At 68.4% G+C, this 461,373-nt stretch carries 390 protein-coding genes and 5 pseudogenes (1 of these 395 cut by a window edge); 189 read left to right on the top strand and 206 right to left on the bottom strand.

Annotated elements, in window-relative coordinates:
• Window positions 1–255: 255 nt before the first annotated feature.
• On the bottom strand, window positions 256–1,041 hold the full coding sequence (locus tag OV287_RS04195) for a Uma2 family endonuclease (protein ID WP_267532675.1): 786 nt from the start codon (window positions 1,039–1,041) through the stop codon (window positions 256–258).
• A gap of 573 nt (window positions 1,042–1,614) precedes the next feature.
• Here OV287_RS04195 and OV287_RS04190 point away from each other — a divergent pair.
• Window positions 1,615–3,318 carry a Kelch repeat-containing protein gene (locus OV287_RS04190; RefSeq protein WP_267532674.1) on the top strand — a complete coding sequence of 568 codons (1,704 nt, stop codon included), beginning with the start codon at window positions 1,615–1,617 and terminating at the stop codon, window positions 3,316–3,318.
• 229 nt (window positions 3,319–3,547) lie between these two features.
• Window positions 3,548–4,141, top strand: a complete 594-nt coding sequence (locus OV287_RS04185) for a hypothetical protein (protein WP_267532673.1) — start codon at window positions 3,548–3,550, stop codon at window positions 4,139–4,141.
• Between the two features lie 83 nt (window positions 4,142–4,224).
• Here OV287_RS04185 and OV287_RS04180 read toward each other — a convergent pair whose 3' ends face one another.
• The 4 genes from OV287_RS04180 to OV287_RS04165 all read right to left on the bottom strand — a co-directional run bounded on the left by OV287_RS04180 (window position 4,225) and on the right by OV287_RS04165 (window position 11,569).
• Complete coding sequence (locus tag OV287_RS04180) at window positions 4,225–5,253, bottom strand: ADYC domain-containing protein (protein ID WP_267532672.1); 1,029 nt, start codon at window positions 5,251–5,253, stop codon at window positions 4,225–4,227.
• A gap of 135 nt (window positions 5,254–5,388) precedes the next feature.
• Window positions 5,389–9,201: a bifunctional serine/threonine-protein kinase/formylglycine-generating enzyme family protein gene (locus tag OV287_RS04175; protein ID WP_267532671.1), complete on the bottom strand. Its 3,813-nt coding sequence runs from the start codon at window positions 9,199–9,201 to the stop codon at window positions 5,389–5,391.
• A 33-nt stretch (window positions 9,202–9,234) separates the two neighbouring features.
• Window positions 9,235–9,702, bottom strand: a complete 468-nt coding sequence (locus OV287_RS04170) for a response regulator (protein ID WP_267532670.1) — start codon at window positions 9,700–9,702, stop codon at window positions 9,235–9,237.
• A 214-nt stretch (window positions 9,703–9,916) separates the two neighbouring features.
• On the bottom strand, window positions 9,917–11,569 hold the full coding sequence (locus OV287_RS04165) for a carboxypeptidase-like regulatory domain-containing protein (RefSeq protein ID WP_267532669.1): 1,653 nt from the start codon (window positions 11,567–11,569) through the stop codon (window positions 9,917–9,919).
• A 173-nt stretch (window positions 11,570–11,742) separates the two neighbouring features.
• Between OV287_RS04165 and OV287_RS04160 the strand changes: the two genes are divergently transcribed.
• Window positions 11,743–12,192, top strand: a complete 450-nt coding sequence (locus OV287_RS04160; protein WP_267542286.1) for an HIT family protein — start codon at window positions 11,743–11,745, stop codon at window positions 12,190–12,192.
• 72 nt (window positions 12,193–12,264) lie between these two features.
• Complete coding sequence (locus OV287_RS04155) at window positions 12,265–15,132, top strand: TonB-dependent receptor domain-containing protein (RefSeq protein WP_267532668.1); 2,868 nt, start codon at window positions 12,265–12,267, stop codon at window positions 15,130–15,132.
• 42 nt (window positions 15,133–15,174) lie between these two features.
• On the opposite strand, the gene OV287_RS04150 is transcribed toward OV287_RS04155, so the two are convergent.
• Window positions 15,175–17,427, bottom strand: a complete 2,253-nt coding sequence (locus OV287_RS04150; protein WP_267532667.1) for a serine/threonine protein kinase — start codon at window positions 17,425–17,427, stop codon at window positions 15,175–15,177.
• Window positions 17,428–17,896: 469 nt separating this feature from the next.
• On the opposite strand from OV287_RS04150, the gene OV287_RS04145 reads away from it, so the two are divergent.
• Together OV287_RS04145 and OV287_RS04140 are read left to right on the top strand one after the other, a co-directional pair.
• Entirely contained in the window at window positions 17,897–18,388 is a 492-nt protein-coding gene (locus OV287_RS04145) for a hypothetical protein (protein WP_267532666.1), read from the top strand.
• Window positions 18,389–18,493: 105 nt separating this feature from the next.
• The gene (locus tag OV287_RS04140) at window positions 18,494–18,832 is read left to right on the top strand and encodes a hypothetical protein (RefSeq protein WP_267532665.1); all 339 of its coding nucleotides are present in this window, start codon (window positions 18,494–18,496) and stop codon (window positions 18,830–18,832) included.
• Between the two features lie 19 nt (window positions 18,833–18,851).
• Here OV287_RS04140 and OV287_RS04135 read toward each other — a convergent pair whose 3' ends face one another.
• Entirely contained in the window at window positions 18,852–20,510 is a 1,659-nt protein-coding gene (locus OV287_RS04135; RefSeq protein ID WP_267532664.1) for a M14 family zinc carboxypeptidase, read from the bottom strand.
• A 113-nt stretch (window positions 20,511–20,623) separates the two neighbouring features.
• Here OV287_RS04135 and OV287_RS04130 point away from each other — a divergent pair, with 113 nt between their 5' ends.
• Entirely contained in the window at window positions 20,624–22,414 is a 1,791-nt protein-coding gene (locus OV287_RS04130) for an ABC transporter ATP-binding protein (RefSeq protein WP_267532663.1), read from the top strand.
• Entirely contained in the window at window positions 22,411–24,213 is a 1,803-nt protein-coding gene (locus tag OV287_RS04125) for an ABC transporter ATP-binding protein (RefSeq protein WP_267532662.1), read from the top strand. Before OV287_RS04130 ends, OV287_RS04125 begins: the two co-directional genes overlap by 4 nt.
• A gap of 49 nt (window positions 24,214–24,262) precedes the next feature.
• Here the strand turns inward: OV287_RS04125 and OV287_RS04120 are convergent, their stop codons facing one another.
• The 3 genes from OV287_RS04120 to OV287_RS04110 form a co-directional block, all read right to left on the bottom strand.
• Window positions 24,263–25,411: a mannosyltransferase family protein gene (locus OV287_RS04120; protein WP_267532661.1), complete on the bottom strand. Its 1,149-nt coding sequence runs from the start codon at window positions 25,409–25,411 to the stop codon at window positions 24,263–24,265.
• Between the two features lie 166 nt (window positions 25,412–25,577).
• On the bottom strand, window positions 25,578–26,045 hold the full coding sequence (locus tag OV287_RS04115; RefSeq protein ID WP_267532660.1) for a cupin domain-containing protein: 468 nt from the start codon (window positions 26,043–26,045) through the stop codon (window positions 25,578–25,580).
• The gene (locus tag OV287_RS04110) at window positions 26,042–27,448 is read right to left on the bottom strand and encodes a cytochrome P450 (protein WP_267532659.1); all 1,407 of its coding nucleotides are present in this window, start codon (window positions 27,446–27,448) and stop codon (window positions 26,042–26,044) included. The genes OV287_RS04115 and OV287_RS04110 overlap by 4 nt, the downstream gene beginning before the upstream one ends.
• Window positions 27,449–27,546: 98 nt before the next feature.
• On the opposite strand from OV287_RS04110, the gene nudC reads away from it, so the two are divergent.
• Window positions 27,547–28,380, top strand: coding sequence for an NAD(+) diphosphatase (nudC, locus tag OV287_RS04105; protein WP_267532658.1), 834 nt, complete (start codon window positions 27,547–27,549; stop codon window positions 28,378–28,380).
• Between the two features lie 146 nt (window positions 28,381–28,526).
• The gene (locus tag OV287_RS04100) at window positions 28,527–29,219 is read left to right on the top strand and encodes a radical SAM protein (RefSeq protein ID WP_267532657.1); all 693 of its coding nucleotides are present in this window, start codon (window positions 28,527–28,529) and stop codon (window positions 29,217–29,219) included.
• A gap of 12 nt (window positions 29,220–29,231) precedes the next feature.
• Here the strand turns inward: OV287_RS04100 and OV287_RS04095 are convergent, their stop codons facing one another.
• Window positions 29,232–29,756 carry a B-box zinc finger protein gene (locus tag OV287_RS04095; protein ID WP_267532656.1) on the bottom strand — a complete coding sequence of 175 codons (525 nt, stop codon included), beginning with the start codon at window positions 29,754–29,756 and terminating at the stop codon, window positions 29,232–29,234.
• 19 nt (window positions 29,757–29,775) lie between these two features.
• On the bottom strand, window positions 29,776–30,060 hold the full coding sequence (locus OV287_RS04090) for a hypothetical protein (protein WP_267532655.1): 285 nt from the start codon (window positions 30,058–30,060) through the stop codon (window positions 29,776–29,778).
• Between the two features lie 98 nt (window positions 30,061–30,158).
• Between OV287_RS04090 and OV287_RS04085 the strand changes: the two genes are divergently transcribed.
• Entirely contained in the window at window positions 30,159–30,473 is a 315-nt protein-coding gene (locus OV287_RS04085) for a hypothetical protein (protein ID WP_267532654.1), read from the top strand.
• Window positions 30,474–30,604: 131 nt separating this feature from the next.
• Here OV287_RS04085 and OV287_RS04080 read toward each other — a convergent pair whose 3' ends face one another.
• The 5 genes from OV287_RS04080 to OV287_RS04060 all read right to left on the bottom strand — a co-directional run bounded on the left by OV287_RS04080 (window position 30,605) and on the right by OV287_RS04060 (window position 34,846).
• On the bottom strand, window positions 30,605–31,360 hold the full coding sequence (locus tag OV287_RS04080; RefSeq protein ID WP_267532653.1) for a hypothetical protein: 756 nt from the start codon (window positions 31,358–31,360) through the stop codon (window positions 30,605–30,607).
• 26 nt (window positions 31,361–31,386) lie between these two features.
• The gene (locus OV287_RS04075; protein ID WP_267532652.1) at window positions 31,387–32,691 is read right to left on the bottom strand and encodes an AAA family ATPase; all 1,305 of its coding nucleotides are present in this window, start codon (window positions 32,689–32,691) and stop codon (window positions 31,387–31,389) included.
• 177 nt (window positions 32,692–32,868) lie between these two features.
• Window positions 32,869–34,191: a sensor histidine kinase gene (locus OV287_RS04070; protein ID WP_267532651.1), complete on the bottom strand. Its 1,323-nt coding sequence runs from the start codon at window positions 34,189–34,191 to the stop codon at window positions 32,869–32,871.
• Between the two features lie 90 nt (window positions 34,192–34,281).
• Window positions 34,282–34,515, bottom strand: a complete 234-nt coding sequence (locus OV287_RS04065; protein WP_047861561.1) for a GIY-YIG nuclease family protein — start codon at window positions 34,513–34,515, stop codon at window positions 34,282–34,284.
• 88 nt (window positions 34,516–34,603) lie between these two features.
• A complete protein-coding gene (locus OV287_RS04060; RefSeq protein WP_267532650.1) occupies window positions 34,604–34,846 on the bottom strand; it encodes a CBS domain-containing protein in 243 nt (80 codons plus the stop codon).
• A 175-nt stretch (window positions 34,847–35,021) separates the two neighbouring features.
• Here OV287_RS04060 and OV287_RS04055 point away from each other — a divergent pair, with 175 nt between their 5' ends.
• The 5 genes from OV287_RS04055 to pdxA all read left to right on the top strand — a co-directional run bounded on the left by OV287_RS04055 (window position 35,022) and on the right by pdxA (window position 40,160).
• Window positions 35,022–36,038: an alpha/beta hydrolase gene (locus OV287_RS04055; protein ID WP_267532649.1), complete on the top strand. Its 1,017-nt coding sequence runs from the start codon at window positions 35,022–35,024 to the stop codon at window positions 36,036–36,038.
• 67 nt (window positions 36,039–36,105) lie between these two features.
• The gene (locus OV287_RS04050; RefSeq protein ID WP_267532648.1) at window positions 36,106–37,152 is read left to right on the top strand and encodes a peptidylprolyl isomerase; all 1,047 of its coding nucleotides are present in this window, start codon (window positions 36,106–36,108) and stop codon (window positions 37,150–37,152) included.
• 20 nt (window positions 37,153–37,172) lie between these two features.
• Window positions 37,173–38,168 (top strand): peptidylprolyl isomerase, encoded by a 996-nt coding sequence (locus tag OV287_RS04045; protein WP_267532647.1) that lies wholly within the window; start codon window positions 37,173–37,175, stop codon window positions 38,166–38,168.
• A 41-nt stretch (window positions 38,169–38,209) separates the two neighbouring features.
• Window positions 38,210–39,181, top strand: a complete 972-nt coding sequence (locus OV287_RS04040) for a peptidylprolyl isomerase (protein ID WP_267532646.1) — start codon at window positions 38,210–38,212, stop codon at window positions 39,179–39,181.
• A gap of 7 nt (window positions 39,182–39,188) precedes the next feature.
• A complete protein-coding gene (gene pdxA, locus OV287_RS04035; RefSeq protein WP_267532645.1) occupies window positions 39,189–40,160 on the top strand; it encodes a 4-hydroxythreonine-4-phosphate dehydrogenase PdxA in 972 nt (323 codons plus the stop codon).
• Between the two features lie 6 nt (window positions 40,161–40,166).
• On the opposite strand, the gene OV287_RS04030 is transcribed toward pdxA, so the two are convergent.
• Window positions 40,167–42,017, bottom strand: coding sequence for a GYF domain-containing protein (locus tag OV287_RS04030; protein ID WP_267532644.1), 1,851 nt, complete (start codon window positions 42,015–42,017; stop codon window positions 40,167–40,169).
• Window positions 42,018–42,213: 196 nt separating this feature from the next.
• A complete protein-coding gene (locus OV287_RS04025; protein ID WP_267532643.1) occupies window positions 42,214–42,510 on the bottom strand; it encodes a hypothetical protein in 297 nt (98 codons plus the stop codon).
• Window positions 42,511–42,684: 174 nt separating this feature from the next.
• On the opposite strand from OV287_RS04025, the gene OV287_RS04020 reads away from it, so the two are divergent.
• From OV287_RS04020 to OV287_RS04005, 4 genes are all read left to right on the top strand, one after another.
• Window positions 42,685–44,196: an ATPase domain-containing protein gene (locus OV287_RS04020; protein WP_267532642.1), complete on the top strand. Its 1,512-nt coding sequence runs from the start codon at window positions 42,685–42,687 to the stop codon at window positions 44,194–44,196.
• Entirely contained in the window at window positions 44,193–44,558 is a 366-nt protein-coding gene (locus OV287_RS04015; protein WP_267532641.1) for a response regulator, read from the top strand. The genes OV287_RS04020 and OV287_RS04015 overlap by 4 nt, the downstream gene beginning before the upstream one ends.
• 175 nt (window positions 44,559–44,733) lie before the next feature.
• The gene (locus OV287_RS04010) at window positions 44,734–45,213 is read left to right on the top strand and encodes a hypothetical protein (RefSeq protein WP_267532640.1); all 480 of its coding nucleotides are present in this window, start codon (window positions 44,734–44,736) and stop codon (window positions 45,211–45,213) included.
• Between the two features lie 43 nt (window positions 45,214–45,256).
• A complete protein-coding gene (locus OV287_RS04005; protein ID WP_267532639.1) occupies window positions 45,257–45,784 on the top strand; it encodes a hypothetical protein in 528 nt (175 codons plus the stop codon).
• Window positions 45,785–45,799: 15 nt separating this feature from the next.
• On the opposite strand, the gene hpf is transcribed toward OV287_RS04005, so the two are convergent.
• Window positions 45,800–46,132, bottom strand: coding sequence for a ribosome hibernation-promoting factor, HPF/YfiA family (hpf, locus tag OV287_RS04000; protein ID WP_267532638.1), 333 nt, complete (start codon window positions 46,130–46,132; stop codon window positions 45,800–45,802).
• Window positions 46,133–46,421: 289 nt separating this feature from the next.
• On the opposite strand from hpf, the gene OV287_RS03995 reads away from it, so the two are divergent.
• The 11 genes from OV287_RS03995 to OV287_RS03945 all read left to right on the top strand — a co-directional run bounded on the left by OV287_RS03995 (window position 46,422) and on the right by OV287_RS03945 (window position 59,070).
• Window positions 46,422–47,330, top strand: coding sequence for a DUF72 domain-containing protein (locus OV287_RS03995; RefSeq protein ID WP_267532637.1), 909 nt, complete (start codon window positions 46,422–46,424; stop codon window positions 47,328–47,330).
• A gap of 383 nt (window positions 47,331–47,713) precedes the next feature.
• The gene (locus OV287_RS03990) at window positions 47,714–48,178 is read left to right on the top strand and encodes a hypothetical protein (RefSeq protein ID WP_267532636.1); all 465 of its coding nucleotides are present in this window, start codon (window positions 47,714–47,716) and stop codon (window positions 48,176–48,178) included.
• 32 nt (window positions 48,179–48,210) lie between these two features.
• Window positions 48,211–49,395 (top strand): protein kinase domain-containing protein, encoded by a 1,185-nt coding sequence (locus tag OV287_RS03985; protein ID WP_267532635.1) that lies wholly within the window; start codon window positions 48,211–48,213, stop codon window positions 49,393–49,395.
• Window positions 49,396–49,403: 8 nt separating this feature from the next.
• Window positions 49,404–49,826 carry a helix-turn-helix domain-containing protein gene (locus OV287_RS03980; RefSeq protein WP_267532634.1) on the top strand — a complete coding sequence of 141 codons (423 nt, stop codon included), beginning with the start codon at window positions 49,404–49,406 and terminating at the stop codon, window positions 49,824–49,826.
• Window positions 49,795–50,205, top strand: coding sequence for a helix-turn-helix domain-containing protein (locus OV287_RS03975; protein WP_267532633.1), 411 nt, complete (start codon window positions 49,795–49,797; stop codon window positions 50,203–50,205). Before OV287_RS03980 ends, OV287_RS03975 begins: the two co-directional genes overlap by 32 nt.
• Window positions 50,206–50,279: 74 nt before the next feature.
• Window positions 50,280–50,639 carry a helix-turn-helix domain-containing protein gene (locus OV287_RS03970; RefSeq protein WP_267532632.1) on the top strand — a complete coding sequence of 120 codons (360 nt, stop codon included), beginning with the start codon at window positions 50,280–50,282 and terminating at the stop codon, window positions 50,637–50,639.
• Between the two features lie 58 nt (window positions 50,640–50,697).
• Window positions 50,698–52,833 carry a serine/threonine protein kinase gene (locus OV287_RS03965; protein WP_267532631.1) on the top strand — a complete coding sequence of 712 codons (2,136 nt, stop codon included), beginning with the start codon at window positions 50,698–50,700 and terminating at the stop codon, window positions 52,831–52,833.
• 92 nt (window positions 52,834–52,925) lie between these two features.
• On the top strand, window positions 52,926–53,870 hold the full coding sequence (locus OV287_RS03960; RefSeq protein ID WP_267532630.1) for a DUF2381 family protein: 945 nt from the start codon (window positions 52,926–52,928) through the stop codon (window positions 53,868–53,870).
• A gap of 450 nt (window positions 53,871–54,320) precedes the next feature.
• On the top strand, window positions 54,321–56,333 hold the full coding sequence (locus OV287_RS03955) for a hypothetical protein (protein ID WP_267532629.1): 2,013 nt from the start codon (window positions 54,321–54,323) through the stop codon (window positions 56,331–56,333).
• Window positions 56,330–57,670: a hypothetical protein gene (locus tag OV287_RS03950; RefSeq protein ID WP_267532628.1), complete on the top strand. Its 1,341-nt coding sequence runs from the start codon at window positions 56,330–56,332 to the stop codon at window positions 57,668–57,670. The genes OV287_RS03955 and OV287_RS03950 overlap by 4 nt, the downstream gene beginning before the upstream one ends.
• Before the next feature lie 44 nt (window positions 57,671–57,714).
• A complete protein-coding gene (locus OV287_RS03945) occupies window positions 57,715–59,070 on the top strand; it encodes a tetratricopeptide repeat protein (RefSeq protein WP_267532627.1) in 1,356 nt (451 codons plus the stop codon).
• Window positions 59,071–59,333: 263 nt separating this feature from the next.
• Here the strand turns inward: OV287_RS03945 and OV287_RS03940 are convergent, their stop codons facing one another.
• The 4 genes from OV287_RS03940 to OV287_RS03925 form a co-directional block, all read right to left on the bottom strand.
• Window positions 59,334–59,867: an imm11 family protein gene (locus tag OV287_RS03940; protein ID WP_267532626.1), complete on the bottom strand. Its 534-nt coding sequence runs from the start codon at window positions 59,865–59,867 to the stop codon at window positions 59,334–59,336.
• 65 nt (window positions 59,868–59,932) lie between these two features.
• Window positions 59,933–61,057, bottom strand: a complete 1,125-nt coding sequence (locus OV287_RS03935) for an AHH domain-containing protein (RefSeq protein WP_267532625.1) — start codon at window positions 61,055–61,057, stop codon at window positions 59,933–59,935.
• Between the two features lie 228 nt (window positions 61,058–61,285).
• Window positions 61,286–61,432, bottom strand: a complete 147-nt coding sequence (locus OV287_RS03930; protein WP_267532624.1) for a hypothetical protein — start codon at window positions 61,430–61,432, stop codon at window positions 61,286–61,288.
• A 301-nt stretch (window positions 61,433–61,733) separates the two neighbouring features.
• Complete coding sequence (locus OV287_RS03925; RefSeq protein WP_267532623.1) at window positions 61,734–62,936, bottom strand: lipase family alpha/beta hydrolase; 1,203 nt, start codon at window positions 62,934–62,936, stop codon at window positions 61,734–61,736.
• Between the two features lie 145 nt (window positions 62,937–63,081).
• Between OV287_RS03925 and OV287_RS03920 the strand changes: the two genes are divergently transcribed.
• Window positions 63,082–63,375, top strand: coding sequence for a hypothetical protein (locus OV287_RS03920; protein WP_267532622.1), 294 nt, complete (start codon window positions 63,082–63,084; stop codon window positions 63,373–63,375).
• Window positions 63,376–63,387: 12 nt separating this feature from the next.
• Here OV287_RS03920 and OV287_RS03915 read toward each other — a convergent pair whose 3' ends face one another.
• A complete protein-coding gene (locus tag OV287_RS03915) occupies window positions 63,388–63,981 on the bottom strand; it encodes a DUF1360 domain-containing protein (protein ID WP_267532621.1) in 594 nt (197 codons plus the stop codon).
• A 304-nt stretch (window positions 63,982–64,285) separates the two neighbouring features.
• Between OV287_RS03915 and OV287_RS03910 the strand changes: the two genes are divergently transcribed.
• Window positions 64,286–66,220 carry a lamin tail domain-containing protein gene (locus OV287_RS03910; protein WP_267532620.1) on the top strand — a complete coding sequence of 645 codons (1,935 nt, stop codon included), beginning with the start codon at window positions 64,286–64,288 and terminating at the stop codon, window positions 66,218–66,220.
• A 217-nt stretch (window positions 66,221–66,437) separates the two neighbouring features.
• On the opposite strand, the gene OV287_RS03905 is transcribed toward OV287_RS03910, so the two are convergent.
• Window positions 66,438–67,460: a zinc-dependent alcohol dehydrogenase family protein gene (locus tag OV287_RS03905; RefSeq protein ID WP_267532619.1), complete on the bottom strand. Its 1,023-nt coding sequence runs from the start codon at window positions 67,458–67,460 to the stop codon at window positions 66,438–66,440.
• 309 nt (window positions 67,461–67,769) lie between these two features.
• Entirely contained in the window at window positions 67,770–68,927 is a 1,158-nt protein-coding gene (locus tag OV287_RS03900) for an LA_2272 family surface repeat-containing protein (protein WP_267532618.1), read from the bottom strand.
• 85 nt (window positions 68,928–69,012) lie between these two features.
• Between OV287_RS03900 and OV287_RS03895 the strand changes: the two genes are divergently transcribed.
• Window positions 69,013–69,834: an aldo/keto reductase gene (locus OV287_RS03895; protein WP_267532617.1), complete on the top strand. Its 822-nt coding sequence runs from the start codon at window positions 69,013–69,015 to the stop codon at window positions 69,832–69,834.
• A 6-nt stretch (window positions 69,835–69,840) separates the two neighbouring features.
• On the opposite strand, the gene OV287_RS03890 is transcribed toward OV287_RS03895, so the two are convergent.
• Window positions 69,841–70,338, bottom strand: coding sequence for a hypothetical protein (locus tag OV287_RS03890; protein ID WP_267532616.1), 498 nt, complete (start codon window positions 70,336–70,338; stop codon window positions 69,841–69,843).
• Window positions 70,339–70,674: 336 nt separating this feature from the next.
• Here OV287_RS03890 and OV287_RS03885 point away from each other — a divergent pair, with 336 nt between their 5' ends.
• Window positions 70,675–71,679: a lysylphosphatidylglycerol synthase transmembrane domain-containing protein gene (locus OV287_RS03885; protein ID WP_267532615.1), complete on the top strand. Its 1,005-nt coding sequence runs from the start codon at window positions 70,675–70,677 to the stop codon at window positions 71,677–71,679.
• Window positions 71,680–72,035: 356 nt separating this feature from the next.
• Window positions 72,036–72,440, top strand: a complete 405-nt coding sequence (locus OV287_RS03880; protein ID WP_267532614.1) for a hypothetical protein — start codon at window positions 72,036–72,038, stop codon at window positions 72,438–72,440.
• A 117-nt stretch (window positions 72,441–72,557) separates the two neighbouring features.
• Here OV287_RS03880 and OV287_RS03875 read toward each other — a convergent pair whose 3' ends face one another.
• Window positions 72,558–73,484 carry a hypothetical protein gene (locus OV287_RS03875; protein WP_267532613.1) on the bottom strand — a complete coding sequence of 309 codons (927 nt, stop codon included), beginning with the start codon at window positions 73,482–73,484 and terminating at the stop codon, window positions 72,558–72,560.
• A gap of 280 nt (window positions 73,485–73,764) precedes the next feature.
• On the opposite strand from OV287_RS03875, the gene OV287_RS03870 reads away from it, so the two are divergent.
• The gene (locus OV287_RS03870) at window positions 73,765–75,666 is read left to right on the top strand and encodes a glycoside hydrolase family 15 protein (protein WP_267532612.1); all 1,902 of its coding nucleotides are present in this window, start codon (window positions 73,765–73,767) and stop codon (window positions 75,664–75,666) included.
• Window positions 75,667–75,676: 10 nt separating this feature from the next.
• Here OV287_RS03870 and OV287_RS03865 read toward each other — a convergent pair whose 3' ends face one another.
• A complete protein-coding gene (locus OV287_RS03865) occupies window positions 75,677–76,015 on the bottom strand; it encodes a hypothetical protein (RefSeq protein WP_267532611.1) in 339 nt (112 codons plus the stop codon).
• Window positions 76,016–76,484: 469 nt separating this feature from the next.
• Between OV287_RS03865 and OV287_RS03860 the strand changes: the two genes are divergently transcribed.
• The 3 genes from OV287_RS03860 to OV287_RS03850 all read left to right on the top strand — a co-directional run bounded on the left by OV287_RS03860 (window position 76,485) and on the right by OV287_RS03850 (window position 78,851).
• The gene (locus OV287_RS03860) at window positions 76,485–77,012 is read left to right on the top strand and encodes a pyridoxamine 5'-phosphate oxidase family protein (RefSeq protein ID WP_267532610.1); all 528 of its coding nucleotides are present in this window, start codon (window positions 76,485–76,487) and stop codon (window positions 77,010–77,012) included.
• Between the two features lie 151 nt (window positions 77,013–77,163).
• Window positions 77,164–78,354: a cysteine desulfurase-like protein gene (locus OV287_RS03855; protein WP_267532609.1), complete on the top strand. Its 1,191-nt coding sequence runs from the start codon at window positions 77,164–77,166 to the stop codon at window positions 78,352–78,354.
• A gap of 29 nt (window positions 78,355–78,383) precedes the next feature.
• Window positions 78,384–78,851: a nucleoside deaminase gene (locus tag OV287_RS03850; RefSeq protein ID WP_267532608.1), complete on the top strand. Its 468-nt coding sequence runs from the start codon at window positions 78,384–78,386 to the stop codon at window positions 78,849–78,851.
• On the opposite strand, the gene OV287_RS03845 is transcribed toward OV287_RS03850, so the two are convergent.
• From OV287_RS03845 to OV287_RS03825, 5 genes are all read right to left on the bottom strand, one after another.
• Window positions 78,784–79,542, bottom strand: coding sequence for a lycopene cyclase domain-containing protein (locus OV287_RS03845; RefSeq protein ID WP_267532607.1), 759 nt, complete (start codon window positions 79,540–79,542; stop codon window positions 78,784–78,786). The two genes, OV287_RS03850 and OV287_RS03845, sit on opposite strands and share 68 nt — an antisense overlap.
• A gap of 7 nt (window positions 79,543–79,549) precedes the next feature.
• Complete coding sequence (locus OV287_RS03840) at window positions 79,550–80,458, bottom strand: prenyltransferase (RefSeq protein WP_267532606.1); 909 nt, start codon at window positions 80,456–80,458, stop codon at window positions 79,550–79,552.
• Entirely contained in the window at window positions 80,455–81,180 is a 726-nt protein-coding gene (locus OV287_RS03835) for a ferrochelatase (protein ID WP_267532605.1), read from the bottom strand. The genes OV287_RS03840 and OV287_RS03835 overlap by 4 nt, the downstream gene beginning before the upstream one ends.
• Window positions 81,177–82,112 carry a prenyltransferase gene (locus OV287_RS03830; RefSeq protein ID WP_267532604.1) on the bottom strand — a complete coding sequence of 312 codons (936 nt, stop codon included), beginning with the start codon at window positions 82,110–82,112 and terminating at the stop codon, window positions 81,177–81,179. Before OV287_RS03830 ends, OV287_RS03835 begins: the two co-directional genes overlap by 4 nt.
• A 93-nt stretch (window positions 82,113–82,205) precedes the next feature.
• Window positions 82,206–82,607 carry a helix-turn-helix transcriptional regulator gene (locus OV287_RS03825; protein ID WP_267532603.1) on the bottom strand — a complete coding sequence of 134 codons (402 nt, stop codon included), beginning with the start codon at window positions 82,605–82,607 and terminating at the stop codon, window positions 82,206–82,208.
• 223 nt (window positions 82,608–82,830) lie between these two features.
• Here OV287_RS03825 and OV287_RS03820 point away from each other — a divergent pair, with 223 nt between their 5' ends.
• Window positions 82,831–83,391 (top strand): hypothetical protein, encoded by a 561-nt coding sequence (locus OV287_RS03820; RefSeq protein ID WP_267532602.1) that lies wholly within the window; start codon window positions 82,831–82,833, stop codon window positions 83,389–83,391.
• On the opposite strand, the gene OV287_RS03815 is transcribed toward OV287_RS03820, so the two are convergent.
• Window positions 83,388–84,680 (bottom strand): CapA family protein, encoded by a 1,293-nt coding sequence (locus OV287_RS03815; RefSeq protein WP_267532601.1) that lies wholly within the window; start codon window positions 84,678–84,680, stop codon window positions 83,388–83,390. The two genes, OV287_RS03820 and OV287_RS03815, sit on opposite strands and share 4 nt — an antisense overlap.
• Before the next feature lie 452 nt (window positions 84,681–85,132).
• Between OV287_RS03815 and OV287_RS03810 the strand changes: the two genes are divergently transcribed.
• From OV287_RS03810 to OV287_RS03800, 3 genes are read left to right on the top strand one after another with little or no spacing between them, the layout of a single operon-like run.
• Entirely contained in the window at window positions 85,133–85,780 is a 648-nt protein-coding gene (locus OV287_RS03810; protein WP_267532600.1) for a hypothetical protein, read from the top strand.
• On the top strand, window positions 85,777–86,697 hold the full coding sequence (locus tag OV287_RS03805; RefSeq protein ID WP_267532599.1) for a type VI immunity family protein: 921 nt from the start codon (window positions 85,777–85,779) through the stop codon (window positions 86,695–86,697). Before OV287_RS03810 ends, OV287_RS03805 begins: the two co-directional genes overlap by 4 nt.
• Window positions 86,698–86,739: 42 nt before the next feature.
• Window positions 86,740–87,285, top strand: a complete 546-nt coding sequence (locus tag OV287_RS03800) for a glutathione peroxidase (RefSeq protein WP_267532598.1) — start codon at window positions 86,740–86,742, stop codon at window positions 87,283–87,285.
• 296 nt (window positions 87,286–87,581) lie between these two features.
• On the opposite strand, the gene OV287_RS03795 is transcribed toward OV287_RS03800, so the two are convergent.
• On the bottom strand, window positions 87,582–88,082 hold the full coding sequence (locus tag OV287_RS03795) for a YybH family protein (protein ID WP_267532597.1): 501 nt from the start codon (window positions 88,080–88,082) through the stop codon (window positions 87,582–87,584).
• Between the two features lie 172 nt (window positions 88,083–88,254).
• Between OV287_RS03795 and OV287_RS03790 the strand changes: the two genes are divergently transcribed.
• Complete coding sequence (locus OV287_RS03790; RefSeq protein ID WP_267532596.1) at window positions 88,255–90,801, top strand: VIT domain-containing protein; 2,547 nt, start codon at window positions 88,255–88,257, stop codon at window positions 90,799–90,801.
• A gap of 158 nt (window positions 90,802–90,959) precedes the next feature.
• Window positions 90,960–92,630, top strand: coding sequence for a ligand-binding sensor domain-containing protein (locus tag OV287_RS03785; RefSeq protein ID WP_267532595.1), 1,671 nt, complete (start codon window positions 90,960–90,962; stop codon window positions 92,628–92,630).
• Window positions 92,631–92,651: 21 nt separating this feature from the next.
• Here the strand turns inward: OV287_RS03785 and OV287_RS03780 are convergent, their stop codons facing one another.
• Window positions 92,652–93,149, bottom strand: coding sequence for a RebB family R body protein (locus OV287_RS03780; RefSeq protein ID WP_267532594.1), 498 nt, complete (start codon window positions 93,147–93,149; stop codon window positions 92,652–92,654).
• Between the two features lie 106 nt (window positions 93,150–93,255).
• Here OV287_RS03780 and OV287_RS03775 point away from each other — a divergent pair, with 106 nt between their 5' ends.
• The 3 genes from OV287_RS03775 (at window position 93,256) to gloA (ending at window position 96,740) form a co-directional block, all read left to right on the top strand.
• Entirely contained in the window at window positions 93,256–93,993 is a 738-nt protein-coding gene (locus tag OV287_RS03775) for a hypothetical protein (RefSeq protein WP_267532593.1), read from the top strand.
• A 98-nt stretch (window positions 93,994–94,091) separates the two neighbouring features.
• Window positions 94,092–96,332, top strand: a complete 2,241-nt coding sequence (locus OV287_RS03770; protein ID WP_267532592.1) for a patatin-like phospholipase family protein — start codon at window positions 94,092–94,094, stop codon at window positions 96,330–96,332.
• A 21-nt stretch (window positions 96,333–96,353) separates the two neighbouring features.
• Window positions 96,354–96,740, top strand: coding sequence for a lactoylglutathione lyase (gene gloA / locus OV287_RS03765; RefSeq protein WP_267532591.1), 387 nt, complete (start codon window positions 96,354–96,356; stop codon window positions 96,738–96,740).
• A gap of 415 nt (window positions 96,741–97,155) precedes the next feature.
• Here the strand turns inward: gloA and OV287_RS03760 are convergent, their stop codons facing one another.
• The 6 genes from OV287_RS03760 to OV287_RS03735 form a co-directional block, all read right to left on the bottom strand.
• A complete protein-coding gene (locus tag OV287_RS03760; RefSeq protein ID WP_267532590.1) occupies window positions 97,156–98,547 on the bottom strand; it encodes a hypothetical protein in 1,392 nt (463 codons plus the stop codon).
• Between the two features lie 234 nt (window positions 98,548–98,781).
• Entirely contained in the window at window positions 98,782–99,705 is a 924-nt protein-coding gene (locus OV287_RS03755) for a hypothetical protein (RefSeq protein ID WP_267532589.1), read from the bottom strand.
• Between the two features lie 80 nt (window positions 99,706–99,785).
• Window positions 99,786–100,004, bottom strand: a complete 219-nt coding sequence (locus OV287_RS03750; protein ID WP_267532588.1) for a hypothetical protein — start codon at window positions 100,002–100,004, stop codon at window positions 99,786–99,788.
• Window positions 100,005–100,115: 111 nt separating this feature from the next.
• The gene (locus OV287_RS03745) at window positions 100,116–100,334 is read right to left on the bottom strand and encodes a hypothetical protein (protein ID WP_267532587.1); all 219 of its coding nucleotides are present in this window, start codon (window positions 100,332–100,334) and stop codon (window positions 100,116–100,118) included.
• A gap of 2 nt (window positions 100,335–100,336) precedes the next feature.
• Complete coding sequence (locus OV287_RS03740; protein ID WP_267532586.1) at window positions 100,337–102,586, bottom strand: hypothetical protein; 2,250 nt, start codon at window positions 102,584–102,586, stop codon at window positions 100,337–100,339.
• Between the two features lie 350 nt (window positions 102,587–102,936).
• Window positions 102,937–105,078, bottom strand: a complete 2,142-nt coding sequence (locus OV287_RS03735) for a dipeptidyl-peptidase 3 family protein (RefSeq protein WP_267532585.1) — start codon at window positions 105,076–105,078, stop codon at window positions 102,937–102,939.
• Window positions 105,079–105,209: 131 nt separating this feature from the next.
• Between OV287_RS03735 and OV287_RS03730 the strand changes: the two genes are divergently transcribed.
• From OV287_RS03730 to OV287_RS03710, 5 genes are all read left to right on the top strand, one after another.
• Window positions 105,210–106,013 (top strand): alpha/beta fold hydrolase, encoded by an 804-nt coding sequence (locus OV287_RS03730; protein WP_267532584.1) that lies wholly within the window; start codon window positions 105,210–105,212, stop codon window positions 106,011–106,013.
• Window positions 106,014–106,023: 10 nt separating this feature from the next.
• Entirely contained in the window at window positions 106,024–106,731 is a 708-nt protein-coding gene (locus tag OV287_RS03725) for an AzlC family ABC transporter permease (RefSeq protein WP_267532583.1), read from the top strand.
• Window positions 106,728–107,012 (top strand): AzlD domain-containing protein, encoded by a 285-nt coding sequence (locus OV287_RS03720; protein ID WP_267532582.1) that lies wholly within the window; start codon window positions 106,728–106,730, stop codon window positions 107,010–107,012. Before OV287_RS03725 ends, OV287_RS03720 begins: the two co-directional genes overlap by 4 nt.
• 77 nt (window positions 107,013–107,089) lie before the next feature.
• On the top strand, window positions 107,090–107,767 hold the full coding sequence (locus tag OV287_RS03715) for a GNAT family N-acetyltransferase (RefSeq protein ID WP_267532581.1): 678 nt from the start codon (window positions 107,090–107,092) through the stop codon (window positions 107,765–107,767).
• A 106-nt stretch (window positions 107,768–107,873) separates the two neighbouring features.
• A complete protein-coding gene (locus tag OV287_RS03710; protein WP_267532580.1) occupies window positions 107,874–109,220 on the top strand; it encodes a haloacid dehalogenase-like hydrolase in 1,347 nt (448 codons plus the stop codon).
• A 45-nt stretch (window positions 109,221–109,265) separates the two neighbouring features.
• Here the strand turns inward: OV287_RS03710 and OV287_RS03705 are convergent, their stop codons facing one another.
• The 3 genes from OV287_RS03705 to polX form a co-directional block, all read right to left on the bottom strand.
• Window positions 109,266–109,667: a response regulator gene (locus OV287_RS03705; RefSeq protein ID WP_267532579.1), complete on the bottom strand. Its 402-nt coding sequence runs from the start codon at window positions 109,665–109,667 to the stop codon at window positions 109,266–109,268.
• Window positions 109,668–109,886: 219 nt separating this feature from the next.
• The gene (locus tag OV287_RS03700) at window positions 109,887–110,291 is read right to left on the bottom strand and encodes a response regulator (protein ID WP_267532578.1); all 405 of its coding nucleotides are present in this window, start codon (window positions 110,289–110,291) and stop codon (window positions 109,887–109,889) included.
• A gap of 188 nt (window positions 110,292–110,479) precedes the next feature.
• Window positions 110,480–112,240: a DNA polymerase/3'-5' exonuclease PolX gene (polX, locus tag OV287_RS03695; protein ID WP_267532577.1), complete on the bottom strand. Its 1,761-nt coding sequence runs from the start codon at window positions 112,238–112,240 to the stop codon at window positions 110,480–110,482.
• A gap of 192 nt (window positions 112,241–112,432) precedes the next feature.
• Here polX and OV287_RS03690 point away from each other — a divergent pair, with 192 nt between their 5' ends.
• The 5 genes from OV287_RS03690 to OV287_RS03670 all read left to right on the top strand — a co-directional run bounded on the left by OV287_RS03690 (window position 112,433) and on the right by OV287_RS03670 (window position 116,120).
• Window positions 112,433–112,630 (top strand): hypothetical protein, encoded by a 198-nt coding sequence (locus OV287_RS03690; protein ID WP_267532576.1) that lies wholly within the window; start codon window positions 112,433–112,435, stop codon window positions 112,628–112,630.
• Between the two features lie 87 nt (window positions 112,631–112,717).
• Window positions 112,718–113,848 carry an MvdC/MvdD family ATP grasp protein gene (locus OV287_RS03685; RefSeq protein WP_267532575.1) on the top strand — a complete coding sequence of 377 codons (1,131 nt, stop codon included), beginning with the start codon at window positions 112,718–112,720 and terminating at the stop codon, window positions 113,846–113,848.
• 151 nt (window positions 113,849–113,999) lie between these two features.
• Window positions 114,000–114,173 carry a hypothetical protein gene (locus OV287_RS03680; protein ID WP_267532574.1) on the top strand — a complete coding sequence of 58 codons (174 nt, stop codon included), beginning with the start codon at window positions 114,000–114,002 and terminating at the stop codon, window positions 114,171–114,173.
• A complete protein-coding gene (locus OV287_RS03675; protein ID WP_267532573.1) occupies window positions 114,163–115,653 on the top strand; it encodes a DUF2380 domain-containing protein in 1,491 nt (496 codons plus the stop codon). Before OV287_RS03680 ends, OV287_RS03675 begins: the two co-directional genes overlap by 11 nt.
• Window positions 115,650–116,120, top strand: a complete 471-nt coding sequence (locus OV287_RS03670) for an NUDIX hydrolase (protein WP_267532572.1) — start codon at window positions 115,650–115,652, stop codon at window positions 116,118–116,120. The genes OV287_RS03675 and OV287_RS03670 overlap by 4 nt, the downstream gene beginning before the upstream one ends.
• 51 nt (window positions 116,121–116,171) lie before the next feature.
• Here OV287_RS03670 and OV287_RS03665 read toward each other — a convergent pair whose 3' ends face one another.
• Window positions 116,172–117,164 carry a bestrophin family protein gene (locus OV287_RS03665; protein WP_308809546.1) on the bottom strand — a complete coding sequence of 331 codons (993 nt, stop codon included), beginning with the start codon at window positions 117,162–117,164 and terminating at the stop codon, window positions 116,172–116,174.
• 50 nt (window positions 117,165–117,214) lie between these two features.
• On the opposite strand from OV287_RS03665, the gene OV287_RS03660 reads away from it, so the two are divergent.
• Window positions 117,215–118,072, top strand: coding sequence for an ADP-ribosylglycohydrolase family protein (locus OV287_RS03660; protein WP_506344820.1), 858 nt, complete (start codon window positions 117,215–117,217; stop codon window positions 118,070–118,072).
• 13 nt (window positions 118,073–118,085) lie between these two features.
• Here the strand turns inward: OV287_RS03660 and OV287_RS03655 are convergent, their stop codons facing one another.
• Complete coding sequence (locus tag OV287_RS03655) at window positions 118,086–118,622, bottom strand: ankyrin repeat domain-containing protein (RefSeq protein WP_267532570.1); 537 nt, start codon at window positions 118,620–118,622, stop codon at window positions 118,086–118,088.
• A gap of 359 nt (window positions 118,623–118,981) precedes the next feature.
• Here OV287_RS03655 and OV287_RS03650 point away from each other — a divergent pair, with 359 nt between their 5' ends.
• A complete protein-coding gene (locus OV287_RS03650; protein ID WP_267532569.1) occupies window positions 118,982–123,118 on the top strand; it encodes a Kelch repeat-containing protein in 4,137 nt (1,378 codons plus the stop codon).
• Between the two features lie 6 nt (window positions 123,119–123,124).
• Here OV287_RS03650 and OV287_RS03645 read toward each other — a convergent pair whose 3' ends face one another.
• Entirely contained in the window at window positions 123,125–124,300 is a 1,176-nt protein-coding gene (locus tag OV287_RS03645; protein ID WP_267532568.1) for an FAD-dependent monooxygenase, read from the bottom strand.
• Between the two features lie 452 nt (window positions 124,301–124,752).
• On the opposite strand from OV287_RS03645, the gene OV287_RS03640 reads away from it, so the two are divergent.
• The 5 genes and pseudogenes from OV287_RS03640 (at window position 124,753) to OV287_RS03620 (ending at window position 127,758) form a co-directional block, all read left to right on the top strand.
• Complete coding sequence (locus tag OV287_RS03640) at window positions 124,753–125,058, top strand: type II toxin-antitoxin system RelE/ParE family toxin (RefSeq protein WP_267532567.1); 306 nt, start codon at window positions 124,753–124,755, stop codon at window positions 125,056–125,058.
• 32 nt (window positions 125,059–125,090) lie between these two features.
• The gene (locus OV287_RS03635; protein ID WP_267532566.1) at window positions 125,091–125,405 is read left to right on the top strand and encodes a helix-turn-helix transcriptional regulator; all 315 of its coding nucleotides are present in this window, start codon (window positions 125,091–125,093) and stop codon (window positions 125,403–125,405) included.
• A 135-nt stretch (window positions 125,406–125,540) separates the two neighbouring features.
• Window positions 125,541–125,760 (top strand): annotated as a pseudogene (locus OV287_RS03630) (hypothetical protein); the annotation flags it as partial.
• Window positions 125,750–127,291: a DUF2380 domain-containing protein gene (locus OV287_RS03625; protein WP_267532565.1), complete on the top strand. Its 1,542-nt coding sequence runs from the start codon at window positions 125,750–125,752 to the stop codon at window positions 127,289–127,291. The pseudogene OV287_RS03630 and the gene OV287_RS03625, both read left to right, overlap by 11 nt.
• Window positions 127,288–127,758 (top strand): NUDIX hydrolase, encoded by a 471-nt coding sequence (locus OV287_RS03620; RefSeq protein ID WP_267532564.1) that lies wholly within the window; start codon window positions 127,288–127,290, stop codon window positions 127,756–127,758. The genes OV287_RS03625 and OV287_RS03620 overlap by 4 nt, the downstream gene beginning before the upstream one ends.
• On the opposite strand, the gene OV287_RS56340 is transcribed toward OV287_RS03620, so the two are convergent.
• Window positions 127,649–128,044 (bottom strand): NAD(P)-binding protein, encoded by a 396-nt coding sequence (locus OV287_RS56340; protein ID WP_373371798.1) that lies wholly within the window; start codon window positions 128,042–128,044, stop codon window positions 127,649–127,651. The genes OV287_RS03620 and OV287_RS56340 overlap by 110 nt on opposite strands.
• A 39-nt stretch (window positions 128,045–128,083) precedes the next feature.
• On the bottom strand, window positions 128,084–129,673 hold the full coding sequence (locus tag OV287_RS03615) for a glucose-6-phosphate isomerase (RefSeq protein ID WP_267532563.1): 1,590 nt from the start codon (window positions 129,671–129,673) through the stop codon (window positions 128,084–128,086).
• 231 nt (window positions 129,674–129,904) lie between these two features.
• On the opposite strand from OV287_RS03615, the gene cglB reads away from it, so the two are divergent.
• The 9 genes and pseudogenes from cglB (at window position 129,905) to OV287_RS03570 (ending at window position 145,052) form a co-directional block, all read left to right on the top strand.
• Window positions 129,905–131,122, top strand: a complete 1,218-nt coding sequence (gene cglB, locus OV287_RS03610) for an adventurous gliding motility lipoprotein CglB (RefSeq protein ID WP_267532562.1) — start codon at window positions 129,905–129,907, stop codon at window positions 131,120–131,122.
• 48 nt (window positions 131,123–131,170) lie between these two features.
• Window positions 131,171–131,977 (top strand): alpha/beta hydrolase, encoded by an 807-nt coding sequence (locus OV287_RS03605; RefSeq protein WP_267532561.1) that lies wholly within the window; start codon window positions 131,171–131,173, stop codon window positions 131,975–131,977.
• 124 nt (window positions 131,978–132,101) lie between these two features.
• A complete protein-coding gene (locus OV287_RS03600; protein WP_267532560.1) occupies window positions 132,102–132,623 on the top strand; it encodes an SET domain-containing protein in 522 nt (173 codons plus the stop codon).
• Between the two features lie 7 nt (window positions 132,624–132,630).
• On the top strand, window positions 132,631–133,614 hold the full coding sequence (locus OV287_RS03595; RefSeq protein ID WP_267532559.1) for an ATP-grasp domain-containing protein: 984 nt from the start codon (window positions 132,631–132,633) through the stop codon (window positions 133,612–133,614).
• Between the two features lie 61 nt (window positions 133,615–133,675).
• A complete protein-coding gene (locus OV287_RS03590; protein WP_267532558.1) occupies window positions 133,676–138,496 on the top strand; it encodes a myxosortase-dependent M36 family metallopeptidase in 4,821 nt (1,606 codons plus the stop codon).
• A 140-nt stretch (window positions 138,497–138,636) separates the two neighbouring features.
• Window positions 138,637–140,979: a PKD domain-containing protein gene (locus tag OV287_RS03585; RefSeq protein WP_267532557.1), complete on the top strand. Its 2,343-nt coding sequence runs from the start codon at window positions 138,637–138,639 to the stop codon at window positions 140,977–140,979.
• A 121-nt stretch (window positions 140,980–141,100) separates the two neighbouring features.
• Entirely contained in the window at window positions 141,101–142,522 is a 1,422-nt protein-coding gene (locus tag OV287_RS03580) for an IS4 family transposase (protein WP_267532091.1), read from the top strand.
• Window positions 142,523–142,728: 206 nt separating this feature from the next.
• A pseudogene (gene sitA5 / locus OV287_RS03575) lies at window positions 142,729–144,244 on the top strand (SitA5 family polymorphic toxin); the annotation flags it as partial.
• A 181-nt stretch (window positions 144,245–144,425) separates the two neighbouring features.
• Window positions 144,426–145,052, top strand: coding sequence for a hypothetical protein (locus OV287_RS03570; protein ID WP_267532555.1), 627 nt, complete (start codon window positions 144,426–144,428; stop codon window positions 145,050–145,052).
• Here the strand turns inward: OV287_RS03570 and OV287_RS03565 are convergent.
• Together OV287_RS03565 and OV287_RS03560 are read right to left on the bottom strand one after the other, a co-directional pair.
• Entirely contained in the window at window positions 144,990–145,247 is a 258-nt protein-coding gene (locus tag OV287_RS03565; protein WP_267532554.1) for a hypothetical protein, read from the bottom strand. The genes OV287_RS03570 and OV287_RS03565 overlap by 63 nt on opposite strands.
• Before the next feature lie 8 nt (window positions 145,248–145,255).
• Window positions 145,256–145,363, bottom strand: coding sequence for a type I restriction-modification system subunit M N-terminal domain-containing protein (locus tag OV287_RS03560; protein ID WP_267532553.1), 108 nt, complete (start codon window positions 145,361–145,363; stop codon window positions 145,256–145,258).
• 192 nt (window positions 145,364–145,555) lie between these two features.
• Between OV287_RS03560 and OV287_RS03555 the strand changes: the two genes are divergently transcribed.
• Both OV287_RS03555 and OV287_RS03550 read left to right on the top strand, forming a co-directional pair.
• Window positions 145,556–146,563, top strand: a complete 1,008-nt coding sequence (locus OV287_RS03555; RefSeq protein ID WP_308809545.1) for a DUF2381 family protein — start codon at window positions 145,556–145,558, stop codon at window positions 146,561–146,563.
• Between the two features lie 771 nt (window positions 146,564–147,334).
• Window positions 147,335–147,691 carry a hypothetical protein gene (locus tag OV287_RS03550; protein ID WP_267532551.1) on the top strand — a complete coding sequence of 119 codons (357 nt, stop codon included), beginning with the start codon at window positions 147,335–147,337 and terminating at the stop codon, window positions 147,689–147,691.
• Between the two features lie 136 nt (window positions 147,692–147,827).
• Here OV287_RS03550 and OV287_RS03545 read toward each other — a convergent pair whose 3' ends face one another.
• The 8 genes from OV287_RS03545 to OV287_RS03510 all read right to left on the bottom strand — a co-directional run bounded on the left by OV287_RS03545 (window position 147,828) and on the right by OV287_RS03510 (window position 155,250).
• A complete protein-coding gene (locus OV287_RS03545; protein ID WP_267532550.1) occupies window positions 147,828–148,565 on the bottom strand; it encodes an SDR family oxidoreductase in 738 nt (245 codons plus the stop codon).
• Window positions 148,543–149,940: an FAD-dependent oxidoreductase gene (locus OV287_RS03540; protein ID WP_267532549.1), complete on the bottom strand. Its 1,398-nt coding sequence runs from the start codon at window positions 149,938–149,940 to the stop codon at window positions 148,543–148,545. Before OV287_RS03540 ends, OV287_RS03545 begins: the two co-directional genes overlap by 23 nt.
• Window positions 149,927–151,207: a kynureninase gene (gene kynU / locus OV287_RS03535; protein ID WP_267532548.1), complete on the bottom strand. Its 1,281-nt coding sequence runs from the start codon at window positions 151,205–151,207 to the stop codon at window positions 149,927–149,929. The genes OV287_RS03540 and kynU overlap by 14 nt, the downstream gene beginning before the upstream one ends.
• The gene (locus tag OV287_RS03530) at window positions 151,208–152,221 is read right to left on the bottom strand and encodes an amidohydrolase family protein (protein ID WP_267532547.1); all 1,014 of its coding nucleotides are present in this window, start codon (window positions 152,219–152,221) and stop codon (window positions 151,208–151,210) included. It abuts the gene before it with no gap.
• Window positions 152,218–152,742: a 3-hydroxyanthranilate 3,4-dioxygenase gene (nbaC, locus tag OV287_RS03525; RefSeq protein WP_267532546.1), complete on the bottom strand. Its 525-nt coding sequence runs from the start codon at window positions 152,740–152,742 to the stop codon at window positions 152,218–152,220. The genes OV287_RS03530 and nbaC overlap by 4 nt, the downstream gene beginning before the upstream one ends.
• A 1-nt stretch (window position 152,743) precedes the next feature.
• Entirely contained in the window at window positions 152,744–153,175 is a 432-nt protein-coding gene (locus OV287_RS03520; RefSeq protein WP_267532545.1) for a RidA family protein, read from the bottom strand.
• Window positions 153,172–154,614 (bottom strand): aldehyde dehydrogenase, encoded by a 1,443-nt coding sequence (locus OV287_RS03515; protein WP_267532544.1) that lies wholly within the window; start codon window positions 154,612–154,614, stop codon window positions 153,172–153,174. Before OV287_RS03515 ends, OV287_RS03520 begins: the two co-directional genes overlap by 4 nt.
• Window positions 154,615–154,737: 123 nt before the next feature.
• On the bottom strand, window positions 154,738–155,250 hold the full coding sequence (locus OV287_RS03510) for a DUF1579 domain-containing protein (RefSeq protein WP_267532543.1): 513 nt from the start codon (window positions 155,248–155,250) through the stop codon (window positions 154,738–154,740).
• 120 nt (window positions 155,251–155,370) lie between these two features.
• On the opposite strand from OV287_RS03510, the gene OV287_RS03505 reads away from it, so the two are divergent.
• Both OV287_RS03505 and OV287_RS03500 read left to right on the top strand, forming a co-directional pair.
• Window positions 155,371–156,156 carry a 2-keto-4-pentenoate hydratase gene (locus tag OV287_RS03505; RefSeq protein WP_308809825.1) on the top strand — a complete coding sequence of 262 codons (786 nt, stop codon included), beginning with the start codon at window positions 155,371–155,373 and terminating at the stop codon, window positions 156,154–156,156.
• A 159-nt stretch (window positions 156,157–156,315) separates the two neighbouring features.
• Window positions 156,316–158,322 (top strand): two-component system sensor histidine kinase NtrB, encoded by a 2,007-nt coding sequence (locus OV287_RS03500; RefSeq protein ID WP_267532541.1) that lies wholly within the window; start codon window positions 156,316–156,318, stop codon window positions 158,320–158,322.
• Between the two features lie 58 nt (window positions 158,323–158,380).
• Here OV287_RS03500 and OV287_RS03495 read toward each other — a convergent pair whose 3' ends face one another.
• From OV287_RS03495 to OV287_RS03425, 15 genes are all read right to left on the bottom strand, one after another.
• Window positions 158,381–158,869, bottom strand: a complete 489-nt coding sequence (locus OV287_RS03495) for a hypothetical protein (RefSeq protein WP_267532540.1) — start codon at window positions 158,867–158,869, stop codon at window positions 158,381–158,383.
• Window positions 158,870–158,953: 84 nt separating this feature from the next.
• A complete protein-coding gene (locus OV287_RS03490; protein WP_267532539.1) occupies window positions 158,954–160,561 on the bottom strand; it encodes a ligand-binding sensor domain-containing protein in 1,608 nt (535 codons plus the stop codon).
• A gap of 197 nt (window positions 160,562–160,758) precedes the next feature.
• On the bottom strand, window positions 160,759–161,025 hold the full coding sequence (locus OV287_RS03485; protein ID WP_267532538.1) for a DUF5985 family protein: 267 nt from the start codon (window positions 161,023–161,025) through the stop codon (window positions 160,759–160,761).
• The gene (locus OV287_RS03480; RefSeq protein ID WP_308809544.1) at window positions 161,022–161,291 is read right to left on the bottom strand and encodes a DUF5985 family protein; all 270 of its coding nucleotides are present in this window, start codon (window positions 161,289–161,291) and stop codon (window positions 161,022–161,024) included. Before OV287_RS03480 ends, OV287_RS03485 begins: the two co-directional genes overlap by 4 nt.
• The gene (locus OV287_RS03475; RefSeq protein WP_267532537.1) at window positions 161,275–161,673 is read right to left on the bottom strand and encodes a hypothetical protein; all 399 of its coding nucleotides are present in this window, start codon (window positions 161,671–161,673) and stop codon (window positions 161,275–161,277) included. Before OV287_RS03475 ends, OV287_RS03480 begins: the two co-directional genes overlap by 17 nt.
• A gap of 66 nt (window positions 161,674–161,739) precedes the next feature.
• Complete coding sequence (locus tag OV287_RS03470) at window positions 161,740–163,296, bottom strand: ATP-binding response regulator (RefSeq protein WP_267532536.1); 1,557 nt, start codon at window positions 163,294–163,296, stop codon at window positions 161,740–161,742.
• A 5-nt stretch (window positions 163,297–163,301) separates the two neighbouring features.
• A complete protein-coding gene (locus OV287_RS03465) occupies window positions 163,302–168,581 on the bottom strand; it encodes a HAMP domain-containing protein (RefSeq protein ID WP_267532535.1) in 5,280 nt (1,759 codons plus the stop codon).
• Between the two features lie 166 nt (window positions 168,582–168,747).
• Window positions 168,748–169,200, bottom strand: coding sequence for an arsenate reductase ArsC (locus tag OV287_RS03460; protein ID WP_267532534.1), 453 nt, complete (start codon window positions 169,198–169,200; stop codon window positions 168,748–168,750).
• Window positions 169,201–169,292: 92 nt separating this feature from the next.
• A complete protein-coding gene (locus OV287_RS03455) occupies window positions 169,293–170,045 on the bottom strand; it encodes a hypothetical protein (RefSeq protein ID WP_267532533.1) in 753 nt (250 codons plus the stop codon).
• On the bottom strand, window positions 170,042–170,653 hold the full coding sequence (locus OV287_RS03450) for an RNA polymerase sigma factor (protein ID WP_267532532.1): 612 nt from the start codon (window positions 170,651–170,653) through the stop codon (window positions 170,042–170,044). The genes OV287_RS03455 and OV287_RS03450 overlap by 4 nt, the downstream gene beginning before the upstream one ends.
• A gap of 228 nt (window positions 170,654–170,881) precedes the next feature.
• Window positions 170,882–172,267, bottom strand: a complete 1,386-nt coding sequence (locus OV287_RS03445) for a sensor histidine kinase (protein ID WP_267532531.1) — start codon at window positions 172,265–172,267, stop codon at window positions 170,882–170,884.
• Window positions 172,254–172,931 carry a winged helix-turn-helix domain-containing protein gene (locus OV287_RS03440; RefSeq protein ID WP_267532530.1) on the bottom strand — a complete coding sequence of 226 codons (678 nt, stop codon included), beginning with the start codon at window positions 172,929–172,931 and terminating at the stop codon, window positions 172,254–172,256. The genes OV287_RS03445 and OV287_RS03440 overlap by 14 nt, the downstream gene beginning before the upstream one ends.
• A gap of 75 nt (window positions 172,932–173,006) precedes the next feature.
• Window positions 173,007–173,312 (bottom strand): PepSY domain-containing protein, encoded by a 306-nt coding sequence (locus tag OV287_RS03435; protein WP_267532529.1) that lies wholly within the window; start codon window positions 173,310–173,312, stop codon window positions 173,007–173,009.
• Window positions 173,313–173,453: 141 nt separating this feature from the next.
• Window positions 173,454–173,924, bottom strand: coding sequence for an NUDIX hydrolase (locus tag OV287_RS03430; protein WP_267532528.1), 471 nt, complete (start codon window positions 173,922–173,924; stop codon window positions 173,454–173,456).
• Complete coding sequence (locus OV287_RS03425; RefSeq protein WP_267532527.1) at window positions 173,921–175,396, bottom strand: DUF2380 domain-containing protein; 1,476 nt, start codon at window positions 175,394–175,396, stop codon at window positions 173,921–173,923. Before OV287_RS03425 ends, OV287_RS03430 begins: the two co-directional genes overlap by 4 nt.
• A gap of 318 nt (window positions 175,397–175,714) precedes the next feature.
• Here OV287_RS03425 and OV287_RS03420 point away from each other — a divergent pair, with 318 nt between their 5' ends.
• From OV287_RS03420 to OV287_RS03400, 5 genes are all read left to right on the top strand, one after another.
• Window positions 175,715–176,980 carry a caspase family protein gene (locus OV287_RS03420; protein WP_267532526.1) on the top strand — a complete coding sequence of 422 codons (1,266 nt, stop codon included), beginning with the start codon at window positions 175,715–175,717 and terminating at the stop codon, window positions 176,978–176,980.
• On the top strand, window positions 176,977–177,732 hold the full coding sequence (locus tag OV287_RS03415; protein WP_267532525.1) for a hypothetical protein: 756 nt from the start codon (window positions 176,977–176,979) through the stop codon (window positions 177,730–177,732). Before OV287_RS03420 ends, OV287_RS03415 begins: the two co-directional genes overlap by 4 nt.
• On the top strand, window positions 177,729–178,838 hold the full coding sequence (locus OV287_RS03410) for an Ig domain-containing protein (RefSeq protein WP_267532524.1): 1,110 nt from the start codon (window positions 177,729–177,731) through the stop codon (window positions 178,836–178,838). Before OV287_RS03415 ends, OV287_RS03410 begins: the two co-directional genes overlap by 4 nt.
• Before the next feature lie 123 nt (window positions 178,839–178,961).
• Window positions 178,962–179,600, top strand: a complete 639-nt coding sequence (locus OV287_RS03405) for a hypothetical protein (RefSeq protein ID WP_267532523.1) — start codon at window positions 178,962–178,964, stop codon at window positions 179,598–179,600.
• Between the two features lie 19 nt (window positions 179,601–179,619).
• Window positions 179,620–181,002 carry a S8 family serine peptidase gene (locus OV287_RS03400; protein WP_308809824.1) on the top strand — a complete coding sequence of 461 codons (1,383 nt, stop codon included), beginning with the start codon at window positions 179,620–179,622 and terminating at the stop codon, window positions 181,000–181,002.
• Window positions 181,003–181,074: 72 nt separating this feature from the next.
• Here OV287_RS03400 and OV287_RS03395 read toward each other — a convergent pair whose 3' ends face one another.
• Together OV287_RS03395 and OV287_RS03390 are read right to left on the bottom strand one after the other, a co-directional pair.
• The gene (locus tag OV287_RS03395; protein WP_267532522.1) at window positions 181,075–181,362 is read right to left on the bottom strand and encodes a hypothetical protein; all 288 of its coding nucleotides are present in this window, start codon (window positions 181,360–181,362) and stop codon (window positions 181,075–181,077) included.
• A 115-nt stretch (window positions 181,363–181,477) separates the two neighbouring features.
• Window positions 181,478–182,164: a DAPG hydrolase family protein gene (locus tag OV287_RS03390; protein WP_267532521.1), complete on the bottom strand. Its 687-nt coding sequence runs from the start codon at window positions 182,162–182,164 to the stop codon at window positions 181,478–181,480.
• 308 nt (window positions 182,165–182,472) lie between these two features.
• Between OV287_RS03390 and OV287_RS03385 the strand changes: the two genes are divergently transcribed.
• From OV287_RS03385 to OV287_RS03375, 3 genes are all read left to right on the top strand, one after another.
• Complete coding sequence (locus tag OV287_RS03385) at window positions 182,473–183,015, top strand: hemerythrin domain-containing protein (RefSeq protein ID WP_267532520.1); 543 nt, start codon at window positions 182,473–182,475, stop codon at window positions 183,013–183,015.
• A 19-nt stretch (window positions 183,016–183,034) separates the two neighbouring features.
• Entirely contained in the window at window positions 183,035–184,213 is a 1,179-nt protein-coding gene (locus tag OV287_RS03380) for an NnrS family protein (protein WP_267532519.1), read from the top strand.
• 147 nt (window positions 184,214–184,360) lie between these two features.
• Window positions 184,361–186,319: a pyridoxal phosphate-dependent decarboxylase family protein gene (locus OV287_RS03375; protein WP_267532518.1), complete on the top strand. Its 1,959-nt coding sequence runs from the start codon at window positions 184,361–184,363 to the stop codon at window positions 186,317–186,319.
• Window positions 186,320–186,393: 74 nt separating this feature from the next.
• Here OV287_RS03375 and OV287_RS03370 read toward each other — a convergent pair whose 3' ends face one another.
• The gene (locus OV287_RS03370) at window positions 186,394–186,921 is read right to left on the bottom strand and encodes an SLOG cluster 4 domain-containing protein (protein ID WP_267532517.1); all 528 of its coding nucleotides are present in this window, start codon (window positions 186,919–186,921) and stop codon (window positions 186,394–186,396) included.
• 110 nt (window positions 186,922–187,031) lie between these two features.
• On the opposite strand from OV287_RS03370, the gene OV287_RS03365 reads away from it, so the two are divergent.
• A complete protein-coding gene (locus OV287_RS03365; RefSeq protein ID WP_267532516.1) occupies window positions 187,032–188,423 on the top strand; it encodes a cytochrome P450 in 1,392 nt (463 codons plus the stop codon).
• Between the two features lie 26 nt (window positions 188,424–188,449).
• Here the strand turns inward: OV287_RS03365 and OV287_RS03360 are convergent, their stop codons facing one another.
• The 3 genes from OV287_RS03360 to OV287_RS03350 form a co-directional block, all read right to left on the bottom strand.
• Window positions 188,450–189,421 carry a hypothetical protein gene (locus OV287_RS03360; protein ID WP_267532515.1) on the bottom strand — a complete coding sequence of 324 codons (972 nt, stop codon included), beginning with the start codon at window positions 189,419–189,421 and terminating at the stop codon, window positions 188,450–188,452.
• Window positions 189,422–189,696: 275 nt separating this feature from the next.
• Entirely contained in the window at window positions 189,697–191,346 is a 1,650-nt protein-coding gene (locus OV287_RS03355; protein ID WP_267532514.1) for a M55 family metallopeptidase, read from the bottom strand.
• 9 nt (window positions 191,347–191,355) lie between these two features.
• Window positions 191,356–192,657 (bottom strand): c-type cytochrome, encoded by a 1,302-nt coding sequence (locus OV287_RS03350; protein WP_267532513.1) that lies wholly within the window; start codon window positions 192,655–192,657, stop codon window positions 191,356–191,358.
• Between the two features lie 259 nt (window positions 192,658–192,916).
• Between OV287_RS03350 and OV287_RS03345 the strand changes: the two genes are divergently transcribed.
• Entirely contained in the window at window positions 192,917–193,579 is a 663-nt protein-coding gene (locus OV287_RS03345) for a sterol desaturase family protein (protein ID WP_267532512.1), read from the top strand.
• 33 nt (window positions 193,580–193,612) lie between these two features.
• Here the strand turns inward: OV287_RS03345 and srmL are convergent, their stop codons facing one another.
• The 7 genes from srmL to mmsA form a co-directional block, all read right to left on the bottom strand.
• Window positions 193,613–194,752, bottom strand: a complete 1,140-nt coding sequence (gene srmL / locus OV287_RS03340) for a PheS-related mystery ligase SrmL (RefSeq protein WP_267532511.1) — start codon at window positions 194,750–194,752, stop codon at window positions 193,613–193,615.
• Between the two features lie 268 nt (window positions 194,753–195,020).
• Window positions 195,021–195,554 (bottom strand): imm11 family protein, encoded by a 534-nt coding sequence (locus tag OV287_RS03335; RefSeq protein ID WP_267532510.1) that lies wholly within the window; start codon window positions 195,552–195,554, stop codon window positions 195,021–195,023.
• Window positions 195,555–195,593: 39 nt separating this feature from the next.
• A complete protein-coding gene (locus tag OV287_RS03330; protein ID WP_267532509.1) occupies window positions 195,594–196,895 on the bottom strand; it encodes an AHH domain-containing protein in 1,302 nt (433 codons plus the stop codon).
• Between the two features lie 34 nt (window positions 196,896–196,929).
• Window positions 196,930–197,568: a uracil phosphoribosyltransferase gene (gene upp / locus OV287_RS03325; RefSeq protein WP_267532508.1), complete on the bottom strand. Its 639-nt coding sequence runs from the start codon at window positions 197,566–197,568 to the stop codon at window positions 196,930–196,932.
• Between the two features lie 78 nt (window positions 197,569–197,646).
• Window positions 197,647–198,837, bottom strand: coding sequence for a URC4/urg3 family protein (locus tag OV287_RS03320; protein ID WP_267532507.1), 1,191 nt, complete (start codon window positions 198,835–198,837; stop codon window positions 197,647–197,649).
• The gene (locus OV287_RS03315) at window positions 198,830–200,083 is read right to left on the bottom strand and encodes a GTP cyclohydrolase II (RefSeq protein ID WP_267532506.1); all 1,254 of its coding nucleotides are present in this window, start codon (window positions 200,081–200,083) and stop codon (window positions 198,830–198,832) included. Before OV287_RS03315 ends, OV287_RS03320 begins: the two co-directional genes overlap by 8 nt.
• A 14-nt stretch (window positions 200,084–200,097) precedes the next feature.
• Entirely contained in the window at window positions 200,098–201,582 is a 1,485-nt protein-coding gene (mmsA, locus tag OV287_RS03310) for a CoA-acylating methylmalonate-semialdehyde dehydrogenase (RefSeq protein WP_267532505.1), read from the bottom strand.
• Between the two features lie 292 nt (window positions 201,583–201,874).
• On the opposite strand from mmsA, the gene OV287_RS03305 reads away from it, so the two are divergent.
• The gene (locus OV287_RS03305) at window positions 201,875–202,654 is read left to right on the top strand and encodes an endonuclease/exonuclease/phosphatase family protein (protein ID WP_267532504.1); all 780 of its coding nucleotides are present in this window, start codon (window positions 201,875–201,877) and stop codon (window positions 202,652–202,654) included.
• 64 nt (window positions 202,655–202,718) lie between these two features.
• Window positions 202,719–204,260, top strand: a complete 1,542-nt coding sequence (locus OV287_RS03300; RefSeq protein ID WP_267532503.1) for an alpha/beta hydrolase family protein — start codon at window positions 202,719–202,721, stop codon at window positions 204,258–204,260.
• 16 nt (window positions 204,261–204,276) lie between these two features.
• Here OV287_RS03300 and OV287_RS03295 read toward each other — a convergent pair whose 3' ends face one another.
• On the bottom strand, window positions 204,277–206,520 hold the full coding sequence (locus OV287_RS03295; RefSeq protein WP_267532502.1) for a CHASE domain-containing protein: 2,244 nt from the start codon (window positions 206,518–206,520) through the stop codon (window positions 204,277–204,279).
• 279 nt (window positions 206,521–206,799) lie between these two features.
• Between OV287_RS03295 and OV287_RS03290 the strand changes: the two genes are divergently transcribed.
• Complete coding sequence (locus OV287_RS03290) at window positions 206,800–210,798, top strand: protein kinase domain-containing protein (protein WP_267532501.1); 3,999 nt, start codon at window positions 206,800–206,802, stop codon at window positions 210,796–210,798.
• A 9-nt stretch (window positions 210,799–210,807) separates the two neighbouring features.
• Here OV287_RS03290 and OV287_RS03285 read toward each other — a convergent pair whose 3' ends face one another.
• The 4 genes from OV287_RS03285 to OV287_RS03270 all read right to left on the bottom strand — a co-directional run bounded on the left by OV287_RS03285 (window position 210,808) and on the right by OV287_RS03270 (window position 216,935).
• Window positions 210,808–211,674 (bottom strand): DUF5995 family protein, encoded by an 867-nt coding sequence (locus OV287_RS03285; protein WP_267532500.1) that lies wholly within the window; start codon window positions 211,672–211,674, stop codon window positions 210,808–210,810.
• A gap of 225 nt (window positions 211,675–211,899) precedes the next feature.
• Entirely contained in the window at window positions 211,900–213,078 is a 1,179-nt protein-coding gene (locus tag OV287_RS03280) for a lipid-transfer protein (protein ID WP_267532499.1), read from the bottom strand.
• Window positions 213,079–213,112: 34 nt separating this feature from the next.
• Window positions 213,113–215,707 carry a peroxisomal multifunctional enzyme type 2 gene (locus tag OV287_RS03275; RefSeq protein WP_267532498.1) on the bottom strand — a complete coding sequence of 865 codons (2,595 nt, stop codon included), beginning with the start codon at window positions 215,705–215,707 and terminating at the stop codon, window positions 213,113–213,115.
• Between the two features lie 217 nt (window positions 215,708–215,924).
• The gene (locus OV287_RS03270) at window positions 215,925–216,935 is read right to left on the bottom strand and encodes an aldo/keto reductase (protein WP_267532497.1); all 1,011 of its coding nucleotides are present in this window, start codon (window positions 216,933–216,935) and stop codon (window positions 215,925–215,927) included.
• A 73-nt stretch (window positions 216,936–217,008) separates the two neighbouring features.
• On the opposite strand from OV287_RS03270, the gene OV287_RS03265 reads away from it, so the two are divergent.
• Window positions 217,009–217,947 carry a LysR family transcriptional regulator gene (locus OV287_RS03265; protein ID WP_267532496.1) on the top strand — a complete coding sequence of 313 codons (939 nt, stop codon included), beginning with the start codon at window positions 217,009–217,011 and terminating at the stop codon, window positions 217,945–217,947.
• A 3-nt stretch (window positions 217,948–217,950) separates the two neighbouring features.
• Here OV287_RS03265 and OV287_RS03260 read toward each other — a convergent pair whose 3' ends face one another.
• From OV287_RS03260 to OV287_RS03230, 6 genes are all read right to left on the bottom strand, one after another.
• Window positions 217,951–218,196, bottom strand: coding sequence for a YdeI/OmpD-associated family protein (locus tag OV287_RS03260; RefSeq protein ID WP_267532495.1), 246 nt, complete (start codon window positions 218,194–218,196; stop codon window positions 217,951–217,953).
• A gap of 42 nt (window positions 218,197–218,238) precedes the next feature.
• A complete protein-coding gene (locus OV287_RS03250) occupies window positions 218,239–226,053 on the bottom strand; it encodes a myxosortase-dependent M36 family metallopeptidase (RefSeq protein ID WP_308809543.1) in 7,815 nt (2,604 codons plus the stop codon).
• A 286-nt stretch (window positions 226,054–226,339) separates the two neighbouring features.
• The gene (locus OV287_RS03245) at window positions 226,340–228,172 is read right to left on the bottom strand and encodes a DUF885 domain-containing protein (RefSeq protein ID WP_267532494.1); all 1,833 of its coding nucleotides are present in this window, start codon (window positions 228,170–228,172) and stop codon (window positions 226,340–226,342) included.
• Between the two features lie 111 nt (window positions 228,173–228,283).
• Entirely contained in the window at window positions 228,284–228,838 is a 555-nt protein-coding gene (locus tag OV287_RS03240) for a DUF2062 domain-containing protein (protein ID WP_267532493.1), read from the bottom strand.
• A 114-nt stretch (window positions 228,839–228,952) separates the two neighbouring features.
• Window positions 228,953–229,420: a DNA-binding transcriptional response regulator gene (locus OV287_RS03235; RefSeq protein ID WP_267532492.1), complete on the bottom strand. Its 468-nt coding sequence runs from the start codon at window positions 229,418–229,420 to the stop codon at window positions 228,953–228,955.
• A 58-nt stretch (window positions 229,421–229,478) separates the two neighbouring features.
• Window positions 229,479–230,594, bottom strand: a complete 1,116-nt coding sequence (locus OV287_RS03230; RefSeq protein WP_267532491.1) for a metallophosphoesterase — start codon at window positions 230,592–230,594, stop codon at window positions 229,479–229,481.
• Window positions 230,595–230,931: 337 nt separating this feature from the next.
• Here OV287_RS03230 and OV287_RS03225 point away from each other — a divergent pair, with 337 nt between their 5' ends.
• A complete protein-coding gene (locus OV287_RS03225) occupies window positions 230,932–231,441 on the top strand; it encodes a hypothetical protein (protein ID WP_267532490.1) in 510 nt (169 codons plus the stop codon).
• On the opposite strand, the gene OV287_RS03220 is transcribed toward OV287_RS03225, so the two are convergent.
• Window positions 231,438–232,109 carry a TetR/AcrR family transcriptional regulator gene (locus OV287_RS03220; RefSeq protein ID WP_267532489.1) on the bottom strand — a complete coding sequence of 224 codons (672 nt, stop codon included), beginning with the start codon at window positions 232,107–232,109 and terminating at the stop codon, window positions 231,438–231,440. The genes OV287_RS03225 and OV287_RS03220 overlap by 4 nt on opposite strands.
• Before the next feature lie 138 nt (window positions 232,110–232,247).
• Between OV287_RS03220 and OV287_RS03215 the strand changes: the two genes are divergently transcribed.
• Both OV287_RS03215 and OV287_RS03210 read left to right on the top strand, forming a co-directional pair.
• Window positions 232,248–233,261 carry an aromatic ring-hydroxylating dioxygenase subunit alpha gene (locus tag OV287_RS03215; RefSeq protein ID WP_267532488.1) on the top strand — a complete coding sequence of 338 codons (1,014 nt, stop codon included), beginning with the start codon at window positions 232,248–232,250 and terminating at the stop codon, window positions 233,259–233,261.
• Window positions 233,262–233,324: 63 nt separating this feature from the next.
• Window positions 233,325–233,843, top strand: coding sequence for a hypothetical protein (locus tag OV287_RS03210; RefSeq protein WP_267532487.1), 519 nt, complete (start codon window positions 233,325–233,327; stop codon window positions 233,841–233,843).
• 6 nt (window positions 233,844–233,849) lie between these two features.
• Here the strand turns inward: OV287_RS03210 and OV287_RS03205 are convergent, their stop codons facing one another.
• Both OV287_RS03205 and OV287_RS03200 read right to left on the bottom strand, forming a co-directional pair.
• Complete coding sequence (locus tag OV287_RS03205) at window positions 233,850–234,350, bottom strand: hypothetical protein (protein ID WP_267532486.1); 501 nt, start codon at window positions 234,348–234,350, stop codon at window positions 233,850–233,852.
• Between the two features lie 182 nt (window positions 234,351–234,532).
• On the bottom strand, window positions 234,533–235,312 hold the full coding sequence (locus tag OV287_RS03200; RefSeq protein ID WP_267532485.1) for a class I SAM-dependent methyltransferase: 780 nt from the start codon (window positions 235,310–235,312) through the stop codon (window positions 234,533–234,535).
• 75 nt (window positions 235,313–235,387) lie between these two features.
• Between OV287_RS03200 and OV287_RS03195 the strand changes: the two genes are divergently transcribed.
• Both OV287_RS03195 and OV287_RS03190 read left to right on the top strand, forming a co-directional pair.
• Window positions 235,388–236,677, top strand: a complete 1,290-nt coding sequence (locus tag OV287_RS03195) for a citrate/2-methylcitrate synthase (RefSeq protein WP_267532484.1) — start codon at window positions 235,388–235,390, stop codon at window positions 236,675–236,677.
• A gap of 89 nt (window positions 236,678–236,766) precedes the next feature.
• Window positions 236,767–237,042 (top strand): hypothetical protein, encoded by a 276-nt coding sequence (locus tag OV287_RS03190; RefSeq protein WP_267532483.1) that lies wholly within the window; start codon window positions 236,767–236,769, stop codon window positions 237,040–237,042.
• 177 nt (window positions 237,043–237,219) lie between these two features.
• Here the strand turns inward: OV287_RS03190 and ychF are convergent, their stop codons facing one another.
• The 8 genes from ychF to OV287_RS03150 all read right to left on the bottom strand — a co-directional run bounded on the left by ychF (window position 237,220) and on the right by OV287_RS03150 (window position 243,639).
• Window positions 237,220–238,329, bottom strand: a complete 1,110-nt coding sequence (ychF, locus tag OV287_RS03185; protein ID WP_267532482.1) for a redox-regulated ATPase YchF — start codon at window positions 238,327–238,329, stop codon at window positions 237,220–237,222.
• A gap of 45 nt (window positions 238,330–238,374) precedes the next feature.
• Window positions 238,375–238,914, bottom strand: a complete 540-nt coding sequence (gene atpF, locus OV287_RS03180; protein ID WP_267532481.1) for a F0F1 ATP synthase subunit B — start codon at window positions 238,912–238,914, stop codon at window positions 238,375–238,377.
• Between the two features lie 125 nt (window positions 238,915–239,039).
• A complete protein-coding gene (locus OV287_RS03175) occupies window positions 239,040–239,273 on the bottom strand; it encodes an ATP synthase F0 subunit C (protein WP_267532480.1) in 234 nt (77 codons plus the stop codon).
• Between the two features lie 144 nt (window positions 239,274–239,417).
• Window positions 239,418–240,470, bottom strand: a complete 1,053-nt coding sequence (gene atpB, locus OV287_RS03170; RefSeq protein WP_267532479.1) for a F0F1 ATP synthase subunit A — start codon at window positions 240,468–240,470, stop codon at window positions 239,418–239,420.
• On the bottom strand, window positions 240,470–240,868 hold the full coding sequence (locus tag OV287_RS03165) for a hypothetical protein (RefSeq protein WP_267532478.1): 399 nt from the start codon (window positions 240,866–240,868) through the stop codon (window positions 240,470–240,472). Before OV287_RS03165 ends, atpB begins: the two co-directional genes overlap by 1 nt.
• Window positions 240,865–241,128, bottom strand: coding sequence for an AtpZ/AtpI family protein (locus OV287_RS03160; RefSeq protein WP_267542281.1), 264 nt, complete (start codon window positions 241,126–241,128; stop codon window positions 240,865–240,867). Before OV287_RS03160 ends, OV287_RS03165 begins: the two co-directional genes overlap by 4 nt.
• Before the next feature lie 142 nt (window positions 241,129–241,270).
• Window positions 241,271–242,689, bottom strand: a complete 1,419-nt coding sequence (locus OV287_RS03155) for a putative metal-binding motif-containing protein (protein ID WP_267532477.1) — start codon at window positions 242,687–242,689, stop codon at window positions 241,271–241,273.
• A gap of 5 nt (window positions 242,690–242,694) precedes the next feature.
• The gene (locus OV287_RS03150; protein WP_267532476.1) at window positions 242,695–243,639 is read right to left on the bottom strand and encodes a hypothetical protein; all 945 of its coding nucleotides are present in this window, start codon (window positions 243,637–243,639) and stop codon (window positions 242,695–242,697) included.
• Between the two features lie 106 nt (window positions 243,640–243,745).
• On the opposite strand from OV287_RS03150, the gene OV287_RS03145 reads away from it, so the two are divergent.
• A complete protein-coding gene (locus OV287_RS03145) occupies window positions 243,746–244,714 on the top strand; it encodes a CPBP family intramembrane glutamic endopeptidase (RefSeq protein WP_267532475.1) in 969 nt (322 codons plus the stop codon).
• Window positions 244,715–244,719: 5 nt separating this feature from the next.
• Here the strand turns inward: OV287_RS03145 and OV287_RS03140 are convergent, their stop codons facing one another.
• Window positions 244,720–245,508 (bottom strand): SAM-dependent methyltransferase, encoded by a 789-nt coding sequence (locus OV287_RS03140; RefSeq protein WP_267532474.1) that lies wholly within the window; start codon window positions 245,506–245,508, stop codon window positions 244,720–244,722.
• Window positions 245,509–245,675: 167 nt separating this feature from the next.
• Here OV287_RS03140 and OV287_RS03135 point away from each other — a divergent pair, with 167 nt between their 5' ends.
• From OV287_RS03135 to OV287_RS03110, 6 genes are all read left to right on the top strand, one after another.
• Window positions 245,676–246,170 (top strand): YbhB/YbcL family Raf kinase inhibitor-like protein, encoded by a 495-nt coding sequence (locus OV287_RS03135; protein ID WP_267532473.1) that lies wholly within the window; start codon window positions 245,676–245,678, stop codon window positions 246,168–246,170.
• 73 nt (window positions 246,171–246,243) lie between these two features.
• Window positions 246,244–248,373 (top strand): ATP-binding protein, encoded by a 2,130-nt coding sequence (locus OV287_RS03130; RefSeq protein WP_267532472.1) that lies wholly within the window; start codon window positions 246,244–246,246, stop codon window positions 248,371–248,373.
• A 299-nt stretch (window positions 248,374–248,672) separates the two neighbouring features.
• Window positions 248,673–249,698: a hypothetical protein gene (locus OV287_RS03125; protein WP_267532471.1), complete on the top strand. Its 1,026-nt coding sequence runs from the start codon at window positions 248,673–248,675 to the stop codon at window positions 249,696–249,698.
• A 42-nt stretch (window positions 249,699–249,740) separates the two neighbouring features.
• Window positions 249,741–251,168: a hypothetical protein gene (locus tag OV287_RS03120; protein ID WP_267532470.1), complete on the top strand. Its 1,428-nt coding sequence runs from the start codon at window positions 249,741–249,743 to the stop codon at window positions 251,166–251,168.
• A 116-nt stretch (window positions 251,169–251,284) separates the two neighbouring features.
• On the top strand, window positions 251,285–251,758 hold the full coding sequence (locus OV287_RS03115) for an ankyrin repeat domain-containing protein (RefSeq protein ID WP_267532469.1): 474 nt from the start codon (window positions 251,285–251,287) through the stop codon (window positions 251,756–251,758).
• A 206-nt stretch (window positions 251,759–251,964) separates the two neighbouring features.
• Window positions 251,965–252,516, top strand: coding sequence for a DUF2378 family protein (locus tag OV287_RS03110; RefSeq protein WP_267532468.1), 552 nt, complete (start codon window positions 251,965–251,967; stop codon window positions 252,514–252,516).
• 23 nt (window positions 252,517–252,539) lie between these two features.
• Here OV287_RS03110 and OV287_RS03105 read toward each other — a convergent pair whose 3' ends face one another.
• The 3 genes from OV287_RS03105 to OV287_RS03095 form a co-directional block, all read right to left on the bottom strand.
• The gene (locus tag OV287_RS03105) at window positions 252,540–253,187 is read right to left on the bottom strand and encodes a cupin domain-containing protein (RefSeq protein ID WP_267532467.1); all 648 of its coding nucleotides are present in this window, start codon (window positions 253,185–253,187) and stop codon (window positions 252,540–252,542) included.
• 4 nt (window positions 253,188–253,191) lie between these two features.
• Window positions 253,192–253,713 carry an RNA polymerase sigma factor gene (locus tag OV287_RS03100; RefSeq protein ID WP_267532466.1) on the bottom strand — a complete coding sequence of 174 codons (522 nt, stop codon included), beginning with the start codon at window positions 253,711–253,713 and terminating at the stop codon, window positions 253,192–253,194.
• A 169-nt stretch (window positions 253,714–253,882) separates the two neighbouring features.
• Window positions 253,883–254,818, bottom strand: coding sequence for a hypothetical protein (locus tag OV287_RS03095; protein ID WP_267532465.1), 936 nt, complete (start codon window positions 254,816–254,818; stop codon window positions 253,883–253,885).
• A gap of 277 nt (window positions 254,819–255,095) precedes the next feature.
• On the opposite strand from OV287_RS03095, the pseudogene OV287_RS56335 reads away from it, so the two are divergent.
• From OV287_RS56335 to OV287_RS03080, 4 genes and pseudogenes are all read left to right on the top strand, one after another.
• Window positions 255,096–255,653, top strand: a pseudogene (locus tag OV287_RS56335) (cysteine dioxygenase); the annotation flags it as partial.
• Between the two features lie 177 nt (window positions 255,654–255,830).
• Window positions 255,831–256,781, top strand: a complete 951-nt coding sequence (locus tag OV287_RS56330; protein WP_373371902.1) for an ABC transporter ATP-binding protein — start codon at window positions 255,831–255,833, stop codon at window positions 256,779–256,781.
• Window positions 256,687–257,421: an ABC transporter permease gene (locus OV287_RS03085; protein ID WP_267542280.1), complete on the top strand. Its 735-nt coding sequence runs from the start codon at window positions 256,687–256,689 to the stop codon at window positions 257,419–257,421. Before OV287_RS56330 ends, OV287_RS03085 begins: the two co-directional genes overlap by 95 nt.
• A 62-nt stretch (window positions 257,422–257,483) precedes the next feature.
• A complete protein-coding gene (locus tag OV287_RS03080) occupies window positions 257,484–258,515 on the top strand; it encodes an ABC transporter substrate-binding protein (RefSeq protein WP_267532463.1) in 1,032 nt (343 codons plus the stop codon).
• A gap of 54 nt (window positions 258,516–258,569) precedes the next feature.
• On the opposite strand, the gene OV287_RS03075 is transcribed toward OV287_RS03080, so the two are convergent.
• Window positions 258,570–258,878 carry a hypothetical protein gene (locus OV287_RS03075; protein ID WP_267532462.1) on the bottom strand — a complete coding sequence of 103 codons (309 nt, stop codon included), beginning with the start codon at window positions 258,876–258,878 and terminating at the stop codon, window positions 258,570–258,572.
• A gap of 189 nt (window positions 258,879–259,067) precedes the next feature.
• Between OV287_RS03075 and OV287_RS03070 the strand changes: the two genes are divergently transcribed.
• The 4 genes from OV287_RS03070 to OV287_RS03055 all read left to right on the top strand — a co-directional run bounded on the left by OV287_RS03070 (window position 259,068) and on the right by OV287_RS03055 (window position 264,083).
• Window positions 259,068–260,030, top strand: coding sequence for a ketopantoate reductase family protein (locus OV287_RS03070; protein WP_267532461.1), 963 nt, complete (start codon window positions 259,068–259,070; stop codon window positions 260,028–260,030).
• Window positions 260,031–261,468: 1,438 nt separating this feature from the next.
• Complete coding sequence (locus OV287_RS03065; protein WP_267532460.1) at window positions 261,469–262,704, top strand: AAA family ATPase; 1,236 nt, start codon at window positions 261,469–261,471, stop codon at window positions 262,702–262,704.
• On the top strand, window positions 262,697–263,281 hold the full coding sequence (locus OV287_RS03060) for a DUF4276 family protein (protein WP_267532459.1): 585 nt from the start codon (window positions 262,697–262,699) through the stop codon (window positions 263,279–263,281). The genes OV287_RS03065 and OV287_RS03060 overlap by 8 nt, the downstream gene beginning before the upstream one ends.
• A gap of 271 nt (window positions 263,282–263,552) precedes the next feature.
• Window positions 263,553–264,083 carry a hypothetical protein gene (locus OV287_RS03055; RefSeq protein ID WP_267532458.1) on the top strand — a complete coding sequence of 177 codons (531 nt, stop codon included), beginning with the start codon at window positions 263,553–263,555 and terminating at the stop codon, window positions 264,081–264,083.
• On the opposite strand, the gene OV287_RS03050 is transcribed toward OV287_RS03055, so the two are convergent.
• Entirely contained in the window at window positions 264,028–264,396 is a 369-nt protein-coding gene (locus OV287_RS03050; protein WP_267532457.1) for a hypothetical protein, read from the bottom strand. The genes OV287_RS03055 and OV287_RS03050 overlap by 56 nt on opposite strands.
• Window positions 264,397–264,696: 300 nt before the next feature.
• Between OV287_RS03050 and OV287_RS03045 the strand changes: the two genes are divergently transcribed.
• From OV287_RS03045 to OV287_RS02995, 11 genes are all read left to right on the top strand, one after another.
• Window positions 264,697–266,445 carry a c-type cytochrome gene (locus OV287_RS03045; RefSeq protein ID WP_267532456.1) on the top strand — a complete coding sequence of 583 codons (1,749 nt, stop codon included), beginning with the start codon at window positions 264,697–264,699 and terminating at the stop codon, window positions 266,443–266,445.
• Window positions 266,446–266,719: 274 nt separating this feature from the next.
• The gene (locus OV287_RS03040) at window positions 266,720–267,790 is read left to right on the top strand and encodes a TauD/TfdA family dioxygenase (RefSeq protein ID WP_267532455.1); all 1,071 of its coding nucleotides are present in this window, start codon (window positions 266,720–266,722) and stop codon (window positions 267,788–267,790) included.
• A gap of 216 nt (window positions 267,791–268,006) precedes the next feature.
• A complete protein-coding gene (locus tag OV287_RS03035) occupies window positions 268,007–270,406 on the top strand; it encodes a glutamine--tRNA ligase/YqeY domain fusion protein (RefSeq protein ID WP_267532454.1) in 2,400 nt (799 codons plus the stop codon).
• A gap of 75 nt (window positions 270,407–270,481) precedes the next feature.
• Window positions 270,482–270,934 carry a hypothetical protein gene (locus OV287_RS03030; RefSeq protein ID WP_267532453.1) on the top strand — a complete coding sequence of 151 codons (453 nt, stop codon included), beginning with the start codon at window positions 270,482–270,484 and terminating at the stop codon, window positions 270,932–270,934.
• Window positions 270,931–271,671 (top strand): hypothetical protein, encoded by a 741-nt coding sequence (locus OV287_RS03025; protein WP_267532452.1) that lies wholly within the window; start codon window positions 270,931–270,933, stop codon window positions 271,669–271,671. Before OV287_RS03030 ends, OV287_RS03025 begins: the two co-directional genes overlap by 4 nt.
• A 33-nt stretch (window positions 271,672–271,704) precedes the next feature.
• The gene (locus tag OV287_RS03020; protein ID WP_267532451.1) at window positions 271,705–272,352 is read left to right on the top strand and encodes a hypothetical protein; all 648 of its coding nucleotides are present in this window, start codon (window positions 271,705–271,707) and stop codon (window positions 272,350–272,352) included.
• 90 nt (window positions 272,353–272,442) lie between these two features.
• Entirely contained in the window at window positions 272,443–273,039 is a 597-nt protein-coding gene (locus OV287_RS03015; RefSeq protein WP_267532450.1) for an HD domain-containing protein, read from the top strand.
• 97 nt (window positions 273,040–273,136) lie between these two features.
• Window positions 273,137–274,942, top strand: coding sequence for an OPT family oligopeptide transporter (locus OV287_RS03010; protein WP_267532449.1), 1,806 nt, complete (start codon window positions 273,137–273,139; stop codon window positions 274,940–274,942).
• A 4-nt stretch (window positions 274,943–274,946) separates the two neighbouring features.
• Window positions 274,947–278,798, top strand: coding sequence for a serine/threonine-protein kinase (locus OV287_RS03005; protein WP_267532448.1), 3,852 nt, complete (start codon window positions 274,947–274,949; stop codon window positions 278,796–278,798).
• Window positions 278,799–278,944: 146 nt separating this feature from the next.
• Window positions 278,945–280,369, top strand: coding sequence for a hypothetical protein (locus OV287_RS03000; protein ID WP_267532447.1), 1,425 nt, complete (start codon window positions 278,945–278,947; stop codon window positions 280,367–280,369).
• A 12-nt stretch (window positions 280,370–280,381) separates the two neighbouring features.
• Entirely contained in the window at window positions 280,382–281,803 is a 1,422-nt protein-coding gene (locus OV287_RS02995) for a serine/threonine-protein kinase (protein WP_267532446.1), read from the top strand.
• Here OV287_RS02995 and OV287_RS02990 read toward each other — a convergent pair.
• Window positions 281,793–283,169, bottom strand: coding sequence for a sigma 54-interacting transcriptional regulator (locus OV287_RS02990; RefSeq protein ID WP_267532445.1), 1,377 nt, complete (start codon window positions 283,167–283,169; stop codon window positions 281,793–281,795). The two genes, OV287_RS02995 and OV287_RS02990, sit on opposite strands and share 11 nt — an antisense overlap.
• Window positions 283,170–283,331: 162 nt before the next feature.
• Between OV287_RS02990 and OV287_RS02985 the strand changes: the two genes are divergently transcribed.
• Window positions 283,332–284,429, top strand: a complete 1,098-nt coding sequence (locus OV287_RS02985; protein ID WP_267532444.1) for an alpha/beta fold hydrolase — start codon at window positions 283,332–283,334, stop codon at window positions 284,427–284,429.
• Between the two features lie 13 nt (window positions 284,430–284,442).
• Here the strand turns inward: OV287_RS02985 and OV287_RS02980 are convergent, their stop codons facing one another.
• Window positions 284,443–285,129 carry an endonuclease V gene (locus OV287_RS02980; protein WP_267532443.1) on the bottom strand — a complete coding sequence of 229 codons (687 nt, stop codon included), beginning with the start codon at window positions 285,127–285,129 and terminating at the stop codon, window positions 284,443–284,445.
• Window positions 285,130–285,228: 99 nt separating this feature from the next.
• Window positions 285,229–285,573 (bottom strand): hypothetical protein, encoded by a 345-nt coding sequence (locus tag OV287_RS02975; protein ID WP_267532442.1) that lies wholly within the window; start codon window positions 285,571–285,573, stop codon window positions 285,229–285,231.
• Between OV287_RS02975 and OV287_RS02970 the strand changes: the two genes are divergently transcribed.
• Window positions 285,544–287,910 carry an FdhF/YdeP family oxidoreductase gene (locus OV287_RS02970; protein WP_267532441.1) on the top strand — a complete coding sequence of 789 codons (2,367 nt, stop codon included), beginning with the start codon at window positions 285,544–285,546 and terminating at the stop codon, window positions 287,908–287,910. The genes OV287_RS02975 and OV287_RS02970 overlap by 30 nt on opposite strands.
• Window position 287,911: 1 nt before the next feature.
• Here the strand turns inward: OV287_RS02970 and OV287_RS02965 are convergent, their stop codons facing one another.
• The gene (locus OV287_RS02965; protein ID WP_267532440.1) at window positions 287,912–288,667 is read right to left on the bottom strand and encodes a PP2C family protein-serine/threonine phosphatase; all 756 of its coding nucleotides are present in this window, start codon (window positions 288,665–288,667) and stop codon (window positions 287,912–287,914) included.
• Between the two features lie 146 nt (window positions 288,668–288,813).
• Complete coding sequence (locus OV287_RS02960) at window positions 288,814–290,523, bottom strand: dipeptidase (RefSeq protein WP_267532439.1); 1,710 nt, start codon at window positions 290,521–290,523, stop codon at window positions 288,814–288,816.
• Between the two features lie 138 nt (window positions 290,524–290,661).
• Here OV287_RS02960 and ligA point away from each other — a divergent pair, with 138 nt between their 5' ends.
• Window positions 290,662–292,731 carry an NAD-dependent DNA ligase LigA gene (gene ligA, locus OV287_RS02955; protein WP_267532438.1) on the top strand — a complete coding sequence of 690 codons (2,070 nt, stop codon included), beginning with the start codon at window positions 290,662–290,664 and terminating at the stop codon, window positions 292,729–292,731.
• 18 nt (window positions 292,732–292,749) lie between these two features.
• On the opposite strand, the gene OV287_RS02950 is transcribed toward ligA, so the two are convergent.
• Entirely contained in the window at window positions 292,750–293,094 is a 345-nt protein-coding gene (locus OV287_RS02950) for an HAD family hydrolase (protein WP_267532437.1), read from the bottom strand.
• Window positions 293,095–293,289: 195 nt separating this feature from the next.
• On the opposite strand from OV287_RS02950, the gene OV287_RS02945 reads away from it, so the two are divergent.
• Window positions 293,290–294,921 carry a fumarate hydratase gene (locus OV287_RS02945; RefSeq protein ID WP_267532436.1) on the top strand — a complete coding sequence of 544 codons (1,632 nt, stop codon included), beginning with the start codon at window positions 293,290–293,292 and terminating at the stop codon, window positions 294,919–294,921.
• Window positions 294,922–294,928: 7 nt separating this feature from the next.
• Here OV287_RS02945 and OV287_RS02940 read toward each other — a convergent pair whose 3' ends face one another.
• On the bottom strand, window positions 294,929–295,321 hold the full coding sequence (locus OV287_RS02940; RefSeq protein ID WP_267532435.1) for a hypothetical protein: 393 nt from the start codon (window positions 295,319–295,321) through the stop codon (window positions 294,929–294,931).
• 109 nt (window positions 295,322–295,430) lie between these two features.
• Between OV287_RS02940 and OV287_RS02935 the strand changes: the two genes are divergently transcribed.
• Complete coding sequence (locus tag OV287_RS02935) at window positions 295,431–296,666, top strand: MFS transporter (protein ID WP_267532434.1); 1,236 nt, start codon at window positions 295,431–295,433, stop codon at window positions 296,664–296,666.
• Between the two features lie 150 nt (window positions 296,667–296,816).
• The gene (locus OV287_RS02930; protein WP_267532433.1) at window positions 296,817–298,412 is read left to right on the top strand and encodes a Kelch repeat-containing protein; all 1,596 of its coding nucleotides are present in this window, start codon (window positions 296,817–296,819) and stop codon (window positions 298,410–298,412) included.
• A gap of 69 nt (window positions 298,413–298,481) precedes the next feature.
• Here the strand turns inward: OV287_RS02930 and OV287_RS02925 are convergent, their stop codons facing one another.
• The 10 genes from OV287_RS02925 to hemL form a co-directional block, all read right to left on the bottom strand.
• Window positions 298,482–299,378, bottom strand: a complete 897-nt coding sequence (locus OV287_RS02925; RefSeq protein WP_267532432.1) for an aldo/keto reductase — start codon at window positions 299,376–299,378, stop codon at window positions 298,482–298,484.
• Between the two features lie 201 nt (window positions 299,379–299,579).
• Window positions 299,580–300,704, bottom strand: coding sequence for a peptidoglycan recognition protein family protein (locus tag OV287_RS02920; protein ID WP_308809542.1), 1,125 nt, complete (start codon window positions 300,702–300,704; stop codon window positions 299,580–299,582).
• Window positions 300,705–300,796: 92 nt separating this feature from the next.
• A complete protein-coding gene (locus OV287_RS02910) occupies window positions 300,797–302,713 on the bottom strand; it encodes a hybrid sensor histidine kinase/response regulator (RefSeq protein WP_267532431.1) in 1,917 nt (638 codons plus the stop codon).
• A 36-nt stretch (window positions 302,714–302,749) separates the two neighbouring features.
• Window positions 302,750–304,504: an ATP-binding protein gene (locus OV287_RS02905; RefSeq protein ID WP_267532430.1), complete on the bottom strand. Its 1,755-nt coding sequence runs from the start codon at window positions 304,502–304,504 to the stop codon at window positions 302,750–302,752.
• The gene (locus OV287_RS02900; protein WP_267532429.1) at window positions 304,501–305,511 is read right to left on the bottom strand and encodes an ATP-binding SpoIIE family protein phosphatase; all 1,011 of its coding nucleotides are present in this window, start codon (window positions 305,509–305,511) and stop codon (window positions 304,501–304,503) included. Before OV287_RS02900 ends, OV287_RS02905 begins: the two co-directional genes overlap by 4 nt.
• Entirely contained in the window at window positions 305,502–305,882 is a 381-nt protein-coding gene (locus tag OV287_RS02895; protein ID WP_267532428.1) for an anti-sigma regulatory factor, read from the bottom strand. The genes OV287_RS02900 and OV287_RS02895 overlap by 10 nt, the downstream gene beginning before the upstream one ends.
• Window positions 305,883–305,886: 4 nt before the next feature.
• On the bottom strand, window positions 305,887–306,288 hold the full coding sequence (locus OV287_RS02890) for an STAS domain-containing protein (RefSeq protein WP_267532427.1): 402 nt from the start codon (window positions 306,286–306,288) through the stop codon (window positions 305,887–305,889).
• Window positions 306,289–306,301: 13 nt separating this feature from the next.
• A complete protein-coding gene (locus OV287_RS02885; protein ID WP_267532426.1) occupies window positions 306,302–307,171 on the bottom strand; it encodes an STAS domain-containing protein in 870 nt (289 codons plus the stop codon).
• A gap of 191 nt (window positions 307,172–307,362) precedes the next feature.
• Complete coding sequence (locus OV287_RS02880) at window positions 307,363–308,763, bottom strand: serine/threonine-protein kinase (protein WP_267532425.1); 1,401 nt, start codon at window positions 308,761–308,763, stop codon at window positions 307,363–307,365.
• Complete coding sequence (gene hemL / locus OV287_RS02875; protein ID WP_267532424.1) at window positions 308,747–310,042, bottom strand: glutamate-1-semialdehyde 2,1-aminomutase; 1,296 nt, start codon at window positions 310,040–310,042, stop codon at window positions 308,747–308,749. The genes OV287_RS02880 and hemL overlap by 17 nt, the downstream gene beginning before the upstream one ends.
• Window positions 310,043–310,631: 589 nt before the next feature.
• Between hemL and OV287_RS02870 the strand changes: the two genes are divergently transcribed.
• The 3 genes from OV287_RS02870 to OV287_RS02860 all read left to right on the top strand — a co-directional run bounded on the left by OV287_RS02870 (window position 310,632) and on the right by OV287_RS02860 (window position 313,830).
• Window positions 310,632–311,684 carry a HEAT repeat domain-containing protein gene (locus OV287_RS02870; RefSeq protein WP_267532423.1) on the top strand — a complete coding sequence of 351 codons (1,053 nt, stop codon included), beginning with the start codon at window positions 310,632–310,634 and terminating at the stop codon, window positions 311,682–311,684.
• A gap of 9 nt (window positions 311,685–311,693) precedes the next feature.
• A complete protein-coding gene (locus OV287_RS02865; RefSeq protein WP_267532422.1) occupies window positions 311,694–312,785 on the top strand; it encodes a HEAT repeat domain-containing protein in 1,092 nt (363 codons plus the stop codon).
• Between the two features lie 115 nt (window positions 312,786–312,900).
• Window positions 312,901–313,830 (top strand): DUF6929 family protein, encoded by a 930-nt coding sequence (locus tag OV287_RS02860; RefSeq protein WP_267532421.1) that lies wholly within the window; start codon window positions 312,901–312,903, stop codon window positions 313,828–313,830.
• On the opposite strand, the gene OV287_RS02855 is transcribed toward OV287_RS02860, so the two are convergent.
• From OV287_RS02855 to lspA (OV287_RS02805), 11 genes are all read right to left on the bottom strand, one after another.
• Entirely contained in the window at window positions 313,827–314,273 is a 447-nt protein-coding gene (locus tag OV287_RS02855; RefSeq protein WP_267532420.1) for an EVE domain-containing protein, read from the bottom strand. The genes OV287_RS02860 and OV287_RS02855 overlap by 4 nt on opposite strands.
• Window positions 314,270–314,614, bottom strand: coding sequence for an antibiotic biosynthesis monooxygenase family protein (locus tag OV287_RS02850; RefSeq protein ID WP_267532419.1), 345 nt, complete (start codon window positions 314,612–314,614; stop codon window positions 314,270–314,272). Before OV287_RS02850 ends, OV287_RS02855 begins: the two co-directional genes overlap by 4 nt.
• A gap of 38 nt (window positions 314,615–314,652) precedes the next feature.
• A complete protein-coding gene (locus OV287_RS02845) occupies window positions 314,653–315,162 on the bottom strand; it encodes a MarR family winged helix-turn-helix transcriptional regulator (RefSeq protein ID WP_267532418.1) in 510 nt (169 codons plus the stop codon).
• A gap of 96 nt (window positions 315,163–315,258) precedes the next feature.
• On the bottom strand, window positions 315,259–316,206 hold the full coding sequence (locus tag OV287_RS02840) for a tetratricopeptide repeat protein (RefSeq protein WP_267532417.1): 948 nt from the start codon (window positions 316,204–316,206) through the stop codon (window positions 315,259–315,261).
• Window positions 316,206–316,367, bottom strand: a complete 162-nt coding sequence (locus tag OV287_RS02835; RefSeq protein ID WP_267532416.1) for a hypothetical protein — start codon at window positions 316,365–316,367, stop codon at window positions 316,206–316,208. The genes OV287_RS02840 and OV287_RS02835 overlap by 1 nt, the downstream gene beginning before the upstream one ends.
• A 192-nt stretch (window positions 316,368–316,559) precedes the next feature.
• Entirely contained in the window at window positions 316,560–316,952 is a 393-nt protein-coding gene (locus OV287_RS02830) for a hypothetical protein (RefSeq protein WP_267532415.1), read from the bottom strand.
• Between the two features lie 172 nt (window positions 316,953–317,124).
• On the bottom strand, window positions 317,125–317,634 hold the full coding sequence (locus tag OV287_RS02825; RefSeq protein ID WP_267532414.1) for a KdsC family phosphatase: 510 nt from the start codon (window positions 317,632–317,634) through the stop codon (window positions 317,125–317,127).
• An 11-nt stretch (window positions 317,635–317,645) separates the two neighbouring features.
• Window positions 317,646–318,707, bottom strand: coding sequence for an MXAN_5187 C-terminal domain-containing protein (locus OV287_RS02820; protein ID WP_267532413.1), 1,062 nt, complete (start codon window positions 318,705–318,707; stop codon window positions 317,646–317,648).
• Window positions 318,708–318,745: 38 nt separating this feature from the next.
• Complete coding sequence (locus OV287_RS02815; protein WP_267532412.1) at window positions 318,746–320,062, bottom strand: prolipoprotein diacylglyceryl transferase; 1,317 nt, start codon at window positions 320,060–320,062, stop codon at window positions 318,746–318,748.
• 111 nt (window positions 320,063–320,173) lie between these two features.
• Entirely contained in the window at window positions 320,174–320,803 is a 630-nt protein-coding gene (gene lspA / locus OV287_RS02810; RefSeq protein ID WP_267532411.1) for a signal peptidase II, read from the bottom strand.
• Between the two features lie 9 nt (window positions 320,804–320,812).
• On the bottom strand, window positions 320,813–321,433 hold the full coding sequence (gene lspA, locus OV287_RS02805) for a signal peptidase II (RefSeq protein ID WP_267532410.1): 621 nt from the start codon (window positions 321,431–321,433) through the stop codon (window positions 320,813–320,815).
• Window positions 321,434–321,568: 135 nt separating this feature from the next.
• Between lspA (OV287_RS02805) and OV287_RS02800 the strand changes: the two genes are divergently transcribed.
• Both OV287_RS02800 and OV287_RS02795 read left to right on the top strand, forming a co-directional pair.
• Window positions 321,569–321,922 (top strand): hypothetical protein, encoded by a 354-nt coding sequence (locus OV287_RS02800; RefSeq protein WP_267532409.1) that lies wholly within the window; start codon window positions 321,569–321,571, stop codon window positions 321,920–321,922.
• Window positions 321,919–322,671, top strand: a complete 753-nt coding sequence (locus tag OV287_RS02795) for a Mut7-C RNAse domain-containing protein (protein WP_267532408.1) — start codon at window positions 321,919–321,921, stop codon at window positions 322,669–322,671. Before OV287_RS02800 ends, OV287_RS02795 begins: the two co-directional genes overlap by 4 nt.
• 9 nt (window positions 322,672–322,680) lie before the next feature.
• On the opposite strand, the gene lepB is transcribed toward OV287_RS02795, so the two are convergent.
• The 9 genes from lepB to OV287_RS02750 form a co-directional block, all read right to left on the bottom strand.
• The gene (gene lepB, locus OV287_RS02790) at window positions 322,681–323,622 is read right to left on the bottom strand and encodes a signal peptidase I (RefSeq protein ID WP_267532407.1); all 942 of its coding nucleotides are present in this window, start codon (window positions 323,620–323,622) and stop codon (window positions 322,681–322,683) included.
• A 44-nt stretch (window positions 323,623–323,666) separates the two neighbouring features.
• Window positions 323,667–324,425: an SDR family NAD(P)-dependent oxidoreductase gene (locus OV287_RS02785; protein ID WP_267532406.1), complete on the bottom strand. Its 759-nt coding sequence runs from the start codon at window positions 324,423–324,425 to the stop codon at window positions 323,667–323,669.
• Between the two features lie 166 nt (window positions 324,426–324,591).
• Entirely contained in the window at window positions 324,592–327,222 is a 2,631-nt protein-coding gene (locus OV287_RS02780; protein WP_267532405.1) for a hypothetical protein, read from the bottom strand.
• A 176-nt stretch (window positions 327,223–327,398) separates the two neighbouring features.
• Window positions 327,399–330,293: an isoleucine--tRNA ligase gene (gene ileS, locus OV287_RS02775; RefSeq protein ID WP_267532404.1), complete on the bottom strand. Its 2,895-nt coding sequence runs from the start codon at window positions 330,291–330,293 to the stop codon at window positions 327,399–327,401.
• Between the two features lie 101 nt (window positions 330,294–330,394).
• Complete coding sequence (locus OV287_RS02770; protein WP_267532403.1) at window positions 330,395–331,126, bottom strand: hypothetical protein; 732 nt, start codon at window positions 331,124–331,126, stop codon at window positions 330,395–330,397.
• Window positions 331,123–332,076, bottom strand: a complete 954-nt coding sequence (locus OV287_RS02765; RefSeq protein WP_267532402.1) for a hypothetical protein — start codon at window positions 332,074–332,076, stop codon at window positions 331,123–331,125. The genes OV287_RS02770 and OV287_RS02765 overlap by 4 nt, the downstream gene beginning before the upstream one ends.
• On the bottom strand, window positions 332,070–333,665 hold the full coding sequence (locus OV287_RS02760; protein WP_267532401.1) for a pilus assembly protein TadG-related protein: 1,596 nt from the start codon (window positions 333,663–333,665) through the stop codon (window positions 332,070–332,072). The genes OV287_RS02765 and OV287_RS02760 overlap by 7 nt, the downstream gene beginning before the upstream one ends.
• Window positions 333,665–334,480, bottom strand: a complete 816-nt coding sequence (locus tag OV287_RS02755) for a TadE family protein (RefSeq protein ID WP_267532400.1) — start codon at window positions 334,478–334,480, stop codon at window positions 333,665–333,667. The genes OV287_RS02760 and OV287_RS02755 overlap by 1 nt, the downstream gene beginning before the upstream one ends.
• Before the next feature lie 117 nt (window positions 334,481–334,597).
• Window positions 334,598–336,049, bottom strand: coding sequence for a sigma 54-interacting transcriptional regulator (locus OV287_RS02750; RefSeq protein ID WP_267542278.1), 1,452 nt, complete (start codon window positions 336,047–336,049; stop codon window positions 334,598–334,600).
• A 70-nt stretch (window positions 336,050–336,119) separates the two neighbouring features.
• On the opposite strand from OV287_RS02750, the gene OV287_RS02745 reads away from it, so the two are divergent.
• The 4 genes from OV287_RS02745 to OV287_RS02730 all read left to right on the top strand — a co-directional run bounded on the left by OV287_RS02745 (window position 336,120) and on the right by OV287_RS02730 (window position 340,561).
• On the top strand, window positions 336,120–337,160 hold the full coding sequence (locus OV287_RS02745) for an ATP-grasp domain-containing protein (protein ID WP_267532399.1): 1,041 nt from the start codon (window positions 336,120–336,122) through the stop codon (window positions 337,158–337,160).
• 137 nt (window positions 337,161–337,297) lie between these two features.
• Window positions 337,298–337,969 carry a DsbA family oxidoreductase gene (locus OV287_RS02740; RefSeq protein ID WP_267532398.1) on the top strand — a complete coding sequence of 224 codons (672 nt, stop codon included), beginning with the start codon at window positions 337,298–337,300 and terminating at the stop codon, window positions 337,967–337,969.
• 136 nt (window positions 337,970–338,105) lie between these two features.
• On the top strand, window positions 338,106–339,524 hold the full coding sequence (locus OV287_RS02735) for a hypothetical protein (protein WP_267532397.1): 1,419 nt from the start codon (window positions 338,106–338,108) through the stop codon (window positions 339,522–339,524).
• Window positions 339,525–339,706: 182 nt separating this feature from the next.
• On the top strand, window positions 339,707–340,561 hold the full coding sequence (locus tag OV287_RS02730; protein WP_267532396.1) for a carboxypeptidase-like regulatory domain-containing protein: 855 nt from the start codon (window positions 339,707–339,709) through the stop codon (window positions 340,559–340,561).
• A 142-nt stretch (window positions 340,562–340,703) separates the two neighbouring features.
• Here OV287_RS02730 and OV287_RS02725 read toward each other — a convergent pair whose 3' ends face one another.
• The gene (locus OV287_RS02725) at window positions 340,704–341,846 is read right to left on the bottom strand and encodes a TolB family protein (RefSeq protein ID WP_267532395.1); all 1,143 of its coding nucleotides are present in this window, start codon (window positions 341,844–341,846) and stop codon (window positions 340,704–340,706) included.
• 13 nt (window positions 341,847–341,859) lie between these two features.
• Complete coding sequence (locus tag OV287_RS02720) at window positions 341,860–343,461, bottom strand: golvesin C-terminal-like domain-containing protein (protein ID WP_267532394.1); 1,602 nt, start codon at window positions 343,459–343,461, stop codon at window positions 341,860–341,862.
• 232 nt (window positions 343,462–343,693) lie between these two features.
• Between OV287_RS02720 and OV287_RS02715 the strand changes: the two genes are divergently transcribed.
• On the top strand, window positions 343,694–344,428 hold the full coding sequence (locus OV287_RS02715) for a metallophosphoesterase (protein ID WP_267532393.1): 735 nt from the start codon (window positions 343,694–343,696) through the stop codon (window positions 344,426–344,428).
• An 88-nt stretch (window positions 344,429–344,516) separates the two neighbouring features.
• On the opposite strand, the gene OV287_RS02710 is transcribed toward OV287_RS02715, so the two are convergent.
• Complete coding sequence (locus tag OV287_RS02710; RefSeq protein WP_267532392.1) at window positions 344,517–346,808, bottom strand: HYR domain-containing protein; 2,292 nt, start codon at window positions 346,806–346,808, stop codon at window positions 344,517–344,519.
• A 320-nt stretch (window positions 346,809–347,128) separates the two neighbouring features.
• Between OV287_RS02710 and OV287_RS02705 the strand changes: the two genes are divergently transcribed.
• Window positions 347,129–347,980 carry a class I SAM-dependent methyltransferase gene (locus OV287_RS02705; RefSeq protein ID WP_267532391.1) on the top strand — a complete coding sequence of 284 codons (852 nt, stop codon included), beginning with the start codon at window positions 347,129–347,131 and terminating at the stop codon, window positions 347,978–347,980.
• Here OV287_RS02705 and OV287_RS02700 read toward each other — a convergent pair whose 3' ends face one another.
• The gene (locus OV287_RS02700; protein WP_267532390.1) at window positions 347,981–349,894 is read right to left on the bottom strand and encodes a potassium transporter Kup; all 1,914 of its coding nucleotides are present in this window, start codon (window positions 349,892–349,894) and stop codon (window positions 347,981–347,983) included. It lies immediately after the preceding gene.
• A gap of 300 nt (window positions 349,895–350,194) precedes the next feature.
• Here OV287_RS02700 and OV287_RS02695 point away from each other — a divergent pair, with 300 nt between their 5' ends.
• The 3 genes from OV287_RS02695 (at window position 350,195) to OV287_RS02685 (ending at window position 354,295) form a co-directional block, all read left to right on the top strand.
• Window positions 350,195–353,446, top strand: a complete 3,252-nt coding sequence (locus OV287_RS02695; protein ID WP_267532389.1) for a GAF domain-containing protein — start codon at window positions 350,195–350,197, stop codon at window positions 353,444–353,446.
• Window positions 353,447–353,579: 133 nt separating this feature from the next.
• On the top strand, window positions 353,580–353,822 hold the full coding sequence (locus OV287_RS02690) for a DUF378 domain-containing protein (RefSeq protein WP_267532388.1): 243 nt from the start codon (window positions 353,580–353,582) through the stop codon (window positions 353,820–353,822).
• 56 nt (window positions 353,823–353,878) lie between these two features.
• Window positions 353,879–354,295, top strand: coding sequence for an SRPBCC domain-containing protein (locus tag OV287_RS02685; RefSeq protein WP_267532387.1), 417 nt, complete (start codon window positions 353,879–353,881; stop codon window positions 354,293–354,295).
• A 14-nt stretch (window positions 354,296–354,309) separates the two neighbouring features.
• Here OV287_RS02685 and mtnC read toward each other — a convergent pair whose 3' ends face one another.
• The 4 genes from mtnC to OV287_RS02665 are packed head-to-tail and all read right to left on the bottom strand — an operon-like array spanning window position 354,310 to window position 358,224.
• The gene (mtnC, locus tag OV287_RS02680) at window positions 354,310–354,987 is read right to left on the bottom strand and encodes an acireductone synthase (protein WP_267532386.1); all 678 of its coding nucleotides are present in this window, start codon (window positions 354,985–354,987) and stop codon (window positions 354,310–354,312) included.
• A 4-nt stretch (window positions 354,988–354,991) separates the two neighbouring features.
• Window positions 354,992–355,534, bottom strand: a complete 543-nt coding sequence (locus OV287_RS02675) for a 1,2-dihydroxy-3-keto-5-methylthiopentene dioxygenase (protein ID WP_267532385.1) — start codon at window positions 355,532–355,534, stop codon at window positions 354,992–354,994.
• Window positions 355,531–356,151, bottom strand: coding sequence for a methylthioribulose 1-phosphate dehydratase (locus OV287_RS02670; RefSeq protein WP_267532384.1), 621 nt, complete (start codon window positions 356,149–356,151; stop codon window positions 355,531–355,533). Before OV287_RS02670 ends, OV287_RS02675 begins: the two co-directional genes overlap by 4 nt.
• A gap of 51 nt (window positions 356,152–356,202) precedes the next feature.
• On the bottom strand, window positions 356,203–358,224 hold the full coding sequence (locus tag OV287_RS02665; RefSeq protein WP_267532383.1) for a S9 family peptidase: 2,022 nt from the start codon (window positions 358,222–358,224) through the stop codon (window positions 356,203–356,205).
• Window positions 358,225–358,463: 239 nt separating this feature from the next.
• Here OV287_RS02665 and OV287_RS02660 point away from each other — a divergent pair, with 239 nt between their 5' ends.
• On the top strand, window positions 358,464–359,525 hold the full coding sequence (locus tag OV287_RS02660) for a glycerophosphodiester phosphodiesterase (protein WP_267532382.1): 1,062 nt from the start codon (window positions 358,464–358,466) through the stop codon (window positions 359,523–359,525).
• 456 nt (window positions 359,526–359,981) lie between these two features.
• Here OV287_RS02660 and OV287_RS02650 read toward each other — a convergent pair whose 3' ends face one another.
• Together OV287_RS02650 and OV287_RS02645 are read right to left on the bottom strand one after the other, a co-directional pair.
• Entirely contained in the window at window positions 359,982–360,752 is a 771-nt protein-coding gene (locus OV287_RS02650; RefSeq protein ID WP_267532381.1) for a DUF4184 family protein, read from the bottom strand.
• A 162-nt stretch (window positions 360,753–360,914) separates the two neighbouring features.
• The gene (locus OV287_RS02645; RefSeq protein ID WP_267532380.1) at window positions 360,915–364,541 is read right to left on the bottom strand and encodes a hypothetical protein; all 3,627 of its coding nucleotides are present in this window, start codon (window positions 364,539–364,541) and stop codon (window positions 360,915–360,917) included.
• Between the two features lie 312 nt (window positions 364,542–364,853).
• On the opposite strand from OV287_RS02645, the gene OV287_RS02640 reads away from it, so the two are divergent.
• A complete protein-coding gene (locus tag OV287_RS02640; protein ID WP_267532379.1) occupies window positions 364,854–366,062 on the top strand; it encodes a hypothetical protein in 1,209 nt (402 codons plus the stop codon).
• A 10-nt stretch (window positions 366,063–366,072) separates the two neighbouring features.
• Here OV287_RS02640 and OV287_RS02635 read toward each other — a convergent pair whose 3' ends face one another.
• From OV287_RS02635 to OV287_RS02615, 5 genes are all read right to left on the bottom strand, one after another.
• Window positions 366,073–366,531 (bottom strand): YaiI/YqxD family protein, encoded by a 459-nt coding sequence (locus OV287_RS02635; RefSeq protein WP_267532378.1) that lies wholly within the window; start codon window positions 366,529–366,531, stop codon window positions 366,073–366,075.
• A 6-nt stretch (window positions 366,532–366,537) separates the two neighbouring features.
• Window positions 366,538–366,996, bottom strand: coding sequence for a group II truncated hemoglobin (locus tag OV287_RS02630; RefSeq protein WP_308809823.1), 459 nt, complete (start codon window positions 366,994–366,996; stop codon window positions 366,538–366,540).
• Between the two features lie 96 nt (window positions 366,997–367,092).
• Window positions 367,093–367,290 (bottom strand): hypothetical protein, encoded by a 198-nt coding sequence (locus OV287_RS02625; RefSeq protein ID WP_267532377.1) that lies wholly within the window; start codon window positions 367,288–367,290, stop codon window positions 367,093–367,095.
• 48 nt (window positions 367,291–367,338) lie between these two features.
• Window positions 367,339–368,226 (bottom strand): 5'-3' exonuclease, encoded by an 888-nt coding sequence (locus OV287_RS02620; protein WP_267532376.1) that lies wholly within the window; start codon window positions 368,224–368,226, stop codon window positions 367,339–367,341.
• 26 nt (window positions 368,227–368,252) lie between these two features.
• Window positions 368,253–368,720: a macro domain-containing protein gene (locus OV287_RS02615; RefSeq protein WP_267532375.1), complete on the bottom strand. Its 468-nt coding sequence runs from the start codon at window positions 368,718–368,720 to the stop codon at window positions 368,253–368,255.
• A gap of 111 nt (window positions 368,721–368,831) precedes the next feature.
• Here OV287_RS02615 and OV287_RS02610 point away from each other — a divergent pair, with 111 nt between their 5' ends.
• A complete protein-coding gene (locus OV287_RS02610) occupies window positions 368,832–369,416 on the top strand; it encodes a GNAT family N-acetyltransferase (RefSeq protein ID WP_267532374.1) in 585 nt (194 codons plus the stop codon).
• Here the strand turns inward: OV287_RS02610 and OV287_RS02605 are convergent.
• The 4 genes from OV287_RS02605 to OV287_RS02590 form a co-directional block, all read right to left on the bottom strand.
• Entirely contained in the window at window positions 369,379–372,900 is a 3,522-nt protein-coding gene (locus tag OV287_RS02605) for a PAS domain S-box protein (RefSeq protein ID WP_267532373.1), read from the bottom strand. The two genes, OV287_RS02610 and OV287_RS02605, sit on opposite strands and share 38 nt — an antisense overlap.
• A gap of 198 nt (window positions 372,901–373,098) precedes the next feature.
• Window positions 373,099–373,848: a DUF1338 domain-containing protein gene (locus OV287_RS02600; RefSeq protein ID WP_267532372.1), complete on the bottom strand. Its 750-nt coding sequence runs from the start codon at window positions 373,846–373,848 to the stop codon at window positions 373,099–373,101.
• 90 nt (window positions 373,849–373,938) lie between these two features.
• Window positions 373,939–374,877: a hypothetical protein gene (locus OV287_RS02595; RefSeq protein WP_267532371.1), complete on the bottom strand. Its 939-nt coding sequence runs from the start codon at window positions 374,875–374,877 to the stop codon at window positions 373,939–373,941.
• A 42-nt stretch (window positions 374,878–374,919) separates the two neighbouring features.
• Window positions 374,920–375,663, bottom strand: coding sequence for a carboxylesterase family protein (locus OV287_RS02590; RefSeq protein ID WP_267532370.1), 744 nt, complete (start codon window positions 375,661–375,663; stop codon window positions 374,920–374,922).
• Window positions 375,664–376,265: 602 nt separating this feature from the next.
• On the opposite strand from OV287_RS02590, the gene rarD reads away from it, so the two are divergent.
• Window positions 376,266–377,183, top strand: a complete 918-nt coding sequence (gene rarD, locus OV287_RS02585) for an EamA family transporter RarD (RefSeq protein ID WP_267532369.1) — start codon at window positions 376,266–376,268, stop codon at window positions 377,181–377,183.
• Between the two features lie 2 nt (window positions 377,184–377,185).
• On the opposite strand, the gene OV287_RS02580 is transcribed toward rarD, so the two are convergent.
• From OV287_RS02580 to bioA, 3 genes are all read right to left on the bottom strand, one after another.
• Entirely contained in the window at window positions 377,186–377,434 is a 249-nt protein-coding gene (locus tag OV287_RS02580; protein ID WP_267532368.1) for a GlsB/YeaQ/YmgE family stress response membrane protein, read from the bottom strand.
• A gap of 135 nt (window positions 377,435–377,569) precedes the next feature.
• Window positions 377,570–378,697 (bottom strand): NIF family HAD-type phosphatase, encoded by a 1,128-nt coding sequence (locus OV287_RS02575; protein WP_267532367.1) that lies wholly within the window; start codon window positions 378,695–378,697, stop codon window positions 377,570–377,572.
• A gap of 25 nt (window positions 378,698–378,722) precedes the next feature.
• Window positions 378,723–380,060 (bottom strand): adenosylmethionine--8-amino-7-oxononanoate transaminase, encoded by a 1,338-nt coding sequence (gene bioA, locus OV287_RS02570; RefSeq protein WP_267532366.1) that lies wholly within the window; start codon window positions 380,058–380,060, stop codon window positions 378,723–378,725.
• 161 nt (window positions 380,061–380,221) lie between these two features.
• On the opposite strand from bioA, the gene OV287_RS02565 reads away from it, so the two are divergent.
• From OV287_RS02565 to OV287_RS02550, 4 genes are all read left to right on the top strand, one after another.
• Window positions 380,222–380,686: a c-type cytochrome gene (locus OV287_RS02565; RefSeq protein WP_267532365.1), complete on the top strand. Its 465-nt coding sequence runs from the start codon at window positions 380,222–380,224 to the stop codon at window positions 380,684–380,686.
• Between the two features lie 16 nt (window positions 380,687–380,702).
• A complete protein-coding gene (locus OV287_RS02560) occupies window positions 380,703–381,152 on the top strand; it encodes a hypothetical protein (protein ID WP_267532364.1) in 450 nt (149 codons plus the stop codon).
• 82 nt (window positions 381,153–381,234) lie between these two features.
• Window positions 381,235–382,035, top strand: a complete 801-nt coding sequence (locus OV287_RS02555; RefSeq protein ID WP_267532363.1) for an acyl-CoA desaturase — start codon at window positions 381,235–381,237, stop codon at window positions 382,033–382,035.
• 10 nt (window positions 382,036–382,045) lie between these two features.
• Window positions 382,046–382,417, top strand: coding sequence for a DUF3565 domain-containing protein (locus OV287_RS02550; RefSeq protein ID WP_267532362.1), 372 nt, complete (start codon window positions 382,046–382,048; stop codon window positions 382,415–382,417).
• 38 nt (window positions 382,418–382,455) lie between these two features.
• Here OV287_RS02550 and OV287_RS02545 read toward each other — a convergent pair whose 3' ends face one another.
• Together OV287_RS02545 and OV287_RS02540 are read right to left on the bottom strand one after the other, a co-directional pair.
• Window positions 382,456–383,721: a M20/M25/M40 family metallo-hydrolase gene (locus OV287_RS02545; protein WP_267532361.1), complete on the bottom strand. Its 1,266-nt coding sequence runs from the start codon at window positions 383,719–383,721 to the stop codon at window positions 382,456–382,458.
• A 192-nt stretch (window positions 383,722–383,913) separates the two neighbouring features.
• Window positions 383,914–389,328, bottom strand: coding sequence for a trifunctional serine/threonine-protein kinase/ATP-binding protein/sensor histidine kinase (locus OV287_RS02540; RefSeq protein ID WP_267532360.1), 5,415 nt, complete (start codon window positions 389,326–389,328; stop codon window positions 383,914–383,916).
• A 203-nt stretch (window positions 389,329–389,531) separates the two neighbouring features.
• Here OV287_RS02540 and OV287_RS02535 point away from each other — a divergent pair, with 203 nt between their 5' ends.
• Window positions 389,532–390,710 (top strand): GNAT family N-acetyltransferase, encoded by a 1,179-nt coding sequence (locus OV287_RS02535; RefSeq protein WP_267532359.1) that lies wholly within the window; start codon window positions 389,532–389,534, stop codon window positions 390,708–390,710.
• Between the two features lie 145 nt (window positions 390,711–390,855).
• Complete coding sequence (locus OV287_RS02530) at window positions 390,856–394,929, top strand: protein kinase domain-containing protein (protein WP_267532358.1); 4,074 nt, start codon at window positions 390,856–390,858, stop codon at window positions 394,927–394,929.
• Here OV287_RS02530 and OV287_RS02525 read toward each other — a convergent pair.
• Entirely contained in the window at window positions 394,923–395,465 is a 543-nt protein-coding gene (locus OV287_RS02525) for a hypothetical protein (RefSeq protein WP_267532357.1), read from the bottom strand. The genes OV287_RS02530 and OV287_RS02525 overlap by 7 nt on opposite strands.
• 39 nt (window positions 395,466–395,504) lie before the next feature.
• Window positions 395,505–396,488 (bottom strand): hypothetical protein, encoded by a 984-nt coding sequence (locus OV287_RS02520; RefSeq protein ID WP_267532356.1) that lies wholly within the window; start codon window positions 396,486–396,488, stop codon window positions 395,505–395,507.
• A gap of 257 nt (window positions 396,489–396,745) precedes the next feature.
• Between OV287_RS02520 and OV287_RS02515 the strand changes: the two genes are divergently transcribed.
• The gene (locus OV287_RS02515; RefSeq protein WP_267532355.1) at window positions 396,746–397,432 is read left to right on the top strand and encodes a suppressor of fused domain protein; all 687 of its coding nucleotides are present in this window, start codon (window positions 396,746–396,748) and stop codon (window positions 397,430–397,432) included.
• A 92-nt stretch (window positions 397,433–397,524) separates the two neighbouring features.
• Here OV287_RS02515 and OV287_RS02510 read toward each other — a convergent pair whose 3' ends face one another.
• Complete coding sequence (locus OV287_RS02510; protein ID WP_267532354.1) at window positions 397,525–398,448, bottom strand: WD40/YVTN/BNR-like repeat-containing protein; 924 nt, start codon at window positions 398,446–398,448, stop codon at window positions 397,525–397,527.
• Window positions 398,449–398,498: 50 nt separating this feature from the next.
• Complete coding sequence (locus tag OV287_RS02505; RefSeq protein ID WP_267532353.1) at window positions 398,499–399,023, bottom strand: hypothetical protein; 525 nt, start codon at window positions 399,021–399,023, stop codon at window positions 398,499–398,501.
• Window positions 399,024–399,236: 213 nt separating this feature from the next.
• Between OV287_RS02505 and OV287_RS02500 the strand changes: the two genes are divergently transcribed.
• Window positions 399,237–399,704, top strand: a complete 468-nt coding sequence (locus OV287_RS02500; RefSeq protein ID WP_267532352.1) for a ferritin-like domain-containing protein — start codon at window positions 399,237–399,239, stop codon at window positions 399,702–399,704.
• A 153-nt stretch (window positions 399,705–399,857) separates the two neighbouring features.
• Window positions 399,858–400,931: an AmmeMemoRadiSam system radical SAM enzyme gene (gene amrS, locus OV287_RS02495; RefSeq protein WP_267532351.1), complete on the top strand. Its 1,074-nt coding sequence runs from the start codon at window positions 399,858–399,860 to the stop codon at window positions 400,929–400,931.
• 64 nt (window positions 400,932–400,995) lie between these two features.
• On the opposite strand, the gene OV287_RS02490 is transcribed toward amrS, so the two are convergent.
• A complete protein-coding gene (locus tag OV287_RS02490; RefSeq protein WP_267532350.1) occupies window positions 400,996–401,787 on the bottom strand; it encodes a hypothetical protein in 792 nt (263 codons plus the stop codon).
• A gap of 201 nt (window positions 401,788–401,988) precedes the next feature.
• On the opposite strand from OV287_RS02490, the gene OV287_RS02485 reads away from it, so the two are divergent.
• From OV287_RS02485 to OV287_RS02460, 6 genes and pseudogenes are all read left to right on the top strand, one after another.
• Window positions 401,989–403,179 (top strand): sensor histidine kinase, encoded by a 1,191-nt coding sequence (locus OV287_RS02485; RefSeq protein WP_267532349.1) that lies wholly within the window; start codon window positions 401,989–401,991, stop codon window positions 403,177–403,179.
• Window positions 403,176–403,991: a LytR/AlgR family response regulator transcription factor gene (locus OV287_RS02480; RefSeq protein WP_267532348.1), complete on the top strand. Its 816-nt coding sequence runs from the start codon at window positions 403,176–403,178 to the stop codon at window positions 403,989–403,991. Before OV287_RS02485 ends, OV287_RS02480 begins: the two co-directional genes overlap by 4 nt.
• A 153-nt stretch (window positions 403,992–404,144) precedes the next feature.
• Window positions 404,145–404,900 (top strand): hypothetical protein, encoded by a 756-nt coding sequence (locus OV287_RS02475; RefSeq protein ID WP_267532347.1) that lies wholly within the window; start codon window positions 404,145–404,147, stop codon window positions 404,898–404,900.
• A 301-nt stretch (window positions 404,901–405,201) separates the two neighbouring features.
• A pseudogene (locus OV287_RS02470) lies at window positions 405,202–405,546 on the top strand (TolC family protein); the annotation flags it as partial.
• A 35-nt stretch (window positions 405,547–405,581) separates the two neighbouring features.
• Window positions 405,582–406,607, top strand: a complete 1,026-nt coding sequence (locus tag OV287_RS02465) for an efflux RND transporter periplasmic adaptor subunit (RefSeq protein WP_267542275.1) — start codon at window positions 405,582–405,584, stop codon at window positions 406,605–406,607.
• Window positions 406,598–407,377, top strand: a pseudogene (locus tag OV287_RS02460) (efflux RND transporter permease subunit); the annotation flags it as partial. The gene OV287_RS02465 and the pseudogene OV287_RS02460, both read left to right, overlap by 10 nt.
• 81 nt (window positions 407,378–407,458) lie before the next feature.
• Here OV287_RS02460 and OV287_RS02455 read toward each other — a convergent pair.
• Genes OV287_RS02455 through OV287_RS02445 form a run of 3 tightly spaced genes read right to left on the bottom strand, consistent with a single transcriptional unit; the run spans window position 407,459 to window position 410,256 of the window.
• On the bottom strand, window positions 407,459–409,141 hold the full coding sequence (locus tag OV287_RS02455; RefSeq protein WP_267532346.1) for an isovaleryl-CoA dehydrogenase: 1,683 nt from the start codon (window positions 409,139–409,141) through the stop codon (window positions 407,459–407,461).
• 15 nt (window positions 409,142–409,156) lie between these two features.
• Window positions 409,157–409,693: a DUF4123 domain-containing protein gene (locus OV287_RS02450; protein WP_267532345.1), complete on the bottom strand. Its 537-nt coding sequence runs from the start codon at window positions 409,691–409,693 to the stop codon at window positions 409,157–409,159.
• A gap of 11 nt (window positions 409,694–409,704) precedes the next feature.
• Window positions 409,705–410,256 carry a hypothetical protein gene (locus tag OV287_RS02445; protein WP_267532344.1) on the bottom strand — a complete coding sequence of 184 codons (552 nt, stop codon included), beginning with the start codon at window positions 410,254–410,256 and terminating at the stop codon, window positions 409,705–409,707.
• Window positions 410,257–410,360: 104 nt separating this feature from the next.
• Here OV287_RS02445 and OV287_RS02440 point away from each other — a divergent pair, with 104 nt between their 5' ends.
• The 3 genes from OV287_RS02440 to OV287_RS02430 are packed head-to-tail and all read left to right on the top strand — an operon-like array spanning window position 410,361 to window position 413,485.
• Entirely contained in the window at window positions 410,361–410,723 is a 363-nt protein-coding gene (locus tag OV287_RS02440) for a hypothetical protein (protein WP_267532343.1), read from the top strand.
• Window positions 410,723–412,546 carry a class I SAM-dependent methyltransferase gene (locus OV287_RS02435; protein WP_267532342.1) on the top strand — a complete coding sequence of 608 codons (1,824 nt, stop codon included), beginning with the start codon at window positions 410,723–410,725 and terminating at the stop codon, window positions 412,544–412,546. The genes OV287_RS02440 and OV287_RS02435 overlap by 1 nt, the downstream gene beginning before the upstream one ends.
• Window positions 412,547–412,561: 15 nt before the next feature.
• The gene (locus tag OV287_RS02430; protein ID WP_267532341.1) at window positions 412,562–413,485 is read left to right on the top strand and encodes a WD40 repeat domain-containing protein; all 924 of its coding nucleotides are present in this window, start codon (window positions 412,562–412,564) and stop codon (window positions 413,483–413,485) included.
• A 38-nt stretch (window positions 413,486–413,523) separates the two neighbouring features.
• Here OV287_RS02430 and OV287_RS02425 read toward each other — a convergent pair whose 3' ends face one another.
• The gene (locus tag OV287_RS02425) at window positions 413,524–413,991 is read right to left on the bottom strand and encodes an NUDIX domain-containing protein (RefSeq protein ID WP_267532340.1); all 468 of its coding nucleotides are present in this window, start codon (window positions 413,989–413,991) and stop codon (window positions 413,524–413,526) included.
• A gap of 131 nt (window positions 413,992–414,122) precedes the next feature.
• Here OV287_RS02425 and OV287_RS02420 point away from each other — a divergent pair, with 131 nt between their 5' ends.
• The 7 genes from OV287_RS02420 to OV287_RS02390 all read left to right on the top strand — a co-directional run bounded on the left by OV287_RS02420 (window position 414,123) and on the right by OV287_RS02390 (window position 419,221).
• Entirely contained in the window at window positions 414,123–414,698 is a 576-nt protein-coding gene (locus OV287_RS02420; protein ID WP_267532339.1) for a hypothetical protein, read from the top strand.
• Entirely contained in the window at window positions 414,682–415,122 is a 441-nt protein-coding gene (locus OV287_RS02415) for a hypothetical protein (RefSeq protein WP_267532338.1), read from the top strand. Before OV287_RS02420 ends, OV287_RS02415 begins: the two co-directional genes overlap by 17 nt.
• Before the next feature lie 131 nt (window positions 415,123–415,253).
• Window positions 415,254–415,658, top strand: coding sequence for a DUF5684 domain-containing protein (locus tag OV287_RS02410; protein ID WP_267532337.1), 405 nt, complete (start codon window positions 415,254–415,256; stop codon window positions 415,656–415,658).
• A gap of 130 nt (window positions 415,659–415,788) precedes the next feature.
• Window positions 415,789–416,427: a LuxR C-terminal-related transcriptional regulator gene (locus tag OV287_RS02405; RefSeq protein WP_267542274.1), complete on the top strand. Its 639-nt coding sequence runs from the start codon at window positions 415,789–415,791 to the stop codon at window positions 416,425–416,427.
• A gap of 218 nt (window positions 416,428–416,645) precedes the next feature.
• Entirely contained in the window at window positions 416,646–417,542 is an 897-nt protein-coding gene (locus OV287_RS02400; protein ID WP_267532336.1) for a S1C family serine protease, read from the top strand.
• A complete protein-coding gene (locus tag OV287_RS02395; RefSeq protein WP_267532335.1) occupies window positions 417,539–418,450 on the top strand; it encodes a S1C family serine protease in 912 nt (303 codons plus the stop codon). The genes OV287_RS02400 and OV287_RS02395 overlap by 4 nt, the downstream gene beginning before the upstream one ends.
• 234 nt (window positions 418,451–418,684) lie before the next feature.
• A complete protein-coding gene (locus OV287_RS02390) occupies window positions 418,685–419,221 on the top strand; it encodes a putative outer membrane beta-barrel protein (RefSeq protein WP_506344819.1) in 537 nt (178 codons plus the stop codon).
• A 24-nt stretch (window positions 419,222–419,245) separates the two neighbouring features.
• Here OV287_RS02390 and OV287_RS02385 read toward each other — a convergent pair whose 3' ends face one another.
• Both OV287_RS02385 and OV287_RS02380 read right to left on the bottom strand, forming a co-directional pair.
• On the bottom strand, window positions 419,246–420,868 hold the full coding sequence (locus tag OV287_RS02385) for a sensor histidine kinase (protein ID WP_267532333.1): 1,623 nt from the start codon (window positions 420,866–420,868) through the stop codon (window positions 419,246–419,248).
• A 547-nt stretch (window positions 420,869–421,415) separates the two neighbouring features.
• Window positions 421,416–422,096, bottom strand: coding sequence for a Crp/Fnr family transcriptional regulator (locus tag OV287_RS02380; RefSeq protein WP_267532332.1), 681 nt, complete (start codon window positions 422,094–422,096; stop codon window positions 421,416–421,418).
• 255 nt (window positions 422,097–422,351) lie between these two features.
• Between OV287_RS02380 and OV287_RS02375 the strand changes: the two genes are divergently transcribed.
• From OV287_RS02375 to OV287_RS02345, 7 genes are all read left to right on the top strand, one after another.
• On the top strand, window positions 422,352–422,882 hold the full coding sequence (locus tag OV287_RS02375) for a hypothetical protein (RefSeq protein ID WP_267532331.1): 531 nt from the start codon (window positions 422,352–422,354) through the stop codon (window positions 422,880–422,882).
• A gap of 135 nt (window positions 422,883–423,017) precedes the next feature.
• Window positions 423,018–424,268 carry a hypothetical protein gene (locus OV287_RS02370; RefSeq protein ID WP_267532330.1) on the top strand — a complete coding sequence of 417 codons (1,251 nt, stop codon included), beginning with the start codon at window positions 423,018–423,020 and terminating at the stop codon, window positions 424,266–424,268.
• The gene (locus OV287_RS02365) at window positions 424,265–426,235 is read left to right on the top strand and encodes a protein kinase domain-containing protein (RefSeq protein ID WP_267532329.1); all 1,971 of its coding nucleotides are present in this window, start codon (window positions 424,265–424,267) and stop codon (window positions 426,233–426,235) included. The genes OV287_RS02370 and OV287_RS02365 overlap by 4 nt, the downstream gene beginning before the upstream one ends.
• Window positions 426,236–426,258: 23 nt before the next feature.
• A complete protein-coding gene (locus tag OV287_RS02360) occupies window positions 426,259–427,791 on the top strand; it encodes an Hsp70 family protein (RefSeq protein WP_267532328.1) in 1,533 nt (510 codons plus the stop codon).
• Between the two features lie 13 nt (window positions 427,792–427,804).
• Window positions 427,805–428,698 carry a J domain-containing protein gene (locus tag OV287_RS02355; protein ID WP_267532327.1) on the top strand — a complete coding sequence of 298 codons (894 nt, stop codon included), beginning with the start codon at window positions 427,805–427,807 and terminating at the stop codon, window positions 428,696–428,698.
• Window positions 428,699–429,175: 477 nt separating this feature from the next.
• The gene (locus OV287_RS02350) at window positions 429,176–432,295 is read left to right on the top strand and encodes a TonB-dependent receptor (RefSeq protein ID WP_267532326.1); all 3,120 of its coding nucleotides are present in this window, start codon (window positions 429,176–429,178) and stop codon (window positions 432,293–432,295) included.
• A gap of 87 nt (window positions 432,296–432,382) precedes the next feature.
• Window positions 432,383–433,618, top strand: coding sequence for a phospholipase D-like domain-containing protein (locus OV287_RS02345; RefSeq protein WP_267532325.1), 1,236 nt, complete (start codon window positions 432,383–432,385; stop codon window positions 433,616–433,618).
• A 125-nt stretch (window positions 433,619–433,743) separates the two neighbouring features.
• Here OV287_RS02345 and OV287_RS02340 read toward each other — a convergent pair whose 3' ends face one another.
• The 3 genes from OV287_RS02340 to OV287_RS02330 all read right to left on the bottom strand — a co-directional run bounded on the left by OV287_RS02340 (window position 433,744) and on the right by OV287_RS02330 (window position 436,234).
• Entirely contained in the window at window positions 433,744–434,277 is a 534-nt protein-coding gene (locus OV287_RS02340; RefSeq protein ID WP_267532324.1) for a tetratricopeptide repeat protein, read from the bottom strand.
• Window positions 434,278–434,322: 45 nt separating this feature from the next.
• Window positions 434,323–434,979 carry a 2-hydroxychromene-2-carboxylate isomerase gene (locus OV287_RS02335; RefSeq protein WP_267532323.1) on the bottom strand — a complete coding sequence of 219 codons (657 nt, stop codon included), beginning with the start codon at window positions 434,977–434,979 and terminating at the stop codon, window positions 434,323–434,325.
• Between the two features lie 73 nt (window positions 434,980–435,052).
• The gene (locus OV287_RS02330; RefSeq protein ID WP_267532322.1) at window positions 435,053–436,234 is read right to left on the bottom strand and encodes a TPM domain-containing protein; all 1,182 of its coding nucleotides are present in this window, start codon (window positions 436,232–436,234) and stop codon (window positions 435,053–435,055) included.
• Between the two features lie 455 nt (window positions 436,235–436,689).
• Here OV287_RS02330 and OV287_RS02325 point away from each other — a divergent pair, with 455 nt between their 5' ends.
• The 3 genes from OV287_RS02325 (at window position 436,690) to OV287_RS02315 (ending at window position 441,565) form a co-directional block, all read left to right on the top strand.
• Window positions 436,690–438,039, top strand: coding sequence for a peroxidase family protein (locus OV287_RS02325; protein ID WP_267532321.1), 1,350 nt, complete (start codon window positions 436,690–436,692; stop codon window positions 438,037–438,039).
• 94 nt (window positions 438,040–438,133) lie between these two features.
• A complete protein-coding gene (locus OV287_RS02320) occupies window positions 438,134–440,482 on the top strand; it encodes a hypothetical protein (RefSeq protein WP_267532320.1) in 2,349 nt (782 codons plus the stop codon).
• 18 nt (window positions 440,483–440,500) lie between these two features.
• A complete protein-coding gene (locus tag OV287_RS02315) occupies window positions 440,501–441,565 on the top strand; it encodes an NAD(P)/FAD-dependent oxidoreductase (protein ID WP_267532319.1) in 1,065 nt (354 codons plus the stop codon).
• A 35-nt stretch (window positions 441,566–441,600) separates the two neighbouring features.
• Here OV287_RS02315 and OV287_RS02310 read toward each other — a convergent pair whose 3' ends face one another.
• On the bottom strand, window positions 441,601–442,146 hold the full coding sequence (locus tag OV287_RS02310) for a hypothetical protein (RefSeq protein ID WP_267532318.1): 546 nt from the start codon (window positions 442,144–442,146) through the stop codon (window positions 441,601–441,603).
• A gap of 103 nt (window positions 442,147–442,249) precedes the next feature.
• On the opposite strand from OV287_RS02310, the gene OV287_RS02305 reads away from it, so the two are divergent.
• Window positions 442,250–443,353: a Kelch repeat-containing protein gene (locus OV287_RS02305; protein WP_267532317.1), complete on the top strand. Its 1,104-nt coding sequence runs from the start codon at window positions 442,250–442,252 to the stop codon at window positions 443,351–443,353.
• Window positions 443,354–443,476: 123 nt separating this feature from the next.
• Here OV287_RS02305 and OV287_RS02300 read toward each other — a convergent pair whose 3' ends face one another.
• Window positions 443,477–444,832, bottom strand: coding sequence for a sigma-54-dependent transcriptional regulator (locus OV287_RS02300; protein WP_267532316.1), 1,356 nt, complete (start codon window positions 444,830–444,832; stop codon window positions 443,477–443,479).
• A 221-nt stretch (window positions 444,833–445,053) separates the two neighbouring features.
• On the opposite strand from OV287_RS02300, the gene adh reads away from it, so the two are divergent.
• Together adh and OV287_RS02290 are read left to right on the top strand one after the other, a co-directional pair.
• The gene (adh, locus tag OV287_RS02295; protein ID WP_267532315.1) at window positions 445,054–446,580 is read left to right on the top strand and encodes an aldehyde dehydrogenase; all 1,527 of its coding nucleotides are present in this window, start codon (window positions 445,054–445,056) and stop codon (window positions 446,578–446,580) included.
• A gap of 22 nt (window positions 446,581–446,602) precedes the next feature.
• Window positions 446,603–446,995 (top strand): DUF779 domain-containing protein, encoded by a 393-nt coding sequence (locus OV287_RS02290; protein WP_267532314.1) that lies wholly within the window; start codon window positions 446,603–446,605, stop codon window positions 446,993–446,995.
• 30 nt (window positions 446,996–447,025) lie between these two features.
• Here OV287_RS02290 and OV287_RS02285 read toward each other — a convergent pair whose 3' ends face one another.
• The 5 genes from OV287_RS02285 to OV287_RS02265 all read right to left on the bottom strand — a co-directional run bounded on the left by OV287_RS02285 (window position 447,026) and on the right by OV287_RS02265 (window position 451,755).
• Window positions 447,026–447,676, bottom strand: coding sequence for a hypothetical protein (locus OV287_RS02285; protein WP_267532313.1), 651 nt, complete (start codon window positions 447,674–447,676; stop codon window positions 447,026–447,028).
• Between the two features lie 348 nt (window positions 447,677–448,024).
• Window positions 448,025–449,293 (bottom strand): two-component system sensor histidine kinase NtrB, encoded by a 1,269-nt coding sequence (locus OV287_RS02280; RefSeq protein WP_267532312.1) that lies wholly within the window; start codon window positions 449,291–449,293, stop codon window positions 448,025–448,027.
• Window positions 449,293–450,633, bottom strand: coding sequence for a hypothetical protein (locus OV287_RS02275; protein WP_267532311.1), 1,341 nt, complete (start codon window positions 450,631–450,633; stop codon window positions 449,293–449,295). Before OV287_RS02275 ends, OV287_RS02280 begins: the two co-directional genes overlap by 1 nt.
• A complete protein-coding gene (locus OV287_RS02270; protein WP_267532310.1) occupies window positions 450,630–451,265 on the bottom strand; it encodes a hypothetical protein in 636 nt (211 codons plus the stop codon). The genes OV287_RS02275 and OV287_RS02270 overlap by 4 nt, the downstream gene beginning before the upstream one ends.
• Window positions 451,266–451,278: 13 nt before the next feature.
• The gene (locus OV287_RS02265) at window positions 451,279–451,755 is read right to left on the bottom strand and encodes a hypothetical protein (protein ID WP_267532309.1); all 477 of its coding nucleotides are present in this window, start codon (window positions 451,753–451,755) and stop codon (window positions 451,279–451,281) included.
• A gap of 240 nt (window positions 451,756–451,995) precedes the next feature.
• Here OV287_RS02265 and OV287_RS02260 point away from each other — a divergent pair, with 240 nt between their 5' ends.
• The gene (locus tag OV287_RS02260; protein ID WP_267532308.1) at window positions 451,996–453,138 is read left to right on the top strand and encodes a NosD domain-containing protein; all 1,143 of its coding nucleotides are present in this window, start codon (window positions 451,996–451,998) and stop codon (window positions 453,136–453,138) included.
• A gap of 107 nt (window positions 453,139–453,245) precedes the next feature.
• Window positions 453,246–454,175 (top strand): bifunctional helix-turn-helix transcriptional regulator/GNAT family N-acetyltransferase, encoded by a 930-nt coding sequence (locus OV287_RS02255; RefSeq protein WP_267532307.1) that lies wholly within the window; start codon window positions 453,246–453,248, stop codon window positions 454,173–454,175.
• 3 nt (window positions 454,176–454,178) lie between these two features.
• Here OV287_RS02255 and OV287_RS02250 read toward each other — a convergent pair whose 3' ends face one another.
• The 6 genes from OV287_RS02250 to OV287_RS02225 form a co-directional block, all read right to left on the bottom strand.
• On the bottom strand, window positions 454,179–454,583 hold the full coding sequence (locus OV287_RS02250; protein ID WP_267532306.1) for a hypothetical protein: 405 nt from the start codon (window positions 454,581–454,583) through the stop codon (window positions 454,179–454,181).
• Between the two features lie 183 nt (window positions 454,584–454,766).
• Entirely contained in the window at window positions 454,767–455,762 is a 996-nt protein-coding gene (ilvC, locus tag OV287_RS02245) for a ketol-acid reductoisomerase (RefSeq protein WP_267532305.1), read from the bottom strand.
• A 15-nt stretch (window positions 455,763–455,777) separates the two neighbouring features.
• A complete protein-coding gene (locus OV287_RS02240) occupies window positions 455,778–456,248 on the bottom strand; it encodes an aromatic-ring-hydroxylating dioxygenase subunit beta (RefSeq protein ID WP_267532304.1) in 471 nt (156 codons plus the stop codon).
• A gap of 12 nt (window positions 456,249–456,260) precedes the next feature.
• Window positions 456,261–457,517 carry an aromatic ring-hydroxylating oxygenase subunit alpha gene (locus OV287_RS02235; RefSeq protein ID WP_267532303.1) on the bottom strand — a complete coding sequence of 419 codons (1,257 nt, stop codon included), beginning with the start codon at window positions 457,515–457,517 and terminating at the stop codon, window positions 456,261–456,263.
• Between the two features lie 326 nt (window positions 457,518–457,843).
• Window positions 457,844–458,323 (bottom strand): GNAT family N-acetyltransferase, encoded by a 480-nt coding sequence (locus OV287_RS02230; RefSeq protein WP_267532302.1) that lies wholly within the window; start codon window positions 458,321–458,323, stop codon window positions 457,844–457,846.
• A 1,018-nt stretch (window positions 458,324–459,341) separates the two neighbouring features.
• Window positions 459,342–459,473, bottom strand: coding sequence for a hypothetical protein (locus OV287_RS02225; protein WP_267532301.1), 132 nt, complete (start codon window positions 459,471–459,473; stop codon window positions 459,342–459,344).
• A gap of 230 nt (window positions 459,474–459,703) precedes the next feature.
• Between OV287_RS02225 and OV287_RS02220 the strand changes: the two genes are divergently transcribed.
• On the top strand, window positions 459,704–461,373 hold the 5' portion of the coding sequence (locus OV287_RS02220) for a serine/threonine-protein kinase (protein WP_267532300.1). 1,654 nt of this gene lie beyond the right edge of the window; 1,670 of the gene's 3,324 nt are visible here — the first part of the coding sequence; it begins with the start codon at window positions 459,704–459,706; its stop codon lies beyond the right edge, outside the window.

Raw genomic sequence — 461,373 nt, 5'->3', positions numbered from 1 at the left:
TTGAAGCGCCCTTATACCTCCGCGCCCACGCGAGGGAGACAGCGTGTGTTCCCCACCTGCGAGTCGAACGTGGGGAAACTCGACGGTGACACTCGAAAACTTTCATCAGGAAAGTCTTCAGTTCGCTGGCAGTGTGGCCAGCAGGCTCGTGTCCACGGGTAGCGAGCGCGTCTTCCACCGGAACGTCGCCGCGTGTCACCTGAAGGGAGGTCATGCTCGTGGAGTTTCACGTGGCGAACAGGGTGCTGCGCGGCGTCATTGGGGAGGGCGATTCCCAGCCCCTCGCAGTCGCTCCAGCTCGGCCTGGAGCTCCGCCAGGCGCCGCTCCGCCTCCTCGCGTCCCCGCTCCGCCTCCTGCCTCCGCCGCACCTCCTCTTCGCGCAGTCGCTGCTCCTGCTCCAGCAGCTCATGGGACTCCAGCAGCAGCGCGTTGCCCACCCACAGCCGCAGCTTGCCCCCTGCCAACTCGAACTCCAGTCCCAGCACCTCCGAGCGGTAGCGGCCCTGCTCCAGGGGAATGCGCTCGTACCGCCTCGCCTCGGGAGCGGGCAGCCGGTACGCCTCCAGCCGCTCCCGCGCCCGGTCGTAGATGAAATATTCGGGAATGCCCAAGCGGGCATAGCGCTCCACGTTGTACTCGGCGTCCTTCTTGCGGTCGCCGCCCACGTGGACCTCCATCACCCACTCCAGCCCCTTGCCCTCGTAGCTCACCATCCACTTGCTGCGCGGGTGCGTCTCCACGTCCCGCACCACCAACAGGTCCGGCGCGAAGCGCCTCTCCCCCGGGTAGTACACCGGCAGCTCCGTGCCCAGGTACACCTGACGCCTCTGCCGGGAAAAGAAGCCACGGAGCACATCCCGCGTCTCCAGCTTCGCCAGGGAGTGCAGATCGCCCTCTGGCATCGCCATCTCGTCCCAAGTCACCTCGCCAGGAAGTGACTCCACCACCTGCCCCCGCTCCTCCACACTCATCCGCTCCCACTCTTCTTGCGTGGGCGCCTGGGGGAAGCGGCCTCCACGCTCCTGTGCGCGCTGTGCCATTGCCCAGAGACTGGGGTGAGCCAGCGCGCGCGTCAATCGCCCCCACCACGCCCCTCGAGTAAATGTCGGGCCGGACACCCCTGCCCCCTCGCTCCGCGTGCGAGGCGCCTGCGGCCGTCTCCGGCCTCGTCCTCACCGTCTCGTTCCGCGAACACCGAGGTGTCAGAGGCACAGCTCTCCGCATGGGGTTCCCTGAACTGCATGCTTCTTTCGCTCGCCAGCTCTCCCTCTATCTGGAGCATCCAGAAAGTGAGCACCCCCAGCCCGCGCACGGCCGGGCGTCTGTCATTGAATCCCCCGGGCCAGGCACTCCGAGAGGGGCAGATGAGGCACAGGAGTACGTGCTACCGGGGCTCGCGGATGACGCGGTGTCACTGAAGCCATGCGCGACAGAGTGTCTGGATGCTCTCGAGACGGTGCAGCCGGGATACAGAGCCTTCTCAGAACTCGGGAATAAACAATAAACCCCGCTCAGTCTGGAAATCCTCCCTAATCAATGTATTCTATGCATCCAAAGCGAGCACACCCCGAGCGAAGGACTCAGTCCGGTTTCAAGCGCTCCTGGGTAGGGCCGTGGCTGAGAAGCAATTCAGTGCATCCGAGTACACCGGCGTCTTCCGAGCGAGGTTCAACACCATGATGCTGCCCAAGCGCTTCACCCCTCCAACTCTTCACATTCCTACCCGATGGCCCACCCTCGCGCGCTGCGTCACGCTCATGGGCGCCCTCGCCGGCTACAGCCAGGCAGCCGTCGCATCCACCAGCGGCTCATCGTGCACCTCACCCGATCTGGAACCGCCTGTCCTGACCTGTCCTGCCGCCATCACGGTCCAATGCGTCTACAGCGGGCAGGACGTCCTGTTCGACCATGCCGATCCCGAGTTCAGCGATAACTGCGGTCTCCAGTGGGTGAACTACCAGCCTGAGTACATCGGCAGTCCGAGCACCTTCACCTCATGGATCTCCGCCACCGACTTGTCCGGCAACTCGACGTCCTGCGCGACGGTCTGGACCGTGGTCGATACCCATGCCCCCAACCTGGATGTGTATGGCCCTCTGCAGATGAGCCTTCCCGTTGGCGCGATCTTCGAGGAGCCGGGGTACAGGCTCGTGGATGATTCGTGTGACGGGTCCTACTGGTGGGAGACGCGGGCTCAGCGCTCCGGCAGCGTCAACACCTCGGTGCCAGGCACCTATACCCTGACCTATCGGGGCTCCGATCGCTCCGGCAACGAGAGCACCGCCACCCGGCAGGTGAAGATCTACCCCTTCCAGCCGACGCTGTCGTCCGTCAGCAATACGCCCCAACCCCGGCTGCTGCACACCGCGACCCTGCTGCAGAATGGCCGGGTGCTGGTGACCGGTGGCTTCAACACCGCCGCGGAGGAGTACGACTCCCAGCAGGCGGCCTGGACCACCGCGGGCAACAGCTTCACCACCCATCGTGGCCACACGGCCACCGTGCTGCACAACGGCAAGGTGCTCATCGCGGGCGGCACCGCGCCGGCGAGCGAAGAGCTGTATGACCCCGCGCTGAAGCTCTGGTCGCTGGCGAGCCCCATGAGCACCCCGCGCTACAACCATGCCGCCGTCACGCTGCCGGAGGGGCGGGTGCTGGTGGCGGGGGGAGGCTCCAGCGAGAGCTCGGGCCCCGTGCTGGCCTCGGCCGAGCTGTATGACCCCGCCACGAACCAGTGGTCCCCGGCCGGCTCGCTCCAGACGGCCCGCCGCGGCCACACCATGACCCTGATGAAGAATGGCCGGGTCCTGGTCACGGGCGGAACGGATGAGAACGGCAACAGTCTGTCCTCCGTGGAGCTCTACGACCCCGCCACGCGCATGTGGAGCGGCATGCCAGGCATGAACACGGGCCGCACCCTGCACTCGGCCACGCTGCTGGAGAATGGCAAGCTGCTGGTGGTGGGCGGCTCGACCCAGGCCTGGAACCAGGGCAGCTCGACGGAGCTGTTCGACTTCGCCACCTACACCTGGACCGTCCAGGGCTCCCTGAACAACCCTCGCCAGGAGCACACGGCCACGCGAGTGATTGGAGATCTGGTCGTCGTAACCGGGGGCTTCAGCAACCAGTCGGGAATTCTCTCCTCGTCCGAGGTCTACTCCCCGAATACGGGCACCTGGAAGTCCACGACGTCCCTGGGCGTGGGCCGCTACAAGCACACGGCCACGGCGCTCGATGCTTACACGGTCCTCCTGGTGGGCGGAGCCAACAACACCAACCAGTCCGCGGTGGAGCTCTTCAAGGTGAACGCGCAGTAGCGGGTCCGCGGCTCGGCGGAAGACTCCTCGTCCCCTGGCCCGGCTCACCTCCATCCCCACCGGGTGATGGAGGTGAGCGCGTCGTTTTCTTGGTCTGCATGCCCGGGCGCTTCAAGATGGCAGGTCAAGACGGAGTCAGCCCATGGCCGGGTGTTCAGCGCACCAACCGAATCCGAACCCGAATTGCACCTTCTGTAGGCTCTTCGATCCGCCCAGCAGCCCGAGCCTGGTGCTCGAGTCCTACTACCATTGCACCCGCCACGGACTGGACGTCTTGCTCGCTGGAAGCATCGCTCCGGGGATGGTTCAGAGACAGCACCGGCAGGTGTACCTCTTCAGGACCAAGGGCCAGCAGAGGAATGACAGCGGCAAGTACTTCAAGGCCCCCGACAACGATGTGTTTAAATATGTCCTGGGCAACAAACACGTCATTCCCTGTGCCTTCTTCTTCAGCAGCGAGTTGACTCCCCACTACGACAATGGAGTCCAGTGGCTGTATCGCGACAATGGAGGGACGCTCCTCCTGACGAACGAGCTCGTGGGCATCTTCGTCCCAGAAGACTATCCAGAGGCGTTCGAGAGCCTTGTGCTCGTGCTCTACATCCTGGGCCTGGAGAACTGGAAGGTCGCGTTCGGGAACCTGAACTTCGCCCCAGCGAAGCAGTTCCTCAAAGGCTTGTTCGCGCGAAAGGCCTTCCGCCTGAGGCTAACCCTGGCGGAGACCCTTCGCGAGGGTGTGAGAGGGACCAGAAACGTCAAGGAGTTCTTTCAGACCAACGCGCTGTTCCTGAAGATGATCGTCTCCCCTCCCAGCGCACTCTGAGCAACTCCACCCGAAGCACCCGCGCGAAGCCGTGCACCACCACTCCAGGTACCTGGCTGCGGGAGCGCGCGGGAGTGGGACGGCTACGGCGTCTCGCTCTGCAGCAGCGTGCCGGTGGAGAAGGCCTCCGGCGTGCCGCACTGCGCCTTCGCCGGAGCGTTCGGGCACGACACGGGCTCATGGGCCCGGTTGTGGTCCGTGTAGCAGAGCGCACCCTCCGTGCCCCACTCCGCCTCCGTGCCCCACGTCTCCGTGTCCTGCTGCACCCCTACCACGTCGTAGAGGTTCACCCACTGCCCGTTCACGGTGTGCGAGGTGCCGTCGCCGCAGTAGTCCGCGCGGATGAGGCGCGTGCACGCCTGGTGGTGCGCTGACAGGCTCACGCCTCCGACGCTCGCCCACGGCTTGTAACCGAAGCGGATGCACTTCGCGATGGCCGCTCCCTCGCACGCGAAGGTGAAGGCACGCGGGTCCTCGTACTTCCTGCCGCCCACGCCCGGCAGCCCCTGCCGATAGTCCCAGTACCCCACCACGGCGATGGCATTGGCCGGCTGGCCGCTCGCGTCACGGCAGATGGGATACCAATTGCCGTCCGCCGGCGACTGATAGGACACCCGGTACGTCCATACGTCCGCGTTCTCGTCCTGGCCGGGCGTCACCGCGTCCACGCGCAGCGCCACCTGGCTCCCATCCCCCAGGTTGCCCAGGAACCGCGCCAGCAAGAATTCCCGCCCGGAAATGTGGCGCCCGTCATACATGCCATGGAAGGTCGACCCCTCCAGCCACACTTCATCGAAGCTCGACTCATGCCACGAAGAGCCCTGGCTCAGCCGAGCGCTCTGCATCTGGCCATCGAGCGACGCGCCCGCGAAGTCCACCGACACCAGCACGCCCGAGAGCGCCTGGCCGTTGAGGTCGGAGCCATTCAAGTCCGAGCCATTCAGGTTCGCGCCGTTGAGGTTGGCGCCATTGCGTGCGCTCAACGACGACTCGCGCTCCCCCAAGTGCGCTTGCGACTGCACCGGCACCTCGCCTCCACACGCCACCACGCCCACGGCCGCCACCACGCCCACGGCCGCCACCACAACCCGGCACCACCTGCTTGCTCGCATGGCCCCACCCCTCTGTCACTCCCACCCCGAGACGCGCAGAGGGTGTGCAGGGGTCATCCGCTCGGCAAGCCACACATGTGGTACCCGCGCAGTTGCAATGTCCAGCGGACAGCACTCGCGGGGGGGACCGTGGTGCTAGTCCCGAGGGGACATTGTACGGGAGGGCAGGTCGGCGCAGACGCGGATGCCCACGGTGATGTTCCGGAGGGTGCGCTCGGGCAGCTCGCGGTTGGCCAGGCGCGCCGAGGCGGCGGCGAAGTAGTAGGCCCCTCCGCGCGCCACCACGCTGTCGGGCTCCAGCGTCGAGCGCGTCCACTCCCACGCGTTGCCGGCCAGGTCATCCACGCCGAAGGGGCTGCGGGAGGCCGGGTGCGCGCCCACCTCGTCGGGGCCGAAGCCCCCGGGCTCCTTGCCATAGGTGAGGTCCACGTTGGCGTCATCCGGGGCCAGGGAGTCGCCATGGGGGAACTCGCGCCCGTCCTCGCCCCGCGCGGCGCGCTCCCACTCCAGCTCCGAGCACAGCCGAGCCCCCGGTACCCGGCCCGTCTTGTCCAGCCAGGCCGAGTAGGCCTCCGCGTCCTCGAAGGAGATGCCGGTGACGGGGAAGCGCAGCCAGTCCTGCTCCACCCGCCGGTCCCGCTTCGCGTAGCGCAGCCGCTCGCCGACCCGTACGGTGTAGGGCACTCCGCCAGGCTGGAAGCGCAGCGTCCACGTGCCCCGCTCCCGCTTCAGCCGGAGCATGCCGTGGTAGGTGGTGCTCGTACGAGGCTGGCGGCGGGCGCGCTCCGGCGCGGGCAGCGACTCCAGGAAGCCCAGCCACTCCGCGTACGTCGTCTCCTGGCGGGAGATGAGGAAGCCCGGCGTCTCCCGGGCGTGCAGCGGCACGGCGTTGAAGAAGCCACGCACACTCGCATCCGCCGCGCTGCCGAAGAGCACACGTCCCGGCGGGACGTAGACGAAGCCCTTGGGAAGCTCTCCCTGGCGCAGCAGCGGAGGAGCCAGGCGTCTGCGCTCACCGCGCGCCAGGCGTAGCGGGACGAGCGCGGGCTCGTAACCCGGGGCACGCACCGTCAGCCGCCAGTCTCCCGGGGGCACCGCCCTGTCCACCCAGGGCCCGGGTGCGAGGGGCACCGGCTCGCCGACAACCTCGCGGCCCTCCACATCCCGAGAGACAGGCCGCAGCTCCAGCGCTGCATCGGGGACGGACAGCTCCAGGGTGACGAGCGCCGGGGCCGTCCAGCGCCTCCAGCGCTCTCCTGTCGTGTCATACAGCCGCAACCGCTGCAGCAGCGCCGTCAGCTCGCTCGTCTCCACGGCCTGCTCGGCGTGGATGGCGCGCTCGAGGAGGAAGTCCGCCAGGGCCGCGCGGACGTCCTCGCGCATGGGGTCCAACACCAGCGCGTGCTCCAGGTGGTCTCCCGCTTCATCCAGGCTGCGGTGCAACACAGCCTCGGCGGTGACAGTGCGCGCCCAGGCCGTGTCGCCCGCCTCCTTGTGGCCAGCGTCATAGTGGCGAAGCGCCTCCTCGCGCGCCGCGGCGAAGGCGGTACGCTCGCGCTGTACCCCGTACATGACGGTGGCGGCCTGGGACAGCCAGCCGCGCACTGCCTTGTCGCGCACCGCCGCCTCGTGCATGCGCAGGCCCGCGTAGACGAGCGCCAGCGACAGGACGAAACCCGCGGCGAGCGCCCGGCGCAGATGGCGGCTGCGCACCACCGTGCCGCGTGAAGCCGCCAGGAAGGCCAGCTCGCGGCTGGTGAGCTGCTCGCGCTCGAGCAGGGCGGCCTCGGCGAGCTGCCGCGAGCCCCAGAGCATGTCCCGCACATGGCCCACGCGCTCCCAGTGGGCGGAGTCAGCCTCCAACCGGGCCTGGACCTCCCGGAGCTCGGCGGCCTCGGCCAGCCAGCGGGCCAGGGTGCCCCACCCCGTCAGCAGCGCCTCGTGGGCCACCTCGTAAGAGGTGCCACCGTCCACCTCTCGCGCCACCAGCAGGCGCGCGCGCACCAGGGCCTCCAGCACCGCGCGGTGGCGAGGGTCGTCCCCCACCAGCTCCCGGTCTGTCTTGCGCGCCCGGGTCCCCTCCGCGGTGATGAGGCGCAGCAGCACGCCACGCGCGGCCGTGCGCTGGTCCGGCAGCAAGCGCTCCACGGCCGCATCGGCGTGCTTCTCCAGTGCGCCCGCCACGCCCCCGAGCCCGTCCAGTGCAGCCTGAGTGATAAGGCCCGCGCCCTCCTCGCGCGCCTCCCACAGTTCGGCGAGCGCGAACTGCAGCAGCGGCAGCCCGCCTCCAGCAGCCGAGGCTACCAGTGCATCCACCAGGGCCTCGGACTCGAAGCGCACGCCCTTCACTCGGGCCGGGCCCACCACCGCCTCGCGAATCTCCTCCGGACCGAGCGCCCGCAACAGGTAGAGCGCCCCGGGCACCAGCGCGCCCAGGCCCGGCACCGCCGTCAGCCGGGTGAGGAAGTCGCTGCGACACGTGGCCAGCAGGCGCACGCCGGACACGCCCTCGGCCAGTCCCCCGAGCGCAAGCCCTGCCTGCGCGGCCTCCGCGTCTCCCGCCAGCGTCACCAGCTCCTCCAGCTGGTCCACGTAGATGGCGAGTCCCCCCTGTGCACCAAGGTGCGCCCGCAGCCGGCGCGCCAGCCCCGTGGGGTCCGCGCGCAGGGAGGCCACCAGTCCCTCCTCGTCGGCACCCAGCACGGGGGCGAGCGCAGCGGCGAGTGCGGCGGCAGGGCGCCTGCCTGGAATCAGCCGCACCCCGCGCCAGTGCCGCCCGTCCTCCAATGCGCCGTCGGTGAGCCGGGGCAGCACTCCGGCCAGGCACAAGGAGGACTTGCCCACGCCCGAGTCCCCGGCAACAAGCAAGAAGGGCTCGGCCCGAAGCCGCTCCAGCACCTCGCGCTGCTCACGGCGCCGTCCGAAGAAGAGGGCGCGGTGCTCGGCCTCGAAGGCCTGGAGGCCGCGGTAGGGGTTGCCTTCGGGGACGGCGCCCAACCACTCGTCGCGCGAGAGCTGCCCCAGCGCATCCAGCAGCGGCACCGCGGAGGCAAAGCGCTCCTCGGGGTCGCGGCGCAGGCATCGGTCCACCACGGCCGCGAAGTCAGCGTCCACACCCGGCACGGCATCGGCCAGCGGCAGTGCGTCCTGGGTGCACACCACCTGGGAGAGCTCTTTGAAGGGCACGTGCCGGAAGGGCCCCCGGCCAGCGCACAGCTCGTAGAGCACCAGCCCCAACGAGTACACGTCGCTGCGGGCCGTGAGCTCCTCGCCCGCCCAGGCCTCTGGGGACATGTAATACGGCGTGCCCACCAGAGTGCCTTCTGGCAGCGACGGCAGGTCCACCCCGTCCAGCGTGCCCGCCACGCTGTCACCGTCCAGCTCGGGCAGGGGCGGCGGAATGGACGGGGCCGCGCCCGGAACGAAACCCTCCTCGGCGGGCGCGCCCGCGTCCAGCAGCTTGGCCAGCCCGAAGTCCAACAGCTTCACCTCTCCCGTCTCGGTGAGCAGGGCATTGGCCGGTTTGATGTCGCGGTGCAGCACGCCACGCCGGTGGGCGGCCCCCAACCCCCGCGCCAGGTCCCTGCCGAGCGCCAGCACGCGCTCCCAGGACATGGGCCGGGGCAACCGCTCCAGCGAGGTGCCGCGAACGAACTCGGAGATGAGGTAGGGGTGGTTCTCCAACTGCCCCACCCGGTAGAGGGTGACGACGTGGGGGTGCTGGACGCGCGCCGCGGCTCGGGCCTCCACGAGGAAGCGCGTGAGCGCGCCGGAGCCCAGCGCGCGCACGAACTTCACCGCCACCGGCCTGTCGAGCAGCGTGTCGTGCGCCAGGTACACGCGTCCCGTGGCACCTCGGCCAATGAGGCGCACCAGGCGGTACTCGTCGAAGGCCTCGGGTGGAGTCCACCCGTCGGCGCTGGACCGGGATGCAGGGGGAGGGCCCACGGGCTCGTTCCCTACGGTGCGAGGCCTACTGCGTCAGGGCCTGCTCTTCGACTTGCTGGGCTTGAGCATCCGGCGGATGCGGTCTTCCAGATCCTGCGGCAGGCAGGGCTTGGCAATGAACTCGTCCGCACCGGCCTGCCGTGCCTGCTCGGCATTGCCCGCCAGCACGTGGCCGCTGAGCGCCATCACGGGAATGTCACGCGTGCGCTGATCCTGCTTCAACCGGCGCGTGGCCTCCCAGCCATCCATCACCGGCAGGGACAGGTCCATCAGGATGATATCTGGCAGTACACCCTGGGCCTTCTCCACGGCCTCGACCCCATTGCGTGCCACTTCTACCTGAAAGCCGACAAATTCCAGGTACTCCGCATACATCTCGCGGGCATCGTCGAAGTCGTCGACCACCAGCACGCGCCGCCGCTCGGCCTGATTGGGCGATTCAAGCGGCTCGCCGCCATCACTCGTCCTGTTTTCGAGGGTTTGCGTGAGCGGTAGGGTCATGGCACGGGCCCCGCGTACAAGGTGGGAACGCCGCACCATGCTATGTACGGCCCCGTGGATGCGCTCGTCCCCGCCAGGCTCCGAGCGCATCCGGGCCACAAAACCTGTCGTGGCCCGGACACTTCACTCACAGCGATGGTGACTTGGGACAACTGGGCCGCGCAGTGCCGCTTGGACGCCTGCCCTTCCAGGTGCGCGGCCCGGCTACAGCCTGCTACGGCTGCTTGGTGAGAGTGCTCTCAATGATGGTCGTCGAGGACACGGGCCCGCCCCAGGCCGTCTCGAAATACTGGGAGAGGTCCGTGGACTGGAACTTCGTGAAATCCGCCTTCACCTTGACGGGGGTGGCGGCCAGGTTGATGGCAGGGCCGCTGTAGGAGAAGTAGAAGCGGGTGGTGGCGTCGTTGAAGTTCACCGTGTCGATGGGGAAGCGCGTGGACGTCTCCCCGAAGCAGGCGTTGCTGTTGGGCGGAGCGGCCGCAATCGCCTTGAAGGACGGCGGGCTCGCCTCGCCCGTGGAGACGAGGACGTCGAGCTGCGCCGCGGGCATCGAGGTCACGTTCTGGGTGAAGCTGAAGATGATGCACTCGCCCGGGTCCAGCGTGCCGACGGTGCCGGTGACACCATCCTTGAAGACGGCGGAGGCAATGCCCAGCGGCCGGGGCGTGTTGGGATCCCCGCTGATGAAGAAACCCTTCCAGGTGTGCACGGTGCCGTCATACGCCGAGGTGGCACGCAGGATGATGTTGTACTCCTGGCCCTCGCGGATGGAGAACGGGGGCTGCAGCGAGTAGACGTCCCCGGCGGCGCTCGACGTCACGCCGACGTCGTACTTGTCGCGGCCGTGCTCGTCCGTGACGATGGCCAGCAGCGACTCGCGCGCCACGGGCTGGCTGAAGCCCAGGTAGATGGGCTCACCGGGCTTGATGAGGTTGCGCATCGGCTTCTTCTGCAGCTCCATCTGCGCCTTGGCCGGATCCACATCCGCGAGCTTCACGTAGTTCAGGCTGGGGACATTGGTGGCAATGAGCTGGAAACCCGAGACCTGGGAGCCATCGCCAGCGTCATTGCGCGGGGCGGGCAGCCGCAGCAGCTGCGAGCCGCCGCTCACCATCAGGGTCGAGGCGTCGATCTTCTTGGCATAGCCCGCGGCGTCGATGATGCCGTCGCCATTGGTGTCCACCGGGTCCACCCAGAGGCGGTAGCCGCCGGCGGCGTCACCCACACCGCCAATGCGCGCAAGCTCCGCGGGAGCGGGCACGTTGGAGAAGGTGACAACGCCCAGGTTGTTCGCATCGGCGGCGACCACCACCGAGCTCACAGCCGAGGCCGTGCCACCGTTGTAGGCGATGGTGCCAGCGGGAGTGGCCTCGAGGTACGCCTTGGCGCCTCGGGCGGGGTTACCCGAGGGCGTGAGGAGCGTGAAGCTCACGCTGCCCTGCGTCTCGGCGAGGGCGATGGCGCCGATGTTGGCGTTGCCGTTGTTGATGGGGATGTTGCCCGCGTGGGAGGGAACCAGCGCGCTGGCGCGCAGCGTGGCGTGGCCCTCCTTGCTGATGGTCACCAGGACCTCGGCGCCGGCGGGCACGCTGGTGATGAGGAAGTTGCCCGAGGCGTCCGTCTTCGCCTCGAAGGGCTTCTCCGCCGTCGCGCTACCGATGGTCAGCTTCACCGCGGCGTCCTGGATCGGCACCATCCGGGTGTTGAGCACCTGGCCGGAGACGGTCCCCTTGGGGTTGGCTGGGACCACCACCGACACGGAGTCCGGATCGCGGACGCCGTCGACGATGCCGTCCCCGTCCTTGTCCTCCGGCGGCGTGCATCCGACGACCAGGAGCGGCAGCACGACTGCCCAATGCTTCTTCATCTTCCCACCTTGAATGCTTGGAGTTGGAGCCCGCGCGAGGCGGCGGCAAGACAGTCTCCGACCCGGCCCGGCCGCGTCAAGAAGAGCACAGTTGGCCGCCGGATTCGAACGCGGTGGGTAGGGAGCAACGGGGGTGGACATTTCCGCGAGGAGCGGGTGGTAGCGTGCGCGCCATGAGCCCCGTGGATGTGAACGAGCCCTGCCTCGGCTGCGGAATCGTGAGTGGAGCCACCCGGCCCGTGGGGGGAGTGCTCGCCCGCTCGGCCGGACTGGTGCTGCATGGCGTGGCCTCGCCGAGCCCCCTGCCCGGCTGGGTGGTGCTCACCAGCGTGAGGCATGCCCGCGCCCTGTATGACCTGGACGATGACGCGGCGCGGGAGCTGGGTCCCTTCGCCGCGCGGGTCATGCGGGCCCAGCGCGAGGTGCTCGGCGCCGAGCACGCCTACGCCTTCGCCATTGGTGACGTGCTGCGCCACTTCCACCTGCACCTGGTGCCACGCTACCGGGACACGCCCCAGCGGCTATGGGGGAGAGGGGCCTTCGAGGGGACACCTGGGGATTTCCGTCCAGAGGCGGAGCTGGAGACCGCGGCGCGGGCCCTGGCAGCCGCCCTGGGGGGGTGAGACGGCTGCCCGCCAGCTTCTAGGGGCCCCCAGGTGGACCTTCCGCGCTGACGTGGAAGAATGGCGGCCGCCATGCGCGCGCTCCGCCTTGCCCCCCTCCTCTTTTCGCTGCTGCTCCTGCCCGCCGCCGCGCAGGCCAACAACACCGCGGATGAAGCGGACGTGGCCTTCGAGGTGGGCAACGAAGCCTATGCCCGGGGCCAGTATGTCGAGGCCCTGCGCTCCTACTTCAGCAGCTACCGGCTGGTCCCCAACCGCAACGTCCTCTTCAACATTGCCCGCTGCTACGAGGCGCTCACCCGCTACAACGAGGCCTACCGCTACTACAACGACCTGGCCCAGGAGCAGCTGACGGGCTCGGACGAGGCCGAGATACGCCGCTCCCTGGAGCGGCTGCGCCCCAAGGTGGCCCTGGTGCGCGTCACCACCGAGCCGCCGGGCGCCGAGGTGCTCGTGGACCGGGAGGACCTGGGCATCCGCGGGCTGTCACCCCAGACGCTCGCGCTGCCGCCCGGGCGCCACAAGGTGATGGTGCGCAAGGAGGGCTACCGGCCCGCGGAGGAGACCGTCTACATCGCTCGGGGCCGCTCCGCGCCGCAGGAGTTCAAGCTGGAGCTCATCACCGGCACGGTGGAGCTCACCGGCACGCCCGAGGGCGCGGAGGTGCGCGAGTCCCCGGATGGCCCCGTGGTGGCGCGGGTGCCCGGGAAGCTGAACCTCACGCCCGGCCAGCACGTGCTGCACCTGAAGGCTCCCGGTCATGCCCCGGCCCAGATGGTGGTGGACGTACCCGCGGATGGAAGCGTCCCCCTGCCGGTGGCGCTGAGCAAGCAGGAGAAACCCACCGGCCGGCTCATCATCACCGCCAACCGCGAGAACGCCTCGGTGCGCGTGGATGGGCGCCCCACCGGCTTCACCCCCACCGTCATGACGCTCCCCGAGGGCGAGCACACCTTGGAGGTGGAGAGCCGGGACGTGCGCCCCCTGCGCCAGCGGGTGACGGTGGTGGCGGACCAGGAGACGAAGTTCCACGCCGAGCTGCGCTACAAGCCGCCGCCGGTGCGCGCCGCCTCCAAGAGCCTGCTCTCCGTGGACGAGGCCCCCGCTTCCACCACCGTCATCTCCCAGGAGGAGCTGCGCGCCTTTGGCTACACCACGCTGGCCGAGGCCCTGGCCGGCGTGCGCGGCTTCTTCACCTCCAACGACCGCTCCTACACGTACCTGGGCGTGCGCGGCTTCGCGCCTCCAGGCGACCTCAATACCCGCGTCCTCATCCTCTGGGACGGCCACTCCATCAATGACGTGTGGGCCGGCCAGGGCTACTCGGCGAGAGACTTTTCGGTGGACCTGGAGGAAGTGGATCGCATCGAGGTGGTGCGAGGCCCGGGCAGCGCCCTCTACGGTACGGGTGCCTTCTTCGCCGTCATCAACGTGGTGCCGCGCGAGTCGCTGGGCCTGGAGCGGACGGTGGAAGCCACGGCGGCGGTGGAGGCGCTGGGCACCACGCGGCTGCACGGCACGGTGGCATGGGACAACGGGCGCAACTCGGCGCTGCTGTCCGTGTCGGGGCTGAACATGCAGGGCGCGGAGCTGACCCCGATGGGCGGAGACCTGCCGCTGGTGCGGGGGATGGATGGGGAGCGCGCCGCCAACGCCTCGCTGCGGGCCCGCTTCGGGGACCTGGCCATCCAGGCCCAGCTCCACGGCCGGCAGAAGCAGGTTCCCTCCGGCCCCTACGGCACGGTGCTGGGCGTCGAGGGCACCCAGGTGGAGGACATCCGTGGCTTCGTCGAGGTGCGCTACGAGAAGATTTTGAGCGAGCGGATGAGCCTGTCACTGCGCGGCGCCTATGACGCCAGCCGCTACCGGGGCTATTGGATGTACAGGCAGGAGGATGACAGCCTGCGGCGGGACACCGACGCGGGCCGCGCCGACTGGCTCACCGCCGAGGCCCGCTTCCTCTTCAACCTCTCCGACACCAACCGCCTCACCGTGGGCCTGGAGGGCCAGGGCCAGCTGCGCGTGGAGCAGGAGAGCTTCGGCCCCCAGGGTGGCAATGCACCGCTGCTCAGCAACCGCCGCGTGCTGCTCTCCACCTACCTGCTGGACGAGTGGCGCCTGCACCCGCGATTGACGCTCTCGGGGGGCCTGCGCCTGGACAAGTACCTCGACCTGGACACCACGCCCATCACTCCCCGGCTGGCCGTCATCGGCCGCCCCTACGACAAGGGCCTCACCAAGCTGGTGGCCGGCCGTGCCTTCCGCGCGCCCAACGCCTACGAGCTCGACTACCACGACGGTGGCGTCACCCAGGCGCCCGCCGGTGAGCTGGAGCCGGAGACCATCACCACCTTCGAGCTCGAGCACTCGCACGACCTGACGGACGAGCTGCGCTTCACCGTGGCCGGCTACCACAACCGCATCACCAACCTGGTCGTGCTGGAGCAGGAGTCGGGACCACCCCGGTGCGGCAAGCCGAACGGCAGCATGCAGTGCCTCGTCTTCAGCAACCGGCCCGGCGAGACGCTCGCCTGGGGCGCCGAGGCCGGCCTGCACTGGCAACCGGGCCGCTACCTGTTGGTGGACCTGAGCTACTCCTTCGTCACCCTCCTGAATGCCTCGGACGAGGTGATTGCCTCCGCTCCCGCGCACCTGGCCACCGGACGGCTGATGCTGCCCATCGGCAATGGCGACCTGCGCCTGGCTACCCAGGCGACCTATCAGAGCGCCCGGGGCAGCGAGAAGGATGGCCCGGAGAATGGAGAGGCCCTGCTGCTCGGCGTGGGCCTGTCCGGCGAGTTCCAGCGCGTGCGCTACTTCGCCGGCGTGCAGAACCTGCTCGATACCCGCTACGCCCTGTCGCTCGGGACGGAGCGCGCCGCCGGGCCCGTGCCCCAGTACGGCCGCACCTTCACGCTGCAGCTCACCGGCAGCTTCTGAGCCGCAGCACCGGCGCGAGCACCTCGCCACTCCCGGCGAGGCTCACAGCTTCGCGGGGAACTCCGCCTGCCCTTCGGCGCAGAAGAGGCCTACCCGGTCCTTGCCCACGAAGGGCACATCTCGTCCGCCCTTCACGAAGTCGCTCAGCGCGATCTCCCGCGTGCCACTGGGAGCCATGCCCCCCAGCTTGTACATGTCACGGCCGCGGATGACGAGGATGCAGTTGCTCCAGATGAGGGTGTCCGTGCTGGTGAGCACGATCTTCTGGACGAAGGGACCGATGCTCTTGAGCGAGGTGCGTCCGTTCAGCTTCCGGGGCTCGGCGGGCGTCTGCGCGGGAGCCGTCTCGGCAGGGGGCGTGGCGATGCCAGCCTGGGCGACCTCGGATGTGGGCTTCGTGGTGGGAACGTTGGGGAGCACCACGAGGAGGTCGGCCTTTCCCGCGTTGCGCACGCGCGCATCGGGGAGCACCGTCGTGCGCCGCTCCTTCACCACCACCACCGTTGCCGTGCCCACCAGCCTCGCCTTGCCATCCTTCGTCGGCGCCGCCACCACCTGGAGGACCATCTCCGGGGTGAGTCCCGCCGCCTTCCCCTCGAAGATGCTGTAGTACTCGCTGCGAGCGACCTTCCGCATCACCGCCACGTGCTCGGCGGGGACGAGCTTCTGCGCACGCACGTGTGACTCGGACGGCTTGGTCTTCGTGGGCTGCGCCTCCGCGGGTGCTGCGACCTCGGCCTTGGCTTCAGCCTCAGCGGGAGTCCCCGCCTCCTCGGGCGCTACGGGTTCGGCGGTCTCCCCGGGTTCGGTGCCCGTATCGGGAGCCTGGGGAGCCTCGGCAATGGCCTGGGGACCAGGACCACCGGGCATGGGCCGGGCTTCCTCGTGCGGGGGCGGCATGCCCGGAGGCGGGTGTCCCATGCCGGGGTGAGGAGGATGCGGCGGAGGTCCACCTGGCCGCGAACCCTCGGCGGCCCACTCGCGCGGCGGAGGCTGATGAACCGCGGGCGAACGATTCATCAGCACCGAGGTGATACCCGCCGTAGCGCCAATCAGACCGAGGGCCCCGAGGGCGAGCGCCGCAGTCCACCCCTTGCGGCCAGGACCGGACTTCTCGAGTTGGAGCGTCTCTACCGGCACGGCACCAGGGACAGCGCCGACGGCAGGCGTGGCAGTGGCACTGGGCGAGCGCACCATGGTGGGCTCGACCCCGGCGGGAACCAGGGGCAGCGGGGAGTGGCGTCCGGTGTTCGCGGGTGCGCCAGTGTTCACGGACGGCAGGGTGTCGCCAGGCAGGGGCGTGCGGCGCACTCCCGGGCTGGAGGAGACGCGGGAGATGAGCTGGCGCTGCGTGGCGAAGGCCTGCGGGCAGATCGTGCGGACGAAGTCGCCCACCTCCTCGGCGCCGAGCGTGGAGCCAGAGCGCAGGAGCTGCTCGTTGAGGGCGCGGGCGAAGTCATCGGAGCGGGCGTAGCGCTCGTCGGGATTGGGAGCCAGGGCGCGGCGCACTACCGCATCAATGGCCGGGTCCACGTCCGGACGTACCTCATGCAGGGCGGGCACGTTGGGGTTGGACATGGCGGCCATCATCTCGCCCACCGTGCCATGACGGATGAGAGACCGGCCCGCGATCAGCTCCCACACCACCACGCCGCAGGAGTAGACGTCGCTGCGGTGGTCCACGGCCTCGGCGCGCACCTGCTCCGGGGACATGTAGCCCAGCTTGCCCATGACGGTGGACGGCAGGGTGTACTTGCTGCGCGCGGCGCTCTTGGCGAGGCCAAAGTCGATGACCTTGACCTCACCCTCGTAGGACAGCATCACATTGTGGGGCGAGACGTCGCGGTGGACGATGCCCAGGGGCGTGCCATCCGGGCCCGTCTTGCGGTGGGCGTAGCCGAGCCCCTCGGCGATGCGCTGACCGAGGTAGAGCGCGACCGGGACGGGAATCTGCTGGCCCTCGTTGCGCGCCTGCTCCTGCAGGTAGGCCAGGTCCACGCCTGCCACGTACTCGAGGGCCATGTAATAGGTGCCCTCGGCCTCGCCCATGTCGTAGACCTGCGCAATGGACGAGTGGACGAGGTGCACGAGCACCTTGGCCTCGTGGTGGAAGCGATCCAGGAACTGCCGGTCCTTCAGGAGCGCGGGGAGGATCGTCTTGACGATGCAGGGCTTCTCGAAGCCAGCCGCGCCGGAAATCTTGGCGAGATACACCTCGCCCATGCCGCCCTGCCCGAGCAAGTGAACGAGCTCGTAGCGTCCGAGTAGGCGGGGGAACTGGGGGGCGTCATTCATCGGCGGAGAGTCCATGGACCTGGGCACCCATCCTAACCCGGGAGATGCCCGGTGGTTGCGGGGACCCCTTATTCCTCCGCATCAGAGGGAGAAGGGATGCCGCGCCTGCCTTGACGGAGGGCGAGCATGGAACTTCATCGCAGAGCAAAACGTCGACTGCCCACCGCAGTCAGAGCGGACAAAATTGTCGCCCGGCCGCCCGGTCTCCTAGGGTGAAGCCTGCCGGTCCGTAAGATCCACGCGGACGGGGTGGGGTGGCGAAGTCGTCCACGCGGGAAGGGTGCTGAACTTTTGTACAGCCCCCCCCCCCCCCCCCCCCCCCCCCCCCCCCCCCCCCCCCACTTCCGTCTCTAAACCCCCGAGATTACTCGGGTTTTTGACGAGGGTGCAGGGCTATGGTTGGGACGCGCGACTCGAACCTCATGGGTGACGAAGCCGAGTGGCCCTCTCGGAGCATGCGAGGGGAGGCATGAGGCTGCTGGCGCTGCTGAGTGTCGTGGCGGTGGCCTGCGTCGGTTGCGGGCACGCACGGCCAACACAGGACAGGGGCGTCCGGACCTATGTCCTCGACGAGGACGCGAGCGGAGTCGGCAGTGCACTGGGGACGGGGGGCGCCGGGTACGACTGCGACGACGAGCTCAACAAGTGCTTCGCCCGCTGCTGGGAGTCAGCTCAACAGCCCTACCCGCACGTCGAACATAACGAGTGGTACTACGAGTACTGCACCCGGGAGTGCCGGAAGCAGTACATGCAGTGTGTCGAGGAGCTGGAGAAGGAAGAAGCGGAGCGGGTGAAGAAGCACCCTCCCCTCGAGTTCTCGAGTCTCGACAAGGCGCGCGACTGGATTCGGGCACACAAGTCCGAGGTCGCGCTTGGAACCGTCGTCATCGTCGCGGGCACCGCGTTCATCCTCGCCACGGGCGGAAGCGGCGCGCTGATTCTCGCACCTCTCGCCCTCTAGGGCGTCTGTCTTTCACGACACCACGTGGTTGGACCTGCTCCCTGGCCTGCAATGACATACAACAAGAACTTCGATGCTGATGCTGTCCTCCGGACCGTGGAGGCTGTGAGCAGACACCACGCGGAGGGAACACCCGAGGACGAGGCCCTCCGGATCTGCGCGGCCGCGTTGCTCTTCGTGCGTGATGACCTCAAGAAACTCGAAGAGTTTCGCGAATTTTTTCGCAAAATCACCACCCCGGCCAGCGAGGGCGTCAAGGTGGCCCACACGTTCGGCTCGAGGGAAGAGGCGGAGACGTGGCTCGCGAGCGGTGCCGCGAAGGATGGCCAGCTCCTCAGGGTCGCCGGCCAGGGCTTCACGGTGATTGACCGTGGGCCGAAGGGGCTGAAGCTCGTCCGGATACCGCTACCGGAGGAGCTGCCCCCTCATAAGCCCGGGAAGTAGGACCCGCCCTCGCCGTGGGTTACTCGGCTTTCTTCGGCGCGCTGGCCGAGCCCACCACGCGGTGGATGGGATAGAGCTCCCCCACCTGGATGAGCTTGTCGAGGAACTGCCAGCGGCAGAGGCCGTCGTCGGAGTGCGGCTCGAGCAGATACACGGCCAGGGTGCCAGCGCGCTGTGCCGTGGGCACGAGTAGGGTTCCGGCGGGGAACTCGCGCGTGGTGCGCTCGGGGGAGACGGTGAGCACGGTCTCGAAGCGCACGGGCTTGGGCTTCTGGCTCAGCGGCACCTCGGACTGGCCGGGAGGCGGAACGTTCGTGGCCACGTCGGGGCTGAACGTCTCCTCACGCCGGGCCACGCGGTAGCTGTCGACCGTGAAGCGCGTAGGAGCGTCGAGGCGCTCGAAGCGGATGCCATGGCCCTCGATGCGCGGAGCGAGCTCCGCCGGCACGAGGTATGCCGCCGGCGTGCTCACCGCCTGGGTGGGCACGAACGTCCGGTGGTGCGGCGTGAGGTATGCACGGCGGCGTTTTCCCGGGTAGCGGCGCGCGGTGATGCTCGCCTCGTCGAAGGCGAGGATGTGGGCCGCATCGTCGGGCTTCGCGTAAGCGGGGTACTCGAACACGAGCGCGCCCTTGTCGTCACGCGTGGCGACCCCGTAGTTGATGCCCACGAGCTCCTGCACATCAGGCGATTCGCCGCGCGCGATGATGCGCTCCTGCTCGGACTCGGTGATGTCACGATAGGCGCTGGCGTTCTTCGCGGCGTCGCGGATCAGCTCGAGCAGCCACGCCCGCATCACCGCGCAGCGGCGCGGGAAATCGATGTAGCTGTAGGTCTCGAGCAGCACGTCGATCCGGCCGAGCAGACCGCGGTAGTGGCTGCCGAAGCGCGGGAGCGCGGGATAGGTGTGCCAGCCCGAGAGGGGATTCCCCTCCTCCTTGTAGTTGCCGTACCAGAAGCTGTCGAAGCCATGGCGCGTCTTCACCGCCTTGGCCACACGCTCGAGCATCTCGCGGTTGAACGCGCGCAGCTCCGAGAAGAGCGGCTCGTTCGAGTGCGACGTGTCATAGGTGAGGTCGAAGGCGTGAATGCTGCCGTCGGTGGTGTGGCAATCGATGAAGACGTCGGGCCACCACGTCTGATGGAGCCTGGCGAGGGCGCGCGTCTCCGGCGCCTCCTGCTTCATGTTGTCGCGATTGAGATTCCAGCCCTCGCCCGTGTAGCGCATACCCACGCCGCCCTCGGGGTTCACCTGGCCCTCGAGGTTTTTCAAATCCAGCTTGCGGTTGTTGGGGCTGATGCGATCGTTGCCGTCGGGGTTGAAGTTGGGAATCAGCACGAGGCAGAGCCTGTCGAGCAGCTTCTGTCCCAACTTCGTGAGCGTCAGGTCCCGGGCGAGCGCCAGGACGGACTCCTTGCCCTCGACCTCGCCGGCGTGGATGTTGGCCTCCACCATCACCACGAGCTTCTTCTGCCGGCGGGCGAGCTCGGGGGTGAAGCAGTTGCGGTCGCTGACGATGAGCGCGATCAGGGGCTGGCCCTCGCCGCTCTGGCCGAAGTCCACGCGCTTGGCGAGCTTCGTGCGGCGGCAGAGCTCGTCGACAAAGGCGAGCACATCGGAGTGACGTGAGGTTTCCTTGTAGTTCGACGCTTCGGCGCGGGTGAGCAGCTCGGTCATGGGGGCGCATCCGAGCGTCCCCCTCACGCAGCGTCAAGCACTCCGTCACTTCCCCCCAAACTTACCGCCGGGGCATTGCGGCTCGAAGCCCACTTGGATACGTCTGCCTGGACATGGAACACGGACGAAGACCGCCGCGGCCTCCCCCGGGCAGCGGCAAGGCCATCTGGCGGGCGCTCGGATACCTGAGCCGTTACAAGCTGCAGACGGCGGGCGCCCTGATGGCACTCCTGCTCGTCTCCGCCGCCAACCTCGCGGCGCCTCAAATGGTTCGGCTGGCCATCGACGGCGGCATCGCCCAGGGCAACAGCGCCACGGTCTTCACGGCCGTGGTCGGCCTGGTGGCCATCGCCCTGGGACGTGGGCTCTTCAACTTCCTCCAGGGCTACCTGGCCGAGCGCATCTCCCAGGGTGTGGCCTTTGATTTGCGCGACGCGCTCTTCGCACGCATCCAGCGGCTGAGCTTCAGCTACTACGACCAGGCGCAGACCGGCCAGCTCCTCACCCGGCTCACCAACGACGTCGAGCAGGTGCGAACCTTCGTCGGCTCCGGCGTGGTTCAACTCGCGGCCTCGTGCGCCATGCTGCTGGGCTGCGCGGCGCTGCTGCTCGCCCTCAACCCCGTGCTCGCGGTGGCGGCGCTGGCCTCCATCGCGCCCATCCTCTGGCTCCTCCGGAACTTCGTCGGAAAGATGGGCCCGCTGTTCGGTGCGGTGCAGGGTGCCCTGAGCCGGCTCAACACCGTCCTCCAGGAGGATCTGCGCGGCATCCGCGTAGTGCGCGCGTTCTCCGGCGAGGCCCGCGAGGCCGCTCGCTACCAGAAGATCAACGACGAGCTGCTCACCTACAACCTGGGAGTCATCGACGCCATCTCCACCAACTTCCCGTTCGTGGGCTTCTTCGCCAACCTGGGCACGCTCGTGGTGGTGGGCGTGGGCGGTGTGCTCATCTTCCGCCAGAGCCTGAGCCTCGGCGAGCTGCTCGCGTTCAACAGCTACCTGGGCTTCCTGCTCATGCCGCTCATGACGCTGGGCTTCATCGCGGCGCAGATCTCGCGCGCCGGGGCGTCCGCGCTGCGCGTGTTCGAGCTGCTCGACACCCAGGTGGAGGTGGCCGACAAGCCCGGAGCCACGACGCTGCCACCGCTCCAGGGACGGGTCGAGCTGCGCGACGTGCGCTTCCGCTATGCGGGCAGCGAGAGGGAGATTCTCCGAGGGGTGAGCTTCGTGGCCGAGCCGGGACAGCTCGTGGCCATCCTCGGGACGACAGGCTCTGGAAAGAGCACCATCATCAACCTCATTCCCCGCTTCTACGACGTGACCGGTGGCGCGGTCCTCCTGGACGGGCACGACGTGCGCGAGGTGACGCTCTCCAGCTTGCGCTCGCAGATCGGCGTGGTGCTACAAGATGCCCTGCTCTTCTCCGGGACGGTGCGTGAGAACATCGCCTACGGCCGGCCAGAGGCGACGCAGGAACAGATTCACGCGGCAGCCCAGGCAGCCCAGGCGGCGGAGTTCATCGCCGGGCTGCCGCAAGGCTACGACACGGTGGTGGGCGAACGGGGGGTGGGACTGTCAGGCGGCCAGCGCCAGCGGCTGGCGATCGCCCGGGCGCTTCTCACCGACCCACGCCTGCTCATCCTCGACGACAGCACCTCGGCAGTGGACGCCGGGACGGAGGCAGCCATCCAGGACGCGCTCGACCGACTGATGCGCGGCACGAACCGCACCGCCCTCGTCATCGCCCAGCGCATCAGCACGGTACGTGACGCGGACCTCATCCTCGTGCTCGACGAGGGGCGAGTGGTGGCGCAGGGGACGCACGAGCAGCTCCTCGCCTCGAGCTCGCTCTACAATGAGATTCTCGGCTCGCAATTGCAGCGCGGAACCCCGGAGGCAGCATGAGGAGGCCCGGAGGAATCGAGTCGATGGCGGAGATGGAGGTCCAGAGAGCCGTCCATCGTGGTGCGGTAGCGCGCCGGCTGCTGACCGAGCTGCGTCCCCACCGAGGCACACTGCTGGTCGCGCTGGCATTGGTCATCGTGAGTGCGCTGGCACAGGCCATCGGACCGTACCTGGTGAGCCGGGCCATCGACCGCGACATCGGAGGCGGGAACCCAGCGGGCCTGCTGCGCACCATGTTGCTGCTGCTCGTTGTCTACGGCGTGGGAACGGTGGCCTCTCGAGCGCAGACACTGCGCGTGGGCGCGTCCGGCCAGCACGTACTCTCCTCGCTGCGCACCCGGCTCTTCGAGCAGCTCCAGGCGCTGCCGCTCTCGTACTTCGACAAGCGGCCGATTGGAGATCTGATGAGCCGGCTGCTCAGCGATGTCGACACGCTCAACCAGTTCTTCTCACAGGGGCTGACGCAACTTTTGGGCGCGCTGCTGGGGCTGGTGGGCATCATGGTGGCGATGCTGGCGCTCAACGTCCGCCTGGCGCTGGCGTGCTTCACCCTCATTCCGGCGATGCTGCTCACCACCTGGTTCTTCGCGGCCCGCGCTCGGAAGGCCTACCGCAAGACGCGGCAGACAGTGGGCAGTGTGACGGCGGAGTTGCAGGAGGAGCTCGTCGGTGTCCGGCAGGCGCAGGCGTTCAATCGCACGGACGAGAACATCCGGCGCTTCCGGGGCAGGAATGCCGCCAACCGGGACGCCAACGTGGCCGCGGTGGGCATCACCTCCGCGTTCTCCCCGGCCATCGACATGCTCGCCACGCTCTCCACGGCGCTCGTCATCGGCTACGGCGGACACCTCGTGCTCCAGGGACAATTGAGCGTGGGCGTGGTGGCGGCGTTCCTCATCTACGCCCAGCAGTTCTTCCGGCCGGTACAGCTCGCGGCCTCGACGTACACGCTGATGCAATCGGCGCTCGCCGGCGCGGAGCGCATCTATTCCATCCTGGACGAAGCGCGCGAGCCCGCCGACATTCCGGATGCACTCGAGCTGGGGCAGGCCCAGGGGCGCATCAGCTTCGAGCGGGTGTCCTTCGCCTACGACGCCGAGCACCCGGTGCTCAAGGACGTGAGCTTCGAGGTGGCGCCCGGCCAGACGGTGGCGCTGGTGGGCCGCACGGGCGCGGGGAAGACAACCGTGGCCAACCTCATTCCCCGCTTCTACGACACGACGGAGGGGGTGGTGCGGCTGGATGGAGAGGACATCAAGCGTGTGAAGCGGGCGAGCCTGCGGCGGCAGATGGCGACGGTGATTCAGGAGCCGTTCCTGTTCTCCGGCACCATCGCGGAGAACATCGGCTACGGCCGGCCGGGTGCGAGCCGCGAAGAGATAGAGCAGGCCGCACGCGCGGTGCATGCCCATGAGTTCATCGCCGTGCTGCCCAAGGGTTATGACTCGGTGCTCGGAGAGGGAGGCGCCACGCTGAGCCAGGGACAGCGGCAGCTCCTCGCGTTCGCACGGGCGGTCATCGCCGAGCCGCGCGTGCTCATCCTCGATGAGGCGACGGCAAACATCGACACGAGGACGGAGGCCCTCATCCAGCGCGCTCTCTCCACGCTGCTCGCGGGCCGGACCAGCGTGGTCATCGCGCACCGGCTCAGCACCATCCGGAGCGCGGACCTCATCCTTGTCATCGACGCCGGACGCATCACGGAGCGCGGCACCCACGAGGAACTGATGGCCCGCAACGGCCTATATGCGGAGCTGTATCAACGGCAGTTCCGCGAGCCGGTGTCTCCTGCGCACTAAGTTCGAGTTTCGCAGGCTACCGGCCCTCCACCTGCGCCTCGAGGCCCGCTCACGACACGTAACGCGCGAGCGCGAACTTCATGGTCATGAAAATCATCAGCGCGGTACTCGCCCACAGCCACGCGGTGACCCGGCGGGGCCGCGCGCGCAGCAAATCCGCGAGGACGAGGAAGCAGGGAAACGCCGCGAGCGCGTACCGGCCAAGCCCGATGAACTGGTAGCTCGAGGCGAGTGGCATTCCCATCGCGAGGAGCGAGTATGCGCCGTATCCCCAGCCGAGCCGGCGTGCTGTCGGCACCGCCAATGCGGTAAACAGCAGCGCTAGCAGCGCATGAGGCAGCGCGAAGCCGTAGATGTGCGGCTGTAGAGCACCGGTGAAGAAATCGAGCTTGAGCCAGGTGCGCACGCCCGGAGCCTGATGCCAGCCCTTCTGGGCTTCGACGAATGCGAAGGGCGTGTCAAAGGCGTGGTACTGGTACGCCATCCACGCCAGCAGTCCCAACGCCGAGAGCGCGGGCAGCAGATCGATGGCGCGCAGCTGCTCACCCTTGCGCAGGCGGCGCTCGCACTGGCGAACGAGGAGCCCGACGACGACTGCGGGCGCGATCGGCCGGCACGCGGTCGCGATCGCACCCAGCACCGTCGCGCCCAGTACCTGGTCGTGCTCGAGCGCGAGAAACGCGCCCACCACCAGCACGAAGAACAGCGCATCGGAGTAGACCGCACCGTAGATGAAGAACGCGTAGGGCCAGAGCAAGAGCAGCCAGGTCGCCAGCTGCGCCGTCCCCGTGTCGAAGCCGTTGGACCGCTCGCGCTCCCGGGCCCACCGGGAAAAGGCAATCACCCCACCGAGGCCACAGCAACAGGTCAGGAGAATCCCGGCGATGAACGTCGAGAGGCCCAAGGCGCTCATCGCGCGCATCAAGAGCGGGTACAGCGGGAAGAAGGCCACCGAGCATTGCTGGCCGGGCACGAACGAGTAGCCCTCCCGGGCAATCAGGCCGTACCAGCGCGCGTCCCAGCGCACCCAGCCATCGAGGAACGGCCACGCGGCGAGCTCACGCGTGAACAGACCGGTGCTCGGCTTGAGCGGCAGAAATGCGACGGAGACGCCGACCACGATCCAACAGCCGATGGCGACTGAACACCAGCCCAACGCGGGCGAGCGTGCTACCCGGTCACGGAGCATTCGCAGCATGCGTCGCGCTTAGCCGAGGCGAGGGACGAATTCCATCGCCACCGCGCCCTACCCCGCCCGGGCCTCGGAAGTGCCACCGGAGTCCTCCGCGTACAGGGACTCGATGAGCGCCTGGTGCCGGGCCTCGACCTCGAGAGGGCGCACGCGCAATCCGACTCACCCGCTCTCACGGCGAAGGAACGGCGGGCTTCACGGGCTCGCCCTGACGGAAGCGCGCCTCCGGTCCGGGGCCCACGTACACCTGCACGGCGCGGAAGCGCGGAGCGCCCTCGGGAATCAGGGCCGAGTGGCGGGTACCCGCGGGGATGTAGACGGCATCCCCCTGCTTCACGGGCATCTTCTGGCCCTCGATGGTCATCTCCGCTCCACCCTCCTCCACATAGAGCATCTCGACGCTGTCCGCGTGGATGTGCTCGGGCACTCCGGCACCCGCCTGGAGTTCCAGCACCCCCATCGAGGCCGCGCGGGCTCCGGTCTCCTCGTTGACGAGCAGGATGGCGGTGCCCTTTCCCTGGGAGATGCGGAAGGTGGGGGCCTCGGCGCTGCCCACCACATGGCGCACAGGCACGGTGGGAGCGTGGGCACAACCAACGGAGACACAGCACAGGACCGTCAGGAGCGAGGTACGCATCATCCCTCCGTTCCTAGCACGGTGGACTGGCCCGGCGCGTCCGGGGGCATGGTCACCCTGTTGGCGGTGACACGCAGCCCATACCGTGGCCGCAGCGTCACGAGCGCCTGTGGCTCCACCCGATGACCCGGTACGAGGCGGAAACGGAAGCGCTGTGCCACCATGGCCAAAACGAGCTGCCCTTCCATCAGGGCGAGCCCATTGCCGATGCACTGGCGCTGTCCGCCACCGAAGGGCAGGTAGGCGAAGCGCGGGCGAGCGGCGGAGCGCTCCGGGAGGAAGCGGTCAGGGTCGAAGGACTCCGGTTGCTCCCAAAAGGCCGGGTTCCGGTGGAGGACGTACGGCAGGGGGACAACGATGGAGCCCTTGGGAATGGTGTAGCCCCCGAGCACGTCGTCTGCGAGTGCCGTACGGCTGATGAGCCAGGCCGGCGGATAGAGCCGCAAGGCCTCGTCGAAGACACGCGCCGTGTAGCGCAACCGGGGCAGGTCCGCGAAGCCCGGCACACGGTCACCGAGGACGGAGAATACCTCGTGCGCGAGCCGCGCCTCGACCTCGGGGTGTTGCTGCAGGAGGTAGAAGGTCCACGCGAGCGCATTGGCAGTGGTCTCGTGTCCGGCGAGCACGAGCGTCATCACCTCGTCGCGAAGCTGCGCGTCACTCATACCCTCGCCGGTGTCCGCGTCGCGGGTCTCCATCAGCAGGGAGAGCAGATCCTCAGCCCGGTGGGAGCCCTCGCGACGCTGGCCGATCAGCTCGAAGACGAGGCGGTCCAGCACCCGGATGGCGGACTTGAGACGCCGGTGGCCCGCGAGCGGGAGGGAGAGCGGCAGGGGCACGGAGGCCAGGACGCGGCGGTTGGATTCCTCGAGGGCGGTGGTGACGGCGTGCCCCGCCTCGTCAACGGCCTCGCTCAGGTCTGCGCTGAAGAGCACGCGTCCGGTGATGGCCAGGGTGAGCCGCGTGAGTTCCGCGGCGAGGTCGAACGGCTGGCTCGAGTCGGCCAGGGGCTCCCAGCGCTGGAGCGCGGACCCGACGAGGCCAGTGATGGCCGTGGCGAGGCCCGCCAGACGCTCGCGGTGGAAGGCAGGTTGTGCGAGGCGGCGCTGGCGCATCCAGAAGTCGCCCTCGCTCAGGAGCAGCCCATTGCCGAGAATGGGCCGCAGCCGCTGCATCAGCCGGGTCTTCTGGTAGTTGCGCGCGTTGTCCACGAGGACGCGCTTCACGTCATCCGGGTGGCTGAGCTGGTAGAGCTGGAGGGGCCCCATCCGATAGCGGACCACGTCGCCGTACTGCTCGCGGATCCGCGTGAAGAATCCGAGCGGATCGGCCCTGCGCTCGGGCAGGTTGCCGAGGAGCCAGTGGCCCCGGGGGCCGGGAGGACTGCGGCGGGCGTCATGTGTCATCGCTGCGACGTCTCCCATACACCAGGGGCAGCTTGTAGGGGACCCTCCCAGGAACGAGTCCCTGCCCCCGCGGACCGCGCCCCGCTAAGGTGCCGGGTGTGAGCCAGCCTCGATTCATTCCCGGACATGAAGTCCCCGCGCGCCCGCGCGACAGTGCCCTGCTCTTCGCCGCGCATGGCCTGGACCTCCTCGTCGAGGAGCGCGAGAAGGCCGTGCGCATCCCCACCTGCGCCGAGCTGCCCGAGCTCGCCACGGGGGCGCACTTCCTCGGCACCCTGGGGGAGGTGGACTGCTACGCCGCCGACTTCCCCAAGGGCATCTCTCCCCCCGAGGGCCTGAAGCTCATCCCCGCGCGCAGCCTCTACGGCCGCGTGGACGAGACCCTCTTCGGCGTCGCCGGCCGGGCCCTCTCCATCGCCGAGTGGGACATCACCCACCGGTTCTGCGGGCGCGATGGCCAGCCTACGGTGCTCGTCCCCGGCGAGCGCGCGCGCCGCTGCCCCGTCTGCCACACGCCCTACTACCCGCGCATCTCCCCCGCGGTCATCGTGCTCGTCACCCGCGGGGACTCCATGCTGCTCGGGCGCAACGCTCGCTTCCCCGGAGTCATGTTCAGCACCCTGGCCGGCTTCGTCGACATCGGCGAGTCGCTCGAGGAGACGGTGGTGCGCGAGGTGAAGGAAGAAGTGGGGGTGGACATCAAGAACCTCCGGTACTTCGGCAGTCAGCCCTGGCCCTTCGGTCGCTCGCTCATGCTGGGCTTCACCGCCGAGTACGCCGGTGGCGATATCCATGTGGACGGGCAGGAGATCTCCGAAGCCGGCTGGTTCACCCCCGACAACCTCCCGCCGATTCCCCCGCGCCTGAGCATCGCCCGGCAGCTCATCGACTCCTTCATCGCCCAGGTGAAGGCCCGGAATCCCCCAGCCTGAGGCTCGCGTGCCGAGGCTCGCTCCCTCCCGAGACGGGCGGGCGGCTGGAAATCCCGAGAGATGTTGGGCGGTTGAGAGCCAGGGGGTCTCTCCGCTTGCAATCCACCGCCCGAGTGGGGTTGAAGCGAGGCCCCCCGGAATCCCCCATGCCTGTCGCGCGCCCCCACATCGAGCCTCGTCGTGTTCCCACCGCTAACTCAGTGGTGGTCAAGGAGTTCTACCTGTCGGTGCAAGGTGAGTCCTCGCACGCGGGGCTCCTCTGCTCCTTCGTGCGGCTCACTGGCTGCCACCTGCGCTGCACCTACTGCGACAGCGAGTTCGCCTTCCACGGCGGCACGCGCATGAAGATTCCGGAGGTGGTGGCGAAGGTGAAGGAGCTCGGCGCGCCCCGAGTGGAGGTGACGGGAGGCGAGCCCCTGCTGCAACCCGGGGTGTACCCGCTCATGGAGGAGTTGCTGGCCTCCGGTCTCATCGTGCTGCTGGAGACGAGCGGCGCCATCGACGTGCGGCTGGTGCCTCCAGCGGTCCATAAAATCGTGGACATGAAGACGCCGTCCTCGGGCGAGAGCGACCGGAACGACTACCGGAACCTCACGTCGATGAATGCCAACGACGAGCTCAAGTTCGTCATCGGCAGCCGCGAGGACTACGAGTGGTCCAAGCGGCTCATCGCCGAGCACCGGCTGCTGGAGAAGCCGTACGGACTGCTCTTCTCCACCATCTTCGGCAAGCTGACGACGAAGGAGCTGGCCGAGTGGGTCATCGCGGACCGGCTGCCCGTGCGCTTCCAGCTCCAGATGCACAAGTACATCTGGGACCCGAACGAGCGCGGCGTGTGAGACGCGAGCGCCTCAGCGCTGGCCCGAGGCGAAGAAGCCCAGGACGAAGCGGAGCACGAGGAAGAGCTGGAGCAGGACGCAGGCGAGGTTGAACCAGGCCAGCCCGCGCGTCCACCGGGCCAAGGAGCGCGCGGGCGAGGAGAGCTCCACACGCTCCAGGCGGCGCAGCTCACGGGCCGACAGCCAGAAGCCGAGCCCCGCCGCGATGGCATTGAGCACGGGCAGGCGCCGCAGCAGGGGAAAGACGATGGTGGCCCTGCCCATGTCCACCACCACGTTCATCGGCAGGAGCATCGCGAGCGGCACGGTGAGGAGGGCGACGATGCCCAGTCCGAACGTCAGCTTGAGGGCCAGGGAGGCCGCGCCGTGCCGGCGGACGAAGGCGATGCAGGAGGCGCAGTAAGCAGCCTCGCCGAGCAGCTCGGTGCACTCGCCGCACAGGAAGGTGCCGCAGCGGACACAGGTGGCGACCGCCGCCCGCTGGTGCGTGGGGCAGCGAGGGTTGGTGAAGGCGGGCAGGTCCGGCGCGGTGGCCACGGGCTCGCCTCGGGCCGGATCAGAAGATGGGAGGCGGGGGCGGACGGAGCATCACCTGCTCCAGCGCATGGGCGCCCAGGCCGAGGAAGACACCGGCGAGCACGGTGCTGCCGAAGAAGCCAGCGAGGATGAGGTTCTTGCGCGGGTGCTCGAACTGACTGAAGGCGTAGACGAGCATGTAGAAGGGCACCAGCAGCACCATCATCCCGGTCCCCAGGCTGCGGCGGAACGCGTGGATGAGCAGAAAGACGGCGCAGACGAGCGTGATGACCCCGAACAGGGCGGCGAGAGGGAGGAGCGGCACGACCCTCAGATAGCACGGCTGTCGCCTGGACGTGGCCCCCGTGCACAAATTGCGTGCTAAAGGACGCTCCCACGTCTCCTCACCGAGGTGCCCGGACGATGGCCACACTGAAGACCCTGCTTACCTTCATGCTCCTGGGAGCCTTCCTGGGCCTGGCCACGGCCTCGTGGATCGGCCCCCAGTTCCTCGAGTGGTACAACACGGCGCCGCTCGGGGCACAGACGATGTGCGACCTGCCCAAGGTCATCCAGGGCATCACTGCGGATCTGCTGCGCTACCAGGTGTACGGCACGCTCATCGGCGCGGGCGCCTTCCTCATCCTGGGCATCGTCTTCGTAGTGGCGCGCTCGAAGAAGCAGAAGCAGGCCCAGCAGCCGCCCGCCACCCCGCCCCAGGCGAGCGCGGCCACTTGAGCCCTACTGTCCCCTCGCCCTCCGGGAGAGGGACGGGGTGAGGGTATCTCGCCCACTCGGGTTGCGAGCACCCTCTCCCTCTGGGAGAGGGCCGGGGTGAGGGTCTTGTCCCGGGTGCGTAGAGCCGTGAATCACCCGTAGGCATAGGTCCGGGCCAGGGCCTCGCGCAGTTCGGTGTCCTGATTAAGCGCCTCGACGACGGCCGTGAAGGATTTGCCCGCCGCCCGGACCTCCCGCGCCGGAATGCCGGCGGAAGCCAGGTCCAGGTTGTGAGCAGCGCCCAGGCACACAGCCTCCTTGGGCTTCAGTACCTCATCGAGCGCGGTCCGGTCCTGAGCCCACGCCTGGAACTGCTCGACATCCCGTCCGCCGTAGCGCTCCTGGCAGAGCCGGATGGCCTCGCGGGTGTTCTGAAAGAGCCACGCTTCGATGCTGTAGAACGGAACCACGGTCTTGAGCCGGGCCATGCGCGCGTCGGCATGGGCTTCGATTTCCTGGGAAGCGGAGCCTCTCCGCTGCGCAGCAAGCGTCAGCACGATGAGCCCCCGGACTTTCTCCCGAACGAGGTTCTGGAACTTCGCCACGTTCTCGCTCGAATCACGAGAACTCCAGGTTCGATCACCATCGAAATGAAAGAAAACCCAGCCGCCTTCCAGCATGACCTGGGTTGCGATGGTGCGGATGAGCTCAACCTGCTTCTGCCGATCTTTGGCCTTGCTGCTTTTCCACACGTTGGCGTGGAGCGCCTGTAGCGCCAATTCGTTCCGCACGGGCTCGAAGGAGATCTTGTTCGTCTGGACGTACTCATCCACCTGTTTGAGCAGTTCCTTGACGATGCTGCGCAGCGTCTCGAATGCCTTCGTCCCCGAGTCCTCCGTCAGCACCAACGCGGACAGGCACGTGGCAGCGCTGCTCACCACAGCCCCCGCGTCCGGAGCAACTCGCTGACGTGCTGGATGGCCACCTGGTACGCCTTGAAGAACCCCTCTGAGTCCTCCGCGGTCATGTTCTCCCAGACCATCTGCTCTCGGCCCTCATGAAGCTCCGTACGGCAGAGAACAAACGAGGAACGGACCTCCTCGGCGGACTCGAAGGAAAGATAATCGAGCAGCAATGGATTCTGGCTGGTCAGGAAGGCTTGGCGATCTCCGATGTCCTCCAAACATGCGTCGATCCACTCGTGATGCATGCCGTTGACGAGTTCGTCAGCCACCAGGCAGCCTGGATTGCAGGCTTGGTAGTAATAGAAAGCCAGCAGCCGCTTCTGACCGTAACTCAGGACCGAGTGGTTGATGATGGAACCATCCTGGCGTGTGAAGTCGAACTGGAGGTTCCCGAAGATGAGCTGCTCGTTGGGGGGTGGGGTCCGCGCGGTACGCTGGAGCCTCATTTGGGCTGATTGGAATCCAAGAAGCTCGACCACCCGTTTGAGGAAGGAAGCGCTCGTATCGGCCGTGTTAAGCCGCACCTCATCGATATCCGGTGCGCTCTTGATTGTACGGCGCACATGGCCTGCAAAGCCACCTGGCTCGCCTTCCCCGGACGTTGTCACATAATCGCTGCCTTCGCCCTGGCGTATAGTCTTGAAGAGGGATGGACTCTTGGTGATGTGCTCCAAATACGCAAGCGACTCATCGAAGCGACGGATTCTAAATAAGGGGAATGTCGAAATCAGCACCCTGCCCCAACGGCCCCCCTCTTCCGGTTCACGGCGGGCATCAAAGAGACGATCCATCGCCAGGAACATATTGCCCAACATGGCCTCACCCACCAAGGGAGAGGAATACTCGATAGCGATGGGCGGAGCCTCGTCTGGCAGTTCCATCCAGAGCTTGGAGCCCTTGAATGACAGCGAGAGTTGCTCCTGGCTCGGCAGCATGATTCGAAGCTCTCCCGAGGAGCCGGCCCGCTCAACCGGCGATTCGGTGCCCAGCATCCGCAGGAAGTCTAAGCCCAAACGCTCCAACACCTCGTTGCGCACCCGGAGCAGCATCGTCCCGTCAGGCGTTTCCAGCTCATATTCCAGAGCGAACTCTTCCTCCAGCATTTGGGAGAAATCCCAGCGCAGGAGTTGGACAATCAGATTCAGTAGCGTCGTCTTGCCCGTACCATTCCGCCCCAGCAGTACGTTAAGTGAGTCGCGGAAGTGAAGCTCCGTCCCCGGCTTCACGTTCCGAAACTTCTCTATCTTCAGACGCTTCAGCTTCAGCTTCTCCATGGCTCGGGGTCCTACCGGGTCGACGCGGGTCCGCTACGCGCATCGCCGCTCGCCAGCCGATACGCGCGCCCACCTTACCGCGCGCACTCCGCCGGTCCACCCCGCATCACGGTGCTCGTCCACGGCGGACACCGGGCGTAGACCCTCACCCCGGCCCTCTCCCAGAGGGAGAGGGAGTCACGCCACCAGCAGTTCCACGATGAAGCGCGCGCCGCCCTCGGGGCGGTTCTCCGCGCGCAGCGTGCCGCCAAACGACTCCACGTACTGGCGCGACAGCGCGAGCCCTAGCCCCGTCCCCTTCCCCGGCGCCTTCGTCGTGAAGAAGGTCATGAAGAGCTTCGGCAGGTGCTCTTCCGCGATGCCGGGCCCGTTGTCCTCCACCATCACCCGCACCCGCTCCCCCTCCACCTCCGCGCGCACCGCCACCCGCCCGCCCTGCACCTTCGCGTCCTCGATGGCGTCCGCCGCGTTCAGCAGCAGGTTCAGCAGCACCTGCTCCAGCCGCCGCGGCTCGGCCTTCGCCACCACCTGCGGCGGTACCTCCACCGCCAGCTTCACCAGTGACTTCAGCCGCACCGACGCCAGTCTCATGCTCGACTCGATGACCGGCACCAGCTCGCACCTCCCCACGCACTGCGCCGTCTCCTCGGCCCGCGACACCGTCGTGAGGTCCTTCACGATTTGATGGATGCGCTCCACCCCCTGCAGCGTCTCCTGCAGGGCCTCGGTGTACTCGGCGTCGTTGCCGTCCGCCGTCGGCTGCCGCTCCTCCAGCAGGAAGCGCAGGTTCGCCTGTACATAGGCCAGCGGGTTCTTCACCTCGTGCGCAACGCCCGCCGCCAGCCGCCCTACCTGCGCCAGCCGCTCGGTGTGCAGCGCCCGCGCCTGGGACGCCACCAGCTCCTCCTGCACCGCCCGCTGATCCTCCTCCGCCCGCGTCCGCGCCTGCTTCAACCGCCGGTAGAAGGAGCTCATCTGCATCCCCACCGCCCCCGCGCCCATCAGCAACAACAACCGCGTCACCATCGGCACTGGCGCCATCCCCTCCAGCCCCATCAACGTGCCCGCGGCCACCACCGGCATCAGCGTGCTCAGCACCCCCTGCCACAGCTCCCCCCGCGACACCGTCAGCGTCATCAGCGGCATCACGAAGAACCAACTGAAGAGCGGATTGCTCGCGCCTCCCAACCGGTGCACCACCACGGCCAGGAACACGTTGGGCACCACCACCCCGGCCACCGTCCGCACCAGCCTGCGGCGCGACGGCCCCAGCCACCGCAGCGACCAGCCCATCACCCCCGTCAGCCCCGCCCACCCCAGCCGCAGCGCCAGCGTGTCCCACGTCGGCCTCATCACCGACAGCGAGTCCACCAGCCAGAACGGCAGACACGTGAGCGCCAACAGGTAGAGCAGCTGCTGCTCGTCACGCAGCACCAGCTCCTCGCCGCGCGACATCTCCCCCGCACCCTCCAGGGGTGCTCCGCCGTGCTCCTGCGTCATGTCCGTGCCGGTCTCCCAGGATTTCAAGGGAATGGAGAGTTCAGAACGGAACACTTACACAAAATGGGGTCAAACGAAACCCAGCCTGGGTCAGCGGCGCACCCGGCCCACAAGGCGGAGTTTCTCAGCACGTGAGAGGCGCTTCAGCGCGGCCTCGCGGCGCAGGGCGGCCCCCCGGTCGGCCGCCGGCTCGCTCCAGACGAGCGTCACCGGCAGGCGGGCCCGGGTGTAGGCGGCGCCACGGCCCTTGTTGTGGGTGGCCACGCGGCGTTCGAGGTTGTTGGTGGCGCCGGTGTAGAGCGTCCCGTCTCGGCAGCGCACCATGTAGACGGTCCAGAGGTCCGGCACGGCGGACGGGCAGCATAGCGCAGGCCCTGGCCCGTCCGGCCGCTCTCTTCGCTCGCCCGTCTGCTCACCAGGGCACCGGACACTCGCTTCCCTGCTTCGGCCGCCCCTCCAATGCCGCCATCACCAGGGCCACCGGCAGCAGGGGGTCCACCTTCCAGGCCGCCAGGACGTGCGCCCTGCTGACGAGCCCCACCAACCCTCCCGCCTCCCCCACCACCGGGAGCAGCGAGGCACCGCACCGCTCCATCACTCGCAGGGCACGCAGGAGGGTATCCGTGGGAACCAGAGTGACGTCGATCGAGGACAACGTTTCCGCAACAGTCGGCTTTTGCCGCATCCACTCGCCTCCCGGCTTGAACGACTGTGGAGCAATGCAACCGTTCTGCCGACATGTGGGTCCGTAGGATTTTCAACACGGCATCCGTCCGCCAGGGCATTACATTCCAGCTGTGACGAATCGAAACGGGCCCAGGCTGACGCGGATGGCGGACATCTTCTCCCGGGCGGTCAACCGCGACGGAGAAGGGTTGCTCACCCTGCCCTTCAAACCGGACGAGCTGTACCGGGTGCCCACCGATGATGGGGCGGCCATTGCGCTGGGGCGCTACCACGCCCGAGAGGCACGCCGGTACGCAGAGCCGGTCATCCTGTGCCATGGGCTGGGCGCCAACCGGTTCCACATGGACTTCGACGAGCACTACAGCCTGGCACGTTACCTGGCCCGAGCGGGCTACGAGACGTGGGTGCTGGAGCTGCGCGGCCGAGGGCTGGCGGGCCCGTGCGGTGACGCCTCCTTCGACGACCAGGCCGAGCACGACGTGCGCACGGCCCTGCGAACCGTCCTCTCCACGGGGGCCAAGGAAGTGCTCTGGGTGGGCCATTCCAAGGGAGGGCTGACGCTGTACGGCCATCTGGCCCGCAACCCGCAAGCTCCAGTACGGGCCGCGGTGGCCATTGGCAGCCCCTTCACCTTCGCGGTGCAGCCGGGCCTCAAGACGTTCATCCAGAAGATAGAGCCGCTGTTGCGGCTGAAGATGATTCCCACCCGGCGGATTACGGGCATCGCCCTGTTCGGCGCGCCGCCGGGGCCGCTCAGCCGCTACATGATGCTGTCCTCCAACATGGAGCCGGACGTGGTGCGCAAGGCCCTGGCCAACGTGCCCGCGGACATCTCCGGCGGCGTGGTGCGCCAGTTCGCCCACTGGATAGCCACCGACTCCTTCTGCATGGAGGACGGCACCTGCTACCGCAAGCCGCTGGCCGGGGTGAAGCTGCCGGTGATGCTGCTGGCGGGGAGCAAGGATTTGCTCGCTCCCCCGCTCGCCGTGGCGCGGGCGCAGGAGCACCTCGGCGGGCCGGTGAAGCTGGTGGTGGCCGGGCGAGGCCATGGCTTCGCCGAAGACTACGGGCACGCGGACCTGGTGCTGGGGCGTCGGGCACCGGACGAAATCTTCCCGCTGGTGGAAGCGTTCCTGTCCGCGCACGCGACCCGGGCGTAGGAAGGCCCCGGGGGGACGTCCGGTTGTCCGCTCTCCCCCGGCGTGCTACCCCACGGGCCCGCACTCTATGTCTCCTGTCTCCCGCTTCCTGTCCCTCGCCCTGCTGGCCCTCGTGGGCTGCGAGCGTGGCCCCGCGCCGGGCCACGCCGTGGTGGACTTCCGGCACTCCCGCGAGCCGGGGGGTACGCCCGTTGCCGCCTGGAAGGATGACCGGCTGACGGCCGAGGAGCTGAAGCAGCGCCTGGAGGAGATGAGCCCCGCGCTGCGCGAGCGCTACCAGACATTGGAGCAGAAGCGCGAGTACGTGGAGGGCCAGGCCCGCTTCGAGCTGCTGGTGCAAGAGGCCCTCGCACGCGGGCTGCAGAACGACCCCGAGGTGGTGGCCAGCACCAAGCGCGCGCTGGTGTCCCGGCTGATGCGCGCGCAACTGGACGAGGCCAGGCCCCCCGTCTCCGAGGCGGAGGTGGCCGCGTACTACGAGAGCCACAAGGAAGACTACGTGCGGCCGGAGCAGGTGCGGCTCTCGCACATCTTCCTCGCGGCGCCTCGGACAGACGCGGCCCGGGGGGAGACGGCGCGCGTGAAGGCGGCGAAGGTGCTCGCCGAGGCGAAGGCGCTACCTCCCAGGGACTTCACCGCCTTTGGCCGGCTGGCCCGCACGCACAGCGAGGAGCCCCGCACGCAGCCTCTGGATGGAGATCTGCGCTACCGCTCGCTCGAGGAGCTCGGACGGGACTTCGGACCCGAGGTGGCGGAAGCGGCGCGGGGGCTGCTGGCCAGTGGCCCGGGCGCGCTCAGCGGAGTGGTGAGCACCGAGGCGGGGCTGCACGTATTGCAGCTCACTGGCCACCAGACGGCGCTGAACCTGAAGCTCGAGGACATGCGCGAGCAGATTTCCAACCGCCTCTCCCAGGAGAAGCGCACCCGGGCCTGGACGGAGCTGCTCGCCGGGCTGGAGCGCCGCTCCGGCTTCAGCGTGGACGCCGCGACGCTCTCGCGGGTGCACGTGGACGTGAGCACCCCCATGCGGCCCGCGAGCGGCCCGCCACCCGGCACCATTCCCGCCCCCACCCCTGCCGCGCCCCCTTCTTCCGCTTCCGTGGAGCGCCCGTGACTCTCAAGAGGAGCCCTCTCATGCCGCAGGCCTTCGTCCGCGCCACACCGCTGCTCGCCGCCCTGGCGCTCGCCGTGGGGCTGGCCGGCTGCAACAAGAAGGACAAGGAGGATCCAGACGCCAACGTGGTGGCCACGGTGAATGGCGAGGTGCTCTCCCGCGCGGACTTCGAGCACGAGCTGGGGCGGGAGCTTGCCTCCTCGGCTACCGAGTCCGGCCAGCACACCCCGGAGGACGTGGAGCCCTACAAGCGCTCGCTGCTGGAGACGCTCATCTCCCGCATGGTGCTGCTGCAGGATGCCCGGACGCACAACGTCACGGTGAGCCCCGAGGAAGTGGACCGGGGCGTGTTGCGGCTGTCGAGTGACTACCCGGCAGGCAACTTCAATGACGTGCTGGCGCAGGGGCAGCTGTCCATGGCGGAGCTCAAGGCGCGCGAGGCGGCGCGGCTCACCATCGAGAAGCTCTTCACGAACCACGTGTACACGCGCGTGGCGGTGACGGAGGAGGAGCTGCGCGCGTACTACGCGGCGCACGAGACGGAGTTCTCCGAGCCCGAGCGGGTGCGGGCCGCCCAGATCGTCGTGAAGGGCATCGACGAGGCGCGGCGGGTGCAGGCGCAGCTCAAGTCGGGCAAGAAGTTCGCCGACCTGGCGCGCAAGTACTCGCTGAGCGCGGACGCCAAGGTGGGCGGCGACCTGGGCTTCTTCCCTCGCGGGCAGATGCCGCCGACCTTCGATCAGGTGGTGTTCTACCTGTCGCCGGGCCAGGTGTCGGACGTGGTGGAAACGGAGTACGGCTACCACCTGTTCCGCGTGCTGGAGAAGAAGGCGGGGCGCAAGCTGGAGTTCACGGAAGTGCGGGACCAGGTAGAGGCGAAGCTGCTGGCGCAGCGGCGGGCGGAGGCGCAGGAGACGTATGAGAAGGAGCTGCGAGCCAAGGCCCAGGTCTGGGTGAATGAGGCCACGCTCCAGGCCATCCGCGGACGGCCCGCCACGCAGGCGGCGAAGCAGTGAAGCGCCGTCCCCATCGACACGGATACGGAAAGAGAAAGCACATGAAGAAGCTGATTGGGACGATGGTGGCGGCGCTGCTCCTGAGCGGCGCGGTGGCGCGGGCGGAGATGGTGGACCGGGTGGCGGCGGTGGTGAACCGCGACGTCATCGCGCTGTCCGAGGTGGAGAAGCGCGCGGCGCCGGAGCTGGCGCGCATCAACTCGGCGGTGAGGGAGCCGCAGAAGCGGGCCGAGGAGCGGGCTCGGGTGCTGAAGTCGACGCTGGACGCCCTCATCGGCGAGAAGCTGATGGAGGAGCAGATCCGCGAGCTGGGCCTGGCCGTGACGGAGTCGGAGCTGGATGCGGCGATTTCGGACGTGAAGCGGCAGAACAACGTCACGGACGAGGAGCAGTTCGAGCGCCTGCTGTCGGGCGAGGGCCTGACGGTGAAGAGCTACAAGGACTTCCTGCGCAACCAGATGTCGCGCATGAAGCTGGTGCAGCTCAAGGTGACGCCGAAGGTGAAGGTGTCCGAGGAGGACCTGAAGGCGGCGTACACGCAGTACACGAAGATGGAGTCAGGGGACGCCGAGGTGCACGCGCGGCACATCCTGGTGCAGGTGGACGCGAAGGCGACGCCGGAGCAGGTGGAGGCGGGGCGCAAGAAGGCGCTGACGCTGGCGGAGGAGGCGCGCAAGCCGGGCGTGGACTTCTCGGAGCTGGCGAAGAAGAAGAGCGAGGGCCCGAGCGCCGCGGACGGAGGAGACCTGGGCTTCTTCCGGCGCGGGGTGATGGTGCCTGCCTTCGAGCGGGTGGCCTTCGCGCTGAAGGAGGGCGAGGTGAGCGAGCCGGTGCGCACGCAGTTCGGCTGGCACGTGCTGAAGGTGGAGGAGCGGCGCGCGGTGGACGTGGCCCCCTTCGAGCAGGTGAAGGGCGAGTTGGAGAACCGGCTGAAGATGCAGAAGACGGAGAAGTTCGTCGAGCAGTACGTGCAGGAGCTGCGTCAGAATGCCTCCGTCGAAGTGAAGATCTGAGACCCACGTGAACGAGCGTCCCGTCGTAGGCATCTCGCTGGGAGACGTCTCCGGGATCGGCCCGGAAGTCACCGCGTCGGCACTGTCGAGGCCCAAGGTACGCCAGGCGTTGCTGCCCGTCGTCTTCGGAGACGGGCCCACGCTGGAGCGCTTCCCGGCCTTCAAGAAGTACACCCGCTTGACGCCTGAGACGCTCGAGCGCGTCACGGAGCCCACGGTCTGCGTGGTGACGGAGCTGTCCGAGAAGGACCGCGTCCCAGGCAAACCAACGCGAGCGGGCGGCAAGGCGCAGTACGGCTACATCCAGGCGGCCATCGAGGCGGCGCGCGCCGGGAAGGTGGACGCGCTGTGCACGGCGCCGGTGTCGAAGGAGCAGATCTCCCGGGCGGGCATTCCGTTCATGGGGCACACGGAGGTGCTCGCGGAGGCGTTCGGCCGTGAGGTGATGATGCTCATGGACGGCCCGCGCGTGCGGGTGGCGCTGGCCACGAACCACGTGCCGCTGGTGGAGGTCTCCCGGATGCTGACGGTGGAGCGGCTGGTGGGCCAGCTGCAACTGCTGTCGCGGAGCCTGAAGCCCGTGGTGGGCCGGGCGCCTCGGATTGGCGTGCTGAGCTTCAACCCGCACGCGGGCGAGGGCGGGCTGCTGGGACGCGAGGAGGTGGAGGTGCTCACTCCCGCCATCAAGCAAGCACGCAAGCTCCGGGTGGACGCCCACGGGCCGCTGGCAGCGGACGGACTGTTCGCACAGGTGGAGCACTTCCCGTACGACGCCGTGCTGGCCATGTACCACGACCAGGGCCTCATCCCGGCCAAGGCACTGGACTTCGAGCGCACGGTGAACGTGACGCTCGGGCTGCCGGTGCCGCGCACCTCGCCGGACCACGGCACGGCGTACAGCCTGGCCGGCACGGGCAAGGCGAGCAGCGTCCCCATGGTGGAGGCGCTGCTCAAGGCGGCCCGGCTGGCCGCGCGCTGAGCCCGCTCAGTAGGTGAACGGGAAGCGCACGGGCTCGCGGCTCTGCACCCGGTGCTGCGGGAACTTCCAGGAGCGCACCTGGCCCTCGATGCAGCGGGCGAACGGCGTGCCCTTGAGCCCCTCGGTCTCCATGAGGACCTCGACGGCGTCACCCGTCGGCCGCACGCGCCAGCGCACCACGAACCGGTCCTTGCCCGAGTCCGACGTCCGCTCCGGCTCGTGCGTGTCGATGCAGGCGACAATGGCTTCCTTGTGCGAGCCCACCACCTGCACGATGTCCGAGGTGGAGAGGGACTCGGGCAGGTCCTTGCCGGGCTCGGGCGGGATATAGACGTTGCGATTGGAGCGCGGGTCCTCCGCCTTGAACTTCGGCGCGTCCGGCGAGAGGCCCAGCGCCTTCTCGAACTCCTTGTCGATGGAATCATCGAAGTTGGTGGGGTCATCCGCGGCCTTGCGCGGAGCCACAGGCGTGGGCGGCGGGCGGCGCTCCTTCTGCTCCACCTGAGCAGTCGCGACCACGACTGGCTTCGGCTTCTCGGGCAGCGCCGAAGGGATGATGGCCTTCTCCACCTGATTCTCGGGCGCACGCGTGGCGGCGACAGGAGCGGACGGAGGCGGCTGCACCACTGGAGCATTCACCACCGGCGCCTTCACCACCCGCACCGGCTGCACTACCGGCGCCGGCTGCACCACCGGAGCCGGCTGCACCACCGGAGCCGCCGCCACAGGCGCCTGTGCCACCGGAGCCGCCGCCACAGGCGCCTGTGCCACGGGAGCCGGAGTCACGGGCGCCTGTGCCACCGGAGCTGGCTCCTGCGCCACCGGGGCCGCCACAGTGGCGGGCGCGGCGGGCTGGGGCACGGCAGGCACCTCCTGGCGCGGAGCCACCTCAGAAGAAGTGACAGGCCGCACCGCCACCGACTCCGTCGAGCCACGGGACTGAGACAGCAGAATCAGCGCTCCCGCAACGAGGCCCACTGCCGCAGAGCCGATGAGCACCCCAGCCAGGAGCGCCTTCCCCCGCTGAGCGGGCGCGGGTGCCTCGGGCGCGAGGGGCGCGGCCAGCATGCCGGGAACGACGGGCGGAGCCACGGGCACGCCCAGTCCCGGATATGGCGCGACCGGAGGAAGCCCCTGGGCCGGAACCGGCGCCATCAGACCCGTCGGCGCCACCGGCACGACCACCGGCTGCACGACGGGCACGGGGGCGGGAGCGGGAACCGAAGTGGGAGCGCTCGGCACGTCGAGCATCGCCGAGCGCACCTCCTCCTTCTCCTGCTCCTTCTCCTCCTTCATCTTCCGCAGCCACACCACCTCCTCCTCGACGAGCGAGTGCAGCGCGGAGACCACCTTCTTTCCGGAGTCGGCCTCCCGAGCACTGGCCGGAGCGGTGGAGACAGTCGCATCCGCGGCCACCGTGGGCAGCCCCGCAATGGTCAGCGCGGCCACCAGCTCGGGGACGCGGGACAGCGGCTGCCAGGTGCTCCACGCCTCGCACCAGAAGAGGGTGTCGGGGTTGAGCTCGCCCTGGTGCCACAGCTCGCGCAGCCGCTCGAGACGGAACGGGCCCGCGGGCTGCGCATGCCGCTCCACGTACCAGTCCATGGCCCCCACCGGCACGGGCGCAGCCGCGTCCACTCCGGTGGCGGACAGCTCGGCAGACGCCTCCAGCACCGGCGGCCCGAAGAGCGCGCCGTCGAAGATGGCGTCCAGGTCATCCGGACGCACCTCGCGCAAGGCCGTCTGGACACTGGCCGGTGCCGCCTCGGCGGAAGGTGGCAGGAGCCGCGGAGGCTGAGCCCCACTGCCCGCCCGAGAAAGGAGATCGCCTTCGATGTTCGAATGGTTCCCGTCCACACGCCCTCCTACCAGCCCCCGCTGACCCGACGCTGGGGCAGCTTGTGGCTCAACCTAAGGACGTCCGAGACCCCAGCCAGGATTCACGTCCTTCGGTACGAGCGTCTTCTTTCACTTCCGAGCGCTTGTCGTGCGAAAAAGTTCTGCGCCTGACGCAGCCAAATCCGTCACAGGCGAAAACCCCTGGACACCCGGACTACGGCGTTTCCGCTGATGGGCACGGAAGGTGTGCGAGCAACTCCGCGCCATCCCTCGCTGGGTCGAGCAACACCACCTCCGAGACGTCCCCCTCGCGCCGGAGTTGCACACTCACACGCCCCACAGGACACCCCCCCAGGCACCCCGTGAGGCTGACGCTCACCGCCTGTCCGTGTACGGCGAGCGTGGCGCGAATACGGCGCGGCAGGTCCACGCCTCCGGCGCTCGCCTCCAACCGCATCAGGCAGCGGTGACAGACCTGGACCTGGGTCTCCACCGCACACGGCTCACTCATGGGCACTCCTCGCCTCCACTCCTCACACGAACCCCTCCGTCCTTCGAGGGATTTCACGCCCGGCAGGCCGCAAACAGAGCAGGCAGCGAGGCAGCGAGGCAGCTCCATGCCCTCTGTCCCTCCTCCTGATGCACACCCTTAAGCACAGGCCGTACACCCCAAGGAGGCCCTTTTATGGAAGGGGACGTCCCCCGGATTTCCAGCGGCACTCCCTACCTCGACCAGCTTCTCGCCGGGGGCTGGCTGCGCGGCGGTAGCTATATCGTCACGGGCCCTCCTGGCACCGGGAAGACAACCCTCGGCAACCAGTTCTGCTTCTCCGTGGCCGAGCAGGGGGACTGCGCCCTCTACGTCACCCTGCTCGTCGAGACGCACGCGCGCATGTTGATGCACCTGCGCTCGCTGGCATTCTTCCGGCCCGAGTTCGTGGGCACACGCGTCTTCTATCTCAGCGGCACCACGGTGCTGAAGGAGAAGGGCCCGTCCGGGCTGCTGGAGCTGCTCACGCGCACGGTGCGCGAGAAGCACATCAAGGTCCTGGTGATCGACGGCTTCACCCTGGTGCGCGAGCGCGCCGGATCCACCCTCGAGCAGCGCGAGTTCCTCCAGGGGCTGTCGGTGCTCTGCGGGCTGACAGACTGCACCACGCTGCTGCTCAGCACCGAGATGAGCAAGGCCATGAACGTCGAGTACGCCATGGTCGACGGCATCCTCGCGCTGAACGCGGAGCTGCTCGGGCGCAGGGCCATCCGCGACCTGGAGGTCGTCAAGTTCCGGGGCAGCAACAACATCCCCGGCCGGCACACCTTCCTCATCAACGAGCACGGCATATGCATCTACCCGCGCTGGGAGGCTGTGTACCGCAAGATACCCGAGATCATCCCCGAGTCGAGCATGCGCCTGCGCTTCGGCGTCCCCAGACTGGATGCCATGTGCCAGGGGGGATTGGTCGCCTACTCCTCTACCCTGCTGCTCGGCAGCCCCGGCAGTGGCAAGACGCTCCTGGGTCTGCACTTCCTGGCCGAGGGAGCCAGGAACGAGGAGCCCGGCCTGTACTTCGGCTTCGCGGAGAGCGGCAAGACGCTGATGCGCAGAATGAAGAGCATGGGGCTGGACCTGACGCCCTACCTGGAGCGCGGGCTCATCCGCCTCGAGTCGCGCGCTCTCGCGGAGACGCTCCCCGACGCCATGGTGCAGGAGCTGATGAACCTGGTCTCCCAGCACCAGTACCGGCGCGTCTTCATCGACGGGCTGGAGCCCTTCGCCAAGGAGGCCATCGACCCCGAGCGCACCACGCGCTTCCTCTCCGCGCTCATCAACGCGCTGCGCGACAAGCACATCACCCCCCTCATCACGGAGGAGACCAACACCCTCTTCGGGCCGGACATCCACTCCCCCATCGAGGGCGCGGAGGCCATCTTCGACAACCTCATCTTCCTGCGCTTCGTCGAGCTCAACGGCCGGTTGTACCGCCTGCTGTCCATCCTGAAGATGCGCGACAGCGACAACGATCCCTTCCTGCGCGAGCTCGTCATCTCCCACAAGGGCATCCAAGTGCAGGAGGCCCCGGCCGCCCTCGGGGGGATGATGACCGGCCAGTCCCAGGCGCCGAAGACCCGGAAGAAGTCTCCCAAGCGCCTGACGGCCCTCAAGCGGCACTCGCGCAAGCCGGGAGGTCGCAAATGAGCCGGCTCCTCATCGTCGATGACGAAGAGATCCTCACGGACTCCCTCCAGGACATCCTTGAAGGCGAGGGCCACCGGGTGCTCACCGCCCATAACGGAATGGCTGCCCTCGACACGCTCGCGCGGGAGCAGTTGGACCTGGTGCTGCTCGACTTGATGCTGCCCCTGGTGGACGGCCTGACGGTGCTCGAGACGCTGCGGCGGGACACTCCCTCCACGGCGGTGCTCGTCGTGACCTCCTGTGCCAGCGAGGCGCTGCAAGGCCAGCTCGTCCAGGGTTTCCTCCGCAAACCCTTCTCGCTCACGGCGCTGCTCCGCGCGGTGGAGGCCGTGCTACCCCCGGTGCCCCCCACCCCTGAATGACGAGCCCGCCGGCCCCCTGACGACGAAAAACCGAGGGCCCCCCATGAATGACAGAGAGGCTGTCCACCCGGAGCCACGGCAAGTCCGCGTCTTTTGGGCCGTGCGCCAGCGCTCCCGGGTGGCGTGGGGATTGCTGACACGAGGCCTCTGCGTCTTCAACGGAGGAGGGTGAAGCGTGTCTTCTGTACGCGGAGTCTGGAGTCTGCTGGCCGCTGTGCTCCTGGTGGGCGCAGGGTGTGAGGGGGGGCCAGGGAACGAGAAGCACCCCACGGATGACACACCACCCCCCGAGGGCTATGCCGGCGTGTTCCACTGGGAGAACAAGCCGGACGCCTACAACCTGTCCATCGAGCCGGGAGGCGTGGTGCGTTGGTCGATGCGCGGCTGCGACACCATGGGGGATGCGCGGGGCCACTGGGAAGCCCGTGACGGAAAGCTGGTGCTGAGCGGACTGCGCGGCAACGACACCACCACGGTGGAGCTGGCCCCCGATTTCGACGGACTCATCTCCACCGGGCCAGTGAGGAGCAGCGACGGCTCGCCCACGCAGCGCTGGCCTCGGGGCGGCGTGTGTCCCGTGTGCAAGAACCCCGACGGCGGCCCCGTGCTGGGTCCCATCGAGGTCCAGCCGTGTGACAACCCGTCACTGCCCTGACACCACCTCGAGCAGCACAACCCCATCCAAGCGGAGCTCCTGAATGGTTCGTGTCATCCCGGGTCTCCTCCTCGGTGCCGCCCTGCTCACCGGGTGCGGACCCGAAGGACGGTGTGAGGGCACCTTGGGCGGTACCCGCATCGATGGAACGCTCGACGGCGACAGCTCGCTCGTCATCGTCCCGACGACCTTCCATCCCGAGCACGAGGGCGCCTACGTCCGGACGGCGCGCCTCCAGCTCTTCTACGGGAACAGCGACCTGCGGGTCATCACCGAGGTCAAGCTTCCCGCGGAACAGGCCATGAGGGACATCCCCCTCGGCCTGTCCGAGGAGGAGTGGTCCCAGCGGATGCCCCAGGAGGGCGCGGTCTCCATCTGGCACATCCAGGCGCCCGCGGACGCACCCGAGCTGAGCGGGGGCACGTTCAGCGTCAGGCACGCGGACGCCAACGACCTCGAGGGGAAGATCGACGCCCGGTTCGAGGACGGCTCGCGGCTCGAGTGCACCTACGACATCCGCGGCCAGAACTTCGTCCCGGGCGACGACCCCACCTACAACGGCCCTCCCTGAGCGCCACGACGGACTTCAACGGTGGGCGCGAAGCCCCTCGGCGTAGTGCTGCAACTGACGCCGGGCGGCATCGAAGGCATCGTTCACGGCCTGGTAGGCATCCTCGTGCGAGACCTTCTCGCCGTGGTCGCGGTCGACCACGATGTTCTTGCCGGGGACGTGCAGGTCCAAGCGGACGTGGAAGTGCTTGCCCTGCTGATGATGCCGGTGCGGCTCCTCCACCACCACGTGGCAGCCAGTGATGCCGTCGAAGAACTGCTCGAGCTTGTCCGCGCTGTCGCGGATGTGCTCCGAGAGGGCATCGCTGGCATCCATTCCACGGAAGGTGATCTGCAGGTTTCGCTTCATCTTCGCGCCTCGTGAGTGGCTCCCCGTTGGAGCCGTCGTGACGCCCACTCTCCATTGCATATGGAGCGCCAACCCCTCTGCCCTCGGAGAAACGAGGGGTTAGAGAGGGCCGGGCATGCAGCCTTTGCGGAGCCCCCTCGGCGGGCGCGCAGCCTTTGCGGAAGGCCCTCGGACCCATACCTGGAGTCGAGTGACACCACACCCGCGGGCAACCCATGAGGGCAGCCGGGCGGGCGCGCGCTGCGGTGCGGCAGGTGCGTCTCCACCTTCACCTGCTGGAGGTGTGCGCGTGATTCGCATCGGCCCCGCGGGATGGAGCTACGACGACTGGGCGGGAGTGGTGTACCCGAAACCCAAGCCGAAGGGGTTCGATCCGCTGGCCTTCCTGGCGGGGTACTTCGACGCGATAGAGCTGAACACCAGCTTCTACCGGCCCATCAGCCGCCGCAACGCCGAGCTCTGGGTGAAGCGCACGGACTTCAACCGGGACTTCCGCTTCACCGCGAAGCTATGGCGGCGCTTCACCCACGAGCGGGACGCCGTGTGGACGGCCGATGAGGTGCGCCAGACTCGCGAGGGGCTGGATGCCATTCACGAGGCGGGAAAGCTGGGAGCGGTGCTGATGCAGTTCCCCTGGTCGTTCCGCAACACGGAGGAGAACCGGGACTGGCTGGATGAGCTGGTGTCCACGTTCTCCGACTGGCCGCTGGTGCTGGAGGTGCGGCACGAGTCCTGGAATGTGCCGGACGTGTTCGCGGAGCTGGCCGAGCGCGGCGTGGGCTTCGTGAACATCGACCAGCCGCTCTTCCATGACTCGATCGGCCCGAGCGCACGAGTGACGTCGTCGGTGGGGTACGTGCGAGTACACGGGCGCAACTACCACAACTGGTTCCGCAAGGCGGCGAGCGCGATGGAGCGCTACGACTACCTGTACACGGCGAAGGAGCTGAAGCCCTGGGCCGCGCGCACGAAGGAGATCGCAGCGCATCCGCGCGTGAGCGACGTGTATGTGGTCACCAACAACCACGTGCGAGGCAAGGGCGTGGCCAACGCGATGATGCTGCAGACGATGCTCACGGGCCAGAAGGTGCACGCGCCCGAGGCGCTGGTCCGCGAGTACCGCGACACCTTGGGGCCCTACGTGCTGCCACCGGAGCTGGAGACGCCCGAGCCTCCCGGCGCCAGCCCTGCGAGGTAAGGAATTGGCACTGACGTGTCCGGGCACCTGGACCGGATAGGTCACGTCGTGCGGACTGACGCATCCGTCCACATTTCGCCGAGCCTCGCCCACTTCGCGCGAAAGAACCCGTCTCCCGTTCTCACAGGTTGACTTGGCTTCATGACCTACGCGGTTGGACAGGACTTCCCTTGGACCATGCTCTGTGTTACCCATTTGGGCGTTTCCCGAACAAAACCCCAAGAGTAACCGGAGGTATCATCATGCCGAGCGAAGCTCTTTCGCCTCGGAAGAGGACTCGTCTTGCCTCTCATCCTGCCCATCCGTTTCCTGGGCTGCTCGTCGCGCTCTGCCTGACGCTGCTCTGCCCTCTGGCGTGCGCCAGCAACTCCCCACCCCAGGCATTGAGCACAACCCGTGACAGGCTCGCGAAGTTGGATGAATTCGGCGCGCTCCTGGTGAAGGCCGGCCTGGCCACGGAGTTCCTGCCCACCGGGTTCGAGCTGTCGCCCGAGCAGGCGCGGCAGCTCCGGCTCCACTTCGACCTGAATCCCCCCACCTCCGCCGCCTACGCCCCCTGGCTGGTGGCGGACGTGCTGCTGCTCGATGTGGTGTTCAAGAAGCAACCCGTTACACGCGCCGAACTGGGCCGCCGCATCCAGGAGTTCCAGACGCTCTTCGTCCTGCGCCGGGACGGCTATCTCGCGGAGGCGCTCAGCGGCAAACCCAACCAGTGTGTGGGCCCAGTGGAGGTGCGCGATGGGGGGCTGCGCGCTGGCATCTTCGAGGTAGGCAACTTCTACAGGCTCGATGACGCCAACCAGTGGCAGCACGTGCAAGTTCCCGCGCCGTCCACCGCCGCGCTCTGAGACTCCCGCCTTCTCCTTCCCAGGAGACACTCATGTCCGAGCCGACGGATTCCGGCGGACTCCCTTCTCCACTCGACTTCGAGTCGGGCAGCCACCGCTATTCCATCCAGCGCCCTCTGGTGTCCCATCCCGACTACGACACCCTGCTGCTCGCCTCGCGTCAGCACGTCCGGGGCGGCCCACTCAAGAGGGTCATCCTCAAGCCCATCCTCCTGGGGGAGGAGCGCGAGCTGCGCGCCCGCGCCCTCGAAGAGGTGAATCTCTCCGGGTTCCTGCGCCACCCCAATATCGCCCGCGTGCTCGGCTCCGCGTTCACTGAAGAGATGGCCTACGTCGTCATGGACATGGGCCACGGCCGCTTCCTCCTCTCCATCATGGACGCGGCCGTGTCGGTGGGCAGCAAGCTGTCGCATGGCTTCGCCGCCTATGTCGCCGCCGAGGTGGCGGATGCGCTCGACCATGCCCACCGCGCCGTGGATGACGAGGGCAGGCCCCTCCACCTCGTCCACCGTGCCGTGGGCCCCATGCGCATCCGCCTGGGCTACAACGGGCGCGTCCAGCTCACCAACTTCGGCGCGGCCTGGTCGGAGTTGATGGGCCGCATCCCCACTCCGCCAAGGACTCTCCGGGGGGACCCGGCCTATACCGCGCCAGAAATCCTGCGCGGCTTCGAGAAGCCCAAGGCGGACCAGCGCGACCCGCTCACCCCTCCGGCGCTGGACGGCCGCGCCGACATCTTCTCCCTGGGCCTCGTGCTGCTGGAGATGCTGCTGGCCCGCTACCCGCTCGATCCGCCCGACAGGTTGTGGCACGACCTCGAGCAACGCTTCCCACCCGAGGTGCGTGGCGAACGGCCTTCCTCGCTCCTCCCCCTGGAGACGCTGGCCAACCGCCTCCTGCACTTCGGCCCGGAGGAGGTGCAGCAGGCAACCGAGGAGCTGCCCGAGCCGCTGCGGCGGATTGTCGCCAGAGCCCTGCGCCCCGAGCCCGCCGAGCGCTACCAGACAGCGGGCCAGCTGCGCGATGAGCTACGAGACTTCCTCCAGGGGGCCGGCCAGCAGCCCTACGGTGCGAAGCAGGCGAAGGCGGAGGTGAACCGCCTCTTTGGCGAGGCCTCGGACCTCGACAAGCTGCAGGCCTATCCCATTGTCGAGATTGGTGTCCTGCCCGTCCCACCGGACATGGACCTCGAGAACCTCGACGAGCTCGACGACTGAGACCCACCATGCCCCAGCGACACAAGACACGAGATGCACTCGCTCTCCAGCTCGGGAAGATGGCACGAGCGGCGCGCGAGAAGGCCGGACTGACGCAACAGGAGGCAGCCGAGCGCGTGGGCGTCGTAACGGAAGTGTATGGCCGCATGGAGCGCGGCCTGCTGCTCCCCAGCCTGCCCACGCTGCTGCGGGTGTGCCGCGCGCTCAGGGTGGATGCCAACTCGCTATTGGGGTTCTCGTTCACCAAGGCGCCCGTGTGGCTCGCCCAGCCCCCCGCCATCGACAGCGAGCCGCCCGCGGTACGCCGACTCCTGCGCACGGTGAGACGGCTGAAACCGAGGCAGCTCCACGCGCTGAGCACCGTGGCCAACGCCATGTTGCCCGCTCAGGAGACACGAGATGGATGTGACTCCAGACAAACCACGAACTGAGGACCCTCAGACGGTTGCGGTACGTCGGTCCTTCGGAAAGGCGGCCCGCGCCGCACGGCTCCGCCTGGGACTCACGCAGGCCCAGGTCGCCAGGCGCGCGGGAACGACATCGGACGTCTATGGCCGCGTCGAGCGTGGGGACATGATGCCCAGCGTGCCGAGCCTGCTGCGCCTCTGCGACGCCTTGGAGACGTCCCCGGATGTGTTGCTGTCCCAGGGGAGCGCCGTGGGGCAGGTCTCCGAGGCAGCCTCTACACCCGCTCCGGACGAACCACCCGAGGTGAGCCGCATCGTCCGCCTGCTGCGCGGCTGGTCTCGCGAACGTCTGGTGTTGCTGCGCAAGCTGGTGGAGCTGGCGGATCTGGAGTTGCACCGATGAGCAGGCCCCAACCCCAGCGTGCCACTGGGAGTGCACGAGGCTGGTAGACGCAACGCATGGAAACCGAACTGCTCATGAAGTCTCTGGGTGAGGTGGCGCGAGTCGCCCGTGAGCGGCTGGGACTCACCCAAACCCAGGTGGCGAGACAGATTGGAATCGCCCCCAACGTGTATGGCCGCATCGAGCGTGGCCATATGATGCCCTCCGTCCCCACGTTGCGGAGGATGGCCCTGGTGCTCGGCCTGTCCTCCGATGTCCTGCTGGTATTGGGTAGTGCGGACGTGGCCCCTTCGCTGGAGACGCCGGCACCCGAGAACAATCTCGCCCCGGAGCTGCGGCAGACCGTGCGCATGCTGCGCGGCTGGTCCCCCATCAAGGTGAAGTGGCTCAACCGCATCCTGAAAGCCATTGAGAACGTGCCCGAGGAAGAGTGAGCGAAGCACGGGTCTGTCCCAGCCGCGTGCATGACGGGCGGTGCTAACCTCCGAGGTCATGAAGCTGGCCCCACCTGTAGAGAATGCATCCTTCCCCTTCCCCGCCCGCGGAGACAAGGTGGAGGGCTACGAGATCGTGGCGCCACTGGGCTCCGGAGGCCACGGGCTCGTCTACAAGGTGGTGCGAGAAGGGCGCTTCTTCGCCCTCAAGCTGTTGCGCGCCCGTTCCCTGGACGCTCGGGGTCAGCGCGAAATCAACATCCTCCGGCACCTCCTGCACCGCAACGTGGTGCGCCTACACACCTGGGGCAGATGGCCGCATGCCGTCCATGGACACCTCTTCTTCGTCATGGACTTCGTCGCGGGCCGGACGCTGGAGGAGTGGGCACTGGAGGACAACCCCTGTGCGCGGTGCGTGGCCCGCGTGCTGCTGGAGGTGGTGCGAGCGCTGGCGGACATCCACGCCCGGGGCGTGCTGCACCGCGACCTCAAGCGGGAGAACATCCTGCTGCGCACCTCGGATGGGGTGCCCATGCTGGTGGACTTCGGAATCGGCTGGCTGGCGGGAGAGCCGACGCTGACGGGTGAGACGCTCCCACCGGGCACACCCGAGTACCGCAGCCCCGAGGCCCTGCGCTTCGAGCGGGAGCACGCGGACGGACAGGCACGCTACACGCCCGACGCGGGGGATGAGTTGTGGGCCCTGGGCGTCATCCTCTACTGGCTGCTCACGGACGTGCTGCCCTTTGGCCAGCGCTACGTGGGCGCACTCAACGAGCGCATCCTCACGGTGAGGCCCAAGGCGCCTCGCGAGGTGAACCCGCGCGTGCCCCCGGTGCTCAGCGAGCTCTGCATGCGCATGTTGGAGAAGGAGCGGGGAGCTCGCTTCGCCACGTGCGTGGAGCTGGCGGGAGCACTGGAGGCGGCGCTGGCCGGGGCGGACGAGAGCTGGGTGCTGCCGCTGGTGGACGTGGAGGCGCCGGAGCTAGCGCCTACCGAGGACGTGCCTGGAATGGCACCAGGCGATGCGGGGGCGAAGGAGGCCCAGCGGTGGACCGCGGGCCCGCTGCGGCGGGGACAGAAAACCAGGCGCGGGCCAGCACCCGCGCGGCACGAATGCGGCCCTGCCGTCGTGGAGCCACCCGTCCCTGAACCCGTCCCTGCACAGGAGGCGGCCAGGTCCGCGCCCGTTGGTGAAGCGCCAGATGCGGCGGTGATGGCCGGGCCTGCCCCGGGAGCGTCACCGCCTCCGGTGGCTGAAGCCGCCGCGCCCTCCCCAGCCCACGAGAATGGGGCTCAGGGCGTATCACACGCTCCGCCGAGCCCTGTCCGCCGTGCACACGCGCGTTCGCGGCTCACCGCGGGCATGACGCCGATTCACGCGGCAATGGTGGCGCTCGCGGTGGTGCTGCTGGGCGTGGGGGTGCTGGTGGGCGCGTGGGCCGTGAAGGGCCGCACGGCAGCGACGCCAGCTCCGGCGTTACCAGAGGAGCCACTCCCTGCCGGGAGGTTGGCGAGCAACCCGACGCTGCACGCCTATCTGGTCCGCGAAGTGGCGGCATCGAAAGGGCCGTCCGAAGCTGGAGGGGGCGCGGCCACAGTCCTGGACCCTCCTCCCGCGTCCACCTTCGCCACCATGCTCCGCGAGAATGACGCCCGCTTGAAGTCCGAAGAGAAGCCCACCCCGAGGCCGCAGCGAAAGGCATTGCCCTGTGTGCCCACCCGCCAGGAGACATGCGTAGTGGGCTTCTGCATCGTGTTGCTCACCAGTTGCACCAGCACGCCGCAGGTTGTGCGCCCACCGCCGAGGCCCGCCGACTGCCCTCCCGAGGCCTTGAAGGCCATGAAGGAGCTGGGCATCGCCATCGGCGACACGGCAGGTGTCGCCTTCCCCGTCGAGGGTGGCGTCAAACGCGTCACCGTGCGCGAGTCCACCCCGGTGCGGACAGTGGACCGACTGGGGCAATTGGACCCGGTCCACCTCACCGGACGGCTCTACCTGGGGCCGGAGCGCGTCTACGGCCGCTTTACGCAAGCCAGGACACATACCGGGAAGACGTACCCGGTCTGCATGGAGTTGATCCACCGCGACGAGGAGACACTCGGCGCCGAACGGTACGACGTTGGAGGCCCCGCCGACGCCGCCGTGGTCCTTTCCACGCAGTACATCCGGGCGGTGGACCGATTCAAGTAGCGCCTACATGGGCCGCAGGGAGGCGGGGAGGTGTGGTAGAGGCCAACGCCTCGGGTCTCCACGCCCCGCCTCGCCTTGGAGGTTGACTCCCCGTGCCCCTCGCGTCCCTCGTGGGCCAGCTCGCGCTGGTTCTCCTCGCCTCTTCGTCCGAGGCCGCCGCACCGCCCCAGCCAGACGCATGTGAAGCGGCCAGCCCTCACATCACCCTGACGGCCGAGAACACCGCGAAGGCGCACGTGGTGTGTATCAGTCCGGACGTGCCCCTCACGTTCCGCTTCGACGCGCCGCTTCAACCAGAGTCCGTGAGGCTCGAAGAGCGGGAGCGCTTTGAAGACGTGGCCCCCGGACAGCAAAGCCTCTTCTTGGTGCCGCCGGAGAACCTGGAGGCCGGGGAGCGTTTCAAGGTGGAGGTGTGCTTCGCGGACAACGCGGCCCCCAAGTGCGCCAGTTTCCTCTTGCTGGCGCACCCGGGGCTGGGCCGGTCGCAGGTGAAGGTGTCTCGTGAGCCCCGTCCGGTGGAGTCCTGCCAGGAGGCGGAGAAGGCGGCCCAGGCAGAGACCCAGCAATGCCGCGAGGAGGTGCGGCAGTTGCGCGCCGAGCGCAGTGTACCCGAGGGGCTCAGGGGCACGATTGCCTCGGGGTTGCTGGGAAAGAATGGCATCACCATCAGGGACCTGTCGGACAGCGTCACCACGCCGAAAGAAAATGCCCTCATGCCATACGAAGTCCGTAGCTACCGCGCCGAGGGCCGCGTCGCGGTGGAAGTGTGGCTGGAGAATCCCGGCATGGAGCCCTGGATGGCGGCGGGCGCGGTGCTGCGCGGCCCCAATGGCGACGTGTTGAAGCCAATGCCCCTCTGGCAGCCAGAACCAATTCTCCCGGGTAGAGCAGGCACCGGGGAGGAACTCCGGCCAAGGGGCCGCGTAGTGGTGGAGGTGCTGGCCTCGGCGATAGAGGCGCGGGGCACATACACCCTCTCGCTCTGGGACGAGGACAAGAAGCACACCATCACCCTCGGTAACGTCACATTCCCGTAGCGGCTCGTGCCACGAGTTCCAACCAATCCCTCAAGGCCTCCACCAACCACCCACGCATTGCCTCGGCGGGTGCACCGGTGTTTCGGTGTCATTCTGGATGCCAGCACTCACGGCTGGCGGAAGAGGTGCTGCATGACCACCCATCGTGTTGGCTCTCACCCGGTCTGCGTGCGGCCGGGTCCCACAGCTGGCGTGCAGGTGTCTTGGAGAACAGAGCGGCCCGTGGGCCCGGCTCTGCTGGCCCTGGCTCTGCTGGTGCTGCTCGGAGGTTGCGCCACGGGCCACCCACGAGGGAGTCTGACGAGCGGCTTCGGCCTCCACTCACGCTCCCATTCCGCCTCCCGGCGGCCTGCCACCGCTCCAGTACAGGCAGAGACGGCGGGAGGCGCGGGCGGTTTCCCCATGCAGAGCTCGGGCGCCACTCCGTGGGAAGAGGTGCCCTGGCAGGACATGGCACAAGGCGCCGCTCCGGCCCCATCCTCTTGTGCGGGCGTGGCGCTGCCTCCGGGCTGGCCCGACCTGTCGGCCCGAGACGAGGAATTGCTGGCGCCCTTGCTGGGGTGCTCGCCCGCCGAATTCGTCCAGGTGCAGCAAGGGGTGGACATGCCCCGGTTGGTGGAGGCCCTGGAGGACTGGGGCGCCGTGCGACTGGGTGCCCTGGGACCCGTGCGCGACGACGCCGCCTCCCTACTGCAGCGCAAGCGCGCCGCCTTCCTCCTCACCGCCACCGAGCTGTTCGGCCCCGTGCAGGCCGAGGTGCCCATCCTCTTCCTCCTGCACTCGGCCCACGACGACGAGGTGCGGGAGGTGCTGCGGCTGCTGGCCGCGGACAAGCAGTTGGGACAGACGCTGGCCCTCATGCCAACCGTGCGCGAGGAGTTGGAGACACGGGGCATGCCGCTCTCCCAGTACCCGGACCGGGCCGAGCAGGCCAGCGACGTGCTACGGGGCCTGGGCCGCACCGCCCGCGACGCGCTCTCCAGCAGCGATGCGAGCCAGAACGCCCGGTTCATGGCACTGTCCACCCTGAGGGGGCAGTTGCCTCTGCCCTACCAGCGGGCCTTCGACGAGGTGGAACGGGCCCGGCGCCTGCAGCACTTCGCCCCGAGCAATGTGGTGGTGGGCAGCTTCGACTCTCTGACGTTTGGCGTGCCGCTGGGCTTCTACCACCTGGTGGCCGGCACGAGCCACGGGGCCTACACCCTCTCCCAGGGCCAGTACGAGCAGGCTACGCGCGAGCTGGCACCGGCGGCGCTGCTGGTGTCCCTGTACGCGGGCGGCAAGGGCCTGCGCATCCTCTCCCAGGCCCGCGGTAGTACGGGAGCCATGCGCGGACTCCAGCCGTCCGAGCTGCGCCTGCGCGCCCTTCAGGAGATGGCGCGGCAGTGGGAGGCACGGCTGGGCGTAGATGGCCTGCGGGAGATGGCCAGGTACATCCGCACCAGCCGGAAGGCGGGCGAACTCGCGGCCGTGGGAGGAGTGGACGCCGCCCTGGCCCTGCGCGAGGCACGAGGGGATGTAGCCAAGGCGCAAGCCTGGCTGTCCCAGGCCAGGCCCGAGCGCTCGGGCTCCCCGGCGGCAAGGGGAGGGGCGAGCAAGGGCCCCGGAGAAGTGGCCTCCGTAGCGAACGACACGGCGCGCCCCTCCCCGAAGCGGACTCCTGCTGGCCAGCACCCGTCGGGCCTGTCCTCGCTGGTGGACGGGGAGGCGAGCCTCACCCTGGAGGTGGTGGAAGCCAAGCTGCGGCGCGTGGAGTTCGAATCCTCGGGCCCGCGCCTGTCCGGGGACGTGGCCCTGTTGAAGGAGCAGCGCCCCACCCTCGAAGCCCCTCCGTCAGGAGCCCAGGGCCATCCCCTGTTGAGCGAGTACATCGCCTATTACGACAAGCGCCTCACGGAATTGGAGCAGGGGACGGCGGTGAAACCACCCCTGAAGTGGGTGGGCTACGAGCGGATGCGGGGATGGTTCGCCCGGGGGCTGGCCTTCGAGCGCCTCATAGTGAAACTGCTGCGCGCCGACGCAGCCCTGCCCAGGGCCAAGCGCCGCTTCCTCGCGGATTTCGACCGGCCTCGCATCGAAACCTATGTGGGCGTGAGGAAACCGGAGAGCGGCCTGCGCTTCGCCGATGTGCTCGTCATCGAAGAGGGCACACCCGCTGGCACACTGCCCCGCGTGGAGACATTCAGCTTCAAAAGCCGTGACCTCTCCCTGTTGGGGGAAGAAACCTTGACGGCGCAGATGAAAGCAGATGCGAGTGACGCCCTGGGATACTACGGCGGAACGCTGGACATCCGTCGGCCCGCCCTCCAACCACTGCTCAAAGACGGCAGCAAGGTGCCGGTCCAAAGGGTTCGCCTCGTCTATGAGGGCGGCGCCCTCAAGCCTGGGATTATCGATTTTTTGAATAGAGCCGTGAACGAAGCTCGCAAAGAGGTTCCGGGAGTGGAGGTGCTGTTCCAATGAAGGTGCTGGAGTTTCGCGACTTGAGTCCAGAGGATAGCCTCCTTCTCACATTCGACGGAGTCTTCGATCAGCAGGCGGCACTCGAGCGCGAGCTAGAGCCCGTCATCCAAGCGCTCGAGGAATACGCGGACGGGTGGATGCCGGACGTCGTTGAAGGCAAGCGGCGGCGCAAATACTCCCGCGCCGCCATCTGGAAGTCCCTGGAGGAGAAGCGCAGCGAAAAGAGCACCTCCATCGTGCTCCAACGCACGAAGTGGCCCGCGCTGTATATGCGGCTCAGGATCTATTTTCCGCCGCTCCCTCCCGAACTGGGCATCTCGCTCATGGAGCAGCCCCTCTCCTTCTTCGCGGAGGTGGAGCGCTGCCGGAAGTTCGTGGAGATGGTACGCGACTGGGCCTCTCGCTACCCGGTTCCTCATGCTTCAGCCCACAGCCTGGCGGACAGGGGGCTGGCGGATTCGCCCCTCTTCGGCCGCGACATGCAGACATCCATTCGGGACGGGTTCGACAAAATCTACGAGGTGTTCTGGCTCAACGTCTTCGGTCCCAAGCTGGTGGAAGCCGTCGGCCGCGAGCGCATGCTGTCCACCCCGGCCCACCGGGTGGAGGAGTTGCCCAACGGCTCCGTCCTCCTGGTGCTCTGGCCCACCGCCGTCGGCTTCGCCAGCGACGAGGCCCGCCTCGCCCAGGCCCGCGCCCACGCCCACCTCCGGCCCGACCTCGACTTCAACACCCTGCTGCGCACCCTGCGCGAGCGCAGCGCCACGCTCGCCCCCGTCGAGCCCCGCTTCCACCCGGACGTCGCTCCCCTCCTCTCACGCGTCGTGGACGACTGCGCCATTCACGAGCGCCAGCGCCGCATCGCCGAGCTCAACCTCTACCAACCTCCCGAGCCCGACGAGTGGCTCCCCGCCTCCGCCGCCCTGCCCTCCGATGTGGCGGACCCGGCGCGTGCTCGCGAGCATTACGACACCCTCGCCGAGCACCTCGTGGCGCTGCTGCACTCGAAAGTGCCCTCCATCTTCAACGAGACTCCCCAGTCCCTCACCGACGTCGACTACCAGTTCTGGCACGAGGACTTCCCCACCGTCTTCGAGCGCCAAAACATCGACGCTCACGCGGTGCCCGCCATCGGCGCCTACCTGGGCCAGGTGATGGTTCGCAACCTGGGCGGCCAGTGGATTCCTCGCCAGAAACTCGAGGAGGCCCAGGTCCGCGTGGGCGACCGCGTCTGGCTGCCCTTCGTCCGCGCCTGGCGCTACATGCGCTCGCGCCAGTCGCTGCTGGACTCCTCCCTCACCCAACTCTACCGCGTCGCCGAGCGCCATCGGGGCTGAGCGCCGTTGAAGACAGCCCGCTCCGGTGGGCTGGAGCAATCGTCATGAGCAATGAAGATCTGGTCACGTCCTACGTATGCAGAATTCCCAGGGAATCGAAACCGGAGGTCATCGCCGCTATTGTTCACGAGGCGCGGACCTCGATATCTCCGGGCGCCTACCAGGCGTGGATGGCGTTGGGGCGCGCCTTGGCGGGCGAGCGAGTGGCGTGGATCGCGCCCGTAACCGACGGTCGCCTCGAAGCAGCCTTTGACTGTTTCCAACGGGCCTCGCGTGCCGAGCCTACGTCTCCTGCCCCGTGGCTCGAGGCGGGGATGACGTCCAGGTTCCTTGCTCGTAGTGGGGAGTCGCTAGGGCATTTCGCCCGTGCCCTCGAAGCCGCTCCTGAGGATGTGCATGGGCTGATGCTTCTAGCCAACTCATGGGGACGCGTTGGACGCCCCGCGCGCGCGCTTCCCTTCTGCGATCGCGTCATCGAGCTTGCCGGGCGAGTGTCGCTGGCGATTCACCTTCGCGCGTACCTCTTGAGACAAGCGGGGAAACAGCAAGAAGCGCTAGAGACGCTGGAATGGTCGAGTAGCGATAACACCGATTCCATGTTGGGCATGAGGGCGCAGCTTCTCGAGTCGGTCGGCCGAGCCGCTGAGGCAGTGCCACTTCAGCAGCGACTGTGCGATGCGAGCCCATGGTCCTGGACCACGTATGCCAATACGCTGAGTCAGTTGGGACGCACCCAGGACGCATTGGAAGCGCTCGTCGAGGCCGAGAAGCGAGCGCGCACGAAAGTCGAGGTGCTTCCGCATAGAATAGCCGTGCTTCGGAAGGCAGAGCGGCAAGCGGAGGCAAGTGCACTTGCCTCGAAGGCCGTCTCACGCATCATGGGTGCGCTTCGAAGGGACAAGCTCCCGGGCTCTTGGGATGATGCCGTTGATCTTCTCGAGGCTGTCGAGCACTACGAGGAGGCACTTGCGCTCATTGACAAGGTGATTGAGAAGGTGCCTGGCGCCAAGAGAGATCGCGCCCTTCTCGGGCAGCGAGCGCGTCTGTTGTTGAAGTGTCCCGGAGCGTCGAGAGAGCACACGGTCGATGCGGCGCGGTGGTTTGCAAAGGCTGCCTCCGTAGATGAGAAGCATTCGCCACGGGTCAACTTTTGGGATCCTTGCGTCGATCGCGCTTCGCTTTGGAACGAAGCGGGTTTGGCTCTTGTGGTGGTCGGCGACCTTTCAGGCGCGAAAGCTGCATTCGAAGCAGGGCAACAGGTTCTCGGAGGACAGGAGGTATATGCCTGTCTCGATACCCTTCGCGAGAACGCGGCTGCCTGCTCGAGCGATGCCGTGAAACGACCCCTCGCGCGGATAGACCTCATGGCTTTCAGAGATCCGTTGCTCATGTGTTCCTGATTCATGGCCGCCCCTCCAACGGCACGTTTTCCAATCACGGCAACCAATCCCACCCATCCCGCATCTCGATAAGGTCACGGCTGTTGGACCGTCCCCACCTTCTCGCCCCGGAGGAAGCGCTCCACGGCCCGGAGCACCTCGCGGTTGGGAGGGAATTCTGGGCGGCGCTGGGGCGGCTGATTCCGGACTACGAGACGAGACGGGAGCGGCTGCGTACCGAGGGGCCTCGGCTCGTCTGGTAGCCCCATGGCGGGGCAGTTGATTCAGACCTCGAGGAACTTCATGCCGGTGATGCCCTCAGTCTCCATGGCTTGCTTGACGTGCTCGGAGACGATGAGGACCACCAGCCAACCCCAGGGGCGGAAGATGTCGGCGTCCCCGATCTTCGCCGGGTCCACCTTCAGCCCTCGCACGTTCTGGTATTCGCCTACCCTGTCTGGTTCGCCATCCTCTGGTCCCCAATAAGACACCTCGTCACACCGGGCGTCGTCGATGCACCGGATGACTCGCAGGGCATTGAGGATGAACCAGGGCTCCGTCTGTCCCTCCACATCCACCGGGATGAACTGCACCTCTTTCTGAAGACCCAGACGCTCGAAGAGCGAGACCACCCGCCGGTGGACGACGGGAATCCCCATGGACTCCATGTATTCGAGCGCAATACCCGCAGGCTTCACGGACAAGCGGATGGGCCTCTCGATTTCCAGGACTCGCCCCTCGTTGAACCTCCAGGTATCGAACAACTCGCGCTTGTCATCGTTCTCGCCTTCGCCCTCACCATCCTTGAAAAGAGGCATCCTCAAATGCCAACGCCCTGGAATGTATTTGTCATCATTTATTTTGAAATACCGTATCTGCCTGCTCATGGCTTCCTCGTGGCCAGCTTGTTGAGTTGAGAGCCCGGCGTACAGACGTCCCCTGCAATCCTGTCGAGCGCACTCACGAGCTTGGTTCGGCACTCGGCCTGGGACCTACAAGTCCGAACCGCGTTACTCAATCTTTCGAAAATCTCGCTGTGGTACGCCTCGGGATGGGGCCCCTTGTGGTCTCGCAGGTAGACGATGTTCGCCGGGTCCTCCAGGCTCATCCCCGCCTTCTTGAAGATCACGCTCCCCCTCGCCCCTCCTCCCGCCATGGCGAAGCGCGGCGGTGACAGGCTCGCCCACAGCCCTCCCTTCGGCACCTCCGGCAATCCCCTCGCCAGCTTCGCCCCCGCCACCGTCACCAGCACCCTCAGCCCCACTCCTCCCAGCGCCTTCCCAAACCGCTCGGCCACCGCCTCCAGCTCCTCCCTCGTCCTCGCCGCCTCCGCCTCCTGGTACAGCCTCAGGCAGGCATGCCCCACGTTGTAGAGCTCCGCCGCGCTGTAGGTCAGCAGCAGTCCCACTGTCACCGCTCCCGCCAACGCCTTGCTGAACACCGGCTCCGGTGCCGCCCGGGCCAGCGCATACAGCATCATCGACATCCCCACCGACAACAGCACCGCCCGCGAGCTGAACAGCTCCAGCGCCGCCTCCCTCACTCCCTTCCCCATGTAGCGCGGCGAAAGCTTCAACGCCTGAAACCACCTGGCGCTCTCCAGCGTCCCCGGCAACTCCACCTGCGCCGGCCCCAGCACTTCCTCGTACTCCTCCCTCACCCTACTCTCTAATGCCGAGGGCCTCGCCTCTGCTGGCAGCATCCCCGTCAGGGCCAACATCGTTGCCGGGTTCGGCTTCTCCTTCAGCCCCCTGCCCCTCTGCTGGAATTCCTCCTCCAGCGCTTCCACCACCTCCCTCGCCTCTTCCTCCGTCCACAGCCCCAGTGCCGGGTTCGGCTTCAACCTCTTGAAGCTCAGCCTCAGCCCCTGCCCCTCGTCCCCCTGGTACCCGCTCACCCCCACCGGCTCCAGCACCGGCACCTCCTCCTGCGCTTGCGCCACCGTTGCACCCAGCGCCAGCACCAACGCCAACAGCAGGTAGATGGGTTGAAGGACTCTCGGCTGCATGCGCGGCTCCTCCGACCCTTCGGAATGCAGGGCGGTGGCGGCCAGTGTCCCTCACCTCGGAGGTGGGGTGCCAGACACGACTCTGGCCCGGGGCTCGTGGCCTCACCGCCGCGATGGCCCGGTTTGCACTCACCGTGAAGCCCCGGCACCCCTCCGCCCCCTTCCCGCTTCTACGCGGCGAGACGGAAGCGGCTTCGCATGGAGGGGCCGCGTCTCGTCTGGTAGGCGTCACTGCCTGGCGAGGATGCGCCCTTCTGCATCGACGGCGTACTCCGCGCCCCCATCCGTGATGATGGCACCAGGAGCACACCGCGACAGGTCCGGAGTAAAGCGCACGAAGAAGATGTTGTTATCGTTCGGCTGCCAGATCGACACATGAAACGTTTCCCGAAGGGAGAGGCACCGAGCCACGGGATCATCTCCCTTCCGCGGCGACGTTCCGGGCGGCAGGAAATCATTCATGGCTGCTTCGAGCGCCACCACCAGGGGGCCCTCCAGGTGGGAACCCTGCTCATAAGAATCTGGAAACTTCACCTTGGCGGCCACTGCTGGAGGCGCCCGTTCCGCCTTCTCGTACAAGCCATACCTGAGAAGTGAACAGCCCGTCAGGGTCATCAAACAGCAGGGAACAACGCAGAGGGTCCATTTCATGGGCATCCCGCCAATGGCTCTTTTTTCAATACGGCTGGCGGGCCGTCCCCACCTTCTCGCCCCGGAGGAAGCGCTCCACGGCGTGGAGCACCTCGCGGTCGGACATGAGCGCCACGTGCTCGGCGTCGCTGTCCACCCGCCACCACGTCATGGGCAACACGGGTACCGCGCGAGAGGACAGCACCGAGCCATCCCCATCCGCTCGCGGCGGGTGCTTCAGGTCCAGCTTTCCGTCCACCATCCGCACCCCGCTCACCGTCGGCCTCCCCGTCCCCACCACCACCAGCGTCTCGAAGGGCGCCGCCGGCAGCCCCGGCTTCGGCGCGAGCGCCTCGTGCAGCTCCCGGTGCGCGTCCAACATGCGAATGAGCTGCGCTCGGTAGGCCTCGTCCTCGCGCAACGCGGAGTCCGCGAACGGGCCCCAGCCCTGCTTCAACCAGACAGCCGGATCCAAGGCATCCACCTCCACCGGCCCTCCCCCGGCATCCACGAAGAAGTCGCTGCGCGCGGACACCAGCTGGAAGGCAGACGCAAAGGTAAACAAGGCCTCGGGCGCGAGCAGCGCCCGGTTGCGCAACGTCTCGGTCCCCACCAGCAGGTCATCGAAGATGCCCGGGCCTCCCGTGAACGGCGTGCCGATGATGACCACGCGCTTCACGTGCTCGGCTCCCACCCATGGGCGCTCACCGGTCTGCGCCCCACCGTGTAGCAAGCAGTGCAGCGTCACCAGCCCGCCCATGCTGTGGGCCACGATGTTCACTTTCCGCTTGCCTCCCCCTTCCGCCACGAGCTGCTCGATGCGGGCGCACAACGCCCCGGCGCTCTCGCGGATGTCCCTCCGCCAGTCATAGGAGAACGGAACGAAGCCCGGCAGGTGGTCCCTCCCAAACTCCATGAACGAGCGGTACGCGTCCACCGACGCAAAGACGGCCGACAGCTTCGTCATCGGACCGTCCGGCCGCAGCGGCCCGTAATTCGGCACCGGGCGCTGGCCCGGGAACGGTATCGCCAGCGTGCGCTCTCCCCGCGAGAGCGCCTGTCCCACCGTGAGCCAGGCACGCTCGGGCTCGGGGCCCTCGGTGACGAGAAAACTGCCTCGGTAGCCCGGGACGAGAATCGTGACCTCCTCGCCCGTGGGCGGAGGCACATTGACGCGGGCAGCACCGCAGCCAGTGAGTACCGCGCCCAGCAGGAGCAACACGACGCACGAGTGGTGGAGTGTCCTCATGGCGCGCAGCTTCCGGGGGATGCTTTCCCCTCGCAAGACTCCTGCCTCCCCGCCCGTCCGCTGGCCACGCGAGCCCCCCTCCTCCCGGTACGGCCCGCTGCCGCCAGAAAGCACCGTTCGCACCTTCGGACAAAGGAGATGCCAGATGGCGGACGACCCCGTGGAGAGGATGCACCAGCGCGAGCGTCAACAAGAGCGGGAGCGGTTGCGCGAGCTGGAGGCGAAAGATTTGGAAGTGGAATCCCAGCGGGGCTCACGCCCGCTCGAGGGCTACGCCGGAGGCCACACGACCTGGGCGAGCAAGCAGGACGACGAAGCCGCCGCAGAGGTGCACGCCCACGACGCGGAGGACTCCTGGGCCGAGAGCCAGGAGCAGGTGGCGCGACTCTCGCCCGAAAGTGGAGAACCCGCTCGCAAGGACGAGGAGCCCCCGAAGTAGGCGTGGGTTCTCTCAGGGCACCGTCACCCAGGGCGGGGGCGAATGTTGGGGCGGAGGGGCGTGCGCCGGCCCCTCGGATTCCACCACCGCTTTCGCGAGCCTGCGGGTCCGCTTGAGCCCCTCGCCCACCCACTCGTAGGAGCGGTGGAGGAAGTCCGAGACGGTGGTGAGGGCGAAGATGGAAGCAACAAGCCGCGTCTCCCGCGGGCGCACCGCGTGCGCGCAGACGAGCGCCCCGGCCACCCAGGGGCCCAGGCAGAAGGTGCAGGACACCAGGTCCCCGATGGCCCGACGCAGGCCATGTCCGCGGGAGGACTCACTCACCTCGGCGGCCGGACTCTTCCCCTCGTAGCGAACGAAGGGCGCGCGCAGGGGACTGGTCACGAAGTCCCGGGCCAGGATGCGCGAGAGCTTGTGGGTGGCCACCCCCAGCAGCAATGTGTCGCGCAGCGTCAGGCGCGCGGGCAAGGCCCGGCCATCGCGCCAGCGCAGGAAGCCCGCCAAGGCCGTGCCGTAGAATCCCATCAGGAGCGCATAGGAGCCGAGCGGCATTTGCTCGTCTCTGTAGCCGGCGAAGAAGCGTCTCTCCTGCAAGGGCACGAGCATGAAGGTCTCCCCGGGGGCCTCGGCGAGGCAACGGTCCCGGGAACAAGGCTGCGCATCCCACCCTCCAGTCCCAAGCGAAGGACGGCGCACCAGCCAGCGGGCTGCCTCCCTGGCAGGTGTGTCCCTGCTCCGTCAGCCCCAGAGCCACACACCCGGTCCCTGCGGCCGGCAACTCCAGGTGTCGCTCACGGAACCATGCCCCGTACTGACCAGAATTTTCAGTGAAATCAAATCTTACCGCCTTGATGAATTCTCAAGGAGAGAGCTAGTCAGAGGGCAAGCCCTTCCCCCTGGAGGCGAGCCCATGCTCACCCACCCGCTGTCCCTCGTCCGTTCCCTGCTGCTGCTCACCGCGCTGCTACCCACGCTGGCCTGGTCGCAGGAGCTGCGCTTCACCACCCTGGACATCGGCCAGGGAGACTCGGCGGTGCTCATCGCTCCGGGAGGCTGTGTAGCGCTGTTCGACGGCGGCCCCACCGGCTCGGGCGCCACCATCAAGGCCTACCTGAAGTCGCTGGGGGTGACGAACATCGACATGGCCTTCGTCTCGCACATGCATGCCGACCACATGGGCGGCATCGACGAGGTGGACGTGGGCACGGACGCCGTCTCCATCGACGCGGTGTACGACCACGGTGGCACGTACAACTCCGCCTCATATGACGACTACGTCAGCCACTTCAGCGGCCGACGCCACACCGTGTACCGGGGGCAGACCTTCTCGCTGTGCGGCCAGGTGACGCTCACCGTGCTGGCCACCAACGGCAACGGCATCTCCAGCACCGACGAGAACACCAAATCCGTGACGGTGAAGGTTACCTACGGCGAGTTCGACGCGCTGGTGGGCGGAGACCTCACCAGCAGCCCGGACATCGAGTCCACCCTCCTCAACGACGTGGGCGAGCTCGACCTGTACAAGGTGCACCACCACGGCTCACGCAGCTCGTCCGGCAACCCGTTCCTGGACGCGACGCTGCCGACGGTGTCCTTCATCTCCGTGGGCCGCGACAACACCTACGGCCACCCGACGCAGGAGTGTCTGGACCGACTGACGGCACGCAACTCGGACATCTGGATGACCGAGGACCCCGCGACCAACGCGGAGCTGGGCCATATCCAGCTCAGCTCCTCGACGGGTGACACCTTCATGGTGACGCAGGGGACCCGGAGCGTCTCCTACCTCTCGAAGGGCTCGGACAGCCGGCCCCCCTCCGCACCTGGCGCACCGGTGGCCCTCGCCATCTCCCCCAGGGAGATCGAGCTGTCGTGGAATGCCTCCACCGACAACATGGGGGTGGCGGGCTACCGGGTGCTCCGCAGCAGCACCAGCGGCACCAATCCGCCGGTGATGACGATCACCACCAACGGCTTCGTGGACCAGGGCCTCTCACCCGGCACCACCTACTGGTACCGGATAACCGCCGTGGACGCGGCGGGCAACGTGTCCTCGCCGGTCGGCGTCTCCGCACGCACGCCCTCGCTGGGCATCACCCTCACCAGCCCCAACGGCGGCGAGAGCTGGACCGCCGGCAGCACCCGGGCCATCACCTGGACGACCCAGAGCGTCTCCAACGTGAAGCTCGAGTACACGCTCAACAACGGCGGTACGTGGAGCGTCATCGCCAGCAGCGTGGCCGCGTCCACGGGCAGCTACACGTGGACGGTGCCCGGCTCGGCCAGCACCGCGGCACGGGTGCGCGTGACGGATGTCTCCGGCACGGCCTCGGACATGAGCGACGGCACCTTCACCATCACCGTGCCCACCTCGTCGACAGCGGTCATCATCAACGAGATGCTCGCCAACGAGCCCGGCAGCAGCACCGCCGGAGAGTTCGTGGAGCTCGTGAACGTGGGCAGCTCGCCCGTCGACATCAGCGGATGGGTCCTCTCGGATGCCGCCTCGGCGAGGCACACCTTCGCCGCGGGGACGGTGCTCGGCGCGGGCAAAGCCATCGTGGTGTTCGGCGGAGCAACCGGGATTCCCGCGGGGACTTCCAACGCGGTGGCCGCCTCCACCGGCACGCTCAGCCTCAACAACACCACCGACACGGTGACGGTGAAGACCTCCTCCGGCACGACCATCGACTCGTTCAGCTACACGAGTGCCCTGGCCAGCCAGGACGGCGTGTCGATGAACCGCAACCCCGATGCGAGCGCCACGGGCACCTTCGTGCTCCATACGAGCCTCTCGGCCCTGAGCGCGTCGCCGGGCGTGCGCGTGAACGGCAGCGCGTTCTGACGCGGACCCGCGAGGCTCCCGCCCCCTCCAGGCTGGAGCCTCGCAACGGCAGACATTCCCTACCGTCACGGTGTCCTGAGTCCACTGCCCGGAAGCCGCTCCAACAAGTTCCGGGATGACCCGGGCGGCGAAGGCTGGGAGACAGTCCGTGAGCGGATGGTGTGCCCCGCGTGCAAGCACGATGGGCCACCGCCCATGACGTCCTGACGTACAGCACTCAGGCCCGCGAGCCTCCGCCAAGCGCGGGGGCCGCGGTGCCCGTCTCCAGCACCGCCGCACCACGCACCCGTCCCTCTCGCAGCGCCGCCAGCGCCTCGTTGGCGGCCTCCAGTGGGAAGGCCTGTACCTGCGTGTGCACCGGCACCCGCGGGGCCAGCGCGAGGAAGTCCAGTCCGTCCTGCCGCGTGAGGTTCGCCACCGAGCGCACGCTGCGCTCGCCCCACAGCAGCGAGTACGGGAAGGCGGGGATGTCACTCATGTGAATGCCCCCGCACACCACCGTGCCGCCCTTCACCACCGCCGCCAATGCCGCGGGCACCAGGCTCCCCACCGGCGCGAAGAGAAGGGCCGCGTCCAACGGCTCGGGGGGCAGCACGTCCGAGTCTCCTGCCCACTCCGCCCCCAGTCGCAGGGCGAAGTCCTGTGCCGCCACATCTCCCGGACGCGTGAAGGCATACACCCGCCTCCCCTGGTAGCGCGCCACTTGGATGAGGACGTGCGCCGCCGCACCGAAGCCGTATAGCCCCAGTCGCTCCGCGTCCCCCGCCATCCGCAAGCAGCGGTAACCGATGAGCCCCGCGCAGAGCAGCGGCGCGGCTTGTGACGGCTCGTAGCCCGCGGGAATGGGGAAACAGAAGCGGTGGTCCGCCACCGTGTAGTCAGCGTACCCGCCATCGAGCTGGTAACCCGTGAAGCGCGCGTTGTCGCAGAGGTTCTCTCGCCCCGTCAGGCAGTAGCGGCAGGTCCCATCACTCCACCCCAGCCACGGCACCCCTACCCGCGTCCCCGGCATGAGGATTCGTGCCCGCTCGCCCGCCTTCACCACCGTCCCGACGATTTCGTGCCCGAGTACCAACGGCAGCTTCGGCCGCGTCAGCTCTCCGTCCGCTACGTGCAGGTCCGTCCGGCACACCGCGCACGCGTGCACCTTCAGCAGCAATTGCTCGGGTCCTGGCTCCGGCACCGGCCGCTCCTCCAGACGCAGCGGCTGACCTGGCGAGTGCAGCACCATGGCTCGCATGGGCACCTTCTCACCCTGAGCTCATTGAAGAGGAGCGCGTCCGGCACGGGCTCGCCTGCCCCACACCCACCATCCGGTACCCACCCCGTCCCGCACCGGACACCAACTGTTCGTCCCGTGCCGGGCACGCATCTGGAACCTAGGTACTCCTCCTTCTGCGACCAGCCCCCTCCCTTTCGGCACGGTTGGGTCTCCGAGGTGCAACCCGGGGCTCGCTTCCTTCCTCACGGTGGGAGCACGGGGACGGGCGCTTTTACCCTCACCCCGACCCTCTCCCAGAGGGAGAGGGAGAGGTGGGGTGGAGGGCGCTCAGATTTGAAGGCCTGCGACGAGACCTGGCCACGTCTGCACTCGTACTCGGTCTGTGTCGTAGACCCGCCCCAGCTTGAAGCGGTCTACCCCCTGCACCTCCTCATCCTCGAAGGACACGAGCGTGTTCGCCGTCAGCCCTCCAAAGATGGCGAAGTGCTTCACCGGCTGCCAACCCGCCACCACCCTCAACTGGCCCAGCAAGTGCCCCGTCGGCTCGATGAACCCTCCCGTATGCAGCGAGCTGGCCAGCACGTCCACGTCCACGAAGAAGGGCCCCACCGGGATGTGTCCCCCCACTCCCAGTCCCGTCGCCCATAGCCGCTGCCGGCTCTCGCTCCCAGGCCTCAGGCCCACCGTGAAGAGCGTGTGCATCGTCCGCCCCCCCAGCTTCAATGCCACGTTCGTCATCAACATCTCGCTGCCCCACACCTGCACGTGCTGCTGGCCGTTGCCCACGAAGCTCAATAGGCCAATCGAGCTGTCCGCCTCGCTCGCCACGTTGATGAGGCCCAGCTGCAGGCCCTTCACCCGCCGGCCTACGTTGACGATGCCCACCTGCGCACCGCTCACGTCTCCCCCGATGTTGACCACCGAGAGCTGGGCGCCCTGGAGGTTGCCCGCGATGCTCAGCCCCGCGGACATCTGCACGCCCACCAGCTCCTGGGCAATGTTGAGCCCCGACGCCGCCTGCAGTCCCCACGCCTTCCCCGACGCCACGTTCAGGCCCGCCGCGAACTGCGCTCCCACCATCTCCCCCGCCGCCACGTTGACCCCCGCCGCCGACTGCCAGCCCCTCATCGCCCCCCCCGCCACGTTCAGGCCCACCGCCATCTGCGTGCCCTGCACCTGGCCGGCGTAGTTGGCCCCTACCGCCAGCTCCATCCCCCTCATCTCCCGGTCCACCCAGTTGCCCACCATTGCCATGGCCAGGCCGTCCACTCGGCCCGCATGCGTGGCGAGCATCCCCACGGAGATGTTGTTCACCACGTTGCCGCTCGAGAAACCGTTGGTGCTGATGCCAGGCAGCAACGAGACACTGAAGGGCTTGTGCACGACCTGCGCGGGTGGCGCCTCGGGAGCCGGCTGCTCGGCGCCTGCCGGAAACGACACCATCCCCGCCATGACCCCCGCACACACCCAGACCTGGAGCTTCATCGCCTCACCCTTTTTGTAAAATGGGAGCTATTGGCGACTGAAACACCGGGGCCTCGCCCAACTGTCACCTGCTACCTTCTCGCCCATGCTGACGCGCACCATTCCCAAGAGCGGTGAGAAGCTGCCCGTCATCGGGCTCGGCACCTGGCAGACGTTCGACGTGGGGCCCTCCCCCGCCGAGCGCAAATCCCAGAAGGAAGTGCTCAAGAAGTTCCTGGCCGCGGGCGCCCGCGTCATCGACTCCTCCCCCATGTACGGCCGCGCCGAACAGGTGGTGGGGGACCTGCTGCGCGAGCTCGGCCAGGAGCGCACTCCCTTCCTCGCCACCAAGGTGTGGACCACCGGCAAGGAGGTCGGCGTGGAGCAGATGCGCGACTCCCTGCGCAAGATGCGCCCTGGACAGCTCGACTTGATGCAGGTGCACAACCTCGTGGACTGGCGCACCCACCTGCCCACCTTGCGCGAGTGGAAGGCCGCCGGCCGCATCCGCTACCTCGGCGTCACCCACTACCAGCTCGGCGCTTTCGACGACCTGGAGAAGCTCATCCGCGAGGAGTCGCTCGACTTCGTGCAGCTTCCCTACTCCATTGCCCGGCGCGACGCTGAGAAGCGTCTGCTTCCCGCCGCCGCCGAGCACGGCACCGCTGTCCTGGTGATGCAGCCCTTCGAGAGTGGAGACCTCTTCCGCCAGGTGAAGGGCAAGTCGCTGCCACCCTGGGCCGCTGACTTCGACTGCAAGAGCTGGGCGGAGTTCTTCCTCAAGTTCCTGCTCGGACACCCCGCCGTCACCTGCCCCATCCCCGCCACCAGCAACCCGCGCCACCTCGAGGACAACCTCCGCGCGGGCTCCGGGCGCCTGCCCGACGAGAAGACCCGGGCCCGCATGGTGGCGTACCTCGGCCTGTAGCCGCGCTCAGCCCTCGATTTGCGACTCGTACACGAGCTCGCCCGTGAGCGTGAAGACGAGGCCGGTTCCCAGCTCACCCTCCTCGTCGTCACGGCCCACCTCGAGCTGCTGCGTGTCCTCGTCCCACTGGCCCGAGTAGTACTCGCCACCCGCCGCCATCCACCCCCGGTCCTCCGCGACGAGCGTCTCCACCGAGTCCCCCTTGTCGCTGGTGGCCAGGTAGACGCTCCACTCCACCCCCTCCTCCTTCAGGTGAGACACCACGTCGGCGAGCTCCTCGTCCTTCGGCGAGGCCCCCTCCTGCGCCGGCGTCACCTTCCACTTGCGCTCGTCCGCCTTGGGCTTCTGCTCCAGCCAACCACGCACCAGGGCCAGCATGGCCTGCTCGGCCTTCTCCTGGAGCCCCTTCATGCTCGCGGGCAGCCCCACCTCGTCCAGCGCCATCAGCGCCGTCTCCAGCTGGATTGCCTTGATGGCCCACTCGTTCATCGCCGTCTGCAGCATGCCTTCCATCTCCTCGGACCTGGTGCGGCCCGCACTCCATCCCCGGGGACTTCCCTCGGGCAGGGCGGCTGCCCCTATCACGTTCCGCCACCCCGTGGGGCCGCTCCTCCTCCTCTGACTTCCGTCCCCTCACGCTGTCCACCCGCGAACGCGGGCACCGTCCCGCAGTACGGACCCACGGCACCCTCGCCAGCAAGCCTCAGGCTGCGCACCTTTACGGACATCCGCTGCTCGCGCGGCGGAGAGGGAGGGTGGATGGGGGGCGGCGAGCAACAGGAATGGAGTCTCGGTGAGCCCCCATGGTCACACTTCATGAGACTCCCGAAACGGGTAGCCATGAGCGTCCCCCTGAAGGTGCACAAGCCACTGGGGGCGCGGGTGATGGCAGTGCTGCACCCGACCTTCGCGGTGCTGGGCGTGGCCCTCCTCGTGCTGCTCGTCGACGACGTGGGCCCCCAAGAGCTGGGACGGGTGCTGGCGCGCGCGGCGCCCTGGCTGCCCCTGGTGCTCCTGCTCGAGGTGGCACGCCAATCCCTGAACGCGGTGGCCACCTGGGTGGCGTATGGCAGCCGGACGCGAGACGTGCCCTTCCGCAGCATCCTGCGCGCACAGCTCATCAGCGCGGCGGTGTCGAGCGTGGCACCCGCGGGACGGGCCGCGGGTGAGGCGACGAAGGCGGCGCTGCTCAGCCCCTATACGGGCGGTGCCCCAGCCATGGCGGCAGCGGCCACGTCGCAGGTGGCCGCGCTGGTGTCCGGCGGCCTTATCTCCCTTCCCTGTACCCTGGCGGCGTACCTGCTGACGGGCGCCTCGTGGCTGACGCTGGCGCTCGGTGTCCACGCGCTGGTGATGTTGCTCGCGGGCCTGGGAATGCACGCGGGCATGCGGGCGCACGGGCCCGGAGCGTGGTTGAAGCACCACCTCCACCGCTTCGCCCCCCATACCGAGTCCTTCCAGAAAGCGCTGCACGGCGGCGTGCTGCCACCCGCCCAGCCCCTCGTGGCCACCTTCCTCGGCCGGACGCTTCAGGTGGTGCAGTACGGCACCCTGGCCATGGCGGTGGGCATCGACACGACGGCGCTGGAGGCGCTCGTCGCCCAGGGGCTCCACCTGCTGTCCATGGCGGTAGGCATCCTGGTGCCGGGACGCTTCGGCGTGAGCGATGGGGCCTTCGCGCTGTCGGCCAACGCCTTCGGCACCACCACCGCTCGGGCCATGTCCATCGCGCTGCTCGCCCATGGGATGCAGGTGCTGTTCGTGCTGCTGGGCTCGCTCACCCCCCTGGTGTGGAAGGCGCCCCCTCTTCCCGCGGCACAGCCCGGTCGCAACCTCGACGACTGAGCGCCAGGGGCTAGACTCCGGCGCCCATGGACCCGGCCGTGCTGCTCTACGACGAGCCGACGAGCGCCCTGGACCCCTCCCAGGTGCTGGACGCGCCGCGCCACGAGGCCACGCGCCGTCTGCTCGCCCAAGCCCATGACTGAGCGCGCCATACTAGTAACCGTCAAACTAGAAAATTAATCCAGAATTGAAATACGAGAAAAAGTGGAATTCCCTTTGGGTTCAAGGCAGCCTCCCGCCGCCTTCTCGAAGGCGCGTACTCCCGAAGGCGCTCGCCCAGGCCTCCCTCCTCCAGGACTCGCGCGACGAGCTCACCTGGAGGGCTCCACCCCTTCTCCTCCATGGGAGCAATCCTCATGAACTCGCAATCGCTCTTCCGCGTCCTCACCGCGGCTGGCCTGTCGCTCGCTGTCACCGCCTGCGGTCCCCAGGATGAGCTGTCTTCCAATGAGCCAAACCCAGCCGCAGAGACAGCCTCCGTCACGTCGCGCGTCTCCAGCCCGCGGCTGAGCCCGGACGAGGCCAGCGCCGTCGCCGCCGGGTCCTCCGACGAAGATGGCTCCGTGCAGGTCCTCGGCATCACCTACGTCCGCCCGCATGGCGTCCGTCCCGCGCTCCTCGCCTACGAGGTGCTCGTGACGACGTACGACCGCGACGGTCTGACCCTGGAGGAGCTTGTCTACGTGGATGCGAACGATGGCTCGGTGCTGCTCCGCATCCCTCGCAACTCGGTTGCCTCGGAGAGCATCCTCGGCGAGTAGTGCAGTGAGCCAGGACCGTCACCGTGTTGCTCTCTCGGGGGGAATACGGTGACGGATACCCTCACCCCGTCCCTCTCCCGAGGGGAGAGGGGAAATGGCCGCGGGAGCAGAAAGAACTCAGGGGCTGAAGCGGATGACCTCGATGCCCTTGTCCGTCCCCACCGCGAAACGGCGCCCCACCGGGTCCAGCGCGAGCGGCGGCAGCGATGGCAGGTGACGGATGATGCTGCTGGACTGCATGCCCGTGGCGAGCCCCGGCCAGCTCTCCACGACACGCCCCGTCGCGAGCTCGATGAGCCGGGGATGCTCGAAGAAACCCACCGCGTAGCCGTCCATCACCATCAGGGTCCCCGCGGGCCTGTCCAGGGGCGCCATGGACAGGAAACGCCGCTCGGTGAGTGAGTACACCCCAAGGCGCGCCGTGTCCGTCGGCCGTCCGTCCTCGAAGGGCGTCTCGTCCCCGTCCAACCCCGAGCAATCCATCACCAGTAGATCCCTCTCCCCGAAGGCCGCCGAGTGGATCTCCAGGAAGCAATCCCCCACCTCGAAGTCCTGGGGCTGGTCCAACGACGCGGGCTGCTCGAGTGCGCGAGCCACGTCGAAGGTGGACGCCGCATCCACGGGGTGCCAGATCCACCCCGCGCTGAGCAGGTAGCGGCCATCACGGCTGAACTGCAGCCGGGAGTGGAAGAAGTCTGGTGATTTGCTGTCCCGCCGGGTGAGTCGCTCCCCCGTCTCCGCGTCCTCGAGCTCCAGAGTGCAATACTCCTCGGGACAGTGGGCCAGGAGCGTGCGGCCGCTCGGCAGGGTCAGGAGCGCGATGGGATACTCGTAGGCATTCGCGTGGTAGTAGCTGCGATTGAGCTCGCGCACATGCCGCCCGTCCCGGAGCAGGGCCGCCTTGGTGCCAAGCTTCTCGTAGATGACGGCGTACCGGCCATCCTGGGACGTCACCGCGGCATCGAAGCGATAGCCATGATGGACGTGGGAATCGATGCTCCTCCCGTCCAGCCCGTAGCGCGTGCCGCCGGAGACCCAATCCACGAGCCCCTCTCCATTCCAGCCAAGGGACTGGGGAGCACAGGGGGTCGGAATAAAGAGATGTTCAGCTTTCATAGGGGCCCGGGACGCAGGAGACCCGATGGATCTGACACGCGCCACGCCTTCTCTGTCGGCCCATCAGCCGTCCAGGTGGCGCCCGCTTCCCTGACTGGAGCGGGAGCACACCAGGACCCACTGCCCTCCGGTGGCGGTTGCAACGGCCTTCCCCCGTACTCAATGACGGAGGAGGCCCCTGGTCTTGGAGTGGCCCCCGGGAGACGGGATGCGGCAGCGGATCGACGACTACGCCTTGCTGGGTGACTGCCACTCCGCGGCCCTGGTGGGCCGGGATGGGTCCATCGACTGGGCCTGCTTTCCCCGGTTCGACTCACCCGCGGCATTCTGCCGCATCCTGGATGTGGGCCGAGGCGGCTCCTTCCGGGTGAGTCCCGAGGGCCCCTACCAGTCCACCCGCCGCTACATCGACGACACCAATGTGCTCGTCACCACCTTCACCACCCCCACCGGCGTGCTGGAGTTGACGGACTGCATGCCCGTGCGCACTGGCCTGGCCCACAGCCCCCGGGTGGGGACGCGGCACGCGCTGCTGCGGCGCCTGCGCTGTATCGGAGGCCAGGTGCAGGCCCGCGTGGTGGTGGCACCACGCTTCGAATACGGCGCCTTCGTGCCGCGCATCCGCCTCACCTCGCCCCAGACGGCCGAGCTGGTGGGCGGCGCCGATGCGCTCTGGGTGACGGCCACGCGTCCGCTGACGGCGCACGAGAACGCCCTGCGCGCCCGCTGGCTCATGCGCGCCGGAGACGAGGCCTGGGTGGAAGCGGCCTGGACGCCCTCGCTCGTCGAGCGCAGCCCAGCGGAGATGCCAGACCTCGCGGCGATGCGCCGCCGGCTGGAACAGACCGTGGCCTTCTGGCGCGAGTGGATTTCCCACTGCGCCTACGAAGGAGAGTACTTGCACGCGGTGCGGCGCTCGGCCCTGGTGCTCAAGGCGCTCACGTATGCGCCCTCGGGCGCCATCGTGGCGGCCCCCACCACCTCCCTGCCCGAGGAGCCGGGCGGCGTGCGCAACTGGGACTACCGCTACACCTGGCTGCGCGACACCACACTCACCCTCATCTCCCTCATGCTGCTGGGCTACCAGGAGGAGACGCTCGCCTTCGAGCACTGGCTGGCACGCACCAGCGCGGGCCGGGCCGAGGACGTTCAAATCATGTACGGCATCCGCGGCCACCGGCTGCTGCCCGAGGTGGAGCTGCCGCACTTGGAGGGCCACCAGGGCTCGAGACCCGTGCGCGCCGGCAATGGAGCGGTGAAGCAACTGCAGCTCGACGTCTTCGGGGAGATGCTCCAGGGCGCGTGGCTCTTCTCGAAGATGGGCCGGCGGATGTCTCAGAGGAACTGGGAGTTCCTGCGCGGGTTGGTGGACAACGTGTGTGAGCGCTGGCGCCAGCCAGATCAGGGCCTCTGGGAGGTGCGCGACGAGCCCCGGCACTTCGTCCACTCGAAGCTGCTGTGCTGGGTGGCGCTGGACCGGGCCATCCGCATCGCGCGAGCTCGGCGGCTGCCAGCCCCGGTGGGACGCTGGGTGCGTGAGCGCGCGCTGGTGCGCGAGTACCTGCTGAAGGAGGGCGCTCGCAACGGGTGGTTCCCCCAGTCGGTGGGCACAAACCTGGCGGATGCCTCGGTGCTGCAATTGCCGGCGCTGGGCTTCCTCCCGTCCGCCCACCCGCTGGTGAGCCGCACGGTGGACATGGTGCGCCAGCGGCTGGAGAAGGGCGGACTCCTCTACCGCTACGACGCCCCGGACGGACTCAGCGGCGGAGAAGGCACCTTCCTGCTGTGCTCCTTCTGGCTGCACGACGTGCTGGTGCACTCGGGCAGAACGCACGAGGCGGAGGAGCTGCTGCGCTACCTGCTGAGCCTGGCCAACGACGTGGGCCTCTACGCCGAGGAGGCGGTGCCGGGCACGGGCGAGGCAATGGGCAACTTCCCGCAGGCCTTCACGCACATGGCGCTGGTGGCGTCGTGTGCACAGCTCTCCGCGGGCCGGAGCTTCCAACTACCGAGGGCGGGCGCGTACGACTACGCGGACTTCGCGCTCACGTACCATCTCGGCCGGCGCTCCATGTTCATGTCCCACTTCTCGTGGGAAGCGGTGCAGTGAGCGGCCTCCGCTAATACCCGAGGCTCGGGTCATACCGGGGCGCCAGCAGCGAGGGCACCACCATCTCCGTCACGTCCTTGCCCCCGAGCAGGTTCGTGGCGAGACACAGGGGCGTGTAGATGAAGCCCGGAATCCCCCACCACCCGAGCAGCAGCGACAGCAGCGTGTAGCCGAGACTCAAGACGAAAGTGCTCTGCCCGGCCCGGATGAAATAGACATCCGACGAACGTCGCATGGTCGTAGTGAGGAAGGAGACGCAATACTCGAAGACCACGAACCGTCCACCGCGTCGCAGCTCATCCTGCACTTGCGCTGTGGACAGGCCCTCCATTCCCAGGATGCCAGCCATACAGCCCCCTGTCCGGAAGTGCGGCCAAGGCCGCGAAGAACAGAGAGGCAGAGTACATGGGTGATGCCCGGCTGCACAGCGACGCGGAGAGAGGGACGAGCGCGACCGCACGAGAAGAAACAGGCATTTGATAGTTCACGTATCGCGGCACCCGGCAACGCCTCTCATTCGTGAAGATGGCGACTCTCGCGGTCCGATAATTATCGGTGCATCCATGGCTGTCTTCGCACGGATGTTGTTGCCTGGCAGGCAACATGCGGCGGTTTCACGCACGCATCGTGCGCGTCCGCTGCAACTTGCTGCGGAGGTTGCACGGCGGCAGGCAACACGCGGCGGTTTCACGTACGCATCGTGCGCGTCCGCTGCAACCTGCCCCCCGGGGCTCCCCCGTCGTGCGGACAAGAGGGCGGCATCCGCGCGCCTGTCAGGCCCTGCCACCCTGCTTACCGTGAGCACTTGGGAGGCAGGAATGGCCACGAAGAAGACGGACAAGAAGGACCCCATCGTTCACCTGGGCGAGCTCATCCACGGTATCCAGGTCGCGATGATGACGACGGTGGAGCAGGACGGAACCCTGCGCAGCCGCCCCATGTGGACGCAGGACCGGGACTTCGACGGAGAGCTGTGGTTCTTCACCCGCGAGCACTCGCCCAAGGTGGACGAGGTGGAGCGAGACCATCACGTCAGCCTCTCCTACTCGGAGCCCGCGAGGGATCGCTACGTGTCGGTGAGCGGCTCCGCCCGGCTGGTGCGCGACAAGGAGAAGGCCCGCGAGCTGTGGAACCCCACCCTCAAGGCCTGGTTCCCCCAAGGACTGGATGATCCCGAGCTCGCGCTCCTGTGCGTCCGAGTGAACAAGGCCGAGTTCTGGGACACCCCCAACAAGCGCATGGTGCAGCTCGTGGGCTTCGTGAAGGGCGTCCTCACCGGCGAGCCGTACCGCCCAGGAGAGAACGAGAAGGTGAACCTCGACGAGTCCGGCACCGCGCTGCACTAGCGGAGACACGCAGGGGACTCCCCTCACCCCCCGCCCTCTCCCAAAGGGAGAGGGTGCGCACCTCTGAGACGCCGAAACGTATCGGTGCGTCATGGCCGCTTCCAATGCCACGGCAGCACCAGGCACCGGCGAACGTTATGCTGCGCGCGCCATGACCTCCCCTTTTGCCGAGCACTTCCCCGCCTTGCGCTCGGGTTTCAGCTACCTCGACAACGCCGCAGGGGCCCAGGTGCCCTCCCACACCATCGACGCCATCTCCCAGTTCCTCACGGGTGGGAGTTGCAACGTGGGCCAGCCCTATCCGGCGTCCCTGCGCGCCACCGAGGTCAAAGCCCAGGCCCGCGCCGCCACCGCCGAGTTCCTCGGCTGTCAGCCCGAGGAGGTCATGCTCGGCACCAGCGCCACCGCCCTCACCTTCCAGCTCTCGCGCGCCTTCTCGCGCCTGTTTCACGCAGGGGATGAGGTCATCATCTCGGAGCTGGAGCACGAGTCCAACGCCAGTCCCTGGCGCTGGCTGGAAGCACAGGGCGCGGTGGTGAAGGTGTGGCGCGCGCGCTGGCCCGAGGGACGGCTGGAGCTGGCGGACCTTCGCGCGCTGCTCACCGCGCGCACCCGGCTCGTCGCGGTGACGGCCGCCGCCAACTCGGTGGGCACCGCGCCCAATGTGGCTGCCGCCGCCACGCTCGCCCATTCCGTGGGCGCGTGGATCATCGTCGATGCGGTGCACGCCAGCCCGCACCAGCTGCCCGACGTGAGGGCCTGGGGCGCGGACTTCGCCGTGTTCTCGCCCTACAAGGTCTTCGGTCCCCACATGGGCTGCCTGTACGTTCGCCAGGAGCTGCTGCCCCGGCTGCCCGCGGACAAGCTGTGGTTCGTTCCCGAGGACAGCCCGCAGAAGTTCGAGCCCGGCACCGCCAACCATGAGGGCCTCGCCGGCTGGCTGGGGACGCTGCGCTACGTGCGCGAGGTGCTCGGTGGCGGACAGCCCGGACGCGCGGGGCTGGAGCAGGCCTTCCGCCGCATCGAGTCCCTGGAGCGCCCGCTGCTGGAGTCCACGCTGGAGCGGCTGAAGGCTCACAAGCGCGTGCGGCTGTACGGCCTCCCCGAGCCCCAGGGCCGCGTGGCCACCTTCTGCTTCAACGTACCCGGAGTCCCTCCACGCGCCGTGGCCGAGCACCTCGCCCGGAATGGGGTGGGCGTTGCCGCGGGCCACTACTACGCCACCCTGTCCATGCAGGCGCTGGGCCTCATGCCCGAGGGCGCGGTGCGCGTCTCGCTGCTGCACTACAACACGCTCGCCGACGTGGAGCGGCTGTTCGCCAGCTTGGACTCGCTCCCTTGAGCGCCCATTCCAACGGAGGAGGAAACGGAATGCATCCAGACGAGCAGAGGCACCTGAAGCAGTCCATCGAGCTGGCGCGCAAGGCCCGCGAGCGAGGCAACCACCCCTTCGGCGCGGTGCTGGTGGACAGGAACGGGCGTGTCCTCCTGGAGGGGGAGAACACCGTGGTGATGGAGCGGGACTGCACCGGCCACGCCGAGTCCAACCTCATGCGCGAGGCCACCCAGCACTACTCCCCCGAGCAGCTCGCCGGCAGCACCCTCTACGCCAGCACCGAGCCCTGTGCCATGTGTGCGGGCGCCATCTTCTGGGGCGGCGTGCGGCGGGTTGTCTTCGCGCTCTCCTCCGAGGGGCTGGGCCAGCTCGTCGGCACCGCCGAGCCCGCCCTCCGCATGTCCTGCCGCGAGGTCTTCGCCCGCGGCTCCGAGTCTACCGAGGTGGTGGGCCCGGTGGACCTGCCAGAGGCCCGTGAGGTGCACGAGGGTTTCTGGAAGTAGACCCGCGCGAAGGGAGCGGCGCGAACGCGAGCTCGAAGGCCCAGGCTGGAAAGGCCGTCGCGGCGAGGCCCGCGCCGGCTCCGTACAGCAGCTCATCCAGCGGGACCCCGAGGAACGCACCGCGCAGCAACAGGCTCGGCCGCCACGTGCGCTCGAAGACACCGGGCACCAACAGCTCGAAGACCAGGCACAGGCCCAGGTAGATGACGCCCGACACCGCGGCCCCGAGCAGGCTCGGAAGCAGCAGGTCCTGGCGCATTCCCAGCACGCCCAGGGTGCACGCCACCATCGCTGCTACCGAGGCATAGAGGATGGGCACTCCCACCGCGAGCAACAGCCCCGCCATCGCCAGCGTGGCCACGATGCCTCCCGCGGCCCGTCTCCACGGATGCAGGCCGCGGCTCCGGGGTACCACCGTCTGGCGGAACGCCACCGCATAGGCACAGGAAGAGAAAGCCCCGAGCCCGGCGACGAACAGCACGTCCTCCAGGCCGAAGCCGATTCTATCCGCCAGGCCAAACAGGAACCGGGGAGTCCAGTACTCCGGATAGAACAGCCACTCGGTCGCCGCGAACGGGAGCGAGGCCAACGCCGCCCTCCGCATCAACCCGCGCAGGTCCACGCGCACGAGCCAGATGAGGGCGCCCGGCACCAGGAACAGGAGCGCCATCACCAGGAACTCATACGTCATGGCGTGCTCAGGGAACCGCCAAGCCAATCAGTGGAAGCGCGACGGTGGCCAGGGTGGCGGTGATGGCGGCCGCGACTCGAAGCGGGATGCGACGAGAGCCGGGAGGCGCGGGACGCACCAGCAGCACCGCGAGCGTGGCCCCCGCCGGCACCAGCAGCCCCACGCCCGCGCTCAAGCCCAGGACGCCCAGCCCCCACGGCGCCAGCGCCAAGGTGAGGCCATTCAGCGCCACGATGACCCAGGCGGCCCGCTCGCCGCCCACTCGCGCCGGCAACGTGAGCTTGCCGCTCTCCCGGTCCGAGGGCTCATCGGGAAGCGCGGTGGCGATGGCACAGGCCAGATGGGTGGGCAGCAGGAGCGCGACGAGCGCCCAGGGAAAGCGACTGAAGTCCCCGCCCTGCGCGATGTACCCGTAGAGCGGGAGCACTCCAGCGACTCCCACCATCTGAAGCAGCTCCCCGCCGCCTCGGTAGGACAGCCGCAGCGGTGGATAGCTGTAGGCCCACAGCAGTCCCAGCGCCGCCACCGCCAACGGCACGAGCAGCGGAGCGCCCCGGACCAGCGCAAGCCCCAGCGACAGGGCCAGCAGCGCACCCGCGCAGACAGCGGCGGCGAATCCGAGCGCACGGGGAGAGAGTCGGCCCTCGACCAGCACGCGAGAGCCGCCAGAGAAGAGCGTGGCCGTGCGGTTGTGTCGGTCCGTCTCCTGGTCCGCCCAATCATTGGCGTAGACGATGAAGAGCTGGTCCAGCACCCCGAAGAGCTGCACTCCCACCAGCGTCCCCAGGTCGAGCGCACCTCCCCGCATGTGCACGGCGACGACTTGCCCGAGCAGCAGGGGGAGCGCGATGTACGACTGCGAGGGCAGCCTCGAGGCCTGGAGCCAGGCCCGGAGCGTCCCGCCCCCGTCCTTCACGATGAGGCCTCTCGCGATAGCCCGAGCCGCCGCGCGGCCTCGGTCCGCAGGTCCGTGAACGGAAGGTCCCAGCGGCAATCCCCATCGAAGCGCCAGGCCTTCACGGGGATGAAGTCCGCCTGGGCCAACACCTGGTGCAGGTGCGCCTCCTCGCGAGGCTCACGGCAGAAGGAGAAGGGGTTGCGGAACTCCTGGCCCTGGAGCCTCCGGTACTTGGTGTCGTTCTCGGAGATGAGCTCGATGAGCGTCCGCAGCCGGCCCTCGAGGTAGTCGAAGAACTCCAGGTCAAAGGGCCCGATGGTCGCGCGCCTCTCCGGCTGGCGCACCACCCAGCGGGCCCAGTCATAGCCGTACAGGAAGTCATGGGCGTAGCGGAAGCGCAGCTCCGACTTGTTGCCGAAGCCCCGGCACAGCGTCACCACCCGGCGCGCGAAGCTGAGGATCTCCTCGGGCTCTCCAGCGTTCCACATGCGGCAGGCCAGATGGTCGAGGTCCCAGAAGATGTTCTCTGGGAAGTCGTCCGCGAACGCCCGCACCACCTCGCCCAGGCCCTCGCAGAAGGCGCGTGCCTTCTCCACGCCGTCATGACCGTCCATCAGCCGCGCCGCCAGCTCCACCGGCAGCAGCGCCCTCGACCGGCCCGTGTCGAGCGAGGCCGCGTCTCCGAGCAGGGGAGACAGCTGCTCCAGCCCGGCGAGGATGTTTTTCGGAAGTCCTCTCACTTCCACCCTCCCAGGCCAACGACGAGCACCAGCACCGACAGCACGAACGTTCCCCACCAGATGGCGCGGTGGAGCTCTCCCTTGTATGCCGACTGCGCACCAAAGGCATTCGTTACCGCGGACGGGCTCCTCCCCACCAGACGCATGGCGAAAGGTAGCGCGAGCACCACGGCCGGCACCACCACGACGAGGGGAGGTGCGTCCTCGGCCAGACAGGACGCCGCCAGCCAGAGGAGCACGCCAACGAACAGTGACACCTCCGCGCTCCGGCGGACCACCGCGTTGCCCAGCACCGTGGTGAAGGTGCGCTTGCCCCCGGCGCGATCACTCTCCTCGTCGGACAGCCCGCTGGCCAGGGCGCTCGACAGCGACAGCGCCAGCAGGCCCGGCGCCAGCGACACCCACCACGCGGGCGCCCACTGGCCGCACTGGGCATACGCATGCAGCGTGGGAAGCACCCCGCCCACGCCCACCATCTCCAGCAGCTCGCCTCCGCCTCGGTAGTTGAGCCGCAGGGGAGGCAGCGTATAGACGGCGAAGACGAGCAGGCCCGACGCCGCCAGGGGCAGCAGCAGCGGGCGCCCCAGCACAACACCCGCGCCCCAAGCCAGGAGCAACGCCACCGCGCCCGCCCCGAGTCCCGCGGCGAGCAGGGCCCCGGCGGGGAGGATGCCGTCGGGAATCGTCTTCGGCGAGCAGCCCTGGGGGAACATGCGGCGCTTGAGGGCGTCCACCTCGCGATCTCCCCAGTCATTGAGCAGCACGACGAAGGAGACGTCCGCCACCATCCACAGCACGCCGAACACGAGCGCGCCCAGCGACAAGTGGCCGGCGGCGGCCGCGCCCACGGCCTGTCCGAACAGCGCGGGCACGAGCACCTTCGGCCAGCTCGCCGGCTTGAGGGCGTACCACCACCGCGCCAAGGGGCTCATCGACTCGATCCGCACCCGCAAACCTCCCGGCCGGCGGCCCAAAAAATGGCCAACCTCTCCAATCAGGTCGGTTGTACCTTCCCGACCCGGGAGTCAGCGCGTGAGCGCGGTGGCAATGACGTTGAGCACCTTGAGCTGGGCCGGGGACAGGTTGCGCAACGAGCGCGAGAGCTTCCGCAAATCCGGCGAGCGCTCCTCCTTGGCCGGCAACGAGTCCACCCAGGCCGTCACCTCCGAGTGGCTCAGGCTCAGCAGCGTGTCCGAGGGAATCTTCAGGATGATGCTCAGCTTTCTCAGAGTGGGGACGCTGGGCATCATCCCCCCGCGCTCGATGCGGCCGTAGACGCCGGGGGCCAGACCTACCTTCTCGGCCGCTTCCGCCTGGGTAAGCCCCGCACGCACCCGGGCGGCACGCGCCGCAGCCCCCAGGGCAAGAGCCAGCTTGTCATCCATGCGCTGCTGCGAAGGTGGAGGAGGGGTGCGTTTCGAGGCCATGGTGCGTGACGTCCAAAGAGACGTTGGAGGACATTACCCGAGAGGCCAACCCGCGCCTAGAGACTTGCTCCATGGGTCGTGCAAGTCCCCACAACCAGGGGCGTCCCCTCTCCCCCGCGTGGATGGGGAGCGCCCAGGGGGGCAGGCGCCTCCTGCGGGGTCACCCCTCGCGTGCCCACGTTCCCGATTCAGGCCCCCCACATTCCCGAAAGGAGAGGAAACGATGGCCGGAAAGATGAAGACGGGACTCCCGCTGGTGGGACTGCTCGCCGGCTCCCTGGTGCTGGGCACCGGCTGCAAGCGCGCGGAAGCCGAGGCACGCCCGCAGGACCTCCTGCAACAACAGCAGGAGCAGGACGGGGCCCGTCCCAACACGAAGGACGACCTCCAGGGCGAGGAGGCCCTCCCTCCCGAGCAGGACACGCTCGACCGGTCCGGCACTGGCGGCGCGGGCGACACGCGCACGCAGTCTCAGGACGAGGACACCCTGGAGCGCTCTGGCACCGGCGGCGCCCTGGATCAGGGAACCACCCAGGAGCCGAACACCCTCGACGAGCCCGGCACCGGTGGCTCCATCGATCCAAGCGCCCCGGACGAGGACATCATGGATGAGCCCGGCACCGGAGGCGCGGGCAGCACCGGACAGGACACCGTGCGCGACGAGGACGAGGGCGTCCTCCAGCCGGGCAAGAATGACGAGGGGCTCGACCACAACGAGGGTCAGGTCGACGAGGACACGGTGTCTCCGCCGGGCGCACGCCCGCAGCCCGAGCAGCAGCGCTAACCCGCGGGACGGCGCCCGGACTCCGTCGGAGCGACGTCGGAGCCGGGAGGCCGAGTGATACGCAGGATAAGCTCGCGCCGGTGCCGGGCCATGTCCAACCGGCGCTCGAGCGCGGTGCGCTCCTGACGGACCTCACGCGGCTGGGTGAGCGCCCGGGTCGAGAGCATCAAGAGCCGCTCCTGAATGGCCTGCAGCTCCGCGTCGAGCAGCACGGGCTGGATGTGACGCGGCACCCGGTTACGGCCGAGCGCGACATAGTGGTTGTTCTCAATCCACACCGGCAACACGGACACGCCCTCCAGCGACACGGGTGCTCCCGGCTGGGGACGGGTGAGCGAGAACCGGAGCAGCATGGAGTCACGCTTGCTGCCATCCGCCTCCATCTGCCGGCCGTGAATGTAGTGCCGGTCCTGGTTGGCGATGAGGTTGCCCAGCGAGAAGGCGACGAGCGTGTCGCGCCCGGAGGAGGTGCGATACGCCTCGACAGGCTGCAGCACATGAGGGTGGTGGCCGATGATGGCGAGCGCACCGGCCTCCAGCAGGGCGCGGGCCAGCTTCCGATCCTCCGGGTGCGGCGTGTGCGAGTACTCGGTGCCCCAGTGGATGGAGACGATCAGCGCGTCACAGCGCCGGGCCGCGGCGCGCACCAGCTCCGCGGCCGAGTCGGGAGACTGCCAGCTCCCACTCACCTTGCCCTTGTAGGGCACATAGGCGACGTGGGGCGACGTCTCGGGGTCGACGGGATTGCGGGCGCCGTTGAGCCACCGGGTGAAGGACAGGAAGCCGATCCGCATCCCCTGCTTCTCGATGATGAGCGGCTCCCACGCGGCGGCCTCCGATTCACCTGAGCCGACTCCCAGCAGACCGGCTTCTGACAGGTGCTTCCAGGTGGCCTGGACGCCCACGCGGCGCTGGTCGTAGGCGTGGTTGTTGGCGATGGACACGACATCCACCCCTGCGGCGGCCAGCGCGTGCAGCATGGCGGGCGGCGCATCAAAGAGCAGCGGCGCGGTGCGGGCGTCCGGGTTTCCACTGATGGGCGTCTCCAGGTTCACCATGGCGACATCCGCGGAGCGCAGCACGTCGGCGATGGGCCCGAAGACATGGTCCCAGCCCTCGTTGTTGAGCGACCGGGCGGGGCCGGCGTCCCCAGAGTCGGCGCGCGTGTGGTCGGCCGCGGCCTCCTTCACCTCACCATGGGGAATGACATCTCCCCCGAAGACGAGGTCCACGCGCTCAGGGGGAGCGGCACAGAGCAGGGGAACGAGCAGGAGCGTCTGGACGAGCACGCTCGCATGCTACCCAGGCAACTGACCCGGAGGACAGGCCCCCCCGGTCTCCCCGCCCTGGGCAACTACACCCCCCGGCCGATGGGACGCTTCATGGCGGACCGCGCCACACAGCGGGTGCTCGCCAGTTGCAGCGCAAGGCCACCCAGCCGGGCGCCCTCCCCTGTAAGACGGTGCATTGAGGGAAACCGGACCCGGAGCGTCCTTGACCTGCCTCGCTCTTCCGTCTCAGTTCCACGCTCAGCGCCTCTCACACGGCAGACTGCGGTCCCCCGTCACCCAGCGTAGGGCACATGAATCATCTCTCATCCCCACCACGAGGCAGACTCACGTTCCGGCCAAGGTCTGGCACATTGCTGGCCAGCGTGCTTCTCCTGGCCTCACAGGCCTACGCGCAGTCCCTCGACTCGGCATCGAGCTCCTGCCGGACCCAACCCGCCCTGTGCGCTCGCATGGCGGGAGAGGAGGCCGTCATACCGCAGGCCGTACAACGCGCGGCGGAGCTCGGCACCTCGGCCGGTGCGGTCGCGGCAGTGCTCAATGAGGCGCACCGGAAGGCCATCGAGCAGAAGCTGACGAAGTGCGCCAACATGGCCCGCGAGCAGGTGCTCCGCGAGCACATGCAAGGCAGGAGCCCCACCCCAGCGGAGTGCCGCGAGAAGAAGAACTTCGGAGGCAAGGAGAGGACACGGGCCATGTTCCTCGGCGAGGAGATGCACAAGGTGGCGCTCGCGTGTGCGGAAGTGGAATTGAGCGCGCTGCGTCCGGGCGGCTTCAGCCGGGAGCCGCGCTACCGCTACAACACGGACACCCGGCAGCGTGAGCTGATCAGCGCGGAGAAGGAAGAGGCGTTGCTGGAGGAGGGCTGCTACAGCGAGTTGCTCGGCACCATCAAGCCAGACATCGTCATCCACGCGGGCAATCCGCTCTTGCCCCTGGCCGTCTATGACTTCAAGTTTCCCTGTGTGAGTAGTGCTCAAGTCCCTTGGTGCAAGTATAAAAAAGGGCCCCATGCGGACCGTTGGCAAAACGAGGTGTATTACGAAGCCCTGGGAGTTGAACCCAAGCCAATCCTCCCCTGGATAGGAGTCATGCCATGAGCGGGCACCATCCACGCATCCGTGTCTACCACCCAGCCGGACATATCATCCTCCGAGACAGCCTGAGCCTCTGTTTCTACATCCGCCACCCCCACCAGGAGATCATGCGGGGAGTGCTTCAGTCGTTGGAAACCTACCTGAATGCGGTAGGGCCAGGGGCGCTCGGCACATACGTGGAGCACAGCGGATACACGCAGTTGCTCGATGACTCCGGGTGGAAGGAGATCCGGCGTGAGCTGCTCGAAGACGAATGGCCCATGATCGCGCTGCGCGATGATGACTCCAACCTCGAGGACCAGTACGGTTTCGACTATTCTGGCAAACCGCTCGGCACCCCCGCCCCCTCATTGGACGGCGAACCGGATGCGTCAAGCATGGTGGGCTTCTGGCTTCCCACCGAGTACCTCGAGGAGCACGGTCCAAACCGGCTGCGTGAGCTGGCGCTGCAATTGGCCGCTCCTCTGCCCTTCTGCTTCGGGCAGGTGGGCCTCGCCTTCAGGGGCGAGATGAGCCTGATCGGCATGCTGAGGAAAGTCCGAGAGCATTGCTTCCGCTACCCGGGCCTGGACATCCCGAAGCCGAGTTGGCATTCGTGGAAACTCGGCTTCCGGGTTCGCGGCCCCTCCTGGCTCACCTTCCTGGGCCAGCCCATTCTGGGCGAGCTGGGCGGCGCGTCGAGCCTGCGCTCGCGCCTGTCCTCCCCGGGCACGACTGTCCAGGAGCTGGAAGGGGAGCGCGCCGTCATCACACTCGGCCCCTGGCCAGAAGCGGGGGACACCGAGCAGGGCAACACGCTTCCCGCCTACCGGGAGCTGGCGCGCGTCCTGGAGCCCTGGCTCTATCATGAGGAACGCGGCTTCGATCCCGACTTCCCTCCCGAGGACCTGCGCCGATGGGAGCGCCGCTTCCTCGACTGACAGCCCGAGAAACGCGCCACCGGTTCAGGCATCCTGGGGGGCATGTCCAACCGACTGCTTTCCCTCACCGCGGCCGCCCTCCTCCTGAGCACGGCCGCTATCTCCGCGGAGCGTGCGATGTCCTTCCATGACCTTCAGTTCAAGCGGCTCAACGGCCAGCCCGCCAACCTCTCCGAGTACAAGGGCAAGGTGGTGCTCGTGGTGAACACCGCCTCCGAGTGCGGCTACACGCCCCAGTACGCGGGTCTGGAGAAGCTCTGGGGCGAGTACAAGGCCAAGGGCGTGGTGGTGCTCGGCATCCCCTCCAATGACTTCGGCGGCCAGGAGCCCGGCAGCTCCGAGCAGATCGCCAAGTTCTGCGAGCTTCGCTACAAGGTCACCTTCCCCATGCTCGAGAAGGTGAAGACCAAGGGCGAAGGCCAGTCTCCCATCTACGAGTTCCTCGCGCGCAAGCACGGCGAGCCCAAGTGGAACTTCCACAAGTACGTGGTGGGCAAGGACGGCCAGGTGCGCGCTGCCTTCCCCAGCTCGGTCACGCCGGAGAGCACCGAGCTCAAGACCGCCCTCGACAAGGCCCTCGCCGAGTAGCTCGGGCAGAACCATTCCACTCGTCACCGGTGACCAGTGAAACGGGGCCGGTCCATTCCACTCGTCACCGGTGACCAGTGAAACGGGGCCGGTCCATTCCACTCGTCACCGGTGACCAGTGAAACGGGGCGGGTCCATTCCACTCGTCACCGGTGACCAGTGAAACGAGGCCGGTCCATTCCACTTGTCACCGGTGACCAGTGAAACGAGGCCGGTCCATTCCACTTGTCACCGGTGACAAGTGAAATGGGTCAGAAAACCGCCCTCACTTCACTCTTCCGCCCAGAGCATAGGTTTCACTGCCCCGCGGGCTTCGTGGGAGGGGGCGGCGGCAGCTCGTCCGGGTCGCCGATGTCGACCACCACCTTCCACGCGCCGTCCGGCTGCTTCTCCCAGAAGTTCATATACGAGCCGCGAGACTCCACGCGCTGACCGTTCGCGTCCTTGCGCACGCTGAGGAAGCGACCCGTGGTGAAGCCAAGCCGCCCTCCCGGTGTGATCTCCGCCCGCTGGGGATCCCACGTGAGCGAGTGGTCCGGGTTGGAGAAGCCGGGCTCCACCGCGGCGCGAATGGCCTCGTGGCCGGTGATGGGACCCTTGTCCCGCATCATCGAGCCGTTCTTGGCGAAGAAGGACACCCAGCCATCCGCCCCCCGGGCCTGCGTGGCCGCGTTGAACTCGCGGTCAGTGCGCAACAGCGCCTCCTCCTCGGGAGTCACCGCCCGCTGGGCAGCATTGGTGGAGGCACACCCGGACAACAGCAGCATTCCCACGGCAAGCATTGAGAGTCGTCGCATGGGCGCGCACGCTATGCGAGTGCGGTCAGCAAGCCACAACCCATGGCCCGCCCCCGGGCGCGCGGGTCCACGGCCCCACCACTCCCAGTACTTCCGCACACTTAGCGCACTCCGTCCCCTGGCCCAGGGGCTGCATTGTCCCGGCACGTACCCATCCAGTCCGAGGACTCTCATGCGAGCCGCACTCGCCGCGCTCATCGTCTGTCTTCTGTCCGTCCCTGCCTCCGCCCAGGAGCGGGAAGCGGGAGAAACTCCCTGCCCCACTCCCGCCTCGCCCCTGAGCTCCGGGGCCATCACCCAGGGCACGCTCGTGGCGAAGCTCCGCCACCACGCCTCCACCCAGGGCTGCCCCGAGTCCCAGCCCCAGCACTTCAGCCTGAAGCACACCGAGGTGGACGCCGAGGTGAGTGGCTTCCTCGCCAGCGTCACCGTCACCCAGGTCTTCGAGAATCCCTACGCCCAGCCGCTCGAGGCCCTCTACGTCTTCCCGCTGCCGGAGAAGGCCGCCGTGGACGCCATGGAGCTGGTCATCGGCCAGCGCGTCATCCGCGGCGTCATCCAGACGCGCGAGCAGGCGCGTGACACCTACGAGCGCGCCCGCGCGGAGGGGAAAACGGCCGCGCTGCTCGACCAGGAGCGCCCCAACCTCTTCACCCAGTCGGTGGCCAACATCCTCCCGGGAGAGACCATCCGCGTGCGCATCCACTATGTGGAGCGGCTCGTCTACGAGAGCGGCAAGTACAGCTTCAACTTCCCCATGACGGTGGGCCCGCGCTACATCGGCGGCGAGCCCATGGCCTTCCGCCAGGGCGAGGGCACCGCGCCGGACACCACCACCGTCCCCGACGCGAGCCGCATCACCCCGCCGGTGCTGCCGCCCGAGCTGCGCAGCGGCCGTGACATCCGCCTCAACGTGCGCCTGGACGCGGGCGTGCCCGTGCACGAGCTGCGCTCCACCTCGCACCGCGTGACGACGACGCGCGAGGGCACCAACCGCGCCCGCGTGGAGCTGGCCTCGGACGACCGCATCCCCAACAAGACCTTCACCCTGGAGTACCGCGTGGCGGACGCACTCATCCGCCCGGCCGTGCTGGTGCACCGCGAGCCCGGCAGCGAGGAGGGCTACTTCCTCGTGATGCTCAACCCGCAGCTGGAGCCGAAGCAGGAGGAGGTGGTGCCGCGCGAGCTGTACCTGGTGCTCGACACCTCGTGCTCGCAGTCCGGCCCGCCCATCGAGAAGTCCAAGGCCATCACCGCCGAGGTGCTGCGCCACCTGCACCCCGAGGACACCTTCCAGGTGCTCAACTTCGACACGCAGGTGACGAAGTTCGCCCCCGCCGCGGTGCCGGCCTCGCCGGAGAACGTGGCACGCGCCCTGCCCTACGTGGCCAACTTCTGGGGCGGTGGTGGCACCGACGTGCGCGTGGCGGCCCAGGAGGCCATGGTGCCCGCCAACGACCCGGCTCGCCTGCGCATGGTGCTGCTCATGACGGACGGCTTCATCGGCAATGACGACCAGGTGCTCGGCACCCTCCAGCAACACCTGCGCGAGGAGACGCGCGTCTTCAGCGTGGGCGTGGGCAATGACGTCAACCGCTACCTCGTCGCGAAGATGGGCGAGGCGGGACGCGGCGCCTCCACCTTCGTCAACCTGAAGCGCCCCGAGGACGAGGTGGCTCGCGAGTTCGAGTCGCGCATCCGCGGCCCGGTGCTGACGTCCGTGCGCGTGGACACGGATGGAATGCCGGTGTCGGACGTCTACCCGCGCACCATGCCGGATCTCTTCAGCGGCCAGCCGCTGTTCGTCATCGGCAAGTTCAACGGCACGGGCCAGGGCGTGCTGCGCATCACCGGCCGCGTGCGTGGCCAGGAGCGCCAGTTCGAGGTGCCCCTCACCTTCCCCGCGTCCGCGCCGGAGCACCGGGCGCTGCGCAGCCTCTGGGCGCGCCAGCGAATCGAGGAGCTGACGGTGGCGAACTACCGCGGAGAGAAGCCCGAGGTGGTCCAGGCCATCACCGCCACGGCGCTCCAGTACGGGCTGATGAGCAAGTACACCTCCTTCGTCGCGGTGGAGGAGGTGGCGCGCACCCAGCCCGGCGGCGACACGGTGCGCGAGCTGGTGCCGGTGGAGCTGCCCGAGGGCACCTCGTATGCAGCCGTCTCCGGTGAGCTGAGCCGCGAGGAGATTCCGCCGGGAGACCCCATCATCTCCGTGGTGGCGCCGAGGGACGCGCGACGGGTGACGGCCTACTTCCCCTTCGGCCTGGTGAAGCCGCTCACCTTCGACACCGTCTCCGGCTACTGGCGGGGCCGCTTCCTGGTGCCGCTCTGGGTGGAGGACGGGTACTACGACGTGCTGGTGGCCGTGGAGATGAAGGACGGCTCGGTGCGTCGGCGCGAGGTGCGCTACCGGCTGGACTCCAAGGGCAACGACTTCGAGGTGACGCTGTCCTCGCGGCTGCTGGCGCCAGGCCAGACGCTGCGGCTGGAAGTGGACGCGGTGGAGGCCACCAAGGAGGTGAGTGTCTACGGCGAGCTCTTCGGTGACGTGCAGCACCTCCTGGAGACGCGCGAGGGCCTGCGCTTCACCCGGGAGCTGGTGGTGCCCGCCGGCACCGAGCCCGGGGAGTACGAACTGGTGCTCGTGGCGCGGGACGCCGCCGGCAACCGCTTCGAGCGCCGCGAGAAGCTCCGCGTCGCCCTCACCATCGAGCAGTAACCCCGCCCTCTCCCTCCCGCCCGGTGCTGGCGCCCAGCCACACGCCGAGGCCGGAGGGAGACGCGGCCAAGGGATTCCGAGCGGTTACGCGCTGGCCCGAGGTTCGCAACGTCGCCAGGCGGGAAGGCGCACACCGCCTTCTCCCCGAGGAAACACACATGCTGCTCTCCACCCTGACCGCCGCCCTGCTCTCCGCCACCGTCACCAACACCGAGACGGTGCACGACCTCGCCGCGTACAACGACCACGTGGTGGCCTGCACCGAGGGCGGCCTGGAGCTCTTCACCCGCGCGGGCCGCCCGGTGCGCACGCTGACGGTGGACGACGGCCTGCCGAGCCACTTCTGCCGTGCGCTGGAAGTCGCGGGCAACCGTCTCTTCGCCGCCACGGATGAGGGCGTGGTGGCGGTGGACACGGCCTGGCGAGTGACTCCGGTGATGGGGGCGAAGTGGCACGCGCTGCCGGAAGCGGGGGGAATGAACGCGGAGCTCTACCGCGCGGCACTCGGCTGGCTCTCGGAGCGGCTGCCCGAGGGCTCCACGTACACGGCCTTCACCGAGGGCTACCTGGGCACGGCCGACGGGCGGGTGCTGGCGCCGAGCTCGGGGCGCATATGGACGGTGCCAGGACCGGTGCGAATGCTGGAAGAGACGGAGGGCGCGCTGCGCGTGGGCACCACCGAGGGCACTTTCACCCTGGGGCCGGAGGGGCTCATCTCGCTCCCGGTGCCCACGGGCCCGCTCGCGTATGCGAAGGACCCGAAGGGCGAGACGCAGGTGCTCGGCGCCGACGGTGAGGCGCGGCGTTGGGGCGAGCGCTCCGGCGAGGCTCGGGCGCTTCCCACCAGCGCCACGAATGCCCTCGAGATGAATGGCGTGGCGTGGGCGGGCACACGCGGCCAGGGCGTCTTCCGGCGCCAGGGCAGGGAGTGGAAGCGGGTGACGCCCACCGGCCAGCTCTGCGGCAACCACATCACCGCGCTGACGCGGCATCAGGGGCAGCGGGTGGTAGGCACCTTTGACAAGGGCGTGTGCTGGGAGCAGCCCGACGGGAAGTGGCGGACGTTCCGCACGCCCCACCTCCCGAGCAACCACGTGCTGGGCCTGGCCAGCGACGGACGCAACCTCTACGTGGCCACGATGTACGGGCTGGGCCTCTACGACGGGAAGACGTGGACTCCCATGGCGTACGGAGGCCGCAACCCGGTGGCACTCGGCAAGCTGTCGGTGCTGGCGGCGGTGGCGGACACCGAGGACGGCGTCGCCCTGGTGGACGGGCGTGGCACTTCCTTCGTGAAGCGGGCGAGCCAGCCGCTCGAGCTGGCGAAGCGGCTGCCCCTGCCGGAGGGCTGGAGCACCCATGTCTCGGGAGCGGATGGCGCCGGGCGCTTCCTCTGGGTGGCGAGCGAGGACCGAGGCCTCCTGCGCTGGGACGGCACGCAGTGGACGCGCTTCCATGACGGCAAGCACCTCACGGACAACTGGGTGACGGCGCTCGCGGCGGACGCAGAGGGGCGCGCGGTGGTGGGCACGTGCCAGGACGGCTTCAGCTACTTCGACGGTGAGCGCTGGACGCGGGTGCGCGACGCGGACGGTCTGCCGAGCCGCTATGTGGTGTCCACTGCCCTGGTGCCGGGCGGAGCGCTGCTGGGCACACTGCTGGGCGCGGCGCACTACGACGCGCTGAGCGGCACGGTGCGCCCCCTGCCCAAGCTCGCGGATCCGCGCGTGTACGCCTTGCTGGTGGAGGAGGGCACGGTCCTCTTCGGCACGGAGGGCGGCCTCTCCCAGTTGGACTGGAGCCCCCCGGCCGCCGTCACCCGGCGCTGAGGGCGGGTTCCCCTGTCCGGTTCAGCCGGCCTTGAGGACGCTGGCCGGCTGGGCCGCGCCCTGCGTCTCGCTGGAGGAGCTGGCCGAGAGCACGAGGACGGCCGACTGGCTCAGCGCCGCCTGCCCGAGGACGTTGAGCTGCTGCTGGTTGGACACCGCGTTCTGGAACGCCAGGCCGAGCGCCTGCGCCGCCGCCTCGTAGACAGAGGCCAGGGCACGTACCCGCACCTCATCGGGGTGGGCGGAGGACGAGCCGGACTCCGGGGCTCGCTCAGCCGGCGGCACGGACTGCGCGGGCTCGATGGGGGGAAGGGCGGCGGACTTCGACCCGGACGACGGACCGCGCACGGACTCGCAGGCCACGCGCGCATCCACGACGAGCTGCAAGATGGCCCGCTGCTGCTGCGCGGAGACCTCGTTCAGCTTCGCCAGCACGTCAGCCACCGCCATCCCGAGCTGCACCAACTCCGCCTCGGCGCCGAGCGTCGCCAGATTCACCTTGTCGCCATCCGCCATCATGTTCCTCCTGGGAATGAGGAGCGCACCGCCGCGCCCCCATCGAGAGTAAAGCCGCCCGGACCGGATCCGTCGAGAAGCCTTTCATGGCACACTGCGCCCAACCCCCATGCGACTGAGCCACGTGCAGGCCCTGCTGGACACCTCATTCCAAGGTGTGGAGGAGGGCGCCGCCCGGATGTACGAGCCCGAGGACCCCCGCTTCGACGAGCGCCCGAGCGCCGTGTGGCTGGAGTACCGCTGGTACGTGCACGAGCGGGGGCTCGCCGAGGTCTTCGTGAAGTGGAGGCGGGTGGAGAAGGAGGCCTGTGCCCAGGAAGAGGTGTCCGTGCTGCGCATCCACCTGCTGGGGCACTCGGCCACGCTCACCGGGAGGGCGCGGCGGGTGGTGGAGGCGGGCACTCCCTCTCAGGGAAAACTGCTAGAGCTGCTCGGCGCGGATGGGGTGAAGCGCGAGTGCAGCGCGGCGGGGCCCACCGGCATCACGCTCGAGCACTGGCCGCCCCCGGCCCCCCAACCCATGCTGCCGGAGGAGACGTTCCAGGCGCTCTCCGCGGTGCTGGTGCACCCCGAGTCCTCCGTCGAGGAGCGGCACGAGGCGGTGGATCGGCTGTGCCGCGAGCGCAGCCTGCGCGTGGTGCACACGCTGCTGGCCGCACTGGAGGTAGGCCCCTCGCTGTCCGCGCTGCGCCGGCTCTCCGAGTGGGGCGAGCCAGGCGCCCTGCCCCACCTGGAGCGGGCACTCGCGGCCGTGGCCCCGGACAACCCCGCGGACCTCTGGGCGCTCACCGCGCTGCAGCGCCGGTTGCACGCCTGGGAGACGATGACACGCGCTCTCGCTGGATGAGGGGACCCTCCCCGGAGACGGAGCCGACCGTGCACCAGCCCACGCTCCGCTCTGCTCGCGTCGCGCGAGCCTGACTTCCGGGCGTAGCATCCCCGGACATGCGCAGGCTCTGGTACTGGTGCGGGCTCTACTGGAAGGGGGAGACGTTCCAACCCCTACGCCCTCTGCTCGAATGGCTGTGGCGCTACCCGTTTCTGCTCCTCTTCCTGGTGGTGCCGCTGGTCGCCGTCTGGGGAGGACTGGCGGCACTGGGCCTGCCCAACCTCTTCCTCCACGAGGAATGGAAGAAGGCGCTCCTGGCGGGGCTCGCCTCCGGGCTGCTGTTCGGCAACATCTGCTTCATCGGCTACTTGCTGGATGCAGATGATGCCTGGGCCCTGGCGCGCGCAAAGCGCCTCAATGGCAAGGAGAGGGCACCTCCTCCCATCACCTGGTACTTCTTCCACACGTGGACCTATCCGGTGCTGGGGTTGACGCTCACCGCACCGGCCCTCTTCAAGAACCCGTGGAGACCCGCCTTCGCCGGGGGCGTGCTCCTCGCGGCCATCATCGTGCTCGGGTGCACCCGCTACCTGGATCGCCATGGCGAGCGCATCCGGAGCCAGGATCTGCTGGACCGCTATGTCTTCTCCCGGCTCACGCGCTTCCACCCCGAGCTGGACGACCCGCTTCACAAGAAGCTGCACACCTTCCAGATGCTGCTCTTCGCGCTGCTCGTGCTCGCCTATGTTCTCGCGGCGGTGCTGGGGCCCCGGGAGCTCGGCCCCTGGCTGCCCCCTGCCACTGTCGTCTGCATCGCCCTGGGCATCGCCGCCAGCATCTACGGCGCCATCCGCTTCTTCTTCCAAGAGCGTTTCCCGGGCGCGCTGCTCCTGGCGATAACCGTCTTCCTCGTCTTCATGAAGGGCTGCACGGACGAGGCCATCTACGAGGAGCTGAAGCTCGACTCGGCCCCGCCCTACGACGACAACCAGCTCGCGGATCCGGGGCGAGCCGAGCTCCTGGATGACGACGCAGCGCTCGCTGCGTGGCTACAACGGATGCGAGCCCAACCTCCCCCGGATGCGCCTGCCTGGCCCGAGATGCGGCCCGAGACCCAGCCAGAGACGTTGCTGACGGCCAGTGAGCGCGACCAGTGCCCGGCCGGACCGCGGCCGAAGCTGATGCTCATCACCACCAGTGGAGGGGGCATCCGTGCCGCCTTGTGGACGGCGCTCGTGCTGACGCGGCTGCAGCGGGAGATTCCCGGCTTCTATCGGTACGTGCGGCTCATCTCCGGGGCTTCCGGCGGCATGGTGGGCGCGGGCGCATGGGTGGCGGGACTCACCGAGCAGGGCCCCACCGACGAGGCCGCCGCGAACCTCCCATACGGAATCCAGCAGGACAGCCTCTCGCCCGTGACCCTCACGCTGCTGCTGCCCGGCCCCGAGGGGCGAGAGCGGGCGATGGAGGACGCGTGGATTACACACACGAACGGGCTGCTCGCGCGGACCTTCCTGGACCTGCGGCCAGGGGAAGCGGAGGGCTGGCGGCCCTCGCTCGTCTACTCGCCCATGATTGTGGAGGATGGACGGCGCCTGCTCGTCAGCAACCTGGCCCTCAGCTCGCTGATGACAGCAGACGTGAACACACTGGGCTCGAAGAAGCTCACCACGCCCCTGTCGCTCTCCGGGGTGAACCTCTTCCGGCTCTTCCCAGGCAAACAGAAGGCCCTGAAGGTGGCCACGGCGGCGAGGATGAGCGCCTCCTTCCCCTATGTCAGTCCCGCCGCCTGGCTGCCCACCCAGCCGCGGGTGCGTGTTGTCGACGCGGGCTACTACGACAACTACGGCGTGGACGTCGCGGCACACTGGCTCCACCAGCACCTCACGTGGCTGCGCCGGTGTACCTCCGGCGTCCTCGTGCTCCAGATTCGCGACCAGTTGAACGACGTGCAGCGCACCCGGTTGGCCCTGACAGAGCCGAGCGCCGTCGTCACCTGGCTGGCGGGCCTCACCTCTCCGCCCGAGGCCATCCTGAGCGCGCGGGAGGCGAGCATGTCCTTCCGCAATGACGAGATGCTCGAGTTCCTCAATGGCGACTTCAACCACGACCGGCCCTGCTTCTTCACCACCATCGCCTTTGAATTGCGTGAGAACGCGCCCCTGAGTTGGGTGCTGACCCGGAAGGAGGCCCAGGACATGCACAACGAGGTCGCGGACACACCCATCAGCGACCGCGTGGAGTTGGTACGCAAGTGGTTGAGCACCGGCGCCGGCCCCCAGACGCCCCAGACAGTCTGGGAGACGCCCCTGTGCCCGAGCGAAAAACCCCAGAATGAACCCCTGGCAGCGCCCTGAGCGTCATGCCATGTAACGCCGATGCGAATCCTCCACACCATGCTGCGCGTGGGCGACCTGGACAAGTCGCTCGACTTCTACACCCGCGTCCTCGGAATGCAGCTGCTGCGCCGCAAGGACTACCCGGATGGCAAGTTCACCCTGGCCTTCGTGGGCTATGGCCCCGAGGACACCCACCCGGCCCTGGAGCTCACCTATAACTGGGGCACCTCGAAGTACGAGCTGGGCAATGCCTACGGCCACGTGGCCCTGGGGGTGACGGACATTCACGGCACCTGCGACGCCATCCGCAAGGCCGGCGGCAAGGTGGTGCGCGAGCCGGGCCCCATGAAGCACGGCACCACCGTCATCGCCTTCGTCGAGGACCCGGACGGCTACCGGGTGGAGCTCATCCAGCAGGGCTCCTGAGCCCTACGGTAGCCGCCGCTCCAGCGACTTCCACCGCTCGTCCCCCACCGGCGGAGGTACTCCACCTCCTGCTCGTGGGTGGTGAAGTCGGTGCGGTCGCTCCAGCGCTCGAAGGAGCGCTACTGCTGGAGCCAGCGCGCCTCATCCCGCAGGGCCACGGGGTGGAGTTCGCGCGCGTAGCCGTCAATGAGCTTCAGCACCTCCCCACCACCCGCTGCCCCTCATGTCCCCCTCCCCGCCGTGACGGGAGGAGCAATCACTCCGTCACGAGAGGAGTACCCGGACGAAAGCTGGAACAGCGACCCCTCGGCTGCCTCCCTCCCCTCCTCACCGAAGGGGCATCAGGGCAGGTCAAACCCGCTCCGTCACCGTGTCCAACACGGGCACGCCCGGCTGGCTCGCCTTGGAGGTCGCGTTACCGGCTGAGCTGGAAGGAGCCGTCGGCCACCACCAGCAGCTCCACCGCGGGCGTGGCCTTCGCGCCGAACACGGCCAGCGCGGTGCCCTGGGCGCGCACCGCCGCCGCGTAGGCCTGGTAGGCCTCCGCCGTCTTCGTGGCCAGCATCGAGACATCCACCGCGTTCGACGACACCGCCGTGGAGACGGCAGCGTCCAGCGTGGCGTTCAGCGTCGCCGCCGCCGTCACCGTCGCCTGCACCGCCGTGCTCAGCACGAGCTGGTTCGTCGTGTTCACGCCGAGGTAGCGGCCCAGCACCGAGGCCTGCACGTTGGTGCGCCCCGCCAGGCCCGCCTCGAAGCTCGCGAAGGCCTGCGCCGCCGTCGCCGCGCTCGTGGACGAGCGCACCTGGGCCCGCAGGGTGGTGCTCGCCGTCACTGCCTGCTGCTTCACGTCATCGGCCGCGTTGGCCGCCGCGAGGATGGCCGCCAGCGCCGCCCCCGAGGCCCGCGCCTCCATGCCCGCCGAGGCCCTCAGCGTCGCGTCCACCAGCGGCTGCGCGTCCTCCGCCGACAGCCGTGCCTTCACCGTCGCCCGGAAGGAGGCGCTCGCCGCGCGCTCGCTCTGGGCCTGCTGCTCCACCTTCGCGCCCAGCCGCTCGGCCGCCGCGCGCAGGTCCGCGTGGAAGGTGTCATAGGCCTGCTCCACCGAGCCGCCCGCATCCAGCGCCACGTTCAGCGCCGCCGCCGCCGCCAGCTCCTGCTCGAAGAGCGCCGTCTGGCTCGTCTGCACGCCCGCATTGGCGTACATCTCCAGCTCCGCCTGCTGCGCCGCGCGCACCGCATCCGCCAGCGCCTTCACCCGCGAGCGGAAGGCCTCGTTGGTGGAGGCGCCCTGCCGCGCCGCCGCCGCCATGTTGGCGTTGAGGCGGGCGCGCACGTCCACCATGTCCACCGTCTCCGCCTCCGGCTTGTCCATCATCATCTGCACGAAGACCTCGGCCTCCAGCGAGCTCTCCGAGTCCATGGGCGGCGCCACCGCGTCCTTGCCCTCGGTGGTGGCCTCGAGCAGCGCCGAAGCCACCACCTGGCCCGAGGCATCCACCGCCTCCAGCACCAGCTGCGCCTCACCCGCGGGCACGTCCAGCGTGTAGCGCCCCTGGGCCTCCAGCCTGGCCTCGGCCACCACCGTCAGCTCGCCCTTGGGCCCCACGGCCTTGGCGCGCACCTGCGTCGCCGCCGTCACCGTCCCCGAGCCCCCTAGCCGAGCCGCTCCCGCCACCACCGCCTGCGGCTGCGTTCCCTCGCCGTCCGTCACCCGCCCCTTCACCTGCACGGTATTTCCACACCCGGTGCCCAGACCCAGCACCACCACCGCGGCCCAAAGGTTGCGAAGCGTCGTCGTGTTCAAGGTCATCTCCTCACGCACAAGGCGCCACATCCGGCCATCCGGCCCGGCCCCGGAAAGGGCGCTCTGGCTCTGTTTGACGGAAGGGCTTCGGATTGGATCAACCGCCTCTGCCCCGCGGGTGGGCGCCCAACCGACAAACCAGGACACACGTCTGGATGGCTGGCACGGGCGAGCATGCGCTGGCTCGCCTGCTTGCCCTGCCTCATCCAACACTTCCGTGAGGAACGACGGCGCCTACGCCTTGCGGGTGACGGGCTCCCAGTTGTTCGTAACGAGCTGGAGGAGCTCCACGCCGAGCAGCTCAGGGTAGCGCTGCAGCCAGGAGGTCCGCTCGGGAGTGACGGGCGCTCCGTTCCACAACACACGCCCCCCGGCGCGCGCGCGCAGCCGCACGGCCGCCTCGAAGGTGGTGTGCGCCGTCCGCGCGAAGGGCTCCTCCCCCCACTGGGGCCAGATCAACATGTCCTGCGGAGCCTGGGGATTATTGATGGAGAACCACGTCACCGGCTGGCGGGTGGCCTTGTCGAACCAGAGCCCTTGCGTGCCCCGGACCTCCACGCCCTGGCCTTCCGGTGGCTCCGCCAGCAACTGCTCCATCGGTGGCAGATTCGGGTACTCGAGCACCAGCGCCAGCAAGTGGGGAGCATTGTCCTGGTTGCCCGCGGGGAACTCGAGAGGCATCCGGAGGTTGGGATGGAGCTGCGCGCGGTTCTGCTGCCAGGCACGGGCCAGGTCTCGCGCATAAGCGCCCTGGGCGTCGGTGAGCTGGCGCACGGAGTCCCCCGTCACCTCACGGCCGTGCACGCCCTCGAAGGCGCGCAGTCCGAGCTGCTCGGTGACGAGCGCCGTGAAGGAGAGCAGCTCGAGCAGGTTGGCCATGAAGAAGGGGCTGGTGACACTCAGCGAGAGCTGGATGGTGCCCATCTGGGGACCGTTGTTGGGCCACACGCCCGCCATCAACAGGGGGGCCAGCGCTGGGGCCTCTCCCGCGCGGAACACCCAATGGGAGCCATCGGGCCGGCTCGCCACTTGGATGGGACGCGAGCGCGCGAGCAGCTCCAGACAGGCACGCAGGTTCTCGAGGGTGAGCTGGTCCGGCGCACCGGACTGGACATCCTCGATGCGGTGGTGGGAGGTCAACCAGACGGAATAGGGCATGGGAAGGTTCCTTGGCGGAGGAAACTACCCGAAGGAAACCCACGCCGTGCCAGTTTCAGGAGGCCAGGGGTGGGACCGGCTCAGCCGCCAACATTGCGCAGGACGCTCGTGGCCTGCTCGTGGTCACCCTTGAGCATCTTGGTGATCCACTCCGAGAGCTCCTGCTCCTTCTGCATCTTCATCTGCGCCGCGAGGAAGGGCTTCATCTCGTCCGGAGCCGAGGCCAGGACGTCCTGCTGGGCCTTGGAGAGCGACGACAAGGAGGTGACGACGCTGTCGGGAAGTCCTTTGACGCTCATGCTTCGTGACCTCGGGGGGCGGGGGCCGGGCCATGCACATGACATGGTCCGACGGGAGATTATCGGTTTCCCGCTCCAGGAGTTGCTTCCATCCGCCTGCGGGGAGAGCCACTACAGGAGGGACGCCTTCAGGCCGAAACGAGAACACTTCTTCCTCGTGCACTTCCCCTCCTCATCCAGTTGCCTTCCGCACGCCTTGCAGAAGGCTACGACGAGCGTCTCGGCAGCGGCCTTGGTCTTTCCTGCGACCTCCTGGCCGCAATTCCAACAGAAGTGCGTTGATGCGGTGTCTTCAGCCGGGGCATCGGTCGTTGGCTTCTTGGCCGCCATTTTCACTCCTTTTCACCAAGCACTGCAGACACTGGGACAACCAACGTAGCACCTACGGTCCAACCAAACCGGTCACGGTTGTTGAACGAGAACGGCATGGCGAAGCCAACGTGCCCCTCCAACCCGATGTCCTTGCCCCACATTCGCGGAGCGCCCAGCGTGAGGCCCGTCAGCCAGTAACGCTCGTCCTCGCCCGTATCCGCCACCGTGCGCACCAAGGCATCGAGGAAGCCGCCGGCGAAGAGACCGAACTCGAGTTGAGTGGAGCGGCCATTGTACTTGTAGAACGCGAGGCCGAATTTATCGACCACGGTCAAAGCCCCATATCCGTCTCGCCAGACGCTGTTGCTGGTGAGCGGCATGATGTAGTTGGCCCCTAGGAGCTTGTCGGAGAATCGCCGAAAAACGACTCCTACATACCAACCATAGCGGTGTGTTTGAGTCGCACTACCCCTCATGTAGTGGGTAGCCGAGGTATTCCGACAGGCTCCTAGACCCACGTTGAAGATGAAGGGCATGGAATCCAGAGACCTCGACTGCGCGAGTGAGGTGTAGGTGCGCGTGGCGAGCTCTTCCGCCGTGCTCTCTTTGAACCCTTGTTCCCAAAGGAAGTCGGCGATGGGGAAGTAGGCGCTGCGAATCAACACGAGGGCGACGCAGGCACCGACCTTGCTGTCCGTGAAGACCTCGAAGATGCTCGTCGTCCTCCGATCCTCCTCACACGCCTTCTCCGTGACCCCAAGCATGGAGCTGGAGCGCCTGTCCACCTGGGCGACGAGCAGATCGACACCAAAGCGAGCCAGGCTCTTCCTGGCCACGTCGTCACGTCCCTCGACGGTGAAGGCCGCCACACGCAACAGTTGGCCCACTTCCAGCTCACGCAAGGAGGACTGCGTGGAAGTGAGCGCCTGGAGCCCTTCGAGAAATCCGGAAGTTGCCTCGGCGAGGCGCTCCGCGCGTTGTGCGCGCAAGGCCGGGGTCAACCCGGTAGCGGGAATGGCGTACGGGCTCACATCCGAAGCGATACTGACTGCCCGGGACTTGAACGCAAAGCACACAGTACCCGCGGCAGGATGCGAATAGGCCTGGGGACTCAAGAAGAAGAGGATGTCCTGCACCTCGCAGACGGTGAGCGCGTCCTTGAGAGGACGTAGCTTCTGGATCCGCTTGCTCGGATCGGTGGGAGCAGCCTCTTCCGCCTCGAGGTCACGGAGCATGAGGGCTCGCACCGTCAACTGCCTCACGGCGAAGGCCACGATACGCCGCACCGCATCGTCGAACACGGCCACGTCCGAGTTGCGCACGTAATCGAGAAGAGCGGCAGCCGCCAGGAGGGGAACGGCATAGCGGGTGATGCCGTTGTAGACGACGAGGGCCGAGTATTCGAACGCCGCGTTCTGCCGGAGCATCGTGACGGTCTGCGCGGCGGTCCCACCACCGGCAGGGGGACTGGGGCACGCATAGCTCATGAGCTTCTGGTAGGGCGTTGCATCGACAGGCTCCCCCTTCAGCAGCGCCCGGCGCTGTTTGTCGATAAAGCCTTTTGCTCGTACCTGCGTCCACTCATTGAAGGCATCCAGGGGTTGACCGCAGTCCTTGAGCGCCTGGGCGAACTCCCCGTCGTTGGCGGCCGAAGCGAGGGCGTGGCCGAAGTGGGGAGTAGGGGGGAGCGGGTTGTATTTGATGAGCTCCTGCACCGTGTCCTCGTCGTGGAGCTGCTTCTCGAGGAACTCGGCTGTCGGACGGAACAGTCCTGACTCCATTCCTTGCTCGAGCAGCTCCGCGAAGTTGAGCAGATAGCTGCGCAGGTCAGCCCGTTGCACCGTCGGGGACGTCATGACCGCGGCCAGGGCCCGTGCTGCGTCGGCGGGCACGACGGCCTGCCCAGCCGAGACACGCGCGATGACCCGGTCGATGACGTGACAGTCGGTGTCAATTCCCAAGGAGGCGGGCGTGCCGCAGCCCACCACGCCGAGCGCGTCCTTGAGGTCTTTCACGGCCTGCTCGGTTCCCGGCTTGCACCTGCTCGAGACGACGCTCTGCTCCGCCAGGCCTTCAGCGAGGCACTGAATCAGGGGCGCGAGCTTCTCCGTGTCTTTCCCCGCCGCGTCCTCACCGGAAATGGGAGACAGGACCTCGTACAACAGCAGGTTGACGGAGCTCTCCACGAAGAAGTTGTTGAGGGTCGCCTTGAAATGCGCGGCATCCTTGGTCAGCGCGGCGCCAAAAGCATCGCTGAGTGCACCCGCCACGGCCGGACAGAGGGGCTGTTCCGGTGGACAGGATTTTTCGATTTGCTCGCGCACGACCTGTTCCGCCAGTCGACGAGAGACTGTTCGGAACCGATCGCTGACATAGACGGGGAGGGGCTCACCGGTAGGCGTTTCAGCAGCTCGCGCCGGACTGGCCATACAGCAGGCCACGATAAATACGGCCATCCACCGCTGAATCCGCTGGGCCTCCAGCATTCGCGATCCCCCCCTTTGGGTTTATCTCATCTTATCACTTTCTGTGAAACGGAAGCCACATAATGTCCGGGCTGCTCATGAACGGCAGAACCAGCCACTGAAGCTCGGCCTTCTCGGCCTGGGTCTGCGCCTCTTCATGGGGAGAGGGGTTGTCTCGGAAGCTTCCGGTACTCCTCCGCGAGCGCCTCCGGGGTGGCCGCCAGCCTCGCCGCTACCCGCGTGGCCTCCGCCGGGGTGAGCCTGCCCAGCACGCTGCGCTCCAGGTGCTGCTCGATGAAGCCCTGGTCGTGCCGCACCTTCACGTCCACCACCTGCCCCTTCCCATCCACCACCGGCACCAGCCTCGGCGAGATGAGCAGCACATCCGCCGGCACCTCCACCGCCCGCACGCGCGCCACCACCTCGTCGCGCAGCTTCGGGTCGAACCGGATGCCCTTCTCCTGCACCAGCTTGCGGATGCCCTCGTAGTCCCCCGTCGCCTTGATGACCATCAGCTTCGAGAGCAGCTCTCCCACCGCCGCACGCATCTTCCCGTAGTCCACCACCACCCAGGAGGTGCGCCCCGGCTTCCCCTCCCCTCCGCCCTCCGTCACCTGCGTCACCGAGCCCTTCTCCATCAGGAAGTTCACCGCCATGTGGTGGCCTCGCTGGTGGTCCTCCTCGAAGGCGTCTCCCTCCGGCACCTGGTTGAGGTTGGTCAGCCCCTCCACCAGGTAGTCGCGGTACATCTGCTCGGCGATGCGCTCGTGCTCCGGCGACAGCGCGGCCAGCGACGGGTCAAACGCGTGCCAGAGCGCCACCAGGTCCGCCCGCGCCTCCTCCAGCGTGTTGTCGTACTCCTTCAGGTAGCGCGAGGGGCCGCCCTCCAGCTTCGGGTCCACCTGCCCCGAGGCGTGTCCCAGCACCTCGTGGAACGCCACCAGCCACTTGCGCGCGGTCACGGAGTATTGGCGAGCCTTCGCGGCCTCCTCGGGCGTGCGGGAGAACTCGATGGCCAGCGGCAGCCGCTTCATCGCCGCGGCGGCCTCCATCACGTTGCTCACCAGCACGCTCTTGCTGCCGTACTTCTCGCGGATGTGCTGCTCGTTGGGCAGGTTGATGCCGGCGGGCGGTCCCGGGTAGCTGGTCACCAGGTTGATGGCCTTGGCCACCGGCGTCGCCACCTTCTTGCGTTTGTACGCGTCCGGCCAGGGCATCCGGTTCTCGAACTCCTGCGCCCGGCGGGCGATGAGCTCCATCACCCGATTCTCCCGCGCATCGCGGTAGTTGATGAGCGCCCCCCACTGTCCCTTCTGGCCGCGCGCGTCCACGTACGTCTCGATGAAGCCGATGTTGGCGTCCACCATCGGGTTCGCCTTCAGCCAGGCGATGTTGTACGCGTCCCAGTCCTTCAGGTCGCCCGTCTCGAAGTAGCGCACCAGCTTCTCGAGCGCGGCCTTCTGGTCCTTCGGTGCGGACTTCGCCGCCTCGCGCAGGTGGGCACTGACGCGCGAGAGCTCCTCCGCGTACAACCCTCGCGGCACCTTCCCGTCGGGCGTCCCGGCGCGGAACACCTGCTCCACCAGCTTCCCGTCCACCTTCACCACGCGCGAGTTGAGCGGGTTCTTCTCCTGGAAGCCCTCCAGGTCCTTCAGCGTCACGCCCCGGCCATACGCCGTGTTCGCCGAGGCGGTGAGGAGGTCCTTCCCCGGCGGGGGCGCCTTCGAGGTGAGCTGCGGCTCGAAGTCCGCATCGAAGAGCGAGGGCTTCAGTCCACCCAACCACGCCTTCAGCGCCGCCTCGTCCTTCACGCCCAGGGGGGCCCCGGCCTTCAGCGCCCGCACCGCCGCGGCCTCCAGCTCGGCGGGGGTGAAGTCGGGGACGAACTTCTGGCCCGTCGTTTGCTCATGGTTGCCCGTCTGGCCGTAGAAGCGCGCCAGATAGTCCGCGAGCTTCGCGTCGAAGGAGCCGGGCTCCGCGTGGCCCTCGCGGCCGAACAGATACACGCTCTCCAGCAGCCGCTTGAGGGCCACCGCGTCCCAGCCGAGCTGGTCATAGCCAATCTCCTCACCCGCGTGCGCCGCGAGCGAGAGGTGCCAGGCCACCCGCTTCTCGTCCCGGGAGAGCGCGGGCACGCCCGGCGCGAACATGCGGACGATGGCGTCATGGCCGAGCCGCGCCACGAAGAAGGACTGCGCGGTGGAGGAAGTGGCCTCGGCGGCAGGCGTGCTCGAGGCCGGGGTGCGAGCGGGCTGCGGAGTGGCGGCGAGCGCCGCCGCCAGGAAGAGGGCTTTCATGGGGGCTCCGGGGAAACGTTCAGCGGGGAGCACGGGTTAGCACCCGGGGGCGTCCGCCACCAGCGGCGGCCGATGCATACCTTCTCCCTGGCATGACCACTCCAACTCCACCCGTGCGGGATTTCGCTCCGGTGAACGGAGCCCGCCTGCACTACGAGCTCCAGGGCGACGGCTTCCCGGTCGTGCTGCTTCACGGTGGCCTGCTCGACATGCGCCTGTGGAACGAGCAGGTAGGGCCCCTCGCCCGGCACTTCACCACCCTGCGCTACGACTTGCGGGGCTTCGGCTCGTCGGACGTGCCCGAGGGACAGCCCTACGCCCCCTACGAGGATCTGCGCGCCCTGCTCGACTACTTCTCAATGGACCGGGTCCACGTCGTCGGGCTGTCGCTCGGCGGGCGCGTCGCGCTCGACTTCGCCCTGGCCTGGCCCGAGCGAGTCTCCTGCCTCGTGCTCGTGGCGCCCGGCATCCAAGGCGCTCCGCCCGCTCCCGAGGAGAATGTCTGGCTCACCGACCTCCTGGACTCGGAGAGGGGAACGGATGCCCGGGCCGTCGCCGAGGCGTGGCTCGAGAGCGACTACCTGGCCTCCGCCATGGCCCGGCCCTCGCTGGCGCCCGTGGTGAGGCAGTGGACGCTCGACAATCGCGGGTCCCTGGCGAGCGCGCACCTCGCTCGATTCCTGTCGCCCCCGGCCTATACCCAGCTTGAGCACCTCCTCGCGCCCACGCTCGTCATGGTGGGAGACAGGGACAACCCCGTCATGCTGCGGAACGCAGAGGTGCTCGCGCGGCGCGTGCCCGCCCTCACCCGCGTCACCCTCCCCGGCGTGGGGCACCTTCCCAACCTGGAGCGCCCCGACGACTTCAACCGCGTCCTGCTCGACTTCCTCATCGCGCAGGTTTCCACGAGACCCCCGACGGCCCACGTCCCGTAGAGTCTCGGGCATGACTCCGTTTCTCCGAGACCTCTCCCGGGGCTTCCGGGCGGTCGTTCCCTTGTGGTTGGGGGTCGTCCCATTCGCCTTCGCCTACGCGGTGACGGCACGCAACGGCGGGCTGAGCTTCCTCGAGACGCAGCTCATGAGCGTGCTCGTCTTCGCCGGTGGCGCCCAGTTCAGCGCCGCGGGCCTCTTCGCCGCCGGAGCCACCGGTGTGGAGATCATCCTCACCACCTTCCTGCTCAACGTGCGCCATGTGCTCTACGGCATGTCCCTCACCCGGCAGGTGCGAATGACGGGTGCGCAGCGGCTCGTGGCGGCGCACTTCCTCACCGACGAGGCCTACGGAGTGACCCTCACCTCCGGGGAGTCCTCCTTCGCCTTCCTGCTCGGCGCGGAGCTGAGCATCTTCGTGCCCTGGAACCTGACCACCTGCGCGGGAGCACTCGCCGGACAAGCGATTGCAGACCCCACGCGGCTCGGGGTGGACTTCGTCTTCCCACTCGCGTTCCTCGCCCTGCTCGTACCGCTGCTGAAGGGCTGGACCGAGGTGCTCGTCGCGGGGTTCTCCGGACTGCTGGCGCTCGCCGTGTCGCGGGTGGCACCCGGTGGGCTCGCCGTCCTCGTGGCGGGAGTCGCGGGCAGCCTGCTCGGCGCCCTCTTCACCACGGATGAAGCCTCGCGCACCGGGCCCGCCCAGGAGGAGACGCCATGAGCGCGCTGCCCGTAATCCTGGGAATGGCAGGGGTGACGTACGCCTCGCGGCTCGTCGGGCTGTGGCTGCATGCGCGCGTGCCCGCCTTCTGGATGCGCTTCCTGCGCTTCGTCCCCATCGCCGTGTTCGCCGCGCTCGTGGTGCCCGCGCTTCCGGGCGAGCGAGGAGAAGCCACGGCCCGCTTCCTCGCCGCCGGGCTCGCGGCGCTGGCGAGCTGGCGCTTCCGCAAACTCTGGCTGGGGCTCGCCACCGGCATGACCGCGTACTGGCTGCTGCGCTGATCCAACACTCCCTCCCGGGGGGCCTTGACGCACCGCGGCATCACCCCTGATGCTCGGGTGTGAAGGGGGTACTCGGGATGGACTCACCGCGTCGCTTCGATGCCCAGTGGAGGGAACGGCTCACGCTCGCCGATGGGAGCCAGGTGGAGCTACGGCTGGTACGGCCGGAGGACGCGGAGCTGCTGCGCCAGGGCTTCGAGCGCCTCTCGCCGCGCTCACGGCTCGGCCGCTTCCACAGCCCCAAGTCGCGACTCACCGAGTCCGAGGTGCACTACTTCACCGCGGTGGACGGGGAGCAGCACCTGGCGCTGGGTGCGGTGCGCCAGGGGCCCGAGGGGCAGGAGGAAGGCTTGGGAGTCGCCCGGTTCATCCGGCTGGCCCAGGACTCCGAAGAAGCCGAGGCCGCCATCACCGTGGTGGACACGGCTCAGGGCAAGGGGCTCGGCCGCATCCTGATGGAGCGCCTGGTGGAAGCGGCGCGCGAGCGCGGGGTGGAGCGCTTCGAGTTCCTGGTCCTCCCGGGGAACGCCGCGATGGTCCGACTCCTCGATGAGCTCAACCCGGATGGCACGCAGGTGCGGAAGGAGGAAGACGCGCTCTGCTTCACCCTCCCGCTGGCCACCACGCCCCGCCGCAAGTGGAACCTGGTGTTCATCCTGCTGGGGCTCGCCGCCCAGGGAGCACTGAGCGTGCTCGGGCCAGCGCGGGAGCGAACAGAAGAATCCGAGACAGTCCGCCCTCCTGGCGAGCCCTGAGCATCCCGGCCATTCCGGGGACTCCTCTATCATCCGGTTGCCGCGAGTCCGGGGGGGGCTTCGAGGCCATTCCTCCATCGCGGCCCTCCAACACAGGAGAAACCCCATGCCGCCCTTTCCTCGAAGCCGCGCAGGTTTCCGCCTCTCCACGCTCGCCCTGGCCGGATGGCTCGCCAGCGGTGTCCTCGCCTGCACGGGCCCGCAGGGTCCCGAAGGTGCTCCCGGCCCCGAGGGCACTCCGGGGAAGGACGGCGTACCCACCCCGGTGCGCCTCCTGGACGACAAAGTCGGACGCTGGCTCCCGGAGAACCGCACCCGGATCAACGCGCTGATCTCCACCCTGGGCATCGCCAGCGCCACGTTCGACCCGAAGAACCGCCCCGTGGCCGTGTTCGACTGGGACAACACCGTCGTGAAGAACGACCTGGGAGACGCCACCTTCTTCTGGATGCTCCGGCACGACAAGGTGCTCCAGCCCGCGGACAAGGACTGGAGCACCACCAGCCGCCACCTCACGCCCGAGGCCCGCGCGGCACTCAACGGCGCGTGTGACGCCGCCGCCTCCCCGGGCGAGCCCCTCCAGACGCGCACCCACGCGGACTGTGCGGACGAGCTCGTCAGCATCTACAACCGTGGCCAGACACGTGCGGGCCAGGCCGCCTGGAGCAACCCCGTCACCCTGACGCTCAACACCTCCTATGCCTGGGCAGCGCAGCTCCAGGCCGGCTACACCCCCGAGGAGGTGCGCGCCTTCGCCCGCTCCGCCTACGCCGAGAACGCCTTCAACCCACCGGGCACCACGCAGACGGTGGGCACCACCACGGGGCTCGCCTACCACGTCCAGGTGTACGAGGAGATGGTGGACCTCATCGAGACGCTGCAGGCCAACGGCTTCGACGTCTGGGTGGCCACTGCCTCGCCCCAGTTCGTCATCGACGCCGTCTCCGAGGAGCTGACCGGCATCAAGCCCAACCGGGTCATCGGCATCCGGACACTCACAGACGCGCAGGGCCGCGTGACGGCCCACTTCCAGGGCTGCGGCACCGTGGCCGATGGCGCGGACACGCTCATCACCTATGACCAGGGCAAGCGCTGTTGGATCAACAAGGTCATCTTCCGCCAGTCCGCGGACAAGCAGCTCACGCGGCAGCCGGACTCGCGCGCGCGCCAGGTCTTCGCGGCCGGGGACTCGGACACGGATCTCGCCTTCGTGCAGGACGCGACGCACCTCAAGCTGACCATCAACCGAAACAAGGTGCAGCTCATGTGCAACGCCTATGCGAACCACCAGGGCTCGTGGCTGGTGCAGCCCATGTTCGTCCAGCCTCGCGCTCAGCAGTCGGCCAGCTACCCCTGCACCACCGCGCTGGACGCGGCCGGACAGCCCATCACCGACGAGGCGGGCAACGCCTTCACCCAGAACTACGCGGACAACGTCTACGCGCTGCCCTGAGCGGGACGACCCTCACCCCAACCCTCTCCCAAAGGGAGAGGGAGCTCAGGCAACGAGGTCGTCCTGCTCCTCGGGCAGCGACAGGTGGCGGCGCACCACGGATACGAGCGAGTCGATGGAGACGGGCTTGCGGACGAACTCGGAGGCGCCCACCTCCAGCGCACGCTGCTCGAGGTCCGGCGCCTTACCGCCGGTGAGCAACAGGATGGGGACGCGGTTCACCTCGGTCCGCGCGTTCGCACGCACCTGGCGCACGAATTCCAGGCCGGTCATCCCCGGCATGTTGAAGTCCGCGATGACGAGGTCCACGGGGTTGGAGCCCAGCAGCTTCAGCCCCCGATCCGCGCGGTCCGCGTCGAGGAAGTCCAGCTTCAGCTTCATCAAGTAGACCTTGAGGATGTGCCGGATGGTGTCGCTGTCATCGACGAGCAATACGGTGCGATTCATGGGCTTCTCCCGCGAAATCCCTGACACCCCTCCCACAGCCAACCCATCCCCAATCCCTCACAGCTTCAAGGGCTGACATGTGCCGGGCGGTGACAAGAGCGGTAGAAGATAGAATTCCGGAAGATCCGGCGTATGTCGACCCAAGGGCACCAAGCGGTGTTCAGCAACCGACTGCACTCAAGGAGTCACGTCCCCCACGGCACCGGACCTTCACGTACCTCAAGCAACAAGGTGGTCCACGACCTTGGCCGTCGGGAGATGTCGGCGCACCACGGCCGCGAGCGCATCAATGGAGACGGGCTTGCGCACGAACTCGGAGGCACCGGCCCGCAGGCCCCTGGCCTCGAGGTCCGGCGCCTTCCCGCCGGTGAGCAGCACGATGGGCAACCGACGCACCAGCTCCCTCTCACTTGCGCGAGCCCGGCGCACGAACTCCAGCCCATCCATTCCGCCCGGCATGTTGACGTCCGCAATCACTAAATCCACGCGGTGTGTCTCCAACAGCTGCAATCCCTGCTCGGCCCCGCTCGCGTCGAGGAAGTCCAGGTTCAGCTTCATCAGATAGATTTTGAGGATGTGCCGAATGGTATGACTGTCTTCTACGAGCAGAACGGTGTGCTTCACGAGAACCCCCTCGACTTGCCTGGATTTAATCCATTCCGCGTTTCCCTCCGCTTCGCCAGTCACAGTTCCCAGGAGAAGGTGTGACGACGAGGATTGAACAAACCAAGGACAGTCCTGTGAACCAACCGATGGCCCAGAGGTCCGCTCGCGCACGGGTGGGTGATTGACCTGCATCTCACCCCACTGGCTCACGGGGAGGTGCCAGGGGCCTCGTGAGACCAGGAGGGCGCGCGGCGTGGACGGCGGAAGCGGCGCCGCAGCTCGGACAGGGGCAGCGTGTTGAGTACATCGCCTGCCTCCAGCCAGCCCCGCCGCGCCACCCAGACGCCATAGCGCAGGTTCTCCAGGTGCTGAGCGTTGTGCGAGTCGCTCGAGATGACGAGCTTCACCCCCGCCTGCTTCGCCAGCCGGCACGCCTGGTCGGTCAGGTCCAACCGCTCGGGCTGTGCGTTCACCTCCAGCGCCACGCCCTGCTCGCGCGCCACCTCCAGCACCCGCTCGAGATCATACGGGTACGGGTCCCTGCTCCCGATGAGCCGCCCGCTCGGGTGTCCCAGCACATGCACGAGGCCCGTGCGCAGCGCGCGGACGATGCGCTCCGTCATCTCCTCCGAGGACATGTTGAAGCGCGAGTGCACGCTGGCCACCACGCAGTCCAGCTCCGACAGCACCTCGTCCCCAAGGTCCAGCGAGCCGTTGGGGAGGATGTCCACCTCAATGCCTGCAAGCAGGTGGGGGCGGCCACGCAGCTCCTGGTCCATCCAGCGAATGGTGTGGAGGTGCTCCCACAAGCGCGCATCATCCAGACCCAGGGGGCGCGAGCGCGAGTGGTCCGTGATGGCCAGGTAGCTCCGACCGAAGCCCCTCGCGGCCGAAGCCAGCTCCAACAGGGAGCTGCTGGCATCCGACGACGCCTCCGAGTGCACGTGCAGATCTCCCCGCAGGTCCTCCTCCTCGATGAGCTCGGGCAGACGGCCAGCCTCGGCGGCCTCCAGCTCGCCCAGGCCCTCGCGAAGCTCGGGGGGAATCCACGGCAGGCCCACGGCGCGGAAGACGTCCTCCTCGCGCTCGCCGGCGATGCGGCGGCCCTTGGCGTCGAAGACGCCGTACTCGTTGACCTTGAGTCCGCGGTGCAACGCGCGCGTGCGTACGGCGATGTTGTGAGCCTTGCTGCCGGTGAAGTAGTGCAGCGCCGCGCCGAAGGACTCGGGATGAAGGACGCGCAAGTCCACCTGCAATCCCACGCGCAGGCGGACCGTGCTCTTCGTAGGCCCCTGCGCGAGCAGCGTGGCCACTCCGGGCAGCTTCGGGAAAGCGGCCACCACGCGCTCGGGGTTCGTTGAGGACACGAGCAAATCCAGGTCGCCCACCGTCTCCTTTCGCCGCCGCAGGCTGCCCGCGGCCATGGCCTGCTTCACACCCGGAATCGCGCGCAGGCGATCCACGAGGTCCTCGGCGTAGGGAAGGGCCCGGTGCAAAGGAACGCGGCCCTTGCGGGAGCGGTGGCGTGTCACCGCCGAGGCGATGGCCTCCGAGCGCTTCGCACCCATGCGGGGCAGCTCGGACAGACGCCCGCTGAGGGCAGCCTCCTCCAGTGCGTCCACCGAGGTGATGCCCAACTGCTTCCAAACGAGCGCGGCCGTCTTGGGCCCCACGCTCTCGATGCGAAGCAACTCCATGACGCCGGAAGGCACCTTGCCGCGCAGACGCTCCAGCTCGTCACAGGTGCCCGCCCCAACGAACTGGGTGATGCGCTCCGCGGTGTGCGTTCCCACACCGGGCAGACCAGCAAGCTCTCCCTTGCGCACCAGCTCGGCGACAGGGACGGGGAGCGTATCCACCACCTGCGCCGCACGTCGGTAAGCGCGAACCTTGAAGGGATTCTCGTCCGTGAGCTCCAGCAGGTCGGCGATCTCCCCGAGCATGGCCACGACCTCGGCGTTCTCCATGACGCGCTCCTCCGCGGTGGTTCCCTCCTCAATGTCCGTCGGACGGGGGAAGGAGGCATGGAGCGGAGGATGGGCGGCTGCTCGCCCGGGCCTCATCCCGGTTCGACTGGAATCCACCTCAATAAATCCAGGACGGACCCACCCCCGTAGCGCCCTGTGAACCCCAACCGGGGCAGACAGAGGAGACACACCATGAAGAAGTCGGAGAAGAAGGTTGCCGTGCAGGAGCTACCGGGCCGCGTGCTCGGGCGGGTGCTCGCCGAGGAGCTCGGTCTGGTCCGAGGAGGCCATGGCATCCAGATCGCGGCTGCGACCGGGACCAGGACTGTCCAGGACAACGGCAACCTGGATTTCACGGGAGGCCGGCCGGGCCAGTCGGACGGCGACTGAGTGCCGCCACCTGCTCCCTCCGAACACCGCGCGACCGGATGGGCCGCTCCGTCCGGCCGCGCGCCACACGAGCCCCCTCCTACACCGATGAAGACCGTCCTCATCCTCTCCCAGCCCAATGACCTTCACGCCGCCGCCGTCACCGAGGCCCTCACTCGCAGGGGGGCGGAGGCCATCCTCTGGCACACGTCCGACTTTCCCTCGCGCGCCACCGAGACCGTCTCCTTCGTGGGGAAACGGCGCTCGGTCCGGCTGAGAGGGCTGGAGCTCGACGTGTCCGAGCAGTCCATCGACACGGTGTGGAACCGCAGGCCCACGTTCGTCCTGGACGGGCTGCCGCTGCATCCCGCGGATCTCCCATTCGTGGAGATGGGGTGCGAGACCTTCCGCCGCGCGCTCTTCGACACGCTGGCGCCACGGGCCTTCTGGGTGAACCCGCAGCACGCCATCACCCGGACGAGCAAGCTCCGGCAGCACCAGGCGGCGCTCGACGTAGGGCTGGAGGTACCCGACACCCTCTACACCAACGATCCGAAGGAGATCCGCACCTTCCTGCGCGAGCACCCCGGACAGGTCATCTACAAGCCGCTCAACATGACGGCCTGGAGGGACGACGAGCGCTATTACATGCCCTTCACCAGTGCGCTCACCGAGGAGCAGCTCGTCGCGGATGAGTTGCTCCAGGCGGTGCCCGGCATCTACCAGGTACGAGTGCCCAAGGCCTACGAGCTGCGCGTCACCATGATGGGCCGGCGCGCATTCACGGCCCGACTGCATTCGCAGGAGACGCAAGGCGGAAGGCTCGACTGGCGCAGGGCACAGGAGGAGCTGCGGATGGAGCCCTTCGAGCTGCCCGCCGAAATCGCCACCCAGTGTTTCGAGCTGATGAGGAAGCTGGACATCGTGTTTGGCTGCTTCGACTTCATCGTCCGCCCGGACGGCCGCTACGTCTTCCTCGAGGTCAATCAGGCGGGCCAGTTCCTCTTCGTCGAGGATGCCACGGGCCTGCCGCTCCTGGATGCGTTCACGGAGTTTCTCCTCCAGGGGAGCGTGGACTTCGACTGGTCTCTGGACCGAGTCACGCTGCGTTACTCCGAGGTAAAGGACGCCGCCCTCCAGCGGCTCCGGACAAGCTTCGAGCGTCACGTCGCCGAGCCGGAGGGCACCTGGTACGAAGGCTCGCGGGCCGAGAGCCCTGCAAGTCCCAGGTGCCACTAAGCCAGTCCTGTCAGGGAGGAGCATCGCCGCTCGCCCATCTGGGGCAGACGCCTCGTGCGTGCACTGCATCAGCAGAAGCACACGGGGGTGGCAGTCGTCCGATTTTGTCAGGGCCTCCCGATAGAATCGGCGTCATCCATCGGAGGCGCTGATGACGTCCACGCCGCGTGGGCTGGGACAGCCTCGCTACTCCAACCGCACCAACCTGGACTACCACCTGGCAAGTGCATTCCTCACCGGCACGCTGCTGTTTTCGATTGGCATGGGCGCGGTGCGGCCAGAGTCCTTCGCCTCCGTGGGCCTGGGGGTGGACAATGCGCGCTGACTTGCCCTGGCGGTGGGTGGGCCTTCTGCTCGCCCTGGCGCTGCTGTCCACCGGCTGCGCGTCACTGACGCCACCGCCCGGCATGGGACCGGGCCTGCGCTACACGCCGGGCGCCGAGTCTCGCCGCCTCCTCGTCTCAACGCCTGAATCCGAGGCGCCGGAGCGGTTGCACCGGCGCCGGGCCTCCCGTGCGGAGGTGACAGCCGCGGGCCCGGACAGCGCGGAATGGGAGGCACGGCAGCGGGCCCTCGCGGCCCAGTTGGCGTTTCGTGGTGCCATTCGCGAAGTGTCCGGTTCCACCCGCCGCATCTCCGGCGAGCTCGTCCGGCTCAATTCCAGTGGCAGGGGCCTCGCCAGCGGAAACGGTGTCTTCCTCCGCTACACCGACTATGGCGCCGAGCAACTGCGGTGGATTGACGCCCAGCTCGCAGCCGCCACCCGGCTGGCCAACGCCGCGTCGGAGGTGGAGGACCCGGACATGCAGCTCGCCCTGCTGCGCGTGGCCGGCCCACGACTGGAAGCCACCATGGTGGGCTCACTCCTGCTCGCCGTCTGGCTCGACTTCCTCCACTTCGCGGACGTCACGCTCAGACAACACCTCTACCCCGTGGAGACACTTTTCGCGGACATGCGGCGCATGCAGGAGATGCTCGAACCCGCCATGAGGGCGCTCTCCTCCCGGGAGCACGGACAGGTGGAGGCCGCGGCGCAAGACGTGCCCCCGCTGGTGGGCCACCTCACGAGCGAATTCACGGCCACCGTGGAGAGAATGCGCGTGGGGGCGGAAAACCTCCAGAAGGTGCTGGTGCTCAAGGAAGCCATCGAGACTGTAACCCTGCTCTCGACGATGAGGTTCTCGCTGCCCTCGGTGCCTCCGCCGGCTCCTGCCCTGGTCGGCATCGGCCTGGCGGTAGGCGGCGACGGCGTGATGATGGGCACGCGGATTGTCGTCTCCGCCGAGTGGGTGGAGAGAGTACGCCAGTTGGTACGCGCGGGCGTCCTCTCCCTGCCCGTCATCGGCGCCGCCGTGCGGATTCAGGCGGGCCAGGTGATGTTGGCGCAGGAGCACGGCGTCCTGCCGCGGGGCGTGCGCGAGGCGCTGGGAGATGGGCCCGAGGTAGGGGCCATGCACGTGACGGGCAGAGCGGGAGCCGGCATGGCCGCGCCACCGCGGCACCACGTCATGCCGAAAGAGTTCCGCGAGTGGTTCGAGAAGCGCGGCTTCACCGGCGAGATGGACATCGACCAGTTCTGCGTGGAGATGGAGCAGGCGCACCACGAGGCCATTCACGGCGGAGGCGACTGGAAGCTGGGCCGCACCTGGCCCGGCGAATGGAATCGGATGATCATGGAGGCGTTGCAGAAAGCCGAGGCCAGGGCAGGCCGGATGTTGACGCCAGGCCAGATCCTGGGAACAGTCGCGAAGGCCATGGAGGACTACAACCTCCCGATGAATTTCATCCCGTGGAGTGGGCCATGAGCGACGGACATCCTTTTCAGGGCAACTGGGTGACACGCCTGTACGAGCGTGTCCGTGAGCGGGGTTACGATTCGCTCACCGCCTTTGCCGAAGCGCGCCCTACCGCCTCGCTGGTGGCTCTGGCCAAGGAACTGGGCAAGGACGATGTCGCGGGAGTGCAGGTGTTGCGCGGGCTGCTCGCCGAGGCGGAGCGACGCAAGCAGGTCACACGCTTTGTGCGCGACATCTTCACGCGCCTGTGGCCCCAGAGCGTCCCCGACGGTTGGCCGACAGTGATGGACGACAACAACCGTTTCAAGGTTGCCGAGGCACTCGGCCGCTGGTTTGCCTACACCCCAGAAACCCATCAGGAGCGCGTCGATCGCGCCAGCGATGCGCTATTCGAAACACCACCGCCGCCCGGCTGGCGCCCGCTCGGTCCCGACGACGAGTTGCTGCTCGCGCTCCTGCCGGATGAGGAGGTCTAAGCCAGCCGGAGGGCACCTGGTACGAAGGCTCGCGGGTCCAGCCCCCCTTCGTCAGCGCAGGATGAAGTCGTGCGGGCGCAGCGGCTCCGGAAGTGGCTCGCCGAGCGCCTCCAGCAGGCCGATCTCCGCGGTGCGCGCGAGCGCCATGAGCGGCAAATCGTTGGGCGCCTCCCCGAAGGGGTCCTCCAGCTCGTCACCGAGCGCATCGAGTCCGAAGAAGGTATAGGCGACGGCCGCCGCCAGGACCGGAGTCATCCAGCCCAGAACGTCCACGAGGCCGAAGGGCAACAGCAGACAGAACAGGTAGGCCGTGCGGTGGAGCAGGATGGTGTAGGAGAAGGGCAAGGGCGTGAAGCGGATGCGCTCGCACGCGGCGAGCACGCCCGAGAGCGCGTGCAGGCGCGCGCTGAGGGCCTGCCAGGGGATGTCGGAGACCCTGCCGTCGCGGCGGAAGGCGGCCAGTTCGAGGGCGGACTCACGCAGCAGCGCGTCGGGCCGGTTGCGGCTGGCCAGCACGCGCCCCCGCTCCGGCTCCGCGACGAAGCGCGAGATATCCTCCCCGAGGTCCTGCCCCCGCAGGTGGCCCACGAGCGCGTAGGCGAAGGCGATGTTCCGGTGTACCAGCCGCCGGGCCACGAGCCGGCCAGCGGTCGGCTCTTCCGCGCCACCGTCGTCCAGCAGCGAGATGGCATCGCGCGCGAGCGAGCGCACCTCGATGAGGAGCGCCCCCCACACCTTACGCGCATCCCACCAGCGGTCGTAACAGGCGTTGTTCCGGAAGCCGAGGAAGATGGAGAGGGCAATGGCGAGCAGCGACAGCGGCGCGGGAGACCCGTGAGGCAGGTGCAGTGCGCTCCGCCGCGACGCCCACACCACCGCGAAGGAGAGCGCCGCGATGCCGAGCACCTGCGGCAGGACGCGCGGCAGGATGGTGCCGCGACGGACGAAGAAGAGCCGCAGGAGGCTCGGACGCTCTCGGACGATCATTGGCGCTGGCAGTTGCCCCAACCCGACCACCGATGCAAGCGCCTCCGCTACCGTCATGAGACGAGGGCAGCCAGTCCACGGCGGGTGATGTACGCCGCCCTGACGCCTTGGATAATCTGGCCTTCATGCTACTGGAACTCGCCATTGGCGACGCTTACGGTGCCGGCTTCGAGTACGTCAGCGCCTCGCGGGTGCTCCGAGACAACGACCTGTCGCGCTACGTGCAGCATCCGAGGCACCGCCTCGTACCCGGGAGCTACACGGACGACACGCAGATGAGCCTCGCGGTGGCAGAAGCGATGCTCTCTGGCGAGTCGTGGACTCCAGCGCTCCTGGCGCGGCACTTCGTCGCGGCGTTCCGGCGCGACCCGCGCGAGGGCTACGCCCAGCGGTTCCACGCGTTTCTGGAGGAGGTCCAAACAGGCGAGGAGTTTCTCGCGCGGATCGACCCGAGCAGCGACAAGAGCGGCGCGGCGATGCGCGCGCCACCGCTCGGGGTGTTGCCTTCGACAGCGCAGGTCGTCGAGTGGTGCACGGTGCAGGCCGAGGTGACACACCGCACGACGGACGGCGTCAACGCGGCCGTGGCCGCGGCACTGATGGCGCACTACTTCGCGTACGACATCGGGCCCAAGGAGGAGCTCGGGCCGTTCCTCGAGTCCGAGGTGCCCGGACAGTGGGCGCAGCCCTGGCTCGGAGAGGTGGGGCCCAAGGGCTGGATGAGCGTGCGCGCGGCCATCACGGCGGTGGTCGCGCACGACACGCTGGCGGACATCCTGCGCGCGTGCGTGGCGTACGGCGGAGACGTGGACACCGTCGCGGCGATCGCGCTCGGGGCCGCGTCGTGCTCGCGCGACGTGACGCAGAACCTTCCGGCGCACCTGGCCGATGCGCTGGAGAACGGCGCCTTCGGCCGGGACTACATCGTCGCGCTCGATGCGCGGCTCATGGCACTCGCGGGCTGAGTGCGCGAGGCCGTCACGCGCGGCTCCTCGCACCCAGGAGCTTGGCGAGGTGGGGGTTCTCGTGCTCCAGGGCCTCTTCGGCGGGTGTATGTCCCACCAGATCCTTCCGGGTGACGTCTGCCCCCGCCTCGAGCAGAACCTCGATGACCGGCCCCCGGTCCTTGAAGCGCACCTGCTGGTGCAGCGGCGTCCACCCCTTGCCGGCATTGGGGTTGGCGCCGGCGTCGAGGAGCGCCTGGGCCACGTCGGGCCGCTGCGCATCGAAGAGCGCGGTCCGGCCGTCCTTGTCGAGCGTGTCCACCGGCAACCCACCCTGGACCAACACGGGAATGGAGGCCACGCCACCATGCTCGGCGGCGAGGTGCAGGGCCGTGGCCTTCTCGTCGTCGACGGCCAACGCGGACAAGCCCAGGGCGAGCAACTCCTTCACCAGCGCCGCGTCGTCCACCATGGCCGCCAGGTGCAGCACGCCACGCTTGTCCTCGTCCAACGTCTCCAGGTTCGCACCCAGCGCGCGCAGGGCCAGCACGCGACCGACCCGGCCACTCACTCCGCCATCGGGACCGAAGAAGGGAGCGGTATCCCTCCCCGCGGCGAGCAGGAGACCCGCGTCCAGGGCCTTGGCCTGTTTGCCCTTGGGGCGGCTGGCTTCTTCATCAGCTTGGAGACGTCCACTTTCTTCTTCGTATCGGGAGGCGGAGACATGGCGCGGGATACTGCCATGAAGCCACCCTCCCAGTGGCACCAGAGCGATACGGACAGTGAGAGCGTCGCGAGCGGACGGATCGCGTGCATCATTTTCCAGCTCGTCGGCTGCATCTCTACTCCGCGTGAAATAAGCTCCACTAGACAGCCCGATACGGGACGTCAATGGTGTGTTGCGCAATTCCAGACAAGAGGGGGGAGAAGATGCATCAAACCATTTCCAAGAACAGTCGGCCGTGGCGTGGCGTGGGGTTGCTGGCCACACTGACGGCGGCACTCGTGCTCGTGCTCGGCGCCTGCAACGCCAGCTCGGAGCACGCGCCTCGCGATGCCACGGGAGCCGTGGCCACTCAGCCCTCGCCGCTCGCCGCCAGCGTGGGTTGGGGCAAGACGGGCTCCCTGGCCGCGGCGAGGAGTGGCCACACGGTCACACCGCTGACCTCGGGCAAGGTGCTCGTGGTGGGCGGCTCGGGCCCCGGTGGCTCTCTCGCCAGCGCCGAGCTGTATGACCCGGCCACCGGCTCCTGGTCCTCCACCGGCCCGCTCTCCCAGGCGCGCGGGAACCACTCGGCCACGCTGCTGACCTCGGGCAAGGTGCTCGTGGTGGGCGGCTCGGGCCCCGGTGGCTCTCTCGCCAGCGCCGAGCTGTATGACCCGGCCACCGGCTCCTGGTCCTCCACCGGCTCGCTCTCCCAGGCCCGAGGGAACCACCCGGCCACGCTGCTGCCCTCGGGCAAAGTGCTCGTGGTGGGCGGCTCGGGCCCCGGTGGCTCTCTCGCCAGCGCCGAGCTGTATGACCCGGCCACCGGCTCCTGGTCCTCCACCGGTCCGCTCCTCCAGGCGCGCGAATCCTCCACGGTGACGATGCTTCCCTCGGGCAAGGTGCTCGTGGTGGGCGGCTCGGGCCCCGGTGGCCCTCTCGCCAGCACCGAGCTGTACGACCCGGCCACCGGCGCCTGGTCCTCCACCGGCTCGCTCTCCCAGGCCCGTGAGGACCACACGGTGACGCTGCTTCCCTCGGGCAGGGTGCTCGTGGCGGGTGGCTCGGGACCGGGCGGCCGTCTCGCCAGCGCCGAGCTGTATGACCCGGCCACCGGCTCCTGGTCCTCCACCGGCTCGCTCCTCCAGGCTCGCCTCGGCGCCACGGCGACGCTGCTCCCCTCGGGCAGGGTGCTCGTAGCGGGCGGAGAGGGGCCCAGCGGCACCTTCGTCAGCACCGAGCTGTATGACCCGGCCACCGGCGCCTGGGCCTCGACCGCCGGGCTCTCCGAGGCCCGTGTCCTCCACGCGGCGACGCTGCTGCCCTCGGGCAAGGTGCTCGTCGTGGGTGGGTTGGGCACGAGCAGCCATCTGGCCAGCGCCGAGCTGTTCGATCCAGCCGCCGGCTCCTGGACCTCGACCGGGTCGTTCCTGGGCCGCTGGGGCCACACGATGACGATGCTGCCCTCGGGCCAGGTGCTCGTGGCGGGCGGTGCTGGCTCCTCCGGCTACCTGACCAACGCCCAGGTGTACGACCCGGTCGCCGGCACCTGGTCCTCCACCGGCTCGCTCGCGCAAGCCCGCTTCCAACACACGGCGACGCTGCTGTCCTCGGGCAGGGTGCTCGTCGTGGGCGGCTCCAGCCCCAGCCACCAGGTCAGCGCCGAGGTGTATGACCCGTCCAGCGGCACCTGGACCCCGACCGCCTCACTCGCGCAAGCCCGCGACTCCCACACGGCGACGCTGCTGTCCTCGGGCCAGGTGCTCGTCGTGGCCGGCCAGGATTCCAAGGGACGTCTCTCCAGCACCGAGCTGTATGACCCGGTTGCCGGCACCTGGAGCTCCGCCGGCGCACTCGCCGCGATTCGTTCTTCGCACACGGCCACGCTGCTGCCGGATGGCAGGGTGCTCGTCGTGGGCGGGTACAACGGCAGCAGCGCCCTCGCCAGCGCCGAGGTGTATGACCCGGCCACGGGAACGTGGAAGGCCACCGGCTCGCTCGCCCAGGCCCGTTATTCCCATACGGCCACGCTGCTGCCGGGTGGCAAGGTGCTCGTGGTGGGCGGGTATGGCAGCAGCCGCATCGCCACCGCCGAGCTGTACGACCCGGTCACCGGTGCCTGGACCGCCACCGGCTCTCTCTTCATGGGCCGCTACGCCCACACGGCCACGCTGCTGCCCAATGGCAAGGTGCTCGTGGCGAGCGGGGCCGCTGGCGGAGAAGCGGTCAGCGAACTGTATGACGCGGCCACCGGCTCCTGGACGGCCACGGTCTCGTCCTATCAGGACCGCAGCAGCCAGTCCCGCTACTATCACACGGCCACACGCCTGCCCTCGGGCAAGGTGCTCGTGGCGGGCGGGTACAGCTACCTGAGCAACTGCGACGTGTATGAAGACACGGATGCCAGGCCCGAGTGGCGCCCTGACATCGCCGGTGTCTCGCCCGGCACGTCGTTGATGTCTGGCGATGTCTTCACCGTGAACGGCTCGCGCCTGAGGGGAGTTCCTGAAAGCGACGTCCCCCTCCTGACGCTGCTGGACATCGAACGAGGCAGGCTGTTCACGCTGCCCTCGCGGGACTTCTCGAGCACCCAGGTCACCGCCAGCGTGCCCGCGGTTTCCCCGGGGCAGTACCTGCTGTCCGTCATCGCCAACGGCGTGACGACCAGCAAGGTGCTCTCCGTCGTCAGCGATACGGTGGCGCCGGACACCACCATTGCCTCCGCCCCGTCCAACCCCACGAACGAGACCACTGCCACCTTCACCTTCCTCGCCAACGAGGCCGGTGTCAGCTTCGAGTGCCGCCTGGATGGCGCGGCCTTCTTCACCGCCTGCACCTCGCCCGCCAGCTACGCCCAGCTCGCCGAGGGCCCGCACTCCTTCCGGGTGCGCGCACGCGATGCGGCCGGCAATCTCGAGGCCTCCCCGGCCTCCCATACCTGGACGGTGGACCGCACAGCGCCAGACACCGCCCTCACTTCCGCGCCGGCCAACCCCAGCAACCAGTCCACCTTCACCTTCTCCAGTGAAGCCGGTGCCAGCTTCGAGTGCAGCCTGGATGGTGCGGCCTTCACTCCGTGCACCTCGCCCGCCACCTATGTCCAGCTCGCTGAAGGCTCGCACTCCTTCCAGGTTCGCGCGCGCGATGTGGCTGGCAACGTGGATGCGACTCCAGCCGCCCATGACTGGACGGTGGACCAGACAGCGCCAGACACCGCCCTCGCCTCCGCGCCGGCCAACCCCAGCAACCAGTCCACGGCCAGCTTCACCTTCTCCAGTGAAGCCGGTGCCAGCTTCGAGTGCAGTCTGGATGGTGCGGCCTTCACTCCGTGCACCTCGCCCGCCACCTATGTCCAGCTCGCTGAAGGCTCGCACTCCTTCCAGGTTCGCGCGCGCGATGTGGCTGGCAACGTGGATGCGACTCCAGCCGCCCATGACTGGACGGTGGACCAGACAGCGCCAGACACCGCCCTCACCTCCGCGCCGGCCAGCCCCAGCAACCAGCCCACGGCCAGCTTCACCTTCTCCAGTGAAGCCAGTGCCAGCTTCGAGTGCAGTCTGGATGGTGCGGCCTTCTCCGCATGCACCTCGCCCGCCACCTATGCCCAGCTCCCCGAGGGCCCGCACTCCTTCCGGGTGCGCGCGCGGGATGTGGCTGGCAACGTGGATGCAACCCCGGCCGCCCATGACTGGACGTTGGACCAGATAGCGCCAGACACCACCCTCACCTCCGCGCCGACCAATCCCAGCAACCAGTCCACGGCCAGCTTCACCTTCTCCAGTGAAGCCGGCGCCAGCTTCGAGTGCGGCCTGGATGGTGCGGCCTTCACTCCGTGCACCTCGCCCGCCACCTACGCCCAGCTCGCCGAGGGCTCGCACTCCTTCCAGGTTCGCGCGCGCGATGCCGTCGGGAACGAGGACGTCTCTCCCGCCAGCCACACGTGGCTCATCGATCTGACGCCTCCGGCCGCCCCCGTCATCTCCGCGCCCGCCAACGGCGCCACGGTGGAGGACAACACCCCCACCTTCTCCGGCACCGCCCAGCCCGGCAGTACCGTCACCCTCACCGTGGACGGCTCGGTGGCTGGCACCACGACCGCCGACGCGACTGGCTCCTGGTCCTTCACGCCCGCCTCGGCCCTGGCGGATGGGCCGCACACGGTGACCGCCACGGCCAGCGACCCCGGGGGCACCAGCGCGGCCAGCCCCCCCGCGAGCTTCACCGTCGACCCCCCAGACAACCCGGGCACTCCGGCGGGAGGCTGCGGATGCGCGGCGGGCTCGGGGGATGGCTCGTGGCTGCTAGCGGGCCTGACCCTGCTGGCGGGTGCTGTCTCCCGGCGCCGCCGGCTCCTGGATTGAGAACCTCTATGCGCCCAGGAAGTCGTAGCCCAACACGCGACGGAGCTGGTTGAGCGCCACCGAGGGCGGCAGGGCCTGCATCAGCAGGTCCCTCCCCCACCGCGCCACCGGGTTGCGGAGGTACCGGATGGAGCCTGCCTGCAGGCTCAGCTCGGCGATGTGAGCCGTGCGAGGCCGGCGTCGCGCCTCGTAGCTCCGCAGCGCCCGGACGCGGTCGGAGTCCTCGCGCAGTAACTTCGCCAGCACCAGGGCATCCTCGATGGCCTGGCACGCCCCCTGAGCCATGTCGGTCACCATGGCGTGCGCCGAGTCACCCAGCAGCGTGACCGGGCCCTCGCCCCAGCGCGGCAGCGGCTCCAGGTAGTGGATGTCGGTGCGAAGGATGTTGGACTCCGGCGTGGCAAGGACCAGCGATTCGACGGGCTCCATCCATCCCCGGACGTGGCTCAGCACCGCCTCTTGGTGGCCGCCCGCCGCGTCCTGCCCACCCTCGGGCGCGGGGGCCAACAGGAACCAGTACATCCGCCACGTGCCCTCCGGGCTCCGGCCGAGGTGACAGATGCCGAAGCGGGCACCCGGCCCGTAGAGCTCGAACTGGCTCCCCTCTGGAATCACCTCGGAGGCGACGTTCACGACCCCACGCCAGGAAGTCCGGCCGCCGTATCGCGGCCTCACCTCCGGGAACAACTGCTGGCGGACGACCGAGCGCAGTCCGTCCGCGCCGATGAGACAGTCACCCTTCACCTCCCTGCCATCAGCGAAGGTGACGCGGACCCCGTCTCCATCGGCGTGAAAGCCCGTACACGCGGCGCCCAGGTGCACCACGCCCGGCCCGAGCTCCCGCAGCAGCACCTGCTGGAGCTCCGCGCGGAGCAACCCCACCGTCGGCTGGCCCACCTCCCGGCACAGCGTCTCCACGGACAGGCGGGAGAGCACCTTGCCATCCCACCGATGCATCACCGTCTCTCGCCACGAGGCCCCCGCGTCGGCCACCTTCCGGGCCAGCCCCAGCGCCTCGAAGGCCCGCATCGCGTTCGACCAGAGCGACAGCCCGGCGCCGAGCGGCCGGTAGACCTCGGCCCGCTCGTACACCGCGACCTCGAGACCGGCCTGACGGAGCGCAATGGCTGCACACAGCCCGCCAATCCCCCCTCCGATGATGATGACTCCGCGTGATGACATGTGCCCGTCCCCGTGACATCGAGGACGGAACGGGAGTGACCCGGCAACCGGAACTCCAACGGCCCTCGATGAACTCACGATAGCCCGTGGCGGAGGAGCCTCGCACCCACATGTGCATACCGGCATCTACTGGAAAGGCTCCCCATCAACAGGTGCAGCGCCGGCTTGCCATCCATAACACTTATGTTATGTTGACCGCGCCAGGGACTGCGAAACAGTCCCAAAGTCGCCTGGGGCTGCACAACAGACCCAGCAGTCGAACGGGCTGCAAAACAGCCCGTGAAGGCAAGGGGTTGCACAACAGCCCTGGACACAGAGGTCCTGGCCATCGACGCGACGCGCGGCAGCACAAAACGGGAGAACCTACATGAACCGCAGCAAACCCACGACCCATCCGCCGGCCCAGACATCCCCTCATGAAAGTAAGGTTTTACAGAACCCCTAGTGGTCACATGCCCGTCGAGGCGTATCTCGATGCCCTCGACCGTCACGAAGCGCTGCCCATCATCAAGGCACTCAGCGCCATCGAACTTTACGGATTGGATGAAACCCTCATCCAGACTCGCGCCCTCCGAGACAAGCTCTGGGAGCTGAAACTCGGCCGACATCGCCTCTTCTACGTACTCGATACTGGCCCCACCCTGGTCCTCCTCCACGCCTGCAAGAAGCAGAGCCAGAAGGCTCGCAAGTCGGACGTGGACCTAGCCATCTCCAGGATGAGGAAGGTTATCGCCGCCGCTTCATCTCGTCTCCCCTGATGGGGATTCGACAGCTGCACCACACGATCGCAATGCCTGCGAAAGAGCCCAACCCCTATGTGGGGGGCACCCTGGATGCGCTCATCGAGCGCAGGAAAGCCAGGGACCCTGAATTCGACGCGCTCCTGAAGGAGGAGCTCGATCAGCTCGCGCTAGCACGAAAGCTGCGCGAACTGCGTGAACAGCAGAACCTCAGTCAGGCGGAACTCGCTGCGCGCATTGGCACGCAACAGCCTGCCATCGCTCGTATCGAAAGCGGCAAGGTCCTGCCGCGACTCGACCTGCTTTACAAGATTGCCGCAGCCCTCGGAATGCGGCTGAAGATCAGCTTCGTCAAACAGACCTGAACCAAGGGGGAGAGGGTTCTCGCAACCCGAGTACGCGAGATACCCTCACCCCGCCCCTCTCCCGAAGGGAGAGGGGAGTTTTCGGCTCAGCCCGCCCGGAAGCGCGTGTCGAAACGGCTCGCGCCCGGCTCGCGCTTCAACCGCAACCTGGAGGTGGCGGCAAAGGGCCTGGCGGTGGGCATGGGGCAACCCGGAGCACCTTACCTGGGCGGAGCCGAGGTGCGCTGGCGCCTCTTTCGGTGGACGCATGTATGCGCTGGGTACGGGCGGCACGCTGCTGTTCCCGGAGAGCATGGGCACGCTGAAGCCGGGGACCTTCTCTTCCGTGGACCTGGGGGTGGACAATGCGCGCTGACTCGCACCGGGCCCGGTGGGCGGGCGTGCTGCTTGCCCTGGCACTGCTATCCACCGGCTGTGCCTCGCTGACGCCACCACCCGCCGGACAGGGGACGAGCCTGCGCTACGCACCGCGCGAGGTCATGGGGCCCACCTCAGTTCAGGAGCCGAGTGTCGAGTCTCCGGGCGCTCCCGGCTCCACACCGCCCTCCCCTTCCGTGGCCACTGCGCCCGAGCGGCTGCATCGGCGCCGGTCCTCCCGTGTGGAGGTGACGGCGGTGGGCCCGGACAGCGCGGAGAGGGAGGCGCGGCAGAGGGCTCTCGCGACCCAGTTGGCGTTTCGCGGCGCCCTTCGCGAGGTGTCCGGCTCCACCCGCCGTATTTCCGGCGAGCTCGCCCGGCTCAACACCAGTGTGTGGGGCCTCGCCCAGGGAAACCGTGTCTTCATGCGCTACGCCGACTACGGCGCCGCTCAACTGCGGTGGGTGGAGGCCCAGCTCGCCGCCGCCACCCGGCTGGCCGACGCCGCCTCGGAGGTAGATGACCCCGACATGCAGCTCGCCGTGCTGCGCGTGGCCGGGCCAAGGTTGGAAGCCGCCATGCTCGGCGCCCTCGTTCTCGCCGTCTGGGTGGACTTCCTCAACCTCGCCGACGTCGCGCTCAAGCAGCACCTCTACCCCGTGGAGACACTGCTCGTGGACATGTGGCACTGGCAGGAGATGCTCGAGCCCTCCATGAAGGCGCTCTCCTCCCCGGAGCACGAGCAGGTGGAGGTCGCGGCGCAAGACGTGCCCCCGCTGGTAGGCCACTTCACTGACGAATTCGAGCGAGCCCAGCAGCGCATGCGCGTGGCGGCGGAGAACCTCCAGAAGGTGATGTTGCTCAAGGAAACCATAGAGACAGTCACCATGCTTTCGACATTGAGGTTTTCGCTCCCTTCGGCGCCGCCGTCCGCGCCCGTCCTCGTCGGCATCGGCCTCTCGGTGGGAGGCGACGGGGTGATGGTGGGCACGCGCCTTGTCGTCTCCGCCGAGTGGGTGGAGATGGTGCGCAACCTGGTGCGCGCGGGCGTCCTCTCCCTGCCCGTCGTTAGCGCCGCCGTTCGGATTCAGGCGGGCGGGATGATGATGGCGCAGTACGGCGAGCTGCCCATGGGCGTACGCGAGGCGCTGGGTGACGGTCCCGAGGTGGGGGCTATGCACGAGACGGGCAAGGCGGGGGCGGGTATGGCCGAGCCGCCGCGGCACCACGTCCTGCCGAAGGAGTTCCGCGCGTGGTTCGAGAGGCGCGGCTTCACCGGCGAGATGGATATCGACGAGTTCTGCGTCAAGCTGGAGCAGGCCCACCATGAGGCCATTCACGGTGGTGGAAACTGGAAGCTGGGGCGCATATGGCCGGGTGAATGGAACCGGATGATCATGGAGACGCTGTTCGAAGCCGAGACCGACGCTGGCCGGATGTTGACGCGGAACGAGATCCTGAAAAACGTCGCGCAGCGGATGGAGGACTACTACATCCCTATGAACTTCGTCTCTTGGAGAGGGCCATGAGCGGCGGACATCCTTTTCAGGGCAACTGGGTGGTGCGCCTGTACGAACGGGTACGCGAGCGCGGCTACGATTCGCTCACCGCCTTCGCCGAGGCGCGCCCCACGGTGCCGCTGCATTTGCTGGCCAAGGAACTGGGCAAGGACGATGTCGCTGGGGTGCAGGTGTTGCGTGGGCTTCTCGCCGAAGCGGAGCGGCGCAAACAAGTCACGCGGTTTGTGCGAGATGTATTGGCGCGCCTGTGGACTCAGAGCGTCCCCGACGGTTGGCCGGCAGTGATGGACGACGCAAGCCGTGGAGAGATTGCTATGGCGCTCGGCACGTGGACCGCATACACCCCAGAAACGCACAAGGAGCGCGTCAGGCAGGCCCGAGCGGCCCTCTGGGCCTCGCCGCCGCCCGCCGGGTGGCGCCCGCTCGGTTCCGACGACGAGTTGCTGCGTACACTCCTTCCTGACGAGGAGGCTTGATCTTCCGCCACTCCGCGAGGTGAGAGTGGACCTGCCCCGGTTTTGTGGCTCTCCCGCACTTTGTGTGAATCCTGGGCGCATACGGATAGCCGCAAGAGTGACGTTCGCCTGCTTGCAACCGCTGAACCACATGAAGTGCGGGAGAGCCACGTAACCGGGGCAAGCCCAGCCGGTAGGCGTCGGCCCGCTCGTACACCGCGACCTCGAGACCGGCCTGACGGAGGGCGATGGCTGCACACAGCCCGCCAATCCCCCCTCCGATGATGATGACTCCGCGTGATGACATGTGCCCGCCCTGTCCCCAAAGGAGAGGAGGCTTCTCGGCTCAGCCCGCCCGGAAGCGCGTGTCGAAACGGCTCGCGCCCGGCTCGCGCTTCACGCCCTGGTCCGCGTTGGCGGCCAGGTGCTCCAGCACCTTGAACACCGTCTCCACCTCGTCCGGCGTGCCCACCGCCGCGGCCAGCTCCTCCGCGGTGTGGCCCTTCGCCTTGTCCCCGCGCAGCCTGGCCAGCACCTTGCGCTGCAGCTCCAGCACCGCACCGGCCGCCTTCTTCCCCGCCTCCACGCCCGGCTGGTGGTACGCGTTGATGTTCACCAGCGACGCGTACAAGCCCACCGCCCGCTCATAGAGCGCGATGAGGGCGCCCAGCGTCCGCGCGCTCACGTCCGGCACCGTGAGCGTCATGGACTCGCGGCCCTTCTCGAAGAGCGCCCGCCGCGAGCCCAAGAGGAACCCCAGCAGGTAGTCGCCGCTGGTGATGTCCTCCTCCACGCGCATGGACGTCCCCTCGCGGTCCTTCAGCACCTCCACGAAGGTGGCGAAGAAGTTGTTCACCCCCTCGCGGAGCTGCTGCACGTACGCGTGCTGGTCCGTGGAGCCCTTGTTGCCGTAGACGGCGAGGCCCTGGTTCACCACCTTGCCGTCCAGGTCCTTCTCCTTGCCCAGCGACTCCATCACCAACTGCTGGAGGTAGCGGGAGAGCAGCAGCAGGCGGTCCTTGTACGGGAGGATGACCAGGTCCTTCTGGCCGCGCCCGTTGCCCGCGTGGAACCACATGAGCGCCATCAGCGCGGCCGGGTTGCGCAGCATGTTGCGCTCGCGCGTCGCCACGTCCATGTCCCGCGCGCCCGCCAGCATCCCGTCGATGTCCAGCCCCTGCAGCCTCGCCGGCAGCAGGCCCACCGCTGACAGCACCGAGGTGCGCCCGCCGACCCAGTCCCACATGGGGAACGTCCGCAGCCAGTTGCCCTTCTTCGCGGAGCGGTCCAGCTCACTGCCCTCGCCCGTCACCGCCACCGCGTGCTTGCCGAAGTCGAGCCCCTTCTGCTGGTACGCGCGCTCGGCCTCCACCATGCCGTTGCGCGTCTCCTTCGTGCCGCCGGACTTGCTGATGACCACGGTGAGCGTCTCGGAGAGCTTGTCGCCGAGCTGTGCCACCACGCGGTCGAAGCCATCCGGGTCGGTGTTGTCGAAGAAGAACACCTGCATCGGGTCCGCCGCGTTACCGAGCGCATCCGCCACGAGCTGCGGCCCGAGCGCCGAGCCGCCGATGCCCACCAGCAGCACCCGGGTGAAGCGATTCGCCTTCGGCGGCTTCACGCGGCCGGCATGCACATCGTCCGAGAAGGCGCGGACGGCCGCCACCGTGTCCCGAATCTCCTTCGCGAGACCCGGCTCGGGAGCCAGCTCGGGGGCGCGCAGCCAGTAATGCCCCACCATCCGCTTCTCATCGGGATTGGAGATGGCGCCCTTCTCCAGCGCGGCCATCGCATCAAAGGCCTTCTCCATGGGCCCGCGCATCCGCACGAGGAAGTCGTCAGAGAAGTTCATCCGCGACACGTCAAGCGACAGCCCCACCGATTCCACCCCACACAGATACTTCTTGTAACGCTCCCACAGCTGGCGCTCGGTCATCGCAGTTCCCCTCGGCTTCGAATCCCAGGTTTCGTTCCGCCCGTTCCTACCGCCTTGTCCCCGTACGGGGGAATGGGTTTGATGCGTGCCACGCCCGGGGCCTGACACTGAACACCCGGGCGCCCCTAGCGTTGAGCGCCTCGCAATCTGCACTCCCGTCCGAGGCCCTGCCCCTTCCGAGTGCGCTCTCTCGTCCACCAGCCGCTGCCGCGCCCCACCCCAGGAGCACTCATGCCCACCCGGTTGCACACCTCCGCAGCCCTCGCGCCCCTCCTCGCCTGTGCCGCGCTCGCCGGTTGTCAGACATACGACTTCGAGCCCGTTCCCCCCACCGCCCTCTCCGTGCCCTCGATCGAGAAGACAATCGCCGCCCGGGGCAACACACCCAACCTGATGCTGCTCGTGGACACATCCGGCTCGATGCTCGAGCCGATGAACTCGGCCAACCCCATCTGCCGCTCGCCCACCTCGGGCGTGCTCTGCCTCGGCGAGGGGTGTCCCGCGGGCTGCCCCACGCGCTGGAGCGCCCTCCAGGGGGCGATGAGCTCCTTCCTGGGCGCCAACGGCGCGTTCGCGCGAATCGGCCTCGCCCTCTATCCGGGCAAGCAGCTCGTCCTCGGCGAGCAGTGCGGCGGCACGGACTCTCTCACCCTGGACCTGCCCGCCGATGACAACACTGAGGCCCTGCAAACCCACGCCGAGGCGGTCAAAGCCGAGCTGCACAAGATTCCCAACCACACGCGGGGAGGACCTGAGGGAGGCACGCCCACGGGCGCGAGCCTCCTGTACGTAGGTTCGCAGCCGCAACTCCAGACGGACGAGCGAAGCGACTTCGTCCTGCTGCTCACCGACGGTCTGCCCAACTGCAACGAGAACAACACCTCCCTGTCGTGCCGGTGCAACAAGGGCGAGTGCACGGACCCTTACGAGTGGCTGGGCTGCCTGGACCAGGACGGCTCGGTGAGTGCGGTGAGGACGCTGCGTGGCAGGGACATCCAGACCATCGTCATCGGCTTCGGCGCGGACACGGCCTCGGGAGACGGGCCGGCGGTCCTCAACGCCATGGCCGAGGCCGGCGGCTTCGCGCGCAAGTGCCAGGCGGACGCCGACTGCGGCACGGGGGACGCTTGCGACACGCGCCTCGGGCTCTGCCAGCGCCGCTATTACCAGGCGGCCAACCAGGACGAGCTCGCCACCGCCCTGCGGCAGATCAGCGAGCGCTTCGAGGGAAACCCGTGTCTCATTGAGCTCGCCCATGACCAATTCCCCCCGTCGCCAGGGCTCGCCCGGGTGCTCGTTAACGGAGAGGGCTTCGGGGAGGGTGACGACACCTGGCGGCTGAAACCAGGCGTAGGCGTGGAGCTACTGGGCTCGCTGTGTGCCCGAGTCCAAGGCTCCTCGCCCGCTCACCCGGTGCGCATCGAGGTCCGGGTGGTCATCCCTCGCTGAGGCCGCCTGCTTGATACGTGCGCCGGCTCCGCCTCATCATCGCCCTCCATGAGCCTGCCCTGGATGCTCGAAACCCCCGCTCCGTCCGCGGACGCACGGATTCCCTACGGAGACGTCACCCACCAGTTCGGAGATCTGCGCCTGCCTCGGGGCGAGGGGCCGCACCCGGTGGTGGTGGTGGTGCACGGTGGCTTCTGGAAGGCCCGGTACGACCTGGAGCACGTGGGCCACCTGTGCGCGGACCTCACGAAGCGGGGCTATGCCACCTGGAGCCTCGAGTACCGGCGCGTGGGCCACCCAGACGGCGGCTGGACGGGCACCTTCGAAGACGTGGCCCGGGGGACGGACTACCTGCGCACGCTGGCCACACGCTACCCGTTGGACCTGGAGCGCGTGGTCCTCCTGGGGCACTCGGCCGGAGGACACCTGGCGGTGTGGCTCGCGGGGCGCGGACGGCTGAAGCCGGGGCAGTCGCTGTACACCGAGAAGCCCCTCGTCCCCAAAGGCGTGGTGTCGCTGGCAGGCGTAGTGGACCTGGAGCGCGCCTTCGAGCTCCGGCTGAGCGACGGCATCGTCGAGTCCTTTCTCGGCGGCACGCCCGCGCAGGTCCCCGAGCGCTACGAGCTTGCCTCTCCCGCCGCGCTGCTGCCGCTCGGGGTGAAGCAGGTGCTGGTGCACGGTGCAGAGGACACCATCGTCCCGCTCAGCCTGAGCACCGAGTACCACGCACGCGCCACGAAGCTCGGGGACAGCGTGAAGCTCGTGAGCCTGCCGGGCGCGGAGCACTTCGAGGTCATCGACCCGCGCGCGAAGGAGTGGCCGCAAGTCGTCGAGGCGGTGGCTTCCCTGCTGTGAGGCACTTCTCCTTGGCGCCTGCGCGGAGGCCTGAAACACGGCATCCCGTTTGCGGGTGCCACTGCGGCTTTCCTGTTAACGTGCCCATGCACTGGTGACCCGGTGAAATGAGGAGTCAGCGCACGTGAAGGAATATCTGAAGGCCTCGTGGATAGACGCTCGCCTGGAAGCGCGCTCGTCACCCATTCACGGCCGAGGCATCTTCGTCACCGCGCCCATCGCCGAGGGCGAGACGCTCATCATCTGGGGCGGCACGCTCTTCCGGCAGGAGAACATCGACGCCGGGGAGGCCCTCCAGCACAGCTACGCCGCCATCAGCGAGGAGCTCTTCCTGGGGCATACGGCCGAGCACGGTGCCTCGGTGGATGACTACATCAACCACTCCTGTGACCCGGCCGTGTGGATGCTGGACGAGGTGACCCTCGCGGCCCGCCGTGCGCTCGCCCCGGGTGACGAGCTGACGGTCGACTACGCGATGTATCTCGATTCCGATTGGGAGCGGCGCCCCTGCCACTGCGGCACGAGGCTGTGCCGGAAGTGGATCGACAGCGAGGACTGGCGCCGGCCCGAGTTGTTCGAGCGCTACCGCTATCACTTCTCGCCGTTCATCAACGAGCGGCTCCGCAAGCTCCGTTCAGCAGCCTGAGAGGCCCATGCGCATCTGTGTACTGCTCTCCCCCTACGATGAAGAGGGCGCCTCGCCACTCACGGGGTTGGATCCAACGCTCAATCCGGAGCGCTGGCTGCAGGGGCACGAGGTAGACACCGTCCTGGTGCGCAAGGGCAGTGCGGCGGCCCAGCTCCAGGAACTGGCCGGGAAGGGCTACGACGTCTTCCTCAATCTCTGCGACGGGAGTTGGTACGAGGGCGTCGCGGGCGTGGAGGTGGTGGAGGAGCTCGAGCGGCTCGGGCTGCCCTTCACCGGTACGAGCTCGCGGCTCTACACACTCACGAAGGAGCAGATGAAGCAGGCCGCAGCCGAGCTGGGTGTCGCCACGCCTGCCTTTGTCTTCGCCCAATCCGATGAGGACATCGAGCGGGCAGCCCGGACGCTCCGTTTCCCGCTCATCGTCAAGCACTTCGATGGTTGCGGCAGCCTCGGCATGACCCAGGCCTCGTGCGTCCGGGAGCCCGGTCAGCTCATGGCGCAGGCCCGCCAGATGATCGCCCAGGCCGGCCGGGCGCTGCTCGAGGAGTTCATCGAAGGGGAAGAGTACACCGTGCTCGTGGCGGAGAACCCGGAAGAACCCGGGACTCCGCTGGTATTCACGCCGGTCGCCTGTGTCTTTCCACCGGGCGAGACGTTCAAACACTTCGAGCTGAAGTGGCAGTCCTACGAGGGAATTGGCTGGCAGCCCTGCAAGGACATGGTCCTGGCCGCACGGCTCCAGGAGCTGACTCGCCGGGTGTTCGTCGGCATCCAGGGGGTGAGCTACTCCCGCTGCGACTTCCGGGTAGACGCGCGAGGAGAGCCCTGGTTCCTGGAGATCAACACCAACTGCGGAATCTTCTATCCGCCGAGCCAGGAGGGAAGCGCGGACATGATCCTGAAGCACGACCCGATCGGGCACAAGGGCTTCGCCGAGCACATCCTCCGGTGCGCCATCGTCCGCCGTCAGCGCCAATCCCACATGTGAAGTCTGGCGGCGAGACAGACTAGAGTCCGGGGCTCATTCACTGAACCCTGGAGTCTGTACTTTGAATCGATGTGTCGCCGCTTTGGTGAGTCTTGCCCTGGCGCTGACGGCCCGTCCCGCCGCCGCCGCCAAAGAACTTCCCCCGGTGGATGCCTTCACGAGCATCACCCCTTCGCTGGATGAGCCAGGGGCCCGAGATAGGGCCCGGGGCCTCCACGTCGTGCACGAGGAGCCCCGTCTCGGAGTTCCCACTTTCGTCTGGGGCGTGCGCCCTTCGACGGGGGCCCGTGCTGTCCGGCCGCTGCCACCCGAACAGGCCGCGCGCGCATACCTCGGTGAGCAGGCCGGGCTGTACCGGCTGGCCCGCACCGACTCGGCGCACATCCCGGTGAGGGACGTGCACCGCACCCGCTCGGGCGCGAGCCTCGTCACCTTCGAGCAGGAGGTGGACGGCATCGAGGTCTTCCGCCAGTCCCTCAAGGTGCTGATGGACGCGGACAACCAGCTCATCTCCGCATCCGGCTACCTGAGCCCGTCGGCCTCCGAGCCGCGCTTCTCGGGCGGACGCCTGCGCTTCACGCTCGGCCCTCGCGAGGCCATCGCGCTCGCCTGGAGGGACCTGCACGGCGAGAACCTCCCCACCGACAGCCTGCTGCCCACCGGGCGCATCAACGGGCGCTACAGTCACTATGAGCTCAGCCCCGGGCCGCGCCGGACGGTGTTCGCCTCGCCCGCGCGCGTCAAACAGGTCTTCTTCCCGCTGCCGGGCGCGCTGGTGCCCGCGTACTACGTGGAGCTCGACACCTCGCCCGCCGACGGAACGGAGGCCGAGCTCTACGCCTACGTCATCTCCGCGGAGGATGGCCTGCTGCTCTTCCGCAACGATCTCACCGCGCAGGAGAGCTACACCTACCGCGTCTGGGCGGACGCGCAGAGCCCGCACATTCCCTATGACGGACCCCAGGGCACGGCGCCCACGCCCCACCCCACCGGACTCCCGGACGGCTACCAGGCGCCCTTCGTTGCGCCCAACCTGGTGACGTTGAGCAACGTGCCCTTCAGCCGCAACGACCCGTGGCTGCCCGCGGGCGCCCTGGAGACCCGAGGCAACAACGTAGAGGCCTATACCGACGCCGTCGCGCCGGACGGCTTCACCGATGGCGCCGACCTGCGCGCCAGCATCTCCGCGCCCGGGACCTTCAGCCATGCCTATGACCTGTTCCTGGCTCCGAGCGTCACGGACACTCAGCAGATGAGCGCGGTGACGCAGCTCTTCTTCGTGACCAACTTCCTGCACGACTGGTTCTACGACTCCGGCTTCGACGAGGCGGCGGGCAACGCCCAGCACGACAACTACGGGCGAGGCGGAGTCGAGGCGGACAGCCTGCGCGCCGAGGCCCAGGACAGCTCGGGACGCAACAACGCGAACATGTCCACGCCGGCCGACGGTGGCCGCCCCCGCATGCAGATGTACCTCTATGACACGCGAGGGCGCCGGGTGATGATCGTCCCCCCGACCCATGCCCTCGAGGGCACTTGGGCCGTCGGGGTCGCCACCTTCGGACCGCAGCAGTACGAGGTCCCCGCGCCTGTCGTGATCGCCGAGGATGGCGTCGCTGCCTCCGACGGCGGCACCGTGAACGATGCGTGCGAGCCGCTCACCAATGCCGCCGCCGTGAGCGGGAAGTTCGTCCTGGTGGACCGGCCCCGCTGTGACTTCGCCCTCAAGGCCGCCAACGCCCAGGCCGCGGGCGCGGTCGGTGTCATCATCGCAAACAATGTGTCGGGAGGAGCGAGCTTCGTCGTCACGGGACGGGACTCCACCATCACCATCCCCGTCGTCTCGGTGAGCTACGCGATGGGCAATGCGCTCCGGGATTCGCCCCCCGCCAGCGTGACGCTCGTGCGTGACGCAACCGACCGTGATGGCGCGCTCGACAACACCATCGTCGCCCACGAGTGGGCGCACTACCTGACCAACCGCCTGATTGGGAATGCCAACGGCCTGAGCAACAACCAGGGCCGCAGCATGGGCGAGGGGTGGGGCGACTTCATGGGGCTGCTGATGATCGCCCGGGAGGGAGATGACCAGGTGGCCTCCAACTCCGGCTTCGGTGGTGTCTACGCGCGCGGCGCCTATGCCAACAGCGGAGGGAACAACCAGGGCTTCTACTGGGGCAACCGGCGCTATCCCTACAGCACCGACCTGACGAAGAACCCGCTCACCCTGCGCCACATCCAGAATGGGATCCCACTGCCGTCAGGCATTCCGGTGCAATCCGGCGCGACGGGAGTGAACAACGCCGAGGTCCACAACTCGGGCGAGGTGTGGTCGGTGATGCTGTGGGAGTGCTACACGGCGCTGCTGCGCGACACGGGCCGCCTCACCTTCTCCGAGGCCCAGCAGCGGATGAAGGACTACCTCATCCTGTCGCTCAAGCTCACCCCCAATGCCCCCACCTTCCTGGAGGCGCGCGACGCGGTGTTGGCGGCGGCCTACGCCAATGACCCGCGGGACTTCCTGCTCTTCGCCCAGGCCTTCGCCAGGCGCGGCGCTGGGACGCGCGCCGTCGTGCCTGACCGCACCTCGACGACCCATGTCGGCGTGACGGAGAGCTTCGCCACCGGCAAGGACGTGGCGCTCGCGAGCGTGGAGCTGCTCGAGTCCACGGGGACGACAGCCTCCTGTGATGATGACGGAGTGCTCGACACGGGCGAGACCGCGCGCGTGCGCGTCACCCTTCGCAACAGCGGCACCGCGCGACTCGAGCGGACGAGCATGACGCTCTCCAGCGATGACCCGGACGTCTCCTTCCCCGAGGGAGCGACGGTGACCTTCCCCGCCGCGGAGCCGGTCCAACTCACCACCGCGGAGCTGACGGTGAAGCTCTCGGGGGCCGCCACCAGGCGCGACCTCGTCCTGCGCATCGCCTACCGGGACGAGGAGCAGCTGGTGCCCGGAGACCAGCTACACACGGTGACCTACCGGGTGAACACGGACGAGCTGCCGGGGACGAGCCTCCTCGAGACGGTGGAGGCGCCTCACCACCCGTGGACCGTTGCGGCCAGCCCGGCGAGCATCCCGCTGTGGACGCGCCAGCTCGATTCGACAGGTGCGAACTGGTTCTTCCGCGGACCGGACAACAACGTGCCCGCGGACCTCTCGCTCGTCTCGCCGCCCCTCCAGGTGTCGGACACAGCGCCGTTCCGCTTCACGTTCCAGCATCGCTACGTCTTCGAGAGGAGCTCCGCGGGCATCCACTATGACGGCGCCATCATCGAGCTGAGCGAGGATGACGGGCAGACCTGGGTGGACATCGGCACCTCCGTGAGCCCCACCTACAACGCGACCCTCGATGCGGCAGGGGACAACCCACTCGGGGGCAAGAGGGCGTATGGAGGCCAGAGTCCCGGCTATCCCGCGTTCGCGCGGGCCACCGCCGACCTCGGCACGACCTATGCGGGGAAGACGGTGCGCATCCGCTTCCACATCGGCACGGACAGCGGCACGGGCGCCACGGGCTGGGACTTGGATGACCTCCAGCTCGAGGGGGTGGTGAACACGCCCTTCACGGCGCTGGTGGCTCACCGGAGCGTGTGCATCAACCGGACGCCGGTAGCGAACGCGGGCCCGGCCCAGACCGTCAACGAGCGGCGCCAGGTGACGCTCTCCGGCAGCGGAACGGACCCCGAGGGGAGCACGCTCACCTATGAGTGGACGCAGGCCACGGGCACGCCGGTGACGCTGAGCGATGCGAGGGCACCCAACCCCACCTTCCTCGCGCCCGAGGTGACGCAGGACACGGACTTCCAGTTCGAGCTGCGGGTGCGCGATGGGGTGAACACGAGCGCACCGTCCGTGGTGACGGTGCGGGTGCGCGACATCTCCAATGGCAATCGTGCTCCCACGGTGGAAGCCACGCCGGTGCTGGAGGTTCTCGAGAAGGACACGGTGACCCTGGTGGCCTCGGGCACGGACGCCGACGAGGACGCCGTGAGCTACCAGTGGACGCAGGTGGGCACGCCCGCCGTTGTCCTGGAGGGCGCCACGACGGCCCAGGCCCGCTTCATCGCTCCCGAGGTGAGGGAGACCGTCGAGCTCACCTTCCAGGTGGTGGCCAGCGACGGTACGGACCAGAGCGCCCCGTTCACCGTCACGGTGCGAGTGAACAACGTCAACCACGCGCCGGTGGCCAGCGTAGCGCCGGTGACCGCGGTGGACGAGGGAGCGAGCGTGACGCTCATGGGGAGCGCCACGGATGTGGATGAGGGAACCACGCTCGTCTACACGTGGACGCAGGTGGGCAGCCCCACGGTGACGCTGAGCGACAGCGCTTCGGCCTCGCCCTCCTTCACCGCGCCCCAGGTGGACTCGGATACGGAGCTGACCTTCCAGCTCGTCGCGAGTGATGGGGAGGCGGCGAGCGAACCGGTGACGGTGACGGTGCTCGTCCGGGACGTGCCCAACGCGGCGCCGGTGGCCCGGGCGGGTGAAGACCAGAGTGTCGTCGAGGGCAACGAGGTGACGCTCAACGGCTCGGACTCGACGGATCCGGAGAGCACCGCCCTGACCTACAGCTGGACCCAGATGGAGGGGCCCACCGTGGCGCTCTCGCTGGCGGGCCCGAGGGCCACGTTCAACGCGCCCGCGGTGGACGAGGAGACGGCGCTCACGTTCCAGCTCCAGGTGACGGACGCCCGCGGCCTGAGCAGCACGGACACCATCACCGTCCGCGTGTCCAACAAGCCGGTGACGCCTCCGGGCAACGGCTCGGGTTGCGGCTGCGCGGCGGGCCAGGATGGGAGCACGCCCACGACCGTCCTGCTGCTGCTGGCGGCGCTCGGCTTCGCCCTGCGTCGTCCGCGCTGGCGCTTGCTGTAGCACGGCTCCCTCTCCCTCTGGGAGAGGCGGGGGGTGAGGGTCGTCGTCCAGGACCCTCACCCCGCCGAGCCAGATGTGAAGTCTGGCGGTGAGGAGCGCTAGACTCCGGGGTTCCTTCCCAGAACCCTGGAGGCCGTACTGTGAAGCGATACATCGCCGCATTGATGGGTCTCGCGCTGGCGATGACGGCCCGTCCCGCCGCCACGAAGGAGCGATCCCCCGCTCCACCCGCCGCCAGCTTCGCCACCGGCAAGCACGTGGAGCTCGTCAACGCGGAGCTGCTCGATTCCACGGGGACGACGTCCTGTGATGATGACGGAGTGCTCGACACGGGAGAGACCGCGCGCGTGCGCGTCACCCTTCGCAACAGCGGCACCGAGCGCCTCGAGCAGACGAGCATGACGCTCTCCAGCGCGGACGCGGATCTCTCCTTCCCCGAGGGACAGAAGGTGTCCTTTCCCGCCTCGGACCCGCAGCAGCTCACCACCGCGGAGCTGCCGGTGAAGCTCTCGGGCACCGCCACGCCACGCGACCTGACCCTGAACATCGCCTACCGGGACGAGGCGCAGTCGGTACCCGGAGACCAGACGCACAAGGTGGTGTACCGGGTGAACACGGACGCAGTCCCGGGGACGAGCACTCTCGAGAAGGTGGATGCGCCCTTTCCCGCGTGGACCATCATGGCCAGGCCGGCGAGCAGCCCACCGTGGACGCGCCAGCTCGATTCGACGAACGGGAACAGCTTCTTCCACGGACCGGACCACAAGGAGACCTCGGACCTCTCGCTCGTCTCGCCGCCCCTTCAGGTGTCGCAGACGGAGACGTTCCGAGTCATCTTCCAGCATCGCTACGTCTTCGAGGTGAACCCCTCGAATCTCCCCTACGACGGCGGCGTCATCGAGCTGAGCGCGGACGATGGGCAGACATGGGTGGACATCGGCGCCTCCACCTACAACGTGACCCTCGCTGCGGGCTCGGAGAACCCGCTCCAGGGCCGGCGGGCGTATGGAAGCCAGAGTTCATCGTATCCCGCATTCACCAAGACCACCCTCAACCTGAGCACCACCTACGCGGGGAAGACGGTGCGTATCCGCTTCCGCATCGGCACGGACGACAGCAATGGCGCAACGGGTTGGGACCTGGATGACCTCCAGCTCGAGGGCGTGGTGAACAAGCCGTTCACGACGCTGGTGGCCCACCGGAGCACGTGCATCAACCGGACGCCGGTGGCGAATGCGGGCCAGGCCCAGACCGTCAGCGAGCGGCGCCAGGTGACGCTCTCCGGCAGCGGAACGGACCCCGAGGGCAGTGCGCTCACCTACGAGTGGACGCAAACCCAGGGCCCAGTCGTGGCGCTCAGCGACCCCAAGGTGAACAACCCCACCTTCCTCGCGCCCGAGGTGACGCAGGACACGGACCTCGAGTTCGAGCTGCGGGTGCGCGATGAGGTGAACACGAGCGTGCCGTCCGTGACGACCGTGCGGGTGCGCGACGTCTCCGCGGGCAACCGGGCGCCCACGGTGCAAGCCACGGCGGTGCTGAACGTCTCCGAGCGCGACACGGTGACCCTGGAGGCCACGGGCACGGACCCCGACGGGGACGCCGTCAGCTACGAGTGGACGCAGGTGGGCACGCCCGAAGTCGTCCTGGAGGGAGCCAAGACGGCCAAGGCCACCTTCACGGCTCCCACGGTGACGGAGGTGCTCGAGCTCACCTTCCAGGTGGTGGCGAGCGACGGACTGGCTCAGAGTGCCCCGTTCACCGTCACAGTGAAGGTGAACAACCGCAAACCGGTGGCCCAGGTGAAGCCGGTGCCCGAGGTGGCAGAGGGAACGGACGTGACGCTCGAGGGGAGCGCCACGGAGGTGGATGAGGGAGCCACGCTCATCTACACGTGGACGCAGGTGGGTGACCCTAAGGTGACCCTGAGAGACAGCACCTCGGCCACCCCGTCCTTCACCGCGCCCGAGGTGGAGGCCAATACGGAGCTGACCTTCCAGCTCATCGTGGGTGATGGAAAGCTGGAGAGCGACCCGGTGACGGTGACGGTGCTCGTGCGAGACGTGGTCAACACGCCGCCGGTGGCCCGGGCTGGAGGGGACCAGAAGGTCACCGAGGGCAGTGGGGTGACGCTCAACGGCTCGGAGTCGAAGGATCCGGAGGGCTCCGAGTTGATCTATGCCTGGACCCAGGTAGACGGCCCCACCGTGACGCTCATGAAAGCGGGCCCGAGGGCCACGTTCAACGCGCCCGAGGTGGACGGGGAGGCGGTGCTCACCTTCCAGCTCCAGGTGACGGATGCCCGGGGCCTGAGCAGCACGGACACCATCACCGTCCGCGTGACCGACAAGGTGCCGCCGCCGGACAACGGCTCGGGTTGCGGCTGCGCAGCGGGCGAGGATGGCGGCGTACCCACGACGGTCCTCCTGCTGCTGACGGCGCTCGGCTTCGCGCTGCGTCGCCCGCGCTGGCGCTCGCTGTAGTGCACAGGCCCCCTCTCCCTCTGGGCTGAAGAATGCACACGCAGAGGGAGAGAGGGAGCAAGGGGTGAGCAAGCTGGATGGAGCATGACGTGAGCGGTAGGGCCGGATAGAGAGGCAGCCCATGGAAGCTGCCCCTTTGTATCTGACGTACGAGGTTCTCTATCCAGCAGGGAGTTTCGGTCCGCTTGAGGAGGTGTGGCTGAGGGAGAGGTTGCTGCACACCCTTCACCTGATGGAGGGGCAGCCCGGCGTCACCATCAACCGATTGGGCACCAGCCGGGCGGAGCGAATGGGGGCCTACCGCATGCTGGAGAACGAAGACGTCAGCTTCCGGCAGCTGCTGGAGCCAGCGGCCCGGACAGTGGGCAAGGCGGTGGCGAAAGGGCAGGCGGGAGAGGTGGCCTTGTGTGTACACGACCGGACCGAGGTGGAGCTCAGCCATCTGTCCATGAGCGGGGTGGGCCAGGTGGGCAATCCCGTGTGTCAGGGCTTCTTTCTGCAGACGGCGTTGGTGGTGCAGGCCGACGGCGCCGCTTTTGGAGTGCTGGGAGCGCGCACCTGGGCGCGCCCGGCCGCGCAAAGGGGAAAGGCCAAGAGCAGGAAGCAGCGGCCCTTCGAGCAGAAGGAAAGCAGCTTGTGGTGGCAGGCCATGGTGGAGGCCGAAGAGGGAGTGGGCGAGCCAGGGCGACTGCTGCACGTCATCGACGCCGAAGGAGACATTTTCGAGTTGTTCTCCCGCTCGGCTAGCGCGTCGTATCAACTGCTGGTGCGCGCCGGCCAGGACAGGCGCGTGGAGGGAGAAGGGGGGAGGCTGTGGGCCACCATGGAGGGGCTGCCCGTGGTGGACAGCCGGCTGCTGCACGTGTCGGCGCAACCAGCCCGGGCGGACAAGCCGGCGCGCACGGCACGCGACGCCACGCTGGTGCTGCGCTACGTCCCTCTCACGCTGCTGCCTCCCGGGCGCCAGGGTGGGCAGCCGGTGCCGGTGTGGGGCGTGCTGGTGCGCGAAGAAGAGCCGCCACAGGGACAGAAAGCAGTGGAGTGGCTGCTGCTGAGCAACGTGCCCATTGAAAGCGTGGAGGCGGCCTGGGGCGCGGTGTCCACCTACCAGAAGAGGTGGGGGATTGAGGAGTTGCACAAGGCCCTGAAGACGGGCTGCCGCCTGGAGGGGCGTCAGCACCAGAGGCGCGAGCACCTTGAAAACCTGCTCGTCCTCACTCTGCTGGTTTCCGTCAAGATGCTGCGCCTGCGCACCCTGAGCCGCACTCTCCCGGACGAGCCCGCAGATGAAGTGTTGGAGCCCGCCGAGGTGCAGGTGCTCCAAGCCATGGCACCCCAACTCTCTCCACGCATGCGACTGCAAGGGGCGCTGACGCTTCGTCAGGCCCTGCTGCTCATCGCCGCCCTAGGCGGTTACATGGCCAACCCGGACAAGAAACCTCCGGGCTGGCTCGTCCTCTGGCGCGGCTACGAACGGCTGGGCGACTACGTCGCCGGCTTCACCCTCGCCCAGCACCTTTCCTCCGCTCCCCCGCCTACTTAGCGTGTGCAATCCTCAGCCCTCTGGGAGAGGGCGGGGGTGAGGGTCCCTCACGCTCTCTTCCTTCCAGGACCGAAGGCCGCACGGCAACCAGCCTACCCAACTCATCCTTCTCTCCTTGGCCAACCCCTCGGATTGACGGGCACACGAGTTTCCCATGTAGTTCCGGAGCGACGGCTTTCCGGTGGCGTCGCTTCCGGAGGTGCTCCGTGTCCACCCGTCTTGCTGGCGCGCGCCCCGCGGGCGCACCACTGGGCTCGTGCGCGGGCGCCTATGCCCTCATCGTTCTCGTCTTCCAGCTCGCGTGTGCCACGGGTAACCCCCACGGTGGCTCCGTGGCGGGCGCTCGCCATCACTCGCTTATGTCCCCACCGGCTCCGCGGGAGCGTGTGGACTCCCCGGTGGAACCTGGCCTGGAGTCGGCCAGCGTGTACGAGGTGGAGTTCCTGGAACCCGGTGCCGTCACCACCCGGCCGGTGCGCATCCCCAGGGTCGAGTTCCAGCGGGCCTTCCATCGGCTCGCTCGGGACGTGCGTCTGGGGGCGAAGACACCCCGGCAGGCCGCGCACGAGTTGCTCGACACCTTGGGGCCTCCACCCGAGGCGGGGTGGGTGGAAGCCTCGGGTGACTGGAAGCTGGAGGCATACGCGGGCCGGGGCTACACCTGGATACCCGAACGCCAGCGAGGCACCGTCGTCCTCACCCCCCAGGCCGAAGCGGCCTTGAGGGAGAACTACCTGAAGTGGTGTGTGCCCCAGGGCGGAGGCGATTGCCGGGGCCTGCTGGACGATGGGGAGTACCTGCGCACCGACGACCGGCGCACCCTGGCCCTCTCCATCGCCGTGGGCCACGTGCTGGACGAGACGCAGGCGGCCCTGGGGCGCGAGCTGCTGGACGTGCGAGCGCTCGTCTCCATGGTCGTCTGGACGGTAGGCCTCTACTGCATGATGTGGCTGGTGCCCGAGCCAACCACCAAGGCCATCGCCGCTGGCATGACCCTCCTGCTGGTGGGCTACCTGGGCCTCGAGACGGTGTACGGGCTGATGGACGGCTGGGCCCGCCTGGCGGATGCGGCGCACCACGCCACCACCTTCGAGGAGCTGCGCGCAGCGGGCGCGGAGTTCGGCAAGGTGCTGGGCGAGGACGCGGCGAGGGCCATGATTCTGGCGGTGGCCACGCTCAGCGGGCACACGCTGGGGCAGGTGGTGGCGCGGGTGAAGTCGCTGCCGGGCTTCCACCTCGCCGGAGCGCAGTTCGAGGCCCAGGGCGGTGCCGCCGTCCTGGGGAGGCTGGAGGCCGCGGAGGCGGCGCTCGCCTCGGAGGGGACGCTGGCCAGGGCGGTGGCGGCGGCGGAGACGGTGGCCACCTCACCGCAGGGCCCCCTGGCCGTGGTGATGTTCAAGAAGGGGCCGGGCCGGGGCACGGAAACAGCCCCGGGAGGCCGCTCCTCCGCCACCGTCATCCGGCACCGGGGTGGCAACCGGCAGGTGGAGCTCAACGACGGCCAGCGCTGGCACCTGCCGCGCGGCAAGTCGGCGGCGGACATTCCCGCCGAGGACAAGGTGGGCGACATGCTCCAGGAGGCCGTCACCCTGGCCGCCAGGGAATGGGGACCCCACAGGCTCTCCAATAGAGAGCTTATCGCCATCGAAAGGGCCAGAAGGAATGGTGAGTATTGGCTGGCACGGCTGCTGGAGCGCGAGGCCCGGGGGCGGTTCGTGCACGAAGAGATCAAAACCCGGTTGCGAGGGAGCCTTCGGTACAAACACCAGGGAGCGGACGTGATTGACCTGCAGACGGGCCACAAGTACGAGATTCTCTCCGGCACGGAATCGAATCTCGCGCGTCATGGCCGACGCATGGCGGGTGAGTTCTTCCGGATGCTCACCTTCTGAAAGGAGCGACCATGGGGTGGCTCGAGAACGTCCTCATCGAGGACAAGGAGATTGCAAACGAGCGGCTGGAGTTGACGGACAAGAACTCGCTCTATTTCCTTGGCCCCAACCTGTCGCTTAGAAACTGCACCGTCATCCTGAAGGTCTCCGCCAGGAACCTGATCATCGTCGGGGCACGGTTCTTCGACTGCACCTTCGAGGTGAGGCAGGAACTGAAGAATCACCAACAATGGGTGAAGGCCTCCCTCAAGGGGTGCCGCTTCAAGGGGCGGCTGACCGGGTGCGACTTCGGGCACTGGCCCAACTACGGCACAGGTTGGGAACACGGCGCCATCGAGGACTGCGACTTCTCCGAGGCTCGCCTGGATGGTTGCCGCATCATGGGCGCGGACCCTGCCACCCTTCGCTTTCCCAGGTGGCCCTGCTTCACCATCCTCGACCCCATCGGACATGCTCCCGAACTGCGCAGCGTCAAATGGCCAGGTGTCCATGGCGATATCATCCCGGACACGCTCCTCCAGAATCCACCGGCGACCAGCGCCCTAACCTATTACGCTCCCGCTGCCGCCAGGTTGCTAGAGACCACTCCCGAAGAGCTCAAGGCAGTCATCGAGAAGTTCGACTGCATCCTTTACTGAGCTGGCCACGCTCAACATGCCGCCGGTGCCAGCCGTCGGGTCGTAGAGGGAGCGCACCACGCCGGGCCTGGAGAGCGCGTCATTATCCTCGATGAAGAGGAGGTTGACCATGAGCCGGATGACTTCGCGAGCCGCGGGCGAGAAGCCCTGCACGTAGGCGCGGAGGTTCTCGCCGATGTTGTCCTGGTCGCCCATGGGCTTCTTCAGGCGGTGAAGGGGAAGATGACCTTCCCGTATTCGGACTGCTTGTAGTCACCGCGCAGCAGGTCCGCGACGGACCAGAAGAAGGCGGAGAGGCTCGGCTCACTCATGGCCGCATTCTTTCGGGGGCCCCGGGGCGCATCGGGAGCGCCGCCCCCGGTGGCACCCGGTCATGATACCCAAGGGTTTCAGGCACCCGGACCTGATTGATGGGGACTCGAAGACCATGAAGCCGAGCCTCGAACGGCCCATGGGGGCCTGTCCTCCGAGGTAACGGCGAGCCCAAGGACCTGCCGTCCGGGATGGGGTCTGATAGGTTCCCTGCCCCCCCCCCCATGCTGACCTGGCCCACGTACCCGATGCAAAAGGCCGTTCTACTCGCCTGCCTGGCGGTGTCCACGGTCGCGGGAGCCCACCCCGAGCCGATCCCAACGAAGTATTCTTCGGTGCATCGGGCCCTCTTCCTCTCGAACGCTCCCGCGTCGAAGGTTCCGGAGCTCTACGTAGCCGGGAAGGTGGTCACGGTGCTCCGGTTCCAGCACCCCTGTGACCCGGACCGGACGAAGATGCTGGGCTGGGAAGGCCGCTTCGAGCCCGTGGAGTGCGTCGGGAAGAAGGTGCTGATAGAGCCCCTCAAAGACCTCGCTTCCGAGGATCGATTGCTCCTGGTGGTGACGCTTGAGGACGGCACCGAGTTGCCCTTCACCGTCACTGCCAGCGAGACACGCAGGGACATGCAGGTTGATGTCTACCCCGATCCAGAGTCTCCCGAAACGGTCCGGGTGAACCTTGAGGAACAGCGCAAGGAGAACAAGCGGCTCCGCGCCCAGGTCCGCCAACAAAGAGACGAGATTGCCTGGAGAAGCGAGGTCATGGACTCTGAGGACCACGCGCTCTCCATGCTCCTGGCTCGCGGCAAGGTCGCGCTCACCGGGTTCAAGGAGTTGGACAAGAGGTTGCTGCGCGAGGAAGGAATCGAAATTCTGGTCTCCACCCTCGTTACAACAGAAAAGCCGGCGACCAAGAAAGTCGCCATGGTTTTTCATGTGACCAATACGGATCCCAAGAGGCCATGGGGGACGCAATCGGCGCAGGTCTCAGCGCTTGACACAGGTGATTCACTGCCTTTTGCCGCTCAGGCCTATCCGAGCAGAATCGGTCCGGGCCAATCCGGACGTGTTGCTTTGGTGGCTGATTTATCGTCATTCGACCCCATCAAAGATGGCGACAAGATTGTATTTGAGCTTTTCAGGAACGGGGGACGCCAACAGGGCTACATCGTATGGGATGTCAAACACCTGTTGCCTTGATTCATCCCCCCTGATTTCTGGCCTGGCAAGCATGAATGCGAAGAGCAAGAACCCTCCCATGTACCCAAATAATGCAACGTTCGTTTCGGCCATTGCCCTCGCGTCGTGCCTGGGTCTCGGTTGCACGGGGTCTGGTGTTTCCATGCGACCGGACGGAAGCCCCGGACCGCAGAAGTGCCCGGACAAGGCTCTCGAGGCCATGAGGTACCTTCAACTCCGGCCTGGGGATAGCTCCACCGCGGAAATCGACGCCAACCAGAGCGGCCAGAGCCCTGTTTCGCTCAACGACGGTCCAGTGGAGAGCTACTTGACCGAAGACTTGGGGCCTTTTCCCCCTGTGACCCGGCTGTACGGGCAGATCTGGACGGGAGGGCCCAACGTCGTCATCCGGTACTACGAGGCACGCCCTCCTGACGGTGAGACAGTTCCAATCTGTGCCGTCGCCCGTCTGGGTCGCGGTGGGCTCTTGAAGAAACCGGGTTCGCGCCCTGGAAATGCACTGCTCGAATTTTCCCGAACGGGGGTCTACATTGTCGATGAATTTCGTTGAGAACGGGAGAGGAAAAAGGATCGGCATTTCTCGAACATCGACGCGGCGCTCGGCTGGCTACGAAACCATCAGACCGAGGTGGCCGTTGGAACCATCGTCTTGGTTGCTGGCGCCGCCTTCGTCGTTGCAACAGGTGGCTCTGGTGCGCTGATTCTGGCGCCCATTGCTCTCTAGGCCAGTAAAGGCTCAGTGCTGAAGTGGCACATATCAAAGACTTTGAAATGGATGACGCTCTTGGAACCTTGGACGCCGCGAGCAAGATGTATCAGGCGGGTTCAAAAGAGGAGGCGACAATCCAGCTTGCAGCGATTTCGCTGCTCTATGTCCGGCGCATCAGGAAGCTGGACGACTTCCTAAAATACTATCAAGAGTTCTTTGACCCTGAGTTCAAGGTCAAGGTTTCTCATGTGTTCGCGACGCAGAAGGAAGCCGATGAATGGCTATCCAGCGGAAAGGCAACCGACGGAGAGCTCGTCAGCATCGCGGGCCAGGGCTTCCAAGTGATCCAGTTGCCGAGGGGACTGAGTTTTCTTCGGACGCCGCTTCCAGAAGAACTCGGGCCGCCAGTCTCCGAGTAAGGCCCCCCCGGATGCCCCATGAGCTTTGGCGGGTCCTTCGCGGCGACGTGGAGGGCAGCGCGGGGGCCTCGACAGTCCGCCCCAGGGTTGCACCACGGTGCCCCCGCCCTTCAAACAGGGCGAGGGCATCTGCTAATCAGAACCCGCGCATCCAGCCGCCGTCGATGACGACGGACTGGCCGGTGATGTAGCCCGCCTGCTCCGAGGCGAGGAACGTCACCAGTGCTCCCAGTTCCTCGGGCTTGCCCAGGCGGCGCGCGGGAATCTGCGACGTAATCTTGTCCTCGGGAACGCCGAGTTCCTTGAGGCGCTCCGTCGCGTGGTAGCCCGGCAGCACGCCGTTGATGGTGATGCCGTGCTCGGCCACCTCGTTGCTTACCGTCTTCACCAGTCCCAGGAGCCCCGCCCGCAACCCGTTGGAGACAGTCAGCAGCGGCATCGCCTCGCGCGCGGCCACCGACGTCACCAGGATGATGCGGCCCCAGCGCCGCTCCTTCATCCCTGGCAGCGCCGCCTGGAGCCCCTCCACCACGCTCATCCACAGGCTCTGGAAGCCCTCCTGCCACTGCTCGGTGGTGAGCTTCTCGATGCTCCCCTTGGGCGGCCCTCCCGTGTTCACCACGAGGATGTCCACGCCCCCCATCGCCCCGGCGACCTTCTCCACCAGCTCCTTCGTCGTGCCCGGCTTCGTCAGGTCCGCCGTCACGCCGAACTCGGCGCCCATGCGCTGAGCGGCATCGCGGATGCGTGCCTCATCGCGCGAGCAGATGGCCACCCGCGCCCCTTCCTTCACCAACTGCGCGGCGATGCCGTACCCCAGTCCTGCCGAGGCGCCCAGCACCAGCGCCCTCCTACCTCGCAAGCCCAAATCCATCCGAATGCTCCTTCACGAAGGGCACCAGCCGCTCGTGGATGAGCGTGCGGGCCCGTTGCAGGTCCACGTCTTCCGCCCGGGTGAGGCCCGCGCACAGCTCGGCGACGATGCCGCCCGCGATGGCTCCCACCTCGTACGCCAGACGGTACGGCACACGGCTGAAGCTCACCAGCGTGTAGCGGCTCAAGAACTGGCCCGGGAAGGCATTGAGCAACACCTTCTCCACGGCCTTCTCGAGCAGGAAGCGCGGGTCCGCCGTCTTGTCCCGCATCTCCACGAAGTTCTCCACCGCCATGTCCGCGATGGCATCCGCGTTCGCCTTGCGCAGCCGGAAGAGCTCCTCGAAGGCGTCCTGCCACCGCGTGTGCCGCCCGAGGCACTCCTCCAGCACCACGCAGTCCTCGAAGCCGCAGTTCATCCCCTGCCCGAAGAAAGGCACGATGGCGTGCGCCGCGTCTCCCAGCAGCAGCGCCTTGCCGTCCACGTGCCACGGAGCGCTCTTCACCGTCACCATCGTCCCGGTGGGGTTCTGGAAGAAGTCGTGCACCAGGTCCGGAATCAGCGCCAGCGCGTCCGGGAACTGCTGCTCGAAGAAGGCCTTCACCTGCGCCGGCGTCTGCAATGACTCGAAGCTCACCGGCCCCTGGAAGGGCAGGAACAGCGTGCAGGTGAAGCTGCCATCCTCGTTCGGCAGGGCAATCAGCATGTACGAGCCGCGCGGCCAGATGTGCAGAGCGTGCTTCTCCATCTGGAACGCACCACCCGGGCCCGCGTGAATCGTCAGCTCCTTGTACCCGTGGCTGAGCTGCTCCTGAGCCGAGCCATGTCCCGGCAGCAGCGTCAGCTCGCGCCGCACCGCCGAGCCCGAGCCGTCCGTGCCGAACATCACCGGGGTGCGCACCTCGCGCGTGCTGCCGCTCGACTCGTCCACCACCTCGAGCACGCCCTTCTGGAAGTCCGCGTGCTGTACGCGCTGCTTGAACTCGATGCGCACCCGGCCCGTGGCTTCCGCCCGAGACATCAGGAACTTGTTCAACCACGCGCGAGACAGGCTGTTGATGGCCTGGGACTCGTCCTTCCCGTACGCCTGATAGGCCAGCTCGCCCGAGGGCGAATGAATCATGCGCCCGCGCATGGGAATGGCGTGGCGCAGCGCCTCCTCCTCCAGCCCCACCTGCCGCAGGGCGTGAAGCCCGCGAGTGGAGATGGCGAGGTTGATGGAGCGGCCAGCGCCAATCTCCTCGCGCCGCATGTCCGGGCGCCGCTCCAGGACATCCACCTGGAAGCCGCGCTTCGCCAGATACATCGCCAGGAGCGAGCCCACCAGGCCCGCCCCCACCACCGTCACGCGTCCGGTCTGGTCAATCTCGTGCATGCCCTTCGAGAACCCCCGCGAAGCGGTATACGTCAAGGAAGCTGTTGTAGAGCGGAGCCGGAGCCGCGCGGATGATGTCCGGTGAACGGAAGTCGCAGACGACACCCTGCGCCGTAAGCTTCTCGAGCAGCTTCCGGGGCTCCTTGCTGAAGCGCAGCGACAAGTGGGCGCCCCGCTGCTTCGGGTCCCTCGGCGTGATGATGCGCACGAAGCCGGGCGGGAGCCGGTCCAGGAGGAACTCCAGGTAGCCGGTGAGCAGGTCGCTCTTGCGGCGCAGGGCCGGCATGGTGGCGCGGTCGAAGAGCTCCATGGACGCGCGCAGCGCCGCCATCTGAAAGATGGGCGGGTTGGACAACTGCCAGCCCTCGGCGCCCGGAATGGAGTCGAAGTCCGGCCCCATCTGGAAGCGCGTCTGCTTGTTGTGACCCCACCAGCCCTCGAAGCGCGGCAGCGCGTTGTTACGCGCGTGGCGCTCGTGGACGAAGACGCCGCCCAGCGTGCCTGGGCCGCCGTTGAGGTACTTGTACGAGCACCACACCGCGAAGTCCGGCCCGGTGTCGTGCAGCGACAGCAGGAGATTGCCCGCGCCGTGCGCCAGGTCGAAGCCCACCCGGCAGCCGTGCCGGTGCGCGGCCCGGGTGATGGCCGCCATGTCGAAGGCCTGGCCCGTGAGGTAGTTCACGTTGCCCAGCATCACCAGGGCGATCTCCCGCCCGTGCCGCTCAATTGTCTCGAGGATGTCCTCGGTGCGCAGCGTCTCCTCACCGGGGCGCGGCGTGAGGCGGAGGATGTCCCGCTCGGGGCTGTAGCCGTGGAAGCGCACCTGCGAGGCCACCGCATACTGGTCCGAGGGGAAGGCCCCGGCCTCCATGAGGATCTTCGAGCGCTCGCGCGTGGGCTGGTAGAAGGACACCATCATCAGGTGCAGGTTCACCGAGAGGGTGTTCATCACCACCACCTCGAGCGGCTGCGCGCCCACCAACCGCGCCGTCTGCTCGGTGAGCAGCTCATGGTAGGGCATCCACGAGTGCCTGGCGGCGAAGTGGCCCTCCACGCCCAGCTTCTCCCAGTCCTCCAACGCTTCCACCACATAGGGCTTCGCCTTGCGCGGCTGGAGCCCCAGCGAGTTGCCCACCAGGTAGATGGACTGCTCGCCATGGTGGAGGGGGAAGAGGAACTCGTCCCGGAAGTGGCGCAGCGGGTCCTCCGCGTCCATGCGCCGGGCGAACTCCTCACTGGCCTCGAACCGCACGCCTTCGCTGCTCATCTACCTGAACTCCTCATACGAGCGTCCGAGCCACTCGAGCGCGTTACGGAACAACAACTTCTCCCGGGTGGCGGCGTCGAATTCCGCGAGGGACTCCACCAGCGTGCCCGGCCGGTCCTCGCCGAGCGGGAACGGATAGTCACTGCCGAGCGCCACCTTGTCCGGGCCGAACAGCCGCACGATGAAGCGCAGCATGTCCGGGTCGTGAACCAGCGAGTCCACCCAGAAGCGGCCCAGGTACTCGCGCGGGGGCGTGGGGTTGTCCACGGCGAGCAGGTCTGGCCGCACCTGGAAGCCGTGCTCGATGCGACCGAAGGTGCCCGGGAAGGCACCGCCGCCGTGCGCGAAGGCAAGCCGCAGCTTCGGCAGCTTCTCCAGCGTGCCCGAGAAGAGGAGCGAGCAGATGGCCAGCGCCACCTCGGCGGGCATGCCCACCAGCCAGGGCATCCAGTACTTCTTCATCCGCGCCTCGCCCAGCATGTCCCAGGGGTGCACGAAGATGGCGGCGCCCAGGTCAGCCGCGGCCTCGAAGAAGGGGAACAGCTCCGGCTCGCCCAGGTTGAGGCCGTTGACATGCGAGCCCACCTGCACGCCCGCCATGCCCAGCTCGCGCACGCAGCGCTCCAGCTCGCGCACGGCCAGCTCCGGAGACTGCAAGGGCACCGTGCCCAGACCCACGAAGCGCTTCGGATGCGCCTTCACCACCGAGGCCAGCTGATCGTTGAGGAAGCGCGAGAGGTCCAACCCGTGCTCCGGCTTCGTCCAGTAGCCGAACATCACCGGCACGGTGGACAGCACCTGCACGCTGACGCCGTGCGCATCACACTCCTCGATGCGCTTCACCGGGTCCCAGCAATTGCTCTCAATCTCCCGGAAGAACTTCCCGTCATCGCGCACCATGCGGGCCCGGCACGGGGCATGGTGCTCCAACGTGATGAAGCCGCCATAGCCGTAGCGCTCGGCGAAGCGCGGCAGCTCGGGCGGCAGCAGGTGCGTATGGATGTCGATCTTCATGCCTTGCGCTTCTCGCGAGTCACCTGGAAGCCGCACTGCTTGCAGGTGCAGCGCTCCGGGTTGCCGTAGAACCGCTCGAAGATGGGCGGGAGTTGGGTGACGATGTTCGTGACCTGAAGGAACTCGTCATACAGCTTGGTGTTGCACTGGGGGCAGAACCACGCGAAGCCATCCAGCTCGCCCTCGCGACGCTTGCGCTCGATGACGAGGCCCACCGTCCCCGCCGGCCGCTGCGGCGAGTGCGGCACCAGGGGCGGCAGCAGGAAGATCTCCCCCTCGCGGATGGGGATGTCCTGGGGCTTGCCGTCCTCCATGACGCGCAGGTTGATGTCTCCCTCCAGCTGGTAGAAGAACTCCTCGCTCGCGTCGATGTGGAAGTCGGTGCGCGAGTTGGGCCCGCCCACCACCATCACGATGAAGTCCCGGTCCTGCCACACCATCTGGTTGCCCACGGGGGGCTTGAGCAGGTGGCGATGCTCTTCAATCCACTTCTTGAAGTTGAGGGGCTGCAGTCGGCTCATCTCAATCCCCGATGGTGGCGATGCACTTCAGCTCAATAGCGATGGGCGTGGGCAACGCGGTGATGCCGAGCGTCGTCCGGCACGGCGGAGTGGGCACGTCCTTGAAGTACTCGGCCCACAGGCGGTTGTACGTGGGGAAGTCCTTCTTCATGTCCGTGAGGTACACCGTCACGTCCACCAGCCGGTCCCACGAGGAGCCCGCCTCCTCCAGGATGTAGCGCACGTTGCGGAACACCGAGTGGCACTGCGTCTCCAGGTCGTACGAGACGATGTTGCCCTGGGCATCCAGCTCGACGCCGGGAATCTTCTTGCTCCCGCGCTCGCGCGGACCCACGCCAGAGAGGAACAGCAGGTTGCCCACGCGCCGGGCGTGGGGATAGAGGCCCACCGGCTCCGGGGCCTTCTGAGAATCGACTCGCTCGTGGTTGCTCATATCTTCACGCACACGTTCTTGGGCTCGGTGAAGAAGCGCAGCGCATCCCAGCCGCCCTCGCGCCCCACGCCCGAGTCCTTCACTCCGCCGAACGGCGTGCGCAGGTCGCGCAGCATCCAGCAGTTCACCCAGACGATGCCGCTCTCCAGCTTCGCCGCGAAGCGGTGCGCCCGGCTCACGTCGCGCGTCCACACGCTCGCCGCCAGCCCGTAGCGCGTGCTGTTGGCCCAGGCGAGCACCTCATCCTCCGTCTCGAAGGGCACGAGCGTGGCCACCGGGCCAAAAATCTCTTCCTGGTTGGTGCTACACGCGTGGCCCAGGCCCTCGATGAGCGTGGGCTCCACGAACCAGCCGTTGCGGCAGCGCCCCGGCACCTCCACACGCTTGCCTCCGGTGAGGATGCGGCCCCCTTCCTTGCGAGCCACCTCGATGCAGCCCATCACCTTCTCGAAGTGCTGCGGGGACACCAGCGCGCCCTGGTCCGTCGTCGGCTCCAGCGGATCTCCCACCTTCAGGGCCCGCGTGCGCTCCACCAGCGCTGCCTTGAAGCGCTCGTAGATGGGCGCCTGCACGAAGATGCGCGAGCCGCAGAGACAGATTTGACCCTGGTTGGAGAAGGACGAGCGCACCGTGGTGGCCAGCGCCTCGTCGAAGTCGCAGTCGGCGAAGATGACGTTGGGATTCTTCCCGCCCATCTCCAGCGAGAGCTTCTTGAAGAGCGGCGCGGCGGTGCGGGCAATCTCCGCACCCGTGCGCGTGCTGCCGGTGAAGGAGATGGCGCTGATGTCCGGGTGGCTGCTCATCGCAGCGCCCACCTTGGCGCCGTAGCCGTGGACGATGTTGAGCACGCCGGGAGGCAGGCCCACCTCGCGGCATACCTGAGCGAGCAGGTACGCCGTCATGGGCGTCACCTCGGAGGGCTTGGCCACCACGCAGTTACCGATGGCCAGCGCGGGCGCGAGCTTCCAGGTGAGCAGGTACAGCGGCAGGTTCCACGGGGAGATGCACCCCACCACGCCCAGGGGCGAGCGCAGCGTGTAGTTGATGGCCCCGCCGTCCATGACGTGGGCCTCGGAGGAGAACTGCGTTACCGCGTCCGCGAAGAACTCGAAGTTGTGGATGCTCCGAGGGATGTCCACCGTGGAGGCCAGCTTCAGCGGCTTGCCGGTGTCGATGGCCTCGGCGCGGGCGAAAGCATCCAGCCGGGTACGCAGCGTGTCCGCGACGCGGCGCAGCAATCGGGCCCGCTCGGCCGCCGGGGTGGCGGCCCAGGCTGGGAAGGCGTTCCGAGCGGCCTCTACGGCCCGCTGGATGTCCTTCTCATCCGAGTCCGGCACCTGCACGGAGGGCTCTCCGGTGGAGGGGTCTGGCTTGTCGAACCAGCGCTGGGAGCTCGGGGAAACCAGCTCACCGCCGATGTAATTGAGGACCTTCTCCATGCGTGAACCCTCCTCTGTCCGGCCGGGGCGGGGAATACCACGGGCCTCATGCCGCGGCCACCGGGGTGGAGGCTCCACGACGTTCAGCAGTGGAGCCTTCCCCGTGAGGAGAACAACCGCGGCTCAGCGCTTCCGCCGATACACCGTCTCCACGGCCTTGGCCTCCAGGCCGCCGGGGATGGTGTTGTCGGGGATGATGTTGTAGTGCGTGATGATCAGCCGGTCCGGCTCGGGCTGCTGAATCTCCGTCCGCCATCCCCAGGGCGGCCCGGATGGAGCCTCGTAGCTGGTCAGGACGTTGTAGCCCCGGCTCTCGTTCGCCGCCTTGGAGAACAGGATGCTCGTGCCGGTGTGGAAGCTGTCCACCCAGGCCATCTCGAAGCGGTCCGAGTCCACGTGGTAGCCGTAGATGGCCACCCCGGAGAGCGGCTTGCCCTGCATCGAGCCCTCGTACTCGTGCATCACGAACCGCCCTCCCACCACGGGGCGGATCGTCCCGCGCCAGGGCGACTCGTCCGCGAGCTTGTCCGGCTCGAACCACGTCTTCGTCGTTCCCTCCCACTCGCCGGCGAGCTGAGCCAGCCGGTGGTGAAGGCCGCCTTCCTGCCTGGAATCCTCGAACGTGCGTTTTGTCATGTTTGAATCCCCCTTGGGATTGCGGACCTTGGCGCGTTTCCCCGGTTCGCGCCACGCCGGTAGCTTGCGCTGCCGCCGAGAGCATTAGAAAACATGTCGTTCCCCACTTCGGAGGTGGCGATGACGGCACGCATGCACGAAGAGCTGGCCCGGCTGTTGGACCAGGCACGGCTGGAGGCTCGCGAGATTCCGCCCCTCACCCGGGAGCACTCCGCCCTTTCACTCCCGGAGGGCTACGCCATCCAGGCCGAGGGCATCCGCCTGCGCACCGCTCGCGGCGAGCACGTGGTGGGCCTGAAGATGGGGTTCACCTCCGAGGCCAAGCGCCAGCAGATGAACCTGCACTCGCCCATCTACGGCGTCCTCACCGACCGCATGCAGGTCCCCGCTGGCGGCACGCTGCGGCTCCAGGGCGCCATCCACCCCAAAATCGAGCCGGAGATCGCCTTCCGCACCTCGCGTGAGCTGTGCGGCCGCATCACCCGCGAGCAGGCCCTCGACGCCTGCGCCAGTGTCTTCGCGGCGATGGAGATCCTCGACTCGCGCTACACCGGATTCAAATACTTCTCCCTGCCCGACGTGGTGGCGGACAACTCCTCCTCTTCACTCTTCGTCCTGGGCACCACCGAGCGCCCGCCCCGCGAGCTGGACCTCGCCGGACTCCAGATGGTGATGGAGGTGAATGGCGAGCGCGTCCAGGCGGCGCGCTCGGATGCCATCTCCGGAGACCCACTGTTGTCCGTCGTCCAGCTCTGCGAGCTGCTCGACGAGCGGGGCGAGTCGCTTCCCGCCGGCAGCATCGTGCTCGCCGGTGCCGCCACCGCGGCGCACATGCTCCAGCCCGGAGACCGCATCCGCCTCACCGTGGACGGCCTGGGCGACGTCGCCGTCTCTGTCGCACCCTGAAGACGTCCAGCACCGAACGTCACAATCGCTTGCTCCCTGACTCGCACGGAGAGCAAACCAGGAAGGTGTCCGGAAGACAGGGTATGATGTGGTGCGTCAACCCACCTTGACGCCGGACAAGCTACACGAGCGACAAGTGCGACAAGGGGGAGGAGTGCCATGCACGTCGTCATGCTGGGAGTTCCGCAGGCGGTCACCGGGGAGTGGGAGCGCACGCTTCACGAGGCGGGCGCACGTCACTCGGTGGAGTGCCAGGTCCAGCACGCACGAGGCCTGGAGGAGCTGCCCGAGTCCCTTCCACCGGGGCTGCTGGTGCTCTGGGACGCGGGCGGGCCCGTGCAGCACACGCTCACCATCTGCCAGCGACTGCACTCCCGAAGAGATCCCACGCGTTCCCAGTTGGTGGTGCTGACGGAGCGCGGCCCGGACGAGCTCGACGCGTTGGATCAGGCGGGCGCCGACGAATGCCTGACACCGCCAGGTGGACGTTGGGGCGCGCGGCTGATCGCACTCGAGCGGCGGCTGCGAGCCCTGGAGCCCTCGGCGCTGGTGGCGGGTGGGCACCGCAAGCGGACGGAGGCCACGCTCCAGGCCCTGCTCGAGCTCACCCTGGCCGAGCCCGGCCCCGACTTCTTCCAGGTGCTGGTGAGACAGCTCGCCCAGGCGCTCGACGTCACGTGCGCGCTGGTGGGTGAGCTGGACGGGGACTCGGTGCGCAAGCTGGCCTGCTTCAACCTGGGCGACTTCTGCGAGCTGCCGCCCTACGCGCTCGCCGGGACGCCGTGCCAGGTCACCGTCGAGCGGGCCCTCTGCCATTACCCGGACGGCGTGGCCGCGCGCTTCCCCGAGGACACGATGCTGCACGAGCAGGGCCTGCGCAGCTACCTGGGCGCGGCCCTGAAGGACTCGAGTGGCAACCCCATTGGCGTGCTGGCCGTCCTCAATGACAAGCCACTCGCGGCGCATCAGCTCGACTATGCGCTCATCAATGCCTTCGCCGTGCGCGCGGGCTTCGAGCTGGAGCGCCGACACCAGCGCGACGAGATGGAGCGCTCGCGCGACCAGTTGCAGAAGACGCTCGACACCGTGCCAGAGCCATTGTTGGTGAAGGACCGGGGGTACCGGTGGGTGGCCATGAACAGTGCCTTCTGCCGGCTCATGGGGCGCCCCATCGAGGAGCTGCTGGGCAGGACGGACCGCGACTTCTATACCAAGGCCGAGGCGGACACCTTCCGGCGGCAGGACGAGCAAGTCTTCACCACCGGCCAGCCCCACGAGTCCGAGGACGGCTTCACCGACATCTCCGGCCAGGGGCGCACGCTCGTCACCCGGAAGGCGCTCTTCACGGGCGGGGGCCGTTCCCTGCTCATGGTGCTCTGCCGCGACATCACCGAGCGCAAGCGGCTGGAGGCGCAGCTTCGGATGGCGGACCGCATGGTGTCGGCGGGCACGCTCGCCACCGGGGTGGCGCATGAGATCAACAACCCGCTCACCTTCGTCTCCGCCAACCTCACCTACCTGGAGGAGCAGCTCACCGAGATGATGGTGATGCCCGAGGCGCTGCCCGAGCTGCGCGAGGTACTCTCGGAGACGCGCGAGGGCGTGGGGCGCATCCGCGAGCTGGTGCAGGACCTGAAGTCCTTCGCGCGGGCCGACGACGAGCGCAGCGGCCCGGTGGATGTGCACCGCGTGGTGGACAGCGCCCTGCGGCTGATGCGCAGCGCGCTGCGGCACCGCACCCAGGTGGTGCGCGCCTTTGGAGAGGTTCCGCCCGTGAGAGGCAACGAGTCGCGGCTGGGACAGGTGCTCATCAACCTGCTGGTGAACGCGCTGCAGGCGCTTCCCCCGCGTACGCCCGACGACAACCGCATCCAGGTGTCCACGTGGCGCGAGGGGCCCCACCACGTGGTGCTGCAGGTGGAGGACAACGGGCAGGGCATTCCTATCGAAATCCAGCGGCGCATCTTCGAGCCCTTCTTCACCACCAAGCCGGTGGGCGTGGGCACCGGACTGGGACTCTCCATCTGCAACACCATCGTGCAGGGCATGGGCGGGCGGATCGAAGTGCGCAGCCAGCCGGGCCAGGGCACCGCCTTCCAGCTCCGGCTGCCCGTGGACGGCATTCCGGCTCCGCTCCGAGGCAAGGACGCGGTCCTCCCGCTGTAGTCCTCACTTCGTCCGACGACGCCTCATGACGAAAGATTGAGGCTGCACCCGGTGGCACTCACCAGAGCTGCGCCTGCTCCGTACAGCCCGAGTACTTGAGGCTGCGGTGGCGGACCCGCCAGCGCTCCCCATCTCGCGCGAAGCGCATCTCGAGCTCGAAGACCTCATAGCCTCTAGCGACAATGATGGAGGCACGCACGAGTGGCCTCTCCGGCTTACTCCAATCAATGGGCTCGAACTCCATTGGAAGAAAGGAGGCCTCCCGCCCATCGGGAAGCTCGCGCGGTGCCCCAGTGCATGCGGACTGCGGCTCGACGCGTGCAGGATGGGTCGCGAAGCGCGCGAAAAAAGCCGGATGGGGTGGACGGCCTTGGAGCCCCAGGCAGAACACCGTGCGTGAAAACCGCGAATCGTCGAGCAGGGCGCGCATGGCCATCGCGTAGAGCTCGTCCTCGGCACCGCTCCGGTCCACGAGTTGCTCGCTGGACGTATGACCACAGCCCACCAGGACCAGCAGGATGACCCAGAAGCCTCGGACGATGCGCATGGAATCCCTCTCCGTGAGCGAACGGACACGGAGCATGACACAGGCCGCGCGCCGAGACACACGTGCGGCCCGGCTCGTCCCCGGCTACTCGCCGCGGTAGATGCCGATGGCACCCGGGCGTCCGCTCTCGCTCCCGAAGGCCACCAGCAACCGGCGCTCCGGCCCGCTGCCCACGGACTGGATGTCCCAGACAGGGTGGTACGAGAGCGCGCCGAGCGCCTGGCTGTAGCGCATCACCATGTCCTCCTTCAGCCGGGTGAGTCCGCCGCCCCAGCGGTGGCCCGCCCAGAGGCTGTCATCGGCCAAGTCTCTCGCCAGCGAGGAGACGAAGCGGTCCGCCCCCGTACCGAGCACGTACCGGTTCACCACGCCCGTCGCGTCCATGTGGGCCAGGCCCCGGGCGAAGGAGCTCACCCACACCGAGCCATCCGGCATCAGCGCCATGCCCGACACCAGGTCATCCACCCGGTCCGAGGGGCCGGGAATCCCCACCTCGTCCACCAGGTCCGGCCAGAGATCGATGCGATTCTTGATGGCCGAGCCGTTCTCCGTCTGCTTGCGCGCCGTCTCGAAGTCCCGCGGGGTCTTGATGCTCATGAAGCGGAAGCGCGTGGAGCGGTTGGCTCCGCCGAACCACACGTCCCCATCCGGCCGCACCGCGATGCCGTAATAGGCGTCCGTGAGCCGGAAGACGTGCCCGCTGGCGTCCTTCGCGTTGATGTGCGGGTGCGCATGCTCCATCACGCCCGAGCACTCCCGCTGGCCGTTGCAGTCCGGAGGAGTTCCCGTGTGCTCCGGATCGCCCCAGGCGAAACCGTGGTTGGCGCCGAACCACAGGTGGCCGTGCTTCTTGTCCCAGACGATGCGAAGCACGGAGCAGAGCTTCTCGCGTCCACCCGACTCCTCGCCCACCACGCCCGGGCCGGACGAGATGTCGTAGTGGACGACGTCGATGCCCGTCTCCGTCAGCGTGACCTTGTCCGCGTCACCGCTCTTGTAGCTGTTCGGGTTCTTCGCGCCCGGCGTGTAGTAGTTGCTCTCGCAGTCCGGCAGGCCCTGGTAACCGACGAACACCGTTCCCGCGGGGCCTCCCGCTACCGAGAGGACCTTGAGGTACTTCGGTCCCACGGGCGCGATCCCGTTCTTCAGGAAGCCATAGGGACGCAGGCCATCGTCCATCGTGAAGCGCTCGAAGGTGCTCGCCCCTGGACGCAGGAGGAACAGCCCCTCCTCGCCACCGGCCACCCAGAGATTGCCGCCCTCGTCCTCCGTGACGCCGAGCACCTCGTGCGGCGCGCCATGCTCCGGACCGTAGAACGTCCACCCCGTAGCGTCCGGATAGACCACCGTACCCGCGTCAGGCTCGGGAGTCCCCGCGTCTACCGGAGGCGGTGGAGGCGGCTCGACCGTACCCGCGTCAGGCTCGGGAGTCCCCGCGTCTACCGGAGGCGGCGGTGGCGGCTCGACCGTGCCTGCATCAGGAGTCCCTGCGTCCACCGGAGGCGGAGGAGGAGGAGGTGGAGGTGGGGGCGGCTCGACAGGGCCCGCATCGGGAGTCCCCGCATCTACCGGAGGAGGAGGTGGTGGTGGATCGACTGCGCCCGCGTCAGGGGCTCCTGCCCCCTGATCATCTCGATCTCGTCCGAGCGGCTCATTGCTGCCCGGCAGGCCACCACCAGACCCCAGTCCCACCACCGACGCCCGCTCATACCCTGGTACGCCTCCACCGCCAGCCGCTGGACACTCCATCCAGCGCCAGACAGGAACGACGCAAGCGGAGTGCCATGGCTGGAGGCGGCTCACACACGGCCAGCGGACACAGCGTGGGTACTCAGGTCGTCACCCGAGGCAGACGCCTGCCCTCGGTGAGCAAACACGAGGTCCCCACCCTACTTGCGAGGCACGATCCGGTTCTTGTCCACGATGGCCACCAGGATGAGCACGAAGGCCACCAACCGGATGAGATACGCCGCGACGACGTTCTCACTGTCGGTGAGCCGCATCGCCATCAGCACCACCCGGTGCAGCCCCATCAGCCAGAAGGAGGCGGCGAAGAACGCGAAGAAGCGATCCCTCGTCTTCTTCCAGAATCGCAGGAAGAACAGCCCCGCCACACAGCACAGGGCGAACACCGTGCCGGAGATGAAGTCGTTCATTCTGAATCCCAGATGAGGCCGAATACCAACAGGACCAGAGACACGAGCGCGGACAGATGCCGGAAGGTGGTCAGGTCAGGCCCCTTGGGAATGACCATCAGGTCCACCACCAGCAGGATGTTGTTCACCGCCAGCCCCACGAAGCAGAGACTGCTCCACAGCAGCAGGGGGACCCGGTTGCGGGAATACCCTCTCAGGAGCAGCCACGCGCAGGCGAGGCTGGTCGCCGCACACAACAGGAAGACCGCGTCAGCCATTGTCATCATCGTCCCTCCGGAGCCGGAAGGCATCGGCGAAAGTCCGGATCTTGTCGATAGGTTTGGAGAAGATGAGGTTGATGACGGTCACACGGCGCTCCGCGTACGCCGTGGCGAGACCCGCCACCACATCCCCCAGCTGCTGGCTCGGGGCATAGCGGTACTCCACCTCGCTGCCCTGGACCTTGGCCAGGATCCCCGAGCGCGCCATGTCCTTCAGCCGGTCATCGGCGGACAGGGCGGAGATCCGCAGCTCTCGCGCCACCGACTCCGCGGTCCAGGAACGCTCCGGGTGCTGGTGCAGGAGCAGGAGTATCTCCAACTGCTCCACCGAGTCGATGTGGTCGGTGATGAACCGACGCACTTCTTCGGGAAGATCGCCCGCGCGCAAACCTCATCCCTTTCTCCCCACCTCGTGAAACAGCCCCTTCGATGACGGAAGGACCCGCTCTAGAAGTCAGGACTGGAGCGGCAGACACACGTGGAAGGTACTGCCCTCTCCCTCGACGCCCCGCGACTCCGCCCAGATGCGCCCGCCATGCTGCTCGATGATGCCTTGGGAAATGGTCAACCCCAAGCCAAGACCGCCATAACGCGCTCCATGGGCCTGACCGAAACGTTCAAAAATGAGGGGCAGCTTCTCCGCCGGGATGCCAATGCCCTGATCCCGCACCCGGAGCAGGACGTTGCCGTCCTCGGACCACGCCTGAAGCTCCACCACTCCACCCTGAGGTGAGTAGCGAATGGCGTTGGCCACCAGGTTGGTCACCACCTGCTCGATGCGCCCCGGGTCTCCCCGCATGGACATCGACGCGGGAGTCTCCAACTTCAGCCGGTGCTCGGTGGAGAGCGACTGCAGACGCTCGCAGGTGGCGTGCAGCAGAGGCACCAGGTCGAACTCCTCCACCTCCAGCGACAGACGGCCGGTGAGCAGTCGGCTCACGTCCAGCAGGTCCGACACCAACTTGGTCATCCGGTCCACCTGCCGGTCCAACCCCTCGAGCGCTCGGCGCGGTCCATCCGTCAGCTCGGCGCCGAACTTCCGCTGCGCGAGCTGCACCTGCATCTTCGCCGCGGCCAGCGGCGTGCGCAGCTCGTGCGAGGCAGCGGCCAGGAAGGCGTCCTTCGCCGCGTTCGCCTGGGCCAGCTCCTCCTCGGCCTGCTTCTGGTTGTTGATGTCCGTCGCGGTGACGATCCACCCGGTGATGCGGCCCCGCTCGTTGCGCTCCGGTACGGCCCGACCCAGGTGCCAGCGGAAACCCTGGTCTCGCTGGGAGCGCAGCCGGAACTGCACCTCGAAGGGCTGACCGGTGCGCACCGACTGACACCAGGCGGCGTGCACTTCCTCGCGGTCCTCCGGGTGCACCACCTCCGAGCGCCACAGGTCCTCCACCGCCTCGGCCGGCAGGCCAGACAGCTCCATCCAGGCGCGGTTGCCGTAGCGCAGCCGGCCGTCCGGGCTGGCGGTGAACACGCACAAGGGCATGGCATCGCTCAGCAGGCGGTAGCGGTAGGCGCTCTCCCGCTCGAGCGCCTCGCGCTCGCGCCGGCGCATCAGCGCTTCCTGCTGCTTGAGCTGCTCCTCCTTGAGAAACAGCTCCACGAAGACGGACACCTTCGAGCGCAGAATCTCCGGCGCGAAGGGCTTGAGCACGTAGTCCACCGCGCCCTGGGCATAGCCGCGGAACACGTGCGAGGCGTCCCGGCTGCGCGCGGTGAGGAAGATGATGGGGATGAAGCGCGAGCGCTCGCGCTCCTTGATGAGCCGGGCCGTCTCGAAGCCGTCCAACCCCGGCATCTGCACGTCCAGCAGGATGAGAGCAAAGTCTTCGCGTAGCAGGTGGAGGAGGGCTTCCTCCCCCGAGTGCGCCTTCACCACCTCACCCAGGTCGCCGAGCGTGGCTTCCAGGGTGAGGAGGTTGGGAGCGTGGTCATCGACAACCAGGATGCGTGCCCGCGGCAACACCACCTGAATCGGCAGGCTACCGCTATTACCCCCCTCGGACCACGTCATCGCTGTCATCTCGCTCCCGCGCAAGGTTCCACCCACCGGCGAATCAACTCCAAGAGCCGCTCGGTATCGACCGGCTTGGACAGATAATCGGACGCACCTGCTTCCAGGCACTTCTCGCGATCGTCCTTCAAGGCCCGCGCGGTGATGGCGATGACCGGCAACGACGCCCACCGGGGGTCCGCGCGGATGGCGCGCATCGCCTGGTAGCCGTCCATCTCCGGCATCATCACGTCCAGCAGAACCACATCCAGTTCCGGATTCTTCTCCATCAAGTCCATGGCCGCCCGTCCGTCCTGCGCGAACGTCACCTGCATTCCATGGTTCTCCAGGACACTGGTCAGAGCGAAGATGTTGCGCGCGTCATCGTCCACAAGCAGAACCTTGCGGCCGGTGAGCGAGCGAGAGAGCTCCTTCATCTCCTCGGCGGAGACGCGGGACTGGTCCCCTACGCGACGCAGGAAGCGGCCCACCTCGGCGATGACAGCCTCGGGCAAGCGGGCAGCCGCCTCGAGCAGCACGGCCTCGGCCGAGCGCCGCAGCCGCCGCTCGTCATCCGGCAGGAGCTGGGAGCCGCTATAGAGGAGCACGGGGGGCAGGCGAGCAGGCCGGCGCACCAGCTCCACCAGCAGCTTCATTCCGCGTCCACCCGGCGAGGCCAGGTCCAGGGCGAGTGCGTCGACCTCACCCCGGTCCAGAGCCTCTACCGCCCGGTGGGACTCGAGCTGGCGCATCTCCAGGGACTCGCCCATGTCGATGAGCTGCTGCACGCAAGCATTCAGCTCGGGCTTGGGGTCCACCAGCAGCAGCTTGCGGGGCGAGCCGTTGCCCTTGAGCTCCAGGTGGGAGAAGGCGCCCTGGATGGCCTCGGGCGTGAAGGGCCGGTCGAGGTAGACGAAGCCGCCGCCGCACGAGGCGCCGCGCAGCCGGTCCACGCTCACCACCTGGACGGGGATGCGGCGGGTGCGCGGGTCGCGCTTGAGTTGATCCAACACGCTCCAGCCGTCGATGACGGGCAGGCCGAGCTGCAAGACGATGGCGTAGGGCTTGAGCCGCTGGGCGAGCGAGAGCGCGACATCGCCGCGCGTGGCCACCAGGGCCTTGAGGCCGCTCTGGTGGGCCGTGGCCACCAGGCCGCGGGCGAACTCCAGGTCATCCACCGCCACCAGCAGCACGCGGTCATCCTGGCCCAGGTCATCCCGGTCATCCGCCAGGGGATGGGGCGCCGCGGTGCCGTGCACCTCGTCACGCGGCAGCAGCTCGCGCAGCATGGGGGTGTAGCCACCGTCCGTGTCGCTGGCCGGCTCGCCGCCCCGCTCGGGGCCGCTGTAGCTGCGCGGCAGGTAGAGGGTGAAGGTGCTGCCCGCCCCGCGCGCGCTCCTCACGCGGATTTCGCCACCGAGCAACCGTGCCAGCTCGCGGCTGATGGAGAGGCCCAGACCGGTGCCGCCGTACTTGCGGCTGGTGGTGCCATCGGCCTGCTGGAAGGCCTCGAAGATGAGCTTCTGCTTGTCCTCGGGGATGCCGATGCCCGTGTCGATGACGGAGAAGGCGAGCACCTGATCGGCCTCCACCAGCTCGGGCGCGGCGAAGCGCTCCTCGGTGTCCGCCATGCGGATGCGCAGCGTCACCTGGCCCGTGCTGGTGAACTTGAAGGCGTTGGACAGCAGGTTCTTCAGAATCTGCTGCAGCCGCTTCGGGTCCGTGAAGACGGTGGCCGGCACTTCCGGGCCCACCTCGGTGAGGAAGCCCAGGTGCTTCTGCTCGGCCACGGGGCCGAAGGTGCGGCGGGCGAACTCCACCAGCTCCGCCACGGCCGAGTCGCGCGGCTCCACCTGCATCTTCCCGGCCTCCACCTTGGACAGGTCGAGAATCTCGTTGATGAGGGACAGCAGGTCCCCACCCGAGGAGTAGATGGTCTCCGCGTACTCCACCTGCTTGCGGCCGAGACTGCCGTCGGAGTTGTCCGCGAGCAGCTTGGCCAGCACGAGCATGCTGTTGAGCGGCGTGCGCAGCTCGTGGGACATGTTGGCGAGGAACTCGCTCTTGTACTTGGAGATGAGCGAGAGCTGCTCGGCCTTCTCTTCCAGGGAGGAGCGCGCCTGCTCGACTTCGCGGTTCTTCTCTTCCACCTTGATGTTCTGCTGCTCGAGCAGCTTGGCCTTCTCCTCCAGCTCGAGGGCCTGGGCCTCCAGCGCCGAGTTGGAGCGCTTGAGCTCCTCCTGCTGCTGGGTGAGCTCGCGCGACTGGCTCTGGAGCTCGTTGGCGAGGCTCTGCGACTGACGCAGCAGCTCCTCGGTGCGCATGTTGGCCATGATCATGTTGAGCACCACGCCGATGCTCTCCGTGAGCTGGTCCAGGAAGATCTGGTGGATGGCGCTGAACGGGTGGAAGGAGGCCAGCTCGATGACGGCCTTCACCTCGCCCTCGAAGAGGACGGGCAGGACGATGACATTGAGAGGGCTGGCCTCGCCCAGGCCGGAGGTGATGCGGATGTAGTCCGCCGGCACGTGGGTGAGGAGGATGGTCTTCTTCTCCAGGGCGCACTGGCCCACCACGCCCTCGCCGAGGCGGAAGCGGTTGCCCACGTTCTTGCGCTCGCGGTAGGCGTAGCTGGAGGTGAGCTTGGCCACGGGCGCGCCATCCTCGGTGTCCATGAGGAAGAAGGCGCCGTGGTGAGCGGACACCAGGGGCGTCAGCTCGGACATGATGAGCCGGGAGACGGCCTCCAGGTTCTTCTGGCCCTGCATCATGCCGGAGAACTTGGCGAGGTTCGTCTTCAGCCAGTCCTGCTCGGTGTTCTTCTGAGTCGTCTCCTTGAGGTTGACGATCATCTGGTTGATGTTGTCCTTCAGGGCCGCGACCTCGCCCTGGGCATCAACGGAGATGGACCGGGTCAGGTCACCCTTCGTCACGGCGGTGGCCACCTCGGAGATGGCGCGCACCTGGGACGTCAGGTTACCGGCGAGCTGATTCACGTTGTCGGTCAGCTGCCTCCAGGCACCGCGGGCACCGGGCACCTTGGCCTGACCACCCAGCTTCCCCTCGATACCGACCTCGCGGGCCACCGAGGACACCTGCTGAGCGAAGGTGCCCAGGGTGTCCGTCATGCTGTTGATGGTGTCGGCCAGTGCGGCCACCTCGCCCTTGGCGTCGACGACGAGCTTCTGGGTGAGGTCACCGTTGGCGACCGCGGTCACCACCTTGACGATGCCGCGCACCTGGGTGGTCAGGTTGCGGGCCATCAGGTTCACGTTGTCGGTGAGGTCCTTCCACGTACCGGCGACACCGGGCACACGCGCCTGGCCACCCAGCTTGCCCTCGGTACCGACCTCGCGGGCCACGCGGGTCACCTCGGAGGCGAACGCGTTGAGCTGATCCACCATGGTGTTGATGGTGTCCTTCAGCTCGAGAATCTCACCCTTCGCGTCGACGGTGATCTTCTTGGACAGGTCACCGTTCGCGACGGCCGTCGTCACCTTGGCGATGTTGCGCACCTGGTTGGTGAGGTTGGAGGCCATCGAGTTCACGCTGTCGGTCAGGTCCTTCCAGACGCCCGACACGCCCTGCACCTCGGCCTGGCCGCCCAGCTTTCCTTCCGTACCCACCTCGCGAGCGACGCGCGTCACCTCGGCGGCGAAGGAGCGGAGCTGGTCCACCATCGTGTTGATGGTGTTCTTCAGCTCGAGGATTTCGCCCTTCACGTCGACCGTAATCTTGCGCGACAGGTCGCCATTGGCCACCGCGGTGGTCACCAGCGCGATGTTGCGCACCTGGCTGGTGAGGTTGGAGGCCATGAAGTTCACGTTGTCGGTGAGGTCCTTCCACGTACCGGAGACGCCTGGCACGTCGGCCTGACCGCCCAGCTTTCCTTCCGTACCGACTTCCTTCGCGACGCGCGTCACCTCGCCGGCGAACGAGCGGAGCTGCTCCACCATCGTGTTGATGGTGTTCTTCAGCTCGAGCACCTCGCCCCGCGCATCGACCGTAATCTTCTTGGACAGGTCACCGCGGGCAACGGCCGTGCTCACCTCGGCGATGTTTCGCACCTGGGCGGTGAGGTTGTTGGCCAGCAGGTTCACGTTGTCGGTGAGGTCCTTCCACGTACCGGCGACACCGGGCACATCCGCCTGGGCGCCCAGCTTGCCTTCCACGCCCACCGTCTTGGCGACGCTGGTCACCTGGTCAGCGAAGATGCCGAGCGTCTTCGTCATGCTGTTGAGCGTGTCGGCCAGCGCGGCCACCTCGCCCTTGGCATCGACGACGAGGCGCTGGGACAGGTCACCGTTGGCGACCGCGGTCACCACCTTGACGATGCCTCGCACCTGGGTGGTGAGGTTGGAGGCCATCAGGTTCACGTTGTCGGTGAGGTCCTTCCACACGCCGGAGACGCCGGGCACATCGGCCTGGCCACCCAGCTTGCCCTCGGTACCGACTTCCTTCGCGACGCGCGTCACTTCGCCGGCGAACGAGCGGAGCTGATCCACCATCGTGTTGACGGTGTTCTTCAGCTCGAGCACCTCGCCGCGCGCATCGACCGTAATCTTGCGCGACAGGTCACCGCGGGCCACGGAGGTGGTCACCTCGGCGATGTTTCGCACCTGGGCGGTGAGGTTGTTGGCGAGCTGGTTCACGCTGTCGGTGAGGTCCTTCCACGTACCGGCGACACCGGGCACGCGCGCCTGGCCTCCCAGCTTTCCTTCCGTACCGACTTCGCGCGCAACGCGCGTCACTTCGGCGGCGAACGAGCTGAGCTGATCCACCATCGCGTTCACCGTGGTGCCGATGCGAAGGAACTCGCCCTTCACCGGCTGCCCCGGTAGATCCAGCGCCATCTTCTGCGTCAGGTCACCACGCGCCACCGCGCCCAGCACGCGCGCCACTTCCGTGGTCGGCTGCACCAGGTCCGCGATGAGCGAGTTGATGGAGCCAATGCTGGAGGCCCATCCGCCGCTGACGGGGCCCAGCGAGGCGCGCTCCGCCATCTGGCCCTCGCGGCCCACCACGCGCTCCACGCGCACCAGCTCGTCCTGCATTCGCTGGTTCATCGCCACCATGGCGTTGAAGGCGTGGGCGATGTCCTCCATCGCCTGGGGCTGCGCCTCGGGGGGAAGTCGCACGGAGAAGTCACCGTGGGTGACGGCTCGCAGCGATTCCAGCAGTGTCTCGAGAGCCTCGACCGTCGCGACCCGTCGCGGGCGGGTGTGCGCATGACGCGCGAGCGTGGTGGGCTTGCGAATCTTCTTCCCGGTCTTGGTCCGCGTGGAATGGCTGGTGCGACGGTTCAAAGGCTGCTCCCGTGCTGAGGTTTGGCGTTGTCCCAACCTAAGGAGGCCCCGCGTTCGTTCCAGGTAGGGAAACGCCTCGCACGAGGGCGGGCGGCCGAGCGAGCGCACACTTGTCCCGCAATTCCCCGCTCGGCACCTGGGAGTGACCGCGTTGGGAATGGAAGCGCTACAGGCGCATCAGCTTCTCCAGCGGCAGCGCGCACAGCAGATCCAGGCGGACGGACAGCTCCCGCGCCACCTGGAGGAAGAGGAGCTCGCGTGCCGCCTCGCTCCCTTCGAAGGCCACCGGGTCCGGCTCGTCCCAGTGCGCCATGCGCGGCCTCCCCGGCCATACCGCCCAGGTCTCACGCGCCTTGTCGCAGACCGTGATGACCAGGTCGAAGTGCTCACCCCGGAACTCTTCCCAGGACTTGCTGCGCGCGCCACCCGGATCCAGCCGGAAGCGCTCGCGCAGCACCTTCAGCGCCAGAGGGTGCACCTCGCCCCTCGGCTGCACGCCTGCACTGAAGGTAATGAAGCGCCCGTGCCCCAGCCTGCGCAGCAGGCACTCAGCCATGATGCTTCGGGCCGCATTGCCCATGCTCAGGAAGAGGACTCGGACCGCGGCTTGGGGGCTCATGGCCCGTCTGACGGTGGGTGGGAGGCCCGCGCGCGCCAAGGGGGTCCGGTGGAGTTGATTGCTCGACGGGTTGGTCCTTCAGGGGGGAACCGTTACCTCGGCGTGAGGGTCAGGTTCGTCCGGGACAGCTCACGGCCCCTCGCATCCTCGAAACGCGCCCTCACCTCCAGCGGCCTGGAGAGCCAGCCCTCCTGCACCGGCGTGCTGAAAGGCAACAACACGTCCACCCCCGCCGCCACCTGCTCCGCCGCGCCCTCCTGCGGGAAGAACCGCAGCGGCTCCCCCTCGGGCGACGTCGCATCCACCGTCAGTCTCGCCGCCTCCGGCGCCGTGTAGCTGAACTGCACCGCGCTCCCCTCTCCACACACCAGTCTGCCGCCCGGCCTCGCCTCCCCCTGCACCTGTCCGTCCGCTCCCACGCAGAACACCCGGATGCCCCAGGCCGCCGTCCCCGTCTCTCCTCCGCGCGTCTGAAACTCGGACTCCCGCTCGCGCAGCTGCGGCACCACCAGCAGCAACGCCACCCCAGCCATCGCCAGCCCCGTCATCACCGGCACGAAGAGTTGGGGAAAGAAGCGCTTGCGCTCGGGCTCCGGAGCCCGGACCGGCTTCGCGGTGGCTCCCAGCCGGGCAAACAGCTCCTTCTCCAACAACGCCTCCCGGCTCGCCGGCAGCGCGCGCTTTTCCAGGGCCGACTCCACGCGGCTCAGCTTGTCGTAGGCCTCGCGGCACTCGCCACACCCCACCGCGTGCGAGCGCAACCGGGTGAAGCCCTCCCCGTCCAGCTCGCCCCGGAAGAGCGACTCCAGCGCCTGCTTCGCCTGCCGGTCTCCACACCTCGTCATGACTGGCCTCGCCGCTTGAAGAAGCTCCACCCCTTCACTTCCATCCCTTCCAGGTAGCCACGCGCCTGCAGGAACTCGAGCAGCCGCGTCTTCAACCCCAGCTCCCGCCTCCGCACCTGAATGCGCGTCAGCCCCAGCTGCTCCGCCGCGCCCTCCTGCGCCATCCCGTCCTCGCCAAAGCGCAGCTCGAACAGCCGCCGCTCCTCCGCCGTCAGTCCTTGCTTGAAGCTCGCCAGCAACCCCTCCACCTCCCGGTCCTCCAGCGACTGGGCCAGGCCGTCCCCCTCGGGCAGCTCACCCGACTCCTCGAAGGGCTCCAGCCCCACCGCCACCTCACGCTGCCGCGTCTGCTCCAGCAGCACGTTGCGCGCGATGCCCACCAGGAAGTGCCCGTACGGCCGTACCCCGTCGTACGCCGCCCGCGTCCGCGGCTCGAAGGCCCGGGCGAACGTCTCCAGCACCGTGTTCTCCAGCTCCAGCGCGCCCCTCATCTGTCCGAAACCCCTCCCCCGCCACGCCATGGCCCGCAGCATCCGCGCCAAGGCCTCCGCATGGGCCCGGTACACCTGGCCCAAGGTCTCCGGCTCACCGTCCCGGAAGCGTTGCAATGTCCGCGCATCCCACTCCATCCCTCGGCGACTTAGCGTGCCCCACCCGTCCCCGTCACCCATCGCTCATGCTGTCATTGCCATTTGACCGCCCGGTTGGATCCCCAAGGTCCTAGAATCGTCGCCCACGGGGTCTCGGCAGCCCGGCAGCCTGGCGCGGTGGGCGGCTGTAGGAAGTACAGGAGACCCCGGCTCCAGGGAGGATGAGGCTCCGAGGCGAGACCCCGCTCACGGACCCCGCGCAGTGTCCGCCTCCAGGGGAGGCAGCTGGCAGCGCCCCTGGAGGCGGACCTTCAATCCCGGGTGGTTGTCCGCGAGCGTCACGGTGAGGTCGTGGAGGCTGGCGATGGCCGCCACCAGGCTCAGTCCCAACCCGCTGCCCGGGCCGGTGCGGTTCGCATCCAGCCGGTAGAAGGGCTCGAAGACCCGCGCATGTTCAGCGCTGGGGATTCCCGGGCCCGTATCAGACACGGTGGCCGCGAGCGCTCCGTCGGCTACGGATTCCAGCGCCAGGTGAATCTCGCTGCCCCTGCCGCTGTAGCGCACGGCATTCTCCACCAGGTTCGCGAAGAGCTGCGTCAGCAGGTTGCGATCGCCACGCACATAGAGCCCCGAGGCAATCTGGTGCGTCAGGCGCTGCCCGTTGTCCTCGGCCACAGGGCTGTAGGCGTCCGCGACGGTCTCCAGCACCTCGGAGAGGCAGAGCAGCTCGAAGCCCGCCTTGCGCGAGCCGGACTCGACCTCGGCGATTCGCAGCAACGCGCTGAAGGTGTCCAGGGTGGCATCCAGTTGACGCAAGGCCTCGTTGCGCAGCGTGTCATGCGGAGCCTCCACGCGCAGGGCCTCCAGCGTCTGCCGCAGGTGCCCCAATGGGGTCCGCAGCTCGTGAGCGATGCTCGTGCTGACCTGGCGGACGTTCTCCAGCAGCCGTTGGATGCGGTCCAGCATGCGGTTGATGACCGTGGTGAGCTGGTCCAGGTCATCCCCTGTCCCCCGGGTGGGGAGGCGCCCCGTCACATCGCCCCCGCCAATCCGCTCCGCTGCCCGGGTGATGGCATCCACCTGGGAGAGGAAACGCTGGCCGATCCACAGCCCTCCCGCGGCTCCCGCCACCAGCGTGAACAAGAAGGCCCATCCGAAGGCCTGACGGATGGCCCGCGCGGCATCCTGAATAGGAGCGAGGTCCGCCGCAACGGCCAGCTTGAAACCCCCGTCCAGGGTGAGCGCCTGGAGCAGGACGGTGGTCTTGGCGTCATTCGTCCCGAGGGCAGGAACCCGCACGGTGTGCCAACCATCCGGGGTGGGGATGGCGGGGAGCGGATCGAAGACCACGCGGCCCTCTGGGCTCTGCAGGTAGTAGTGCAGCCGCCGGGCCGGATTGGATTCGATGCGCTCGCGGATGTCGTGGTGAAGCTCCTCCAGCCCGTCGTCGCGGTAGTCCACCAGGAGCTGGCCCACCTCCGCTTCAATCTGCCCGCGCAGCTGCTGTTCGAGCGAGGAACGGACCCCGAAGAAGACGATGACCCCGAGGAGGAAGACGGACAGGCTGAAGACGGCCGCATAGCTCAAGGCCAGGCGGAAGTTCGCTGTGCGCAGAACCCTAGGGGGCCACATCGAGCTTGTATCCCGCGCCACGGACGGTGTGAATCAGCTCCGTCGCGAACCCCCGGTCCAGCTTGGCGCGCAGGCGGCTGATATGAGTCTCGACGATGTTGGTCTTCGGGTCGAAGTGAAAGCTCCAGACGTGCTCCAGCAGCATGGTGCGCGTGACGACCCGGCCCGCATGGCGCAGCAGGTATTCCAGGAGCCGGAACTCCGTCGGCTGCAGGTCGATGCTCTTCCCGGAGCGCACCACCGTCCGCTTGATGAGGTCCATCTCCAGGTCCGCCAGCGAGAGGACCGTCCGCACCTCCTGCAGTGGCGGCCGGCGGCCCAGTGAGCAGATGCGCGCATAGAGCTCGGAGAAGGCGAAGGGCTTCACCAGATAGTCGTCCCCTCCAGACTCCAGCCCTTTCACGCGGTCATCGATGCTGCCCATCGCCGTGAGAAACAGCGTGGGGGTCCGGACGCGCGCCTCCCGCAGCATCTTCAACACGGTCAGCCCGTCGAGCTTCGGGAGCATCCGGTCGATGACCAGCACGTCGTAATGGCTGGCCGTCGCCATGAGCAGGCCCTCCTGGCCATCCTTCGCGTGGTCGACGACCTGGCCCAGTTCGAGCAGGCCACGGCGGACGTACTCCGCCGTCTGCGCGTCGTCCTCGATCAGCAAAATACGCAAGCGAGCCCTCCTACCAGACGAGGAGAGAAGAGCTGGACTGCCCCTCTCGTCCCCGGCATCACGCCTCCTCGTGCGTCAATCCTTCTTCGTGTCCTCGCGCACGCGCAGCACCTTCCCGTCGCTCCCGCTGACCCAGACGTCATAGACGCGGTTGTCCTTGACGACGCTGACCTCGTAGACCGGCTGGAAGCTGTCGTCGTCGATCGACGCCTCGAAGGCCTGGCCGCCCTGGTGCCGTTGGGCCACGTCGATTGCCTGCTGCAAGGTGATCTTCGCCTCCGCGAGCATGCGGATCTCCTCCGCATCGGAAGCCAGTGCCGCGCCCGCCGCGAGCCCCACCAGTACCGGGATCGTGGCCAAGAGGGTTTTCAGTCGTGCCATGGGAGTTGTCTCCAGTTCCCTGAACCGTCCAGGCGGCATGCCTGAACAGTTTCCATCTTGCACACGGCCGATTGCTGGGCTTTTTCGGGAACTATACGGTTTGGCAATGTTGGGGCACCGCGAGCCCCTCCAGGGCTGGGTTCAGGCTTCCTCGTCGGGCAGGAGCGTAAGTAGTAGCTCGTCGTCAGGGCCGAGCGGGCGCCACCCGGGCGGAGGCGGCGTAGCGAGGAGTGTTGCTCTGGCCTGCTCGACTCGCTTCTCATGGGTTACAGGGGTGTAGGCAGACCATAAGCCGAGTGCCTTGGCGACCTTGAAACGGGTTGCATCATCCATCACTGCCGGCCAGCCGTTGGGGAGACAGGCGGATAGTTCGCGTACGAGCTGCCCGCGCACCAATCGAGTGAGCTGATGGCTCCGCTCGGCCTCCTCAACCAGCCCCTTAAAGACCTGCACGGCTGCGAAATCGTTCTTGCCAAGCTCCTCGGCCAGCGCCACCAGCGAGGCGGTAGGGCGTGCCTCGGCAAAGGCGGTCAACGAGTCGTAACCGCGCTCGCGGACCCGCTCATACAGGCGTGCCACCCAGTTGCCCCGCCAGGGATGTCCCTCGTTCAACGCCCTCTCCAGGGGATGAAGTTCATCGGAATGTAGTAGCGCGTCATGTTTTCCGCGACGATGTCCAAGACCTCATCCCGGATCAACATCCGACCAGCCGCGAGCTCTGCGTCTCGCAGCGTCTTCATGATCATCCGGTTCCATTCATCCGGCCATGTGCGGCCCAGCTTCCAGTCGCCACCGCCGTGAATGGCCTCGTGGTGCGCCTGCTCCAGCCTGACGCAGAACTCGTCAATGTCCATCTCGCCGGTGAATCCGCGCTTCTCGAACCACTCGCGGAACTCTTTCGGCATGACGTGGTGTCGCGGCGGCTCGGCCATGCCAGCCCCCGCCTTGCCCGTCTCGTGCATGGCCCCCACCTCGGGTCCATCTCCCAGCGCCTCGCGCACGCCCCGCGGCAGCTCGCCGTGCGCCTGCGCCATCATCACCTGGCCGACCTGAATCCGCACGGCGGCGCTGACGACGGGCAGGGAGAGGACGCCCGCGCGCACCAACTGGCGTACCAGTTCCACCCACTCGGCTGAGACGAGAATGCGCGTACCCACCATCACGCCGTCGCCACCTACCGCCAGGCCGATGCCCACCAGGGCGGGAGCTGACGGAGGCACCGAAGGCAGCGAGAACCTCATCGTCGAGAGCATGGTGACAGTCTCAATGGCCTCCTTGAGGAGCAGCACCTTCTGGAGGTTCTCAGCCGCCACGCGCATTCTCTCCACGGTGGCCGCGAATTCGTCCGAGAGGTGGCCTACCAGCGGGGGCACGTCTTGCGCCGCGGCCTCCACCTGCTCGTGCTCCCGGGAGGAGAGCGCCGTCATTGCGGGCTCAAGCAGCTCCTGCCTGCGCCACATGTCCGCGAAGAGCGTCTCCACGGGGTAGAGGTGCTGTCTGAGCGCGACATCGGCGAGGTTGAGGAAGTCGAGCCAGACGGCGAGCAGGAGCGAGCCCACCATGGCGGCCTCGAGCCGTGGACCGGCCACGCGCAGCAGGGCGAGCTGCATGTCCGGCTCCTCCACCTCCGAAGCGACATTGGCCAACCGGGTGGCGGCGGCGAGCTGTGCGTCAATCCACCGCAATTGCGCGGTGCCGTAGTCGGCGTAGCGGAGGAAGACGCCGTTTCCGCTGGCGAGGCCCCAGCCACTGGCATTGAGCCGGGCGAGTTCGCCGGAGATGCGGCGGGTGGAGCCTGACACTTCTCGAATGGCACCACGAAACGCCAACTGGGCTGCGAGGGCCCTCTGCCGTGCCTCCCTTTCCGCGCTGTCCGGGCCCGCCGCCGTTACCTCCGCACGGGAGGCCCGGCGCCGGTACAACCGCTGCGGGGCATCAGCCTCGGGGCGGGTGGCTACCGTGGGCGCGGCGGCCTCGTGCTGCGTGTAACGCAGGCTTGTCACCCGGCCAGGAAGTGGCGTCACCGACGCACAGCCGGTGGACAGCAGGACCAGGGCGAGCAGCAGCCGCGGCTTGGACGTCATCAGCGCCTCCGATGGGTGACGGGGCCTCCCAGTCTGAAGAGCGCTCCCGACAAGAACGGCGCTGGGTTCCCGGCCCGGCACGAGCCCGAGCGAGCCGTACAACCGCGGCCAGTGAGGAAATGGGGTGGGATGGACTCGGCTCCGCCACACCCACCCAGGTCATCCCCCTGGAGCCGCCCAAGTGGGAGCGCCTCATGGTCGCATGAGCGACATTGCCCCTCTGGGGCCCGGGCCATCGAGGGGGGCGGGTGGATTCCCCACACGTAACCGTGGCACGTTAAGCACCCTCGTTGTCCTTCCGGAGACCCCCCCCCGAGCATGCGACCGCTCCGATGCGCTCCGGCCGCCCTGCTGTGGTTCGCGCTCCTCGCTGGCTCCGCCGCGAGCGCCGCGCCCTCCCGGGTCGCCTACGCACTCATCATCGCCAACAACACCGGAACCGAGCCGAAGCAGGCCCCCCTGCGTTACGCCGATGACGACGGCGCGCGCTACTACGAGTTGCTCTCCTCGCGCACGAAGGAGACCGTGCTCCTGACTGTGCTGGACGCCGACACGCAGGCGCTCCACCCGGGGCTCGCCGCCCGCACGCGTCCGCCGACCCGGGCCTCGCTCAAAGAGGCGCTCCGCCAGCTCAATGCCCGCATGGCCGAGGACAAGGCCCGCGGCGACACCCCGGTGCTCTATTTCGTCTTCACTGGCCACGGCAAGCGCGGGGCCGCCGGGGAGGGCTCGGTGAGTCTGCTGGATGGGGCCTTCACTCGCACGGACCTCTACTCCCAGGTCATCGCCCCCAGCACCGCCGCCTTCGTCCACCTCATCGTGGACGCGTGTGACTCGTACTTCTTCGTCAACTCGCGCGGCGCGCTGCCGGTGGCTCCCGCCCAGGTGCAGGCGGTGCAGGGCCTGCTGGCCACGCGCGAGCTGGCGCGCTACCCGCACGTGGGCGCCGTGCTCTCCACCACCCGCGAGCAGGAGAGCCATGAGTGGAGCGCCATCCGCTCGGGCGTCTTCAGCCATCAGGTGCTCTCCGCGCTCTCCGGCGCCGCGGACGTCAACGCGGACGGGCGAGTGGAGTACTCGGAGCTGCGCGCCTTCGTCGCTGCCGCCAACCAGGGCGTGGAGGACGTGCGGGGCCGACTCGAGGTGTCCATCCAACCGCCCGCGCAGGACCGGGCGGCGCCGCTGGTGGACCTCGGGGACAAGGCGCGCCTGGGATTCCTCCTGCTGCCCACGGGCCTGGAGGGCCGGCTGTGGGTGGAGGACTCGCGCGGCCTTCGGGTGGCCGAGCTCCACAAGGAGCGCGAGCGCTCGGTGGTGCTGGGACTGCCCACCGGGTACGGCTACTTCCTGCGCTCCTCGACGGGGCGGGAGGGCTCCTTCCAGTTCACTCGCGCGGGTGCGGTGGTGGATGCCGCGAGCCTCGCCTGGCGCGACAACACCTTCGCCGCGCGCGGGGCGATGGATGACGCCCTGAGGGACAAGCTGTTCTCCGTGCCCTTCGGCCCGCGCTTCTACAACGGGTACATGGCCAGCCTCGGGCAGACGCCCGTTTCCCCCGAGCAACCCCCTGACTTGTCGCCATGAGCCTGCTCTCCTTCGCGCTGGCGCTCGCGCTCGCGCAGACACCAGCCCCATGCAAGGGTGGCGAGCGGCTGGTGCTCGTCCCCTTCCAACCCGTGGCGCTCTCTACCGCTGAGGCCCGTCAGGTGGAGGACGCCGTGCGCAGGGCGGTGGAGCGCACCTCCGGCGTGTGCCTGGAGCAGCGTGCGGCCACGTTGGAGAAGGTGCGAGGCCAGGGAGGACGGCTCGCCGGTTGCGCGGACGCGGTATGCCGGGGCGCGCAGGCGGTGGCGCTCGGTGCGGACCGGATGGTGCGCGGGGTAGCCCTCGGCGTGGGAGGAGGCCGCAGCGTGGCCCTCACGTTGGTGGACCGCGCGGGCCAGGAGCGCCACACGCTGGTGCAGCTCTCGGGAGAGGGACTCCCGCCCGGCCAGGAAGAGGCGCGAGCGCGCGAGGCCTTCCAGGACTTGTGGACGGCGCGCCTGGCGGGGCAGGCGAAGGCGCGTCCGAGCAAGGTGTGGCCCACGGTGCTGCTGGCAGCGGGAGGCGTTGCGCTCGCGGCCGGGGTGGGCTTCGGGCTGGCCGCGCGCCACACGGAGATGGGGCTGTCCATGGGCGATGCGGGCTGTAGCGGTGAGGGCGAGGTCTTCCGCGCCTGCTTCACGAAGCGACTGCGAGAGGGCCAGCGGCAGGCGCGCGCGGCCAACGTGTTGATGGGGGCTGGCGCGCTGCTGGGAATGGGAGGCGCTGTCTTCTTCGTCTGGGAGCTGCCATGAGACCTGGGCCGCGGTGGATGGGGCTGGCCGTGCTCCTCGGGGTGGGAGCTTGCGTCTTCCAACCGGACCTCTCCCGCTTCCCCGCGTGCGACGCGCAGGGGGGCTGTGAGGCGGGCTGGACCTGCCTGGCCGCCGAGGGCGTCTGCCTGCCGGACTGTGGCGGGCGCGGGCCCTGCACTGGCGAGGAGCCCCAGGGAATGGACACCGACGGTGGCACCGATGGGGGCATCGATGCTGGCACCGATGGTGGCACCGACGCAGGCTCGGATGGAGGAGAGCCCGACGCGGGCCCGCAGCAGCTCGTGCTCGTGCCAGATGGCCCCGGAACTGGCACGGAGACGGTGAGCTACTTCCACCGCTTCCAGGTGAGCGGCGGAACTCCGCCCTACACCTTCTCCACCACGGGGGAGTTGCCTCCGGGCCTGTCCTTGGACACCTCGCGCGGCGAGCTCTCCGGAAAGCCCACCGCCGCTGGCGACTACTCCTTCACCGTCGAGGTGGTGGACCAGGGCGCCGAGCCCCAGCGCTCCAGCCAGAACTTCTCCATGCAGATCCGCCCCGTGTTGCATCTGGCCGGGCCGGACGTCCTCGTCTACTTCGAGAGCGGCAAGGAGTACGTGGAGTACCTCTCGGCCATCGGAGGCAAGCCGCCCTACAGCTTCGAGATCGTCAATGGTGGGCTGCCCTCGGGCATCGTCCTGCGCAGCAACGGGAAGCTCGACGGGGCCGCCTACGCGGGCTCAGGCACGCCCCCGTTCGATGTCCGCGTGACGGACTCCGACTCGCCTCCGCAGAGCGCCGTGCGGCGCCTCCAACTCACCTCCATCACATGCTCGTCCTCGGAGGTCTGCATCAAGAGCAGCGCCCTTCCCGATGCGCGCGTGGGCTCGCCCTACACCCATCTCCTCCAGAGCACCCCCGCCTCCGTCACCTGGAAGCGGGCGAGCGGAACCCTGCCGCCGGGCATCACCCTGACTGGAGAAACGGGACGTCTCTCCGGCACGCCCACTCAGGCGGGCATGTACGAATTCAACATCACCGCCACGGCGGGAGGGCTGCTCCCACCTGCTCCGTCCACCATCACCCTGAAACTGACGGTGTACTGAGCGCCGGAAGATCCAACCGCACCTCCCTCCTTCAATACCCCTGGCAGGACTCGGGATGGGAGAGACATCATCGGCGAGCCACGTAAGCAGGAGTGGGCAGGTACGCGGAGCTGGAAGCCGCTGGTGATGGGACTGGCGGTGGCCGGACTGTCCGTGGCTGCGCTCACCCGGGACGAGCCACCCTGCGCCTACGTGCTGGCCCAGGCGGACACCGCCGCAGTGGCCACGCCTGCCGTGGTCGTCCTCGTCTCCCCCAAGGAGTCCGAGTCCCAGCCCATCCGGATCCACCTCGACGAAGAGGGCCAGGACATCCTCGGGTACTCGCACCGCGAGCCCGGCACGGACGCCCCCGCCGACGTGTCCAAGGTCTTCGTCCCCGGACTTCGCTCCCTGACGCGCGCGGCCAGGGCGCTCCTGGGCTCGAGCACCCTGGACCGTACCTGCGAGAGCCTGGGCGTGAGCACTCCCGCCGTTCCCGTCCACGTCTCCCGTGCGTCATTCACCCAGCCCGGGGCCCTGCTGGAGACGCCCACCATCGCGCTCCTGCTGCCGGACCGCGTCTGGAGCGCGCCGGGTCACGTCCTCTCGCTGCCGGGGAGCACCCTCGTCATCCCCGCGCAGAAGCTGCGAGACGCGGAGTCCCTCTGGCCCGTCACCGAGCCGTACCTCTCCGTCGACATCGGCGGCGAGCCGCGCACGGTCCGCCTCCTCCCGCCACGCCCGGAGCCGGCGGCCCATTCGAGCGCGCTCCCCTCGAATTAATTCCGGGCGATCCAAATAAATCCGCTCGCACCAATACCCAGGAAAGGGGGCAACCCCGGTAATCGACTCGGGCGTGGACGGCACCCACGGTGACTTCCCCAACCTGGTGAAGAACGTGAAGGTGGTGGCCCCCATCGTCGACCTGGGCATTGGCGGCGCGCTCTACATCGACGTGCCCAACAGCGACCTCACCAGTGGCCACGGCACGAACGTGGCCAGCACCATCGGCGGCTCGGGCGCGAGGTCCGGCGGCAAGTACAAGGGCGTGGCCCCGGGCGCCAACCTCATCGCCGTGGGCGCCGGCGAGGCCATCAGCATCCTCTACTCGCTGGAGGGCTTCGACTTCCTGATGGACCCCGACATCCGCGAGACGTACAACGTCCGCGTCATCTCCAACTCGTGGGGCAGCAGCGGCAGCCACTTCGCGCCGTTCGATCCCATCAGCATCGCCTCCAAGCGCGCCTATGACGAGGGGATGATTGTCGCCTTCGCGGCGGGCAACGACGGCCCCGGGGCGGACACGCTCAACCCGTACAGCGCCTCGCCGTGCGTCATCTCGGTGGCGGCGGGCGCGGCCAAGGACACCAGCACGGCCACCAACCCGCTCATCTCCCAGGGCGTGCCGGGCCAGCTGGCCGACTTCTCCAGCCGCGGCATCCCGGGCGATGCGATCCACCACCCGGACATCACCCTGCCGGGCGTGGCCATCGTCGCGGCGCGCGCCACCACGGCCACCATCGCGCAGCCGTACCTCGGCCTGGACGGCCTGCACCCGGAGCCCTTCTACGCGGCACTGGATGGCACCTCCATGGCCACCCCGCACCTGAGCGGCCTGGTCGCACTGATGCTGGAGGTCAACCCGTCGCTCAACCTGGACGGCGTGCTGGCGGCCATCACCTCCACCGCGAAGCCCATGTACGTGCAGGACGCCACCACCGGTACCACGCGGCAGCTCGCGGTGTGGGAAGCGGGCGCGGGCTACGCGGATGCGTACGCCGCCGTGCGCAAGGCCACCGAGACGGCCGGCACCCGCACCACCACCGTCACCACGGCGCTGCCGGGCTGGAGCGGCAACGTGGGCCTGTCGGTGAAGCTGCCCGTGCTGGACGTCACCCTCGTCGAGGCCTCGCACACGCACAACCTGGTGGTGCCCGCCGGCGCCAACGCCCTGCGCATCGCCACGAGCTGGGGCAACCCGGCGCTCGACCTGGACCTCTTCGTCTACGACCCGAGCGGAAACCTGGTGGGCACCAGCGCCAACGGCACCTCCACCGGTGAGTCGGTGTCCGTTCCCCGCCCCACCGCGGGCACCTGGCGCGTGCAGCTCAAGGGCTTCCTCAACACGCCCACCAGCTACACGGGCACCGCCCAGGTGGACACGCTCGTCCCTGTCACGCAGTAGCGCGTACCTCCTGAGCGCGCCTCGCCCACGGCGCCGGGTCTCACTCCACCCCGGCGCCGTGGGCATCTTTCTTCACGGACGCGAAGCGAGCACCACACCGAGACAGTCGTCCCAGCACCGGTTGACGGTCTCGGAGCAGGTCTCCTGATCCTGGATGCACCCGGCACACTCCTTCGCCTGGGCCTCGAAGTCCGAGTCTTCCGACCTCACGTTGCAGGTGTCCGTGCACCGCTCCACGTTGAAGTCGCTGCTCACGCACTCCTGATACGTCCCGCAGGAAACGTCGCAGTCGTTCTTGCAGCCGCTCAGCACCATCGCCAGGCCCAGGGCCGCCACCAACATCACACCACGGTTCTTCACGTACTCCTCCTTCTTTGGCGCGGCGCATCATGCACAGCCGGATGCTCCTGGCGACGGGAAAGCGCACGAGGCGAGCAACGCGAGGTCACGCTCCTGTTCGTGGACCTCCGGAACTTCACGGCCCTGGCCGAGGGAATGCGCGGTACAGCCCTGGCAGGAGACGGGCGAGGTGGTTCATCTCCTCGGCGCAATGCACCAGGAGGCCGAGCCCAAGCCCGTCGGGGGCGACACGCCGCCGCAGTGAGGCGCGGTTGAGCAGGCGAGAGAGAGGACCGCCGAGGACGGGCAGCCGCACTTCGATATCGCCGAGCCAGAAGCGGCTGCGCAGCTCGCATCCGCCCGGGACGCGACGGACGAGGTGGATGAGGTGTCCCACGGCGAGGGGCCAGCCTTGGAAGGCGGTGCGCGCGCAGACGGCTGTGTCCACCCGGGCCTCGGCGAACCGGCCGGGCTCGAGACCATAGAGGGTTGGCGGGACGAACTCGATGGCCAGCTTCATGAGGCGTCCGCCAATGTACTCGTCGACGTACGAGACATTACCCACGTATCGCTCGCGATCGTCCGACAGGTAGGAGCGATCCTCCTCGACGGTGGCCCGGACGTGGTCGCGCGGGTGCCACAGCCGGTAGCGCTCCGAGGAGGTCAGGTGCCAGCCGAACCACCAGTCGATCATCTCTCCCGTGACCCCGGGCATCTCCGTGCGGACGGCGATGAGCAGCGTGCCATCCGGGTTGCGTAGGACGCCGTCCTCCAGGGCCTGGTCGCCGGGCTCGAGCAGTCGCGGCGCCTGTGCCAACGGCATTCCCTCGCCCTGCTGGACGCCTCGTGCGAGGGCGGCCCGCACACGCGCTGGGAGCGGCTCTGGATGCTCAGCATTCATCTCGACACGGCATTGCCCTCGGGGAGCCGAGCAAACCTCATGCCCCACACGGCGGCGGCTCGGAGTGGCTCCATCCCATGGGCGGCACCCGCCACGCGTCGAGCAACCGGGGCGCAGGCCATGCGGGCCCGCGTGGCCATGCGCAATTCCTGCGCCCCCCCGTGGAGTCACCTGGCCGTGACGTCGCTCGGGGCGTGCGTGGATCAGCCATTGCACGACGAGAGCCCACCATGCTCGTGCCCCTGCGCCTCCAACCCGCTCCCGAGACGCCGCGGGATGCCTTCCATCTGCTGCTCGACTGCCACGAGCGGATTCGCACCTTCTCCGATCTGGCGCTGAAGGCCGCACGCCTGCCGGACGTGCCGGCGGCGGAGCGGGTGGAGGCCGTCACCAGGGTGGAGCGCTACTTCTCCGTGGGGTTGCCCCGCCACGTGGAGGATGAGGACATCTCGCTGGCGCACCGGATGAGGGAGGCAGGCCTCTCGGTGGAGGCGTTGGAAGCGCTGAAGGACATGGCGCGGCAGCACCGGGAGATAGAAGCCCTGCTGGAGATGCTGTTGCCGAGGTGGCGCCTGCTGCGGACGTCTCCGGCGAGCCACGGGGAGCTGGCGCGCGAGCTGGTGCGGGACAGCGCGCGGCTCTCGGCGCTACTGGACGAGCACCTGGGGCTGGAGGAGCACGTGCTCTTCCCCGAGGCCCGGGCGCGGCTGTCCGCCGGGAGCGTGGAGGCGCTCGGCGCGGAGATGCGGGCGCGGCGCGGGTTGAAGCCCTGAGCGAGTGAGGAGCCTGATCATGGCAGAGAGAGTGTCCGAAGCGAGTCCCCCACAACCGGAATGGCGCCGCGAGCCCTACCGGCTGCTGTTCCCGCTGGGCGTGGTGCTCGGTGGGACGGGCATGGTGCACTGGTTGCTGTACGCAGTGGGCGTCACGATGCAGTGGCGCTCCACCTTCCACGCGCTCGCGCTGGTGCAGGGCTTCCTGCTGTGCTTCGCGCTGGGCTTCCTCTTCACCTTCATTCCCCGGCGCACCGGGACGGTGGGGCCCTCGGCGGTGCAGCTCGGGGCGTCGCTGGTGCTGCCGGTGCTGCTCACCGCGAGCGCCTGGGTGGAGGCATGGCTGTGGTCGCAGCTCTTCTTCCTCGCGCAGCTCGGCGTGCTGCTGGGGTTCGTGGTGCCGCGCGTTCGCCAGCCGGCGCCGGGCCGCTCGGTGCCCGAGGGCATGGTGTGGGTGCCGGTGGCGCTCGTGACGGGGGCGGTGGGCTCGTTGCTCACCACGGTGGCGCCGGTGGGCGTGCCGGGGTTGCACGGGCTCGGCACGGGACTGCTGTTGCAGGGGCTCTTCACCTGTCTGGTGTTGGGCGTGGGGGGCATGTTGCTGCCCATGTTCCTGCACGGCCAGCCCCCGGGCGTGGCCTCCGGGCCGGAGCGCCGGTGGAGGCTGGGTCTGCACCTCGGGGCGGCGCTCCTGTTCGTCGCGAGCTTCCCGCTCGAGGCCTGGGGACTCCCCCGGATGGGGCACGCGCTGCGGGCGGCCGTGGCGGCGGCGGTGCTGGTGGGGCCCGTGCGGCTGTGGCGCCCGCCCTCTCAAGGGGGCATGCACCGCTGGCTCATCTGGGGCTCGGCGTGGCTGTTGCCGCTGGGCTACCTGCTGGTGGCGCTGCGGCCCGAGCTGCGCGTGACCGGGCTGCACGTGGTGTTCGTCGGCTGCTTCGCCCTCATGACGCTGGCGGTGTCGGTGCACGTGGTACTCGCGCACGGCGGGCACGGGCCGCTGCTCTCGCGCTACCCCTGGCAGGTGGTGACGATGGGCGTACTGCTGCTGGCGGCGCTCGTGGCGCGGCTGCTGATGTCGCTGGCTCCGGCGCACCTCTGGTTGTGGCTGGGGTGCGCGGCGGGCGCCTTCCTGCTGGCCCTGCTGCTCTGGGTGCTCTTCCTGGGGCCGCTGGCCCGGCGCGAGTCCTCGCCATACTGAAGTTGACGCTTGGAGTGCGCCTCCTCGAGCTCGCGAGGTGCGCAGTATTTGCGGCTCTCTCCCTCCAACGCGCAGCATTTGTCACACGCTCCCAGGGGGAGGACCGAGGCTCATGGCTTGCAGAGGCCGGGGCTACACGAGGACCTCATGAGCACCTCCCCGCGCCCGGACACCACCTCACCCGCCTCTCTCGATCTCGGCTCCATCTTCCTCGGCCCCAAGGGGGAGAACGCCGACACCTTCGAGCGCCTGTTGCTCGAGGCCTTCCGCGACCATGTCTTCTGGCGCCGCAACCTCCACCCCGAGGACGGCTTCCTGATTCAAGAAGCGGAGAAGCGCGCGCCCGGCTACGAGGCCTCCCTCTCCGTGCTGTCGCAGGAGTTGCTGGGGCTGCTGAGCCAGCTCAAGGGAGGCGTGCCCTCCTTCAGCCCTCGCTACATCGGGCACATGTGCTCGGACCTCACCATGGCGAGCCTCATCGGCTACTTCGCCACGATGCTCTACAACCCCAACAACGTGTCGGCGGAGGCCTCGCCCGTCACCACGCGGCTGGAGTTCGAGGTGGCCGAGCAGCTCGCGCGGATGGTGGGCTACGCGCCAGAGCGGCAGTGGGGGCACCTGACCTCGGGCGGCACGGTGGCCAACTTCGAGGCCCTGTGGGTCGCGCGCAACGTGAAGTACCTCCCGGTGGCGCTGCGGCACGCCGCGGAGGCGGCCGGCGTGAAGGATTTGGATATCCGGCTGCCGGACGGCCGGGAGACCCGCCTGCGCGAGCTGAGCTTGTGGCAGCTCCTCAATGTGACGCCCGAGGCCACGCTGGATGCGCTGGACCGCTTCCGCGCCCACCTGGGGGACGCGGGCCACGCGATGGAGTGGGTGACGCGCCACTCGCTGGCGGGGCTGGGCTACCAGGAATTCGGCCTGCGGCTGGCCTCCGAGTTCAAGGACGCGCTGCCGCCCGGCGTGGTGCTGGTGCCGTCCACGGCGCACTACTCGTGGGAGAAGACGTGCCGGGCGCTGGGGATCGGCGCGCGGCAGCTCGTCCACGTGCCGGTGGATACGAACTTCCGCATGTCCCCCGCGGCGCTCGAGGACAAGCTGCGCACGCTGGCGGTGCGCCAGCAGCCGGTCATCGCCTGTGTGGCGGTGATGGGCTCCACCGAGGAGAGCGCGGTGGACCGGTTGGACCTGCTCGCGGACCTGCGGGAGCGGCTGGGGCGGGAGCTGGGACTGGCGTTCCATCTGCACGCGGACGCGGCCTGGGGAGGCTACGCGGCCTCCATTACCCGGGGGCCGGGGGGCGAGCGCCGCACCTATGAGGAGACGCTCGCGGACTACGCGCCGGAGGCCTGGCCCTCGGAGGGCGTGTACCGGGCCCTGTGTGCGCTGGAGCGGACGGACTCGGTGACGATTGATCCGCACAAGCTGGGCTACATGCCCTACCCGGCGGGCAGCATCACCTTCCGGGACAAGCGGGTGCGGGACCTGGTGTCGGTGGAGGCGCCGTACCTCTTCCACGCGGGAGGCGACGAGAGCGCCTACCTGGGCCGCTCCATCTTCGAGGGCTCCAAGCCCGGAGCGGCGGCGGCGGGCGTGTGGATGAGCCACAAGGTGCTGCCGCTGAACGCCAGCGGGTACGGGCGGCTGGTGGGCGAGACGGCGAAGGGGGCCATGGCGCTGTACCGGCGTATTGCCAGCGGGGACTGGGCGCCCTTCAAGGTGGTGCCGCTGTCGGCCTCGGACCTGAACATCGTCTGTTTCGCGGTGGGGCACCCCTCCCTGGAGACGCTGGAGCGGACCAATGACTTCATGGCCCGCATCTACCGGGCGCTGAGCGTCGGGCCGGACACGCTGAAGCGCCCGGACTACTACGTGACGAAGACGGTGCTGCGGGCCAATGAGTACGGGCGGGCGGCGCTGCCCACGGTGGAGGGGCTCGGCTTCACCCCCAAGGACTACGAGCGGGCCGGAGGGGTGGCCGTGTTGCGCTGCACGGTGATGGACCCCTTCCTGGCCTCGCGCCGGGGGAAGGTGGACTACATCCGCGGCTTCGTCCGGACGCTGGGCGAGGTGATGCGCACGGAGCTGGAGGCAGCCCGGCGTTGAACGGTGCGGGGCCATGAACCCGCCACGGCAAAGGTGGCGCCTGGTAAGGAGGTGAGCGCCCAGCGCTCCTCGTCCTAGCGCACCGCCTCGCGCAGGAAGGCGCAGACCCGCTCCAGTGACTCCGTGCGCTCCAGCCCGACGGGAAAGGCGTGGAAGGCCTCGCGAGGGCCGAAGAGGATGAGCGGCCTGCCGTAGCGCAGTGCGAGCACCGCCTCGGACACCGTGCCCGCCCCCCCGGGCAGCGCCACCAGGGCCCGCGCGGTGAGCACGTTGAGGTGATTGCGGCTCATCGGCTCCGTCCCCTGTTCGCCACTCAGCGGCAGGTGCGTGAGGATGGGCAGCTCCACCGCCGCGTGGGGGTAGCCCGGCCTGGGCCGCCACTTGCCGTCCACCACCGCCCTCGGCACGATGCCGAGCGACAGTCCCGCCCGCCCTTCCACCGCCACGAAGGCCTCCGCCGCCGCCCCCATCACCCCGCCTCCCGCCCCCGTCAGCAGGTGGAAGCCCTGCTGGGCAATCCACCGCGCCAGCGGCTCCACCCTGGCCCGGTGCGCCTCCGTCCCCGAGCCCAGCACTCCGATGACTTCACGCCGGGTATACATGGCTACGCTCCACGAATGGACGAGTGAAGGAGGAGTGAACCCCTGGATGCTGGCGGCTGCACCACGCGGCGTACACAATCCCACCGCCTTCACGAAACGGCCCGCCCACCATGAAGACCTCCGCACCCCTGCCTCCCATGCCTCCGGGCCACTGGCTCTGGGGCCACCTGCCTGAGCGCGCGAGCAATCCCCTCGGCCTGTACCTGAACAGCCGCCAGCGGCTCGGGGACGTGGTGCGCTACCGCATGGGCTACATCTACGTGGAGCAGCTCACGCACCCGGACCACGTCAAGCACGTGCTGGCCGACGCGAACGCGCGCTACACGAAGGGCACCGTCTTCGACAAGACGCGCCCCCTGGTGGGCAACGGCCTGCTCACCGCCGAGGGAGACTTCTGGAAGCGCCAGCGCCGGCTCGCCCAGCCCGCCTTCCACCGGGAGCGGCTGGCGGCGCTCGGCACGAGCATGACGGACACCATCTCCGAGATGCTCCCGGCCTGGGAGCGCGCGGCGGACGCGGGCACGCCGCTGCCGGTGTTCCAGGAGATGATGCGCCTGACGCTCACCGTGGTGGTGCGTGCCCTCTTCGGCGTGGACGTGGCCGAGCACACCCGCACCGTGGGCGACGCCTTCACCACCGCACTCGAGGTCACCAACGAGCGCATCATCTCCCCCCTGCCCTACCTGCCCTGGCTCTACCGGCTGCCCACGCGCAGCAACCGCGCCTTCCGCCAGGCGGTGGACACGCTGGATGGCATCGTCCGCGGCCTCATTTCCCAGCGCCGCGCGTCCGGGAAGCAGACGGAGGATCTGCTCGGCATGCTGATGGCCGCGAGCGACGCGGACACGGGCGACACCTTCAATGACGCGCAGCTGCGCGACGAGGTGATGACGCTCCTGCTGGCCGGTCACGAGACGACGGCCACCTCGCTGGCGTGGACCTTCCACCTGCTGGAGCAGCACCCCGAGGTGGAGGCCCGGCTGCACGAGGAGGTGGACGAGGCGCTCGGCGGACGGATGCCCACGGTGGCGGACCTGCCGAAGCTGCGCTACGTGGGCTGCGTCTTCGAGGAGGCCATGCGCCTCTACCCGCCCATCTGGGCCATTCCCCGCGTGCCCGTGGAGGACGACGTGGTGGACGGCTTCCGGATTCCCAAGGGGGACATCGTCATCCTCGTCCCCTACGTCACCCACCGCCACCCGGACTTCTGGCCCGAGCCGGAGCGCTTCGACCCGACGCGCTTCTTCCCGGAGAACAGCAAGGACCGACCGCGCTGGGTCTACCTGCCTTTTGGCGGTGGGCAGCGTCAGTGCATCGGCAACAACTTCGCGATGATGGAGGCGCAGCTCATCCTCACCCTGGTGGCGCAGCGCTTCCGCCTGCGAGGAGTGCCCGGAGTGCCGGTGGTGCCCGAGCCTCACGTCAGCCTGCGTCCTCGCGGTCCCATGCCCATGCGGGTGGAGCGCCGCGAGGGAACCCAGCGGATACAACGAACGGCCTGAGCCTACGAGGGGCCCGCTGCGGCCTCTCAGAGGACGCAGGAGCCGCAGTCCAGCAGGCAGCTATCCGCGGTGATGCCGAAGCCGCAGCGCTCGCCCTGCTGGCACACGCCGTCGCCACAGTGGTTGACGTCCTGGGTGCGGATGCGGGTGGTGAGCGCCTTGTACGTCTTCCCGTTGAAGGTGCACTGCGTGTAGAAGCCGCCGTTGGGCTCCAGCTGGCAGTAGTTCTCGCACTGGCCCACGCGCTGCACCTGCGAGCAAGCCGGATTGGAGAGGAGCCCGAAGCCCACCAGGCCGCACGGGCGCGAGGTGCTCTCGTCCAGGGCCAGCGCGTTGCGATCATTGCCGGCGAAGAGTCCCTCGTTCGTGAAGGCGTTGCCGAAGAAGCATGCCTCGCGCCGGGAGAAGGTCTTCAGCTCCTCGGAGGAGAAGGGGATGGTGCTCTCGTTCGCGTCCCGGCCCAGCAAGGAGATGGGGACGTGCAGCCCGTAGTTGTTGGCGTGGGCCGCCAGGCACGCGGAGATGGTCTGCTGCTCCGCCTCGGTGGCCGGAGCCCCACCCGCCCAGTTCGGCGCCAGGCCCATTCCGCCCTGCCAGGTGTAGGCGACGCCCGTGGACGGGTTCTTGAAGGTGCGGCTCTCGTTCGCGGGCACCGCGCAGAGAACCAGGTAGCGCATCAGCTGGTCATTGCCGGCCGGATTGCTGTTGAACCAGGTGGCGAAGTCCCTGGTGGACAAGCCATTGAGCGACAAGCCATTGAGCGACAGGCCATTGAGCGACAAGCCATTGAGCGACAAGCCATTGAGCGACAGGCCGTTGTTCTCCACGGCGGCCTGCTCCTGGGTCCGCAGCTCCGGGCCCTGCTGCTCCTCGTAGGGCAGCTCCTCCACCCCACAACCCGTGACGAGCACCGACGTGAGCACCCACGCCACCATGCTCCGACCCGCCACGCGCCCAGCCACCCCGCTCCGCAGACCTTCGAAAGACGTGAAACCCATGGCTCACACCTCCGGCTCTCGACCCCCTGGAGCTCACCAGCGGGGCAAAAGTCAGGGTGGGGATGCAGCTCTTTCCCGGCATCGGCTGGAACTCCAGGAAAGCCGTAGAGGTCTGCCTGTCGACAGCGAGGGCGTCTGGCGCTCGACGATCAGCTCAACGGGGTGTAGAGCGCACAACAACCCACCTTGTGGGCGCACATCTACCCACCGGCTCTCCGTGGAAAGTCATTGCTCCGTCTGGGAAAAATGGCGCCCCCCCGGCGCCCGGCGATTCGTCACCGTGGGAACGAAGAGCGCTCCTCGGAGCCCGCGAAGGCGATCAGCGCACCGGCGGTGGCATGGGCATCCTCCATGCACCCATCGGGTTGCTGGTGCTCAACGAGCAACGACAGGAGGGCCTCGTGGGCTCCGCCACCGGCCTCGCCCACGCACTGGAGGCAGAAGGCCAGCTCCGCCGCCAGGTCCACGTTGGCCTGCTCCACCACCCAAGGCGTGGCCACCAACAGTTCTTCCGTCCACACCACCGCGTCCGGATGGCTCGGTGCGGCACGCAGGTAGCGAGTGTCCAGCAGGTACAGGTGCGTGAGCCAATAGAGGTCCGCCACGCGGGAGGCCTCTCGCATCGCCCTCGCGGGGATGGACAGGCGCACGTCCAGGCCGCGCGAGGCGGCCATCTCCCCCAGGAGCCACGCATGAAGGCCATGGCCCTCGCCGTCCAGGTGCTCCAGGTAAGAGCGGAGGAGGTACGGCTCCAACGGGGCGTGGGACAGGCCTCGCTCGCGGCGCACGTACCAGGCATCCACCCGTGCCATGCCCACGTCCGGAGACAGCCCGTCGGGGAGCGCCAGCGGCACCTCGGCCAGCGCGGCCACCGCCGACTCCAGCGTAGGCCCCAGCCCCCGACGCGCGAAGGCTCCAGGCGCATGGCCCTCCAGCATGTGCAGCGTCAGCGCGCGCAGGGCCCGCGACTCGTCGTCCTGCCCCTCCGTCAGGGAGAGGAAGGCCCCGAGCGCGCGATCCACCGCCTCCGTCCTCGGGGAGGGCGGGGGCGCGGGAGGCCCTCGCAGCCGGAAGAGGGCCGTGGCGTCGCGGGTGAAGGCAGAGCTGCCGGGGACATCCGCCACCGCCTCCGCCAGCACGGAGCTCGCGGCCGACGCAGCGCCGAGGGCCCGCGTGTAGCGCTCGCGGAAGGTGCGCCCCTCCACCTCCACGCGGTAGTGGTCCAACCGCCGGGCCCCGGCCCCCGAGGCAAGTGCCGCCTGGTGTCCGCTCTTGAAAGTGAGGACGAGCGGCGCATCCGGGAGCGGCTCCACGGACCGAGCTGGCTGCGCAGCGGCGCGGGTCAGCTCCGGGAGTACCGCTTCGGGCTCTCTCGAGAAGGCGCGGGTGACGGAGAGGGCCACCTTGGTGCGCACGTAGCCCACGCGGCCCCCAAGCTGTGCCTGCAGCACGTCATCGCCCGAGACGAACACCGCGGGCACCCCGGCCTCCGCGGCCAGCGCCAGCACGAGGTCCGCCTCTGACAGCGCCCGGCCGGCGCACGTCCACGCGCCCAGCAGATCCACGGTGTGCGCGCCGAAGCCCGCCGAGCCCGCCGCCGCGTGCATGCCCAGGCAGGCCACCGCGTCCACCTCCTCGAAGAGGTGGGGCGCGTACGCGTCATCCGGAAGGAAACACGGCTCGGCCGCGGGGTGCAGCGCCTCGGGCAGCAGGTTGGACTCACCGGAGCCGCACAGGTGGCTGTCGCTCACCCGCACCCGCTGGAAGCCCGCGGCGAGCAGACCTTCCACCGCGGCATTCACCTCGGCCGTCAGCAGGGCCTGGGCACGCGTGTACTCCGGAGTCCCAGAAATGAGCGCGCCGGGGGAGTCCACGCCGGCCACGCCCTCGAGGTCCACAACGAGCAGCGCCCGACGACTCCGCATGAGACGCTCCTACTTGCGCGAGGCCGGACCGCCGGACTTGATCCACTTCGCCAGCGCGAGCGCCGTGGGCTCGTCAACGAGCGAGGCGTAGGTGGGCATGGTGGTGCCGGGGACGAACTTCTCGGGGTTGCGAATCCACTTCGCCAGCTCGTCCTCGGACTTGCTGGAGGCCTTGACGATGCGCTCGTGGTAGCGGGCGCCCGGGGCATGGCACAGCGTGCAGCCCAGCCGGGCGAAGAGGGCGCCGGGGTCCACATCCTTCTTGGGCTCAGCCTGCGCGAGCACGAGGGTCGCGAGCTGCTCGGCGGCCGAGGTGCGCACAGGAGTACCGGGCTCCACCGCCTGGGTGGACACGGAGCCGGGCATCACCTGAGCGGACGGAGCACCGGCCTCGGGAGCAGTGCGGGGGCGGGCACCGGGCACCTCGTGGCGACGCGGAGGCAGCGAGCGCAGGTACTCGTAGACGGCCTTCAGGTCCACGTCATCCGCGCCGCGGTAGCGGGGCATGGGGTAGCGGACGATGGCGCCGGGGGCGAGCCCATCGCGCACGGCGCGGGTGAAGTCCTCGAAGCTCCAGCCCTGGAGGCCGGTGGCATCGAAGGTGAGGTTGCTGGAGCGGATGGGATTGCCATCGGCGCCGAGGAACTCGCGGCCTCCGGAGAAGCCCTTGGACCCATCGGCGTCCTTCGGGTCGAGGCTGTCGGTGTGGCACCCGGCGCAGTCGAGCACGTGGGCCATGTAGCGGCCGTACTCGAGGGTGGGCCCCTTGGGGGGCACGGGCATGCCCGAGGCGGGATGCTCGGGCACCTTGGACACCACGCCCCAGGCCAGCCCGCCGAGGAAGGAGAACTGCGTGCGGGGCGCCACGGTGGCATCAGCCTCGAAGAGCGGGTGCTGGGAGCGCATGAAGCCCAGCACGGCCGCGAGATCCTTGTCGCCCATGATGGAGCCGGGCATGGGGATGAGACGCCCATCGCGGCTGACGCCGTAGCGGATGACGCGAGCCAGCTCCTCATCCTTCGCCGAGCCGATACCAGCGGTGGGATGAGCGGTGAGGTTGGCGGTGTGGAGCGTCCCGAGCCACCCGGGCGCATCCTTCATGGGCGCACCGGTGGCGCGCTGCGAGTCGGGTCCGCGGTGGCAGCCCTCGCAGGCGCCGCGGAAGAGACTCTCACCGCGTGAGAGCGCCTCGGGAGACGAGTCGGCCTGGATGGGGGGATAGGCGGTCTTGGAGACACTCGCGCACCCGGACAGCAAGGCACTGCCCATCAGCAGGGTGCCATACACGGTGCTCAGCAGCTTTTGGCGCATCCGATCACGTCCTCCACGGAAAACCAGAATGCCGCAACTTCCTGTCCAAGGGTAGACACCCCACCCGTCCGCCCGTCCTCCGAGCAGGCCCGGAAATGAGGGGATCGGACACGGCGGCGGCTCTGGGGATTTTCGTGGCGCCCCCTGCGCGCCCGGGGGGTATATATGGACGGCGGTGGGCGCTGTCCGCCCTGCAACACCCATTTGCCCTTCCGGGGGCCGGCCCCTACCGACACCCCGCCTCCATCCTGGTAAGGCCATGAAGACCGAGTACGCGCGCCACGCCTCCGGGCGGATGTTCGAGAACGACTTCCTCGAAGCCGCCTCGAAGATTCACCCTGTCACTCCGTTCGCCTTCTACATTCCGATCATCACGGGCCTGCTGGGCTGGAGCCTGTGGAGCGGGACGACGCGCGTGGGGATGGTCGCCCTGTTCGCGCCGCTCGGGTTCCTTACTTGGTGCTTCATGGAGTACACGCTGCACCGCAACCTGTTTCACTGGGAGGGAAACGGGCCACTCACCCGGCGCTTCCACGCCATCATCCACGGCTACCACCACACGTACCCGGATGATCCGCAGCGGCTGGTGATGCCCCTGGGCGCGAGCATCCCGCTGGCCATCGTCATCGGCGGGCTGCTGTGGCTGGTGGGCCGGCCGGACGCGACGATTCCGTACTTCGTCGGCATCGTCGTGGGCTACCTCGCGTACGACTACCTGCACTGGGCGGTGCACTACAAGAAGCCGTGGACCAACTGGGGCAAGGCGCTGCGCGCGCACCACATGGCGCACCACTTCGCCTGCCCGGACAAGAACTTCGGCATCAGCCACCGGTGGATTGATCGGCTGATGGGCTCGATGCAGGTGCGCGGGCAGGCAGCGCGCGAGACCGCGGCGAAGCCGGGCACGGGCGCGGCAGAGTAGTCCTCGCGCCGTGCCCCTGATTCGGGGCCTGCCTCAGGGGTGAGTGGCGGCTGACGCCCACTCCCAGGCAGAGCCCCGGTGCAGGGCCGAGTAGAGGCAGTCGCGCAGCTCATTGCACTCGGAGTGGGTCAACGAGCGATCGAGCGCGCGCAGCAGCACTCGCAGCAGCACGTTCTTCTGCCCGGGCGAGATGCCGAGCCGCCGAACAGCGGCGGGAGGCAGGGACTCGTAGGGCGTCTCCGAGAGCACCTCGACGGACTCCACCACGTCGGCCCGGGAGCCGAGCGCGGAGCGTGCCCGGTCTCCAAGCTCCTCGCTGGTGGCGTCGCCCTCGAGCACCAGGGAGAGGTCCCTGCGGACGGCGGGCATGGAGGAGACCTCGCGGTACGGCTCCAAGTCGAGCAGCTGCGAGGCGATGCGCGGGTCCTCAGCACGCAGCAGGCGGATGTCGTCCAGGCCCTTGCGCAACATGAGGATGCGATCCATCCCGAGCCCCATGGCGAGTCCCGAGACCCGCGCCGGGTCCAGACCGCTGTCAGCGAGCAGCTCCGGGTGAGCGAGGCCGCACTCGCCGATCTCCACCCACTCACCGCCGTGACGGACGTCCATCTGGAGCCCATCCGTGGTGTAGGGGTGTTGGGAGGGAGTGGTGCGCAGTTCGTGCCCGGGGAGCAGGGCGCGCACCACGGTCTCCACCATGTGGAGCAGCTCTCGGACACCGAGGGGTGCGCCGTGGCGGATGCGCCAGAGGTCCATCTGGTGGGGCTCACCGGTGTGGAGCCGGTCGATGCAGTCGCGACGGTAGACGAGCCCGGGACAAGCGAGCAGCACGTCACCGGGAGAACGGGGCGAGGCGGCGAGCTGACGCAGCAACGGGGGAATCATCGCCGAGGTCTGGGTGCGCAGCAGGGCGGTGTCACAGACGTAGCGCGTGTAGCGAGCGTCGCGGGCGGCGCCCTCGGGCGGGTAGCGCAGCCGGTCGTAGTTGTCGGAGACGGAGACAATGGGGCTCTGCCGGTGCAGGCGGACCTCACAGCACCAGGCCTGGCGGAGGGCGGCGAGTGCATCGTCGACAAGGCGCTGCATGGCATGAGGGCCAGCGGCGGGGTCGGTCAGGTCACGGATGGAAAGGGCACGGCGGACGGCGTCGGTGCTGAGAATGCAGACGGACATGGAAGGGCTCTCGGGCAGGAGTGGAGGGAGAAGGCGTCAGAAGACGCCAGGACGCTCGGACACCCCCCCGAACCCCTGGTCCAGGCGAGCGTCACGCCGAGAGGCGATCCGCGATGGGAGAACGGGCTAGCGACGCAGCACGGCCTCCCGGCGCCTGGTGGGGCTCGGGGGGCGGCTAAATCGACGCTGGCACGTCAGGAGAATCATCGCTCGGAAAGGTAAACGCGGTCCGGAGCAAAAGCAATCCGGGGCCGTGAGGAATGCTCGCTCACACCTCGACGAACCGCGTGCCGGTGATGTGCTCGGCCTCCAGGGCCTGCTTGAGGCCCTCGGAGATGATGAGCGCGAGTGGCCAACCCCAGGGACGAAAGATTCGGGCCCCTTCTGCTTTCGTCGGGTCGATGCGTAAGCCCGCAACGAACCGGTACTCCCCTACCTTCTCAGGCTCGCCGTCCTCCGGTTTCCAGTACTGAACCTCCTCGCACCGGGTGTCGTCGATGCAGCGGATGACACGCAGGGTATTGAGAATGAAGTAGGGCCCGGAGTGGCCCTCAATCTGACTGGGGAGAAACTGCACATCCTGGATGCCCAGCCGCTCGAAGAGTTGAACGACACGGCCATGGACCACGGGGGTGAGGAATGCATCCAGGGTGAAGTCCAGCGCAACCCCGTCGGGCTTCACGGGAAAACGGATGGTCCCCTGGGGCTCGAGCCATTGGCCCTTGGTGAACTGCCAGGGATTGATCTTCTCGCCATGCTCATCAACGGGATGGCGCAGGTGCCATCGTCCTGTGATGCGCATGTCATCCTTGAGTAGATAGTGCACGCATTCCACCCGGCTTCACTCGTGAGACTTCGTCACCAATCGATGGAGTCGTGACCCAGGGGTGCATACCTCCTCCGCGAGCCGTCCAAGCGCCTCCAGCAGCTTGCCTCTACATCGAGAAACGGCTCCGCAGTCTCGAAGCTCGCTGTTGAGTTTCTCGAACACCGCCTCATGGTACGCCTCTGGGTGGGGACCTTTGTGGCCCTTGAGGTAGACGAGGTTCTCCGCCGCGTCCAGGCTCATCCCCGCCAGTTCGAAGAGCTGCTCGAACCTGGGAGTCCACGGGCCTCCGAAACGCTCCGAGATGTCATTCTTGTTCGTGGCTAGGTGGTGCCAGTGGTAGCCGTCCTGGCTCTCGGAGCCGTCCGTGCAGGCGCTGCCCACGGGGGAGGCTGCCGCCGTGCCCGCCGCTACTCCCGTCGCGATGATGGTGCCATCGGCCACCATCTGCACCGTCGACGCGCTCCCCATCGATATTCCCCCGGGAAGCGAGTACCGAGGCGCGCGCAACAGCGCCCCGAGTCCTCCCTGGGGCACCTCTGGCAGCCCCTTGGCCACGCCCATGCTGGCCACCAGCATCAGCACCCTCAGCCCCGTTCCTCCCACCGCCTTTCCGAAGCGCTCCGCCACCGCCTCCAACTCCTCCACCGTCCTCGCCGCCTCTGCCTCCTGATACAGCCTCGCGCACGCCCGCGCGAACTGGTTGAGTTCCAGCACCCCCACCACCAGCGCAACCCTCAGCGTCAGCGCCGTCACGAACGCCTTGGTGAAGATGGGCTCCGGCGCCACCCACGCCGCGAAGTACACCAATACCGACAGGGCCACGCTCGACAGAAAGAGGCGTGAGCTGAACAGCTCCTGAGCCGCGTCCCTTACGCCCTCGCCCATGTAGCGGGGAGACAGTTTCAGGGCCAGAAAGACAGGGCTCGTCTCCAGTGCCCCAGGCAGCGGCACCACGGGCGGGCCATAGCGGGACACGAACTCCTCGCGCAGCCGCTGCTCCCACTCCTCGGGCCCCGGCTCCGTCGACGTCCGCACGAGCCGGAATCGGCGGCCCTTCTCTCGCGGAAACGATTCATGGAAGGCCGCGAGTACCGCCCGCGCCTCTTCCACTCTCAGCTGTTCCAGGACCGGGGCCGGTGCCACCGGCTCGAACGTGAGCCTCAGTGCACCCCCGGGCAGCGCGCTCGTCCGCACCACCTTGGGCTGAACCCGGTTCCGCCCCTCCAGAGGCAACTCCTCCGGAGACGTGACACACGAAACCGCCAGGACAAGCCATAGGGCCACGGCCATGCGCGGCCAGGAGCAGGTACTCATGCTCCGGCAGCATGCATGGCCCCACGACCCCGAGCTACTTCGTACCGAAGAGCCGGTCGCCCGCGTCTCCCAGGCCCGGCAGGATGTAGCCGTGCTCGTTCAGCTTCTCGTCCACCGCGGCCGTGAAGACATGCACGTCCGGGTGGTGCTCACGTAGGTTGGCCAGGCCCTCGGGGCAGGCCAGCAGACACACGAAGCGCAGGCTCCCCGGCTTGCTGCGCTTCACGCGGTTGAGCGCCGCCACCGCCGAGTTCCCCGTCGCCAGCATCGGGTCACACATGATGACGTCGCGGTCCGCGAGCTGGCTCGGCACCTTGTAGTAGTACTCCACCGCCGCCAGCGTCTTTGGATCCCGGTACAGGCCGATGTGTCCCACGCGAGCGCTCGGCACCAGATGCAGCATCCCGTCCAGGATGCCCTGTCCCGCCCGGAGAATGGCCACCAGCACCAGCTTCTTTCCATCCAGGACCGGCGCCACCGTCTCCATCATCGGAGTCTCGATGGTCTCATCGCGCAGCTTCAGGTCCCTCATCGCCTCGTAGGCGAGTAGCAGGGAGATCTCCTGCAGCAGCGCACGGAACGAGGCCGTGCTCGTGTCCTTGCGCCGCATCAGGGTCAACTTGTGCTTCACCAGCGGGTGGTCCACCACGGTGCAGTTGTCAGAGTACGTCACGGCACTCTCCTCGTCGCTCGAGCAAAAAGAAAGAAGACCCTCACCCCCACCCTCTCCCAGAGGGAGAGGGGGTCCCTCTCAGAACACCGTCCCGTCACTCTCAATGCGAATGGGCGGCGTGCCTCCCGGACGCTTCTCCGCGGCGATCTTCCTGCCCGCGGTCCACGTCCCACCCTGCAGCACCTTCGCCAGCGGAAGCTGCTCCGCCGTCATCCCCAGCCGCTCGCGCACCCGCTTCGCCACCTCGTCCAGCAGCGCCACCGTCAGCGCCCGCCACTCCACGATCGGCTCCGAGCCCGGCTTGAACGCCTCCGTCAGCAGCCGCGGGTCCCTCGGCACCAACAAGCCCATGTCCACCAACAGCCCGCCGTTACGGTACTCGGGCAGTCCGGTGAGCGCGTCCAGGTCCGTCACCGTGATGCCGCCTTCCTCCAGCGGCTCCAGCAGCGAATACGTCAGCCACTGGGACAGCTTGTGGAAGGGCACCAGCGACTCCGGGCTCCCTTCGGCGCCCAGCATCGAGTGCGTCCACACGTCGCCCAGGTTCACCCCTTCCAGCGTGGTGCGCCCCGGCCAGATGGACCCCAGCGACTTCAACACCTCGCCCAGCACCTCCGTCGCGTGGACACGTGTCCCCCGCGCCGCGAGCGCGTCATAGAGCGCTCCGGGCCTCGGCAGCGCCCGTCCCAGCCCTTGCAGCAGCGAGAGCCGTCCCTCCAGGCCCGCCAGCGGGTTGGACTCCGTCACCTGGAAGCCCCGCGCCAGCGCCTCGAGGCTCAACCGCTGCAGCCCCTCGGCATCCGCCCGCAGCGGCTGACTCGGGTCCGAGGAGAACGCCCCCGCGAGGAACATGTGGAAGCTGGCCACGGCCAGGCCCTCGGAGCGCGCATACGTGCTTCCGCCGGGCTCCACATACTTCCACGTGGGCCCGCTGCCCGCGTCCAGCAGCACGCTCGTGATGACCAGGTCCAACTTCGCCCGGGCCCGCTCGGCGCGCGGCAGCGAGGCCAGCCGCGCATCCAGCTCCGCGTTGCGCCTCACCCCACCCACGTCGAAGTGCCCCCACCGGCTGTGCACTGGAATGTCCAGCGTGGGGTACGACTCGCGTGTGACGGCCAGCACGTAGTCCGCCACGGTGGTCAGCCGCTCCGGGTCCACGCGGAAGTGCTTCAGCTTCCCGGCGAGCCCCAGCTCCAGCAGGGCCCGACAGCGCTCGCGGATGGCCCGCGTGCTGAGCAGGTATGCCACGGTTGGCGAGGGCTCACGCATCGAGCGACCTGCCCTTCACCTCGGCGAGCTCCTCCTTCGAGGCCACCTTGCCCGTGGTGAAATAACCAGCGGCCTTCTTCGCCTCCATCTCCACCTTGGCATCCGCGGGGACGAGCTCCTCCGGGATCGGCACGCGCTCCAGGATTTCGATGCCCGAGCGGACGATGGCGTCGTGCTTCATGTCGCTCATGGACACGAAGCGGTGGATGCGGGTGATGCCCAGCCAGTGCAGCGCGTCCGGCATCAGCTCCTGGAAGCGCATGTCCTGCACACCGGCCACGCACTCGGTGCGGTGGAAGTAGGTGGCCGCCGAGTCGCCGCCCTCCTGGCGCTTGCGCGCGTTGTACACGAGGAACTTCGTCACCTCGCCCAGCGCGCGGCCCTCCTTGCGCGAGTAGACGATGACACCCGCCCCGCCCGCCTGCGCCGTCTGGATGCACACCTCGATGCCATGCGTGAGGTACGGCCGGCACGTGCAAATGTCGCTGCCGAACACGTCCGAGCCGTTGCACTCGTCGTGCACGCGCACCGCCAGCGGGATGTCCGGGTTGGAGATGGAGTCCATGTCCCCGAAGAAGTAGAGGGTCAGGCCACCGATGGGCGGCAGGAACACCTCCAGATCCGAGCGGGTGATGAGCTCGGGGAACATGCCGCCGGTCTGCTCGAAGAGACCCCGGCGCAGCTGCGCCTCCGTGAGACCGAAGCGCTTGGCGATGCCGGGCAGGTACCACACCGGCTCCACCGCGGCCTTCACCACGCTCACGTCACCGTTGGCGCAGAGGATGTTCCCATCCGGCTTGAGGCGGCCGGCGGTGATGGCATCGCGCAGCTCGGGCATGTTGATGTGCGCGCGGGTGATGGCAATCGAGGGCCGGATGTCCACGCCCTGCTCCAGCTGAGCGCGGAAGACCTGCGGAGCCACCGCGCCCCACGGGTCCATCGACACGATGCGCTCGGTGTTCTCCCAGGACTTGTGGGGACCGATCTGCACCGCGGGGGCGGTGTTGGTAAGGTCCGCCCGATGGTCCTGCGTGAGCTGCCCGGCGGCCACGGCGACGGCCCGGTAGATGGCGTACGAGCCCGAGTGCGTGCCGATGACGTTGCGGTTCGCCGGCTCGGTCAGCGTGGCGATGACAGGCCCCCGGCGCAACGGGTCGGGGTCTCCCCAACGGATGGGGGCGACCTGGGAATCGCTGTCCGGATGCGAGGTGAGACGGATGTGATTGACGGGCTTCTTGTCTGGCATGGGGAATCCTCTTCTCAGCTCATCCAGCTACCATCGGTGCGCGTGGTCCACTTGCGAGTGACCTTCTTCAGGTCCGTCCAGAAACCAAGGCTGGACGCGCCCGTGATGTCGCCGTGACCGAACTTCGATTCATTGGTACCGCCGAAGGAGAAAGGCTCGCGAGGCACGGGCACGCCCACGTTGACGCCCACCATGCCCACGCGCGAGCCCTCGACCACGGCCTGAGCCACCGCACCATTGGTGGTGAAGATGGACGCCGCATTGCCATACGGCGAGGCGTTCTCCACCTCCAGCGCGGCCGACAACGTGGGCACACGAACAATGGACAGCACCGGGCCGAACAGCTCCCGCTGCGCCGCCTCCATGTCCGGCCGCACACCGTCGAGAATCGTCGGCCCGAGCCAGTAGCCCCCTGCCCACTTATCCCCCACCGGCTTCTTCCCGCGCCCGTCCAGCAGCACCCGAGCCCCCGCGCGCTCCGCGGTGGCAATGGCCGCTTCCAAGCGGTTGAGGCTCGCCCGGTCGATGAGGGCGCCCATGCCGGGCCCCAGCTCGAACCGCGAGGCGCGCTCACGCACCTGCTCCACAATCCGCTGCACGTCTCCCACCGCGAGCATCACGCTGGCCGCCATGCAGCGCTGGCCGGCGCACCCGGTGAAGGAGTCCACCACGGACTGCGCGGTGAGCGCCTCGTCCGCGTCCGGCACCACGATGAGGTGGTTCTTCGCACCGCCGAGCGCCAGCACGCGCTTGCCCTGCGCGCTGCCCTCCGAATACACGCGCCGCGCCACGGCGGATGAGCCGACGAAGCCCACCGCACGCACGTCCGGGTGCGCGACCAGCGCCTCCACCGTCTCGCGCCCGCCATGCACCACGGAGAAGACGCCGCGCGGAATGCCCGCCTCCACCATGAGCTCGCCGAGCGCGCACGCGGTGAGGGGCACCTTCTCCGAGGGCTTGAGGATGAAGGCGTTGCCCACCGTCACCGCGATGGGAATCATCCACAGCGGCACCATGGCCGGGAAGTTGAACGGGGTAATGCCCGCCACCACGCCGAGCGGCTCGCGCCGGAACTCGCAGGTGACGCCGCGGCTCACCTCCATCGCGCCGCCGGTGTCCAGGTTCTGCAGCGAGAGCGCGAAGTCACACACCTCGATGCCCTTGGCCACGCCGGCGCGCGCCTCGGCCACCGTCTTGCCGGCCTCGCTGGCGGCCAGGTGCCCCAGGCGATCCAGGTTGGACTCGAGCAGCGCGCGGAAGCGGGCCATGATCGCGGTGCGCTCGCGCAGCGGCGTGTTGCGCCAGCCGGACGCCGCGGCACGTGCGGCCTCCACGGCCTGGGCCACACCCTCCGCGGGCGTCATCGGCACGCGGCCGATGATGCCTCCCGTATAGGGACTGTGGACATCGAGCAGAGAGGCATCTCGCGGCACGAGCCACTCGCCTCCCACGAGGTTGCGGCAGGTGGTAACGCTCTCGGGCAACTGGACGAAGGACACTCGCGCTCCCCCACGGTGACGACTGCGTGACGCGGGAGCATACCAAGGGGCCTGGAGAAACCGGTAATCTGCGGAGAGCAGGCAAGCAAAAGACCTACGTTGGCTAACCAACAATCAGCCCGTACGACGCGGCGCGCCGTGACACGGGCGGAATCCCGCGACACGAGCGCTCCCCGCGCGTTCCTCGGGCCACGCCCCTGCGGCCCCGCGTCCCGAAAGCCACGGACCTGTCCCCCGGTGGCCGCGTCCCCACCACGAATCCCCTGGCCCCGCCCCTGCAATCAACAGGGGCATGCTCGCCCCCCTGCTCGCGGTGCTCTCCCTCTTCCAGGCAACTGAAGACCCGCCCCGTCCCACCTGGCCCTTCAAGGCCATGGCCTACAACGTCCTCTACGACGCCCCCGCGGAGGACATCGAGAAGTCACTCGAGGTCATCGAGAAGGAGAAGCCCGACGTCCTCTGCCTGCGGGAGCTGACGCCGACGTTCGCCAAGGCCTTCCGCAAGCGACTGGGCAAGGAGTACCCGCACACCGTGCTCACGCCGCGGCGAGGCACCTGGGGCATGGGCATCGCCAGCCGCCATCCGCTGCTGCGCACGGAGAGCTTTCCCGAGAAGCCCCACCGCATTCCTGGCATGGAGGCGGACGTGAAGCTCGGTGGGAAGCGGATGAAGGTGGTGTGCGTGCACCTCATGGCGCCCGGGGCGAAACACATCAAGACCGATGGCCTGCTCGAGTCCCTGGAGAAGAACGCGAAGCTGCGTGCGAAACAGGGCAAGGCGCTGATGGAGCGCTACGCCAACGAGAAGGCTCCCATCCTGCTCCTCGGAGACATGAACGAGGGCCGCCAGGCCGATGCGATGAAGACCTTTGCCACCGCGGGCTTCACCCACTCGTGTGACGGACCGAGTGCCTCGTGTGGCAACACCTGGCCCGGAGCCAACACCGCCCTGCCCGCCGTGGTGGAGATCGACCACATCCTCGGGCGCGGGCTCACCTTCTCCGAGGCCCGCGTGCTGCGCTCGGGTGGTTCGGACCACTTCCCCGTCCGCGCACTCTTCAATTTCAGATAGCCAGACAGCGCGGGGGTATTCCAGGAGATGCTGCGCCCGCGAAGCCACTCCTTGGAGATACGACGTGTCCCCGAAGCCCTCCCACTCGCTCGCCGCTCTCACTGCCCTGACGGTGCTCGCCGCCGGATGCGGCAAGGAGCCGCTCCCGCCTCTGCCTCCTGAGGCCTGCACCGGCACCACCGCGCTCGACGTGCTCCCAGGGGCATACCCGAATGTCGTGGAGCTGTCTGGCACTGGCTCCCTGGAAGTGGCCGTGCTCGGGGAGGCCACGCTCGACGTGCGCACGCTCGACCCGGCCACCGCCACCCTGTCCGACCCGGACGGCTCTGCCCCGGACGTGTCCGCCGAGCTCGAGCTCCGAGAACAGGACGTGAACGGGGATGGCCAGGTGGACGCCGTGTTGCGCTTCCCTCTCGCCTCGCTGAGGGACAAGGGGGTCCTCCACGAGAAGGTGAGCCGCCTGAAGCTGGACGCGAAGACCCGCGCCGGTGCGCAGGTGAGCGGATGCGACCGAGCACAGGCCTCGGGCCACCTCCTCACCCGGCTGCCCGCCCCCACCGGCCCCTACGCCGTGGGCACTACCGCCTTCTCCTGGGTGGACACCTCTCGCGAGGAGACGTTCACCCATGCCAGCAAGGACAAGCGCGAGCTGATGATGCGCCTCTGGTATCCCGCCGCATCCACGCCTCATGCCCAGCCCGCGCCCTACTTCCTCGTACGCCGCGAGGGCATCGCTCAGCTCCAGCAGGATGGCCTCACCCTCCCTCCCGGAATGCTGGACTTCGTCCATACACACTCAGTGACCGACGCCCCGCTCGCGGCTGGCGAGCGCTTCCCCATCATCCTCTTCTCACCCGGGGCTGGCTTCTCGCCTACCTTCTACGCGTCAGTGCTGGAGGAGCTCGCCAGCCATGGCTACGTCGTCGTGGCCACCTCGCACACGTACACCAACGGTCCGGTCATCTTCCCCGACGGCCGCTACGCCCCGAACACCCAGGACCCCTCCGGCCTCTTCGGCACACCCTACTTCGACGTGCTGGTGACGGACCTGCGCTTCATCCTCTCCCAGGTGCGAGCGCTCGACGCGGGAGACGCCCAGGGGCGCTTCGCCGGACGGCTGGACCTGGAGCGCGTGGGCGTCTTCGGACACTCCATCGGCGGTGCCGCGTCGACCATCGTCTGCCAGAAGGAACCGAGTGTCCGCGCCTGCTCCAACCTCGATGGCACCTTCCAGGGTTCCTGGGACAAGGGCATCGCCCAGCCGCTCCTCCTGGTGCATACCCAGGAGCACGATGACGGCACCCATCGCGCCTTCATCAAGGACAGGCATGCTCCCGTCTACGAGGTCTCGGTCTCCCAGGCGGGGCACCTCACCTTCTCGGACCTGCCGCTGCTCCTGGAGCTGATGAAGACCTACAACTCCAAGGTCAACTCCGAGACCTTCGACACGGGAACGCTGGAGCCGGCGGAGCGCACCGCCTCCATCACCCGCGCCTGGGTACTCGCCTTCGCGGATGAGCACGTCAAAGGCAGCGGCGAGTCTCCCCTCCTCCATGGAGGCGCGGGGAATGACCCGGAAGTCACGCTGAAGGTGCATCCCCGTTAGCCCATGCTGCGCGCCGTCAGTTCAGTACCGACGCATCGGACCCGTTACCTCCCGCGTCCGCCACCAGCTCGAGCACCCGGTCGATCTCCACCGGTTTGACGAGGTGTGCATCGAAGCCCGCCTCGCGCGAGCGCTGGCGGTCCGTGGCCTGCCCATAGCCTGTCACGGCCACCAGCTTCGGAGCTGCGCCACCCGGGCGTGCTCGAATCCTGCGCGCCACCTCGTGCCCGTCCATCCCCGGCAGCCCGATGTCGAGGAAGATGACCTCGGGGTCGATGGCGCTCATGCGCTCCAGCGCCGCCAGGCCGTCGTGCACCACCGTCACCTGGTGCCCGTCCATCTCCAGCACGTCGCCCAGCAGCTCCGCGGCGTCCACGTTGTCGTCCACCACGAGCACGCGGCGCCCATCGCCAGACACCTCTCGCTCGGCCGGAGCGGCCACGGGCACCACGGGTATGCGCTCCTCGGGCAGCAGCGGCAGGCGCACCGTGAAGATGCTGCCCCGGCCTACGCCCGCACTCCAGGCCTCCACACGGCCGCCATGCATCTCCACCAACTGCTTCACCAGCGTCAGCCCCAGACCCAGGCCACCCTGCGCCCGGTCCAGCGTGCGCGCCACCTGCATGAAGGGCTCGAAGAGGTGCGGCAGCGCCTCGGCGGGGATGCCCATGCCCGTGTCCGTCACCCGCACCACCGCCTCGCGTGCCTCGCGTGCCAGCGTCAAGGTGATGCGTCCGCCGGGCTCCGAGTACTTGGCCGCGTTGTGCAACAGATTGGTGAGCACCTGCTCCAGCCGCACCGGGTCCGCATCCGTCCACACCGGCCCGTCCGGCAACTCCACATTCAGCGAGTGCTTCCGCGAGTCGGCGAAGGGCCGTGCCGCATCCACTGCCCGCCCCACCGAGCACACCAGGTCCAGCGAGTGCCTGCGCAGCTGAATCTTGCCCCGCGTCACCCGCGACACGTCGAGCAGGTCATCCACCAACCGCCGCATGTGATGCACCTGGCGCTCCACCACCTCGCGCTCTCGCTCCGTCCCCAGTCCTGCCTGCTGTTTTCGCTCCATGAGCTGCACAGCGGTGAGCACCGGCGCCAGGGGGTTGCGCAGCTCGTGGGCCAGCATGGCCAGGAAGTCGTCCTTGCGCCGATCCGCCTCGCGCAGCTGATCCTCCACGTGAGCCCGCTCGACGAGCGCCACGCGCAGCCCGTCCGCACTCCGCTCCGCCTCCCCGCGCGCCCGCACCTGGGCGAGCATCATGAAGAAGAAGCCCAGGCTCACCAGCACGCCCAGCCCCACGAAGGGCAGCACCATGGGCCCCGAGGCCGACGCGTCGAAGGCCGGCAGCGAGGCGAAGGTGAGCGTCCAGGGCCGCCCCCCCACCAGCAGCGTGGTGGTGGTGGTGAACATCGGCCTGCTCGCCCGCGCCTCGGGGCCGTGCGAGCTGTGCAGCAGCCGCACCTCGTCCACCTCCAACCCATCGTAGAGATGGAAGGCCACGCGGGGCTGCTGCTCGGCGCCGAAGATGCCGTTGAGCAAATCATCCGCCCGGAAGGGGCTGTAGACGAAGCCCTCGAGCTTCTCGCGCCGCTCCTCCAGCGTGGCCGGCACATGCCCGCCCTCGTAGACGGGCAGGTACAAGAGAAAGCCCGCCTGCTTGTTCTCGCGAATCTCCTGCTTGAGCGTCACCTTTCCAGTGAGGGCGGGCAGGCCAGTGTCCCGGGCTCGCGCCATCGCCTCGCGGCGGCTGGGCTCGGAGTACATGTTGTAGCCCATGGCCGCCCGGTTCCTCATGTCGCGCGGCTCCAGCAAGACAATGGAGTGGAGCTCATCCCCCGGGACTTCTGGCCAGACATGAAAGCCCGGCAGGCCCGTAGCAGTACGCGCCCGCTGCTCGACTTGAGCGCGCGCATTGCGCGAAAAGCGCTGAGTGAAGCCAATGCCTTGAATGCCCGGGTACTGGGAGGGGACATCGAAGAGATTGACGTAGGCGGAGAACTCCTCCGGCAAGACCTCCTGCTGAGTGGCGAACAAGCCCTCGGTCCCCTGAAGGAGCGCGATGTACGTGTCCAACCGGCGCTGGATGCGATCCGAGGTTGCCTGCACCAGGTTCTCGAAGCGAGCCTCATCCCGCCCGCGTGCAGCCAACCCCAGCAACACACACACCCCGGTCGTGAGCAGCAGACTGAGGACAAGCACGCCCACGGGCACCAGGTGCCGGGGCAGACGACGAAGCGATATGGAGCGGAAGAGTTTCGTCACGGCGGGCAGGTAGACCAGCCTCCGGTCTCATCCTCTCTCACGTGCGGACCTGCTGCCCGCACTGGCCGGGGGATGAGCGGCTCTGGTGCTCGGTGCACAACCCTTGTGTAAGCCCGCCCCATCCCCGGAGCGCCAGGACCGGCAGAAACAACCTGCCCTCCTGCCCTCCCGGGCTGCTTGCATTGCCCAGGGTCTGGACGCTCCCTAACTTGGGGCCCAGCCAGGTCGGATGCCAAGGCACTCCGACACCGAAGCCGGGTGGGGACGCTGGGGGAGACCATGCCAGGAAACACCGGTCGGAATGGCACTGGAGACGGCTCGGAGCCCGGGTTCGGGGACTCGGACTATGTGGATTCAGACTACGGCGATGACGTGCTCCAGGCCGTGGCCCAGGAATCCGCCCTGCTGCGCATCCCCACGCACGGCGAGGAGCTGGGAGGCACGGACGGCCACCGGTTCAAAATCATCGAGCCGCTCGGCGGTGGCTCCATGGGCCGAGTGTTCCGCGCCTGGGATGCACAACTGCGGCGGGTGGTGGCGCTCAAGTTCCTGCTGCCGGGCACACCTCTGAGTGATGATCGCATGGTCTCCCTGCTGCGCCAGGAGGCCCAGGCCATCGCGCAGCTCGCCCACGCGAACATCGTCTACCTCTTCGATGCCTCCGAGTGGGTGGGGGCCACCTGGGAGCCGCGCATTCCCTTCCTCATCATGGAGTGCCTGGAGGGCGAGTCCCTCTCGGCGCTGCTGCAGCGCGAGTGGCGATTGGAGCCACGGCGCGCCCTGGAGATCTTCGACTGCATCGCCGCGGGACTGGCCCACGCTCACGAGCACCACGTCATCCACCGGGACCTCAAGCCGAGCAACGTCTTCCTCACGCGCAAGGGCGAGGTGAAGCTGCTCGACTTCGGCCTGGCCTGGTTGCTGGAAGAGAACAGCCCGCCCAGCCTCATGGATCTGCCCAATGCCGGCACGCCAGCCTACATGGCGCCAGAGCAATGGAAGAGTGAGCAGCAGGACGAGCGGACGGACATCTGGTCTGCCGGCATCGTGCTGTACGAGATGCTCACGGGAGACCCGCCCTACGCGAGCGCCTCGCTGGCGGAGTTGCGTGCGCGGGTGCTGTCCTCCGAGCCCGTCCCCTCCGTACGCGAGCGCCGCCCGGAGCTGCCCCGGGAAGTGGAGTCCCTGCTGGGCACGATGTTGGCCAAGGCCCCTGAGCAGCGCTACCAGACGGCGCAGGAGCTCGTAGAGGAGTTGCGCGAGCTGAGGGAGTCGCTCGGCTTCCAGGCGCACGCGCCACGTCGCGTGGTGGCCGAGCGGCGGCAGGTGACGCTGCTGTCCTGCCGACTCACGGGACTGGCCACACCTGGACAGGCTCTGGACGCGGAAGACATCGGCGAGCTGGAAGAGTCCTTCCACCAGTTGTGCACGGAGCTCGTCCAGCAACGGGGCGGCTCTATCGTCATGGCCCTGGGCGACGAGGTGCTCGCCTGCTTCGGCTATCCGGTCGTGAGAGAGGAGGACTCGAAGCACGCAGTCCAAGCAGGGATGGCGCTGGCCCGCGAGGTGCCTACGGCCCTCCAGCACAAGCTGCCCCAGCTCGCCTCGGGAGTACTGGCTGTGAAGGTGGGCTTGCACACGGATCAGGTGACGCTCAGCGAGCCCCCGAGGGAGCACAGCGGCCGGGCGCTCGTCGTCCAGGGCGAGGCCCCGAAGGTAGTGACCTGGCTGGCGGGACAGGCCGAGCCCCACACCGTGGTCGCTAGCGACTCCACCTGGTCGCTGGTGCACGGGACGTTCGATACCGAGCCCCTCGGAACTCACCTCTATGCGGGCCTCTCGGGGAAGGTGCCCATGGGCCTGTACCGGGTACTGCGCGAGCGGCGGCCGATGAGACGGTTCCAGCCAACGAGCGTCACGGGCGGCCTCACGCCCCTGGTGGGCAGGAAGCAGGAGCTGCAACGACTCCTCGCGTACTGGGAGGGAGCCCGACGGGGCCAGGGCGCCTTCGTGCTCGTCTCCGGCGAGGCCGGTGTCGGCAAGTCCCGTCTCATCCAGGAGCTGCACGCCGAGGCGCGCCAGCAGCCGTGCGTCCACTTCCAGCTCCAGTGCTGGCCGCAGTCCAGTACCAGCGCCTTCCAACCCATCATCGAGGTGTTGCGGCGCCGCATCACCTCGCATGCGATGTGGCCCGAGTCGCTGGGGCTCTCCACCGAGCACGTCCGCCTGTTGAGCCAACTCCTCTCCCTCCCTGAGCCCGAGGAGCGGCCTCCCCTCCAGCTCTCGCCGGAGCGGCGCAAGGAGCGCACCCTCGAGGCGCTCGCCGCACTGCTGTGGCACGTGGCCGGGGAGAACCCGGTACTCGGCGTGGTGGAGGACCTGCACTGGGCAGATCCCTCCACCTTGGAGCTGCTCGGCTACCTCCTCGCGCGAATGGAGCGGCAGAAGCTCTTCCTCGTCCTCAGCGCCCGGCCGGACTTCCACCCCACCTGGATTCCCCACCCCTGGATGCACCGGCTCGTGCTGGAGCGGCTGTCTCCAGAGCACACCGCGACCCTGGTGCGCGAGGCCGCGGGAGGCCACGCACTGCCCCAGGAGGTGGTCCAGCAGCTCGTGACCAGGACGGATGGCGTTCCCCTCTTCGTGGAGGAGCTGACGCGCATGGTGCTGGAGCGAGGCACTCCGGACGCCATCCCCATCACCCTGCACGAGCTGCTGCTGGCGAGGTTGGATCTGCTGCCCCTGAGGCAGAAAGTGCTGGCCCAGCTCTGCGCGGCGATCGGCCGCAGCTTCCCGCGCGCACTGCTGGCCACGCTCGTGCAGCGCGGCCATGCGACGCTCCGGAGGGACCTGGAGGGACTGGTCGCAGCCGGGCTCCTGCAACCCCTCGACGAGCAGGCCGGACCCGCTTACCGGTTCCGCCACGCGCTCATCCAGGACGCGGCCTGGCAGTCGCTTCCGCGCAGCTCACGCCGCAAGCTGCATCAGCGCATCACCGAGGCCCTGCTGAAGCAGTTCCCCGAGGTGGCCCAGACGCAGCCGGAGCTGCTCGCCCACCACTACACCGAGGCGGGCGAGCACGAGCCGGCCATCCGCTACTGGTTCCAGGCCGGACAGCGCGCCAGCCTGCGCTCGGCCAATAAGGAAGCGGTGAGCCACTTCCAGCAGGCCCTGCGGCTGTTGCACCTGCGACCGGACACGCCGGAGCGACTCCAAGAGGAGCTGCGGCTGCTCATCTCCCTCGGTGTCCCGCTGGCCCAGGTGCAGGGCTACCGCTCTCCGGAGGTGGAGCGCACGTACACCCGGGCGCGCGAGCTCATCCATCAAGTGGGCGAGGCACTCCCCCGGCTGCAACTGTCCTACTGGGGGCTCTTCGTCTACTACTTCTCGCGCGCCGAATACGCGGTGGCTCACGAGCTCGCGGGGCAGCTCGTGGCTCAGGGCGAGCGTCACCAGGACATGGAGCTGCTCGCCCTGGGGCATCGGATGATGGCGGCCAACCTCTACATCTGGGGGGAGCTGGCCGCGGCCCTGGAGCACATCGAGGCGGGACTGGCCTGCCCGGACCTGCCGCTCGAGGCGCATCGGGCCATCGCCGACAAGCAGTGGATCAACCCGCGCGCGACGACCCTGGCTTTCGCGGCCATGGTGTATTCGGCGCTCGGACGGAAGGAAGAGGCCTGGCGCTCCAGCCAGGAGGCACTGGAGCTGGCGCGGCGCATCGGCCATCCGCACACGTCCGCCATGGTGCTCAACTACATCTGCGTGGCCTGCCAGCTCCGGAGGGAAGCCCGGTGCGCCCTGGAGTGGTCCGCTCAGGCCATCTCACTCGCGCACGAGCACGGCTTCCGGGCCTCGGAGATCTGGGCCACGCTCATCCACGGCTGGGCGATGGGCGAGCTGGGACGGGCCCAGGAAGGGCTGGCACTCATCCGCAATGGCATCGCGGCCTGGATGGGACCGGGCATCAGCGCCGGCCTGTTCCACCAGGACCTCGGACTGCTGTCGGAGCTGCACCTGAAGCTGGGGCAACCTCATGAAGCCCTCGCGCTCCTCGACGAAGCGCTGGAGCGGGCTCCGACAGAGGGCCAGCACTTCTACGAAGCCGAATTGCACCGGCTGCGAGGCGAGACCATGCGAATGCTTGGCCACGATTCGGAGGCCCGCGAGTGCTTCCTCCGCGCCATACAGGTGGCCCGACAGCAGGGGGCACGCGCCTTCGAGCAGCGGGCCCTGGAAGAGCTGCGGGCACTCCCTCCGGAGCATTACCCCCTGTAGCCCGGAGACTCAGAAGGGCCGCTGGAGCCGGTGGCCCAGGCTTCCTCCGGCGTGGACCTCCATCCCATCCAGTTCGGGATGGAACCCGCCGCCAACGCGCTTCCGGCGCAGCTGCTTGTCCAGGCGATACACCACCCTGTTGAGCCAGCCGCCCTGGACGATGAACTCAGCCATCTGCTGGGACTCCCAGCCCAGCCGCAGCTTCACCTTCTCGAGATCCTCCGGCTTCGCCGCCAGCAACCCGAGCACGTTGTTCCAGACGCGGTCGCGGTAGTACCGGAGCCCCGCGCTGGTGACGAGCTCGTCGAACAGTCCACCGAGCTTGCTCAAGAGGCCGAGGGCGCCACGGAACTCCCTGCCCACCACCTCCTGGATCTTCGGGTTGGTGCGCACGAGGACGTTGTTCATCTGGTCATGGTCGAACTTCCACCGCGCCAGGAGCTCCGCAGCCCGGCGGTCTCGCGTCGCCGGCTCCTTCTCCTCCAACTGTAGGCGCCGGAGATCCTCCCGGAGGATGTCATGGATGCCCAGGGCCAGATCGAAGTTGACGTGAGCGTTGATGCCGAGCAGCAAGCACTGGAGGATGCTCGGCCGGCGATGGGCAGCCAGCTCCATGGCCGTTCCCCAGGCCTCGCAGATGGGCTTGTTATCGGGCGCCTTCGCGCGCGAGCGCGTCAGGGATTGGAAGTAGAGCAGCGAGAACCGGCCGGCGAGCCGATCCACCCAGGCTGGGTCGAAGAAGATGGGGCCGGTCTGCTGGAAATCACCCGTCCCGTGAATCGCCGCGTTCACCTGGGTAGTCATGACGAAGTAGGCACGCAGGAAGATGGCGCGGCCATCGTTGTCGTCATAGAGCTTCTTCAGCTCCTTCTTCATGCAGAGCAGAGCCTCACCCGTGCTCCGGGGCTGATGGTCCACATCCTTACAATTGGCGCCGCACGCAACCGGCGAAGCGGTAAAGGTATCCGCCATAGCCACTCTCCCTCTCAATATCTGTCGTCCAAGACGGGTAGAGAGGGGAGCAGGCCATTTGTGACACGGGACACCCGGAGCACTCCCCTCCCAGGGAACAGGGAGGACATCGAGTGCTCACCAGTCCGCTCAGTCGCGGCGGTACATCGTCACCACGCACGCGCCGCCGAGGCCCAGGTTGTGCTGCAGGGCGACGCGGGCGTCCTGGACCTGACGCTGCTCGGCCTGACCCCGGAGCTGCCAGACGAGCTCGGTGCACTGCGCGAGGCCCGTGGCCCCCAGCGGGTGGCCCTTGGACAGCAGCCCGCCCGAGGGGTTGGTGACGAACTTCCCGCCGTAGGTGTTGTCGCCATCCCAGATGAACTTCTCCGCCTCGCCCTCCTTGCACAGGGCGAGCGCCTCGTAGGTGAGGAGCTCGTTGGCGGTGAAGCAGTCGTGCAGTTCGACGACGTCCACGTCCTCGGGGCCAAGGCCGGACTTCTCATACACCTGCTTCGCGGCGAGGGCGGCCATGTCGAAGCCAACCATCTTGATCATGCTGTCGCCAAAGCTGGAGGGCATGTCCGTAGTCATCGACTGAGCGGCGATGTACACGGGGTTGGAGTGTCCCAGCTTCCGGGCGAACTCATCCGAGCAGACGATGGCCGCGGCAGCGCCGCACGTGGGCGGGCAGCACTGGAAGCGGGTGAGCGGATCAAACACCTCGTCCGAGGCAAGGATCTCCTCCACCGAGAGCGTCTGGGTAAAGAGTGCAAAGGGGTTCTTGCTGGCGTGCTTGCGAGCCTTCTCCGAGATCTTGGCGAAGGTCTCGCGCCTGGTGCCGTACTTCCAGCGGTACTCGCGGCCGGCACCGCCGAACATCTGCGCGGCGAAGGGCGACTGGTTCATGCCCTGGGCGCGGTTCATGGTGTCCACGTGGCGCTCAAGCGGATTGGCGCGGTCGTCGAACTTGGAGGCGAGCGCGCCCTTCTCCATCTTCTCGAAGCCGAGCGCGAGGACGCACTCGGCCATGCCGCCCTCGACGGCCTGGCGCGCGAGGTAGAGCGCGGTGGAGCCGGTGGAGCAGTTGTTGTTCACGTTGATGACGGGGATACCGGTGAGGCCCACCGAGTAGACGGCGCGCTGGCCGCAGGTGCTGTCACCAAAGACATAACCCGTGTAGGCCTGCTGGATGTCGCCATAGCTGATGCCCGCGTCCTTGATGGCCGCCTGGGCCGCCTTGGACGCCATCACGTCGTACTCCTCGCTGGCGCCCGGCTTGGCGAACTTCACCATCCCCACTCCGATGACATTGACTCGACGTCCCATGGTTGCGCGTCCTTTTCGTATGGGTTGGTGATTGTCAGATGAGCTGCTTGAGGAAGCCCAGGCGCGAGGCGAGCCGGATATCTCCGTCCACCCGCAGCTTGCCGTGCTGGTAGAGCCGCTGCACGGCCTGCGGGTCCTGCACCAGGGCCGCCAGGTCCTCGTCCGAGAGACGGAGCGCCAGGTCCGCCTTGTCGGCCTTCCCGTCGCGCACACTCGGAGTGCCCTTGCCATCCACCACCCAGAAGCCCTCGGGGTCGGTGATGTGGAACTGGATGACGGCGCCCAGCTCGCGGGCCAGCTCGGGCTTCTGCGCCAGCCGCTCCTGGAGCGCCGTGAAGAGGGCCGAAGCGCGGCCGTTGCCGACGTGGGAGCTTCCGCTGCCCTCGTTACCCGAGGCTGGAGCCGCGGACGCCTTCGCGGGGGCCGAGCCCTCGCCAGCGGAGCCCACCTTCCCGAGGAAGCCGAGCTTCTGCGAGGCCATCACGTTGCCGGTGATCTTCAGCTTGCCGCCGAAGTAGAGCTTCTGCGGATCGGCCTTGCCGGAGGTCATGGCGAGGAAGTCCGCGTCGGTCAGCTCCAGCGAGCAGTCCGCCTTGCCCTGCGCGCCCTGCTGCACCGCTCCGGCGCCATTCTTGAGATCCAACGTCCAGGTGCTGTCCGGCTGGGTGAGCTTGAAGAGGTAGACGTTGGCCACCTTGGCGACGAGCTCGGGGTGCTGGGCCACGTAGGCGCGGATGGCCTCGAAGACGCGGGCGCTGGCGGAGCCTCCACCGGCCGCGGCAGGAGCGCTCGCTTGCGCGGAGGCAGCGGGCTTCGCCTGGGCCGAGGGAACCTCCTTGTGGAGCTCCACCGCGGCGTTGCTGATGACGACCTTGTCGCGCTCGACGACCTTGCAGCGGATGATGACGCGCTCTCCGTCCTTCCACATCTCGGTGCGGAGCGTCTCACCGGGCAGCACGGTGTCGGCGAAGCGCACGCGGATGCTCTTGAAGAGACGCGGGTCGCCGTTGGCGAAGGCCTTGATGACGTGGCGGCCCACGTAGCCGAAGGTGCACAGGCCGTGGAGGATGGGCTTCTGGAAGCCGAAGTTGCGGGCGAACTCGGGGTCGGCGTGCAGCGGGTTCCAGTCTCCAGACAGCCGGTAGAGGAGCGCCTGGTTCTCGTGCGTCTTCTCGGTGATGACGGCGTCGGGCGCACGCTCCGGGGGCGGAATGTCCGTGACCGGCCCGCGCTCGCCACCCCAACCGCCTGCGCCACGAACGAAGGTGGTGATCTCATTGCGCACGAGCGGCTCGCCCGTCTGCGCGTCGTAGCTGGTCACCTCGGTGACGACGAGCGCGTTCTTGCCCTTGTCGAAGATGTCCTTGATGCGGCCCTTGTGGCGCAGAGACGCCTTCGGCGGCAGCGGGCGCAGCAGCTCGGTGTACTGCTCGCCGTGGAGGACGCGATCCAGGCCGTAGTTGAGACCCGGGGCCTGCTTGCCCTCGGCGGACATCTTCAGGACGGAGTTGAGGGCGGGAATGACGCCGTAGGTGGGCAGCGGACGGAAGCCCTCGCCATGAAGCTCGTAGACGTACTGAAGCTCCTTGGTGTCGAGCGGATCCTGCGCGGCGCCCACGCCCAGCGCGTAGAGCGAGAGGTCGCGCTCGTCATAGGACGAGGTGGTCTCGGGGAACTGGTAGCCGAGCGCGGCGTCGACGTCGATGAACTCGTTGCCGCCCTTGCTCTGGGAGGTGAGGTTGTCCATCACCGGCTGCATGCCGGCAGCCACGTCGGTAGGGTGGGTGGCCTCGGTGAAGTCGGTGATGGACTCCCACGACTTCTGGACAGCCTCGGGGGTGATGGCGCGACCGAGCTTGAACACCTTGCCGCGGGTGCGCTCCCAGCGCAGCTTGGCCATGAAGCCGCCGCCGACCTCGAAGAGGGAGCCGGTCTCCTGGCACTCCTCATGGCAGAGCCAGGCGGCGAGCGGGCTGACGTACTCGGGCCGGAGCGCATCGACGACCTCCTTGGGAAGGACGGTCTCGGTCATGCGGCTGCCGGCGATGGGAGCGATGGCGTTGACGAGGATGTTCTTCTTGCGGCCCTCGATGGCGAGCGTGTTGGCGAAGCCCACGAGGCCGAGCTTGGCCATGCTGTAGTTGGCCTGCCCGAAGTTACCGTAGATGCCGGCGGCGGAGGCGGTGAAGAGGAGGCGGCCGTAACCCTGGTCACGCAGGTGGGGCCAGGCTGCCTGGGTGACGCGGAAGGCGCCGAGCAGGTGGACGCGGTAGATGAGCTCCCAGTCCTGCTCGGTCATCTTCTGGAAGCTGGTGTCGCGGAGGATGCCAGCGTTGTTGATGACGATGTCCAGGCGCTTCCAGGTGTCGAGCGCGGTCTGGACGATCTTCGTGCCGTCCTCGACGGAGTCGTAGTTGGCGACGGCCTCGCCGCCGGCGGCCTTGATTTCAGCGACCACCTTGTCAGCGGCTTCGGAGGCGCGACCACCGCCGGTGCTGGAACCGCCGAGGTCATTGATGACCACCTTCGCACCACGGCTCGCGAGCAGCAGCGCGTGAGAGCGGCCCAGTCCATTGCCGGCACCGGTGACGATGGCGACCTTCCCGTCGAAACGAAGCTCGTTGCCCATTCAGTCTCCTTGCGGACCGGGAGCAGACGACGGGACGAGCTTTTTGACAAGTGAGTCAATCCGGCCAACCCCCAGGCCAACCCCCGCCCAATTCCCCCCCCAATTTCCCCTCTCCCCTCGGGAGAGGGACAGGGTGAGGGTATCGAGGACCCCGGATTTGACTCCGTGTATGGCCCCGAGCCCGCTGGGAGTTCGCGCTCGGGAACAACGCCACGCGTTACGGGTGCGCGTGGCGTTCGCTATCCAGGTGCTTCATCTGCTCCGCGCCGTACCGCTCGCCGGAGATGGTCCCAAGCGCATCAATGGCCGCGAGCTCATCCTTCGACAACGTGCGAGCCAGAGCGCCGAGGGAGTCCTCGAGCTGCGCGACGGTCTTCGCCCCGACCACGGGAACGAACCCAGGCTGGCGCGCGCTCACCCAAGCAATCGCGAGCTGCCCGGGAGTCATGCCGTGCTCACTGGCGAAGCGCTGGAGGTGGGCCACGACGTCCTCGTTCTTCTCCCGGTTCGCGCCGGTGAAGCGGGGAAGATACGCACGGAAGTCTCCCGGGCCCTTGGGCTTGCTGCCAGTGAGGAGGCCGCGAGAGAAGACACCGTAGAGCGTCGCGCTGATGCCGAGCTCCTGGAGCACGGGGAAGATCTCCGCCTCGGGGCCGCGGCTGGCGAGCGAGTATTCAATCTGCAGATCGACAATGGGGTGGACGCGGTGGGCGCGGCGGATGGTCTCGACGCCAACCTCGGAGAGCCCGATGTGGCGCACATAACCCGCCTTCACGAGGTCCGCGATGGCGCCAATGGTGTCCTCGATGGGGACAGCGGGGTCCAGCCGAGCGGGACGGTAGATGTCGATGACGTCCACGCCCAGCCGCTTCAGGCTATAGGCCACGAAGTTCTTCACCGCGGCGGGACGCGTATCCACGCCGCCCCAGCTCCCATCCGGCCCGCGGAGGGCACCGAACTTCACGGAGACCTGAACCTTCTCCCTGCGGCCCACGAGAGCACGCCCCACGAGCAGCTCGTTGTGGCCCATCCCGTAGAAATCGCCCGTGTCGATCAGCGTGACGCCGCGATCGATGGCGGTCTGGATGGTCCGGATGCTCTCGGCGTCATCGGTCGCGCCGTACATGCCAGACATTCCCATGCAGCCGAGACCCAGCGGAAACACCTCGGGGCCCGTGGAGCCAAGCTTCACCGTGCGCTGCGTCTTGTTCGAGTCGTGCGTGCTCATCGTTCGTCTCTCCTTCTGCGCAAAGACTATGAATCGACACGCTGAAATCCAATGAATAGGATGTATCCAAATCATGCACAGCATCTATGAGAAGGATCTCGACCTCAACCTGCTCCGCGTCTTCGTCGTGGTGGCGGAGGCGGGCAGCGTGACGGAGGCCGCGAGCCGGCTCTATCTCACGCAGCCCGCGGTGAGCGCGGCGCTGAGGCGCCTCACCTCGGCGGTGGGAGCGCCGCTCTTCGTGCGAGCAGGACGCGGGCTCGCACTCACGACACGCGGGCAGCGCCTGTTCGCTTCAGCGAAACCACACCTCCAGGCACTCGTCGAGGCGGCCGTCTCTCCGGCGGCGTTCGACACGAAGACGAACGAGCGGACCGTGCGGCTCGGCCTCTCGGACGCAAACGAGACGTGGCTCCTCCCGCCGCTCCTCCGGCTGCTCGCCGAGGAGGCACCGCGGATGAGGCTCATCGTGGTGCCGGTCCAGTTCCGCACCATCGCCGAGGCCCTGAGCTCCTCGGCGGTTGACCTCGCGGTGACGGTGGCGGACGAGCTGCCGGCCGACACACGGCGCCTCACGCTGTACACCGGGGGATTCGTGTGTCTCTTTGATCCGCGGCACGCCCGGCCGGGGAAACAGCTGACGCTGGAGCGCTACCTGGCGCACGAGCACGTCATCGTCTCGTACAACGGAGACCTGCGCGGCATCGTCGAGGACATGCACGGCGTCCAGCGGCGCGTGCGGGTGTCGGTGCCAACGTTCCACAGCATCGGGGCCCTCGTGGAGGGCAGCGCCCTGCTCGCCACGGTGCCCGCCGTGGTCGCACGGGAGATCATCTCGCTGCGTCCGAACCTCCGCACGGCCGCGGTGCCGCTGCCCCTGGGGGGCGCGCCCATGGAGCTGCTCTGGCGGAGCACAGTCGAGGACGACGAAGCCATCCGCTTCATGCGCGAGCTGGTGGTCCGCGTGGCGAAGACGGCGGAAGGCCCCGGGAAGCCTGGTGCCCGAGGGTGAAACTCAGCCCTTGAGGCGCTTGCCCTCGGTGAGCATCGCCACCGACTTCGAGGCGCGGGAATGACGCGTCTCGGGGCGCTTCGCCTCGCGAACATGGTCGGCGTACTCCTTCTGGTGCTGACCCAGAAGCCGAACCCGGGGAAGTGGCTTCTTCTCGGTGCCGCGTGAGCCAAGGGCCCGAAAAAGACCGGCGGCCGGCCCCCTGGTGTCGGGGAACCGGCCGCCGGAACACAACGAATCAGACGCCACCGCCTTCCCCCTCCTGAAGAGAAGGAGGAGGGCAGCCCTGGCTCAGTTCAGCCAGCGGCGGCGGCGCAGCAGGCCGAGGAGCGCCAGACCGAGCACGCTGGCCGGCGCGCCGGAACCCGTGGCGGAGCAGCCGCCCTCGTCCGGCGTGGACGTGGACAGCGTGGCCGTGGCCTCCACCGTGGTGCTGTGAGAGACACCGCGTGCATCCGTCACGGTGAGGCGGAAGCTGTAGGTGCCGCTCGCGGGCACGTCCACGCTCAGCACCGCCTGGGTGGCGTTGTCGAGCTGCATGGCCGCGCCAGCCGTCTGCTCCCACTTATAGGTGAGCGCCTCACCATCCGCGTCGCTAGAGGCCGAGCCGTCGAGGGTCATCGACGCCTGGCTGCCAGAGAGGATGATGCGGGCCTTGGCCACCGGGGCCGTGTTGTCGGCGGGCGAGACGGTGACAGTCACCGTGGAGGGCACGCTGGTGTGCGTGCCATCGCTCACCACCAGGCTGAAGACGAGCTCGGTGGCCGTCTTCACGTCCGGCGCAGTGAAGGACGGCGTGGCGGTATCAGCCCCCACCAGCGTCACCCACGGGCCGCCCACCTGCGTCCACTGGTACGTCAGGGTGCCAGTACCGGCGCTCGCGCTGCCATCGAGGCTGGCCGCGGCACGGGCCACCACGGAGACCGCGGAGCCCGCGTTGGCCACGGGTCCGGGGTTGATGTTGCGCACGGTCACCACCACATCGCGGGTGGTCGTGGCCTGGCCATCGCTCACCGACACGCGGAAGCTGTACGTGCGGTCCGCAGTCACCTCACCGGTCGCGAAGGTGGCCGTCGCGCTGTCAGCACCCGAGAGCGTGACCGGAGTGCCGGACACCTGCGTCCAGGCGTAGGTCAGCGCATCCCCCTCGGGGTCCGAGGCCGTGGCATGGAGCGTAGCGGTGCTGCGCTCGTCCACCGTCACGGGCGAAGCCGTCACCACCGGCGCACGGTTCACGTTGTTGACCACCACGTTCACCGTGTCATTGGCCGTCAGCTTGCCGTCGCTCACCGTCAGGGTGAAGGTAAGCGTCTCACTGGAGGCCGTCTCCGGCGCGATGAAGGTGGCCTGCGCCGTGTTGGCACCCGACAGCCCCACCGGGGTGCCGGACACCTGCACCCAGAGGTAGCTGAGGGCATCGCCGTCCACGTCGCTCGCGGAGCCAGCCAGCGTGTAGCTGGCGCGCTCGTTGACGGAGCCATCCTGGCCCGCGTCCACCGTCGGGGCCGCGTTGATGTTGCGCACCGTCACCGTCACGTCCTGGCTGGCGGAGACATGGCCGTCGAACACCATCACGCGGAAGGTGAACACGCTGTCGGCGTTCACCTCGCCCGTGGAGAAGGTGACCGTCGCCGTGTCCGCACCCGAGAGCACCACCGGCGTGCCAGACTGCTGCGTCCAGGCGTAGGTCAGCCCATCTCCGTCCGCATCCGAGGCCGTGGCATGGAGCGTAGCGGTGCTGCGCTCGTCCACCGTCACCGAGGACGCCATCACCACCGGAGCACGGTTCACGTTGTTGACCACCACGTTCACCGTGTCGCTGGCGCTCGCCTTGCCGTCGCTCACCGTGAGGACGAAGGTGAGCGTCTCACCGGAGGCCGTCTCCGGCGCGGTGAAGGTGGCCTGCGCCGTGTTGGCACCCGCCAGCGCCACCGGAGTGCCGGACACCTGCACCCAGGCGTAGCTGAGCGTGTCGCCATCCGCGTCGCTCGCCGAGCCAGCCAGCGTGTAGCTGGTGCGCTCGTTGACGGAACCATCCAGGCCCGCGTTCACCGTGGGCGCGACGTTGACCTGACGCACCAGCACCGACACGTCCTGGCTGGCGGAGAGGTGACCATCGCTCACCGTCACACGGAAGGTGAGCACGGTGTCGGCGCTCACCTCGCCCGTCGAGAAGGTGGCAATCGCCGTGTCCGCACCCGAGAGCACCACCGGCGTGCCCGTGAGCTGCGTCCAGGTGTAGGTCAGCGGATCGCCGTCCGGGTCGACACCAAAGGCATCGAGGGTCGCGGTGCTCCGCTCGCTCACCCACAGGTCCGGAGCCACCACCACCGGGGCAAGGTTCACGTTGTTGACCACCACGTCCACCGTGTCGCTGGCGCTCGCCTTGCCGTCGCTCACCGTCAGCATGAAGGTGAGCGTCTCACCGGAGACCGTCTCCGGCGCGTCGAAGAAGGCAAAGGACGAGGTGGCACCCGACAGCGCCACCGGAGTGCCGGACACCTGCACCCAGGTGTAGCTGAGCGTGTCGCCATCCGCGTCGCTCGCCGAGCCGGACAGCATGTAGAAGCCACGCTCATCGACAGTGCCGTCGAGGCCCGCGTTCACCGTGGGCGCGACGTTGACGTTGCGCACGTCCACCACCACGTCGTGGGAGGCCGTGGCCTGGCCATCGCTCACCGTCACGCGGAAGGTGAGCACTTCGTCGGCGCTCACCTCGCCCGTGGAGAAGGTGGCCGTCGCCGTGTCAGCGCCCGAGAGCGTGACCGGCGTCCCCGTGAGCTGCGTCCAGGCGTAGGTCAGCGAGTCACCGTCCGCATCCGAGCCCGCGGCCTGGAGGGTGGCGGTGCTGCGCTCGTCCACCGTCACGGACGAAGCCGTCACCACCGGAGCACGGTTCACGTTGTTGACCACCACGTTCACCGTGTCGCTGGCCGACAGCTTGCCGTCGCTCACCGTCAGGGTGAAGGAGAGCGTCTCACCGGAAGCCGTCTCCGGCGCGGTGAAGGTGGCCGAGGCCGAGTTGGCACCCGACAGCGCCACCGGAGTGCCAGACACCTGCACCCAGGAGTAGCTGAGCGTGTCGCCGTCGGCGTCGCTCGCGGAGCCGCTCAGCGTGTAGCTGGTGCGCTCGTTGACGGAGCCGTCCACACCCGCGTTCACCGTGGGCGCGGCGTTGACCTGACGCACCGTCACCGTCACGTCGTGGCTGGCGGTGGCCTGACCATCGCTCACCGTCACGCGGAAGGTGAGCATGCTGTCGGCGCTCACCTCGCCCGTGGAGAAGCTGGCCGTGGCCGTGTTGGCGCCCGAGAGCACCACCGGCGTGCCGGACAGCTGCGTCCAGGCGTAGGTCAGCGCATCGCCGTCCACATCCGAGCCCGTGGCCTGGAGCGTGGCCGTGCTGCGCTCGTCCACCGTCACGGAGGACGCCGTCACCACCGGGGCGCGGTTCACGTTGTTGACCACCACGTTCACCGTGTCGCTGGCGCTCGCCTTGCCGTCGCTCACCGTGAGGACGAAGGTGAGCGTCTCACCGGAAGCCGTCTCCGGCGCGGTGAAGGTGGCCGAGGCCGAGTTGGCACCGGACAGCCCCACCGGGGTACCGGACACCTGCACCCAGGAGTAGCTGAGGGTGTCGCCATCCGCGTCGCTCGCCGAGCCGCTCAGCGTGTAGCTGGCGCGCTCGTTGACGGTGCCGTCGAGGCCCGCGTTCACCGTGGGCGCGACGTTGACGTTGCGCACGTCCACCACCACGTCGTGGGAGGCCGAGGCCTGGCCGTCGCTCACCGTCACGCGGAAGGTGAGCACGCTGTCGGCGCTCACCTCGCCCGCGGAGAAGGTGGCCGTCGCCGTGTTGGCGCCCGAGAGCACCACCGGCGTGCCGGACAGCTGCGTCCAGGCGTAGGTCAGCGAGTCACCGTCCGCATCCGAGGCCGTGGCCTGGAGGGTAGCGGTGCTGCGCTCGTCCACCGTCACGGACGAAGCCGTCACCATCGGCGCGCGGTTGACCTGGCGGACCACCACGTCCACCGTGTCGCTGATGCTCTCATTGCCATCGCTCACCGTCAGCGTGAAGGTGAGCATCTCGTCGAACGCGATCTCCGGCGTGACGAAGGTAGCGGTCGCCTTGTCGTAGTCGCGCAGCGCCACGGGCGTACCGGACACCTGCGTCCAGAGGTAGCTCAGCGTGTCGCCATCCGCGTCGCTCGCGGAGCCGGACAGCGTGTAGGTGGTGCGCTCGTCGGCGGAGCCATCCACGCCCGCGTTCACGGTGGGCACGCGGTTGGCGTTCCTCACGTTCACGCTCACGGTGTCGGAGACCGTGGAGGTGCCGTCGCTGACGCTCAGCCGCAGCACCACGTTGCTGGCGATGCTCACGTCGGGGGCGGTGAAGGACGGAGTGAGCGTATTGTCTCCGGAGAGCGTCACCACCGGGCCGGACACCTGCGCCCAGGCATAGGTGAGCGCGTCGCCATCCATGTCGACGGCGCTACCGTTGAGGGACACCGTCATCCGCTCGTTGGCCGTCATGTCCGGGCCGGCCGACACCGTCGGGGGGGTGTTCACGCAGATCCCACTGTCATCGCAGATCTTCGTGAACGGGGTGTTGGTGATACCGGAGAAGGACAGGTCGTCCAGCACCCAGCCCGTGAAGGCGGCGGCGTTGTCCGAGCCAATCCGGAAGCGGATCTGCACCGTCTGGCCCGCGTAGGTCGTCCCCAGGTTCAGCGTCGCGAACACGAACTCGGGGAAGTTCGCGCTGGAGCCCACGATGGCGTTGCGGCCCTTCAGCGGGTTGAAGTTGCCGCTGTAGGTGACGAGCCTGCCGTTGTACAGGGGAGCACCGATGTCCACCCACGTCGCTCCTCCATCGTTGGAGAGCTCGATGACGGCGCCGTCGTACGCACCGGTGACGTCCGCCTCGAAGTCATAGGCATGACGGAAGGAGAGGACGAGCGGGTTGGTGGCGCTCACATTGAGCGGCGGGGTGATGAGGCGGATGTCCGACGGGGCCCCAAAGTTCGGGCCATAGAAGGTCCGGTTGAGGTCGGCGAACTCGACGATGCCGAAGCCGCCCGGCGTCAGCGCGGGATCGAAGTCGTTGCCCCACGGCAGCACCCTGGCCTCCACGCTCTCCGTGGCGGTGGCGGCGGGCAACTCGTCGTAGTTCGCCTTGAAGGCCAGCGAGTCCGTCTTGTCGCCCGGAACGGCCTGACCGTCGTCACGCAGGGCGAAGTTGAAGTCGACCCGCTGTGCCGTCGACGCGCCATTGAGCGACACGGGCACGGACGCCGTGGCCATACCGCCAATCGGAATCTCCGGGAACACGACCGAGCCGCGGTTGCCCACCGTCACCCCCGGAGTGGACGAGAAGACGGTGACGCTGGTGCCGCGGGCCGGCTCGGAGCCGTTGTTCCGCACGGTGATTCGCACTTCGCCCGTCTCCCCGTTGTCGAGGATGCCGTCCGAGTCGCCCGGAGTGGTCGCGGAGTCGGCGAAGGAGGAATTGACGAACTCCACGTTCGTGCCCAGCGCGAAGCTCTCCACCACACCAGCGTGGTCGATGGAGTAGCGGTCCGGGGCTACCGCGCCCACGCCCGCACCGCGCCTGGCGAAGGCCGCCCAGAGGCGCAGGCCGTCGGCCGGGTCGTTGGCATAGGCCGCCGCGAGCACCGCGTCACGCGCCTCGAGGAAGGTCGGTAGCACGGGCGTCAGCTTGTACCCGTTCACCAGGTAGCTCTTCATGCGGTCCTGCGCCTCCTGGAACGGATGCGCACGCAGGAGCGCCACGTAGCACTCCCACAGCATGGTGGCCCACACCTCGCCCGAGTTGTGCACCTCGGAGTTGAGGCCGCCCGGGGCAATGGGCGCCGTGTTGGGCAGCGCCACGCCGTCCTGGATGTGGTGGAACGTCAGGGCGTTCTTGCTCATGTCCGCCGAGTACGTCACCCGGCGGATGCCGAAGAACGCGGAGTCCGGGGAGATGCCACGCGTCGCGTACTCAGCCGCGCCGTAGGCACCCGTCCAGTTCGCGTTGGAGGGGACGTTGATGTCCTCCGGGCGCGTCACCATCAGCAGCGCGGTGAAGTCACCCCAGCCCTCGCCCATGGAGCGGCCCTGGTTGTTGGCCAGACCGTTCGAGTTCCCGATGAGGCGGTTGCTGATGTAGTGGCCCCACTCGTGCGCCACGATGACGTTGTCCACCGTGCCGTCCACGTTGGTGGTCAGCCCGCGGAACATCCGCACGTTGAGCCCGGGAATGCTGCCGCGCAGCCTGTTGGCGTCATCCAGCGTGAGGCGCAGCGCGGGGATGGTGATGCCATCCACGGTGCCGCCCAGGTCCGTGAGATAGCCGGGCAGGTTGTCCGCGACGATGACGCCGATGGCGCCCGCGGCCTGCACGTTCTGCATCTTCGCGGTGAAGTTGCACGAGCCACGGTCCACGAAGGCGATCTTCCCGGCCACTTCCGCCGCGTTCGTCAGCGGGGTGCACGCATCGCCGGTGGAGGGGCCCGTGGCGTTGCTGTCGTCCAGGCCCAGCACCACGTCGCCGGAGATGTCGAAGGTCTGCGGACCGAAGGCCGCGGCGATACCCGCCCGGTAGTCACCCGCGACCGGAGCGGGCGCGTTGACCGTCAGGCGCGAGTTGCGCGGACCGGAGAAGAGGTACATCTGCATGATCGGGGACGCACCGTCCGCCGGCGTCTGCATGTTGGCGTTGTTGGTGCCACCGTAGTCCTGCGCCTGCGCGCGGATGGCGTCGTTGCCCAGGCCGCCGCGGCCGAAGTTGTTGCTCTGCGCGTTGCCGGAGGCCTCGTCGAAGCCCGAGTCGTAGTACCAGTCGTGCAGCCAGTTGTTCACGAAGAACAGGCTGGTGGTGGCCGCGGCGATCTGCTCCGCGTTGGCGTTCGGCTGGATGTCGAACAGCATGGTCCGGTCGAACACGCCCGGCGCGGTGATGGTGGGGCGGAGGTCACCAGCCTGGTAGTTGTCCGGCGCGACGAGGTCCGCGTACGCGTCCACGTTGTTACCGGTCGTCACCGTGGCGCCGTCCGGCAGCCAGGGATCGTTCTGGCTGAAGGGGGCGTTCTGCAGGGTGACCAGGGCGGGGGCCACGAACGGCGGGCGGTAGGCGTCTTCCACCACTGCCGTGGGGTGTGGCGTGGCGTTGTTGCCCGCGGGGCCGTCATGCGGGGTGTACGGCGGCGTGGGGTCCGCGAAGACGCGGTAGCTGTAGTCCGCGTCCGCCGTCAGGTTGTTGCGCATCAGCAGCCGGCCATCGACCGCGGACACGACATAGGCGTAGTAGTCCGACTCCTTGCTCTCCGGGCTGCCCGTGTTGAGCTCCACGTAGTACGCGGGCACCAGCGCGTTGGGCAGCGAGTAGAGCACCTGCTTCACGCGGGCCGGGATGACCAGGTCCTGCTCCAGCGGGCGCGCGTAGGAGGCCAGCGAGTAGTGCGTGTACTGGCCGCCGTCCTGCTGCTTCGTGTTCAGCTGCGAGAGCAGGCTCCCGTCCAGCGCATGCCCGGTCAGGTCCTTGTAGGCAATGGAGACGGCGTCGGCGGCGGGCACCTGGAAGCGCACGCGCGCGGCGGGCACGTCCGAGGAGACGTGCTTGGAGAGGGTGCCGGAGATGGCCACCACCTCGTTGTTGCGGTTCAGCAGCAGCTTGAGGGACTGCCGGAAGACCTCCAGCCCCGCGGCCTCCTGGCCGATCGTCACCACCTTGGTCCCGCGGGAGCCCTGGCTGACGGAGACCACCCGCGCGCCCGCCGACTCGAAGGAGCTCAAACCATAGAGGGGGGCGTGGTCCGCGAGCTGCACCTGAGCGGCCTGCTCGGGCGCCATCCGCGCGTACTTCGCGGCCAGCTTCGTCTGGCCTCCAACTTTGTTGACCCAGATGAACGTGGGTGAATGGGTCCGCTCGTCCTGATGGGCGACGCGCACACCCGGGTTATCGACGGACTTGAAGCCAGCGGAGACTCGACCCGCGGGCTTCGCGTCCTGCAATGCATCGTAGTTCGGCAACTTCCGAGCAGCGGCACCGGTTCCAGACAACACCAGTGCCAGCCCGGACAGCGTGGCAACCAACCTTCTCACGTGGGGGGGCTCCCTCTTACGACAGCGCGGTGGGAGCTCCCCTGGAGGCCTGGGGAGTGCCCCGGCGCCCTCGCCGGAACGTCCAGTCACCACGGGAGGGCTTCCCAAGTGACGAATGTGTCACCTGTCGAAAAGCGTAGATCCACCGTTCATGTAGGTTGAAAGGCGACACCAGCATTTTTGCCCCTGTTCTACAGCCAGGACGGAATATCGACCCCTCCTGGCCGGGGAGCAGACAGGGAGTCCTGGGAGTACGAGGTGTGCCAAGGTGCTCGGGAGTGCCCAGCTACCGCACTGGACCCGACACCGTCGCCTTCTGACGCTCCACCCAGGATTTCACCCGGGCCTCCAGGAAGGACAGCGGCAGGGCGCCCTGTCCCAGCACCTCGTCATGGAAGGCGCGCACGTCGAAGCGGGGGCCCAGCTCCTGGGTGGCGAGAGCGCGCAGTTCCTTCAGCTTCAGCTCGCCCAGCTTGTAGGCCAGGGCCTGCCCGGGCCAGACGAGGTAGCGGTCCACCTCGACGGTGATGTCGTGCTCCGTCTTGCTGGCGTTGTCCTTGAAGAACTGGATGGCCTGCTCGCGCGTCCACCTCTTGGCGTGCATGCCGGTGTCCACCACGAGCCGGACGGCGCGCCACATCTCATAGGTGAGCTGGCCGAACCTCGCGTACGGATCCCGGTACAGCCCCAGCTCGGACCCGAGCGACTCGGCATACAGCCCCCAGCCCTCGACGAAGGCGGTGTAGCCCCCGTAGCGGCGGAACGCTGGCAGCGCCTCCAGCTCCTGCATGAGGGAGATTTGCAGGTGGTGGCCGGGCACGGCCTCGTGGAGCGAGAGGGCCTCCATCTCCCACTTGGGGCGGGACTTCAGGTCATACGTGTTGGCGTAGTAGCGCCCGGCGCGCCCCGCCGCCTGGGAGCCGCGCATGTAGTAGGCGGTCGTCTGCGTCTTCTCGGAGTACTCGGGCACGGGGAAGACGCCATAGGGCAGCCGGGGCAGACGGCCGAAGAGGCGGGGCAGCTCGGGGTCGATGCGCTTGGAGATGTCGCGGTAGGCGACGAGCAGCGCGTCCCGGCTGTCGAAGAAGAAGCGCGGGTCGGTGCGCAGGAAGTGGAAGAACGCGGGGAGGTTTCCCTTGAAGCCGGCCTGGGCCTTCACCTGCTCCATCTCGGCGCGGATGCGCGCCACCTCGGAGAGCCCCAGCTCGTGAATCTGCTCGGGCGACAGGTCCGTGGTGGTCAGCCGGCGCACGTTCCACGCGTACCAGGCCGCGCCTTCGGGGACAGCGGACAGGCCGATGGTCTCGCGGGTGCGCGGCAGGTACTCGCTCACGAAGAAGCGGTGCAGCTCGCGGTAGGCGGGGAGCACGGACTCTCTCAGGGCGACGATGGCCTGCTCGCGCAGCCGGGCCTGGTCCTCGGGAGGAATCGAGGCGGGGAAGGAGGCGAAGGCGTTGAGGTAGATGGGGCTCTTCGTGGGGTCGTCGACGAGCTGCTTCTGGAGGAGGCCCGCCACCTCGCGCAGGGTGACGCGGGGCGGAGTGATGCCGGCCTCGGCGCCCTTGCGCATCAGCGCGATGCTCTGCTCCACGTAGACGGGCAGGAGCTTCATGCGCTGGAGAAAGTCCTCGTGGTTCTTCACCGTGGCCCGAGGCATGGAGAGGGCCAGCTCGGGCAGGAGCGTGTGGGGCCCACCGAGCTGGGAGAGTTGAAGGTACTCGGTGGGGAAGCGCTGACCCTCGATGGACTCCTCCAGCTCGCGCAGGAAGAGCTGGTAGTCGAGCCGGGAGGACTCGGAGAGCCGGGCGGGGTCGATGCCCTGGAGCTGGCGCCGCACGTCGAGCGCATGCTGCTCGCGCCGGTCGATGGCCTCGAAGGAGAGATCCGTCAGCCGATCGTCATAACGCGAGTCGCCGATGGCGGTGGCGAACAGGGGGTTCTCGCGCAGGCGCCACTGCCAGTCCTCCTCGAGGAGGGCTGCGAGCCGGGCGTCCTCGGAGGGCGCGGGGGCCGACGCGGAGGGGGCGGGGGCCTCGGGAGAGGCAGCCGGGACGGAGGCGGGAGCGGTGGCACAGGCCGGGACGACGAGCAGGACGAACAGGAGCGAGGCTCGGTTCATGGGCGGCCGGGTTGTCCTTTCAGGCAGGTCCGCAAAGAAGTGCCCTAGGAACATGCACTGACAACCTACCCGCGGCCATTTCCCCTCGCCCCTCGGGAGAGGGAATATGGGTCACGCCTCGGGGGCGAGCTTCAGGCCGCGAGCCCTGCGGGCCCGGCGCTCCTGACGGTGGGCCTGGTGGCGGGACACCATGCCGTAGGTGATGCGGTAGCCAAGCCATGCGGTGGGCGCACCCAGCAGGACGCCACCGATGACAAGACCGAGCCCCGCCTCGAGCGCATCGGGGCCGGAGAGGGAGAGCGCGCTCAGGTCGAGCGCCCCGGCCTCAGTCGCCACCTGCTGCCCCGGGGGAGTGGGGAGGAGACGGTGCGCGATGGGGCGGCCAATGAGGTAGCACAGGCCGTAGACGGGAGCGGCGGTGACGGGGTTGTTGATCCACACACCCGCGGCGGCGGCGACGCGAGAGAGCTGGAAGCGCGTCAGCCGACGCACCAGCTCGGCGACGGCGAGGGCCAGGGGGAGTTGCAGGCCCAGGATGGGCAGCAGGGCGACGAACAACCCGAGCGCCATGCCACCGGCGATCTCAGCCGGGGCACCCGTGCCGCGTAGCAATCGCACGCGAGCGCGCCGGAACTTCCTCTTGGCAACCATCCACCACGACAGCACGGGGCACCACTCTTCGCAGACCGAATCTCTTCGGAACCAGCGCCAGGATAATGCGAAGCCCGCGCGCGCGCAGGACGTCGTGATGGGGCTCGATGGGTTGCCTGCCACCAGCCATCAGATGGCGTGCAGGGCGCTCGGGAAGGGGCGGAAGCCGAGCGCGGCCTCCACGAAGGCGCGCAGCTCGCCGGGGGCCCAGGGCGTGGCGAGCGCGAAATGGATGATGCTGGCCTGGCTGAGGGTGGAGGCCTCCTCCGGGCGGAACTTGCCGGACAGGAGGATGCGCGGGCCGGAGTAGCCCCGCTCCACGAGGATGGCGAGGAAGCCCGACGCCCCCTTGGCGTCCGCCAGTCCCAGGTCGATGATGACAGCAGTGGGAGCCGGCTCGAGGTCGAGCAGGGGCAGGGCCAAGGCGAAGGTGTTGACGGGGAGCAGCTCGAAGCCCGGAGACAGCTCGCGCCGGGCGGTATCGCGCAGCACGGGGTCATCCGCCACGAAGAGGACGCGCATGGACCCGGAGGTGGCCCGGCCTTGGGACTCGGGAGGCACGAACGCAGGGTAACGCCGGAGAGGAAGAAGGGGCAACGCATCCCTCCGCGCCCCTTCGCACCACGACAGCCAGTGAACTCCGTGCGCACCCGAGCTACGCGCTCACGAGTGTCAGCTCGGTGATCTCCGGCGCGGGCCCCAGGCGCAGCGGCGGGCCCCAGTAGCCAGTCCCTCGGTTGGTGTAGACGCGCACCCCGGCGATGGTGGCCAGCCCCTGAATGACGGGCTGTTGCAACTTCACGAAAGCCATGAAGGGGAAGAGCTGCCCGCCGTGGGTGTGACCCGAGAGTTGCAGGTCCACCCCCAGCCCCTTCGCCAGCACCGCCGCGCGAGGTTGGTGTGCCAACAACAACCGAGGCACGCCCGCCGGAGCCCCCGCGAGCGCCACGTCCGGCCGGCACGCGTGCGACGGGTCCATCCTCCCACCCTCGAGGTCCGTCACCCCCGCCACCGTCAGGCGCGAGCCCCCACGCTCCACCACCCGGTGCGCGTTGTTCAGCACCGTCAGGCCCAGCCGGGCCACCTCGGCGGACCAGGAGGCGCCCCCGTGGTAGTACTCGTGATTACCGGTGACGTAGTAGACGCCCAGCGGCGCGCGCAGGCCGGCGAGCGGGGCCACCTCGTCGCGCAGCCGCGTGACGCTGCCGTCCACCAGGTCTCCTGTCACCGCCACCACGTCGGGCTGGAGCGCGTTCACCTGCTCCACCACGCGCTGCATGAAGCTCCGGTCCAGCGTAGGGCCAATGTGGATGTCGGAGATCTGCACCACCTTCATCCCCGACAGCCCCGCGCCCAGCCCCGCTACCGGCACCGTCACACGCTCCACGCGCGCCGGGGAGCGGGCCGTCCGGAAGGCGACCAGCATCGCCGGCACCACCACGCCCACCACCGCCAGCGCCTTGTCTCCTGCCGGCAGGGGCGCCGGGCCCACGAGCCCCCACACCCACCCGACCACATCCGCCACCACCGTGGCCGTCAGCAGCAGTCCGAAGGCGCCCATCCACAGCATGCCGCCCCAGTGCAGCACCTGCTCCTTCCACGAAGGCCGCATCCGCGTGGACGCCATGGCCGCCGGGATGGAGGCGAAGCCGAGCCATAACACCAACCAACCAAGCCCCGCCCAGGGCTGCGCCAGTCCGGGGTCCGACACCAGCCTCACCCCGAGGTAGTAGTGCAGCGCGGCCACCAGCCCTACCATCATCGTCAACATCAGGATGCCTCGGAGGAGGAGACTGACAGGCACGTGTCCCTGGCCGCCACCCCGTTGGGGTCCGGCATGGGAACGGCTGGATGGGGAAGACGCCTCCACGGACCTGGCTCCTTCGCCGGAGAGAGTGCCCGGCGGCTGGGGATCGCCGGAGGATAACGGCCAATGCTCGGGCTCGCCCGGCAACCGGGCGGACGCCTGACGTGCCGTCCTGGCGGAGCACGCCCTCTCCGCCTCCCCACGAGCGGGCGGCCGGGGGCACGGCACACGGTGGCCCCTCCATTCCTATCCTTCGCGTATGAATTCCTCGTACACCCAGCGAGTCGGTCGAGCGCTCGGGATGGCCGCCCTGCTCGCACTCGGAACGGCGGCTGCCCAGAGCGAGGATCAGTACCTCTTCCTGCGCACTCCGAACGCCGCCATCACGGCGCGCGTCACGGGGGACAGCGTCACCGGCCCCGACGTCCAGCTCTCCCGCGATGGGAAGACGCTGCGCGGGAGGGCCTTTGGCCAGACGGTCTTCCTCGGCCTCAACGGCCAGGAGCTGGGAGGCACCGTGGGCCGGGAGCTGACCCGATTGAGCTTCGAGGACAAGGGCGGCGTCACCCACGCCCGAGGCTCCTTCTACGGCAGGCTCACGGAGCTCAACCTGAGCAAGGAAGCGCTCACCGGTACGGTGGGGGCGTGCAGCTATGACCTGAAGGCCACTCAGGACGGGAGCTATTCAGGCTCACGCAGTTGTGGAGGCGCCCCCGAGCGGCCGGTGGTCCTCGACATTCCTCCGGCGCTCGCACAGCAGGGCACTGCGATGACGCTGGCCACGCTCGGGCTCATCCTGGGTGTGCCCTAAGCCGGGCGACCGGGCTTTCGGGGACGCGTAGGAGCTGGAGACTCGGGGTCCACGGCATGGGCCCGGAGGAACGTCTCCAGGTGGTCCGCCAGGAAGCGCTCCACGTCCAGCGGCCGGCAGCGAGCGCCCGAGAGCTGCACCTGGTGCAGCAGTCCGAGCACCACCGGGCATACCAGCTCCAGCGCGGCGTGACGCACGTCGCAGCGCCGCAGCTCACCGTCCGCGATGTGGCGCGACAGCCGAGCCTCGGCCGATTGCAGCGTGGGCTCCAGCAGTTCCTGCACGTATACCGGCCCCAGCGTCTCGTGGCCCACGCTCGCGGTGAGGCCGAAGGCGTGCACCTCCCCTACCCCCATGCGCCATCCCATGAGGAGTTGCTGGAGGAACCACTGGAGCGATTCGCGCACCGGGCCGTGAAGCTCCGTGGCGGCGGCGTGGAGGAACGGCAGGCCGCGCCGGTGCATGTCCGTCATCACCTCGGCCAGCAGCGCCTCGCGCGAGCCGAAGTAGTGGCGAAGTGTGGCCACGCTCACCCCGGCTACCTCGGCGAGCTCCCGGAAGCTCGCCTGGGCCCCGTCCTTCGCGAGCAGGCGCGCGCGGACCGCCTCCAGCAGGCGCTCCCGCTCCTTCTCGTAGTCGGCGTTGCGGCTCCCCTTCACTCGGGCCATGCCGTCTGAATAACTCGCATGGGGTATGGAATCCACCTTCCTCCTGCTCCCGTCCGTGCTCTTCCCCCACTTCGACTTGAAATTAAATAAACCAACCTGAATATTCTATCTAGGAAGCAGCACCTGCAGGAGGACTTCATGCTGGACGGTTTGGCCGACGAGGGCTTCGCGGACCTGTGGACGCCGGTGGCGATGTCGAAGGAGGTCGGCAAGGCACCCTATGGGCTGACGCTGGGCGGGGCGCGCATCGTGCTCTTCCGAGACCAGCAAGGCCGGGTGTCGGCGCTGCACGACCAGTGCCCGCATCGAGGCGTGAAGCTGTCACTGGGGAAGGTGGGCAAGGACGGGTGCCTGGAGTGCCCCTTCCACGGGTGGCGCTTCGCCTCGGACGGAGCGTGCACGCACATTCCGCTCAACCCCATGCCGGAGGAGAAGCGTCGGCGCTACGCGGCCACGACCTTCCCAGTGCGCGAGCGCGGCGGCCTCCTCTGGGTCTACACCCGCCCAGGCGCCGAGGCCCCGGATGAGCCATCCGTGCCCTCCGTGATGGAGCAGCCCGGCGTCCACGTGTGGCACTACGCCGAGACGTGGAACGCGCACTGGACGCGGGCGATGGAGAACATGCTGGACTCGCCGCACCTGCCCTTCGTGCACCGGCGCACCATCGGTGGACCGCTGGCGAGGCGGATGAAGCCGGACTCGAAGATGGAGATGGAGGTTCACCCCACGCCCACGGGGTTCCGCACCACCTGGACCCTGGATGGAGGAGCGCCCGCGGAAGCCTATCTGGAGTGGCTGCGGCCCAACGGCATGTCGCTGAACGTCCCCATTCCCAACCGCCTCATGCGCCTGTTCATGTGGTGCGTCCCGGTGGATGCGGACCACACGCGGATGATGCTGGTGAGCACGCGCGACTTCCTGAAAGTCCAGCCGCTCGCGGCCCTGCTCGACCGTTTCAACAAGCGCATCCTGAGAGAGGACCAGGCGGTGGTGGAGTCGAGCTACCCCGTCGAGTCCCCGCCAGTGTCCGAGGAGCGCAGCGTGGCGACGGACCGGGCCACGCTGGCCTTCCGGCGCTGGTACCTGGAGCGCAAGAAGCGGGGCTCCCAGGAGCCCACCGCCGTCACCGAGGCCCCGACGCTGGCGAGCTGATTCCGCTGCGGTTCTCCGCCCCGCGGGCCACGGGGTTATGCTCCCGGCACCAGGGGTGGACACGTGGCGAAGACGGATGTGCGCGAGCTGAGGGATCTGCTCGAGACGACGCAGTCGGAAGTAAAGCGCCTCAAGGCCGAGCTGGCCGCGCGGGAGAAAGCGACTCCCGTAGCGCCGCGGGACGAAAAGCAGGAGGCGGCGGAAATTCAGGCCCTACGGACGCAGGTGCAGTCCCTGGAGAAGGAGAATGCCGCCCTTCGCTCGGCGCGCGCGGACGTCGAGCAGCAGCTCGCCGCGCTCACGGCTGACCTGGGTGAGTCCCGGAAGGAAGCCACGCTGGCGCGCGACGAGGTGAAGCTGCTGAAGAAGCAGCTGGAGACCACGAACCAGGCGCTGGCAAAGTCCAAAGCCAAGGTGCAACAGCTCAGCACCCGGCCGGCCGACAAACGCTCCTTGTTGGAACGGTTGCGCGGACTCTTCGGGGGCGGGAAGCCGTCGGAGGAGCTCGAGGCCGCGCGCAGGGAGATCGTCCGGTTGAACCAGCAGCTCAGCCTGGCGCAGTTCAAGCGGCGAGGACGCTGACGGGCCTCAGCGCTTCTCCGTCATGCGCTCCAGTGCGTCGCGGTTGCGGGGCTCGAAGAAGCGCTCGCGCAGGAGCCGCGGGAGCGCGCGCTTGTCCACGCACAAGAGCTGGAGCGCATCGTTCCACTCACCGAGCACGGCAATGGCGCGCGCATCGGGAGCCTCGCGGTAGAGGTCATTGAGGTTGTGCACGAGCGCCCAGAGGTCCTCCACCTCCCAGCGCTCGGACGTCTCTCCGGCGAGGACGTGGAGCTCGAAGCGCGGGCGCTCGCGCACGTCGACGACCTTGAAGCGCCGCGCGGCCCCACCCATGGCCATGGTGAGCGGACCCACGAGCTCATCGGGCCGCACGCCGAGCGCCACGGTGAGGCCGCCCTCGATCAGCCCGGCGTCGCACAGGCGCAGCAGCGACACATGGGGAGGCTCGGCGGGGTTGAAGACCTCCCGCGCCGCTTCCCGGTCCTTGAGGAGGCGCGAGCGTTCGAGCAAGTCGAGAAGGGAAGCCATGGGACCGCGAGGGTGCCACGGCGTCTCCCCACGGCTCAACCTTCCTCGCCGGTCCAGTAGCTCACCTGGGCGCTCAGGGGCTCTCGGTCCAGGGGAGGTCCTGTGCGTTGACGACGTGGGGATGAGCCATGACGGACTCCGAGAAGCCCCCTCTCCCTCTGGGAGAGGGCCGGGGTGAGGGTCTACGGCCGCGTAGCGAAGAGCGCGAAGACGCGGTGAGGAACGGCGAGAGGTTTCTCGGGGAAGCGCTCGGCGAGGAGCGAGGCGAGCGCGGCATCGAAGCGGGCGACCTGCTCCGGAGCGAGCGACGCGCCAATCTTGGAACTGGCCCGAACCCGACCGCGCCAGGCCTCGTGGGTGTAGGGGGCGGCGACGTCGAAGGAGAAGCTCTCCAGGCCAATGAAGCCCGCGCTGGCGACATCCTTGAACCAGGCAGGGTAGATGCCAGTGCCAAACCCGAAGCGGACGTAGGGCTGGACGGGGCCGGGGTTGTGCTCGTCGATGAGGTGCTCGGTGGCCTCGATGATGTTGCCGGGCAGGGACACCCAGTCGAAGTGGGCAATGACGAGCCTGCCGCCGGGAACGAGCAGCCGGGCGGCCTCGCGGGCGGCGGCGGCGCGATCGAACCAGTGCCAGCACTGGCCGGCGATGACGAGGTCCGCCGAGGCGTCGGGCAGACCGGTGTTCTCCGCGGGAGCGAGCCGCCAGTCGATGGAGAGCCGCTCATTGGTGGCGAGCTGGCGGGCGCCGTCGAGCATGGAGGCGGAGATGTCCAGGGCGGTGACCTGGCAGCCGTAGCGGGCGAGTCCCCGAGCCACGGTGCCAGTACCGGTGCCCAGGTCCACGGCACGCAGCCCGGAACGGAGGACCTCCTCACGGACGAGCCGCTGGAAGAACCGCTCCGGGAATCCCGCCCGGTGCTTCACGTAGTCATCCGCCGTCCGTCCGAAATCGACCTGCATGGTGGTCTGCTCCTCATGTCTCATCTCGACGTGTCGTCGAGTCGAGTCGACAATGCGCGCCAGGAGACATGACGAATGGTTAAAGCGCGGGAGCCCAGGGCTCAACCTCGATTCGACAGTCGACATGAGGAGCTGGTGCCCGCGGCGGAGGCGGCGGCGCTACTGGGGGTGAAGCGGGCGACGCTCTACACGTATGTGAGCCGGGGCCTGGTGCGGTGCGTGCCGGAGCCGGGGACGAAGGAGAACCGGTACGTCCGGGCGGACCTCGAGCGGCTGAAGGCTCGGCACGATGCGCGGGCAGGGCACGCGGCAGTGGCGGCAGGAGCGCTGCGTTGGGGCGAGCCCGTCATCGACTCGGCGGTGTCCCAGGTGGGCACGGAGGGGCTGGCGTACCGGGGCCATCCGGCGGTGCAGCTCGCGATGGAGGGACGGAGCTTCGAGGACGTCGCGGAGTTGCTCTGGACGGGCACGTTGCCGACACAGCCGGTGCGGTGGCCCTCGCCGGAGCTGCCCGTGCAGCCCTCGGCGGTGGCGGAACTGTTGCCGAAGCGCTCGCCACCGTTGGCGGTGCTGCTGACGGTGGTGCCACTGCTTGGCGCCTGGGACGAGGTGCGCTTCTCGGCCCCGGCGGAACAGGAGCGGCTGCGGGGGCGCCGGCTGTTGCGGCACCTTTCGGCCTGGGTGTGTGCGGCCCATGCGCCGGCACGGGTGGCCCGGGCGCTGAAGGAAGAGACGGTGGCGGCCTCGCTGGCGGTGGCGTGGGGAGCAACGGCGAAGCGCGCGCCGGAGATGCTGGACCGGGCGCTGGTGCTGTGCGCGGACCACGAGCTGAACATGTCCACCTTCGCGGCGCGGGTGGCGGCGTCCTCGGGGGCGGACCTGTATGCGTGCGTGAGCGCAGCGCTGGCGGCGCTCTCGGGACCGAGACACGGTGGCTCGTGCGACCGCATCGAGGCGCTGCTGCAGGAGGTGGGGAGGCCAGAGCGAGCGCGCACGGTGGTGCACGAGCGGCTACGGCGGGGCGAGTCGGTGCCGGGTTTCGGGCACCAGCTGTACCCGGAGGGAGACCCGCGCACGCCTCCGCTGCTGGAGGCGGCGTATGCCTTCCGTCCCGAGACGGCGGGCATCCGGATGCTGCGCGCGGTGGAGGAGACGATGCGCGAGGCGGGGCACCCGGCGCCCACGGTGGACTTCGGACTGGTGGCGCTGGCGTCGGCACTGGAACTGCCAGCAGGAGCGGCGACAGCGCTGTTCGCGGTAGGCCGTGCGGCGGGCTGGGTGGCTCACGTGCTGGAGCAGCGCGAGCAAGGACACGTACTGCGCCCGAGGGCCCGCTACGTGGGAGCACCTGGCACCGCGCCCTGAGGTGATGCCCTCCCGCCACCCGTTACCTGGCTCACGGCGGATGACATTGCGCTGGACTCCGCTCCCGCCTCGCCTTACCCGAGCACCCCATGAGCCCCTTCCTCCGCCTCCAACTGCTGCTCCTGCTCGGCAACGTCGCCTTCATCGGCGCCTGGGCCGTGGCCGTCACCCGCCCCGCGGGCTGGATGTGGATCGGCGCCGCCCTGCTCGCCTTCTTCGTCGCTGTCCGCGTGGGCGGCATGTGGCTGCGCGCCCGGAAGTTCCCCGACGAGGGCCGCTCCCGCCGCGCCGCCATCTTCTCCACCGCCGTCGCCGCGCTCGCCGTCGCCATGTGGCTCTACACCGCGTTCCGCGGGCCCGCGTAGGTCCCAGGGCCCGCAAAGCAGAGAGGGCGCCGGGACCTCTCGGTCCTCTCGGCACCCTCTCGAGTGGGGACAGTGGGTTGCAACCCCTGGTCCCCGACACCCTCACCCCGTCCCTCTCCCAGCGGGAGAGGGGATGTTGCTCTGGGTGGTTCTCTTTCTGGGTGGTTCTCTTGCTGGTTACACGTTGAAGCGGAAGTGCATGCAGTCGCCGTCCTGCACCACGTACTCCTTACCTTCCACGCGCAGCAGGCCCTTCTCCTTCACCGCCGACTCGCTGCCGAACTTGAGGAGGTCTTCCCACCTCATCACCTCGGCCTTGATGAAGCCGCGCTCGAAGTCCGTGTGGATGACGCCCGCCGCCTGCGGCGCCTTGTCACCCTTGTGAATCGTCCACGCCCGGCACTCCTGCTCGCCCACCGTGAAGTACGTCTGCAGGCCCAGCAGCTTGTAGCCCTCGCGCACCACCTTGTGCAGGCCCGGCTCCGTCAGCCCCGCGCTCTCCAGGAAGCCCGGACGCTCCTCCTCGGGCAGCTGCTGGATTTCGGACTCCATCGCCGCCGCCAGCACCACCACCCCCGCGCTCTCCTTCGCCGCCATCTCCCGCACCCGCTGCACCATCGGGTCCGAGTCTTCCTTGCCAATCTGCTTCTCGCTGATGTTCGCCACGTACAGCACCGGCTTGTCCGTCAGCAGGAAGAGGTCGCGCAGCATCGCCCGCTCATCAGACGTCAGCTTCTGCGCGCGCACGGTGATGGCCGAGTCCAGCCCCGCCTTCACCTTGTCCAGCACCACCAGCTCCGCCTTCGCCTCGTCGCCCGCCTTGCCGCCCATCTTGGCGTTCTTCTGCGTGCGCTCGCGGCGCTTCTCCACCGTCTCCATGTCCTTCAGGCAGAGCTCGGTGTCCACCACGTCCCGGTCTCGCACCGGGTCCACGCCACCCTCCACGTGGGTGACGTTGTCATCCACGAAGCAGCGCAGCACGTGCAGCACCGCGTCCACCTGCCGGATGTTGCCCAGGAACTGGTTGCCCAGGCCCTCGCCCTTCGAGGCGCCACGCACCAGGCCGGCGATGTCCACGAACTCGAGCGAGGTGGGGATCTTCTTGAGCGGCTTCACCAGGGCCGTCAGCTTGTCCAACCGGTCATCCGGCACCGGCACCACGCCCACGTTGGGCTCGATGGTGCAGAACGGGTAGTTGGCCGCCTGGGCCCCCGCTGCCGAGAGTGCGTTGAACAGGGTGGACTTGCCCACGTTTGGCAGACCGACGATGCCGATGGAAAGCGCCATATTGGATTCCTGAACAGCGGAAGGCGGACCCGGAAATCCGGACGACTACGCCCGGCCCTGAGTCGTACCCTTGACCGGCAGGCCCTGCACGAACTGCTCGGCCAGAGCGCGGTGCTTGTTGTCGTCCAGGCGCTCGTTGAGCAGCTTGCTGGCCACTTCCATGGACAGGTCCACCGCCATGGCCTTCACCTCGGCGATGGCCTTGGACTTCTGCTCCTCGATTTCGCGCTGAGCGGACGCCTTGAACTCGTCGGCCTCCTTGCGGCTCTTGGCCATCAGCTCCTCGCGGAACTTCTCCACCTCCTGCTGGTTGCGGCGGAGCATCTCCTGCGCGTCACGGCGGGCCTCGGCGATGGCCGTCTTCTGCTCGCCGAGCAGCTTCTCGGCCTCGGCGCGCTCCCGCTTGGCCGCCTCGATGGAGCTGGCGATCTGCTTCTCGCGCTCCTCCACCAGCGACAGGATGGGGCCCCACGCCTTGGCCCGCAGGACGACGGCAACGATGATGAAGGTGACGAGGGTCCAGAAGATGAGGCCCGGGCGGACCTCGACGAAGCTGCTGGCGGCGAGAACGGAGGGCAGGAGCATGGCGGCCTTCGGAGGTACGGCGTCAGGGTTACGAACTGCGAGCTTCTTGATGCTGCAAGGGCCGGCGCCCTCCCGCGGATGCGAGCGAACGCCGGACCCAAGGTCCTACTCGACGACAGCCTGAATCAGGCAGCCTTCGTGGCGAGCAGGATGCACACCACCAGCGCGAACAGCGTGGCGCCTTCGATGAGGGCCGCGGCGATGATCATGGTGGTGCGGATGTCACCACCGGCGGCCGGCTGACGGCCCGTGGCGTCCATGGCGGCGGCGGCCAGCTTACCGATGCCGAGGGCGGCGCCGATGATGGAGAGGCCGGCACCGAGGCCAGCGGCGAGGAAGGCGAGAGCGAGGTTGGTCATGGGAGTGCTTCTTCTTTCTTCAGAGGAGAGGACCCACTTGTGGGGGGGTCGTTGCTGCCCTTTTGGACGACCTCCGGCGACCTTTCGAATCGCCGGGTACTCACCGGGGCCCCAGACTCCAGGGCCCCGCTAACTCGAGGAACCTCAGGAGCCGACCACGTGGGCCTTGCCATGGTCGTGGCTGTGGCCCGTCTCCTTGTGGCCGTGGCCGTGCTCATCCGCGTGCTCGTGGCCGTGGTGACCCATGGCCACGCTCATGCCGATGAAGAGCGCCGAGAGCATGGTGAAGACGTAGGCCTGCACGAAGGCCACGAAGAGCTCCAGCATGTAGATGCCCATGGCGAAGGGCACGCTCACCAGCGCCACCGCCGGGTGGCCGAGCATGAAGATGAGGCCCAGCAGGAAGAAGATGACGATGTGGCCCGCCAGCATGTTGGCGAACAGACGCATGGTGAGCGCGAAGGGCTTGGTGAACAGACCCAGGAGCTCCACCGGAATCATGATGGGCCACAGCGCCCAGTGCACGCCGCCGGTCAGGTGGGCCAGGTAGCCGCCCAGGCCCGCGGCGCGGATGCCCGCGGCCTGCGTGATGACGAAGGTGCACAGGGCCAGGCCGCACGTGACGGCGATGTTGCCCGTGGCGCTCGCCATCCAGGGGAACATGCCCAGCAGGTTCATGAAGAGGATGAAGAAGAAGGCCGTCAGCAGGTAGGGCGTGTAGCGCGGGCCCTCCTCCTTGCCGATGTTCTTGATGGCCAGCTCGTCACGCACGAACAGCACGAGCATCTCGAAGAGGTTGGCCGCCGTGCCACGGGGCACCAGCTTCGTCTTGTCCCGGTTGCTGAAGGCCAGCACCGAGCCGATGAGCAGCACCGCCGCCAGCCACATCATCACCGTGTGCTTGGTGATGGAGAGGTCCAGGCAGCCCTCGGACAAGCCGGGCATGACCACGTCGTGGCCCGTGCCTCGGGGCTCGCAGGAGGCGCCCGCGCGAAGGGGGATGCCGATGCGCGGCAGGTGGATGGTGGGGTTGTGCCCAGTGAAGAGGGGCCCAGGGAGCTCGAACTCGTACTCCGCCGTGTCGGAGACATGGTGGAGGATGTAGCCCGCCACGTCCTCCTTCTCGCCCTCCGCCGGCTCGCTGGCGAAGGCCACGCTGGCCACCAGCCCCACGAAGAGAACCATTGCCTTGCGCATCACTCGTCTCCGCCCGCCGCGTCCTTGGACGCGGCCATCACGTAGCTCACTTCAATCCACTGCAGCACGAAGTAGGTCCCGAAGAACCCCGCCACGAACGCCACCGCCCCCAACCCCGCTCGCACCACCGCCAGCAGCCCCACCACCACTCCCACGGCCCGGAGCCCAAACACCACCCCCACCACCGACAGCGCCGCCTTCAAGTCCCGGCTCACCGCCCGCCGCTTGAGCACCAGGGCCACCGCCCCCGTCACCGCCGCCAGCGCCACCCCGATGAAGGCCGACTTCCTGGACTCCGCCTCCCTCGGAAGGAAGGCCGCCAGCGCCAGCGCCGTCACCACCACTCCCGCCGCCAGTCCGGCATGGTTCCGGAAGGCCTCTGCGCCGTGCTTGCTCACCGCTTCCGTTTCCCCAACCGTGCCATCTCGCGGAGGAACCCGTAGAAGCCCACGGAGATCCCCACCAGACTGAGCCCCAGCAACAGCCAGGGAGCCGTCCCCAGCCACCTGTCCAGGTAGTACCCGCCCAGCACCCCCACCACCGCCCCGCCCACCAGCTTCCACACCGCGGCGATGTACGGTTCCGCCGCCCGCATCTGCCGGGCCGTCTCGCCCAGCTCGCTTCCGTCCGAGTCCTTCCGGGGCTCCTTCTCCACCATCGCCACAACCCCCGGGAAAACCACGGGTTTGCCTTCCGACCACCCCGCCGTTCCTCCGCGCGGGCGCCGCTTAACATTGAAGGTGAGCGCCGCGCAACCGCCACGCTCCCGGAGTGCTCCGATCTAGAAGGGGGGGGAATGCCTAGGGCAAGCCGAAGTCCGCGTGGAAGTCGGCCGAGAAGCTGCCGGACGCGCCGTAGGGTTGGACGAGTAGCTCTATCCGCTTCACCTGGCGGAGCACTCCCTGCACATCCGGGGAGCTGTTGCTTCCTACGATCCACTCCCCTCCCCCGTCCGTGAGAGGCGGCAGGGGGATGTTCTTCCGGATCTGCTCGGTCGTGGCCGAGTCGAGGATTGGAGAGGCGGGAACCAGCCGGAGGAAGCCACCCGGCCCGCACAGCAGCACCACGGGTTGCCGGTGCTGCGACCAGCGGTTCAGCCCCCCATCCGTGTTCGTCCCTGTACCCGCGTCGCTGGCGACGTCGACGAAGAGCTTGAGTGTGGTCAATGGGCGCGAAAGGTCCCACGTCCCGCCATCGCGCTCCACCCAGAAGACGTGGCTGGTAGAGCCCGAGCCCGTCCACACATCATTATTCGTCACGGTGTCCGCAGGGGAGGCATTGGGGAGGGAGCTGTCCTTGAGGCACTCACCCGTCACGCCCTGGAGGGCCGAGCCCAGGTGCCGGGCGCCGAACACCACCGAGGGGTCCGCGGCGAACCGGATGGGCCCGCCACAGTCCGGCTTCTCGTCCGTGGTGCCATCGCAGTCGTCATCCTTCGAATTGCACGTGTCGAGCGGCGCGGGGTTATTCACCTGGCTGCAGACATCCTTGCCGGAGACGCAGGCCCGGGCTCCCTGGGCGCACACCCCAAGCTTGTTGGGGACGGTGCACGCCAGCCCAACCTGAGCGGTGTCGTCCGTCGCACCATTGCAGTCATCGTCCAGGGTGTTGCAGACCTCGAGGGCACCCGGGTAGACGGCGCCGTTATTGGGGCTGCAGTCATTGCGGTTGTCCGCCCAGCCGATCGGCCGCTGGCAGAACGTCCCCGTCCGTGCGGGGTCTCCGAAGCCGTCGTTGTCCTCGTCGAGGTAGTAGAGCCCGCCGTCGAGCCCCTCATCGATGACGCCCTCACAGCTGTTGTCGAAGCCATCGCACTGCTCGGGAGCCCCCGGGAAGAAGAGCCGGCCGCCCACGGTGGGGTTGTCGTTGCAGTCCTCGCCGTTGGTCGCCGTCGGCACCGACAGGGGCGGGGCACAGCGGTAGAGGGGCCGGGTGAGGTTGCCGAAGCCGTCCTCGTCCAGGTCCTCGTAGAAAGTCAGGGGCCGACCACCGTCCAGGCAGGTGCCGCCGTCCCGCACCCGGCCGAGGCAGATGGGGTCCTCCTGCTCGCGGCAGCACACGCCGTCGTCGCAGACGAAGCCGCCGTCGCCGCACTCCGCGTCCTCCTTGCAGGTGTAGTAGTCGCGCACCTCGGGCACCTCGTAGCAGGCGACGGCCAGCACGACGCAAGCACCCAGGGTGACGAGGGCAGAACGGACGAGACGGTCGATCGGAAGCATGGGCCCTACTCGGACGGGGAGGAGAGGAGATCGAAGACGAAGAGGCCGGCGCCCACCGTGGCCAGGCCCACGCCCGCACCAAGCAGCACGTTGCCCGTGCGCGCATAGCGGCCCGCCCGCTCATAGACGGGGCTCGCCGAGGAAAAGGAGGTGCAGTCGCGCTGGGCCCCCACGCAAGGCTCTACCCCGCGCAGCGCTCCACGGGACAGCCCGCCCGCCACCAGCGAGCCCGCGATCGCCAGCGCCCCCACGCTGAAGGTGACGTAGGAGGCCGTGCGCAGTCCCTTCCCCCTCGGTGCCCGGGACTCACCCGCCTGGGGCACGAAGTCCGGCCGGAGCTCCAGCCGCAGGCGCACGCCCTCGGCAATCCGCTCGCGGGCGAGGGACGCCTCGCCCGAGGGCAGCAGCAGGTCCACCTCGTGAGGCCCCGCCGTCAGCGCAACCACCTCACCCGGCTCGGTCATCCGGCCGTCCACGCGCAGCCGGGCCGTCCCCGGCGCCACCACGCCACCCCAGCCTTTGCGCGCGAAGGCCGGCACCAGCGCCGCCACCGCCGGCCGCAGCTCCTTCGCGAACGCCGCCGGCGGGACGCCTCCCACCGAGCGTCGAGACACCCCTCCACGCACCGTATCCACCCAGGCCACGTCCACGTCCATCGTGCCCTGACGCTTGGGTACCACCCCCAGCACCAGCACGTGCTCCGTCTTCACCTCGGCCGCCACCGCGCGCAGGCATGCGTCCTGCGCACCGCAGCGCCCCGACAGCAGCCCCTCCGGCGCCTGGGTGAGCTCGAGGCCCGTCAGCTCGCGGGCGAGCTCCTCCGTCAGGCCGAGCACGCGCTGCGACTCGGATGCACCGAGCATGCCCCCATGCTGCAGCCGCACCGCGAGCCGCTCCGCCGCCGCCGCGGGCAGGGAAACGAGGAGGAACAGGAAGAGGATCCGCTTCACGGCGCGCCACTGTAGCGCAGGTGACTGGAGGGGTCCCACTTGGAGGCGAGATCCCCTGAGAGAGGTGATGGAGGGGCTGTGCTTCGATATCTACGGAGCCCACGTCATGCACACCTCCCCCGCCTCCCGCGTCGATACTCGCGGCGTCGCCGCCTTCGTGGCCATCGCCTACGGCTTCTCCTGGCTGTGCGTCCTCGGCATCGTGCTGAGTCTCGGCACCGAGCCGGGGAAGTCACCCCTCGCGTTCCGGGCCATCGCCGCCCTGTCCATGTTCGGCCCCACCGTGGCCACCTTCGTCGTCGCCCGCAAGCTGTCCCCCCTCCCCTCCCTCAAGCGGGACACGGGACTGGGACTCGGCCAACGCTGGCTGCGCTTCTTCCTGCTGGCGTGGTTGGGCACTCCAGCGGTGGTGCTCGGGGCCCTGTTCCTCTCCGCCCTCATCTACCCCCAGCAGATGGACCTCACCGGGCTCTCCGGCGTGCGCGCCCTGCTCGCGCAGTTGCCTCCCGAGACCGTGGCGAAGCTCGGAAAGCTCGCCGAGCCTGGTGTCCTGCTCGCCCTCCAGGTGGTGCAGGGCATGCTGATGGGCCCCCTCCTCAACGCTCCCGTCATCTTCGGCGAGGAGTGGGGCTGGCGCGGCTACCTGCTCCCCCGGTTGCTGCCGCTCGGCCAATGGCGCGCACTCGTGCTCAGCGGCGTCATCTGGGGCCTGTGGCACGCGCCCCTCATCCTGCTCGGCCACAACTACCCCCAGTACCCCGTGCTCGGCATCCTCTTCTTCACCGTCGTGTGCGTGCTGCTCGGCATCCTCTTCGGATGGATGCGGCTGGCCACCGGCAGCATCTGGTCCGCTGTCATCGCCCATGGCTCGCTCAACGCGCTGGGCCCTCTCGTCCTCGTACTCGGCTACGAGGGCAAGCCGCCCGACACCGCCCTGGTGGGCATCACGGGCTGGCCCGGGTGGCTGCTGCTCGCCGCGCTCGTGGGCGTGCTGGTGCTCACCCGACAGCTCCCGGTGCCCCTACCCGATGAGCCCCGAGACACGCCCGACGGCACTCACGCCGCCCAGGCGTAGGCCACTCAAGGGCCGCGCTGGAGCAGCCAGAGCGCACCCAGCAGGTCCGTCGTGAGCAACTCGCTCTGGCGCTCCTGCTCCGCGACGAACTCACGCACCAGCGCTGCCGCCTCGGGGTAGCGCGCGGCGATCGCCTCGGCCCGGCGGCGGATGGCCTCGGTGTTGCTCGCGTTATAGGCGTCCGTCTCCTCCGTGGAAGGCAGGAGCTCGCGCACCAGCCGGTCCCCATGTGACTGCAGCCGGCGCCGGGTCTCCTCCAGGTGCGCGTAGTCCTCCAAGTCCGGCGAGGAGTCCACCGCCACGCCCTCGGCCACGTAACCGTCGTTGATGAGGATGTACCCACCGGGCCGCACGCAGCGCCGGAGCGCCCCCACCGTCTCCGCCGCGTTCCCCAGCACGGGCCCCACGGCGAGCAGCATCACCACGTCCATCCCGCTCAACTCCTGCACCGCATCGCGCAGGTCTCCCTGGCGGAGCTCGCACAGCTCCGACAGCCCTCGCTCCACCGCGCGCTTCCTCGCCTCCTCCACGAATGGGGCGAAGCCATCCACCCCCAGCACCCGCACACCAAACTCCCGGGCAAGCGCCATCCCCACCGTCCCCTTGCCGAACCCCAGGTCGAGCACGCGCGCCCCCGCGGGCAATCCCTGGGGCTCCAACAACTCGAGGATGTCGTTCACGTCAGTCCCCAGCTCGTCCAGGTCCGCCAGCAGCTCCGGCAGGAAGGGCATTTGCCCGGGAGTGGCCTCCAGCGCGGTCGCTACTTGCTCCTCCAACTTCACATTCCGACTCATGAGGCAAAGCTCACACGCGCGCTCGGGGTCTTCCAGGGGAGACGGCCAGCGCAGCGCCCCGGGGGATGAGTGGCACCGTACCCGCCCGCCGGGCCCTCCTCGCCAAGAGGTTCCCCCGTTCCCAGCTTGCACCATGGACCGCTAGCCCAGAGCCGGAGGAGCACGGCATGCCCGTTCCATTCCAACTCACCTCACCCCGCTTCCAGGAGGGAACACCTATTCCCGTCGCCTATACCTGCGAGGGAGATGACCTTCCCCCACCCCTTCACTGGGAAGGCGAGCCTCCGGGTACGCGCAGCTTCGCGCTCGTGATGCAGGACCCCGATGCACCGGATCCGGCCAACCCTCGGACCACCTGGACGCACTGGGTGCTCTACAACCTGCCGCCCAACATCCATGACATCCCCGAGTCCATGCTGCCGGAGAGCCTCCCCGCAGGCGCTCGAGAGGCCCTCAACGACTGGAAGCGGATGGGCTACGGCGGCCCGTGTCCTCCCGTCGGCCGCCACCGCTACTTCTACCGTGTCTTCGCTCTGGACACCGTGCTGCCAGACATGGGGCACGCCACCTGGAAGCAGCTCGAGCGCGCCATGGAGGGCCACATCCTCGCCCAGACGGAGCTGATCGGCACCTACGAGAAGGTCCATCACCCCCAGCACTGACGCGCCAGCCAGGCCCGGAAAACACCCGGGCCTGCTTCCCCCCAACCGGTCCGCAATGCCATCGTAGACCCCCGTGACGACGCCCGACGGAGCGGGGGGGGCCCCGTACCAGCACTTGGAGACGCTGCCATTCGCCCTGGCCGTCGTCCGTGACAGCCGCATCGTCTACGCCAACACGGCGCTGCTCGAGTTGCTCGGCTTTCCCCGTGAAGAGGTAGTCGGCAGGCTCTTCGAGCTCTTCTCCCCGCAACAGCAGCCCTTCCTCGCCGAGCGGCATGCGCGCCGGCTGCGAGGTGAGCCCGTCCCGGACACGTACGAAACGGTCATCCGCTCCTCCCGGGGCGAGCGACGCGTGGAGCTGTCCATCTCCATGAAAGAGCCGGAGACGTGGGTGATGATCCGCGACCGCTCCGGCCGCGTGGTGCACCGCCAGATCCTCCAGCGAGTGGCCTCGCTCGGCGCGTCGCTGCCTGGCCTCCATGACGAGGAGGAGGTGCTGCGCCGCGTCTTCGAGGGCCTGGCCGAGCTGGAGCTGTCCTATGGCTACCTCGTGCCGGACGGAGAGCGGGTGTGGCTGGGCCATGCCTTCGTGGCCACCGGCACCGCCGCGGGCGAGGCGCGCCTCACCGGCCAGCACCTGGTGGATGTGCCGGGCACCTGGACTCCCATGCTGCGGCAGGCCTGGACGGAAGGCTCCGCCCACGGCGAGGACTTCGCTTGGGAGACGGCCCAGTTCGTGGGCCCGGACTGGGCCGAGCCGGTGCGCACCCACCTGCGGCGCGTGGGGCCCCTGCGTGCCGTCTGCGTCCGCATCGACCAGGAGGGCAGGCCCCGGGCCCTGCTGGCGCTGGCCGCGGACTGGCTGAGCGAGGAGGAGCTGCCCTCACTGCACCTCTTCGCCGCGCAGGTGTCCGCCGCCCTGGAGGCCGCACGCACCATCTCCCGCCTGTCCACGCACAACACCGCGCTCACCGCGCTCAACTGCCTGGCCGCGGTGGCCGCCACCGCCGCGGAGCCGCGCGCCTTCTTCGGGCCGGGCACCGAGGAGATCATCGGGCTGCTGCACTGCACCACGGTGCTCGTGCTGCTGCGCAACGAAAAGGGCGACGAGCTGGAGCTCGTCTGGTCCCAGGGAGCCACCGAGGAGTCGGTGCAGCCCTTCCGCCGGCTGCCCATGCGCGGCACCATGTCCGGCAAGGTCATCGAGCTGGGCATGCCCATGGTGCTGCAGGCGGATGACTTCTCCGAGCCCATGCGCGAGCACTTGCGGCGTCATGGCCGCGCCACCGTGGCCATGGTGCCCCTGCAGGTGCGCTCGCGCATGGTGGGCACGCTCGCCATCACCTTCTCCCAGCACCGCCTCCTGTCCCTCATGGAGCAGGAGACGCTCCAGGCCATGGGCTCGCACTTCGCCGCCGCCATCGAGTCCCACCGGCTCCTCCAGCAGGTGCGCGGGCGCGCCGAGGAGCTCGCCCGCATCCACGCGGAGCTCAAGCACGCCCAGCGGCAACTGGTAGAGCACGAGCGGCTGGCCGCGCTCGGCGAGCTGTCCGCCGTGGTGGCTCACGAGGTGCGCAACCCCCTGGGCGCCATCTTCAACGCCCTGGCCACCCTGCGCCGCTTCGTCGAGCCCGCCGCGCCCTCCAATACCCTCGTCACCATCCTCGAGGAGGAGGCCAACCGTCTCAACCGGCTGGTGGATGATCTGCTCGACTTCGCGCGTCCCCCGGCGCCCGAGCTCTACCCTGTCCCGCTGTCGCGCCTGCTCGAGGAGGCTGTGCGCACCGCGACGAGCGGCCAGTCTCGCATCCGCGTGGAGTGGGCCCTGCAGCCGGACGTGCCGCCCGTTCCCGTGGACGAGCGGATGATGCGCCAGGCCTTCCTCAACCTCGCCCTCAACGCGGTGCAGGCCATGCCTCAGGGCGGCACGCTGCGCGTCACCGCGCACCGCTGCTCCGAGTCCCCCGGCGCCATCGTGGAGTTCACCGACACCGGCTCCGGCATCCCCCCCGAGCTGCGCGAGCGCCTCTTCAAACCCTTCTTCACCACCAAGGCCACCGGCACCGGCCTGGGGCTCGCCATCGTCCAGCGCACCCTGGATGCCCACGGCGGCCACATCCTCATCGAGTCGCCCCCCGGCGGCGGCACCACCTTCCGGCTCGTGCTGCCGCTGCTTCCCCAAGTGGAAGCCCAGGCCGGGTAACACGAGGCGAGAACGGGGGGAGAAGGAGAAGAGGGCTCGCTCTCTTGCCCGCTGTCCGAGCTGGCTTCGGGTGTCGGGTACCGCACGCTCTTTGGCAAGGGCGAAATGACTTTCAATCCCTTGTCAAGGAATTCTTCCGTCGCTCCCTGGCCATTACGCATCGGGCGGAGTAGAAAGACCGAATCCCCAGGTACCGTTCCGTCGCTCGTGTGGCCGGCACCCTATCGCCGCCTGGGTGGAGTGATTCGAGGAGCCGGACCGCCCACCGAGCCCCATCCCGTATCCCGGGAGGTGTCGTGATGCGTCGTCTGCTCGTAGGGAGTGTCGCAGTGTCCGCGCTGGTGCTGGCGGGAGCCGCCCATGCCGAGGGGGAGTGTGGCTCGACGTCCGCCGGTTGGAACGCGCCCAACGGCGCCGTGGTGTTCGACCGCAGCAATGGCCCCATCCGCGATGTGTTGGATGCCGTGGGTGAGTACCGCACACACTCGATGCTCTCGCATGGCCCCGGCTCCACCGTCTCGCATGCCACCCTGGCCACCCCCACCCAGACCGACTGGCCCGGCGTGTGTAGCAAGCCCATCAACGGTTTCGATCTGCGCTACGGCTACCCGGGCCTGGAGCAGATCAACCAGGGCGGCATCTACATGTCGCTGTACGGCGATGGCACTGGCCCCGAGTGGATGGGCTGGCAGCAGGGAGACCCCACCCAGGCGGCGCTGATTGGCGACTCCATCTGGTACAACCACGCGTACGTCACCGACGTCTCCAAGCACGACTCCGGCCAGTACCTCGACCGGCCGGTGCGCAACGGCGCCCGCGTCAACTACTCGCTCTTCCAGTACCGGGACTTGCAGTCCACCCACCAGATTCCCGGCGATGCGGTGAACGGCGGCATGGTGTGCTCCACCTTCATGGCCTATGCGCACAACTACGCGGGCCGGGGTGTGGTGACGCCGCACTACTACTCGCACGCGCAGATCGCCAACGCCTCCAACTCGCTCTACACGGGCGTCTACAACGAGTGCAAAGCGTCGCTGGGCTGGTTCGTCAACGCGGCGCTCACCGTGGCCTGCCCCTTCTCCAACGTGTGCGGCAACGCCGGCAACCAGGTGGCCAACTGCATGTCCGCCAACATGTGCGACACCGCCGATGGCCGCTACTGGAAGAGCGTGCGCGATGATCCCAACGCCACCGCCGCCTCCATCAGCCCGGACCGCGTCGGAGGCTGGGGCGTCCACCCCATCAACAACACCATCTGGGGCCCGGACTACTCGCACCAGGTTCAGTGGAACTCGGGCGGCAACGTCTACGGCTGCTGGCAGTAAACCCTCCCGCATCACCTCCACCTGGAGAGGAGCCCCCCCTCGATGAGCTCGACCCCCGAGAACCGTTCCCAGCGGCCCTGGCGATGGGTGCTGCTGCTCGCACTCCTCGCCCTCGGGGGTGTGGTGGGTTGGCTCCTCTCCCAGCAACAGTCAGCACCGGAGGCCCCCGCGAGCCAGGCCCAGACGCGTACGCCTGCCGCACAGGAGGAAGCGCCCTCCCCCGCGCTCGCCGCCGCGCCGAAGTCTCCCGAGGCCGAGCCGCCCACCACCGCCGAGCCCGCGCCACCCATCGTGGATGAGGTGCTCGTGGAGAAACAGGAGGTGTGCTCGGGTGAGGACAACCTCATCTCCGTGCGCGCCCACACCCCGGATGGCAACGACGCGTACCTGCACTACACCGTGGGCGACGGCACCGGCCAGCGCGTCCCCATCCGCGTCTGGCGCAACGACGCGGACGGCTCGTTCGAGATTCCGCGCGTCACCGTCTTCACCAAGAACAACGTCGCCGTCACCGTCCCCATCCCTCCTTTCAAGGTGAAGGAGTGCGAGCCCGAGCGGCTCATCCATGTGATGTCGCGGCGGCAGCCCAACTCCGAGGACGACTTCGAGTTCTTCGCCAAGCTGATGGAGCGGCCCGCTCGGTCCGGACAGCCCGCTCCCAAGCCCTTCGTCCCCGTGCGCTACGTGTGGACCTTCGACGACGAAGCCCCCGTGACGACTTCCGGCCCCATCGTCTCGCACTCCATGCTGAGCAGCACGGGCGCCAGCGGCATGTACACCCAGCACCTCATCCGCGTGGACGCCTTCGACGCCTCCGGCCGCAAGGAGACCGGCCGCTCCTCGCTCCAGGTGCTCAACACCTCCTTCGAGAACTTCGACAAGAAGGGCATCGTCACCCTGCTCGCAGTGGGCACGCCCCGCTTCCCCGTGCTCGACCCGGACGGCGTGGTGCGGCAGACCTTCCGCCTCTACCACCGCTTCCGCGGACCCGTGCGAATCACCCAGGTGAAGGTCATCCGCTCCTTCCGCGGCAGCGACGAGGGCCCTCCTCCTCCCGAGCAGGCGGACGTGGCTTCCCTCCCCGTGAGCGAGGTTCCAGAAGGCAAGGGCACCGAGGTGAAGGTGACTTTCGACACCAAGGCCGAGCCCGACATCTTCGCGATGACTTACGCCCTGGAGGGCCTCAGCGCCGACGGCCATCCCGCTCGCGGCACCTTCTCCGTCATGCGCCCGCCTCCCCGGCCCACCAAGGAGAACAGCAGCCCCATCACCAACCCTGTCCTGCTCGCCAAGGTCAAACGCGCCCGCGAGTTGCTGAAGCAGGAGTTCGTCACCGATGAGGACATCTTCCGCCTCGAGCGCGAGGGGAAGTTCGCCGACCTCAAGGTAGACGCCTCCCAGAAGCCCTCCGGCAACGTCGCTCCCGCAGGGGGGACTCTCAACGGGCGCCCGAGAAACCCCGGGCGGTAACACGGAGGGAACTCTGGGGCAGATACCCTCACCCCGACCCTCTCCCAGAGGGAGAGGGAGAGAGGGAGCGGGCGGCCACGGTGGCGTGGGCAGGGGGAACGCGCCATGCTCTCTCCATGTCCCTCTTCGATGCCGTGGCGGCCGGTGACCTGGCCCGCGTGGAAGCGCTGCTCGCCGGTGGCGCCGACCCCAATCCCTTCGACTCCGATGGCCGTACCCCTCTCATCATCGCCGCGGAGATGGGTCACGAGGCGCTCGTCCGCACCCTGCTCGCCGCCGGTGCCGACCCCTCCCTCTCCGATCGCATGAGCGAGTCCGCCCTCATCAAGGCCGCCGCCCATGGTCACGGTCGCGTCGCCTCGTTCCTCTACCCCCACGCCTCCGAGGATGACCAGGCCATGGCCCGCACGCTCCTCCAGGTGGGCACTGACTTCTTCAACCTCCCCCGCTCCCAGCCCGAGCCCCCCGACGACTTCCGCCGCAAGCTCGCCTCCGCCAGCGCCTATGTCTCCAGCAAGCTCGGCGACGACAACCCCGCCGAGCGCCTCGAGCGCCTGCACCGCGCTGAGAAGAACTCCAAGAAGCCCTGAGCCTCCCGCCACAGGTTTTTCGCGAAATCGGGCCTCAGTGTCTGGTTTTGAGCGCCCCTTTCGCTCACCGCTCAACATCCCCGCCGGCCGGTTTCAGGCGTGTCACATCCTTCCGTGTCACCATGGGTGCTGTTCGGTGCGGCCCTGTGGGTCGCAGGGTGCTACGCAGCCCCGCCTGTAGGGGCTCTCGCAACCGGGGGACATGCATGATGATGATGGATGAGCGGGTGGTGTTCGGGAACACCTTCCACGGCATCTTCCAGATTGCCCTGCACGGAAGACTCTCCACCGCGGCCCGGAGTGCCCTCGGACGCATGGGCCTCCACGTCGACCGGCAACCCCTCCCCTTCTACCCGGCGTCCGTCTGGCGCCCCTCCCTCGACATCGTCGTGCGAGACCTCTTCCCCGACCTGCACCTCGAGGAGGCCTACCGCCGGCTCGGCCAGAAGATGGTCACCGACGTCAGCGAGACGGTGCTCGGCCGCGGCATGCTCGCGCTCGGCCGCGCCCTTGGGCCCCGCCGCTTGCTGATGCGGATGAACCACAACTTCCGCAACGCCGACAACTACGTGCAGATGCAGCTCACCGAGCTGGCGCCCACCGCGTACGAGGTCCACATCAACGAGACGCTCGGCATGCCCTCGTACTACCAGGGCATCATCGAGGCCGCGCTCGGAGCCTCCGGAGCCCGCGAGCCCCATGTCCACCACGTGCGCGCGGAGGGCAGTGGCTGCACCTACCGCGTCGAGTGGCACTGAGGCCGAGGCGCTCGGTGGGGTGCTCAGTGAGACAGGAGTGAGGCGGCCCGCTGCAGCACGCCCCTCCAGCCCGACAGCCGCACGTCCTCGCACTCCTCGCGCACCAGCGCCCAGCAGCCCTCCTTCGGGTCCGCGATGAGCTCGTGTGTGGAGCCCGCAGGCGCGCTGTTCCAGTCGCCCGCCTCTAGGAAGCGCCCCCGGTCCCAAACGCCACCGGCCAGCACCATTCCCTCTTCGCCGCCCTGATGCGCGTGCCTCGGGAAGCGGGCCCCCGGCTGAATTTGCACCAGGAAGAGCCCACACCCGCCTGGCGCTTCCCTCACCAGGCGCGCCGTCCGGCTGCCGCTGCCCAACACCGAGTGCCAGTTCCAGCGCTCCGGAGGCGGCAGCTCCGCCAGCACCGACGGCGGCAGCGGCACTCCCTCCACCGGCCGCGGGGGCTCATGCTGGGAGGCCTCCGCCCAGATGCGGTCGAAGAGCGCAGAGGGCACGGGTGCCTCGGGCATGGCCTCGAGCACCGTGCCTCCGGGCTCTGCGAGACGCCCCAGCTCGCGCCCGCAATCGGGACAGAAGGACAGGTGCGTCTCCAGCAGGAGGCGCAGGGGCACGTCCGCGGTGCCCGTGGCGTAGGCTAGCAACCGCTCAGAAGGGGGATGGTTCACGGGCTTCATCGCTTCACTCCGTCAGCAGGGCGCGCATGTGCAGCAGGGCCATGCGGATGCGAGACTTGAGGGTGCCCAGCGGGACCGAGAGCTCCGTCGCGGCCTCCTCGTGCGTGTAGCCACCCAGCACCGCCAGCTCGACCGCCTGGCGCTGCTCTGGGCTAAGGACTCCCAAGGCCCGCTCCAGACTCATGGACAGCTCGGGGTCTGCCTGGACGAGCGCCAGCACCGGACGCTCTTCCTCGAAGGCCGAGGGCTCCGAGCCGGGTACCCGGCGTCGCCAGCGGTCCACCAGCTTGTTGCGGGCAATCATGTACATCCACGCCAGGGGCGTGCCTTGCTCGGCCCGGTAGCTGGAGGCCTTCTGCCAGATGGCAGTGAAGACGTCCTGCACCACATCCTCGGCGAGCGTGCGGTCCCTCGTCACGCGCAGCACGTAGCCCAGCAGCCGGCCTGCGTGCCGCTCGTAATAGGACTGGAAGGCCGCTTTGCTGCCCCCGGCGATGGCGCCGAGCAGCGCCCCATCCTCCTCCATGGCTCCCCACTCCTCCGGACGCACGCGCCCTGCGCGCCGCCCGGGTTCATCCAGAGGGCATACGCAAGAAGAGTGGGTTTGGATGAGCCCATGAAAAAGGGGAGGTCGCCTGTCAGCGCCTCCCCCGGGGGTCGGACGACCAGCCGTCAGCGACGGCCTGGCCTCGGAGCTAGAACTGGTTGGCGCGCGCCTGCTCGAAGGGCACGCGGTGGTTCAGGTACGTGTGCTGCAGGCTGTGGTTGTTGGCGAGGTTGAGGCCGCCATCGCCGAAGCGATGCACCACCGCGCCCGCGCCCGCGTCCTTGAGGAACTTGAGCGGATCCACGCTGCCGCCGAGGCCCGTGAGGGTGGGCACCACGTCGCGGTTGTTGATGTAGTGCACGTACTGGGGGCCGTCCGGGTACTTGGTGGACGCCGCGCCGAAGGTCTCGACGCTCAGCTTGCCCATCAGCTTCTGGACATCCCCCTTGGACATCCCATCTTCGATGCGCAGCCGGCGCTCGACGTCGAAGAGGGCGCGCGCGGTGATGAGACCGCCCTGGCTGTAGCCCATCAGCTGCACGTCCCGGCCAGCCTTCAGCTCCGAGTAGAGGGTGTCCGCCAGCGTGTCCACGGCGGGGTTGGTGCCCTTGTCCAGCTTGTCCTTCACGCACTGGGCCAGGTCGGAGATGACACCCTCGGTGGAGTTGTGGATGCCGATGGCCTTGGCGTTCGTCTTGTCGGCGATGGCCTGGAGGTCGCTGGACTGCGACTCCTTGGGCGTCAGGATGCCGTTGACGTAGATGATCGTCTTGTCCGGGTTGGGGTTGTTGCGCGGGGTGACGCCCGGGATGTCCTTCAGGGGCGTGCCGGGCGGGAAGGTCTGGCCGCCAGCGCCCACGAACTGACCGTCATACACCTTGTCCTTCGGCTTGCTGCCACCCAGCAGGTTCGCCGACACCTGGCGCGCCGGACCCGTCTCGAAGCCGTCCCCAGCCTTCTTCGCCACCTTGGCGCCGTCCGCCTTCACGGTGTTCACCGGCGTGGCCACGGGCTGCTGGGCCTTCTCGACGGTCTGGCGGCCCGTCGGGGCCACGGCGCTGCGATTACGATCAATGGAGGTCATGGGGGCTCCTAATGAATCTGTGTGAAATCCGTTGATCCATTCTCCCACGGACCCGTGTGGAAGTTGCTTACCCCCCTCATTTTCCGGGGGGAGTCTGGATCTGACGGATTCTCACGGGGTGGGAAATAGCGCCGAGCAGGCAATCGCCCTGCCCCCAGGTCTGAGCCGAGCCCCCCTCCGGCGGCCCGCCCCACCTTGGCTGCGCGAGGTGTCATCCCCACCTTCATCGGGCCTCACCCGCCCTGAGGTCCGATTGAAGGGCGGAAGGAGAGCGACAATGGAACGCAGCCCACCGACCGGATGGCAGGCGATGGACGCTGCTCTCGCACCTGAGCCCGATACCTTCGTCCCTCCCCGCGCCCTCTCCTTGAGGCAGTTCATCCTGCGACTCCGGGAAGCCCATGCCCGGGGCGGTATCCAGGCCATCGAGGAGGTCCTCCGGCAGGGCCAGCTCCATCGGCGTGCGGTGGAGCCGTTCGCCTTGCTGCGCGAGGGCCGCTACACCCGCACCCTGGTGTACCGGGACGAGGACCTCGAGGTGCTCGTGCTGGGCTGGGGCCGAGGTGCACGCGCGCCCATCCACGGGCACGACGGCCAGGAGTGTTTCCTGATGACCGTTGCGGGCGAGCTGGAGGTCTCTGACTACCGGCTGGTAGCAGGCGGCCAGGAGCCCGGCTACGCGCTCGTCGAGCGCATGGGCCCTCGCCGCACGCTGTTGCCCGGCGCCATGGACCACCGCAACCCCGAGATGGAATTGCACTCGGTGCGCACCGGCGCGCGCAGCGGCTTCGCCATCTCCCTGCACGTGTATTCCCGCCCCATCGACCAATGCCTCACCTATGACCCGCGCCGCTCCAGTTGCGAACTGCGCAAACTTCATTACGACCGTGTGATGCGCCTCGCCGACCCGACCTCTTCGCGCTCTCCTCCCCCCACGGCCAGGCTGAGCCCCGGACGGCTCGCCCGCCTCTGGCGCTCACTCTTCCGGCGCGTGCAGGAGGTGAAGGAAACAGTGAAGGAGACCCTCGTCCCCGCCCGGGTGGGCGAGGACTCGGCGAAGATTGCCGTCAAGCGCGTGGAGCACCGCTACGCCAACAAGGTGGTGGCGCTCCAGGACGTCAATCTCAACATCCGCTCCGGCGAGTTCGTGTGCCTGCTGGGGCCCTCGGGCTGTGGCAAGTCCACCCTGCTGTACGCGCTGGCGGGACAAATCTCCCCCACCGGCGGGCAGGTGCGCATCGACGGCAAACCCATCGCCGGGCCGGGGCCGGACCGGCTGCTGATGTTCCAGGATGCGGCGCTCTTCCCCTGGCTGTCCGTGCGGCAAAACATTGAGTTCGTGCTCTCCGCCCGGGGCATGTCCCGGGCCGAGCGCTCCGAGCGCGCACGCCGCTTCATCCGCTACGTGCAGCTCGAGGGCTTCGAGGATGCGATGCCGCACGAGCTGTCGGGCGGGATGAAGATGCGCACGGCGCTCGCCCGGGCGCTGGCGGTGGACTCACCGGTGCTGCTGATGGACGAGCCCTTCGGTTCGCTGGACGCGCAGACACGCGTGCACATGCACGAGTTGCTGCAACGGGTGTGGCTGGAGACGCACAAGACGATTGTCTTTGTCACCCATGACGTGACGGAGGCGCTGGTACTGGCCAACCGGGTGGTGGTGATGGCACCACGGCCCGGCCGCATCCTGAGGGACCTCGAGGTGCGGCTGCCCATGCCGCGAGGCCCCGATGACGTGGAGCTGGTGGGGCTGGCGCGGCAGATCCGCTCCATGCTCCGCGAGAGCGATTCCATGAGCGGGACCCGCCCGGGCGCCCGGGAAGAACGAGGAACACACCATGAAGGCGTGGCACCTGGGACAGAAGCTGCTGTTCCTCGCGGGACTCCTGGCGGTCTGGGCGCTGCTGGCCCGGTTCGGCCCATGGCCGCACCACCTGTTCCCGGGCCCGAAGGCAGTCGCTGAGAGCCTCGTCGCCATGGCGCGCGATGGCCGGCTGTGGGCTGGCGTCACGCGCTCACTGGGACGGCTCGCCCAGGGCTATGGCCTGTCCGTGATCATCGGCGTGCCGCTGGGCGTTGTCATGGGGCGGATAAAGCCCGTGCGGCGGCTGCTGCGCCCGTTGGTGGTGGGCCTGCAAGCACTCCCCTCCATCTGCTGGCTGCCGCTGGCGCTGCTGTGGTTCGGCCTCACCGAGACGTCCATCATCTTCGTGGTGGTGATGGGCTCGGTGCTGGCCATCGCCATCGCGGTGGAGGACGGCGTCATGGGCGTGGACCCGCTGCTGTTGCGCGTGTCTTCTACGTACGGCATCCGCGGGGCGCGCTTCTACGGAGGCGTGCTGCTGCCCGCGGCGCTGCCCGGCATCGTCACCGGGCTCAAGCTGGGGTGGAGCTTCGCCTGGAGGGCTCTCATGGCCGGCGAGCTGCTGTACGTGTCCGGCGGACTGGGCCAGCTGCTCACCATGGGCCGCGAGCTGATGGAGATTCCCCAGGTGATGGCGGTGATGCTCTGCATCATCGCCGTGGGCACCGTCATCGACCGCCTCCTCTTCCAGACGGTGGAGCTGCGCGTGCGCCGCCGCTGGGGATTGGTGCCGGGCTAACAGAAGCCTCGTACCCCAGTCCATGTGCGGCGGGTCCTGACCCTCCCCACCCTGGGCGGCATATGCGTTTCGGATTGCTGGTGGTGGGGGTCGCTGCCCTGTGTCTGGCGGCGAGCGGGTGCAAGAAGGAGCAGGCGGGGGAGGGCTCGGCAAAACAGGGCATGAAGGAGCAGCGCCCGCTGCGCATGGGCTTCTTCCCCAACATCACCCACGGCCAGGCCCTGGTGGGCAATGCCTCGGGCGCCTTCCAGAAGGCCGTGCCCGGCATCGAGATGAAGATGTTCAACGCCGGACCGGCGGCCATGGAGGCGCTCAGCTCCGGCTCGCTGGACGTGTCCTACGTGGGCACCGGGCCCGCCATCAATACCTTCCTCAAGGGCGGGCGGGAGTTGCGCATCATCGCCGCGGCGGCCGACAACGGCGCGGTGCTGGTGACGAAGACGGCGCGCACTCCGGCGGAGCTCAAGGGCAAGACGCTCGGCACGCCTCAGCTCGGCAACACCCAGGACATCGCGCTGCGATACTGGCTGGGCCAGCAGGGGATGAAGGTGGGGCAGGACGTCACCGTCACCCCTCTATCCAACCCGGACATCCTCGGCCTCTTCATCAATGGAAAGATTGAAGGCGCCTGGGTGCCCGAGCCGTGGGGCGCGCGCATGGTGGCCGAGGGCGGAGGCCACATCCTCCTGGACGAGCGCGACCTGTGGCCGGAGCGACGCTTCCACACCACGGTACTCGTCACCACCCAGAAGACGCTCAAGGAGCGGCCCGAGCAGATCAAACAACTCTTGCGCGCCCACGTGGAGCTCACGCGCAGTTGGCAGCAGCAGCCCGAGGCCTTCATCTCGCGCGTCAACGACGCCTTCGGCAAGGTAACCGGGCACCCCATCTCCGAGGCCGTGCTCAAGGACGCCTTCTCTCGGCTGGAGCCCGCCCTGGAGGTAAACCCGGGCCAGCTTCAGCAGGCGGCCGAGCACGCACGGCAGCTCGGCTTCATCCCCAGCTCTGACCTGTCGGGCCTGGTGGACGACTCGCTCCTGCGCGAGGTGATGGGCTCCCAGGGTCAGCCAGCGCAGCAGGACACGAGCCCCTGATGAAACAGGCTGGCCCCAGGTCCGCGCCAGTAGGTGCATGGCCGAGCGGGTCGCTCAGCTCAGCTTGGGCGGGACGCGGTAGATCTCCTCCACATCGTCGTGGTTGTAGAGCCCCATCGCCTCGCGCTGCACGATGAGCGTCCACTTGCGGTACTCGGCATCGAGCCGCTTCTCTTCGTACTCGGCGAGCTTCTTGTTTCGCGCCGGGCTCGGTGCCATGGCCCGCACCTGCTGCCCGAGCTGCTGCAGTTCGGAGAGCTGCCGCTCGATCCTCTGTCCGAGGGCCCTGATGCTCGAGGCCGCCTCAGCGCGCATCTCGATTTCGATCGCGAGCGCTCCACCGACGGGTCCCTTGCTCGACATGTCTCGTAGACCTCGTTCCGTGATTTCCGCGTGAAAGATAGGAGGAGGGCCGCGGGGGCGCTTGAAGGAATGCGACACCTGCGCCCACGAGGAGGACCTTCCCTTATGGATGCCAGGGGATTCTAGCAGCCTGACCGGCCCAGCCGATGGAGGGGCGGCCGCCCCGGTGGAGGTGGTAGGAGTCACGCCATGAACGAAACCCCTCGGGTGCTGCTGGTCGGTGCGGGAGCCGTCGGCCAGGTGTTCGGAAAGTATCTCCAGGCGGCCGGCTGCGAGCTCTCCTTCCTGGTGAAGGAAAAGTACGCGGACGAGGCGCGGCATGGGTTCACCCTCTACGAGCTCGGCATCCTCGAAAAGGACCCCGAGCCGACGACGTTCTCCGGCTTCGGAGTCCAGGTCTCGAACGAGGAGGTTGCGGCACGGCGGTGGGATCAGGTCTGGCTCTGCGTCTCCTCGACGGCGCTGCGGGCCGGGAACTGGGTGGGCGAGCTGGCGCGGGCCACGGGCGAGGCCACCTGGATCATGCTCCAGCCGGCGCTCGATGACCGCGAGTGGCTCCTGCAATGGATTGCGCCGGAGCGGCTCGTCTCCGGCATGATTCCCTTCATCAGCTTCCACGCGCCGCTGAAGCCAGGGGAGCGGCTTCCGAGGCCGGGTACGGCGTTCTGGCTCCCTCCGATGAGCCGGGGCTTGTTCAGCGGGCCCCCGGAGCGCCTCCAGCCAGTCATCCGGACGCTGAGGGCCGGCGGGTACCCAGCCCGGCCCACCCCGGATGTAGTACGCGACGTGGCGATTCCCTCGGCGGTGCTCACCGTCTTCGTGAACGGATTGGAAGCAGCCGGCTGGAGCTTCGAGCGGTTCCTCCAGCGCGACTCGCTGGAGCACGTCCACCGGGCCGCGCGCGAGGCGGTCCAGGTCGCGGCCTCGCACACGAAGGGGAGCGCCTCCACCGTACTGCCACTGCTGCGCCCCGTGCTATTCAAGCTGCTGCTTCCCGTGGCGGCCCAGCTCACGCCCTTCGACCTGGAGACCTATCTGAAGGTCCACTTCACCAAGGTGGGAGAGCAGACCCGCTCGATGATGCGGACGTACGTGGACCTGGGAAGGAGCGCGGGGTTGCCCATCGAGCACCTCCAGGCCGCTTCCCGCTGAGGGCGCGGTGGCCGGCTTCTATGGGGCATGAATGAACCACACCACCATGGTCGGGGTTAAGCCGGAGCCGGAAGATACGAACCCGTCGACGTTGGCAACCGACAGGAAAGAGCCGAAGAAGGAGGATGCCGCAGCTTTCTTGAGCCGAGTTGCTGCACAGGATATTTATTCTGGACGTCTTCGCCAGTTCCCCATGCAGGGCAGGCACAGCGCTCTGGCCTACGTGACAGCACCAAGGGACCGCCCCATCCTGGATCACGTTGGGCGCTCTACTGTGCTCGCAGCGGACCCCCGCCCGGGTCCACAGCGGGCGTGGTGTTGAGTTTGGCACAGCCTTACTGCCAGGATGCCCAGGCATTCCCCAACGATGGTGGAGGCGGAGCTTGTCGTGGGCAGGCTCGGGAGAAGCTGTGCGATTTAGGAAGGGGAAGTGGAGACCGGTGGTAGCCTCAAGCAATGCTCCAACATGGTTATAGGTGGGAGAAGCTGTATCTGGTGGCGGAGAGCACGATGGAGACGGTGAACCGGCCTCTCGCCGAGCCATTCGCAGGGGCGCTCCTGGAGCTGTCCCACAGCCAAGAAGAGAGCCTGCCTGCCGAGTTCTGGCAGGACGAGAAAAAAGGCATGGCGGCTGGGAAGCACGGTCCGAGGACTCGCAGAGAAAGTGTTTTGAAGACCACTCGCGCTATGGACGAGTTTAGCTGCGCGACATCGCGGAGAAGCGCTTCATGCGAATCGCGAAGTAGCGGGACTAACTACCGCCCTCGCAGAGGCCCCAAAGGTGGAGGAAGACCGGAAACCAGCGAGCAAGGCTCCGTGCAGAGGGCGGAGGCATCAACACCCACGGGCGGACTGGCTCGTGTTGCGCTGCGGCGCACCCTCAAGATCGAATTTCTTCGAATGAGTGAGCAGAGATGGCACGCGACGGGTGCTGACCTACCTCACGCAAGCATCGGCGGTGCGCCGCGTCCTCCAGCACCTGAAGTTCCCAGGCATCCCGCTGCCGCTACTCTCCGTGCAAGGGTCGCCTCAGCAGGCTTCTCTTCTGCAATGAAGGGCCCTCAGCGGCGTGCGACAGCAGCGCGACCTCATACTCCTCCCTCTCGTATGAGGGATACCTGCCCCGGCCGAGACGGATGGAAGGTAGGGGTGAGCCAACGGCTACCCATCTGTCAGAGAGGGACAGCAGCCTACTTTCCGCGACCCCGTCACACTGCGGCATGGGCCCCATCCAGCGGTCCTCACAAGCACAACATGGGCTCTACTCTGCCTATGCGTGTCAAAGAATATGAGGGACTCAACCCGTCACTACACGCAGCACGACAGAGAAGAGCACAAAGCGGGCTGCCAAATTTCCCCGGCGCCATACAGCCGTTTCGAGCCCTTTGACACCGTCTCAGGCCTGAGCGAGCAGGGACACATATACTAGCGAGGAATTATGACCGAGGGTGATATCGAAAATCCTGACCTGGCAAATGAGCCACAGATATATCTCAAAGCAGCGTCGTTCGATGGGTGGCCTACCCCTCGTGCGAAGGCGAATACCACTCTCTCTGCGCAAAGAACGATCTTGGTAGGGCGGAATGGCGCTGGCAAGTCTCTGCTGATTGATGGCCTTTATTCGGCAGCAAGAGCCTGTATTGGCCCATCGCCACGAACAGTCTTTAATATTTACGAAGCGCCACCGTCCTTTAGTTTCGAGTTTTCGTTGCAAGGAGGAAACGAGACCCTCGTTCTCTCAACGCAATGGCAGATCCTCGATCAATCTAACGATACCGACATTACCACCAAGCCACTCAACAGGACCGAGCGCTGCTGGATCGCCGAGACCAATGAAACGCTTTGGAGCTTGGAAAAAGAAGTCGCAACTCTTGCCAACGGGTCAAAAATCCCCGTACCACCCAGTTTGGGTTTACTCAGCTTCGGCGGGCGCGCAATCACTGATGAGCGTGGCTACGCACGAAAACTGAGAGCCTTCTTGCGTGGAATAAGACGGATTGATGCGGGATTGCCACGCCTTGGGCGAAAAGAGTTTGAGATCATCCGACCCACAAGCGCCGCCCGTGTTGGGCTTTCAGAGGTGTCAGGTAAGCGCCCTTCACGGGTTGGGCGATTGGCCCGGCATCTCGTGGACGCATTTGAGCGAAAGGCAGATGTTTTCGGCGAATTTGCTGCCCTTGCGAACCAGTTAGGATTGGCAAAGACCATTGATGTAGAAACCGTCACTCTCAAGCCAAGTGCGGACGGCACATCTGCCGAAAGTGGCATGCCAGAGCCTGATAGATTTTTCCTAGTTAGTTTTGACGGAGTAAATATCGGGCAATTATCAGACGGAACTCTCAGGGTAGCCGAAATCCTATGGACACTTGTATCTTTGCGCCCCAATGAAATGCTTCTTTTGGAAGAGCCCGAAACAGGAATTCATCCGGGATTGCTCAAGAAACTCTTATCTGTAATCGAATCATACACAATGGGACGCCAGATTGTTATTTCGACACATTCCATTCAAGTTGTGAATTGGGCTAATGCTGATGAAATACGGCTGGTTGCTCGTGAGGATGCGGTTGTAACGAGTCATGGCCTCCGCACTGAACAACTGGAACGAGTGTCCCGGTACTTGCAGGACGAAGGCACCTTGGCAGACTTCCTGTACAGTGGCGGTGCCGATGAGTAGGGTCATTGGTCTTGTTGCAGAAGACGATACTGATGTCGACACCCTAAAAGTTATTGTCAACAGAGTCATGGAACGCCCTACAGGCTTTCGGAAACGTGTAGGGAATGGCTGCGCAAGAATACGCCACAAGGCAGGAATTTGGCTTAAGCAACTCGGCGACGAAGGATGCACAGCCGTTATCGTTCTTCATGACTTGGACCGGAATCCAGCCAACAATGCGCTAAACGCTATAGATAAGCTCTACAGGGATCTTGAGAAAGTCTGCTCGGGCTCTGGGGTGGTCCATTTTATTTGCATTCCCGTAGAGGAAATTGAGGCTTGGTTCTGGGCTGATGAGAAAGTGGTAAAACGGGTGGGAAGAGGTGAGGGAAAGGCCCATCCCAATCCTGAGGCAATATCGCGACCCAAGGAGGGACTTATTCGCCTGTCGCGTGGGGCCAACAAAAAACCCCTGTACTCGACTAACGAAAATGTCAAGCTCGCCGAACTGCTCAGTCTCGATATTTGCCGCGAAAAATGCCCATCCTTCAGAGGGCTTTACTCATTTCTGCAGCAAATTAAGTCCGGCACAACATAGAAGAACGGCAGGCGTTCACCTCCTCGGAGAGACTGGATGGTGGTCGCATGAGGGGGTGTCAAAGAGTTCGAGCCGCGAGAGCAGATACGAATAGGGGTCACAAATTTGAGCGACGCGACCCAGCACGAGGCGCGGAAGGTGTAGAGAGGAAAACGCGTTGAGAAGTCCCCCCTCCTCCACCGAGCTGTTTCGAGTTCTTGTCACAGTCTTTGATCCCATCATCAGCTTCCACGCGCCGCTGAAGCCAGGGGAGCGGTTTCCGAGGCCGGGTATGGCGTTCTGGCTCCCTCCGATGAGCCGGGGACTGTTCAGCGGGCCCCCGGAGCGCCTCCAGTCAGTCATCCGGACGCTAAGGGCCGGCGGGTACCCAGCCCGGCCCACCCCGGATGTAGTACGCGACGTGGCGATTCCCTCGGCGGTGCTCACCGTCTTCGTGAACGGATTGGAAGCGGCCGGCTGGAGCTTCGAGCGGTTCCTCCAGCGCGACTCGCTGGAGCACGTCCACCGGGCCGCGCGTGAGGCAGTCCAGGTCGCGGCCTCGCACACGAAGGGGAGCGCCTCCGCCGTGCTGCCACTGCTGCGCCCCGTGCTATTCAAGCTGCTGCTTCCCGTGGCGGCCCAGCTCACGCCCTTCGACCTGGAGACCTATCTGAAGGTCCACTTCACCAAGGTGGGAGAGCAGACCCGCTCGATGATGCGGACGTACGTGGACCTGGGAAGGAGCGCGGGGCTTCCGGTCGAGCACCTCAACGACACGTCCACGCCTTCGGAGGACACGCGCAGCGGCCCTCCTCGGGTCTAGGCTCCACCGAGAAACAGGCATCGCCGCAGCTCGCCACGACACGGCCGGTGAGCATCTCCACGTAGAAGTACGGCCCGTCCACCTCCACCCGGCAGTTCAACCGGACGAGGCCACCGCAACTCGCGACCACCTCGCAACCGTCTGGCGGGGAGAGCAGGTTGAGGTGATCACCGGCTTCGATCTCATCGAAGGACACCGGGCCACATCCGCCACCCGCCAGGAGCAGGAACAGCGCGGCGGTGAGCTGGAAGCCCCTCCGGGGCACTCCAGGCCAGGAAGAAAACGATGGCTTCTTCTGGGTCGGGCTCTTCATGCTCGAGGTGCTCCGCATCACGGGGAGAGGAGAGGGTTGAAACGCGAGGGTGACCAGCCGCGCGGGCATTGCCACGCGTGTGCCAGGGATTGCGCGCCCCGCTGCGCGCCTGGAATTCCGAGGAGTTGGGGGCAGCGTGGAGGGTGGAAGGGTCTCGAAAAATCGAGGCCAATGGGAGGGGGGCGCCGGAAAACCGCGAACCCTGGCCAGATTGTGGGCACCCGATGCGCCGATCATGGTCATTTTTCCCTCGGGGAGGGCGTGTTACCCAAAACATGCATTTCACCGAAGGAGAGCGGCATGCCCCGGCACCATTTTCCCGTCGTTCCATTGCTCCTGCTGACGGCTTGTGCGAGCACAGGAGAGTACGCCTCCGGCAAGCCGCCCCCCATCGACGGGCCCCGCGAGATCCTGAAGGGAATCCACGAGCGCGCCGGGCTCGTACTCGAGAAGGATGCCTACGGTGACGGTGCAACGAACCTCGTCTACCTGGACCAGGGATGGGGGCCGCCCGAGACCCTCTGGTTCTACCATGCGGATCAGGGCTCGGTGCTCATGCCCTACGACACCCTGGTCCACCTGGAGCAGACCGGGAGCGACAAGCCGTTCATCCACCCCGAGCACATGACGCAGTTCCGGTTCCTCGCTCAGCACAAGACCCCGAACAACCCCGACGCGCTCCCCGTGGGCTTCGCGCGCCATCGGGACCAGGTGGGCCTGACGTGCGCGGCCTGCCATACCTCGCAGATCAACTACCACGGCACGGCGATCCGGATCGACGGTGCGCAGGCGCTCGCGGATATCTCCGGCTTCCTGCACGAGGTGCAGGCGGCGCTGACGGCGACGCTGGCCGATGACGCCAAGCTCGCGCGGTTCGCCGCCGCGGTGCCTGGAGGGAGCCGTGACAACACCAGCCGCGAGGCGGCACGCAAGAGCCTCACGCAGACGCTGCGCTGGTTCGAGAGCTACAACACCGCCAATCACTCCACCACGGTGGAGGGCTTCGGCCGGCTCGACGCGGTCGGACGGATCATCAACCAGGCGATCCGCTTCAGCAGTGATCCCAAGAACAGCCTCAAGCCCAATGCACCCACGAGCTACCCGCTCCTGTGGGACGCCCCGCGCCACGACTATGTGCAATGGACGGGGTTCTCGCCGAACGAGGGGGCGGGCTCCCTGGGCCGCAATACCGGCGAGGTGGTGGGCGTGTTCGGACGCATCGAGGTGAAGCACTACGAAACGGAGCAGGAGGCGAAGAAGGGGTATCCCTCGACGGTCGAGGCGAACGAACTGGTCGCGATGGAGGAGTCCTTGCGAGGGCTGAAGTCACCTCAGTGGCCGGAGAAGATCCTGCCGCCAATCGATCGCACACTGGCGGCTCGCGGCGAGACCCTGTACCAGGCGCACTGTGTGTCGTGCCACGCGCTCATCGACCGAGACGACCCCAGGCGGAGCGTCGTCGCCATGATCACGGGTGTCGACATCGTGGGGACCGACGACACCAGCGCCAGGAACATCGCCGAGGCGCGTGTGCCGTCAGGGGTACTCGAGGGAGCCATCTCGCCCAAGGGCACGAAGTATGGCGCCCAGATGAGCGCGCTCTCCCTGGTGGCGGATCTCGCCACCCGCACCGTCTCGGCCAACCCCGTTGCGGCGCTCAAGTCGATCGCGAACGCCAAACTCAACGGGCAGGAGAAGACAGCCAAACAAGGCAATCACTCCCAGAACAGTGACGCGAACCCGGCGGCCGACCTGATGGCCTACAAGGCGCGCCCCCTCAATGGAACCTGGGCCTCCTCGCCCTACCTCCACAATGGCTCGGTGCCCACGCTCTACGAGCTGCTCCTGCCGCCCGCCGAGCGGCCCCAGACCTTCGCCGTGGGCCGCTGGGAGTACGACCCCAAGAAGGTGGGCTACGTCAGCGACGGACAGGCCCCCTTCGTGGTCGACACCCGCGTGACCGGCAACTCCAACCGGGGCCATGAGTACGGCGTAACGCTCCCCGATGCGGATCGCTGGGCACTGGTGGAGTACCTCAAGACACTCTGAAGCTCGGCCTCTTGGGTTGACCCGGCTGGGACTCGCCGTTAACCTGATTTCACGATGCTTTCCACGTGCGCTCGCTTCCTGACCACCGCCTGCGGCCTCTGTTGCTGCGGCGAGTGTTGTTAGGCGAGCAGCCACGTCCCTCGGATAGCACCGGCTGAGACCCTGGTGCGGCGCGAGGGAAGCCTCGTGCCGTCCCACCTGAGCGCCAAGCCGTGCAACGGGAGCGTCCTGACGCCCCTCCGTGGACGCGCTCGAACCCAGCCGGAGTGCCCCCGTGTCCATTGCCCGAATCGAGCCGCATGACGACTTCCTGCGCGTCCACTTCTCCGCCGGAGAAGGCCCGCGCCACGCCGACTTCCACTGGTTCTGGCTGCGTCACAACTCCGAGTTCGACCGGCACCCCCTCACCCACGAGCGCATCGTCTGCTCCTCCGAGCTGCCACTCGAACTCCACCCCCGGCTCGTGCGGCTCTCCGAGGACGCGGCCGCCCTCGACATCGACTGGGGCGACCGCTCCGACGGACAGGTGAGCCGCTATGCCTCCGACTGGCTGCGGGCCCACGCCTACGCGCCCGAGCGCGTCCCCGCGCCAGCGCCTCCCTCCGACAGCAGCTCCATCACCGTGAACGCCGCGCACCTCGACGAGCCCCTCGGACGTTTCGCCCTGCGAACGCTCCAGCGCACCGGCGCCGTCGTCGTGCGGGGCTTCGGTACCGACACGGAAGCCCTCATCGAGCTCATCCGCAGCGAGGGGCTCTCCGTCATCGAGACACACTTCGGGCGCATCGAGGACCTGCGGACCGACAACACGACCAACCGCAACACCGATCAGCTCGGGTACACGGACAGCGCCATCCAGCTCCACACGGACCAGCCGTTCCTCGACCGACCGCCGCGCTACCAGCTCCTGCATTGCCAGCAGCCCGCGAACACGGGGGGCGACAACGCTGTGGTGGACGCGCTCGCGGCGGCGCACCACCTCGCCGACCTGGACCGCCCCGCCTTCGAGCTGCTGCGCACGGTGCCGGTGACCTTCCACCGCAAGCAGAAGTCCTTCGAGCGCGTGCTCGTCTCCCCCATCCTGGACTTCGACGCGCCCGGCGGCTTCCGCATCCGCTACAGCTACTTCACCCTCGCCCCCCACCGCCGGCCCTTCGCCGAGATGGAGGCGTGGTACCGCGCCTACAACCGCTTCGCGAAGCTCGTCCGGGACGAGCGCCACCAGTACCGGCTGCGCCTCGAGGCCGGCGACTTCCTCCTCTATGACAACTGGCGCATGCTCCACGCGCGCACGGCCTTCACCGGCTCCCGCTGGTTGCGCGGCGTGTACTTCGACGCGGCGTAGGACGCTCGGGTCGTCACCTCCCCGGGACCCCAAGGTCCCCGCCCGTGTGCCTGGGAGCGGGCAATCGGGAGGGACGCCTGCCGAGAGAGCGGCCTGGCACCCGTCAGGGGACCTCCTCCGCCTCCATGCACCCGCCCGACACCCGCCGGGAGGCCCCCCTCTGGCTGCTTCTCTCTCGCTCTTGGAGAGCGTAAGGGCGATAGTACCGAGCCCATTATGAGCAAGCAGCCAGCTGACCTGATTCCCGCGCCCGAGGCACGCCGTGTGTCTCCGAACTTCATCACGGAGATCATCGACGCGGACCTGAAATCCGGGCGGCACACGCGCATCGTCACGCGCTTCCCGCCGGAGCCGAACGGTTACGCGCACCTCGGACACGCGTTCGCCAGCTACCTGGACTTCATGACCGCGCAGGACTACGGCGGCGTCTGCCACCTGCGCATGGATGACACCAACCCCGAGGGGGAGACGCAGGAGTACGCGGACAGCATCATCCGCGACATGCAGTGGCTGGGCTGGGACACCTCGCGCCTGTTCTACGCCTCGGACTACTACGAGCAGCTCCATGACTTCGCGGTGCAGCTCATCCGCAAGGGCCTCGCGTACGTGGAGAGCGTCAGCGGCGAGGAGATGGCCCGCCTGCGCGGCACGGTGGATCAGCCGGGCACGCCCAGCCCGTACCGCAACCGGAGCGTCGAGGAGAACCTGGAGTTGTTCCGCCGCATGCGCGCCGGAGAGTTCAAGAACGGCGAGCACGCGCTGCGCGCGAAGATCGACCTGGCCAACCCGAACTTCAAGCTGCGCGACCCGGTGCTGTACCGCATCCTGCACGCGCCCCACTACCGGACCGGGAACAAGTGGTGCATCTACCCGATGTACGACTTCGCGCATCCCATCAGCGACGCGCTCGAGGGCATCACGCACAGCATGTGCAGCCTGGAGTTCATCGATAACCGGGCCATCTACGACTGGCTGATGGACAACCTGTTCTCCGACAAGGAGACGGGCCGGACGGCGCCGCGCCAGCACGAGTTCGGGCGGCGCAGCATGGAGTACACCGTCGTCAGCAAGCGCAAGCTGCGCCGGCTGGTGCGTGAGGGCGTCGTGAAGGGCTGGGACGACCCGCGCATGCCGACCATCAGCGCAATGCGCCGGCGCGGCGTGACGCCCGAGTCGGTGCGGGCCTTCGCGTCTCAGATTGGCGTGAGCCGCACCAACCGCACCGTGGACCTGGCGCTCTTCGAGAACGCCGTGCGCGACGACCTGAACCTCCGCGCGCCCCGCGTGATGGCCGTGACGCGCCCGCTCAAGGTCGTCATCCTGAACCTGGACGCGGAGCGCACGCTGAGCCTCCCGTACTGGCCGCAGCAGGACGAGAGCAGCGCCGACGGGAAGGTGCCGCTGCCCACCGGGGAGCGCGTGTCGCCCGAGAAGGCGGTGCGCGAGGTGCCGCTCACGCGCGAGCTCGTCATCGAGCACGACGACTTCAGCGCCAACCCGCCCAAGGGCTTCAAGCGGCTCACGCCGGGCGGGACGGTGCGCTTGCGCGGCGCGGGCATCATCCGCTGCGACGAGGTCATCACCGGCGCGAACGGCGAGCCCACGGAGCTGCGCGTCACGCTGCTGGGCGAGGACGCCAAGGCCGGCGGCGTCATCCACTGGGTGAGCGCCACGCGCGGCGTGAGCGCCGAGTTCCGCATGGTCGACCGGCTCTTCACGGTGCCGGAGCCCGACAGCGAGGCGCAGCAGTTCGACCCGGAGCAGCCCGGTCACGAGGACGACACGCAGCCGATCAACACGGACTTCATGCGCTTCGTGAACCCAAACAGCCTGGTGGTGACGCGCGGGCTGGTGGAGCCGAGCGTCGCGAAGAACCCGGCCAGTGCCCGCTACCAGTTCGAGCGCGCCGGGTACTTCTGGCGTGACCCCGTGGACAGCCGCGAAGACGCGCTGGTGTTCAACCGCATCATCACCCTGAAGGACACCTGGGGGAAGAAGGCGGAGAGCGCGGAGCCGAAGGCAGAGAGCAAGCCCCGCACCGAGAAGAAGCCCGCAGCGGAGGCTCCCGCCCAGGCGCCTGTCCGTCCGGCACTCACCGGTGAGCAGGAGGCCACGGCCACGCGCCTGCGCCAGCACGGTGTCACCGAGAACGACGCGTCCCTGCTCGCCCGAGAGCCGCAGCTCGCCGCGTACCTGGAGGGCGCGGGCGGCAAGCAGCTCGCAGACATCGCGCCCTGGGTCGTGAACGATCTGGCCACGCCCATCCGCGAGGGCACCAACCGCGTGGGCGTGGAGGCCCTCGCGGCTCTGGTCGCGTTGGTGGCCGAGGGCAGCATCAGCGCCCGCATCGCCAAGGACGTGCTCGCGGAGGCGCAGACGTCTGGCGAGGCGCCCGCGAGCATCGTGGAACGCAAGGGCCTGCGCGTCGTCAGCGACGAGGGGCAGCTGCGCGCCGCCATCCAGGGCGTCATGGACGCCAACCCCGCGAAGGTCGCGGAGTACCGGGGCGGAAAGAAGGGCCTCACCGGGTTCTTCACCGGCCAGGTCATGCGCGCCACCAACGGCCAGGCGGACCCGAAGGCCGTCGCGCGACTCCTGAGCGAGATGCTCGGTTAGGCGGTTAGGCGAGATCTGGTGGGGCGTCCCCCGGCGCTCCACCAGAATGCCAAGCCGGTCACATGCCGTGACGCCATGCAGAACGACTCATCCCCCGTCGTCGTTGATGACTCCCTCTGGCCCCTGCTCATCGTCCAGATACAAGGCACGATCCCGCCCACACGCTTCGAGGAGTACCTCGCGCAGCGGCTCACCTACCTGCAGCGCCCGGAGAAGCACGTCACCCTCTTCGACATGCGGTACGCGCCCATGCTCTCCTCCGAGCTCCGCCATCTTCAGGCGGAGTGGCTGAAGCAGCACGCGACCCTGCTCGATACCCAGATGCTGGGCTACGCCATGGTCATCACCTCACCGCTCCTGCGGTTGATGATGTCCACCTTCCTCAAGATCCGGCCGCGCAATGCGCCCTACGTCGTCACGCCCCGCCTGGACGACGCGGCACGCTGGTGCCTCAACATGCTCGAGGAGTCCGGTAGCCACCCTCCCGCCGAGCGCATCAGGGCTCACTTCGGGCTGAATCCTCAATGATGCACTCGAAGAGTCCTCCGCACCCGCTCCTGGTTTCGCTGCTGGCCTGTCTTGCTTGTTCGTCAATCAGGCCCGCCGATCCCCACATCTGGAGGCCCACTCCCGGACATGGAGCAGAGAGCATCCCGGGGCCCCTGAAGAACTTCGGGTCGTTCGACTCGTTCTCAGACGCGTTGAAAGCGGCCTGCCCGCTGATCCTCTCGAAGCCGCACGCAACCGTCGTCCACCTCCAGGAGAGGGACCCCGAGCTCGCCCTGCGAGTCTCCACTGAATACTGCGCTTGGCTCTACTACACCCCAGAGCACAAGTACGAATTGAGCATGCTGACGGACGTGCCAGCACCAGGAAGCGCTCTGAAAGGGGAAGCAACCTGCCTGCTTCCTCCGAACATCGACGATCCTCGATACGCGCCGAGCAGCATCAAGTACATCATCCTCCTCCACAACCATCCCTTCGCGAGCGAGATCTCCAAACCGGACGTCTACTTCGCCATTGCCATGGCGAATGCACATGCACTGACTGTAGAGGCGGGAGGTAGAACAATCCCTCTCTCCGTTGTCGCGTTCTTCTCGAACTCGAAGGACAGCCAGAATTCCACCTGTGATGGCTTCTATCAGTACATTCCGGCGACCAGCGAATTGCAGAAGTGGACCAACACAAGCGGCGACTGGAAGGGCAAGAGAATTGGGATGGTCAACTGGATCAACGATACGGAGTTCACCATCACGAAGGAATAGCACCTCCCACCAGAACTATTTCGAGGACGCTGTATGAAGATGCAAAGGTTTTCTCTCGTGATCGCCGTCTCACTCCTGGGGTGCGGGTACCTGCGGAACCTGTTTCCGCACCGAGCGCCGCTGGAAGACGATGAATCCATCGTTTTTCCACAATTCTTCGAACGTGTTCCTGTCAAGGTCGGTGCGCAAGGCGAGACATATGAGATGGACGGCGAGATGCTCCGGGCCCTTGTCATTGCCTCCAATGACTATCTTCCCTCAAACGGCAGGGACATACCTTGTCTAAGCAGGAAGGAAGCGCAGTTCTACCGGGTCATCCGCCAGGGAAGCATCATCTTTGTCTTGATCAACTGGAACTACGCGTATTGCGGCTACCAATACCCACCAGGGCTGGGCTCGGGCATGATGTACGCCATCAGTGCAGACGGCCGCATTCTCCGACGCCTAGTGGAGGGCCAGCCCTCGGGACCCATCGAGCCGGAAACGCCAGATGACGGAGGCCGATGGATCAGAGCCGAACCCGGCGTCTCCCTGACATTCGACACCATCTGGAACCCGCCACAGGACGGTGGAACTGCTCCCTCAAACCCACAATCCCCGCCTGTTCCGTCTCCGGCCACAGATGGCGGAGTTCCCTTCACGGGTGAGGACGCCTCTGGAGGAGACTCAGTCTGGAGGTAGCGCGGGTCGCGGGGGAGCATGGCGGCGAGCGGCATGGCCCCATCAACGCCCGCTCCGCCAGAAAAGCTCTACGCGGTACCATCGCGACTCATGCAGACCAAGGCAGCGCCCCCCATCGCGTTCCTCCAGGGACGGAGCACCCTCGCCCTCATCGAGGCGTACTTCGAACTCAACCACCTCAAGCAGCTCTACCGGCAGGGCTGGCTGCGCGTGGGCCTCGCGCGGGAGCGCTGTGAGAGTGTCGCCGAGCACTCCTTCGGCGTGGCGCTGCTGAGCCTGTTCCTCGCCGACAGCTACTTCCCCGAGGCGGACGCCTCGAAAGTGGTACGCATCGCACTCCTGCATGACCTGGGCGAGGCCTATGTCGGGGACATCACGCCCCATGACAAGGTGAGCCGCGAGGAGAAGCTCCAGCGCGAGCAACAGGCCGTGGAGCGAATCCTCGCCAAGCTGCCGCGCGGCGCCGAGTACCTCGCGCTGTGGGAGGAGTACGAGCACGGCACCTCCTTCGAGGCCCGGCTGGTGCGCCAGGTGGACCGGCTGGAGATGGGCCTCCAGGCCACCATCTACGAACACCAGGGCGCGGGGGACCTCTCGCAGTTCTTCGCCTCGGTGCACAAGGCGCTGGAGACCCCCGAGCTGAAGGCGGTGCTCGCCGAGTTGGAGAAGCTCCGGCCCGGTGCTTGAGACAGCGGTGTGGCCGCCTGGCCACCGTCCCTCCAGGTTTCCGTGAGCGGAGTGGATTCCAGGATTCCCGGGCCGGGCGTATTCTGGGGACATGCCGGTGGGCGCAGCGAGAGACGAGGCCGAGGCGGCACCCGCCTCCATCGAAGCGGAGACACCACCACGCGCCGGTACGCCTCCCTCAGCCCTCACCCCGCGCGCGCTCGTGCTCGGCAGCCTCATTGGCGCGCTCATGTGTCTGTCCAACCTCTACGTGGGGTTGAAGACAGGCCTGGCTTTCCCCGCGGCCCTCATCGCCTGCGTCGTCGGGCTCGGCGTCCAGCGGTCCCTCCTGCGGCTGAGCGCCTCGCGCTTCGGACCCCTCCTCAGCCTCCAGGAGACGAGCGCCATGCAGTCCGCGGCCTCCTCCGCGGGCTACTCCACCGGCGGCACCATCGTCACCGCCAGCGTGGCCTGGCTGCTGCTCGCCGGCCAGCATCCCCCCGTCTGGGCGCTCCTCGCGTGGACGCTCCTCAGCTCGGCGCTCGGCGTTGTCCTCGCTCTGCCCATGCAGCGCGCCTTCATCCGCCATGAACCTCTCCCCTTCCCCTCGGGAATGGCCGCGGCCTCCGTGGCGCGCTCGCTGCACGCGGGCGATGCCTCGGGCCGCCAGGGAGCACGGGCACTCGGAGTGGGAGCGCTCGGGGCGGGGCTCGTGGCGCTCGCGCGTGATGGCTTTCAACTGATTCCCGTGGCGCTCTCCCTGCCAGGTGCCCTGCTCGGCGTGCCGCTGTCGGAGCTGACCTTCTCCGTGGAGCTGATGCTCCTGCCGCTAGGCACCGGCGCCATCGTGGGCGTGCGTACCGGGGCCTCGCTGCTGCTCGGTGCGCTCGTGTGCTTCGGAGGCTTCGCTCCCTGGTTGCTCGCGCGAGGAGACATCGCGGAGACGGGCTATTACGGCATCATCAAGTGGAGCATGTGGCCGGGCGCGGCGCTGGTGATGAGCGCCTCCTTCACCCACCTGGCGCTCCAACGCGGGCTGCTGCGGCGCACGTTCGGCTCGCTGCTTGGTGCACGTCGCGCCCCCGGCGAGCTACCTGAAGCGGCGGACGTCCCCCGCTCGTGGTTCCTCTCCGGGGTGGCGCTGCTCACCCTCGGGCTCGTCACGGTGGGCGCGGTGGCCTTCGGCATTCCCTTCCCGCTCGGGTTGCTGGGAGTGCTGCTCTCCTTCGCGCTCGCGGCGGTGGCGTGCCGGGCAACGGGGGAGACGGACATGACCCCCTCGGGGACACTGGGCCATGTGGCGCAGCTCGCCTTCGGCGGCCTCATGCCGGGCAACGTGCTGGCCAACACCGTGGCGGCGAGCCTCTCCGGCAACATCGCCGCTTCCAGCGCGGACCTGCTCACCGACGTGAAGGCAGGCTCCCTGCTCGGCGTCGCTCCCCGGCAGACATTCCTCGCCCAGCTCTGGGGCTGCCTCGTCGGCTCGGCCCTCATCGTCCCTGTCTTCTACCTGCTGGTGCCAGACACCTCGGCCATCTCCGAGGAGCGCTTCCCCGCCCCTCCAGGCTTCATCGTGGCCGCGGTGGCGCGAGTGCTCTCCTCAGGCCTGAGCGGCCTGAATGAGGCCGCGCGCTGGGGTGCCCTCGTGGGCGCACTCCTGGGCGTGACGCTCGTCCTCCTGGAGCGCTTCGCTCCCGAGCCGGCCCGACGCTTCATCCCCTCCCCCATCGGCCTGGGAATCGCCTTCGTACTGCCGGCCTCTACCTCGCTGTCTGTCTTCCTGGGCGCGGTGGCCGCGGCGCTCCTGGCCCGCTCGAGGCCAGCACTCGCGGACGCCGCCACGGTACCACTGGCCTCGGGACTCATCGTGGGCGAGAGCCTGGTGAGCCTGGCCGTCCTGCTCGTCCTCAGCGCATCCTCTTGAACGTATGCGCTGTCCCACCTGCCACCGCCGGCTCACTCCCGCTACAGCTTGTCCCCTCGATGGGCCGTGTGCGCCGGAAACACCTCTCCACCAGGAGGAGACCGGAGCACCCTCGCGCGCCCCGAAGGGCTACACGCTCGGTGAGCTGCTCGGGGCGGGCGGCGCGGGGCAGGTGTACGCCGCGCACCGTGAAGCGGATGGCCGGACGGTCGCGCTCAAGCTCGGCGGCCCCGGCACTCGGGAACGCTTCGCGCGTGAAGCCGAGGCCCTGCGCCGCCTGGCTGCGCCGGACGTCCCCACCTTCATCGAAGCGAGCGAGGTGGAGGAGCGGCCCTTCCTCGCCATGGAGCGACTGGAAGGCGAGACACTGGCCGCGTGGATGGCGCGCCAGCCCGGCAACGGAGCCGTGCGACGGGAGGAGGCACTCAGGCTAGCAAGACAGGTGGGCGAGGTACTCGGCCGCGTCCACGCCGCGGGGCTCGTCCACCGAGACTTGAAGCCGGAGAACGTCTTCCTCCGCACCGGAGGCACGGTGGCCCTCCTGGACTTCGGCCTCGCCCGGCACTCCGAGGGAGCGGAGACACTCGGGCTGACCCAGGCCGGACAGAGGCTCGGCACCGTGCACTACATGGCGCCAGAGCAGTTCCAAGACGCGCGTTACGCGGATGCGCGCGCGGACGTCTATGCGCTCGGCGTCCTTCTCTTCGAGCTGCTCACGGGCCGACCTCCCTTCGTCGGAGAGGCCCCAGAGGTGGTGCGGGGGCACCTCTCCCTCCGGCCTCCACGTCCCTCGTCGCTCACCGCCATACCGCCCGAGCTGGAGGCGCTCCTGCTCCGCTGTCTCGCCAAGGAGCCCCCAGCTCGCTTCACGGATGGAGCCGCGCTGGCCCAGGCCCTGCGCGAGGAGGAGGAGGTGCTCGCCCGGGGTGAGGCGCATCCTGCCGTGCATGCCCCCGCCGCAGTTCCCTCCGCCGGGCCGGCCACCTCCAGCCTCCGCCGCGTCGCGCTCCTCGGTGTCGGGCTGCGCGCCACGGCCCGTGCGGTGCTCGAGCGCGTCTCGCCTGAGGGAGGAGCCCTGGGAAGGCTCCAGGGTGAAGGCTGCATCGTCACCTTTCACGAGCACCCCTCCGCTGCGGTGGGCCTGCGCGCAGCGGCTCGGGCTGCTCGCGGTCTGCTGGGCGCGGGGCTGGTCCACGGAGCAGTGCTGCACGTCGCCGAGTTGCGGGTACGACCCGGCCGCTCGGGGACACGGCTCGCCGGTGCAGCGCTCGAGAAGCCAGAGGGCTGGTGGCAGGCCCACACCGAGCCCGCCCTGTACCTGACGGCAGAGGCCGCCGCGCTCCTCGCACCCCATGAGGTGCTCGCCGCCTCGGGCTCCGAACGCTTCACGCTCGCGGAGCACGCCACCTCTTCCGAGTTGGACGCGGCCTCGCGCCAAACGCCACATCCCTTGGTGGGCCGAGAGGAGCTTCTGGCGGAGCTGTCCGCCACCGCGCGTCAGGCCCTCACGGAACAAGTGCCCTGCCTCACCCTGCTGGAAGGCGAGCCGGGCCAGGGAAAGAGCCGCCTGATGGCCGCGCTCACGGAGGCGCTCGTCACCGGGCCGGTGCGTCTCCTGACGCTCCGGGCTCCAGCCCCGGACACCACCCAGGAGCCACTCTCCGTCCAGCTCGAGCGCGCACTCGAGGCGCTCGGGGCGCCACCGTATCCCGTGCCGGAGAGCGGTGAGGCCGCAGCGAGGCTCGGCATGCGGCTGAGGGCACTGGCCCGGAAACAACCCCTCGCGCTCCTCATCGACGATGCGCACCAGTCGGATGCCCTCTGTCTGGATGCCTTGGAGCGAGCCACGCTCGGTGGCGAGCCCCTGCCGCTCTGGGTCTGCCTTGCTGCACCGCCCGAGCTCCGAACGCTGCGGCCCCACCTGGGCGACCGCGCCGCGCGCACCACCCTGCACCTGGTACCGCCCCTGCCTTCCTCCGCCACACGGGCCCTGCTGCGCGAACTGCTGCACCCCGTGGAGTTCATCGCCGAGCCGGTGCTCGCGCACCTCGAGTCCCTCACCCAGGGCAATCCACTGGCGCTCGTCGAGCTGGTGCGCGCCCTTCGTGAGACGGGCGCCGTGAGGCCCGATGCACGGAGTGCCACCTGGGTGCTTGCTCCAGACGAACTGCCGCGCGAGGCCATCACCACTCCCTTTGAGCGCGTGGTGCACCGCGTCCGCTCCGCGCTGCCGCACACCTCGCGGCTACTGGCCTCGCTGTGCGCGGTGCTGGGCGAGTCGCTCTCGGCCGAGGACGTGGATGCGGCTCAGCGCGCGCTGGAGGGAGTAGAAGAGTCTCAGCGGGAGCTGGCGGCACTCGACGCGGGCATGGGCCTGGAGCGCCTCACACGCGCGGGTGTGCTCGAGGCCCAGGGCAACGGGCGCTACACCTTCCGCCACCGGCTGCTGCGCGACGCGCTGAAAGCGGACACCCCGCCGTCTCTCCTGCGCACCCTGCACCGGGCCGCTCTCCATTCCATGAGGGCGCGCGGCATCGCATCACCGGAAGCCACGGACATCCCCATGCCCCGGCTGCGGCGCCTGGCCGAGCACGCCGCCTCCTGCGGTGAGCACGACATCGCGAGCCGAGCCTTCCTCACTTTGGGAGAGCGCGCCCGGGCCGCTCATCAAGACGTGGAGGCAGAGCGGGCTTACAGTGCCGCGCTCGCACACCTGCCGGAGGAGTCCCACCCGCTGCGCGAGCAAGCCCTGGGCGGACGGGGTCGCGTGCGCAGCCGCACCCAGCGCTTCCGCGAGGCCATCGAGGACCTGACTGCCGCGCGAGCGCTCGCAGAGGCTCGGGGTGACGACGCGGCGGTAGTGGACCTGCTGCTCGCCGAGGCGACACTCCACGACTGGCTGGAGCGGCCGGAGGACTCCCAGCGCGCCGCCGAGCAGGCCTTCCTCCGGGAGGAGCGGCTGACCGACGAGCGGCTGCGGCTGCGGTGCGCGCTGGCCCGAGGCCGCAACCAGGCACGTGAGGGCCGGTGGCCCGAGGCGGTGGAGGTGCTCGCCCCCGCCGTCGCCGAGGCCGAGCGGCTGGACGACTTCGAGTCGGAGGCCATCGGTCGACTGGTACTCGGCGTAGCGCTCACCTTCCTGCAACGCGTGGACGAGGCGGCCGTGTGCCTCGAGGCCGTCATCTCCCGGGGCCGGGCGCGAGGAGACCTGCTGCACGTGGGCACGGCCCATACCAACCGCGTGCTGCTGTGGTTGAGGCAGCAGTCGGTGGAGCCGGCGTTGGAAGACCTGGCTCAGGCGGTGCGGTTAGCGCGCGAGTTGGGCCACGTGCAGCTCGAGCGATGGGCCTCCTTCAACTTCGCCGAGGTGCTGCACTGGAGCGGCCGAGGCCCGGAGGCCCTGCCCCATGCCCGGCGGGCCCAGGCCCTTGGAGAGCGATTCTTCAGCGATGCGCCGGTGGCACTGGATGCGGTGCTCGTCGCTCGCATCGCCGCCAACCTCGGTGAGTCCACCCTGGCGCGCGAGAGCCTCGCCTGGGTGGAGCGCCGCGTCCCGCCCGAGCGCCTGGCGCCAGTCACTCGCGTGCAGGTGCGCCTCGTTGAGCGGCTCCTCGCGCGCACCGGGCTACCCGCGGACCTGGACGAACTCGACGGTTGGCAGGCGATCCTCGACGAAGCCATGCCTGTTGCCTCGGACGACGAAGCGCTGGAGTTCCTCCTGCGCGCCCTCGACGCGGCACTCACCGCTGGAGAGCCCTCCCGGGCGCGGGCCTGGTGGGACGAGGCCCGTCAGCGAGCGGCCAGTGCCCCCATCTGGAGACCCCGGCTAGCAGCCCTGGAGCCCCGCCTCGGATGAGCTTCCGGGGAGTTGTGGACGGCTAGGACACAGCCGCGGCCGGAGGGGGACTCGCAGGACACAAGGCGTGACGCGCTCTAGGGTATTCTCCCGGCAAAAACCGTGGGCCCGGGAATTGCTGGAAGTGTCGTCACCTGGAGGAACCCATGCTCAATACGCTCAAGATTCCCTCTGTTGGCCGCCTGCTCGCGGCGCTCGCCCTGCTGGGGCTGACGTGGACGGGTGAGGCCCGCGCCGAGCTCGACGAGTCCGGCAATCAGATTCGCTGGGGCAACGGCATCCGGACGGAGGTGTTGAGCTCCAACGCGCTCACCACCCATGAGGAGGCCAGCATCCGAATGGTCTCGCGGGCGCTCAACAGCGTGACCTACGCAACCGACGATTTGCTGCGCTACCAACTCGAGGACCCGAACGCGCGCGAGGTCATGAAGTACGTCGCGTCGTGCGCGCTCGACAAGACGCAGAGCCTGGAGTGGAGCGACCGCTTCGGCCACACCCATACCTGGAAGGGAGAGCTGGGGCTGTGTCCCGAATGGGGCTGGGATGCCAGCGGCGCCTCGTTGACGTGCCAACGCTGGGTGTCGGCCTGCGTCCTGGCGCGCAACAACGCGTTTGGCTACCGGGTGCTGCTCTCGATGCGGGGCAACCACCCGGCTTCCGCGCTCACACCCCGCCCCTCGGTCATGACGGACACGAGCCTGCGCTTCACCCGAGTGCGCGTCCCGAGCACGTATTCCTGCTCCGCCTCGGAGATGGGAGTGACCCGGGAGTGTGGCTACGAGCGGGCGCAGGCGGAGCCGCATGAGCCGAAGCTGATGGGCAGCGTGGGCTACTGCTCTTCTCCCGGACTGCCTGTGGACCTGGGTGCTGGCGGCAAACCACCGGCGTCGTGCGACACCCAGCTTGGCCATATGCTCTCCGGGGACATGGTGCTCCGAGTGTGCGAGGGGCTCGGCGCGTGCGACGAGGACGCGGCGCTGGCGCAGTCCCAGGGCTCCTGCGGCACCATCTACCCCGGGGTGACTTTCACCTGCCCGAGGAGCAGGACGTTCAACGTGATGCTGGCCCCCTACAGCTCCAACACCAATTGGGGCTCAGTGGAGATCGGCACCCGGGCCCCCCTGGGCGGCAGCGTCAGCTATCCCGCTACCGAGGCGCAGGTCTTTCCCATCCGCGAAGGAGCCTTCTTCGGCAACCTCTTCGGCTCGGGAGCGGTGGCCAGCGGCATGAAGGTCTACGTCGACTCCGCCGGAGTCCTCCACCGCAAGCTGGCTCCCGTGCAGGGCTCCATCTACCCGAAGATGTACGCCTGCCATGACCCCAACTGGACCGATGGTGCCGCCTACAACACCGCCCGGTTGTGCGCTCGGCCCGGCATGAACTGCGTCGCCGCATCGCTCGGCGCCTGCAATGCCTGGCCCGCTTGTGAGCAGTCAGCCGGCGGCTACAGCACCTGCACCGGTGGGGATGGGGCCCGCTACTCGACCAGCATCACGACGTACCTCAACCGCGCCTGTGACGTCGTGCAGAACCCAGCGCTCTGCAAGACCGCCAACTCCTCCTATAAATAGAATCAGGGAGCGATGACACGAGAGCAGGCACCACCAGGCGGACGTCCTCCCCTCTCCCTCTATGGCGAGGAGCTCGCCCCAGGCGCGCGCGTGGGAGGCTTCACCGTCGAGGAGGTGAGGCACCGGGGCGTGGTGGCGGTGCTCTACCGGGCGAGGGATGACCGGAGCGGTACGCCGATGGCGTTGAAGGTGATGCGGCCGCAGTACGCTTCGTCCGAGAGCGCGCTGCGCCGCTTCGACCAGGAGTGCCGGATGCTGGAGCAGCTCGCGCATCCGCACATCGTCCGGGTGCTGGAGTCAGGCGAGCTGCGCGACGGCCGGCCCTGGCTGGCGATGGAGTGGCTGGAGGGGCGAGACCTGGAGGCCGAGCTGGCCGCGCGCGGGCCCTTCCCGCCCCGCGAAGTGCTGAGGGTACTCGAGCCGGTGGCCTCCGCGCTCGGCGCGGCGCACGCGCTCGGCATCGTGCACCGGGACATCAAGGCGCAGAACGTGATGGTGCGCCCAGGCGAAGGAGGAGCACCCCACGTCACGCTGGTGGACTTCGGCATCGCCAAGCTGCTGGACCCAGGGCACCGGAGCATCGCGCTGACCACCACCGGGGTGACGGTGGGGACACCGGTAGCGATGGCGCCCGAGCAGATTCTCCGTGACCCGGTGGACGCACGCACGGACCTCTACGGGCTCGGGGTGCTGCTCTACCAACTGCTCACCGGGCGGCTGCCCTTCAGCGCCGGCAGCCAGGCCGAGCTGGAGGAGTTGCACCTGCATGCGCCACCGCCCGCGCCGAGCCACCTCGCCCCCGTGACTGGTGCGATGGACGCAGTGGTAAAGCGCTGTCTGGCCAAGCGGCCCGAGGACCGTTACCCAGACACGGCGACGCTGATGGAGGAGCTGCGGCGCGCGGTCGAGCCGTCGGTGGGGAGCGCGGGCCAGGCCCGGGGACTTGGGTTGTACCTGCGCGCCCGGCCCGAGTCGGGTGAGGACGCAGACGATGCCGCGCTCGATGCGCTCGACCGGGTGCTCGATACCGCGCGGGAGCGGCTTACCCGGTGGAGACTGGCCCTCATGGTCGAGGGCGCGGACTTCCTGCTGGCCGCCACGCCCGTGCCCGCGGAAGCAACGGCCTCCCGCGCCCGGAGACTGGAGGTCCTCGCATCAATCGGCACGTTGTGGCCGGAGCTGGAGCGGCTCGTGGCCGGCGCGGGCCTCCATCTCGAAGCGATACTCCACGTGGCCGAGGCAGTAGTGGAGCCGGGCCTGGCGGGAGAGCCGCAAGTGGTGGATGGGCCCCTGCTGCGCGAGGGGAGATGGACAACGGGCGCGGGACGGGCAGGCGTGTTCGTCACCCGCGAGGTGCTCGAGGGACTCACGCCAGCGCCGGAGACTCGCCCGGTGCCTGGGCACGAAGCACTGGCCGAGCTGGTCAGGGCTTGAGGTTGTGCCGGCGCATGAGCCGGTAGAAGTAGACGCGATCCATCTGCGCCTCGGCGGCGGCCTGGGCCACCTTGCCCTGGTGCCGCTCCAGCAGCGTCTGGAGGTAACGCCGCTCGAACTCGTCGATGGCACGCCGCCGCGCCTCCGGATAGGGCAGCGCCGAGAGCGACGGCGGCACGTCCCACGCCGGTCCATCTTCCTCGCTCAGCGGCAGGGCCTCCTCGAAGACGAGACAGCGCTCGAGGTAGTTGCGCAGCTCGCGCACGTTGCCGGGCCAGGCGAACTGCCGCAGCCGCGAGATGAACTCAGGCGTGCGCAGCGGTTCGAGCCGCTCCGGGTCCGCGCCCGCGCTGGTAAGGAGTTGCTCGGCGATGACGGGGATGTCCTCGGGGCGCTCGCGCAGGGCGGGCAGGGAGATGCGCACTACGGCGAGACGGAAGAAGAGATCCGAGCGGAACCGACCCGCATTCACCTCGGCGCGCAGGTCGCGGTGGGTGGCGGCGATGATGCGCACGTCCACCGGCACGTGCGTGTTGGAGCCCACGCGGCGGATCTGCCGCTCCTCCAGCACCCGCAAGAGCTTGGCCTGAAGCTCCAGCGGTATCTCACCAATCTCGTCGAGGAAGATGGTGCCCCCCTGGGCCTCCTCGAAGGCGCCGATGCGCCGGGTGGCCGCGCCGGTGAAAGCGCCTTTCTCGTGGCCGAACAGCTCACTCTCCAAGAGGTTGGCGGGGATGGCGCCGCAGTCGACGATGAGGAAAGGCTTGTCGCGACGGGTGCTGGCCTGGTGGATGGCCTGAGCCGCCTGGCTCTTGCCGGTGCCCGTCTCGCCCTCGAGCAGCACGGTGGCGTCGGTGCCGGCGGCGCGCTCCATGCGGGCGAAGCAGGCGCGCATGGCCACCGAGGTGCCCACGAGGGTGCCGAGCCGCGTCGTCTCGGAGAGGGTCAGCTTGTTGCGCTCGGTGCTGAAATCGAAGCGCACGGTGGCGCGCCCCAGCCGCAGCAGGCTGCCGCCGCGCAGGAAGGACTCCACCACCTGCACCCCATCCACGACGACACCGTTGAGGCTGTCCAGGTCTCGCACCCGAGCGCCGTCCTTGCCGATGCGCACTTCGCAGTGGAAGCGCGACACCGTCTCCTCGTCGAGCACCAGGTCATTCAACGGGTGCGAGCCAATGGAGCAGCGGTCCGCGCCCGACTCCCACACGGAGCCTTGCGCCGGACCTTCGACGACAGTGAGGCGGAAGCGGCGCACCGAGGCGGATTCGGAGCCACGCCGGGCCCCATGAGGGCGGGTCACCTGGAGCCCTCCCTCCACCGTGTCCGTACCGGGAACCTCCTCCTCCTTGCGGTCCGTCGCGCTCATCCGCGGCAAACTACCATGGGCCTTTGCCCCCGGGCGGACAGGCACTCGGACTCCCTCCTGGCCAACGGAGCTTCCCCGCTGCCTCTGCCGCCCCAGGTCCAAGCCGACGGCGAGATGGGACGGACCGCTCCGTGACTAGCTTTGGAGGCGAGGAGGAGTGCCATGGAACATTCGACCCGACGCATCCTCGCTGGGGTGGGAGTGGGGCTTCCGCTCGTGGCCCTGGGCGCCCGGCTGTGGAGCAGCCAGGGTGCCACGCCCCGCATCCGGGATGAGCGGGGACGACCGGTGTCCGAGGGAATCGCCTCATTGGAGCAGGTACGGCTCGGGGGCGTGGAGCAGTGGCTGCTGCTGCGCGGGCGAAGCATCCTCAACCCGCTGCTGCTCTTCCTGTCGGATGGCCCGGGCGGCTCGGAGATGGCCTGGGTGCGCCACTTCAACGCGCCACTGGAGGACCACTTCCTCGTCGCGCAGTGGGACCAGCGTGGCGCCGCCAAGTCCTACTCCGCCAGGAAGGACCGGGACGACCTCACCGTGGACCAGTTCGTCTCGGACGCCAGCGAGCTGCTCGAGCTGCTGACGAGCCGGTTCTCCCAGCAGAAGGTGTTCATCGTAGGCCACGCGTGGGGCAGCATCCTCGGCGTGCTGCTGGCACAGCGCCGCCCCGAGCGCATCCGCGCGTATGTTGGCACGGGCCAACAGGTGAACTTCCTGGAGAACGACACCCTCAGCCACCTGCGAGCCTACGAGCTGGCGCTGCGGTACGCGGACCACAAGGCCCTCGCCCGGCTGGCGCGAATCGGCCCGCCCCCCTACACCGGCCCGGACATGGCCCAGCGATACCTGACGCTGTTCTCGCTGGCGAGCCGCCACGCCGGACGTAGAGGACTGCTGCCCGAGCTGCTCTCCTCGGTGCTCACAGCCCCCGAGTACTCGCTGCGAGACAAGATGCACTTCTTCCTCGGGATGAGGGAGACCTTCTCACGGGTGTACCCGCAGCTGGCCGGGCTGGACTTGGAGGCGCAGGTGCCTCGGCTGGAGGTGCCCGTGTGGTTCCTGCTCGGGCGCGAGGACTACGTGACGCCCTCGGAGATTGCCGTGCGCTACTTCGACAAGTTGGAGGCGCCGAGCAAGACGCTGCTCTGGTTCGAGCACTCCGGGCATTCGCCACCGTTCGAGGAGCCAGGCAAGTTCAACGCCATCCTCAAGCAGCAGGTGCGCGCCGTGGTCGAGGCGCAGCCTGAAGCGCTGCTGCACTGAGGCGAGGCGCCCGCTACTGCTGTTTGGCCGAGCGGCGCACGTCGTTCACCAGGCGGTGCGCGTGCCGCGTCGTCTCTGGCTCGCGGTAGCGGGACGTCACCCGCAGGACCAGCTCGACCGCAGTGGGCAGGTCCATCATGTGCCCCGGCGAGACGTAGACGGGCAGTACGTTGGGGCGCGTGCGCACCGCCATGCCCACGACTTCACCCGCGTGGGTAATCTCCGCCATCGAGCCGCGCTCGGAGCCCAGCGGCCCGTGCCCACCCACCAGCAGCGATTTGGCACACCCGATGGAGGGCACGCCGAACAGCAACCCGCCATGGCACGCCAGCCCGAAACGCCGGGGGTGAGCCGTGCCCTGCCCGTCGAAGATGAGCACGTCCGGCCGCACGAGCAGCCGGGCCCACGCCTCGGACAGCACCGGCAGCTCTCGGAAGGACAGCAGCCCCGGGACATACGGGAAGAGCAACTTCACCGCGGCACTCACCTGGGCCATCGGCGCCAGCGTGCCCGCGTCCAGCACCACGAGGCCCCCGTACGCGGTGTCCTCACCACGGCTCATGGAGATGTCCGCACCGGCCACCCGCTCCACCTTCATCCCTGGGGGCGGACGAAGAATGAGGCGCTCTCTCAGCTCGCGCTGCAGCGCCACCGCCTGTTTCGGTGAGAGGTTCCATCCATGCAGGGGCACGAGCTCCATCCACCCTCCGAGGCCGTACGCGAGCCTCCTTCCAGAGTTGGCCGCGCCATATGACCTGGGAGATTAGCCCGCTGCATATCCCCAACACCACCGTGAACGTCACACCTCGACGAACCGCGTGCCGGTGAGGCCCTCTGACTCCATGGCCTGCTTGAGGTCCTCGGAGATGATGAGGGCCACTGTCCAACCCCAGGGCCGGAAGATGCGGGCATCGCCCACCTTCGCCGGGTCGATGCGCATCCACTCGTGGGGCAAGGCTCCGAGCACCACCGAGAGCGCTCTCCTCATGTCCTGGCGAGCATGCACGAGCGCCCGTTGCCCCACCAGGGAGCCGGGGGAGGTAGACTCCTGCGGCCCGTCGGCTGCGCCCCCCTGACGCGCCCGGGCCAGCGGGAGGAGACCATGGCGGAAGCGATGCGACAGGAGCAGGTGGCGGAGTCCCATTCGGACACTCCCGCCCGACCGGAGACGCTCCCGAGCGCCCAGCCCCCCACCACGCCCGAGCCCCTGCGCGTCGGCGCCCCAGCGGTGTCCGCGGGAGGCGTGCCGGCGGTGGTGTCCGCGATGAAGCACGCCTGGGGCGAGATGGGGCCGGTGCGGGGCACCCAGGCGCTGCTGAAGGTGAACCAGAAGCATGGCTTCGACTGCCCGGGCTGTGCATGGCCGGATCCGAAGCACCGCACGCCCTTCGAGTTCTGCGAGAACGGCGCGAAGGCCGTCGCGGAGGAAGCCACCACGGCGCGCGTGACGCCGGACTTCTTCCGCAATTGGAGCCTGGTGGACCTGGCCGCGCAGACGGACCACTGGCTGGGCAAGCAGGGCCGGCTCACCCACCCCATGGTGCTGCGCGAGGGAACGTCCCACTACGCCCCCATCTCCTGGGATGAGGCCTTCACGATCATCGCCAGGGAACTCAACGCGCTCGGCTCGCCGGACGAGGCGTGCTTCTACACCTCGGGGCGCACGAGCAACGAGGCTGCCTTCCTCTACCAGCTCTTCGTGCGGCAGTTCGGCACCAATAACCTGCCGGACTGCTCGAACATGTGCCACGAGTCGAGCGGCACAGCGCTGATGGAAACCATCGGCATCGGCAAGGGCTCGGTGACGCTGGAGGACTTCGAGAAGGCCCAGGTCATCATCGTCATCGGGCAGAACCCGGGCACCAATCACCCGCGCATGCTGACGGCGCTCGAGGCGGCCAAGCGCCAGGGCTGCCGCATCGTCAGCATCAACCCCCTGCCAGAGCCTGGCCTGCAGCGCTTCAAGCACCCGCAGGCCATGCGCGGCATCCTCGGCTCGGGCACGCCGCTGGCGGACCTGTTCCTCCAGGTGCGCATCAACGGCGACGTGGCACTGCTGCAGGGACTGGGCAAGGCACTCCTGGCGCGAGAGGCAAAGCAGCCGGGCACGGTGGTGGCTCGGGACTTCGTGGAGGGCATGACGCTCGGCTACGAGGCCTACGCGGCCCACCTGGACACAGTGTCCTGGGAGGACGTGGTGGAGCAGAGCGGCGTGCCTCGCGAGCAGATAGAGACCGCCGCCGAGTGGCTCGCGGGCACGGACCGCATCATCTGGTGCTGGGCGATGGGCTTGACGCAGCACCGCAACGCGGTGGGCAACATCCAGGAGATCGTCAACCTGACGCTGCTGCGCGGAAGCATCGGCAAGCCGGGAGCTGGGGTGTGCCCGGTGCGCGGCCATAGCAACGTGCAGGGAGACCGAACGATGGGCATCTGGGAGCGGCCTCGGCCGGCGTTCCTGGATGCGCTGTCTCGGGAGCTCGCCTTCGAGCCCCCGCGCCACCACGGGCTCGACACGGTGGCCACCATCCAGGCGATGCACGAGGGCCGGGTGAAGGTCTTCTTCGCCATGGGGGGCAACTTCCTGTCGGCGACGCCCGACACCGAGCGCACCGCCGAGGCCTTGCGCCGCACGCGGCTGACGGTGCATGTGTCCACCAAGCTGAACCGGGCGCATCTCGTCACTGGGAAGCGGGCGCTCATCCTGCCGTGCCTGGGCCGCACCGAGAGCGACGTGCAGTCGGGTGGGCCGCAGTTCGTCACGGTGGAGAACTCGATGGGCATGGTGCACGCCTCGCGAGGCACTCTGGAACCGGCCTCGGAACACCTGCTCAGCGAGCCGGCGCTCGTGGCGAGGCTGGCGCGAGCGGTGCTTGGCTCGCGCAGCTCGGTGCGGTGGGAGTGGCTGGTGGAGGACTACGACCGCGTCCGTGACCTCATCTCGCGAGTGATTCCGGGCTTCGAGGACTTCAACCGCCGGGTGCGCGAACCGGGCGGCTTCGCGCTGCCCAACGGACCGCGCGAGGGCCGCTTCACCACGCAGAGCGGCAAGGGGCACTTCACGGTGCACGAGATGTCACGGCTGAAGCTCGAGCCGGGGCAACTCCTGATGATGACCATTCGCACGCACGACCAGTACAACACGACGGTGTACGGGCTAGACGATCGCTACCGGGGCATCCGCAACGGGCGGCGCGTGGTGATGCTGAATGCCGAGGACATGAAGGCGCTCGGCGTGGAAGCCGGACAGGTGGTGGACCTCACCAGCCACTTCGAGGGCGAGCAGCGCGTGGCGCGAAGGTTCGTGGTGGTGCCGTACGACATCCCGAGGCGGTGCGCGGCCACCTACTTCCCCGAGGCCAACGTGCTGGTACCGCTCGACAGCATCGCGGAGAAGAGCCGTACGCCGACGTCCAAGTCGGTCATCATCAGCCTCTCGCCCGCCGTGGACCTGCCCGCGCTGGCGGCCTCCGTGCCCTGACTCAGCCGTTCTCCAGCACCCGCACCACGATGCCCGTGATGTTGTCGGTGCCTCCCCGGTCGTAGGCTTCAGCGACGAGCCGCTCGGCCATCTCCTGGGCCGAGCCCCCCTTGGCCAACAAGGGAACCATCACCTCCGGAGACACAGGCTCATACAAGCCATCGCTGGCGAGGACCAACACATCCCCCGGCTGCACAGTCACGCGGCAGCACTCGGGATCGACGCTGGCCTCCATCCCCACCGCCCCCGTCAGCGAGTTGCGGTGCATCAGCGCGAAGGGGTTGCTCGTGTCGAGCCCCGCCTCCTCCATCTCCGCGAGCACCGTATGGTCCCTCGTGAGCCGCCGCAGCAACCCACCGCGCACCAGGAACGTGCGGCTGTCCCCCAGGTTGCACACGACGGCGTCACCGGCACTCAACAACACCGCGGTGATCGTCGAGGCCATCATGGACAGCCGGCCACTCTGACGCACGTGCACTTCGTGGTGGGCCAGGCGTACAGCCCGGACGATGAGGCTCTCAGCCCCACCACTCAACTCCGCGGGGACCGGTGTGGCGGGCTGTGGCTGGCCCTCCTGAGAGGTCAGAAAGTCGGCCACCGTGCTCAGCACGAGCTGACTGGCCACCTCACCGCCCTCGTGGCCGCCCAGCCCATCCGCAACCGCAAAGAAGCCTAGCTCCGGCTTCTGGCAGTAGGAGTCCTCGTTGTTCGGCCGGCGGCCCACGTGCGTGGCCGCTCCACTGTCGATTCGAGACATGGCGGGCCCGGGAAGTGTCGAGAGAAAGATGCGCATCCCTCGGGCGAGTCTCGACGGGTACGGGCGCCGGGCCAAGGAGATAACGCTTCCCTGGCCTCCTGCTCCCCAGGCGCGGGAGCCTCCCCGCGCCCGGGTACCTCACCCCCTCACGGCGCCGGAGCGACGGTGGGCTTCGGCTCGGCCTTCTGGGCCGGCTTCACCTCGGGCTGCGGCGCCGGCTTCGCCTCTGCGGGCTTCGGCTCCGCGGGAAGCGCCAGGCGCGAGCCGGTGTCCCGCACGATGTGCCGGTACCACGAGTCCGGGTACTTCGGGTGGTTCACCTTGCCCATCTCGTCGCGCACGTTGCCGTCGATGTACTTCACGAGCAGCTGCTCACCCAGCTTGCGCCAGCGGGTATGGACCTTGTCTCCCTGCTGCGTCGAGTACTCGGTGAGGTAGGTGCGCGCCTGCTCGGGCGAGCTCTTGTACAGCTCCATCGCGGCCTTCTCGATGTCGGCCTGGTCGGCGAGGAACTGGCCCTCCAGCTCGCCCTGCGCCTTCTGGACGTCGACGATCATGTCACTCCAGCGCGAGTAGGCCTGATTGGACACCCAGTTGAACACCCAGAAAGACGAGTCCCAGGAGAACTCGCCACGGCTGGCCACGCCGGTGGCGAAGTTCTTCGGCGAGCTGCGGATGCCCGCGTACATGGGCGTGTACACGGTGGTGAAGGTGTCATCCACGCCGAACCAGAGCACGCCGCCGATGGGGCCCGGCATCCACGAGCGCATCTGCGCCACGAAGGAGAAGCCCGTCTGCTGCGTGGAGATGGCGCGCTCGTGGAGGTACTTCTTGCCGTCCACCTCCCACGTCATCGGGCGCCAGCGGTAGGGCACCGAGTACGGCCCCGCCCCCACGTCCTTGGACATGTCCAGCGGCGTGCCCTCGAAGTGGTCACGCATCAGGGCCATGATGTCCTGCACGGCCAGCTTCTTGTCTGGCTTCACCCAGAGGGGCAGGCGCTTGTTGGGCGCCGAGCCATCCACGAAGTCCGCGCCCAGCCCGGCCGACGGCGCCGCGCGGCGGAAGATGCTCCACACGCGCGCCTCGGCGAAGCGCACGCTCTCGAAGTCGAGCGGGTGATAGGTGTCCGCGAAGCTGAAGTCCTTGTCCGCCCCGGTGAACCAGCCCTTCTCGCGTGCAAAGGAGACGACGTCCGGCGAGAAGACGGCGTTCTCCGCGTCGTTGAGCGGGAACTGGCGGATGCGCGCCTGGTTGGCGTGCGCCGACAGGTAGCCCTCGGGCAGCCGGCGGGCCACCCACACCGCCCCCTTCTTGCCCGCGCCCTTGCCGATCATCTCCAGGATCCAGACCTCCTTCGGGTCCGCGATGGAGAAGGACTCACCGGTGGAGGCATAGCCGTACTCGGCAACCAGGTCGGTCATGACCTTGATGGCCTCGCGAGCCGTCTTCGCACGCTCCAGGGCGATGTAGATGAGCGAGCCGTAGTCGACGATGCCAGCCGGGCCCTCCAGCTCCTTGCGGCCGGTGAAGGTGGACTCACTGATGGCGAGCTGGTGCTCGTTCATGTTGCCCACCACCGTGTAGGTGACGGGGGCTTCCTTGATGCGGCCGAGGAACTTGCCCGTGTCCCACTCGATGATGTCCCGCATGGCGCCAGCCGGGTTGCGGCGCGCGGGGGTGTAGTACAGCTCGCCGTACAGCTCGTGCGAGTCCGCGGAGTAGGTGATGAGGGTAGAGCCGTCAGTCGTGGCGCTCTTGTTGACCAGCATGCTGGTGCAGGCGAGCGCAGCGGGAGCGACCAGTCCCGCCGAGACGGCCAGGGCCGGGAGGAACTTCGTCAAGGGTCGGATCATGGCGGCGGATGCTATCAGGGCTCTCTTGGATGCACCCCTTTCCTGATGCCGCGAGCCTCCCGCCCGGCAAGCAGGGAGCCGGGCGGCTGGTGCCCTCAACGCGGGCACGGCCTAGCTTTTGGAAGGTCGGGTAGGGACATGCAACCTGAGCTTCCCACGGGAACACGCCCCCTGCGGGGGGACGAGCGGCGGCGCAAGGTGGCCCAGCGCCGCGTCGAGGAGCTGCGCGATCTCATCAACGCGCATGACTACCGGTACTACGTGCTCGACAGCCCCGAGGTCAGCGACGCCGAGTACGACGCGCTGATGCGCGAGCTGCGCCAACTGGAGACGGAGTTCCCCGAGCTCATCCTCCCGGAGAGCCCCACCCAGCGCGTGGGTGCCAGGCCCAGCAAGCTATTCGCCCCGGTGCAGCACCGGGTACCGATGCGCTCGCTCGACAACGCCTTCTCCGCAGAGGAGCTCGCCGCCTGGGCCGCTCGCGTGGAGCGGCGCCTGGGCGCCCGGACGGACTGCGTGTGCGAGCTGAAGATCGACGGGCTGGCCGTCTCGCTCACCTACGAGGACGGTGTCCTGGTGCGGGCAGCGACCCGGGGAGATGGGCTGGTAGGCGAGGACATCACCGCCAACGTCCGCACGATACGCTCGGTACCCATGCGCCTGCGGGGCACCCAACGCCCGCGCGTGCTGGAGGTGCGGGGGGAAATCTACCTGCCCGTGAAGGCCTTCGAGCGGCTCAACGCGGAGCTGACCGCACGGGGCGAGCGGCCCTTCGCCAACCCTCGCAACGGCGCCGCGGGAAGCATCCGGCAGAAGGACCCGGCGGTGACGGCCTCTCGGCCGCTGCGGCTGTGGTGCTACGCGCTGGGGTTCACCGAGGGTGTCACGTTCTCCCGGCACTCCGAGTCCCTCGACCACCTCAAGCGCCTGGGACTGCCGGTGAACCCGGCCATGAAGCGGGTGCGCACGCTGAAGCAGGCCCAGGACTTCTGCGCGTACTGGCAGGAGCACCGCCACGACGTGGACTATGAGATCGACGGCGCGGTGGTGAAGGTGGACGCGCTCGACCAACAGCGCGAGCTGGGAGAGACGAGCCGAGCGCCGCGCTGGGCCATCGCCTTCAAGTTCCCGCCAGAGGAGCGGACCACCCTGGTGAAGAGCATCGCGGTGAACACGGGCCGGACGGGCAAGGTGACACCCTTCGCTGTGCTGGAGCCTGTACGGGTGAGCGGCGCCACGGTGACGTACGCCACACTCCACAATGAGGAGGAGGTCCACCGCCGGGATGTGCGCGAGGGAGACACCGTCATCGTCCGGCGCGCCGGCGAGGTCATCCCCGAGGTCGTCGGCCCCGTGCTCTCCAAGCGCCCAGCGGACGCGCGCCCCTGGCGCTTCCCGAAGAAGTGCCCCGCCTGCGGCACGAAGCTGGTCCGCGAGGAGGGTGAGGCCGACTGGCGCTGTCCCAACCACGCGAGCTGCCCGTCCCAGGCCGTCGAGTGGCTCTTCCACTTCGCCTCGCGCGGCGCCATGGACATCGAGCATCTCGGGTACATCACCGGCATGCAGTTACTGGAGCAAGGATTGGTGAAGGATCCGGCGGACATCTTCTTCCTCACCGCCGAGCAGCTCGGGCAGCTGCCCAACACCGGCGAGAAGTCCGTGAGCAATCTGCTGTCGGCCATCGAATCCGCACGGCACCGGCCTCTCTGGCGGCTGCTCGTGGGCCTCAACATCCGGCACGTGGGCCCGTTCGCCGCCCGGCTGCTCACCCAGAGCTTCCCGGCAATGGATGCGTTGCGTCAGGCGTCACTCGACGAGCTCCAGTCAGTGCAGGGCGTCGGCCCCCGGATTGCCCAGAGCCTCCACACCTGGCTCCAGCAGTCGGAGAACGTGCGGCTCCTCGAGAAGCTGAAGCGCGCGGGCGTCCAGCTCCAGGAGGAAGCCCCCGAGAAGCCCACCGAAGGCCCCTTGTCCGGCAAGGCCGTGGTCATCACCGGCGAGCTGGAGACCATGAGCCGCGAAGAGGCCACCCAAGCGGCCGAGGCTGCTGGAGCGCGTGTCACCTCCAGCGTGTCGAAGAGCACCGCCTTCGTGGTCGTCGGAGCGCGCCCGGGCAGCAAGTACGACAAGGCCCAGGCACTGGGCATCGAGACCGTGGACGAGCGGGAGTTCCTCCGCCGTCTGGGTGGGCGCCGCACGCTGCACTGAGTCCGGCTGTACGAATGCTCAGCCGCGCCGGGTGCGAAGTATGTCCTCCAACCTCATGGAGTGACAGGCAGCCGGGTGGATCTCCGAGACGACCCAATCCTCCAGCGACTGGTCATCGATGATGACCTCGGGCTTGGGCAGGAAGGCCCGGAAGCAGCCCTCGAGCCCCAGCTCCGCCGCCACCTTCCGGGCGTGCTCGGCACCGTGGCGGCTCCACAGGTACAGCCCCGCCCCCTTCTCCGCGAGCTCGCGCACCCGCACCACCATGCGCTCGTGGGAGACACGCTTGTCGGTCGTGCCGGGCACCAGGGTGTCCTCGGCGTCGAGGTAGATGGCCGTGGAAGGAACGACAGGGGAAGTCATGGCCCCGGAACAATGGCACTGGCTGGAAGGCTGTCCAGGGTGCCCCTCAAGGTTGCCCCCAGGGCATACGGGCGACTCCTCTACAATGGCTCGTCGCTCGCATGAGGGAAGGTTTTCGATGTGTTCCCGGAAGGCTCCCCGCACGGGCCCCTCTGAGAAGACAATCGAGGGAGCCAACCGTTGGAGAAGGTCACGATGAACGATTTCCAGTTCCAGGACATGCTGCCGCTCGGCAAGGACGAGACGCCCTACCGGCTGCTTACGAAGGACTACGTCTCCACCTTCGAGGCCGGCGGGAAGACCTTCCTCCAGGTCGCCCCCGAGGCGCTCACGCTCCTCACCCGCGAGGCCATGCGGGACATCTCCCACCTCCTGCGGCCCGGCCACCTCCAGCAGCTCGCGAACATCCTCCAGGACCCCGAGGCCTCGTCCAACGACCGCTTCGTGGCGCTCGAGCTGCTCAAGAACGCCAACATCGCCGCTGGCGGCGTGCTCCCCTCCTGCCAGGACACCGGCACCGCCATCGTCATGGGCAAGAAGGGCCAGTACGTGATTACCGGCGGCGGTGACGAGTCGGCCATCTCGCGCGGCGTCTTCGACACCTACCGCACCGCCAACCTGCGCTACTCGCAGATGGCGCCGCTCGACATGTACAAGGAGGTCAACACCAACAACAACCTCCCCGCGCAGATCGAGCTCTACGCCACCGACGGCGACGCCTACAAGTTCCTCTTCATGGCCAAGGGCGGCGGCTCGGCCAACAAGAGCTACCTCTTCCAGGAGACCAAGGCGGTCCTCAATCCGCAGAGCCTCCTGAGCTTCCTCGAGTCCAAGATCCGCTCGCTGGGCACCGCGGCCTGCCCGCCGTACCACCTGGCCATCGTGGTGGGCGGCACCTCGGCCGAGTTCGCGCTGAAGACGGCCAAGTACGCCTCGGCCCGCTACCTGGACTCGCTGCCCACCGAGGGCAATGCGCTCGGCCGCGGCTTCCGCGACGTGGGCCTGGAGCAAGAGGTGCTCAAGCTCACCCAGCGCACCGGCATCGGCGCCCAGTTCGGCGGCAAGTACTTCTGCCATGACGTGCGCGTCATCCGCCTGCCCCGCCACGGCGCCTCGTGCCCGGTGGCCATCGCCGTCTCCTGCTCCGCGGACCGCCAGGCGCTCGGCAAGATTACGAAGGACGGCGTCTTCCTGGAGCAGCTCGAGGCCGATCCGGCGAAGTACCTGCCGGAGACGAAGGACACGGACCTGTCGGGCGAGGTGGTGAAGATCGACCTGAACCGCCCCATGGCCGACATCCGCGCCGAGCTGTCGCGCTACCCCATCAAGACGCGCCTGTCCCTGTCAGGCCCCATGGTGGTGGCGCGCGACATCGCGCACGCGACCATCAAGGAGCGCCTGGACCGCGGCGAGGGCATGCCGCAGTACCTCAAGGACTACATGGTGTACTACGCCGGCCCGGCGAAGACGCCCGAGGGCTATGCCTCCGGCTCGTTCGGTCCGACGACGGCGGGCCGCATGGACGCCTACGTGGACCAGTTCCAGGAGCAGGGCGGCAGCTTCGTGATGCTGGCCAAGGGCAACCGCTCGCCGGCCGTCACCGCGGCCTGCAAGAAGCACGGAGGCTTCTACCTCGGCTCCATCGGCGGCCCGGCGGCGCGGCTCGCCAAGGACTGCATCAAGAAGGTGGAAGTGCTCGAGTACCCCGAGCTGGGCATGGAGGCCGTCTGGAAGATCGACGTGGTGGACTTCCCCGCCTTCATCGTCGTGGACGACAAGGGCAACGACTTCTTCGCGGACATCAACAAGCCCACGAAGAAGTCGTAAGCCTCACTCAGTGCTTCAGGCCCGCCACGTGCGTGGTGGGCATGTTCTCCAGCCCGTGCGCGAGCTGGAAGGTGTAGCGCACCCGGGGGGCCGACTTCGGGCCCCCCATCACCTTGAAGAGGAAGTAGCCGCGTTCCACGTTGTCCGGGTCCGTGGTCACCTGCACCTGGTGCAGGTCCGTGGTGTCGATCACCATCTCCCCCACCAGCCGCTTGCCCAGGATGAGCTGCACCACGGGCGAGCCGTTCTCCTCCGAGAAGAGCACCCAGTGGAGCGCCTCGGCGTCGTACAGCCAGGACTCCTCCGTGCCGATGCTGAGGATGCAGTTGGTGTGATCCAGGATCCAGTCCCAGAAGCGGTCGAAGGGGAGCGCCGCTCCCGTCTCTGTCTCAATCGCCATGCCCTCCACATAACCCAGGTCGGGGCTCCTTGGGGGAGGCGTGCGGTGGAAACTTCCCACCAGACTGGTGTCTGATGGCACCACCCCTCACCTGAAGGACAGCTCCCCCATGAACGCGCCCTCCGTGCCCATTGATCTCCAACGGGCGGCCCGGCTGGCCATCCTCGTGTCCGCGCTCGGCTACTTCGTGGACATCTACGACATGGTCATCTTCAGCGTGGTCCGCGCGCAGAGCCTGGATGCCCTCGGGGTGCCGGCCGCCGAGCGGATGAGCGCGGGCGTGCGGCTGCTCAACATGCAGATGGCGGGGATGCTCGTGGGAGGCGTGCTGTGGGGCATCCTCGGGGACAAGCGAGGACGGCTCTCCGTGCTGTTCGGCTCCATCTTTCTCTACTCGGCCGCCAACTTCGCCAACGCCTTCGTGCAGACGATGGAGCAGTACGCGCTGCTGCGCCTGCTGGCGGGCATCGGGCTGGCCGGCGAGCTGGGAGCGGGCATCACCCTGGTGAGCGAGCTGATGTCTCGCGAGTCCCGCGGGTATGGCACGACGCTGGTGGCCACCAATGGCGTGCTGGGAGCCATTGCCGCCGCGCTCGTGGGCAGCCGCATGGACTGGCGCACGGCGTACCTCGTAGGGGGCTGCCTCGGGTTCGCGCTGCTGTGCATGCGCATGACCGTCCATGAGCCCCGCCTGTTCACCGCGCTCCAGGAGCAGCAGGTGTCGCGAGGGAACTTCCTGCGGCTGCTCAAGCCGGGCCCGACGGCGCGGCGCTATCTCTCCCTCGTCCTGGCGGGTGTGCCTATCTGGTTCGTCATCGGTGTGCTCATTACCTTTGCGCCGGAGTTCGGACGGGAGCTGGGCATGAAGGAGCTGCCCTCCACTGCGCAGGCGGTGCTGGCCGGCAACGTGGGGACCGTGCTCGGGGACCTGGCCAGTGGCCTGTTCAGCCAGCTCACCCAGAGCCGCAAGCGAAGCGTGGCCCTCTTCCTCGCCCTGGGTGCCCTCTTCACCGGCGTGTTCTTTACCCTGGGTGGCAGCTCGCTCTGGTTCTTCTATACATGTTGTGCGGCCCTCGGCTTTTCCGCCGGTTACATGGCCGTACTCGTCACCATCGCCGCGGAGCAGTTCGGCACCAACCTGCGTGCCACCGCCGCCACCACCGTGCCCAATCTCATACGGGGCTCCACGGTGTTGCTCACCTCGGGGCTCCAGCTCGCCACGCCCGTCCTCGGACTGCGCGGCAGTGCCCTGTGCGTCGGTGGGCTCTCGCTGCTCCTCGCCTTCATTGCGCTGCGCGGCATTGACGAGACATTCGCCCGCGATCTGGATTTCTTGGAGGAGTGAGCCGTATGCCTTCGCATTCCGATGTCTTGGAAAGGGAGAGGAATAACAAGAACAAATAGAAATAGACGGAAGGGTTCCTCATCCTGAATATGGCTGGTGCTGCGCACAGCAGCCGTTGTGGTGCACCGACCTGACAAGGAACCCGAACGCATGCGCACTGTGAAGCTTGCCGCATCCCTCACTGCCGCTCTCTTGATGCAGGCCTGTGGAGGGTCCACCGCCGAAGAGCCGTCCAAGCTCGTCACGAGCACCGCCGCACTGACCTCCGCGGTCTCGCGCGGGTGCACCTTCACGCTCTCGTACAAGGAGGTCGCGCCTCCGTTCCCGCCCACGTACGTGCCTGTCGTCACCCGGCAGGCTTCCCCCAGTTGCCCGTGGGACACCGCGAGCGTGGATCTGCCGGGCTCGTACTCGGTTCCCCAGCTCTCGCTGGTCGCGAATGACCTCGGGCTCGCCGTTGGCTACACCAACAAGCACTCGCCGAGCGGTTCCGCTGGCACCTGGCTGGAGCTCCGGCACGTGGCCCCGGACACCCTGTCGGTGGTGCGCTCCTTCACCCTCTCGGCACACGTCAACTTCGGCACCGGCCGCGTCTCCAACAGTGAGCTGTCCATCCTGACGGATGGCACCACCCTGAAGGTCAAGGGCGAGAAGGCGGGTGTCATCCCGGGAGAGACCGGGAGCGGCTCCTACTTCGTCGCGACGTTCCCCGACTTCTTCACCAGCACCACCGCCCCCACCCTCAACGCCTCGACGGCTCCCGAGGTGACGAGCGCGGGCTCCTGGAGCGTCACCGGCAGCCTGGCCAGCGCGCGCTCGGTCCATACGGCCACCCTGCTCAACGGCACGGGCGACGTGCTGGTGGTGGGCGGCACCACCGCGGAGGTCTTCAACCCCTACAGCAACACCTCCACGCTCACGGGTGCGCCCATCTACGCGCGTAAGCAGCACACCGCGACCGCCATCTCCTCGAGCCAGGTGCTGGTCGCCGGCGGGTGGACCGGCTCCGACTGGAACAGCTCCTCGGAGGTGTTTGACCAGACCACTGGGACGTGGACCGCCACGGGCAGCATGAGCACGCCGCGCGGCAACCACACGGCCACCCTGCTCGACTCGGGCAAGGTGCTGGTGGTGGGTGGCACCTCCACCGCCACCTACGGGGCGACGAACACCGCGGAGTTGTTCGACCCCGCCACCAACACGTGGAGCCCGGCGGCCTCCGCCCCCACCGCTGCCTACCGCCACACCGCGACCCTGCTCTACTCGGGCAAGGTGCTGGTGACGGGCGGCGAGCTCTGGGGCACCGGCGCGCTCAGCACCGTGCAGGAGTACGACCCGGCCACGAACACCTGGTCGCTCATGTCGTCCATGCCGCGGTCGCGCACCGGCCACGTCGCCGTCCGGCTCTACTCGGGCACGGTGATGGTGCTCGGCGGCGGCCGCGACGAGGTGGACCTCTACTACCCGTACATGGCCACCCCATCGTGGTACCCGGGCCCCTCCGTTCCCTCCGCCGCTTCGGCTGTCAGCGCGACGCTGCTCTACTCGGGCGAGGTGCTGGTCACGCACTCCACCGGCCAGGCGTCGCTGTATGACCCGTCGACGAATTCCTGGCAGTCCGCGGGGGCGCTGACCGCGCCGCTCCAGGCCCATGCCGCGACGTTCCTGCACTCGGGTCAGGTGCTGGTCACGGGTGGCTCCACCTCCGGCTCCGACGTCACCACCGTGCAGCGCTACACGCGCTGAGCTGAAGCGGACCTGAAGCAAGCGGGTGCCCCCGAGCTCATGGGGGCACCCGTGCCAGTCGAGATGCGATTAGCGCTTCGCGGCCTGCTGCGCGCGCCACGCCTCCTGGCCCTGCTTATCGAGCGCGCGGAAGTCCTCATCGCTGAGCTGCACGGTGGCCGCCGCGGTGTTCTCCTCCAGGTGCTTCACCTTCCCGGTGCCGGGAATCGGCAGCATGACGGGCGAGCGCTTGAGCACCCACGCGAGTGCGATCTGCGACGGCGTGGCGCCGAGCTTCTTGGCCAGTGTGTCGAGCACCCCGCCCTCCTTGGCCAATGGACCGCCGGCGAGCGGGTACCAGGGAATGAAGCCGATGCCGTTCTTCTCGCAGTGGTCGAGCACCGCCTCGCTCTGGCGGTTGGCGAGGTTGTAGAGGTTCTGCACCGTCACGACCTTGAAGAACCGGCTCGCGGCCTGGATCTCCTCAACCGAGACCTCGCTCAGCCCGACGTGGCGGATCAGCCCTTCACGCTGCATGTCCGCGATGGCGCTGAACTGCTCGTCCCGCGGCACCTTCGGGTCGATCCGATGAAGCTGCCAGAGGTCGATGCGCTCCACCTTCAGGCGCCGGAGGCTCATCAGCACACACTGCTTGAGGTACTCGGGCCGGCCGACGGGGAGCCAGATGTTCGGCCCGTGCCGGGTCAGCCCAGCCTTGGTGGCGATCACCAGGCCGCGTTTGTACGGCGAGAGTACCTCCGCCAGGATGTCCTCACTGACAAAGGGGCCGTAGCTGTCGGCGGTGTCGATGAAGTTGATGCCGAGCTCGGGAAGGCGCGCCACGGTCCGGCGTGCCTCCTTTGGATCATCCGGGTCTCCCCAGATTCCATTGCCGGTGATGCGCATCGCACCGAACCCGAGCCGGTTCACCTCGAGGTCGCCACCAATCCGGAAGGTACCGCTCGCCGCCGCGTTGCTCGTCGTCATCCGCTCTCCTCGTGCCAACTGGCCAGGGCGGGCAACCTAACGAGGACCGGGGGCACCGCGCAGCGAGTTCGCACGGTGACACGAAGACTCCCTCTCCCTCTGGGAGAGGGCGGGGGGTGAGGGTAGTCCACTGCGCGTAGACCCTCACCCTGACCCTCTCCCAGAGGGAGAGGGGACGTCATCAAGGGAGAGGGGATGTCGTCAGATGACGGCGTCGGTGGCGCGGCGGATGCGACCCCAGTCGAAGTTGCTCGCCGGGTCCACCTTGCGGCCCGGGGCCACGTCCTTGTGGCCCAGGATGTTCTTCATGGGGATGTCGTACGTCTTGGCCAGGTACGGCACGAGCTTCTCCAGCGCCTTGTACTGGGCCTCGGTGAAGGGCGTCTTGCCGCTGCCGTCGTTGGTAATCTCGATGCCGAGGGAGCGGGCATTCACGCTCGGGCTCTTGTCCCCGTGCAGGCTCGACACGCCCGCGTGCCACGCCGCCATCTTGTCATCCACCAGGTGGTAGATGGTGCCGTCCTTGCCGATGAGGTAGTGCGCGCTCACGCCGCTGCCATCCTTGGTGAGCGTGGACAGATCCCCCGCCGTGTTGTTGGAGGCGGTGTGGTGCAGGACGATGGCGTCGATGTCCGCCCCGCCACGCGAGCTGGTGTTGGCCGAGGGCACCCACTTCATGTCCGGCTTCTTCACGCCGCCCGTCGAAGGAGGGGGATTCGTCGGGTTGGTGGGGGTGGACGAGGGCGGCTTCTGGCCGGAGAGCGCCTTCTCCAGCGCGGCCTTCGTCTTCGGGCCGTACTCACCGTCCACGCCCAGCTTCCACTGGGACTGGAACTTCTTCACCGCCGCCTCGGTCACCGGGCCGTAGACGCCCGGGCCGGTGTTCATCTGCGCCTGCGTCATGTGGCCCAGCTTCACCAGGGCCGACTGGAGCTGCTTCACCCCGGCGCCGGTGCTGCCGCGCTCCAGGCCCGCCGCGGGCGCGGTGACCGAGGGGGGCTTCGGCGCGGGCGCGGGCTTCGCGGGGGTGAGGTCCTTGAGCATCTCGGCGCGCGTCTTCGGGCCGAACACCCCGTCCGCCGTCAGCTTGTTGGCGGCCTGGTACTTCTTGAGCGAGGCCTCCGTCTGGGGACCAAAGACGCCCGGGCCGGTGTTCATCTGCGCCTGCGTCATGTGACCCAGCTTCACCAGGGCCGACTGGAGCTGCTTCACCGCCGGTCCCGAGGCCCCCTTGGACAAAGTGCCCGTGGGAAGGGTGGGCGCGGACGAGGCCGCGGCGGTGGTACGAGCGACGCTGGTGCGGGACGCGGAGGAGATAGTGCTCACAGTCGACTCCGAGGGGGGGAGTCACCGAAAATCGGTGACGGCGTTGGAATTATCGCGCGCGCGTCACAAAAGTTGCGACCCCAGTGCTCATTTCACCCTGGGAGTTGCTCCAGCAACCGCTCCAAGTCGTCCGGCTTCACCGGCTTGACCATGTGCAGGTTGAAGCCCGCCTCCACGGCCTGGGTCCGGTGCTCACCGCTATAGCCCGTCAGCGCCACCAGGTAGACGTCCCGGCCGCCCTCGGCCTCGCGAATCTTGCGCGCCACCTGGAAGCCGTCCATCCCCGGCAGCCCCAGGTCCACCAGCGCCACGTGGGGCCGCAGCGAGGGGAAGAGCTGCACCCCCTTGAAGCCATCCTCCGCCACCTCCACCCGGTGCCCCCACATCTCCAGCAGCTCGCGCAACACCTCGCGCGTGTCCTCGTTGTCCTCCACCAGCAGCACCCGCCGCGCCGAGGGCTCCCCCCCGGTGCTCTCCAGCTGCTGCGGCGGCGCGGGCACGGGGACGGAGACGGCCTGCTCCGCCTCCAAGGGCAGCCGCACCACCAGCTCGCTGCCCTTGCCCTCGCCCTCGCTGTGCGCCGTCACCTCGCCACCGTGCAACTCCACCAGGCGCCGCACCAGCGTCAGGCCAATGCCCAATCCACCCGAGGAGCGGGCCAGCTGCTGCTGCGCCTGTACGAAGAGCTCGAAGACCCGCGCACTCAGCTCGGGGCTCATGCCGATGCCCGTGTCCCGCACACACAGCACCGCCTGGCGCTCCTGCCCGACTCCCTCCACCGTCACCCCAACAAACACGTGGCCACCGGGCTCGGTGTACTTCCTCGCGTTGTCCAGCAGGTTGGACACCACCTGCTCCAGCCGCGTGGCATCCCCTTGGAGCAACAGGCTGCCCGAGCCAGGCACCGCCACCTCCAGGTGCAGCCCCTTCTCCTCGAGGGAGCGCCGACGCGCCTCCACGCTGTGCTGCACCACCTGCCGCAGGTCCACCGGCGCCCGCCTCAGCTCGATGTGGCCCCGGTTGAAGCGCGACACGTCCAGCAGGTCATCCACCATCCGCGCCAGGTGCTGGCTCTGCCGCGTCATCACCTGAATGGACTTGGAGACCCTGCCCTCCGGCTGCGAGGCCGCCTCCAGGTGCACTGCGTTGACGATGGCCGCCAGGGGGTTGCGCAGCTCGTGCGCCAGCATGGCCAGGAACTCGTCCTTGCGCCGGTCCGCCTCCGCCAGGTCCACCGCCCGCTGCCGCAACGCGTCCTCCAGCTCGCGCCGGGAGGTGATGTCCGTGAGGATGCGCACCGCCCCCACCACCGCGCCCTCCGAGCCCTCCACCGGGTTGGCCGCCACGCGGTAGTGGCGCTCTCCCAGGGTCACCTCGGTCTCTTCACGGCAGGAGAGCACCGCGCCGCAGCTCGGAGGCAGCTCGCCTTCGGTCCCCGCCGCCGCCCGCATCAGCTCGTCGAAGGGCCGTCCCAACACCTGCGCCTCGGGGAGTCCGAGCAGCTCCAGCAGGGCCTGGTTGGCGCGCATCACCCGCCCACCCCGGTCCAACAGGCACACCCCGTCCCCTAGCGAGTCGAAGGTGCTCTTCCACTGCAGCGCCGCCGCGCGCGCCTCCTCCTCCGCCAGACGCATGCGCAGCAGCGAGCGTACCGTGGCCAGCAGCTCCGCCGAGTCCACCGGCTGCGCCAGGTAACCGTCCGCGCCGCTCTCCAACCCCTCCACCTTGTTCTCGGTGCGGATGTAGTTGGCCGACAGGTGCAGCACCGCGATGCTCGCCGTGCGTGGATCTGCCTTCAGCCGCCGGCACACCTCGATGCCGTTGAGGTCCGGCAGCTTCACATCCAGCACGATGAGGTCCGGCAGCACCTCGGAGGCCAGTTGGAGCGCCTCGGCCCCGGTACCGCCCTCCCGCACCTGGAAGCCCGCGGCCCGCAGCAATCGCGTGACGGCGTACCGGTTGGCCTCGTTGTCGTTGATGTTGAGGAGGATGGTTTCCCTGTGAGACACGTCGGTCTCCTCAAAGACTCGGGGTTGGGGCTGAGCTCAATCCGGAGCGGAGAATGCTCGCTCGAGGAGGTCGAACGCCACATCCCGGGTGAGCCCGCTCTTGGAGAGGATGCCCACCGCATGGGAGAGGAGGCGCCCGCGCTCCTGCTCGGTCAGCGAGCGGCTGGTGTGAATGATGACGGGGATGCCCCGGGTGGAGGGCTCGCGTCGGAGCGCCTCCAGGACCTCGAAGCCGTCCATTCCGGGCAGCGACAGGTCCAACAGGATGGCGGCGGGTCGGACCTCCCCCGCCAGACGCAATCCCTCCGGGCCCGTCGCGGCCTCGCGGAACTGAATCGAGGCATCGGCGAGCAACCGCTGAAGCAGGTAGCGAGCCACCTCGTCGTCATCGATGATGAGGACCGTGCGGGCATGTGGGGTTTCCTGCTCCAACGATTGGCGCTCCCCACCCTCTTCCCCCGCTGAGCCCGGCCGCTCGGTGTAGTCGCGAGAGACCGCCGCGAGGAAGGCACTGCCCCGGCCCGGCGCGCTCTCCACCGTGAGCGCGCCGCCCAACAGCTCCGCCAGCCGCCGCGACAACGGCAGCCCCAGCCCGGTGCCCTTCACGCCCTGCTGATGGGGGCCTTCCACCTGGACGAACTCCTCGAAGATGCGCTCCTGGTCCTCGGGAGCAATGCCCACGCCGGTGTCCCGCACCGCGAACACCACCGTGTCCCGGGGGCCCAAGGCTGCGGATACCCGCACCTCGCCCTGAACGGTGAACTTGAGCGCGTTGGAGACGAGGTTGCGTAGGATTTGCGACAGCTTGCGCTCGTCGGTGTGCAGTTCCGGCAGACCCTCGGGCACATCGAAGACGAGCGAGACGCCCTCGCTCACGCGCAGCGGCCGGAGCATCCCTCGCAGCGCGCCGAACAGTTCCGCCACGGTGAAGCGCGTGCACAGCACCTCCGAGCGGCCGGATTCAATCTTCGCCAGGTCGAGCAGGTCGTCGATGAGCTCCTGCAGAGCCTCACCGGACTTGCGGATGAAGAGGACCTGCTTCTCCTGCTCGGCGGTGAGCGGCCCGTCGAGCCGGTCCAGCATCAACCGAGAGAGGTTGAGAACGGAGCTGATGGGCGTGCGCAGCTCGTGGCTGATGTTGGAGATGAAGCGCGTCTTCATGTCCGAGGCCCGGCGAAGGGCCTCGGCCTTCTCCTCGAGCTCGGCGTAGAGGGCCACCACGCCTCGGTTGGTCTCCTCCAGCTCGCGGTTGAGCCGGTCCACCTCGGCCTTGCGCGCCTGCAACTCATCGAGGATGCGCAGCAGGTCCGCGTTCTGCTTCTGCAGCTCATCGGTGGCGTTGGAGCGCCGCTGCCGCTCCAGCTCGTTGCGCAGCGACTCCAGCGCCTGGGGCACCGGGGTGAGCTGGGGGAGACGCTGGGCCATCTCCAGCAGGAGCCAGCCGTCCCCATCCGGCCGCAGGACCACCCGGTCCATCAGCCGCTGCGCGGGCGCCAGCGCGGGCCCCGGCCGGAGCGTGTCCGGGCTGTTGCCGACGACGAGCCCCACGTTCGACGCCGAGGCCCGCACCCGCACGAGCAGGGAGGGCACTGGTGCCTCCTCCAGCAGGAACTCGATATGGCCGTTGGACTGGGAAGCGGCGAGCCGCGCCACCTCGGAGATGGCGGTGGCGATGCGCACCTGCTCCTGGCCGTCGAAGCCCAGGGCCTGGGCGATGTGACGCCCCCGCTGCCGGGTGTTCACCACGTCCTGCCCGGTGCGCAGCTCGGCCTGGAAGAGAGAGGAGCTCAACGCGATTCTCCCCGGGGTACTTCGCGAGCCACCAGCACCGTCGCGTCGTCCCGTCCCCGGGAGAAGTCCCGGTACAGCACGCCGGCCACCAGACTGGGATGCCGGGCGAGCAGACCCGGGTAGGCGTCCAACCGCCACTGGGTGGCCAGCCCGTCCGAGCACATCACCAGGGTGGCTCCCCGGCTCCACGGGTAGCTGAACTGCTGCATGCGGGGGGCCTGGTGCCCCAACGTCCCGTTCATGGAGACCAGCCGCTGGGAGCCGCCCGGCGACACGATGGCCGCGGAGATGTTGCCCACCCCCGCGTAGTGCAGCTGGGCACCATCCAGCGAGGCGAAGGACACCGCGGCCCCACGGGTGCTGCGCAGCTCCTGGTGCGCGCCGCGCAAGAGCTCCACCAGCGGGTTGGGACCCTGCTCCAGGAAGGACACCACCGCCGCGCGCGAGGCCCGGGCCGCCTCGGGCCCATGGCCGAGACCATCCGCGACGAGCACGTGGAAGCGGCCGTCCTTGAGGTCCACCGCCCAGGAGTCCCCGCACACCTCCTCGCCCGACATGGGCACACACACCACGCCCACCTCCAACCCCGAAGCGGGAGGCGGCTTGTCGGCCCAGAGCTGGGCCACCACCGCGGTGCCCACACCGGGCACGGAGTGGATGTCGAAGAAGGCGGCCATCCGCCGCATGGCGCCCAACCCCACGCCGCTGGTGCCCGCGGTGGAATAGCCGTCCCGAATGCAGCGCTCCACGTCCGCCATGCCCGGGCCCTTGTCCAGCGCGAGCATCTCCACCCCGACGTGGTGTCCCTCATGGAGCGCGCGCAGGAGGATGAGCCCCTCGCGCGCGTGGGCGACCAGGTTCTTGGCCGCCTCACTCACCACGAGGGCCACCTTGCCCTGGGCCTCCTCGTTGAACCCCAGGCGAGCGGCCAGCGCGGAGGCCGTCCGGCGTGCCTGGCCCGCCTGACTGCTCTCCGTCACCACAATCGCCGTGGAGCTCACTTCCATCGTGTCACCGTGACCCGCGTTCCCTCCCCAACCTTGGAGATGATCTCAAAGTCGTTCACGAGCCGCCGGGCGCCCCCCAGCCCGAGCCCCATGCCACCACCCGAGGTGTACCCATCGCGCAGCGCCAGCTCGATGTCGGGAATGCCCGGCCCCTGGTCCTCGAAGGACAGCCGCAGTCCCTTGCGCAGGCCCTCCTGGAGCACCTGGAGGGTGACCTGTCCGCCATTGCCGTAGTCCAGCGTATTGCGTGCCAGCTCGCTGGCGGCCGTCACCATCTTCGTCTGCTCCACGAGGCTGAACTTCAGCTCGGCCGTCCACGTGCGCACGGCCTGGCGCACGAGCACCAGGTCCTGCGCAGAGCGGATGGGCATGACGTCAGTCCTCAATACTGGCATCCGGGACCTCGAGCACCACCTGGTCGGCCTCCATGAAGGCCTGCAGCAGTGCCATGCCCTTCTCGACATTGAGCGCTGTGCGGATGCCCGGCAGGGACATGCCCAGTTCCACCAGGGTGATGGCCACCGCGGGCTGCATGCCCACCACCACCGTCTGGGCGTCCAGCACGCGCGACATGGTGGCGATGTTGCCGAGGATGCGCCCGATGAAGGAGTCCACCACCTCCAGCGAGGAGATGTCGATGAGCACCCCGCCGGCGCTGGTCTCGACGATCTTCGCGGTCAGGTCGTCCTGCAGGGTCACCGCGAGCTGGTCATGCATGTCCACCTGGATGGTGACCAGCAGCACCCGGCCCATGCGGAGGATGGGAATACGCTCCATACAATGACTCCAGCTAGGCCTTGCCCGCCGCGCGCTGGACGGGGACGGAGACGGTCTGGTTGAGGCGCTTGAGGGCCCAGTTGAAGGCTCCGGCCACGCTGGACTTGGTCACCACTCCGGCCAGGTCCACGCCCAGGTGGACGATCGTCTGTGCAATCTGGGGCCGGATGCCGCTGATGACGCACTCGGCGCCCATCAGCCGGGTGGCCGTCACCGTCTTGATGAGGTGCTGGGCGGTGAGGGTGTCCACGGTGGGCACACCGGTGATGTCGATGATGGCGATCTCCGCGCCCGTCTCGACAATCCGCTGCAGCAGCGTCTCCATCACCGTCTGGGTGCGCCCGCTGTCCAGCGTGCCGATCAGCGGCAGGCAGACGATGCGCTCCCAGAGCTGCACCACGGGAGTGGACAGCTCCATCATCTCCTGCTGCTGGCGCAGGATGACCTCCTCGCGCGCCCGCTGATGCACCTCGGTGGTGTACAGGCCCAGCTTGTCCAGCAGGAGGGTGCCGGTCCACAGCTCCTCGACCACCACCGCCGGCTGACTGGCGTACTCGCGGCGCAGCCGATCGAACAGGGGCTGCTTGAGGCTGAAGATGAAGGTGGCCGTCTCCGACGGGGAGAACCCCTGCAGGCTGCGCGAGCGCGACAGCCGCTCCAGCATCTCCCTCACGGACACGAACGAGGAGTCGTTGATGTCGTTGAAGTTGCCCTGCTCGGTGGCCTGCAACAGAAGCCGGAGGAACTCGGAGCAATGCTCGCGCAGCTCTCCTTCCTTCATCAACGTGTCACGACGCACCCCGCTGGCCGCCATGGCACTGAGCCACTCAGCGAGCAGCTCGGACGGGTATTTCTTGAGAATCTCGTGGATACGAGTGATCAACGAACGCCTCCTGAGGCCTGGCCTGTACCACACGCGACCTGGGCGCTCATGAATCACAATCCGTCTCAGGTACAGGATTGCGACGACTGTTCACTCCCCGATAGCCCATGGGACGTCCGTGAAATTCCCATGGGGCCATGGCACACGGAGTGCGGTTCATTCTCTTACGGCAGAGAGAAGCGGAGCTGGCCTCAGCCCAGCAGCCACACCAGGAGGAAGCCCACCGCGAGCGCGGCGAGGAATAACCCGGCGGCGAGCCACCCCTTGAGGGACGGCGGCGAAGCACCCGCGGAGACGGGAGGCTCGGACTCCTCGCCCTCCTCGATGGCCTGCACCAGCCCGGAGCCCTGGCCCGGTTGCGCGACGAGCACCTCGCTGGTGACGTCCACGTCGAAGGCCACCCGCACCTCGCGCGAGAGCGGTGTCTGGCTTTGAGTCACGGTGGCCTCCGGCCGAGGCTCGGGCCGGGACTCCTCCACCAGCACCACCTCCGCGGAGGGGACATAGCCGGCGGGGGCGTCGAGCGCCCGGTGCTCGAAGGCCAGCGCGGTGGGAGGCGCGAAGGCGGGCATTTCCTTCTCGGGGATGGACCGCCGGGGCAAGACCTCCCGCCGCAGCAGCTCCGCGAGCACACCGTCCTCGACTGTCTTCTCCTTGGCGAAGGCCTCGCTCATCAGCCGAGCCAGGTCCGCGTCCCCCACGTCGGGCGCGTACTTCTCGCGCACCTGCCTCAACGCGGCCCCGAGCGCCGCGGCATCCGGGAAGCGTGCCTCAGGCTCGGTGGCCAGCGCCTTCAGCACCACCGCGTCCACCTCGGGCGGCAGTGGCCGGTGACGGCTCGGCGGCTCCCACTGGGGGTAGGCCGCGCGCTTCCACCGCTCGGTGACATCCCCCTTCTGCGGCAACGGGCGCCAGGCGAGCAGTTCCCAGAGCACCACGCCCGTCGCGTACACGTCCGCCCGCCGGTCCACGCGCTTCTTCCGAGCCTGCTCCGGCGCCATGTACGCGATGCTGCCCATCACCACGCTCGGCGCCGTCTGCGCCTCCTTCAGCGTGGATTGCGCCGCACCGAAGTCGATGATTTTGACCTCGCCCGCGTAGGAGATGCACACGTTGGCCGGGGACAGATCGCGATGCACCAGGTGCAGCGGCTGGCCCTGCTCATCCGCCGCGTCGTGCGCGTACGCGAGGCCCGCGCACATGCGCTCGCCGATGAGCAGCACCATCCCCGGGGAGAGCGACAGGCCGCGGTTGCGCAACCGCCAGGCGAGCCGGTTGAGCGTCTTGCCCTCCACGTACTCCATGGCGAGGTAGAGCGCCCCGGCCACCTCGCCCATGGCCCACACGCGGGCGATGTTGGGATGGGACAGGCGCAGCACCACCCGCGCCTCGTCCCGGAAACGGGCGAGGAACTGCGTGTTCCCCGCCAGGCCCGGCAGCACCTTCTTCACCACGCAGGCGCGGCCCGGCTCCTCCTCGCGCGCCAGGAACACCTCCCCCATGCCCCCATACCCGATGCGCCGCACCAGGGTGTAGGGACCAAAGGGGATGGGCCCCGGGCTCGAGGCCGTCGTCTCAGGCCCCTTGTCCAAGCGCGCGGAACGCCTTGCGAGCCGCCCGGAGGATGTGCGCCACCTCGGGCTCGTTGATGGACAGCGAGAGGAAGGCCGCCTCGAACTGGCTGGGCGGCAGGTACACGCCCTCCTGCAGCATCTGGTGGAAGAAGCGGCCGTAGCGCGCCGCGTCGCTCTTCTTCGCGCTCGCGTAGTCGAACACAGGCCCCTCGGTGAAGAAGACGGTGAACATGCTGCCCACGCGGTTGATGGTGACGGGAATCTTGGCCTCCTCCGCCTCGGCGCGCAGGCCCGCCTCGATTTCCCGGGCAATGAAGTCCAGGCGCTCGTAGACGCCCGGCGCGCGCAGCGCATGGAGGGTGGCGATGCCCGCGGACACCGCCACCGGGTTCCCCGACAGCGTGCCCGACTGGTAGACGGGGCCCTCGGGGGCAATTTTCGACATGATGTCGCGCCGTCCGCCGTAGGCCGCCAGCGGCATGCCGCCACCCACCACCTTGCCGAAGGTGCTCAGGTCCGGACGCAGGCCATACACCTCCTGCGCTCCGCCGCGAGCCAGCCGGAAGCCCGTCATCACCTCGTCCAGGATGAAGAGCACCCCGTGCGCGCGGCACAGCGCCTGGAGGCCCTGCAGGTAGCCCTCCTCGGGGATGAGCACGCCCATGTTGCCCACCACCGGCTCGATGATGGCGCAGGCGATGTCCTTGGCTCGCTGCGAGAACAGCTTCTCCACCGCGCCCAGGTCGTTGTACGGCGCCGTCAGCGTCAGGCCCGCCACTTCCTTGGGCACGCCCGGCGAGTCCGGCAGCCCCAGCGTCTCCACGCCGCTGCCCGCCTTCACCAGGAAGGGGTCACCCGCGCCGTGGAAGCAGCCCTCGAACTTGAGGATGTAGTCCCGGCCCGTGAAGCCGCGCGCCAGCCGGATGGCCGCCACCGTGGCCTCCGTGCCGCTGGAGACGAGCCGCACCTTCTCCACGCTCGGCACCGTGGCGCAGATGAGCTCGGCGAACTGCACCTCCAGGTCCGTGGGCGCCCCGAAGGTGGTGCCCCGCCGCGCCGCCTCGGTGACCGCCGCCACCACCGGCGGATAGGCATGGCCGAGGATGAGCGGACCCCAGCTCCCCACCAGGTCCACGTACCGGTTGTCGTCCACGTCCGTCAGCCACGCGCCCGCGCCTTCCTTGAAGAAGACGGGCTCACCGCCGACACCTCGGAAGGCGCGCACCGGGGAGTTCACACCTCCCGGAATACGCTCCTGCGCTCGGGAGAAGAGGGCCTTGCTCTGCGTGTGGTTCATGAGGGCTCCATAGCACGCGGCCTGTACACCCCACCGGCGTCACTCCGTCTCCGCCGGCCAGCCGCTTGATTTCCGCCATGCGTTCATCTACATGGCGCCGCAAATTCCAGTTTTTTCTGCTTATTTGAGGGTGGGAGAAAAATCCTCAGCAGCGGTTTTATACGTTCTCGGGCCCAGTTGCATATTTCGAGGCGCAGAACGTGTCCGGTCAGGTGCCGCTGCAATGGTTCGCGGGAGGCTGGGGTGGGGTATCCGGGGGGAAGACTCCCGCCCCAGCCTCCTCACAGATGCGGGGTTTCCACGAGGGCAAGCAGAGGGCCGCGACACCCTCACCCCGTCCCTCTCCCGAGGGGAGAGGGGTGGTTGGCTGAGTGGGGTGGTTGGCTGGGTGAGGGTTGGCTGGGTGAGGGTTGGCTGGGTGAGGGTTGGCTGGGTGGGGTGGTTGGCTGGGTGGGGTGGTTGGCTGGGTGGGGTGGTTGGCTGAGTGGGGTGGTTGGCTGAGTGGGGTGGCTGGGTAATGGTTGGCTTTGTGACGGTTGGCCTTGTGGCGGTTGGGTTGAACGGCGGAATTCACTTGAAGGCCTCGCGAATGCATTCGTCTATCTTCCGGTGCTGGCGCCTGGGCGCGCTGCTCGCCACGCTTGGCACCACCTCCGCTTTCGCCGTCGACGAGCGGCCCATTGCCGGACCGCGGCTCCCCCGCCTCACGTGCTACGCGGGTTACCTGAAGCTCGAGGCCTTGCTCGGACTCGAAGGCGTGCGCGCCGCCATCCGCCAGGCCATCGCCCTGAAGGATCAGGCCGCCCTGCTCTTCCTGGAGCAACGGCTCGCCGAGGTCATCGGCAAGGACGCCCAGGCGGCACTCCAGGTGATGGAGTGGGCTCACGCCACGCAGGAGCCCGAGATGTCGCTCTACCTGCGCGCGGTGCGAGAGACGGAGGCCGTGCGCTCGCCCGCGGTGGTGGACAGGCTCGCCACCATGGCCGAGAGCCACCCGGACCCCCGCCACCAGACCAGCGCGCTCGTGGCCCTGGAGACGCAGCACCGCTTCGAGCCCGCGATGCTGGAGCGGCTCACCACGATGGCCAGGAGGGACACGCTCCCCCTCCTCGTGACCCTGCTCACGGTGCGCACCATCGGCCGGGTGATGGACAACGACTTCCAGCGCACCGGCCGCTTCGACCCGTACATGAGCAAGCTGCTGGAGGTGGCCCGCGGCTCTACCGTGCCCGGCGTGCGCAGCCTCGCCATCGAGATGGGCACCTACCCGGACGCCCGCATCGACGGCCCGTCGCTCCAGCAACTGGCGAAGCTCCAGCTCGAGGACCCAGACCCCGGCGTGCGCGAGATGGCCGCGCTGGTGATGTCCTCGGGGCGCGACACGCAGGCCGTGCTCGATGCTTTCGCCAACGCCTTCCCCCAGGAGAAGAAAGAGTGCGTCCGCTGGGCCATCGTCCGCTACGCGGTGCGGGCCGCGGGCCCCAAAGCCCTGCCGCTGCTGAAGGACTTCGCGAAGCAGGACGCGCGCTTCCGGCAGGACTACACCGAGTTCAAGGCGCTGTACGACGCGGGGCAGGTCGACTTCAACCGGGTCTACCCCCGCAAGGCCATCCACCACCGCTGCGGCGGATTCGCGGAGTAGGCAATGAGCATGAGAGCGAAGAAGAAATGGGTGGGCCTCGGAGCAGGGCTGATTGCCGTGCTCGCGGGACTGGGCGTGTGGCGCTCGGGCAGGACAGACGGGCCCTCCAGTGAGACACCGGTCCCCGTGGCCCCGACAGCTCCGGCTCCGGCCAGTGCCTCGAAGAGCCCCCCGCCCGAGGACATGCTGCGGCCGGTGCCGTGCGAGCTGGACTCGCTGGTGGAGGAGTACCGCCAGGGCAAGGGCTCGCCGGCGTGGCGCCGCTATGTGGTGGAGCAGCTCCGCGGCCTCCTGGAGAGCCTGCCCCCCGAGCAGCTCTGGGCGAAGGTGGAGGCGGAGCAGGACCCGGAGGTGCTGGAGGCGCTGTCGGCCCTGTGGGTGATGCGCTTCAACCCGACGGGGGACAGGAGCGTGCTGGAGCGGGTGCTGGACAAGGCGGGGCGAGAGCCGGACCCGGTGCGCAAGGCGGGGATGGTGCGCGCGCTGCGGGCGTTGGACGCGCCGGCGAGCGTGGTGCTGGCCATGGAGGAGTCCACGCGTCAGGCCTATCGCCAGTGGGTGAAGGACCCGGCGCCCGAGGTTCGCGAGGCGGTGGTGGGCAATCTGACGGAGGAGGCCAGACGCATCTTCGAGCGCTCCCAGAGCGTGGCGGAGCAGGCGGTGACACTCGCGTCGGAGGCGGGCGATCCAAAGACGGCGGCGGGGCTGCTGGGCGCATCCTCCATCGAGGCGGCGCGGACACCGGCGGTGGATTCCGTGCGGCGGCTGCTCCAGGAGTCCGAGCACCCCGAGGTACGCGCCGCGGCGGCGAAGGCGCTGGGCACGGTATCGGTGAAGGAGACCGGACGAACGATGCAGGCGCTGAACGGGCGCTTCGCCACGGAGCGCGAGCGTGAGGTGCGCAGCGCCATCCTGGAGAGCATCTCGCGGCTGGGGCTCGCGAGCGCGGTGCCAGTGCTTCAGAAGCTCAAGGGCGTGGACCCGTCGATGGACGGGGAGATCGACACCTGGCTCACGCTGCTGGCCTCGCAGCCGCAGACGTGGAACCTGCTGCTGCGCGACAAGCAGGCGCTGGAGCACGGCCGGGGCCAGGAGGGCTGACCCCACACCCGAGGTGAACCCTGCCTGAGAAGTCCCCTCTCCCCCTGGGAGAGGGTTAGGGTGAGGGTGTCGCCAGCCCGTGGTTGTCTCCCGAGGACACCACCCGAGGATCCGCATGCTCCGCCTCACCCAGCGCCGGAAACTGAATCTGCAGGCACCCGAGACGACCGGGGGCCACGCCCACGTGTCGGCCGCGAGCGGCCTGGTGCGCGCTGGGAACTGGCTGCACGTGGTCGCGGACGACTCGCTGTTCCTGGCCAGCTTCCCGCTCGTGGGTGAGGCCCCGGGCCAATTCCAGCGCCTGCTGCCGGGCGAGCTGCCGCTGGAGCCCAAGAGCCGCAAGGCCCAGAAGCCCGACATGGAAGCACTCTGCCTGGTGCAAGGACTCGCGAGCGCGCCGCACGGGGCGCTGCTGGCGGTGCCCTCGGGGAGCACGGCGGTGAGACAGAAGGGAGCGCTGGTGCCACTGGCGGCGGACGGGAGCGTGAGCGGCCCGGTGCGCGAGGTGGACTTCACCAGCCTCTACGCACAGCTCGAGCGCGAGCTGGGCCCGCTCAACGTAGAGGGAGCGGCGGTGGCTGGCGTGCGGATGCGCCTGCTCAACCGGGGCAACGGGGACCAGGGCAAGGACGCGGTGGTGGACCTGGACGCGGGCCGGGTGCTGCGCGCGCTGGAGGCGGACGCGCCGTTGGAGCCAGACGTGGTGCGCATCGTGCGCCGCTGGGAGCTGGGCCGCGCGGGCACCGTGCGCCTGTCCTTCACGGATGCGGCGCCCCTGCCGGACGGCCGCATCGTCTTCACCGCCGCCGCCGAGGACACTCGCGACAGCTACGCGGATGGAGCCGTGATGGGCTCGGCGGTGGGCGTGCTGGCGCCGGATGGCACGCCGATGTTCCTCGATGGTGTAGACGCGAAGGTGAAGCTGGAGGGCGTGGACGCGCGCGTAGAGGGTGGCCGCATCCACCTGCTGCTCGTGGCGGACGCGGACGACCCTACCCAGGCCGCGCCCCTCTTCGAGACGGTGCTGGAGGGCGTGCCCGCCTAGGCGGGAGCGTGGAGCTCCTCGCGGCCCAGCATCTCCCGGGACAGCAGCAGGAAGTCCGCCTCGGGCAGCTCGAAGAAGCCGCGGCGGAAGACATAGCCCCAGCGCTGCACGTCCTGGATGAAGCTCAACCGCTCGAGCAACGGACGGATGGGAACCTGGCGGCACGGAAGGAAGGCCACGGTGCGGCGGAACGGCTTGAAGCCTCCGCCCATGTCCACCTGCTGTACCGGCGCATCCACCACGCGGCCGATGGCCGTGAAGGCCTGGCAGGGCTCTTCACCCTCGAAGTGCATGCGCGGCGAGTAGTAGAGGACCCAATCCCCCGGGACCATGCGGCGCAGGGGAGCCACCTTTCCATGGCAGGCCTGCGCGAAGCCTCCCTCCACGCCCTTGTGCACGTGGTCGCACGAGGCCACCGCCACCCAGTACCGGGGCTGGCTCATGAGGCACTCCGCTGGTGCGTGGAGACCACCTCGTAGAGGTGTGGCTCGAACTTCTCCACCATCGCCGCCGCGGCCCGCATGTGCGTCTGGGCCTTCGGGTCGCGCAGCATGGCCTCGAAGTGCTCCCGGCTCGCCCACTGCGCGTAGTTGGTCACCCGGGTGCCCTCCAGACCCCGGTGCATGTTCGCCGAGATGAACCCCGGCAGGTGCCGCATCACCTCCTCCGTTGCCTCCTCCAGCAGCTTCACCAGCTCCGCCTGCCGCTCGGGCGCCACGGTGAAGACGTTGATGAGGGTGCACACCCCACTGCCGGGAACGATGCTCGTCTTGGTCGCTTCCATGTAATTAGGCTCCTAACCATCCGGGTAAAAAAAGAGACTCACGGCTCCTTCACATGAGGGATGCCGGCGGCGACCTTCGTGAGCAGGGCCGAGAGCTGCTGGCGCTCCTCGACGGACAGGCCGCTCATCAGGGCGGCGGTGCGGCGGTAGTGGTCGGGGAGGAGTCCCTCCAGCCGCTGGCGCCCCTTGGCCGCCAGCCGCACCACCGACATGCGCCCATCCTCGGCATGCGCCCTGCGCAGGATGAGGCCCTCCTTCTCCAGCCCGTCCAGCAGCCCGGTCATCGTCGCGCGGGTGACTCCCGTCCGCTCGGCCAGCTCGGCGGGACGCAGGCCCTCCTCCTCCCGCTGAAGTTGCATGAGGACGATGAAGCGCGCTTGGGACAGCCCATGCCGCGCGAAGTGCGCCCCATAGGCCGCCTCCACATCGCCCGAGACCCGCAGCAGCATCAGACACGCCTCCACGGCCGACGCATCCGCCTCCGGGTAGCGCCCCGCGTCCTGCTGGAGGGTCTCGTGCTTCGGGAGCTGTTTCAGTTCGAGCGCCATCTCGTTAGGAGCCTAACTACCAAGACGCTCGCGTGCAATGGAGAAAGCGGGGAGGAAGACCCTCACCCCAGCCCTCTCCCAGGGGGAGAGGGGGCGTCAGTCGCCGTGGTCGGCTTCCCCGGCCGAGCCGCCGACGGCCTCCAGCGAGGTGCGCGGGGGCGGGGCCGGGCGGGCCTGGTTGCGATCAAAGGCCGTGGTGCGCGAGCCCACCTCCTCCGGCGTCGTGGCGGCGATGCGGCGCCGAGCCCGGGCGATGGCGTCCTGCACCGTGGCCGGCTCTGGGTGGTTCTTCAGGGCCTGCACCCAGGTCTCGATGGCCTTCTCGTTGTCACCCGACTCGGCCTTGAGCTTGCCCGTCTCGAAGACGGCGTGCGGGGCGAGCTCCGAGTCCGGGAAGCGGGTGATGAGGTCCGCGTACGTGCGCGAGGCCTCCTGGCGGAAGCGCGGCACGTCGGGAGAGCCGGGCTCGGCCTTGAGCGCCTGCATGTGCAGCGCCTGGGCCTGCAGGTAGACGGCGTCGTCCACGAAGGCGCTGGTGGCGAAACGCTCGACGAGCTTGCGCGACTCGAGCACGCACTGCTGGTAGTCCTGCAGCTCGAAGTACAGCTTGGCTACCTGGTAATGCAGCTCGGCGCCCTGGGGCGGGTTGCGGGAGAGGGCGGCGGTGAGCTGATCAATGGCGCCGCGCAGGTCGCGGAAGTACACGCGCAGCAGCTCGGCGAGCACCACGCGGCCCTCCAGGGCCTCGGGAGACTCGGGGCACTGGTTGATGAGCTCCTTGTAGACGCTCACGGCCTCCTTCACCTTGCGCAGCTCGAGCCAGTAGACGTCCGCGGCGCCCTTGAGGGCACGGGCCTTGAGCACCTGAGCCTGGGCGGTTTCATCCATGCGCAGGACGTCGAGCGCCTTGCGGTACTCCACGAGAGCCTCCTCGGGACGCTTCTCGAAGATGGCGTCACGAGCGCGCTGCATGTGGTCGGGGGCGTTGTCCCGGGAGCAGCCCGAGGCAAGCACGAGGGCGAGGGAGAGCATCACGCGCCGCATCAGCAGGTCTCCGGGGTGATGGCGACACACTCGGTGTTCATGCAGCGGATGCAGGCCGCATCCTGGGAGCCGATGTCGTCGACACACAACGACACGCGGGAGGAGCGGGGGCAGTCCTCGGCGGCGGTGCAGCGATAGACGGTCCCCTCGGGACTCGTCATCGGCTCCTGCTTCGAGGCGCACTCCTCGGGGGAACGGACGCCGCAGCCGGCGAGCCCGGTCACGACAGCAAGGACGAGTGCTCCAATCCGGGTTCTCACAGGGCGGGAGTTCTAGCCGGATTCGGGGCCCTCGTCACGGAAGCCGCCGCCCGCCCGCCCGCCGTCCAGGGCTCCGAGCACCCTCGGGAATTTCTAGTTGTTGCTCAACCGCTCCCGGTTGCCCGCGGAGGAGAGCACCGCCGAGTCCACGGCGGCCATGCGGCGGCGCTTCTGGAGCTGGCGCGCCTTGGCCTCCTGCTTCTCGTAGTGCTTCGCGATGGCCAGCAAGTGCTCGTCCGCCACCCGGCACTGAATGGCCGACACCTGCTCATGCCGCCGCTCCAACTCCTGCCACAGGTGCAGCTTGGACTGATTGCCCAGCAGCCGCGTCTCCACCGCGTCGAGCGCCTCGTCCATGCGCTTGTCCTCGGCCTCCAGCTGCGCCAGGCGCTCCTGCGCGTCCTCGGGAGGCGCGACACACCCGCTCGCCAGCCCCAGCGCCACCGCCGCCAGCCCGAGCCCCCAGCGCCCCGTCCAACCTGCCATCGCCCACCTCGAAGTCCGTTGCATGTGCCAGCCCGCGAGCGCCCGGATGGAACTCTCGCGTGGCGCAAACTAGGGAGCCCCTCCCACCGGGACAACCTCCCCCCGGAACGGATTGATCTCCCCGGCATGTAACGGATTTCAGGAGCCGACGATTGGCTCGTCCTCCGGGGCGCTAAGGCACCTGCCGGTGACGAAGAATGAACTCACACACCTCGCGCGCCGCGCCAAAGCCCGCCTGCCGCTGCGCCACATAGTGCACTTGCGAACGCACCTCGTCCGGGGCCTCGGGGGGCGCCGCCGAGAAACCCACCGCCTTGAGCAGCGGCAGATCCACCGTCTCATCCCCCATGTACCCACACCGGTCCGCCGTCACCTTCAAGAGCTCCAGCAGCTTCTCGAAGTGGGCCACCTTGTCCTGGCTGCCGAAGTGCACGTGCTTGATGCCCAGCGACTGCATCCGCATCTGCGCCGAGAGGCTGTCACCACCGGAGATGGCCGCCACCTCCAGCCCCGCCTCCTGCAGCCGCTTGATGCCCATGCCATCGCGCACGCTGTACATCTGCGTCCAGCCCGAGTTGGGCACCCAGAAGATGCGTCCGTCGGTGAGCGTGCCGTCGATGTCGAAGATCATCACCGACAGGCGGCTCACCCGCCCCTTGAGTGACTCGAGGTTCTGGTTCATCCGCGCTCGCCCTACTTGGGAACGGCCTTGAGGACGGCCTTACCGTCCTTGATGACGACCTTGAACTCCACCGACTTGGCGCCGTGCTGCTTCATCAACTCGGGCACCTGCTTGCGCAGGGTGGCGGCGACGGAGTCGTAGCTCATCTTCGAGGTGTCCTCCTTGTTCTGGCGCTTGGCGGCGACATAGGCGTCGTAGACGGACTTCAGCTTGTCTTCGGACAGCCCGCCCGAACCAGCCGAGGGAGGACGCGGCGCCGCGGGCTTGGCGGCGGGAGGACGGGCCGCCACCGGACTCACGGGCGGCACGGCGGGTGCCACGCGCGGCACCGCGGGAGCGACCGGCGGCACCGCGGGCGCTACGGGCGGCACCATGGGGGCCACGCGCGGCGCCACCGGAGCCACCGAGGGGATGGACGGAATCGCGGTGCCCCGCGCCACAGGAGCAACGGACGGGACCAACGGTGCCACCGACGGCACCAGCGGCGCCACCGACGGCACCAGCGGCGCCACCGACGGAACACCGCCTCCCCGGAAGGGCACTGGCTCCACCGGCGCCACGGATGGCAGCGCGGTGGGCTTCACCTCTTCCACGTCGAAATCTTCGTCGGGCAGCTCGATGGGCCCCTGGGTACGGGACTTCTCGGGGGCCTTCTGCGTGCGGCGCTTCGCCTTGGCCACGTCCCGCTTGTAGGTGCCGTTCTCGATTTCCTGCATCGTGCGCTGCCACAGCCGCTCGTACGTGGCGAACTTGGTGGCGATGGCCTGCACGCGGAACTTGGCCGCGGTGTTGCGCACGAAGCTGGCCTTGAGCCGCTCCAACCGCTTCTTGAGGTCCTCGTACGCCCGCGTCGGCGGGGTGCGCTCGTTCCCCATGAAGTAGAACTCGTAGGTCACCTTCAGGGCGGCCAAGTCCGCCTCGATGGCGTCGCACTCCTGGAAAGCCACCTCACTGCCCGACTTCGCGGGCATCCCGGACTTCGTGTCGCCACTGGTCGCAGCCAGCTTGGCGGACGACTTGGTCGAGACGCCCGCCTTCGCTGTCTGGTTCTTCGTCGAGGACTCGTACGCCATTGCCTAGAGTGTCCCCAAGACGCGCCCGAGGATCAACCTCAGGCAGGGCTCGGTGTCGGTCCGATGCCAGCCGCCTCGCCTGCCCGGCGAATCCGCCTGTACAGCAAAGTCGCACCAAAGGTGAACATGCACAGCGAGATGAACTGGCTGGTGGAGATGTTGTACCAGGCCTCCAGGGGCACCGCGTCCGCCAGCCGGGAGGCGCCCAGCGACTCGAGCAGGCCGTGCAGGGTGCCGCGCTCGGTGTCGCCGCGGAACAGCTCCACCGTGGTGCGGAGCACCGCGTAGCACATCAGCCACATGGCGAAAATCTGACCGTGGAAGCGCCGGAAGCGGCGCGCGTACAGCAGCGCCAGGAAGAGGACGAGCTGGCCCACGGACTCGAAAATCTGCGTGGGGTAGACGGACAGCGTGGTGCCGTGCTGGGCCACCCAGTCGGAGATGCGCACCGCGCCAGGGGCCATGTGGTGCAGGACTTCGCCGGTGGCCTCCACCACGTAGCGCGAGTCCTGCGCCTGGGACTGGAAGGCGAGGCTGGAGGTGCCGCCGAGCCGCCCGAAAATATCCTTGGCCAGGCCCGCGCCGGGGAAGTGGACGGCGAAGCGCGCGCCGGCCTCGGTGACGTCACCCCAGCAGCAGCCGGCAGAGAAGCACCCCAGCCGCCCCAGGCACTGGCCCAGCGACACCGTGGGGATGGCCAGGTCCGCCAGCCGCATGAAGCTCATGCGGTGCTGCTTCGCGAAGAGCATGGACGCGAGGGCCGCGCCGATGAGGCCGCCGTAGAACACGAGCCCGCCGCCCAGGGAGAACACCTGCGTCCAGTCGCGCGAGTAGTCCTTCCAGTTGACGAGCACGAAGAGGACGCGGCTGCCCACCAGGCCACCCACCAGGGCGTAGAAGCCGAAGTCCATCATCGCCTCCTGCTTGCGAGGGCCCTCGGTGTCCACCCACTGGCCGCCGCCCTGGGCATCCGGCACCCACGTCGGCTTGCGCCACTCTTCCCGCGCCAGCCGCGCCGCCACCGTCAGGGCGGTCATGAAGCCCGTGGCCAGCAGCACCCCGTAGGTGTGGATGGGGATGCCCTCGCCCTTCTGGCCCAGGAAGGCGCTCGCGGGCAGCGCGTAACGCAGGCCAAGCCACGCAAGGCCCGCTGCGAAGGCTCCGTAGATGAGCGCGCGCTGCATGCGCTCGCTGGAGGTGGGCGGCTCGGGCTTCTCCCCGGGAGCCTTGGGCGTACCCTCTGCGCCACGCCAGCCGTTGTAGGCGATGTACCCCACGACGCCGAGCGACAGGGCGTAGAGGACGAGCTGAGACCAGAGGGAGGTGAAGGTGAAGTGAACGAGGACGGGAAGCATGGGCAGGAGCCTCGGGGGTGCGAGGCCGCGCAGGTTACCCGTTCACGGCGCCGCGAGGGTGGGGAGTAGCGGCCCTGGAGTGGAACCGCCCGCAGGGGGAGCAACCCGCCGTCAGGAGCGGGCCTCGGCCGACTTGTCCTGCTTGGGCGCCTCCTTGGGCGTCTCCTTGCGGACGAAGGCGTCCACCATGAGCAGGCCCACGCCCACCACGATGGCCGAGTCCGCCACATTGAAGGACGGCCAGGCGGCCTTGTCGTACCAATGGGCCTCGAGGAAATCGATGACGAAGGCCCGGGCGATCCGGTCGATGTAGTTGCCGATGGCCCCGCCGAGCACCAGGGGCAGGCCCCACAGCGCCCACTTCTCCTGAGGATCCTTCCCGCTCAGCTTGCTGAAGTACCAGGTGATGAGCACCACCGCGGCGATGCTCACCACGTGGAAGAGCAGCCCGCGAGGGCCAGGCGGAAGGCTGCGGAACATGCCCCAGGCCGCGCCCGGGTTCTCCGCGTAGCGCAGGCGGAAGAAGGACTCGGAGACCTCGATGTGGCGCTTGGGCTGGTAGTGCAGCCCATAGATGCCCGGGGGAGGAGGCTCGCCGTACATGGCCGACAGCCGCTCGCCCACCGTGGGCCGGTCATCGAAGCGAGTGGTCAGCTCGCGGACGACGGCGTACTTCGTCCACTGGTCGAGGAGGATGACGCCGAGCGCCACCGTCAGGAGGAGGATGTATTTGCGGGGCACGGGAGGTGCTTATACCACCTGCTCCCCGCCGGGCGTCACCGTTTCCACGGGCTTGCGCTCCAGGAAGGAGTCCAGCAGGAGCAGGCCCACACCGACGCAGATGGCGGCATCGGCCACGTTGAAGGTGGGCCAGCGCATCCCGGGCTGGTTGCGCCAGTGCCAGTCGATGAAGTCGATGACGTAGCCGCGCAGGAGACGGTCCACGAAGTTGCCCAGCGCCCCACCCGCCACGAGTGCCAGCGCCCAGCGCACCCGGCGCTGATCCGGGGTGAGCCGCACGTACATGAAGGTGATGAAGCCGAGCGCCACCAGGCTCACCAGGTGGAAGAAGGGCCGGCGCACGGACTCGGACCAGGTGCCGAAGAGGCCCCAGGCGGCGCCCGGGTTCTCCACGTAGCGGAAGTGCCAGTAGTTCTCGATGAAGCGGTAGGGCTTCAAGCGCCGGTACTCGCCCGGCACCGGCGGGTTGTTGTCCAGATTCTGCTCGGAGATGAAGCCCTCCAGCCGGGACAAGCCGGTGCGCCCATCGAGCGCCTCCGTCAGGTGGGCCACGGCCAGGTACTTGGTCACCTGGTCGGCGGCGAGGGTGGCGAGGCCCACGAGAATGAGGACGCGGAAGCGATGCATCATGAGACTTGGAGGTCTACCTTGGCGGCTGGGAGCCTGACAACCGGAGTCGGAAAGCAGCCGGGCAGGCAGAGGGTTGACTCGCTGGAAGCCTCGAAGTGAGGCATGGTGGGGCCGATGGAGACTGTTCAGCCACCCGTGACGCCCAATTCGAACGAGACTCCCGCCACCCCGGCCGTGGCACAGGCCAAACCGAAGCTCATGGAGCGCCTGCAGGCGTTCATTGTCCGTTACGGGATGCTGGCCCTGGTGGTGCACTACGCCATCTTCGGCCTGTGCCTGGTGGGCTTCATGCTGCTCATCCGAGCGGGCTTCCAGATAGAGGGCGCTGTCGGGGCGGCGAGCACCTTCACCGGGGCGTACCTCGCCTGCCAGGTCATCAAGATTCCCCGCTTCGCCGCCACGTTCGCGCTCACGCCGCTGCTCGACAAGCTCATCCGGCGGCTGCGCAACAAGGGGCAGAACCCGGCTGATCCGTCCGCCGGCTCATGACGCAGCTCCAGATTCGCTTCTACGGCCCGCTCAACGACTTCCTGGCCCCCGAGCGGCGCGGGGTCGAGTTCCACCACACCGTTCACGGGTCCACCTCGGTGAAGGATCTCATCGAGTCGCTCGGCCCGCCCCACCCCGAGGTGGACGTGGTGCTGGTGGACGGACAGGCGGTGGACTTCTCCCACCGCGTGGGGGACGGGCAGCGGTTGGCCGTCTATCCCGCCTTCTCCTCCATCGATGTGACTCCGCTGGTGCGCGTGGGGCCCCCTGCCCTGCCCGAGCCGCGCTTCCTGCTCGACGTGGGGCTCGGCCGGCTCTCGGGCCTGCTGCGCATGCTCGGCTTCGACACGCTGTGGCGCAACGACTACGCCGATGACGAGCTGGCCCGGCTCTCCCACGACGAGCAGCGCATCCTGCTCACCCGGGACCTCGGCGTGCTCAAGCGCTCCGAGGTCATCCACGGGTACTTCCCCCGCGAGACGGACCCCTCGCAGCAACTCATCGAGGTGGTGCGGCGCTTCCAGCTCACCGCGCACATGCGCCCCTTTGCCCGGTGCATCGCGTGCAATGGCGCGCTCTCCGAGGCCTCGCCCGACGAGGTGCAGGGCCGCGTGCCCGAGCGCGTACAGGCCACGTTCACCCGCTTCCAACAGTGCCCCGAGTGCAAGCGGGTGTTCTGGGCGGGCTCGCACCACGCGCGCATGCAGGTCATCATCGACAAGCTGCGCGAGCTGGAGCAGCACCCGTAGGCGCGCGCTTCAGCGCACCCGGGTGCCGAGCCGTTCCCAGCGCACGCCGCTCTCGGGCGTCCACGAGAAGTGGATGAAGCGAACCGCCGACACCACCTCTCCCACCGGCAGCGGCCCCCAGGAGCGCGAGTCGAAGGAGTTCTCGCGGTTGTCCCCGAGCACGAAGACGTGCCCCTCCGGCACCACGCATCCGTCCCCGCGAGTCTCCATGCCCCGCGGGCAAGCGCCGTTCGCGGACGGGAAGTCGAACGACCAGGCGCCGGGGGACTCCTCGAGGAGCACTTCATAGCCGTGCCCGCCCAGCGTCTCCTCGTACCTCCGGCAGGCGCTTCCGGTCCGCTCGAGCCCCAATCCCTCACAACCCCCGAGCGGTGTCCTCACCACCGGCTTTCCGCCGAGGTGAAGCTGGCCGCCCCGGATCATCACACTCTCTCCCGCCAGCGCCACCGCCCGCATGACGAAGTTCTGCCCGGGCTGCGGCGGAGCCTTAAAGACGATGACCTCTCCCCTCTCCAATGCCCGCCACCGCAACGGGTCCCCCACGGTCTTGTCTGTGTAGAACTGGTCCCCCACCTGCAGCGTCGGCGACATCACGCTGGAGGACATACTGAAAGGCTCGGCCAACACCCACCGTGTCGCCCTCCCCACGTTGCCAATCACAAACCACCAACACACCAGCCCCAGAAGCACCCACCCCACCTTCGGCACACCCTCCTCCCTGGGCGGGAGTCTCGCGGCATCCACCGCCGAGCCCACGAACATCCCGAGCATGAGCACGAACCCCGGGAAGCCCGTGAGCGGCAGAGAGGCCTGCATCAGCAGCACCGCGCCCATCCACGCCCCGCCCCGCCACCACCGCCCCAACAGCACATGGCCGCTGCCTGGGGAAATGCTCAGCACCACCGCCAAGAAGCGGCGCCAGCGGGAGACTTTCGGGGCAGGGGTCGACATGGGGCTCCTTGACTCGATGGGGAGAGAAGCCTGCCTGAAGGTGCTCAATCCATGAAGCGGTTGAGCTGGTAGCCGCCATCCACGTCCCAGATGGCGCCTGTCACGAAGCCGCCATCCTTCTCATCGAGCAGCGTCAGGGCATGCCGCGCGAGCTCCTCGGGAGGGGCCACGCGCTTGATGAGGCTCTTCTCGAGCGTCTGCTCCTCGAAGCCCGGAACCAGCTGCTTCACGGCGTTGAAGGCCGGTGTCCCCGTGGCTCCCGGGCAAAGGCAGTTCACGCGAATCCCACGCGAGGCCAGCTCGATGGCCCACGTCTGGGTCAGGTGTTGCACCGCCGCCTTCGTCGCTCCGTACATGGAGATGTTCGGCAAGGGGCGGCGCCCCGCTGCCGACGAGATGTTCAGGATGGCAGCACCTTTGCGCCCGCTCAGCACCTTCACGGCCGCGTTGGTGAACACCACCGCCGCGCGCACGTTCACCGCGAGCATCGCGTCCACGTCCTCCAGAGACATCTCGCCGATCAGTCCGGGCCGGAGGATGCCCGCGTTGTTCACGAGCAGGTCCAGCCCGCCATGGCGGCTCAGCGCTGCTTCCACCGCCCGCTCGGCCGTCTCCTGGCTCGCGGCGTCCCCCACCACGTACGAGGCGTGGGGCCCCAGCTTCCGCACCGCCTCTTCGAGCTTCTCCTCACGCCGGGCCACCAGCACCACCCGCGCGCCTTCCTCGACGAGCCCCGCTGCGATCGCGAAGCCAATCCCCTCGCTCCCTCCCGTGACCAGCGCCGATTTCCCCGCGAAACGCATGTGTTCTCCCCTGCAGGCCACGCACCCATGCCGTGGTGAACTCATGTCACTCTGGGGGACACGCTCGCGCAAGCGACCACGGGTCTACATGGGGTTCACGACCCAGGGCCGAAGCTCGCTCGTGCTCGCGCCTGAGGTGCTGAAGCAATGAGTAGATGCGCGCGCCCTATGCCGTGGTCTCGGGTGCGGGGGCCGAGCAGGAGGTGAAGAGCTTCTGGATGAACTCGCGCGCGTTGGTCCGGCTGGTGTTCGATTCGATGTAGTACGTGGCGCCGCCCAAGCTCACCTCGACCGGGCTGATGAACTCCCGGCCATGAACGTGTACCGGGATCGAGGAGATGAAGTAACGCAACCGGCCCGATTTATAGGGGATGTCCTTCTCGGTCAGTAGACCCTCGTCATAGAGCGCCCTCACAGCGGCCGTGAAGAACTCCGGTACGCTGCTGCCGCGTACCGTACGCTTACCCAGGTCCAGTTCCAGCTCGACCTGACCATTGTCCTCCTGCGAGAGCGGGACGGCATAGATGCCGAGCGTCTTGCAGACCTCAAGCGCGACCTTCACCCCCAGGGCGTGGGTGTAGTCCGTCTCCATGTAATACCCATCCCGGGAGATGGTCGATTGGAAGCGCCTGCCGTTCGCGTGATACGGCTCCTCCGCGAGCACATAGCGGATCCGCCCAACCCGGATGGGTGCAACCTCGGAGAGGTCGTACTGGTGCTCAAGTAGATAGGACAGCAGCTTGCTGTAAAAGCTCCGTACCGTCGGTCCGGAGACCTCCTCCTCCGCGCCGGTCGCATCGCGAATGATGATGCCAAGCCGCTCGTCGGATTCGGACGTCGAGTCGTCGAGCGCTTCCTCCGAGGACTCGTACTCGACCTCCACGTTCGACGAGGTCGCCTTCACGCCCGATTTCTCCAGGAAGCGGATGATCTCATTGAGCGCCTGGGCGCGCGTCAGGCTCCCCTCGAAGACATACCCGCCGAGCGGAATGGGGATGACGAAGGGCTTGCCGTTGGCGTGGAACGGCCGGTCGCTGACGAGGTAGCGCGTCTTGCCGATAAGAAACGGAACGGACGCGGACACGTCGATGTTCTGGGCCTGGAGCTCCTTCCAGACCTGTTCGAGGAGCGCGCGAACCGTGGGCGCCTGGACATCCCTCCCGTTGATCTGCAGCGAGAGCTCCGACAGGGCGTCATCAGCGGAGCGCTCGTCGTCCGGTCCCTGCTGAGTCCCGACGTCCTCGAAGCAAGAGCGGAGCGCCTGCACTTCGCTCTGCAGCTCGGGGAAGCCGTCGTCGGACAGGAGCTTGCCGCAGAGAGAGACGAGCTTCCACACGAGCTCTGGGTGTTTCCTCCTGGGAGAGGCCGTCTTCTCAAGCTGCTGGAGGATGGAGCGGAACCCATCGGGTCTCGACGGGTCGTGGAGCTTGAACAAGGCTTGATTGCGGCCCCCGTAGCTGTCACCCGCGTTCAGCGTCCGGATCTTCCGCTCGCGCTCGAGTTCTTCGAGCACCCTCTCGAGTTCGGGCTCGGACAGCTCGCTCTCTGCTTTGAGCTGAGCGAAGCTCATCACGAAAGCGTTCTCAATGGCGTGATAGATGTAGTCCTTGCGCCGCGTGGGGAGCTGGTCGAGCAACGTCTTGACGCGATCCTGGACGTGAACCCACTCGGGGCCGAGCAGGCGCTCGAGTTGCTGCCGCGCGGCGTCCTGTCCCTCCTTGTCGGTTGCGTTCGAGCAGGCGGCGACCAACTGCTGGAACTCGCGCTCATCAGCCCGCACCCGCTCCTCGGAGAGCACCAGCTTCTTCACCCGTACGTCGAGCTCGTCGCGCCGCTGGCTCGGGGTGATGACCCCCTTGTCCAGGTAGTGGGAGAGAAACTCGCGGCGGTATCGCTGGTAGAGCTGCTCAGGGCTCTGGAGCGTCTTCGGGAAGGAGTGGAAGGGGACAACGGCCTCGAGCAGGCTGCTGTCGTGAGTGCGTCTCGCGAGGTACCTCCCCTCGGGCCGTTGGTGGGGCTGCAGGCTCATCCGCGAGGGGCGCAGCGGAAGCCTGCCCTCGAGCAGTTCCGGGCGCCGCACGACGCATGCATTGCCAGCGAGGGTGTCGAGTTCCGCCTCGACGGTCTCGTACCGGGTGAGAACCGCCTGGAGCGGCTCCCAGGAGAGCAGTGCATCCAGCGCCGGTGCGAGGAAGCCGTTAAGCAGCAGAAAGAATTGGGAGTCCTGGGGAAACCAAGTCTCTTCCGAGCGATGCCCCACTCCCTTGTTGCGGAAATCGACGACGACCGAGAGGAACGCATCGAGTGTCCCGCGACCGAGTTTGTCGTCGTCGGGCTCCACATTCGCCCTGACGTACTCGAGAATCCTGGACGGAGGGATGTGGAATTTGTCGCGCGCCTCCTTGATGGCCTGGAAGCTCTTGGTGGCCCGGACACATTCCTTTGGCAGCGTCTTGGCAGTCAGGATCTGTGCGAGCTCGGGAATCCGTTTCTGGATGTCTGCCTCGAGCCGCGCGAAATCACGAAGGCTGCCGATCCGGTGACCGAAGGACAACGCGCGATCCATACCGCGCAGCTTGGCCTCGAGTGCCTCATTCGCCTGATCGAGCGCCCGGTCGAGATAAACGCTGTTGCTCAAATCGTTGAGGTACGTCGTCAACGACTCGAGCAGCGTGCAATGGCAGCTGAACTCATCCGGGGCCGAGCGCGCCTCCACGGCGAGACGGAGTTGCGCACAGAAGTGCCTGGGCAGCTCGTGATAGAAGGCGTGGATCCGCTGGAAGTGGTTGGCGGGCATGCGGGACGCAGCATACCTACATGCCAGCAACTGGTAAGGGCAGCGACTGCGCGATCCGAAGCGGCCTCACGTACGCTCCGTCCCACGGTCAAGCACGCCGCGTGTGGCACGCCCCCCTCTCCCCAAAGGGAGAGAGGGGTTGATGTCAGCGATTGGCGCCCGGCTGCGCGCTCAGCTCAGCTCAGCGCGTCCTGGCACTTCTCACAGACCGAGGCGCCAGCGGCGACCTTCTCGGAGTAGGTCCAGCAGCGCGGGCACTTCTCGCCCTTCGCCGACAGCACCTCCGCCTTCACTTCCTCGCCCAGCACCTGCGCCACGTTCAACGCCTGTGCCTTCTCGCCCGCCGCGTTCGCCAGTTCCACCTGGCTCACGATCAGCAGCCCCGGCAGCTCCGCCACGTTCGCCTTGAGGAACTCCAGCGCCTTGCCGCTCGCGCTCAGCACCACCCGCGCCTCCAGCGACGCGCCGATCAGCTTGTCCCGCCGCGCCGCCTCCAGCAGGCCCTGCACCGCGCTGCGCACCGCGAAGAGCTTCTCGTATCGCTCGGACAGTGCCGGGTCCGGCTTCACCGCCGGCTCCGGGAAGTCCGTCAGGTACACGCTCTCGGCCTTCGTCCCAGGCAGGTACTGCCACGCCTCTTCCGCGGTGAAGCTCATCACCGGTGCCAGCAGTTGCAGCAGCACCGTCGCCACCTCGTGCAGCACCGTCTGCGCGCTGCGCCGCGCATGCCCCGTCGCCTTCGTCGTGTACAGCCGGTCCTTCAGGATGTCGAAGTACACCGCCGACAGGTCACCCGCGCAGAAGTCCACCACCGTCGCGTACACCAGGTGGAACTCGTAGGCGTCGTACGCCTTGCGCACCCGCGCCACCACCTCCGCCAGCCGGCCCCTCGCCCACGTGTCCAGTGGCAGCAACTTGTCCGCCGCCACCGCGTCCTTCGCCGGATCGAAGTCGTACAGGTTGCTCAGCGCGTACCGGATGGTGTTGCGGATCTTCCGGTATCCCTCGCTCAGGCCCTTCATGATCTGATCCGACAGCCGCACGTCGTTGCGGTAGTCGCTGCTCGCCACCCACAGGCGCAGCACCTCCGCGCCGTACTGCTGGATGAGCTTCTCCGGGGCCACCACGTTGCCCTGGCTCTTGCTCATCTTCTCGCCCTTGCCGTCCACCACGAAGCCGTGCGTCAGGCACGCCTTGTAGGGCGACATGTCGCGCGTGCCCACCGCCACCAGGATGGACGAGTGGAACCAACCGCGGTGCTGGTCGCTGCCCTCCAGGAACAGGTCCGCAGGCACCCGCTGCCGCCGATCGGACACCGCGCTGAACGCGCACGCCGAGTCGAACCACACGTCCAGGATGTCCGTCTCGCGGCGGAACTCCGTCTTGCCGCACTTCTGGCACTTGTAGCCCGCGGGCAGGAACTCCTTCACCGGCGTGCGGTACCACACGCCCGCGCCCTCCTTCTCCACCGCCGCCGCCACCTTCTCCATCAGCTCCGCGGAGATGACCGACTCCTCGCATCCCTCGCAGTAGGCGATGGGAATCGGCACGCCCCACGTGCGCTGGCGGCTGATGCACCAGTCCGGCCGCGTCTCTAGCATGCCCCGGATGCGGCTGTGCCCCCACGAGGGCACCCACTGCACCTTGTCCACCTCGTCCAGCACCTGCTGGCGGTACGTCTTCTCGCCCTTCAGCGGCTTGTCCAGCGGGATGAACCACTGGTACGTCGCGCTGAGGATGACCGGGTTGTGGCAGCGCCAGCAGTGCGGATAGCTGTGCTCGACCTTGTCGCCCTTGTCGTTGAGCAGCACGCCCTTCTCAGCCAGTGCATCGACGATGATGGGATTGGCCTCGAAGACCTTCTTGCCCACCAGCCACTCGCCCACGCTCTCGTCGTAGCGGCCGTCCTGGCGCACCGGGTTGTAGATGTCGAGCCCGTACTTCAGGCCCACCTCGTAGTCCTCCTGGCCGTGCCCCGGCGCCGTGTGCACCAGGCCCGTACCGGCCTCCAGCGTCACGTGCTCGCCCAGGATGATTCGCCCCTGCCGCTCGTAGAAGAAGTGCCGGTAGGTGCAGCCCTCCAGCTCGTCTCCGCGCGCGTAGGCCACGATCCGCTCGGGGTCCACCAGCGAGGCCGCCGCGACCTCCTCGCCGCCCGGCAGCTTCGCGCTCTTCACCGCCAGCTCGTCCGCCTTCACCTCGGCCAGCACCTTGGGCAACAGGTCCTTCGCCACACAGATGACGCGCTCGCCGAGCGTGTAGAACACGTACTCGTATTCGGCGTTCATCGCGATGGCCAGGTTGGCCGGCAGCGTCCAGGGCGTCGTGGTCCAGATGACGAAGGAGACGTTCTTCCCCTTCAGCGCCGGCACCTTCTCGGCCACCTCGGGGCCCGCGGGGAACGCCACGTACACAGACGGGCTCGCGTGGTCCTCGTACTCCACCTCGGCCTCGGCCAGCGCCGTCTGGTCGTACACGCAGAAATACACCGGCTTCTTGCGCCGGTAGAGCATGCCCCGCTTCGCGAACGAGGCCAGCTCCCTGATTTCCTGCGCCTCGTAGGAGAAGTCGAGCGTGCGGTACGGGTGGTCCCAGTCACCGAGGATGCCCAGGCGCTTGAACTCCGAGCGCTGGATGTCGATGAACTCCATCGCGTACGCGCGGCACTGCTCCAGGAAGGACTCCCGGTCCAGCGTGCGCTTGTCGATCTTCTTGTCCTTCAGCCGCTTCTCCACCGCCTGCTCAATCGGCAGACCATGGGTGTCCCAGCCGGGGATGTAGTCGCACTTGCGGCCGGCCAGGTTGCGGTACTTCACCACGATGTCTTTGAGGATCTTGTTGAGCGCGTGGCCCGCGTGGATGTGGCCGTTGGCGTACGGGGGCCCATCCGTCAGCACGAAGGGCTCGGCCTTCGCGCGCCGCTCGAGAATCTTCCCCCAAATGTCCTTCTCCGCCCACCAGCCGAGCATCTTCGGCTCGAGCTGGGCCAGGTTCCCCTTCATGGGGAAGTCCGTCTTCGGGAGATTGACCGAGTCCTTGTAGTCCTTCGGGGGTGCGCCGGTGTCGCTCATGACCTCCGGCCGTAACATGGGCCCGCAGGCGCTTCAATCCGCAAGCGAGCGACCGTCGCATCTCCAGCAACGGTCCCGCGGAGGAGTCCCTCTGGGGCGGCTCAGCGCCTGGCTGGCTCGGCCTTCGAGCTGACAGGCTGTGGGCCTTCCCGGACGGCCGACTCCATCGTGTCCTCGACGGTCATGCGGCGCAGGACGATGACCGCCACGCGGCCCTCCTTGACCGGGCGCACCGACACCCGCAGCTCCTCGCCGCCCCGGCGCCACGTCCCGGCGTCCAGCTCGGCGTAGCCCGCCCCACGCAGCTCCGCCAGGTAGAAGTCCCGCACCTTCTGCGGCTCCGCCGAAGCCAGGTACGTCATCGTGCGAGCGCCCTCCATCTCGCTCTGCATCAGGTCCGTCCCCCCGGGGAAGACGGGGGCGAAGGCGGCCTGCTCGCGCCGGGCCATGCCCAGGTTGGCCTCGCCCAGAATCACCGTGGTGGTGCCATCCGGGTTGGGCTGCAGCACGAAGGTGTAGGAGATGAGCCGATCCGTATCCAGCGCGGTGAGCTGCGGCTCGGCGAACCACTGGGTGCGGTGCTTGTCCGGGGGAATGTAGAAGCCCGCCGCCTCGAAGCGGTTCACCAGGTGCTGGAGGATGACCTGGGGCTTCTCGGCGCTCTTCACCGAGCGCAGCTTCACCGGGATGCCGTCGGCCCGCATCACCCCCGGCACCTCCACCGACTCCAGCACCCGGGGCACATCCCAGGTAAAGGCCGTGGGCTGCCCCGCGGACGCGATGCCCGCGCTCCACAGCACCGCCAGCAGCAGCGCGCCAGCCCGGAAGCTCACGGGCACTTGTTCCCCAGGAAGCACGTCTGCCGGTTGTTGAAGGAGGTGTTGTACTCCGTGGTGCGGCTGTTCCTGCCCGGAGTCGTCTCCCAGTCGTTCGTGTCGCTGTCGCCGCCGGGCTCCCGCTCCAGGAAGCCACTGCCCATGCCCCGGAAGCTCATCCAGAACCTGCCCGGATTGATGGGGGCGGCGCCCACGATGTTGCTCGCCAGGGCCTGCGAGTCGCCGTTCACCTGGTAGTGTTTGCTGTGCCGGAAGACCGCCTCGGCGGAGTCGTAATAGGCCGTGTTGGCACAGTTGAGCAGCACGCACTCCCGGGACTCGGCTTCGCTGGACAGTGCCCAATCATCCAGGAGGATGCCAAAGCCACCGGCGCACTGGCCGTTCTTCGCGCGGCCCAGGGCGCACACGGGGATGGCTCCCGCAGCATAGTGGGGGACATCGAAGAACGCGCCCTGTCCCCGGTCCAGGAAGCGGCGGGTGAACTTCTGCACGGGGGAGAGCTGCGCCTCGGCGTTGCAGCTCATCCCGCCCACGTTCCTGTAGACGTTGACGTTGGTGGACTCGGAGGGCGCGAAGGAGATGGCGTTGGCCGCGCTGCAGGTGACGTTCAAGCCCTCGGCCGAGGTGAAGACCTGGACCACCCGGGCCCGGCCCTGCTTCGAGGTGCGCCCGTCGAAGTCCTGGTAGCGCTCGGTGGCGAGCTGGCCCGGCTTGTCCGACTCGATGAGCTGGGTGAGCGGGTCGAAGTTCCTCGGCAGCTCGTGCATCTTCGCGCTGGTGGTGTCCCACAAGGCGCTGGTGGCCGACTCCTGCACCTTGAGGGACAGATAGCCAATCTCGGCGAAGTGGATGCCGAAGATGAGCACCGTGACGAAGAGCAGCAGCCCGAGCGCCAGCTCCGTGGTGCCCTGGCCACGCTCCGATGCCCTGCCGCGGAGCCTTACCATCCCTCGTACCCCTTCCTCTTGAGCGCCTCGTAGACGTCGCCGGCGAACGGCGCGGCCGCGTCGAGCGACGACTTCACGTCCTGGTTCCTCCCCTGGTCGTCCACGTGGGCCGACACGAGCGTGGCCCGCCAGAAGGGATTGAGGAAGTTGGGCGGCTCCCGCCAGAAGTCCCCCGCGCGCTTGTAGTAGGTGATGCCCGCGGAGAGCGCCGTGGCCTTGGAGATGTCCGTGCCGCCATTGGCCGGGGACAGCTCGATGCCGCGGTTGTCGAACTCCACCCCCGAGCTGCCCGAGGAGAAGCGGAAGCGGAACAGCAGGTTCCACGGGTCCGCGCGTTTGATGGGGCGCTCCTTGAGGTCGCGCCGGATGACGGCGTAGTTCTTGGGCTGGCCCCAGTTGTCCGCCTCGCGCGTCACCAGGCGGTAGTTGTAGTCCATGTGCGAGGGCCAGATGCCCGGGCACTGCGTGCACGAGCCCATGGTGTGCCAGGTGGACGCTTCGGAGTCGCTGCCGCCGGTCCACTGGTGCTGGTCCCCCCTGTCGTCCAGGTGATTGCTGCGAACATGCGCATCGGCACCGGCCGTGCCGGGAATGGACGTCGGGCACGGCGGCTGGCCCCGGTTGAAGATGAGGCTCACCGTGCCATGGTCATCGCCCCACACCTCGGTGGCGTCGATGGTCGGCCCGGAGTGCGTCTTCCGACCCTCGGCGGGGAAGTAGCTACTGCCCGAGTTGGTGACGCTCACGAGCGTGTCCCGGGGGTTGAAGATGCGCTGCAGCTTCGCCTGGATGAGCGCACCCTGCCCTCGCCCGGTGACGAAGCCGAAGCCGCGGCTGCCCATGGCGGCATCCACGAAGTGCAGCTTCCTGCCCGCGTTGCGGCGGCTGCAGGCGGCGCCCTCTCCCGAGCAGCCCCACTCGCCCTCCAGCTCCCGCTTGTTGACGCCGGGCGACACCGCCGAGAGCTCATCCTTGAACCGGTTCGGAGAGCCCTTCCTGGCCTCGTCGACGAGCGCCTTGGCGAGCCCCGCGTCTATCACCTTCTCGGTGAGCTGGGTGTAGACATCATTCTGCTCGCTCGCGATGGAGGAGATCTGTAGCAAGGCCGCCTCCTTACCGGCCCTCTCGTCCAGACGATCCCAATCACTCCGGAGCTGGCTGTCCTCATTCCGCAGATCGTTCTGGGTCTGGGTGATGTCCGCCATGGCCTGGGTGGCGCACCGGCAGAGCGCGGCGGCGCTGGGGTTGGGGCAGCTCGCGGCGGCGATCGCCGCGTACGCCGCGAAGGGCACGTCGTAGGCGTTGGCGGCCCCGTGGATGGAGGCGCGGTAGTAGCTGCTCCAGGAGATGAGGCTCTCCACGCCCGTCATCGCCACCATGGTCCCCATCAGCGCCCGGTTCATCAGGGAGATGGAGTTGAAGGCGCGCGCGGTGGCCACCGCGTTGGAGTAGGCCGCGGCATCCGCCAGCGTCTGCAGCTCCATCTTCTCCTTGGCCTTCACGCCAATGGAGAGCGTCATGGTCACCATCAGCACCAGCAGCAGCAGGCTGAGGGAGAACACCACCAGGGTCTGGCCTCGGCGTCTCATCACAGGCCCTCCGGCGTGGAAGCGCAGTTCTGCTGGTCGAAGTGCACCCGGCGCGCGGGCGTCATCATCCGCATGCCGTAGGTGGCCTGGATGGGGAACACGTACTGGCCGGAGTTGACCCGGGAGCGCAGCTCGTCACGAATGAGCGGATCCAGGTTGGCCACGCGCGGGGAGGTCTGCTCCCAGCCGGCCTTGGCATCCGCCGGCATCAGCGGGTTGGTGGCGTTGTAGTTCTTCAACCCCAGGTGGGCCAGCAGCATGCGGCTGATGACCCAGTCCGCGAAGGGGATGCGCAGCCGGTACCAATAGACGAGGCGCACTTCCAGGCGCATGGCCTGGGAGCCGTCCCCTTGAGGCAGGTCGAAGTCGCGATCCTCCGGGTTGTCCACGGCCGAGGCCCGGGGCGACTCGCGCACCAGCCAGAAGATGGGCCCGTCGTGCTTGCCATCCCGTCCCCTGCCCCTCACGTATTTCGGGTCCGGGTTCTGGGGGCTGGAGCCAATCCGATCCGCCCAGGCCGAGGCCAGCTTCTCCGCCGCCGAGCCCCCGCCCCTGCCTCCCAGGTAGGGCGTCACGCTGGGCAGCAGTCCGGCCAGCGCCGCATGCACCATGGGCACGCAGTCGCCGTGATTGCGGCTGCCGGCTCGCACCGCCTGGAAGGCGGCGTACTCGGCGATGATGCGCCCCTGCAGCATCATGAAAAGCTGCAGCGTCCCCAACACGAGGAAGATGACCAGCGGCAGCGTCAGCGCGGCTTCCACCGCCGCTTGACCGGATTCGCGTCCCCTGGGGGGGTGGGACTCGTCGGTACTCATGTCAGGGCCTTTGTCACACTCCAGCGCTGACCTTCCCATCGGTCAACTGGACCGCGGCAACCGCCTGGCTGCCCGGCTGCGACATTTGTCCATGAATGGACTCGATAACACACCGCGTCATCGCGGCTTCATGCCCTTGGCGTCGAGCTGGTACTTCTTCACCAGGCGCTCGATGGACTTGCGGTGCAGACCGCTTTCACGGGCGGCGCGGGAGAGGTTGCCCTCGCAGCGGGTGAGGACGCTGGTGACGTACTCGCGCTCGAAGTTCTCCAGCAGCTGATCCTTGGCGTCCTTGAAGGTGAGGTGCTCGTTGAAGGGCAGCGGCCCCTCGCGCTGCTGGCCGCGCACGCGGGGCGGCAGGTTCTCGGGCAGCACCTCCTCGCTGTCGCTGAAGGCCAGCACGTGCGAGAGCACGTTCATCAGCTCGCGCACGTTGCCCGGCCACGCATAGGCCATCAGCAGCGACAGGGCCTCGGGCGAAATCCGCTTGCGCCCCTGGCGCGCCAGCACCTCCGGGTCCGCCAGCGCCCGCTTGAGGATCAGCGGAATGTCCTCGCGCCGCTCGCGCAGCGGCGGAAGCTGGATGTTGATGACGGACAGGCGGAAGAAGAGGTCCTCGCGGAAGTTGCCTGCCGCAATCTCCTTGGGGAGGTCGCGGTTGGTGGCGGCGATCACCCGGCAGTCCACTTCCAGGGTGTCGTTGCCGCCCACGCGCCGCACTTCGCGGTTCTCCAGCACGCGCAACAGCTTGGGCTGCAGGTCGAAGCGCAGCTCCCCCAGCTCGTCCAGGAAGATGGTGCCCCCGTGCGCCCGCTCGAAGGCGCCTGGCCGCGCCGCCATGGCCCCGGTGAAGGAACCCTTCTCGTGGCCGAACAGCTCGCTCTCGATGAGGTTGGGCGGAATGGCGCCGCAGTCCAGCACCACCATGGGCCCCTTCTTGCGCCCGCTCAGCTCGTGGATGGCCTGCGCCACCAGCTCCTTGCCCGTGCCCGTCTCGCCTCCAATGATGACGGACACATCCATGGGGGCGATCTTCTTGATGAGCGCGAAGACCTGCCGCATCTTCACACTCTGCCCCACCAGCCCGCACAGCTCGCCCTCGCGGTCCGGCTCGACCGTCACCTCCTCGTCGATGGGGGCGAAGGAGAGCGTGGAGGAGCCCGCACGAATCTGGGCGCCGGCCGAGAGGTAGGCGCGCTCGATTCGACGTCCATCCAGGAAGGTGCCGTTGGTGGAGTTGAGGTCCACCAGCAGCCAGCCCCGCTCGGTGTTGATGATCTCGAAGTGGTGACGGCTGGCCGTCCGGTCCTCGGCGAGCACCAGGTCATTGGTGGGGTGGGCCCCACAGCGCAGGCGCTCCTTGTCGGAGGCGAGCGATTTGCCCTCGTCCGGCCCGGCCGACACTTGAATCCGACACTTGCGCAGCTTGAGCGTCGTGCGCGGCGACTCGAGCACCAGCACCTCGGTGCCGGAGCCGATGCCACCGTCGGGAGGGGCGACGATGGAGTCGAGACCGTTCTCTCCCGGATTGGTGAGGACATCGTCCGGGTGCGGTTCATGAGGGCTCATCATTTTCCGATGATAGCAAACACCGCCGACGCCACCTGCCCCCCTCCCGTGGTAGGCTTACCGCCCTTCCATGCCCACCAAGAAGGTCTCGTCCAAGAAGGCGCCCGTCCGGGCCCGCCCGAAGGCCCCCGCTCGCCCCGTCGAGCCACCGCCGCCCGGTCCCCCGGCCCCGCCCGTCCCCCGCCGGACCCGGGCCAAGCAGACGGTGGTCATCCTCTCGCGAAAGCGGTCCCTGTACTCCACCCGGCGGCTGGTGGAGGCCATCAAGCAGCGCGGTCACCGGCCCCTGGTGCTGGACACCCTGCGCTGCACCATGGTGCTCGCCCCGGGCCAGCCGCGGATGCTCTATCGCGGGGTGGACATCAAGGGCGTGGACGTCGTCATCCCCCGCATCGGCGCCTCCATCACCGGCTACGGCCTGGCGGTGGTGAAGCACTTCGAGATGATGAACGTGGCGGTGCTCAACGGCGCCGCCGCCATCTCCCAGAGCCGCGACAAGCTGCGGGCGCTCCAGCTCTTGTGCCGAGGCGGGCTGGACGTGCCCCGGACGGTGATGGCGCATGACCGCAGCAACGTGCGCAAGCTGGTGGAAGAAGTGGGCGGGCTGCCCGTCATCATCAAGCTGCTGCGCGGCACCCAGGGGGTGGGGGTGATGATCGCCCACTCGCTCCAGGAGGTGCAGACCATCACCAACACCTTCTGGGACCTGGGGCAGGAGGTGGTGCTCCAGGAGTTCGTCGCCGAGAGCAAGGGCCGGGACGTGCGCGCCCTGGTGGTGGGAGACAAGGTGGTGGGCGCCATGCAGCGGCGGGCCAAGAAGGGCGAGTTCCGCTCCAACATCCACCGCGGCGGCGAAGGCCACCCGGTGGAGCTGCCCTTCTCCTATATAGAGGTGGCGGTGCGGGCCTCGCACCTGCTGGGCCTGGAGATCGCCGGCGTGGACATGCTCGAGGGCCGCGCGGGGCCGAGGCTGATGGAGCTCAACTCCAGCCCAGGCTTCGAGGGCCTGGAGCGAGCAACGAAGCAGGACATCGCCGGGGCGATTGTCGACCACGCGCTCGTGCTGGCCAAGACGCACGCGGCGACCGGAAACCCGTTACAGGTGGTGTGACGCGCGGCCGTGACGCTCGCGGGGCAGGCGGGCAGACGAGCCTCTTGCCTGGCCCTCCTGGGAATGGGCTCGCCGTCAAAATGTCAGTGGGGATTGGCAGTGGGAGCGCGACCTTCGTAATCTCGCGGCGCTCGCACATGAAGCCCCTGCCCAAGCCGCTGCAGATCACCGTCTACCAGGATGTGCTGTGCTCCTGGTGCTACCTGGCCGACCTGCGGCTGGAAACCCTGAAACAGGAGTTCGGAGACCTCATTCGTTGGCGCGTACGGCCCTACCCGCTGCGCGTCCATGACAAGAGGCCCACGGAGAAGGAGCTGCGCGGGCTGACGGAAGAGGTCCGCCGGGCCCAGCAGGAGCCGGAGCCGGTGGCGAAGCTGCTGACGACGGAGCTGTGGCAAGGCGGAGACGCGCCGCGCACCAGCATCCCGGCCCTGGCGGCGCTGGAGGCGGCGCGACTGCAGGGCCCCGCGGCGAGGGGCTACCTTGCGCGAGCCATGCAGCGGGCGGCGCTGGAGCAGGGCGTCAACGTGACCCGCACGGACGTCATCTTCGAGCTGGCCAGCCGCGTGGGCCTGAACATGGGCCCCTTCTCGGCGGCGTTCCACTCGCAGGACACGCGCAAGCTCATCCTCGACGAGCACCAGCTGGCCTCCAGCCGCGGGGTGCGCGGGGTGCCCACGCTCGTCATCGCCGGCCGGTGGATGGTGTGCGGCCTGCGCGACGTGACCGAGTACCGCGAGCACATCCTCACCTGCCTTGGCAAGCTGCACACCCCACGCGCCGGCTCGTCCGATCGCGTGGTGCACTAGCGCGGCTGGAGCCCGGGCTCGGGGAAATGCCGGAAACAGGTGTTGAATATCTTTCCGGCCCGCCCGTCTGCTTCCCTGTCTTCACCGTGATGAAATGGGCGGGCCGGTGTCCCGCCGCCGGCCCCGGAGAACCGCCATGCGTCGCCTTCTGCTCCTCACTGTCCCAACCGCCCTGGTGATGGGCTCGGGCTGTGTCGCTCACTACCACCAGCCCGGCTACTACTCGGACAACACCCCCCCGGCCACCGTCTACCAGTACCGCTACTCGGGTGCTCACCCGGACGCGTACGGCGGGTGGTGCACCGAGTCGTACAACCACGTCCACGGCTACGCGCCCTCCGAGGTCAACGACTACACGTACTCGGAGGACGTGTACGTCTACCGGGCCCCGCGGGTCATCTGGTACCTCGACTACCACCCGATCGCGGACGGCCACCATTGCTACATGCATGGCCGCCACAGCCACGACTACTTCCCGTACTCGTACACGGGCAGCTCGTACCGCTGGGACCGCGGGCAGAACGTGTACGTCTACAGCAACTACCGTCCGCCTCCCCGGCCCTCCAACTGGGACAACGGGCACGACGCCTCGCCCGTGAATGGTGGCGGCAACCGGCCTCCCCCTTCGAGCGGCGGCTGGGGCAACTCCCACCAGCCCTCGCCTCCTCCGGGCACCGGCACCGGCACGCGTCCGCCAACGAGCGGTGGCGGCTGGGGTAACCCGAATCCTCCGCCCTCGAGCGGTGGCGGCTGGGGCAACTCCCAGCGCCCGCCGCCTCCTCCGGGCACCGGCACCGGCACGCGTCCGCCGACGAGCGGCAACCCGAACGGCGGCAACAACGGCAATGACACTCCCCGTCCCGACGGAGGCTGGGACAACGGTGGTGGCAACGGCAATGGCGGTGGCAACGGCGGCGGCTGGGGCAACGGTGGTGGCAACAGCGGCGGTGGCAACAACCCTCCGCCGGGCCACGGCGGCACGCCTCCGGGCCACGGTGGGAATCCGCCTGGACAGGGCGGCGGGGGCAACCCGCCCGGCCACACCAACAACCCGGGCAATGGCAATGGCAATGATTCGCCTCCTCCTCGTGGCGGCGGCTGGGGCAACGGTGGTGGCAACAGCGGCGGCGGCAACAGCACCCCGCCTCCTCCCCGCGGCAACGGCGGCGGCAACGGCGGCGGCAACGATGATGACCGTCCTCGTGGCGGCGGCTGGGGCAACGGTGGCGGCAACAGCGGTGGTGGCAGCAGCTCCCCGAGCTCCCCGCCCCCGCCCCGTGGCAACAGCGGTGGCAGCCGTGACGATGATGACCGTCCTCGTGGCGGCGGCTGGGGCAACGGTGGTGGCAACAGCGGCGGCGGCGGCAGCGCTCCGAGCTCCCCGCCTCCTTCCCGCGGCAACAGCGGCGGCAGCAGCAGCGGCGGCTGGGGCAACGGTGGTGGCAGCAGCGGTGGCGGCAACAGCGCCCCGCCTCCTCCGCGTGGCAACAGCGGCAGCAGCGGAGGTAGCAGCAGCAGCGGCGGGAACGGCAATGGCTGGGGCCGTCGCAGGTAGGTCGTAACGTCCAGCAGTCCGTGACTCGAGGGCCGCTCCCTTCCTCACATGAGGCAGGGGCGGCCCTTCGAGTTTTCCACCTGTGAGCACTTGGTGGCGAAGTGTTCCGTCCTCCACGGAACGTCCGGGGCTCCGGGGTGGATTGCCGATGCACGGAGGCGTGGAGATCTTGGCGCGCAGACATGAAGCGTCCGAGTCTCGTCCTCCGCTGTACTCTCCTCGGGATTGCACTGGCGGCCTGTGGCGGCCCCGTGGACCCGGATCCGGGTGTCGATCGCGGTGACAGCACGATGGTCGATCTCGACCACCTGGCCATCACCGTCTCCGGTCACGCCGAGGTCTTCCCCGAGGCCGCACGCCTGCTCGAAGCCCGAGGCCAACCGGTGCCTGCCCTCGACGGGCTCCCCCTCATCATCGAGGAGCCGCTCCGCGTTGGGGTGAGCGACGCGGACTCCGTCCTTGGCCGGGGTGATATCGGCGCCGCGGGTACGTTCGCCGTGCCCGATGTGCCCGTGCGAGACATCCACCGGAGCCTCGCCGCCAGCTTCGAGCACGAGGGCTTCGTGCGCAGCTCCACGGTCGTCTTCGACACCGTCTTCACCCGCACCCGGCCACGCACCGACATCATCGGCACCCGCGTCTGGGCGGTGCCCACCTCATTCCACGATGCCCTCACCCGCGCCATCGGAGAGCCGTGGATTCGCGCCCATACCCAGGACCGGGCCCGCACGCTGCGCGAGGCCGGCTTCGTCCTCGGCCGCGTGGTGGATGCCTCGGGCGCGCCCGTCGCCGGAGCCCGCGTGGTGCTCGACCACGGCGACCTCCGCCGCATCTACTACCCTGCTCCGGACTTCCAGGGCGCCGCCCAGGACGCCACGAGCGCCACCGGACTCTTCGTCTACGTGCACTCCGGCGCGGAAGCGGAGACCTTCAGCCTCTCCATCTTGGGCTCCACGGACTACCAGGCCCGCAGCGCAGGAGCCACTTCGGGGATGGGGCTGGTCCTCACCCTGTATCCAGGCAGCTACCCTCCGTGAGCTCTGAGCCCGGGGGTCTTCTCAGGAGGGAACCTGGGGGACGGATACCCTCACCCCGTCCCTCTCCCGGAGGGCGAGGGGAAGGTGGCTCGGGTGCACCCTCACGTTCCCCACGGCCCTGACGCCCTTCAGCGGAGAAAGCTCAGGTGCCCTCGGCTCGGCCCGCGCCCGGTCCCGCCGGCAGCGGCGCCTTCGGCACGAACCAGCGCGGCAGCCAGTCCGCTCCCTTCGAATTCGTCAACTGCGTCTGGCCACTCCCGTTCGCCCGCATCAGGAACAGCTCCACGTCTCCCGTGCGCTCCGATACGTACACCACGTACTTCCCATCCGGACTCCACGCCGGCTGGTCATCGATGCTCTTCCCATCTGTCAGCGCCACCGGCTCCCCTCCCGCCATGTCCGCCACCCAGATGCGCGCCTTCTGGTCCTTTGCCCGCCCCACGAACGCCAGCTTCTTCCCGTCCGGGCTCCACGCCGGCTCCCGCTCCTCCCCCGTCACCTGGCTGCCCGACACCGCCCGCATCCCCGTCCCGTCCGGCTTCACCACGAACACCCGCACCCGCCCCTCCCGGTCGCTCAGGAACGCAATCCACTTCCCGTCCGGGCTCCACTTCGGCGCCATGTCCTCCATGTGGAAGTTCGTCAATTGGCGCACGTCCGTCCCGTCCGCCTTCATCACGTAGATTTCTGGATCGCCCGTGCGGCTGGACACGAACGCCACCTGCGTCCCGTCCGGAGACACGCTCGGCTCGAAGTTGCCCTCGGGCGCCTGCGTCAGCCGCATCACCTCCGCGTCCGCCCGCGGCGCCTGCCGCACCACGTCGCTGAAGCTCTGCGCGTCCGACTCCGCCACGAACCAGCTTCCGTCCGGCGACCAGCTCGGGTTGCGCGCCCGGCCTCGCGGCGGCGCCAGCAGCACCACCGGTCCACCATCCAGCGGCGCCAGCCGGAGCTGCTCCACATGCAGCCCCTGCACCTCCGCCGCCGCTACCACCAACAACGACGCGCCATCCGGAGACGGCGCGCCGGGGTACTCGTCCTCGGGACCTCGTGTCAGTTGCGACTGCTCTCCCGTCGGCCGCACCAGCCACACATCCTTCTGCGGCGCACGCTCCGACACGAAGGCAATCACTCCCGGCATCCCCCTCCGCTCCTCCTCGGAGAGGGGCCCGGAACCGGACGCCGAGCCACACGTGCCCGCCTTGCATCCGGCCCCGAGCAGGGCGAGCACGGCCAACCGCCGCACCCCACCCCGCCACGTCTGTTTCACGAAGTCCCGAGTCATCACAGCAACATCATTACCGGACCTGAATGGCGTCGGCGATGACGTAGTAGCCAGACGTGGTCCAGCGGCTGAGCTGCACCTTGTTCCAGCCGGCCGGGAAGCTCCACGTGCCCAGCGTGTTCCACTTGCCGCCGTTGGCCTGCTGGTTCACCTGCACCGTCTGGGTGCCGCCCGAGTGGGTGATGATGAAGGGCGCGGTCGTCGAGCGGTCCGTGGCCGCCGTCCACCAGGCGTCGATCGTCTTGGTGCCAGCCGCCGGCATGTTGAACCAGAACGTCACCGGCTCCGAGACGGCGGCGGTGGGCGAGGCGTAGTAGCCCGAGCCGTAGTAGCCCGCCACGTTCGTGGACGAGGTCCAGCTCGTGCCCACCACCTCGACGTAGCCCTTGGAGGTGTCGTTGTTGGCCTGGTTGCTGTCGATGATGATGCTGCTGCCGGTGGAGTCACCGCAGTACGACTTGATCTTGCTGATGTACGTGCTCCACGGCCAGTTGGCGCCCGGGTCCGTGCGGCTGGCGGGCTGCAACCGGCCGTGCGCCACGATGTGGTAGCTGTCACGCACGATGCCCTGGCCCAGGGAGATGTCGCACGAGAGCTTCGCCGAGGCGTCGATCTGCCCCGCCGGGAAGGACGCCTGGCTGGCCGAGCCGCCGTGCTCGATGCCCACCGAGAAGTTGTTCACCGACGTGCCGTTGAGGCCGCACATCACGCTGCCGTTGAGGCCGCAGTCGTAGGTGGCGCCCACGTGCCAGCCGCGGTTGGACTCGAGCACGAGCTGGGAGATCTCCGAGCCGCTCTCGTTCACCACGTAGTGCGCGCTCACGCCCGAGGCGGTGTTCGTCAGCCAGCTCCAGCAGCTCGAGTAGGTCCCCTCGCAGGTGTGGATGACGATCAGCGAGACGTCCGTGCCCGCCGGACGCGCATTGTAGTTGGGCGAGGCGCGCCAGATGGCGGGGGCATAGTCCGCGCTCATCGCGTGCACGCTGGGCGAGGCGAACTTCGCATGCACCTGGTTGGGCATCAGCGACACGGCCAGGTCACCCTTGGGCGTCTGGGCCACCGCACCCTTGCGAATCACGTCATACACGCCCTGGTGGATGTACTGGGCCTGCGCGTCGGTGTTGTCGATGCCGCTGTACTTCGCGGCGGCCGAGGCCCACGAGCCCAGGTCCGCACGGTCCACCTTCAGCTCGTTGGCATAGGAGGACAGCAGCGCCGCGGCGGCCCGGATGTTGGCCTCGGGCTGGGTGCGCACCGCCTCCTCGGACACGCCGGCCAGGCGCGCGCCCTCGGAGAGCTTCGCACCGCGCAGCGCCATCAGACCGTACGCCGCTGGCACGCCCTCGAACTCCACGTTGCCCTGGATCATCTCCCACCGGGTCTCCGTGTAGGAGATGCCCTTGAGCAGGTCGGCCGGAACGCCGAAGTCGGCGCCCGCCTTGGCGAAGGCGGCATCCAGCTCATACGGGGTGCGCTGAGCCTCGCTCTGCGCGGGAGTCCGGGAGTCCTCGGTCACAGCCGGGGTCTCGGTGGTGGGGGCGGGCTCCTGCGGGCCGCAGGCAGATAGGGCAAGAGCAGCGGCCAGGGTGGCCAACGGCTTACGGAACGGGTGCATGAACAGCACTCCTTGGGGGGGAACGAAGAGGCGAAGCGACTGCTCCTCCCCCTCCTGGGGGGTCTGGCGCGATAAGATGCACTTTCGCAGAGCACAAGGGAAGCCTGTTTTTCTAGGAATTCGATTGTCGTACCAAGTAATTGAAATTGCCGTCCCCGAGCGCCCGAGGGGTTGACAGGCGAGGGGCGACAGGAAGGGCGACGCGGGAGGCGGGCTGGGTTAGGAGAGGGGCATGCGTCTCTTCGCCATCGGGGACACCCATCTGCCCTCCACGCGCAACAAGGATATGCACCGCTTCGGGTGGACGGAGCACCCGTTGCCGCTGCAGCGCGCGTGGGACGAGAAGGTGCGGCCCGAGGACGTGGTGCTGGTGGTGGGGGACATCTCGTGGGCAACGCGGCCTACGGAGGTGCTGGACGACCTGAAGTGGCTGGACGAGCGGCCCGGGCGCAAGGTGCTGGTGCGCGGCAACCACGACTACTGGTGGGGAGACTCGGCGTCGAAGCTGCGCAAGCTGCTGGAGCCGTACAAGACGCTGGAGGGCTTCCTCCACAACAGCGCGGTGGTCATCGGGCGGTGGGTCATCGCGGGCACGCGGCTGTGGACGGCGCCCGAGGCCCCACCGATGCCGGGTGGCGAGATGGGAGACGAGACAGGGGACGCGGGCTACGTGGAGCGGGAGACGCGGCGGCTGGCGACCTCCATCGCGGACGCGGAGAAGAAGGAGAAGGAGAGCGCCGAGCCGCTGACGCGGGTGGTGGCGGTGCACTTCCCGCCGCTGTACGCGAACGAGAAGACGACGGCGTTCCTGGGCCCCATCGAGGCGTTCAAGCCGAAGGTGTGCGTCTACGGGCACCTGCACGCGGGAGGCATTCCCGCGGGCTTCACGGGCGAGCGGGCCGGGGTGCGCTACGTGTTGGCCTCGTGTGACGCGGCGGGCTTCTCGCCCATGCTGCTCGACGAGTAGCCCGCCTCACGTCCCAATCCCCGTGCCCCCACTTCCCCTCTCCCCTCGGGAGAGGGTCGGGGTGAGGGTGCCACGAGCCCCGGGTTCCCTACTCAGCCATGGAGATGGGCTTCCACGGGGCCGCATCCCCCACAGGGCGACACGAGCGCCAGCTCTCACCACTGTCGATCACCGGGGCTCCCGCGCGAGCCAAAGGCACACCCACGGGGCAGATGCCGCGAGTGAGATTGCCTGCCGTATCGCGCACCTCGAAGTGAAGCGAGTACACGCGACCATCGCCACTGGACGAGCGGTCCACGCGGACCTTCACGGTGGTGGAGTCCACGAAGACAACGTCCGGCGCTTCGCCACTCCGCGGCTCGTCGGAGGAGACGCAGGAGATGAAGGCCGAGGCCCCGGTCTGCGTGAGCCCGCCGCTGCACTCATCGTGCACGACGATGCAGTCCTCGAGACGAACGGTGCGGTACTGCTGGTCCACGGGCCAGAAGGGCGTGGGAGGAGACAGGGTGACCACGGGCGGCGTCTGGTCCACCACCTCGATGGAGGAGGTGCATGAGGTCTCATTGCCCGAGGCATCCTTCGCGCTGTAGCGCACGACGTTGGAGCCGAGCGAGTACCAGTCGGCCATGGGGCCGGAGACCTGGGCGGAGGTGCAGGTGTCGACGGCGGTGGCCACGCCGGGGTTCACATAGGCGGAGTTGCGGCCAGTGCACTCGGCGATGATGGGCTCTGGGCACACGAGGTAGGGCGGGAGCGTGTCCACCACCGTCACGGAGGGAGCGCAGGTGGCGGTATTGCCGGACGCATCCACCGCCGAATACGCGAGCGTGTGCGAGCCCAGCGGCAGGACGATGGCATCCGGCTGCGTCACGGAAGCCGGACCACAGTTGTCCGTGGCGGTTGCGGGAGGCGGCGAGACGCGCGCCTGGCCCTGGCCGGAGCAATGCACGGTGAAGTCCGCGGGGCAGACGAGCGCGGGGGCCTCGCAGTCGCGCACCGTCACCGCGGACCAGCACGAGTCCTGAGCCTGGCCATCCGAAGCGGTGACACAGACGCCGTGCGTGCCCGGGGCATAGGGGCCCTGCGGGTGCAGGTCCCACGTCAGCGGGTCCCCGTCCAGGTCGATGGCGGTGGCCACGTCGCTGCCAACGGTGGCGACACACACGCCCGGGTCGGTGCACAGCGAGGCGTCGTGGCAGGTGACGTCGGGCGCGCGGTTCTCCTTCTGGCACGTAGCGCTGCATCCATCCCCGCTGGCCTGGTTGCCATCGTCACACGCCTCGCCCGGATCGACGGTGCCGTTGCCACAGCGGTGCTCCTTCCGACACGTGGCGCTGCAGCCGTCCCCGTCCTTCACATTGCCGTCATCGCACGCCTCACCGGGGTCGACAGTGCCGTTGCCGCACACGTGGCAATCCGTGTCCTGGCCGTCCACCGCACCATCCCCATCGTTGTCCACCCCGTCGGCGCAGTCCTCGGCGGTGAGGATGACGGCCGAGCCTCCGAGCATCATCGGACTGCCCGAGTGCGGGTTGTAGGGCTCGTCGTTGTAGGCAAGCACGCCCAGGCCCGAGAAGCCGCTCGGCCCGGTGAAGACGTTGTGGAAGGACTTGTGACTGAGCTCGTAGGCGCTGAGGGTGGGCGCGAACTCCCGGAGGGCCGAGGTGGGCTCGGCGACATCGAAGATGACGTCCTGAGTCTGCAGCGGCAGGGGGAGGAAGCCCCAGCCACCGGGGACCTCGGCCTGGGTGAGGGCGATGAGCGAGCCGCCCCGCTCGTTGACGAAGCGCGCGAGGTCCGGCTGGCGCGCGTTGAGCGCGGAGATCTGCTGCTCGGTGAGTCCGCCCAGGGTGTGCCGCTCCGCCGAGGGCAGGTAGACGAGGGCGAAGCGGTTGAAGTCCACCTTCGCGATGTCCCCGGCCGCGCGCACGTGGGTGACGCGGGCGTTGGGACCACCATAGGTGGGGCTGTTCCAGCCGTTGAAGGCGGCGAGCGCCTGCGCACCATTGACGCCGATGGCGAGGATGCCCTGGCCGCCCGAGCGCGAGCGGGAGAGCGCGGCGCGGAAGAGCGAGGGATAGAGGCCGCCGCAGCGGTTCTCCTCGCAATGCCACAAGTCATCGGCGTCATCGCCCGTCACGACGACAAATCCACCCCGCCTGGGCCCAGAAGGAGGCTCGGAGGAGGTGGGAACCCCGGGAGCAGGCCGCGGGGTTCCGCGAGGGTTCTCCACCTCAGGCGCGGACTCGTCCAGGGAGGGCGACTTCGGCTCCACGTAGTAACCACCGCAGCCGGACACGAGACCGATGAGCGTCAGGAGCGAGACACCGAAGCGGGTGAAGGCACCGAGCGAGCGAGCAGGCTGACACGAAACGCGCATGAAGATTCCCCAGCGTGGGCAACGAAGCACCCAGGCTGGGCAAATCAGTAGTGACGCCGTGCCCAGAACGAGGAGCGTGCGCGCGGTGCAATGTCTAGAGAGAGCGCACCGGACGTCCGCTCCGCGACGGACACAGCAGGGCTCCCGTCCACCAGCAACGGTCCCCCTGCCCCGTGGGGCCGTGGCACTGTCACGGACGAACGCTTCTCACGCAGAGCCAATCCGAGGGAGACGCCCTCCCTCGTCACCCAGCTCTGTCAGGAAACCACGCGCTTCCACGTCCCGGGCGATACTCTCTCGCCCCGCCCCGGAGACTCCCCATGCTGAAGAAGGACCTGCACGAGGCCAACCGCCTCTCCTGGAACGCCGCCACCCGCGCCCATAACAGCCACAAGGGCGACCAGGCCCGCTTCCTCCGCGAGGGCGGCTCCACCCTCTTCCCCGAGGAGCTCGAGCTGCTCGGGGAGCTGCGCGGACGCTCGGTCCTCCACCTCCAGTGCAACTCCGGCCAGGACACCCTCAGCATCGCCGCCCGCGGGGCCCAGGTCACCGGCGTGGACATCAGCGATGAGGCCATCGACTTCGCCCGCGCCCTGTCCGCCGGCTCCGGCCTCCCCGGCACCTTCGAGCGCTCCGACGTCTACGACTGGCTCGCCTCCGCGCCCCCGGCCCGCTTCGACCTCGTCTTCTGCTCCTACGGCGTCATCGGCTGGCTCTCCGACCTGAAACCCTGGGCCGAGGGCATCTCCCGCGTCCTCAAGCCCGGCGGTCGCTTCGTCCTCGTCGAGTTCCACCCCGTCCTCTGGCTCTTCGACGACAAGCTGCGCCTCGCCTACCCCTATGGTGGCGGCCACCACGTCCCCGAGGCCGTCGGCGTGGGGGACTACGTCGCCCTGTCCGGTGAGGGCCTGGTGCCCTGGGGCTTCGAGGAGGGGGTGCGCAACTTCAAGAATCCCAACCCGTGCCACAGCTTCCAGTGGGGAGTGGGCGAGGTCATCAATTCCTTCCTCCGCAGCGGGCTCATGCTCGAGCGGCTGGAGGAGTACTGCTACGCCAACGGCTGCAAGATGATCGAGGGCATGCGCGAAGCCCCCGGTCACCGCTACCTGCTGCCCGAGGGCGTCCCCGAGCTGCCCCTGATGCTCGGGCTGTCCGTCCGCAAGGCGGGGTAACTACAGCTCCACCTGCGCGCCCAGCTCCACCACCCGGTTGGGCGGAATCCGGAAGTACGCCGTCGCGCTGCGCGCGTTGCGCGACATCCACGAGAACAGTGCCTCGCGCCACATCGCCATTCCCGGCTTCTTGCTGGGAATGAGCGTCTCGCGGCCCAGGAAGAACGACGTCCCCATCAGGTTGAACTGCAGCCCCTTCTCTCGGGCCCGCTTGAGGATGTCCGGGATGCTCGGGTTCTCCATGAAGCCGTAGCGGGCAATCACTCGCACGAAGCCCTCCTCCAGCTTGATGACCTCCACCCGCTCCTCGGGCGGCACGTGCGGCACCTCCTCCGAGGCGATGGTCAGCAACATCACCTGCTCGTGCAGCACCTTGTTGTGCTTGAGGTTGTGCAGCAGCGCCGGCGGCGTGCCCTCCGGGTTGCCCGTCATGAAGATGGCCGTGCCCGGCACTCGCACCGGCGGGTGGTCCCCGAAGCTCTCCAGCAGCTGCTTCAGCGGGATGCTGCTACCTCGCAGCCGGTTGGCCAGGATGTCCCGCCCCTTCTTCCACGTCGTCATCAGCGTGAAGACGCACAGCGCCATCAGCAGCGGGAACCAGCCGCCCGCGGCGATCTTCACCAGGTTGGACCCCCAGAAGGACAGGTCCACCACCAGGAACAGCGCCGCCACCGGCAACGCCACCGCCCGCGACACGTTCCAGCGCTCGCGCGCCACCACGTACGCCAGCACCGTGGTGATGGTCATCGTCGTCGTCACCGAGATGCCGTACGCCGCCGCCAGGTTGCTGGACGACTTGAAGCCCAGCACCAGCAGGATGATGCCCACCAGCAGCGCCAGGTTGATGCCCGGCAGGTAGATCTGCCCCCGCTCCTCCGCCGAGGTGTGCACCACCTCCAGGCGCGGCGTGTAGCCCAGCTGAATCGCCTGCTGGGTGAGCGAGAACGCCCCCGAGATGAGCGCCTGCGAGGCGATGACCGTCGCCCCCGTGGCCAGCACCACCAGCGGGTAGAGCGCCCAGCTCGGCGCCAGGTGGAAGAAGGGGTTGGACGCCTTGCTGGGGTCCCTCAGCAGCAGCGCCCCCTGCCCCATGTAGTTGAGCATCAGCGCCGGCAGCACCACCACGAACCACGCCCACCGGATGGGCCTCCAGCCGAAGTGGCCCATGTCCGCGTAGAGCGCCTCGCCGCCCGTCACCACCAGGAACACCGAGCCCAGCACCAGGAAGCCGTGCCCCTGGTTGTGGATGAAGAAGCGCACCGCTTGGATCGGCGAAATAGCCCAGATCACCGCCGGGTACGTCACCAGCTCCTTGATGCCCAGCACCGCCAGCGTGAGGAACCACACCAGCATGAAGGGCCCGAAGATGGCGCCAATCCCCGCCGTCCCGTGCCGCTGAATCATGAACAGGCCCACCAGGATGGCGATGGTCAGCGGCTGGATGTACGGCTCGAAGAACGGCGTGGCCACGCTCAGGCCCTCCACCGCGCTCAGCACCGAGATGGCCGGGGTAATCAGCCCGTCCCCGTACAGCAGCGCCGCCCCAAAGACGCCTAGCGTCACCACCACCGGCCGGACCTTCACCTCCTCGCCCCGCTTGCGCTGCATCGCCAGCGCCATCAGCGCCAGAATCCCGCCCTCGCCCCGGTTGTCCGCCCTCATCACGAAGACGAGGTATTTCACCGACACCACAATGATGAGTGCCCAGAAGACGAGCGACAGCACCCCCAGCACGTTGTCGTGCGTGGGCTGCACGCCGTGCGAGCCGCTGAAGCACTCGCGCAGCGCGTACAGCGGGCTGGTACCGATGTCTCCGTAGACGATGCCCAACGCGCCCAGCGCCAGCGTGGCAACACGTTTGGACGTATCCGCGGCTACCGGTACGGCGGGGGTGGAGCGTGACGGTGCACTCATAAGGCGCCTCCTCTAGCCCAACCCCAGCCCGGGAACAGCCCTTTGACACCCTCTCATCATCAAGAATTCATGAATTCCACGAATTCAAATCGCCAATCCACACTCCCAGTCGAACAAAACACACACCACGAGTCCCATACTCTCCCTGTATGGGCCGCTCATGACTGTGGGAGCAGGGTCTCATCCGTCGGGAATTCATCGTTTGGCCGGTAGTATGTGGGTTGGCCAACCCCATGGATTCTCCCGAGTCCCGGTTTTCGTGCTCACATGCGCCGGCGGAAGCGGTTGCCGGAGAGCCCCGTGGGAGTCGTAGGAGCCAGAGAGGCGCGCACACCCGCGGAAGCGCCGGACGCCGGGCGTCTGGCCCTGCTCGTCGACGCATCCCACCAGCTCGCCGAGGCCGGCCTGGAGCCCCCCGCCGTCCTCGAGCGCCTGTGCCGGCTGGTGATGCCCCGGCTGTGCTCCGCCTGCCATGTGCGCCTGCTGTCCGCGGACGGCCAACAGCTGGAATCGGCGGCCACGGCCCACACCGAGGCGTGGTCCCACGAGCTGATGGAGCGCCTCGTCTTCGGCCACCGGCGCGCCGACGAGAACCCCTTCGCGGTGGTGCTGCGCACCGGCCGCCCCTACCTCTATACCGCCACGGAGCTGGCGGAGCTGCAGCGCCGGATACCGCCCGAGCACGAGCCTTCCCTGCCCCGGGCCCACTCCGCCCACCTGCTGGTGCTGCCGCTGAGGGGGCGCCAGCTCCCCCTGGGGACGCTCTCCATCTACCGTGAGCCGGAGGCGCCTCCCTTCGACGGCGCCGAGCGGCTGCTGCTCCAGGAGCTGGCGGACCGCGCGGGACTGGCCCTGGACCTGGCCCACGCCTACGAGGCCGAGCGCCGGGCCCGACACGCGGCGGAGGTGGCCGCCAAGCGGCTCGCGCGACTGCAGCGCGTCAGCGTGGCCCTCAGCGAGGCCCTCACTCCCGCCGAGGTGGTGCGCGTCGTCGTCGAGGAGATGGTCTCCGCCATTGGCGCGAACCGGGCCGTCGCCGTCCTCCCACTGGCGGACGAGCCCGAGCAGCTCGAGCTGGTGAGCCACCGGGGACTCAACCCGGAAACCCTGGCGCGCCTGAACCGCTTCCCCACCAGCGCCCCCCTGCCCGTGGCCATGGCGTACCGCACCGGCGAGCCGGTGTGGCTGGAGTCGCACGAGGCGCTCGCCACCTCATTCCCAGAGTCCCTCGTCGCATGGCCAGAGATGACCCAGGCCGCGGCCGCCCTGCCACTGCGGACGCGCGGGCGCCCCCTGGGAGCGATCGCCTTCGGCTTCGACTCCCCCAGGACGTTCGACACCGACGAGCGCGGCCTGATGCTGGACCTGGCACGGCAGAGCGCCCAGGCCCTGGAGCGAGCCTGTCTCTACGAGGCCGAGCAGCAGGCCCGCACCCGCGCCGAACGCGTCGCCGCACGCACCGCCCGCCTGCAGACGCTCAACGCCGCCCTCTCCCAGGTGCTCACCGCCTCCCGGGTGGCGGAGGTGGTCATCGACCAGGGAGTGGCGGCCATCGGCGCCCAGGTGGCGGGCCTGTGGCTGGTGGACGAGTCTGGCGCCCAACTCCGGCTGCTGCACAGTGTGGGGCTGCCGCCGGACGTGACCGGGCCGGTGGAGACCCTGCCCCTGGGACACGGCACTCCCCTGGATGACGCCCTCGAGCGAGGCCACCCGGTATTGCTCGCGTCACATGAGGAGCTCGTCCGCCGCTATCCTCGGATGGAGCCACAGGTGCGCACGCTGGCGTCACCGGCGCTCCCGCTCGCCGTGGCCTGCCTGCCGCTGCGCGTGGATGAGCGCGGACTGGGCGTGCTCGTCTTCGGCTTCCCCGGGGTGCACCGCTTCGACGACGACGAGCGCGTCTTCGTCACGCTGCTGGCCCACTACGCCGCCCAGGCCCTCGAGCGTGCCCGGCTGTACGCCCAGGAGCGCAGTGCCCGCGAGGCGCTGCACGACGCCCACCACACGCTCCAGGCCATCATCCAGTCCTCGCCCACCGCCATCAACCTGCTGGAGCTGGATGGAACGGTGCGCCTGTGGAACCCCGCCGCCGAGCGCATCTTCGGTTGGAAGGCCGAGGAGGTGCTCGGCCGACTCCCCCCCGTGGTGCCCGCGGACAGGCGAGAGGAGTTGCACGACAACCTGGCGCGCATTGCCCGCGGCGAATCCATCCTCGGCCAGGAGACGCGCCGTCAGCGCCGCGATGGCACCCCCATCGACGTGTCCTTGTGGTCCACCGCGCTGCAGGTGGCCGGAGGCCGACGGCTGTGCCTCGCCGTGGTGGCGGACGTGACCGAGCGCAGGCGCGCCGAGGAGGCCCTGCGCTTCCTCGCGGAGGCCGGTACCGTGCTGGCCAGCTCGCTGGAGTACGAGGTGACGCTGGAGCGCGTGGCGCACCTGGCCATCCCCGCGTACGCGGACAGCTGCTCCGTGTACCTGCGCGGCGGAGACGGCTTGGTGAGCTGCGTGGCCACCACCCGTGCTGGAGAGCAGCGGGAGCTGCCCCAGGAGCTGGGAGCACCGGCACTGGGGGAGTCCACTGTCTCGCGCGTCATCACCTCGGGACAGCCGGAGCTGTGCGCGGACCGCGGCCACCTGGCGCCCGCTCCGTGCGGGGAGTCCGCGTTGCCCGGTGAGCGAGCGGCGCGCGCCTACCTGTGCGTGCCCCTGTTGGTGCGTGGCCAGTCCATTGGCGCACTGGCCTTCGTCTCCTCGCGGCACAGCTACGACGCACAGCACCTGACGCTCGCGCAGGAGCTGGCCCGGCACGCCGCTCTGGCCATCGACAACGCCCGCCTCTACCGCGAGGCCCGCGACGCCATCCGCCTGCGCGAGGAGTTCCTCTCCATTGCCAGCCACGAGCTGCGCACGCCCATCACCGCCATCCAACTGCACGTGCAGGAGCTGCTGAGGCACCTCGCCCGAGGCCCCGAGGGGATTGCCCCGGAGCGTCTGCGCCGCGGCCTCGAGGTGATGGACCGGCAGGTGAAGCGGCAGCTGCACCTGGTGAACGACTTGCTGGATGTGTCTCGGCTGGGGGTGGGCCAGCTCGTGCTGCGACCGGAGGCGATGGACCTTGCCGCCCTGGTGCGCGAGGTGGCCGAGCGCTTCGAGCCAGAGCTGGCTCGCACCGGCTCGCGCCTCACCCTGCACGCTCCGGCTTCGGTGCCCGGTAGCTGGGACCGGCTCCGGCTGGAGCAGGTGGTGACCAACCTTGTCTCCAACGCGGTGAAGTATGGACAGGGCAACCCCATCGAGCTTCGCGTGGAAGCCGGGGAGGAGCGTGCCCGGCTGGCGGTGAGCGACGCGGGCATCGGCATCGCCCCCGAGCACCTGGAGCGCGTCTTCGGCCGCTTCGAGCGCGCCGTGTCCGAGCGCCACTACGGGGGTTTCGGCCTGGGGCTGTGGATCGCCCGGCAGATCATCGAGACCATGGGCGGACACATCGGTGTGAGCAGCCAGCTGGGCGTGGGCTCCACCTTCCGCGTGGAGCTGCCCCGCGAGTCGCGTTGAGGCGGAGGGCAACCAGCCAGCCGAGCCACCGGGACGGCCTGGAATCGGCGAGACATTCCCTTTCAGGACTCTCCATCCAGGGCGGACCTGCTTCCTGAAAGGACAACCCATGGACGGGAGATCTCAGCTACACGTGAGCACGTTCAACAAACTGCTCGCCGTGCTGGTCATCATTGGCGCCATCACCTGGGGGCTCATCGGCCTCTTCGATTGGAACCTGGTGGCGGCCCTCTTCGGAGGAGAGGTGCAGCCAGAGAAGGCGAGCAGCGTCAGCCAGCTCATCTACATCCTGGTGGGTCTGGCCGGAGTGGCGTTCGCTTTCACCTTCCCGTGGAGGAGCCGACAGACGGGTCCCCGCCGGGAAATCCATTCCTGAAGGGCCGCGGAGCCCTCTGGTAGCGTGAAGCCCCCAACGACTGCCAGAGGAGCGCCATGAAGGAATACAAAGCCAGCACGACCATTCATGCACCCCCCGAGAAGATCTGGACGATCCTCACCGACGGAGCGTCCTGGCCTCAGTGGGATCCCTCCTGCGAGAAGATCGAGGGCCGCATCGCGCCCGGCGAGAAGCTCAAGGCGTTCACCAAGCTGAGCCCGGGCCGGGCATTTCCGGTGAAGGTGTCGGAGTTCGTGCCCAACCAGAAGATGACCTGGTCGGGGGGCATGCCGCTCGGGCTCTTCAAGGGAGTCCGCACGTTCACGCTGACGCCCAAGGGCGACAAGGTCGAGTTCACGCTGCACGAGGTGTTCAGCGGCCCCATGCTCGTTCTGCTCGGCGGCTCGATTCCCGACATGAGCGACGCCTTCCAGAAGTTCGTGGAAGGGCTGAAGCGCCGCGCCGAGGCCTGAGCGGAGTACGCCCCCTACGGCTGCACGTCGTCGAAGCTCTGGGCCACCGGATGGGGGCCCGGGTCCACCGTGGGACCCTCGCCGCGAGTCAGACAGCCGGTGCGCAGACCCACTGCCGCGGCCGCATCCAGTTCCTCCCTCACATCCGAGAGGAAGAGCACCTGCGCCGCGGGCAGCCCCAGCTCGCGGACGATGGCCGCATACGAGGCGGTCTCCCGCTTCCCACCCACGCCCGTATCGAAATAGCCGCTGAACAGGGGCGTCAGGTCGCCGAAGCGCGTGTGACCGAAGAGCAGCTTCTGCGCATACACCGAGCCCGAGGAATAGACATACAGCCGCAGTCCCCGCTCCCGCCACTCGCGCAGCCGGCGGGGCACGTCCTCGTAGACGTGGCCCTGGAAGTCGCCCTGGCGGTAGCCCGCCTCCCACAGCAGTCCCTGCAGACCCTTGAGAGGACCCAGCTTGCGGTCCTCTTCAATCCACCGCAGCAGCGTGGCCACCAACTGCTCGTCATCCAGCGCCCCGCCGGCCACCTGGCGGGCCTCGTCCAACAGCCGGCGCACCTCGGGTTGCTGTCCGTGCACGCGCACGAAGCCGGGAAGCTGGCGCGCCGAATAGGGAAAGAGCACCTCCTTCACGAAGGACAGGCTGGAGGTAGTGCCCTCGATGTCGGTGACGATGGCCTGGACCATGCCGTTACTCGAACCGGGGGAAGCGCGAGGCGATGTCGTTGCCGGTGTGGTGAGCCACCCAGCCCTCGGTGTTGGTGAAGAGGCGGATGGCCGTGAAGCTCGGCTGGGGCCCCATGTCGAACCAGTGCGGCGTCCCATCCGGCACGCCAATGAGGTCGCCCTTCTCGCACAGCACGTTGAAGACGCGGCCCGCCTTGTGGATGGTGAACAGGCCCTGGCCCTCGACGAAGAAACGCACCTCGTCCTCGGTGTGCGTGTGCTCGTTGAGGAACTTGTTGCGCAGCGCCACCTTGTCCGGGTGGGTCGGCACCATGCTCAGCACGTCCGCCGTCTTGAAGCCCCGCTCCTTCTTCAGCCGCTCCACCGAGTCCTGATAGGCCTCGAGAATCTCCGCCTGGCTCGCCCCGGGCTTCAGCGGCTGGCGCGCCTCCCAGCGCTCGAAGCGGATGCCCACCGCGTCCAGCTCGCGCTGGATGGTCTCGAAGTCCCGCGTGTCCACCTTCGCGCGAGACGCATCTCCCTCGTCGAACACCTTCAGCTCGCTCATCGCTTCAGTCTCCTCATCTCCAGCTCACACTCGAACAGGAACTCGAACGCCTCGATGTGCCGCCGGGCATCCGCCACCGTGCGCCCCCAGGTGTACAGCCCGTGGCCCTCGATGAGATAGCCGGGCAGACCGGGGTGCTCGCGCATGTACTCCTCCACGCGCGCCGCGAGCCGGGGGATGTCCTGGTCGTTCGGGAAGACAGGCACCTCCAGGCGCGTCTCATGCGTCTCCACGCCGGGCAGCGCCTTGAGCACCTCGTACCCCTCGAGCACCACTCCCCCGGGGCTCAGCCTCGACAACAGCGTGGAGCCGCGCGAGTGCGTGTGCAGCACCGAGCCAATGGAAGGCTCATGCCGATAGAGCTGCAGGTGCAGCCCCGTCTCCGCCGAGGGCTTTCGGCCCGGGGAGAGCACCTCGCCCCCCTGCCCCATCACCAGGAAGCCATCCGCATCCAACTCGCCCTTGTGGCGGCCGGAGGCGGTGATGACGAGGTGGTTCTCGTCCAGACGCGCCGAGAAGTTGCCCGCCGTGGCCGGCACCCAGCCGCGCTCGAAGAAGAGACGGCCGGCGCGGATCAGCTCCTCGGTCCGGGCGCTGAGGTCCTCTGTACGGTACATGACGGAGCAGTCTACACCGACTCCGTCACGAGCGTGTGCCCTCTCCCGCTCCTACTTGATGGAGCCGGTGGACGTGCCGGCAGGCGAGCCCAGGTGCTTCTCCAGGAAGAGGAAGGTGGCCATGGTGATGGTGTCCTTGTTGGGCTTCTTCCCGAAGCCGTGGCCCTCGTCGAGCGCGAGCATGTACCAGACGTCCGCGCCCCGGGCGCGCACCGCCTTGACGATCTGCTCCGCCTCGGACTGGGGCACGCGCGGGTCATTGGCGCCCTGCTGCACGAAGAGCGCGGCCTTGATGCGCTCCACGGAGTTGAGGGGCGAGATGCGCTCCTGCACCTTGCGCACCTCGGGGTCGCGCTCGTCGCCGTACTCGGCGCGGCGCAGGTCGCGGCGGTAGGCCTGGGTGTTCTGCAGGAAGGTGGGCAGCGAGGAGATGCCCACCACGTCCACCGCGGCCTTGAAGCGCTCGGGGAAGAAGGTGGCGCTGGCAAGCACCATGTAGCCCCCGTAGGAGCCGCCGTACACGCCCACGCGCGAGGCGTCCAGCTCCGAGCGCGAGGCGATGTAGTCGAGCGTGGCGCCAATATCCGCGAGGCTCTGCTCGCGCTTCACCCCATCATCCATGGCGCGGAACGCCTTGCCATAACCATCCGAGCCCCGCACGTTGGGCACCAGCACCGCCATGCCCATCTCCACCGCGAGGTACTGGGTGAAGGTACTCAAGTACGGCCGGCTCTGCCCCTCGGGGCCACCGTGGAAGATGGTGACCACGGGCACCTTGCCCTTGCGCTCGCGCGGCAGGTAGAGGAACGCGGGCACCTCCACCCCGTCCTTGGACTTGTAGCGCACCAGCTCGGGCTCCACGAAGGTGTCCGTGTCCAGGCCGCCCACCTCCGAGCGCGTCCAGCGGGTGCTCTTCTTCGTGCGCAGGTCGAGCAGGTACACGTCCACGGGCGACTTCGAGGTGCTGATTCCATAGAAGAGCACGTCCGAGCGCCCGCGCGGGAAGCCGAACCTCGCCATCACGCCCCGGGGCAGCTCCACCGGGGTCAGCGAGCCACGCTTCGTGTCCAGGAGGTACAGCCGGCTGTAACCGTCCTCGTTCGTGTTCACGGCGAGCGTCTTGCCATCATCCGAGAGCGCAATGCCCTCCACGTTCCAGCGAATGGACTTCGTGAGGGACGGAGGCGCGGAGGTGTAGGGCACCTTGTCGAGCTCCAGCTTGTAGAGCTCGGAGAAGTCGCTGTAGCGGTCGGTGACGACATAGGCGCTCTTGCCATCCGGCGTGAGGACGGCGCCGTCGAGGCTGCCCTTGCCCTCCTTCGGGGTGAGCTGGCGGCGCTCGCCCGTCTTCACGTCCACCACGTGCAGATCGGAGTCATCCGCGGCGCGGTACTGGGTGATGAGCAGCCGGGAGCCGTCGCGCGAGAAGTCGCCGGGGTACCAGGTGCCCTCGGACTCGGTGAGACGGCGGGCCTGCTTCGGGTTCTCCGTGGGAGCCAGGTAGACGTCGGTGTCCTTGCCGTTACGGCCGGTGCCACTGTAGGCGAGCCAACGCCCATCCTCCGAGATCGAGAGCACCTCGTGGCGGCTCTTGCCGTCGGTGAGCAGCTCGGAGCGGCCGTTGCGCCGGTCGAGCCGGTACACCTGGAAGAACTCACCGCCGCCCACGTCCTGCATGAAGAAGACGGTGTTCGGGTCGTTGGGATGGAAGCTGGCGGTGTTGATGGGCTCCGGCGTGAAGGTGAGCTGAAAGCGAGCGCCCATGGGCTGCTCCACCACGTGGAGCTGGTTGGTGTCCGCGAAGCGGGTGGAGATGAGCACCTGCTTGCCGTCCCGGCTCACGTCCATCAAGTTCGCCGAGCGCGCCTCGAGGTACTGAAGGACGCGCTTGCGCAGCTCGGGAGGAATCTCGGGCACGCCACTGGCGAGCAGGTTGGGCTGGCCGGGCAGCGGGGCAATACCTTGAACCGTGGAGGGCGACTGAGCGGCGGGCTTCTGCGCAGGCTGGGCAAGCGCCTCGGGAGTACCCGTCAGCAGCGACACGAGCAGGGGGGTGAGGGTTCGGAGGGTCATTGTGCGCGAACCCTAACAGTCGAATGGAAGGCACGTGAACCCAACCGCTTGACGCTGTATTTCCCTGCTGTTCACCAGTCTGTCATCTCTGGTTGCTACGTCCTCGGCCGCTCACGACGTACACGTCACGAACCCGGAGATCCCCTCTGCTCTCGAATGCAAACCGCCGTCATCCGCTTCGCTTCTCCTTCCACCACGTCCTCCGCTCGTCCGCGCTCGCGGCGGCGTTCGCCTTTTCCATGACCGGCTGCACCAACCTCTCGGCCCCACTCGTCGACAAGGTGCTCGTGGTCGGCCATCGCGGTGCCAGCGCGCTGCGGCCGGAGCACACCCTGGCCAGCTACCGCAAGGCCGTCGAGGACGGCGCGGACATCATCGAGCCGGACCTGGTCTCCACGAAGGACGGCGTGCTCGTGGCCCGTCACGAGAACGAGATCTCCGGCACCACCAACGTGTCGGAGGTGGCGAAGTTCGCGGACCGAAAGACAACGAAGACGATCGACGGCGTCCAGTACACCGGCTGGTTCACCGAGGACTTCACGCTGGCCGAGCTCAAGGAACTGCGTGCTCGCGAGCGCATCCCCCAGGCCCGCCCGAGCAACAAGTCGTTCAATGACCAGTTCGAGATTCCCACGCTCGCCGAGGTCATCGCCCTGGCCCAGGAGCTGTCGGCCAGCACCGGCCGCACCATCCACCTCTACCCGGAGACCAAGCACCCGACGTACTTCCAGTCCGTGAACCTGGCGATGGAGGACCGGCTCGTCGAGACGCTGCGCGCCAACGAGTTCTCCGAGAGCAAGGCCACCGTCTACATCCAGTCCTTCGAGGTGGCCAACCTCAAGGCCCTGCACCAGAAGCTCGGCGGCTCGCAGCCGAACTGGAAGCTGGTGCAGCTCATGGATGCCCGGGACAAGAAGCCCTACGACTTCGTCGTCGCCGGTGACTCGCGCACCTACAACGAGCTGATGACCGAGGCGGGCATGAAGGAGGTCGCCACCTACGCCAAGGGTGTCGGGCCCTACAAGCTGACGATCATCAACGTGGACAGCTCCGGCAACTTCGAGAAGCCGACGGACCTCGTGCGCAACGCCCATGCGGCCGGCCTGCTGGTCTTCCCGTACACCTTCCGGCCGGAGAATGCCTTCCTGCCCGCGCCGCTCAAGGCGCAGGGTGACGACGCCACGCGCAATCCCTCCGGCTCGGTGACGGAGATTCAGAAGTACCTCGAGACCGGTATCGACGGATTCTTCACCGACGACCCCGCGGTGGGCCGTCAGGCGGTGGATACCTTCAAGCGCTGAGGTCTCCACGGCGGCAGACAGGAGGCTACCCTCGCGTCTCATCTCGACTCGGGGGCCCACTGCCCGAAGCCCGAACCCTTTCGCGTTGGATGACAGCCCTGGCCCTCGCGTCCTGAAGCTGGCGAAGCCGGAACTCGACCGGGTCTGCCCGCGCCGCATGGGCCAGCTCGTCCATGAAGGACTCGATGGCGAACACGTTGCCGTAGGCGCCGAGGCCACGGTGTAGTTCGGCGGTCCGCTGTTCCTCGGGACCGGCATGGGAAAGGGCTGGGCCAATGAGCGGCCCGCCAGCAGGTTGCCAGGGTCTCCGCCCGGCCGTGTGCCATGGGGAGTCGACCAAAGCTCATAGGACCAATCGAGCACGTCGCCCTTCTCATCCACGCGGACATGGCGCGCAGAGTGCGGCAGTTGCTCGACCAGCGCCGGCGGGCTCGGGAGCAGGTGGAGCGCCGCCCGTCATGACGGCCTTCGCCACCGGACGAGCACACACCCCACGGTGAGTCCGGCAAGCGCCCCCGTCACCGTGGGCCAGAAGGCCCACCACACCTGCGCCTCCAGCGCTCCCATGTCCTGGAAGCGCGACAGCCGCAGCGCGAGTCCCAGAAGCGCCCCGACCGCCATGGGCAGCAGCACGCGGAGGCAGTCGGCCCAGGAGCCCCCAGGCACCGGCTCCAGGTACCGGTAGCGGCGCGCCATGTACCCGAGCACCACGAGCGAGCCCACCAGCGAGGACGTGTGCTGGAGGACACGGGCCAGAGGAAGCTCCCTGCTCCCCACCGGGACGCGGACGTCCGGGTAGAGCACGTCCGCGGGCCACATGCCGTGGTGGGTGAAGCCATCCCAGAGGAGATGGGTGGTGGCTCCGAGCACCAGCGCCGCCACCGTGGCCCACCAGGCGAGCGGCGTGCGCGGCAGGCCCTCGGTGCGCGCGAAGCGGCCCCATTGCACCCCCGCTACCTCGGGCAGGGCGAGCCTCAGCGCAGGCAGGATGAGCGCCTCCAGCCATACCAGCACGGCGAGCCCCACGGGCACGCAGAAGAGGATGAAGCCGGGAAACTCGTGCGCGTAGTCCCCCAGCCTGCGCACCGCGTACAGGTAGGAGAGGTCCGGCGCACAGGCTCCAACGACAAGCGCAGTGGGTAGCACTCCCCTCCGGGACAGCCGGAAGAATGGGAGCACCGCGGCGGCATGAGCTGGCAGGGTAACGGGCACGGTGTACGCCGCCATCCGTAGTCATTCGCGGGCTCGGGGTGAAGCCCCGGGTGTCACGGTTCCGAGAGTGGGGGGCACGAGTGGGGAACTCTGGACACGAGATACCCTCACCCCGACCCTCTCCCGAGGGGAGAGGGAGAGGAGGTTGTTAGAGGGTGACTTGGGTGACTTGGATGCTCAGGCGGCGTCCGTCTGAGTCGAAGGGAGAGGCTCACCTTCTGGCTTCCAGGGCCACGCCAGCGGGGCGATTCGTGCGTAGAGCAGGAAGAGTGACTCTCCGTCCGCGTACTCCTCGCATACGCGGCTCGCCTCGCTCAGCAGCAGTCCCGGCGACAGCACCCGGCCGGATTTGCGCAGCGCGGGTCTCAGCTCCTCCGGCACCGCCGCCAGGATGCCCTCCTTGTTGAGCCGCTCGTCGTTCGCCTCCGCGCACAGGTCCAGGTGCCGCCTCAGCTCGGCCTTCAGCCTCGCGTCGTACCCGAAGACGTAGGAGCACATCTGGAACAGCTCCGAGCCTGCCTCCGTCATCAGGTCCGACTGCTCGCGTGCGAAGCCCGGCTCGCCCGCTGCCCGCCACAGGCAGTCCCACTGCGCCTGCGATGCGTGCCGCGCGTACAGCGCCCGCGCCGTGAGGTAGCTCTGCATCGAGTCATGGAAGAAGCGCACGTGCGTGGGCACCGGCCCCGGCCTCGCGTCCGCTGACACCAGCAGCCCCGCGTCCAGCAGCCGCCTCAGCTTCGACTCATCCGGGCTGTCGCGGAACACGATGAGCCGGCTGCGGTGCTCCCAATAGCTGCCCAGGCACAGCGCCTCCGCGAACGTCAGCATCTCCGAGGTCGCCGCGTCGTCCGGCTCCTGCTTCAACAGCCCCGCGAACACGGCCCGGTAGAGGTTGATGACGCTGTCCACCCCTCCCGCGCCGAAGCGCAGCGCCAGGCGCACCAGGATGGGCACATACGTCCCGTCCGCCGCACGCCCCCGGCAGATACGCTGGAGAGACTCGGAGAGCGGCACCGGCTTGCCGTCCGGGCCCGGGTACGCCGCCTGGAAGCGCTCCAGCCCCGCCGCATCCAGCCGCTTGGGCTCCACCGCCATCCAGCGCAGCGCGTGCGCCATCGCCGTCCGGTAGGCCTCGTTGGGCCGCGCCGACAACAGCACTGGCGCGTGCAGCCCCATCTCCCGCTCCAGGTAGCGGCGCAGCGCCTCCGGCTCCAGCTTCGACTCGGTGAGGCCGTCCAGCACCAGGAAGAAGTCCCCCGACTCCAGCAGCGCGTCCCTCAGCCCCTCTGGCAGCCCCAGGTCCTGGAGTGCCTCCTTCGCGGCCGTCTCCAGGTCCTCCGCCGCCGGGTCGATGAACACGGGCAGCGGCGAGGACGGCTGCTTCTCGAAGTGCTCCAGCGACAGCCGCACCAGCCGCCTCAAGAGAGCGCTCTTTCCCCGGCCTCCTGCGCATTGAATGAGCAAGTGCGCGCGCTCGCGCGTGAGCAATCCGCACAGCTCCTCGGCCGTGCGCTCCGAGGGCGAGGGCGGCACTCCGGGCCCCGCGTACTCGGTGACGTGCGAGGAGAGCTCCACGAACACCTCACCGTTGGCCTGGGCCGAGGCCACATCCACTCGGCGGCGAACCTGCCGAACATGTGCGGCGAAGAAGCGGCGTCGGAAGGCCGGCCAGCGCAGCAACGGCGCGGCGGCCCAGGAGAACGGATGGGTGAAGACGAGCCGGCGAAACACAGCCGGCGACACCAGTCCCAGCCCCGCGCACAGCACCAGCTCGGCGCACGTCACGGCCAGTACCGAGGGCAGGTGGATGCGCAGCTCACCCAACAGCCCCAGTAGCTCGCCACCGCCCGCCCCCACGCCGGTGACGACATAGCCGGCGAGCGGCAACCACCTGCGAGGCGCAGCCGAAGGACGCAACAGCACCATGGGCAACAGCAGCAGCAATGTCACCGCGAGGCATGCCAGCACGGTGCGAACCCAGACGCGGTCGAGCAACGGCACGCCGAAGGGCACATGTTGGAAGGTGGCGGTGAGGCGGGTGCCGTTCTCCACCTCGTGCGACACCACGGCGCGGTAGCTCTGCTCCGCGCTTCCCGGCGGCGCGGTCCACTGGAAGAGCAAGTCGGCCGGCTCCGCGAGACGCCGCTCCCCCTTCCCCGCCAGCTCTCCCTTGCCGTCCTCCGCGCGCAGCTCGAGCCGCAGCGAGCGTCCCGCCTTCGTCGCCTGCGCGAGCCCGGGCCAGTCGAGCTCCAGCGACTCCAGCGGCGCACCCGCCTCCAGCCGGCCCTCTACCTGGACCTTGCCCTTCGCGTCGCGCTCGAGGCTGGCACCGCCCGCGAAGCCCACCCGCACACGCCCCACCTCCGAGGCCGGTCCGTACAAGTAGCCCCTCGGGATGCCCGTCACCCAGGCGCGGCCGGTGCCCCGAATGGGGAACACGTCGTTCAACCCCGCGCCCTCGAGCACTTGCGTGGCCTGGAGCCCGCCCGGCCCGAGCGTGAGACGGTGAAGCCGCGTCCCACCGTCCGACAGCAACCAGCCCCCGTGCTCGTCCATCCCCATCAAGCGAGGCTCGTGAAAGCCCCTCACCGATTGGTCGCCCGAGGTGATGACCCGCCCCTTCACGGACAGCAGGCGAACTCCACCGTCCCCCGTCACCACCCAGGCGCGCTCCGCCGACAGCGGAAAGAGTTGGACCCGGCCCAGCCCCTCCGCGTCCGCGCTGCGCGCCACCTCTTCTCCGCCCTCTCCCAGCAGGTAGATGCGCTGCTCGTCACTCACCCAGAGGTGCCCGTCCGGCGAGCGCTCCACGAAGGGCCTTCCCTCCAACTGCACGCCCGGGCCGACCACCTTCCCGTCGAGCCCCACGAGCTTCAACTCCCACGACATACCGGAAGGGGTCCGCAACGCCCAGACGAAGTTGGCATCGCGGTGGGCGAAGATCCGCCAGACGCCGGTGCCGGCGAGCAGCGGCGTCGCCACGGTCCTCACCCCCTCGCGGCTCGCGAGGAAGAACCCTATCCCGCCCCCCCCGGACTGATCCGCGAGCACCCAGGCCTGGTGGGGCTGCCGGGTGGGGAGCAGCGCCCCCACGTTATGCACGGGCAGGGGCCGCGAGTTGGGCGAAGTGCCCACCTGCGGGTCCACGTGGAAGAGGCCCTGGTCCAGCACCAACCAGCCCTGCCGCCCCTCCGCCACGGGCAGCATCTCGCGTGCGGTGATCCATCCCGGCCCGGAGGTGGTGAGGTTCACCGACTTCACGTCGCCAGCGGCGTCGATGCTCTGCAGCCGCTGCAGGTTGAAATTGGAGACCACCCAGAGCCGCTCGCGCCCCTCGGACGGCACGAACCTCAACTCCTGCGAGGACACCACGCGCTGCCGGAGGAGCTTCTGGTGGTCCACCAGGTAGAGCGCACTGCCCGACATGTAGGACGACGGTAACCGCACGAAGACCCACGCCCGCTCGGGATTCGCGGTGGGAACCACCTGCTCCACCCGCATGTCCTCGTCCCCGAAGCCCTCGATGGCGTGCTCACGACCCGCCTCGTCCACCAGCCATAGACCGACCCGGCCCGGAGACCATGACCAGGCGTGGTGGCCATGCGAGCACGGCGCCATCCGGCTGCCGTTCGCGAGGGGTTGCAGCCAATAGCCCTCCACCCGGGCCTCGACAGGCGGTGGTGGGGCTTCGCTCCGGGCACAACCCGCCACGCTCCCCAGCAGCAGGAGCACGGCGCTCAGGAGAAACAGTCCCAGAGGGAGCGAACTCCGCCGGAAGGACCAGGCACGGGAGGAAGTCGTCATGGAGAGGGCCCGCGGAGACGACGCGGTGCAGCGCCATTGTGGCACAAGTGCCCCGCCTTCAAGGTGCGCCTGCCCGCCAGGGCGCCTGCCGACCCTCCCGCCCGGTGTGCCCCGCGGAAAAACCGGCGACTGGGAAGCAGGGTGCCCTGCGGCTCCACCCGGAAGCCTCGGGACCCGACAGTCGTGCACCTCAGGTGCGCGCCATTCGACACGGCATTGCCCCACGGGACGACGGAGCGACAGGGACTGAACGATGCACCCCCGGTCCGTCCGACCCATCTTCCCTCCACGTTACGTCCAGGAGACCTGTGTATGCGGCTTGTCGTTTCCCTGATGTGTCTTGGCCTGCTGACCGCGAACGGAGTCGCGAAGGCGCAGACAGCGCCAGCTCCGGCCCCTGCTTCGCCACAGTCCGCACCCACCACGCAGACACCGCCGCCGCCAAGCACCACCCAGCCGGCCTCGCCCGCCGTCCAGACACCACCTCCACCTCCGGCCGCCGCACAGCAGCCCGCCCCCGTGGCTCAGCCACCGCCCCCGCCTCCGCCTCCCGCGGCGCAGCCGGCACCTCCTCCCCCTCCGCCTCCCGCGGCGGCTCAGCCGGCGCCGCCCCCGCCGCAACCACCCGAGGCCCAGGGTCCCGCGGAGACTCCCCCCGAGCGAGCAACGCGCTACAGCCGCTTCTCCGCTGGCTCCGGCGGCATGCTGCTCGTCTTCACCGAGCTGCTCAGCGGCGTGGTGACGGGCGGCATCCTCGGCAACACCTTCGAGTCGGAGAACGGGGACTACGTGGGCGCGGTGCTCGGAGGCCTGACGCTCGGCACGGCCGCGGCCGTGTACCAGTACTACGTCCCGGTGGAGCGCAACGAATCGCTGCTCGCCGCAGGTGGAGCCGCATTGGGTTTCCTCGCCGGCTTCGGCTACGGCAGCGAGCAGGGACTCAGCTCGCGAGACCGCGCCATCGCCGCGCTGCTCACCACGCAGGCCGGCATCATCGGCACGCTGGCGGCCACGGCGATGCCCGGTGATGTCAGCGATGGGGATGCCTCTCTCGTGGGGATGGGCGCCCTCTACGCCTTCGTGCTCACCGGGCTCGTGCAGGCCACGGTGTTGCTCGCGGAAGAGGGAGACCAGGACCCGAACCTCACGCCGACGCTGGTGGCGCCCGTGCTCGGCATGGCGGTGGGAGGACTGTTGGCGGTGCCCTTCGAGCTCTCGGCGGTGCGCGTCTTCAAGCTCACGGTGCTGCCACTGGGCGTGGGAGCGGTACTGCTACTGGTGGGCACAGCGCTCGCGGATGGCCCGGCCATCCCCTTGTCAGCCATCGGCGGCATCGCGGCCACCTTCGTCATCACGGCGCTGGCCACCACGGAGGAGCCGACGCCCTATCCGCCCACGTCGCCGGGCCTGCGGAACCAATCGTCCGAGTCCTTCCGGGTCGTCCCCGTGCCGGTGCTGATGCGCACGGGCCGGCGCAGCGAGTCCCTCACGGCGGGCCCGGGCATCCTGATGCGCTTCTGATCCGTCACCCTCAGGGGCGAGCCTTGAGCAACCGAGTGAGCTCTCGGTCCAGCGTGGCGGCGAACTGCTGGCGGTCCTGGGCGGAGAAACCACTGGGGCCGCCCGTCATCACGCCGCTCTCGCGCAGTTCCTGCATGAAGTTCCGCACCGAGAGGCGCTCGGCGATGTTCTCCTCGCTGAAGAGCTCACCGCGGGGGTCGAGCACCACCACGCCCTTGGGGACGAGCAGCGCGGCGAGGGGAATGTCCTGAGTGACGGCGAGGTCGCCCGCCTGGGCCGAGGCAGCGATATGACCATCCGCCACATCGAGCCCCGCGCCCACCTGCACGGTGGAGACGAGCTCTGAGCGAGGCAGGGTGAGGCGCTTGTTGGCCACGAAGACGGTGGGGATGTGCAGGCGCTGCGAGGCGCGCAGGAGGATGTCCCGCACCGGCCCCGGACACGCATCGGCGTCGACCCAGATCTTCATACAGGCTCAGCCCTCGACGTTGCGCAGGAAGTCGGCCACCTCGGCGAACCGATTATCAAGGAAGCGGCGCAGGTTGCCGGTGACCCCGCGAGCGTCCATCGCCCGCTGCATGCTGCGCAGCCAGGCATCGCGCTGGGCAGTGTCCACGGGCACATGACCGTGACGCATGCGCAGACGCGGGTGGCCGTGCTTCTCCATGTAGTGCTGGGGCCCGCCGAGCCAGCCGATGAGGAAGAGGCCAAAGCGCTCGCGCATGCCACGAGACACCTTGCCGTGCTCATCCAGCTCGTGCAGACGGGCGAGCGCTGGCTCGTTCGCATCCATGGCGTCGTAGAAGGCCTCGGCCAGGGCCTGCACGCCCGCCTCACCGCCCAGGCGGTGGAAGGGCATGTCCTCCATGGAGGGGACCCAGTTGTCGTCGGTGCTAGGAAGGTTCAGCCCGATGGGCTTCATCTCGGTGGACATATCGGTGTTCAACCCCGTGCCCATGTGCGCCATTTCTGGGCCCTATGCAACCCCTGGATGCGACTCACTCCTCGGAGTAGCCGCCGAAGATGAAGCCTAGCGCGCCCCCATCTCGAGCTGCGGGGCGGGAGCATTGCTCCCAATGGCGTTGCCGCCCACGGCTGCCTGGGCGGAGGGAGAAACGGAGAACTGAAAGCGGCCCGGGTCCAGGGTCCGAGCCATCCCCGTCGACGCGCAGCCCGACAGCACCACACCACCCAGCCACACCGCGAGCAGCAGCGAGGTCCTTTTCATGCGCGGATTATCAACACAGGCCGCATGGAAGCGGACAGACACCCACCGTCAAGCGGTGTCCGCGGCCCAGCGCTTGGGGCGCGTCTTCATTGAGGTGAGCCCCAGAGAGTCACACAGCGCGAGGAAGCGCGCCCGAGGGACGCCAGCCCAAGCCAGGTCCTCCAGCGACTCAGCCAGGGGCGCATTCGTCACCAGGGTGGCCAGCTTGCGGTACAGCAGCGCGTCCTCGCGGTGCTCGCGCAGGGTGGCGGCGAGCTTGTCCGCGCCCCGGGGACGCACACTCCAGGCACTCGCCTCCGCGGGGATGGCCTCCAGGTGGCCGTAGGCGTTGAGCAGTGCGGACGCGCCCTTCTCTCCGAAGCCGGGCAGGCCGGGGATGCCATCCGCGTCGTCGCCCATGAGCGCCAGCAGGTCCGGAATACTCGCCGGGGGCACGCCGAGCTTGGCCCGCACCGCGTCCTCGTCCAGCTCCTTCTGCTGCTTGCGGTCCACCTGAACGACCTTGCGACCGCGCACGCACTGTCCGAGGTCCTTGTCCGGGGTGAGCAGCCGCACCTGCTCCACCTTCCCGGACCAGCGCGCGGTGGCGGTGGCCAGCGCGTCATCCGCCTCGAAGTCCTTCATGGACCAGACGGTGAGCCCGAGCGCCCGCATGGCGTCCTCGGCCAGGTCGAACTGGGCGTGCAGCTCGGGAGGCACGCCGTCGTCGGACTTGTAGCCGGCGAAGAGCTCATTGCGGAACGAGCGGATGGGGTTGTCGAAGGCCAGGGCCACATGCGTCACCGCCTCGCTGGCGTCGTGCAGCAGCGCGAGCATGGAGGAGACGAGGCCCACGGTGGCCTTCACGTCCCGACCATCTGGCGCGGTGGCCCCAGGGCGAGGCGAGAAGTGGGCACGGTAGAGCTCATAGGTACCGTCGACGAGGTGCAGGCGCATGGGTGCTGTCTACTCCAATCCCGGCATCAGCGCCCGCAGTAGCGGACCACGGTGACACGGATATCCGTGTCACTGGCTTCCAGCTCGGACACCATCACCGCGAGCGCCTGCGCCTCATTGAAGCCACCGCTGCCCGAGCCGATGACCGGGAACGCCACGGAGCCAAAACCGTGCTCCCGCGCCCGTGCGAGCGCGTTCGTCACCGAGTCGCGAATGGCCCGCTCGGACGAGCGCCAGAGCAGATTGATGCCCGCCACGTGGATGATGCCCCGGTACGGCAGGCGGCCCGCGGAGGTGACCACCGCCGAGCCGAGCGGCATCGGCCCCACGCGCGCCAGCTCACGGAACGGTGCCAGTCCACCCCGCTTCTTGATGGCACCCGACACCCCCTGCGGTAGCAGCAACCACCAGGGAAGAACGTTCCGGTTCCAGGCGTTCACGATGGCGTCGGCCTGTTGCTCCAGCAGGTCTCCCTCGACAATGCGTGGCGTCATATGGCGGGCTCCAACCTCCACCAGTCAACGTGAGCGGCCGTCCGCTGTCGAGCCTCCCCTTCATGGCGCCCGCGCGAGCCCCTGGACGCGCTAGCCTCCCTGGTGCCCGTCATGCCCTCGGACACTCCGCCCGTCCTCCTCACCTCCCCGCGTCTCAACCTGGCCCTGCTCCCTCCGGACGGTGCCGCGCGCGTGCTCGCCTACCACGAGGCCAACCGCGACCACCTCGGCCCCGTCTCGCCGGCGCGCCCCGACAACTTCTTCACCGTCACCTGGTGGCGCTCGCGCCTGGCCCAGGACGCCGAGGACTGGCGCCGCGGCCTCGCCCTGCGTCTCTTCCTGCTGCCGCGCGAGTCCCCGCTCTCCTCCGCTCCGGTGCTCGGCAGCGTGTCCCTCACCGACATCCGCCGCGGGCCCCTCCAGTCGTGCGAGCTCGGCTTCGGGCTCGACCACCGTGCCCAGGGCCAGGGGCTGATGAGCGAGGCCGTGCGTGCCATCTGCGACTACGCCTTCGGTCTGCTGGGCATCCACCGCATCCAGGCCAACCACCTCCCGGAGAACCACCGCAGCGCCGCGGTGTTGCGCCGCCTGGGCTTCCTCGAGGAGGGCCTCGCGCGCGAGCTCGTCCTCATCGACGGCCGCTGGCGCGACCACGTCCTCACCGCGCTGCTGGCGCCGCGTCCACCGGCAAAGTGAAGGAGAAGGTGCTGCCCCTGCCCAGCTCACTCTCCACCGCGATGTCTCCGCCATGGGCCTCGATGATGCCCTTGGCAATGGGCAGCCCCAGTCCTGCGCCCTCGCGCGTCCCCTTCGGTTGCCAGTAGCGCTCGAAGAGGTGGGACAGGTGCTCCGGTGCGATGCCCTTGCCGGTGTCGCTCACGAAGAAACGGACGAAGGCGCCCTCTCGCCGGGCGCGCACGGTGATGCGGCCTTCCTCGGGCGTGTAGCGCAACGCATTGCCAATGAGATTGGAGAACACCTGCATCACCCGGCTCCGATCCGCCTGCACCAGGGGAAGCCCCTCCTCCAACTCCCGCTCCAGCCGCACTCGCCGAACCTCCGCCAGCGGCCGGTGCAGCTCGATGACGTCATCCACCAACCGGCACACGTCCTGTGCCTGGCGCTCCAAGGTCAGCCGTCCTGACTCGAGCTTCGCCACCTCCAGCAAATCCTGAATGAGGCGGACGGCCTGGTCCGCCGAGCGCCGCATGAGCTCCGCATGCTTGCGCCACGAGGCCGCCTCGGCCCCCGTGGGCAGGTGCTTGAGCAGGTAGGTCGCTCCCAAGGAGATGACATTGAGAGGGTTGCGCAGGTCGTGCGAGACGACGGCGAGCACCTCGTCGCGCGCATGCGTCGCCTGCTGCGAGTCCTTGTAGAGCCGGGCGTTGTCCAAGGTGAGGGCAGCCCGCGAGGCCAGACCCTCGGCGAGCGAGAGGTCCACTGGGCCATAGCGTCGTCCCGACGCCGCGGTGGAGGCAAAGAGGATGGTGCCCAGCGTCCGCCCGCGCGCCATCAGCGGGACGATCATCACCGAGCACGGCGACAGGGCGCGGTGGGTGGTGAAGTGCTCCTCGTCCTCGGCGGAGGCCCGCAGCCAGGCGTCCGTCACCTCGGGGACGAGCTCTGGCTCGCCGGTGCGCAGCACGCTCTGCACGCCCACCACCCGATGGGTCAGGGAGCGCATGCGCCCGAGCTTGAGCAACAGCGGCTCCTGAGAAGGGTCGCGGTGGGCAATGGCCTGGCGATGCACCTCATCGCCGTTCAGCATGCACACCAGGCAGTAGTCCGCCAGGCGCGGCACCACCAGCCGGGCCAGACTGCGCAGCGTGGCCTCGTACTCCAGCGCGGCCACCAGCACCCGGCTGCTCTCGGAGAGGAATTGCTGCGACTCCTCGGCGCGCTGGCGGTCCGAGATGTCGCGGATGATGGTGGAGAACATCTCCAGCCTCCCCCCGGCCTCGTAATGAGCGAGCAGCACCTGGGAGACGGGCAGCTCCCGCCCGTCCGGGGAGAGCAGCGCCGTCTCTCCCATCCACACCCCCTCGCGCAGCGCGGTGGGTACGCCCTCGGCCAGCAGGCGCCGCGCGGCCCAGGCCGGGTGGGCCGAGGCGATGCTCCAGGCGCGGGCGTCCTGCTCTTCCGCCAGTCCCAGCATGCGCCGGCCCGCGCGGTTGAGATAGAGGCCCCGCCCCTGCGGGTCCGTACTGCCGACGAAGTCCGGCGTGGCCTCGATGATGGAGCTGAGTCGGCGGCGCGCCTCCTCCGCGTGCTTTCGAGCCGTCACCTCCCGCAGGTAGACGGAGACGCCCTCGCCGGAGGGGCTGACGTGGCACTCGAAGCACGCCTCGAGCAGGGTGAAATACAGCTCGCAATCCGAGGAGCCCTGTCCCTCCAGCACCTGGCGCACGCCTCGGGACAGCCCGTCCCGCGCGTCTTCCGGCAGCATCTCCTCCAGGCGCTGGCCCAGCAGCTGCTCCCAAGGGCGTTGCAGCACCTCGGCCGCGCGGCGGTTGACGAAGGTGAAGCGCCGCTCCCGATCCAGGGCGAAGAAGGCATCGGTGATGCTCTCCAGGAGGGTCTCGATGCGCGCGTGGGCCGCCTCGACCTCGGTGCGGGCCGCCTCCTCGCGAGCGAGCTGCAGCGCCGCCTCCTCGGCCCGCTTGCGCGCCGTCACCTCGCGTGTCACCCCCACCCAGTGGGTCAACATGCCCTCCTCGTCCTTCACGGGGACCAGGGTGCTCTCCGTCCAGAAGGTGGAGCCGTCCTTGCGGTAGGTGAGCAGCTCGGCGCGGAAAGGCTCCGTGCTTCGCAGGGCCTCGCGCATGCCCGCGAGCGTCGCCGGGTCCGTCCCCGGTCCCGCCAGCACCAGCGTCTCCGAGTCCCGCAGCTCCTCCGGGCTGAAGCCTGTCATCCGCGAGAAGGCCTCGTTGGTATAGAGGATGCGCCGGGTGCTGCGCCCCTCCACGAGCTCTGGCTCCAGGATGACCACGCCGTCGTAGGCGTTCACCACGATGGACTCGAAGAGGCGCAGCCGCTCCTCGACGCGTTTGCTCTCGGTGATGTCACGGAAGTAGACGGCGAGTCCCTCCTCGGAGGGGTAGACGTGCATCTCGACCCAGGTGTCGCGCGGTGGGTCGTGCTCCTCGAAGTGGACGGCACGTTGCTCGGTGAAGGCCTTGCGGAAGCCCTGCTCGGAGCGCGAGCCGTCGAAGCGCGGAAACACCTCCTGCGGGGTCCGCCCGAGCATCTGCTCGCGTGAGCGGTGCGACAGCTCCTCGGCGCGGCGGTTGACATAGGTGAAGCGCCAGGCGCGATCCAGGGCGATGAAGGCATCCGAGATGCTCTCCAACATCCCGTGCACGCGCCGCTCCAGCACCTCCGCCTGGGCGAGCGCGGTCTGCTCGCGGACGAGCTGGCGTTCGCGCTCATCGGCGCGCAGCCGCTCGGTGATATCGGTGAAGGTGATGACTGCCCCGATGATGCGCTCTCCGTCCCGGACGGGGCTGCTGCGATACTCCACCGGGAAGGAGCTGCCATCGCGCCGGCAGAACCTCTCGCCCGTCACGTGGTACGTCTGACCGGTCCGGAGGGCGGCGTACGTTCGGCACTCGGCGATGGGCAGGGGCGAGCCATCCGGTTTCGAGTGGCGCATGACCTCATGCAGGGACTTGCCGATGAGCTCCTCCGGCTTCCACCCCAGCATGCGCGCCGCGGCCGGGTTGACGAAGGTGGTGCGGCCCTGGGTATCCAGGCCATACACGCCCTCGTCCACGGACGTGAGGATGAGCTCACGCAGGTGGCGCAGCAGCTCGAGCTCTCCGGGCGGCTCCGCGGGCCGCAGGGCGCAGGCATACCCGGCCAGCCCTCCGTCCGCGTCATGCAACGCGGTGAGCACCTGCGAGGCCCGGAAGCGGGCGCCATCGCGCCGCATGCGCCAGCCCTCCCGCTCACAGCGGCCCTCCTGCTCGGCCTGACTCAGGTCCTTCGCAGCCAGCTCCCGCTCCTCGGGCAGGTAGAGCGTGGAGAGAGGCTCTCCGAGGAGGTCTGCCTTCGCATGACCGGTGAGCCGCTCCAGCCCAGGGGTCCAAAGGCTGATACGCCCCTTCACGTCCAGGCCGACGAGCGCACCGACCTCCGCCTGCTCCAGCAATCGCAGGGCAAGCGCGCTGCGAGGAAGCACGTCCCCCGGTCCTTTCCGCTCACCGAGAGCGCTGTGGATGGTCGGGGACAAGCAGAGAGGCCTCCTTTCGGACCACCCGTCAGCCCCCACCTCGCACGAGGACAGGAGATGCGGGGCTCAAGGATGTGGATCTGTCCACACACGCCCGGAATGCAAGAAGGGCCCGGCCGGACGGCCACTGGCTGGCGGGGCGAAGTCCTAGGAGCGCTTCGTCATGTCGAAGAGGGCGCGAGCCTGGGGGCCGAGGAAGCCATCAAAGCCGGGCGCGCGCTGGGCGATCTCGAAGTAGGCATAGGGCCAGGTGCGCGTGCGTCCGTCGGCGAGCGTGATGGTGACGGGGGCGGCGCTGGTGGCCGTCTGACGCAGGGAGGTGCCAGGGTCGCCCTCGATATCGGCCTTCATGGGCACACCCGCCTCACGCATGCGGCGCTGCCACACCTCCACGTCATCCACGGAGCCGGTGAAGTGGTTCACCTTGCGGCCGAAGGCGAGCAGCCACGCGCCGTACTGGGACTCCTTCTCCAACGCGAGCAGCGCGGACTCCTCGGGAGGAGGCGGAGCGGAGAACCAGTTGGCGAGCGCCTCGATGGAGTCGGGGGCGGGAGGCTCCGCCGGGAGCGAAGCGAGGAGGCGCTGAGCCTCGGGCGACAGCCTGTCGGAGAGAAGCTCGGAGATGAAGACGCGGGGCAGCCCCTCCGGATGGGACATGTAGATGGCGGAGAGGTGCGTATCGGGGAAGGTGTACTGGCCGGCGGGCTTCCAGCCGAAGCGCTCGAAGACGCGGGCAAAGAGCGCGATGCCTCCGCCGGGCCGGGCGAGGGAGCGCAGCGCGATGTGGTCATTGCGGAAGCTGCCGCCGGAGAGCCGGGCGAAGGTGCGCGCATAGGGCACCTCCGCGGCGAAGCGCTCCCACAGCAGGTCCAGGAGTCGGGTGGCGTCAGAGCTCATGACGCGCAGTCATAGCCGGAAGGTGGGAGCCTGCCCAGGCGCGGAAAAAGATCCAAACGCCATCCGCGTGCTGGACCAACGACTCGAGCCTCACCGGTAGGCGCACGCCGCATCATCCCAGGTGTACGTGCGGGATGAGGATTCACAGCCCTCTCCCTCGCCGTTCTCGTCGCAGGTGCCCTCCGTGGTGCGGGTCACGAGCTTGCGCCATGCCTCCGGCCCCGCTCCCTCCGCCTCCACGGTCACATCCCCCGGAGGGCCAAACTCCAACCGGCTCCCCACCTCGAACGAATCCAGCTCGCCGCACGACTCGCCCACCAGCCTCCAGGTGTGGAGCGTGTTGTCGTTGGCGCTGGAGGACTCCTTCACGAGCAGGAAGCTCCGGTCCCCGAAGGTCAGCTCCCGCTCCAGCGACACCTCCGAGGAGCTGCCGAGGTCCCCCTCCCCCATCGGCGGGTTGCAGTCCCCCGACCAGGAGTCCTCGTCCACCACCCTCCCGCCCAGCTCCAGCCTCACCACCAACCGCGACACGACACACGGCTCCTTCTTCGTATCGAGCGCCCGCGAGTGCACCTCATAGGAGAGCCCCTTCACTCCCGCCCGCACCGGGTAGCTGCCCTGGTGCGTGTGGCCCTTCAACGCCTTGGGCTTGGGCAGCGCCAGCTTGGGGCACGCATCGGCCACGCTCGCCTGCACCTGCTTGAGGTACACCCCCGGCAGCGCCAGGTTGGCCAGGTCCCGCAGGGCGCGCGCCCGCTCCACCTCCGAGCAGATGCCCAGCATCGCGATGTGGAAGCCCGGGTTGAGCCCTGCCATGTCGTCCGACTCGAGCAGCCGCGGGTAGCCCTCCGCCGGCGTCACCCCCTCATGCGCCGCGTCCTTGTACCGCTCGAGCGCCGCCTGCGCCTCCGCGGGTGTCTTTCCGCCACCGAGGATGATGATGTGAAAGGACGGGGGAGCCTTGGCCTTCGGTTTCGCCTCGGCGGGCAGAACTCCCAGCAGGAGCAGCAGGCAGATAAAGGAGCGCATGTGCCCAGCATATAAAGGATGCACGGGCCCGACGTGCGCGCCCTACTTCCCGCGCTTCTGCGCCAGCAGCCAGGTGCTCACCGCCTGATCGAGGTACACGGTGTCGAAGATGTCGTGTCCCAGGCCGGACAGCTCGGTGTAGCGCACGGACTTGTTGCCCGCGGACTTCAGCAGTTCCACGAGGGTGCGGCTCTCCGAGACTGGCACCACCGCATCCGCGTCTCCGTGCCACATCCACAGGGGCAGGCCCTTGAGCCGGCTCACCATCGAGCGATCCAGGTAGCGTCCGGACACGGCCACCACCGCCGCGAAGCGCTCCGGGTAGCGCGCGGCGAGCTGCACCACCCCCCGCGCCCCCATCGACTGGCCGGCGAGGTACACCCGCTTCCGGTCTCCGCCATACTCGGTGACGGTGCGCTCCAGCGCCTCGAGGGCAAAGTCCGCCACGTCCCCGCTCCACTCCTTGTCGGGGGGACACTGGGGCAGCACCAGCACGGCCGGGTAGCGCTCCGGGTGTACGCGCGCCGCCTCCGCCAGGCTCTGCGTCCTCGGCCTCTGCCCATCCGTCCCCCGCGAGCCCGCTCCGTGCAGCGCGAGGATGACCGGCCACTCCTGTCCCCGGCCGTACCCGGGTGGCAGGTACACCGAGTACACGTACGTCTCTCCTCGAACGGTGAGCGTCTTCGCCACGAACGTGCCGGGAGACTCGGCTGGATTCACGGGCCCACCCGCCTCAGGCGTCCCCGTCAGCAGCCACGCCACCAGCGCCATCGTCACCGTACCCATGAGCCTCCTCGCATACCCGCACAGGTCCTATCCCGGGGGTTGGGAAAGCCTTGAAGGTACCCCTCCGCCAGAGGAGACGGGACGCACTCCGCGAGAACCAGGCGGCCAAGGGTTGCGTTTCCATCACCTCGCGCTTGCATCTGACTGCATAGGTGGGAAACTGCTGGCTGCGCGCGTCCTCGGGGTTAGACCTTGGAGGGGTTCCGCATCCCGAGGACGCGCGCAGTCTTTCACAACCCTGTTGCTCCGCAGCGTGCCTTGGAGGGGTTCCCCGCGGGCGGGTTGCACGGTTGGAACATGCTAGTTCCACCCGTTATTCACGGGCGCACATAGGAAAAAATGACGCGGATTGCCAGTCCCTGGCCTGCAAAGCCATCAGTGCCCCATCATGGCACTGATGAGTTTTCCTGATACAGGGTAGGTGGCACCATTAGCCTACAGCATGGCAGGTTGTGTGCCTACCTCTTTCTGCGTCGGATTTTCCAGCCACTGAGAGGACGTGTCTCGAGCGTGGGGCACCGGGCGGGGGGAGGGTAGCGCTGCGCGGGGACGGGGCCGCTGGTATGTAGCGCGGCGCCAGGGGGCAGAAAGAAGTGAGCACCATGTCCAGCGACTCTTCGGCGGCCGAGCGCACGTCGGGCTTTGCCTATGCCTTCGCGGCCTATGTGGCCTGGGGTGGCTTCCCCCTCTATTGGAAGCAACTGGCCCATGTGCCACCGGTGGCGCTGGTGTCCCACCGCGTGGTGTGGTCGTTCCTCTTCGTGGCGGGGCTGCTGACGCTGCAGCGGCGGTGGCCCGAGACACTGCGCGTGCTGCGCAACAAGCGGGCCCTGGCGGCCCTGCTGCTCACCACCACCCTCATCTCCGTCAACTGGGGCCTCTACATCTGGGCCGTCAACAGCGGCCGGGTGATGGAAGGGAGCCTGGGCTACTACATCAACCCCCTGGCCAACATCGTGTTGGCCCGGCTCTTCCTCGGCGAGCGGCTGCGCGGACTGCAGGTGGGCGCGGTGGCGCTGGCGGCCCTGGGGGTGCTCAACCTGGCGGTGGGGATGGGACAGGTGCCGTGGGTGGCGCTGGCGCTGGCGGGCACTTTCAGCCTGTATGGGCTGGTGCGGAAGCTGGCGCCGGTGGAGTCCCTCACGGGCCTGGCGGTGGAGACGGGACTGGCGGCACCTGTGGGGCTCGGCGTGCTGCTCCTGGGGAGCTGGGAGCAGCCGGTGCTGGGCGCTACCCCGCGAGACACCCTGCTGCTGGTGGGGAGCGGCGTGGCCACCGCGCTTCCGCTGCTGTGGTTTGCCCTGGCGGCGCGGCGGATTCGCTACTCGACGCTGGGCATCATCCAGTACGTGGCGCCCACGCTGCAGCTTGCCCTGGCGGTGCTCGTCTACGGCGAGGCCTTCACCTCACGCCACGCCATCACCTTCGCCTGCCTGTGGACGGCGGTGGCGCTCTACGCCTTCGACGGCCTGTGGAAGGCGCGAGTGCCAGCCCCCGCCCCGGCCCGCCAGGGCACCTGACGTCAGGTCAGCTTCCGTCCCACCCAGAGGAGGACGATGGCTCCGACGATGGAGCCGATGTAGCCGGAGGGCTGCAGCACGCGCCAGTTGCCGCCCAGCAGGAACGAGGCGAGGAGGCCGCCCACGAACGAGCCACCGATGCCCAGCAGGGTGGTCGAGATGAAGCCCATCGGCTGCCGGCCGGGCATGACGGCGCGGGCAATCAGCCCCGCCACGAGACCCAAGATGATCCACCCACACAGATTGGCCATGCCGTCGTCCTCGCTTGCGCTGGAAAGAGGCCCCAGTCTGCAATGAACTACGCCTCCGGGCGAACTCCATTGCATCCGGGCGGAGTGTGAAGCGCACCTCACCCCCTGTCCGGGGGGGCGGGTCGCGCGAGCCACTCAGTACCGGGCGTCGACGACCTGGGGATTGCCGCGGACGTACTCGATGGCCTTCGCCCGGTCGAAGCCGCCGCTGTCGATGAGGAACTGCACGGTGACCTGGCCGAGCGAGGTGTAGGGCAGATAGGCCGTGGCGAATCCGACGCCTCGCGCGTCCATGTACCGGACCGAGTCCTCAATCTCCTGCACGACGGTGGGCATGGCCTGCTCGAAGGCGCGGCGCAGCGCCGGGTCGCTGGTGGTGCAGAAGGCCTCGGCCTCGAACTTCTTGAAGATGCGGGCGTTGCGCAGCTGGAAGAGGCGCGTGGGGTTGTCATCCACGATGATGACCCGGGGCAGCTTCTCGTCGTCCTCGAAGATGCGCAGGTCCTTGGACGGCTCGCGCACGGGATTGGGCTTCTTCCCCTCGGACTTCTCCTGAAGGATGAGGTGGCTGTTGGTCAGGATGCCGGAGATCGCCGGGTGCTCGGTGAGGGGAACGCCCTCGAGCTTCCAGTACGAGAGATTCTCGAGGGTGAGCGTGTCGACGTTGGCGGAGAAGAGGACGACGGCACCGCCGAGCTCCTGGATGCGCGCGAAGGCCTGCTGCCAGCCGGGGACGAGCTTCACGTAACGGACGCCATCCTTCTGCGGGACCGCGAGATCGTGACAGGCCTCACCCACCTTGGCGGGGTAGTACTGGCTGAAGAGCGTCTCATCGAGATCGAACACGACGATGAAACGGGCCTTGCTGAGCTTCTCGGGATTGAGGCGGCTCTCGAGCTCGCCCCGGCGGACGCGCTCGAGGGCGGTGTGGAAGGCGTCCTCCGGGCGGGGGGCAGGCCTGGCGCGGATGAGGTCGCGATAGTGGTTCTGCAGCTCGACGGCCTTCGCCCGGGTGAGCTGGTAGCGCTCCATCAGGCGGCTGATGTTGAAGAAGCGGCGCTCCTCCTCGTTCGGGCCCGCGTACTTGTCGACCCAGTCGGGCAGCATCGGGATGGTGACCGCGTCGAGCTCGGCGCGAGCTGCACCGCCGGTGGCGGACGTGTCGGTGGTGGCGGGCGGAGCATCGGTCCGCTGGAGGGAAGGGCCTGCCGCACAACCAAAGAGCGGCGCGGTGAGCAGCAGGAGCAGCGCTAAGCGGGGCATGGGGTCTCCTTGGATTGGGAAGGAATCAGGGCTGACCGGCCGCCACCTCGCGGAGGCTGGCCTCCACCCCGGCGAGCAGCTCGTCCAAGGCGGCGTCCGGGATGTTGAGCGCGGGGGCCACGTACACCGTGTCGCCCAGTGGGCGCAGGTACAGCCCGCGGCGCCGGGCTGCCTCGTACACGCGCCAACCTCCTCGCGCCAGGTAGCCACCCCCGCCCAGGTCCACCGCCCCCACCATGCCGATGGCCCGCGGCTGCTTCAGCCCGGGAATCGTCGCCGCCATCCGCTCGAAGGCAGCCTTCACCTTCGGCGCCTTGCGCGCCACCTGCCCCAGCACGTCCTCGTCCCGGTACACCGCGAGCACCTCACGCGCCACCGCCGCGCCCAGCGGGTTGCCACAATACGAGTGCCCGTAATACAGCGCCCGCTCGCGCCCTCCGCCGAAGCCCGCGAACACCCGCTCGGTGGCCAGCGTCGCCGCGAAGGGCATCAGCCCTCCGGATAGCGCCTTCGCCAGACACAGCAGGTCCGGCACCACCCCCGCCAGGTCGCACGCGAAGCGCGCCCCCGTGCGTCCCAGGCCCGTGAAGACCTCGTCGGCAATGAGGAAGGTGTCCACCGCCCGCGTGGCCTCACGCACCGCCCGGACGAACTCGGGCGCGTACACCTGCATGCCCGCCGCCCCCTGCACCACCGGCTCGAGGATGACGGCGGCGATCTCGTCCGGATGCTGACGCAGCGTGGCCTCCACCTGGGCGAAGGCACGCTCCCAGCCCTCGGGCTCGGCGGGAGATGGCACGTGCACCACGTCGAAGAGCAGCGGCCCGAAGATGTCGCGGAACAGCTCCACCCCGCCCACGCTCGTCGAACCAATCGTCTCGCCGTGGAAGGCTCCCGAGAGCGTGATGAAGCGCGTGCGCCGAGGCCGACCGTTCTGTGCCCAGTGCTGCGCCGCCATCTTGATGGCGACCTCCACCGCCGTGCTCCCATTGTCCGAGTAGAAGACCCGCGAGAGCCGCTCCCCGGCCGGTACGTCCTCGCGCCCGGCACCCGGGGCCAGCGCGACCAGGTCCTGCGCCAGCCGCGCTGCCGGCTCGTGCGTCACCCCCGCCAGCGAGGTATGCGGGAAGGTGCCGGCCTGCTCGGTGAGCGCGCGCACCAGTCTCGGGTGCCGGTGCCCCAGCGTGGACACCCACCACGAGCCGTTGGCATCCAGGTAGCGCGTGCCGTCCGCGTCGTAGAGGTATGGCCCCTCTGCGCGCACCACCACCAGCGGGTCCGTCTTCGCGATGTACTCGTCCATCGCGGTGTACGGGTGCCACACGTACCGCTTGTCCAACGCGACGATGTCCGCGCGCTCCATGCCGGTTGCTCCTCCCGATGCGCGGCCCTCCCTATCACGCACCGGGAAGAGACGGAGCCTCGGAGTGCCAGGTGCCCTTCGCCAGCACTCCGACAATTGGAAGGGCTTGGACCTCCCGGACGTGGCGCTCCCGGCACGAGAACGCTAGAGAGACGACCCGTATGGGAACGACCTCGAACCGCAAGCACCCTTCCGTCCTGATGGCGCGCACCGCGTCACTGTCGATGGCCCTGGCCCTCTCCGCCTGCTCCGAGAAGCAGGAGAAGTCACCTTCGAACCCCGGCGCGGCCTCCGCCTTCAAGGACTCTCAGGCGCCCCAGTCCCCCGCAGCGCCCACGGGCACGCCCACGGCGCAGCAGGCCAGTGAGCCTCCCGCCAACGATGCGCGAACTCCGGAGCAGCTCTTCCTCAGCCTGGGCTGCCCGGCCTGCCATGGAGCCGGCAGGCCCTTCGCCGCATCCCTCGCCAACTCCCGCGAGAAACCGCCGGAGGTCGTCGCCATGTGGATCCTCGATCCCCAGAAGGTCCGCCCCGGAACGATGATGCCCAGCTACACCGGCCGCCTCTCCACGGCAGAGGCGCTCGCACTCGCCCAGTGGATCAAGGCCGGCAACCCCGCGCCCTAGTGCCAGGAGTCGAGTCATGGACACCGTCGACGTCGTTCCCGGAACGGGCGTGGGGCCCGTGCGGCTCGGAATGAGCCGCGCCGAGGTGCATGCCACCCTGGGGCATCCCCCCCAGACCCTCGCCTCCGCCCCCGGCGAGCCGCCCGCCGAGGCCTGGAACGAGGGCGCACTGCGCGTGCACTACGTCGCTGACTCCGTCGAGCGCATCGAGCTGCACCCCGGGCCCGCCCTGCGCGCTCTCCTCGATGGCCGAGACGTCTCGACGACCCGCGTCACCGAGTTGGTGCGCCACCTCTACTCCACCCGCGCGCACTATGATCCGAATGACCCCGAGCTCGGCTACCGCTTCCACTTCCCCCAGCTCGGCCTCACCCTGCGCCGCGTCAAGCTGCCCGAGGGCCCCAACGACTCCGAGGGGCAATCCTTCACGTCCCTCACCCTCGGTCGTCCGGTGTCCGGCCGGTAGCCGCCTTCGTGCGGAGCCGTGACAATTTCATGATGGAGCCGCTTGTAGACCCCCTGTGTCCTTCCATCCCCCACGAGGACCCATGGTCTACGCCTTCTTCATCTCGCACTGGATGCTCTGCGTCCTCATGCAGAGCCTCTTCCAGCACCGCTACGCCGCGCACCGCATGTTCACCATGGGCCCGCGCACCGAGCGCGCCCTGCACCTGCTCACCTATCTCATCCAGGGCTCCTCGTACCTGTCGCCCCGCGCGTACGCCATCCTCCACCGCGAGCACCACGCGTACTCGGACACCGAGAAGGACCCGCACTCGCCCCACTTCTACAAGGACGTGGTGCGGATGATGCTCTTCACCAAGGGTCGCTACGAGGCCTATGCCTACGAGCGCGAGCAGCCCGAGCCCCGCTTCCGCGGCGGCTACCCCGAGTGGCCCCTCGTCGATCGCACCCTCGCTCAATCCTGGCTGATGACGCTGGTGTGGGTGGGCCTCTACTCCGCCTTCTACGTGGCCTTCGCCACCTCGCCCTGGCAGTTCCTGCTGCTGCCCCTGCACTTCGTCATGGGCCCCATCCACGGCGCCATCGTCAACTGGTGCGGCCACAAGTACGGCTATCGCAACTTCCCCAGCAGCGACCGCTCGCACAACACCCTGCCCATGGACTTCCTCACCATGGGCGAGCTCTTCCAGAACAACCACCACCGCTTCTGCATGAGCCCCAACTTCGCCGCCCGCCGCTGGGAGTTGGATCCCACCTGGCAGGTGATTCGCGTGCTCGCCTGGTTCGGCCTCATCCAGATCGCCACCCCGCAGCGCGCCGTGTACCCTGACCCCCGGCCCCAGCAGACGGGTGAGCCCACCCACGTGGAAATCCAGACGGCCTGAGCCCTCCCGCATGCAGCAGCCCATCACAGGCTTCCACCTCGACGCAGAGAACCACTGGGTGGCCGACCTCGCGTGCGGCCACAAGCAGCACATGCGCCATGACCCACCGTGGATGGAGCGCCCGTGGATCCTCACGGAAGAGGGCCGGCGCAGCCGTCTGGGCGTTGAGCTCGAGTGCAAGCGCTGCGATGAGACCGGCCGCGCCGTCGCCGAGGCGGTTCGTGCGGCACTGGCAGCGGCGGCACGGGACGCCTACGAGGAGGGCGGCCTGAGCGGCCTCTGCGCCGAGGGCCGCTGGGACCTGGCGCTGGATGCCATGCGCGCGGTGGATCTCACACCCGACATCCGCCGCGCGCTCGGCCAGGAGCCCCAGAAGGGCTGAAACGGCACTCCCTCTCCCTCTGGGAGAGGGGACCTCAACTACCGGCTGGACTCGGCGTCCTCAGCCTGCAGGGCAACAGACGTCGTGCCCTTGGCCAGCTCGGCCACGTAGGCCGCGGCCAGCTTGACGAACTTCACCGAGTTCTGCGCGCTACCGGCCGTCTGCGTGAGGGTGTCGTTCGCAGTGTGGATGTACGGGTTGTCCTGGCCCAGCAGCGCCTCGAAGGGGATGGAGGCCGCGTAACCCCGGTTGTGCCAGGAGGCGTGGTCCGAGCAACCGTAGCCGCACGTCGTGTTCGTCGTGGTCACCCCCGGCAGGTAGCGGGTGATGAGGTTGCGGAGGAAGGTGTTCTGCGCGGCGTTGGTGTAGTCAGTCACCAGGACGATGTCGTAGCTGGAGCCCCGGTAGTTGATCATGTCCAGTTGCAGCACGCCCACCACGTTGACGCCGGTGCTCTTGTAGTTGGCGGCGATCGCCCCCGAGCCCCTCAGGCCGATCTCCTCGGCGGCGTAGGCCATGAACTTCACCGTGCGCGCCGGCTTGTAGCCCTTGGCCACCGCCACGCGGATGACCTCGGTGAGCGCGGCCACGCCCGAGGCGTCATCGTCCGCACCAGGAGCGGAGGAGGACGAGCCGCTGCCGTTGATGGAGTCCAGGTGCGCACCGAGCACCACCACCTCGTTGGGCAGCGAGGTGCCCTGGATGGTGAGGATGACGGAGGGCTGCGGCGAGGTGGTGGTCGGGTGCGTGAAGTTCGCCACCGAGATGTCCGAGCGCCCGCTGGCCAGCGTCGTCCAACGGTTCTTCAGCCACGTGGCCGCGTCGATGCCCGACTGCAGGTTGTAGCGGCGCGACGTCCAGCTCGTCGACAGCGTGGTGATGGTGCTGCGGATGTTGCTCTCCGTGACGGCCGACATCAGCGAGTTCGTCGCCGTCGCGTTGTCGATGGTGTAGCTGATCAGCGACGCCACGGGCTGCGCGGCCACGCTGGACTCCACCGCCGCCAGCGCCTGCTCCTCGGTGTCATGGGTGATGAAGCCCGCGCACCGGTTGAGCTTGTCGTGCATGACCTTGGACAGCTTCTCGAGCTGCGACTCGCGCACGCGCAGCACCGCCACTCCGTCCTTCTCGCGCGCCACCGTGCCCAGCTCCTGGCCCTGCGTCTTGAACGACGACCGCGCCGTCTCCAGTGCGTCCGTACCGATGGAGACCCACACCTCCTTCTCCTTCGCGGGGGCCTCCGCGAAAGCGGGCGTGGCACACACCAACATCAAGGCAACCGCACCGAACTTCGTCGTCCTCATGTGTTGCTCCTCGGCAAGGGGTGCTGCTGGGGGAATGGATTCCACGGGCCGGGCTTCTCCCGGTTCCCGGGAAGGCCGGGTTTATCCATTCGATAAGGGGGCTGGGTCCAACACCTACATGTCCCGAAAGACCGGACAATGTGAGATTTTGAACGTTTCCAGCCCCCCTACACGCACCCCATCTGCCGAGGCTCAGGCCCTCTGAAGGAGCGCGTCAGCGGGAGAGGGACCCCCGAGCGGCAGCTCCAGGGTGAAGCTCGCGCCCCTCCCGCGCCCCTCGCTGGCGGCCACCAGGGTCCCGCCCATCTCCCGGGCTGCGTTGGCCGCCCAGTGCAGGCCGTAACCGAGGCTCCCCTGGCGCGTGGTGAAGCCGTATTGGAAGACGCGCTGCAGGTCTTCCGCCGCGATTCCCACGCCGTTGTCCCGCACCACGAGCTGGAAGCGCTCCGCCCCGCAAGGACGGGCCTCGAGGCGGATGCGCTTGTCGGAGTGCTCCGCATCCAGCAGCGCCTGCTTCGCGTTGCTGATGAGGTTGACCAGGATGTGCAGCGCCTTGTGCCGCTCGAGGGCGACGACGGGCAGCCGCGCCATGTCGCGCTCGATGAGCACCTGGTGCCCTGTCAGGGAGGACTGCTGCATGCGAAGCGCGTCCTCGACAAGTGCCGCTACCTCCACCGGCTCCACGAGCCGCGGGCCATGGGCATACGCCTGTTGCACCTGGATCGTCGCGCCGATCTGCTCGAGGTTGGTCCTCATCGATCGCAGATCCGCGAGCATGAGGTCGGCATCCCGCCGCAACCTGTCGCCCAGCTTGCCGAGGTACTCGGGAAGCATCCGCGTCCGGGCGTCCTTGTCGGAAATCCCGGAGGAGCCGTCCTCCGTGCCCGCCAGCAACCGGGCGCTCTTCTTCAACTGTTCCACGGGAAGCTGGGCCACATCCTGGGTCAGGCCCTCCGTGGCGACCACGAGCGAGTTGAGCGAGTTGCCGATGTTGTGCAGCACCCCGCTGGCGACCTCCGCCATGCCCGCGCGGTGGGCCATGTCGACGAGCTGCTTGTGGGCCGCTTCCAGCTCGCTCGTGCGCTCCCGGACACGCTGCTCCAGGCCACCATAGAGCGCCGCGTTCTCCAGCGAGAGCGCGAGCTGCGAGGCGAGGAGCGTCAGAATCTGCAGGTGCCGGGAGGTGAAGACGCCCGGGGCCAGGTTGTTCTCCAGGTAGACGACGAGCAGCAGCCGGCCCTGGTGGAAGATGGGGAGCGACAGGACGGAGCGTGGCGACCGGCGGTGGACGTACGGGTCATCGCCCAGGGAATCGTCGCGCGACAGGTCCTTCACCAGCACGGGCTGCTGCGTCCGGATGGAGAGGCGGACGGCCGAGGCCGGCACATGCTCGGCCCCCGCGGGCGTGCCCTCTGCGTAGCGGCGGGTCTCCCCGGTGAGCGCGGTGTGCTCCATGACCATGGAGAGGTGCTGCCGCTCCTCTCGGAGCAGGACACAGCGCTGGGCACCAGCGTTCTCGCAGAGGATGACCACCACTCGCTCCAGGAGCCGGTCCAGCTTCATCTCCGAGAAGAACACTCGGGAGGCCGCGAGGACGCTCTGGAGATCCAGCAGGGCCAGGTCGGTCCGGGTCTCGCCTGAAGCGCGAGACTCATGGCCACTGGCTGGCTGGGCGGACAGTCCCTGCTCGGCATAGCGGGCGGTGAGGTGGCGCAGCAGCGCGTGCGCTCCCCAGCGTGAGCAGGCGTCATACGCATCATGCAGGTGGGGCCTCGCACGGTGCCCCAGCCCCCACTCGAGGAAGAACCGGGCGGTCAGCTCGTGGGCAAGGGCCTCGTCGTTGGGAGAGTCGTGCTCCCGAGCGAGCGCGATGGCCCGGTCGTAGTGCTCGAGGGCCTCGGCACGTGCGCCGCGCACCCGGCAGCGCTCGGCCTCCACCAGGTGCCAGGCGTGGAGGAAGTTCATGGGGGCCGAGCGGGCCCAGCGCTCCATCCGCTGTTGGTTCGCGGCAACCCGCTCCAGCGCCGCGCTCCGCGCCGCCGCGTCCAGCTCGGGCAGCAGGGCGAGCCGCGCCAGGGAATCGAAGAAGAAATAGCGGGGAACGAGGAGCTGGCCCGCCACCGTCGGCAGGTACGGCGCCGCTGCGTCGGCACTCTCCACCGCCAGCCGGTACTGGCCGAAGAGATAGGCCAGCATCAGCTTGTTGGCGTATACGATGCAGCAGGCGGTGCCGTCGTTGTCCGCCCGGTAGCGTGGAAGCTGCTCGTCTTCGTTCCAGGCCCTCCCCACCAGACGCCAGGGCGTCTCCCCCTCGCCCGAGAGGTTCAACGCCGCCTGCTGGTACACCGCATACTGCCGGATGGTCACGGCGCGGTGATGGTGCTCGAGGACCTTTCGGTACTCGTCCAGCTCCCCGACGAGGGAGCCGAGCGGTCGCCCCAGGAAGAAAGAGTGGTGGCAGTAGAAGTCCGCCGCCCACCCCATGAACTCGAGGTCTCCTGTCTCCAGCCCGCTCGCGTACGCGTCCAGCAGGGGCTTCAACGTCTCCCGCACGTGACGCTTCCAATGGATCGTCTTCGCGTTGACCACGTAGAGGGTCTTCGCGCGGGGCTCCCGGGCATCGAAGCGCTCGAGGATCTTCAACGCCAGTTGACCGGCCTGGTAGCCCGCGTCGAGCTCGTCGAATACCCCGCAGAGGATGAGCCCGAACATCGCGAAGGTGGAGGCCGCGATGGGCGCGACGCCATGCTGCATGGTCAGCACCACCGTGCGGAAGACGAGCAGCGGCAGCAGCTCGGGTCTCGTCTGGTACGCGGGTGGCGCCAGCAGGGTCATGATCCGCACCGCCGCGAGCAGCTCGGCATCCCTCATCTCAGGCATGGAGAGGATCTGCTCCGGCGGGCCAGAGCCCACCACGGCACGGACCTCCTCGAGTCCACGCTGGAGGTCCTCGGGCTGGGGCGCCATCGGGAACTCCACTCCCAGCTTCTTCAGCACGTGGAGCCCGGTCTCGAGTGCGTACGCGAGCCGCTCCTGGGCGATGGCCGTCTGGATGCGAATCTCATACACCCGCACGCGATCCAGCACCGACTGCGCGTGGGACAGCACTGCGTCCACCAGCTCGTCCTGACGCGAGAAGCGCTTGCTGAGCCAGGCCGCGCTGGCTGCCTCCTCGTGAAGAGCGAGCGTCAGCGCGTAGTCCGTCCGCCAGCTCTCCGGCGCCAGGAGTGACAGCCCCACCTCCAAGTACTCCCGAGCCACGTCATACGCGGTGGACGCCAGGGCCCTTCTGCCGGCCCGCAGGTTCAGCCCCGCGAGCTCGTGGCGCTCCGCCACCTCCTGCAGGAGCTCCCTGGACAGGTTCAGGTGGTTCACGATGTCGAACAGGTGCTCCTCTCGCTCCTGCGCGGAGGCCGTCTCGAGCAAGCGCCTGCCAGTCTCCAGGTGCGTCCGCTGCCGGTCCGACTCTGGGATGAGCGAATGGGCTGCCTGCTGCACCCGGTCGTGCAGGAACCGGTAGCGCGCTGGGAGCGGGTCTACGCCGGACGCCTCCAGGCCCGAGGCCTCCTGGTAGAACTTGTAGACCTCCGAGGAGGGGAGAATCAGTCCCTCCTGCAGCGCATGCCAGAGCGCCGCCGCCGTCTCCGCCTCCGGGTGTCCATACACCCGAGAGAGCGTGGCCAGCTCGAACCGATTGCCGATGCACGCGGCCAGTTCGAGCACCTTCCGGGTCGCCTCCGGCAAGCGCTGGAGCTGACCCGCCATGAACTCCACCACGTCCGAGGACACAGACAGCGCCCGCACCTGGGCGAGGTCGCACTGCCACATGTGCTCCCCGGCGTCGTAGCTCACGAGGCCCTGCTGGAAGAGGAGCTTCAGATACTGGGAGGTGAAGAAGGGATTGCCCCCCGTCTTCTGGTAGAGGAGCCCCGTCAGCGGCCGGGCCCGCTCCAGCGAGCACGAGAGCGTCTCCGCCACCAGCTCGTTCACCGCGTCCTCCGGGAGCGGTTCCAGCGTCACCCGGTGGACCGGCACGCCGAGCTGGCGGAGCTCCTCCAGGGTCTGCATGAGGGGATGGGCCCAGGTCACCTCGTTGTCCCGGTACGCGCCAATCACCAGCAGCCGTGCGGAGCCCAGCTCCGTGGCCAGCAGATGCAGCATCTTCAGCGACGCCGAGTCCGCCCACTGCAAGTCATCGAGGAACACCACGAGCGGGTGCTCCTCCGTCGCGAACATGCGGAAGAGCCGGCTGAAGAGCCGATTGAAGCGCTGCTGCGCGGCGGCGGGCGCGAGCTCCGCCACCTCGGGTTGGGGACCGAGGATGCACTCGAGCTCCGGCAGCACGTCCACCACCACCCGCCCCTCCTCGCCCAGTGCTGTATGGAGCCGCTGCTTCCACGCCCCGAGGCGCTCGTCGCTCTCCGACTGGAGCTGACGCGCCAGGCTGGAGAGGGCCTGCACCAGGGCCGAGTACGGGATGCTCCGCCCAAGCTGGTCGAACTTGCCCGAGGCGAAGAACCCCTGGGAGCGGACGACGGGCTTGTGGATCTCATTGACCACGGCCGTCTTGCCGATGCCCGAGGCGCCCGCCACCACCAGCAGCTCCACCCGCCCCTGGCACACCCGCTCGAACGCCTGGAGCAGCGTGCCGACCTCCTCCCGCCGACCATAGAGCTTCTCCGGGACGAGGAGCCGGTCAGAGACATCCCGTCGGGCCAGCTCGAAGGTGGGAACGCTCCCGTGCTCTCGCAGGGCGTCGAGGCAGCTGCTCAGGTCGTACCGCAGCCCGTAGGCGCTCGCGTAGCGCTCCTCGGCCGTCTTGGCCATCAGCTTGAGCACGATGCGCTCGACCATCTCGGGGATGGCGGGATTGAGCTCACGCGGCGGAGGCGGCGGGCGCGCCAGGTGACAATGGGCGAGCTCCAGCGGACTGGTCGCTTGGAAAGGAAGCAGGCCCGTGAGCAGCTCGTAGAGCGTCACGCCGAGTGAGTAGAAGTCGGTCCGGTAGTCGATGCCCCGGTTCATCCGCCCGGTCTGCTCGGGCGACATGTAGGCCAGCGTGCCTTCAATCAGCTCCGGATTCTCCAGCGTCTGCGTCTCCCGGGGCAGCCGCGAGGCGATGCTGAAATCCGTCAGCTTGATGTCGCGCGTCTCGGGGTGAATCAGAATGTTGTGGGGCTTGAGGTCCTTGTGAATGACCCGGTGCTGGTAGAGCCCCTCCAACGTCTCGGCCAGCGAGATGCCAACCTCCAGCACCTGCCGCAGGGTGAGCGGGTGGGTCTCGCGGTAGTCCTCCAGGGAGACAAGGCCGTCATCCGCCATGATGATGGCGAAGCCGTTGTGACAGCGCTCGAGTTCCAGGGGCGAGACGACGCCGGGGAGCTGGAGGCCGCGCGCGAGGGTGTACTGGTTGCGGAACTGGAGCAGCTCGGAGAACGAGGGCCGCTCCGAGCGCAGCAGCTTGAGGATGACGGGGGCCTCGTCTCGCAGACGGCGTCCCCGGTAGAGCAGGGACCTCGCACTCGCGTGGAGTAGAGCGCCTACCTGATAACCAGGAACGGAAGGGACGAGTGCCGGAGCGGCCGCGGCATCGATGAGCTGCTTCATGGCGGAATTCTCCAATGAACCCCCAGCTCCGGTCATCCGATTCAACAGCCTCTTGTTCCGTGGTGGCATGCGCCCGGCACTCCGGCCCCCTGCTCTCCAGGTAGGAGCCCGGAATTCGCGATACCCTCCCCCCTGCCCTCTCACTGGGAGGGGGAGGAAGGTTGCACGGCGAGTGGTCCGTGCCCGCGTTAGAAGGAGTCCTCGTGGCCGCCGACCTTCGTCTCCGAATCCTCGAGTCCATCACCGATGTCCCCGCTTCCGCCTGGGACACCCTCACCGGGCCCGAGGCCCCTCCCTTCATCCGCCATGCGTGGTTGTCCGCCATGGAGGAGAGTGGCAGCGCCCGGCTGGAGACAGGGTGGGAGCCGCAGCACCTGACCATCTGGCGCGGGAAGAAACTCGTCGCCGCCTCGCCCGCCTACCGCAAGCACCACAGCATGGGCGAGTACATCTACGACTTCTCCTGGGCCGGTGCCGCCGAGCGGCTCGGCATCGAGTACTACCCGAAGCTCGTCGTCGGCGCCCCGCTCTCCCCCGCCACCAGCCCGCGCTTCCTCATCGCCCCCGGTGAGGATGTCCTCACTCTGCGTCTCGCGCTCATCCAGGCGGCCATCGAGAGCGCACGCGAGGGGGGCTGTTCCTCCGTCCACTTCCTCTACCCGCGCGAGGACGAGGCAGAGCTGCTCGAGGAGCAGGGACTGGCCCGCCGCATCACCCTGCAGTTCCATTGGAAGAACCCGGGCTACCGCAGCTACGACGACTACCTGTCCCGCTTCGACTCCAAACGCCGCTCCCAGCTCAAGCGCGAGCGCGGCGCCGCGGCGAATCAAGGCATCCGCATCCGCACCGTGCGCGGCCAGGAGCTGGGCCCCGAGCACGCCCGGCGCGCCTATGGCTTCTACGAGGCCACCTGCGAGAGTCGCGGGCCCTGGGGCCAGGTGCAGCTCAACGAGGACTTCTTCGTGCGCGCCTTCCACTCGCTGCCAGAGACGGTGGAGCTGGTCCAGGCCGAGCACAACGGAAAGGTCATCGCCGGGGCCTTCAACCTCGTCACCCCCGAGCGTCTCTACGGCCGCTACTGGGGGTGCCACGAGGAGCACCCGTTCCTGCACTTCCACGTGTGCCTGTACCACTCGGTGGACGAGTGCATTCAAACGGGGCGCAAGGTGTTCGAGCCGGGCGCGGGCGGCGAGCACAAGATTTCCCGGGGCTTCGAGCCCACCGCGGTGCACAGCGCGCACCTGCTCTTCGACGAGACGCTCGACAAGGCCGTGCGCGACTTCCTGCGCCGCGAGCACGCCCACCTGCGTCCCGCCGTCGAGGAGGCCGAGCAGATCTCCGGCCTCAAGCCCTGGCCCCTCCAGGGCCGCGCCACCGGGTAGCTCGTCCCCGGGAGTATCCTCTCCTCCATCACACGGCCCGGAAGAACGCTCCATCTCCCAAGAAGGACCGAAAGAAGGGAGAGGGTGTTCGGACCCGGCGATGAGCGAGGATGTCGACAAAGAGCGCGAACACGGAGGCCCCTCCGTGAGCGAGGGAGGGTCCTTCTTCGAGGAGAGGGAGGCCGGAGACTCCTTTTTGGAGAAGATGCTCGAGGTCGACTCGGCACCACGGCTCCCTGTGTCCGGGGAGCGGTTCGGGGGCTCGGACGGCCGCCGGTACACCGTGCTCGGTTGGATGGGCAGTGGAGGAATGGGCCAGGTGTTCCGCGCCCGGGACGAGGTGCTGGGCCGAGCAGTGGCGCTCAAGTTCCTCCTGCCCGACGAGGGTTTCGAGGAGGCAGGGTTACGCGAGGCACGGGCCGTGGCCCGACTGGACCACGAGAACATCGTCCGCATCTTCGACGTGGCCGAGTGGCGGGGTGCTCCTGGAGCGCCGCTCCTCACCGTCCTGGTGATGGAGTGCCTGGAGGGTGAGTCGCTCGCCGCGCTGCTGAAGCGGGGGTTGCCGGACCTCTGCCGCGCACTGGAACTCCTGGAGGGCATCACCGCGGGCCTGATGCATGCGCACGAGCGCCAGCTCCTCCACCGAGACCTCAAGCCCGGCAATGTCTTCATCACCCGGCCGGGGACGGTGAAGTTGCTCGACTTCGGCCTGTCTCACTTCTCCCCCTCGGGCCTCGGCCACCCACCGGAGCCACCCACCTCGGGGACGCCGGCCTACATGGCGCCGGAGCAGTGTCGGGGTGAGCCCCAGGACGCGCGCACCGATGTCTGGGGCGTCGGGGTCATGCTTCATGAGCTACTCACTGGCCGGCTGCCCCATCCAGGCACCACTCCCGAGGAGTTGCGCGCCTGGGTGACCTCTCCCGAGCCCGTGCCGCCCGTGCGCGCGCGCCGGCCAGAGGTGCCTCACGAGGTAGAGGTGCTGCTGGCCTCCCTGCTGGCCAAGGACCCGGCCCGGCGCTTCCGCTCGGCGTTGGAGCTGCGCGCGGAGCTGCACGAGGTCAGGGACCGGCTCCGGGGCGAGGCGTCGCAGCCCCTCGTGACCCAGCGGGCCCAGGTGACGCTGGTGTCCTGTCTGCTCACGGGGCTCGCCGAGCGGGAAGTGCCTCTCGACGAAGAGGACGTGGTGGAGCTGGAGACGGCCTTCCACGAGGCGTGCGCGGAGGTCATCGAGCGGCACGGCGGCTCCGTGGCCCTATCGGTGGGAGGCGAAGTGCTCGCGTGCTTCGGCTGTCCCCAGGGACGGGAGGAGGACGCGGAGCGCGCAGTGCACGCAGGGCTCCAGCTCGCCCGGTGGCCGTGGGATACCGTCCAGCGCCAGCTGCCGCACCTGTCCCTCTCCGGCCTGTCGGTGCGGACGGGCATCCACACGGACCTGATCGCGGTGGGCGGGCGCGCACTCCAAGGCGAGGCACCGAAGGTGGCCGCGTGGCTCGCGCAGCAGGCCAGCCCCGGCAGAGTGGTCATCGGCGACACCTCGTGGAAGCTGGTGCGCGGAGCCTTCGACACCGAGCCCCTCGGCTTCCACGCCTTCGAGCGGCTATCGGGCCCGGTGGGCCTGAACGTCCACCGTGTGCTGGGCAAGCGGGAAGTGGCCTCCCGATTCGACCGGACGCTCGGGGCCGGGCGCCTCTCTCCCCTGGTGGGGCGCGAGCGGGAGCGGGAACAGCTCCTGGCGCTGTGGGAGGGAGCCCGGCACGAGCGGGGCGCCTTCGTCCTGCTGAGTGGCGAAGCGGGTATCGGCAAGTCGCGGCTCATCCAGGAGCTGTGCGAGCAGGTGGCCCGGGAGCCCGCCCTCCTGTTGCGTGTGCAGTGCTGGTTCCGTTCCAGCACTCGCGCGCCACACCCGGCCGCGGAGCTGCTCCAGGAGGTGGTCCACTTCAGCCCGGAGGACCCCCCGCCCCAGCGCCTGCGGAAGCTGGAGGAGCGGCTCGGAGAGATGGGCCTGTCCGAGGAGGACGCGCACCTGATGGGCCAGTTCCTATCCCTGCCCATCCCCGAGGACGCTCCGGTGCACCAGCTCATGCCCGAGCAGCGCAAGCGGAGGACCTTCGAGGCGGTGATGCACATCCTGCTCCACAAGGCCCGTTACGAGACCCCCGTGCTGCTGGTCGTCGAGGACCTGCACTGGGCCAGTTCCACCCAGCTCGAGTTCCTGGGCTTCCTCCTGGAGCGAGTCAGGAGGGAGCGGATGCTCGTCGTGCTGAGCACCCGCCCGGAACTGCGGCCAGACTGGCCTCTCCGCGACTGGTTCCACGTACTCGACGTGGAGCGGCTGCCGGCCGGGCTCGCTCGAACCCTGGTGGAGGAGGTGGCCCACGACCATGAGCTGCCAGCGGAGACGGTGCAACGGTTGGTGCACAGGACGGATGGCATTCCCCTCTTCATCGAGGAGATGACGCGCATGGTGCTGGAGGGCGGGCCGGAGGCATCCATTCCCGTCACCCTGCACGAGCTGCTGCTGGCGAGGCTGGACCTGCTGCCCTCGCGTCAGAAGGCCCTGGCCCAGCTCTGCGCGGTGGTGGGGCGCGACTTCTCGCGGGCCCTGCTGGCCGCGCTGCTGGAGCGGGAAGACACCACACTGGAACGCGAGCTCGCGGGGCTGGTGGAAGCGGGACTGCTCCAGGAGGAGGAAGGGGCCGAGGCGCCCGGGTACCGGTTCCGGCACGCGCTCATCCAGGAGGCGGCGTGGCAATCCCTCTCACGAGGCACGCGGAGGAAACACCACCGGCACATCGCGAGGGTGCTGGAAGAGCGATTCCCCCAGGTGGGGGAGGAGAAACCAGAGGTGCTCGCGCACCACTACACGGAAGCGGGGGAGGTCGAGCCCGCACTCCGTCACTGGCTACGGGCCGGGCAGCTCGCCAACCAGCGCTGGGCCCTCCAGGAAGCGGTGAGCCACCTCACCCTGGCGCTGAAGCTGCTGCCAGGCCTGCCGGATGCCCGCCAGCGCCTCCGGATGGAGCTGCGGGTCTCCAGCGCCTTGAGCATTCCCCTGGCGTACCTGCACGGCTACGGCTCGCCAGCGATGGAGCGCCTCTCCCAACGGTGCCGTGAGCTCTTCCTTCAACCAGGCGAGGAGGTGCCGCTCAACGAGCTGTCCTCCTGGGGAATGCTCGCCTACGCCTTCGCCCGGGGAGAGAATGCATGGATTCTTCCCCTGGGAGGGAGGTTCCTGGAGGAGGGAGAGCGCCGGAACGATCCGGAGGTGCTCTCCGTGGGCCACCGTCTGCTGGCCACGCCCCTCTTCCTCCAGGGGCGGCTGCGCGAGGCCAGGGCGCATATCGAACAGGCCGTGGCGTGCGCGCGCCTCGACGTGGAAGCACCCCCGGGGCGCATCGCACCGCACTGGACCGATCCGAAGACGACGGCGCTGGCCCTGGCCGGCATCATCTATTCGGTGGAGGGGCATCCCGGGAGAGCCAGGAGTTGCGGCCAGCGCGCCCTGGAGTTGGCCGAGCATATCGGCCAGGTTCACACCACGGCCTACGCGTTGACGTACACGGCCATCGCCAGCCACTTCCGCCACGAGCCCGAGGATGCCCTGCGCCTGGCGGACCAGTCCCTCGCACTCCAAGGGGAGCGCGGCTACTGGTTCTGGTTCTGGCACCTCTGGGCAGTCATGGTCCGAGGGTGGGCCCTGTCCGAGCTCGGAAGGGGCCGGGAGGCCCTCGGGCCCATGCGACGGGAGCTCGAGAGCTGCAGGGCCCAGGGCATCCGCGCCGAGCTGTCGCACTGTTTCGGGCTGCTCGCGAGCGTCCACCTGAGGCTGGGGGAGACCGGAGAGGGGCTGGAGGCGCTGCGCGAGGCCCTGACGGAGATGAGGTCCACGGGCGAGCGCTTCTTCGAGCCGGAGCTGTTCCGCCTGCACGGAGAGCTGCTGCGGGCCCAGGGGAAGCGGCGCAAGGCGAGGACGCGATTCCTGCACGCCATCGACCTCGCGGCGAACCGGGGCGCGGGCCTCTTCGAGCTGCGCGCGACAGTGGGCCTGGGCCGTCTGCTATGGGAGCTGGGACAACCCCAGGAGGCACGGCGCCTCCTGGCACGGGCGTGTGCCCGCTTCGACGCGAGCACCGGGATGACCGACCTCCAGGAGGCAAGAGCACTCCTGGACGCACTCCAGCGATTCCCTGTCGAACCTCGAACCCTTCAGTAGCGCACGTCCAGGCTCGGCAGCAGCAGCTTCGCCTCGCCCTGCGTCTGGAGCGACTGTCCCAGGTCCAGGTGCACCACCGCGCGGCCACGCTCGGCCAAGTACGTCAGCGGCGCCTCGAAGCGCAGCGGCGCCACCCGCGTATCGATGACTCCGCCCCCTGAAGCAGCCTCGTAGCCGCCGAAGTCGTCGAACGACACCTCCACCTTCACCCGCTCCACCCCCTCGGGCACGAGGAAGAGGCCCACCAGGTGTGCCTGCTCCGTCTGCGTGAGCTCCATCGGGAAGCGGGACTTGAGGCGCACCGGCAGCGCCTCGCCCTCCATCGTGGTGACGGAGATGCGACGCACCTGCACGAGCGCCGACGCATAGCCCGGATTGTTCACCCCCTTGAGGCGCAGCTCGAAGCGCTGGCCCTGGGCCTCCGCGGGGAAATCTGGGAGCGGCCCCGTGGGCTCCTGCGTCCTGGACGACGCCCCATCGCAGCCCCCGAGCCCGAGGGCCACCGCTCCCAACACCGACAGCATCAGCTTCTTCATGGTGAGTGTTCTCCTGGAAGGTGTGCGAAGGAAACGGCGCTACGGGCGGCCCGGCTCCGTCGGGTCCGCGGCGATGCTCGCGGCATGTGCCGGCGTGGCCCGCCCCGCGTCGAAGCCTCCGGGCAGCGGCTCGCGCAGGCCCGCGTCATTGTGACGGCCCAGCTCCCGCGTCAGTCGCTCCAGCCCCTCATCCCCCGAGCTGCCCCGCAGGGTGCGCAGCGCCTCGTCCAGCGCCCGGCCCCGCTTCACGTTGGCACCGAAGAGACGCTCGTTGCAGGTGGACACCAGCGCCTCACGCGCCAGCTCGAAGCGCTGTGCCTCCGCCTCGCTCCGCACCCCTCCATTGCGGTCCAAGCCTGGGCTGGCCCACAACAGGCCCAGCGCCTGCTCCAGCGACTCCACCCGAGCCGCCCCCAAATCCACGCCGCCCAGCCCGAGGCACTGCTGAAGCGCCTGCTCATGCACCTTGAAGAAGCCCGCGTTGCGCGAGGCCCCCGGCGCCACCGGGTTCGGCGGCTCCACGCAGTACGGGTCGTCCGGCGGGCACGTCATCTCGCAGTCCACGAAGGGCTCGCAGCAGGTGACGCGCGCGGAGCACTGCGTCTCGCCCAGGTCCCACTTCACCCGCATCGTGCTGTCGAAGCTGTCATCCATCCTGCCATCACTGGCCGCCAGGGCCTGACAGGCCGCGGGCGAGTCCAGCTTCAGCTCGAAGGTGGCATCACGCGACTGCCCCACCCCGAGCGCCAGCGGCGTGGGGAACGGAGAGCCGAACCCGTAGCGCGCTAGCAGCGGGTCCTCGACGAGGTTCGCCACCGACTCCCCCTTGGGGTGGACGTTCCTCAGCCTGTACTGGAAGCGCAGTGTGGCTGGAAACTTCGTCACCCGAGGCGCCTCGCCCTGGGGACTCTCCGCCTCGCCCTTCACCTGGACGCGCTTGTCGCAGGTGAACTCGTGAGCACTCGCCCCCCCTGCCCCTCCCAGCACCACGGCCATGGCCGCGGCCTTCCATCCCCTCTGCATGTCGCTCCTCCAGGTGTGGACCCGAGCGCCCTGGCTGCTCGTCGTGCCGTTCCCCTTCACGACCCATACCGGGCGCCCGAGCACCCACTTCGTCCACCGGCGGTCACCACCTGGGCACGGGGGTGCTTGCCTGCCTGCTCCCGGTTGGGAAGCGGTGCGCCAACGGGTGGGAAGGAGGTTGCCCACCATGGAACCTGACAGTTCCACACAAAGGAAAAGTGAATCGGGCGGGAACAACCCTTAGAGTCTCCTCCGCTATGAAAGCGCCTGAGACGGATGAGGCCTTCTGCCAGTGGTATGAGGACTGCTGGGCGGATCGGGACGAGGTGGAGTACCCCAAGCTCTTCGGGGCCATCAGCGAGGAGGTCTACACGCTGGACCAGACGGATGCGATGCAGGCCTGGCTGGAGAGTGACCTGGCCGCGGTGAAGGAGCTGGATCCCAACTGGGGCGGAATCGGCGTGCGCGTGGCCCCGCCGAGCCCCGAGTATCCCTACTGGACGTACGTGACGAGCGGGCTGTCCAACCCCTTCACCCTGGCCCCGGGAGAAGAGGTCGACGGCAATACGCCCAGCGGCCTGGGCTACGAGATGGTCATCCACACCACCGAGGAGGCCCAATGGCCGGTGCTCCGGCTGCTGGACATGGCGGCCTACAACCTGGTGTGCGCGCGCCCCTTCGCGGCGGGGCACCGCTACCCGGTGGAGGGCACGCTGACGGGGAGTGAGTCCAAGCTCACCGGCTTCGTCTTCGTGACGGACCCCTCGCGCCCCTCGCACTTCCAGCTCGAGTCGGGGAAGGTGGAGCTGCTCACGCTGGTGGGCGTGACGAAGAACGAGATGGCCTTCTCACGCTCCAACGGCATGGACCGGCTGATGGCGAAGCTGGTGTCCGCGGGCTCCGGCTACATCATCAACCCGGACCGGGAGCAGGTGCAGCTCTAGCCGCGAACCTCATTCCCCTCCCGCTAGGAGGGCACATCCCTCTCCCTCTGGGAGAGGGGCGGGGGTGAGGGTCTCCCTTCCCGGGAACCCTCTCACCCCACGCGGCCGTAGATGCCGCCGCGGATGTCCACGCCGATGCCCCACTCGCGGCTGGCGATGTCCACCTGAGGCCCGAGTGGCAGCGAGTAGCTCGACCACGAGCCCCCGCCGTCCTCGCTCACGTGGAGCGCCATGTCCGGGCCCTTGGAGGGGTCCACGCCACGGGTGAGCAGGCGCAACGCGCCCTCGGTGGCCACGAGCCGCAGCGGCTCACGGCCCGGAGGCAGCGGCTCCAGCCAACGCACCTCGGAGCCCTGACGCTCGCCCACCTGGGCCTGTCCTTGCACCACGGCGGCCACGAAGGCACCGTCCACGTCCACCACGCGAGCCGCGCCCACGTCCAGCTGGCTCCACGTGGCGCCACCATCCGTGGAGACGGAGAGCGTCTTGCCCAGCAGGGCCACGCCGCCCTCGACACGCCGCAGCCGCTCGGTGTGCGGGTTGCGCTCGCCCTCCAGCTCCAGCTCCATCCACGAGGCGCCACCGTCCGTGGTGCGCCCCAGGAAGTAGGCGCCGAGCACCCAGATTTCCTGCTCGCTGATGGCCAGCACCTGGCCGAGGCTCGGCGCACCCACGAGCCCGCGCGGCTGCCACTCGCGGCCGCCGTCCGTGGACACCAGCAGGTGGTAATCCGAGCCCGAGCCCGAGGGCTTGAGCGAGCCGCCGATGGCGACGCCCAGCGCCCCGTGGGCGTCCATGGCCTGAATCCAGCCCGGACCTTCCCAGGTCTTCGTCACGGAGCCGGCGGCGGCGCGATGAATCTGAGCGCGCCGGGCCTTCATCCGCTCCAGGAGGCTGATGCCGGGCGGCTCCGCCACGGCGCCGATGAGCCCGAAGCCCTCACGGCTCGCGGCCACCGCACCCACCTTCAGTCCCTCGGACAGCTCTCCCAGCCTCTCCCAGTCTTTCTCCGGCACGCGTCAACCTCGGAAGCTCGAATCCGGGCGCGAAGATGCCAGCCCTCGCGCTACCAGGGAAGTTTGGGCAGCTTGATGAGGTCGTTGAACGTGCTCTTGACGTCCTTCCACGCCTCCTTGGCGGACTCCTTGGCCACGTCCACCACGTCCCCGGGCCGCATCTTGCCCAGCGCGACGACGATCTGACGGACGCCGTCCTTGGTGAACAGGTCCTTGAGGTCCGGCGTGGTGCCGATCTTCATCAGATCCTGCGCGGGCAGGTTGTAGAGGCCAGACTGCACGTAGGCGTCAGGGTGCGAGTCGTAGGCGAACTTCTTGAAGGCCTCGGGGTCGCGCTCGAGCTGCGCGAAGCCCACCGGGTCCTCCATGCGCTTGGTCTCGATAGATTCCTGAAGGGACTTGAGGCAGCGGTCGCGCCACTCGAGCCCCTGGGGCGTCAAGTCCTTGGGCCCGAGGCTGGAGAAGCGGTCGCAGTACTTCTGACCGTACTCCAGGTAGTAGTCGGGCGGCTTCATGCCGGGGTTGCGGCGGACGAAGTCGTCGTAGTATCGCGAAATCCGTCCGGAAGTTTCCAACCGGCTGCGACTCGTACCTGGAGTGTAGGCCTGGGCCATTGTCCCCTCGGAGGAGGAGACGTCCACCCGATAGCGAAAGGGCTTCCCCGCTCGCCATCCGGCCGCGCATCCGGGACGTAGGGAAGTGTCCTCCCGGACCACTTGAGTCACCTCGTCCCCCTGCCCAGCTTTTCGCGGCGTGGGAATTTCCGCGCGGCACCGGAGGAGGACGGCATGGCGGCGATGGATTTGAACAGGATGCTCGAGCGGCTCAACAACTTGATTGCACTCGACTACGACGCGGTGGGGGCCTACGAGGCGGCCATCAACCGCATTGACGTGGAGTCGCTGCGCATGCGGCTGCGCGAGTTCCAGCAGGACCATGAGCGCCACATCCAGGATCTGTCGCGGGTGGTGGTGGGGCTGGGCGGCAAGCCGAGGACGAAGCCGGATGCCAAGGGCTTCATCCTGAAGGGCTTCACGGCGGTGACGTCGATGATGGGCAACGAGGCGGCGCTCCAGGCGATGCGGGGCAACGAGCTGCTCACCAACCGGACCTACCGGGTGGCCCTGGACGAGGAGTGGAGCGACGAGACGCGCGCCATCATCGAGCGCAACTTCTCGGACGAGCAGCGGCACCTGGCCTTCATCGAGGAGGCCCTGCGCAACCGGAGCTGGGAGCAGACGACGGTACAGCCGTAGGGCCCTCGGTGCGCAGGGAGCGAGGGCGGCCGGGGGAAGAGCTCCGGCCGCCCGGCCCTGGGGAATGGGGAGTGTGCGGGACGGCAGCACACTCCCTCGTGTGTTTCCTCATCTGTTGAAGGGCGGGAAGTCCACGCCCCCAGGGAGGGAGACATGCAAGAGAGCGAATACCCCGGGCGCTGGTGGCACGCGCTGGAGGACGGGCGCATCCAGTGCGACCTGTGTCCTCGAGACTGCAAACTGCACGAGGGCCAGCGGGGCATGTGCTTCGTGCGGCAGCGCACGGGCGATCAGATGGTGCTGACGACGTATGGGCGCTCGTCGGGGTTCTGCGTGGACCCCATCGAGAAGAAGCCGCTGGCGCACTTCCATCCGGGCAGCAGCGTGCTGTCGTTCGGGACGGCGGGGTGCAACCTGGCGTGCCGCTTCTGCCAGAACTGGGACATCTCCAAGTCGCGCGAGATGGCTCGGCTCACCGACGAGGCGAGCCCCGAGGCGATTGCGAGGGCGGCGGAGGCGCGCGGTTGCCGGAGCGTGGCCTTCACGTACAACGATCCGGTCATCTTCGCCGAGTACGCCATGGACGTGGCGGACGCGTGCCATGCGCGAGGCATCCAGACGGTGGCGGTGACGGCGGGGTACATGCACGCCGAGCCGCGCCGCGAGTTCTACGCGAAGATGGACGCGGCGAACGTGGACCTGAAGGCATTCACGGAGGACTTCTACTTCCAGCTCACGGCCGCGCACCTGAAGCCGGTGCTGGAGACGCTCGAGTACCTGCGGCACGAGACGAAGACGTGGCTGGAGATCACCACGCTGCTGATTCCGGGGAAGAACGACTCGGACGCGGAAGTGGGGGCGATGAGCGAGTGGCTGCTGAAGCACCTGGGCCCGGACGTGCCGTTGTTCTTCACGGCGTTCCACCCGGACTACAAGCTGCGGGACATTCCGCCGACACCACCCGCGACGCTACGGCGAGCGAGGGAGATCGCCCGCAAGGCGGGGCTGCGGTACGTATACACGGGGAACACGCACGACCCCGCGGGCGAGACGACGCTGTGCCCGGACTGTGGTGGAGAGCTCATCGTGCGGGACTGGCACTCCATCCTCACGTACCGGCTGACGGCGGAGGGCGCGTGCCCGGACTGCGGAGCGAAGGTCCCGGGCCACTTCGATGCGAAGCCGGGAGACTTCGGACGCCGCCGGCTCCCCGTGGCGGTGATGTAGCTCCACGCCCTCTGCTTCCAGCAGAAGCGCTGGGGCCGCGTGGTGTGCGAGGTGTCGGAGCGCTTCAGGCCGGCCGGCCCCCCTGCTCCAGGTGGTTCCTGAGGACCTGCACCGCCCGCACCGGATAGCGCTCCATTCGGTGCGAGAGCTGCTCCTCCGCGAAGGAGAGGAGTTGCCGGGCACAAAGACCAGGCTCCTGTAGCAACAGCCGTTGGAGCGTCCGCCCTTGCTCCGGGAACTCCCGTTCGAAGCGACGGAACGGATCCAGGTTGTCGAGCTGCGTCTCGCTCCCCATGGGCAGACAGTGCGTCAGGACTCGTAGCAGATGACCCAGCGCATGCTGCTTGATGAAGGACGACCCACTGAGCACCTCGCCGCGCGCGGTACGTCCCGCTCCAACCCACAGTGCCGACAGGAAGAGCGCGAAGTCGCGCTCCACGTCGAAAGAGGCGGCCTCGGCGGCGGACTTCGTGCGCAGGTGCTGCAGAGTGGCCTCGACGTGCGCGCGGTCGAGCAGCACGCGATAGTCGTTCACCCTCGCCAGGTGCAGCTCGGCTTCGTCGAAGATCGCGAACTCCAGCAGGTGGCCATCGTCATAGAGCACCTTGAGCCCATGAGCTGTCTCGCGCACCTTCAGGACGATGCGCTCGCTATCGGGCAACCAGCTCAGGTCCTGACGGAACGACTCCTGTACACCCGAGATCGTGATCACAAAGAAGTCATGGTCCGACCACGCGTCTGGCGTACGCCCGAGCTCCGCCATCGACCCCAGTGCGACCAGCCCCAGCACGCGCGCATCGGACTCCAGCCGGGCTCTCAGTTGATGGGTGAAGGAGCGGTAGAGATTCAGGTCCATGGAGGTAGCGTTGCTCTGCGCGGGTCTGCTCGCTAGCCCCAATGCGCGTCGCACTGGGGGCACAGCGGCTCGCTGACACCGGGCCCGCTGCCCGGATGTGGGGAACAGGCGCAGGCATGCGGGCCCGTTCGCTGCACCCGGGAGCCCTTTGGCTGCACCGGTTCGAAAGGCGCCATGGCCCGGGCGTAGACTCCACTGGCCGTGGAATCCACCTCTCCCGCCGCGAGCCCCGTCCTGCCGTCCTCCGCCGTGACACTCCGGCCGAGGCCCTCCACCTCAGCGCCGTCCGCGCTGCTCCCGCTGGCGCGCCGCCTGTCGCTGCTCCTGCTGGCGTATGCCGTGCCGGGCCTCATCACCTCGAGCCAGACCTACTTCTACGCCCAGCTCAAGGACCCCACCTACCCCTTCGACCGGGCGCTGCTGATGCACCTGCCGCCCTGGTGGTACTGGGCGCTCGCCACCCCGCTCGTCCTCGCGCTCGGCCGGCGCTTCCGCCTGGAACGCGGCGTCTGGCCCCGCAGCCTCACGGTCCATGTGCCCGCCGTCATCGGGCTCATGCTCCCCCACCTGCTCCTGATGGTCTTCCTCAACCGCGCCGCGGGGGAGAAGTGGTTCCTGGACAACTCGCTGGGCTTCATCCTGCCCCTGATGCTGGGTAAGTACGGCGTCACCGACGTCGGTATCTACGGCGGCATCCTCGCCGTCGGCTCCGCCCTGGAGTACCACCGTCGCTACCGCGAGGGAGAGCTGGCCCAGTCCCAGCTCGAGACGCGCCTGGCCCATGCGCAGCTCGATGCCCTGCGCGCCCAGCTCCATCCGCACTTCCTCTTCAACACGCTCAACGCCATCTCCGTCCTCGTGCGCAAGCAGGACACCGCCGGATCCATCCGCATGCTCACCGGCGTCAGTGAGCTGCTGCGCATGGCCCTCAACACCACCAGCCGCCAGCAGGTCCCCCTCCACGAGGACCTCGACTTCCTGGACCGCTACCTCGACATCGAGCAGACCCGCTTCCAGGACCGGCTCCAGGTAGTCCGCGCCATCGACTCCGCCACGCTCGGCGCGCTGGTGCCCAGCCTCATCCTCCAGCCACTGGTGGAGAACGCCATCAAGCACGGCCTCGGCACCCGCTCTGGAGCCGGACGGGTGGAGCTGCGCGCATCGCGTGAGGGCGCCCGGCTGGTGCTCGAGGTGCTCGATGACGGTCCCGGGCTCTCGCCCGGCTGGGACACCCATGGCGGCTGCATTGGCGTGGCCAACGTGCGCGCCCGCCTGCACCAGCTCTACGGAGACCGCCACGCCTTCACGCTGGAGAACCGCGCCGAAGGCGGAGTGCGCGCCCGCCTGGAGCTGCCCTTCCAGTCCGCCTCACCCGAGGTGTCCGTGTCATGAACGCGATCGCCTGCATCCGCACGCTCGTCGTGGATGACGAGCCCCTGGCTCGCGAGGGGCTGCGCCTGCTACTCGCCTCGGATCCGGAGGTCAGCGTGGTGGGCGAGGCCGGCAACGGACCGGAGGCCGTGCGCCTCATCCGGGAGCAGCGGCCCGACCTCGTCCTGCTCGACGTGCAGATGCCCGAGCTCAATGGCTTCGAGGTGCTCGCCCACCTGGGCCCCGGCGAGGTGCCCGCCGTCATCTTCGTCACCGCGTACGACCGCTACGCCCTGCGCGCCTTCGACATCCACGCGCTCGACTACCTCCTCAAGCCCTTCCGCGACGACCGCTTCCACGACGCCGTTGGCCGCGCGAAGGCACAGATTCGCCTGGCGCGCATGTCCGACCTGAGCCAGCGGCTGATGTCCGTGCTCTCCACCTATGGCGAGCGTGACGTCACTCCCGCGCCCACCTCGGCCCCCTTGCCCACCGCCGCTCCCGAGCCGTGGATGCGCCGGCTCGCCATCCGCGACACGGGCCGCGTGGTGTTCCTCGACGTGGACGAAATCGAATACATCGAGGCCGCTGACTACTACGTGCAGATTCACGCGGGCGGGAAGGCGTACCTCCACCGCGAGACGATGCAGAGCCTGGAGGCGCGCCTGGACCCGGAGCGCTTCATGCGCATCCACCGCTCGGCCATCGTCAACTCGCGCCGCATCCGCGAGCTGCGCAGCGAGGGCCGCAGGGACCTCGTCGTGGTGCTGACGGGCGGCGCCGAGCTGCGTGTCGCTCGCAGCCACCGCGAAAAGTTCCAGCACCTGCGCTGAGCAGGCCGAGACCGCGGCGATGAGCTGGAGCCCGTTCGCCGCACGGGCGTGCCCATTCGCCGCACGCCCGTCCCCACCGGCTGAACACTCCGCCCGCGCGGCGCTCGCGCGGGCACTGTGCCTCCCGCAACCCACTTTCCACGGAGGCACCCCATGCTGCGCAAGTCTCTCGTTACCTCGTTCCTGGCCCTCGGTCTGACGTTCGCTCCCACCATCGCCGCCGCTGGCGAGGGCGCCGAGTGTGTCCAGGGCAAGCTGACGCTCCAGACCGTCGTCGACAAGCACTTGAAGGCCGTGGGCGGCAAGGAGCGGCTCAAGGCCGTGAAGACCCTCCATCTCACCACCCTCGTCCGAGAGGGCGACACCGTCACCACCTCCACCGTGCAGCGCGCGCGCCCCAACCTCGTGCGCTACGACATGGACAAGAACGGCACCAAGGTCAGCAAGCTATTCGATGGCCAGCAGGGCTGGGTGGTGGAGGGCTCGGCCGCTCCGCAGCGCCTGGACAAGGAGAAGAGCGCGACGATGGCCGAGGGCGCCTTCTTCGAACATGACGCCCTGCTGGATCCAAAGGCCCGGGGCGTCGCGCTGAAGCTGGACGGCGTCGAGGAGGTCCATGGCGCTCCCGCCTTCAAGCTGGTCCTCACCCGTGGCACCACCACGGAGGTCCGCTTCATCGACCAGAGCTCCTTCCTGGAGGTGCGCCGCACCTACGCCGGCACCCATGAGGGCAAGGCGTACAACAAGGCCATCACCTTCTCCGACTACCGCGACGTGGACGGCATCATGCTGAGCCACCGCACGCAGTGGGAGGCCGACGGCAAGCAGGGCGAGAAGGTCATCCAGAGCGCCCGCTACGACGCGCCCATCGACGCCACGGTCTTCAAGCCGGCGACGCCGCGTAGCTGAGCAGCACTTCCTCCGTGCCCCGAGGGAGCGCATGGCTCCCTTGGGGCACCGGGAAGCACGGGCAGCGCGCGCAGTGCCTTTCCTCCGTCCTCCTCGTCCGGCAAATGGCAACTCCTTCCGTCCTCCTCCTGGCGCTCGCCGCCATCTCGATTCAGCCCGAGGCGGCGTCCTCCTCTGACCTCCACCCAGCCACCGTCCACCTGAAGGAGGAGGACACCATGCTCACCCCTGTTCCGCCCGCGCCCAGGCGGGTGAAGAGCTGGGACGAGGCGCTCGCCCTGGTGCGCGAGCGGTCCACGGACCTGCGCAGCGCGGAGGCCGGGGTGGAGCGCGCGGCGTGGAGGCGCAGGCGGAAGCGGTGCTGGAGAGCGCCCGCCGCGACGTGGAGCTGGAAGTGGCGCAGGCCTGGCGAAGCGTGGAGGTGGCCGAGTCGCTGGTGAAGACAGCGGTGGAGTCGCGAGACCTCGCCAAGCGCACCGACCGGCTCACCCACCGTTCCTTTGAAGTGGGCCGTGGCAGCAGCCTCGAGCTGGTGCAGAGCGGTGCGGCCCTTCGCCAGGCGGAGCTGAACCTGGTGCTGCGTGAATTCGAGCTCGTCCAGGCGCGCCTGGACGCATTCCTGACGGAGGCCCGGGGCGACTGGTGAAGCGGGTGCGCCCCCTGGAGGCGCTGAAGAAGACGATGTGGAGTGTGGCGGTGGTGGCGGCGGTGGCCGGCTGCTCGGGGAACAAGGCGGCTCCGGCGGCGCCTCCGCCTCGGGAAATCGAGGTGGTGTCGCTGGCGCCGCACGAGGTGCGCGACACCGGCGAGTACCTGGGCAGCCTGCTGTCGCGGCAGAGTGTCACGGTGCTGCCGCAGGTGGCCGGCTACGTGCGCCGCATCCACGTGCGCCCCGGTCAGCAGGTGGAGGAAGGCGCGCCGCTGGTGGAGGTGGACGCACGCGAGGAGACGGCCGCGCTCGACAGAGCGCAGGCCCAGCTGAGCTCCTCGCAGGTGAACCTGGAGCTGGCCCGCCGCACCCTGACCCGCACGGAGGCGCTCAACAAGGAGGGCCTCGCTAGCGCGCAGGAACTGGAGAGCGCCCGCGCCCAGGTGGAAGCCGCCGAGGCCGCTTCTCGCGCGTCGGCCGCGCAGGTGACGCAGCGCCAGGTGCAGCTGCAGTTCAACGTCATGCGTGCCCCCTTCGCGGGCACCGTGGGCGACGTGCTGGTGCGCGTGGGTGACTTCGTCAGCGCCTCCACGCAGCTGACCAGCATCGCCCAGGCGGACGTCCTCGAGGTCAGCGTGTCAGTGCCCTCGCCGCGCGCCCGCGCCATGAAGCCGGACACGGCGCTGGAAATCCTCGACGCCCAGGGGAAGGTGCTGCTCACCAGCAGCGTCTTCTTCGTCGCGCCGCAGGCCGACCCGCGCACCCAGCTGGTGGAGGGGAAGGCCGCCTTCCGCAACACGGTGGGCCTGCGCCCCAGCGAGTTGGTGCGCGCGCGCCTCGTCTACTCCGTGCGCGACGCGCTGCAGATTCCAGCGCTCGCGGTGGTGCGCCAGAGCGGCCAGCCCTTCGCGCTGGTGGTGCGGGAGAAGGAAGGCAAGACGGTGGTGGAGCGCCGTCCCATCACCCTGGGCGCGCTGGGGGAGATGTCCTACGTGGTGGAGAAGGGGCTGAAGGCGGGCGACCTGGTGGCCGTCTCGTTCATGCAGGCGGGGACATGATTCCGCTGGAGTCACTGGTGAAGGTGCAGCTCGCCGTGTCCGCGCAGGTCATCCGTCACTACAACCTCTTCCGCTCGGTGGAAGTCAACGGGCAGGCCGCGCCGGGTGTGTCCTCCGGACAGGCCATGGAGGCGATGGAGACACTGGCCGCGCAGCACCTGCCGCAGGGGATGAGCGCGGAGTGGACGGGCATCAGCCTGGAGCAGAAGCAGAGCGGTGGGCAGGTGGCCATCATCTTCGGCCTGGGACTGCTCTTCGTTTTCCTGGTGCTGGCGGCGCAGTACGAGAGCTTCAGCCTGCCGCTGGTCATCATCCTCTCGGTGCCGCTGGCCATCATGGGGGCGCTGGGCCTGCAGCTCTTGCGCGGCTACACGAATGACGTGTTCTGCCAGGTGAGGCTGGTGATGCTGGTGGGCCTGGCCAGCAAGAACGCCATCCTCATCGTGGAGTTCGCGGAGCAGCTGCGCGAGAGCGGCAAGAGTGCCCTCGACGCGGTGGTGGAGGCGGCCGAAGTGCGCCTGCGCCCCATCCTCATGACGTCCATCGCCTTCCTCCTCGGAGTGGTGCCGCTGATGACGGCCTCCGGCGCGGGCGCGGCCTCGCGCAACTCGCTGGGCACGGCGGTGTTCGGCGGCATGGTGGTGTCCACGGTGGTCAACTTCATCTTCATCCCCGGCCTCTACGTGCTGATGCAGAAGCTGCGCGGTGAGGCGAAGCGGGCGGTGGGCGACGACGGCGTCGTGGTGGCTCCGCCCGCGCCGTCGCACTGAGCGCGGTCGCTCAACAGGCGGGCCGCGAGACTTCGACCGCCGCTGGCTCCCCGTGGCGGTGAGGTAGCTCCGCCGGCCCACTCACCGAGGGGTCTCGACCCCTTCCGGGAAGGCACGCTGGATGAGCGCATACATCGGAGCGTGGGCCGGAAGCGTGCCGAACGTCTGTCCATGGGCACCGGCCAGACGCGACTCGCAGAAGGTGTCCGAGACCTGGGAGTTGCCGGCGCGGATGAGGATGGAGGCCTGAAGCGCCAACGCGAGGCGCTCGACGATGAACCGCGAGCGCGCCTCGAGCGTGCCCAGGTCGTCGAACTCCTTCACGAGGCGTGCGGCTTCGGCATCGAGCGCCGGATGCCCGCCCCGGGCGGCGAGGATCTCCTCGAACAGGGCGTCACGGCTGGCCGGCTCGCGCGTGGCCGCGCGCAGCATGTCGAGGCACTGGATGTTGCCGCTCCCCTCCCAGATGGAGTTCAGCGGGGCCTGCCGGTACAGCCGCGCGAGGTTCGACTCCTCGACGTAGCCAGCACCGCCGAGGCACTCCTGCGCCTCGTTGATGAAGGCGGGAGCGCGCTTGCACACCCAGAACTTGCCGATGGCCGTCGCGATACGGCCAAAGGCCGCTTCCCGAGGCTCCCGATGGCTCGCATCAACGGCCCGAGCCACGCGCGCGGTGAACGCGGTATGCGCTTCCGATTCGAGCGCCAGGTCTGCGAGCACATTGAGCATCAGCGGTTGTTCGATCAGCCGCTTGCCAAAGGTCTTGCGGTACCGCGCATGGTGGATGGCCTGCACGAGCGCTTGGCGCATCTGGCCGCTCGAACCAATCATGCAGTCCTGGCGCGTGAGGGCCACCATCTCGAGAATCGTGGCGACGCCACGGCCCTCCTCTCCCACCATCCAGGCGGTGGCGCCCTGGAACTCGACCTCGGAGCTGGCGTTGCTCCAGTCCCCGAGCTTGTCCTTGAGGCGCTGGATGCGGATGGCATTGCGCTGGCCATCCGGCGTGAAGCGCGGCAGCAGGAAGCACGACAACCCGCCCTCGGCCTGCGCGAGCACGAGGAACGCGTCGCTCATCGGTGCAGAGAAGAACCACTTGTGGCCAACGAGTGCATAGGGCTGCCCGGGCCCCCGGCTCGCGAGCTGATGCGCACGCGTGGAGTTCGTCCGCACATCCGAGCCGCCCTGCTTCTCGGTCATGCCCATGCCAATGGTGGCGCCCTGCTTCTGCGCCGCGGGGATGAACCGCGAGTCATAGGTGGTCGAGTTCACGCGCGGCATCCATTCCCGGGCGAGCTCGGGCTGGCGGCGCAGCGCGGGCACGCTGGCGTACGTCATCGTCAGGGGGCAGCTCGTGCCCTGATCTGCCTGGTTGTGCAGATAGAACAGCGCCATGCGGGCCACGTGAGCACCGGACCTGTCCTCATGACGCCAGGCGAAGTTGGGCACGCCATGGGCGATGGCCAGCTCCATGAGGCGGTGGTAGGAGGGATGGAACTCCACCTCGTCCAGGCGGTTGCCGTACCGGTCGAACGGTCTGAACTTCGGCTTGTTCTCGTTGGCCACGAACCCGAGCTGCATCAGCTCACCGCCCACGAGGGGGCCGTACTTCGCGAGCTCTGCTTCCGCCCAGGCGCCCCCTTCCCGGCTCACGGCTTCACGCAACACCGTATCGGTTGCCCAGGCGTCATAGACGAGCGGCGGGGCCTGGTTCGTGACCTGGTGCGTGATGAAGCCTTCGGCGACGGAGCCGTGTTCGTTCATGGGGGGGTGTTCCTATCAGACCGCCTCGTACCTTTGCTCGATCAGCTCGTTCTCGGGCCCCAACCCGTAGCGCAGCAACGTCGCGCCCTCGGAACCCTCCATGACCCAGGAGTGGAGGGGACCGAAGATGAACCGACGCTCGTGCTCGTTGCAGGTGGGCAGGTACACCCGCATCACGCGCGGGTCGTAGTAGCGGAAGTAGAGGCGCCGCCCCTGCTCATCCTTCACCTTGAGGAAGTGGCGCAGGTGTCGGCGCACCGTGACCAGATCCGCCGAGCTCACCAGGAAGAGCCCCCAGGCCCGGCCCCAGGCGCGCTCCAGCAGCTCTTGGGTGAAGGGGGCGTCGCGCCGCAGGGGAACCAGGTAGGGGGCCACCTCCAGCAGCTCGCGCGGCACGGGACCCTCGTAGAGGCACTCATGCCGAGCACCACTGCGAAAGACGAAGGGCAGCAGGGCCTCGTCCCGGGCCGCATCCAGCACGGCGTAGACCTCGAGGGGAGCGTCCTCGTCCACGGTCTGCCATAGGGTGTCGATGAGCACATCGGTCCGCATGGCCCGCCCCTTCATGCCGCGGCCCGAGTCTGCTGTCGTGACGCTCTGCGCTTCTCGCACTCCTCACAGAATGGCACACCCTGGCGAGCGGCCTCGCGAAGGATCCGGGCCTGGGCCGCGGCATCCATCGCGGGCCCGGCAGCGGCGGGCGCTGGCTTCGGTGATTCCGGAACGGGCCTGGGCCGAGCCGGCGGTTCGTCCCGGGGGCTCGTCTTGGTGCGTTCCGGCAGATGGCCCGCGAAGCGCGGCATCTGCTCGACAACTGCAACCAGCTCGCCCGACTCGAAGGCCTCGACCAGACGATTCACCACCCGCTGCGCGTGGGCCTGACGCTCCAGGCTCGTCAGCTCCCAGGGCCACCGTCCTCCCAGGCTCTCATAAAGCGAGCGGAGCGCGCCCGGCGAAGAATGCATCCAGTGCTCCAACTTCCAACGCACCAGGCTGGGCGCCAGTCCGCGCGCGGCCTCCTGGACAGGCACGTCCTGGCGGCGGCGGATGTGCACGGTGGAAGCACCGTCTCGAAGCGACCACGATTCACTGAGTCGGGGGGGTCCGTGGTTCATAGGTCTTCCAGTTCTTCCTGTGTATCACGTCGCCGCCGGAGTCGGCTGGATGACATTCCGTTGTCTTTCAGAAAGTGGACGCGAACAGTGGAAGCGGGGAACGGATGTCTCTACCCTTCCTGGCCGCAATGTTGACCATCCGGCGCGAACAGATGCGCGTCTTCCAGGACCATCTCTGGGAGAGCTTCCTGGCGGACATCGTCGTCCGTGCGCGCGCGGAGCTTCCCGAGTCCTGCATCGACAGGAGTGACGAGGAGCTCCTCGCATTACTGAGGGCCCCGCTCCGGCAGGCGGCGGCACAGGGCATCATCCTCACCGCGGATGTCACGCGTTATGGCCTCTGGATACTCCGGCGTGGCCAGGCACCAAACCCCGGCGGAGACGATCCCGTCTCCCGGGTCCTGAACGATCCCCATCTCATGGGCACCGCCAAGCTCGATGCCCTCGAACGCGTGGGAGCCGCATAATGGCCTTCATCGAAGCCCGCTCGGGGGGACCGCCCGATGCTCCCGCGCAGTCAGTCCTCCCGTGTGAGCAGCCCGAGGCACCCCGGGCCCACCTGACCCTGCTCGTCCGCGACCAGCTCGCGCACAACACCCCCGCCCTCGCGGACACCCAGGTGCGCGTCACCGTGGGCGCGGAGACCCACACCGTCACCACCGATGGCAGCGGGCTCGTCACCTTCGTCTACGAAGCGGCGGCGGACTTCGCCAACGCGGCGGTCCGTGTCGAGCTCACGGACGACGCGCGGCGCTGGTTCGGTACCGCCAACGTGGGGGGCGCGCCGACGAACACGACCCAGCTCGCCATTCCGGTCTCCGGCGAATTCCAGCTCACCGTCGAGGTCTGGACCCACAAGCCCGGGACGGGGGCCATGGCCTGGCCTCAGGCCTGGACACCCGCCCTCAATCTCAGCTGCAGCACGACCCCACCCGGCGGCGCCGCCGCGGACACGGACATTGCATTCCAGGCCAGCGGGGGAGCGACCCCCACGGTGCAAATCATCAACCATCGCCTCTCCTGCGCCGCCGTTCACGAGCTGAGCGTGGGGCTCTTCGGCTTCATCGCCGACGACTCACGGGTGCAGGTCTGGACCGAGGGCACCGAGCGGGCGGTGGGCGACGACGACGCGACGCATGACCACGCGACCTTCCGCCTCGTGGCGGACAATGGCCTCCGGTTGTCGGTGTCGCGCCATGACCGGGCGGTGCGGCTCCGCTTCGACTTCCGCTTCCCCCAGGTCCTCGTGGTGGGAGAGGGCACGTTCTTCGAGTACGCCGTGGGACTGGCGAACAAGTACGAGGATGCGCTCGCGGACCCGGAGGGCTTCCGCTGGGTCGTCGCCACCCAGTACGACGTGACCAACGTCGTGGACGTGCCCGATGACATGCAGATCCGCAACTGGGAAACGGGCGCCACCATCGCTCATGCCGACCAGCACGATCGCGTCGAGACGGCCCTGGAGCGCAACCTGGTCAACCACGGCGCGCAGTTCGATGCGACCAACGCGGGACACTGGGCCAATGCCCGTGGCACCTACGGGGCCTTCGACGCGGTGGTCTTCAACAACCCGCACCCGGGCTATGGGATGCACATGTGCGAGGTCCTCGGGCTCACCACCGCGCATGGCTTGAACCGGAAGAATGGCAAGGCCATCAGCGTCTACAGCTTCGGGTATGGGGTCGCGCTCGGTGCCGCGCAGATCGACCCATACCGGACCAGCCCGACCGCCACGCACTACGCGACGCAGCGAAACTTCGTCCGGGGAGCGGCCGTTGGGCAACTCAACCATCAGAACACCCGGGATACGAACATCGCATTCCAGTACAGCGCCGCGAACACCACGGCCCTGCCCCTGCGCATCCGCGACGCGTTCGAGTACTACAACGCCACGGCCATCGCCCCCGCCTGGTACGGGAGACTCGGCGAGTTCCCGAACAACCAGGTCAATCACTACCAATCCAACGTCGACTCCGTCGGACTCCAGGGCTACCTGCTCCGGAGCTACCGCCACCACGGCCCGAGCGTGCTCAAGAATGGAGGCTGGCTCTTCATCAACGGCTCGGCGCAGTGGGCCGCCACGCTGACCGCGGGGTTCAACTTCGGGCTTCTGGCGGTCCCGGCCATGACGAACCTGGCGAGCTGGGAGACGCATGCGACCTATTTCGTGTACTACCGGACCAACTTCACGAGCACCGATCATCACCCCTCGTGGTACAGCGCTCCCAACTTCAATCCCGGCGAGCCGAACATCAACAATGCCCGGGTCTATGGGTGGCAGAATCCCTGAAGGTTCACGGCCGCTATGACTTCCTCTCTGCTCGCCACCGCGCTGACGCTCGACTGCTCCGCGCGGGATGTAGCCTGGGTCGGCACCCGCCAGGGCTCCGTGGCGCGGCTGTCACTCCGGGACTCCACGCTCCGCTGGCTGCCGTCCCTCGGGGCCGCGATCCGGTGTCTTGCTGTCTGCCCGGAGGGGCGCCTGCTGCTCGCCGCGGACGCGAGTGGCGCCGTCGCGGTCCGTCATGCCGAGGAGGGCACGGAGGTCGACGCGTTCAAGGCTCCGTCGGAGGTTCGTCAGGCGGCCATCCTCGGGGCGCGGCAGTACGTGACGGTGGATGGGTGGCGCCGGGGCTTTCTCTGGTCACCCCAAACAGCAAACGGCCTGGTCCCGGCAGCGCTCTGTTCGGATGGGAAGGAGCCCGTCTCCTTCGATGCCTTCGGCACGTCCAAGGACGGTGCGCGGCTGGTGCTGCTGTCCGCGCTGAAGTGGATGGGCTGGGAGCGCGCCGGCAACCAGGTGCTCTCCGAGCACCAACCCATCGATGGAATGCAGCTCGCGCACCTGGAGGGCCTCGTGGGGCTGTCGGCCAGCGGCGCCCGGTTCTTCATCTACTGGGACGACTACCAGGTCTTCGACACCGCGAGCGGAGACCTCGTCAGCGAGGGGCAGCGGCTCACGCCGGCAACGGCGGCGGCACTTTCCGATGACGGCTCCCGGCTGGTCCTGGGGACGCCAGAGGGAGAGCTGTGGGTGGTGAATGAGCTCGGCGAGCCCCTGGTACGGCGGACCGTGTCGAAGGCGTCCATCACGCAGGTGGTGATGCGTCCGAGGGGCGGGCGGGTCGGGTGGGTGGACGAGGAGGGCGGCTTCGGGGTGGTGGACGCGAGCACCGGGGAGGAGCTCCTCGACCGGGCCGCCGGCCTCGCGCTCCTCGCATCACCGTGAGTCCGCTCGCGGGTTGAGCTTCCGGGGCTTGGCGCACCCTAGGGCCGGTCATGGGAAGACTCGAACCGCGCGAGCGCCCAGGACTGGAACTCATGGCGGAGCCGCTTCTTGGCTTCGGCCATGGGGAGCCACTCGAGCGAATGATCCACCTCGTGCGGCGCCTGCCTCTTGGGCCCCAGCCGGGCGACGAAGAACTGCCCCACCTTGTTCAGGTAGAGCTCCTCGTGACGGGCGACGAGGAACTGAGCGGCCCAGCCGAGCTCTCGTACCACGTGCACTTCGTGCCCCGTCTCCTCGAGCACCTCCCGGGCCAGCGCGGAGCGGGCATCCTCGTTGGGATCGATTCCCCCGCCGGGGAGGAAATAGCCCTGGGGAACACGAATCAGCGCCACCGCGCCCTGCGCGTTGACAATCACGGCATAGGCACCGGGCCGGTCGACATAGACCTTGCCTGGGACCTTCTTGCCGAACTGGGTAATGGACGGGCTCATGCCAGGGGGACGCACGCATCATCCATACACGCTCCGAGCTGCTGCTGACAGCCGGCCTGCCTGACCTCCCCGCGTCGTCCATGCATATGGATGCGGGCACGGGTGGCAGCGACGGCGGCTGAGGCGCACGGTAACGTTCCTCCACCATGCGTCCTCTTGCCCGTGTCCTGCTGCTCGCCATGGGGTGCTCGGTGATGCTGGCCACCTCGATGGCCCGGCCCTACACCCCCTCCTACATCACCTACCCCGTCCAGCTTCCCGGTGGAGGCGCCGAAATCCTCGAGTTCTTCGTGCGAGGCGATTCAGGGACGCGCTTCGCCTCCAACTCGTACGTCCGGACCTGGTCGCGCTCTGGACGGCTCGTGGGCCTCCTCTCCCCCACTCCGCCGCCGGCCGAGGAGTTCTCCAGACTCTCTCCCAGCGCCTCGTACGTGGTGGGGGAGCAACTGGGATCGCTCGGCACGGTGGCCTTCGTGCTCTTCGCCCCGCAGGACGAGCTCTTCGACGACAAGGAGCGGGGCCAGCCGTCGTTCCTGCCCGAGCCAGGGGCGGCCTTCCTCACGCTGTACGCACCGGATGGGCCGGTGGAGGCGGAGCTCGGCTTCGGCATCGGGGCCATGCAGTTCCGGTGCAACTGCCGCGTCGAGGCCGATGCCCGGAGCGTGTACCGCTGGCCCGAGAGTCCACCGCAAGGAGCGACGCAGGATGGCGGCGGCAACTGAGCTCGCGGACGCTCGTCCCGCCCTCTTCACCCGCGTGCTGCCGGTGGCCGCCATGGTGTTGGTGGCGCTCAACGACCACGTGCTCAAGGGGGCGGGCCTGCTACCCGGCTGGCTCACCGGGAAGCTCTCCGACTTCGCGGGCCTCTACTTCGCGCCCCTCCTCGTCGCCGAGCTGTGGACGCTCGCGAGGCCCACGTGCGAGGCCCGGTCCGTCGTGCGCCGGGTGACTTGGGCCGCACTGGGCGTCGGCCTCCTCTTCACCGCCATCAAGACCTCCCCCCCGGCCGACAGGCTGTACGAGGCGGTGCTCACCGCCCTGCTGCGGCATCCAGCGAGCAATACGGTGGACCCGACGGACCTCATCGCCCTCGTGATGCTGGCCGTGGCCATCTGGGACGCCCGGCGGCTGGTGCACTCGCCGTAAAACCCAAGGAGGCCCTCTCCCTTCCACGGGTTTGCGCTCGGGTGCGTGCTCGGCCTATACCCTGGGGCCGTTGTTCAAAATCGTCCGTTTCGTCGGACACCTTTCAGAATCGAAAGAGGGGGTTTCACAAGATGGAATCGCAGATGGATGGCGCCTCGTCGGGCATTGGCTTTATTGGAGCGATCTTCTACCTGGGCTTCGCCGCCCTGATGATTGCCTCGATGTGGAAGATCAACATCAAGGCGGGCCAGCCGGGCTGGGCCTGCCTCGTGCCCTTCTACAACATCATCGTGCTGCTGAAGATCGCCGGGAAGCCGGCCTGGTGGCTGGTGCTGTTCTTCATCCCGTTCGTGAACTTCGTGATCGCCATCCTGATGACCGTCAGCCTCGCCAATGCCTTCGGCAAGGGCATCGGCTTCGCCGTCGGGTTGATGCTGCTGGGCTTCGTGTTCTACCCGATGCTCGCCTTTGGTGACGCGGAGTACCAGGGTCCCGGTGGCGCTGGGGGGCAGCCCCAGTTCCGGCCCGCGATGTAGTAGCAGGCCACTTCCCACGAGTGTTTCCCACCCGGCGGTGGTGGAGCGGACCCAGAGCCGCTCCGCCGCCGCCGTGGTGTTTTCAGCCTCGCCGGGCAAAGCGCGAGGGGGCCCGTTAGGCATGGGCACTGTGCTGGACTCCGACGCCGCCCCCGTCCATCTCATCCTGGTCGCCGAGGACCCTCTCGCCCGGGGTGCGCTCGCTCGTGCCCTCTCCGAGCAAGCGGGAGACCTCGCTGTCATCGCCTCCGGCACCCTGGCGGAGGTGGAGTCCTCGCGCTCCGACGCCGCTCCCGATGTCGTGCTGTGGGACGTGGGTCTGCACCCCGCCGAGCCGAGTGGACGGATGGAGGCCCCCGAGCTCGGCGCTCCCGTGCTCGCGCTCGTCCCCGATGAGTCCGCCGGAGAGGGGGCGCTCTCCGCGGGTGCCCGAGGGCTGCTCTTCCGGGATGTGGCTCCCGCCCCGCTGCTCGCCGCGCTCCGAGCCGTGGCCCGAGGGCTCTCCGTGTTCGACCCGGCCCTCGCCGCGCTCAGGGCCACCCCGCGAGCCTCGGCGTCTCCGTCGACGCCGGAGGGTTTGACGCCTCGGGAACGAGAGGTGCTCGCGTTGCTGGCCGAGGGCCTCTCCAACAAGGCCATCGCCGAGCGGCTCGACATCAGCGAGCACACTGCGAAATTCCATGTGAACGCGGTGCTCGCCAAGCTCGGCGTGCAGCGCCGCACCGAGGCTGTTGTCAGAGCCGCGCGCATGGGACTCGTGACGCTCTGACACAGTGGGGAACACGGGAGCCGTGGCACCCTCACCCCGACCCTCTCCCGAAGGGCGAGGGGAGAGTCGGGGCACTGTTCTTCTGGGGGAAGACCCTCACCCCGTCCCTCGCCCAAAGGGAGAGGGGGACTACCCGTTTAGGTAGGTCGGTGGCTATCCGTCTCGCCGATGTGCCGCGCGGGCGTGCCTTTTAGCTTTTGAAGCGAAAGGAAACGCTCATGTCCGCCGACCTCGCCGCCCTCTCCCAGTCCCTCGCCTCCATCGTCGAGCGCTTCGCTCCCAGCATCGTCCGAATCGAGGCCCGCCGCCGCCATGGTGCCACCGGCCTCGTCTGGAGCGCGGAGGGCCACATCGTCACCACCCACCACGCCATCGAGCACGAAGGCTCCATCACCGTGGGCCTCGCCGATGGCCGCACCGTCTCCGCGGAGCTCGTCGGGAGAGACCCTTCCACGGACCTCGCCGTCCTCAAGGCAGACCTCCCCGGCCTCACGCCGCTCGCGCCTGCGCCGCTCGACGGTCTCAAGGTAGGCCACCTCGTGCTCGCCCTCGGCCGTCCCGGGCGGACCGCACGTGCCACCCTCGGCATTGTCAGCGCGTTGGGCGAGGGCTGGCGCACCTTCGCGGGTGGCCGCATCGACCGCTACCTGGAGACGGACGCGGACCTGCCTCCCGGCTTCTCCGGAGGGGCGCTCGTGGATGCACAGGGCCGCTTCCTGGGCCTGCTCACGGCGGCCCTGTCGCGCACCGCCGCCGTCGTCATTCCCGGGGAGACGCTGGGCCGAGTCACCCAAGCCCTCTTGCAGCACGGAGGCATCCGCCGAGGCTACCTCGGCGTCGGAGCCCACCCCGTCCGCCTGCCCAAGCACCTCTCGGAGCGAGTGGGCAACGAGGGTGGTCTCATCTTCCTCTCCGTCGAGCCCGAGGGCCCCGCGGACCGAGCGGGCCTGGTGATGGGCGACGTGCTGGTGAGCCTCGGGAACCAGCCGCTGAACAGCATCGAGGAGCTGCTCGGCTACCTCGGCGACGAGAAGGTGGGCACGCAGGTGCAGGCGAAGGTGCTGCGTGCCGGTGAAGTGCGTGAGGTCCCCATCACCATCGGGAGGCGGTCTTGATTCTCCAGCAATTTTCCGACGAGCTCGAGTCGCTCGTCTCCAAGGCGGCGCCCGCGGTGGTGGCCGTGCAGCACCCGCGAGGCCACGGTACGGGCCTCTTCCTCACACCGGACGGCTACGTCCTCACCAACCGGCATGTGGTGCGCAGCCGGGGCAAGCTCCTGCTCGAGCTGCACGATGGGAGCGAGGTGCGCGCCGAGCTGGTGGGGGCGGACCAGCCCACGGACCTGGCGGTGGTGCGCGCCGAGGGAGGCACGAAGTTCCCCACGCTGCCGCTGGCGGATCCGCATGACGTCCGCGTGGGACAGCTGGTGATGGCCATCGGCAACCCCTTCCGCCTGGAGCAGTCGGTGTCGCTGGGCGTGGTGAGCGCCATCAATCGCACCCTGCCGCTGCCCGATGGGGTGATTCTCGAGGGGCTGCTGCAAACGGACGCGGCCATCAACCCGGGCAACTCAGGAGGACCGCTGCTCAACATGCACGGGCAGGTGGTGGGCCTCAACACGCTGGTGCTGCCGTACGCACAGGGCATCGGCTTCGCGGTGAGCGCCACCACTGCGGCCTGGGTGGCCAGCCTGCTCATCCAGCGGGGGAAGGTGGAGCGGCGCTTCCTCGGCATTGCCGCCACCGCCATCAACCTCCCGCCCCAGCATGCCCAGGAGGTAGGTCAGCCGCGCGCAGTGCGGGTCATGAAGGTGGGCGAGGGCTCTCCGGCAGACGACGCAGGCCTCGAGGCGGAGGATCTGCTGCTGGGCATCGACGAGCGGCCTGTCACCAGTGTGGACGACGTCCAGCGCCTGCTGGCACTCGCCCCCGAGCCCGAGGTGCGCCTGGAGGTGCTGCGCAAGGGCCGTCGCCGCACCCTGCGCGCCCGTACCACCGCTCGCGAGCAGAGCAAGGCAGCGTGAGGAGCGTACGCGTCCGAGCCCACGCGGAGCCGGGCCGGGGGCCCGGAGAAGACAGGCGCGGATAGCCGCCCGGTCCGCTGCCTGTCCCATGGCACGAGCTTCCCAGCTTCCCCAGGTTGACCACAGCCCCTCCTGGAGGAACGAATGAAGAGGACACTATTCGCTGGTGTGGCGGTGCTCGCCCTTTGGGCCGGAAATGCCCTGGCGCAGGGCGGACAGGAGTCCAGCGCGGACATGCGAGGCTTAAGCGTTCTGGTGGGGGGCGGCGTGGAGGGTTACACCAATACGCTCGGGCAGGACGTCAACCCGGGTGTGGGCTACGGGGCAACCCTCATCATCAGGCCCACCAAGGTGTTGGGCTTCGAGCTCGGCTACTCTGGCGCGCTCAACGAGTTCGATGACTCCGTCCCCCTTGGGGAGACGAGCGGTCCGGACTTGGTGCGCAATGGAGGCCAGGCCGTAGCCACCGTGGGCCTCACCGCCGCCCCGGTGCAGCCCTACGTGCTCGCCGGACTCGGCTACAGCCACTACAACGTCCGCAATACCGCGCTGGGCTTCCGGGACGACAACGTGGGGAGCGTCCCGCTGGGAGCCGGTCTGCGCGTGCACGTGGGCAACTTCACCGCGGATGCACGCCTCAACTACAACCTCCTCTTCGACCAGGAGTTCGCCTTGGCCGTGCCCCCGTCGGACATCAACCTGCCGGGCGACGAGACGTTCAGTGAGGGAGGCAGCTACATGGGCACCCTGAACTTCGGCGCCACCTGGTAGGTGGCGGCCATTGAGCCGGGCCCCTCACGCGCGAGCCTCGCCGCCATACACCGGCAGGCTCACGCGGAAGGTGGTGCCCTGGCCCGGCTCGCTCTCGACGGAGATGTCTCCGCCGTGCGCGGAGATGATGCTCTTGCACACCGAGAGCCCCAGCCCGCTGCCCTCGCCCACGGGCTTGGTGGTGAAGAACGGCTCGAAGACGCGCTCCAGCTTGTCCCGAGGGATGCCGCTGCCCGTGTCACGTACCTCCACGGTGACGCACTGGGTGTTGTCCACCCGGGCGGAGAGCTGGATTTCATTGCGCTCTACCGCACCCGGAGCAATCGCGTGCGCCGCGTTGATGAGCAGGTTGAGGAACACCTGGCACAGGCGGGCACTGTTGCCCAGCACGGGGGGCACGTTGTCCACCTGCTGCACCAACCGCGCTCGGCCACGAATCTCGTGCGCCGCCATCTTCGCCGCGCTGCGCACCACCTTCACCAGGTCCACCGGGCCCATCTCCCGGTCATCTGGGTGGGACAGCATCCGCAGATCCCGAACGATGAGGCGGACGCGCTCGGCGCCCTCGCGCGCATCGGCGAGCGACTCCAACAGCTCCCGGCGCTCCACTGACGTGGGAGCGGCCTCCATCTCCGTCACCACCTGCTGGGCATAGTTGAGGTTGCTGAGGACGAAGGCGAGCGGGTTGTTGAGCTCGTGGCCCACGCCCGCCGCGAGCTGCCCCACGGTGGCGAGCCGGTCAGCGAAGAGAAGCTGGGACTGGGCGGACTGGAGCTGCTCGAGGCTGTCGGTGAGCCGGGCATTGGTCTGCTCCAGCTCGGCGGTGCGCTGCTGCACGGTCTGCTCCAGCAGGGCGTTGTAGCGCTCCCGCTCGTGCGCCGCGGCCCGAAGCTGGACGGCCATGCGGTTGATGGCCCGCGCCATCAGGTCATACTCGTCACGATCCCCCTTCACCGGCAGCTCGCTGTCCAGGTCCCCCGCGCCCATGCGCTCCGCGTGCTCCAGCAGCGTCCTCAGCGCGCGGCGCATGTTGAGGTAGATGATGGAGGCCATCGACAGCACGAGCACCACGGCCACCAGCGGCACGAGCACCCCGGTCACCCGGCCGAGCCCCAGCTCCCGTTGGCCCTTGCTCTTGTGCGCCTCCAGGTCCGCGCGCGCCGTGTCCCAGGCCTGCGCGAGGTGCGGCGTCACGTTCTCTCGGAAGGCGTAGAGTGCGTCATGCAGCAGCATGGCCTCCGCCCCCGTTGGAGCCCGCCGCACACGCTCCTCGGAGTTCCTCAGCCAGCGTTGGTGCGCTCGCCACAGCTGCTCGATGTGCGCGAGCTCCTCCGCCTCGGTGCCATCCACATGCTCCTCGCGCACCAACTCCTGCAGGCGCCCGAACGCCGCCTCGAAGCGCTTCTCCTGCTCCTCGAGCACGGCCTGAGTGTCTCCGCCCGTCTCATTCGTATGGAGCAGCGTGTGCAGGTACCCGAAGGAGTCGTCCGTCATCCGGCCGTAGATCTCCATCTGCGCCTGGATGGCGAGTATCTGCACCAGACCCTGCTGCCCCCGGGTCGCCAGCAAGTAGAGCGCGCCTCCCGCCAGCGCCACACACCCCACCGCCACCGACGCGAAGAGCAGCACCCGGCTGCGCAATGTCATTTCGATTGGCATCATCCTCGGAACTCAGGAGCAACTGTCTAGCACTGGAATCTCTTCGAAGCCCGTTCGCGCCCTGGGTCCGCCGGGGGGTGGAAGCGCGCCCTGCTCCTGGGGTATCCAAGCCGCCCCTCGGAGGGGTGCCCGGATGGGCTGCGGGCAACCGGCCCCGGCGCCCCAGCACAACTCCCTCCGCGTGTCTGTGAACGGCTTCACACCCCCGCAGTGAGTCGATTCACAGCCCCAGACCGGCCATCGCGGTATGACGGTTCTTGGGAACAGGGACTCGATGCCCCTTTTGACCCGAACGCCGCGCCCGAGGTGCGAGCGGAGTGATGTCTGTGCGAGGCCGCCGAAGGCCGCCATGTCCTGAGGGGGGGATGGCCGCCGAATACCTCGCCGGGGGGACTCCGCCCCGCTCCGCCTGGGGAAGGCGAGGGTTGGGTATCGTCCAGGTTCCCAAGGGCCAGGGGGCCGCGCTGGGGGGCGCGGCCTCCGCCCAATTTTTTCTGGGAGTCGAGTCCGCGCGGGGGCGCGGGCTCCTCCCTCCTCAGTCCACGTCGCGGCGCAGGCGCTCGGGGTCCACGATGGTGATCTGCCCACCCTCGGAGGTGAGCAGCCCCTCGCGGGTGTAGAAGCGCAACCACTTGTTGGCGCTCTCTCGCGTCACCCCACACAGGTTGGCCAGCTCTGCCTGCGTCAGCTTGGGGATGAGGATGCCGCCCTCGGCACCGGGCTGGCCCTGCGTCCGGGCCAGGTCCAACAGCACCCGCGCCAGCCGTGCACGCGCATCCAGGAAGGCCGAGTCATGCACCAACTGCGTGACGCGCCGCACCATGCGACTGAGCACCGCCAGCAGCCCCATGGCCACCTGCGGGCGCTCACTGAGGAATCGCCGGAAGTCCTCCTGGTGCAGGCTCAGCAGGTGCGTCTCGTCCCGCGCCACCGCGTCCGTCGAGCGCGGCTCCCCATCCAGCAGCGCCAGCTCTCCGAAAGCGTCCCCCCGGCCCAGCAGCGCCAGGATGACCTCCCGCCCCTCCGCGGAGCTCAGGCGGATGGCGACCTCGCCCTTGCGCACAATGAAGAGGGCCGTGCCCACATCCCCCTGATGGAAGATGACCTCGCCCTTGCTGTAGCGCCGCTGCTGGAGCAGCCCTGACAAGTGAAGCAGATCCTCGTTCGCGAGGTGCTCGAACATGGGAATCTGAGCCAGCAACGACTCGTAGGGCATGTGAAAACCTCGAACTTCGGACGGGTGAATCGGGCGAACACCGGAAGTCTCCACCTCCTGGGGCCCGTGTCCAAACGTTATCGGCTTCACCCCCAGTGTGAATGCTCCCCCGCCTACACAGCCGACAGGATGCGCCTCCGCCTCTGCCGTCACGTTGACCGTGGAGTCCGCTTGCGGAATGATGCGTCGATGGTGTAACGCCGAGACCAGCACGCGTGGATGCCCCTGTCGTGTTGCTCGGAGCTCGACGAGCCCATGACCGCAGAGGCTCCCTCTTCCACCCCGGCCGCGCGCCCCCTATGCCCACGTTGTGGGACGGTGGTGCCCCTCGCGGGCCCCGGCATCCAGGTCATCCGCTGTACGGGATGCGGTGCCGCCCTGCAGGTGAGCGTGCGTCCGGCGGAGCCCCCTCCGAAGACCCCCGCCTCTCCCGGAACTCAGGCCGGTGAGGGCGGGGCGCGTCCTCGCCGCCGTCCCATGGTGGAGGTCTCCGGCCCGCGGCGCGCCGAGCCCCAGCCGGTGCTCACCTTCACGGTAGAACTCTCGCAATCCGATATCGAGACGGAGCCGCTCGAGTCGGAGGCCTCTGCATCTGCATCTGCCTCGGCCCCTGCCCCGGCACCATCGCCCCCCACCCCGCCCCACCTCGACACGCCCTGGTTCGCCGAGGACATCGAGCGGCTGCCGGAGGCGAACGTGGACCTCGGACAGCTCGCGTTGGAGTCCTTCGAGCCCTTCCCCTCGCTACCCCAGCGAGCGTCCTCCTCTCATTTGCAGGGGAAATGACAGCAATCCAGCAGGCTGGTGCTCTGACGACCAAGCCCACAACCCCATGAAGCCCAGCACGGGGCGGTGGGGTATCATGGCGGGTGCGCGTGGTTTGATGACGGCACGCCTCGAGGAGGGAGTGGAGCAAGCGCGATGAGGAACGCAACCAGCACGGAGCCATCAGCGGACTCCTCGGCGGACCTCCAATCGGTGAGACAGGGCTGCGTCGAGCTGGGGCGCCAGGCCGAGGGCGTTGCCGAGCTGGTGCTCCCCCTGCTGCGGCAGGCGACCCAGGAGCTCGCCCGGCTGGAGGCCCAGCGCGACGAGCTGCGCCGGGCAGGCGTGCGCGAGGCCCAGCAGGCCGTGCTGCCCAAGCTGCTGGAGCGCATCGATGAGCAGAGCCAGGGCGTCAAGCGCCTGGAGCGCGCCAGCCGCGGCCTCAAGGAGCTCATGTCGGCGCTCGGCGGTGTCAGCGAGCAGTTCCAGAGCGCGCTGGCGCGGCGGGAGGCGGAGCAGCGGGAGCAGGAGGCCATCGCCCGCGAGGAGAAGCGGATGTGGCTCCACGAGCTCAACACCCTGCGTGAGCAGGTGCGCGGACTGGGTAGTGCGGAGACGGCCACGGGTCCCTCCGCCGCGCAGCAGGAGGAGCTCCAGCGGCTGCGCGCCGAGAACGAGACGCTGCCCAAGCTGCGCGCCGAGCGCGACCGGCTCGCCCACCGCGTGGCCGAGCTCGAGAAGAACCTCACGACGCGGGAGCAGACGCTCACGGCCAAGGAGCAGACCATCGAGGATCTGCGCAGGATGATCGTCCTGCTCACGGGGGACAAGTCCTCCTCCGCTCCGTCCTCGCCCACCTCTCCCAAGCCCATCCCCGCGCCCGCCAGCGTCGTCAACCTCTCCGCCAAGGCCCCGCCGCCGCCCAAGGTCCCGCCCCCGCCGTCCATGGCACCGGTGCCAACCAAGCCCAAGCCAGCCGAGACCATGTTCGGCAACAGCACCATGCAGCTCGCCAACAGCCTGTTGGAGACACTGGGCGAAAAGGAAGCCACGGCTGCCCCGCCTCCCGTGGCCAGCAAGCCCCTGACGCCCGAGCGCAAGGTGCCCAGCATGGAGATCATGCTCGGCCCGCTCGACGAGCTGGAGTCGCCCCGCCCGTCGCTGCCGCCCCCCGTGCCAGTGGTGCCCCCCGTGCCGGCGCTGTCCCCCGCCGCGGCCAAGGCGGCGGCCTTCATGCCCAAGGCGAGCGCACGCGTCATGCCTTCCGGCCCTGCCCTGACGCCCGCGCCCATCCCCGGTCCGCACCGGCCCACCCCCGAGCGCCCGGGCACACTCATCATCAGCGAGGACATGTTCAACGAGATGATCGGCGAACAGGACTCTCTCGACGGATCCGGTAAGAAATGAGCACGCAGTCCGGGTACCAGGCGCTACCGGCCCGCTTTGGCCGCTATGTGCTGCTCAGCCACCTGGGCCGCGGCGGCATGGCGGACATCTTCCGCGGCGTGGCGCTCGGCGCGGGCGGCTTCGCCAAGCCGGTCGTGGTCAAGCGCGTGCTGCCGGAGGCCACCCAGCAGGAGTCGGCGGTGCAGATGTTCATCGAGGAGGCGCGGCTGTCGGCGCTCCTCCAGCACATGAACATCGCGCAGATCTTCGACTTCGGAGAGCAGCGCGGCGAGTACTTCATCGCCATGGAGTTCATCCATGGCCGCGATCTCTATGACTTGATGAAGCGCGTGTCGGCCAGAGGGCAGGGCCTGCCCGTGCACCTGGCCTGCTACATCGCCATGGAGGTCCTCAAGGGGTTGGACTACGCGCACCGCGCGCGCTCGGCGGCAGGCGAGCCGCTCCACCTGGTGCACCGCGACGTCAACCCCACCAACATCCTCATCTCCTTCGAGGGAGAGGTGAAGCTGCTGGACTTCGGCGTGGCGCTGGTGGGCAGCTCGGCCACCGGCGACATCGCCACCAACGTGCGCGGCAAGCCGGGCTACATCCCTCCCGAGCAGCTCGCCCGGAAGAAGCCGGACGGGCGCGGCGACATCTTCGCCCTGGGCATCACCCTCTACGAGATGCTGTCACGGCGGCACGCCTTCAAGCCCGGCCCGGTGATGGACGTGCTCAAGCAGACGGTGACGCTCAAGGCCCGGCCGCTGCGGCTCCAGGACGCCGCCCCCTTCCTGCCAGAGCCACTGTGCGCGGTGGTCAACCGGTGCATCCTCGCCAACCCGGACGAGCGCTTCCAGACGGCCGCCGATGTGCTCGACGCGCTGGACGAGTTCCTGCTGTCCGCCGGCCTGCGCGTGTCCCAGCGAGACCTGGCCGCGCTGATGGCCAACTACTACGAGCCGGAGGTGCGCGCCCCGCCGGTACAGCCCCCCATTCCCCCGGCGCTGCTGGCGCAGGAGGCGCCTCCCGCCCAGCAGCAGCCCGCCACCTCCACCTACGCGGTGCGAGAGCCGGGCGGCGGCCTGTCCCTCGCGAAGCTGGGCGAGGACGACGTGCGGCTGCTCTTCGCCTCGGGCAAGCTGTCGCCGCAGGCGCAGGTGTCCCAGTCCGGTGGGCCCTTCCTGCCGCCCTCCGCCTTCCCCGGCATCAGCGCCGTGGCGGCCGCGGCCCAGGAGCGGCTCGAGGCCTGGCTCGCCAAGGCCCGCTCGCCTCGCTACGCCGGCAACCTCTCTCGGGTGGCTCCGCTGCGCGTCATGGCGCGGCTGATGCTGACCAAGGCCACCGGCCGACTCCACTTCGAGCACAACCGCGCCCACAAGGAGGTCTTCCTCAAGGCGGGGCAGATCATCGCCGTGCGCTCGGGCCTGGCCTCGGACCGCTTCGGCCCCTTCCTGCTGAACACGGGCAAGCTGTCGGCGGAGCAATGGCAGCGGGCGGTGGAGCACACGCGCCCCTTCTCCGGACGGCTGCTGGACGCGCTGCTCGCGGCCCGCGTCCTCTCCCCGGCCGAGCTGGCCGAGTGGACGCGCGAGCACCGGCGCACCGTGGCCCTCAGCCTGCTCGGCTGGACGGGTGGCCGCTATGCCTTCTTCGAGGGCGAGGCCCCCATCACCGACGGCTCCGAGGAGCGGCTGGGCGGACTGGCGCTGCTCAACGAGGGCCTGCGTGCGCACTACCCGCTGGAGCGCCTGGTCCACGAGCAGGAGCCGCTGCGCCACAAGCCGCTCCACCGCAACCCGGACGCCCTCGTGGCGGCCGGCGACCTGGCGCTCTCGGCCACCGAGCTGCGAGCCTCCTCACTGCTCAACAAGCCGGGAAATACCCTCTCCAGCGCGCTTGCGGAACTCAAGCGTCCGGAGGATGAAGTAGCCTTGCGCCGAGTTGCGCTGCTCTTCACGGAGGTAGGGCTGCTGGCAGCAGCCTGAAGAACGCTGGGGGGGATGGGTGTATGGGAATCGTTCTCGGAATCGACTTGGGCACGACGAATAGCTGCATGGCGGTGGCCGACCCGGCCACGGGTCATGCGCGCGTCCTGCCCAACCGCGAGGGCGAGCGCACCACCCCGTCCGTCGTCGGCTTTGACGCCTCGGGCAAGGTCACGGTGGGCACCGCGGCACGCCGCCAGGCCGTGCTCCACCCGCGCGACACCGTCTTCGGCGTCAAACGGTTCATCGGCCGGCGCTTCTCGGACCCCGCCGTCCAGCAGATGCGGAAGCTGATGCCCTATGAGGTGGTGGCCGACCCCTCGGGCAACGCCGCCATCCGCGTGCACGGCCAGGTGATGACCCCGGCCGAGGTGTCCAGCCACGTGCTGCGCTACCTCAAGGAGTGCGCCGAGGCCCAACTGGGCCAGAGCGTCGAGGGCGCCGTCATCACCGTGCCCGCCTACTTCGACGAGGTGCAGCGCCAGGAGACGAAGGCCGCCGGCCAGCGTGCCGGCCTCACCGTGCACCGGCTCCTCAATGAGCCCACCGCGGCCATGCTCGCCTGCCGCTTCGACGAGTCGCGCCCGGAGAACATCGCCGTCTTCGACCTGGGCGGCGGTACCTTCGACATCTCCCTGCTCCACGTGGAGGACGAGGTGGTGCAGGTGCTCGCCACCTGCGGCGACAACTTCCTGGGCGGCGACAACGTCGACGAGCTCGTGGTGGACGCGCTGCGCCGCATCTTCCTCAAGCAGACCGGGGTGGACCTGGCCAACAACCCCGAGGCCCTCTGGCGCCTGAAGGACGCCGCCGAGTCCACCAAGCGCGCGCTCTCCGAGCTGGAGCAGACAGCCATCGACCTGCCCTTCCTCGGCGCCGCGGCCGAGGGGCCCCTGCACCTGTCCATCCCCTCCTTCTCGCGCACCCTCCTGGAGAACCTGGCCACCCGGGAGCTGGAGCGGCTGCGCTCCCCGTGCGAGCAGGCCCTCCAGGACGCGGGCCTCACGCTGGCGGACATCCACCGCGTTGTCCTGGTGGGCGGCATGACGCGCATGCCCGCGGTGCGCGTTCGCGCGGAAAAGTACCTGGGCCGGCCCGGCGAGCGCTCCGTCAACCCCGACGAGGCCGTGGCCCTCGGCGCCGCGCTCGAGGCGGACATCATCGCCGGCACCTCGCCCGAGCTGCCCAAGGTGCTGCTGCTGGACGTGCTCTCGCGCAGCCTGGGCATCCGCACCGAGGGCGGCCGCTTCAGCGTGCTCATCCCCCGCAACACCACCATCCCCACGCGCGAGACGAAGGTGTTCGCCACCACCCTCGACCACCAGACCCATGTGGACCTGGAGGTGTACCAAGGCGAGGCGCCCACCGTGGACGGCAACCGCTACCTCGGAGAGCTGCAACTCGCAGGACTGCCCGCGGCCGCCGCTGGCACCGTGCGCGTAGAGGTGGACTTCACCATCGACGCGGATGGCATCCTCCATGTCACCGCGCGCGAGCCCGCCACCGGCCGCAAGGCCGAGGCGACGCTGCGCCCTCCCACCGCCACCTCGCCCTGAGGAGGGTGCTCCCATGTCCCAGGACCCCTCGTCCCCTCACGACAAGAACCCTTCCGAGAAGAATCCCTTCGAGGTGCTCGGACTGCACGGCGCGGAGGACCTGCCCGCCATCCGCAAGGCTTTCCTGCGCATCGCCGCCCAGTCCCACCCGGACCGGCTCCGGGCGAAATCACAGGAGGAGAAGGCCCAGGCGCTGGAGCTCTTCCTCAGCGCCAAGAAGGCCTTCGAGGTGCTCTCCCAGCCGGACAAGCGGCGCGAGTGGAGCGAGCGAATGGCCCGCGCCAGGCCCCGGACGCCGTCCGCCCCCGTGTCTCCACCCCCCGAGACCGCATCCGCCCCAGTAGTGCCCCGTCCGGGCCCCGCCTTCACTCCGGCACACGGCGTTCCCGTCGCCCCGCGCCCCGCCTTCACTCCGGCACACGGCGTTCCCGTCGCCCCGCGCCCTGCCTTTACTCCAGCGCCCGGTGTTCCCGTCGCCCTACGCCCCGCCTTTACTCCCGCGCACGGCGTACCTGTCACCTCGCCCGCCCCAGCCGCATCCGCCGCACCCCGAGCCGCCTCCGGCGTGCACCCCACTGCCGAGCCGAAACCGGCGCCCCGCGGCAGCGGCCCCCTGCCCGCCGCAGCGGCGCTCCAGCTCTACAAGCTGGGCATGCTCGCCCTGGAATCCGCAGATTACGCCAAGGCGCTCGACCTGTTCGCCAAGGCCGCCAAGATAGCGCCCGCGCCCCGGCACCAGGCCATGGAGCTGGTGTGCCGCGGCTACCAGTACCTCAGCACGCGCTTCTTCGATCGGGCCCGCGAGAGCTTCGAGCAGGCCCTCCAGCTCCTACCCGAGTGCCGCGAGGCCAGGGTTGGCTTGGAACTGCTCGACAAGCAGTCCAGCCGCTACCTCAAGGGACGCTAGCTGTAGCAAGGCCTCGGAGAGCCGCGGCGACGCCTGACGCACCACGTCACCCTGGAGTGCCGAAGGCGCTGGCGCCCCCTACTGGGCGGGTCACCTGTGTGAACTCAAGGTGAAAATGGGGCCCTCAGTTGGAAAGGACCCTCAAATGTTGATACATGGCCGTCCCGGGCAGTGGCCGCCGTTCAGTAGGCAACGTCCGGCGTGTCGCGAGCCCACCCCCTCACTCTCCCCAGGGAGGTCGCTCGTGCGTGCAGACGAAGCAGAAGTGGGCCCCCTTGAGAAGTTGCCTTCCGCCCCTCCTCCGGCTCCGCTGCGTATCCGCAGATCTGCATCGCGGCCGACGGGTCCCTGTCCCCCACCCAGGTCTTGCGAGGTTCCATGAACTCACTACGTCCATCCAACTTAAGACTGATAGCCCTCTTCGTTACGACCGTGCTCGCGACCGGGGCGCTGGCACAAGGCGTTACGGGTTCGGCGGTGACCGGAACCATTACCGCCACGGACAAGCAGCCGCTCACCGGCGTGGTGGTCCAGCTGCGCAACACCGCCACCGGGGCGTCCTTCACCGCGGTGACCGGGACGTCGGGAAGCTACCTCCTCGACAACCTCCCCCCGGGAGGACCGTATGTCCTCACGGCCACCATGGAGGGCTTCTACGGGCACACCCGCACCGGCATGCAGCTCGTGCTGGGTCAGCGGCTCACCCTCAACTTCCAGCTGAAGGCCTTCGAGTCCTTCGAAGAGGAGATGGTGGTCGAGGCCCAGGAGATCGATGCGCTCCAGGATCAGGGACGCACCGGCCCCTCGTCGACCATGAACTCCGCGGCGATGGCCCGGCTGCCCCTGCAGGGACGGAATTTCACCGACCTCGTCTCGACCACTCCGCAGGTGAGCGGTACCGCGATGGCCGGCCAGAACAACCGCTTCAACAACATCCAGATCGACGGCGCGGCCTATAACGACCTCTTCGGCCTCTCGGGGTCGGGAACGCCGGGCGGCCAGGCCAACGCCAAGCCCATCTCCATCGAGGCCATCGAGAGCTTCGTGGTGCAGGTGTCCCCGTTCGACGTCCGCTACGGCAACTTCGCGGGCGGCATGGTGAACGCCATCACCAAGAGCGGTACCAACGACTTCCACGGCTCGGTCTTCGGCTACGGGCAGAACAAGGTCCTCGCCGGGCGCCAGAGCGACCCGACCTTCCTCGGGTACAACATCTGGCAGTTCGGCGGCAGCCTGAGCGGCCCCATCATCAAGGACAAGGTTCACTTCTTCGTCGCCACCGACATCCAGGAGCGCAACTCGGCGTTCGGTAACTCGTCCCAGATCGGTGGCGTGGACCCCGCGGCCGACGCGGCCCGGGCGGGCTTCACCGCGGCGGAAGCCGAGCGGTTCAACAGCATCCTCGCCAACCGCTATGGCGTCACCGACGCCGGAAACGCCCTGGCTCCGGAGCTGCGCAACCCGGACCGGAACGTCTTCGCCAAGATCAGCACGGGCGTCATCCCCAACAGCTATCTCGAGCTGTCGTACAACTTCGTGGGAGCCCTGCAGGACTCGCTGACCCGCTCGCCGACCGCTCCGGCCGTGCCGAGCCGCATGCGCGACGGCTACCAGCTGTCCAACAGCGGCTATGCCCAGACGACCTCCACCCATACCGCCCGGGCGAAGCTCACCTCGACCTGGCTCGACGGCAAGCTCTCCAACGAGTTCCTGGCGGGCTTCTCCATCATCCGGGACGCCCGGGATCCCAACCAGGACATTCCGCTGATCCTCGTCAAGGCCGGCAGGCTCGGCTCGAACGACTCGTGGTTGGCGGCGGGCGCCGAGCGCTTCTCCCAGCTCAACCAGCTGGACCAGGACATCTACCAGATCCAGGACAGCCTCACCCTGGCGCTCGGGGATCACCAGCTCACCGCCGGTACGAGCACCGAGTTCTTCCGGCTGCGCAACGCCTTCCTGCAGGCGGCGACCGGCGTCTGGACCTTCGACAGCCTGGACGACTTCGAGGCTGGACGCGCGAGTGCCTACCAGCGGCGCTTCGGCGTCAGTGACCTGCAGGAGCCGGGCACGGCCGCGTTCACCGTGGCGCAGCCGGGCTTCTACCTCCAGGACAACTGGAGGGTGTTCAAGGGCCTGACGCTCACGCCCGGTATCCGGCTCGACATTCCGTTCCTGTCCGCGGCCAACGCCAATCCCCGGCTCGTGAACAACGAGGCGCTCCCCATCGACACGAGCAAGGTGCCGAGCGGCAACATCCTCTGGTCGCCCCGCCTGGGCTTCAACTGGGACGTGGAAGGCAACTCCAACACCATCGTCCGCGGTGGCACTGGCATCTTCTCGGGCCGGCCGCCCTACGTGTGGGTGGCCAATGCGTACAGCATCAACGGCCTCTCCCAGGTGGAGCTGACCTGCAACCGGGGCACGGCTGGAACCGGTGCGGTGCCGAACTTCACCATCGACCCCTCCGCGCAGCCCTTCGACTGCGCCGGTGGAACCCAGGCGCCTACGACCCCCACCAACCAGGGTGAGATCGACTACTTCGACCCGAAGACCCGCTACCCGCAGAACTTCCGCGTGTCGCTCGGCGCGGACCGGCGCCTGCCCTGGGGAATCATCGCCACCGCCGACCTGCTCTACACGCAGGACATCAACGGTTGGTACACCACCGACGAGAACCTGGTGGCGCAGGGCGCGAACGGCGAGGGCCGCTCTACGTACGGCACCTTCAACACGACGGGCAGCTTCAGGGCCACCCCCACCCGCCGCGATTCGCAGAACCTCGTCCAGGCCGTCAAGGTGTTCAACAAGAACGGCGGGCGAGTCGTCAACGGGACCCTCCAGCTGAGCAAGGAGATCAGGGACCTCGTGTACGTCAGCGTGGGCTACAGCTACACCGACGCCAAGGACCTGATCTCGCTCACGAGCTCGCAGGCGCTCTCCAACTTCCAGTTCTCTCCGGTGGACGGGAGCATCGAGGAGCGTAACCTCCGGCCGTCGGCGTTCGACCGCACCCATCGCATCACCGTCACCGCCACCGGGTCGCTGCCCTACGGCTTCAACGCGGGTCTCATCTACACGGGCCAGTCGGGCTCGCCCTACACCTGGATCGTCAACGGTGACGTCAACGCGGACGGAATCAGCGGAAACGACGTGGCCTTCATCCCGGGGGATGCCAGCCAGATCAGCCTCCAGGACCCCACGCAGTACGAGGCCCTGAACAAGTTCATCGACAGCCAGCAGTGCCTCCGGGGTGCGAAGGGCCGCCTCATCCAGCGTGGCGAGTGCCGGAACCCGTGGCAGAACTTCGTCAACCTCCGGCTCGGCTGGAACTCGCCCGAGTTCGTCAAGGGACAGCGGCTGGAGCTGCAGGCGGACGTCTTCAACGTCCTGAACCTGCTCTACCCGAAGTGGGGCCTCTTCGAGCAGGAGGCGCAGTTCGAGACCCACGCCTCGTCGTTCCTGCGCGCGGTGGGTTATGACGCCGCGAACAACCGCCCGGTCTACAGCTTCTCCGAGCCCACGGCGGTGCGGAACACGGTGTACAGCCCCACCCTCTCGCGGTGGCGGATCCAGGTCGGCGCGCGGTACATCTTCTAAACAGCGCCAGAGCCAGACACGGTGTGAACCCGGGGCCCTCCGCGAGCAATCGCGGGGGGCCCTTGGTTTTTGTATACGGTGCCCCGAATGTCCCTCCGGCCCACCGCCTTGCTCCTCCCCCTCGTGCTGTCCCTCGCGTGCGCCGCGCCCGCTCCGGCCCTGCGCGCCGCTTCCTCCGAGCCCGAGCTCCCCGGACTGGTGCTGGTGGAGAGCAGCCCGGTGGAGACGACACTGGACCACGCGGAGATTCCGGACGCCCACCAGGTGTGGCCGGAGATGGTGAACGGGGCCATGCGGACGTTGGACGTGGCGCAGTTCTACGTGAGCAATGCGCCGGGCAGCCGACTGGAGACAGTCATCCAGGCCATGGAGACGGCGGCGGACCGGGGCGTGAAGGTGCGGGTGCTCGCGGATGAGAAGTTCTACAAGACGTACCCGGAGACGCTGGAGCGGCTGGCGAAGCGGCCGGGCGTCGAGGTGCGCCGGCTGGACACGGCCAGGTCGATGGGCGGCGTGCTGCACGCGAAGTACTTCGTGGTGGACGGGCGCGAGGCGTACCTGGGCAGCCAGAACTTCGACTGGCGCTCGCTGGAGCACATCCAGGAGCTCGGGCTGCGCATCCGAGTGCCCGAGGTGGTGCGCTCGCTCGCGGACATCTTCGAGCAGGACTGGGCGCTGGCAGCCGGAGGCACGGCGCCAGCCACGGCAGCGGTGGGAGGCCCGTTCTCAACGAGCTACGCGGGGAGCACGGTGCGCGTATCTCCGGCGCACAGCCCCCAGGGCTACCTGCCGGACGCGACCACGTGGGACCTGCCGAAGCTGGTGCAGCTCATCGACGAGGCGAAGCGCTCGGTGCGGGTGCAGCTGCTCACGTACAAGGCCAAGGGTCGTGACGGGAGCCCCTTCCCCGAGCTGGAGGAGGCACTCAAGCGAGCGGCGGCGCGAGGGGTGAAGGTGGAGCTGCTGGTGGCGGACTGGGGCAAGCGCAAGGGCACCATCGAGGGCCTGCAGGCTCTACACGCGCCGCCGGGGCTGACGGTGAAGCTGGTCACCATTCCGCAGTGGTCGGGCGGCTTCATCCCATTCGGGCGCGTGGTGCACGCCAAGTACATGGTGGTGGACGGGGCGCAGGCGTGGGTGGGCACGAGCAACTGGGAGCGTGACTACTTCACGCAGAGCCGCAACGTGGGCGTCATCGTGGAGGGCGAGGCATTCGCGAGCCAGCTCGAGCGCTTCTTCCAGGACACGTGGACGAGCCCCTACGCCGCGGAAGTGGACCCGAAGGCCACCTACACCGCCCCAAACATCAGCGGAACACCGTAACCTGTTTCCCCTTCCCCTCTCCCCCCGGGAGAGGATCCCCCCGTCGTTCAAAGGGGGGGCAAGCCCCCCGGGGTGAGGGTATCTCGTCCCTCGGGTTGAATCCCTGAGCCCCATCTGTCCGCACCTCACGGGCCGCTGGAGAGCGCAGCGAGCCGAGTCTCAGCCCGTTGGACCTGCTCCTCGTCTCCGCCCGAGTCCAGAAACGCAGCCTTGTGCGCCAGGAACCCCGTGAGGGCCTCGCGCAGCGCTTCCGGCCGCGCCAGGACCTCCGCGCACTCGGCGCGCCGGTAGTAGATCTCCGCCCGCAGCACCTCGTCCTGCTCTCCAACGAGTCCTCGCTGGAGCCGCGCGTCGGCTTCTTCGAACCGCTCGAGGCCGAAGAGACACTCACCCAGCAGGTAATGGAGCTGCGACCCCGGGATGCCGACCTGGTCCACGCCCAGCTCCTCGGCGCGGCTCAGGTCGGCGAGTGCCTCCTCGAAAGCCGCCTGCTCGAAGAGACGCAGCATGCCGCGCCGGTACCAGGCCAGAGAGAACTCCGGCCTCAGCGAGATGACGCGGCCAAGCAGTGCCTCGGCCCCGAGCGCATCACCCGAGTCCTCTCTCTCCTCGGCGGAGCGAAGCAGCTCTTCAATGGAGACGTTGCGCGATGACGACATGGTGAGAAGGTAGGGAGCCCGGCAGCACAGCGCCACCTCCTCGGCTCAAATCCTTGAAGCGGCGACGGGCAGGTTGCGCAGGCGCTCCAGTTCCTCGCGGGAGAGCGGATCCTCCCCACGCAGGAACCGCTCCAAGTGGCTCAGGGAGTCGACACCGAAGAACAGCTCCCCATCCGCCACGATGGTGGGGACACCAAAGCCCTCCAGCGCGAGCAGCTCCTCCGTATTGCGGCGCACCTGCTCCTTCACAGCGGGCGTCTGCGAGGCCGCGAGCAGCGCCTGCGCATCGAGCCCTACCGAGGCCACCACCTCGCCCACGCGCTCCGGCTGCACCAGCCCTCCGCCTCCGGCCCACACCGCTGCATAGAGCGCGGAAACAAGCCGGCGCCGAGCCTCCTCGTCCTGCACAGCGGCCGTCACCCGAAGCGCAAGCAATGGATTGAAGGGATGAGCCGCGGGCATGACGAAAGGCACCCCAAGCTCATGGGCGATCCGCCGGGTGTGCTTGTAGATGTAGAACCGCTTCTGCTTCACCTCCGCGGGCCCTGTCGTGCCGAGCGCGTTGAGCACGCCCGCGAAGAGCACGGGCACGAGCTCCACGGTGCGGCCATGACGCTCGGCAATCGCCGGGAGCTGCGTCCACGCGAGATACGAGTACGGCGATACGTAGTCGAAGAAGAAGCGAAGCGGCGAGCGATTCATGGCGCCGACTCTACGCCTCTCTGGCCATCTGCATCGAACATTGCCAGAACACGGCCCGGAGCGCCCGGGCCTCCTACCAGCTCCCGCTGGAGCCACCGCCCGAGGAGCGTCCTCCACCGAAGGAGCTGCCTCCTCTGGAGGAAGAAGACGAGCTCGGGCGGGTGAGCTTGGGGGTGCTGCGCGTGAACGAGTTGCGGTAGCTGCAGTGCTTGCAGGAGACCTCCACCAGCACCCTGCCCCCATGGTCATAGGTCGCTGGCTCGAGGGTGGTGCTCGTCTCCGACTTCGTCTTGTATTCGCACTGCGGGCACTTGGAATAGGACGTGAGCCAGGCGCCATAGCGCTCCACCCGCGCATCGTGGCAGGACAGGCACCACCACACGTCGTAGTCCACCGAGCCCAGGCGCTCCTCGCGCTGTTGCCCCCCGTCGAGATGGGCATCATCCCTGTCTTCGTCGAGGAGTTGGCGCGGCTGCGCGCAGCGCTCACAGATGCGCGGGCGCCGGCGCAACCAGCGGCGCAGGCCAGCAAACCCCGCGACAAGGGCACCAGCGCCTCCGCCGTAGAACCAGACACTCATGTCGTTCGAGCCTCCCCGCACCGGAGGGCTCTCATAGGAGGAGGGCGGGCGCCGGAACGGGGGTGGCTCTTGCACGGGAGCGGTGCCGCTCGAGGGCACGTTGGCGGAAGTGCTGCTCGCGGCTGGACTGGGGGTGCTGCTCGCGGACAGAGGGGAAGCAGCACGGCTCACGGATGCGTTGAGAGGCGAGCGCTCGAGCAGGTCTCTCAGGCCCCTTGCGCCCGCGAGCACCGCCCCGCCCGGGTCCCCGCGCTTGAAGGCGGGGACAATCTGCCCTGACATCAAGGCATCGCTCCGGGCCGTGTCCGCGCGGCTGTCGACGCCGTCACCGAGGACGATCTCCGCCTTGCGGTCGCGCAGGGCGATGAGGAGCAACGCACCATCATCGCGCCCGGCATGGCCGATGCCCCACAGGTTGAAGAGCTCGGTGGCGAAGGTGCGCGGGTTGCGCCCCCCGGTCGTCACCACCACCACCACCGCGAGCTGCCCGAGGCCCTTGCCATCCACCTCCGAGCCCCACTGGTCCACTTGAGCGAGCGTGGGGGAGGACAGCGTTCCCGTGGTGTCCACGGACCAGGAGCCCGGCCGAGGCCGAGGAATCGCTCTCACCGTCTCGCCTTGAGCGGGCAGGCTCAGGGCACAGAACAAGAGGGTCCAGCAGAGAAGGGCGCGCATGAACTCCGAGCATAGCCCCCTCCATTGTGCACTCGCCAATGCCTGGCCCCACGCGCAGGAGCATCACCCCACCCTCCAGTCCGAGACACGCGCGTGCTTCCAGACAAGTGCCCTTTAGGGCATTGCGGCGCGGGGGGTGAACTGGAATCCATGGGTCGTTTTCGCGGTGCTGTTCCGCCGCGAAAGCAGGGGGGGACACTACATGATCACCAAGCTGTCGAGCTTCCCACCCGGAGGAACGAGACGGCGCTCACAAACGCGCCGGCCTCTGTCTGTCTGACAGCAACACGTACGTGGAGGGAAGAACAATGCCAGCCATTCATGGTTTCTTGCTACGCAATGGAGAGGGGACTCCGTTGGGGCAGTTTGTCCCAACCGGCAAGTTCGGAAGACTCTTTCCGTCGCTCCAACCACTCACTCCTCCGCTGGAAGCCCTGGATGAGCTCGGCCGCGCGATGAAGGACGCCAACTCGGCGGACCCCAAGGGTGACAACGAGGACGTCCCCGCCGGCTTCACCTACCTCGGCCAGTTCATCGACCACGACATCACCTTCGACACCACCCCCATCCAGGAGGTGCTCGTCGACCCCCTGGCACTCCACAACTTCCGCACCCCCGCGTTGGATCTCGACTGCCTCTACGGCAGGGGTCCCGGCGACCAGCCCTTCCTCTACCAGCTCCCTCCCAACGACGCCCTCTTCGTCATCGGGCGCACCAACGCCACCCCTGGTGGGGGCGATCCCAAGGTGAAGCCGTCGCTCGACTTCGACCTGCCTCGCGGCCCGCAGGGCCAGGCCATCATCGGCGACCCGCGCAATGACGAGAACCTCATCGTCGCCCAGCTCCACCTGGCCTTCATGCGCTTCCACAACAAGGTGGTCGAGGGGCTCCAGAAGGGCACCGTCGCGCCGCCTTCCGGGCTCCGGCGCAGCCTGTTCGAGGAAGCCCGCCAGCTCGTCATCTGGCATTACCAGTGGATCGTCCTGAATGACTTCCTGAAGCGGGTGATCGACAAGGACGTGCTCGAGAACGTGCTCGAGAAGGGCCGCAGCTTCTACCTGCCCCAGGGCGACGCCTTCATCCCGGTGGAGTTCTCCGCCGCCGCCTACCGCCTGGGACACAGCATGGTGCGCGAGGCGTACGACTACAACGAGGTCTTCACCTTCAAGGACGGCCCTCGCAAGGCAGTGCCCGCTTCGCTCCGGCTGCTGTTCCGCTTCTCCGGGCGCTCCGGGACGGGCGTGCCCATCCCCAGTGATTGGATCATCGACTGGCGGCGCTTCTTCCAGTTCCAGAACGACGGGGTCACGGCCGGCCTCAGCCGCAAGCTCGACCCCTTCCTCGCGCCGACGCTCTCCGAGATTCCCGACCACGGCGTGCTTCCGGGCGTCAACCTGCCCATCGCCAACCTGCGGCGCGGACGCAGCCTCGGCCTGCCCTCCGGGCAGAACGTGGCCCGGCGCATGCGCATCAAGCCTCTGTCGCCCGAGGACATCGCCAAGGGACCTGATGGGCAGGTGGCCGCCAAGCACAACCTGCACCTCGAGACCCCGCTCTGGTACTACATCCTCAAGGAGGCCGAGCAGCGCGGGAACAGCAAGAACCTCGGTCCCGTGGGCAGCCGCATCCTGGCCGAGGTCTTCGTGGGCCTGCTCGAGTGCGATGCGAGCTCCTTCCTCGCCAGCAATCCGCAATGGAAGCCCACGCTGCCCTCGAGCAAGCCGGGCACCTTCACGATGACGGACCTGCTCCGGTTCTCGGGCGACCTGTCGCCCATCAACGACGCCAAGAACCTGCTGCCTTGAGGCGAGGCGCGCAGGAGAGGGGGATTTGACCCGGCCGGATACCACCACCGGCCGGGTGTTTTTCGCGTCACTCACGTGAAGGAGCGCTCCACGTATGGCGTTGATCGATCGCGTCAAGACACTCTGCGACCGGCTCGCGGGCCACGGCTGGGCGGACCGGCTGAGTCCCTTTGGGTTGGACATCACCGCGGCCTCGCCCACGGCGCTGGCCACCCAGCTCGCCCGAGCCGTGCAGCGGCCCACGGGCAACGAGCTGAAAGGCTTCGAGGACTTCGCCTTCCGGAGCGCGGCTGGCGTCAAGCCCGCCTCGCCCGGCAAGAGCCTGCTCTACCACGCACTGGCCAGCCCCTACGTGCATCCGCGGCCCGGCAACACGCCCGCGCCCTCATCCGAGGCATACCCCACGCTCGAGGAGCTCGACACTCTCGAGAACTACATCTACAGCCTCGCGAGGAGGCGGCTGGCGGACTTCCCCAGCGCCATGCTCGCGGTGTTCGCCTACCAGTACCGGCCCGGCGAGCGCAGCCCGCATGGTCTGCACGCGGACATGGCCTTCTCCCGCACGGGAGTGGCCCGTGTTGGCACCCGTCCTCCCCGCTACGATGCGGCACGGCGTAGCTTCTGGGTGGAGCCGGAAGACGGCGGTGATGGGCTCGCCGTCCTCCCCGCTCGCTACGGCGCCTTCTTGTGCGTGTCGGGGCGGCCGAGCACCCAACGGGTGGTGCTCGACCCCGTGCAGGGAGACAACCTCCTCAACTTCCTCTTTCCCGTGCACAAGCTCTTCCCCGGGGACGAGTGCCTCGTGGGGGAGACACTCACCGAGGCGGAGCTCGTCTTCGACGAGTACCACCGCAACGAGAAGCTGCGCCGCGTCCACACGAATGGTCGCATTCCCGCGTTGCCGCAGTTCGACATCGGCCGGACACCGTTCGTGCGCCAGTCGGGAGATGACGATGCGCTGGTGGGCGAGCAGCGGGTGGGAGCCAGCGTGCTCATCGTTCCCGTGCACCACCCGGCGCTCGTGAGGACGGTGACGCAGACCGTGGCGGGGCGCGAGGAGTTGGTGCGCTTCCGCGTTCCCCGGAGGCAGCGCGTCACCTTCGGGCAGGACTCGCGCGAGACGCGCTTCTGGACGAGCTTTGACACCATCTCCGGTGGACCGGCGGGCCGGCGCGCCCCCGAGTACGTCAACATCCGCCACCGGGTGACGCTGGGCCCCGGAGGCACCTTTGTGCTCGAGGACCTGAGCGGTCCGCTCGCTGGTGGGAACTTCCTCCCGGAGGCTGAGTTCCTCGCGCTGGTAGATCGCGGAGGGTACGAGGCCGCTCACTTCACGGACGACACGTGCGACGGGTCCGTGGCTGTCCGAGTGAGTGGGCTGAGTCGACCGCTCGGGACGACGCTGCCGGCCTACTCGCTCGTGACGGCACCGGACTTCTTCCCGCTCGCGGATCAGTTCGAGGTCGCCGCCTGGGTCGAGACGCTGCCAGACCCGCACTTCCGACAAGGCGGACCCAAGCCCCTGAGCCGCGGACGGGACAGCGTCAATCCGGACCTCCAGCGACCCGGGCAGCCGGACACCAAGGCCTTTCGCCGCAGCGACAGGACGCTGACGGCCGTAGTGGGACCTGGGGCCGTAGGCAGCGCCCAGGCCGGTGAGCGGACGGCGGTGCTCGTCACCTGGCTGCCAGATGGAGCCTCCGGCGTCTTCGCCCCGGGTTGGGATGTGGCGCTCGGCAATGATGACCTGGGGAGCTTCACCGCGTCCTTCGGCCTGGGCAGCCCCTTCCCCGAGGATGCCAAGCTGTGCGCGGCGCTGAACTCCTTCTGGCCCGCGGTGGCTCCCGATGCCTCGCGGACGTTCAACGAGGCCCCCATGGGCAAGCCAATGCTCGACTCCGAGCTGGGCTACCACCCGCAGCACCCGCGCGTCCTGGCCGGAGAGGTCACCTCGTCACTGGGATGGGATGGTGAGCATGGCCCCTTCCTCTTCCAGGAAGGGGGGCGGTGGTTCATGAACTTCGCCAACCGCTTCCGCTCCGACTACGTCTCCAATGCGCTGAAGGGGCGGATGCGGCTCGGCCCGCTCGCGCACGTGACAGCCCCGGAGCTCATCGCACGGATGGAAGCGCTGCGCTTCTGCATCAAGCGCGTGGTGCCTCCAGCGGGAGACACAGTCCCCACCTCCACCCTCGTGCTGGTGACGACGGAGAAGGTGGAGGACTGGGCGGTGGGGCCACCGAGGGACGCCGCGCTGAGTGGCCCGGGCTATCTGCTCGTCTTCGTCGAGACTGCGAGTCAGGAGGAGGCCATTCCCAACACTCCGCGCCGGAGGGACCAGGTCCTGCGGCGCTTCACCTGCCGCGTCTCACGCTCGGCGGTCCGCTTCCAGGTGGATGATGGGCCCTTCACGCTCATCCCCCGCCCGCCCGGGGTCGTCTGAGTCCCCGGAACACCTGTCATGGACGGGGCCTCGGACGTCGTCATCGTAGGAGCGGGTCCCGCCGGATGCGCGGCGGCCATCGGCTGCGCTCGAGCCGGGCTGCACGTGCGGCTCCTCGATGCGGCCCGCTTCCCGAGGGAGCTTCCGGGAGAGACGCTGCACCCGGGAGTGGAAGCGCTCTTGGAGCGGCTGGGTGTGGCTGCCGAGGTCCGGGCCGCGGGCTTCCCACGCCATGAGGGCATCTGGACGCATTCTCCCGAGGGGCGTGTCTTCACCCCGTATGGGGCCGATGCAGACGGTCCGTGGCGTGGCTTCCAGGCCTGGCGCGCCGAGTTCGATGCGCTCCTGCTGCGGCGCGCGGTGGCACTGGGCGTCGAGGTATTGCAACCCTGCCGGGCCCTCCAGCCGCTCGTCGAGCAGCAGCGAGTGGTGGGCGTGGAGACGCCCCAGGGACTCCAGCACGGCCGGTTCGTGGTCGATGCCAGCGGCCGGGGACGCTGGTTCACCCGGAAGCAAGGGCTCGCCAGGAGCGTGGACTCGCCGTTCCTGCTTGCCCGGTATGGCTATGTACATGGCCACTTCATGGAGTTTGACGAGCACCCATCCCTGCGCTGGGAGCCGGACGGTTGGGAGTGGATCGCCCAGGTCCGTCCGGGGCTCTACGCGTGGACACGGCTGTCACTCCAGGCCGACCTGCGGACACGAGCGGACCTGCCCCAGGCCCTGCGCACGGGCAGAGCCACTGGCGCGCCACGCGGGGCGGAGGTCACCTGGAGCTGTGTCGAAGCCCCGGCCGGAGACGGCTACTTCATTGCCGGAGACGCTGCGGCGGTGGTGGACCCCGCCTCCTCCCAGGGGGTCCTGCGCGCCCTGATGCAGGGGATGATGGCCGCACACCTCATCACCGCCTGCGTGAAGGAAACAGTCCATGAGACCGAAGCGGCCCGCTTCTACCGGGGCTGGGTCCGCGACCTGTACCAGCGGTCCTCCTCCGCGCTGCGCGCACGGTACGCAGCCATGCCCGGCGCTCCGCCCTGGGCCGCGAGCTCGCAAAAGTTGTCCAACAGTTGGACAAGTTCGTAAAGAGCGCGCCCGGGAGGCCGCCGGTGGACTTCAGCTCAGGCGCCCACGGGTCCCAGGTCGGTCGGCTGGCCACGGACCCATTGCACGCCCCGCTGCGCCCGGTAGTCGGTGAAGAGGGACGCGAGGATGGTGCTCGCCCCCACGAGGACGTGCACCCAGGTGGCCCACCGGCTCCGGCGCGCACCTCCGAAGAGGAAAGGCGCGGCGATGACGCCGAAGCTCCACACGTAGTCGATGGCCTCGTGCACCTCGATGGGGATGAACTTCACGAGGCTCAGCTTGTAATCGGTGAGCAGCGACACACCCAGGCCCGAGCACCCCAGCACCAGGCTCGCGGTGCGGGCAGCGCCTAAGCCAGACAGCAGCCCCACCCCGGTCACCAGCACCGCGCCCTTGTAGTCCATCACCGAGTGGACGTTCTGCGGGATGCGCCGGCGCAGGGGCAGCTTGTCCAGCAGGGGCATCGCGGGGATTCCGGCTGCCGCGCTCCGGTCGAACAGGCCCTTGTGCTCGCTCACCGAGACGGGGACATGGGTCAGTTCTCGCGGATGCTTCGGTTCCGGCGGGTGAATAGGCTCCATGCCTCAAGGGTAGGCACCCACGTGGCGCCTCACCGCCCCCACGCTGTCCGCCCGCCTGGAGTCCAACCGTTCATGCGCGGCCTGATGCGCATACGATGAGAGGATGCCCCCTCCCGACTCCTCCCTCCAGCGCGTCCCCCATGCCGGCATCTGGCTCGATAGCTTCAGCCTGACGCCCGTCCCAGGAGGCGCGCTCCTCATCGGTGGAGGGGAGTGGCACCGTGATGGCATCGGCACCACGCCCCGGGTGGCCACCCTCGTTGCGCTCTGGGACTCCGCAAAGCGGGCTTGGGTCGAGTTCCCTCCCCTTCCCCACCCAAGGCAGGACCATGCCGCAGTGGCCCTCCCAGATGGGCGCGTGCTGATCGCCGGAGGGCGCGGCGCCTCGAGTCCGGATATGGCGGCCACCCTCGTCTGGGAGCCGGGAACCCGGAACTTCCGCGAGGGCCCTCCGCTCCTCGCGGCCCGTTCGCATCCCATCGCCGTGGTACTCCCGGATGGCGCAGTGCTGGTGCTCGGCTCCGATTTTGATGACGACATGGAGCGCGGGACTCGCGCGGAGTTGCTGCGGCCCGGAGCCAGCGCCTGGGAACCCGCCGGGCAGGCGGTCCGCATCTTCCACCCGGGGCCCGTGTGCGTGAGCGGCGAGCGCGTGCTCATCGCCGGTGGCCGGGACAACGGCTCCGGCTTCGCCATCATCGACGGCGTCCACATCGCGCCGCCCTTGGATCAAAGCACCGAAATCTGGGAGCGCGAGGGCCGGACCTGGCGCGTGGCAGGGCCTTTGACGGAATCCCGCGACGAGGCCAAGGGTGTCACGCTCTCGGACGGGCGAGTGCTCGTCGTCGGCGGCTGGCGCCAGGGCACTCCCCTCGCCACCGCGGAGGTGTGGGACCCTCGCACGGAAAGCTGGAGCCCGGCCGGTACACTCGCCACTCCGCGTTCCTCATTCACCCTCACCGCGCTCCCCCATGGGCGCGCTGCTGTGTCCGGTGGGCTCGTGGAGACGTTCCAGGCTACGGACTCGGTGGAGATATGGGACCCGACTCGCGGCACATGGTCCCCGGGCCCCTCGCTCGCTCGCGCCCGCGCGGGTCATCTGCTCGCCGAGCTGGGACCTGGGGTCTTCCTCGTGGTCGGTGGTTCTCGGTCTCCCACCGATGGGGAACCGGAGACCTTCTCGGAAGTCTGGCACTCGGAGTCGTGACGGGCCCGCAGTAGATGGGGTTCAACCCGGGGCCCGGGTACCCTCACCCCGTCCCTCTCCCGGGGGGAGAGGGGAGATTGGCTCTTGGGTGATTGGGTTGCTGGGTGTTGGGTTGGATTGGGCTCAATCGGGTTCCGTGTCCGTCACCTTCTCGCCCAGGCTCTGCAACCTCGAGTAGAGGCGCCGACGCGTGATTCCCAGCAGCTTCGCCGCTGCCGTCTTGTTCCCCCCTGCCCTCTCCAGCGCCGCGTACAGCAGCTCCCGCTCGAAGGCGTCCAGGTTGAAGCCCTCCCCCAACACGTCCGCCGCCCGCACGTCCTTGCCTCCTCCTCGTGACAGCGAGGGGCCTCCCGCTCCCAGGTGCTCCGCCAGGATGTCTCCCTCTCCCGACAGGATGAGCGAGCGCTCCAGCGCGTTCTCCAGCTCGCGCACGTTGCCCGGCCAGCCGTACCCCGTCAGTCGCGCCTCCGCCTCCTTCGACAGCTTCGACGCCGGCAGCCCCTTCCTCGCCAGCACCGCGTGCGCCAACGGCACCAGGTCCTCCTTGCGCTCGCGCAACGGCGGCACTTCGATGCTGAAGACGTTCAGCCGGTAGTAGAAGTCCTCTCGGAATCGGCCCTCGCGCACCGCCGCCGCCAGGTCCCGGTTCGTCGCCGCAATCACTCGCACGTCCACCTTGCGCGCCTGCGTGCTGCCCAGTGGCACGAACTCCCGCTCCTGCAGGAAGCGCAGCAGCTTTACCTGCGTGGCCGGTGTCACCTCGCCAATCTCGTCCAGGAACAGTGTCCCCCCGTCCGCCGCCGCCAGGTGCCCTGCCTTCTTCTCCGTCGCCCCCGTGAAGGCGCCCTTCTCGTGGCCGAACAGCTCCCCCTCCAGCAGCGTCTCCGGCAGCGCCGCACAGTGCACCTCCACCAACGGCCCCGCCGCGCGCTTGCTCGAATAGTGGATGAGTCTCGCCAGCTGGCTCTTTCCCGTGCCGCTCTCCCCCAGCAGCACCACGCTCGCGTCGCTCGCCGCCACCTGCTTCGCCGAGGCCAGCGCCTGCTTCATCCGGGGGCTCTCCGCCACCAGCTCCGGCGTGAGCCGCCGCACCAGCCGCTCGCTCTTTGCCTCCGATGCGCGCTGCTCGGCCAGCCGCCTCACCCGCAGCCGCACCTCGTCCATCGCGAAGGGCTTGGTGAGATAGTCCGCCGCGCCTCCCTTCATCGCCGCCACCGCGTTCTCGGCGGTGCCGTACGCCGTCATCATCACCACCGCTGGCGGCGTGGGCAGCGCCTGCGCCGCCTTCAACACCTCCAGCCCTCCCACCTCCGGCATCATCAAGTCCGTCAGCACCACGTCGAAGCCCCGCCGCACCAGTTCCACCAGCGCCGCGCGTCCCCCCGTCACCCGCGCCACCTCGTGCCCGTCCAGCTCCAACGCCTCGGCCACCAGCTTCCCCAGCTTCACCTCGTCATCCACCACCAACACCTGCGCCATGCTTCACCTCACTCGTCCGATGACCTCGGAGCCGGATGGCTGATCACCGCCCCGCCCCGCTGTGTGGCCAGGAGCCCGAGTGCCCCCTGCCCCGCCTGGTTGATCAATTTCGGACACCTGCGTGTTCTCTACCGGCAATGACGCAGAGCGGCACCTGCCTATCTTCGGTGCCCTCTCCCCTGCCGTTGCCAGTTCAACCCAATCACTACGCCGAGGTCCGATTGTCGACTGTGTACGAAGCGCCGGGACAGAAGGGCAGCAAGGTTCAGTACCTCCCCCGTTATGGGAACTACATTGGTGGTGAGTTCGTCCCGCCCGTGAAGGGGCAGTACTTCGAGAACATCACCCCCGTCACCGGCAAGCCGTTCTGCGAGGTTCCCCGCTCCACCGCCGAGGACGTCGAGAAGGCGCTCGACGCGGCCCACAAAGCCAAGGCCGCCTGGGGCCGGACGTCGCCCACCGCGCGCGCCGACATCCTCAACAAGATTGCTGACCGGATGCAGGCCAACCTGGAGATGCTCGCCGTCTCCGAGACGTGGGACAACGGCAAGCCCATCCGCGAGACGCTCGCCGCGGACCTGCCGCTGGCCATCGACCACTTCCGCTACTTCGCCGGCTGCCTGCGCGCCCAGGAGGGCAGCCTGGCCGAGCTCGACGAGCACACCGTCGCGTACCATTTCCACGAGCCGCTCGGCGTGGTGGCTCAAATCATCCCCTGGAACTTCCCGCTGCTGATGGCGGCGTGGAAGCTGGCGCCCGCGCTGGCCGCCGGCAACTGCGTGGTCATCAAGCCCGCCGAGCAGACCCCCGTCACCATCCTCAAGTTCGCGGAGCTGGTGGGCGACCTGCTGCCTCCCGGCGTGCTGAACATCGTCAACGGCTTCGGCATCGAGGCCGGCAAGCCCCTGGCCAGCAACAAGCGCGTGGCCAAGGTGGCCTTCACCGGTGAGACGACCACGGGCCGCCTCATCATGCAGTACGCCTCGGAGAACCTCATCCCCGTGACGCTGGAGCTGGGCGGCAAGTCGCCCAACATCTTCTTCGCGGACGTGTTCGCGCAGAACGACGACTTCGCGCAGAAGGTGCTCGAGGGCTTCGCCATGTTTGCCCTCAACCAGGGCGAGGTGTGCACCTGTCCCTCGCGTGCCCTCGTGCAGGAGCGCATCTACGAGGAGTTCATGCAGAAGGCCATCGAGCGCACCAAGCGCATCGTCCAGGGCAACCCGCTCGACCCCAAGACGATGATCGGCGCGCAGGCCTCCAACGACCAGTTGGAGAAGATCCTCTCGTACATCGACATCGGCAAGAAGGAGGGCGCGAAGGTGCTCACCGGCGGTGGCCGCGCCAACCTGTCCGGCGCGCTCGCCGAGGGCTACTACGTGGAGCCCACCATCTTCGAGGGCACCAACAAGATGCGCATCTTCCAGGAGGAGATCTTCGGACCGGTGGTGTCGGTGACGAAGTTCAAGGACATGGAGGACGCGCTGGCGGTGGCCAATGACACGCTCTACGGCCTGGGCGCGGGCGTGTGGTCGCGCGACACGAACACGGCCTACCGCATGGGCCGCGCCATCCAGGCGGGCCGCGTGTGGGTGAACTGCTACCACCTCTACCCGGCGCACGCGGCGTTCGGCGGCTACAAGCAGTCGGGCATTGGCCGCGAGACGCACAAGATGATGCTCTCGCACTACCAGCTGACGAAGAACATGCTGGTGAGCTACGACCCGAAGCCGATGGGCTTCTTCTAGGCCAGAGCCGAGGAACCACTGAATGAGCATCGAGCGCGTTGCCGTCACCCCCGCCGCCGAGGACCTGCTGCGCAAGCTGCAGGGGGTTCACGGCCCCCTGATGTTCCATCAATCAGGAGGGTGCTGCGACGGCAGCGCGCCCATGTGCTTCCCGAGGAACGAGTTCAAGGTGGGCCACGAGGACGTGTTCCTCGGCACCATCGTGGACACGCCCTTCTACATCAGCGGTCCTCAGTTCGAGTACTGGCAGCACACCCACCTGACGGTGGACGTGGTGAAGGGGCGCGGGAGCGGCTTCTCCGTGGAGGCGCCCGAGGGCGTGCGCTTCCTCATCCGCTCGCGCGTCTTCACCGACGACGAGTACTTCACCCTGAAGCAGGCAGGCCCGGCCCCGCGAGGGCCCCAGCACGGCTGAATCCGAGCGGAGTTCCCACCCACGCCGCGTTCAGGGGGAGATGCGGCTCTCGAAGGCATCCAACTGGGAGAGGCGAGCCGTGCAGGACGCCACCCTCTCGCAGCGGGTGCTCTTCAGGGTCACGCTGCTCTGGATGGACAAGGTGCCCTCGACGGAGGGCATGTCCTCCGGTATCTGCACCCTCAATTCCGAGCCCTCCAGCCGGTGAGGTAGCGAGCGCGTGTGCTGGTTGTTCGTATCACCCGCCACGCGGAAGAAGACGCTCATCACCGAGAGCGCATCCGCGGGATGGCCCCAGCTGAAGGTGAGCTCTTCGCCGGGCTTCGGGGACGACGGCTCGCCACGCACCGGGAGGAAGTTGTGTCCGGCCACGAAAGCGTCGGGTACCTCCATGGAGAGCGCGAGCTTGCTGGTGGGCTGGGTGATGCGCAGCCGCGCCATGCTCCCCTCCGCCCATGTTTCAGGGGCAAGCGTGCCGTAGGACAGGGGATTGCTGCAGTAGACGCCCCCGGAGTAGGGCGGCGGGGTGCGGTAAACCCGGCGCTCGCCGAGGGTGAGGACGGAGAGAGGCTGGTCATTGAGCGAGAACGTGGTACCCGCTGGGGCCACGTCGCAGGCCTTGGTGGAGACCTGGACCTGCACGTTGATGGTGCTCTCGCCGCCTTGCGAGAACCGGGACATATATAACTCCAGCGTGCCGGTGCTGAAGTGGGACAGGTTCGCTTTGGGCTCGCGCGCCTCCTCGCTCTCTTCTTCGAGTCCGCAACCCGAGAGGGCCAGGAGGGCGGCCGACGCCAGGACGGCCACCCGGGTTCGCTCATGCAGGGCATTCAGCAAGGTGTCTCTCCTCATGCGCCCGGCCTCGTTGCACCCGCCATGCCGCAACGCATCTTCGAGGAAGGCGCCGGGCCCGCCAGCGAAGTTGTGCAGGCCCCTGCGCATCTCCGTTGTGCACCCGCGCACCGGGAGAGACAGCGCCACCGGCCCGCGAGGTGCGTCCGCGCCCAGCAGTCAACGCGCGCCCGGGAGTCAGCGGGCCTGATGCGCCGCGGGCAGCCGCACCTCGAAGGTGCTGCCTTTGCGCTGCTCGGGCACCAACACCACCGTGCCACCGTGCCGCTCCACCAGCCGACGGCACAGCGCCAGGCCCAGTCCCGTTCCGTTCGCCTTCCCCGTGACGAACAGGTCGAAGAGTCGCTCGCGGACTTCCTTCGGCACTCCCGGCCCGTCGTCCTCCACGCGCACCCGCACCGCGCTCCCGTCCGGTTGCGCCGCCAGCCGCACCTCGCCCTCTCCCTGCGCCTGCGCCGCGTTCTGCAGGAGGTTGGCGAACACCTGTCTCAGTCGCCCCGCGTCTCCCTCCACCGGCGGCAGTTCCGCGAAGCTCCGACGCACCTTCACTCCCGGGAAGGCCGCCTCCGTCGCCCTCGCCGCCTCCTCCAGCACCTCGGACAGCGCCACCCGCTGCGCCGCCAGCGGCCGGTCCGCGCTCAGGTCCAGCAGGTCCTCCGTCAGCCGGCGCAGCCGCTCCACCTCGCCCAGCACGTCCTCCAGCGACTCCTTGTCTCGCTCCGAGAGCTTCGCCCCGCTGCGCTCGCGCATCAGCTCCACCGTGCCGCGGATGACGCCTAGCGGATTGCGAATCTCATGCGCCGCCATGGCCGCCATCTTCGTCAGCGCCTCGCCTCGCGCCGCCTTCGCCGCCGCCTCGCGCCGCGCCCGCTCGTCCCGCAGCCACCGCGCCGCCACCAGCGCCAGCGCCAGCGCCCCCACCGTCGATAGCGCCACCCCGCCCCATAGCGCGCGCCGCAGCGACTCGCGCGCATTGGAGAAGGCTCGCCCTGCCTCCAGCACCAGCACCGACTCCACCTGCCCCCCGCGCCCGCGCACTGGGAAGTAGCCTACCGTCACCTGAAGGTCGCCCATCGCGTAGCCCGCCCCCACCCGCGTCTCTCCCGCCAGCGCAGCCTCCACTCCCGCCGGGTCCGTGCGCAGCAGATCCACCCGCCTGCGCGCCGGCCCCGTGGCGTCCGCAGGCACCGACAGCTTCCGGTCCACCACGTACACCCCGTCCAGCGCGTTGGCCCGCATCAGCGCCTCCAGCCGCTCGGGCGAGGCCGGCGTGTCCGTCAGCAGCAACGCGGCGGACGCTCCCGCGCCCCGCAGCCGCGCATCCAGTGACTGCTCCAGCGCCGCGCTGCCCGCACGGTAGAGGGCCAGCGTCGCCGCGAGCGCTCCCACCAGTCCGAGCGTCGCGAGCCCCAGCGGGCCCAGCGCGCGTGAGGTGAGCCGCGCCATCAGTACAGCCCTCGCGACCACACCAGCCCCAGCCCACCGGTGAAGCGGCCATAGGCGAGCTCAGGGATGTTGGAGGACGCGCCGCGCCAGCCCACCGAGGCCTGCACGCTCCAGTTCCTCGCCACGTCCCACTCTAACACCGCACCTGCGTCGAGGGAGCCGTCCTCACGGCGAGCCCCCAGCGGGTTGTCGAAGTTCTGGTAACCGCGCAGGGAGTAGCCCATATCCCCCAGTATGCGCAGCCCCGGGCGCAGGCCCAGGCGCAACCCGGCGCGGGGGCCGTGCTCGAAGAAGCCGAGCGCCAAGTCATACGTCCTCAGCAGGCCGCCGGACCAGCCCGCCGACACAGTGAGGGACTCGGTGGGGCTCCACTCCACGTCCAGCCGCGCCGTGCTCCGCCACCCGGAATAGCCTTCATACGTAGCGTCGAGGAAGCCCTCGCGGCGCACGGCCGCCGAGCCCTCCACCACCACTGGGCCCACTGGCGCGCGCGCGGCCCCCTGCAACCGGTGCGCGAGCAGGTACGGCGCCCCTCCGAGGGCCAGGTAATCCAGGCCGTACTCCGCGGACAGTTGCAGCACCGGACCCAGGTGCGCCCAGCCCAACGCGCCTCCTGCTCCCGCCAGGTCGAAGCCGTGGAATCGCAGGTGGCCCCGGTAGTTACCGGAGACGCGTGCGTATGGCCCCCGCTGGCCCCAGGGACGCAGGCGCAGCTCGGCGAGCCCCATGCCTACTCCGTCCGCGCTCCCTCCCTGCCGCCGCGTGCCGTCCGGCGCCAGGTCCACGTTGGAGTCGTACTCGCTCCCCAGCCGCACCGTCAGCGCCACCCGCCCCTCTCGCGCGGCCTGCAGACGCAGTTCCTCGGCGCGCCTCGCGAGCCCTTCGTCTGAAGACACCACCGCCGCGTTAAAGAAGGTACCCGCCTCGCTCGCGCGCCCCTCGCGCAGGGCGAGCACTCCGAGGAAGAAAGAGGCCGTGTCCACCAGCTCCGGCTCGGAGAGGGCCTCGTGGAAGGCCACCGCCGCGGCCTTGTCCTCACCGCGCTCGAAGAGGGAGAGGCCGGAGAGCAGCGACGCCGCCGCGGCCTCCGCTTGCTCCTCGGCCGTGTCGCTCTGACAGAGTGACTTCAGGGCCTTCCGCGCCCGGGCGTTGCGAGGGTCCCTGCGCAGCACTTCGCGCCAGGCGATGAGTGCCGTCTCCCTGTCTCCCGCGGCCTGCTCGGTCTCGGCCACCTCCACGTAGAGCGCGGCGGCGGCTGGATCCGGCGTGGCCAGAGGAGTCACCGGCCCGCAGAGGCCGGGCTGGGCGAGCAGCGCGGCCACCAGGAGGCCCAAACTCACGGACTGCGTCCCCCCACCAGCGGAGCAGGCCGCTCGGACAGCGCGCCCAGCGCGTCACGGGCCTCAGCGAGCCGGTAGCTGTCCTCCCGCTTTCCGGCCAGTCGCACCGCTTCCTCCAGGAAGTGCGCGGCGAGTACTGAGCGCCCAGAGGCTCGCACCTGGGCGGCGCGCACGTGGTACCAGTCGATGGAGGCGGGCGTAGGCGTCGAGCGGAAGAGGGCGGCGATGTCTCCGCGCAGCTTGCGCACCTGCTCGCCAATGCGCGGCCCGGAGGCATCTCCCACCGCGTCCAGGAGCGTGTCCGCGCACAGGTAGAGGCGCGCCTCGTAACAGGCCAGCGCGTGGTAGTAGTCGAGCAGCGCGTCCCGCGCGTCCGGAGCCGTCTTGCGTGCGGTGGAGAAAGCCTCCAGCGCCTCCTCGGCGCGGCCGAGCTTCACCAGGGACGCGGCGATGTACCAGTCCGCCTCGCCGTCGGTGCCCAGGCGCTGGGCCACCTTGAACTCCACCAGAGCATTGGCGAAGCGGCCCTCGCGGAAGTGGCGAGCCCCCTGAAGCAAGTGGGGTGTCGCATCCTGGGGTGTGGCCGCCGTGAGCCCAACGAACAGGGCGAGGCAAAGCGCGAGACGCTTCACGCGAGGATCTCTATCACGGACCCCGGACGGGTTGCGGCTGTGCCGGCCGGCCGTTCCCCGGGCTGTCGGGCTTGGGGTCCTTGTTCTTGCGCACCTGCTCGGCGCGAGAGCGGCCCGCTGCGTCCTGTACATCCGAGCCTCCTCCCGCGGCGCCCAACGCGGCAGCACGCGCGGCCTTGATGCTCTGCCCGGGAGGAGTCCGCTCGCTCATGCGCGCAGCGCTCTCCGAGGCCTCGCGGCGGGCCTTTTCAGAGGACTCACCGCGGGTGCGCGCCGCCGCGTCCCGGCGAGAACCCTGCGTGGCGGTGTCCCGAGCCGGCTCGGCTACAGAGGAGGAAGCCTCAGGCAAGCGGGGCAGCTGCGCCGGGAGCGAAGCCTGCACCTCGAGCGCCTCGAGGATGGCAGCCCGGGGCTCCTGACGGCGTGGCGGTTCCTCGGCGCTGGCGCCCGCGGCCCACAACGAGATGGCGAGAATGAGGAGCCCGCGCATGACCGCCTCCACGACGCGCCCCAGGGAGAAGACGCACCCGGGAGCCTAGCATTCTCCGTGCCGGGCACCGGCTCCCCGGCAATGCGCCTGTCTGCTTCCGAAGCCTGCACCATCTGGGACACCCGCCTGTACCAACCGGTACATCCAGGCCCACCCGCCCTCTCCATGAAATACACGACTTCCAGACTGCACTGGGAGCGTACACTCGACGATCTGGCTCATTCCCCCTCGGAGCTCCGCATGTCCCTGCCCAAGATTCTCTCGCGCCGCCCCTGGCTGATGCTGCCCGTGGCGCTGACCCTCGCCTGTGGTGGACCCCTGGTCTTCGATGAGTCCCCCGAGGAAGCGAGCGTGGAGCAGGCTCCCCTCACGACACTGGCAGATCCCACGGCGTGTAGCGCCAACGCTGGGGCCGGTCCCTTCCGCGTCTACATGTCCACCACCGGCAATGACGCCAATACCGGGCGCGCGTCGAGCAGTCCCGTCCTCACCCTGAGCCGGGTGCAGGACATCATCCGCTCCGCGGCCCCCACCTGCCCCACCGAGGTGCGCATCGGGACAGGCACCTACTACGGGCAGTCCGTGACGTGGACCTACGTGTCGGGCCATGAGATCAAGTTCATGCCGGCCGATGGCACCAGCGCCGTGCGTCCCGTCTTCGATGGCTGCTCGTCGGCGAGCGGCGCGTGCACGCAGCGCACGTGGTTCGCGCTCGGCAATTCCTCCGGCGTCCCGTCGAAGCTGCACTTCTGGTACGTCCGCGTCCAACGCTACAGCACCGCCATCAGCTTCAATGGCCAGCGAGACAACCTGGCGGGCTTCAACGGCGGCAACCGCATCTACGGCTGCTACTTCGATCAAATCGGCAATGGCTGGGCGGGCGCCACGAGCCATGAGCCCAGCACGGCGGCCGTGCGGCTGGTGAACTCGGACGACAACATCATCGAGAACAACCACTTCTACAACATCACCAACTCGGCCAGCCCGGGCCTCCTCCACGCCATCTACGTCGCGCACAAGTCGGATCGCAACTCCATCCAGCGCAACGTCTTCGAGCGCGTGTCGGGGGATGCCATCCGCATCCGCGACTACTCCAACTACAACATCATCAACGCGAACCGCATCACCCGGGCCGGCGCCTATGGGTATTCGGAGTGGCTCTGCGACGCGGCCCAGCGCACCGACTGCACCCTGGCCACCGAGTGCCGCTCGTACCAGAACGAGTTCCGCGACAACACGCTGGATGGAACCTACTCCTGCCAGCCCATGCCCACCTGGGTGTACTACCAGACGGACTACCCGGCGAACTGCACGCGCACGCAGCTCGACCCGCGCCTGCGCACCAGCGGCAACGTGCAGACCGCCACGCCCTGCTCGCTGTGAGGCCTCCTCGCGCGGAAGCCCCGCCCCCCGCCGGAGATGGTTGACAGAGGCAACTATTTCGTTGACGCTGCCATGCATCAGGCCGTGCCCGCTCCGAGGTGCCGAGGATGTCCGACAAGGGAGTCGCCCAGCGCGTGGAGGCAGTGAGGCGCTTCAACCGCTTCTACACCCAGAAGATTGGTGTCCTTCAGGAAGGGCTGTTGGAGAGCCCTTTCTCCCTCTCCGAGGTGCGCGTGCTCTACGAGCTCGCCCACCGTGAGGAGCCCACGGCCACGGAGCTCGGCCGGGAGCTTGGCCTCGACGCCGGCTACCTGAGCCGCATCCTCAGCCGGTTCGAGAAGAAGGGCTTCCTCCGCAAGACGCCCTCCAAGGCCGATGGACGGCGAAGCCATCTCCAGCTCACACGGCAAGGCCGAAATGCCCTCGCCCCGCTCGACGCGCGCTCGAGCGCCGAGGTCACCCGGATGATGGCTGGGCTGTCTCCCGCCGGGCAGCGGCGACTGGTGGAGGCGATGCACACCATCGAGGAGTTGCTCGGTGCGAAGGCCGAACCGAAGGCCCCGTATCTACTCCGGCCGCATCAGTCAGGAGACCTGGGTTGGATCGTCCAACGCCACGGCGTGCTGTACTCCCAGGAGTACGGCTGGGACGAGCGCTTCGAGGCCCTCGTGGCCAGCATCGTCGCGGAGTTCATCCAGAAGCTGGATCCGAAGCGCGAGCGCTGCTGGATAGCGGAGAAGGACGGCGAGCCCGTCGGCTCCGTGTTCCTGGTGAAGAAGTCGAAGACGGTCGCCAAGCTTCGCCTGCTCCTGGTCGAGCCCTCCGCGCGAGGGCTGGGCATCGGCTCGCGGCTGGTGGACGAATGCGTGCGCTTCGCCCGTCAGGCCGGCTACCTCAAGGTGGCGCTGTGGACGAACAGCGTGCTCCTCGGCGCTCGGCACATCTACGCGGCGGCGGGTTTCAAGCTCGTCCACTCGGAGCCGGACCCCCTCTTCGGCGAGGGTCAGGTGGGCGAGACGTGGGAGTTGGCCCTCTGAGGTTCAGGTCTGGGCGAGCCTGTCTTGCACGCTCCGCAGGAGCGTCTCTGTCTCGGGGTCTGGGGTTGTTCTTCTTCGCTGTGCTTCCTGAAGCAGCCCGAGCGCATGGCCCAGCCGGTGTGCGGCGCCCTCTGTGTCTCCTCGCTGCTGGAGGAGGTCCGCCTCCGTACTCACCAGCTTTGCCAGTGCTTTGATCTTCTCCGGGTGCTCCAGCAACCCCGCCACCGAGCCCGCATCGATGGTGATGAGCATCCGGTACTCCATCCCGAAGAGGGACAGGCTCGCATGGTGGACGAGGTCGAGCGCCTCCTCCGTCTTCTGGCTCTTCCCCGCCTTGATGATCGCCGCGAGCGCCGCCACCAGCCGCTCGATCATTCGCTCGATGAAGTCCTCGCGGATTCCAGCCATGGGCAACGGTCCTCTGGGGAGAGACCCTCCGATTGGGAAGGCTCCTCAACCTAAGGGTCTCTTCCGCGTTGGCAACCCGGACTTGGGTGGGAACCCGGGATCCTCGATACCCTCACCCCGTACCTCTCCCGGAGGGCGAGGGGAAATTGACGGGGAGATGGTCTGGTCTGGTCTGGTCTGGTCTCAGGGTTTCTGGAACCACGGCATCATCGCTCGCAACCGGCGGCCTACTTCCTCGATGGGGTGGTGACGGCCTTCCTCCAGCAGCCTCTTGAAATTCGGCCGGCCTGCTGCGTTCTCATCCATCCACTCCTTCGCGAAACGCCCGTCCTGGATCTCCCCCAATACCTCCTTCAGCCTCGCTCGCACCGCCCCGTCCACCACCCTCGGGCCCCGTGTCAGGTCTCCGTATACCGCCGTGTCGCTGATCCGCTCGCGCATCCCCGAGATGCCGTGCTCGTACATCAGGTCCACCACCAGCTTCAGCTCGTGCAGCACCTGGAAGTATGCCACCTCCGCTGAGTAGCCCGCTTCCACCAGCGTCTCGAAGCTCGCTTGCACCAGCGCCGTCATTCCTCCGCACAGCACCGCCTGCTCCCCGAAGAGGTCCGTCTCCGTCTCCTCCCGGAAGCTCGTCTGGAGGACTCCCGCCCTCGTCGCTCCCATCCCCTTCGCGTATGCCAGCGCCCGCTCTAGCGCCTGGCCCGTCGCGTCCTGCTTCACCGCTACAAGGCACGGCACGCCTTGCCCTTCCACGAAGGTCTTACGCACCAGGTCCCCCGGGCCATTCGGTGCGATCATCGCCACATCCACTCGCGCCGGCGGCCGCACCAGGCCGTAGTGGATGGCGAAGCCGTGGTAGTAGAGCAGCAGCTTCCCCGGCGTCAGGTTCGGCTCGATGGACTTGTGGAACAGCTCCGCCTGCGCCAGGTCCGACACCAGCAGCGCCAGTACGTCCCCGCGCATCGCCGCCTCCACCGCGTCCACCAGTTCGAAGCCCTCTGCCTCCGCGCACTTTGCCGCGGGCGTCCCCGGGCGCTCGCACACCACCACGCGCACGCCCGAGTCCCTCAGGTTCAACGCCTGCGCTCGCCCCACGCTGCCATAGTCATACACGGACACCGTTAGCCCGCTCAGAAACCCCAGGTCCGCATCCGCGTCATAGAACACCCGCGCCATCCGTCTCCCCCACGCTCAAATCGGATACACGAGCAGCCCCGGTATCCGGAACGTCTCGTACACCACGTCCATCCGCTCGAAGCGCGGCTCCGGTTCCAGCGCCACCCGCGCCTCCACGTGCCCCACGCTCAGCAGCACCGTCTCGCCGTCCTCCGTCGTCCGGTACACCGCGTAGTTCGCCCGCGCCTCCACGTGCCCCGCTTCCTCCTCTCCCACCCGCACATTCGTGTGCAGGTGCCGGCACACATGCGGCGTGTAGACACAGGCCTTGCGGATCGCCACCACCCGGTCCTCCATCATCGCCCGGCTCGTGCACAGGATGAGGCTCACCGGCAGGCCCTGCTGGTGGTTCTCCCTCGGTATCAGCCGGTACTGTCCCCCCTCCACGAACAGCGCCGGCCAGCGCTCCAGCTCGCCATCGTCCAGCGCCTCCGCGTAGCGGTAGAGCAGGTCTTCCACGGTGCAGCGGATGGTCGGGTCCCTCATGCTCGGCCTCGCTCACACTCCCATCAACGTGCGCCACGTCTTCCAGAAGCCGCGAATGGCCGTCTCGTTGGCCAGGTCCCGCTCCGGCTCGCCGTACTGCACCTGTGTCCCCCCGAGTGCCACGAAGGCCGCGTCCCCTCGCTCCCCCTGGATGCCTCGCTGGACGATCTCCAGCGCCTCCACGTCCTCCAGCGAGATGTACCCCGAGGGCCCCACCAGGTTCGCCTGGAGGATTCGCTGGTTGCGCAGCTCCGGCGTGTCGTCCTCGTACCCCAGCAGCGTCCAGATGAGATCGAAGTCGTTCACGTCCCTCGGCAACACGTGCCGCGTCGCAATGCTGTTGGAGATGCGGTGGATGACCAGGCTGGGGAAGACCGTCTGGATGGAGACCGCGATGTCGTCCTTGAAGTCCGGCAGCTTGCGCATCAGCTCGGGCGCCCGCAGCCGGTAGCCCTTCTGGTACGTGCTGATGCCCTGCTGCTCGTACTCCTCGCGGTGCTCCTCCGCGCCTCCTTTGTAGGAGATCAAGTGCCCGCAGCCGCTCGGCTCCGCCAGCGTCTCGCCCCGCTGAGTCGAGCGGAACAGCCCGAACGTCGCCACGAACAGGTGCAGCAGGCCCGCGTGGTACGGGTCCTTCACGTTCTCGAAGTACAGCTTCCAGTTGGCCCTCACCCGCTGGCGCAGGTAGCCGAGCACCTGCAGCTTCCTCCCATCGAACACCCGTGTGAGCTGCGGCCAGACGCCGCCCAGGTACTCGCGCAGCGGCGGGGTGTCGTCGCGGAAACTCGCGAAGACGAGCCCGTTGAGCACCTCCACCCGCAGCCGGCGCAGGCTCAACGCCTTCATGTCCACGTCCACGCCGCAGTAGCCGCCGTGCCCCTCCACCCCCTGCTTGAAGGGCACCGCACGCAGCGTCCCGTCCGGGTCGTAGCCCCACTGGTGGTAGACGCAGTTGAAGCGCTTGTGCTTGCCGCACGCCTCGTGCAGCACCAGCGCGCCCCGGTGCGAGCAGCGGTTGATGAGCACGTGAACCTGTCCGTCCTTCGAGCGCGACAGGATGACCGGCACGTCCCCGATGTGCGTGGTGCGGAAGCTGCCCTCCTCCGGCACCTCGGCATCCAGCCCCACGTAGTTCCACGTCGGCCCCTGAAAGATGCGCTCCTGCTCACGCTGGAACAGCTCCGCGTCCGTGAAGACCCGGTAGGGCACGTGGGCCGTATCGCCCTCGGGCCAGGGCCAGAAGGGTTCCGCCGAAGGGATGGTGTCCATGAGAGAGTCCCGGACGCGGCGAGCCGGGCCTTGGGCCCAGGGCCTCACCACGGAGAAGGAGTCAGGTCTTCATCTGGGCCACGGGAAGCAGCAGCCCCTCACCCCCGCCCTCTCCCGAATCATGCCCTTGTCCGGGGCTACCTTGTTCTCCGCCATCGCGCTCTCCCGTCACGTGAGGGCCTCACGCGCCATCGCTCGTGGCCCGGTGCTGGAAGAAAGGTCCGAAGCGTCCCGGCACCCGACAAGAGGCCGGCCCACGCCCCGCCGCTCGCCCCCCGCTCGTCCAGGGACCGGCTCCCCTGGGAATGCGTGGGCGAAGCGCTGATTCACTTCGACGAAGGGGTCCACTCCAGCGCCGTGGGGTTCGGTTGGAAGCCCACCGACTCGTAGAGCGGCCGGCCCTCGGCCGAGGCGTGCAGGCAGATGCGGCCCGCCCCCTGCTCGCGCGCGAAGCGCATCAGCTCCGAGAACAGCGCCCGCGCGACACCTCGGCCGCGCCACCCGGGCTCCGTGTACATGTTGAGGATGTGCATCTCCAGGCCCGCCATGTTGCCGGGCACCGGAGGCCTCTCGAAGGGCATCACCCCACCGCAGGCCACCAGCCGGCCTCCGGCCTCGGCCACCCAGGTGTGGAAGCGTCCCGCGGTTATCGCCCGCTCGAGGTACCGCCGGGTGAGGTCCACCAGCGTCTCCTCGTTCTCCAACCGCTCCACCCCGCGCGTGCTGCGCAGCAACTCCAGGCGCAGGCGGACCAGATCCTCCAGGTCCTCCACGCCCGCCTTGCGGATGCTCCACCCTGCTTCCATGCGACTCGTGCCTCCGGGCCTCCGAGGCCCTGCGTGCCACGCGCGGAGCCTCACAGCCTCGGCTCGGGCTCAGCTCTTGTACTTCACCGCGCGGCCTATGGCTCGGTGGTGAGCGCCTGGAGCTGCCCCTTCGAGCAATGCTGGCGGAGTGCGCCTCAGTAGTCCGGACGGCAGACCCAGGGCTCCGTTTCGGAGGAGCGGAGGCATTGATGGAAGGGGCCGCATACTCCGGGGACCTCTGGGTCGCAGGGCTGGCGGCAACGGAACACCTGGCAGACGAGCCCCTCTGGGCAAGGGGGTTCGTTCTCGCCGCAGCGGGCGGAGCACCGCATCCAGACCTCCCCCGGGCGCTGTGGGGCGTAATCCACGAGGCACCTCTGTTGCTCGGAGCAGGGTGTCCGTTGGCAGTCCTCTCCGTGGAGCTGCGCGCAGACCGAGGTGCGCTCTCCGACCCGGACGCAGCGCTGACCCTCGGGACATGAGCGACCTTCACACGTGGGAAGGCACGAGGCACCGTTGGGACCTTCCCTGCAAAAGAAGCCCTCGGGGCAGCTCGCGGCATCATCCAGCCGGCAGGGACGACCGCACCACCCCTGGCAGACGAGGCCCTGCTCACAACCCTCGCGAGGCGTCTCCGGCAAGGAGTGGCAGGCTTCGCCTTCCTTTCGTATCCCCACCAGCGCGCATAGGCGAAGGGAGGGTCCGTCGCGCCCAAGCGCCGACGCACGGCAGGCGAACCCTGCCGGGCACTGCGAATCCGTCACGCACGTGGAATCAGTGCAGTAGCGCTCCCTCCTCCTCGGGTTGAAGAAACACACGAGCGAGGACTCGCAATCCTCGGGTTGCTGACATGGACGCTCGTAGGTCAGCAGGCTTCGGCGCTCCTCGAGAGAGAGCATCGGAATCGTTCGCAGCGCTGGAGCACTCGGGCTCTCGCCAGACACAGCCGTGTAAAGCAGCCAGACCAGTGGACCTGGAAGCAGCAGCCCGAGAAGTATGGCGAGCAGCGTGCGCCACCTCATCGGCATTCCTGTGGGCAATCGAAGTATTCCCAATCTGCGGGCTCCTCGCAGCGCTCCGCCCACTCGGCCTCACTCAAGGTGCATGGCTGCTTCTGCTGCTGGAACTTCTCCTGGATGTCCTTCGCCATGGCCCGGTCCATGGTGCCACCTCGTCCCCGGACGTGCCGGGCCCAGGAGGGATGCACCAGCGCGCCGACGAAGAGGCCCGTCGGTTGGCGAACACGGAGCGGCTGCGCCAGGCAGCTGAGCGGCGATGGTGCTCATATGTCCCCCCCGGCCCTATCGCTCGCCCGGCAGTGGTGGCAACCTCCAGTCATCTCCTTCCGGGCGCTGATAGAAGCCTCAACGACTTCCGAGAATGTCCGTCGTTCGCCCCCCGCGCGCACTCCTCCCTCCCGAGCCCAGAGCCGAGGCCCCTGACAACTCCGGGGAGAACACCTCCGGGGAGAACACCTCCGGCGAGGCGAGCCAGACGCTGGACACCACCGCGTCACGCTCCGAGGAGTCCACTCCCCTCCCAACGCGGGCCACCCAATCACTCCGGGTCTTCGAGGACGATGAGCTGGTGGCCTTCCGCTACCGCATCCGTGGCCTGCTCGGGCGCGGTGGCATGGGCGAGGTCTATGACGCGGAGGACCTGGAGTTGGGCGAACGCGTTGCCCTCAAGGTCCTCCGGCGGGAACTCGCCGAGCGGCCAGGGGCCCTTGACCAGCTCAAGCGCGAGATCGCTCTCGCACGCAAGGTGTCTCACCCCAACGTCTGCCGCCTCTTCGATGTGGGCTTCCACCTGCGCACCAGCGCCCAGGGCTCGGAGCGGATCTGCTTCCTCACCATGGAGTTGCTCCAGGGCGAGTCCCTCTCCGCCTTGCTGCGCCGCACCGGCTCGCTCCCGCCCGGAGAGGTGCTCCCGCTCGTGCGTCAGCTCTGCGAAGGGCTCCTCGCCGCGCACGAGGCCGGCATCATCCACCGCGATCTCAAGAGCGCCAATGTGCTCCTGGTGCGGGGACGGCCAGGTACTCCGCCCCGCGCGGTCATCACCGACTTCGGCCTGGCGCGGCTCGTCGACGAGGCCGCGGTGGCTCCCATGGAGCCGGGCACGCGACTGGTGGGCACGCCCGCGTACATGGCGCCCGAGCAACTCGAGGGAAGGCCTGTCACCCCCGCCACGGACCTCTACGCGCTGGGCATCATCCTGTTCGAGCTGCTGACGGGTGCCCGGCCCTTTCAGGGCGAGGAGGCCTGGAGCACCGCCCTCCAGCGACTCCATGCCCCCGCGCCCTCGCCGCGTGAGCGCCGCCCCGAGCTGGATAGACGGTGGGAGGCCCTCGTCCTCCGTTGCCTCGAGCGCCTACCCGAACACCGCTACCAGAGTGCACGCGAGATACTCGCCGCCCTCCCCGCCCCGAGGTGGGCGAGCCTGCCCCTGCCGGGGATCCAAGCCGAGGGCCGAAGGTTCCTCACACGCTTCTCGCTGGTCCTGGCTGGCCTGCTGGCGGCTTTCCACCTCCAGCCTTCGGACTCATCTCCCACGCGTCTGGCGCCAACGCGGCGCTCCGTGGCCATCCTCGGCTTCGCGGACCAGACGGGGCGACCCGACACCGCCTGGCTCTCGACCCTGCTCAGTCAGGCGCTCGCCATCGAGGTGCGGGCCGGTGAGCGGCTTCGCTCGGTCTCCGGCGGCGATGCCGCGAAGGCCGCTCTCTCGCTGGACAATGCCCGGGCCTTCCCCCCCGAGACGCTGGCGCGACTGCGCGGCCTGCTCGGGTGCGAGCTCGTGTTGCTGGGCTCGTACGCCGTCGTGGAGTCCTCCGGAGCCGCGAGCCTGCGGTTGGAGTTGCGGCTCCAGGACACCGCCACCGGAGCGACCGTCGCGCTCGTGGAGGAGAGCGGCCCCCTGGAGACCCCGCTGCCCCTGTTCGCTCGCGCCGGAGTCCGCATCCGGGAGGCGCTCGGCATCCGAGGTGTGACTCCGTTCCCACCGAACGACAGCGTCCTGCCCTCCGGTATCGACGCCCTGCGGCTCTACGA

The sequence above is a fragment of the Archangium lansingense genome (assembly GCF_026626635.1).
GTDB classification, from domain to species: domain Bacteria; phylum Myxococcota; class Myxococcia; order Myxococcales; family Myxococcaceae; genus Archangium; species Archangium lansingense.
The sequence above is the reverse complement of the archived record's forward strand: the minus strand, read 5'-3'. Positions and strand labels throughout refer to the sequence as shown.

Bases quoted from the DNA above. Each gene is read 5' to 3' on its own strand.
- OV287_RS02455 (WP_267532346.1), bottom strand. From the start codon at position 409,141: ATGAACGAACACGGCTCCGTCGCCGAAGGCTTCATCACGCACCAGGTC.
- OV287_RS02325 (WP_267532321.1), top strand. From the start codon at position 436,690: ATGAAGGACGCCAACTCGGCGGACCCCAAGGGTGACAACGAGGACGTC.
- OV287_RS03505 (WP_308809825.1), top strand. From the start codon at position 155,371: ATGACGGCACGCATGCACGAAGAGCTGGCCCGGCTGTTGGACCAGGCA.
- OV287_RS02545 (WP_267532361.1), bottom strand. From the start codon at position 383,721: ATGAGGACGACGAAGTTCGGTGCGGTTGCCTTGATGTTGGTGTGTGCC.
- OV287_RS03065 (WP_267532460.1), top strand. From the start codon at position 261,469: ATGACCGAGGGTGATATCGAAAATCCTGACCTGGCAAATGAGCCACAG.
- OV287_RS02225 (WP_267532301.1), bottom strand. From the start codon at position 459,473: ATGGCGAAGGACATCCAGGAGAAGTTCCAGCAGCAGAAGCAGCCATGC.
- OV287_RS03365 (WP_267532516.1), top strand. From the start codon at position 187,032: ATGAAGACCTCCGCACCCCTGCCTCCCATGCCTCCGGGCCACTGGCTC.
- OV287_RS02825 (WP_267532414.1), bottom strand. From the start codon at position 317,634: ATGAACCAGAACCTCGAGTCACTCAAGGGGCGGGTGAGCCGCCTGTCG.
- OV287_RS02720 (WP_267532394.1), bottom strand. From the start codon at position 343,461: ATGCACCCGTTCCGTAAGCCGTTGGCCACCCTGGCCGCTGCTCTTGCC.
- OV287_RS02670 (WP_267532384.1), bottom strand. From the start codon at position 356,151: ATGTACCGTACAGAGGACCTCAGCGCCCGGACCGAGGAGCTGATCCGC.
- OV287_RS04110 (WP_267532659.1), bottom strand. From the start codon at position 27,448: ATGACACATGACGCCCGCCGCAGTCCTCCCGGCCCCCGGGGCCACTGG.
- OV287_RS04170 (WP_267532670.1), bottom strand. From the start codon at position 9,702: ATGACCCTACCGCTCACGCAAACCCTCGAAAACAGGACGAGTGATGGC.
- OV287_RS03565 (WP_267532554.1), bottom strand. From the start codon at position 145,247: ATGGGCGACCAGGACAACATCGGCGAGAACCTCCGCGCCTACGTGCAG.
- OV287_RS02960 (WP_267532439.1), bottom strand. From the start codon at position 290,523: ATGATCCGACCCTTGACGAAGTTCCTCCCGGCCCTGGCCGTCTCGGCG.
- OV287_RS03125 (WP_267532471.1), top strand. From the start codon at position 248,673: ATGCGTCGTCTGCTCGTAGGGAGTGTCGCAGTGTCCGCGCTGGTGCTG.
- OV287_RS03635 (WP_267532566.1), top strand. From the start codon at position 125,091: ATGCCTGCGAAAGAGCCCAACCCCTATGTGGGGGGCACCCTGGATGCG.
- OV287_RS03025 (WP_267532452.1), top strand. From the start codon at position 270,931: ATGATGCACTCGAAGAGTCCTCCGCACCCGCTCCTGGTTTCGCTGCTG.
- OV287_RS04120 (WP_267532661.1), bottom strand. From the start codon at position 25,411: ATGCTGCGAATGCTCCGTGACCGGGTAGCACGCTCGCCCGCGTTGGGC.
- OV287_RS03615 (WP_267532563.1), bottom strand. From the start codon at position 129,673: ATGACCGAGCGCCAGCTGTGGGAGCGTTACAAGAAGTATCTGTGTGGG.
- lepB (WP_267532407.1), bottom strand. From the start codon at position 323,622: ATGTCGACCCCTGCCCCGAAAGTCTCCCGCTGGCGCCGCTTCTTGGCG.
- OV287_RS02440 (WP_267532343.1), top strand. From the start codon at position 410,361: ATGTCTCTACCCTTCCTGGCCGCAATGTTGACCATCCGGCGCGAACAG.
- OV287_RS04145 (WP_267532666.1), top strand. From the start codon at position 17,897: ATGAGGCTGCTGGCGCTGCTGAGTGTCGTGGCGGTGGCCTGCGTCGGT.
- OV287_RS02575 (WP_267532367.1), bottom strand. From the start codon at position 378,697: ATGCCCCGCTTAGCGCTGCTCCTGCTGCTCACCGCGCCGCTCTTTGGT.
- OV287_RS02930 (WP_267532433.1), top strand. From the start codon at position 296,817: ATGCGCACTGTGAAGCTTGCCGCATCCCTCACTGCCGCTCTCTTGATG.
- OV287_RS02285 (WP_267532313.1), bottom strand. From the start codon at position 447,676: ATGTCCCGGTTCTCGCAAGGCGGCGAGAGCACCATCAACGTGCAGGTC.
- OV287_RS03005 (WP_267532448.1), top strand. From the start codon at position 274,947: ATGCGCTGTCCCACCTGCCACCGCCGGCTCACTCCCGCTACAGCTTGT.
- OV287_RS03035 (WP_267532454.1), top strand. From the start codon at position 268,007: ATGAGCAAGCAGCCAGCTGACCTGATTCCCGCGCCCGAGGCACGCCGT.
- OV287_RS03690 (WP_267532576.1), top strand. From the start codon at position 112,433: ATGAAGAAGTCGGAGAAGAAGGTTGCCGTGCAGGAGCTACCGGGCCGC.
- OV287_RS03725 (WP_267532583.1), top strand. From the start codon at position 106,024: ATGACTCCGTTTCTCCGAGACCTCTCCCGGGGCTTCCGGGCGGTCGTT.
- OV287_RS02860 (WP_267532421.1), top strand. From the start codon at position 312,901: ATGCTCCGCCTCACCCAGCGCCGGAAACTGAATCTGCAGGCACCCGAG.
- OV287_RS03265 (WP_267532496.1), top strand. From the start codon at position 217,009: ATGCACAGCATCTATGAGAAGGATCTCGACCTCAACCTGCTCCGCGTC.
- OV287_RS02900 (WP_267532429.1), bottom strand. From the start codon at position 305,511: ATGGAAGTGAGCTCCACGGCGATTGTGGTGACGGAGAGCAGTCAGGCG.
- OV287_RS03415 (WP_267532525.1), top strand. From the start codon at position 176,977: ATGAGCCTGCTCTCCTTCGCGCTGGCGCTCGCGCTCGCGCAGACACCA.
- OV287_RS03715 (WP_267532581.1), top strand. From the start codon at position 107,090: ATGGACTCACCGCGTCGCTTCGATGCCCAGTGGAGGGAACGGCTCACG.
- OV287_RS03675 (WP_267532573.1), top strand. From the start codon at position 114,163: ATGCGCGCTGACTTGCCCTGGCGGTGGGTGGGCCTTCTGCTCGCCCTG.
- OV287_RS02345 (WP_267532325.1), top strand. From the start codon at position 432,383: ATGTCCCTCCGGCCCACCGCCTTGCTCCTCCCCCTCGTGCTGTCCCTC.
- OV287_RS02490 (WP_267532350.1), bottom strand. From the start codon at position 401,787: ATGGACCTGAATCTCTACCGCTCCTTCACCCATCAACTGAGAGCCCGG.
- OV287_RS02415 (WP_267532338.1), top strand. From the start codon at position 414,682: ATGGCGGCGGCAACTGAGCTCGCGGACGCTCGTCCCGCCCTCTTCACC.
- OV287_RS03355 (WP_267532514.1), bottom strand. From the start codon at position 191,346: ATGCGGAGTCGTCGGGCGCTGCTCGTTGTGGACCTCGAGGGCGTGGCC.
- OV287_RS02620 (WP_267532376.1), bottom strand. From the start codon at position 368,226: ATGCGCCTGCACCTCGTCGACGGTACCTATGAGCTCTACCGTGCCCAC.
- OV287_RS03245 (WP_267532494.1), bottom strand. From the start codon at position 228,172: ATGAACCGAGCCTCGCTCCTGTTCGTCCTGCTCGTCGTCCCGGCCTGT.
- OV287_RS03975 (WP_267532633.1), top strand. From the start codon at position 49,795: ATGGATGTGACTCCAGACAAACCACGAACTGAGGACCCTCAGACGGTT.
- OV287_RS04180 (WP_267532672.1), bottom strand. From the start codon at position 5,253: ATGCGAGCAAGCAGGTGGTGCCGGGTTGTGGTGGCGGCCGTGGGCGTG.
- OV287_RS03380 (WP_267532519.1), top strand. From the start codon at position 183,035: ATGGCAGAGAGAGTGTCCGAAGCGAGTCCCCCACAACCGGAATGGCGC.
- OV287_RS03420 (WP_267532526.1), top strand. From the start codon at position 175,715: ATGCGACCGCTCCGATGCGCTCCGGCCGCCCTGCTGTGGTTCGCGCTC.
- OV287_RS02990 (WP_267532445.1), bottom strand. From the start codon at position 283,169: ATGAGCGCGACGGACCGCAAGGAGGAGGAGGTTCCCGGTACGGACACG.
- OV287_RS04025 (WP_267532643.1), bottom strand. From the start codon at position 42,510: ATGAGTGAGCCGTGTGCGGTGGAGACCCAGGTCCAGGTCTGTCACCGC.
- OV287_RS02970 (WP_267532441.1), top strand. From the start codon at position 285,544: ATGCGACAGGAGCAGGTGGCGGAGTCCCATTCGGACACTCCCGCCCGA.
- OV287_RS03460 (WP_267532534.1), bottom strand. From the start codon at position 169,200: ATGAGCCCCCAAGCCGCGGTCCGAGTCCTCTTCCTGAGCATGGGCAAT.
- OV287_RS02480 (WP_267532348.1), top strand. From the start codon at position 403,176: ATGAACGCGATCGCCTGCATCCGCACGCTCGTCGTGGATGACGAGCCC.
- OV287_RS04055 (WP_267532649.1), top strand. From the start codon at position 35,022: ATGGCGGACATCTTCTCCCGGGCGGTCAACCGCGACGGAGAAGGGTTG.
- OV287_RS03810 (WP_267532600.1), top strand. From the start codon at position 85,133: ATGGCGGGAGAGGAGGCCGTCATACCGCAGGCCGTACAACGCGCGGCG.
- OV287_RS03020 (WP_267532451.1), top strand. From the start codon at position 271,705: ATGAAGATGCAAAGGTTTTCTCTCGTGATCGCCGTCTCACTCCTGGGG.
- OV287_RS04150 (WP_267532667.1), bottom strand. From the start codon at position 17,427: ATGAATGACGCCCCCCAGTTCCCCCGCCTACTCGGACGCTACGAGCTC.
- OV287_RS02950 (WP_267532437.1), bottom strand. From the start codon at position 293,094: ATGACTTCCCCTGTCGTTCCTTCCACGGCCATCTACCTCGACGCCGAG.
- OV287_RS02625 (WP_267532377.1), bottom strand. From the start codon at position 367,290: ATGAAAAGGACCTCGCTGCTGCTCGCGGTGTGGCTGGGTGGTGTGGTG.
- OV287_RS02640 (WP_267532379.1), top strand. From the start codon at position 364,854: ATGCGGCTTGTCGTTTCCCTGATGTGTCTTGGCCTGCTGACCGCGAAC.
- OV287_RS03915 (WP_267532621.1), bottom strand. From the start codon at position 63,981: ATGCTCGTGCCCTTGCAGGAGAGACGCTTCTTCGCCGGCTACAGAGAC.
- OV287_RS02975 (WP_267532442.1), bottom strand. From the start codon at position 285,573: ATGGGACTCCGCCACCTGCTCCTGTCGCATCGCTTCCGCCATGGTCTC.
- OV287_RS03100 (WP_267532466.1), bottom strand. From the start codon at position 253,713: ATGGAGGAGGATGGGGCGCTGCTCGGCGCCATCGCCGGGGGCAGCAAA.
- OV287_RS03075 (WP_267532462.1), bottom strand. From the start codon at position 258,878: ATGTCGAGCAAGGGACCCGTCGGTGGAGCGCTCGCGATCGAAATCGAG.
- OV287_RS03790 (WP_267532596.1), top strand. From the start codon at position 88,255: ATGCGAGCCGCACTCGCCGCGCTCATCGTCTGTCTTCTGTCCGTCCCT.
- OV287_RS03530 (WP_267532547.1), bottom strand. From the start codon at position 152,221: ATGAAGATCGACATCCATACGCACCTGCTGCCGCCCGAGCTGCCGCGC.
- cglB (WP_267532562.1), top strand. From the start codon at position 129,905: ATGCCCACCCGGTTGCACACCTCCGCAGCCCTCGCGCCCCTCCTCGCC.
- OV287_RS03890 (WP_267532616.1), bottom strand. From the start codon at position 70,338: ATGCTGCAGACGGCGATGAACGAGTGGGCCATCAAGGCAATCCAGCTG.
- OV287_RS03580 (WP_267532091.1), top strand. From the start codon at position 141,101: ATGGAAGCTGCCCCTTTGTATCTGACGTACGAGGTTCTCTATCCAGCA.
- OV287_RS03745 (WP_267532587.1), bottom strand. From the start codon at position 100,334: ATGGCGGCCAAGAAGCCAACGACCGATGCCCCGGCTGAAGACACCGCA.
- OV287_RS03705 (WP_267532579.1), bottom strand. From the start codon at position 109,667: ATGAATCGCACCGTATTGCTCGTCGATGACAGCGACACCATCCGGCAC.
- OV287_RS02645 (WP_267532380.1), bottom strand. From the start codon at position 364,541: ATGACGACTTCCTCCCGTGCCTGGTCCTTCCGGCGGAGTTCGCTCCCT.
- OV287_RS03720 (WP_267532582.1), top strand. From the start codon at position 106,728: ATGAGCGCGCTGCCCGTAATCCTGGGAATGGCAGGGGTGACGTACGCC.
- OV287_RS03680 (WP_267532574.1), top strand. From the start codon at position 114,000: ATGACGTCCACGCCGCGTGGGCTGGGACAGCCTCGCTACTCCAACCGC.
- OV287_RS04135 (WP_267532664.1), bottom strand. From the start codon at position 20,510: ATGACCGAGCTGCTCACCCGCGCCGAAGCGTCGAACTACAAGGAAACC.
- OV287_RS03330 (WP_267532509.1), bottom strand. From the start codon at position 196,895: ATGAGTACCTGCTCCTGGCCGCGCATGGCCGTGGCCCTATGGCTTGTC.
- OV287_RS02565 (WP_267532365.1), top strand. From the start codon at position 380,222: ATGGGAACGACCTCGAACCGCAAGCACCCTTCCGTCCTGATGGCGCGC.
- OV287_RS03540 (WP_267532549.1), bottom strand. From the start codon at position 149,940: ATGCACGAGATTGACCAGACCGGACGCGTGACGGTGGTGGGGGCGGGC.
- OV287_RS02595 (WP_267532371.1), bottom strand. From the start codon at position 374,877: ATGCGCTCCTTTATCTGCCTGCTGCTCCTGCTGGGAGTTCTGCCCGCC.
- OV287_RS02420 (WP_267532339.1), top strand. From the start codon at position 414,123: ATGCGTCCTCTTGCCCGTGTCCTGCTGCTCGCCATGGGGTGCTCGGTG.
- OV287_RS03030 (WP_267532453.1), top strand. From the start codon at position 270,482: ATGCAGAACGACTCATCCCCCGTCGTCGTTGATGACTCCCTCTGGCCC.
- OV287_RS03055 (WP_267532458.1), top strand. From the start codon at position 263,553: ATGGCGTTCTGGCTCCCTCCGATGAGCCGGGGACTGTTCAGCGGGCCC.
- OV287_RS04155 (WP_267532668.1), top strand. From the start codon at position 12,265: ATGCGCGCGCTCCGCCTTGCCCCCCTCCTCTTTTCGCTGCTGCTCCTG.
- OV287_RS02650 (WP_267532381.1), bottom strand. From the start codon at position 360,752: ATGGCGGCGTACACCGTGCCCGTTACCCTGCCAGCTCATGCCGCCGCG.
- OV287_RS02945 (WP_267532436.1), top strand. From the start codon at position 293,290: ATGAACGATTTCCAGTTCCAGGACATGCTGCCGCTCGGCAAGGACGAG.
- OV287_RS02240 (WP_267532304.1), bottom strand. From the start codon at position 456,248: ATGAGGGACCCGACCATCCGCTGCACCGTGGAAGACCTGCTCTACCGC.
- OV287_RS03060 (WP_267532459.1), top strand. From the start codon at position 262,697: ATGAGTAGGGTCATTGGTCTTGTTGCAGAAGACGATACTGATGTCGAC.
- OV287_RS03045 (WP_267532456.1), top strand. From the start codon at position 264,697: ATGCCCCGGCACCATTTTCCCGTCGTTCCATTGCTCCTGCTGACGGCT.
- OV287_RS02375 (WP_267532331.1), top strand. From the start codon at position 422,352: ATGACCGCAGAGGCTCCCTCTTCCACCCCGGCCGCGCGCCCCCTATGC.
- OV287_RS02390 (WP_506344819.1), top strand. From the start codon at position 418,685: ATGCGAGGCTTAAGCGTTCTGGTGGGGGGCGGCGTGGAGGGTTACACC.
- OV287_RS02230 (WP_267532302.1), bottom strand. From the start codon at position 458,323: ATGGAAGCAGGGTGGAGCATCCGCAAGGCGGGCGTGGAGGACCTGGAG.
- OV287_RS03795 (WP_267532597.1), bottom strand. From the start codon at position 88,082: ATGCGACGACTCTCAATGCTTGCCGTGGGAATGCTGCTGTTGTCCGGG.
- OV287_RS02745 (WP_267532399.1), top strand. From the start codon at position 336,120: ATGCCCACCAAGAAGGTCTCGTCCAAGAAGGCGCCCGTCCGGGCCCGC.
- OV287_RS03870 (WP_267532612.1), top strand. From the start codon at position 73,765: ATGCGGCAGCGGATCGACGACTACGCCTTGCTGGGTGACTGCCACTCC.
- OV287_RS04070 (WP_267532651.1), bottom strand. From the start codon at position 34,191: ATGACGCAGGAGCACGGCGGAGCACCCCTGGAGGGTGCGGGGGAGATG.
- OV287_RS03290 (WP_267532501.1), top strand. From the start codon at position 206,800: ATGCCAGGAAACACCGGTCGGAATGGCACTGGAGACGGCTCGGAGCCC.
- OV287_RS02500 (WP_267532352.1), top strand. From the start codon at position 399,237: ATGGCGGCGATGGATTTGAACAGGATGCTCGAGCGGCTCAACAACTTG.
- OV287_RS02250 (WP_267532306.1), bottom strand. From the start codon at position 454,583: ATGGCTGGAATCCGCGAGGACTTCATCGAGCGAATGATCGAGCGGCTG.
- OV287_RS04085 (WP_267532654.1), top strand. From the start codon at position 30,159: ATGGCCACACTGAAGACCCTGCTTACCTTCATGCTCCTGGGAGCCTTC.
- OV287_RS03550 (WP_267532551.1), top strand. From the start codon at position 147,335: ATGGATGACGCTCTTGGAACCTTGGACGCCGCGAGCAAGATGTATCAG.
- OV287_RS04075 (WP_267532652.1), bottom strand. From the start codon at position 32,691: ATGGAGAAGCTGAAGCTGAAGCGTCTGAAGATAGAGAAGTTTCGGAAC.
- OV287_RS02755 (WP_267532400.1), bottom strand. From the start codon at position 334,480: ATGAGTACCGACGAGTCCCACCCCCCCAGGGGACGCGAATCCGGTCAA.
- OV287_RS02580 (WP_267532368.1), bottom strand. From the start codon at position 377,434: ATGGCCAATCTGTGTGGGTGGATCATCTTGGGTCTCGTGGCGGGGCTG.
- OV287_RS03370 (WP_267532517.1), bottom strand. From the start codon at position 186,921: ATGTATACCCGGCGTGAAGTCATCGGAGTGCTGGGCTCGGGGACGGAG.
- OV287_RS03625 (WP_267532565.1), top strand. From the start codon at position 125,750: ATGCGCGCTGACTCGCACCGGGCCCGGTGGGCGGGCGTGCTGCTTGCC.
- OV287_RS03345 (WP_267532512.1), top strand. From the start codon at position 192,917: ATGAAGACCGAGTACGCGCGCCACGCCTCCGGGCGGATGTTCGAGAAC.
- OV287_RS03910 (WP_267532620.1), top strand. From the start codon at position 64,286: ATGCTCACCCACCCGCTGTCCCTCGTCCGTTCCCTGCTGCTGCTCACC.
- OV287_RS02600 (WP_267532372.1), bottom strand. From the start codon at position 373,848: ATGAGCTCTGACGCCACCCGACTCCTGGACCTGCTGTGGGAGCGCTTC.
- OV287_RS02330 (WP_267532322.1), bottom strand. From the start codon at position 436,234: ATGCGCGCCCTTCTCTGCTGGACCCTCTTGTTCTGTGCCCTGAGCCTG.
- OV287_RS03545 (WP_267532550.1), bottom strand. From the start codon at position 148,565: ATGGATTTGGGCTTGCGAGGTAGGAGGGCGCTGGTGCTGGGCGCCTCG.
- OV287_RS02815 (WP_267532412.1), bottom strand. From the start codon at position 320,062: ATGCTTCCCGTCCTCGTTCACTTCACCTTCACCTCCCTCTGGTCTCAG.
- OV287_RS02890 (WP_267532427.1), bottom strand. From the start codon at position 306,288: ATGGAGCGTATTCCCATCCTCCGCATGGGCCGGGTGCTGCTGGTCACC.
- OV287_RS02525 (WP_267532357.1), bottom strand. From the start codon at position 395,465: ATGAAGAAGCTGATGCTGTCGGTGTTGGGAGCGGTGGCCCTCGGGCTC.
- OV287_RS03320 (WP_267532507.1), bottom strand. From the start codon at position 198,837: ATGCGTGAGCCCTCGCCAACCGTGGCATACCTGCTCAGCACGCGGGCC.
- ychF (WP_267532482.1), bottom strand. From the start codon at position 238,329: ATGGCGCTTTCCATCGGCATCGTCGGTCTGCCAAACGTGGGCAAGTCC.
- OV287_RS03515 (WP_267532544.1), bottom strand. From the start codon at position 154,614: ATGGAGAAGGTCCTCAATTACATCGGCGGTGAGCTGGTTTCCCCGAGC.
- OV287_RS02855 (WP_267532420.1), bottom strand. From the start codon at position 314,273: ATGAGCCAGCCCCGGTACTGGGTGGCGGTGGCCTCGTGCGACCACGTG.
- hpf (WP_267532638.1), bottom strand. From the start codon at position 46,132: ATGAAGCGAAACCTGCAGATCACCTTCCGTGGAATGGATGCCAGCGAT.
- OV287_RS03500 (WP_267532541.1), top strand. From the start codon at position 156,316: ATGCACGTCGTCATGCTGGGAGTTCCGCAGGCGGTCACCGGGGAGTGG.
- OV287_RS02450 (WP_267532345.1), bottom strand. From the start codon at position 409,693: ATGCGGACCGATGTGCTCATCGACACCCTATGGCAGACCGTGGACGAG.
- ligA (WP_267532438.1), top strand. From the start codon at position 290,662: ATGCAACCTGAGCTTCCCACGGGAACACGCCCCCTGCGGGGGGACGAG.
- OV287_RS02935 (WP_267532434.1), top strand. From the start codon at position 295,431: ATGAACGCGCCCTCCGTGCCCATTGATCTCCAACGGGCGGCCCGGCTG.
- OV287_RS02400 (WP_267532336.1), top strand. From the start codon at position 416,646: ATGTCCGCCGACCTCGCCGCCCTCTCCCAGTCCCTCGCCTCCATCGTC.
- OV287_RS03805 (WP_267532599.1), top strand. From the start codon at position 85,777: ATGAGCGGGCACCATCCACGCATCCGTGTCTACCACCCAGCCGGACAT.
- OV287_RS03900 (WP_267532618.1), bottom strand. From the start codon at position 68,927: ATGAAGCTCCAGGTCTGGGTGTGTGCGGGGGTCATGGCGGGGATGGTG.
- OV287_RS03050 (WP_267532457.1), bottom strand. From the start codon at position 264,396: ATGAAGAGCCCGACCCAGAAGAAGCCATCGTTTTCTTCCTGGCCTGGA.
- OV287_RS03980 (WP_267532634.1), top strand. From the start codon at position 49,404: ATGCCCCAGCGACACAAGACACGAGATGCACTCGCTCTCCAGCTCGGG.
- OV287_RS02830 (WP_267532415.1), bottom strand. From the start codon at position 316,952: ATGGCAGGTTGGACGGGGCGCTGGGGGCTCGGGCTGGCGGCGGTGGCG.
- OV287_RS03225 (WP_267532490.1), top strand. From the start codon at position 230,932: ATGGCCGCCCTGCTCGCACTCGGAACGGCGGCTGCCCAGAGCGAGGAT.
- OV287_RS02850 (WP_267532419.1), bottom strand. From the start codon at position 314,614: ATGGAAGCGACCAAGACGAGCATCGTTCCCGGCAGTGGGGTGTGCACC.
- OV287_RS03220 (WP_267532489.1), bottom strand. From the start codon at position 232,109: ATGGCCCGAGTGAAGGGGAGCCGCAACGCCGACTACGAGAAGGAGCGG.
- OV287_RS02780 (WP_267532405.1), bottom strand. From the start codon at position 327,222: ATGCCCGCCAACCACTTCCAGCGGATCCACGCCTTCTATCACGAGCTG.
- atpF (WP_267532481.1), bottom strand. From the start codon at position 238,914: ATGCTCCTGCCCTCCGTTCTCGCCGCCAGCAGCTTCGTCGAGGTCCGC.
- OV287_RS02715 (WP_267532393.1), top strand. From the start codon at position 343,694: ATGCGTCTCTTCGCCATCGGGGACACCCATCTGCCCTCCACGCGCAAC.
- bioA (WP_267532366.1), bottom strand. From the start codon at position 380,060: ATGGAGCGCGCGGACATCGTCGCGTTGGACAAGCGGTACGTGTGGCAC.
- OV287_RS03985 (WP_267532635.1), top strand. From the start codon at position 48,211: ATGTCCGAGCCGACGGATTCCGGCGGACTCCCTTCTCCACTCGACTTC.
- OV287_RS03360 (WP_267532515.1), bottom strand. From the start codon at position 189,421: ATGGGTTTCACGTCTTTCGAAGGTCTGCGGAGCGGGGTGGCTGGGCGC.
- OV287_RS02550 (WP_267532362.1), top strand. From the start codon at position 382,046: ATGCAGCAGCCCATCACAGGCTTCCACCTCGACGCAGAGAACCACTGG.
- OV287_RS02435 (WP_267532342.1), top strand. From the start codon at position 410,723: ATGGCCTTCATCGAAGCCCGCTCGGGGGGACCGCCCGATGCTCCCGCG.
- nbaC (WP_267532546.1), bottom strand. From the start codon at position 152,742: ATGAGCCGACTGCAGCCCCTCAACTTCAAGAAGTGGATTGAAGAGCAT.
- OV287_RS03820 (WP_267532602.1), top strand. From the start codon at position 82,831: ATGGCCGGAAAGATGAAGACGGGACTCCCGCTGGTGGGACTGCTCGCC.
- OV287_RS02750 (WP_267542278.1), bottom strand. From the start codon at position 336,049: ATGAGCCCTCATGAACCGCACCCGGACGATGTCCTCACCAATCCGGGA.
- OV287_RS03095 (WP_267532465.1), bottom strand. From the start codon at position 254,818: ATGACCTCCATTGATCGTAATCGCAGCGCCGTGGCCCCGACGGGCCGC.
- OV287_RS03945 (WP_267532627.1), top strand. From the start codon at position 57,715: ATGAGCAATGAAGATCTGGTCACGTCCTACGTATGCAGAATTCCCAGG.
- OV287_RS03135 (WP_267532473.1), top strand. From the start codon at position 245,676: ATGCCCGTTCCATTCCAACTCACCTCACCCCGCTTCCAGGAGGGAACA.
- OV287_RS04195 (WP_267532675.1), bottom strand. From the start codon at position 1,041: ATGGCACAGCGCGCACAGGAGCGTGGAGGCCGCTTCCCCCAGGCGCCC.
- OV287_RS03105 (WP_267532467.1), bottom strand. From the start codon at position 253,187: ATGAAGCCCGTGAACCATCCCCCTTCTGAGCGGTTGCTAGCCTACGCC.
- OV287_RS04160 (WP_267542286.1), top strand. From the start codon at position 11,743: ATGAGCCCCGTGGATGTGAACGAGCCCTGCCTCGGCTGCGGAATCGTG.
- OV287_RS03470 (WP_267532536.1), bottom strand. From the start codon at position 163,296: ATGACGTGGTCCGAGGGGGGTAATAGCGGTAGCCTGCCGATTCAGGTG.
- OV287_RS03115 (WP_267532469.1), top strand. From the start codon at position 251,285: ATGTCCCTCTTCGATGCCGTGGCGGCCGGTGACCTGGCCCGCGTGGAA.
- OV287_RS02305 (WP_267532317.1), top strand. From the start codon at position 442,250: ATGCCCCCTCCCGACTCCTCCCTCCAGCGCGTCCCCCATGCCGGCATC.
- OV287_RS02560 (WP_267532364.1), top strand. From the start codon at position 380,703: ATGGACACCGTCGACGTCGTTCCCGGAACGGGCGTGGGGCCCGTGCGG.
- OV287_RS02985 (WP_267532444.1), top strand. From the start codon at position 283,332: ATGGAACATTCGACCCGACGCATCCTCGCTGGGGTGGGAGTGGGGCTT.
- OV287_RS03860 (WP_267532610.1), top strand. From the start codon at position 76,485: ATGGCCACGAAGAAGACGGACAAGAAGGACCCCATCGTTCACCTGGGC.
- OV287_RS03410 (WP_267532524.1), top strand. From the start codon at position 177,729: ATGAGACCTGGGCCGCGGTGGATGGGGCTGGCCGTGCTCCTCGGGGTG.
- OV287_RS04050 (WP_267532648.1), top strand. From the start codon at position 36,106: ATGTCTCCTGTCTCCCGCTTCCTGTCCCTCGCCCTGCTGGCCCTCGTG.
- OV287_RS03000 (WP_267532447.1), top strand. From the start codon at position 278,945: ATGCTCAATACGCTCAAGATTCCCTCTGTTGGCCGCCTGCTCGCGGCG.
- OV287_RS03865 (WP_267532611.1), bottom strand. From the start codon at position 76,015: ATGGCTGGCATCCTGGGAATGGAGGGCCTGTCCACAGCGCAAGTGCAG.
- amrS (WP_267532351.1), top strand. From the start codon at position 399,858: ATGCAAGAGAGCGAATACCCCGGGCGCTGGTGGCACGCGCTGGAGGAC.
- lspA (WP_267532410.1), bottom strand. From the start codon at position 321,433: ATGATGCATCGCTTCCGCGTCCTCATTCTCGTGGGCCTCGCCACCCTC.
- OV287_RS02335 (WP_267532323.1), bottom strand. From the start codon at position 434,979: ATGAATCGCTCGCCGCTTCGCTTCTTCTTCGACTACGTATCGCCGTAC.
- OV287_RS02660 (WP_267532382.1), top strand. From the start codon at position 358,464: ATGACCGGCTGCACCAACCTCTCGGCCCCACTCGTCGACAAGGTGCTC.
- OV287_RS03825 (WP_267532603.1), bottom strand. From the start codon at position 82,607: ATGGCCTCGAAACGCACCCCTCCTCCACCTTCGCAGCAGCGCATGGAT.
- OV287_RS03595 (WP_267532559.1), top strand. From the start codon at position 132,631: ATGCGCATCTGTGTACTGCTCTCCCCCTACGATGAAGAGGGCGCCTCG.
- OV287_RS03435 (WP_267532529.1), bottom strand. From the start codon at position 173,312: ATGGCACGACTGAAAACCCTCTTGGCCACGATCCCGGTACTGGTGGGG.
- OV287_RS02430 (WP_267532341.1), top strand. From the start codon at position 412,562: ATGACTTCCTCTCTGCTCGCCACCGCGCTGACGCTCGACTGCTCCGCG.
- OV287_RS02555 (WP_267532363.1), top strand. From the start codon at position 381,235: ATGGTCTACGCCTTCTTCATCTCGCACTGGATGCTCTGCGTCCTCATG.
- polX (WP_267532577.1), bottom strand. From the start codon at position 112,240: ATGGAGAACGCCGAGGTCGTGGCCATGCTCGGGGAGATCGCCGACCTG.
- OV287_RS03305 (WP_267532504.1), top strand. From the start codon at position 201,875: ATGCTCGCCCCCCTGCTCGCGGTGCTCTCCCTCTTCCAGGCAACTGAA.
- OV287_RS02445 (WP_267532344.1), bottom strand. From the start codon at position 410,256: ATGAACCACGGACCCCCCCGACTCAGTGAATCGTGGTCGCTTCGAGAC.
- OV287_RS02685 (WP_267532387.1), top strand. From the start codon at position 353,879: ATGAAGGAATACAAAGCCAGCACGACCATTCATGCACCCCCCGAGAAG.
- OV287_RS03110 (WP_267532468.1), top strand. From the start codon at position 251,965: ATGATGATGATGGATGAGCGGGTGGTGTTCGGGAACACCTTCCACGGC.
- OV287_RS02840 (WP_267532417.1), bottom strand. From the start codon at position 316,206: ATGCGGCGCGTGATGCTCTCCCTCGCCCTCGTGCTTGCCTCGGGCTGC.
- OV287_RS04100 (WP_267532657.1), top strand. From the start codon at position 28,527: ATGCCTGTCGCGCGCCCCCACATCGAGCCTCGTCGTGTTCCCACCGCT.
- OV287_RS02795 (WP_267532408.1), top strand. From the start codon at position 321,919: ATGACGCAGCTCCAGATTCGCTTCTACGGCCCGCTCAACGACTTCCTG.
- OV287_RS03830 (WP_267532604.1), bottom strand. From the start codon at position 82,112: ATGAGCCCCTTGGCGCGGTGGTGGTACGCCCTCAAGCCGGCGAGCTGG.
- OV287_RS02865 (WP_267532422.1), top strand. From the start codon at position 311,694: ATGAGAGCGAAGAAGAAATGGGTGGGCCTCGGAGCAGGGCTGATTGCC.
- OV287_RS02365 (WP_267532329.1), top strand. From the start codon at position 424,265: ATGAGCACGCAGTCCGGGTACCAGGCGCTACCGGCCCGCTTTGGCCGC.
- OV287_RS03160 (WP_267542281.1), bottom strand. From the start codon at position 241,128: ATGGTGGAGAAGGAGCCCCGGAAGGACTCGGACGGAAGCGAGCTGGGC.
- OV287_RS03665 (WP_308809546.1), bottom strand. From the start codon at position 117,164: ATGACGGTAGCGGAGGCGCTTGCATCGGTGGTCGGGTTGGGGCAACTG.
- OV287_RS02835 (WP_267532416.1), bottom strand. From the start codon at position 316,367: ATGACGAGTCCCGAGGGGACCGTCTATCGCTGCACCGCCGCCGAGGAC.
- OV287_RS03555 (WP_308809545.1), top strand. From the start codon at position 145,556: ATGGGGTCTGATAGGTTCCCTGCCCCCCCCCCCATGCTGACCTGGCCC.
- OV287_RS03455 (WP_267532533.1), bottom strand. From the start codon at position 170,045: ATGACGAGGTGTGGAGACCGGCAGGCGAAGCAGGCGCTGGAGTCGCTC.
- OV287_RS03645 (WP_267532568.1), bottom strand. From the start codon at position 124,300: ATGTCATCACGCGGAGTCATCATCATCGGAGGGGGGATTGGCGGGCTG.
- OV287_RS03850 (WP_267532608.1), top strand. From the start codon at position 78,384: ATGCATCCAGACGAGCAGAGGCACCTGAAGCAGTCCATCGAGCTGGCG.
- OV287_RS02360 (WP_267532328.1), top strand. From the start codon at position 426,259: ATGGGAATCGTTCTCGGAATCGACTTGGGCACGACGAATAGCTGCATG.
- OV287_RS03605 (WP_267532561.1), top strand. From the start codon at position 131,171: ATGAGCCTGCCCTGGATGCTCGAAACCCCCGCTCCGTCCGCGGACGCA.
- OV287_RS02340 (WP_267532324.1), bottom strand. From the start codon at position 434,277: ATGTCGTCATCGCGCAACGTCTCCATTGAAGAGCTGCTTCGCTCCGCC.
- OV287_RS02465 (WP_267542275.1), top strand. From the start codon at position 405,582: ATGTGGAGTGTGGCGGTGGTGGCGGCGGTGGCCGGCTGCTCGGGGAAC.
- OV287_RS03275 (WP_267532498.1), bottom strand. From the start codon at position 215,707: ATGGGCAACGAGCTTCGTTTCGACGGGAAGGTCGCCATCGTCACCGGT.
- OV287_RS02675 (WP_267532385.1), bottom strand. From the start codon at position 355,534: ATGAGCGAGCTGAAGGTGTTCGACGAGGGAGATGCGTCTCGCGCGAAG.
- OV287_RS02870 (WP_267532423.1), top strand. From the start codon at position 310,632: ATGCATTCGTCTATCTTCCGGTGCTGGCGCCTGGGCGCGCTGCTCGCC.
- OV287_RS04065 (WP_047861561.1), bottom strand. From the start codon at position 34,515: ATGGTGCGCTGCCGAGACGGGACGCTCTACACCGGCGCCACCAACAAC.
- OV287_RS02255 (WP_267532307.1), top strand. From the start codon at position 453,246: ATGTCCGACAAGGGAGTCGCCCAGCGCGTGGAGGCAGTGAGGCGCTTC.
- mtnC (WP_267532386.1), bottom strand. From the start codon at position 354,987: ATGGTCCAGGCCATCGTCACCGACATCGAGGGCACTACCTCCAGCCTG.
- OV287_RS03015 (WP_267532450.1), top strand. From the start codon at position 272,443: ATGCAGACCAAGGCAGCGCCCCCCATCGCGTTCCTCCAGGGACGGAGC.
- OV287_RS04115 (WP_267532660.1), bottom strand. From the start codon at position 26,045: ATGATGCGTACCTCGCTCCTGACGGTCCTGTGCTGTGTCTCCGTTGGT.
- OV287_RS03485 (WP_267532538.1), bottom strand. From the start codon at position 161,025: ATGAACGACTTCATCTCCGGCACGGTGTTCGCCCTGTGCTGTGTGGCG.
- OV287_RS03735 (WP_267532585.1), bottom strand. From the start codon at position 105,078: ATGAAAGCCCTCTTCCTGGCGGCGGCGCTCGCCGCCACTCCGCAGCCC.
- OV287_RS02260 (WP_267532308.1), top strand. From the start codon at position 451,996: ATGTCCCTGCCCAAGATTCTCTCGCGCCGCCCCTGGCTGATGCTGCCC.
- OV287_RS02925 (WP_267532432.1), bottom strand. From the start codon at position 299,378: ATGACGACGAGCAACGCGGCGGCGAGCGGTACCTTCCGGATTGGTGGC.
- OV287_RS03280 (WP_267532499.1), bottom strand. From the start codon at position 213,078: ATGGGACGTCGAGTCAATGTCATCGGAGTGGGGATGGTGAAGTTCGCC.
- OV287_RS03800 (WP_267532598.1), top strand. From the start codon at position 86,740: ATGTCCAACCGACTGCTTTCCCTCACCGCGGCCGCCCTCCTCCTGAGC.
- OV287_RS03925 (WP_267532623.1), bottom strand. From the start codon at position 62,936: ATGAGGACACTCCACCACTCGTGCGTCGTGTTGCTCCTGCTGGGCGCG.
- OV287_RS03140 (WP_267532474.1), bottom strand. From the start codon at position 245,508: ATGAGTCGGAATGTGAAGTTGGAGGAGCAAGTAGCGACCGCGCTGGAG.
- OV287_RS03750 (WP_267532588.1), bottom strand. From the start codon at position 100,004: ATGAGCGTCAAAGGACTTCCCGACAGCGTCGTCACCTCCTTGTCGTCG.
- OV287_RS03880 (WP_267532614.1), top strand. From the start codon at position 72,036: ATGAACTCGCAATCGCTCTTCCGCGTCCTCACCGCGGCTGGCCTGTCG.
- gloA (WP_267532591.1), top strand. From the start codon at position 96,354: ATGCGAATCCTCCACACCATGCTGCGCGTGGGCGACCTGGACAAGTCG.
- OV287_RS03480 (WP_308809544.1), bottom strand. From the start codon at position 161,291: ATGATGACAATGGCTGACGCGGTCTTCCTGTTGTGTGCGGCGACCAGC.
- OV287_RS02540 (WP_267532360.1), bottom strand. From the start codon at position 389,328: ATGAAGCAGCTCATCGATGCCGCGGCCGCTCCGGCACTCGTCCCTTCC.
- OV287_RS03685 (WP_267532575.1), top strand. From the start codon at position 112,718: ATGAAGACCGTCCTCATCCTCTCCCAGCCCAATGACCTTCACGCCGCC.
- OV287_RS02700 (WP_267532390.1), bottom strand. From the start codon at position 349,894: ATGAGTGCACCGTCACGCTCCACCCCCGCCGTACCGGTAGCCGCGGAT.
- OV287_RS03495 (WP_267532540.1), bottom strand. From the start codon at position 158,869: ATGCGCATCGTCCGAGGCTTCTGGGTCATCCTGCTGGTCCTGGTGGGC.
- OV287_RS03385 (WP_267532520.1), top strand. From the start codon at position 182,473: ATGCTCGTGCCCCTGCGCCTCCAACCCGCTCCCGAGACGCCGCGGGAT.
- OV287_RS02760 (WP_267532401.1), bottom strand. From the start codon at position 333,665: ATGAGACGCCGAGGCCAGACCCTGGTGGTGTTCTCCCTCAGCCTGCTG.
- OV287_RS02300 (WP_267532316.1), bottom strand. From the start codon at position 444,832: ATGGCGCAGGTGTTGGTGGTGGATGACGAGGTGAAGCTGGGGAAGCTG.
- OV287_RS03775 (WP_267532593.1), top strand. From the start codon at position 93,256: ATGCGACTGAGCCACGTGCAGGCCCTGCTGGACACCTCATTCCAAGGT.
- OV287_RS03230 (WP_267532491.1), bottom strand. From the start codon at position 230,594: ATGTTGACGATGATGGTAGGGCTGGTGGCCGCGCTGCACTACTACCTC.
- OV287_RS02845 (WP_267532418.1), bottom strand. From the start codon at position 315,162: ATGGCGCTCGAACTGAAACAGCTCCCGAAGCACGAGACCCTCCAGCAG.
- kynU (WP_267532548.1), bottom strand. From the start codon at position 151,207: ATGAGCAGCGAAGGCGTGCGGTTCGAGGCCAGTGAGGAGTTCGCCCGG.
- OV287_RS03350 (WP_267532513.1), bottom strand. From the start codon at position 192,657: ATGCGCCAAAAGCTGCTGAGCACCGTGTATGGCACCCTGCTGATGGGC.
- OV287_RS04130 (WP_267532663.1), top strand. From the start codon at position 20,624: ATGGAACACGGACGAAGACCGCCGCGGCCTCCCCCGGGCAGCGGCAAG.
- OV287_RS02765 (WP_267532402.1), bottom strand. From the start codon at position 332,076: ATGGTAAGGCTCCGCGGCAGGGCATCGGAGCGTGGCCAGGGCACCACG.
- OV287_RS02315 (WP_267532319.1), top strand. From the start codon at position 440,501: ATGGACGGGGCCTCGGACGTCGTCATCGTAGGAGCGGGTCCCGCCGGA.
- OV287_RS02635 (WP_267532378.1), bottom strand. From the start codon at position 366,531: ATGAAGATCTGGGTCGACGCCGATGCGTGTCCGGGGCCGGTGCGGGAC.
- OV287_RS02515 (WP_267532355.1), top strand. From the start codon at position 396,746: ATGAAAGCGCCTGAGACGGATGAGGCCTTCTGCCAGTGGTATGAGGAC.
- OV287_RS04015 (WP_267532641.1), top strand. From the start codon at position 44,193: ATGAGCCGGCTCCTCATCGTCGATGACGAAGAGATCCTCACGGACTCC.
- OV287_RS03785 (WP_267532595.1), top strand. From the start codon at position 90,960: ATGCTGCTCTCCACCCTGACCGCCGCCCTGCTCTCCGCCACCGTCACC.
- OV287_RS02380 (WP_267532332.1), bottom strand. From the start codon at position 422,096: ATGCCCTACGAGTCGTTGCTGGCTCAGATTCCCATGTTCGAGCACCTC.
- OV287_RS02995 (WP_267532446.1), top strand. From the start codon at position 280,382: ATGACACGAGAGCAGGCACCACCAGGCGGACGTCCTCCCCTCTCCCTC.
- OV287_RS03155 (WP_267532477.1), bottom strand. From the start codon at position 242,689: ATGCTTCCGATCGACCGTCTCGTCCGTTCTGCCCTCGTCACCCTGGGT.
- OV287_RS03070 (WP_267532461.1), top strand. From the start codon at position 259,068: ATGAACGAAACCCCTCGGGTGCTGCTGGTCGGTGCGGGAGCCGTCGGC.
- OV287_RS56340 (WP_373371798.1), bottom strand. From the start codon at position 128,044: ATGTCATCACGCGGAGTCATCATCATCGGAGGGGGGATTGGCGGGCTG.
- OV287_RS02520 (WP_267532356.1), bottom strand. From the start codon at position 396,488: ATGCAGAGGGGATGGAAGGCCGCGGCCATGGCCGTGGTGCTGGGAGGG.
- OV287_RS02730 (WP_267532396.1), top strand. From the start codon at position 339,707: ATGAAGCGTCCGAGTCTCGTCCTCCGCTGTACTCTCCTCGGGATTGCA.
- OV287_RS02265 (WP_267532309.1), bottom strand. From the start codon at position 451,755: ATGCGCGGGCTCCTCATTCTCGCCATCTCGTTGTGGGCCGCGGGCGCC.
- OV287_RS03285 (WP_267532500.1), bottom strand. From the start codon at position 211,674: ATGAAGAAGGAGCTGAAGAAGCTCTATGACGACAACGATGGCCGCGCC.
- OV287_RS02310 (WP_267532318.1), bottom strand. From the start codon at position 442,146: ATGGAGCCTATTCACCCGCCGGAACCGAAGCATCCGCGAGAACTGACC.
- OV287_RS02705 (WP_267532391.1), top strand. From the start codon at position 347,129: ATGCTGAAGAAGGACCTGCACGAGGCCAACCGCCTCTCCTGGAACGCC.
- OV287_RS03560 (WP_267532553.1), bottom strand. From the start codon at position 145,363: ATGAGTGAGCCGAGCCTCTCCGCCTTCTTCTGGTCCGTCGCGGACCTG.
- OV287_RS03950 (WP_267532628.1), top strand. From the start codon at position 56,330: ATGAAGGTGCTGGAGTTTCGCGACTTGAGTCCAGAGGATAGCCTCCTT.
- OV287_RS02370 (WP_267532330.1), top strand. From the start codon at position 423,018: ATGAGGAACGCAACCAGCACGGAGCCATCAGCGGACTCCTCGGCGGAC.
- OV287_RS03145 (WP_267532475.1), top strand. From the start codon at position 243,746: ATGCACACCTCCCCCGCCTCCCGCGTCGATACTCGCGGCGTCGCCGCC.
- OV287_RS03080 (WP_267532463.1), top strand. From the start codon at position 257,484: ATGCGTTTCGGATTGCTGGTGGTGGGGGTCGCTGCCCTGTGTCTGGCG.
- OV287_RS03780 (WP_267532594.1), bottom strand. From the start codon at position 93,149: ATGATGGCGGATGGCGACAAGGTGAATCTGGCGACGCTCGGCGCCGAG.
- OV287_RS03190 (WP_267532483.1), top strand. From the start codon at position 236,767: ATGAGCCCCTTCCTCCGCCTCCAACTGCTGCTCCTGCTCGGCAACGTC.
- OV287_RS03755 (WP_267532589.1), bottom strand. From the start codon at position 99,705: ATGCCCTATTCCGTCTGGTTGACCTCCCACCACCGCATCGAGGATGTC.
- OV287_RS02630 (WP_308809823.1), bottom strand. From the start codon at position 366,996: ATGTCCACCGAGATGAAGCCCATCGGGCTGAACCTTCCTAGCACCGAC.
- OV287_RS03935 (WP_267532625.1), bottom strand. From the start codon at position 61,057: ATGCAGCCGAGAGTCCTTCAACCCATCTACCTGCTGTTGGCGTTGGTG.
- OV287_RS02235 (WP_267532303.1), bottom strand. From the start codon at position 457,517: ATGGACACCATCCCTTCGGCGGAACCCTTCTGGCCCTGGCCCGAGGGC.
- OV287_RS04125 (WP_267532662.1), top strand. From the start codon at position 22,411: ATGAGGAGGCCCGGAGGAATCGAGTCGATGGCGGAGATGGAGGTCCAG.
- OV287_RS03920 (WP_267532622.1), top strand. From the start codon at position 63,082: ATGGCGGACGACCCCGTGGAGAGGATGCACCAGCGCGAGCGTCAACAA.
- ileS (WP_267532404.1), bottom strand. From the start codon at position 330,293: ATGAGCGACACCGGCGCACCCCCGAAGGACTACAAGGACTCGGTCAAT.
- OV287_RS03175 (WP_267532480.1), bottom strand. From the start codon at position 239,273: ATGACCAACCTCGCTCTCGCCTTCCTCGCCGCTGGCCTCGGTGCCGGC.
- OV287_RS02610 (WP_267532374.1), top strand. From the start codon at position 368,832: ATGCCCTCGGACACTCCGCCCGTCCTCCTCACCTCCCCGCGTCTCAAC.
- OV287_RS03570 (WP_267532555.1), top strand. From the start codon at position 144,426: ATGGGGTGGCTCGAGAACGTCCTCATCGAGGACAAGGAGATTGCAAAC.
- OV287_RS03885 (WP_267532615.1), top strand. From the start codon at position 70,675: ATGAGCGTCCCCCTGAAGGTGCACAAGCCACTGGGGGCGCGGGTGATG.
- OV287_RS02980 (WP_267532443.1), bottom strand. From the start codon at position 285,129: ATGGAGCTCGTGCCCCTGCATGGATGGAACCTCTCACCGAAACAGGCG.
- OV287_RS03510 (WP_267532543.1), bottom strand. From the start codon at position 155,250: ATGACAAAACGCACGTTCGAGGATTCCAGGCAGGAAGGCGGCCTTCAC.
- OV287_RS03425 (WP_267532527.1), bottom strand. From the start codon at position 175,396: ATGACGTCCAAGCCGCGGCTGCTGCTCGCCCTGGTCCTGCTGTCCACC.
- OV287_RS04165 (WP_267532669.1), bottom strand. From the start codon at position 11,569: ATGAAGAAGCATTGGGCAGTCGTGCTGCCGCTCCTGGTCGTCGGATGC.
- OV287_RS03215 (WP_267532488.1), top strand. From the start codon at position 232,248: ATGCTGGACGGTTTGGCCGACGAGGGCTTCGCGGACCTGTGGACGCCG.
- OV287_RS02895 (WP_267532428.1), bottom strand. From the start codon at position 305,882: ATGCCCATCCGCTCTGCGCAGGACCTGGTGCTCGTGCGCCAGGCCGTG.
- OV287_RS04005 (WP_267532639.1), top strand. From the start codon at position 45,257: ATGGTTCGTGTCATCCCGGGTCTCCTCCTCGGTGCCGCCCTGCTCACC.
- OV287_RS02385 (WP_267532333.1), bottom strand. From the start codon at position 420,868: ATGACATTGCGCAGCCGGGTGCTGCTCTTCGCGTCGGTGGCGGTGGGG.
- OV287_RS03120 (WP_267532470.1), top strand. From the start codon at position 249,741: ATGAGCTCGACCCCCGAGAACCGTTCCCAGCGGCCCTGGCGATGGGTG.
- OV287_RS03315 (WP_267532506.1), bottom strand. From the start codon at position 200,083: ATGCCAGACAAGAAGCCCGTCAATCACATCCGTCTCACCTCGCATCCG.
- OV287_RS04020 (WP_267532642.1), top strand. From the start codon at position 42,685: ATGGAAGGGGACGTCCCCCGGATTTCCAGCGGCACTCCCTACCTCGAC.
- OV287_RS02965 (WP_267532440.1), bottom strand. From the start codon at position 288,667: ATGTCTCGAATCGACAGTGGAGCGGCCACGCACGTGGGCCGCCGGCCG.
- OV287_RS02410 (WP_267532337.1), top strand. From the start codon at position 415,254: ATGGAATCGCAGATGGATGGCGCCTCGTCGGGCATTGGCTTTATTGGA.
- OV287_RS02355 (WP_267532327.1), top strand. From the start codon at position 427,805: ATGTCCCAGGACCCCTCGTCCCCTCACGACAAGAACCCTTCCGAGAAG.
- OV287_RS03940 (WP_267532626.1), bottom strand. From the start codon at position 59,867: ATGCCTCTTTTCAAGGATGGTGAGGGCGAAGGCGAGAACGATGACAAG.
- OV287_RS03965 (WP_267532631.1), top strand. From the start codon at position 50,698: ATGAAGCTGGCCCCACCTGTAGAGAATGCATCCTTCCCCTTCCCCGCC.
- rarD (WP_267532369.1), top strand. From the start codon at position 376,266: ATGTCCAGCGACTCTTCGGCGGCCGAGCGCACGTCGGGCTTTGCCTAT.
- OV287_RS02735 (WP_267532397.1), top strand. From the start codon at position 338,106: ATGCGTCGCCTTCTGCTCCTCACTGTCCCAACCGCCCTGGTGATGGGC.
- OV287_RS03650 (WP_267532569.1), top strand. From the start codon at position 118,982: ATGCATCAAACCATTTCCAAGAACAGTCGGCCGTGGCGTGGCGTGGGG.
- OV287_RS02290 (WP_267532314.1), top strand. From the start codon at position 446,603: ATGAGCATCGAGCGCGTTGCCGTCACCCCCGCCGCCGAGGACCTGCTG.
- OV287_RS03955 (WP_267532629.1), top strand. From the start codon at position 54,321: ATGGCACAAGGCGCCGCTCCGGCCCCATCCTCTTGTGCGGGCGTGGCG.
- OV287_RS02320 (WP_267532320.1), top strand. From the start codon at position 438,134: ATGGCGTTGATCGATCGCGTCAAGACACTCTGCGACCGGCTCGCGGGC.
- OV287_RS03640 (WP_267532567.1), top strand. From the start codon at position 124,753: ATGCCCGTCGAGGCGTATCTCGATGCCCTCGACCGTCACGAAGCGCTG.
- OV287_RS02820 (WP_267532413.1), bottom strand. From the start codon at position 318,707: ATGGCGTACGAGTCCTCGACGAAGAACCAGACAGCGAAGGCGGGCGTC.
- OV287_RS03855 (WP_267532609.1), top strand. From the start codon at position 77,164: ATGACCTCCCCTTTTGCCGAGCACTTCCCCGCCTTGCGCTCGGGTTTC.
- OV287_RS02725 (WP_267532395.1), bottom strand. From the start codon at position 341,846: ATGACTCGGGACTTCGTGAAACAGACGTGGCGGGGTGGGGTGCGGCGG.
- ilvC (WP_267532305.1), bottom strand. From the start codon at position 455,762: ATGGCGCGGGTGTTCTATGACGCGGATGCGGACCTGGGGTTTCTGAGC.
- OV287_RS02280 (WP_267532312.1), bottom strand. From the start codon at position 449,293: ATGGCGCGGCTCACCTCACGCGCGCTGGGCCCGCTGGGGCTCGCGACG.
- OV287_RS03670 (WP_267532572.1), top strand. From the start codon at position 115,650: ATGAGCGACGGACATCCTTTTCAGGGCAACTGGGTGACACGCCTGTAC.
- OV287_RS02475 (WP_267532347.1), top strand. From the start codon at position 404,145: ATGCTGCGCAAGTCTCTCGTTACCTCGTTCCTGGCCCTCGGTCTGACG.
- OV287_RS03205 (WP_267532486.1), bottom strand. From the start codon at position 234,350: ATGGCTTCCCTTCTCGACTTGCTCGAACGCTCGCGCCTCCTCAAGGAC.
- OV287_RS03845 (WP_267532607.1), bottom strand. From the start codon at position 79,542: ATGACGTATGAGTTCCTGGTGATGGCGCTCCTGTTCCTGGTGCCGGGC.
- OV287_RS03390 (WP_267532521.1), bottom strand. From the start codon at position 182,164: ATGCCGTTGGCACAGGCGCCGCGACTGCTCGAGCCCGGCGACCAGGCC.
- OV287_RS02785 (WP_267532406.1), bottom strand. From the start codon at position 324,425: ATGCGTTTCGCGGGGAAATCGGCGCTGGTCACGGGAGGGAGCGAGGGG.
- OV287_RS03375 (WP_267532518.1), top strand. From the start codon at position 184,361: ATGAGCACCTCCCCGCGCCCGGACACCACCTCACCCGCCTCTCTCGAT.
- OV287_RS04040 (WP_267532646.1), top strand. From the start codon at position 38,210: ATGAAGAAGCTGATTGGGACGATGGTGGCGGCGCTGCTCCTGAGCGGC.
- OV287_RS02665 (WP_267532383.1), bottom strand. From the start codon at position 358,224: ATGACCCTCCGAACCCTCACCCCCCTGCTCGTGTCGCTGCTGACGGGT.
- OV287_RS02615 (WP_267532375.1), bottom strand. From the start codon at position 368,720: ATGACGCCACGCATTGTCGAGGGAGACCTGCTGGAGCAACAGGCCGAC.
- OV287_RS03770 (WP_267532592.1), top strand. From the start codon at position 94,092: ATGCGCAGGCTCTGGTACTGGTGCGGGCTCTACTGGAAGGGGGAGACG.
- OV287_RS03620 (WP_267532564.1), top strand. From the start codon at position 127,288: ATGAGCGGCGGACATCCTTTTCAGGGCAACTGGGTGGTGCGCCTGTAC.
- OV287_RS02590 (WP_267532370.1), bottom strand. From the start codon at position 375,663: ATGGGTACGGTGACGATGGCGCTGGTGGCGTGGCTGCTGACGGGGACG.
- OV287_RS02710 (WP_267532392.1), bottom strand. From the start codon at position 346,808: ATGCGCGTTTCGTGTCAGCCTGCTCGCTCGCTCGGTGCCTTCACCCGC.
- OV287_RS03710 (WP_267532580.1), top strand. From the start codon at position 107,874: ATGCCGCCCTTTCCTCGAAGCCGCGCAGGTTTCCGCCTCTCCACGCTC.
- OV287_RS02740 (WP_267532398.1), top strand. From the start codon at position 337,298: ATGAAGCCCCTGCCCAAGCCGCTGCAGATCACCGTCTACCAGGATGTG.
- hemL (WP_267532424.1), bottom strand. From the start codon at position 310,042: ATGAACCACACGCAGAGCAAGGCCCTCTTCTCCCGAGCGCAGGAGCGT.
- srmL (WP_267532511.1), bottom strand. From the start codon at position 194,752: ATGTCCGTCTGCATTCTCAGCACCGACGCCGTCCGCCGTGCCCTTTCC.
- OV287_RS03200 (WP_267532485.1), bottom strand. From the start codon at position 235,312: ATGCAGGTCGATTTCGGACGGACGGCGGATGACTACGTGAAGCACCGG.
- OV287_RS03195 (WP_267532484.1), top strand. From the start codon at position 235,388: ATGGTTAAAGCGCGGGAGCCCAGGGCTCAACCTCGATTCGACAGTCGA.
- atpB (WP_267532479.1), bottom strand. From the start codon at position 240,470: ATGCGCAAGGCAATGGTTCTCTTCGTGGGGCTGGTGGCCAGCGTGGCC.
- OV287_RS03335 (WP_267532510.1), bottom strand. From the start codon at position 195,554: ATGCGCATCACAGGACGATGGCACCTGCGCCATCCCGTTGATGAGCAT.
- OV287_RS03445 (WP_267532531.1), bottom strand. From the start codon at position 172,267: ATGTGGCCCCCTAGGGTTCTGCGCACAGCGAACTTCCGCCTGGCCTTG.
- OV287_RS03970 (WP_267532632.1), top strand. From the start codon at position 50,280: ATGAAGTCTCTGGGTGAGGTGGCGCGAGTCGCCCGTGAGCGGCTGGGA.
- OV287_RS03905 (WP_267532619.1), bottom strand. From the start codon at position 67,460: ATGCGAGCCATGGTGCTGCACTCGCCAGGTCAGCCGCTGCGTCTGGAG.
- OV287_RS03270 (WP_267532497.1), bottom strand. From the start codon at position 216,935: ATGAGCACGCACGACTCGAACAAGACGCAGCGCACGGTGAAGCTTGGC.
- OV287_RS03895 (WP_267532617.1), top strand. From the start codon at position 69,013: ATGCTGACGCGCACCATTCCCAAGAGCGGTGAGAAGCTGCCCGTCATC.
- OV287_RS03520 (WP_267532545.1), bottom strand. From the start codon at position 153,175: ATGAGCAACCACGAGCGAGTCGATTCTCAGAAGGCCCCGGAGCCGGTG.
- OV287_RS02940 (WP_267532435.1), bottom strand. From the start codon at position 295,321: ATGGCGATTGAGACAGAGACGGGAGCGGCGCTCCCCTTCGACCGCTTC.
- OV287_RS04045 (WP_267532647.1), top strand. From the start codon at position 37,173: ATGCCGCAGGCCTTCGTCCGCGCCACACCGCTGCTCGCCGCCCTGGCG.